Raw genomic sequence first — 358,491 nt, 5'->3', positions numbered from 1 at the left:
CCGAGGAGGGTGATGCGCGCCTTGTGCATCGTCACGTCGGAGCCCGCGCCGCCGCTCGTCCGGTAGAAGGGGATGACGAAGTCGGTGTTCTGGATCCGGTAACCGGCGTTCTCGTAGAGCCAGTTGAGATCTTCGGTGTCGACATAGTCCACCTGGGAGACGTCGGAGATCTCGACCTTCATCAGGGGGATGCCCTCGTTGCCCACCAGGGTGTCGAAGAGGGTGTCCCGCGCCGGTGCGACATATCCGGTGAACAACTTGACGGCTTCGTGCCAGTGGTCGTTCGTCGCGGTGAGTTCACCGGTGATCTTGGTGGGGTCGAGAGCCATGACGAAGGGCCTTTTCCATCAGGTGGACCGGCGGTCGGACCGGCGGCGAGGAGGGTGAACGGAGGCGGCGAGGCGGTCAGTCGTCCTCGTTGTCGTCTCCCGAACCCGACCCTTCGGACAGGATGCTGTCCACGTCCTCGAAGAAGTCGATGAAGTCCTCGCCCTTGATCTTGTCGAGGTTGACGTCGCGGGCCTTGAAGAGCTTCTCGATGGTGTCCTCCAGACCGTCCTGGATCTCCCCGAAGAGCTCACCCTGCTGCTTCAGGATCGCGGTCACCTCGCCGATGAAGGCGTTCAAGGCTTTCACCACGTATTGCCCGTTGGTCCAGCTGTTGTCGCCGGCCATCAGCCCGATCGCGATCGGGTTCTTGTCCTGTCCGGTGAGGAAGCCGGCCCGGCTGCCTCCCCCCTCCTCCAGGTCGACGAGAGCCGGCACCGCCAGGGTGCTGTCACCCGGCGCGGTGCCTTCCAGGCCCATCTTCCGCAGTTCGTCAGCGAACGGGATCACGTCGTTGTCGAGGAAGTTCTGCAGCCAGGCCTTGTTCAGATTGACCGTGGGGGCGCTCTCCGCCATGCCGTACTCCTTCTGCTGCTCGCCTGTCGTTCACCGCCCCCTGGCCACCGGGACCGAGGGAGTGGGAGGTGGGGGGAGGAGAGCCGATCAGCCGCCGATGCGGACGCTCTGCCAGAGCTGGGTCAGGGAGTTCTCGCTGTACTTGTAGGTCCCGGAGACGTCGGTGAGCAGGGCCGAGTTCTCGGCGAGGATCCGCTTCATCGTCTCGACAGCGTTGTCCCAGGCGGCCTGCTTCTCGGTGTAGACCGCGCGGTCCTCACCCTCCCAGGTGTTGCGGAGCTCCTGGAGCTCCGCTTCCAGGTTGGTGAGGATGCTGTCGATCGCCTTGGTCTGCTGGACCATGTCGTCGGCGGCGTTCTCCATGTGCGAGTAGTCGACGTAGATGAGTCCGTCGGTGAAGTCGGGCATGACTGTCCTCGTCTCTTGGCGGGCTGGGCGGGCTTGTCCGGCGGAAGGGGCCTGGTCGGGAAGGTCAGCCCGCCAGCTCGTTGAAGATCGCCTCGGAGCGGTCGTAGGCCTCCTGGATCGACTGGACCGCCGCACCCTGCTGCAGGCCCTTGGCGCGCAGCGTCTCGTTGAGGGTGTCGATCATGCTGTTCAGGTTGACCGAAATGATCTCCGCCTGCTGGTCCCAGCGCTCAAGGAGCTGCTGGAACGCGCCGCCGTCGCTGCCGGCGTATCCCGAGGAGAGGGTGTTCTTCATGCTGTCGACGTCCTGACGGCACCGCTGCACGCCGGAGAATGCCTGCTCCAGCGCGGTGACGCCGTTCCGTGTCGCTTGTTCCTCTGACTGCTGCCTACCGGTGGGCGTTGTCATGGGGCCGCGCCTCCTGAGGTTCAGGTTGAGTAAGTGAGCTTAGATGATGATGAGTTGAATGTTTTTTGGTCTACCCCATACCGTGCCCGTCCTGCCAACCCGGGCGACGGAATGACGCCAACAGTTCATCCCCGGTCCGCTTCCTCCCCGGCCGGGGGTGCGTCGGCCGGGGGTGCGCCGTCCGCCGCCCGGCCACCCGTGCCGTTGCCCGCGGCCGTCGCGGTCCCGCAGCGCGGTGCCGTCGTGGTGGTGGTCCCCAGCGCCGCCGCCTCGGGGGTGAGATCGGGACCGGTCGGCAGCATCGCCAGCAGCGGAGCGGGCAGCCCGCGCGCCTGGCTCTCCGCGTAGCCGAGCGACGCCAGCGCCTGGGCCGAGCCCACCCGGTACTTCATCCCGGTGTCCGTGACCAGATACAGCGTGCCGCCGACCTCGCTGCCGCTCGCACCGAGCGCCCGCACCAGGTCTCCGCCGCCGGGCGGCACGGTGATCCTGCCGACCGGCACACAGGCCGGTGTCAGTCCCTCGGCCGGGGCCTGCGCCGCGGGCCCCAGGCCGCCCGCCGCGACCAGGGCGACGCTGATGCGTGGACCCTTGTGGCCCGGCTGCACCCGTACGCAGACGGTCGTGTCCTCGTCCACGCCGACCGGTTCCGGGGGCGACGAGGGCCGCTCGGTGTCCGGTGCCGAGGTGTCGGCGCCGGGCGCCACATGGCCGCTCAGCGCGTCCGCGCCCAGCGTCGCGATCTGCGCCGCCCGCCCGTCGTAGACCTTCTTTCGGAGGTCCGGGTCGCCGAGCAACAGGGCCGCGTCGGTCGCGGTCAGCGGAACCAGGCCCTCGCCGCGCAACAGGTAGAAGCGCTCGGCGGAGCCGGGGACGGTGATGCGGAACACCTCGCCGATCCGGGTGCTCCGGCCACCGAGAGAGGGGCCCCGCGCGCCCAGGTCCGGCACCTCCACGGGGGTCAGATCCGGCCCGGACGGCACGGAGTTCAAGAAGGCCGCCGACACCGCGAGGCGCGGCGTGGAGCCGTATCCCAGGGCTTCGCGGGCGTGGGAGTCCTTGTCCAGCCGCAGCTTGCTGCCCCGCCAGACCAGGTAGTCGGCCTTGTCGGGCCCGGTCACCAACAGCGCCTGGGTGGTGGGCAGTCCCGCGGCATCCGCGGATGCGCCGATGGCCAGGGTGGTGCCGGTGGAACCGGTGGTGGTGCCCGAGCACACCTGCCAGGGGCCGTCGTCCAGGTTCGCGCCGGCGGGCAGCGCGTCCGGGGCACCGACGATGCCGACGGGCGTGCCGTGCGGCGTGCCGCTCAGCGAGGCGGCACCGACCGAGGAGACCGTCATGTCGGCCCCTGCCAGCAGTCGCGCCGAGGCGTAGTTGCGCACCGGGCGCAGCCGGCCGTTCAGATAGAGGTAGCGGGAGCCGGTGGTCTTGCTGACCACGAGCGTGCCGGCCTCCTGCCAGGAGTCCTTGGCGCCCGGCTTGAGCAGGCCGAGCACGAACGCCCCTGCGGAGATCAGCACGGCGATCACCACGCCGATGACCACCCCGCGGTTGGTCCGGCCCTGCGGGCTCTCGGGTGCGTCCGGGTCCGCGCGCAACATGCTGGAGGTGAGCCGCCCCATGACGAACATGTGCGCCTGGACCTGATCACGTCGGGACTGCATCGCAGGGTTCGGTGCCTTTCGGTTCGGCTCGGGTTCGGCCCTCGGCCGGTATCGGTCCGGTCGTCGGCGGCACGGTCATCCGTTGACGGACCGCAACGCGCCGTAGACACCGAGCACCCACAGGGCGAGCGGCAACAGGCTGATGGCCAGGGCGGAATGCAGCAGCTCGGCGGCGCGTCCCCAGTACGGCACGAGGCGGCGTCCCGGCACGGTCCAGGACGCGATCGCCAGGGCCGCCGTGACCGCCAGCAGGCCGGCGGCCGCCCCGAGCCGGGACCCGGGCGCGAGGTCCGGTACGCGGGCGACGACCAGCAGGAGCAGGCCGGCCACACCGGGTATCACCAGGGACAGCCGCTGCCAGACGTTGCCCAGGCCGCGGGCGTGCAGCACCAGCAGAAGGGACAGCACCACGGTCGTGATCAGCTCGGCGAGCCCGCCCTCCCGGGCGAGCACCGCGACACAGCCCGCGGCGACGACCCCGACCGCCGCGTACAGCGAGGTCATCCAGCCGTCGGCGAGAACGGCGCGGTCGGCGACCACCGATGCCGGATGCGGGTCGATGCCCTCCTGCAGCTGCTGGGCGTTGGTGGGCAGCGGCGGCATCCGCATGCCGGACATGCGGAAGGCCAGTGACGGCACGAACGCGCCGAGCGCCACCGCCACGACGGCGAGGATGCCCGCGACGTGCGCGGGCGGGAGATCGGCGGCCAGCATGAGGGCGGCAGCGATCGCACCGAACACCGAGACCACGGCGAGTCCGAGGAACAGCGCGGCGAACGAGGCCACGACGGCGAGCGCGAGGACCGCGCCGCCGGTGGCGGCGGCACCGGCCGACAGCAGCCGCGCGCCCAGCCCCTCGTGGGCGTGCCTGCCGCTGAGTTCGCCGCCCGGCAGCAGCCAGCCCGCGAGGGCCAGGTACGGCGCGACCATGAAGCCCAGCGCCGCTCCGGCCCCGGCGTCCCCGACCGCCCGGCTCGCGGCGCCCGCGCCGGCGAGCAGCAGCAGTCCGGCCGCGGAGGCGAACACGGCCCTGGGAAGGGCCGAGCCGCCGGGCAGCGCGAGCAGCAGCAGTCCGCAGCCGAGCACCGCCATCGCGATCCCCAGCAGCAGCCGGCGGCTGACCTGGGGGCTCCAGCCGTAGGGGTGGCGGCGCATGGTCGTGGCGATGCCGTCGACCAGGTCGTCGAGGTGGACCTCGGGCAGAGCGTCGTTACGGGGCCTGAGGAACAGGGTCTCGCCGTCGCGCAACCCGTAGGAGTCCAGGGTGCGTTCCTCGTCCATCGGCTCTCCGCCGAGACGCTGGAGCACCCAGCCCCCGTGATCGAGTCCGGCTTCCTCGAGGTCGTCGCCGCCGTAGCCGAGGACCGCGGGCAGCAGGTCGGCGACGGGAACGTCCGCGGGGACCGCGAGGTCCACGGTCCTGGCCGGGGCACGGACCGTCAGACGGCACAGCTCGGCCACCTGAGTGTCAGTCATGGGGCTGACTCACGCCTCTCCGGAGATGGTGCGGAACGGGGACAGAAACGCCGGATGCACATCCTCGAACATCGGGTCAAAACCCGTGGTGTACGTAAGTCGCCCAGGGAGGACGGTAGTTCACCACCGGTTCGACGATCGTAGTATCAACCGACCAATGGTGGCGCCCTCGCCCCGCCCTCCTCCCCTGCCCCACAAGGAGACGGCTCTTGAGTGTGGTCCTGTTCCGCCGCCCGGCCCGGCGCCGTGGCCCGGAGATGCCCGACGGGGAGCTCAGCCTGCAGGAACCGCCGCCCCTGCCCGAGGTGGTACCGGACTCCTCCGCCATCTGGACCTACCTCCCGATGGCCCTGATGTCCGTGTCCATGATGTTCATGTTCATGCGGCCGGGCGCGACCCGCGGCAGCGGCGGGTTCATCTATCTCGCCCTGGGCGTGATGGTGGTGGCCGCCGCCGCGATGTTCGTCGGCCAGGCGATGCGCCGCAGCAGCGAACGCAAGCAGCGCGTGAAGGGCGAACGGCGGGACTACCTGCGCTACCTCGGCCAGATGCGGCGCAAGGTCCGCGGCGCCGTCGCCGACCAGCAGCGCGCTCTGTCCTGGCGCCACCCGGAACCCGCGGCCCTGTCGTCCATGGCGGGCACCACCCGGCTGTGGGAACGCCGGCCGCGCGACGAGGACTTCGGCGAGGTCCGCGTCGCGGTCGGCGACCAGAAACTTGGCCTGAAACTCACCCCTGTCTCCACCAGTCCCGTCGAGGACCTGGAGCCGCTCAGCGCACACGCCCTGCGCAGCTTCATGCGCGCCTACGCGACCGTGCCGGACCAGCCGATCGCCATTTACCTGCGGGCCTGGGCCCGGGTGCTGTTCCGCGGCGACGAGGAGCACATCCGTGGCGTCACCCGCGCCCTACTGGCCCAGCTGGCCACCTTCCACTCGCCGGACGACCTGTGGCTCGCCTTCTGCGTCGCCGACGAGCGGCGCGCGGACTGGGAGTGGACCAAGTGGCTGCCGCACGCCCTGCACCCGCACGACACCGACGGCGCCGGTCCCGTCCGTATGACCGTCTCCGCCCTGGGCGAGCTGGAGGACCTGCTCGGCGCGGAGTTCCAGGAACGGCCCGCCTTCGACCCCGACGCCGTCCCCGGCCGCGAGGAGCCCTTCACCGTCATCGTGATCGACGGCGCCACCGTCCCCAGCGGCCACCGCCTCGACGGGCCCGGCTACCGCAACACCGTCGTCCTCGACCTCTCCGGCGCCCTGAGCTGGCGGCCCGGTCGTGTCACGCTGCGCTTCGACGTGTCCGAGAGCTCCTTCGCCCTGGTGCGCACCGACCGGGACCGCAAGGAACAGACCACCGTGCTCGGCCGCCCCGACACCTTCGGCACCACGGGCGCCACCGTCCTGGCCCGCCGCCTCGCGCCGTACCGCATGGGCACGGGCACCGGCCCCGACGCGGCCGAGCCGCTGTCCACCAACGTCGAGCTGACCACCCTGCTGGGCATCCCCGACCTGCACCGGCACGATCCGGCCGCCCTGTGGCAGCAGCACACCGGCCCCGCCCGGCTGCGCGTACCCATCGCCGTCGGCCCGGACGGGCAACCCGTGGAACTCGACATCAAGGAGTCCGCGCAGGGCGGCACCGGACCGCACGGCATGCTCATCGGCGCCACCGGGTCCGGCAAGAGCGAACTGCTGCGCACCCTCGTCCTCGCGCTCGCCCTCACCAACTCCTCCGAGACCCTCAACTTCGTCCTCGTCGACTTCAAGGGCGGCGCCACCTTCCTCGGCCTGGACGAACTCCCCCACACCTCCGCCGTGATCACCAACCTGGCCGGTGAGGCGGCCCTGGTCTCCCGCATGCAGGACGCCCTGCACGGCGAGTTGATGCGCCGTCAGGAACTGCTGCGGTCCGCCGGCAACTACACCTCGGCGCTGGACTACGAGAAAGCCCGCGCCTCCGGGGTCCCGCTGGAGCCGCTGCCCAGCCTCTTCGTCGTCGTCGACGAGTTCAGCGAACTGCTCGCCGCGCATCGCGAGTTCATGGAACTCTTCGTGATGATCGGCCGCCTCGGACGCTCACTCGGTGTGCATCTGCTGCTCGCCTCGCAGCGCCTGGACGAGGGCCGCATGCACCAACTGGAGAGCCACCTGTCCTACCGGATCGGCCTGCGCACGTTCTCCGCCATGGAGAGCCGCGGTGTCCTCGGTGTGCCGGACGCCTACCAGTTGCCGCCGGCCCCCGGCAGCGGCTTCCTCAAGTCCGGTGTGGAGGCGCTGACCCGCTTCCGTGCCGCGTACGTCTCCGGCCCCTACCAGGAGCGGCGGGGCGTCGCCCACCAGGCCCGTGTGACCAGCCAGACCGTGCCCTGGACGACGGCGTACGTGATGCCGAGGCAGCTGCCCGTGACGCCGGACCCCGAGCCGCAGCCCGAGGTCGACGAGAACGGCGAGACACTCCTGTCGGCCGCGGTGGCCAGGCTGCGGGAAGCCGGTCCCGCCGCCCACCAGGTGTGGCTGCCGCCCCTGGACCGTCCCACCACGCTCGACCAGGTCCTGCCCCCGCTCACCCCCGACCCCGAGCTGGGACTCACCTCCGTCGACTGGCCCGGCCGCGGCCGGCTCACCATCCCCATCGGCATCGTCGACCGCCCCTTCGACCAGCTCCGCGATCTGCTGACGCTCGACCTGTCGGGGGCGGGTGGGCACGTCGCCATCGCGGGCGGCCCGCAGAGCGGCAAGAGCACCATGGTCCGCACCATTCTGACCGCGCTCGCGCTCACCCACACCCCCCGCGAAGTGCAGTTCTACTGCCTGGACTTCGGGGGTGGCACCCTGTCGGGGCTGGCCGGCCTGCCCCACATGAGCGGCGTCGCGGCGCGTCTGGAGACCGAACGCGTCAGCCGTACGATCGCCGAGGTCTCCTCCCTGCTCGCCGCGCGCGAACGGTTCTTCCTCGACCACGGCATCGACTCCATGGCGACCTTCCGCCGTCGCCGCAACGCCGGCGAGTTCCCCGACGAGCGGCACGGCGACGTGTTCCTGGTCATCGACGGCTGGTCGACGGTCCGCGCGGACTTCGACCGGAACATCCAGACCTTCGGCGCCATCGCCGCGCGTGGTCTCAACTACGGCATCCACCTGATCGTCACCACCGCCCGCTGGGTGGAGCTGACCTCCTCGATCCGCGACCAGGCCGCCACCCATCTGGAGCTGCGGATGGGCGATCCCATGGACTCGGAGATCGACATGCGGCGGGCCGCGACCGTGCCCCGGCTCCCGGGCCGCGGACTGACCCGCGACACCAAGCTGCACTACCTCACCGCGCTCCCCCGCATCGACGGCACGGAGGCGGCGGACGACCTCACCGACGGCGTCGCTGACCTCGTCGCCGCGATCAGCGAGAGCTGGCCGGGTGCGCCCGCCCCGCCGGTACGCATGCTGCCCACGAAACTCCCCTACGCCGAGCTCCCGGCCCCCGCTCAGGAGACCGGCCCCGAGGGCGGCTTCCGGATGCCGATCGGCCTGGAGGAGGAGGAACTCTCCCCCGTCTGGCACGACTTCACCGAGAACCCGCACATGATCGTCGTCGGTGACACCGAGAGCGGCAAGACCAACATGCTGCGGATGGCGGCCAAGGCCGTCATGGACCGGTACACGCCCGCCGAGGCGCGGATCCTGGTGGTCGACTACCGCCGTGAGCTGGTCGAGGCGATCCCCGACGAGTACCGCCTGGGCCACGCGGTGTCCATGGACGCGCTCAAGGACATGATCTCCGGCGCCGCCCGGGCGGTCACGACCCGGCTGCCGGGCCCGGAGATCACGCCGTCCCGGATGCGCAAGTGCGACTGGTGGAAGGGCCCGCGGCTGTTCATCCTGGTGGACGACTACGACCTGCTGGGCGCCGGTCCCATGAACGCCCCCTTCGACCCCCTGCTCAACCACCTCGCCCTGGGCTGGGAGGTCGGCCTGCACCTGATCGTCTCCCGGTCGGCGGCGGGCGCGGGCCGCGGCCTCAACGAGGCGCTCCTGCGCCGCCTGCAGGAGGTCAACTCCCCCACCCTGCTGCTGTCCTGCCCGCCCTCCGAAGGATTCGTCATCGGCAGCCTCAAGGGCCGCAACCTCCCGCCGGGCCGGGCGACCCGCGTGACACGCCGCAAGTCGACACAGCTCCAGACGGCGCTGCTGGACGAGATCATCACGCGTGCGTGAGCCCGACAACCGTGCGTGGGACGTCACTTCGCCCGTCGTGCCGGGGTGCGGCCACCGCACCCCGGAGGCGCGGCACGTCCGGACAGCCCGCATGGGCTCACGACGGACGCCGTCGCAGGCACGGAGGCACGAGGGCGGAGGTGGAGGTGGACGCGGAGGAGGCCAAGTGGTGCCGTTTCGGGCCGCTTTCGTGACGGACGGGACCAGGGCGGCGGGAGACGCGACGCGGGGCGTCGTCGCAGCGGCGACGCGGAGCGCACTCGACACGGCAGGCCGGGTCGCGCTCGACACAGCAGGTCGGGTCGCACTCGACACAGCAACGCCGGTCTCAGCCGATGCCGCGCGTCCCGCCGCACGCCCGGACGCACCGGGTCACCTCACCCCGCCCGCGCGCCTCACGCGGACACCGCACCGGCGCTCAGCTGTCCGCCGCTCGCCAGCCCCGCGCCCGTCCGCGCGGGATCACCACCGCCGCCGCGGCCACCAGCACCACCACTCCGGCACTCGCGGCGGTGATGATCAGAGCACGCGTGCGGGGTTCGGGCGGGGCGTCCGGCGCGACCACGGCCGCCTCGGCGCGAGGCGTGGTGCCGGCCGCCTCCGGCACCACGGTGGTCAGCGCGGCGTAGGGGTCCAGGCGGGGCGGACTGGCCGGGTAGGCGGCCCGGGTCAGCCGCTGGGACACCTCGGCCGCGGACAGGTCCGGGTAGCGTGCCCGGACCTGGGCCGCCGCTCCCGCGACCAGTGCCGCGGCCAGCGACGCGCCGGAGCCGATGTAGTGCCCCTTGCCCGCAGGACCGATGCCGACCACGGCGTCACCGGGCGCCGCGAGGTCCGCCCCGGAGACCACCGGCGCGTTGTCGGGCCGCGTTCCGTCGGGCCCGAAGTCGGTCACCGCCAGCACGCCGGGCGCCGCGGCGGGCCAGTACCAGGGCTCCGCCCGCACGACCTTGCCGGACCGGTCCTTGGGCAGCGCGTCTGGCGCGAGCGGTGCCACCACCAGCGCGTCCTTCTTGCCCGCGTACGCGACCGCGGCCGACAGCACCGCCTTGCCGTCGGCCAGCGCACGGCCGACGTAGATCACCGAGGCGCCTTCGTCGGCGGCGGAACGAATCGCGTCCGCGAGCCTCTGTGCCGTGACGCCCCCGCGCTCGTCGGTGCCCCGTACGGCGAGGATGCGTGCCCGCGGCGCCAGCCCCGACGGCCCCGCCCCGCCTCCCGCATCCGGTGCCGCCGCGATCAGTCCCGCCGCGAAGGTCCCGTGGCCCACGCAGTCGCTGTCCGCGCCGGCGAGCGCGCTCACCCTGCCGGACAGCGCGGGCGCGCTGTCGCTCACCCCGGTGTCCACCACGGCCACGGTCGTCCGGGCCCCTTCGGACAGGGTGCGTGCCCGGGACGCGCCGAGCGAGGTCAGGGCCCACGGCTCCGTGTCGGCTTGTCGGGTGGAGGCCGTCGCACACGGCTCGTCCGCCGCCAACGAGACGCGTACGGCGGGCAGTTCCACGGATTCGGCAGCTGCGGGAGCGGCCCCGGCGGCCACCAGCAGCACGGCGACGACCGCCGACGCGGCCGTGGCGGCCAGCGGGCGGTGGGTTCGAGCAGCGCGCATGGCGCACATCCTAGGCAGAGGGTCTGCGGCGCACCGCGCCGGTGTCGCCCCTCATCTCCCTTGCCTGTGCTGGATGTTGGCCGTCGGCGTCCCGTAGCGTTCACCGTGTGCGCACCACCGCACGACCACGTCCCGACAGGGCGGCGTGGTTTCGGCGGGCGCATCACAGCGAGGAGGATCACAGCGTGTCACGGCAGTTGCTCAGGGTCTGTCCAGGCCGATCGGACAGCTTCCACAAGATCGGCGACGCCCTGGCCCAGGCACGCACGGGCGCGGTGATCCGTATCGCTCCCGGGCGCTACGACGAGAACCTCACCATCAGGACGCGCGTCACCCTCGTGGCCGACGGCGAGCCGGGCAGCGCCGAGATCTGTCCCCGCCGGGGCACCGCCGTGGTGCTCGTCGCCGACGCCGTCCTGCTCACCGACCTGACACTGCGCGGAGGCAGCGAGGACCTGCCCGTGGTCGACGCGCCCCGCGGCCAGGTCGCCATGGACGGCTGCACGGTCATCGGCTCGGGCTGGACGGCGGTCCTGGCCCGGGAGTCCGGCTCGCTGGCCCTGCGCGGCTGCCGGATCAGCAACCCGGACGGCGCCGGTGTCGTCGACACGGCCTCCACCGGCAGCATCGTCGCCGACTGCCTCATCGAGAACCTCGGCACCTCGGGCGTCGTCATCAGCGAGGAGGCCGACACGACGGTGCGCGACTGCCGTATCCGGGACGCCCGCGCCAACGGCATCCTCGCCAACGGCACGGCGCAGGGCCTGGTGGAGCGCTGCGACATCTCCTCGACCGACAAGCCCGCGATCGCCCTCGAAGGCCGCTGCGCCACCCGTGTGGTGCGCAGCGACGTCCACGACACCGCCATCGGCGTCTACGTCACCAGCGGCTCCCGGCCCGTCCTGGAGGAGGTCTCGGTCAGCGACACCTCGGGCCCCGGCATCCTGCTCGGCTCCGGAGCCGACCCGGAACTGCTGGGCTGCCGTACCGCACGCACCAAGGGCAGCGGACTCGCCGTCACCGAACGGTCCCGGGGCACGTTCCGGGACTGCGTGTTCGACGGCGCCGGCGCGCCCGCCATCCGGGTCGTCGGCTCCAGCTCGCCGTCCCTGACCGGAACCACGGTGCGGGACTGCGCCGACAAGGACTGCGCGGTGCTGCTGGAGGACGAGTCGGCGGCCGAGTTCGACTCACTGCTGATAGCGGATCCGGCGGGCGCCGGCATCCGGATCCGCACGGCGGCCAATCCGCTGCTGCGCCGGGCCCGGATCACCTCGCCGGGCGGACACGGCGTGGAGGTCGTCGAGGACGGGCGCGGGCGCCTTGAGCACTGCGAGGTCGACCGGGCCGGGGGCGCGGGCCTGCGGATCGCCTCGGGCGGCCGGCCCGAGGTCCGTGACACGGTCGTGCGCGACGCGGCCGACGCCGGGGTGTCCGTCGGCCCGGCGGGCATCGGGGCGCTGCGGGACTGCCGTGTCGAGTCCGGCAGGGCCTCCGGTCTCGTGGTGGACAACGGCGGCGAACTCTCCGCGCTGCGCACCCATGTCACGGACTGCGCCGCACACGGCGCCCTCGTGTCCAACGGTGGCCGGGCCTCTCTGACCGGCTGCCAGTTCAGCACCAACGTCGGCGACGGCGTCCGCGTCGACAGCTCCGAGCCGGTGACCGCCACCGACTGCACCGTGCGGGACAACCGCGGCGCGGGCCTGCGGCAGACCCGGGTCAGCGACCGACTCGGCGTGCACGACCTGAACAGCACCGGCAACGGCGCTCAGGACGCCTGGGGCGACACCCTGCCCGCGAACGTCGCGTCGGCCGGAACCGGCGGTGCCGAGCAGGCCAAGGCAGCCCAAGGGCCCCTGGAGCAGCTGGAGTCGCTCGTCGGACTGGCCGACGTCAAACACCAGGTGCACACCCTCGTGAACCTCAACCAGCTCGCCCAGCGACGCGTGCAGCTCGGCATGCCCGTCCCGTCGATGAGCCGGCACCTGGTCTTCTCCGGTCCGCCCGGCACCGGCAAGACCACCGTCGCCCGCCTCTACGGCGGCATCCTGGCCGATCTGGGCGTGCTGCGTTCCGGACATCTGGTGGAGGTCTCCCGCGCCGATCTCGTCGCCCAGGTCATCGGCGGCACCGCGATCAAGACCACGGAGGCCTTCAACGACGCCCTCGGCGGGGTGCTGTTCATCGACGAGGCCTACACCCTGCTCTCCGACAGCAGGGGATCGGGCGCCGACTTCGGCCGCGAGGCCGTCGACACCCTGCTGAAGCTCATGGAGGACCACCGCGACGACGTGGTCGTCATCGCCGCCGGATACACCTCCGACATGGACGCCTTCCTCTCCTCCAACGCCGGTCTGGCCTCGCGGTTCACCCGAACCATCGCGTTCGAGAACTACTCGGTGGACGAGCTGGTGACCATCACCGAGAACATGTGCGCGGCGCACCGCTACGAGCTCACCCCGGCGACCCTGGAGGCCCTGGGGCGGCACTACGAACGGATGCCGCGCGACGCCGCCTTCGGCAACGGACGTGCCGCCCGCAAGGTCTTCGAGGAGATGGTGGACCGGCAGGCCCACCGGCTCGGCGCCATGACCAACCCGGCGGAGAGCGACCTGAGCCTGCTGCTCCCCGAGGACGTGGCATCGGACGCCGACGCCGCCGAGGCCGGACCGGGCTCCGCGGAACTCCTCGCGGAACTGCACGCGATGGTCGGCCTGACGGCCGTCAAGAACGAAGTCACCTCCCTGGTCAACCTCCTGACCGCCACCGAACAACGCCGGGCCGCCGGACTGCCCGTCCCGAAGATCAGTCACCATCTGGTCTTCTCGGGCCCGCCCGGCACCGGCAAGACCACGGTCGCCCGCCTCTACGCGGATCTGTTGCGCTCCCTCGGCGTCCTGCCCAAGGGCCAGCTCGTGGAGGTCGCACGCGCCGACCTGGTCGGCCGCTACGTCGGCCACACCGCGCAGCTCACCAAGGAAGCCTTCGAACGGGCCTTGGGAGGCGTGCTGTTCGTCGACGAGGCGTACACGCTCACTCCCGAGGGCGTCACCTCCGACTTCGGCCGCGAGGCGGTCGACACCCTGCTGAAGCTCATGGAGGACCACCGCGACGAGGTCGTCGTCATCGCCGCCGGCTACACCCGGGAGATGGACCGCTTCCTGGCCTCCAACCCGGGCCTGGCCTCGCGGTTCTCGCGGACCGTGGAGTTCGAGAACTACACCACCGACGAACTGCTCGACATCCTCACCCGCGCCGCCTCGGGCTATGGCTACGACTGCTCCCCGGAGGCCCTTGTCGCGCTCGGCACCTACATCGACACCCTTCCCCGCGATCGTTCCTTCGGCAACGCGCGTACGGCCCGCCGCCTGCTGGAGACCATGATGACCCGCCAGGCGGGCCGCATCGGCACGCTGCCCGCACCCGGCCTGGACGACCTGCGCATGCTGCTCCCGGAAGACCTGCCGCCCCAGCCCATGAGGACGAGTCCGCAGTAACGGCAGGCGCGGCACGCCGAGGCGTCGAAACGGACCGGAGCGCGACACCCTCGCGGGCGTCTCACGCCCGTCGGTAACTGCTGTCTATGGAGCCGGAGTTGGTGTTCAGTCGGTGTCAGTGGGCCGTGGCACGATCGCGGTCATGACCACTTCGACAGTGAAAGAGCTCGTTCTCCGAACAGCCGAGAAGCAGGGCGTCCCCGGACCCGTCGCGCAGGAGATGCTCACGGGCTCCCGGCCGTGCCTCCACCTTGTCCCCTTCCAGAACCTGACGCCCGCCCAACAGGAAGAGGCCCGTCCCGTCGCGCGCACGGGGGGCCTCCCCTCCCTGCCGGACGACGTCTCCTGGCCCGACGGACGCGAACCTCTGCTCCTGACCGTCGACTGTGCAGCGCTCCCTCGTGAAGCCCTTGACATCGAACTGCCGCCCGACGGGCACCTGTTGTTCTTCGCCGAGATCGAGTACGAACCGGAGTCGTCGCTGGTGCTCCACGTCCCCGCCGGCGCGCGGACCACGGAACGCCCGGCGACGTACGAACTCGACGGCGAGCCGGAACAGGCCAGGGTCTACCCACCGAACGTCCTGTATCCGGTGCCGGGACTGACCGTCGCGCCCGATTGGCGCGACGCCCCCGCGACCAGCGCGTTCCTGGACGGCGGCGCGGACCGGGACGACATCCTGGACGATTTCGAGGATGCCGTGCGAGACGCGGCAGCGGGCGGTGCCTCGCACGGCGTCAGCGTCCAGCTGGGCGGTTACTCCAGCCCTTGGCAGTTGGCACCGGACGAGGGTGACCTCGTTCTGCTGGCGCAAATACACGGTCAGTCGATCGACCACACCGTCTACACCCAGACCCTGATCGTCGGCACCCGTAAGGACATCGCCGAGGGCCACTACCAAGCACTGAGCTTCGAACAACAAGTCTGATCAGCAGCGCAGTCACGACTCCTGGAGCACGTCCTCGCGTCCCCGCCGGTGGCCCGGACGTTCACCACTCGATGGCGCCGAGCCGATCTGTGAAGGTGCCGCTCGGGCCGTCGGGGTCCAGCAGCGCCAGGCGAACGATCGAGTCGGTGCCCTCGGTCACGGTCAGCTGGCCCGTGTTGTTGTTCATGTCGGTGGCCGCGAAGGTGCGGTTCACGACTTCTCCGGGGGTGGCGGCGTTGAACTTGATGGCGGGGAACGCCTGCGCGTAGCGGACGGTCAGCATGTTCAGTGCCGCCTTGGAGGAGCTGTAGGCGAGTTCGTGCATCTTCGACACCGGTTGCTGTGGGTCGGTCACCACCGAGAACGCCCCGACGGCGCTGGACACCATCACCACCCGGGGGTGGTCGGCGGCCTGCAGCAGCGTCAGGAAGGCATGGGTGACGCGGATCGGGCCGTAGACGTTGGTGTCGTACACGGCGTGGACCTCCGCGACCGTCGCCTGGCCGGGGTGGATCGCGTGGCCCGGCGCGCCGGCGTTGTTGATCAGGACATCCAGCCGGTCGGTGTGCGCGCACGAGTTCCTCGGCGGCCGCCACGGACTCTTCCGAGGTGACGTCCAGCGGGACCAGGACGACGTCGATGCCGTCTGCGGCCAGCTTCTCGGCGGCCGCGCGGCCTCGAACCTCATCCCGGGAGCCGAGGAACACCTTCCATCCCAGCTCTCCGAGACGGCGGGCGGCCTCGTGGCCCAGACCCTTGTTGGCGCCGGTGATCAGGACGGTGGACTGCTTCGTGTCGGTCATGCGCACAAGACACCGCTCCGGTCGCTCTCGTGACACGGTATGAGCGGCATCACACTGCCGGATGCCGTCGCGCGAAGCGGACGGTGGCGGCGAGTTCGCCCAGGCCGACCGGGACGAGGTCGGCCAGCAGCCCGCGCTTGACCAGCGACTAGACGCCCTCCGATCAGCAGTGCGTCGAGTTGCTGGTGCGCAGCGGCTGGCTAGTCGCGCCGCCCGAAGCCCTTCTGCTCGTTCTTGCGGCCGTGATGGACCAGCAGCCGATGGGGCAGGCGGCCGCGGCTCCCGGGCCCGTAACAGGCCATCCCGGCGATGTTGACCCGGCCCGAGCCGCGCCCGCGGACCGTGATGACCGGTGTCTGCCCGCGTCGCCCGCCAGGCCTTGGCCCGTGGCGTCCTCAGGTCGCCTCCGCACTCGTCATGGAAGGCGATCCCCTCCCCCCAAGGCCACGGCGGCACCGCGCCGGTCTCAGCTTGGTCAGCGACGCCGGACCCTTGGAGTACAGGCTCTGCTCACCCTCGGATGCCCAGGCAACCCGCCATCGTTCGACCGACCGCACCGACACCCGCAGCGCCTTGGCCACGGCCTTGTTGTCAGCGCCGGTCTCGAAGAAGTCGAACAGTCGCCAGAGCAAGGGACACCTCAGCCGGGCCCTCACGCGCACCCCTCATGTCCTTATCTGTGGGATAGACGTCCGTTCGGACACTTTCCGGAACGGAGCCGATGGACGACGGTGGAGATCAGCCGGAACGAACGATTTGTACCTCGACCTTTGTCATCAGGAGACGCAATGACCGAGACGATTGCCGGGATCACGGTCCCGGACACCCGACTGGTCCGTGAGGCCACCGCGCTGGTGCGCCGGTCGGCCGACGACACACTGTTCCACCACTCCCGCCGGGTGTTCCTGTGGGGGATGCTCAAGACCGCAGCCCTCGGACGCGAGGTGGACCCCGAGCTCGCCTACGTCGGAGGCCTCTTCCACGATCTCGGGCTGACGGCCGGGCACCGCACGAAGGACCGCCGCTTCGAGCTCGACGGCGCCGAGGCGGCGTACGGCTTCCTGCGTGATCACGGCCGAGGCGAGGAAGAGGCGCGCAACGTCTGGCTGGCGATCGCCCTGCACACCACGCCGGAGGTCCCCCACCACCTCGCCCCGGAGGTCGCCGTCGTGACGCTCGGCGTGGAGACCGACGTTCTCGGCCTGGAGCTCGACCGGATCACCCCGGAGCAACGTGCCGAGGTGGTCGCCGCCCACCCGCGACCGGATTTCAAGAACCGCATTCTCCAGGCCTTCTACGACGGTATGGCCGATCGGCCGGACACCACCTTCGGCACCATGAACGACGATGTTCTCGCGCACTTCGACCCCGATTTCCAGCGCAAGGACTTCGTCACCGTGATCCGGACGAATGCCTGGCCCGAATGAGTTGATCCCCGACCGGCTCTGCGGTGTCGCGGGTCCGGGCGTCAAGGGATGCCACATTCTCGGACGTCGCAACGGGCGTCCGGCTCTCGGACTTCCCGCTGCTGATCAAGAAAAGGAGCCGGCAACCACATGACCGTCCATCGCGTCGCCTTCCTCGTGTTCGACGGAATGAAGATGCTCGACGTCTCCGGCCCGGCGGAGGTCCTCGCCGAGGCGAACACCCTCGGCGCCTGTTACTCGCTGCGTTACGTCTCGCCCTCCGGTGAACCGGTACGCACATCGATCGGTGCGCACCTGCCCGTGGACTCGGCCGCGACGGACCTCGCCGTCGACACACTCGTCGTGCCGGGTGGCGATCAGCTCGTCACCGAGCCCATCCCAGCAGATCTGACCGAGGCCGTCCGCAGGGTGCATGCCCGCACGCCCAGACTTGTCTCCATCTGCACCGGCACGTTCGTTCTCGCCGCCGCGGGCCTGCTGTCGGGCCGCCGTGCGACCACTCACTGGCGCCACGCCCGTCTGCTCGCGCGTGCCCACCCCGACATCCACGTCGATCCCGACGCGCTCTTCGTCGAGGACGGCGGCATCTTCACCTCGGCGGGTGTCACCGCCGGCATCGACCTCGCCCTCTCCCTCGTCGAGCGCGACCATGGCGCGGATCTGGCCCGTGAGGTCGCCCGAGGTCTGGTCATGTTCATGCAGCGGCCCGGAGGGCAGTCCCAGTTCTCCGCGTCGCTGAAGGGCAGCGTGCCGCGCACGCTCGCCCTGCGCGGGGTCACCGACCTGATCTCGGCGCAACCCGCGCTGGAGCACACCGCGGATTCGCTGGCAGCCCTCGTCGGTGTCAGCACGCGCCATCTCACCCGGCTTTTCCACACCGAACTCGGCACGACACCAGCCAAGTTCGTCGAACAGGTACGGCTCGATCATGCGAAGGCCCTGCTCGACTCCGGCCACGGCGTCGCAGAGAGCGCCCGCTCGGCCGGCTTCGGCAGTGCCGAAACGCTCCGACGGAGCTTCGTGGCCCGGCTCGGCGTCTCCCCCGGTCACTACAAGGCCCGGTTCGCGACGACGCACTCGGCTCGGCACAGCGCCCGGTCGAAGGTGCGGCCGGGGCACGCGGCCGAGGTCTGAGGCCCGGTCGCGAGGGCGCAGCATCACCCGCGTCGCACGGGCCGCGAGACGATCCCGTCGAACCCATGTCGACCGTGATCACGGCCGGGCAGCAGGTGGGGATCACCGCCGAACCGCGTGCGCGGCAACCAGGTAAGCCGCTGGCCCCGACCAGTGCCGCTCCGCCTGCCTGACCGGCTGCGGCAAATGGGGCTTCTCGTTGCCCCACGGCGCGGCCGATGAGTTTGTGACTCAGGTCCGGTCCAAGCTCGTGACACCCAGGAAAGGACACCGCCATGTCGGAGCTTCTCGTCGACTTCATCACGTCCCTCGACGGCTACGCGTCGGGAGAGGGGTGGCCCGGGTTCTGGGGCCTTGAGGGCCCGGAGTACCTCGCATGGCTCGGCCGGCAGCCCGAGGCCACCTACTTGATGGGGGCGAAGACCTACCGCCTGATGTCGGGCTTCGCCGCAGGCGAGGTCCCTCCTGGCCAAGACGAGTTCAGGCCCGAAGAAGAGGCGTCCGTCGACGAGCTCACACAAGCGCCCAAGGTGGTGTTCTCCTCCTCGCTCGAAGAGCCACTGACCTGGGCCAACGCCACCCTCGTGCGCGACGACGCCGTCGAGAGGGTCCGCGCCATGAAGTCGAGCGGCTCGGGACTCCTCAGCACGATCGGGAGCCTCAGCCTGTGCCGGTCCCTGCTGCGCGCCGGACTCGTCGACCGCTTCCGGGTCGTGATGTTCCCGGTGATCACCGGCGCCACGGGCGAAGAACGCATCTACGACGGCTATCCGGACGTTGCCCTCGAGATGATCGAGCACCGCACCTTCGACGGCCGTATCCAGCTGGTCGAGTACAAGCCCCGCGTGCTGGAGCACCCGCCGCTCGGCCGCCCTGCTTGACGTCGCCCCGTGCGGCGGGGGTTGACGCCACAGCGGGTTGGTCCCTGTCCCCCGGTGATCTTTTGGTCGGCGGTAGTGAGGTGCTGCCTCAGCAGCCTCGTTCTTGATGCCCTCCCGCGCCCGGTCGAGAAGCCGCGTCGTCCGGGCGCCGGCACAGGGCGCTGCTAAGGGGCGAAGACCTCTTCGAGGCGGTCGATGGCGCCGTCGGCACCCAGGTGGTAGGTGAAGACGAGCCCCGAGTTCGGGTGCGCCTCCAGCCAGTCGAGGAACTCCTGCACGCCGATGGGCTGGTTCTCGGTGCTCTCCACGACGGGGTTGGTCACGGTGACGTAAGCGGCCTGGTCCATCGGGATGAACGTCTCCTTGCCTACCGTCTCGAACGGCGCGCCGTCGGAGTCGGGGGATCCGCAGCCCCAGTTGCCGTGCTTGACGATCAGGCTGAGGGATCCCCCTTCGGGGGTGTAGCGGTAGACCGCGACCTCGTCGGGGGAGATCGGCATCTTGTGGTCACAGCCGTCGTCGGTGCCACCCGCACTCGCCGCCGTGGGAACGGGGGACTTGGACGCGGCCGGAACCGCTGCGGGGGACTCGGCGGTGCTTGTCGAGCCTGAAGAGGCGGTGACGCCCGGCTTCTTGCTCACCGCGCCTGCGCTCGCCGCCTTGCCGGCGGCGTCACCCGCGGTCGTCGGGCTCGTGCCGGCGCCCGAACCCGTCGCGTCGCCGCCGTCGCAGCCGGTGAGGACCAGCGCGCCCACCACGCAGGCTCCCAGTACGGCCGCCCGGACGACGCCCGGTCTGCGACCACTCTTCCTCGACATCATGTTCATGATGAGTTCCCCCTGTTGTCCCAGTTCTCGGTGTGCCTCGACGGCTCGACGCTGAGGACGACTTTCGGCCGCCATCAGTTGCACGTCCGCGTGAGTTGTTCACGCGTTACCGGTCGTGCAACGGACATCGACGTCTCGCCCAGGTCGCCTTCACGTCCGGCCCTTGGCCTGTTTTCGCCTGCTGAGCCTAGCGTGACAACGCGATCGCGCCTCGCTCAACCGGACGGCGAGGGTGGGGTTGATCTCCGCAGACGAGGGTGCAGCCGACGGCGCGGTCGCGTTCGTCCAGGGCGTTCCGGCCGTCCGCCGTCACCTCTCCGGATACGACCTTCGCGCGGCGGCTGTCGCACACGCCCTCGCGGCAGACGTAGGGCACGTCGGGGTGACTGCGCAGCAGCGTGCCGAGCAGGACCGGGTCGCACGGCAGAACGGTGACGGCACGGTGGCGCCCGTCCAGCAGGGCGGTGACCCGGTGCTCCCCCGCCCTCGGTGCTTGCCCGGCCGGCTCCAACACGCGTGGCAGCGTGCCGTCGGTGGTGAACAACTCCCCACGCACGAGCGGGGGATCGGCTCCGATGTCGGCCAGGACGTGCCGTGCGGTGGCGACGAGGCCGGGCGGTCCGCACAGGGCGAACGTGGAGTCCGGGCCAGAACGGGCGTCCACGGCCGCCAGCAGCCTGCGCACCGCGGAGGCGTCCAACCGCCGTGCGAGCGGGCCGCCCAGCTCCCCCGGGTCCTCCCACACCGATGAGTTCGAGCCTCCCGGGAGGTCTATCCAGCAGGAGAAGCCACAGGAGGCCCGCCATGGCCAAGGTTTATACGCACATGACGATGTCACTGGACGGCTACATCGCCGACCCCGAGGACGGGACCGGTGAGCTGTTCGGTTGGTACGACGCCGGCGATGTCACCGTGCCAAGTGCCGACGAGCACTGGTCGTTCCAGGTCGACGCGAACAGTGCGGAGATGCTGCGCGAGGTTCTCGCCGGGGCTGGTGCGCTCGTCTGCGGCCGTCGGCTGTTTGACCTGACCAACGGCTGGAACGACAGCCACCCGATCGGCGCGCCAGTCGTCGTCGTGACCCACAACGCGCCCGAAGACGCCGCGAAGTGGCGGCGTACGACCTTCGTCGACGGCGTCGCGGAAGGTATCGCGCGTGCCATGGACGTCGCCGGTGACAAACACGTCAGCATCGCCAGCGCCGACATCGCACGGCAGGCGCTTGACCTGGGACTGGTCGATGAGGTGTACATCAGTCTCGTACCGGTGCTGCTCGGCAAGGGAATCCCCTACTTCGCCAACCTGACCGGCGCACCGCACCGCTTCGACGACCCGGTCGTGATCCAGGGCAAGGGCGCGACGCACCTGCGTTACCGCGTGCGGCGCTGAGGCTCCAGACCTCACCTGTCGACCGGCCTGGTCGAAATGGCGCGGCCGCCGACAACAACGCGCCAGAACCAGCCCCCGGGCACGTGAAGCGGAATGGCTGACCGTCCTTGTCCGGGCGTAGATCGACGGGCGAAACCGGTTCTGGCCGATCCACCCGTCATCCCCCGCAAGGCTGATCGGCAAATGAGTAGCGTGTTGGCACGAGGGTCGGAACACTGCCCCGGTGACCGATACCGCAGCGCCTCAACTGCTCCGCCCTCGCGCCCTCGTACCCGGCGATCTCGTCGTCGTCGCGGCCCTGTCCGGGCCGCTCCACGCCCCATACGTACCCGCCCTCGAACGGGCAGTGGCCGAGATCGAGCGGATGGGATTCCGGGTGCGTCTCGCGCCGCTCCTCCGAGCCGGACGGCACCGCTGGTGGAGCGCGGCGCGGCCGGAAGAGATCGCCGAGGAGTTCAACGGTCTGCTGCGCGATCCCGAGGTACGCGCGATCGTCGCGCACGACGGCGGCCAGACGGTGTTCGGATACCTCGACCTGATCGACTTCGACGCGATCAGGGCCGACCCCAAGCCGGTCCTCGGCTACAGCGACATCTCACTGCTGCACCTGGTGCTCTACGCGCGCACAGGGCTGGTCGGCTTCCACGCCGACGTGGCGACGCCCGGCCTCGGAGGGCACTGGCAGACGGCGTCCGCGGCCCGGCGGGCGGAGTTGGGCCGGCTCTACGCGACGCTGCTGACCGGCACGGAGCCGATCGGTGCGCTGCCCGCCGGTCCGTCGTGGGAATGCTGGCGTCCCGGGCGGGCGGAAGGTCCGCTGATCGGCGGGGTCATCAATCGCCTCGTGCTGGCGCAGGCGACGCCTTTCGCGCTGCCGCTCGAATGCTTCGACGGCGCGGTGCTGTTCTGGGAAGAGCTGGGCGGCCAGGCATCGCATGTGTGGACCTACCTCCAGATACTGCGGCACAGCGGCATTCTCGATCGGATCTCCGGCATGGTCGTGGGCGTTCCGGCGGCGATCGACGGGCTCGACTCGCCCGACGGTTCTCCGACCCTGGCGGAGATCGTCCTCGACGTCCTCGGTGACCGCGACATCCCGGTCCTGGGCAACGTCGAGGTCGGACACGCCGGCCCGAATCTGCCGATGCCGGTCGGGATCCGTGCCGCCCTCGATGCGGAGCAGCGGACGTTGTCGCTGCTCGAACCGGCGGTACGGCCGCACGGGATGACGGGACCGGTCGGCTGAGCGACGCGCATGAGTCGCCCACGGCGTTCGTCGGCTCTGGGACGGGTAGAGGCCGTAGGCGACATTCACCTGGCCGGGAGCCAGGTCCCGGCAGAGCAGGCAAGCACGTACTGCACCGAGTGCCGGCGGACCACTGTGAAGCCATCAGCCAGTGAGTTACGGGCCGACGACCGCAACATCAAGTCGGTCTACAACCACGGGACTTCACTCACGCCGATGACCACCACGGCGCCGCCGCGGATCAGCCCCCCTAGCGTGGCGAGCTCGGTGCGGCGGCTCACCGGTCGCCGCTGAAGTGGTCGAGGACTTCATCGCTGCAGTCGTCCGCTCCGACCCAGCTTCGCGTGAAGGCCAGCACGCCGTCGTCGGCGTTGCCTTCCGCCTTGGCCTTGGCCAGCTGCGTCTCGATGTCCGCGATGTACTCGGCGCACTCGGCACTGACGGACTTCTCGGGTTGCGGGTCAGGCGCCGGGGAGGCGTTCAGCGCGGCGGTGGCGGCGATACCGGCCGCGCACAGCGCCGCCCATACGCCAACCCACGTGCGGCGGCTTATCCGTAACGGCTTCGGCATCCAGGCATCCTACGGCCCGCTGTACGAGCGACGCAGCGGCGCTCTCCCACTCGGAGTACGCGAAGGCGAACCCGGCGGCACGAAGCCGACCCGGCACTACTCGACGGCTCTTGAGCAGCAGCTCCGTGTCCGAGCGCAGCGCGAACGCTCCCAGCTCGGCCATCCAGCGCGTCGCCGGCAGCCCCAGCGGGACGCCCCACGCCGTGCGCAACGCCCGCATGAAGTCACGGTGCGGGAGGGGGCCGGGCGAGGCAGGGTTCACCGGCCCCTCAAGGTCGTCCCGGGCGATCAGGAACTCCACCGCTCGCACGAAGTCTTCATCATGGATCCAGGAGACATACTGCGCGCCGCGGGCCACTGGACCGCCCAGCCCGAGTCGCGCGAGTCTCGACAAGACGTCGAACACACCGCCCCGGTCCGGACTCATGACCATCGCCGAGCGCAACGCCACCTTGCGAGTGCCGGGAGTCGGCGCCTCTGCCTGCGCCCGCTCCCAGTTCTTCGCGATCTCGACGCTGTACGCCCCGTAGTCCGGCACCCCGGTCTCCGAGCCTCCGATCACCCCGGCCGCCTCGTCGTGTGCCGCGTCGAAGCGGTGAGCGTAGATCGTCGCCGTACTCATCTGCAGCCAGACCCGCGGTGGCCGCGCGGCGGCGGCGATCGCCTCGCCGACCACTGCGTCCGCACCTTGGTGGGCGCGGTCGGCCAGGATGAGGATCTGCCGGGCCAGGCAGGTTGGCGCTTTGGCCCGCCAGGACCTCGATGGTCTCGTCCACGTGCCGTCCAGGGGGACGGTCTTCATGGACGCCAGGGCGATGAGCATGCGTGGCCGCGGATGCGCAGTCCGGGCAGCAGCACGCGGGCGGGAAGGGAGGAGCGTGCACCAGGCCGACCGCCGTGCCGGCTGACGAGCGGGCTGACGAGCCGCCGCAGGGGTGCCCGCTGCCTACCCCACCGCACCCGACGCCCAGAAGCGCTACGCGACCCACCGCCGCCACAGCGGCCGCCAGCCAGGGAGCAGACGCTGGTACGAGCGCGGGTCCGGGGGCGTATCGGGGACTGTCAGGCAATGACCTTGCCGAAGATGTGGTTGGCGGGGGCGTCGGGGTCGTTGCCGTAGAAGAACTCTTCGAGTGCCTGATGGAACTCGTCACGGTCCAGTCCGCCGGAACCGTCGAGGTCCAGAGCGGCGAAAACGGCGGCGCAGTCCTCGCCGGGGACGGCGGCGACCGAGTCGAACATCTGCTGGAACTCGGCCTGGTCGATCTTGCCGTCTCCGTTGAGGTCGACGAGGTCGAAGAAGCAGTTGGTGACCGGCGCAATCTGCTGCGGGTAGAGCGCGCGGTCGGTCAGGACACTCTTGAAGCCCGCGGTCATCTCCCGCACATCGACCTTCCCGTCACCGTCCTGGTCCATCGGGGCGATGACGTTCGACCAGAACTGGTCCATCCCCTCGGTGAGCCGGCGGACGGTCTCGGCGTCAGGGGTGGTCTCGCGGGCGTTGATGTAACGCTCGCTCATCCTGCGAACGTCGTGCTGGGTGATGAACCCGTCGCCGTCGACATCGGCGCCCCTGAACCACTGGCTGTACTTGAGGTCTTGAAGTGCAGTCATGACTGCGCACCGTATTCACGCGGTTACGGCGACGCAATCGTCCCAGTGGAGGCTGGGTGCCCGGCCGGACGTACCGGCCGGGCACCCGACGAGGCTGAGCACGGCAAACCCGTCCGCCGTTGAGGTGGCTTCGTTTCAGTGTTCGAGGTGTGGTGGTGTGAAGGCGCGTACCTCCTCGACCGGGCCCTCGTGGACCTCGACGTCGACGAGAGCGCTGTGCGCACTGGGTCCCTGGGACAGACGCGAGCACCCGCGGTCCCCGGTGAGGGTGTTCGGGTTGCCGTGGCGGTCCAAGGTCCCGCTCCGGCCCGGCTGGGCCGGGTCCCACCACGCTCCGGTGGACAGCTGGATGACGCCGGGCATGACGGCGTCCGACAGGATCGCGCCCGCCAGGCAGCTTCCCCGGTCGTTGAAGACGCGCACGATCATGCCGTTCTCGATACCGCGTGCTTCCGCGTCCTGCGGGTTGATCGTGACGGGCTCTCGACCGTGGATCTTCGACTTGAGGCTGTGGCCACCGTTGTCGTACTGGCTGTGCAGGCGTGAGGCAGGCTGATTCGAGATCAGGTGCAGGGGAAAGCGGTCCGCCAGGTCGGCGCGAAGCCACTCCACGGGTTCGAACCACGTCGGATGCCCGGCGCAATCGTCGTAGCCGAACGAGTCGATCTCCTCGGAGAAGATCTCGATCCGGCCCGACGGCGTCGTCAGGGGGAAGCGCTGCGGATCGGAGCGCAGTGCTTCGAAGCTGCCGGGAAACGGCCCGCCGAGTGCCGGCAGTTCGACACCGGAGGCGTGTTGCCAGAAGTCGTCGAAGTCCGGCAGGGCCGCTTCGTCACCGAGGTTCGCCCGTGTCTGGGCGTAGAGGTGCCGGACCCATTCGATCTCGGATCGCGCCTGGGTGAACTCGCGTTCATAGCCGAGCCGGGCGGCCAGAGCGGCGAAGATCTGGTGGTCGGTGCGGGCCTCGCCGGCCGGCTCGCGGACCTTGGGCATCGCGAGGAGGTGAGGGTCGGAGAACCCCGCGGCGAAATCGTCGCGCTCCAGGCTGGTCGCGACGGGAAGCACGATGTCCGCGAACTTCGCCGTGGTGTTCCACCAGGCTTCATGGACCACCACCGTCTCCGGGCGCTGCCAGGCTCGGGTGAGGCGGTGCAGGTCCTGGTGGTGATGGAACGGGTTTCCTCCGCACCAGTAGATCAGGCGCAGGTCCGGCAGGGTCAGGCGCTGACCGTCGTAGTCGATGGTCGCACCCGGTTCCAGCAGGGTGTCGGCGATCCGGGCGACCGGGATGAAGTCCGCAACGGGGTTCGCCACCCGCGGCATCGACGCCACGGACGGGCGGCCCGGGGCAACACCGGTCGCGTCCATCGTCGCGTAGCCCGCGCCCCAGCCGCAGCCGGGCCGGCCCAGCGAACCCGCCATGGCCGCCAGTACGACCGACATCCAGATCGGCTGCTCACCGTGGTCCGCCCGCTGAATGGCGTAGTTGACCATGATGAGGGAACGCTGTGTGAACAGGCGGCGGGCAAGATCGGGGATCGTGTCGCGGCTGATGCCCGTGATCCTCGCGGCCCAGTCGGCGTCCTTGACGACGCCGTCCACGTCGCCGGTCAGGTAGGAGGCGAAGCGGTCGAACCCCACGCAGCAGCGGGTGAGGAAGTCCTCGTCGTACCAGCCGTTGACCAGCATCGTGTGCGCGATGCCGAGCATCAGGGCGGTGTCGGTGTTGGGGACGACCGGCAGCCACTCGGCGTCCAGGAAGTCGGCGGTGTCACTGCGGATCGGGCTGACGTTCACGAACCGCACGCCGGCCTCACGGCACTTCCGCTGCAGGTCCCGGGTCTGGTGCCGGGCCAGCCCGCCAGGGTTGATCTGGCTGTTCTTCAGTGCCAGCCCCCCGAACGCCACCACGAGCTCACAGCTCTCGGCGATCTCGTCCCACATCGGCATCCGGGACTGATAGCTCCACGGAGCCCCGCCGATCACATGCGGAAGGATGACCTCAAGAGCGGCGGTGCTGTATGTGTTGCGCGAGTCCGTGTAGCCCCCGCCCAGTGCCAGGAACCGCTGGAGCTGGCCTTGCGCATTGTGGAACCCGCCCGCACTGGCCCAGCCGTACGAGCCGCCGAACACCGCGTTGTCCCCGTGCTGTGCGCGCACTCGGCGCAGTTCCTCGCTCACCAGCGTGAGTGCGTCGTCCCAGCTGACCTCGACGAAGGCGTCCGCACCTCTGGCCGTTTCATCGGCGCGCGGCAAGCCATTGAGCCACCCCTTGCGCACCGCGGGGCGCAGCACACGCGCACTGTCCTCGGCAGCCGTCACCATGCCCGGGCCGATCGGCGACGGCGCGGGGTCGTCACCTCGGGGTTCGATGCGCACCAGCTGACCCGAGTCGACCACGGCTACGAAACTGCCCCAGTGCGTCGCCACCGGCATGCGTCGTTCCACCGTGCATCAACTCCATCCCTGAAGTTATTCCGGCTCTCGGACAACGGCCGCTGCACCACAGGGGTTACGCGACAGTCAGGGTCCGCAGGACACAGGCTCCCCCTGGCGGATGCCGCCCAACCCTGACAGCGCGCACGACTCCGACCGCCACTGCTCAACCGGAGCTCGGAGCCCCTGTGTCGGCCGCGCTCAGACCGTCGTGCGTTCGGGGCCGGCCTGAGAGTCCTCAATCGCGCTGGTCGGAAAAGACGATGAGCCGCCGATGACGCCGTCGGCGTGACATCGCCCGACAGCCGCAACCACACACGGGCATCTGAGGCTCTCCCCCTGCACATCCACCCGCAGCTGAAGGAGACCGACGTGAGCCTCGCCTTCGACCACCACACGCCGCAGACCTTCGTCGACCCCTACGCCGCCGACCCGGCGCAGACCGCCGGGCCCACAGCCGCCGGGCAGGACATGGACTACCTGCTGCCGCCGCCCAACCCCGCCGAGCGCCTCAGCATCCCCATCACCCCCCGCGACCAGCGCCGCCTGGCCCTGCACGCCGCACTCACCGCCGCCGGCATCCCACCCCGGCCCGAGGACCGCGACGCCATCGACCAACTCAGCACCCTGCCACCCAGCACCCACACCACCCTCCAGCGCTGGCTGCAGCACACGGTGTGACGCGGGCGGAAGCACGCGGGGCGGTACGCGGTGAACGCGTGCCACGCAATGCATGAGGTCGGGCCTTCACGTCTTCGCACCGTGCCCGTACGCAGCCCGCACCGCCGCGACCCCACCTGCTCGTAGGTGTCGGACTGCGTGTCGATCGTCAACCTCACGCCCGGACCGCTCCCCCTCGCGGAGCCGTGCCGTCCTCCCCCAGCCGAGAGTGCCAGGCCCCACACGCCGTCGAAGGGCGAGCACTTAATCAGGCCTGGGGAACGGTGATGCCCTCCGGCTCGACCGGGGGCTCCATGCCGTCCGCGTCAGTCGGGCTCAAACCCACGCATCGCCGTACCCCACGACGGCCCAGCCGCCACGGTGAGCGCGCAGACGAGCAGGAGGACGATCACACCCGCCGGGAAGCCGACCGCGTACGGCTGGTTCCGCTGCCACTGGCGGCCGCCGCCGGCGACCCGGGTCCTGTGATCTTCGGGAGGTCGTGAACACGATCTTCTACCAGAAACGGACGAACTGTCAGTGGCGCTAAGGCTCGCCGATCGGAGGACCCATCTCTGGTGGGGCGGACACAGTGTCGCCGGTCGGGTGCCTGTCCATGCGCCAGCGGGGCTGCCGCATGGACAGGCGTGACCGTGGGTCTCAAACCGCTTCGTGGAAGGGGTAGTCGGTGTAGCCCTCGGCGCCCGGCCCGTAGAACAGTTCGGGCCGCGGCTCGTTCTCCGGGTGGCCACCCCTCCAGCGCTCCACCAGGTCGGGGTTGGCGATGAGGGCCCGGCCCACGACCACGGCGTCCGCGTGGTCGGCCTCGATCTGCTGGAGCGCCTGCTCGCGGTTGGTCTGCCCCCCGAAGGGGCCGTTGTTGACGATCAGCTTGCCGTCGAAGCGCCGCCGCAGCTCCTGTACAAGGTGGCCGCCCGGCTCGGGGTGCAGGACGGAGAGGTAGGCCAGGCCCAGCGGGCGCAGTCGCTGGAGCAGGGTGCCGTAGGTGGCCAGGACGTCGTCCCGGTCGGTTTCGAAGACGTCCCCGAGGTCGACCTCCGGCGAGATCCGCAGCCCGACCCGCTCGGCTCCGACGGCCTCGGCGACCGCCGTGACGACCTCGACGACGAAGCGGGCGCGGTTGTGCGGCGAGCCGCCGTATCCATCGGTGCGCTGGTTGGCCGCCGGGGAGAGGAACTGGTGGAGCAGGTAGCCGTTGGCGCCGTGGATTTCCACGCCGTCGGCTCCCGCGTCGATGGCCCGGCGGGCCGCGGTGACGAAGTCCTCCCGGGCCGCATGGATCTCTGCGGTGGTCATCTCTTCCGGTACGGGGTAGGGCTGCTCGCCCTTCTCGGTGAACGTCTTGCTGTCGATGGCGATCGCGCTGGGGGCGAGGACGCGGCGGCCGCCGTTGATGTCGGGGTGGGTGCCGCGGCCGGCGTGCATGATCTGCAGGACGATGCGGCCGCCCTCGGCGTGCACCGCCTCGAACACCCGCTGCCAGCCGGCCGCCTGATCGTCGGTGGCGATGCCCGGCTCGCCGACGTACCCCTGCGACGCGTGGTCGGGGTAGGTGCCCTCGGTGATGATCATTCCGACGCTCGCCCGCTGCCGGTAGTACTCGACCATGAGGTCCCCGGGGATGCCGGAGGATCCGGCCCGGACCCGGGTCAGTGGTGCCATGACGATTCGGTTGGCGAGCTCGATCTTCCCGAGGGCGACGGGGGAGAAAAGTGAGGGAGCGGACGAGACATCTGAAATGTTGGCAGGCATGGGTTTCCTTCTGCTGTACGGAGAAAAATGGATGAAGGTCTGCGAGACAGGAGGTCCACGCTGTCCCGGTGGAAGCGCGGATGCGGTCCTCGGGCTGGCACGGGCCCGCTGGTGGAGTGCGGGCGTTCGTTCCCTGCGCACGATCAGTAGTCACCAGGGTGATTGAGGTCATGGGTGCCGTCGCCGGAGTCGGGACGGATCAGTGTCTGCAGGCCGCACCGCGACCGACTCGCCTCGACGCCCCCCGCGATGGGGACCGATCGCCCATCGGACAGCCTGCTTCACGAAAACGCTCGGCTAGCTGAGCGGGACGTCCGCGACAGCCTTGAGGTGGCTGAACGTCTCGAGGGAATACCGGCCGTGGTACCGGCCCATTCCACTTTCGCCGACGCCACCGAACGGCAGGCCGGTCATGAGCAGTTGCATCACCGGTTGGCCCCAGGCGACGCCGCCGGAGGACGTCTCGTTCACCAGGCGCGCCTTGGTGGCCTCGGACTCGGTGAAGGCGTAGAGCGCGAGTGGCTTGTCTCGTTCGTTGATGAAGGCGATGGCGGCATCGAGGTCTTCCACTTCGACGACGGCGAGGATCGGACCGAAGATCTCCTCCTGCATGACCGGTGATGCGGGGTCGACATCGGTCAGCACGGTCGGCGCGATGAACAGGTCGTCGCGGTCGTACCGGCCTCCCACCGCCGCCCGGCCTGAGTCCAGCAGACGTGTGAGCCGGTCGAAGTGCCGCTCGTTGATGATCCGGCCGAAGTCGGCCGAGGTCTGCGGGCTGGTGCCGAACCGGGCGTCGACAGCCGTGCGCAGGGCGGGGACCAGTGCGGCGGCGGTGGCAGGATCGGCCAGGACATAATCGGGGGCTATGCACTGCTGACCGGCGTTGCCGAACTTGGCGCCCACCAGCCGCTTGGCGGTCTCCTCCACATCGGCGTCGGGCGCCACGAAGACCGGCGACTTGCCTCCGAGTTCGAGCGTGACGGGGGTGAGGTTCTTGGCGGCGGCGGTCATGACGATCCGGCCGACGGTGCCATTGCCGGTGTAGAAGATGTGGCCGAAGCGCTGTGCCAGCAGGGCCGTGGTCTCCTCGGCGCCCCCCTCGACCACGGCGAGCACGTCAGGGTCGAAGTACTCTCGCAGCAGGCGTGAAGCGACCGCCGAGGTGTGCACCGAGATCTCGCTCGGCTTGGCCACCACCGTGTTCCCGGCGGCCAGCGCGCCGATGATGGGGTCGATGAGAAGGTGCAGCGGGAAATTCCAGGGAGCGATCACCAAGACGACCCCGAGCGGGTCGTACGTGGTGTAGGCCGTGGTCGTGGGACCGAAGTGGGCGGGAACCGCCACCGGGCGGGGCTGAAGCCAGCTCTCCAGATTCGCCAGCGTCTCGTCGATGTCGGCGACAGTGAAGTCGATCTCCTGCGTCTTCGCCTCGGCGGAGTTCTTCCTCAGATCCGCCCAGAGCGCTTCGAGCAGCTCCTGCTCGTTCTCGACCAACAGGGCCCGCAGCCGCTGCAGCTGGTCGACGCGCCAGTCCAGGGTGCGGGTGACGCCGGTGTCGAACGTCGCACGAAGGCGGCCCACCGCCGCCGCGGCCGTTTCGCTCTGGCGCGTCCTCGACTCGTTCGCCTGTGCTGTGGTCATGGGGTGTGCTCCGTTCCTGATGCAGGCCACGTCCCGGCTGCCTTCCAGCCGGGCACGGTCACCAGCGTGCTGGGCGATCCGGTGTTCACCCAGGTCACGGCTTTGCCTATGCCCGCGATGCCTACTACTGGCTGGGTCAGGAAGGTGTGCGTCCGACCGTGGATACTCGAGGCATGGACGAATACGCCGAACCGGCGCGTGAGCCCGCCGACGCACTGGACCCGCGTGCCGAGCTGAGCGAGTTCCTGCGCACCCGGCGGGCCCGGCTGAAGCCCGAGGACGTGGGGCTGCGGAGCTTCGGACGGTACCGGCGGGTGCCGGGGCTGCGCCGCGAGGAGCTGGCGCAGCTGGCCGGAGTGTCGGTGGCCTATTACACGCGGCTGGAGCAGGGCAACGGGCGGCACGTGTCGCCGGAGGTCCTCGACGCCATCGCCCGCGCACTGCGGCTGAGCGACGCCGAGCACGCCCACCTCACGCACCTGGCGAAGCCCAGACAGCACAAGAAGAAGCCGGCCGTCCGCACCCAGCAGGTGCGCGGCCCCCTGCGGACGCTGCTGGACACCATGGACGGCGTCCCGGCGATCCTCGTGGGGCGGCGCTCGGACATCCTTGTCTGGAACCGGATGGCCGCGGCGGTCTTCGGCGACTGGGCGGAGCTGCCGGCGCACGAGCGGAACTGGGCGCGGCTGGTGTTCCTGAGACCCGAGTACCGCGACCTGTTCGTGGACTGGGGGCGCAAAGCGAACGACGTCGTCTCTCAGCTGCGCATGGACGCCGGCTCCCATCCGGACGACCCGCAACTGTCCGCACTGGTGGGCGAACTCTCCGTGAAGAGCGAGGAGTTCAGGCGGCTGTGGGCCACCCACGACGTCAAGGAGAAGTGCCACGCCATTCAGCGCCTGCACCACCCGCTCGTCGGCGAACTGGACCTCCGCCTCGAGTCCTTCCACCAGGCCGACGCGCATGAACGGATGCTGGTGACGTATCACGCCGAACCCGGTTCCCCGTCGGCGGAGGCCCTACGGCTGCTGGCCAGCTGGGGAACCGACGCGACAAGGGCGGGAGCGGGGATGCCGCCGGCACGCACCACTTGATGAACTGTCGATCATCGGCGGCCGACCGCGCACCGCAGGGCGTCGTTTTCGAGGGCAGCCGGCGGACGGCCTCCTCGAACAGCTTCGAGCTGGCCTCCCCCGCACGCCTTCCGCGTCGACATCAGGTACCGCTTGAGGGACGCCACCGCTCGGACGCCGCCCGGTCATCGACGGGCACCTCGCGCCCGTCGACGCAGACCTCGCGCGTACCACGGAACCTCGAAGTCCATGCGCAGATCCCGGGCCAATGAGCCGACTACCGCTTTGGCCAGCTACTCAACGCGAGGTTCGCGACTTGCACCAGCTCGGCGCGGGAACTCCCACTCGCGGCCTGGACGGCAATCCCGTTGGCGATCGTTCTCAGGTAGAGCGCAAGGAGATGAGGATCTGAGGAAGGCGGAAGGTCTCCGGCGTCCACCGCCTGTTGAAATCGGCGCGTCAAGTGGGCTGTCCCCTCCTCACGCCATGCGATGAGTGCGTCTCGGACTTGGCGGCTCTCATCCCCGGTAGCCAACGCACCCAGCACGCCAAGGCAGCCCGCGGGCAATCCCGGCATGGTCGCCGCCTCGACCGTGCCGTGGAGCACGGCAGCAGCCACTGATCCGCTTGTGGGCGCTGCCAGAGCACGAGCGAAGTACGAGGCCAAGCCCTCGGTGTACCGCTCCAGCGCCTTGTGGAAGAGGTCTTCCTTGCTGCCGAAAGCCCTGTACAGGCTGGGGCGGCTGATACCCATCGCTGCGGTGAGGTCGTCAAGGCTGGCGCCCTCGAAACCCTTCGACCAGAACACCAGGACTGCACGATCGAGTGCCTCGTCGATGTCGAACGCGCGAGGCCTGCCAGGTGGGACCGGTGTCGAGGAGGTCATTTCTGCATCCTACCCCTTCGGTACCGATCGGTACGGATGTGCTAATGTGTTTCGTACCAATCGGTATGCTATACAGAGGGGTGGCATCGTGTCACAGACCGTACTCATCACTGGAGGAACCTCAGGTATCGGCTTGAGCCTCGCGCAATCCTTCGTGGAGCTCGGGGCCTCTGTCGTCGTCTGCGGACGTTCGCAGGCCGCGCTGGACCGATTCGCACAGACACACCCGCAAGCGCTGGCCGTGCGGGCCGATGTGACGGACGCAGCCGATCGAGCGGCGTTGCTGCAGGCGGTCGCTGATCGCTTCGGACGTCTGGACGTGTTGGTCAACAACGCCGGTACGTTCGAGGAACGAGACTATGCAGCCGGTGAGAACCCCAACGCGACTCTCGATGACGAGGTGGCGTTGAACCTCACCGCCCCCATCCACTTGACGGGTGAAGTGCTTGAGCGATGGCCATCGCCCGACGCGGTCGTATTCATCACCTCGGGGTTCGCTTTGGTCTCGCCCACTCGCGCGCCCACCCACGGCGCGGTGAAGGCCGGCCTGCACGGCTTTGCAGATGGCTTGCGCCGTCAACTCGCCCCGCAGGGCACGCATGTTCTCGAGGTCCTCCCCCCGTCTACGGACACGCCCATGAACGCCGAAGCCACGGGGAAGAAACTGACTCCCGGACAGGTGGCGACGGTCACGATGAAGGCTCTTCGCCGGGGGCGGAACATGGCATTCCCCGGTCAGACGAAAGTCATGCCGGCCATGCTGCGCATCGCCCCGGGCACGCTACGACGCGTCGTCGCTGAGCTCTGAGCTCCATGAAAGCCCTCCGCTCCAGGACGTCAACTTCGTTGGGACCGCGTCCACATGCCCCCCCTGTCCGCCGACATGGCCCCTGTCCGCCGACATGGCCCCTGTCCGCCGACATGGCTTGTTCCATGAGGGAACCGCGCCCCTGGGCGGGCTCGTGTCCGAGTAGGGATGGAAGGGAAACCGGGCGAGGTGCGTGGGAGGATCATGCAGATCATCGAGGTGACCGGGTATGCCGTCCGATCTGCTGTGATCACCATGAGGCGGACAGGGAAGCCACTCGAATTCGTGATCTTCCCCATGCTTCACGTGGCTTCGCCGACGTTCTACTCCCAAGTCCGCCTCAGGCTCAGGGAATGCGACCTCATAGTCATGGAGGGAATCCGAGGGGATGCGGTCGGAGTGAGTGCCCTCACGCTCGCCTACCGATTCACCGCACGGCGTCGGCGCAACGGCCTGCAGGAACAGCGCGATGAGCTGCTGCTTCCCGAGTCCGTGCCGGTCATAAACCCGGATGTGACCGCGGCGGAGGCGATCGCGGACCTGAAGACACTGCCGCGATGGACGTACCTGCTGCTCATGATGGCAGCTCCCGTGCTGGGCCTGGTGTTCGCGCTGCGCGGCCCGCGCGCCTTCCTCGATGAGGACCTGGCAGTCGACGATCTGCCGTCGACGCTGCGGGCGGAGTTGCTGGCCGACAATCCTGTGGAGCACGCGATGACCGGTCAGCGCGACAGACGGTTGCTCGACGCGCTCGGCGAGATCCACGCAGCGCGCGCCGACGAGCCGATCCGGGTGGCCATCGTCTACGGAGCCGGCCACGTCCCGGCGATCGTGTCGGGGCTGATGGATCACTACGGGTACCGGGCTCGTGAAGCGGAATGGCTGACCGTCCTTGTCCCGGCGTAGATCGCCGGGAGAAACCGGTTCTGGGCCGGGCCCTGTCAGGAAATCAACGGCGCGAGTCCGTAGTCCCGTCGGACAATCGACACCGATTCTCCGAGAAGAAAGGGATGATCCACCCAATCATTCGTGTGGTCGTTGAGCGGCTCGGACCGCCGTGCCGCTCGTGACAGTCTCCACCCCGAGTACGGGGTTGAAGGGCTCCACGAGTTCCTTGGTGGCAACAGCCATGAGGCGGGCGGGCGCGTCACACTCCAGCAACGCGCTCACATACTCAATGGCCTCCGCCGGCGAGAACATCGACAGCCTCTGGCGTAGTGTCCGCGCAGCATGCATCCGTCCGTACGCGGCGGCGACTGTGCGGAGCCCGTCGTGCAGGTCGTCTATCGCGGTGCGTACCGGCAGCCCGCGTATCCGGGCGCGGTAGTCGGTCTCCCACTCCCCTGTGTGCGCGGCGAGGACGCCGATCCGATGCAGTCCCCCGTCGACACGGTCGACGAGGTACGGCCCACTGCCGACCAGCATTTCCTCGCACCTCCGGGTCCGTACGAAGTTCTCGGACTGCCAGTGGACGATCCACACCAGCTCATGCTCTTCGACACTGACCACCGCCATCTGCACTGCTTCCGCGCTGACGGCCCGCCACTGCTGATAGTCGAGCTCCAGCTGTTCTTCGACGGCCTGCACGGCGGCATCTCGCTCGATCACTCGTGCAGCATTCCGTGGCGGCGCGGTTTCGACCACTGAATTTGCGAGCGGTCAGGACCATGCAGGGGAAAATTCATCTGCGTCTCGCGCCCGTTCCCTGCGGGTGGTCGGGGCACCACTGAGTGAGGCGCATGGACGGACGCCGGCGGGACGGGCCGGGTGGACCGCGGTCCCAGGTACGGCCCGCCGGGAACGGCGAGGTTCGGGTGGCCGAAGCCGACAGCCCGGTCTACTCCGCCGGACCGTCGGCCCCCCGCCCACCCGGGCCCAGCAGGACGGCCGTGTCCCCGGGCCGGGGCGACGGCGCGCTTCCCCCCGTCACCGGGTCCAGGCGGCCGTCCCTCCGCACGAGGAAGAGCAGGTCGCTGCCGGGCCGCAGGGCGTTGTCGGCGGGCTGCCCCAGAACGGCTGCCCCCTCCTGGTACCTGCGGGAGAACGTCGGCCAGGTCAGATCCGGGCCGAACAGGACCTCGCCGCCGATGAACGGGGCCACCGCGCCCTGGCTGTCGGCCGGTGCGCTGAGGCGGTGGACCGTGCCCTCCACGCTGCCTCGCAGAATCACCGCCGCCAGTGCGTTGAAGTCGTCCTCGGCGGTGAGGAAGTACACCGCCGTGACGCCTTCCAGTTCGGCGGCCCCACCCGTGGCGGCGCCCAGCAGTTCACCGGGCGCGAGTTCGATCCCGGCCCGCCGGATGCGTTCGCGCTGTTCCTCCTCCCCCGCCCACATCAGTACTTCCAGCCCTGCTGCCTTCAGTGCCACGCCCAGGTCGACCACCCAGGGGTCGCCACCGACCAGCAGGGGCCGTGAGCGGGACGGGCGCACCACACCCAGACGTCGGGCGACGGGCGAGGCGGTGAGGCCGTAGAGCGTCACGGTCGCGGTGATGACCACGAACGTGGCCGGAAGGATCTTCGACGCGCCTCCGATCCCCTTGGCCACCAGCCCGGCCGAGAACGTCGAAGCCGTGGCGGCCGCGACGATGCCGCGCGGCGCCATCCAGCCGATGAAACCCCGCTCGCCGCGTGTCAGGTCGGTGCCGAGGGTGGACACTGCCGCGACCAGCGGCCGGACGACCAGCACCAGAAGGGCGGCGAGCCCGAGCGCGGGCAGCACCACATGGCGCAGCGAGTGCGGTGTGACGGTGGCCGAGATCGAGATGAACAGCAGGCCGAGGATCAGGCTGACAAGGGTCTCGAAGAAAGGCCGACGGGCGGGTACGTCCATGCCGGAGAGGTTGGCGACGGCCAGACCCATCATCACGGCGGCGATGAGTCCCGTGTCCTCGCGCAGGACATCGCACATCGCCGCCACACCGATCACCGCGGCGAGCTGGGCAGTGGTGCCGAGGACCTCGCCGATGCGCAGCACCCGGAACAGCACCCACAGCAGACCTGCCCCGACCGCTCCTCCGGCGGCGCCGATTCCCATGCTGATCAGGAACTGTGTCGTCCCACTGCCGAGATGGCGCCCCGAAGTCGAGACGACCGCGTGGAAGACCAGTGCTCCCAGGACGCCACCGACCGGGTCGATGAGGGAGCCCTCCCAGACCAGGACGCGCTGGAGCCGGTCCTTGGGTCGTACGAAGCTGAGCAGCGGTCCGACCACGGTCGGCCCCGAGACCACGAGGATCGCACCGATCATGACGGCCGCCCGCCAGGACATGCCCAGCAGCGGTGCGGCCAGGAGCGCGCCGAGCAGCCCGGTGATCAGGACACCGATCCAGATCAGCCGGACCACGACACGGCGGGTGTGTCCCTTCAGCCTCGCCAGGTCCAGACCGAGGCCGGCGTCGTAGAGGATCACGGCGACGGCCAGCGACACCAGCGGGGAGAAGGCCGCCCCCAGCAGCCGCTCGGGGTCGACGTCGTCGATCAGCGCGCCGGCGGCGAAGCCGACCGGAAGCAGGACGATGAGGGCGGGGATGCGCAGGCGGCCGGCCAGGATCTGCGACCCGACGGCCAGGACCACGATCAGGCCCACGCCGACGAGTACCTGGTTCGTCGTCACGAGCGGTCCTTTCGACGGGTGGTGGCGGGACGGATCGGTGCTCCTGCCCGTCGGCTGCGCGGCCGGGCGGGTCGGACCATGGCCGAGGGCCGCCCGAATGCCGGGAACCGTGGCGGTGACGTCATCCTTCCCACGGCGTGATTCCCCAGCGGACGGTGTGCTGCTCGCCGGGGCCGAGCCCGACGAGCCCGGTGCCGCTGCGGAAGGCGTCCGGCGGGCAGGTCATCGGCTCGATGGCGACCGCGCGACGGCGCTCCCCCAGCGGCAGGGTGTCGCCGGTGTAGAGCTGTACGTAGTCGGCACCCTCACCGAGCCACACGTCCGTACCGAACGCACCCGACGGGTGGGCCAGGCGCACCACCGCGCGACCGTCCGCGTCCCGGTCGAGGTCACCGAACGGGGTGTCCAGGTGGAGCGCACCGACAGTCCGGGGCGTTCGTAGGTCGTACTCGGTCCCGTCCACCGACTCGGCGGCGACCGGCAAGCCGCGCTCATCGGTGCGCAGCCATGTCCGCGCGGGGACGGTCAGCACCGCATGGTCGACGACTGCGGTGCCCGCGGTGAGGTAGGGGTGCTGGCCGAAGCCGTAGGGTGCGGGGCTCACGTCCAGATTGCGCGCGGTGACGGTGACGTGGAGTCCGCTCTCGCCGAGCGCGTACTCGGCGCGGACGTGGAGGTGGAAGGGGTAGCCCGGCTGCGGCCACAACGGAACCTCCAGGACGGCGCGGCTGTCGCTCGCCTCCACGACCCGCCACGCGACCCATCGGAGCAGCCCGTGGATGGCGTTGCCGCCGGTCGCCTCGCTGAGCGGCAGCTGCAGCTCCTGCCCGTCCCAGCGGTACCGGCCGTCGCGGATCCGGTTGGGCCACGGCACCAGGATCTGGCCGCGCCCGCCGGTGATCCGGTCCTGTTCGGCGAATCCGTCGATCACGGTGCGCGCACCGACCGTGTACGACCGAAGGGCCGCGCCCAGCTCGACAATGACGGCACGATGCGTGCCGTGTCGGAGGGTCAGTTGCCTTCCGGTGCGGCTGCCTCGCATGTATGGCCTCCTCAAGCCTCCCGTCCGGTCCCCTGGGCGCCGGACGCGGTGGTGGCCCGCGGCGCCGGACCCCTCATCGGGAGCCTGTGGCGCCGCCCAGGCCCGGTCAAGCGCAACACGTTCCTGCGGGCGGAATCGACGGGCAGGTTCGCCTGCCGGGGTCACCGGTCAGGAAGGCGGCGGTCGGCCCACGGGCGCTCGTGGTGTCTCCGACCCGGGTCGGCGGCGTCACCCGCGGCCCATGCGCCCGCTGCGACGCCCGATCCGCCGCCAGACTGCCCGTTGGAATCTGATCATCAGCACGCCCACCAGGATCAACAGCACGATGTTGAGCAGGAGTTGGATCAGGGATCCGCGTGCCTCGCTCCAGCTGGAGAACGCGCAGGAGACACCGATGTCCGCGGCGGCCGGGATGGTGGTGACCGAGATGAAGACACCGAGCAGCGCGCTCGTCCTGGCCTGGGTCAGGGACATGATCCCGACGATGCCGGCCAGCACCGCGACGACGACGGAGAAGGCGTCGGGGGCGTCGATCAGCGTGGAGACCGGCCTGATGCCCAGCTCGAACGCCCTGGGCTGAAGGTCGAGCCCCCGGACCGCCCACGAGAAGAGGAAGGTCACCAGGACGGCCAGCAGGAAGCCCGCGGTCAGGGCGAACAGCCCCTGCCGGACCCTGGCGCCGTGGCCGCGGTCGAGGCCGAGCGCGACGCTGGTGATGGCGCCGTACTCCGGTCCCACGACCATCGCCGCGACGATCAGGATCTGGGAGTTGGTGATGATGCCCACCGCCCCGATGACGCCTGCGATGACGAGGTAGATGTAGAAGCTCGGCAGGTAGGTGCCCTCGGCGCGGATGCGCGCCTCGACCTCCTCCCAGACCGGCGCGTGCGCGAGCGCTCCGAGCTGCCGCTCCTCGGCCTCGGCCGCGGTGCCGGAGAAGGCCATCTCGACCGGCTCGATGACGATGGATCCGCGGCGGTCGAGTTCCAGCTCGCGCAGACCGCGCAGTACGGCGTTGGCCGCGCCCGCCAGGATGTCGCACTCGATCGCGTCGCCGTCGGGGTTGTGCGCCAGTTCGGCGAGGACGACCAGGTTGAAGACATAGCGGTCGTCGGTCAGCAGCCCGATCGCCCGGGGGGTGAGATCAGGGGGGCTCACCAGCCGGACGTGGATCATCTCCATGCGCAACCTCCATCGCTCGGCCGACGGACCCACCGAGGCGCCACCGTGCCCGAGCGCCGGGCTCCCCCGCCCGTGATCGACCGGCTCCGGCCAGTAACGCCCGACGGGTCGAAGTCGGCAAGCCGGGTGCGGCGCGCGGTCCCGGGGCCCACGGCCACTTCGGCCGCCCTGCCGGGGCCCGCGGCCGCCTCGGGGTTGCGACAGGTCGCCGTTGGGCCGAAAGGGTGCCGGTGCCGGCCGGCGGACCGTCGTGACCGGCCGCCCCGGGGTGAGCGGTGGCTGTCCGCCTCCGACGCGCAGGGGTCACCCGAGTGGCCGATAGTGGAATCAGGGGGATCTTCCCGGACCTCGGAGCAGCCATGGACCGCTACCCTCCCATCGCCGACCACGGCCTGGTGGGCGACCTGCAGACCGCCGCGCTCGTCTCGTCGCAGGGTGTCGTGGACTGGTTCGCCGCCCCCCGGTTCGACTCGCCCAGCATCTTCGCCGCCCTGCTCGACCATGACCGCGGCGGGTACATGCGGCTGGCCCCCGAGCACCCGGACGCGACCTGCAAGCAGCTCTACTACCCCGAGACGGCCATTCTGGTGACCCGGTTCATGTCACCGGACGGCGTGGGCGAAGTGGTCGACTTCATGCCTCCGGACCGCACCCGCACCGCCACCGACCGGCACACCCTGATACGCGTCATCCGCGCCGTGCGGGGAACCGTCGACTTCACGCTCGAATGCCGGCCGCGCTTCGACTACGGCCGGGCCGAGCACCGGCTGGAACTCGACGGGAACACCGGCCTGTTCCGGTCCCCCGGGCTGGACGCGCACCTGCAGGCCTCCTTCCCTCTGGAACGGGACGGCCAGGACGTCCGCGGCAGGGTGACGCTGAAGGCCGGCGAGTCGGGCGGCGCCGTGTTCACCGTCTGCGCTTCCGGCGGCGAGGCACCCGCACCCCTCACGGTCGACGGGTTCACGGCACAGCTCGATGAGACCGGCCTCTTCTGGCAGAACTGGTTGCGTCAGTCCCGCTATCGCGGCCGCTGGCCCGAGCTGGTGCACCGTTCGGTCATCACCCTCAAGCTCCTCACCTACGCCCCCACCGGCGCCCTCGTCGCGGCGGCCACCATGGGCCTGCCCGAGCAGGTCGGCGGGGAGCGCAACTGGGACTACCGGTTCACCTGGGTACGCGACGGCGCGCTGTCCGTGCGGGCCATGCTGGACCTCGGCTTCGTCGAGGAGGCCACGGACTTCGTCCACTGGCTCGTCGGCAGGCTGCAGGAGCGCGAGGGCAAGGAGGAAGAGCCGCTCCAGACGATGTACCGGATCGACGGCAACGCCGACCTTCCGGAGGAGACACTCGAACACTTCGAGGGATACCGCGGCTCCTCCCCTGTCCGCATCGGCAACGGTGCCGCCGACCAGCTCCAGTTGGACATCTACGGTGAGGCCCTCTACGCCGTGTCGCAGGGTCGCGAGATCGCGCAGCAGAACACCTACCGGGGTTGGAAGACGATGGCCAGACTGCTGGACTGGCTCGCCGACCACTGGGACCGGCCGGACGAGGGCATCTGGGAGACCCGTGGGGGCCGCCAGGACTTCACGTACAGCCGCGTGATGTGCTGGGTCGCCTTCGACCACGGGCTGAGCCTGGCCGAGGACTTCCGCAGGCCCGCCGATGTGGTGAAGTGGCGCGCCGCCAGGGACGCCATCTTCGAACAGGTCATGGAACGCGGCTGGAGCGAGCGGGAGGACGCCTTCATCCAGCACTACGGCGGCGACGTCCTGGACGCCTCCCTGCTGCTCATGCCGAGGGTCCAGTTCATCGCCCCCAGGGACCCGGCCTGGCTCTCCACGCTCGACGCGATGGACCGCAAGCTCGTCTCCGACAGTCTCGTCTACCGGTACGACCCGGCGGCCTCGCCGGACGGGCTGCGCGGCTCGGAGGGCACCTTCAGCCTGTGCACCTTCCTCTACGTCGACGCGCTGGCCCGGGCGGGGCGGCTGTCCCAGGCCCGCTACACCTTCGAGAAGATGCAGACCTACGCCAACCACGTCGGGCTCTTCGCCGAGGAGGTCGGTCCGACCGGGGAGCAACTGGGCAACTTCCCGCAGGCGTTCACCCATCTGTCGCTCATCATGGCGGCCACCACCCTCGACCAGGCGCTCGACGCGGAGAACGGGCGCTGACCCATGGTCACGCATGCCCGTCCGGCACAACCGCCACGGCTGACCGAGGACGAGTTCGGCGTGCTGTACCGGCGCCTGCGCTCCCGCTCCGCCTGGGCCGCGGGTGACCGGGGCGCGCTGGCCGTGCTCACTCCTGCCGTGGTGCTGGCCGCGGCGGGCGAGGTGCGGACCGGCCGGACGGTCACGCTCGCCGCGCCGGTGGACACGCTGCCCGGCCCGGACAATCCGGAGCCCGCGAAGCACCGGATGAGGGGGCGCCCGGAGGAAGAGCCCTCCAGCGGGCTCCACTTCGCGATGGACAGCTTCTCGATGAACGTGCACGGGGACGCCGACAGCCACCTCGACGCCCTCTGCCACGTGATCTACGAGGGCACGCTGCACGGCGGCGTGCCCAGGAGCAGCGTCACGGCGGACGGGGCGACAGCACTGTCCGTCGAGGAGGTGCGGGACGGGATCGTCGGACGTGGTGTGCTGTTGGACATCCCGCGACTGCGCGGTGTGCCGTGGCTCGAACCGGGTGGTCATGTCAGTGCCGACGACCTCGCCGCCGCGGAGACCGCCCAGAACCTCCGCGTCGGGCAGGGCGACCTCCTCTTCGTCCGGGTCGGCCACCGCCGGCGCCGCGCCGAACTCGGGCCGTGGCACGCGGCACGTGAGCGGGCCGGGCTCCACCCGTCGGCGCTGGAGTTCCTCGCCGACCGGAAGGTCTGCGTGCTGGGCGGCGACGGGAACAACGACACGGCCCCGAGTTCCACCGAGGGCGTCGACTTCCCCGTGCACGTCCTGGCGGTCCACGCCATGGGCCTTCACCTGCTGGACTACCTGCAGTTCGAGGATCTGGCGCCGGTCTGCGAGGCGGAGGCCCGCTGGTCCTTCCTCTGCGTGGTCGCCCCGCTGAGACTTCCGGCCGCCACCGGCTCGCCGGTCAACCCGATCGCCGTGCTGTGAGCCCGGTGTCCACGGTCGTGGTGGTCATGGGCGTCTCGGGATCGGGCAAGTCCACCGTGGGACAGCTGCTCGCGCAGCGGCTGGATGTGCCGTTCCTGGAGGCGGACGACCTCCACCCGGCCGCGAACCGCGCCAAGATGGCCGCGGGTCACCCGCTCGACGACGAGGACCGCCGGCCGTGGCTGCTGTCCATCGCCGAATGGATCCGGGAGGCGACCGACACCGGCCGGGGCGGGGTGGTGGCGTGCTCGGCCCTCAAGCACGAGTACCGGGATCTGTTCCGCAGGGCGGGCGCGGGCACGTGGTTCCTGTATCTGGCGCTCGACCCCGCGACCGCCGGCCGACGGGTCGCGGGGCGCGCGGACCATTTCATGCCCGCCCGGTTGGTGGACTCCCAGTACGCCGCCCTCGAACCGCTGCGGCCCGACGAACCCGGCCTGACCGTCGACGTGGCAGTGGACACCCCGCGGACCATCGTCGACCGGGCGGTACGCGCCGCCCCGACCACGAGGTGACTCAATACACCCATTCCATCCATGTCTGTTCGGAACGACATACCCGGAAGGCCCCCCGACGGCCGCAACGCCAGAACAGCCGACGACTCCTAGAACGGGACCCTCATGACCGACGATCTGCACTACGACGTCATCATCATCGGTACCGGAGCGGGTGGCGGCACACTCGCCCACCGACTGGCCCCCACCGGCAAACGGGTCCTGATCCTGGAGCGCGGCGGCTATCTGCCACGTGAGCGGGACAACTGGGACTCCACAGCCGTCTTCGTCAAGGGCAAGTACCGCGCCCCCGAGTTCTGGTACGACAAGCACGGCAAGGAGTTCCCCCCGGAGGTGAACTACTACGTCGGGGGCAACACCAAGTTCTACGGCGCCGCGCTCTTCCGGCTGCGGCCCGAGGACTTCGGCGAGCTGCGCCACCACGACGGCGTCTCCCCGGCCTGGCCCATCCGCTACGAGGACCTGGAGCCGTACTACACCCAGGCCGAACACCTCTACCTGGTGCACGGCCGGCACGGCGAGGACCCCACCGGAGGGCCGACCAGCGCGCAGTACGCCTACCCGCCGGTCGAGCACGAGGCGCGCATCCAGCAGCTCAGCGACGATCTGGGGAAGGCCGGCCTGCACCCGTTCCACCTGCCCATCGGTGTGAATCTCACCCAGGACGAGCACGGCCGGGCCACCCACGACAGCGTCTGCATCCGCTGCGACCGGGTCGACGGCTTCCCCTGTCTGATGGGCGCCAAGTCCGACGCGCAGGTGATCTGCGTCGACCCGGCACTCAAGTACGACAACGTCACGATGGTGACCGACGCGAACGTGCGGCGCCTGGAGACCGACCCGACCGGACGCACCGTCACCCGGGTCGTCGCCGAGTTGGGCAACGGAGTGACCGAGACGTTCGGCGCCGACATCGTGGTGGTCGCCGCCGGCGCGGTCAACTCCGCCGTTCTGCTCCTGCGTTCGGCCAACGACAAGCACCCCGGCGGCCTGGCCAACAGCTCGGACGTGGTGGGACGCCACTACATGCGCCACAACAACCTGGCGCTGATGGCGGTCTCGAAGGAACCGAACCCCACCAGATTCCAGAAGACCCTGGCGATGAACGACTGGTATCTCGGCGCGGACGACTGGGAGTACCCGCTCGGCGGCATCCAGATGCTCGGCAAGTCGGACGCCGACCAGATCCACGGCGAGGCACCGCGCTGGGCCGGCGCCGTCATGCCCGACATGCCCTTCGAGGTCCTGGCGCACCACGCCGTCGACTTCTGGCTGTGCGGGGAGGACCTCCCCCTGCCCGAGAGCCGGGTCACCCTCGACAAGGACGACGGCATCCACCTCGCGCTCGACGAGAAGAACAACATCGCCGGGCTCAAGCGCCTCCAGCACAAGCTGCGCGGCATGCTCGGGCATCTGGGCATGCACGAGCACCACCTGCTGGACCACAGCATCTACCTGCACAAGGGCATGCCCATCGGCGCCACCGCGCATCAGGCCGGCACCGTGCGGTTCGGCGACGACCCGCGCAGTTCGGCCCTCGACGTCAACTGCAAGGCCCACGACCTCGACAACCTGTACGTCGTGGACACCAGCTTCTTCCCCAGCATCGGAGCGGTGAACCCGTCCCTGACCGCCATCGCCAACGCCCTGCGCGTCGGCGATCACATCGCCGCCCGGCTGAACTGACGGGGCCCGTCACTGTGTGAACCGGCTGAGATCGCTACAGGTTGTCACCCGTTGCTCTGACGGCCCCGGTGTCGCTGTCGGTGAGCTCCTCCAGCTCGCCCATCGTGTCGAGCCGGTAGAGCACGACCAGCGCCGGACCGACCAGGACGATCGCGATGGCGGTGACGATCACCAGCCAGCGCAGGGTGTGAGCGGCGCCGGCCGCTTCGGCCACCGTCAGCGAGGTGGGCAGCACGTAGGGCCGCTGCGCGCAGCCCCAGGCGCCGACCGTCAGGGCGACACTCGCCACCGAGGTGTAGCGGGTCCAGCCGTGGGACCGGCGCAGCAGAAGCAGTACCGTCGCCAGTCCGCAGACCGCGGCCAGGATGATCAGCAGCAGCCCCAGGCCCTCGGTGAGGCCGTCCCAGACGTACCGGGCGTCGTCGTGGGTGACGGGCAGGGCGATCAGCGCGAGGACGACCACCGCGCCGAAGGCGATCAGCGCCCGGACGCGGAAGTAGTCGACGAGATCGTGCGCGCCGAACCGCAGGGCGTCGGAGCAGAGGAAGACCGCCCCGAGGAACGCGGTGGCGGCGATGGCCAGCAGGCCCACGAGGACGGAGGTTGCATTGGCCCAGGCGTCCGTGGAGGCGGTCGTGCCGACCTTGACCCGCCCGGAGGCGATGCCGCCCAGTACCGCCCCGAGGAAGAACGGCGTCACCAGTGACGAGATGGCGAACATCGCCCCGTAGATCCGCCGTTGGGCCAGGCGGCGGGTCGGCTTGCGCAGGGCGAACCCGGCGCCGCGGAGCACCAGGCCGACGGCGGCGAGGGCCAGCGGCAGCCACATCGCGGAGAAGACGGCCTGGAACATCGTCGGGAAGCCGGTCCACATGATGACCAGGACGAAGATCAGCCAGACGTTGTTGGCCTCCCAGACCGGTGCCATGGCGTGGTCGATGAGCCAGCGGGGCCGCTTGCCGCGATCCGCGCCCCCGGCCAGCAGGTCCCAGAAGCCCGCGCCGTAGTCGGTGCCTCCGGCGCAGGCGTAGGCGGCGATGGCGAGCACCAGGACCCATGCGATGAATTCGGCCATCAGGACGCACCGCCAGAGGTGTGGCCGGACGCTGCGGGTTCGGTCTCGCTTCGGGGACCGTACGGGGTGTCGGCCTCAGGCAGTCCGGCGCTCGCGGCGCCCGAACCCTCGTCGGCGATGCGCCATCGGGTGCGCATCTTCAGGACGACCGCGAGGAACGCGCCGAAGACGGCCACGTACACGACGATGACGATGCCGAGCATCGCCCACAGCGATCCGGCGGCGGTGTCCGTCACCGCGTCGGACACCCGCATGTGCTGGTAGACGATCCAGGGCTGGCGGCCGACCTCCGTGGTGATCCACCCGCACTCCACGGTGACCAGGCAGGCGACGCCCGCGATGGCGGCGCAGCGGTAGAACCAGCGGCCGCGGGGGTTGTCCCGGTGTCGCCACCAGGACCAGGCGTACCAGAGGGCGAGGAGGATGAGCAGGCTGCCGATGGTGACCATGATGTCGAAGGCCCAGTGGGCGATGGTGGCCTGGACGGCGGTGGGGCGGTCGGCGGCCGGCACCGATGTCAGTCCCGTCACCTGGGTGCTGGGCTTGAAGCCGGCGAGGATCGAGTCCAGTTGGGGAATCCTGAGTCCGCCGGAGATCGTTCCGTCGCTGTTCAGCCGTCCGAACATGTACTCGGGTACGTGGGTGTCGGTCTTCCAGACGATCTCCGTGGCGGCGAACTTGATGGGCTGTTTGTGGAAGACGGCACGGGCAGCGGAGTCCCCGAGCATGAACTGGACCGGAGTGAGGATCGCGGCGACCGTGAACGGCACGGTGAATCCGAGCCGGTGGTAACGGTCGCGGCGCCCGCGCAGCCAGCCCACCGCGTACACACCGGCGACCACGTACCCGGCGGTCAGGAGCATGGCGACGACGAAATGCCAGTACTCCGGGCCGAACATCGGGGTGAAGATCGCCTGCCGGACATCGACGTCGACGGGATTGCCCTGGGCGTCCAGGCGGAACCCCTGCGGTGTGTTCATCCAGGAGTTGGCCGCGATGATGCCGAAGGCTCCCATCAGGGCGGCCAGCGGCAGCGGTACGGCGAGCCAGAAGTGGGTCCAGGGTTTGAGCCGGCGCCAGCCGTAGAGGTAGATCGCGATGAGGACGGCCTCCAGGAAGAACGCCCATGCCTCGACGCCGAACCCGAGACCGAAGACGTCTCCCCAGCGGCCCATCATGCCGGGCCACAGCAGACCGAACTCGAAGGACAGCACGGTGCCGGTGATGATGCCGATGGCGAACTGGACCGCCATCACCGCCGACCAGCGCCGCGCGAGCTTGAGAGCGACGGCGTCGTTGCGACGCAGCCCCCGGTGGTGCATCAGCAGGGTGATGAACGGCAGTGCCACACCGAAGGGGACCAGCAGGATGTGTGAGGCCAGGGTGAAGGCCATCAGCTCACGGGCCGGCAGGAGTTGGTCCGGCGTGCTCGCGAGAAGGACCGCTGTGCTGAACATGTGCGCCTCGGAGGTCTGCCCCGCAAGAGCAGCTGGGGCTGGGGAGGGACAGGACTATTGAGGGGGTGGCCCGGCGGCCGGAGCGTCGTTGTCGGTCAGGGTGAAGGCGCGTTCACGGCGCGAGCCGGTGGCGAAGACGACGGACCAGCTGAGCACCGCTCCCAGCCTGTTGCGGAAGCCGGTGAGGAAGGCCAGGTGGATGAAGAGCCACGCGAGCCAGCCCGTGAATCCCGAGAGATGCATCGGGCCGGCCTTGACCACGGCCCGGCCGCGGGCGATGTAGGCGGCGCTGCCCAGATCCACGTACTTGAAGGGCTTCGGCTTCTTCGCCCTGCCTTCGACCTGATGGCGCAGCGCTCGGCCCGCGTAGGCGCCGGACTGCATGGCGACCTCGGCCAGACCCGGCAGATGGTTCAGGCTCATAACGTCGCCCGTGACCCGGATCTCCGGATGACCGGGGACGGTGAGGTCGGGCTCGACCAGGATGCGTCCGGCCCGGTCCTGTTCGGCGCCGGTCGCACGGGCCAAGGCGGCCGCGATGGGCGGCGCCTCGACACCCGCCGTCCACAGCACGGTGCGGGCGCCGAACCGGGTCGTCCCGCCCTGGTGGTCCCGGACCGTCAGGCCGTGTGCGTCGATGTCGGTGACCCTCGTGCCCAGGTGGAGCTCGACACCGAGGTGCCGCAGGGTCCGGGCCGCACGGTGAGCCAGCGGAGGGCCGAACGCACCCAGCACCGCGTCGGACCCCTCGAAGAGCAGCACCCGGGCGTGGGCGGACTCGATCTTCTGGAACTCCCGGTCGAGGGTGTGGCCGGCGATCTCCCGAATCTGTCCGGCGAGCTCGACGCCGGTCGGCCCGCCGCCGACCAGCGCGAAGGTGAGCCACTGCTGCCGTTCCCGGTCGTTCGCCGCCGTCTCGGCCATCTCGAACGCCCGGTAGATCCGTCGGCGGATGTCCAGCGCGTCGTCCAGGGTCTTCATACCGGGAGCGTGCGCGGCGAACTCGTCGTGCCCGAAGTAGGACTGACGCATACCCACAGCGACGATCAGATCGTCGTACGGCAACTGGACGATTCCGCCCCCGGGCCGCTGGGCGCGCACCGTCCGGGCGCCGGCATCCACGTCGGTGGCCTCGGCGAGCACGCACCTGACGTTGTGGTGGCGCCGCAGGACCCCGCGCAGCGGCTGCGCGATCTGCCCCTCGGACAGGATCCCGGAGGCGCACTGATACAGCAGCGGCTGGAAGAGGTGGTGGGCACGGCGGTCGACCAGGGTCACGGCCACCGGTGACTTCCGCAGGGCGCGGGCGGCGAACAGCCCGGCGAACCCGCCGCCGAGGATGACCACCCGGCGGGGCGTGACATGGTCCTGCATGCCGGATCAGCCCCCGGTGGCGAAGCCGGGGAAGAGCGTCATTCCGCCGTCGACGTAGAGGGTGGTGCCGACGACGTAGTCGAGCAGGTCGGACGCCATGGCGACGACCGCGTTGGCGATGTCGTCCGGGTCGCCCACGCGGTGGTACGGGATCAGCCGCAGGAGGTCGGCCTCGGCCTCGGGGGTGGACCACGCGTCGCGGTTGATCGGGGTGCGGATGGCACCCGGCGCGATCGCGTTGACCCGGATCCGCTTCGGGGCGAGCTCCTGGGCCAGGGTCTGCATCAGCATGCCCACGCCGCCCTTGGAGGAGGCGTAGTTGACGTGGCCCGACCACGGGATGATCTGATGGACCGAGCTCATGCAGATGATCTTCCCGGCCGAACGGGAGACCTCCTCCACCACACCGCGCCGCATGAACTCCTTGGCGGCCTCCCGCGCGCACAGGAACTGGCCGGTCAGGTTGACGTCGATGACCTTCTGCCACTGGGCGAGCGTCATCTCCGTCACGGCCGAGTCCCGCTGGAGGCCCGCGTTGGCCACCATGATGTCGATGGTGCCGAACTCCTCGACCATCCGCGCGACCATGGCGGCCACCTGGTCCTCGTCGGAGACGTCGGCCTCATGGGCGTAGGCACGGACCCCGAAGCTCTCGATCTCCTTCACGACCAGCTCCGCGTCCTGCGCGCCGACGACGTAGTTCACCACGACGTCCGCCCCGGCCCGGCCCAGGGCAACGGCGGTCGCCCGGCCGATGCCCGAGTTGGCGCCGGTCACCAACGCCTTCTGCCCCTTGAGGAGCGGCGCGGACACGACCCCGCGGTTCGTCTTGGCGTTTTCTGCCACCACGATCTCTCCTTCAGCGTTTCGGACACCTTTGGCACCCGGCCCCCAGACGCAGACACCCTGCGCCTCGGGTGAGAGGGACCCAGCGGCAGGGACACCGACCCGTCACCGACGACGTCGATGGCCACACGGCAGTTGATGCCTCACACCCTTGTTCGGGCGGCTCCATCTCAACCGGCGGTGTGTCGCCGCGCAACAAATGCCGAGCCATCCGTGTGCGGTGGACCGTGCAATGACGGCGCCCTGCGGGCGGCCACACGCATCGAGCGCACCTGCCGCACAGCGCCACCCGAATGGACCGGAAGGCGGTGTCCAGGTGCACGGCACAGACAGTCACACGGTGCCGCTACCAGGCCGCGAAGGGTGCGAAAGCTCGGTCGAAGGCGTACATGATCGGTGATCCGGCGGAAGCGTACGAGGTGTTCGGCGACGTCGGTCGCCGCGAAATGGCGCGGCCCGGCCCACCGGCGCCGAACTTTTCCCGCGGACGGCTCGGCAGGACGGCGGGCCATTCGCCGGTCACCGCCGGGCCCGGTGACGACCGCGGGGCCACGACGAGGCGGTCCGCGCCTGTGTCGTGGCCCCGGGCTTCAACCGGTTCAGAGGATGCGGTACGGCCCCCAGCCGGTGCCGGCCTGATGGCGCGTGCCGAGGGTCTCCATGCCGGACTTGCCGGTGCCGGGGTAGACCCACAGCGTGTTGTCGGACGCCTGACGGGACAGCACGTCGGTGAGCCCGTCCCCGTTGTAGTCGCCGGTGCGCAGGGCGTCCTGGGTCTGCCAGCTCCTGCCGACCTGGTAGCGGGTGCCGAAGGCGCCGCTCACCCTTCCGGTCCCGGGGTAGACCCACAGCGTGCCGTCCGAGGCCTGACGGGACAACACGTCGGGGCGTCCGTCGTTGTTGAGGTCTCCGGTGGTGACGAAGTCCATGCTCTTCCAGCCGGTGCCGACCTGGTAGCGGGTGCCGAGGGTCTCCATGCCGGGCTTCCCCGTGCCGGGGTAGACCCACAGCGTGCCGTCGGACGCCTGACGGGTCAGCACGTCGGTGAGCCCGTCGGTGTTGAAGTCGCCGGTGCGGGTGATGTCCTGGGTCTGCCAGCTCCTGCCGACCTGGTAGCGGGTGGCGAAGGCCTCCATGCCGGGCTTCCCGGTGCCGGGGTAGACCCACAGCGTGCCGTCCGAGGCCTGACGGGACAGGAGGTCACCGAGGCCGTCGTTGTTGAGGTCCCCGACGGTGACGGCGTTCTGGCTCTGCCAACCGGTACCGGCCTGGAAGCGGGTGCCGAAGGTGCTGCCGCTGGCCTTTCCGGTGCCGGGGTAGACCCACAGGATGCCGTCGTCCTTGATGGCCACCAGGTCGGCCTTGCCGTCGCCGGTGACGTCGTCCGGGTTGCGGGAGAGGGCGTGGGCAACCCAGGCGCCGATGTCGTCGACGCGGGTGTCTACGGCCCCGGTACGGGTCTCGGCCGGGTCGATGCCAAGGCATCCACCCTGCCAGGAACGGGAGTTGACGCCGACGAGCTCAGGGGTGCCGTCGACGGTGCGCAGGGCGGGACCGCCGGCGTCGCCCTGGCAGACGGTCGCGGTGTCGGAGCCGTTGAGGTCCACCGTCGTCTCCGCGGTGGCGGCGACCGTGAACGTGGCGGTGTGGAGTTTGTCGGGTACCCATTCGGTCTTGGTGCGGCCGAATCCAGCCTTCACCAGCTCCTCCCCCGCGGCGGCGGGCGAGGTCGCCAGCCGGACGGGCGTGATGGCCGGATCGGTGATCCTGGCGGCGAGCTTGACGAGCACCAGGTCCCGGTCGGCGTGGGGAACGAGCCGGATGGCCGGCAGGACGCTGCCACCGGTCTGCGTCAGGTCGGTGCGGCCGACGGTGACAGTGGTGGCGACGGCGGGCCTGCCCTCGGCGGGCTTGCCGTCCGCGGCGAAGCAGGTGGCCGCGGTCAGGACCCACTGCGGGGCGATCAGGGTGCCGGTGCAGGCACTCTGTTCACCGACGTTGATCTTCGCGACGTAGTTCATCTGCGCCGGGGCGTCGCTTCCGGTGAGTGCGGTGGCGGTGGAGGCGCTCAGGCCGCCGGCGGTCGCGACCAGAGCGGCGGCCAGCGTGGCGAGACGGGTGCGTCTGGAGACATACATGAACGTGGATTCCTAGTCACGAGGGCCGCGCATCCGGTGGGCACCGGGCCGCGGAGCGGTGAGCGTGTCGGTGTCGACCTGCGGTTACTTGGAGGACCTGATCTCGACGAGCATGTGATCGCGGCCCTCGGTGTCCGCGGCCTCACCCACCGGCGTCCAGGAGTTCTTGAGGATGTCGAACGACTTCTCCTCGGTACCCACGGTCATGTCGACCGCGGTCGTGTAGTCGTTGCCCTTGATGGCGTAGACCGCGGGGATCTCCAGGGTCAGCCAGCCGGAGCTCCCCACCACCTTGAAGCAGATCTTGTCCGCCTTGTCGCGGGCCATGATCTCCAGGAGACCGGTCCCGGTCGCGCAGTCGGCCAGGGTGATGTGCCCGTCGCCGCGCTTGAGGAGGATCTTCTTCTCGGCCAGGATCTTGTCCGCCAGCGGGTAGTCGAAATTCTCCACCGCGTAACCGGGAGCACTGTCCACGACCAGTGCGGGAGAGCTGGTGTGCCGGGAGGCCTCGCCGGGGATGCCCGTGGCCGCCGTGATCCACGCCAGGGTGCCGACCGCAGCCGCACCCAGAACACGCAGCGCAACCCGCTTGCGCTGCGACTGCGCGGATATTCTGCCGTATTTCTTCATTGCATCCCCAAGTTCGTCGCTGACGGCCGGATGTGCGTCACCGGGCCCGAATTCGGGTGCACAGCATGCGATATCGACAGCGCTCCGCCGGGTATGCCCCAACTCCCTTGGAAAGCAGTCCCCTTACCTCTCGAAGCGAGAGGTCCCCCGTCTCGGTAATCATCATCCGCTTTGCCATACCAACACGAAGCGAGTTCAAGGTCGAGCGCATAGAACCGCACAGAAACAGACATTCTGCATTGACAATCGGTGATCTGCGTCACACCTCGTAAAGGTTGTACGGGACGTTGTGAAGGACCTGTAAATGCTCCCCGACGCACAGTCAGAAGTCCGCATTTCAACCGCCGTTGTAGAACAGGCGCGCACAACTGGTCCCTTTCCGCAGCCCGGTTGATATGGTCCGGCACGGCAAGAAGTGCCGCCTGCACGCCACTTCGCGGCCCATGACCTTTCATCCCACGGGCATGTCGGAAATGTGCTCACCCACGAGATCCGGCATGTCCCTTCAACAACTCACGGGGACACATCACTTATGCAGACCGTTTTCTGGAGTCGGCGCCGTGTGCTCGGCGCACTCGCCGCCACCACCGCCCTGGCCTCCGCACCCTCGGTGCTCCTCACCCCGGTCGCCGCCGCGGCGGAGGGCACAGCGCCCGACCCCGTCCCACTGCCGGACACCGAGCGAGCGAAAGTCGTCAAGGCCTGGATATCCGGCGGAAGAGGCGTCAAGGCCGCAGCAGCCGCAGCCCTGTCCGGCTCTGACAGCGAGATCCAGACCTTCCTGACCGAGACCCTGCCGATCCAGACCGTGCAGGACAACCGCGTCGCCATCGTCAGCAGCCTGGACCGCGCGGGCAAGGGCCTGCGCCGCGCGGCGGTCGCCGCCCTCGACAACGGTGACGCCGCCATCGCCGAGTTCCTGCGGGAGGGTTTCAAACCCGCCATCCTCGAGGACCTCCAGGTGGCCACCAGCATCGTGTCGGCCACCGGCGACAAGGCGGTCCAGCGAGACGCCACCGCCGCCCTGAACACCGGCGCCCAGCCGACCCTCATCACGTTCCTCACCGACACCCAGTACGACGCGCGCCTGGAGGACGCCCGGGTCCAGGTCTCCGCCATGCTCACGCAGGCCGGCCCCGAGGTGCAGAAGTACGCCGACCGTGCCCTCAGCGGCACCGCGTCCGACGTGGAGTGGTTCATCGAGACCGGGCAGCACATAGCCCGTGCCCGGGACCAGGAGTCGGCGACGATCGAGGAACTCGTCGCCGTCGTCGTACGGGAGGGCAAACGCGCCGAGCGTGAGACGAACCTCGCCGTCGAAGCCTCCGCGCGCGCCCAGACCGCCGCGGAGAAGGCGAAGGAGGCAGCGGAGAAGGCCGCCGCCGAGGCAGCCGCCGCCAAGGAGGACGTGCAGAAGTCCGGGGCGGCGGCCCGCAAGGCGGCTTCCGCCGCGAAGGGCGCGGCGGATGCCGCCCGCAACGCCATCAACGCCTCGAACGCCGCGGTGCAGGCGTCCCGGCGCGCCTCCTGGGCCGCCACCGGCGCCGCCCAGGCCGCAGCGAACGCCGGCAGCGCCGCGGCCCGCGCCTACAACGCCGCGATCGGTGCCTCCAAGGACGCCGGCAAGGCCGAAGCCGCCAAGAACGCGGCGGTCGCAGCCCGCAATGCCGCGGCCAAGGCGCGTACGGCGGCCAAGGCGGCCGATCAGGCCGCCGTCGCCGGAACCAAGGCCGCCGCCGCCGGTTCCGCGGCCGCCTCCGCCGCGCGCAACGCTGCCGCCGCCGCGAACGCCTCCGCCCAGGCCGGTGCCGCCGCCGGCGCCGCCCAGTCGGAGGCCGCGGAGGCCAAGCGCCAGGCCGCGATCGCCTCCGCAGCCGCGAACCGGGCCACCAACGCCGCCTCCACCGCCCAGGCCCTCGCCGCGACCGCGGCCACGGCCGCTCGCACCGCCCGGGACGCGGCCAACTCCGCGGCGGACCACGCCGACAAGGCAGCGGCCGCCGCCGAGGAAGCCGTACGGAACGCGGGCAAGGCCGTCGACTACGCCAACAAGTCCACCGCCCACGCGGCGGCTGCCGTACTGGCCGCCAACACCGCCACCAAGGCCGTCTCGGACGCCATCCTGGTGGAACAGAACGCGCGCAAGGCCGAGGCGGAAACCCTCGAACAGGACAAACTGCAGGCCATCGAGGAGGTCCGGCTGCTCGCCGAGATCGAGACGAAGGAGCTGACCACCTATCAGAACAAGGCGGCCCAGGCGCAGCAGACCGATCAGGCCACCAAGGATCTGATCGCCAAGGCCGAACAGGCGCTGGTGGCGAACGACATGGCGGCCGCGGCCGTCCACGGGCGCAAGGCGGCCATCGCCCTGCTCGACTCCAGAGGCGCATGGACCCGGCAGGCGGCCCAGTTCGCCCTGTCCGGCACGGACGACGACGTGTACGCCTGGATCGACCTCGACCGGGTCCTGGCCCAGGGGCAGGACGACCGGGAGACCACTCTCCACGTGGCCACGATCGCCGGACCGAAGATCGCCGAAGCGGCCCTGAACGCCCTGAAGAGCACCGAGTCCAAGGCGGTCGGCGACTTCCTCACCAGCGGCATGAAGAAGGCCTCCGACGAGGACAACCGGGTGGCGATCGGCCGCATCCTGAACTCGAACCCGGGCAGGGCCGTCACCGCCGCAGCGAACAAGGCCCTCAGCATCAACACCACCGAATCCCTGCAGAACTTCTTCGACCACGACTACCCCCAGGCGATCGCGGAGGACGACGCCGTCCTCACCGGCCAGCTCATGATCAGCGGGGGTGCCTTCACCCGGGCGTACGCCGAGGTGGCCATGGAGGGGCCCACCTGGATGCGCCGCAACTTCGTCTCCCTGGTGCAGTACCGGACGGCCCAGCTCGACCACGACACCGCCACCCACGTCGCCGCGGTCCGTGGCGCCATCGCGGCCGCGGCGAAGATCGCCCAGAAGGCGCAGGAGAACGCCGCCCTGGCGTCGAAGGCCGGCGCCGACGCCCGCAACGCGGCCGCCGAGGCCAAGGAGTGGGCGTCCAAGGCACTCGACTCCGCGGCCAAGGCCGACAGCTACGCTGACGAGGCCCGGCGGAACGCGGACGCCGCCGACAAGTCCGCGGCCGACGCCAGGGCGTCCGCGAACAGGGCGACCACGGCGGCGTCGACCGCCCGGCGTGCCGCCCGCTCCGCGAACTACTCGGCGAACAAGGCGATGGACTCCGCCCGCGCGGCCCTCAAGTCGTCGTACAGCGCCCAGGCTTCGGCCGCCGCCGCCCGCGCTTCCTCGATCGCGGCGGGCAAGGACGCGGCGACGGCCGCAGCCGCGGCCAGCCAGGCGAAGCAGATCGTGGCGGCAAAGCGCGCGGCCGAGGCCCAGGCGGCGGCCGAGGCCGCCGCCGAGAAGGCCCGCCGGGAGCGGGAGGCCAAGATCGATCCGGCCGACAAGGACACCAACGACCAGATCAACCCCAACGGCACCGGCGGGGACACCGACGAGTGGTGGAACGACGCCGGCTTCTACGCCGACGCGTTCAACGCCATCAGCGTCGGCGCCGGGTTCCTGGCCGCAGGGTGCGCCCTCGCCGCCTTCGTGTTCCCCCCGGCAGCCGCAGCGGCCGGCTTCTTCTCCGCCGTATCGATGGGCGCCGGCGCCCTCGGCACCCTGTTCACCGGCATCGAGCACGGCTTCTCCAGCGGCGAGTTCCTCGAATCCGCCGTCGGCACCGGCCTGAGCCTGGTCACCTTCGGCCAGTCCAAGTGGATCGGTGCCGCGGACAAGGCGGCCGGCGGCAAGCTCATCAAGCCCGTCGTCGGCAAGATCGCCGACGTCGGCGAGGACGTCGTGTCGGGGGCCACCAAGGTCCTGTCGTCCATCTTCTGAGCAACGGCACCGACGCACGCGCATCCGGCGGCCGGGCGACGGCCCGGCCGCCTCACCCCTTCCTTCACCTCCGGCAGAGAGAAGTCATGACCTCATCACGCATCAGATGGGTGCTGGTCGCTCCACTCCTCACCATGGCCCTCACCGCGACCGGCACCGCCGGCGCTGCCGAGGGCCGGACCGCACCGGCCCGTACGACCCTCACCGCCGCGGCGGACCCGACCGCGGACGGTGCTTCCACCGCTCCCGCCCCGGCCTTGCAGACCGCCGCCTTCGCCGCCCAGGACTCCTGCTCCCGCCTCCCCGCCGCGGCTCGCGCGACGGTGCCCGACGCCGTCACCGCATGCGTGAGGGTGGACGGCGGAACAGCCACGGCGCCCCGCACGAAGACCGGTGCGGCCGCCCCGGCAACCGCCGACCTCGCCGCCGACGACCCTGCGGGTGACGGTCTGGGCACGGAGTTCGAGCCGGACACCGACGACCCCGAGCCGCCACCGCCCTCGTGCGTGCTGACGAGTCCGGGAACCTGGACCTGGAGCCGCACCGGCGGACTGTGCCTGAACGGCGCCGAGGTCACGTACACCCTCTACGACGCGAACGGCAAGACCATCGGCACCGGCCTCATCCAGGTCAACTCCACACTCGCCACCTCCTACAAGTCCCTCGACCTCAACGAGACGATCACCGCCAAGCTGGTCCGGGTCACCGGCGATGTGAAGAGTCTCGTGGTGAAGGTGCAGGTGGCATGCGGTACCGGCTGCACGACGGTGACAAAGCAGCCGTGGTACGGCACCTCGGAACTGACACCCGGTCTGGAGAAGACCGGGAAGACCAAGTACAACGGCGGCGCATTCGCGGCGGACACCACCCGTTCCTCTTTCCGGACCAGCTACAAGATGTACGTGACGATGCCCGGTGCGACCCCGGTCGACCCCAGCGCGTCCTGGTCCAGCCCCGCGACCGGCGAGATCCGTTGCGACAAGGAGCAGCCCCGGCTGCGTGGTTGTGTCATACCGACCGACGAGATGCCGGTGCTGAGCTACTCAAGGGCCCATGAGAAGTACGGCATCGTCGTGCCCATCTACGAAGAGATCATGAGGCGACGGGGCACCGACGTCCTGCACGCGGTCAACCAGACCAAGGCGAACGCCAACCGCGCCGCGACCTGTACACCCTTCACGAACCTGTACCCGGGGGTGGCCGGCAAGGACAGCTGCGACGAGTTCCCGCCCGCCAGCACGGCGGAGGGCGGTCAGGACGGCACCCTGTGCGCCGAACTGACCCCCCAGGTGGTGAACGGCCTCTGGTCCGCCCCGGCGACCTGGCCCACCCGCCCGGCCTCGGGCAACGAGACCTGCCTGCGGCTCCACATCACCCAGCGCGCCAACAGCTCGGCGGGCGGAGTCCTCGGCTCCCTGCGCAAGTACCAGCGGCTCGTGGACGGTGACCCGTTCCGCATCGAGTTCACGGCATAGAGCCCGCATCCCCCCGCGACCGGGCCCGCTGCCCGGACCCGGCATGATGAAGCCGGCCCCGGCGTCCACGAAGGACGCCGGGGCCTCGGTGAAGGCTGTGAATGACGGAGGCAGACATGACTGCAGGCACGGACCCACGTTCGCTCACCTGGGCGACGGCCTGGATGTGCGTCACGTTCACCCGGGGGCTGAGCCCCGAGGAGGTCTTCGCCCGGTACGGAGCCGATCCCGGGCAGGCACGTCCGCTCGATGCGGACGAAGCCTCGGATCTTCTCTCGGACGACTCCGGTGACGAAGGGGTTTGCCTGCTGCGGTCCGGGAGGCTCGGCGGGTGGACCTTCTGCGTCGAGGAGGACGGTGCCGTCGGATCCTGGAGCGAAGCCCTCACGGAGCTGTCCCGCGGCACCGAGACGTACAGCGTGCTGACCACCGAAGGACTCGATGTGTTCCAGTACTGGCGCGACGGAGAGTGCGTCGAGAACTTCGAGCCGGGCATGGAGCACACTCGCCCCGAGCGGGCCGACTCCTGGTGGGACCGGGTGGAAGCGGCACTCGCCGCACACGAGGGTGAGGACACCGGCATCGCACCGGTGGTGGCCCTGATCCTCGACCACCTCGGCATCACCCTGGACGACGCCGCCCTGGCCGGGCCCTGGCCCAGTCTGACGCTGGCCGAGGACGACGCGCCGTCGGCCCCGCGGGGCGACACCTACGCGGGCGAGGGCCCGGTTCCGCCCCAACCGCCGTTCGCCGAATGAGCCTTGGCGGTGCGAGGACACGTCCCATGACCGGCAGCGCCGCCGCCCTCGCCGTAGGGCGAAGGACGACGGCGCCGGCGGTTGCGATCCGTGGCCAGTCGGTGGCCGGGACAGACAGGTGCCGGCGTCAGCTCCTCGTCCACTGCTGGTTGCTGCCGCCGTTGCAGTACCAGACGTCGACCGAGGTGCCGTTGCCGGTGCCCGCTCCGGCCGCGTCCAGGCAGAGCGCCGGGTTCGCGACGCTGGTCACGGAGAGGTCCGCGTTCACGTTCCACTGCTGTGCCGCCGCGCCGGTGCAGTCGGTGATGACCACGGGGTCCCCTGCCGTGGTTCCGGTGCCTCCCACCGTCATGCACTTGTTGCCGTAGACGGTGAGTTGCTTGTCCGCGTTCCAGTTCCAGGTCTGGTTGCCGCCGGCGTTGCAGTCCCAGAGGTCGAGCTGGGTGCCGTTGGCGGTGCTGAAGCCGGGCACGTCTGCGCAGCGGCCCGAGGCCACCCCGCGCAGGACCTCACCGGGGGGCGCGGGCGGCAGGTCGTTGACCGGCGGGGTCTTGCCGAAGCCGTAGCCCCAGCGCAGCAGCGCGACTCCGGTGGCGCTGTTGTCCACGAGGTTGCCGCTGGAGTCCAGCGACTCGATCGAGTAGGCATCGCCGAAACGCAGACCCGGCCAGTACACCAGTCCCATCCCCTTGCTGCGGGCGGTGTTGGCGACGGCCGCGAGGTACGAGGTGTACACGTTGCCGTTCCACGCGCCGTAGTTGAGGCCGATGGTCATCGGGGAGCCGGCCTCGTCGATGACGGTCCGCCCCGCGTACTTGCCGATCCGGGCTTCGAGGTCCGCGGTCCAGTCCGACTGCCGGGTGTAGCTGTTCCAGAACCCGTAGAAGTGCAACGACAGCAGTGTTCCCCGTAGTTGGGGTGCCGCGCCGACACCGGTGACGTTGTCGTTGTAGCCGGTGCCGCTGATCACGACACGGCCGCGCGGAACGTCCTTGTGCTGGGCAAGCCAGCCGCTGGTGACGGACACCCACTGGTCCAGGGTGTAGCCGTGCGGCTCGTTCATGGGCTCGAAGTAGACCCGCGGGTTGTGCTTGTACTCCCGCACCACGGTGTTCCACATCGTCTTCCAGGCGGCCGTGTCGTCGACCAGGCCGTCCTTGCTGGTGTCGGCCTCCCAGTAGCTGACGATGACCTTGTCGCCGGAGGCCGTGGCCGCGTCGATCGTCGCCCGGTACGACTTCCACCAAGTGGTGCCCACGCTCGCCGGGTTGATCGGCAGTCGCAGCGTGTTGGCGCCCAGGTTCCTCTTGAAGCCGCGCACCATCTTCTCGGTGGTGCGGTAGACGGTGCGGTAGTCGTCGGTCACCGACAGCCCGCTCGGCACCACGGCGTCACTGGCGTAGTTGTCGCGCGGGTCGGCCCAGTTCACTCCGCGGAAGTCACTGGTGCCGCCCTTCGACGCCGGCTTCACCGGAGCGTACGAGGCGGCAGCCGTGTCGGAGGCCTGCTCGGCGAGGGCGGGTTCGGGGGCGGTCAGCAACAGGAGCATCGCGCCGAAGCCGGCCGTGAGCACAGCGGCCAGTCTTCGCGACCTCGTCGGGGTCTTGGTCATGTCGTCTCCAGTGACGGGAATTCGTGGAGGGCGGAGTGCGGGTTCGTCACCTGAGCCGAGCCGCGCATGAGCCGGTGTCCGGAACAGATGTCCCAAACTTACGTAAACCAGCGATGGTTACGTAACCATCGCCCGGACAGTCGCACGACGCGCGCTCTGATGACAAGACCCGTGACGCTTCCGAAACAGCACCGGAGCGCGTCGGCGCACATGAAGTGGTCCTCGCGGCCCACGGTCAGGAGCAGCTGAGCGAACACGGTCGCTTCGCCGACGAGGTCAGTCTGGCCCGGAATGAGGAGAACTGCGCGGACACGAGCGGTAGGGTCCGGCGAGAGCAGCGTGTCCCAGATGCCGTGACGTCGGAAGCCACAGACCTCCACGGCGTACAGGACGCCCGGTGTTGCCGATACGGACCGGCCGCCCCACCGCATCCCGAGGCGCAGTCGCCACACATCACGTGGGCCGCGGGAGTGCGGGGACCGCTCCCGCATAATGCAGGCGTGGAATTTCGAATCGAGTGGCCTGCGCCCATGGACGAGCCCGACTGGGCGATACAGGAGATGAAGGGCTGGATCGGCGGTGTCACCGTCGTGTGGGACGGCGGCACCCGGGTCTTCGAGGTCTACGACCCGGTTCGACTCGCGCAGACAGTTGCGCTGGAGATCGAGCAGATCGGGCGCTTCACGGCCAAGAATCTGCTGGTGGTCCCCAGCGTCACCCGCGAGAACATCGAAACAGCCATATCGGCGATCGCGGACAGGGGTTTTCGCGCTTACTGAGCCAAGCTGCCTACCTCACACGCCCTCTGCAAGCCCTGGATTCGGCGCTTCAGTGCTCGAAAACCGCCGTCGCCACGGGCACTGCCAGCAGCAGGCTGAGTCCGACCAGGCAGAGGCGATCCAGCCACAGGACGGCGGCGAATTCGCGCAGTGTCGCAGCCAGCCAGTAGGCGGAGGAGGTCGGCGCCCCCACGACGTGCACGGAAACGCCGACGCGGCGGGCCAGCAGGGTGGTGCGGTAGACGTGGAAGCCGCTCGTGACCACCGTGACATGGTGGGGAGCCGCGCCGTCCACGAGGGCCGCGCTGAAGCGAAGGTTCTGCCCGGTGTTGACGGAGCGGTCCTCCCGCACGATCCGCTCGGCGGGAACTCCACGTCCACGCAGATAGTCGGCCATCGCCTCCGCCTCGGAGCGGACCTCGTCCTCGCCCTGTCCGCCCGAGACGACGAACACGACACCAGGCGTGTCCGGTGTACGGGCGGCGTCGACCGTGAGGGCACGCTCCAGTCTGCGGGTCAGCAGTGGGCCGGGCCGGTCACCCATGAGTCCTGCGCCCAGGACGACGACATGGGTGGTTTCCGGTAGGGGGGTGCTGCGGCCCCGGACGAAGACGTAGCCGGCGAACGCGAAGAAGAGCAGGGTGAGGTATCCCGCGACCGCGTTCACCGCGATCACGAGGGCAGCGAGCGTTTCGCCGCCGACCACGTGAAAGACCACGTCGAGGGCGAGTACCGCCAGCACCGCGCAGCCGGCGGCCCCGGTCACCAGCAGGGCCGCCTGTGGTCCGTACCGCCGGACCAGGAAGACGGCGTCGGCGAGCAGCAGCAAGCCCAGCGCGAGCGCCAGGAGCAGGGCGGCTGCGGCGAGGGCGGTGGCGACGCTCGGGTGAGCTGCCGCGCCGCGAACGGCAACGCCGAGTCCGGCAGAGGTCATCGCAAGGCAGAACAGGACCGCGGTGGAGAACCGATACGGCGCCACGACGGCATGGACGACACCACCCGCGGCGAACACGAACGCGGCGAGGTACTCCGGGTACTCCGGCATGTGCCGCACCGCTCCGTTCTCGCGCCCGCCGGGCCGTTGCGCGTACCCGCCCGCCTTTCACCGCCTGCGCACTCCGGGGCCCGTGCAGGACGGGGACCCGGTGCGGACGGCTCGCGGCCATCCTCGCAGACCCGCGGTGGCGCGCCGAAGGCGGGCAGGCAGTGGTGCGTTCGCGGGGGCCGACGTGGCGTGCCGGCGATGCTGCCCGACGGCCGCGCAGGACGGGCAGATAGGCGTGGCAATGAGCCTGGTTGCCGAGACGCCGAGATGCCGAGCCGTGATCCGGGGCGGCGAGCGCCACGGCCGCTGCCGCCAGACGCCACACGCCAGACGCCAGACGCCAACTGCGGTTCTGGGCACTGCACGACTCGTCCGGGCGACAACGCGGTGTCGGGGAGCCCGACATCGCCTGGACCCTCAAGGGCTCAGCTGAGGGTGGGTTCCGCCTGCCTTGCCATGGGTCGAAATCCCGTTGCTGGATCTCGTCGAGCCGCTCGAAACTGACGGCATGCTTGGATTCGTCAGAACCGACGACGAAGCCCTCGTCTCGTGCTTGGGCGACCCGCAGCGCACGGTGGCGGCCTACCGCGAGTTGCTACGGCGTGGGCAGAACGCGCTGAGTGCCATCCGCTCCGGCCTCCGAGACGGGAATCCGGCGGTCCGCGAGGGCTGTTGTCGCCTCCTCGACCACCTGGTCGACATCGAGTCCGTGGGAGAACTCGTCGCCATGGCCGACGACCCGGACGCCCGGGTCCGGGTCGCCGCGTTCCACGCCCTGGCCTGTGACCGGTGCAAGGGAGACACCTGTGCACCGGGCCCAGGCCAGGTACTCGAACCCGCGATCCGCCACTTGGCTTCAGACCCGGACGCGCACGTCCGGGCACGGGCTGCCGAACTCGTCGGCAGGTTCGCTCACTCGGATGCACGCGCCGTTGCCGCCTTGGAGGCGTCCCACGCCAAGGACCCGAGTCCGGCTGTGCGGAAGAAGGCGGGCTGGTTCATCCCTGGCGGGACCGTCTACGAACGAAGTGCCCGCCTGTCCCCTGATGAGCGAACACCGAACCGGCCGCTCTGAGGCGAGACCTCACAACGGCCGGCTGAGGCTGAGCCCCGCAAGAGGCGGGGCAGGCAGACCACGGGAACGGTCACGACCGAGCGGTTGATCCGCTTCCCATCACTTCCGGCCGGGCATTGGGCAAGGAAGCGTTTCGTCTCCGTTCCAAGGGCTGGTGACGGGCTCAGTCGCCGACGTGGATGCCGGGGCGGCGTTCCGGGTCGGGTTCGTTGCTGCGGATGATCTCGCGGGTGACGGGGGCGGTGTCACCGCGACCGAGCAGGAAGTAGCGGATCATGTGCACCAGCGGGCTGCCTTCGGCCCAGGCGAAGTAGCAGTGCGGCCGCACACCGGTGGCGTCCCGCAGGGCCAGAAGAACGGCGGCTATGGCGTTGGGCGCTGCCGGGGCCTGGGCGCGCAGGATGCGGTGGCCGTCCACCTCGACGCCGTGGACGGTGAGGGTGTCACTGAAGTCGGACGGGTCGACGACGTCGATCTCGAGGAAGAGCACGTCGGCCGGGCCCGGTACCGGGTTGGTGCCGCGCTGTTCGCGTTCCTTGGCGCTGTACTCGGCGGCGTCGCCGGACTCGCGGCGGTTGGCGATGATGTTGATGGACTGGTCGTGGGCGAGGGTGTCGGTGATGAACCGGCGGGCGGCTTCGTCGAAGACGAGGCGGTCGGCGCGCAGTTCGGTGGTGCGCGAGATGCGCGAGATCAGCGAGACCGTGATGATGCCGAGGATGAAGAAGCCGGAGATGGCAATGCCATCGGGCTTGTCGACGATGTTGGCGATCAGCGCGTAGAGCAGGACCGCGGTGAGCAGCGCGAAGCCGACGGTGGCCGCGCGTCGTCGATGGCGGAGGACGAAGACGGTGACGGCGAAGGCGCCGGACACCATCATCGCCAGAATGCCGGTGGCGTAGGCGCCGGCCTGTTTGTCGACGTCGGCGTCGAAGGTGACGGTGATGATGATGCACAGGGTGGTGTAGACGAGGACGACCGGGCGCACCGCGCGGCCCCATTCGGGGGCCATGCCGTAGTCGGGCAGGTAGCGGGGCACGATGTTGATGAGTCCAGCCATGGCGGAGGCGCCGGCGAACCACAGGATGAGGATGGTGCTGATGTCGTACACGGTGCCGAATGCCTCGCCGACGTGCTCGTGCGCGAGCCACGCCAGGGCCCGGCCGTTGGCGGCGCCGCCGGGCTTGAACTCGTCCTCGGGAATGAGGACGGTGGTGACGAAGCTGGCGGCCAGCAGATAGACGCTCATGATGAGCGCGGCGGTGGTGAGGAGCTTGCGGGTGTTGTGGATACGGGCCTTCAGCCGCTGCTCGTCGTCGGCACCGTCGGCCTCCACCAGCGGCATCATGCTCACACCGGTTTCGAAGCCGGAAAGGCCCAGTACCAACAGCGGGAAGGCCAGCAGGGCGGGGCCCGCCAGATCGCCGAAGCCGCCCAGGTCGGTGAGGGAACCGGTCCACGCCGACCAGGCCTCGGGATCGGTGAGCACGTGGGCGACACCGACGCCGATGACGACGGCGTTGAGAGCGAGGAAGACGGCCACCAAGGGGATGGCCACCTTGACCGCTTCGCTGAAGCCCAGCAGGAACACTCCGCCGAGGATCAGCAGCAGCGTCACCGTCAGGGCCACTTCATGGCCGTGCAGTGCCGAGGGGAAGAAGGGGTTCTCCACCACGTGCACCGAGGCGTCGGCCGTGGACAGGGTGATGGTGATGATCCACGAGGTGGCCACGAAGCCGAGCAGGACCAGCACGAACAGCTTGCCCCACCAGAACGGCAGCAGGTCCTCCAGCATCGCCACCGACCCCGCGCCGTTCGGGCTCTGTCTGGCCACCCGGCGATACATCGGCAGCATCCCCAGCAACGTCAGCGCCACGATCAGCAACGTCGCAAGAGGCGATACGGCCCCTGCCGCGACGGCCGCGATCGCGGGGACGTAGGCCAGGCTGGAGAAGTAGTCGACGCCGGTCAGGCACATCACCTTCCACCAGGCGTGCGGCTCGGAATGACTCTCACCGGCCGCCGGCCCCACCGGCTGCACCCTGTGCCGCAGCAGCCATCGCGCCGCCGCCCCGGTCGGGTGCGCCCGCAGAGCCGGACTGTCCACCGTCTCCGGCATCACCGGCCGGCTCGTCTCGCTCATGTCCCCTGTGCCCTTCTCGACCTGACCATCAAAAACCACGCCGACCACCGCCCTTGCGCCGGCGCGACGATCACTGAGTATGCGCGGTGCCGACGCACCGTACGACACCGAGGCTTCGCGGCAGGCAACCGACGGCCGTGGCCTTCCATGCGTGTGCTCGGAGGAGCCCCGCCTAGTCGTACGCCGGATCCCGGAACCCGTCACCGGATTCGTGCAGTTGGGGCAAGGCCCCCGGTCCGGAGCGGCCCCCGGCCGCGCAGGCGTCGACGGGACACCCACCGGGGATCACGGCACCGGTCTGATCGCCAAAATCCTCGGTCACGGCCTCGGCCACAGTGGTGGCGAGCACCGCAGCGGTGGCTCACGCCGTGAACCTGACGTCAAGCCCGGGTGGGCGCACCCCCGCACCGACACCAGGGGGCCGTCCGCCACTCCTTGTCGTCCCGCCGGCTGACCACGAGACCGCCCCGACGCAGGTCGTCGAGGACGCCCTCCGGGAACTTGTGCGGGATGCGCTGCGCCGCGGCGATCCCCTCGGCCTTGAGTGAGGTCTCGTCACCTGCCGCGGCCGGTTCCAGTGCCGCCCGCACCGCATGGTCCGCTCGCGCCGAGAGGCGCACGCCGCGATGGTCCATCCCGCCGTGTCCGCCCGTCACCGGCTGCGTCGTCAGGCAGGAAGGGTGAAGGACGGGTGCGCACCGTTGAGGAAGTAGTCCCCGATCTCGCGCAGTCTGTGGGCGGCTGGTTCGCGCAGGGTGTGGGTCCGGGCATTGCGCCAGAAGCGGTCGAAGCCGTGTCGCGAGGAGGCGGCGTCGAGGCCGACGACGTCGAGGGCACGGGTGGTGACCTCCTGCGCGGCCCGGGAGGCCGCGGCCTCCGCCACACTCGCGAGAACGGCGATCTCCGCGCACTCCTCGAAGTCGAGGTCCTCGCCCTGCGCGAGGCCGCGCACCAGCGCTTCCACCGCCTGGTCGGCAAGGGCGGACGCGGCACGTGCCACGACGGTGAGTTCGCCGTACACCGTCAACGCGTACGGATCCTGCGGCGGGCCGCCCGGCCAGGGCTGGGGTGAGAGGGGCTGCCAGGGCGACCGCACGGCCCTTCCGTGCTCGTGGACCTCGGCCAGCAGTCCCTCGGCGATGCCGAGACAGAACTGGGCGGAGCACAGACGCGCGGTCGGCACGGCAAGTGAGGCAAAGGGTGACAGGACGCCCTCGTCCGGCGAGAGCGAGCCGAACACGTTGTCCGCCGCGACCGGCACGGAGTCGAACTCCACGGCGCCACCGGCTGCCAGTCGCTGACCGAAGGTGTCCCCGCTGCTGCCGCTCACGACACCCGGGTGGGCGGGGTCGACGAGGACGGCCAGAGGCTCACCGGTGCCGTACCTGGCGGCTCGGACCACGAGCCGGTCGGTGATGCCGACGCCGGTGGCGTACCTCTGGTAGCCGTTCAGCAGATAGCCGTTGGCCGTGGGGGTCAGGATGAGGGGCGGTTCGTGCGAGGCGATACCGCCTCCCCAGCACCACTGCCCCTCCGTCGACTCCCGCTCCACTCGGGCGGCACGCTCGGGGGAAGCGAAGAAGCGGGCGCTGGAGGACAGGAAGTAATGGTGGCCCAGCAGGTGGCCGATGGCCCCGTCGGCCGCGGCGACGGTCCGGACCACGGCGTAGACCGTCCGCCAGTCGGCACCTCCTACCCCGTGCTCGGCCGGTGTCGCCAGTGTCAGCAGCCCCGACTCGCGCAGCCGTGCAACCTCGTCCAGCGGTGCCTTGCCGGCCTGTTCCCGCTCGGCCGCGTCCGTGGCCAGGTCCTCCGCCATCTCGCGGGCTATGTGCAGCCAGTCGACCCGCCCGGCTCCCGCGTCGGTCACCTCGTCGGCCGTCACCGTCATCTCCGGATCCGCTTCGTTCGACTGCCGCTACACCTCGATGCTGTGGTCATGGCGTCTTCCTTCAGGGCACCGAGGACGACGCGGTGCCCGGCGAGGCGGCGTGGGAGTGCAGCGGTGCGCGGAGGGGTGTCGGCTTCGTCATCGTCACTCTCCTCCTCGATCACCGTCAACATTTTCCTAGTAATCCTATAGGAAAACTAGGGATAGGAGTCGCCTCGGCGCCCGCCAGGCACTCGACGCCAGGCGGGACAGCATCAGCTCGCCGCGGCCAGGAGCGGGGTACGGCCCAGCGCCAGCGAGAAATGGTCGACGACCTGGGTGAGGGCCTCGGCGGCGGCCGGTGCGACGGTGATCGAGCCGTCGTCGTGGGCGGTGATGTCCTTGTCGAGGGTGAACCAACCCTGCACGATGTGCGCGGCACCCATGGAGTTGAGGACCGGACGCAGCGCGTAGTCGATGGCGAGGACATGCGCGGTGGAGCCGCCGGTGGCCAGAGGGAGGACCGTCTTTCCGGTGAGCGCGTACTGCGGGAGCAGGTCGAGGAGCGCCTTGAGGACTCCGGAGTACGACGCTTTGTAGACGGGTGTTCCTACGACCACGCCGTCGGCGCGGGCGAACAGCTCGGTGGCCTCGACGATGGCCGGGTGCCGGAAGTCCGCGCCGAGCAGGGCCTCAGCGGGGATGGTGCGAACGTCGAGCGGAACGACGTCGTGCCCCTGAGCGGCCAGCCGTTGGTCCAGGTGGCGCAGAAGGCGGTTGGTGCGGGAGGAGGCGGAAGGGCTGCCGGAGACGGACAGGACAGTGGCCATGGGTCCTCTTTCAGGGAGAAGGAAGGGGGGGCGCCTCCGCCGGGGAGGCACTCCGGGGGCCGTCAGGAGTACGAGACGGGTTCGGGCAGTTCGCCCTCGATGCCCCAGCGCCCGGCCTCTCGCCGGTAGTGGGCGACAGGGTCCTGAAGGGTGCGCGGGGTGCGGACGCTGTGCCGGAGACGGTCCGACTGTGGCAGCGGCGCGGGCCTTCACCGCTGGAAGGAGTGCCCCCGTCGACGCCATTCCTCCGCGAGCAGCTCGTACGACCGGACCCGGTCCGCGTGGTCGTGCGTGATCGTCGTGATGAGCAACTCGTCCGCGCCCGTGGCCTCCTGCAGGCGTTCCAACTGGTCGGCGACCCGGCCCGGCGAGCCGACGAACTGGGTGTCGAGGCGGTCCTGGACGAGGGCCCGGTCCTCGTCGGTCCATGTGCGGGCGCGCGCCTCCTCAGGCGTCGGGAACTCGATGGCACCCTCGGCGGTACGGATGCTGCGCACCCACGGGCCGTAGCCGGTGGCGAGTTCACGGGCCGTTCCGTCGTCCTCCGCGACGACGACGTCCGCCGAGACGCTGACGTACGGCTTGTCCAGGAAATCGGAGGGCTGGAAGAAGGACCGGTAGCCCTCCACGGCCTCCAGGACCGTGGCCGGACTGACGTGGTAGTTCGCCGCGAACCGCAGACCGTTGCGGCCCGCGACCGAGGCGCTCTCGCCCCCGCTGCTGCCCAGGATCCACAGCTCCACGTCGGCGCCCTCGCCCGGCACGACGTGCGCCTCGACACCCTCCGGTGAACGGTAGGTGCCCGCCAGCAGGGCGAGGATGTCGCCGATCTGCTCCGCGTAGTCCTGCGACTGGGCCCCCGGCAGCAGGAGCAGCCTGCGCCGCAGCGCGATGCGGGGGGAGCCGAGCAGATGCTCGAAGGAGAAACGCGGTGGGATCAGCAGGCCGTTCGGGGTACGACCGTCGACGACCGGGGTCGCCGTCGGCAAGGGTGCGGTCGGCTGTCCCGGCGGGCGGCCGCCCGAGCGGCCCAGGCCCAGATCGAAGCGGCCCGGATGCAGCGCGTCGAGCAGACCGAACTCCTCCACGGTGGACAGCGCCGTGCGGTGGCCGAGCTGCACGGCCCCGGAGCCGAGCCGGATGGTGGAGGTGGCGGATGCGGTCAGGGCCAGGACGACCGCGGGTGACGTTCCGGCCACGCCGGGATTCAGGTGGTGCTCGGCGAACCAGTAGCGGGCGTATCCGAAGCGTTCGGCCCGCTGGGCGAGGTCGATCGAGTTGCGCAGGGCGCCTGCCGCAGTCGAGCCGGAGGGGATCGGGACCAGGTCGAGGACGCCGAGAGCGATGTCAGGCACGGGCGGACTCCTGAGTGAGCGGTGACGCCGGAAGGACGGGGCCCCAGGCGAACGGCGGATCCGGGATGTCGCGGCGCAGCACGGGGGCGGCCTCGGACTGGAACAGTTCGAGCGAGGCACGGTGCTGGGACTCCGTCAGCCCGCTCGCGTCGGCATGCAGGTGCACCACCGTGTGGCCGAACTGTTCGTGGTAACGGTGCACCTTGTCGACGACCTGTTGCGGGCTGCCGATCAGTGCGGAGCTGCGTTCGACGAAGTCCTCCAGGGTCTCGAACACGACCGGCAGGCCGGCCTTCCTGAAGAACGCCAGGTTGGACTCGAAGATCGGCCGGTACGCGGCCAGCGCCTCCTGGGAGGTGGGAGCCACGCAGATGCCCGCCGTCCCGGCGCCGACCGCGATGTCGGCCGGGTCGTGGCCGTAGAACTCCCAGCGCTCACGGTAGTGACGGATCAACTCGGCGTAGGGCTCCATGGGGTTGGTGACGTTCGCGGAGAACAGCGGGTCGCCGTAGCGAGCGGCGAGGTCGACGGACTCCTTGCTGGTGGCGCTGCCGTGCCAGACCCGGACCGGCTGCTGGTACGGCCGCGGCCACACCTCGGCGTCGATCAGCGGCGGACGGAAGCGGGGGTCGGCGGTGACCTTGTCCTGGCGCCAGATCTTCCGGAAGAGCTCGTAGCTCTCGGCGTTGCGGTCCCACTGGTCATCCGGCGTGACGTGGAACAGGTCGCGTTGGGCAGCGCCGTTGCCCTTGCCGATGATCAGGTCGAGGCGGCCGCCCGACAGGTGGTCGAGGGTGGCGTAGTCCTCGTACGCGCGGACCGGGTCCAGCAGGCTGAGCGTCGTCACGGCCGTGAACAGTCGGATCCGCTTGGTCAGGGCGGCCACATGGCTGAGTACGACGGTCGGGGACGAGGAGAGGAAGGGCCGCTCGTGGCGCTCCCCCACGCCGAAGCCGTCGAAGCCCAGCTCCTCGGCGAGCAGGGCGTTGTCGAGGACCTCGCGGAACCGGTCGTGGGTGGGCTTCTGCACCCCGGTGATGGGGTCCGGGCGGTGCACGACGAGCGTGACGGCGAGGAACTTCACGACGCCGCCCGCTCGTCGGACGCCTTCGCCTCGTCTGGGTGGGCCAGGCCGAGGTGGTGGCGCAGGGTGGGGCCCTCGTAGTCGGTGCGGAAGACGCCCTGTTCCTGCAGCAGCGGTACGACCTTGTCGGCGAAGGTGTCGAGGCCGGTCGGGGTGATGTGCGGGACCAGGATGAAGCCGTCGCTGGCGTCGGCCTGGACGTAGTCGTTGATGGTCCGGGCGATGGTGGATGGGGAGCCGACGAAGGTCTGCCGGTTGCCGGTGTGAATGACCAGGTCGCGGATGGACCAGTGGTTGGCGGCGGCCAGTTCGCGCCACTCGCGGGCGGTGGCCAGCGGGTCGCGGTACATCCGTACCTGGGCGCGGCCCTTGGAGATGTGATTGTCGCTGACGTCCGGGTCGATGTCGGGCAGCGGGCCCTCCGGGTCGTAGGAGGACAGGTCCCGGTTCCAGACGAACTCCAGGTGCTTGAGGGCGGTGGCCCCGCTGACCTGCTGGCGGCGTACCTCCCTGGCGAGTTCCTCCGCCTCCGCGTCGGTGTCGGCGAGTGCGAAGGAGGCGGCGGGCAGGATCAGCAACTGGTCGTTGCGGCGGCCGTACTTGGCTAGGCGGTTCTTGACGTCCGTGTAGAAGGCCTGACCGTCCGTCAGGGTGGCGTGCCGGCTGAAGATGGCGTCGGCGGAGGAGGCGGCGAACTCGCGGCCCTCCTCGGAGTCGCCCGCCTGGAAGATGACGGGACGGCCCTGTGGGGAGCGCGGGACGTTGAACTGGCCGTGGATGTCGAAGTGCTGACCGGCGTGGACGAAGGAGCCGGCCTTCGCGTCCCGCAGGAAGACACCCGTGGCCTGGTCGGCGACGATCTCGTCACCGTGCCAGGAGTCGAAGAGTTCGTTCGCCGTGGCCAGGAACTCCTTGGCCCGGGAGTAGCGCTCCTTCTGCGGGAGGAAGCCGCCGCGGCGGAAGTTCTCGCCGGTGAAGGCGTCCCAGGAGGTGACGACGTTCCAGGCGGAGCGGCCTCCGGAGAGGTGGTCGAGGCTGGCGAACTGGCGGGCCACCTCGTAGGGCTCGTTGAAGGTGGAGTTGATGGTGCCGGTCAGGCCGAGGTGCTCGGTGACGGCGGCCAGCGCGGCGAGGACAGTGAAGGTGTCGGGCCGGCCGACCACGTCCAGGTCGTAGATCTTCCCGCCCTGTTCACGCAGGCGCAGGCCCTCGGCGAGGAACAGGAAGTCGAACTTGGCGCGTTCGGCGGTCCGCGCGAAGTGCGCGAAGGAGTCGAACTCGATGTGGCTGCCGGCCTCGGGGTCGCTCCACACGGTGGTGTTGTTGACGCCCGGAAAATGCGCGGCCAGATGGATCTGCTTCAGCGGCTTGCTCATGTCGGTACGGTCCTTCCGGCTCAGGCGGTGGCGGCGTAGCGGTTGGCGGGGCGGCCCAGGCCCAGCAGGCCGCGCAGGGTGTCGGCCTCATAGGCGGTGCGGAAGGCGCCCCGGCGCTGGAGTTCGGGGACCAGACCGCGGGTGATGGCGGGCAGGTCGTGTCCGGCGACGGCGGGCCGCAGCCGGAAGCCGCTCAGTCCGGACTCCCCCAGCTCCTGGAGCACGTCGGCGAGTTGGGCAGGTGTTCCGGCGAAGATGCGTGCGTCGCTGGAGTACGGCTCCCCCGCGAGGGCGTCCAGGCGTGCGCGGCGGTCCTCCGCGGCGGCCTGGTCGTCGTCGAGGAAGACCACCAGGTCGCCGAAGACGTGCAGGAGTTCGTCGGCGCGTCCGGCCCTCTCCTGTTCGGCGCGGATCTCGGCGACGATCTCCCGCGCGTCCTCGGTGTTGTGCGGAGTGACGTAGCCGACGTCGGCCTGGCGGGCCACCAGCCGGTACGGGACGGTCTGGTGCGCGAGGGCGGTGACCAGGGGCTGGCCCTGCGGCGGGCGCGGGGTGATGGAGGGGCCCTTGACGCTGAAGTGGCTGCCCTCGAAGTCGATGTAATGCAGCTTGTCGCGGTCGATGAACCGGCCGGTGGTGACGTCCCGGATCTCGGCGTCGTCCTCCCAGCTGTCCCAGAGCCGGCGTACGACCTCGACGTGGTCGGCGGCCTCGTCGAAGTGCTCGGTGAGCCGCTGTTGTCCGGCGGGGGTCTGCAACTCCTGCAGGCTCAGCGGCGGGAAGGTGCGGCGGCCGAAGTGGTCGGCCTCGTGCGGGCGGGCGCTGATCTGCACGCGCAGTCCCGCGCGGCCCGAACTCACGTAGTCGAGGGTGGCGATCGCCTTGGAGATGTGGAACGGCTCGGTGTGGGTGGTGATCACGGTCGGGACCAGGCCGATGTGCCGGGTGAGGGGGGCGATGCGGGCGGCGGTCAGGACGGCGTCGAGGCGGCCGCGTACCTGGTCGGTGCGGCCGTCGAGCTCGCCGTAGTGCGAGGACTGCAGGCCGAGTCCGTCCTCGAGGGTGACGAAGTCGAGCAGGCCGCGTTCGGCCTCGGCGATCAGGTCGGCCCAGTAACCGGCGGTGAACAGGTCCCGGGGGCGGGCGACTTGCTCGCGCCAGGAGGCGGGATGCCAGCCGGTGCCGTCGAGGGCGACAGCAAGGCGCAGGGGGGAAGCGGGAGTTGAGGACACGGAGGTGCCTTCCTGGAGGTCCGTACGAGATCGCCGGCCCACGGGAGTCGGGGCACACGGCGGCTGGGGAAACGGGGTCAGGAGCTACAGAGGGAGCCGGCCACGCGCTGGAGGTCGATGTGGGGCCGGGAGTGGAGGTGGACGGCACGCAGTACACGTGTCACGTGTCGCACCTCCGTCCGGGTGGGGCGGGCACTCGCCTTCGACAAGGACAACGGCACGGCTATGCCGTTTCTTCCAGCGCGGCGGCCCCGGTGTGCCGGACGAGCGAGAAGACGGTACGGCGGCGCAGGGTGAACCCGATCGACTCGTACAGCCGGATCGCGTTCGCGTTGCCGGCCGCGGCGTGCAGGAAGGGACGTTCGCCGCGCTCCTTGATGCCGGCGGCGACAGCGCGGACCAGACGGGTGGCCAGGCCCCGGCCGCGGTGGGCGGGGTCGGTGCACACGGCGCTGATCTCCGTCCAGCCCGGCGGGTGCAACCGCTCGCCGGCCAGGGCGATCAGCCGGCCCTGGTGACGGATGCCGAGGTAGGTGCCCAGCTCGACGGTGCGGGGCAGATAGGGGCCCGGCTCGGTGCGGGCGACCAGGTCCAGGATCTCGGGCACGTCGTCGGGGCCGAGCCGTACGGCCTCGGGGTCGGGCTCGGCGCGCAGGCCGGTGTCCACGAGTTGGACGCCGTGTCCGGTGCGCACGACCTCCCAGCCCTCCGCCGCCTCGGTCACGCCCCGCACCGCGGCGGTGCCGCCGGGGCCGACGAGTGCGGCGAGGTCGGCCCAGGCGCGCGGGTCGTCCTCGTCGAAGAGGGCGTGGAAGGGTGCGACGTCCTGTTGGTAGCGGACGGCGTGGCCGACGCGTTCGGCGAAGGCGGCGTGCGGGCCGGTGAGCGCGGCCCAGGCGGGGTTGTCCAGGAGGTGCGACGATCTGGCGTCGTGGGCGATGACGGACATGGTGTGGCGGTCTCCGGTGTGCGACTCGGGGTGTCCGGCACGCGGGGACTCCACCGCGGGTCGGTGGTGGAGTCCCCGGCAGGCGGTGGTCAGGAGTTGTCGAGCGGCAGTCCGGGCGGGTTGACCTCGGACTTGGCGACGGCCTCGTTGGAGAGGTTGTAGGCCTTGAGCCACTCGGCGTACTGGCCGTTCTTGATCAGGTGGTTGATGGCGTCGGCGAGCGGCTTGGCGAGGCCGCTGTCCTTCTTCGCGGTGGCCGCGATCAGGCCCTGCAGGCCGGCGCCGGCCCCCGAGTAAGTGCCCGCGGTGCGGGTGGCGTTGGGCGTGCTCGCGACCTGGCGGTTGTGGTACGCGATGCCGGGGTTGGGGCCGAAGTAGGCGTCGATCTTGCCGCTGGACAACGCCAGGTAGACGCTGTTGCTGTCCTGGAAGTACTTGACGGTGAGCTTCTTGCCCTCCTTGGCCAGCTTCGCCTTCCACTCCAGCAGGATCTTCTCCTGGTTGGTGCCGGAGCTCACGGAGACCGTCTTGCCGGCGAGGCTCTCGTAGGCGCCGTCGAAGTTCCAGGTGCTCTTCTTCGGCACGGTGAAGGCGAGGTTGTCCTGCCGGTAGGAGGCGAACTCGTACTTCTTCTTGCGTTCCTCGGTGTCGGTGACGTTGGAGAAGGCCACGTCCACCTTGCCGCTGTCGATGCCGACGAAGAGGTTCTCCCAGGTGGAGTTCTTCACTTCGGGTGTGAGGCCGAGGACCGCGGCGACCAGTCGGCCGAAGTCGGGTTCGGCGCCGGTGAGGGTCTTCTGGTCGCTGCCCACGTACGCCAGCGGCGGGAAACCGGACGGCAGGGCGCCGATGCCGATCTCCAGTTTGCCGCTCTTCTTGAGGGCGGCGGGGAGTTCGGCGCTGATGGACTTGACTTCGGAGACCTTGATGGAGGTCTGCCGGGCGGCGCCGTTGGAGACCTGGCCGATGACGACCTCGCCGGTCCTGGCGGCCGCCTGGGTGGAGGTGGCCGCGTCGCTGTTGCCACCGCAGGCGGCGAGCCCGGTGGCCAGGGAGGCGACGGCGGTCGCCGCGGTGATGCCGCGTATCAGGCTGCGTCGGGTGATCTGCGTGGGCATGGCCGTTCCTTGTCGCTGAAGGTGATGAGGGTGGGGTGGGGGGAGGTCTATGGGGGCGGCGGTCACAGGACCTTGCTGAGGAAGTCCTTGGTCCGCTCGTGCCGCGGCTTGTCGAGGACCTCGGAGGGCGGGCCCTGCTCGACGATCCTGCCGCCGTCGATGAAGACGACCCGGTCGGCGGTCTCGCGGGCGAAGCCGATCTCGTGGGTGACGATGACGAGGGTGGTGCCGCTGTTCGCCAGGTCCTTGATGACGGCGAGGACCTCGCCGACCAGTTCCGGGTCGAGGGCGGAGGTGGGCTCGTCGAAGAGGATGACGCCGGGGCGCAGTGCGAGGGCGCGGGCGATGGCGACGCGCTGCTGCTGGCCGCCGGAGAGCTGGCGCGGGTAGGCGCCGGTCCTGTCGGCGAGGCCGACCCGGGCGAGGAGTGCGCGGGCGAGTTCCTGTGCCTCGGTCCTGCCGAGGCGCCCGGTGGCGACCGGGGCGGCGGCCACGTTGTCCAGGACGGTCAGGTGCGGGAAGAGGTTGAAGTTCTGGAAGACGAAGCCGATCCGTCCGCGCTGGGTGAGGATGGCCCGCTCACTGAGTTCCTTGAGCCGCTCGCCCTGCCGCTTCACGCCGATCGGTTCGCCGTTGACGCTGACGTAGCCGATCTCGGGCTTCTCCAGGTGGTTGATGACCCTCAGCAGCGTGGACTTGCCGGAACCGGAGGGGCCGAGGATGACGGTGACCTCGCCGGGGCGGACGGTCAGGTCGACGCCGTCCAGCACCCGGTGGGTGCCGTACCACTTGTGCACGTCGTGGACCTCGACGGTGGCGGCCTCGACGTCCGCCAGGGCTTCGAGCGTCTTGGCGGTCATACGGCGGCCTCCCGGCGGATGCGGGCCCGCAGGTCGGTGAGCCCGGTGCGGAGCTTCTGCAGCGGTGTCGGCGGCAGGCTGCGGGTGGCCCCGCGGGCGTAGTGCCGCTCGATGTAGAACTGGACGACGGAGACGACGCTGGTCAGGATCAGGTACCAGACGGTGACGACCAGGAGCAGCGGCACGATGTCACCGGGGTAGGTGGAGCCCATGGTCTGCGCGGAGCCGAACAGGTCGAGCAGGGAGACGTAGAAGACCAGCGAGGTGCCCTTGATCAGGCCGATGAGCTGGTTGACGTAGTTCGGGATGATCGAGCGCAACGCCTGCGGGAAGACGATCCTGCGGAACTGGTAGCCCTTCGGCAGACCGAGTGCCGCGGCAGCCTCGTGCTGGCCCTGGTCGACGGAGAGGATGCCGCCGCGCACGACCTCGGCCGCGTAGGCGGCCTCGTTGAGGCTGAGACCGATGACGGCGACGGCCATGTCGGTGGCGAGTCTCGACTCGTCGAAGGAGAAGAAGGCCGGGCCGAAGGGGATGCCGACGCTCACCGTCTTGTACAGGGCGCTGAAGTTGTAGAGGAAGATCAGCACCACGATGAGCGGGATGGAGCGGAACGCCCAGACGTAGGTCCAGCTGACCGCGCGCAGCACCGGGCTCCTCGACAGCCGGGCCAGGGCGAGCAGGATGCCGCCGACCAGGCCCAGCACCGCGCTGTAGGCGGTGACTTCGAGGGTGATCGCCAGGCCGTCGAGGATGGTGGGGCGCAGGAACCAGTAGCCCCAGCGGTCCCACTGGTAGAAGGGGTTGGTCACCAGTCCGTGCACGAACTGGGCGACCAGGACGAGGACGACCGCGGTGGCGATCCAGCGTCCGGGGCGCCGCAGCGGCAGAACTCGCTGGGCGGTGAGGGGCTTTGACGGTTCGTCGGCGACGGACGTCAGCGGAAGCGTGACGGTGGCGCCAGGGGGTTCACTCATGGTGGGCTCCGGCTGGGTCGGACACCCCGGGCGGCGCGGCGGCATGCGGCGGCCGATGCGACAGCGAGGTACCGGGGGCGGGGAGGACGACGGCACACCGCGGCCGCGGTGGTCGTCAGGAGATGCGGGGGCTGTGGAGAGAGGTCAGCCCCGACAGCGGGCACGGCCCGATGCGGTACACAGTGCGCTGTTCACGCGGAGCAGATCGACGGCGCGATCGGCGACGAGAGGGTTGGGGTACGGCCGTACGCAGCTCTGCGGGCGGCGCGTGGCCGTCCTGGGAGCTGCGTACATGGCGTCACCGTCACTGTTCCGGCCCTGTGGGCCTCGCGCTTACCGAACGTCATCCGGTCCGGTCGTCACCTGGGGCACCCCACCGCGGAGCGAGGGTTGCCGGTCAGCAAGCCAGGGCTTGTCGCTGACACTCATGACCGTTCTGAGCCGTAGTTAAGACAATTGCCCGAACGAATGTCAACGCCGGTCCAACAGGTGGAACGGCTAACGGGCCGCGTGTGCCGCCCAGTCCAGGATCTGTACGGCCGCTCCGGCAGCCTCCAGTCCATGGCAGCGGGATTGGGTCCGTCTGCGACAGGTCTCCCCCGCCACGGCCTTTGGGCATCGCCGGGCTGCTGTGGGGCACCGACCCGTCCGACCGCGACGCGGGACCGGGCGAAGGCGGAACCTCACGCCGTTCCCGACAGCCTCGACGAGCTCGTCGATCTGCTCGTCCCGGAACCGCAGGAACACGGGATCCACCGCTTCCGCGCCGGACCGACGGCAGGCGGGCTGAGCCCCGGGGGCGACCCTTCCCTCATGAGTGAGTACACATGAACGACAAGAAGCTGTCACACACGGAGCGGAATGCCGGTCCGGCCGAAGCCCGTTGTGAACTGTCATGACTGTTGGAGTAGCACTCAACGCGTCCGACGTACCGAACCAGGTCGACGCCACGGTCCAACTGGCCCAGGAGGCAGCCGAGTTCGGCGTTTCGTCAGCCTGGTTCGGGCAGACCTTCGGCGCGGACTCACCCCAGCTCGCGGCGATCGTCGGGCGCGAAGTGCCCGCACTGCAGGTCGGCACCTCCGCGATCCCCGTCTTCGGTCGCCACCCGCTGCTCGTCTCCAGCCAGGCCCAGACCGCCCAGGCCGCGACGCACGGCCGCTATCACCTCGGTCTGGCCCTGGGCACGAAACTGCTGACGGAGTCCGGCTTCGGCCTGCCTTTCGAACGCCCCATCGCCCGGCTACGCGAATTCCTCATCGCACTGCGGCAGTTGACCGAGACCGGCACGGCCGACTTCCATGGCGAGCTGCTCACCGCCACCACACCGATCCCGGCGCGGGTACCAGGCGCGGAGAACGGCGTCCCCCTTCTCGTCGCCGCGATGGGGCCGCAGGCTCTGCGGGCGAGCGGTGAGCTGGCGGACGGAATCCTGCCTTATCTGGCGGGGCCGCGCGCCCTGGCGGACCACATCGTGCCCACCCTCACCGCCGCGGCGGAGGCCGCCGGACGCCCCGCGCCCAGGATCGTGGCCCTGGTGCCCGGTGTGGTCACCGACGACGACGACGCGGTGCGGGAGAAGGCCACCGAGAACCTCGCCTTCTACGAACAGATCCCGTCCTACGCCCGCGTCATCGAGCTCTCCGGCGCCCGGCGGGCCGCCGACCTGGCCGTCATCGGCGACGAGAAGACCGTCGAGGCCGAGGTACGCCGCTACCGCGACGCCGGCGCCACCGAGGTCGTGTTCTCGGCCACCGAGATCGCGGGAGAGGCCGATCGTCGACGGACCTGGCGGCTCCTCGGCGAACTGGCCGGCTGAGCAGGCCCTCGGCCAACAGCCCCCACACCCCTGCGTCCCCTGCCGCAGGCCCATGGAACAAAGGAGATTCCCCATGACCACCGAAGCCGCCACCGCGGACCTGCACGCCTTCACCGAGTCCTGGCTGGAGTGGTACCGGGCCCAGGAGGCCCGGCTCGCCGCCCCGCACGGGTTTCTGACGATCACCGGCCAGTACTGGCTCGACGACAGGCCCCAGCGCTTCCCGGACGCGCCCGGCTCGTGGCACACCGGCCCCGAAGGCGTCGTCGTAGACCTCGACGAGGGCGAGGAACTGCTCGTCGACGGGACACCGGTGCGCGGCGAGCACCGCTTCGGAGTGCTTCCCGAGCGCGGCGGCATCAACGCCGTCTGGGGAGACGCCGTCGTCGAGGTCGCCAAGCGCGGAGGCCAGGACATCGTGCGCCCCCGGCACCCGGACGCGCCGCTGCGCACGGCCTTCACGGGCACGCCCGCCTACGCCCCCGACCCGCGCTGGGCCGTGACCGGCCGGTACATCCCCTTCGACACACCGCGTCCGACCACGGTGGGCGCCGCGGTCGAGGGCCTTGAGCATGTCTACGACGCTCCGGGCAGAGTCGAGTTCGAACTCGACGGGCACCCGCTCTCGCTGACCGCGTTTCCCGGCCCCGCAGCCGGCCGACTGATGGTGCTGTTCACCGACGCGACCTCCGGGGTCACCACGTACGCCGCCAACCGGGCCCTGACCCTCGAACCGCCCGCCGCCGACGGCACCGTCGTTCTGGATTTCAACCGCGCCGCGAACCTGCCGTGCGCCTACACGGACCTGGCAACCTGCCCGCTGCCCCCGGCCGAGAACCGGCTGCCGGTGGCGATCGAGGCCGGCCAGAAGATCCCCCGCGAGCGCGGCGGCTCCTGAACGGCCCCACACGCAGGGGTGGGCGCCAGGGGCTCTTGCACGCCAGGCAGGACAGAACGGCTACGCGTGCGCGGAATTCCTGACTGCCGGTGCCGCGGGCACAGCGAGTGGCGTTCCGAGGCCGGCCGGACAAATTCCGCTGGAGGCTGGATTCTGACGGATTTCCGCCCCTGGCAGGTACATGACGAGCATGGGTTCCAGGGCATAGCATGCCAACGCCCCGGAGGGGCGGTCGACGGTGCGTCCGGCCCCCACCGGACACCCCGTGCCGCTCCTTCGCGTACCCGGCCCCGCCGGGGCCGGATTCCCCCCACGGATGAAGGAGCAGCAATGCCCCTCGGCACTTGGCTCAAGGCAGGCACTTCCGCCACAGCGCTCGTCCTCGCCATGGCGGGCGCCGCGACCGCCGCCCCCGCTCTCCCGGGTGCACCGTCCACCGCGCAGGCGGCAGCGGTGACCCTGCGCTACGACGACAGCCGCGCCGCGGGCTGGGAAGCCGCCATCGCGGCCGGAGTCGCCTCATGGAACGCGAACGTGAGCAACGTCCATCTGGTGGAAGCGGCGCCGGGCACCGTGGCCGAGATCGTGATCGTCGCCACCACGGGCTGGCCGCAGGCCACGCTCGGCCCCGTTCGCCCGGGCCGTCAGGTCCGCGTCGAACTCGGCAGCCAGGCCGTGGACCAGGGCTACAACAAGACCCGCATCGCCGCTCACGAGCTGGGCCACAGCCTCGGCCTGCCGGACACCAAGCCCGGCCCCTGCTCACAACTGATGTCGGGCTCCAGCGCCGGCACAGCCTGCACCAACGCCACACCGAACACCACCGAGCGCTCCCGCGTACAGTCCGCCTACGCAAGCGCAATCGCGGCACTCGCACCCACCGTCGACCGGACCCTCATCGACGCGCCCTGACCACCCAGCCATCAATCACCCGTGCCTCCTGGGGATCTCGTCGAGATCCCCAGGTCGCAATTCACACCCCGTGACCGGTGACAGTGCTGGTGAGAAGGCTCTCGAATCCGAGACGCCACCCTGTCATCCTTCATAGCCCGGCCCGGCGATGCGGTGTCCGTCGACCACGTATCCGCGCTGCTTGTCCACCACGTTGCGCAGCGGCCGACCCTCGACGCGGCGGGCGAAGTTGTCGAGGAACACCTCGATCAATGCCTGCCGCTCGCTGGTGGTCTCGCCCGCCGTATGGGGGGAGATCAGCACGCCGGGCATGTTCCACAAGGGAGAGTCGACGGGCAGCGGCTCCCGTGCGAACACGTCCAGGGCCGCGCCGGCAAGCCGTCCGGAGACGAGGTGGTCGACCAGTGCCTCCTCGTCGACGAGTCCGCCCCGCCCTACGTTGATCAGCCGCGCTCCCGGCTTCATGGCGGCGAGCACCGGGGCGTCGACCATGCCCCGGGTGTCCTGGGTGAGGGGGGCTGCCAGGATGACGTAGTCCGCTTCCGTCAGGGCGGAGCGCAGGGTCGTCTCACCGTGGACCGTGCCGAAGTCGGGGTCGTCCGTGCGGGGCTTGCGGCCCGCACCGCTCACCCGCATCCCGACCGCACGCAACAGCCGGGCGATCGCCCGGCCGATCGGCCCCGTCCCCCAGACCAGCACGGTGCGTCCGGTGATGCCGTCGCTGGGGCGCGGACGCCACTCGCGGCGCCGCTGATGTTCCCATGTGCCGGGGAAGTCCTTGGCGAGGGAGAGGATCAGGCCCAGGACGTACTCGGCGGTCGGCTGCTCGTAGACCCCGCGGGCGTTGGTCAGGACAACGTGCGGATCGTCCACCAGTGCGGGGAACAGGAAGGAGTCCACGCCCGCGGAGGACGCGTGGACCCAGCGGGGCGCCTTGTGAGGATCATCGGGCCACGCCTCCCGGATGGCCGGGGTGATGGTCACCCAGGCCAGGAGGACGTCGGCGCCGGGAAGAAGGTACGGCAGTTCCTCCTCGGTCGCGTAGACGGTGTCCGCGAGGCTCTCGATGCGTGCGGCGGCGGGCGGCCGGTTGCCGCGGTACAGGACGACGAGTCGATCACGCATGTCAGGCTCCGACAGGGACGGCCAGGTACTTGTACTCCAGGAACTCGTCGATGCCGACACGTCCGCCTTCGCGGCCCAGGCCGGACTGCTTTACGCCGCCGAAGGGCGCGGCGGGGTTGGAGACCAGTCCGGTGTTGATGCCGATCATGCCGCTCTCGAGGCGTTCGGACACCCGCAGGGCACGGTCGAGGTTCTGGGTGAACAGGTAGGCAGCCAGGCCGAATTCGGTGTCGTTCGCGGCGGCGACGGCCTCCTCCTCGGACTCGAAGGTGCGGATCGCGGCCACGGGACCGAAGATCTCGGTGTCGGTGATCGCCGAGTCGGCGGCGACACCGGTGAGGACGGTGGGCGGGTAGAAGGAGCCCGGTCCCTCGGGGAGTTCACCGCCGGTCAGGGCGGTGGCGCCGCGCTTGACGGCGTCCAGCACCAGGTCGTGTGCCTTGCTGCGGCCGGCGAGGTCGATGAGGGGGCCGACGTCGGTGCCGGGTTCGGTGCCGGACCCGACGGTGAGGGCGGCCATGCGTGCGGCGAGGCGGGAGGCGAACTCCTCGGCGATCGAGGTGTGGGCGAGGATGCGGTTGGCCGCGCAGCAGGACTCGCCCATGTTGCGCATCTTGGCGACCATGGTGCCCTCGACGGCCACGTCGAGGTCGGCGTCGTCGAAGACGATGAGAGGGGCGTTGCCGCCCAGTTCCATGGAGGTGCGGATGACCGTGTCGGCGCACTGGGCCAGCAGGATCCGGCCGACCTGGGTGGAGCCGGTGAAGGACAGCTTGCGAATCCGCCCGCCACGCAGGAGGGGTGCGACGACGCCGGCCGCGTCGGAGGTGGTGACGACGTTCAGCACCCCGGCCGGCAGACCCGCTTCGGTGAGGATCTCCGCCAGGGCGAGGCTGGTCAGGGGCGTCTGAGGGGCGGGTTTGAGGACGATGGTGCAACCGGCCGCGACGGCGGGACCGATCTTGCGGGTGCCCATCGCCAGGGGGAAGTTCCAGGGAGTGACGAGCAGACAGGGTCCGACGGGCTGACGGGTGACCAGCAGCCGGTTCCTGCCGTCGGGGGCGGTCATCATGCCGCCGTCGATACGGACGGCTTCCTCGGAGAACCAGCGGAAGAACTCCGCGCCGTATGCGACTTCGGCACGCGCCTCGGCCAGGGGCTTGCCCATCTCCAGGGTCATCAGCAGGGCGAGGTCCTCGGTGCGCGCGATGATGATGTCGTAGGCGCGGCGCAGGATCTCGCTGCGCACGCGCGGCGGCGTGGCGGCCCAGGCGGCCTGCGCGGCGACCGCCGCTTCGACGGCACGCCGGCCGTCACCGGGTGAGGCATCGGCGACCTGGCACAGTTCCTCGCCGGTGGCCGGGTTGTCGACGGACAGCGTCCGGCCGGACTCCGCGTCCTGCCAATCGCCGCCGATGAACAGCTGCTTGGGAACATCACGGACGACAGTCATGGTGGGTGTCTCCTTGTGGGTGCAGAGAGGCTGCCGACCGGTCAGCGGACGCGGTCGAGCGTCTTGTAGTAGGCGCCCGCGAACGGCAGGAACCAGGCGGTGCCGTTGTAGAGAGGGATACGGGGCGGGGCGATGTCGCGGACGGGGCTGGCCTCGGGGTGGCCGTCCAGCACCTCGGCCATGACGTGCCCCATGTGGGTGGCCATCTGCACGCCGTGGCCGGCGTATCCCATGGAGTAGTGGACGCCGTCCTCGGTCTGCCCGGCGTGCACGATGCGGTCCATGGCGAAGCCGACGGAGCCGCCCCATACGTACTCGATCCTGGTGCGGGAGAGCTGGGGGAAGATCGCGCACATCTCACGGAACAGGACGGCCCCGCTCTTCTTGTCCGAGGTGGGGTCGGACGGTGCGAAGCGGGCGCGTCCGCCGAACAGCAGGCGGTTGTCCGGGGTTAGCCGGAAGTAGTGGCAGACCTGGTTGGAGTCGACGATGAGGCGGGCCTTCGGGATGATGTCCCGGGCGAGTTCCTCGCCGAGCGGCTCGGTCACGATGATGAAGCTGCCCAGGCAGACCTGACGGCGGCGCAGCCACGGGAAGTTCTTGTCGGTGTAGGCGTCGGTGGCCATCATGACCTGCCCGGCGCGGATCACACCGCGCTCGGTGCTGACCTCGAACCGGCCGGCGGCGGTACGCCGCACACCGATGGCCGCGTTGCGCTCGTGGATCTCTACACCGGCGCGCTCGCACGCCTCGGCCATGCCGCGCACGAAGCGGCCGACGTGCAGGGCCGCGCTGAACGGGTCGAGCAGGCCGCCGTGGTAGACGTCGGACCCGATCTCGGAACGCAGCTCGGCCTTGCCGATCAGAGTGGTCTCGTGGCCGAAGTACTTGGCCAGGTCGCGCTGTTGGGCCTTCTTGCTCTCGAAGTGGGCGGGACGGGACGCGACACCCAGGCGTCCGACGCGGCGGAACTGGCAGTCGATGGACTCCTCGTTCACGAGCCGCTCGACGGTGTCCACGGCCTCGCCGTAGGAGTTGTAGATCTCGCGGGCCCGCTCCAGTCCGTACCGGCGGATGGCCTGGCCCACGCCTATGGTGAAGCCCAGGTTGGCCATGCCGCCGTTGCGGGCTGAGGCCCCCGAGCCGACCTGGCCCTTCTCGACGAGGGTGACGCGGGCGCCCTTGCGGGCGGAGTGCAGGGCGGTGGACAGACCCGTCAGGCCGGCGCCGATGACCACAAGGTCGGTGTCCTCGGACAGCGGCTTGCCGGACCGGTCGGGAAACGTCCCGGCGGTGTCTATCCAGTAGGGGATCGTCTTCATGTCGGGTCCTTAGCGGGGAGTCTTCGAAGTGGGGACGGCCTGGCACCACCAGGTCCCGTCCGGTGACACCGTCAGTGCCGGCGCGCCCCGGGCCGGGTGGAAGGCCGGGCTGCTGCGCGAGCCGCTTCCGCGTGTGCCGGCCGCCTCTACAGCACTCTTTCGAGGAAGGCCTGGGTTCGCTTCTCGCGTGGGTTGGCCAGCACCTCGCGTGCGTCGCCGCGCTCCACCGCGATGCCCTCGTCCATGAACAGCACTTCGTCGGCGACCTCGCGGGCGAAGCCCATCTCGTGGGTGACCAACAGCATGGTCATGCCGTTGCCGGCCAGGTCGCGCATGACGGCGAGTACTTCGCCCACGCGTTCCGGGTCCAGTGCACTGGTGGGTTCGTCGAACAGCATGATGGTGGGTTCCATCGCGAGCGCGCGGGCGATGGCGACGCGTTGCTGCTGGCCGCCGGAGAGTTGGGCTGGGTATTTGTGGCCGCACCCCTCAAGGCCGACCTTGGCCAGCAGTTCTTGTGCCTGGGCCCGGCAGGCCTGGCGGTTCTTCTTCTGCACGAGCACCGGTCCGGACATGACGTTGCTTTCGGCGGTCATGTTGGGGAACAGGTTGAACTGCTGGAACACCATGCCGACACGGGCACGTTGCTCAGCCAGCCGTTGCGGGCGGACAGCGTGGTACGCGTCGTCCTTCTCGACGTAGCCGAAGTCCTCTCCGTTGACCTTCAGGACTCCGCGGTCGACGGTCTCCAGTCCGTTGATGCACCGCAGCAGGGTGGATTTGCCTGAGCCGCTGGGCCCGATGATGCAGGAGATCTCGCCGGCCGCGACGGTCAGGTCGATGTCCCGCAGGACCTGGTGACGTCCGAAGCTCTTCCACAGCTTGCGTGCGACGATCGTTCCGTCGGCGTTCACAGCAGGGACTCCCTCGTGGTGGGGACGGGCAGGCCGGGGCCGGGCCCGGCCGAGGTGGCGGCCGGGGCCGGCCGTGCCCGGGTCGAGCGGGAGAAACGGCGCTCGATCATGGACTGCGGCACGCTCAGCACCAGCGTCATGATCAGGTACCAGAGGCTGGCCACGATCAGCAGCGGAATCGTCTGGTAGGTGCGGGCGTAGATCGCCTGTGCGCTCTGCAGCAGGTCGGCGACGCCGAGCACGCTCACCAGCGAGGTCTCCTTGAGCATCCCGATCACCTGGTTGCCGGTGGCGGGGATGATCGCCGGCATGGTCTGCGGGATGATCACGTGGCGGAGCTTGGTGAACCCCGACATGCCCAGGGACTCCGCGGCCTCGTGCTGTCCTCGGCTGACCGAGGCGAATCCGCCGCGGATGATCTCGGACATGTACGCGGCCTGGTTCAGCGTCAGCCCCATGACGGCCGCGGTCATCGGAGTCATGATCGCGTTCACGTTCACCGGCGTGGAGATGTCGGTGAACGGGACGCCGATCGAGAGGTTCGGGTACAGCGCCGCGATGTTGAACCAGAAGACCAGCTGCACGAGCACCGGCGTGCCGCGGAAGAAGGTGATGTAGAGCTGGGCCAGCCCGGAGACGGGCCGCTGCTGCGACATGCGCATCACCGCCAGCACGAGGCCCAGCAGCGTGCCCAGAGCCATACTCGCCACGGTCAGGAATAGCGTGACCAACAGGCCGTTGAGGATGGTTTGCGTGGTGAAGTAGCTGAACACCACCGGCCAGCGATAGTTCTCGTTCGTCACCACGGTCCACACCAGACCGGCGACGATCGCGATGGCGACGGCCCAGGCGACATAGTCGCGCGGACGTTTCGGCGTGACCCGCTTCTTTTCCTCGGCCGGTAGTTGTGGCACCGCTCGGCTCCTGGTCTTCGTGGTCTCGATCACGTCCATCGGCGTCTCAGTCCTGGGGGACGGCCATGGCCGCGGTCTTGGTCCCGAGGTCCTTGAGGCCCCAGCGGCCCAGTGCCTGGGCGTACTTGGGGCTGTCGATGATCGACTGGACGGCGGCCTTCACCGCGGGGGTCAGCGGTGAGTCCTTCTTCAGGGCGAGGGTCGCGGCCTTGGTGGTCACCATGGGCTGCAGGACGTCGAACGTCTTGGGCTGCTGCTCGGCCGCCCACCCGAGCGAGATGAAGTCGTACATCACCGCGTCGATCCGTTGGGAGACCAGCTGGGTGAGAGCGTCGTTCACGCTGGGCAGGGTCACTGCCTTGATGGCCGGCTTGCCCTTGCTCGTGCAGTCCTGCTTGGACAGTTGGGGCAGCCACTGCAGCTCCTGGGTGCTGCCGGAGGTGACACCCACGCGGTGCCCGCACAGCGTGTGGGTGCCCAGCTTCTGCGGGTTGCCGTAGGGGACGGACACTCCGGTCCCGGAGTTGACGTAGTCGACCATGTCGAGCACCTTCAGCCGGTCCTTCGTGGCGCCCATGGTGGAGACCGTGAAGTCGTACCGGTCGGCCTGCAGTCCGGTGATGATGGTGTCGAACTTGACGTTGTTGATCTGCAGCTTCAGGCCGAGCTTGGCGGCGATCAGCCGGGCCACGTCCGGGTTGAACCCGATCGGGGTCCTGTTGTCCGATGCCATGAACGTGGTGGGCGGGTACGTCAGGTCCATGGCCACCGAGAGCGTGCCCTTGGCCTTCACCGCCGCGGGCAGCAGCTTCACCGCGTTCTGGTCCGGCTTCACGCCTACCGAGATGTCGTCGGTGGGCTCGGTGTGCGGGCCGGATCCTTCGCCCTGCGCCGTACTCTTCGCTCCCACGTTCTGTCCGGTGCCGCTCGCCCCGCACGCGGCGAGCGCGAGGGCCAGGGCGGTCGTGACGATCGGGATGCTCAAGTGCCTGTTGACCTGCAGGGCGGCAGCCACGGCGCCTGCAGTGCGGTGTACGGTTCTGCGGCCTGTCCGGTTGCTTTTCATGGCGGTGCCTCCTGGAGAATGCTGGGGATTCGGGAGATACGGGGAGTCCGTGACGCGGGGACGACGTGCGGATCGGACGGGGCGTCGTGAGTGCCTGTCGGGAAGGTGCTGGGTGACCGGGCGTCGCGCGTCAGATGCCCAGCATCTGGTTGAGCTCGTCGAGAGAGTTGACGGTCACGTAGTCGTAGCCGTGGGTGACCGGGTCGCAGCCGCGGTCCAGGAGGACGAGGTTGCGGAAGCCCATGTCGTGCATCGGCATCAGGTCGTAGCGGGTGTGCGAGGAGACGTGCACGAAGTCCTCGGGGGACGCGTCGAGCTGGTCGAGCATGTACTCGAACGCTGCGTAGCGGGGCTTGTAGTAGCCGGCCTGCTCCGCGGTGAAGACCGCGTGGAAGTCCGCACCGAGCCGTGGCACGCTCTCCTCAAGGAAGGCGTCCCCGGCGTTGGAGAGGATCACCAGCTTGTAGTTCTCCCCCATCGTCTTCAGCGGTTCCGGCACATCCGCGTGCGGGCCCCAGCTGCGCACGCCGTCGGCCAGCCGCTTGCCGGCGTCCGGGGCGGCCTTCACGCCCCACTTGCGGCAGACCCCTTCGAAGGCGTCCTGCAAAGTCTGCTCGTAGGGGTAGTACTTGCCGAGGACCGAGTCGTAGCGGTAGCCGCGGAACTCCTTGACGAACTGGTCCCAGTGCTCGGCCGGGATCTGGTCGCCGACGAGTTCACGGGTGATGGGGGTCATCGGCCACTCGATCAATGTGCCGTAGCAGTCGAACGAGACGTACTTCGGTCGGAACTGGAACGAGGGAATGGGCATGGAAGTACTCCGTTTTCTTGGGCTTGGGCAACTGGTCAGGGCCGACGCGTCCGTATGTGGGCATGCTCACGACAGAGGGGTCGGGAGCGCGGGGTGACGGTGTGGCCGATCGCCGGGGATCAGGCGGCGCCGGCTCCTGCCGGAGCGAGAAAGGCGACGGGGTGCTGTGTGGTGCCGTCGAGTGCCAGGTCGGCGGCGATCTCTCCCATCGCGGGCGAGATCTTGAAGCCGCTGCCCGAGAACCCGGCCATGACGATGATGTCGTCCTCGCCGGGCAGATGACCGACGACCGGGTTTCCGGACTGCGTGTAGCCCTCCATGTAGGCCGACATCCTGATGGGGTCGGGGTTCAGGTCGGGCATGAGTTCACCGATGAGCTCGCGGAAGGTGCCGAGTTCCTCGGGGTGGACGGTGCGGTCGAGCCGTTCGGGCTCGGGCACCGGCGCATGGTATTTCACGGAGAGACCGAGCTTGACGGAAATACCGTCGGGCGACGGGATTCCGAAGCAGTCATGGGGTGCGGCGCGCACGAAGGGAGGAGCACCGCCCGCGAACCAGTCGTGGTGTGTGGGCAGGTGCCAGGAGCAGACAACCCGGCGTACGTCGATGGTCCGGGGAAGGTCCGGGAGCAGGGTGTTGATCCAGGGGCCCACGGTGACCACGGCGGCGTCCACGTGGTCCGTGCCCTGGTCGCTGACGACCCGCACCCCGCCGCCCGCTGCGGGGACGACCTCGCGGACCGTGGTGTAGCGGTGCAGCCGGGCGCCCAGGTGCTCGGCGCGGGCGGCGGCGGCCTGGATGGACGCCTCCGGCCTGATGACGGCGCCCAGCCGGTCGAGGACGGCGATGTGCCCGTCCGGAAGCCGGTGCTGCGGATAGCGGCGGGCGAGTTCCTCCCGGCCCAGCACCTCGTGATCCAGCTCCTGGGCGGTGCTCGTGGAGAGGAGGAGGCTCATGGACGGCGAAGAGGCCTCTCCCATCACCAGGCTGCCGCTGCGGCGCCGCAGCGGCAGGCCCGTCTCTGCCTGGAGCTGCTCCCACATCCGGTCCGCGAGGCGCAGCAGAGGAATGTACGCGGGCTCACCGAGGTGGGCGGCTCGGTAGATGCGGCTCTCGCCCCCGGCCGCGCCGCGGTCGTGACCCGGTGCGTACCGGTCGTAGCCAATGACCTCGGCTCCGCGGGCGGCCAGGCGCCACATGGCCTGGCTGCCCATGCTGCCGGCACCGATCACGGCGACGCGCTTCGGGATGCGCATGAGGTCGCTCCTCTCGATGGTGTGGTCTGGGTGGCAGCGGGGCCCCTGCATGGTGCGGACCCTGTGCGGACCTTTCCGGTTCGGATCCTGCTGGGGATGGCGTTCACTCTCGGCCCGGCGGAACCTGCAGGTCAACCCACACTGTGTTCCACCTTGGGGTCTTCTCGAGACGGTCTGTCACCGCGGACGGCCGGGGTGCACCGATGTCGGCGCTCCTCTTGTCATGGTGAGTGGCCGGTGCGAAGGTAAGCCCGACCTCCTCAGACGAAAGACCCCGTATGCCGCCCAGACCCACCGCAACCGGGCACTTCCCCACCCTGAGGGAGGTACTGCTCCTTCCCGTGCTCGCCGAGGGGATGCCGCGGGTGCTGGCCGGGGAGTCACAACTGGACGGCCCGGTGCGCTGGGTGCATGTCACCGAGCTACTCAACCCCGCGGATTTCCTGGAGGGCGGCGAGCTCGTACTGACGACCGGTATGCCGCATCCCGAGGACGCCTCCGAGCTGCGCGGCTACGTCGACCAGCTCGCGGACGTCGGCGCGGCCGGCCTGATCGTGGAGCTCGGCTACCGGTACCAGAAGGTGCCCCACGAGCTGGTGGCGGCGTGCCGCGCTCGTGACGTGCCCCTGGTCGAGCTGGCCCGGGGCGTACGGTTCATCGACGTCACGCAGACCGTGCACGCGCTCATCCTCGACGCCCAGGGGGCCCTACTGCGCCGCGGGAGGGACATCCAGGACATCTTCACCGCGCTGACGCTGCGGGGAGCGGACGCCGAGGAACTGGTGCACACCACCGCGGAACTCACCGGAGCACCCGTGGTGTTGGAGGATCTCACCCACCGCGTCCTCATGTGCGAACTGCTGGGCCGGCCGTACGAACCGGTCGTGTCGGCCTGGTCGCGGCGGTCGCGGGCCGCGCCGACACCGGAGAGGATCACGCCGAGCGGCCCGGAAGGGTGGCTGATCGCGCCGGTGCAGGACCACCACGGTCCGTGGGGGCGGCTGGTCCTGCTGGAGGGCCGGCTGAACGCCGAACCCGACCCGGAACACGTCCTGGTGCTGGAAAGCGCCGCGGTCGCGCTGACCATGGCGCGCCTGGCGGGGCAGGCCTGGTGGGAGCGCCGGGCCCACCGCTCCGTACTGCGAGACCTGTACGAGCGTCGTTTCCGCTCCGCCGCCGACGCGCGTGCCCGCACCGAGGCCCTGGGGCTCCCGACCTTCGGACACCGGCTCTTCGCCGTGGTCATCCGCCACCCGCGTACCGGCACCGAGGACGAGCACCTCGACGAACGGATCGCGAAGGCACTGACGCACACAGGCGTGCGCGCCCTGGTCGGCGAGACGGCACCGGGCCGGATCGGCGTGCTCATGGCGCTGGCACAGGCGAGCGCGTGGCAGCCGGTCGCCGAGCGGATCGGCCGTCTGACCCGGGAGGAGCTCGGACCGCGCGCGGTCGTCGCCGTCGGCCCCGGGGTGACCGACCTCGGCGGGATCGCCCGGTCGTGGCAGGAGGCGGAGCAGACCGCCGAGGCCATCACACCGGCCTCCCCGCAGCGGTGGTTCTACGTGCCCGCCGACGTCCGGCTGCCGGACCTGCTGGGTGTCCTGCGGGACGACACCCGTCTCCAGCGGTACGCGGAACGGCGACTGACCCGCCTCATAGAGCACGACGACCGCAACGGCGGCGACCTGCTCCCGGCGTTGCGCGCCTATCTGGCGGCGGCCGGGAACAAGTCGGTCGCGGCGAAACACGTCGGCATGTCCCGGCAGGCGTACTACCAGCGCCTGCACACCATCGAACGGCTCCTCGGCTGCGACCTGGAATCAGGTCTGGAACGCACGTCCCTGCATGTCGCGGTGCTGGTCCTGGACGCGGGCGAGGCTCCTGCTCCCGGCGCGTGACCCTCTCGCCAGTGAGGTCACGCGATCGGCAAGGGGGCGGGAGGAAGGGTACGCACACCCGGCATCAGATCAGCCCGGCACAGGGCCGGGGCAGTCGACCTTGCCGATGCCGCGGAGCGCCCTGCACCAGGCCGCTTGGCAGGCTCGGCCTGGGCAGGCCGCGGGGACGGGTGCTGCCATAGCGTTCCTCCTCGTCGAGCAACGGGGCATCCGGGCCCTGGAACGGCCCCTTGCGGCAGGGGGCCGGTGGGGCTCGCCTCGGGAAAGGGCAGCGCGCAGGTGTGCCGGGTGGCGGGCGGGCGTCGTCGTCCCTGGCGCCCGCCGGCCGCCTGGGGAGACGGTTCAGAGGAGCTCGATCAGCTTGTCCGTGAACTCGGCCGTGGTCGCGCTTCCGCCCAGGTCACGGGTGCGGATCTCGCTCTTGGCCAGGACCGACGCGATCGCGTCCGTGATGTCCCTGGCCGCGGCGGGATGGCCGAGGTGGTCGAGCATCAGGCCCGCGGACCAGATCGCGCCCAGTGGGTTGGCGATGCCCTGTCCCGCGATGTCGGGTGCGGAGCCGTGCACCGGCTCGAACATCGACGGAAAGTCCCGCTCGGGGTTGAGGTTGGCCGCCGGGGCGATGCCGATGGATCCGGCGACCGCGGCCGCGAGGTCGCTGAGGATGTCGCCGAAGAGGTTGGAGGCGACGACGACGTCGAAGCGGGCGGGGTCGAGGACGAACTTGGCCGCCAGTGCGTCGATGTGCTCCTGGCCCCAGGTGACGCCGGGGTGCTCGGCGGCCCGCTCGGCGATCAGCTCGTCCCAGAACGGCATGGTGTGGATGATGCCGTTGGACTTGGTGGCGGAGATGAGCCCCCCTCGGCGGCGGGCGGCGAGCGCGAACGCGTAGTCGGCGATCCGGGTCACCCCGGCCCGGGTGAACACCGCTTCCTGGACGGCCAGTTCCTCGGCCGTGCCCTGGTTCAGCCGTCCGCCGATCTCGCTGTACTCGCCCTCCACGTTCTCCCGCACGACGACGATGTCGACCTCGCCCGGCCGTGCGCCGCGCACCGGACTGTCGATGCCTTCGAAGACACGGACGGGCCGGAGGTTGACGTACTGGCGGAAGCTGCGCCGGATCGGGATCAGCAGCCCCCACAGCGAGACATGGTCGGGCACGCCTGGGTATCCCACGGCGCCCAGCAGGATGGCGTCCTTGTCGCGCAGCTGGTCGATCCCGTCGGCGGGCATCATGGCGCCCTCCCGCAGGTACCGCTCGCACGACCAGTCGTACGACGTGTAGGACAGGCTGAAGCCGTGGCGGCGGCCCAGAACATCGAGCACCCGCTGTGCTGGAGGCAGTACCTCGGCGCCGATGCCGTCGCCGGGGATCAGGGCAATGCGGTGGTTCGTCGTCATGGCGTCGATTGCAGCAAGGCTGACCACGGGGCGTCCAAGACGGAAAGTGGATATCCCTGATAAGGGGCGCCTATCAGCCGGAGGCGGCCGAGGCGGCGGCCGTGACGAACGCGGCGGCCGCCGGCGACAGACTGCCGCGGCGGCTGACGAGAGCGATGTCCAAGCTGGTCTCCGGCTCGATGTCCAGGACGCGGGCACCCAGCCGCCGGGCGAGGTCCCGCCAGGAATCCATGACCACCGCGAGTCCCACCCCGGCCAGCACCAGAGGCATCAGCGACACGCGGTGCTCCGTCTCGGCGGCGATGGTGAACTCGATGCCCTGCTCCCGCAGCGCGTCGACGTAGGCACGCAGCCCGGTACCGGGCTGCGCGACGATCAGACGCTGTCCTGCCAGTTCCCGGCAGTCCACCGCCGTCCGGTCGGCGAACGGGCCGTCGGCCGGCACCATCAGCACGAAGCGCTGCCGCTCCTGCGCGTAGGAGACGACCTCCTTGTCGGAGAACGGCCCGGTGGACGCCAGAAGCCCCAGTTCCACGGCACCCGTGCGCACCATGTCGACCACATCACGCGCGGTGAACGCCGCTTTGATGGCCACGGAGACGCCGGGGTACCGGCGGCTGAAGGCACTCACCAGACTCGTCAGCGGCTCCACCGCCTGCGACGGCACGGATGCCACGTCCAGGCGCCCCTGACGCAGCTCGTGCACCGCCGCGACGCTCGCCCGGGCCGTCTGCAGACTCCTCACGGCCTCCCGGGCGGGCTCGATCAGGGCCCTTCCTGCCTCCGTCAGAACCGCTCTGCGTCCGATCCGATGGAACAGTTCGGAACCGAGATCGCGCTCCAGTGCCCGCACGGCCTGCGACAACGACGGCTGCGACACGTACAGGGCCGAAGCCGCACGGTTGAACCCACCGCGGTCGACAATCGCAAGGAAGTACTCCAGTTGCCGAATGTCCATGCGCGCCCTCTGCCCCTGGAAGAAACAAACCGACGACTTGTCGGTCCCGGCCGGCACACGCGACGGAGGCACTCAATGGCTGCGTGGTCGATGAACATCTGTCGCACGTGACCTGATCCAGCGATCGCACCACGCCCGCTGTGCCCACCACCATCTCAGACTCCGGCACTGAGCTGCATCGACGAGAGAACCACTACGCTGCGACGGCTCGCTCCCCGCCGCAGGCCCTGGTGAACGACGAGGAGCCGGCGAGTGGCTTGGGGCCAGGGGCGTCCCGCTGTCCCCCGTCCCGCCGGGCGACAGGAGGAAGGGGGAGCGTTGACCTTCGCGTCGCCGCCGTCGAGCTTGCGCCTGATCGTCAGGCCACGCGCGCTCGTTGGGACACCGTGCGTACCGGACGGACGGAAGGCACGGGAGCGGCCTGGGTCCGGACGGGTCGTACGCGGTAGGTCGTCCTGGCCGGATCGACCACGGGCTCGCCGAGACTGATCCTCGCCGCGTGGTGCAACGCGTCGCACGCGGCCGTGGGCAGGGCGACGTAGCAGCTGCCCCTGCCGGTGTGCGGGTCGAACGGCTGCCAGTAGCTGTACCTGCGGCGGCCGTCGGCATGCACCGTCAGGAAGACGGGGGTGCGGGGGTCGGACATGACGCGCAGCGCATCGACGGCCGGGGAATCGAGCGGCGGGGAGTACCGGCTGCGACCAGGCGCCAGCCTCGTCAGACTTCCCTGGGTGGCGAACGTGGACTGCATCAACGGTGGCCTTTCTGCCGCGGGGGACTCGAGATCGCTTACCCAGTGCAAGCGATCTTGATCTCGCTTTCCGCGCATTGTGCAGTACGGCAGTGACATCAGGCCGTGAGGCGGGTGTCAGGGCGTCCTGAGGATGCCCCGACACCAACCCGATCGGCCTCGGACCCACCCGGATCCGGCCTCGGACCGAGCCCGATCTTGGCTCAGGCATGTGGGTCCGACCCGAAACCGGTACGCGTGATGGATCGACAGGGCGGCCCGTACGCCTCCGTGGGACGGCGTGCCGGTCGCTTTTCAAGGGCGTAGCGTCCTCTTAAGGCGAGTTCGGCACGGCCTGGTCGGCAGATGCCGTGTCCCAGGAGGTCCCGGACCGCCCAGCCGTTCCTGAATGCCCCGCGACGCTGGAGGTGCCTCGTGACCAGCGCGGGAGATCCGGCCGTTGCCGACAGCGACGATCTGGATGCCGTGTTCGCGGAGACCGTGCGCCGAACCGGGGCGTCCATCGGCGCTCTGTACCTGATCACGCCGGATGAACGGCTGCTGCGTCTGGACGTGCTGTGCGGGGCACCGTCCGAGTTCGCCGCACCATGGGCCCGGATACCGCTGGCCGCTCCGGCACCGGTGGCCGTCGCGGTTCGTGAGAACCGCCTGGTATGGGTGAGCAGCCAGGAAGAGATGGTGCGCGCCTATCCGCGCACCGCGGTGGTGCTTCCCTACCCGTTGGCCCTGGTCGCCGCCCCGGTGACCGACGGTCGGCGCTGGGGGGCGCTGCTGCTCATGTGGCCGGCCACTCGTCCGCCGTACATGACCGCACGGGAGCGGGGGCACATCGCGTCGAGCTGCCGACGGCTGGCCCGGGTGCTGGAGGAAACCGCCGTGCCCGGAAAGGCGCCTTCCGGTGACGAACCGCTCCGTGTCGTCCCGGTGGACCGCCGACCCGGGAGCCCGGCGATGGCCGCCGCCGACTTCGCGGAGCGTCTGCCGGGCGGAAGCTGCGCGCTGAACCTTGAGGGCCGGTTCACCTACCTGAGTTCCGGCGCCTGTGAACTGCTCGGCTGCGATGCCGACCGGCTGCTGGGCACCCTGCCGTGGCAGTCGTTGCGCTGGCTGGACGATCCCACCTACGAGGACCGCTACCGAGCTGCCGTGATCAGCCGCGAGCCCGTGTCGTTCACCGCGTGCCGTCCACCTGACCAGTGGCTGGACTTCCATCTCTTCCCGGACGCCAGCGGCATCAGCGTCCGCATCGTCCCCAGCGGTGCACCGGCTCTGCCGTCACCGGCGCCCGACCGCTCCACGCGGACCGTCACACCGGCCGGTGCGGGCAGGCTGTACCAACTCACTCACCTGGCCGCGGGCCTGACCGAAGTCGTCGGGGTCCAGGACGTCATCGCTCTCATCGCCGACCAGATCATGCCCGCCTTCGGCGCCCAGGGCCTGGTCGTGTCCACCGCAGAGGCCGGCCGGCTGCGTATCACCGGCCACCGCGGCTACGACCCCCACATCATCGAGCGCCTCGACGGACTGCCACTCGACACCGCCTTCACCCCGGCAGGGCGCGCCCTCAGCAGCGGCATCCCCGCGTTCTTCGCCGACCCGGACGAGATGAACCGCACCTACCCGGAGGCGCCGCAGGTCAGCGGGAAGCAGGCATGGGCCTTCCTGCCCCTGATCATCTCCGGCAGACCCGTCGGCTGCTGCATCCTGTCGTACGACCAGCCTCACGTCTTCCCGGCCGAGGAACGCGCCGTGCTGACGTCGCTCGCCGGCCTCATAGCCCAGGCACTGGACCGAGCCCGCCTCTACGACGCCAAGCATGCCCTCGCCCACGGCCTTCAGCAGGCCCTGCTGCCGCGCGTCCTCCCCCGGATCGACGGACTGCGCGTAGCCGCCCGCTACCTGCCCGCGACCCAGGGCATGGACATCGGCGGAGACTTCTACGACCTGATCCGTCTCGGTGACACAGCGGCCGCGGCCGTCATCGGCGACGTCCAGGGACACAACGTCGCCGCCGCCGCCCTGATGGGCCAGGTCCGCACCGGCGTCTACGCGCACGCCACCCTCGGTACGCCTCCCGATCAGGTCCTCGCCCGAACCAACAGGCTCCTCACCGACCTGGCCCCCGAACTCTTCACCAGCTGCCTCTACGCCCACTTCGACTTCACCCGCCGACGGGTGCTGCTGGCCAGCGCCGGCCATCCGCCACCCCTGCTGCGGTTGCCCGACCGTGTCACCCGACCCGTGGTCGTTCCGCCGGGACCGCTCCTGGGAATCGATCCCTACGCCACCTTTCCCCTGACGGAGATCCCACTGACTCCGGGCATGATGCTCGTCTTCTACACCGACGGCCTCGTCGAGACACCGGGAGTCGATCTCGACGACTCCTTCGACCGTCTCGCGCACCACCTCGCCCGGGCGGACGAGCGGGACCTGGACCTGCTCATCGACGACCTGCTCAGCAAGGCCGGAGCAGCCGGACAACGCACCGACGACGTGGCCGTTCTCGTACTGCATGCCGAGTCCTGAACTGCCTGGTGGGCTCTGATCGAGCCGGCCGGCACCCCGCGGTGCCGTGTCCGCGGCCTTCCTGGACGCCTCCGGGATGATGGCCCCGGCGGCGGCGTACACCGCCGCCGGGGCCCATGTGCCCGGTGCGGCCCAGCAGTTCGCAGCGCTGGCCGCGGGCGTTGCCGGGCCCTGCGCTAGAAGGTCAGGTTCCAGGCGTCGATCTTGCCGGTGTCGGAGGCGGCGTTGTCGTTGACGCGCAGCTTCCAGGTGCCGTTCGCGACCTCTGAGGAGGCGTTCACGGTGTAGGTCTGGGCGATGTTGTCGGTGCCGCCGCCGGTGTGGTTGTGCAGCGTGTAGACGGTGCCGTCCGGCGCCACCAGGTCGACCTTCAGGTCACCGATGTACGTGTGCTTGATGTCCACGCCCACCTTGAGGGTGGCCGGGGCGTTGCCGGTAACCCCGGTTACGGCTATCGGGCTCTCCACGGTCGCGTTGTCGTTGACGGCGAAGTCCGCAAGGTTCTCGAAGTACTGTCCGGGCGGCGGGGTGGTCCCGACGGCCTTGAGAGCGTCGACCTGTCCTTCGCCGAAGAACGAGTTGTTGGCCGTCGAGCCCGTGCAGCGGCTGTCCGAGGGGCAGCCGATGTCGTTGGCCTGCTCGGCCAGCTTGGTGCGGAGCTGCGCCGGAGTGATGCCCGGGTTGGCGCTGGCGAGGAGTGCGGCCACGCCGACCACGTGCGGGGTGGCCATCGAGGTGCCGCTCTTGCTGCCGTAACCGCCGCCGGGGACGGTGGAGTACACGTTGCTGCCCGGTGCCGCGACGTCGATGACACCCTGACCGTAATTGGAGAACGAGGCCTTGGTGACGCCGGTGCCGTTGGCCGCGACCGTGACGACGCCCGGCAGCTCGGTCGGGATGTCGAGGCATGCGTTGGTGATGGTGCGGGTGACCGGCGTCGAGTCGTTCGGGCTCGCGGAGTCGGTCGTCTTGTGGGCGAGGTCGTAGTTCTCGTTGCCCGCGGCGGCGATCTGGAGGGAGCCCTTGCTCTCGGCGTACTCCTGGGCGCGCTTGACGCCCTCGATGATGGCGGCCTGGTCGATGTTGTCCGGGCAGTTGAACTGCCACGGGTCCGTGTAATAGCTGTTGTTGGTGACCTTGAAGCCGTGGTCACCTGCCCAGACGAAGCCGCAGATGGTGTTCTCGGCGAAGAAGAAGGAGTTGCCCGGCTCGGCGACACGGACCGCGGCGATCTTCACCCCGGGTGCCACGCCGACGACGCCCTTGCCGTTCTTGGCCGCGGCGACGGTGCCCGCGACGTGGGTGCCGTGCGTGTCGACGTCCCGCCACGCGCCGGTACGGGTGTCGGGCTTGCCGTAGGCGCAGGAGACCGAGTCGGCCGCGTCGAAGTTGGGCGCCAGGTCCTGGTGCTGGTCGTCCACACCAGTGTCCAGGATGCCGACCTTGACGGAGGCGGAGCCCGGGTTCACGGCCCAGGCCTGGTCGGCCTTGATCTGGCTCATGTCGGCCCGGACCGGCTCTCCGGCCGGGGTCGAGGCCTGGGCCGGATTGGGCGGGAGCGCCGGGTCGTAGGCGGCGGCCGGGACGTCCGAGGTGCGCGTGGCGCCGACCTGCTGCACGCCTGCGACGCCGCGCATGGTGGCGGCGAAGGTGCTGGACGCCGAGTGGGCGACGATCACGCCGATGGCGTCGAAGTTCGAGAAGACGGTGCCGCCGTTGGCCGTGATCGCCGAGCGGACCGCCGAACTGTCACCGGGGGCGGTGATCACGAGGTAGGCGCGTGTGCCGGCCACCCAGGCCGCACTCTGGGAAGCCGGTGCGGCGGCCGGAGCGTGGGCCTTGGCGGCCGGCGCGGTGGAGGGGACGACGGGGAGCGTGCCCGCGAGGGCGCCCGGGGCGCCGAACGCAAGGGCGGCGCCGAACGTGGCCGCCAGCACCAGCGTGCGTCTGGGGCGGCTGAATATGTGGGGTATCAATGCGTCCTCCGGAGACGGCCCGGCCGTGCCGAAGGCACCGGCCGGCCGTACGAAACGAGTGGTGGATGCAAGATGTCAGGTGCATGCTCCCGCGCGGAAGTACCTTTCCGTGCACGGACGTTACAGACGCATGGCTGAAAACAGACGTGCTCCGCGCATCGGGGGTCGGGATCCACAGAGGGCTCGCCGTATGCCCCCTGTCGAGCCGCGTGGGGTTTGGGCCGGAGGCGGCTGCCGGGGACCCTTCACCGGAAAAGCTGTTCGCAACGTGAGGGAGGGACGGGCACGAACGATCCAGGCAACGGCGCCGAGGACGATGACGCAGGAGGTGCCGGTCCCCTCAGCGGCTCCGCCCTTCAGCTACACCTGCGAGGCGGCCAGCAACTCCAGTGCTCTCTCCTTCAGTTGGGGACTGGCGACTGCGGCGTTTCCGGCGTCGAAGGGGGGCTGGGGGTCGTATTCGACGGCGAGTTGGATCGCCTTGGCCGTGTCGTCGTCCGCGATGAGGGAGGCGAGATACAGGGCCATGTCCACTCCCGCCGACACCCCGGCCGCGGTGATGATCTTCCCTGAGCGTACGTAGCGCTGCGGGAGGTAGGTCACGTCGAAGGTGGACTGGAGGTACTCGGCGGAAGCCCAGTAGGTCGTCGCCCGCCTTCCACCCAGCAGCCCGGCCGCGGCAAGGATGATGCTGCCGGTGCACACGGAGGTCGTCCATCGGCTGTGACAGTGGATCCGGCGGATCCAGCGCAGGAGCGCCTCGTTGTTCATCGCCTCGACAGTGCCGCGGTTGCCCGCGCCCGGCACAAGGAGGACATCGAGACGGTCCACCTCGTCGATGGACCGCTCGGCGACCACGGCCACGTCTGCCGTGTCTGTGAGGACCGCGCCGCGCCGCTCGGCGATCATCGTGACGGTCGCGTCCGGCAGCCGGGAGAGCACCTCGGCCGGACCGGTCGGATCCAGCAGGCTGTAGCCGTCGTACAGCAGGATTCCGATGTTCGGTCCGGCGCCGCCCCGCGGATCGGCGTGCGCCCCGGTCGCGGCCGCACCCGTGGCGGCGAGGGCGGCCGTGGCCACGGTCCCCCGGAGTACGTTTCTGCGTGTTGTCGAATGCCTCATGGCCCGGGAGTCTCCTGTTTCGACGCGACGCGCGCAGTCGGCATGTCCGGCATCCTGCGAATCCTGTCCCCCGTCTCCCCGTAGTGGTCCAGAAGCGCCTGCCGCAGCGTCTCCGCCGACCCGAAACCGCATCGACGGGCGACCGCCGTCATCGGCAGTCCGCTGGAACGCACCAGATGCGCCGCCGCTTCGGTACGCGCCACGCGCACGGCCTGGGCCGGAGTCGTACCGAGGTGCGCGGTGAACAGGCGTGTCAGGTGCCGAGGGCTGACTCCCGCCCGCGCTGCCAGGGTGGCGGGGGTGAGGTCCTCGGCCAGATGACTGGCGATATGGCCCATCAGGTCCCGCACCAGCCGGTTCTCCGGCGGCGGAGCGGCCAGGAACATGGAGATCTGCGCCTGGTCGGCCGGCCGGTGCAGGTGCGTGACGAGCTCTCGGGCGACGGCACGGGCCAGCGTCGGCCCGTGGTCGTCCTCGATCAGCGCCAGCGTCAGGTCGAGTGCGCTGGTGACCCCAGCCGAGGTGTAGATGTTGCCGTCGCGTATGTAGAGAGGCGCGACGTCCACGGCCACGGCGGGGTGACGTTCGGCAAGTCGTTTCCCCCACCCCCAGTGGGTCGTCACCCGCCGGTGGTCCAGCAGTCCGGCGGCGGCGAGCACATAGGCACCGGTACAGACGGACGCCACCCGTCGACTGAGCCGGGCCAGCCGACGCACCTGGCCCAGTAGTGACTCGTCCGACGCCGCGTCCTCACAGCCGATGCCACCCACCACGAACAGGGTGTCCAGCTGCCCCGCGACCGTCTCCAGCCCCTGCCCCGCGCCCATCGGAATCCCCGCCGAGCTACGGGCGACCCGACGCCCCAGGGTCCCCAGCTCGATGGAGTACGGCGGCTCGGCGCCGTACCGGTTGGCGATGTCCAACGCGCCACTGGGACAGGCAATGTCGAGGATCTGTGCACCGTCATAGGCGACGATCAGCACGCGCCTGTTGTTGTCCATGCCCGGATACCAGCACAGCCTGCAACGCGTCCGCCAGCACGGCAGCGACAGTCCGAGACCGTCGACGGCGCCCCGCTCGGCACCCTTACGGCGTCCATGACGAAGCCGCTGCGCACACGGGCCGGCATGCGGTTCAACGGGATCCGCAGGTCCTGGTCGGGCACGTCGTACTCCAGGCGGGCCAGCCGTGGCCCGAGAGCCCGCAGCACGCTCCTGACGTCCTCGGCGGGACAGCGGTGACCGGCTCGTGGCGGGGGTTTCGGTGCACCCGATCCGGTCGCGGCCGTTCGCGGTGGCGTGGCGCCGGCACCACCGCGAACGCCGGCGCCGCCGACCAGGTGTGGGGCGGCGCCGACGCGGCGGGCGGTCAGGACACGGGCTGAAGCGTCCACAGCAGGTTGGTGCTGGTGGTCCACGTCCATTGCTTCGTCACGGAGCCGGAGGTCACCTGGCCACCGCCGTCGAGAACGAGTCCCGTACCGCGGTTGGCGATCGAGTACTGGCCGTTGCCGCGGTCGGTGATCTGCCACTGCTGGTTGGAGCCGCTGTTCCAGGCCGCTTGCCGGGCGGGCGAGCCGTTGTCGGTCGAGCCCCAGCCGTCGGCGACCATGCCGTTGGCGCGATTGACCAGCCGGTAGTAACCGTTGCCGAGGTCGACGGCCTGCCACTGGAGGTTGGTGCTGTCGACCGGAGTCCACTGCTTGAGGTTCGAGCCGCTCGCGACATTGCCACCGCTGTCCAGGGCGAGACCGTCCGTGACGTTGATGAGCCGGAAGTACGTGGCCGGATTCAACGTCACCTTGAGTGACGCGATGGCGTCGTTGTTGCCGGTTGTGCGCAGGTCGGGGGTGTCGGCGGTGAAGTTCCAGGTCGTGCCGGTGAAGTTGTCGCCGGAGTAGCCGGTCACCCGGAACCCCTGGGGCACCCGCAGCGACGAGATGGCCGACGGCCCCACCCCCGCGGCCGTCAGCTGGGAGGAGGTATAGCTGCCCAGCGTCAGTACCGCGCTCCCCGCCGAATAGTTCACGTCCTTGAACGCCGTCACCCGCCCCGCGCCGGCGGACGTCGGGACCCCGCTGACCTCCACGCACACCACGGAGTCGTTGGCGTCCGGCGCGCCGGTCGGCACGGTGACGTTGATCTGGCCGCCGCTGACGGTGTAACTGAGTGAGGCCGACGGGTTGTTCATCAGGTAGACGCGGCTGATGGTGTTCGTGAGCGCCGGGATCTGCAGCACGCCGCCCGAAGGCCAGGCGAAGACATGCGCGTACAGCTTGCCGTCCTTCTTGGTGGCCCTTCCCCAGCTGGGGTCGGTGGTGAAAGGGCTCGCCGTGGCTCCGTGCACGCTGTCGCCGTACGTCGCCATCCAGGAGGCCAGGCCCTGAAGTACGGTCACGGATCCGGCAGTGACCGAACCGTCTCCCTTGGGACCGATGTTCAGCAGGAAGTTGCCGTCCCGCGAGACGCAGGTGACGAGCTCCTGGACGAAATCCTTCACGGGGCCGTACGAGTTCTCCCGGCCCGCGTTGTAGCCCCAGGCGCCGTTCATGGTGTCGCACCGCTCCCACTGGCGCTCCAACGGCGCGGCCGGCACACCGAACTCCGCGACCGCGTAGTCGCCGAGCCCCAGGTCCCGCTTGACCCTTTCGTTGACGACGAGTTGGGGCTTGCGGGCGATCAGCCAGTTGTAGAGGTCCACGCCGTCCGACTTGAGCCACCAGTCCTGGAGCGTGGGGCTGGAGGGCTCGCCGAACCAGTCGCCGTCGAACCACAGGAGGGCCGGGTCGTACCGGTCCAGCAGTTCCTGCAACTGGGCCTTCATGTCGGCGATGTAACTCGTACGGGCGGCCTGGGAGGCCATGGTGGTGACGCCACCGCTCCTGATGGTCTGGGAGGGATGGTTCCAGTCCAGGATCGAGTAGTAGAGGCCGAACTTGACGCCCCTCGCCTCACATTCGGTCTTGAGTGCCGCCAGGAGATCTCCCTGGACGCCGGCGTAGTCGTGCAGGTTGTACAGCTTGGTGCCGGTGGTGTCGGTGAAGCTGGGCACGTCGGAGTCCCACATGGCGAAGCCCTCGTGGTGCTTGGCCGTGATCACCAGGTACTTCATACCGGCGTCCGCCGCCAATTGGGCGATGGCCGCGGGGCTGAAGGCCGTGGGGTTGAACCGTTGCGACACCTGGGTCTGGTACGCGGACTTGGACCAGTTCTCGGAGGAGAAGGCCCATTCGCCGTGGCCGAGGTAGGAGTAGGAGCCGAAGTGGATGAACATGCCGAACCGGGCCTGGTACCACCAGTCCATCTTGGACGGGACGGTGTAGGCCTGGGCGGGCGTAGGCCACAGGGCCTGAGGCAGCCCGAAGGCCACGACGCCTCCGGCTAGCGCGGCAGCTTTGATCAGGGAACGTCTGCTCAGGGGCGCAGAGGACACGGTGCGGCTCCAGGATCCTGTAGGCGTGATGGGGAGGGGCAGGGCGCATGCAGGGACGTCAGTTCCGTCGGCACCTCGGAAGCGTTCCGTAGGTCAGCGCCTGTCAGTGACATCGGATGAATTTATAGGGGTTGCTCGCGTTGGCGTCTAGAGTGAAGACAGCAGTTCATCAATAAACCCTGTTCAACGGACACTTGCTGGAGGCCATCACGGATCCGGACTTGAGAGAGTGATGGGACCATCTGCTGGCATAGCTCGGACCTATACGTACGTCGGCCGATGCACCCAGGAGCAGCGAGCGACGGAGTGCACCCCAAGAGGGCGGGATGCCCGTGACCAGCGCTTGATGCCGGCCGTGCCGTGCAGACCGCTACCGTGCGACGCATGCCCTACGGCGTGATCTGCGCGCCGCCGATCGACGCCCAGAAAGGCCGAGGCCGCTTCTGCGACTGCCTTCTGGTCGGCAGCCTTGGGATCCCCGCCCGAACCGGGCCCTCGGGGCCTCAGTTCACCAGGCTCCGTGAAACGTCCACGCCAGTCAGGTGATCCTCCCCGGACCGCCGAGTGCGATCACTTGCCATCGACCGCCCCTCACTCTATTATCGTACGAACGTAAGGCATACGGTCGTACGTCAAAACCGAGGGAGCTTGTGATGGCGGCAACTCGACCGGTGGCACTCGTGACAGGGGCCTCATCGGGAATCGGCAGGGAAACGGCCCGCGCTTTCGTCGCGGCGGGTTTCGAGGTGATCGGGACCGGCCGCAAGACGTCGGGGCTCACCCCGCCCGCCGGTGTGACGTACCTCGATCTCGACGTGGCCAGTGACGACTCGGCCACCGCCGCGGTCGCCACGGTGATCGACCGTTTCGGACGCATCGACGTCCTGGTCAACAACGCCGGCATCGGCGCGGCAGGCGCCGTCGAGGAGAATTCGGTCAGCCAGGCCCAGAGCATCCTGAACGTCAACGTCCTCGGCGTCATCCGTATGACGAAGGCCGTCCTGCCGCACATGCGCGCCCAGGGCGGCGGACGCGTCATCAACGTCTCGTCGGTCCTCGGCGTGGCCCCCCAGCCCTTCATGGCCCTCTACGTCGCGTCGAAACACGCCATCGAGGGCTTCTCCGAGTCGCTGGACCACGAAGTCCGCGAGCACGGCGTTCGGGTCCTGCTCGTCCAGCCCGCCTACACCAAGACCAGCTTCGACACCAACGCCGCTCAGCCCGACACCCCGCTGCCCCTCTACGCGGAGCGGCGTCGCGTCTTCGACGAGGTCATCGCACAGGCGATGAAGGACGGCGACGACCCCTCCGTCGTCGCCAAGACGATCGTCACCGCGGCCACCGGCAAGAGGCCGAAGCTGCGCTACACCGCCGGCCCGCTGGCCTCGCGCGTCACCGCGGCGCGCCGCCTCGTCCCCGCCGGAACGTTCGACAAGCAGATCCGCAAGAACAACCGCCTGCCCACCTGACATCGAGGTCCGGCGGCAAGGGCACCGATTCCTGCGTTGCCTCGACCGCCGTGCGCGGCGACCGGCTGTACATCTGCGACGCTCTCTACGCCTCCTTCGCCTCCTTCGCCTCCTTCACCTCCTTCGCCTCCTTCGCCTCCTTCGCCTCCTTCGCCTCCAAGGACCATCTCGTCGCCACCGCTGTCGCCGACCGGATGTGCGCACAGCACGCGAACATCGTCGCGCAGACCGCGCCCGGCCGTGCCGGGCTCAAACAGCTCGTGCGCTGATAGTTCTCCCCGGAGCAGCGCGACAACAGGGGGACGGCTGCGCCAGGTATCCGCGATCCGACGCCGCACGGTTCAGCGCTGCTTGCGCGCACGTCGGCGAGCGGCCAGCATCACTCGCAGCGAGGCCACCACCGGCGGTGATACGGCCCCTCGCAGCAGCTGGGCGCCACGCGCGAGCGCCGCGTCCGCGGTGAGCAGTTCGATCTCGACGACCGCCTCCAACAGCACCGCGTTGGGGTTCGCGGTCAGTGCGGGCAATGCCTTGGCCGCCAGCAACGAGGCGCGCGCCCTCTCGATCTGGCTCTCCACCAGCGCCCGTACGCCCGGCGATTCGTTCCTCTCCGCGAGATCCTTCGCCGTCACGGAGAAGCGTTCCAGCGTCTCCGTCGGGATGCCGAGCCGCCCTTCCGCCAGGTCCTCGGCGAGGTCGTTGACGAAGTCCAGCCGCTGGCTGCCGTCGATGAACATCCGGCAGCCGGCCCGGAAGTCCTCGTCGTCGTGCTCGGGGCCCAGCAGGGAGGCGACCAGCATGAAGGCGGGCAGCGAGTAGGCGTCCACATAGGCCTGGTAGTCGGCCTCGGTGTCGAAGCCGGCGAACTCCAACTCGGCGGTGGCGGTGGACAGGTACTCCTCGACGACCTCCCTGAGCCGCGGGTACGCCGCCGTGGTGTGCAGCAGCGTACGGATCAGCGGATCGTCGCTCACCCCGCTGTCCAGCGCCTTGCGCACCGCCTGCTCCCACGACGCCCACGCGGCGACTCGCTGGGGCTTCGGGCCGGTGTCCAGCAGGTTGTCCCCGTGATGCATCACAGCCGTCGTCGCCACCACGTGGGGCAGCACTGCCTTCGGCAGCAGCAGACGAGCCGCGAGATACGAGGCACGTCTGAACCGCGCGACCGACGCGCGCTGGGCGCCATAGTCCCGCCGGAGCTCCGGCTCCCTGATCCCCGCGGCGTCCAAGCTCTCATTCCACGCTCTCATGCGCCGATCGTAGACAGGAGGGATCTCACGGTCAGCCGTCCCGGCCGGGCCAACCGGAGTCACGGACCTCGATCGCGTCGGCGTGCGGCATGCGATGGATCCGGCGAGGCGTCCGAACGCCTCCCGGATCAGCCACTGCCCGGTCCGGCGCCTTCCACGGTGATTGTGGCCGGATTTCGTCACCGGTGAGTCACAGGTCGGCGTGTGCGAGAACTGGCGGCTCCATGGTCCTGTCTGGTTCGACGGGAGCGGCAAGGAGCCGCGCTCCGGACAACTTGGACTCGGGGGACAGCATGCGGCACGTGAACGGAATGCGCGGTTCGGCGATGGCGGTCGTCGTGGCTTCGGTGGCCTTGGCGGTGGCGGGATGTGAGCCCGGTGGGAGTGGTGCGGACACCGCAGACGGCGGCTTGACCCCGTCCGGGACCGTCAGCTCATCGGCCTCCTCCAAAACCGATGCCCCGAAGCCCGGCAGCTCCGCCTCCGGTTCCTCCACACCCTCCGCCTCCCGGCCCACGCCCACGCCCACCGCACCTGCGTCGTCCGCACCCGCTACGGGCGGTTCGGCGGCGACCTGCGCCGCGAGCAGTCTGAAGGTGACCGCCCGTCAGGCCGTCGTGCGGCCGGCCGGCACGGGGACCGGGGCGGCCGTCGTCGAGTTCACCAACGTGTCCGGACGAACCTGCGTCCTCAAGGGGCACCCCACGGTGGCCGGTGCCGGGAACGGCTCTCCCGAGATGAACGTGCCGCTCACCGTCAAGCCGACCGGAGCCGCGTCGTCGGTGACGGTGGCCCCCGGCGGCAAGGCGTGGGTGAAACTGACGTTCGTGCAGGTGCAGGGAGAAGGCGACGGGTACTGCGTGTCCGGTTCCGCGCCCGTGCTGTATCCCACCATGGTCGTCCAGCTGCCGTCCTCCGGGGCTCACCAGGTGGCCCTGGACGACGGACAGTTCGCCGAATGCGACGACACCGTGACCGTCACCGCCGTAACGGCCATCGAGCCCTCCTGACCGATCCCAGGCGCACCATCAGCGCGCACCGGGAGACAACCGCAAGCGGAGCGGGGAACGCCGCGCTGGACGAAGTGCGTATGCGGTGGTCGTGCCCAAAACACCACCCACTGGTGGCAGTTCACACGTAGGGGTCGAGTTCAGCGAGGGCGTCACAACAGGTCGGCGGCACTCTTTTGGGCGGGATCCTTGGATGCCGGGTGAGCCGGGGCGCCGGCCGGGGCAGCTGCTGCGGCAGCGGCACGCAGGGCCGCTTCGACTCGGCGGTTGCTGGTCATGGAGGCCGTGACGGCCGTCATCGCCAGGAGGAGGACGGCGGCTGCGTAGAGCGGGGTGCGGATGTCGTAGGTGGTGGCCAGCCAGCCGCCGAGGAAGGCCCCGATGGGGGCGGCGCACATGGCGAGCATGCGGGAGGTGGAGGCGACCCGGCCCATGAGGTGGGCCGGGACGATGGTCTGCCGGAGGGAGGGGCCGAGCACCATCGTGGCACCCATGCCGGCCCCGCAGACGGCGAGCGCCAGCCCCGCCACGTACGGGTTCGGGGCAGCGGCCAGGCCCAGGATGGCAAGCCCCTCGACGGCAGCCGTGCAGCTCAACGCGGAACCGGTGCCCAACCGCCGGCCAAGGGAGGAGGCGATGCCTGCACCCAGCAGACCGCCGGTGGCCTCCGCCGTGAGGAGCAGGCCGAAGCCGAAGGTGTCGATGCCGAGGCGGTCGTGCGCGAAGAGGGCGAGGACCGTCTCCACAGCGAGGAAGGCGATATTGCCGACCGCCGGGCGAAGCGCGAGCCCGAGCAGCACCCGGTCCCGGAAGACGTACGAGGCGCCGGCCCGCGCCTGCCGAAGCAGCGACTCGCGGATCTCCGGCACGGGCCGGGGCAGGGCGGGAAGCGACCGTACAAGCAATGCGGAGAGCATGAACGACACCGCGTCGGCGAGCAGCGGAACCGCTCGCCCGATCGCGAGCAGCGCACTGCCCGCAGGCGGCCCCGCGAACCCGGACATGGCCGTCTGGGCACCCCGCAGGCGAGAGTTGGCTCGCTCCAGGAGTGCGGGGTCGCGGCCGAGCAGGTCCGGCAGGTAGGCCGTGGCGGCCGTGTCGAAGAAGAGGCCGCCGAGGCCGAGCAGGAAGGCGACGGCCGCGAGCAGCGGAATGCTCAGCACGTCGAGCGCGGCCGCTGCCGCCGTGGTCGCGAGCAGTGCCGCACGCGCCGCGTCCATGCCCCACATCGTGCGCCGACGGTCCCACCGGTCCACCAGCGCACCGCCGAGCACGCCGAAGAGCAGCCATGGCAGTGTCCCGGCGGCCGTCACGACGGCGAGTGCCATGGGATCCCGCGTCAACGTCAGCGCGAGCAGCGGCAGCGCGGCATGTGACACCCCGTCACCGAGCGAGGACACCGACTGCGCAGTCCACAGTCGTCCGAAGCCAGTCGGCAGCTTTCTCGCACCTGAGTTCACTTGGCGGCCCCCTCGGCCTGGTCGCGCGGTGCCGGGTGGAACAGTGCGAAGACGAGTGAGGCGTCCGGCAGCGACGGATCGGACAGCTTCCGGTACTCGTCCGCCAGTGCCTCCAGCCGCGCCCCCAGCTGCGCGAACTGCTCCTCCGTGAGCCGCAGATGCGCCATGCCCACGTGCCGCTCGCCGTCCGCCGGCGACGCCTCCAGGTCCGCCACCGCATGCCGCATCAGCACATCGGGCTGCCCCGCCCCGGGGTCCGGCAGCTCGATCGACCGTGCGGCCATCGCGTAGTACCGCTCGGTGACTCCCCGCACCTTCCGTGTCCGCACCACCTTCACCAGGCCGGCCCGCTCCAGCAGCCGCACGTGATAGCTGGAACTCCCCTTCGCCAGGCCCAGTCGCTCGGCGATCTGCGTGATCGTCGCCGGCTCGAAGCGCAGCACGGCCATGATCCGGTGACGCGTGAGATTGGAGACGGCACGCAGCTGTTCGTCCGTGGTGACGTGAAACGTCTCGGGAACATCATCAGTTGGCATACGAGCAATGGTCAACGATTCTTGACCATTGCGCAAGGGGGTGGGCCGCAAGACGTTTCAGAAGCTGCTGGCCTGCACGGAAAAGTCGCGATACCACGTGTTCGTCCGGGACGGCACCGGACCCACCGGCGTCGAGAACCGGATTAGCACTTGCGCGCGACTGACCGGCCGCCGGTGTCCCACCAGCCCGAAGTCTCGGTCCACATGGCCGTGGCCACCGACCTGTTCACGTAGGGGCCCCTGCGGAGCGGCAGTTGACGCCCCGTCATTGCCACAGGGGCGAGCGGCGGTTTCGGAACGCGGGGGCGCTGTACGACACGTCAGTGCGTGCTTCTTAGCACCGATCCTGAGGAGGCGCAGACGAGGAACGGCTTATCCAGCACTCCGAAACCCTGATCACCTGGGCCGCCTCCATCTTCATGACCAGGCGTCTCGCACAGAACGGGACCATCCCTGACTGTCCGAGAACACCACCGGAAGATTTCACGGACGCCGACAGCCGCCGCGCTTCAGAAGCCAACTCTCTGCTGCCCGCAGGACCTCGTCCCGGTTACGTGCCACGGGGCGTGGATCTTTGATGATCTCCACGTCCGGAGGAATCGGCGCGTCATACGCACGGCCCGTTCGGTCCGCGTCCTTGACTTCCGTGAGGACCAGCACGGCTCCGTCGGACAGGTGGTACGGCATGTTGCCGGTGGGCACGCCGCTGGTCTGCTCGCCGAAGAACCGTGTGTCAGGACGTCCCCGGAGGGCCACAACGACTGCTTCGCCCGAACTCGCTGTGCGCTTGCCGGTCAGGACCGCGACGGGTGAGTTGCTCTTGGTGAGCGGTCGGCCATCACTCCAACCGGCCGACTTGCCGTCCTTGTACGGACTGCCGTGCCTGATCGACCAATCGGACTCCCTGCCGTCGGCATCCACGAACGCGCCGACCTTGCCGTCCCCCAGGATGGGACCTACAACCGCGAGCATGGGCCACATGTTGCCCCCGGTGTCCGCACGCAGGTCCACCACCCAGCCGCAGGCATCGTCCGCGCCGGCCTTCGCCACAGCGCTTCGGCCCTGCCGTACGTACTGGTCGTACGTGTCCTGAGACCCCTGCACCCCAGGCAGGGAGATGTAGCCGACACCGCTCTTCAGGGAACGGCCTTCCAGGCCACTTAAGTTGACCGGAGAGGCTCCGAAGCGCTCCTTTGCCTGCTCCGGCTCCCAGAAGGCGCTGTGTCCGTCGCCCAGCGCATACAGAGCCGAGTCGATCGCCCCGTACGTGTCCGCCGCCTTCTGCGCGCCGCGCGCCTGCGAGAACGCCCTGCTCCGCAATTCCGCCCAGTCAATCCTGTGGCGAACAAGAGAGTGCTTCTCCATGATGCTCAGCGCCTTCGACAGGTAAGTGCGTGCGCTGGGCGACATGTCGGCAGCCGCTGAATCGTGCGATCCGCTCGCACACCCTGTCGCGGCGGCCACTACGCCCATCAGGCCGACGCAGGCCGCCATGCGCAGTGAACGTTCCCGCCCCATCCATCCCTCCGCACCGTCACTCGACCCACCAGCAACCCTAACCTTGGCGATGAGCCACTGACGGAGCACCTCAGATCAGGGCCACACGCCTGGCGGGAGCGCATTGCGGCAGAGGCCCTTTCCGACAAAGGCGGTGCTGACGGGACTCTGACTGTCGGCGTCAGCACCCCGTAATGACTGCGCTGCGGTCGGCTTTGCTCGGCGCCAGGGACATACGGGCATCTGCGGCAGGTGAGCTGTTCGAGGATCTTTGACCCACCCCCACCCCCACCCCCGCCAACTCCACTCCCCCGGGGCTCCACTGGCTCAATGCCTCCGCATGACGCTGTCAGCTTCAGTGGGCCTGTCTCATCACGCACGAAAGGCATCTGAGCATGCGACGGTACGTTCTCACCGACACGCCGGGCGCAGGCACGACATCGATCCTGCGGTGCCTGTTCGACCGGTCGCCCGTCTGCACACACGCGCTCGCCACCTACCTGGGGCGGCCGGTATCCCGTGCGCTGATAGCGGAGATGCAGCGGATAACTACCGAGGAGATCTACGAGCAACAGGTGCCCTTCGTCCGCAACCTGGGGTTCTGTGCGCCCACCGGTGCCCGTCGGATCAACTTCCAGGAATCGTTGGTCTTGGAGACCATCCACGAACAGAGCTACCGCGCCTTCGGCTTCGAGCTCATCGACATCCCTGCCGGCGACCTGGCCGACCGTGTCGCCGCGGTCAACTCGGTTATCTCGCGGCCCGACTCGTGAGCCACAGCGGTCGTCACCCGTTCGTCGATGGCGTCCGGGGTCCTGGGTGCCCCTGTTCTCTGGTCCCCACGGCAGCCCAAAAGGCTTGGCGCATCTGCACGCACGGCATTTGTCGATGCGGGGTGGAGGCAGCCGCGGGCCGAGGATCCGGGAGCTGTTGGTCAGTTTCGAAGTCAGATGCCCGTTGCCGTGCCTGCCGACGCCCGGCCGTTGTCAGTGCCTGCTGGCAGCATCCCCTGCATGACACCGTTGCTTCTCACCGACATCGAACGAGCCGTTCGCAGCAGTTGGAGTGCCGAGACATGCACGCCTGACTTCCGCTCGCGCTGGACGAAGGACAACCCGGCCCGGGATCAGTGCGGGGTGACCGCCATGGTCCTCAATGACCTGCTGGGAGGCGAGTTGATCCGGGGAGAGGTCCACGTCGACGGCGAGCGTGTGGACTACCACTGGTGGAACCGCCTGGGGATGGGCCTCGAGATCGATCTCACCCGCGAACAGTTCGCGCCGGAGGAGATCGTCACCGGGGGCATCGTGATTCCTCGCCCACCCGCGAGCGAGTGGCGCAGGCTCCGTGAGGAGTACGAACTTCTCCGCGATCGTGTCCTGGAGAAGCTTGATCTGCGGCCGGCGTCGGCCATGTCGCAGTAGCCGGCTTGATCCGGTTCTGCGCGGGCTGCGGTGACGACGAGCCGGCAGGAGTCGGTGCTGGTCTCGATGATGGGGCCGTTGATAGGGCCGTTGAGGGTCACGCGATGGACGATGGCGGCGCGCAGAAGAGGATGGGTGAGGGTGCCCGGGCCTACCCGGCTCACAACTCCCGGGCCATGGCACACCACTCGGACGGGTGATGACACAGCCGCTGTGCGGAGAGACGCTCAACAGGAAGCCGAACACACACCGCACCGAACGGGCCGCTTCAGAGCATGGTTGGTTCAGCGCCGCCCGGCCCCGTACAGGGGCGGCAGGACCACGGGGGCGGCAGGACAGCCGTCTGCTGGCTGCGGGAGCGCCAGCAGACGGCGGTCGTTCGCGTCCGGATTCGCTGGGCCGTGTCTCTCAACTTCGTAACCGCGTGATGACCGCCGCCAGCACAGTTGCAGAGCTCAAGAAGATTGCGGGAGCCGTGCCTGCACGCGCGCCCGGACGATGTCTCTGGAATCAAGGCCGGCGTGGAACCGTGGTTCACGCAGCAGGCACACCAAGGATGGCGACGTTGTCTGACATCGCCCTCAACGCCTTCCGATCACAGGAAGCAGCAGTGCGGGATGCTCATGAATGCCACCACGTCACAAATTTACGAGCATCGGTAAAACCCCTGTGCTCCATAGGAGCTGGGGGCCACGGCCTAGACCGTGAAGTCGGCAGCCTTGGTGTCCAGGGTCGTGTCGCCGTCCTTCGCGGTGACCAACACAGCCACGTGCCACAGCCCCTTCGGGGATCCCTCCGCATCGGCACGCGTGACGGGGACCTTGTAGGTGCACCGCTCGGTGTCCCCGCTTGAGGGCTTGCAGACGGCCGACTCCACGCCCGCCATCTCCTTGGTGGTCAGCCCCTTCTTCGCGAACGACGAGTCCGCCGGCCACGCCAGCACCTTCACGCTCTTCACATCGGAGGACGCCGTCACGTCGGTCGTGAAGGTCAACGAGCCATCGCGGTCGGCGGCGGGAGCGGTGTAGCGGGCCGTGCTGTGCGCCAACGCGGGTGCCTGGTCCCCGGCGTAGGCGAGGGCGAAAGCACCCGCACCACCGAGCACGACGACACCGGCAGCGACAGACACGACGATACGACGCGACATGAGGATTCCCCCGACAGGCTCAGTTGGATCACATCGGCGCTCTCGTCGGCGCCGTGCACTCATCAGCCGCGCGGCGGGCGCCGGGTATGAGCACGCGTACTCAACTCGGGCCTGAGTAACCGACGTTGCACCCGTGCAGCCACACCCCGCCCTGACAGACCGCTCTGCCACGGGGTGTGCCGAACCGGGTCGGACTGGCGGTGCCGTCGCGGCGTCGACGCGGCCCCGGTCGGCGGACCTGTGGCAGGCAGACCTCGTCATCGTCGCCCCGCCGGCGCTGTCTGGCACCGACGCCACCGCTTGCCCCCACCAGCGCCGCACGGCATACCCCGGTCTCTCTACGCCACCCGCCCGCTGCAGGCCGTCGGAGCCGAGCCGGCTGGCTGGAGTTCAACAACCATCCATGCCCCACGCCGGCTCCGGCTACCTCCGGCCCTCGACGGTCAGCGGGCGATGGAGACCGCGAAGGGGGTGAATCCGCTGGAGCGGATGACGTGCGGTACGAACAGGATCGCAGCCTCCGTGGCGCGGGCGGTCCGGATCCCGCCGAGGTCGGTGATCCATTCCTTTTGCCAGCCGAGGTCGGTGAGCAACTCGCGGACGGTCTGCTTGGCCTGCGGGTCCTCGCCGGAGAGGAACACGGTTGGCGTCTGGGTGAGCGTGGCCGGCGAGGTCATCACAGGGAAGAGCATCGTGTTGAGTGTCTTGACGACGCTCGTTTCGGGGAGTGCTTGCTGGAGTTGTTCGGCCAGGCTCGAACCGGGGTAGATCAGATCGGTGGGCAGCCCGTCCGGCCCGTCGGTGGTGGCGTTGGAGACATCGACGAGGATCTTGTCCCGGAGTTCTTCGCGCAGAGCGGTGAGCCGGTCCAGCGAGCCGGCACCCGGAGTGGCGTTGATGACGATCCGGGCGGATTGGGCGGCATCGGCGGCGGCGCCGGGCGCGCGGTCCGCCACGGCCACCTTGTGTCCTGCCCGGGTGAGAGCTGCGGCCAGGTTGCCGCCGACGCGGCCGTTTCCGAGTACTGCGATCGTGGTCATGACGATCTGATCCTTCCGTGCGTGGCGGTGGTGGTGCGCGGTCAGCGCGAGAGCGTGGATACGGCTTCGGCGTGGACGCCGGGCGCGGCAGCCACGAAGCTCTGGCTCTGCGGGGTCCAAGGGAGGCCCTCGGCGTCGGAGATCCGTCCGCCGGCCTCGGTGACGAGCAACGCTCCGGGAAGCAGGTCCGCGCGGGCGCCGGCGAACTGCCAGAAGGCGCCGATCCGGCCGGCGGCCACGTTCAGCAGGTGCAGGGTCGCGGGCACGGCGACGCGGACGACGAGCGCGTCGAAGAGCATCGCGGTGATCGAGGAGCCGACGCGCCGCACGACCTTCTCGTCCTCGTCCGGCCGGGCCTGACTGGTGGCCACGATGCTCAGGCCGAGGTCCGCGGTCCGGGAGACCTGCAGCGGCCGGCCGTCGAGATGGGCGCCCGCCCCGGTGAGCGCCGTGTAGGTCTCACCGGTCAACGGCAGGTGGACCACGGTGAGCACCGGCTGGTTCTCCCGTACGAGGGTGGCGGTCACCGCCCACTCCGGCAGGGCGTGCAGGTGGTTGACGTTGCCCTCGGCCGGATCGACGACCCACCATTCGCCGGACGGCAGCGCCCCGCCGTCCAGTTCGTCCTCCACCCAGCCGGCGTCCGGGCGCAGGCTCGTGAGACGGGGACGCAGGATGTCGAGGGCCGTGTCGTCGTTGGCCGCGAGCGCCTGCATCAGCTCTTCGCGCGTCTCGTAGCGAACCACCTCGCCGAAACGCTCCCGCAGTGCCGACCCCGCCTCCCGCACGGCGATCGCGGTCTGGGCGAGCAGATCGGCGTCGGAGGCGGCGACGTCACTGGTCTGAAGCGTTTCGGACATGGTGGTGCTCCCGTCTGAGGAGGGGTACTGAGGCCCGGTCGAGGGCCGAACTGCGCGTTGCGTCTTGCGCTTTCGCCTCAACGGTATGCAGCGCGTCGATTAACTTCAAATGCATGGCAGGAACGGATGAGATTACCCAAACGCAATTGGATGCGAACGCCCTCGCCGTGCTCGACACGCTGCGCGAGGAGGGCAGCGCGACTGGGGCGACGGCGCGCCTGCGCATCAACGCCCCTGCCATGAGCCGGAGTCTGGGGCCGCGTCCAGCGCGCGACCGGGATCAGATGCTGTGCGTACCGGTCACACCACGACCTCAACGCCCTAGCGAACGCCGCGCACCAGACATCCATGCGCCCTTACTCAGTGAGTGTTTTTGAACTCTGGTCGTGAGGTGCCTACGGCTGGATGATCTGGTTCGTGGCGGATGGTGGGTCGGCTCGGCGGTACTGCCGGGAGTGCGGTGATCCGCTGCCGGTGCCGATGGCGGCGGAGGCGGTGTTCTGCTCGGGCCGGTGCAGGTCACGGCGGTGGCGGAGGCTGCGGCGGACCCGGCAGCGAGTGATAGCGATGCAGCGGGGCGAGCTCGCGGTGTGCCCGGTGTGCGGTCGTTCGTGGACGGTGGGGGTGGAACGCTCGGCATCGGCCGTGTACTGCTCGGACCGCTGCCGGGTGCGAGCCTGTCGGCAACGGCAGGCGTCGCGGAGCGGCATTACGGAAACGGCGTAGGCGAACGCCTCGCTGTCACCACCAACACGTCTTGTTTGGCAGCTGAGTTGATGACGACTGGCGGGTGCTTCGAGCGCCCCCGGTTCACGCTCTGCCTCGGCGTGTCGCGCCCGCGCCACCGTGAGGTGACCAGGACCGCCTGCCCTTATCGGCCACGTGTGAGTGACCGGGCCGGACCCAGGACAAGGCGGTAACCGTCATGACCGACCGGATCGGGAACGTCACCCGGCAGCGTTACGAACAGCTCGTCACCCAGGCCAAGGGCCTGATTGCGCAGGTCGCCCGCGCCCAGTTCTCCTTGGGCGACATGGCGCTGGAGATCGAGCCTATGAGGGCGGTGGGCGGGTCGATGCCGAACGGAACGGAGGACCTGTTCACCGTGACGGAGTCGCTGCAGATGTTCGCCGACGACATCGGGGTGGAACGGCGGACCGTGGAGGACTGGCGCTACACCGCCAACCGGTGGCCGAGGGAGAGGCGCAAGGAGGGCGTGTCGTTCACTGTCCACCGCATCCTGGCCTCGGTCGTCGACGAGGACGAGCGGTGGGCGGCGATCGAGGACGCCCCGTTCAACCCACGTACTGGGGCCCGGCAGTGGACGCCGGACGGCGCGAAGCGGGTCGTCGGCCAGCGGGTCGAGCGTCCCGTGACGGTCGACGAGAAGGTCCAGGCAGTCGCCGATCTGACTCGCGACGACGAGGTCGCCGCCCAGGTGGCGGCCGGACTGTTCACCCGGCCCGCGGTCACCGAGCAGGTCACGCCGGCGGAGAGGATGCGGGTCGTCACCGAGCTGACGAGGGATGACACCGTCGCCCAGGAGGTGACCACCAGTCTGCTACGCAGGCCGACGGTGGCCCGGACGGTGATGCGTGACGACACGGCCCGCATGCTGGTCAACCGGGCCCAGTTCGACAACTCCGAGGAAACGCGTGAGCGGATCCGGGAAACCACCCCGGCCGTCCGCAAGATCGAGCACACCATCGAGTACCTCGACCTGGTCGGCTCCTGCCACAGCTTCGTGGCCACTCTCGGCCGACTCGTCCCCCAGCTGCGCGGGCAGGAGTTCACCGACGACGAGCGCGAGACCGTCCGTCGGCAGATCGGCCGGGTCCGTGCGGCGGCGGACTGGCTCGAAGGAGCCCTCGACAACGGCGAGTTCACCCTCGACGAGCAGCTGACCCAGCTCCTCAAGGGCGAGTAGACGATGGCCCGTCGCACCGGCCAGCCGCTGGATGAGCACTACGGCGACCTGGTCCGCGTCGCGCTGATGGAAGCCAGACCAGCCAGCCTGCACACCGTCCAGCTCGTTGCCGCCACCCGATTGAAGAAATCCCAGGTCCAACGCGGAATCCGGCACCTTCGCGACGTCGGCGCCGCAGAGAACCTCACCCCCATCATCTGGCGGCGCAAGGACGGCTACATGTTCTCCGACGACCCCGCGGACTGGATCGAGTACGAGAAGAAACAGCTCGCGCAAGTCCTCGGCCGCCTCACCCGGATGATCACGGGCACGCTCGCCCCGCACCTGGCCCGCTGCCCCGACGACGAATGGGCCCAGCTGGTGGCCGCCCAGCTCACCGGGGTGTCCGCGACCCTCGCCCAGCTCTCGAAGTGACCCCCGTCCGCTCCTTCCGCTTCTTCACCTTCCCGACGAGTCCGCCATGCCGAGCCCCCTCCGCCCCCGTCGCTACCCCTCCGACACCACGATCGCCGAGTGGGCCCTTCTCGAACCGCTCCTGCCCGTCCCGGCCTGCCAGACCAAGACCGGCGGGCACCCCGAGAAGTGGCCCCGACGGTAGATCGTCGACGCGATCCGCTACATCGTCGACAACGGCGCGAAGTGGCGCGCTCTGCCCTCCGACTACCCTCCGTGGGAGACGGTTTACGGGTTTTTCGCTCGATGGAACCGCCGCGGCGTGGTCACCTACATCCGTGACCAGCTCCGCCGCCAGCTCCGCACCGGCCTGGGACGATGCGCCTACCCGGTCACGCTGATCATCGACTCGCAGTCCGTCAAGGGCGCCTCCACGGTAAGCAGGGCGACCCGCGGCTTCGATCCCGCAAAATTGATCAACGGGCGCAAGAGACACGTCGCGGTCGACACGAAGGGCTTCCCCGTAATGATCATGGTGACGCCCGCCGACATACAGGACCGCGACGCCGCCCGCGAACTGCTCTGGCGCCTTCGCCTCACGCACCCGCAGATCACCCAGGTCTGGGCCGACTCCGCCTACGCCGGCCAACTTGTCACCTGGGCCGAGGACTTCCTCCACATCACCCTCAAGACCGTCTCCCGCCCCAAAGGCGCCAAAGGCTTCGTCGTCCTCCCGCGCCGCTGGCGCGTCGAACGAACCCTGGGATGGATCATGAACGCGCGCCGCAACGCGCGGGACTACGAGCGCCTTCCCCAGCACAGCGAAGCCCACCTGAACTGGTCGCTCATCACCCTCATGACCAGACGGCTGACCAGGAAGAAACCCCCTCCCAGCTGGACGAAGAAACCGGCGCCACCGGCATGAATACGTCGCGAGGGCGCGAGTGTGTCAGTGCGAACTGGCACGATCCGCCTTATGACTTCCTCGATACCTGAGTCCTGGACCCGCATCGAGGCGTGGCTCGCCGACAAGGCACCCCGCACCTTCGCCGAGTTGGCGCCCCCAGCCGAACGCGCGGCGATCGAGATGGCAGAAGAGGCCATCGGCCTGGCCTTTCCCCAGCCGCTGACGGAGTCACTCCTGCGGCATGACGGCACAGCCTACGGCGTTCTGTTACCACCGTTTTGGATGATGCTGAGCACCCAGCACATCGTGGATGCCTGGAAGAGACGGACCGAAATCCATGGCCCGGAACGGCCGGGCGCCGAGGCGGGCGATCCCGAAGGCGAGTACGGGCCATGGTGGCACCGGCAGTGGATCCCCTTCGCGGCAGACGGATCCGGCGACTATCTGGTGATCGATCAACGTTCCACCCCGAAGCGGGGACGGATCGGAGACGCTGACCACGAGGACGGCTGCCGCTTCAATCCGCACCCGATGTGGGCCTCCCTACCAGAGCTGCTTGACATGACTGCCACCGCGCTTGAGACCGGCAGGCTGGTGGACTGCTACGAGCGAGTCGTCATCGATGAGCGAGAGCTGACATGGGAGTTTTGACCGGACGCTAAGCCAGTTCAAAAACACTCACTCAGCTCGACCTCACCCCGCCGCGTAGTGGCGACCGCACTCACGCAGACGGCTAACGAGCAGTTCGCGCGCGACTCCGGCATCCTGATCAGCGCCCCCAAAGACAAACACGGCCAGTTGCCGCCGACGTCGGCCTGGCCGTGCTCCCCCTCCCGCACGAACCGCCGGCGGCACCCGTACACCACTCGTGGTGTCAGCGATACGACACCGCCGATGCCCATCGACGGGCTGATCCTTCCGTCCACTGGAGCCGCTGCGGGATGGCTCCCATGACCGCCCTCGCCAACTGATTGGCAAGATGGCCTACTTCGGCGGAGACCGGCTGCCGACCCCAAGCCAAAGCCGTCCGGCTTGCAGGTCAACGAGCGTCCGTGACAGGCATGGCCGCGCCGGACCTAGCCATTGACATCCAGGGCCGTGCCGTAGAGCCTCTCCACTCTCAAACGAATGACGATCCTGCGCTCGTCGACCAGTTGCTTGAGGAACGCATCCTCGTCCTTCGGCTTCGCATCTGCCGGGATCATCGCGAGCAGTTCTCTCCCGACCGCGTCACCGGGAACCGTCGTGACCTCGGAAGCCTCCGCCGTACCTTCGGCGACAGCGAACGACCACACATCGCCGCCTTGTACATGGAGCGCGGCACGCGGGTTGCCCTGCAGATGCTTGACCTTGATGCGATCGGCCGTGGTGGACAGCCGCACGATCCGGGACTCGGGGTCCCAGTGATAGAGCATGGTGGTCAGGTGTGGATGGCCACTTCGCTTGACAGTGGCGAGAGTTCCGAACTGCTGCCTGGCGAGTAAGTCGGAGAGGGCCGCTTCGGACAGGGAACGAGGTGCTGGTCCTTGAGTCATGCTGTGATCAACTTCGGCAACCGCTCCAGCATTCCACCACCGTCGCACGTCCTTCCATCTTGCCTCCACCAACCCGCACAAACACCACCCCTCGCTGGATGCTGGACGCCAACTCCCTCCCAGACATGACCATATGGGCCCACGCGCCTCGCCGCGTCAGCCGATATAGGACATCGCGGCATCTGGCGGTGATCGATAGACTCTGGACAAGAAGAACACGGAAGACGAAGAAGAGATTGGCAGGACCGAGACCACCTGCCGTATCTGTGGGTACGACAACGGCGATCGGTGTTCAACGAGTACGGCGTACGCGGTACGTCATCTGCCCGTGCTGCTACAACGAGTCCGGCATCGGCGATGACAACGTGTCACAGGTCCGTGAGCTGCGCGGCTATTGGGTTGCGACCGGAGCTCAGTGGCATGAGCACGAACAAACCGTATCCAGGACCATCGACCACGCAGTCCAACACCCACAACCGGGCGCTCGCTGCGTCGTTGACCGCGGTCGGTCCAGAGGTGCTCCTCACCACCTCGTAAGCCCAGTCCGACGCGAGGTGCAGCTAGGTGCGAGGCTCAGCTACTGGATTGCCAGTTGAGGTAGCCGACGCACGCGGTCCACTTCCTGCCGACACGCCGACACGCCGACACGCCGACACGTCGACCGAGAGCCGACCGCGACAACCCTTCGAGTCGCCGTCCGGCTACGACGCTACGGCCTCGCGCTCCCTGCGAGACCGCCACCACGAGCCCAGGAACCAGACGGCCACGACAGACGCGGAGGTCACCGCAGTGTTCAACCAGCCCCGGTAAATGCCCGCGAAGCCGGTGACGAAGCGCATGAAGATGGTGAACGCGACCCAAATCACCAGCCATCGAACCGGCTTGGCCATTCGCCTCTCTTCTCGCACAGCGCGATCATAACGGTGGGCTTCAAGGAAAGCAGGTCAGTCCCCGATCCGTCGCGCTCCACACGAGCCGCATACATTCCCACTCTCGGACGCCTCCCGACGAAGCAGTCCTACGGAACAGGACCGCTCAGGACTCTCGCGGTGAAGGTGGCCAGGTGGGCGCGGAGCGTTTCTCGGGGTACGCCCTCGTGTCCGGCGAGGTGTTCGACGAGGTCTGCGCGGGTGGCGGCGAGGAGGGCGTGGGCGGCGAAGGCGGGATCCGGGAGGCCGGGGATTCTGCGCAGCGTGGATTCCAGCAGGGCATGCCAGTGCCCGTAGTGCTCCGCCCGGTACGGGCTGTCGTCACCGGTGCCCTCAAGGGCCAGGACGAGGTGGCGGTTGTCGAGCTTGAAGCACAGGAGGGTGTCGAGCAGGGCGAACACGCGCTCCGGCGCGGGAGTGTCGGGCCCAAGCGGCGGCGGGCCCGATTCCACGGCCTGCCGCACCGGTTCGAGCCGCGCCGCGTACAGCGCACGAATCAGCCCCGTGCGGTCGCCGAAGGCCCGGAAGAGCGACGCCTTGCCGACACCGGCCGCGGTCGCGACATCGGCCATCGTGACGGTCTCCGCGCTCCCGCCGTCGGCGAAGAGGGCGTCGGCGGCAGCAAGGAGGGCCGCCCGGTTCCGGACGGCGTCCTTGCGTGGTGTGCGCTCAGTCATGCGGTGTGTCCCTCCGACTTCAAAGCGGACTCCTGGTCCGCATGCCCTTGCGAAGCGGACCCGGGGTCCGTATCGTTCGGGCAGTTGAAACGGACCTCAGGTCCGTATCGTACGACGCGACGGAGATCCCCATGCCCGCGATCACCACCTCACCCGCGGACCTGTACCGCCACAGCCTGCGCCTGCTGCTGGACAAGGACATCCCCGCCTGGGTGGGTCTCTGGGCGGAGGACGGCATCATGGAGTTCCCCTTCGCCCCGCCGGGCCGGCCCCGGCGGCTGGAGGGCAAGGATGCCGTCGCCGCGTACATGCGGCCCTATCCCGACCACATCGACCTGCACGACTTCCCCGAAGTGCGGATCCACGAGACCACCGACCCCGAGACCATCGTGGTGGAGATGCGCGGTGTGGGCCGCGTGGTCGCGACGGACGGCCCCTTCGAGATGACCTACGTCGCCGTGGTGACCGTACGGGACGGGCTCATCGTCTCCTACCGGGACTACTGGGTCCCGCTCGCCGCCCTCGCGCTCGACGGCACCGGCCTCGGGGAGGGCGACCGATGACCACCGGCTCAGGCGCAGGAACCACCCTCGTCGTCGGCGCCACCGGCACCACCGGCAGCCGTGTCACCGCACAGCTCACCACCGCCGGTCACCGTGTCAGGGCCGCGAGCCGCCGCTGCACCCCCCTCCCCCAGGCGGATCCGGTCCGCTTCGACTGGTACGACCCCGCCACCCACACCGACGCCCTGGACGGAGTCGACCGCGTCTACCTCGTGCCGCCCGTGGGCGATCCGGACCCGGCGGCGGTCATGCTCCCCTTTCTCCGGCAGGCCCGTACAGCGGGCGTCAACCGTGCGGTGCTGCTCAGTTCGTCGGCCGTCCCCGAGGGTGGTCCGGCCGTCGGGGCCGTGCACCGGGAGCTGCCGGGTCTCTTCGACGCGTGGGCGGTCCTGCGGCCTTCCTGGTTCATGCAGAACTTCACCGGTACGCACATGCACGCGCTCGGCATCCGCGAGACCGGAACCATCCATACGGCGGCCGGGAAGGGCCGGGTGGGCTTCGTCGACGCCGAGGACATCGCCGCCGTCGCCGTGCGTGCCCTGACCGACGTACGCTCCCCCGACTCCGACTTGGTCCTCACCGGGCCGCAGGCGCTCAGCCACGACGACATCGCCGCGGTCGTCACCGAGGTCACCGGCCGTCCTGTCGTACACCGTCACCTGACCCACGAGCAGCAGTGCGACCGTCTCGCGCCGCTGGTGGGGCGGGAGTTCGGCGAGCTGCTGGCCGGCATGGACCTCGCCATCGCCGACGGCGCCGAGGACCGCACGACCGACGTGGTCCAGCGCCTCACCGGGCGGCCACCGCACGACTTTTGCACGGTACTCATCCGGGAGTCGGCGGCCCTCGGCTGACGTCGGTCAGAACGCTCCCACGTGCCCTTGCCACCCGGTCGCGATCTTCGTTTGGCACTGGTTTCCACCACGTGCCGGTGCCGGCGTCAGCCCCGCCACCTGTCCCGGAGCAACCAGGTCAGCCGTTCCGTGAGGTGGTGACGCCAGAGCCACCACGGAAGTCGGCGGTGGGCGACGAAGGACCACAGGTCGTCGTCCGCTTCGTTGCCCCGCGGGCAGTCGCGGAGGAGGTCGAGGCATCGTCGGTCGACGGTCCGATGGAGGCGGGCGACGTGTGCCAGAGCGATGACGCCCTGGCGCCGGATCTCCGGGTCCTTCGCCTCCAGCGCCCTGCCGACCCGGGGCAGAATCGTGTCCGCGTCCGCATGGTTGAGAGCGAGCGCGATCACGGCCACCCCGACGAGCGGCTCGCCCCGGCCGAACGCGGCATCGACCTCCTCAGGCCGAGCGGTCCAGCGCAGTGTGGAGGCGTCCTGCCAGTTCAGGACCGTTGCCGGATCGACGGGGTCGCTCTCCTCCAGGTGCACGTCCCGACCCTACCGAGCCGTACCCGCACGAACATGCGATATACGAGCGGCCCCTCACCCGTCCGACTCACCACGCCTCAACTCCCCCGGCACGAGGTTCGGCACGTGGCGAGGTGGAGACCGAGCCGGGGCAGCCCGACGGAGGACCTCGGCCACGTGATCAGCGACGAGACCGCGCCGTCCGCCGACGAGTCCGTCTGTCTGCGCGCCCCACGCAGCGGCGGACTCGCTACTCGGTGAGGCGGACCGCCTTCTTCACCTCAAGCTCCACGCCTGCCCGTACCGTGCCCAGCTCCTTCGCGTGCACGGTGACCGCGCCCTGCACGTCCTTGGCCAGGTCACGCCATACCTGCCACGCGGTCTCGTAGGCGGGAGGGTCGCCTTTGGTGCGCAGGGCTTGGGCAGTCGCGTGCGCCTGGTCGGCGGCGCGTTGCTTCTCCACGAGTTCTTCGAAGGTGTGTGCCACGTAAGGACCATAAGCCGTGCACGACTCGTCCCCTCGCCGCGACGTGCGCAACAGGGGGCCAGCCCGCCTACTCCAGCCGCACCGCTGCGAAGCCATGATCCACCTCGCTGTGATCGGCCCCATGGCCTGCAGGCTCACCGGTGCTGCCACCCCGAACGGGCGGGGAACCTGACCCGGGACGGAACGCGAATCACCGGACCAAACGCTCATCAGGACGGTGGCTGCCATGTGGGTGAGTCGCGCCTGGTTGGCGGAACGGCGACGACCGCCAGTGCGGCCGTTTCTCGGGGCAGCGGGCGGTCGCAGCGAGCGGTCCTGGGCCACCAGGCGCGGGGCGTTTCAGAGGTGTTGCTCGGTGGCCCGGGTGCGGGGGTACTCGTCCTGGCGCTCGTCGGTGATGTACGCCGGGATCGGGAAGTCTCACCAGCCGGGGAGCCACGGGCCCGCGGCGTCGCGGTCCGCGGGGACCTCGATCAGGGCGGGGCGCCGGACTGGACCGCCTTGCGCAGGGTCGGCTCCAGGGACGCGGCATCGTTGACCTTCCACGACTCAAGTCCGAAGGCCCGGCCCATGGCCGTGAAGTCGGGGCTGTACGGGGAGCCGTCGGGGTGGGAGAACTCGGTGTCATCAGGAAGTCGCCGTCGCCGAGGACACGGACGACCGGGCTGTCCGGGCGGGCGAGCTTGGCGCCGACACCCACCTCGCCTCCGGTGGCTTCTCCTCCATGGGCTGGGCCATCCCGGCCGCCGTAGACCGGCAAGGTCTGCTTGACCGCTCCCTGGGTATTGCCCGACCCGGCGAAGATGATCGCGTGGCGCGGGAGCACGTTGCGCAGGGCGCCGAGCGGGCACTGGGAGGTGAAGGGGAAGCGGTCGCTGTCGCGGCGGCCGACGGAGATGACGACGTCGGCGGAGCTCGCGATCCGCCGGCAACCGAACACCGTCGGCGTGCGCCGTCCGTGTTGGGCTGATGCTCCACGAACCGCTCGGCGGCCGCCCCGTGCAGGGGCGACCGCCGCCGTTCGCGCTCTTCGGTTCACTCGGTCACTGGATGGTCCAGGCCTGGTTCGACTGGTTCAGCGCCATCCACTGGTCGATGGCAGCTCCGTTGGTCGTGGAGTTGCCGCCGACCTCCAGCGCCTGCCGGCTCTCGAAGTTGCGGATGACGTACCCACCCGTGGTCGGCTCGAAGTACCACAGCTGGTTGTTGCCGCCGTTGTAGGTGTACTGCTGAAGGGCGGCTCCTCTGCTGTGAGTCGAGGCGTTGATGTCCAGGGCCTTGCCGCTGTTCCTGTTGACGATCTTGTAGAGCTGACCGGTGACCTGCACGATGTTCCACTGCTGGTTGGTGCCGTTGTTGCTGGGCCACTGGACGACGTGCGCGCTGTTGTCGGTGGAGGCCTGGTACACGTCCGCCACCTGCCCGCTGTTGACGTTCTTGATCGTGTAGTACGTCGTCGGATTCACGTTCGGAGCGCCGGTCGCGTCCTCCAGGGCGCCCGCGGCCTGCTGCACGCTGAAATCTGAGAAGAAGAAGTACGCGCCGTCGGTCTTGGCGACCCGCACGTAGCGGAACTTCTGACGGATGTCGATGTTGCCCGTCAGCGTGGAGGCCATCGGCAGGGTGGTGCTGCCCTGACGTCCCACCACGGTGTAGGTGGCGAACGACGGGTCGTTGGAGGCGCGGATCTCGAAGTTGCTGCGCGTCTCGGGCTGGTCGATGTCCTGGCGCATCGTCAGGGAGTACTGGCCGAGCTGGTAGGCCTGGCCGAGGTCGACCTGCCACCAGGCCGAGGTGTCGGTCCCGGTCGGCGACCAGCCGGTGGAGCTGTCGTTGTCGTTCGCCTTGGACGCCGCCACACCGGAGTTCAGGACGGTGGAGGCGGAGGCCGGCTTGTTGTAGGCGAGGTTGAGCTTCGCCGACAGGGCTCGGTAGGCGGGCTCCAGCCCGGAGGCCTGGATCACCGAGGTGCCGGACGCGGCGTTGCCGGACAGCGTCACGTCGCCGCCGTTGGCGTTCTGGTTGATGAAACCGTCCGTGTGCGAAAGCACGTTGTTGGAGACGGTCATGTTGTTGGAACCCTCGTCCAGGTAGACGCCCGACACCGCGGAACCGCAGGCGGCCGGACCCCGGACCGCGTCGTGCACGTAGTTGCCGCTGATGACGGTGCCCGGGTCGTTGGAGAGGTGGTAGATGCCGGCGGTGTCGCACAGCCGGTTCACCACGTTGCCGATCCGGTTGTAGCTGATGCTGTTGTTGCCCTCGGCGTTGGCCGCGGACTGCCAGCCCCAGCCGAGCGAGATACCGGCCCACGGGGTGTCGCTGATGTCGTTGTGACTGATGGTGGTGCTGTTGACGAAGCCGGCGTTGATGCCGGCGGTCCCCAGGTAGTCCTCGCCGATCCGGGTGATCAGGTTGTCGTTGACCGTGACGTTCTTGACGACCTCGCGGGCGTCCTCACCGGCCGGGGACGTGGGCGGGTTGTAGACGGTGTGGTACTCCACGGTCGGGTCGGAGAACTTGCCCACCGTGATGCCGTTGCCCGCGATGTCGTACACGACGTTGCCGGTCACGCTGCTGTCGTGGACACCGTGGTGGAGGTCGAGGGCGGTGGAGCCCATCTGCGTGAAGGTGTTGCCGGTGAAGGAGACACGGTCGGCGTCCGCGACATGCACCCCGGCCGGTGGCCGGTCGACGTACTGGTGGTTCGAGGGATCGGCCGAGAGGTTGAAGTTGCCGCCCTGCCCGTTGAGCAGACCGTTGTTCGTCGCTTCCATCCAGGTCGTCTGAGCGAACGTCACGCCCGAGAAGCGCAGGTCGTGGACCGGGGCGTCCAGACTGGTGCCCTTGACTTCCACCAGCGTCGGCAGGGTGGGGGCCTGCACGGTGGCCGTGGACATGTCCTCACCGGCTCGCGGCTTGTAGTAGACCGTCTGCGCAGTCGTGTCGACGTAGAACTCGCCCGGCTCGTTGAGGAACTCGTGGCTGTTCTCGAAGTGCAGCGGGGAGCCGTTGGCCAGGATCGGGTAGGGCCGCTGGAAGAGGATGCCCGCCTCGTGGTCCTGGATGGACACGTTGGCGGTGCCATTGGCGGCGGTGAACGACTTCAGCCGCAGGTAGTTCTCCGCCCACTGCAGCTCCAGGACCATCTCGGTCTGGCTGAGGTTGCTCCAGTTGGAGATCTGTGAACTGAGCACCTGGAGCAGCTTGTTGGTCTTGTCGCTGCCCTGGAGCTGGAAGTCCGAGCCCAGGTCGGGGTACCGCGCGCGGGTGGCGCGCACTCCGTTGACGTACAGCTGCCGGAAGTTGAGGCTGCCCACGGACGCCTTGTACTCGCCGTTGCCGACGGCGGTCCAGCCGGTGAGGGTCCGGCCGCTGCTGATGACGGGCGTCTCGCCGTTGTACGCCTGGTAGACGACGGTGTGGCCGTTCGTGCCGGAATCGCTCGTGCCCAGCGTGATCGGACTGGTGAGGCTGTAGGTGCCGCCGCGCAGGTTCACGACGATGTCGCTGGACATGTTCGCGTTCGAGGCGCGGACGGCGGCCTGAGCGGCCTGGACGGTCTTGAAGGCGGCGGTGAGGCTGGTGCCGGAGTTGTTGTCGTTGCCGCCGGTGGGGTCGACGTAGAAGTTCGTCGTGGCCGCCTGGGCGGGCTGCACGGGCAGGACGGTCGCGAGCACGACGACTCCGGCCGCGAGGGCCTTCGCCAGGTTCGCGCCGATGCGTATGGATCTCATGAGTTGCATTTATCGAGGGCATACAGGGGCCGCGTCAAGAAGATAGGCAGGCATAATTAACAATCGGTCTGGGATCAAACGGCTTTTGCTAGCTTAAATAGCCCTAAATGGAGGCCACTTATTTCAACATTGCCTTAATCCTTGAGGAGGATGAGTACTACTCATTGGCCTCGGCCAGCGACGGGGCGACCTCACGGACAGACGCTGTCCCCCGGTCACGGATCCTCAGGTCGCTCCAGCAGATCGCCGGGCGGCGCGTGCGGCGTGGAGGGCCTCGGTGTGCTTCTGACCACGGCGGGGCGCCCTGGCCGAGGAGAGCGAGCACGTCCTCGCCGTTCTGGAGCGCGTCGGAGTGAGAACGCCGTGCTCCTGCTGAAACAGCGTCGGCTCAACGTCCCGAACAGCTACCGCTACCACCTGCTGGGCGCCCCGTGCCGGATGGCTCGTCGGCCGTCTCGTTGTTCGACGCCCCGCTCGCCACTGTCGTCGCGGACGGGCTGCGCGAGGCGATGAACCGCGACGGCCTCGGCGCTCTGCGCGATCTCGCGTGGGTTTCTGCGCCGGAGCCCGGCACCTACCGCGAACTCCTCCTGCCCGCCTACCGCAACGCAGGCTTGACCCCGTGCATAGAGCACGCCCCGCGGACCGCCTGCTCCGTGACCGGATCCCGCAGGCTAGCGTCCGGGTGTCGTCCGCGGTCACCACGTGGATGAGGCCGTCGGGCAGGACAGCGCCTTGGTACGGCCAGTCCCCGGCTCGGCCTCCGGTGGCCCTCTCTGCACCGATCCATCACCGTGGCACGGCCTCGACCACGCTGATCCGATACACCTTTCGACGGCGGGGACTGCAGTGGACATCGACGACGTCTCCCACCCGGAATCGGTCCTTGAGTTCCGGGTTCGTTTCGCCGGAAAACATCGGCCGTCTCCACTGATGGACTTCGAAGGACCATGCCCTATGCGACGCCGGGTCCTCGATGGCGCAGCAGTAGTGCGTGATATCGGTCAGCGGGTCGTCGTAGTGGGTGTTGTAGTCCCAGCGGCAGATGACGACACCGTGAAACCGCATCTCGGCGGGAACTGCCTGGACACGGCGGCGGGCCGGGAGCCACAGGACCCACAGCAGCGCGCCGACCAGTACCGGAGTCGCGGCGAGTACCCCACCGTTGGAAAGGTGGCCGAAGAGGCTCGCCCAGACCGTCGCGATGCTGACGGCGCAGACGGTCAGGGAAAGGATGACGAACTGCCACGTGTGGCCCCAGCGCGGCGGGTCCAGCGGCTCCGTGTCCACGACGTGCCACGATCTGCCGTACGAGGACCAGATCTGGCGCGGCTCACGTACGGGCAGCGCCGACTCGGGGCCCTCCGCGCCCACTTGTCGTTTCGGAAGCCTGTGCTCTGCAGCGTCGGTGTCGTTGCGCCACTCCCGTGCGGCCTGTCGGCCGGCGGCTGTCAACCTGGGGTCGGACGTCAGCCGGAACGGCGGCCATCGCAGCACGACCATCACACCCAGCTGCATGGCAATCACGAGGAAGCCCCCCGCCGAAGGGGGGCACCACGGCAGGACGGCACAGAAGAGCCCGACCGCGACCGCGAACAAGGCACATCGCAGCAGCCACGTCGTCTGTTTCTCGCGCGCGGGCCGTATCAGCTTCAGGGCCATCGCCTCTTCGCGGACGCTGCGCTGGAAGCCACGCCACCACACCCAGAACTCGTCACCGTCCCCCGGTCCGAGAGCGCCTATCGGTACCCGGTCGACGCCGTTTCCGCAGCGGTGTCGGACGCGTTCGACCAAGAGTTTCTCGAAGGGCCGCATCGACGCCGGGCGGGCTTTCCGGGGAAGCGGCCGTACGGTCACCGTGCCGTCGGCTTTCTGTTCGGCCCGCAGCCGGTCCTTGCGGACCATCTCGAGGGCGGTCGTCTCGATGGCCTTCGGCGTGACCACGCCATCCCCAAGAAGCAGGTTCACCACAGCCGCGGGCAGCTCTTGGTATTCCACCCATCCCCCTGACGTGTGCCGAGACCTGGAGAGGTCAGATGCAATTCCGTTGCGCCTTCGCCGACTTGGGCCTCATACGCCGTGAGTCGATGCGGTGTCAGTGGCCCGTTGGGCAGGGGCGCAGCGGACGCCATCCGGGCGTTCTTCGACTGTAGGTGGCTGTGGGCGATCATCGCATCGGGGAAACTACGTAAAAAGGCGCAGCCTGCCGCCCGCGCCGGAGGGGTCGCGGCCACGGCTCCCGTGCAGACCGTCACAGTGCAGGAGTAGACCTCAAAGTTCCTGGCCATGGCGGCCTGCACGGATCCGATCGGCGTCGTCGCCGACTGGACCGATCTGACCGCGCCGGGTATAGCCCCGGAGCCGGCTCCGCTGCGGGCGCTGCTCAGCGGCGAGTTCCTGGCGGGCATCCGCCGCCAGGTGCGGCCTGAGGTGGATCCGACAGGCTGACCCCCGCCCGGACGTGCTGCGCGCCCAGCGTGGCTGTGGCCGCCGCGGAACTCGTCTCCGACCTGGTGATCCTGCCGCGCCAACTACTCGATGGGACAAGTCAGGAGCCGGGCTGACGCGCCTCATCGCAGTTGCCCCCGGTGCTCCGTCGGTGCGGCTCCAGCCGGTGGAGCACCAGAAGGAAAGGTGACCAGCAATTCCTACACCTGGATCGCGTCCATCGAGCCCCCATGCGCCCCAGGGCGGTTCACTGCGAGTGAGAGAAATTTGCGAGGCCCATCGATCGTGGTGCTGGTCATGCGGGCCTGACCAGCCCGGTGTCGTAGGCGAAGATCACGGCCTGGACGCGGTCACGGGCGTCGATCTTGGCGAGGATGTGGCTGACGTGGGTCTTGACGGTGGATTCGGCGAGGTTGAGCCGTTCGCCGATCTCGGCGTTGCTCCAGCCGGAGGCGATGGCGGTGAGCACATCGCGCTCACGCTCGGTGAGCGCGGAGAGCATCCGCTCCTGCTCGGGGCTGCGGCCGGGCAGGCGGTCGGAGAAGGCGTCGATGAGCTTGCGGGTCAGGCCGGGTGCGATGACCGCGTCCCCGGCGGCCACCGCGCGGATGCCGGCGACGGGTTCGTCGGGCAGCGCGTCCTTGAGCAGGAAGCCGCTCGCTCCGGCGCGCAGGGCGGCATACGCGTGCTCGTCGAGGTCGAAGGTGGTCAGGACCAGGACATGGGAGCGGCCGCCGGCCTGGACGATGCGGCGGGTGGCCTCGATGCCGTCCATGCCGGGCATGCGGATGGCCATGAGTACGACGTCGGGGCGGAGTTCGGCGGCCTTGCGGACCGCTTCGGCGCCGTGGCCGGCTTCGCTCGCCACGGTCAGGTCGGATTGCTGTTCCAGGAGCATGCTGAAGCCGAGCCGCTGCGGCGCTTGGTCGTCGACGAGGAGAACGGTGGTCATGCCGGTTGGTTCTCCGTGTGAGCGGGGGGGGTGGGACAGGGGAGGGAGCAGACGGGCGCGGACGGTCCAGCCGCCCCGGGAGTTGCGTCCCGCGGTGACCTGTCCGCCGTAGAGGGCGGCCCGTTCGCGCATGCCGACCAGAACGTGACCGCCGGCTTCTCGGTCGGTCGCCCGCGGTGCTGCGGCGGGTCCACTGTCCTCGACACTGATGTGCACGGCGCCTGAGACGACGGCGATGACGACGCTCACAGTGGTGTCGGAGGCGGCGTACTTGAGGGTGTTGGTCAGGGCTTCCTGGTCACCGCCGGTCAGCGGCACGACAGCCCCCAGTCCCAGGCCGTCCTGGAGCGCATCAGAGTGCCCCGCATAGCCGTCGGCAGGCCGCGCTGCCGACCGGACCGGGTGCGGGCCGACAGAGCCTACGGGTCTCGAGCCAACCGCGAGTAACTGCGCAAACGCGGGATCCATTGCACGATCCCAGAGAAGTCCGACCAGATCCGCAACCGCAAGAAACTGGGCACCCGCGGGGGCCGTCCGCCGAAGTTCGACACGTCCGACTACCGCGAGCGCCACGCGGTGGAGTGCGGGATCAACCGCCTCAAGCGCCACCGGGCCGTGGCCACGAGATATGACAAGCTCGCCGTCCGCTACGAGGCCACCGTCACGATCGCCGTTATCAACGAATGGCTCTGACTTTGCTCGTCAGGCTCGATCAGTGAAACCCGGTATCGCTGCAGGCAGCCACAGATTTAGCCTGAGGCGCATGCATCAGCCTCGAAGGCGCGACCGACGCCTGGCTCCCCGTGTGCCGTCGGAGCCGGCCCAGCGCCGGTCGTTCAGGCTCACGGCCGTGGGCGCTGATGTAGTCCTGGTCGGCTACTTCTCTGCGAAGCAAAAGGACTTCGAAACGCTCATGGCGTCGGCAGCCACAGAGCTGGGAGCGCGCGGCGCACGGGTCGTCGCGCGGATTGTGCAACGGCGAGGCGTCTCGGACGGAGGGGTCCAGAAGATGGGTCTGCCCTATTCCTCGCGGACTCTGCTGAGCTACGGGAAAGTCCGCGAGGTAGCTCGGACCTGTGACCAGGCCGACGCAGACGCAGTGATCTTCGTTGCCTCCTTGACCGAGCGCCAGCAGCGCACGTTGACAGACATCCTTGGCCGCCCCGCTGTGAGTCTCTCCGACATCCTCGCTACCGACTGACAGCTCACTCGAAGCGGGCTTTTGAAACACGCCCTAGTGGTGTTCACGGGCGTCTGCGCTGACCCGGCGCCGACAGCCGATCGCTGATCCTGCGGTCAGGACCGGCCTGCTGGTGCCGCGGCGCGGGCCCGGTGCTCGCGGATCTCGTCGTGGTGGTCGGCGGCCCAGTCGATCAGGGAGGTCACGATCTCATGGAGGCCGCGGCCCAGCGGGGTGAGGGCGTACTCGACGCGCGGTGGAACCTCCGCGTAGGTGGTGCGGGTGATCAGACCGTCCTCCCGGAGCTGGCGCAGCGTGAGAGTGAGCATCCGCTGGGAGATTCCGGGGACCTGGCGCTGCAGGTCGGTGTAGCGCAGCGGGCCGGCCTCCACCACCGCGATGAGCAGCAGGCTCCACTTGTCGCCGACGCGGTCGAGTACCTGCCGGATGTCATCCGCCCGCGACCAGTACGAGCACCCCGAACCCCACGCACATCAGACCCGTCACCTGCGACTTCACGTTGCACAGTGCTCAATGGCGATCTGGGAGAGCGTCGTCTGTGAGTACCCGTACTCATGCGGCGCCGGGTCTCGGATGCCACGATGCCGATCACCGGCACGCCAGCAGGCAGCATCCGGCTTTCGAGGCGTCGAAGGAGTTCCAGCTCGTGCTCACCACCATCGCCCGCACCGTGGTCCCCGTCCTCGGCCGGCTCACCGTGACCACCGGTACGGTCGGCGCCATCGCCCCCGGCAGCGTCGTCGCGCCCAACCACACCGCACTGATCGATCCCGGACTCGTCCTGACAGCGCTGCGCGGCCTGGGTGCCGAGCCTGTCGTCCTCGCCACCGCCGGACTGTGGAGAGTTCCCTTCCTGGGCCGCTTCCTGACTCGGGAAGGTCACATACCGGTCCATCGAGGGAGCCGGCACGCAGCCGAGGCCCTCGACCTCGCGTCCCAGGCCCTTGCCGCCGGCCGTGTCGTGGTGATCTACCCCGAAGGCGGCATTCCGTGGCGCCGGGACTCCGGCGACCGCGCCCCTGAATCCTTCCGAACCGGCGTCGCCCGCCTCGCGCTCGCCACCGGCGCCCCTGTCGTGCCGCTGGGCCATGCCGGGGCCCGCCGGATCATCTCTGGCAGTGTGCCGAAGCAGATCGGTGGCCTGCTCACCGCGCCACTGCGCCGCCCGGCCCTGCACGTCCACCTGGCCGACCCCATCCATCTCACCGGCGACCTCCCCACCGCCACCGCCCGCCTGCATGCTGCCGTGCAGCACGCTTGGCAGCATGCGGTGAGCCAACTGCCGGCCCCCACGTCCCCGGCTCAGCCTGCAAGGTGACCTCTCATCACTCTCGGAGCACCCCTGACCTGCCGGACACGAGCTTCTGCAACACGCTTTGCGGAACGTGTATTCGCCCCGGCCGACACCGGCAGTCCGGACGAGCGCGGCTCTGCTGCAGTGAGCGTTGAGCGTTGAGCGTCTGGAAAACGGCTGGTCAGCGGGGCTGGTGTCGGTGGAGGGTCGTCTCCTCGGCTGGTCGTGGGCGGGTGCCTGTGGTGAAGATTGTCTGTCAGGCCGATGAAGGCCGATGAAGGCCGATGAGTTATGCCGCCACGCCAGGTCTACACGCAGTGAAACCAGTTCTGGAGGGCCCAGGAGGTCGAAGTGTCTAGATCAGTGCTCGATATGTCGGTGTCACTCGACGGGTACATCGCCGACACCGACGATTTCCTCGGCGGCGACGATGGCGAGCGGCTGCACAAGTGGGCCGACGCTGACGGGGAGTCCGGCCAGCCGTCCGGGCCGGCTATGCAATTCCAGGACGAATGGAATGCGGCCGGTGCGGTGCTCGCGGGACGGCGGACTGCCGAACTCATGGATCACTGGGGCGGCGATCACGGCGGTCTCCCGATCTTTGTGCCCAGCCACCGCCCGCCCGGGCCTGCCGCTCGCTGGGGTTATCCACTGGTGACGTACGTGACCGATGGGATCGAGAGCGCGATGGCACAGGCCAAGGCCGCAGCCGAAGGCAAGGACGTGCAGGTGCGTGGCGCGTACACGGCGCAGCGGGCGCTTGAAGCCGGGGTGCTGGATGAGGTGCAGATCCATCAGATCCCGGTGCTTCTCGGGCGTGGCCGTCGACTGTTCGATGTGCTGCCGTCAGAGATCGAGTTGGAGATCGTCCGGGTGATCGACACGCCGCAGGCCACCCACATCCGCTATCGCGTCCGTCGCTGAGGGCGTGGGCAGGCGATCTCGGGTGTGGGGAATCGCCCGTGCCGAGCACGAGTACGCGAACCACGATCCACACCCACGCGGTCCTGGAGGCGGCGATGGTGTCGTGGTTGGAGGAACTCGATCAGCGGGAGGCTGCCATGCGGGAGCAGCTTTGAGGAACTGCGGGCGCAGATAGCGGAGTTGACCGGGCGTCTGGAGGATCCGGAGGCGGTCCCATCACGGTTGGAGATCACCCGCGAGACGATGACGGAGCTCTCGGGTGACGGGTCGGTGCAAGAGCCCGAGCTGCAGGTGCGGCCGTGGTCCACGACTGCGTCGGCCGCAACGGCGGCGAAAGCAGGTGGAGCGTCCCCTGCGCCGGAGCGCTGTCCGCATCCTCCGCGCCGTCAACAGCGCCCTTCCGGCCATGGCCGAGGACTCCACGCGCACGACGGTGTCAGCCGGCTCGGCCGACTCGACCGGCACCTTCTCACCAACCGGCACAGCAGCTCATCCAGGTGCGGCCGCACTTCGTTCCTGGGGCAGAACTGTCGGTCCGACTCCGCCCGAGCAGGACTCGTTGGGGCGACCGCATGCTGTAGCGGTGAACGTTCGCGGGGTCCAAGGGGTCGCCCCGTCGGTCAGGCGGCCGGTGGTGAAATTCATGAGTGTTTCGCTCACCCGCCCCCTAGGGTCAGCGGCATGACTCTCGCTTACGATGCAGCCGGAGACGGCCCCGCCCTGGTACTACTGCACTCCGCGGTGTGCGACCGGAGGATGTGGGAACCGCAGTGGCAAGCCCTGATCGATGCCGGATACCGGGTGGTGCGCTGCGACTTCCGGGGCTTCGGCGAGACCCCTTTGCAGGACAGACCCCACAACGATGCCGAGGACGTGCTGGGCCTGCTGGATGCCCTCGGAATCGGGCAAGCGGCGCTGATCGCATCCTCGTACGGCGGACGTGTCGCACTGGAGATCGCCGCGCGCCGTCCGGACCGGGTATCCGCCATGGCGCTGCTGTGCGCCGGACTACCGGGACATGAACCCACCGATGAACTACGAGCGTTCGGCGAGCAGGAGGACGCGCTGCTTGAGGCGGGCGATGTCGCGGAAGCCGTGGAACTGAATGTGGACACCTGGCTCGGGCCGGACGCCGACGAAGCAATGCGGGCGGAGGTGCGCGAGATGCAACGGCATGCCTTCGAGGTGCAACTGGCCGCACCCGAGGGGGCTGGGCGGAAAGAGGTGGAAATCGACCTGTCAGCCATCAAGGCGCCCTGCCTCGCTCTTTCGGGCGGTCACGACGTTACGGATTTTCGGCAGATCGCGGCCCAGCTGCCGGGACTGCTCGCCGACACCCAGCACCTCGAATTGCCTTGGGCCGGTCATCTTCCCAGCCTGGAACGGCCTGCCGCGGTGACGGAAGTGCTGATCGGGTTCTTGCGCGAGACGGTCCCTGCGGGGTGAGGGTGATTGCCGGGGGCCCGGGTCAGCCCGCCTGCGCGAGGCGGCGTCCGCCCCAGCGGATGCCCTGCTCGCTGCGGATGTGGGCGCGTTCCCTGCATTCGGCGGCCGGGACATTGCCGTGGCGGACGTCGGCATTGCGCCAACGCAGGCATGCAGGGCCCGCGCTGCACCATGAGATCTTTCTGGTCATGTCGCTCATGCGCTTCGGCGATGATTCTTTCGAACTCCTCGGGCGGTAGGCCGCCGGCCGCGTTGTGCCTTCGTCGCGGGTTGTAGAACCCAGTGATCCATGTGGCGATCTTCAGGCGGGCCTCGGTCCGGGGCGCGAGTTGTCGGCGGTGGATGTACTCGACCTTGATCAGCGAGTTGAAACTCTCCGCGGCGGCATCATCCAGCGCGGACCCCACCCGTCCCATGGACTGCACCATGCCCAGGCGGTCACAGAGCTTGTTGTACGACTCGGACGTGTACTCCGCGCCGCGGTCGCTGTGGAAGATCGTCGCGACCAAGCACCTCTCGGAGTCCACGGTCCGCGACTACCTCTCCTCCGCGATCGGCAAGACAGGCACCCGCAACCGGATGGAGGCGATGCGGGAGGCGCGGCAGCAGGGGTGGTGGTTGTGACCCTGCTGCCGCGGCGGGGGTTGTGACCCCTGCCGCCGCCCTGCCCGCATCGCTCACCTCACCCCGTGACCTCCGCCTTCTTGTAGTTCCCTCCGTCCGGTCCCAGGCACACGAACCAGTCCTTCGGGGAGCCGTCCACATCGCGGATCAGGTTCTTGAAGTCGCCGGCCCCCGCAGCGGCCCGTTCCACCCGGGTCTTCGTGCCGTCGTCCCAGGTGCAGGTGACCTCCTGGACGGTCCGGGCGACCTGGCCGATCACCAGGCGCTGCGGGGCATCGTCCCGGTCGGTGCCCAACGGCCTCGAGTACGCCTCGAGTTTGGTCGAGAACCGGCCGTCCTTACTGACTAGTGTCAGGATCACCTTCGACGACTTGCCCCCCGCGGTCAGGCGCACGAAGTGCCAGCTCTCGCCCACCAGGTCCGAGGCCTTCTCCACCGCGACCGGCTCCTCCCCGTTCAGGGCCATCTCGGCGAGCTGGGCGCGTGCCTTCTCCGTGGTCTTCGGCGCGGTCCAGACGACGGCGTCGACCTTCCACTTCCTGCCGTGGTCGGTGCCCCTGGCCAGAGTCGTCACCCGCCGTTCGGGACTCTGCTTCGCCGTCCCCGCCGAGGGCCGCGCGGCCACCTGCCCCGCCCCGTGCCCGCCGCCCGTGTCTCCCATCAGCGCCAGCGTCGTCCCCGTGGACCCCGCGATCACCGCCGCAGCCGCCGCGACCACAGCCCAGCGGCGCGTCTTGCGGCGCCTCCCTCCGCGTACCACCGCCTGATAGGGGGCCGCGCCGACCTCCACCTCGTCCGCCGCGTCCGCCAGCAGGAGGGCGATGTCCGTGTGCGCCTCGTCGTACGTCATGTCGTGGTTCGTCTCCCTGTCCCCGCTCGTCACTTCCGCCCTCCGTTCGTGAGTGCCTCGGCCAGTCCCGGCAGGGCACGGAGCTTCGCGATCCCCCGCGCCGCGTTGCTCTTCACCGCGCCGACGCTGCATCCCATGGCCTCCGCCGTCTGCGCCTCGCTCAGGTCCTCCCAGTACCGCAGGACCACCGCCTCCCGCTGGCGCACGGGCAGTGCGGCGAGCACCGTCAGCAGCGCGCCGCGGTCGTCCGCCCGCGCGATGCGGTCGTCGGCGTCGGGCAGCTCGCGGGTGAGGCCCGAGTCCTCCTTCGGCGCCAGGAACTCCTTGAGGCGTCTGCGGTGCCTGCGGGCGTGCACGTTGATCATCACGCGCCGTACGTACGCGTCGGGGTCGTCGGCCGCGCCGACCCTGCGCCAGGCCACATAGGCCCGTTCGAGCGTCGACTGGACCAGGTCCTCCGCGGCATGCTGCTCCCCCGTGAGCAGGAAAGCCGTGCGCAGCAACCGTGGCCAGCGGCCGACGACGAAGCTCTGGAACTCCGCGTCCCGAGCCTCTTTCCGATCCCTCATGAACACCTCCTAGATGGTTGAAGGAGTCCATGAGGATCGGATTTCGTTGCACCGCCACGCGGAGGATTTTCTTCGAGCCTCGGGCCCGGAGACCCTTCCTTCATCGGTTGAAGCCCCACAGTGTGTGGTCGCCGATCGAGCAACGGCCTCGGTAGTAGCGGCGAGCCAGTGGATACGGCGGTGGGCTGGATCCCGGCCGGGCCGCAGTCGTCGTAGGCGAAGATCCTGTCCGGGCAGCGGTCCAATGGGTCCCTTGCTTCCTCGATCCGGTCCAGCTTCGCCTCGCGGCCGGGATCCGGTGACTTCTTCCGGGTCTCGGTGCGCTGGAAGATGATCCCGCAGCATTTGAGCAGGGTGTGTCATGGATGACCCGGCCGACGACTTTCCTCAGGCAAGCGGCCAGTCCGCGCAGTGACCAGCGGGTTCGGCCACCGCGCCTCCCCCGGTCGGTTCGGACGTCACCGCGCACCCGAACGCCACGAAGACCCACTTCTTCACGTGAACTGGCGCGGACTCCCGATGGACGGCCCGCTCAAACCGATGACCTATGCCGCGAGTGCGTCCAAAGCTTCTGTGACGGCGGCGGGATCCAGTGGGCCCACGTGCGATGCCTCGGGAAAGTTGCGTACGCGGAAGCGGTTGTCGGGTGTGAGTGCGTCTGCCTCCGCGACCATCCTGTCCTGGAGCGCGGTGGCGATCGTCCGGTGCTTCCCGAAGCGCAAGTAGGTGCGGGGAATGCGTCCCCAGCTGTCAGCTCGGCCGACCGCTCGGCCCGCATAGGCGGTGATGGGCTCGTCGGTCTGCATGCCGGCCAGAATCCGGCGGAAGTCGGCGTCGGGGTAGTCCGCGCAGATCATCTCCTTCAACAGGGCCAGTTCGCGGCTGTCACCCGTCCGGAAGTTCAGCCGCAGCACCCCGAGCTGCTCCAGGTCACCGACAATCAGCTCGACCGGGCTGACGGCGTGGGCGTTCTCGGGTGCAGCCGTGCAGGCATCCGCCGTAGGCAACGCACGGCTGGGGCAGAAGGCCGCCATGTAGCAGATGTGGTGGAGCAGATGCGGGACGGCGTTGCCGACACGGCTGACCGATACGCCACCCAGGCTGTGCCCGACCAGCACGACCGGGCCACTGCGCGCCGCGCGCCGCACGACGCCCGTGACACGCGCCTCGTAGTCGTCCAGCCCGAGGCCCCTCAGCGGCGAGGGCTCGACCGCCATCGCTTTGAGGTCCTGCCGCTGGTACGACTCCGGAACGAAAGCCTCCGTGCCGTGCCGCGGCTGGTCCACCATGACGACACGGTGACCGCGCAGCGTCAGCTCCCGCGCGATCGGCATCCAGAATGCGCCCGCGCTGTGGGTACCGTGCACCAGCACATAGGTGGTGAGGCCGCGACGTGGCTGCGCCGCCGCTCGTGAGGCTCCGGGCCCGCCGGCCAGGGCCGTGCCCCCGAGCGCGAGCCCCAGCCCGCGCAGCGCCATCCGCCTGGTGGCACCGGTACGTTGTTCGTTCGTGGCATCCGTCATGAGTTCGACGCTATGAGCGGCCCGCTGAGCGCACCAGCGGCCCAACACCCCTCCGGGGGTGGCTCTGGCAACACCGTCCTGGTCGTGTCCGGGGAAGGCTCGGGGCCCAAGCGGCCGAAGGTCGAAGACCTCGGCATCCGCTTGCTCCCGCTCGGACGAATTCGGCGCTCTGACAACCGACTTCACCGGCTGACCACGACGACGGCTGTGCTCCAGCTCACCGTGACCGAAACAGCGGGCGGGAACATTGCACAGTGGTTGTCCGTTCATCTGTATGTGGCTGGCGGAGGGGACAGTGTCCCCGGGCCTCACCCTCCGCCCATGGGGACGATCGTCCGGCTGAAGCCCCATGGAGCACCCCGCCGAGAGGCGACCGCCCTCCGCACGCCACCCCCCACGGCCCCGGCTGGTCTCCCCCGTCCAGCCGGGGCCTTCATCTGAAGCCCTCCTGGGTTGCGAGCGGTCGCTGCCTCTGAGCCTCCTACGGTGAGCAGGCCGCGAAGACGTCAAGCGAACGAGAGCCTGTTGCGAAAGTGGATCAAGGTTGCAGATGCTCACGTCCCACCCGGTATGACAGCGAGAAGCCGTGAGTGCCGACCAGCGCATAAACTGTGATCACGAGGGACGAACGACTGCTAGCGTCGGCCGTATGCCTGAACTGATCGCACCCACAGGCCGGCTGCAGTCCTCTTGGCTCGCAGCGCGTGACGAATGGCCCCCAGGTGCCCACCAGGACGGGACCGGTCTGCGTCTCGCGCCTGATGCCAACCTCGAGAGGCCCGCCGTCTTTTTGGAGTGGGTCGAACGACTGCAACAGCAGTCGGACAGGTCAGTTGCAGTGGGAGAAGAGCGCGTCCATGCCACCCATTGGTGGATCGTCGAGGGCGACAGCTACCTCGGAGCCATCGATCTGCGGCACTACCTGAACGCCTTTCTGCTCGACGTCGGCGGGCACATCGGGTACAGCATCCGGCCCTCCTTCCGGAGGCGCGGCCTGGCAACGTGGGCGCTCGGGGCGGTTCTTCCCCGGGCTCGTGCGCTCGGCCTGGATCGAGTCCTCGTCACTTGCGACGACGACAACATCGGGTCGGCACGCAGCATCGAACGTAACGGTGGTGTCCTAGAAGATGTCCGCACCACTGACGCGGGCCTCAAGCGCCGCTACTGGATCACTCTGTAAGCACGACTGTGCGGGTTATAGCCACTCGTTGAGAGCTGCGATCAACACGGTGGCTTCGTAGCGGACCGCGAGTTTGTCGTACCTGGTCGACACCGCCCGGTGGCGTTTCAGCCGGTTGATGCCGCACTCCACGGCATGGCGCTCCCACCGCTTCCCCTCCCCCGGAGGTACCCCGTGTCGCCCGTACCCGAGACCGTCCACCCGGACGCGGCCCCACCGGCCGTGGTCAAGGCAGCCGACCTGCTGGCCGAGGCGGCCCGCACCGTGAACGTTTGCCGCCCGGTCCGTGAGCTGTTCGACGGCGGCGGCAGGGGCTTGTGCGTCGCCGTCCGTGCCGGTGGCTCACAGGTCGAACCCCGTGTCTGCCTGGGCGTGGAAATCAGATGACCGCGGCTGCTCTCGTCTTCGACAATGACGCATGCTGATCGACCACTGGCCCCTGGTGGGACTGCGTCTGAGTACCCCGCGCCTGGAGCTGCGACTGCCCGACGAGGATGAGCTGGCCGAGTTGGGCGAGCTTGCGGCAGAAGGCATCCACGAACCGGACCGCATGCCCTTCCTCGTGCCCTGGACCGACCTGCCTCCAGCGGACCGAGCGCGCTCGGTGGTGCAGCACCACTGGTTGCGCAAGGGGAACTGGTCACCGGAGAACTGGGCCCTGAACCTCGTTGTCTTTGCCAATGGCCAGGTCGTCGGCCTGCAGACCATCGCCGCCCGCGATTTTGCCATGCTGCGGGAGGTGAGCACTGCCTCCTGGCTCGGGGCACGGTTCCAGCGGCAAGGGATCGGTACCGAGATGCGTGCCGCGGTGCTGCACCTGGCCTTTTCCGGCCTGAACGCACTTGAGGCGATGTCGGGTGCCTTCGAGGACAACGCCTCCTCGTTCACCGTATCCATGAAACACGGTTACGAACTCGACGGTGTGGAGCGGCATGTGGTGCGTGGCCGGCCTGTGGTCATGCGGCGGCTGAGGCTGACGCGAGCCCGCTGGGAGATGCACCAGCATGTCCCGGTCTCGATCGTCGGGCTGTCGTCCTGTCTGCCGATGTTCGGTCTTTCGGACGACAGCCGCGCGGGCCTCCAGGGGGCCACCTCGTAACCCGACTGCACCACCCCCGACGGTCACCAGCTCCCTTCCAGCCGCAGCGGATGGCGATATCACTCTCCGCCAGCACCAGGTGGTGTCGTCCCTTAGCGACAGGCGGGGTCGGAACCCACTTACAAAGCCAACTCCCCGGGTCCCGTGCGGCTGGAGGATCCACCTACTGGCCCCCGGGAATGGCACTCCCGCACCAACTGAGAGAACGTCCAAGGCTCGTCCCGGATGAACCTCCCCATCAGCGAGCCCGCGGGACTTTGCGAGCCTGCTGTCGCCACCGGGAGGTGTCTCAGCCGGCATTCGACGCGCGAGACCACGGGGGAGGTGGCGTCAGTTGCTCCATAGGCGAACGGTGCCTGGGAGGGGGTTGCTCGCAGGCTTTTCCACCGGCGGGGCTCACCCCTTGTCGCGCTGATCGGCGACCGGTACAACAGGAGCGTGACCGATGCTTTCGCGCCATCTCCGGACGGCCAACTCAGCCGCCCACCCGCACACGTTCCGGCGGGCAAGAGGCGGCGGACCAAAGAGTCGGAAGGCGGCCTGTTCGCAGCCTTCGCGGCCTTCTGGGGCACCCAGATGCTGGACTTCCAGCCTGTCAGCCAGTTGCTTCCCGAGTACGAGCACACAGTCACCGCGCTGACGGGACTCATTGCCGCAGCGATTACCTATCCGCTCGCGACCTGGTGGCTCAAACGCCTACCTTGCCAGACTCATGCAAGTGGCAGGCGGTAGCGCAACGACGAGTCGACGGAGCCGAGAACCAGTACGGCCACCGCAGCTGTGCACCGGCCGGCCCCACCCAGGTGCATCCGCTATCGCCCAAGATCATCGACAAGAAGGGCAACACGTCGCCGATCTCAATTCACCACGCGTATGAACGCAAGCGAGGCCAGGCTTGTCCGTGTGGGTCGCTGAGCGGTCGGCCTGCCAAAAGAACGGTGTCGTGCAGACCGGACTCTCGGGCGGGGTTGGAGTGGTCGCGGACGCTATCCCTAGATGACGCAGCCGCTCGGGCCGGGTACACCGTCGATCCAGTTGGTGCTGTTCTCGACGTAGTAGCTGGACATGATCCCGTACTTGTCCCAGCCTCGTGGCGACACCATCACCCAGTACGGGTTGCCGCCGACGGACTGCCCCGGGATCTGGCAGTACACCAGCACCTCGTCCCATGAGTTGATCTGGCCGATGACAGGGCAGTTCGAAGTGCTCGGCGACTCGATGCAGTTGCCCGCGTTGATGTCGCGGACGTAGACCCCGTCGGCCCACACGCCGTACCAGCCGCGGCCGTGGCCCTCCGCCGCGGCACTCTGCGAGACGGTGACCACGAGGGCGAGTGCCCCGGCAGCGGCGAGTGCCGCGGTCATCTTGCGCATGACGTTCCCTTCGAGGCTGTGGGGGTGTTCACCAGAGGCGTGCGTGCTCCTCGCCTCGCACCATAGGCAGGCCCCGGGAGCTCGTGGTCCCTGACGTCTGTCAGGGACCACGAGCTCGGACAAGGCGCGACGCTGACCACTCGGAAGTGGCCCGGCGGGCATCAGCCGCTCGGCACTGAGCGAACGGAGGAAGACGTGAAGGCAGGGTTTCGCCGGAAGGCGGGCTTGGGCGTCGCGGCGCTGCTCATGACGACAGCCACGGTTGTGGCTTCGGCGCCGGCGGCCTCAGCAGCCCAGGAGGATTGTCCCAGGGGCTACGTGTGCGTCTGGAACAACGACGTGGCCTGGGGCCAGCCGACGTGGAAGTCGACGGGGAACCTGTACGACCTGCACTCGAACCAGGGCATGACCATCGTCAACAACGGGGTTCCCTGGCCGGGCGCGGACCACATCTGGATCGACGTCTCCGCCCCTGGCGGCAATGTCAAGGAATGCCTGCACTACCCGGGCGACATCAACGCCACCAACTTCGTGGGTTCTGTCACCCTGCACAGCGCGGTGTGGGGCGGCGAGTGCTGAGCCCTTCGCCGACCGCTCGGGCGCACAGCTCGGCTTGACGGCCAGGCCCGACGCCGCCCAAGCGCGAACGGCTGCTTGAGGCGCCGGCTTGGCCCGCTCAGGAGTGCTCGATGCCTGAGTCAGGCAGTAGCGGGGTCGGTCGGCCATCCTCCCTCGATGGCCGGACCGCTGCCTGCGGGGACGTTCGCGGCCACCAATGCCGCGGCCTCCCGAGCAGTGAGCCGGGTTTCGAGCACATGTGTCTGTGCTTGCCGCGACGGTGGTGTGACCACGTCCCACAAGTTGTCTCTCGCTGGTCTCACCCGCGGGACCTCCTCGTGGAATGGATCCGCAGTGCTGCTCAGCAGGCTGAACTGGCCGTGCGACGGAAACGGGAAGAACACGCGCAGCGTCGGCTGCGCGTACAGAGCCTCGGCCAGTTCGGCGTCGCCGAGCCGGATCACCCGCGAGCGTTCCAAAGTCAGCCGCCAAGCGGTCGACACCACTCTCCCCGGCGGTGCCGCGTCCAGCGGGTTATCCGCGAGAAACGGCCAATCCCTCCGCAGTCGGTGGATCGACGCGCCACCGCACCAGGCGTGCAGGATTGCCGCTACCACCGCGAGGTCGGGGGTGCTCCCGAAGGCACCCCATGGCCAGCCGGTGTCGCTTGATATCTCGAAACGGAACTCGCGTTCCTCGCGGTTGGTCGCGTACACGGCGAACCGCGCCTCCCCACGGGCGCAGCACGCAGCGACCGCAGGATCGAACCCCTCGACGGGAGTCAGGAGCTCGACACAGTGCTCGCGCGGAGGCATCGCGCGAGCCAACGCTTCGACCAGGCCACCCGGTCCGACCAGATCCGGGTAGAGCTTCGTGGGTACTCCGCTGGGACTGTTGTTCATGCGCCCATCCTCGCCTGGGCCGTGTGACGTCGGTGAGTGGTCAGCCGGACAGGTCCGAAGCATGCCGACACCGGTATCACTCACCATCGACACGGGCCCTGATGCTGACACTGGGCGCGCTGTGTCCACGTGTCGCTGAGCATCCGTTGATCACTGCCACAGGTGCGCGTCCACGATCAGCCAGCCGCTCACGAGCGGGCACCTGACGGGGCATCCAGGAAAGCTGGACGTCACGCTGGTGGCGCCCGAGCTTGTGGTGGAGCGGCGGCACCGTCGCCTCACTCCTAAACTTCAGCCGGACAGCTGACCTCGTCTGCCGTCAACTCGGGCCCTGCGTGGCCCAGGTAGCGTTAGTCGCCTATACGAGCAGGTGGGGTGGAACGGTGGTCGACGTAGTGCGTGTCATGGCGGCGTTGGCCGAGCAGGGAGTCACCGTGCTGTTCAAGGCGGATGCGGAACGCATGCGTGACGGAGTGAGATCGTGGACCTTCGTCGCAAGCGGTGGCCCTTTCCACGAGGACCTGCTCGTGCGTACTGATGCCATCTCGGCACAAGCCTGCCTCGATATCTGTCTGCCTCAGCTGCGCGAGCGTGGACTGGTCATTCCTGAGTAGGTCGAAGGGGTTGCGCCGAGTGGCCGCGCGCCAGTCGCCGATCCCAAGGCGCCGGCGGCAATGGACGTCGATATCGGATAGGTGACCGCATTGCATCCCCTACCTGACCCCGTCCCCTGTGCTCGACAATGCGGCCGTCCGCTGACCCATCGCCATCGAAGAGAGCCGGCAGCGAGCAGACACCGTCGTTGTCAGTGCCGTCTGCGAAGATCCCGCATGGTTCTGGAATACCACGGTGGGAGCAATCATGTCCTTCGGCTTCAAGACGTCATGGCTCGCGGTGCGCGACGCCGGGCCGGAGGAGGTGGCCGACGCCCTCGACCTGCAGCACCGACAGTGCATTGACTGGGAGACCGGCACCGAACTCGCCTACCAGCAAGGCGTCTTCGTGGCGAGACCCGTCCCGGAGTGGACACTCGCCCACGGCAGGATCCATCTCTCGCACGAGACCGATGCCACGCGCCCGGATTTCCCCGACTGGCTGCTTGCGTTGGCCGCGCGCATCGGGGACTTTCAGTACTTCGCCACCGACCGCATCGGCGAGTACCACGCCTGGGCCAAAGTCGAATTGGGTGAATTGACCCGCGCCTACTGCTACATCGGAATGAGCGGTGACGTTCCCCTGCGCCTGGGAGAACCCACCGCCATCGAAAGAGAGCTCGGCGTCGGGCTGGTGGGCTGCGAAGAGGTCCGGCAGGACTGGGGAGACGCCGAATGGGACGCTTGGCACGACGCCATGCCGACCGAGCATCAGGTGATGCGCATCGCCGCCGACTGGAGCGTCTGTCCGCCACTGATCGAGGACGGCTCCGTCACCGCCCCTGGGATCCACGGCTTCCCGCCAGGCGTCGAGCCTGGACGCGCATTCTGACCATCTGAAACCCGGGTGTGGGGCGGGCGTCCCGACCGCGGCAAACTCGGCAGCAACCGCGTCACCTGGGTGGGCGGGGGGACGGAACGTGGCGGCAACCTAACTACCGCTCCGACAGATAGAGCGGCGACCACGTCGACGACCCGCCAAATACAGGCAGAAGCCGATGCGGCCCGGCTGGTCCGATCTGCGCGGCCACAGCGCTCCGCATACAAGCCGGGCCGCCTCGCAGCCCCGCCTGGCTCACCCTCGGCCCCGCTGCCACCGCGCCACCCCATCAGCTCGGACGCCACCCGGAGACGACGTGAGCCGCTCGAACAGCAGCGCCCAGGACAGCTCCGGCACATCGAGCAGTTCCGCTTCGGCACGGGTGACGACAGTCGGCTCGATCGCCTGCACGGACTCCCGGACACGCACCCCGCGCTGCCGACACAGGTGCTCGTAGAGGTCGCCGGCCGCCAACTCCTCCGCGGACGGCGTGACCTCCCAACGGAACGCATTCACCCGTCGCGCATCCCCGCCGCGCCTACAACTTCTCAACTCAGTACCGTCCGTGCGGACTTCCCCGGTCATATCTCTTGACGGCTTTGGTGTAGACCTTTAAGTTCACCAGCCAACAGACCTTCCATGCATGCATCCCATGCACACATACGTGAACATCCGTGTTCACCTCTCACCGCCATCAACGTAGGCGGCGTCCACCCCCACCATTGGACGAAAGGTCCCTGACCATGCAACGCCTCGCCCTGCGCTGCGCGCTCGCCCTCTCGCTCGGCTTCGCCGCCGTCGGCACCCTCGCAGCCCCCTCCGCCTCGGCAGCCACCGGCACGATCACCGGCCTGGCCGGCAAGTGTCTCGACGTGGCCGGTGCGAGTGCGGTCGACGGTACGGCCGTACAGGTCTACGACTGCAACGGCACCGCCGCCCAGCAGTGGACGGTCGGTGCCGACGGAACCATCCGGGCCCTCGGCAAGTGCCTTGATGTCACCGGAAGTTCGACAGCCAACGGCGCCCAACTCCAGCTCTGGACCTGCAGCGGCGGCGCCAACCAGAAGTGGACGGTCAGCGCCGCGAGGGACATCGTCAACCCGGCCGCCGGCAAGTGTCTGGACGTCACCGGCAGCTCCTCCGCCAACGGCACCCGCACTCAGCTCTGGACCTGCACCGGAGCCGCCAACCAGAAGTGGAACGCGCCCGCCGCCGACGGCGGTACGACTCCCCCGAGCTCCGCGCCGATGGCCGTGGCACCGTACCTCTACAACGGGTGGGGCAATCCACCCAGCCCAACGAATGTCATGAACGCGACGGGCGTGAAGTGGTTCACGCTGGCGTTCGTCCTGAGCAACGGCTACTGCAACCCGCAGTGGGACGGCGGCCGGGCGCTGACGGGCGGAGTCGACCAGCAGACGATCAACACCGTGCGGGCGAACGGCGGCGATGTCATCCCGTCCTTCGGCGGCTACAGCGGCAACAAGCTGGAGAGCTCCTGCTCCAGCGCCGGCGAGCTGGCGGCGGCGTACCAGAAGGTCATCAGCGCCTACTCGCTGAAGGCGATCGACATCGACCTGGAGGCCGACGCGTACAGCAACGGCACCGTGCAGCAGCGGACCGTGGACGCGCTCAAGGCTGTCAAGGCCAACAACCCGGGCATCAAGGTGTACGTCACCATCGGCACCGGGCAGAGCGGCCCCGACACGAGTCTGATCAACCGGGCCGCATCCTCCGGGCTGACGGTGGACGCCTGGACGATCATGCCGTTCGACTTCGGCGGCGCGGGCCAGAACATGGGCACGCTCACGCAGCGGGCGGCCGAGGGACTGAAGACCGCTCTGAAGAACGCGTACGGCTACAGCGACGACGCGGCCTACCGCGACATGGGCATCTCGTCGATGAACGGCATCACCGACGACCACGAGACCGTCACCACCGCCGACTTCCAGACCATCCTCGGCTACGCGCAGGCCCATCACCTGGCGCGGTTGACGTTCTGGTCCGCGAACCGCGACCGGCCCTGCCCGGGCGCCTACCCGAACGACGACACCTGCTCGGGAGTGAGCCAGAGCAACTGGCAGTTCACCAGCATCTTCGCCCGGTACACCGGCTGACGTACGCACGACCGCCGCCGCCCCTGCCGAGAGCGCTCATGGCGGCGGCCGGTCACCAGGTGCCGGGCAGCCGGACGTCGGCAAGCCATCCGACTGCGGCAGCCGTCGCCCGCTGAGCACCTACCCGTAGATCACACGGAAAGGCACGACCAGAGAATGAGTACTGTCCGATCCGGCTCCATCCGACCTCTGCTGCGGGTCCTGCTCCTGCTGGCCACGCTGCTGGGCCTCGCGGCCGTACCGCCCGTCGCACAGGCGAACAGCGCCGCGACGCCGTTCAAGGTCCTCGCCCTCTACAGCGGCACTTACGACGCGGCACACATCGACTTCGACAAGGAGGCGAACGCCTGGTTCCCGCAGCAGGCGGCGGCCAACGGTTTCACCTACACGGCCAGCACCAACTGGGACCTGCTCGCCAACGGTGGCGTCAACGCCTACCAAGTCGTTCTCTTCCTGGACGACTTGCCGCAGACGTCCACCCAACGGTCGGGTTTTGAGGCGTACATGAGGGGTGGGGGTGGCTTCATGGGCTTTCATGTCTCGGCGTTCACGACCGACGCGGCAAGCTGGTCGTGGTACCACAACACGTTCCTCGGCTCGGGCAACTTCGCATCCAACACGTGGGGGCCGACAGCGGTGACCCTGAAGGTGGAGGATCACACGAACCCGGCCACCGCCAACCTGCCGGCCACGTTCACCTCGTCGGTCAGCGAGTGGTACAGCTGGTCCAGGGATCTGCGGCAGAACCCCGACATCAAGATCCTGGCCTCGATCGACCCCAGCAGTTTCCCGGTCGGCACGGACCCCGACCAGTCCTGGTACAGCGGCTATTACCCGATCCTGTGGACCAACACGAAGTACAGGATGCTGTACGCGAACTTCGGCCACAACGCGATGAGCTACACGACCAACACGCGACTGTCCTCCACGTTCGCCAGCGCCACCCAGAACCGGTTCCTGCTGGACGGGCTCAAGTGGCTGGGCGGGGGCGGCACCACGACCCCACCGACCGGCGACCAGATCTCGGAGACCGCCTGGTACACCGTGCAGAACGTCGGCAACGGCACGTGCGTGGACGCCCGTTCGGCCGCCACCGCGAACGGGACGGCCATCCAGCAGTACGCCTGCAACAGCACGACAGCGCAGCAGTTCCAGTTCCGAAGCAGCGACAGCGGGTACATGCAGATCACCGCCCGCAACAACCCCGCGCAAGTGATCGACGTGACCGACCGCTCGACGGCGGACAATGCGCCGTTGCAGCTGTGGGCCTACTCCGGCGGCACGAATCAGCAGTGGCGGCCGGTGCGCGCGACAAGCGGGCGCTATCACTTCGTCGCCCGGCACAGCGGCAAATGCCTGACGGCCGCCGCGGCGGCGACGAACAGTGTCCAGCTCACCCAGCGGGCCTGCGACGGTTCGGCGGCGCAGGACTTCCAGCTCACCGCGCAGTCCTGAGCCACCGCACGGCGACACGTGGACGCATTGCGCCCAGACGTGCTCTGGGAGGGTCACGACTTCGGCCTCCCCGGCGGGGACTCCGGCCTGGTCAGTGCCGAGTTGGGCAGGTTGGGCGCCTTGCCTGAGCTCAGTCGCGCCGACCCCAGTCCAGGCGGTCGGCCAGACCGGCGGCGGTGAAGGCGGCGACCAGCTCGTCACGGCCTTCGGTGAAGTGGGCCCAGCTGTCGTAGTGGACGGGAATCACGCGGCGGGCGCCGAGGAGTTGGGCGGCCTCGGCAGCCTGGGCGCTGCTCAGGACGATCACCTGGTTGTCGAAGAGTTCGGGGAAGCGGGGGGCACCGGCGAAGAGGAGTGCGGTGTCAATGGGGGCGAAGCGCTCGGCGATCTCCTTGACCACGTCGAGGGACGCGTTGTCGCCGCTGACGTAGACGGTCGGCAGATCCTCTCCGGTCAGGACGAAGCCGACGACCTGCCCGGTGACCGGCTCGACCTGTTCACGCGGGCCGGGGCCGTGGATGGCGGGAACGCCGGTCACGGTGATCGTGCCGCCGTCGGGGCGGGTCAGCTCGATGGATTCCCAGTCGGCCAGGCCCTTGGCCCCGTTCTTGAGGCGTTCTGCGCCGCCGGGGGTGGTGAGGGTGAGCGCGACCTCGGCAAGGAGGGACCGGCCGGAGGTGTCCAGGTTGTCGGGGTGCTCGTCGTGCGAGAGCAGGACCACATCGATGGAGCCGAGATCGGCGGGGGCTCCGCTGGAGGGGGCGGTCTTGGTGAGGAATCGGCCGTCGGGACGGGCGTAGTCGCCCGGGGCGTCGAAGGTCGGATCGGTCAGGAACCGCAGGCCGCCGTACTCGAAGAGGGCGGTCGGGCCGCCGAAGACCCGGACGGGAAACGGGGTGGTCGTTGAGGGACGAGCAGACATGAAGCACCTCACGGATGGATGTCTTTTAACCGTGAGACGACGGTAGCCGCTTCTCACGGATACCCGCAAGCCTTACCATGAGGAATATGAAGGAGCCCTTGATCGACCAGCCCGGCCTGCCGCCCGCTCAGGGCGAGGAAGAGCACCTCTCTCTCGCTCTCGCCAACAGCGCGATCGCGCTGACGGGCGGGCACACGGTCGATCTTCTGGGCACTCCCGCGCAGGCAAACCACTGGCTGACGGAACGTGGTCTCGCACCGGTCGACGTCGGCATGCGGGAGATGTGCGCGACGCAACTGCGCTCGCTGCGCGAACAGATCAGATCACTGTTCGCCGCCCGCGCCGAAGGACTGCCTGCCCTCCCCGCCGCGGTCAGGGCCGTCAACGACGCGATGACCCGCGTTCCCACCGCTCCGTTGCTGCAGTGGGATGACAGAACCGGCCCCTACCGCGCCACCCCGCACCCGACCACCGCGATCGTCGACCATGCCCTGGCCACCCTCGCCGCCGACGCCGCCGACCTGCTCACAGGCTCCGACGCGGACCGCCTCACCGCCTGCGGCTCCGCCCCCTGCAACCGCTACCTGCTCCGCCACGGCCGCCGTCACTGGTGCTCCACCCGCTGCGGCGACCGTGCGCGCGCCGCCCGCGCCTACGCCCGCCGCACAGCCTCCCCATGACGCCGCATCCAGCGCCCCCGATCCCCTCGCGCGGCGGCTGCACATGGCCTGGGAGCAGGTCACAGCCGGTGTGGTCGCGCAGTTGCGCGCAGCAGCCGGTGCCGACGCGGACGACCCGCGCCTGACGCAGCTCGTCGGCGAGCTGAGCCTGAAAAGCGAGCGGTTTCGTCGCCTGTGGGCCCGTCACGATGTCCGCCGCCGGGAGGGGGCCATGACGCGCCTGCGGCATCCGCAGGCCGGTGAACTGCATCCTGCGCCGCGAGAAGCCGGCTGTCACGGGATCCGACGCTCCGCCGCGCGGGCAGGACGGGTCCCGGATCGAGCAGCCTCACACCGACGGACGACATAGCGCTCAGGGCCGCTCGCCGTCTGACGCGGATCCATTTACATCCGGGGGTTCTCAATATCAGAACCAACAACTGTTGGATTTCTGGATCGGCGATTTCTAGAGTGGGCACGCGAGGTCGCCCTGCACCGTGCACTCGCCGAGGCGTCCGGAGGAGGAGGCTCATGCAGCATCGCACCCTCGGTGACCGGACGGTCTCCGCACATGGCCCCGCCCGCCGGTCGGGCGTCGAGGCGATCGGTCCCTACCCCGTTCCGTCGTCCGAAGCCGCCGTCCCGGTGGGTGAACGTCGGCGTCGCTAGACGGCTCCAGCCGAGAAGAGCTTGAGCACCGCACCAGGCTCGGCCTCGCCCTCCTGCCCTGGCGCCCGCGTCGGCGCTCGTCGTCACCCCCCTCCCCAGGGCCCTGCCTTCCGCCTGAAACGTTCACGTCACAGCGAAAGAGTCACATGAAGACCTTCACCCTGCCCGGCACCGACATGGTGGTCCCCAACGTCGTCCTTGGACTGATGCGCATCCAGGACATGACCGACGACGCGGTGCGCAGGCTCGTGAACACCGCGCGCGACCACGGCATCACGTTCCTCGATCACGCCGACGTCTACGGCACGGACGACCACGGTTGCGAGCGTCGGTTCGCCGAAGCCATGAAGCTCAGCTCGTCGGAGCGTGAGCAGTTCGTCATCCAGACGAAGGCCGGCATCGTCAAGGACGGGCCGTACTTCGACTTCTCCTACGACCACATCATCGAGTCCGTGAACGGCTCACTCAAGGCACTGGGCACGGACTATCTCGACATCCTGCTGCTGCACCGGCCCGACGCTCTCGTCGAGCCGGAGGAGGTGGCCCGCGCCTTCGACGAGCTGTCGGCGGCAGGCAAGGTACGCGCCTTCGGCGTCTCCAACCAGACCCCCCGGCAACTCGACCTGCTGCGCAAGCACGTGACACAACCCATCGTGGCGAACCAGCTGCAGCTGTCGATCACTCACGCCCCGATGATCGCGCAGGGCGTCGCGGCGAACATGCAGGGCCTCGATCAGTCGGTCGTCCGTGATGACGGGATCGTCGACTACTGCCGTCTGCACGACATCACCATCCAGGCGTGGTCGCCTTTCCAGGCCGGATTCTTCGACGGCCCGTTCCTCGGTTCCGACCGCTTCCCCGAGTTGAACGCGGTGATCGACCGGCTGAGCGACAAGTACGGCGTACCGGCCGAGGCGATCGCGGTCGCCTGGATCACGCGCCATCCCGCGCAGATGCAGGTCGTGCTCGGCACGACCACGCCGGAACGCGTCACGGCCGCCGCGCTCGGTTCCGACATCCAGCTCACCCGATCGGAATGGTACGAACTGTTCCGCGCCGCCGGTTACAAGGTGCCCTAGCCAGGGTTACAGCACTGGATTCCGACATGGAGGGGCCGGCCCGGAGCACACGCTCCGGGCCGGCCCCTCCATGCGACGTCAGCCCGCGGCGGGCACGCGGTCACGGATCGGTACGGGCGTCTGCTCGGCATCAGGCTCGGCTGTCACCGCGGACGGAGCGGGGGCAGGGACGTAGGGGATCTCGCCGCGCAGGACGGCCTTGGCGCGGTCCTCGTCGAGCTCTCCCTCCCAGCGTGCTACGGCCAGCGTGGCAACGCCGTTGCCGACCAGGCTGGTCAGGGCGCGGGCTTCGGACATGAACCGGTCGACACCGAAGATCAGCGCGAGGGCGGCGACCGGGACGTGCGGGACGGCGCTGAGCGTGGCGGCCAGGGCGATGAAGCCGGAGCCCGTGACGCCTGCGGCGCCCTTGGAGGTGAGCAACATGACGGCGAGCATGGTCAGCTGCTGGGTGAGGCTGAGGTCGATGCCGAGGGCCTGGGCGAGGAAGACCGAGCCCATGGTCAGGTAGATGGCGGTGCCGTCGAGGTTGAAGGAGTACCCGGCGGGCAGCGTGATGCCGACGACCGGTTTCGAGGCGCCCGCGTGCTGGAGCTTGGCCATCATGCGCGGCAGGACGGGCTCGGTGGAGGAGGTGCCCAGGACGATCAGCAGCTCTTCCTTGATGTAGCGCAGGAAGGGCAGCAGCCGCAGTCCGTTCAGGCGCATGACGGTCCCGAGGACGACCAGGACGAAGAAGAGGGCGGTCAGCCAGAACGAGCCGACCAGCAGGGACAGATGGCGCAGGGTGCCCAGGCCGTAGTTGCCGATGGTGAAGGCCATCGAGCCGAACGCGCCGACGGGGGCGAGCCGCATGATCCAGCGGATGAGCGTGAACAGGACCGTGGAGAACTTCTCGATGCCCCGGGCGATGCCCAGGCCGGCCTCTCCGCTGGCGTGCAGGCCGAATCCGAACAGCACCGACACCAGCAGCACCGGCAGGATCTCGTTGCCGGTCAGGGCGCTGACCAAGGTGGCCGGGATGATGGCGAGGAGGAAGGCGGCGAAGCCCTCGTGGGTCGTGGTCGCCTCCGGCGGCAGGCCGTCGGTGGACAGGGTCGAGAGGTCGATGTGCAGACCACTGCCCGGCTTGACGACATTGACGACCACCAGGCCGATCACCATGGCCACGGTGGTCAGCACCTCGAAGTAGACCAGCGCCTTCAGGCTCACGCGGCCCACCGCGCGGGCGTTGCCCATGGAGGCGATGCCGTGGACGACCGTGCAGAAGATGATCGGCGCGATGAACATCTTCACCAGCGCGATGAACCCGTCACCGAGCGGCTTGAGGTCTGCGCCGACGGACGGCCACAGCCCGCCCACTGCGGCGCCGAGGAGGACGGCGATCAGGCACTGGACGTAGAGGAGGGACAGCATCCGGCGGATGCGGCCCGGTGATGCGGTGACGGTACCCGGGGCGGCGTCTTTGCGGCTCATGCGGGGCGTCCTTCCAGGACGGGAACGAGGAGTTCGGCTCGGGCGATACGCCGGGCGGCGCGGTGCAGCAGCACCGTGGGGGACGCGCCGTCCGGTGCGGGTACGGCTCGGGTGGTGATCACGCCGGCGGGGGTGCCCAGGCGCAGCGTGCCCTCGGCGGTCTGCCGGGCGACGCGGTGGGCGAGGGTGCCGGGGGTGGCGGCGGCCGTGGCGAGGGCCACGGCGGAGGTGAGGCCGATCGCGGGGTGCGGGGCGTGCATGGAGACCATGCGCACGGCCAGGTCGTACTCGTCCTGGTTGACGAGTATGCCCTGGGTGGTGCGGTAGCGGGCGGGCCGCGCGACGATGCCCACCTTCGGCACCGCGTGGCTGACCGGATCGCCCTCACGGGCCAGGCCCATGGCCAGTGCTGCCTGACGGCGCAGCAGTGTCAGCGCGGGTACCGCGGTGGCGAACGCGGTGAGGGATTCCGTGCCGTCGAGGCCGAACGCCTTGGCCTCGAACAGCGCGGCCGGCGCGCCGGCGTCCACCAGGGATGCCTCGACGGGACCGTCCGGGCCGGTCAGTTCGTCCAGTGCCCGGCCGGTCGGCAGGGCACGGCCGGTCGTCGAGCCCGCCGGGTCCTGAAAGCCGAGCAGGACCGGCACGCCCGGGGCGGCGGTACCCGGCACCAGGGCCCTGCCCTCCTCCGGGGCCACACCCGCAGGGGTGGGGATGGTGCCCGTGAGGCGGGCCCCGGTGTTGACGTTGAGCATGCGGACGGTGGTGGTGTCCGGTGTGATCGGTACGAGATCGTGGTGGACGGCGTACAGGGCCACGGCGGTGGCGCAGTTGCCGCAGTTGCTGGCCCACTCCACTCGCTCGTCGCCGATGCCGACCTGCGCGAAGGCGTACTCGACGTCCACCCCGGGCCGGGTCGACGCCTGGACGACGGCGGCCTTGGAGGTGGTGGAGGAGGCGCCGCCGACGCCGTCGATCTGGCGGGGGTCGGCGGCGTTGAAGGCGGCCAGCAGGAGGGCGTCGACGTCCACGCCCGTGGCGGCCACGTCGCGATGGTCGAAGATCCAGCACTTGCTGGTTCCTCCGCGGATCATCTCGCCCTGCAGACGCAGCACAACTGACTCCTCACAAGCATGGAAGGGGAAGTCCACCGCCGGTCTCGCCGTGCGTGGTGTCCTCCACGGTGGGTTACGGCAGCGTGAAGTACAATCTCGGAAATCTGCATGGGCATTAAGGTGAACTGAACGCTGGAGGTGGGGGCATGCTCGACGTCCGGCGCATCCTGCTGTTCACCGAGGTCGCCCGGCGCGGCTCCGTGACGGCGACCGCCCGCGCCCTCAACTACACCCCGTCAGCGGTGTCGCAGCAGATCAGCCGCCTGGAAGCGGAGGCAGGACAGCCCTTGCTGGAACGCCACGCCCGGGGTGTCACCGTCACCGACGCCGGACGGGCACTGGCCGAACGAGGGCAGCGCATCGAACGCGAACTGCAGGCCGCGGAGAACGAACTCGCCGATTTCGCCGGCCTGCGCGCGGGCACCCTGCGCATCGGCACCTTCCCCACGGTCGGCGCCTCGCTCCTCCCGCAGGCCGTGATCGCCTTCCGGGACGCCCATCCCGACGTACGGCTGACCGTCCGCAGCGCCCGCATCGCCGGGCTCTGGGCGATGCTGGAGAACCGGGAGATCGAGATGTCGCTGATGTGGGACTACGACTGGAGCCGAATCGACCGCGAGGACATCGTCGTCACCCCCCTCCTCGACGACCCGCCCGCCCTACTCGTCAGCGACCGCCATCCCCTCGCCGGACGCGACGCCGCCTCACTCGCCGACTTCGCACACGACCCCTGGATCACCCGCGCCGACCATCACCCGGTGGCCGAAGCCCTTGTCCGCGGCTGCCGCGCCGTCGGCTTCGAGCCCCACATCGCCTACGAGGCCCACGACTACCAGGAAGCCCAGGCCATGGTCGCCGCCGGCATCGGTGTCGCCCTCGCCCCCACCCTGGCCCTGGAGGGCATCCGGCCCGGCGTCACCGTCCAGCCTCTCCGGCCGCCGGGCCCGATCCGCCGCATCCTCCTGGTGCGCATGGCCGACCACGCGCTCACCCCTGCAGCCCTGACCTTCGCCGGACTGCTCCGCGACATCGCCGCGGCCCGAACGCCCTGACACCTGGGTTGGTGTTCGAGGGGGTGCACACGGCAGAGTGGCCTGGTGACTGAGCTGTGGGCGTATTCACTGACCTGGGCAGAAGTAGATCCGTTGGGTCATCCGTTCGAGCTTGACGAGGATGCCGCGAGGGCGTTGGCCGAGTGTGTCGCACCCCTGCTGCCCCGTGCGGACACCGCGAAGGAGAGCGGTCGGTCTTCCTTGGATCCGGTCACCGACTTCCTGGTGGAGCGATACGGCCGCTGGGCCCGCGGATGGAACTGGTCCGTGGGCGAGGGAGACACCGACGGCGGAGTCGTCGGCGTGTGGTGCTGTGCCTCCCATTCCGTGACGACAGCGGACGAGACCTCCGCGCTGGTCGTCGCGGCCCTGCTCGAATGGCGGGACTGGCTGGAGGAATTGGCAGAGCGCTTCGCCGCCCTCGCACCGCCAAAGCCCTTGGAGGACCCCTGGCACTGGGAGCGGGCATGCGCGCGGCTGGTCACCGTGGTGGCTGACCGGACCCAGGCCGAGAGTGGCTGGTACCGGCACTGCATGCAGGTCCTCACCTGGTTCCTCACCCGTAACGGCATACCCCAGGAGCGGGCTCGGGAGATCGTCGAGAGCGCGGTCGGCGGCCGCTTCGACAGCTGGGTCGCACCGGACGCCACGGTGGTCGACTCGGTGAGTTCACGGTTCGCCCAAACCGTGGAACACCGAGCATGACTTCCGCCCCCGTGGACCAACAGGACTCCCTGGCCGCCTGGTTGAGCATCCGTACGACGGTCCCCTGGCCGCGCTGGAGCGGCGAGCGCGCCGCTGCGGGACCACCCGCGGCCGACGGCGTCCGGGACTACTTCACCGCGACGCGCGGCGACCGCGACCCCGAAGGGACCGCGCGGGTTCTCACAGCCCTCGATCGAGCTCTCGCCGACGCGCAGGAGGGCAGGCAGCTGAACTTCGCTCTCCTGACGGGGTGGCAGCGGTACGTGCTGCACCGCGACCCTGTCGGCTTCCGTACCCTGCCGGCCTTCGCGAAGGGCGGACGAGAGCGCTACGGCCTCGCGGCCGACACAGCCGCCCGGTTCGAACAGTGCCTGTCCCAGAGCACCCAGCCGGATCTGCCCCTGCCTTCGCGCGCTGCTCGGACGTACCTCGACGTCCTTTTCTTCCATCCGTTCGAGGACGGCAACGCCCGCGCGGCCATGCTGGCGCTCGCCTTCGTCCTGGCCTGTGACGGTGCGTGCCTCGACCAGGCGCACCCGCTGCAGGTCACCCGCTGGGCCGACGACGCCGATGGCGCGGCCGATCTGGCGGTGCTCATCGGAATCCTGATCAGCGCGACGCAGCGCCGCCAGCGCCACCGGAGCCCGGCTTGACGGGACAAGACGCCATGCTCAACAAACTCCGGCCGCGTGTACGCGAGGGCGTGAGCACTTCCTGAGCAGACTGAACCGGCTTGCCGGGGCCGGTGGATGCCGAGCTATAGTCACACGGTCGCGAGAAACGATGTTCCGCGGGCGTACCCGCCGGACATCGCGCAGCGCATCACGCAGGCGCGTGAAGAGCGCGGGCTCCCCCAAAGAGATCACCGCAGGACGTTAACAGGCAGGCGGCAGTGACGCTGCTTGTTAAGCCGGAGCGAGGTGCAGTTGCAGTTCACTCCGGTTCCTCCACGATCACGGGTCGCGGTCGAGCCGCGTATGGGTGCCAAATGTTCGCGCGTGGTAGGTCAGAGGCGAACCGTCGTGCTGGTCGGTGTGCAGGACCTTGCCCAGCAGCACGACATGGTCACCGCCGTCGACCATTTGCTCGATCTCGCATGCCAGCCAGCCGAGCGCGTTCGGTAGCCGCGGCAGTCTGTGGTCGAGCAGCCACCGGGTGTCCGCGAACTTGGCCGCCCCGCCCTTGCGGGCGAAGCGCAGGGCGACATCCGAGTGTGCCGAACCCAGCACGTTGACGCCGAACCGGCCGGACCGACCCACGATGCTCAACAGCTCGCTCGTCCGGTCCAGGGAGACGAGAACCATCGGAGGTGACAGCGACAGGGACGTGAACGCGCTGACCGTCGTACCGTGCGGAACTCCCTCCTGTATTCCCGTCACGACCGTTACCGGCGTGACGACTTGGGCCATCGCGTCACGGAACATCCGTGCCAGGTAGTCCGCATCAGAGCTGCTCGTCGTGGAAATCGCCGTCATCACTGCACCTCCGCATGCTCGTTGGGTCAACCGATCGCGGACTCCCCTGAGGGTCGCGCCCGACCTGGCGGAGAAAGGCGTCGATGCGGTCGTTCGCCTGGTCCGCGAGAGGGATGGGGGCTTCGGTGAAGCCATGCCCGCCGCCGGGATAGACGGCTATTTCGGCCTGGTTGCCGGCCGCGATCCAGCGGGCGTGCATGAACAACGAGTCGTCCAGAAACGGATCCAGAGTTCCCACCGTGAACAACGCCGACGGGAGATCCCGCAGATCCGCGAACAGAGGCGACAGGTCCGGGTCCTGGCGCCGGTCGCTCCGGGGCGCGACCGCATCGGTACACGCTCGGATCATGTCCACCGAAACCGGCACCGCGTCGGCACCGATCAGCGTCTGGCTCGGGGTCATCGAGAGGTCGAAATTCCCGAAGACCAGGTTCGCCGCCTGGAACCCGGTGGACCCCCGTCGTTCGCGCAGCCTGACCAGGACGGAGGCCGCTAGTGTCGCGCCCGCCGACAGGCCGCCGATCGCGAGCGCATCGGTTCCGAACTCCGACTTCGCATTCTCGATCAGCCACAGCGCCGCGGATTCGGCGTCGTCCCATGCCGCCGGGTGAGGGTGCGTGGGTGCCAGGCGGTAGTCCACGTCGACGCAGGCGAGACCGGTGTTCCGCGCGATCCGTTCCAGCTCCTGGTCCGACTGCGCCGCGCTGCCGCTGACGAACCCGCCGCCGTGGAAGTGCAGGTAGACGCCCTTGGGGCGGTCCGGAGCGATGACCCGCAAGGGCAGTTCGTGACCGCCCCGTCCGGTTGTCCGGATGGTGCGTGCCCGCTCCGAAGGCTGCGTGGGAGGCCTCGGAATGCCGCCTCCCGATTCGGGTCCGGGCAGGCCCTTCACCAGCTCGCGAAGTCGCAGGTTGAACTCGGCTGTTTCGGGCGCGATGGCTTCCGCGCGGAACAACGTCCCGTCAAGTCCGCCCACCTGGACGGGTTCGGATGCGGTCATCGCGGCCCGGCGCCACTGGCGCCCACCGACAGTTCCGTGGCGTCCCCGTCGATGCTGCTGGACGCCGGCCAGCTCTTGATCTCCGGCATACAGTGCTCGGCGAAGCACCGCATGTTGCGCACCGCCTCCTCGTGAGGCATCCCGCCGAAGAACAGCTGCGGGAACATACCCTGCGGATGGATCTGGTCGCGCGTCTCCTCCAGGCGTTTCAGCACCTGGTCCGGGGTGCCCGCGATGATCTGCGAGACGAAGCCGTCCACCATGCGCTCCACATCCTCGTCGGTCTCGATCGCCGGGATGGGCCCGTAGGCCGGACGGCCCCGCATCTGGTAGTGCCAGATGCCGACGCGCTGCGCGTTGCCCCCGTACAGGCGGGCGATCTCCTGGGCACGGTCCGCGCTCTCGTCCACCACGATGATGCTCGAAGCGAACGGTGCCGGAGGCTTGGTGTCGGGGCCGTGTGCTTCCCGCCATGCGTTCAGGTAGCTGTCGATCGGCAGCCCGCCCTCGGGCACCTTGAACGGAAGTGTGGTGGTCGTCAGCTGCCCCAGCCCCAGCCGGCCGGCCTGGCGCTGGCTTTCGGGCGAGCCGAGGGCCGCGAACAACCGCCCCTTGAAGGAACGGCCCGGTCGCGGCCGCAGCTCCACCCGCGGCTGTTGGTAGAACTCGCCGCCCTCCATCACGCCCGTCTCCAGTCCGTCCACGAGGAGCTGCAGCATCTCGTCGTAGCGCTGTCGCGCCGCATCCGGGTCAATGCGCAGGCCCCTGTACTCGCGCGGCGCCATGCCGCGCCCGAGTCCGATGATCGCCCGGCCGTTGGACACCTCGTCGAGGGTGATGATCTGTTCGGCCAGACGGACCGGGTCGTGCCAGGGCAGGACGAGCACCTGCGTACCCAACCGGATCCGCCGCGTTCGCCCGGAGAGGTAGGACAGGAACATCAGAGGGTCCGGCGCGAGGGAGTGGCGGGTGAAGTGGTGTTCAGTGAGCCAGACCGAGTCCAGACCCAACTCCTCCGCGAGCACCCACCGTTCGACCTCCTCGCGTACGAACTGGCCGTCCGGGTAGTCGGCCTCCTCGCCGTCCGGACCGTAGTGCTGAAGACCTGTGGCTATTCCTATGTGCATGCTGCCGCCTCCGAGAAATCGATCATTGGTTGTGGTGCGTGAAAGCCCGACACGAGAGGACTGAGAACAGGGTCGGCAAGAAAGGGACCGTTGCTTCGGCCTAGCAATTCCGTGAGGGCGCGGCGCATGGCCCTGTCGGCCGCGAGGCGTTCGAGAGCGGGTTCTTCGTCCGGTGTCAGGGCGAGCAGCGCCTCCCGCCGGAGTTCGATCAGGCCCTTGGCCGTGCGTTCGGTGAACACGTAGGGCTCGTCGAGGCATGACCTCCTCACCAAGCTCTACATCGGGTCCTGAAAAGTCGGACCGCAATGTCGCCTGATAGGACAAGTGAAGTCGAGAGGGAGGGGCAAGTCAAGAGTCGGGTCACCGTGGCGCGGGACAGGAGTGTCCCGCAGCACGGTCACTTTCTCGGCGAGTGTGTCCAACACTGTGCGCACGGAACCCGCGCGTCAGGCTGGTGGTGACGCCGAAACAGGCACCTAGAGGGCCAGCGCGATAGCTGGGGGATGCCACGTGCGGGGTCATCCTCGGCCGCCCGATCGACACAGGCACTCATGTGCGGGCCATGGCCCTGGTGAGGGTGGGTGCGTCGCCCGCCTGGCCGGTGCCAACCCGGTCGAGGTCGCCGTCGGCGCTCGACCGGGTAACAGCGGTCCGCCGCCACGCTACTTTCAGCTGCGTCCGCGACCGTCAGGCGTGCCTCGGACAATCAGTTCCGCGAGTTCAGCCGGGCGTGTCAGGAACGGCGAGTGGTCCGTGGGCCACTGGACGACCTCGGATGCGTGCGCTGCCATCTCGCGCTGCGACACCGGCGGCAGAGCCTGGTCGTTCGTGCACACGAGGTAGGTGCTCGGAATCGAGCGCCACGCGGCTTCGGCGTCCGACACGCTGGGATGCTCCAGCGGCATGGGACGAAGGCGCGCGACCCACGCGGTGGCCGTCTGAGCGTCGGTGTCGCCGTAGAACACGGCAGCCGCTGCCTGCGGATCCACCCTCATCTCCAGTCCGTCGAAGAGGAGTGACGCGGCGAGGAGACTGCTGGTGGTCGGCACGTCCGCTTCGCACGGATCGTCGAGATACGCAGCGACATAGACGAGCCGGGCCACGGGAAGGCCGGTCGCAGCCTGGGTGATCACCCGCCCACCATAGGAGTGCCCGACGACGATCGCGTCACTTCCCGCGGCCTGGATCGCTGCGCGGGCTGCGGCAAGATCCGCGGCAAAGCCCGTCAATGGCAGTTCGACGGCTGTCGCCTCGACGCCGCGCTGCCGCAACTCGGCGACGACGCCGTCCCAGCACCAAGCTCCGTGCCATGCTCCGTGGATCAGTACCACCTTTGTCATTGTGCAACTCGTTCCGTCTCGGGGCCAACGAGGTCATCTGTCGCGGCTCAACCGGCAAGGTGACTTGCCCTGCGGGCAACCGCTCACAACTGGTGGCGGTGGATCCACTCGAACATCAACTCAAGTACCTGGGGCATCTTGGAAGCCGCGCAGTGTCCGGTGTCCGGGAGCAAGTGGACTTCCGTGTCCCGGCGGCCGACGAAGACCAGGGTGTCGTGCTGCGGAACATGGACGTCACCGGCTCCGTTGACGACCAGCATCGGGACGTTCGTGTCGAGGTTGAGCAGCGGGCGCAGATCGAACGGCGGCCAGATCCTGGCCAGTTGCGCATCATCGGGTTGATGGTCGAACCCCAACGCGTTGCCGACAACGCCCTCCATGCCATACGCGAAGGTCCGATCCTGGGCGAAGGCCGCTTCGATGGGACCGCCGATGACGATCGCCGCGTCGACATCCCCCGCCAGGCCGGAGCAGGCCGAGAAGTGACCGCCCATCGATATGCCCAGATGCAGGACGCGCCCGTTGCCCAGCGCCCGCGCCTCGATGGCCAGGGCGCGCACGAGGTCAGCGCCGTCCTCCGAGTCCATGGGGCCGGCACATTCGCCGGTGCCAGGAATGTCGAAGGCCAGCACGCCCATGCCGGTTCGCAGGGCGACCGTCTCGAAGAGCCCGTGGAGATCCATCTTCCAGGTGTCCACTCCACCGCTGGCGAGCAGGACGGGGGCATCGCCCGACCAGCCCGGCGGGGTGAGGAAGTGCACGGGTACAGCGGTGACTCCCTCGTCGCAGGGCACCTGGACCGCCCGGCGCTCAAACCCGACCTTGAACCCGGGAGCGGCAAGCAGGTAATGCTTGAGCTGCCGCTCCAGCGCCGTGCGCTTGGCGTCGTCGGCCAGCGTGGGAAACTTCGCCCATCCGTAGGCCAGCGCCGCAAGGTGATGCTGACCGCGCTCCGCATAGACGCCGGCCAGTCGCGACCACTCGTACACCCAGCCGCCCGGCTCGTCGAGCCACATGTCAGTGACCGAGGATCGGACGGTGTCGACGTCCGCGATGGGCAGACCGTTGTTCACCATCTGCCCGTACCGCTCGACGAACAGGTCCTCGGGGGCGACCCTCCACCGGTAGGGCATGCGGAAACCTACTTCCCAAACAGCGCTGATACGTCCACCCTCCACACCACCGACACTATTGTCCCGCTTAGCAGAACTCAAGTTTCGCATGCGAGGACATTGGCGACCGCTTCCGGTATCGTCAGCGCCTGCGTCGACACCTCGCCGACGGCTCACCGCCGCGTTTGCCGCCGCTCCCACTGCTCGACGACGACAGCCCTCCCCCACGCCCGGCCGCCAGGCGCTGCCGCCCGTCATGGAAGCGCTGCCCCGCGGCACGGGGTCGATTCCCAGAGCGGCCACCGACCGACCCACAACCGACCAGCACGTGAAGGCAGCGATGCGACTCTCAGCTCAGCCACCAAAGCACCACAGGTTCCCTGATCACCCCGCCCAGTCCCCGCTGTCTCAGGCGCGTGACCGGGCAGTGCACCTGGACCTGGCGTTCCTCGTACCCAACGCCCTGTGCTTCGGCACCGCGGTCACCCTGATCGCGCTCCCTGGCGATCTCCTCGCCACGCGACTGTTCAGCACCGACATGACCGTAGGCCTGTCGCTGTATCTGCTCCAGGCCGTGGCTCTGCTGGCAACGGCCCACCGCTTCGACCGTCGCAGTGCACGCCTGCTGGACCCTCTGCAGCACGAACGCGCCGAGGCGAACGCAACCGCCATGCCCGTCCAGCAGATCGGAGGGTTCAGATGAATCACAGCAGCACCTTCCTCGCGGCGGCGGCCGATGATCCCTACGCCCTGGTTCTCAGCTCCTTCATGCTCTTCATGGTCCTCGCCCTCTTCGGCTCGGTCTTCGCCGGCCTGCGCGGAGACTCCCCGCCGGAGTTCTACATCGGGGACCGGCAGGGTTCGGCATGGAAGAACGGCTTGGCGTTGGCGGGATGTTATGTCTCCACGTCTCTGCTGCTCAGCGTGACCGGTGTGGTGGCAACCGTCGGCTTCGACGGCATCACCGCCGCGACCAGCGTGCTCCTGTCGATGGGTGTTCTCCTTCTGCTGGCACGCCCCCTGCAGCTCAGCGGCTCCCTCACACTCGGCGACCTCTTCTCGCTCCGGGCACCGGGCACCGCGCCTCGGGTGGCCGCCGCGGTGGCCACCCTCGCGATCACCGCTCCGTACCTCGTGGCTCAGCTCATGGCCGCCGGGAACGTCACCGCCGCGCTCCTCGGGTTCTCCGGCATCGGGGTGCAGCAGATGTGCACGGTGCTCATCGGAGGCCTGGTGGTCACCTGCGGCATGCTCAGCGGTGCCAAGGGGCTCACCGTCATACAGGTGATCGCCGCTGCCGTCACGCTCGTGGCCATGATCTTCGCTTCCCTGGCCGTGCTCCGCCTCTTCCACGGAGATGTCGCCACCCTGCTCACCGCCGCTGACGCGCACAGCACCCGTCCCGGCCGGTATCTCAGTACCGGTGGCCTCTTCAACGTCGGACCGACACCACGCCTGGACTTCGCCGCGGGACAGGTCATGACGGTCCTCGGCGGTGTCTGCATGCCTCACGTCCTCAGCCGTGTCTCAGCGGCAAAGGACACCGCCACGGCGCGCCGCTCCGTCCGGTACGCGACCGGTGTCGTCGCGCTCGTGTGCGTCACCGTGGTCATTCTGGGCATGGGGGCATCGGCCCGAGTCGGTGCCGGCGCCATTCTCTCCGGACAGTCCAATGCGGACGACTCGCTGATGCTCGTCGCCGGCAGTCTGGATGACGGGCTGGGAAGTGGCACGAGCCGTCTGCTTTTCACCGCGCTCGCCTGCGCGATCTTTCTCAGCGTGCTCGCCGTCGTGGGCGCCACCACGCTCGCGGCGGCCGCCGTCCTGGCCCGGGACACGTACCACCATCTCGTTCAGCGCCGGCAGTCCGACCCCACGCGTGAACTGATGGTGGCACGCATAGCCGTCCTGCTCTTCGGCGTCCTCGGCATCCTGCTCGCCGTACTGGCGCAGGGACGCTCCGCCGCCTTCCTGGCTCAGCTCGCCACGGCAGTTGCCGCATCCACCGTGGCTCCGGTTCTGCTCTACACGTTCTACTGGGATCGCTTCAACCGAACGGGCCTGCTGTGGGCCGTGTACGGCGGAACCGTCCTGAGTGTCGGCCTGGCACTGTCCTCACCCTCCGCCTCAGGCGGCTCGCAGGCCTTCCTGCCGAACGCCGACTTCGCCTGGTTCGACCATGGCACCCCGGTTCTGGTCTCCGTCCCGGCCGCCTTTCTGCTGGGATGGGCGGGCAGCCTCGTGGGGCGCCGACGAGCCCACAGGCAGCAGGCCGAGGACGCGTCGGTGACCACCGCTGCCCTGCTCATCGGGCGGACGGCCGCCACAGCGGCAGCAGTTGGACGCACCACGGGGCGTCGGCCGTCGGACTGAGCAGGACCCAGGATCTCCAGGGGCGTGGCTGAGCGGCCGGTGTGGCCCGGTGGGCAAGGACCCGGTGATCAGCCGGAAGCGCCGCTGGATCTCCCGTCCTACATCCGCGCGGGGAGCACGAGTCGGAAGGTACATCCCTTACCGGGCGCGGTGTCGAGTTCGAGGCGGCCACCGTGGCCTTCGGCGACCGCGGCGGCAATGGAGAGGCCCAGGCCGCTACCACCGTGGGTACGGGAGCGGGAAGGGTCAGCACGGTAGAAACGTTCGAACACGTGCTTGGCGACCTGGGCCGTGAGCCCGGGCCCTTCGTCCGCCACTTCCACCACGCTTACGCGCATACCGTCCGGCAGGGGCGGTGACGCGCCGACACCCCCCGGGCGGTCGGACCCGCAGGTGCCCACGCCCACCCTGGTCTCGCCCACCCTGACATGGACCGCGGTGCCGGCCGGGGTGTGGACACGGGCGTTGGACAGCAGGTTGTCGACGATCTGTCTCAGTCGATGGGGGTCGCCGACGGCCTCGACCACATCCAGTTCGCCGTTGCCCGCCGGGTCCGACAGGGGGCCCAGGTCGACCGGATGGCTCGCCCCGTGCAGGGCGGCGGTCCGCACGGCGTCCGCCGCCAGGGAGAGCAGGTCCACCGGGTTCTTGTCGTACGACGGCTCCCTGTCCAACTGGGCGAGAAGTTGGAGGTCGTCGACGAGGAGGCCCATCCGCTCCGCGTTCTGTGCGATCAGCTGGTGGGCCTCGATCTGCTCATCGGCCGACAGACGCTCCTGGCGCAGTGTGAGCTGTGCGTAGCCCTGGATGGCGGTGAGCGGGGTGCGCAGCTCGTGGCCGGCGTCGGCGACGAAGCGTCGCATGCGCGCCTCCGACGCCTCCCGTTCACGCAGGGCCAACTGCAGCCGCTCCAGCATGGAGTTCAGCACCCGGCCGAGCCGACCGATCTCGGTGCGCGCATCGATGTCGGGGAGTCTCAGATCCAGTTGCCCCGCTCCGATGCGCTCGGCGGTGTGTTCCATACGTGTCAGCGGGAGCAGACCGAGCCGCACCACCCAGCGGCCCAGCGCAAGCAGGGCGGCGACGGTGACGACCAGCAACACCGCGTTCAGCCAGAGAATCTTGGACGTGGTGGCGTCGACGCTGTCCAGCGGCAGAGCCACGACGGCGTGCATGTCCTCCGGACCGGAACTCAGCAGCACTCTCCACCGGCCGTCGCCGCTGACGGATGCCACCGTCCCTGGGCGGCCGGCGTGCAGGCCGAGCTGCGTCAGGGAATCCCCGATCCGTGGACCTGGCCTGCCGTCGCCACCGAGCGACACGGTCATTCGCCGACCGGAGAAGTCGTAGAAGTAGACCCGGAAGTCCGAGGGGAGGACGTCGGGCCGGTCCCCGCGGTTGTTCTGCTTGAGAGCCTCGAAGTAGGCCGGTCCGGGTGGGTGGAAGTCCGCCAGTTGCTGGTCGACCCGGTCCAACAGCCACGAGCGCAGCACCATGAAGCCGATGAGCTGGGAGACGACAACGGCGACCGTCGCCAGCAGCGCCGCCCCCAGGATCAGGCGCCGTCGCAGGGACCCGGGAATTCGGGGCAGCAGCCGCTTCACTGTTCCGCCGTCCCTCCCGGCTCGCGCGGCAGCCGCAGGCAGTATCCGACGCCGCGCACCGTGTGAATGAGCGGCGGCCCGAGGCAGTCGACCTTCTTGCGCACGTACCTCACGTACGTCTCGACGATCCGGGCATCTCCCGCGAAGTCGTAGCTCCACACGTGATCGAGGATCTGGGCCCTGGTCAGGACCCTGCCGGGGTTGGCGAGCAGGTAGGCGAGCAGCTTGAACTCGGTCGGCGACAAGGGAACGTAGCGCCCGGCGCGGTGCACCTCGTGAGCGCCCTCGTCGAGCTCAAGGTCGGCGTAACGCAGCACAGTCTCCGGAAGGAACAGCTCCGCGCCTTGGACCGCTGTGCGGCGCAGGATGGCCTCGATACGGAGCAGCACTTCGTCGATGTGGAACGGCTTCGTGACGTAGTCGTCGCCGCCGGAGCTCAGCCCCTTGATGCGGTCGTCGACGTCGATGCGGGCGGTGAGGAACAGCACGGGTACGTTGTTCCCGGCCGCCCGCAATCGTTGTGTGACCTCGAAGCCGTCCAGGTCGGGGAGCATCACGTCGAGCAGCACCAGGTGCGGCTCCCGTCGCTGGATCTCGACGAGGGCGGACTGGCCGTTCTCCGCGGCGCTCACCTCGTATCCGGTGAGCCGGAGGGTGGACTCCAACAGGGTGCGGATGCTGGGTTCGTCCTCGACCACGAGGAGCCTGTATCGCGCCCTGTCCGCGGGCTGCTCTGTCATCGTGCTGTGCGGTCCGTTCCGTTGCCGTTCACCGAGCGGCGCAGTCGTAGAGCACCGAGGCGCCGAAGAGCGCCGCACCGCCCGTGTTCTGCTGAGACGTCTTACTGCCTCCGTACGCCGACGCCGAGACCTTGGTGCAGTTGTCGGAGATCCACTGTGAGCGGTCGGCGGCGCTCCCCTGCGACATGCCGGGCATGCTCATCGCTCCGCCGCCGGCGTTGCCCGATCCAACGACGTAGCGCAGCTCACCGTTCCCGGTCCACTTCTTCAGCTGGTCGACCGAGGGCGCGTCGTCGGCGCCCATGAAGCCGCCCATGCCGATCACCGTCGCGTCACTGTTCAGGATGAACGCGTTGGTGGCGCTCGCGCCGCCTGACACAGCGAGCTTGATCCGGGCCTTCGGTGAGTGCTTCACGGCGTAGTTGAGCATCTTGCGCTGGTCGGAGGTGAGTGCCGAGCCGCCGAAGCCGCCGGACATGGCGCCGGATCCACCGGGGAAGGAGGGCAGACCGCCAGAGGCCGAGCCCGAGTCCGAGCCACCGGAGGCACCAGGGAAACCGCTCGGGAGGCCGCTCGGCATCCCGCCCCCCTGGTCACCACCGGGCATGCCCGACGGCATCCCGGAGGGCATCCCACCCGACGGCTGACCGCTCTGCTGGCCCGAGCCGGAACCCCCGCCGGGGAAGCCTTCCATCCCCGAAGGCATCCCGGACGGCATCTCGGAGGGCATCCCGGACGGCATTCCCGACGATCCCTGATCCCCCGACGAGCCCAGGCCAGGTATGCCGGACATTCCGAAGCCCGACAGCGAACTCCTGGGTCCCGCCGTCGGGTTGGCGGCGCCCATGAGACTCGACGAGCCCGAGGAAGCCGACACGTTCGCCGCCCACGCCCCCGGTGCCACGAGCATCGACACCACCGCGGTAGCCGCCCCGGCCAGGAGCAGGTTCCCACCGCGCCGGGACAGAAGGAGGGCGATCGCCGCGCAGCCGATCAGCAGCACGGGCCAGATCAGCCAACCGTTCCAGTCCGGCGTACGGCGGATCAGAACCATCGCCCAGCCTGCCGTCACCGCCACGGCCGCCGCACCGGCCCAGGGAGCCCACGTCACGCCGGCTCGGTGGACGCGGACCAGGGACGCCAGCATCCCACCGCACAGGGCAGCGATCGCCGGGGCCAACTGGGTCGTGTAGTACGGGTGGAAGATGCCCTTCTGCGTGGAGAACACGGCCACGCACACGACCAGCCAGGTCCCCCACAGCAGCCAACCCGAGGCGGGCAGCACGCCGGATCCGTCCAGTCGCCCGCGGCGGTACAGCACCGTGCACACGACCGCGAGCGCCAGGGCTACGGCGCAGGCCGGCAGCAGCCAGCTGATCTGTCCGCCGACCTGGGTGTTGAACATGCGGCCGAGACCCGCTGAGCCGCCGAAGCCTCCGCCCATGCCGCCCATGGTCTGCGACGAGCCGTCGCTGGAGCCGAAGACCCGGCCAAGGCCGTTGTACCCGACCACCAGGTCCCAGGCCGACCCGTCCTCGCTGCCGCCGATGTACGGCCGGTCCCCCGGCCAGAGCGCCACCATCGCGACCCACCACAGTGAGGACACCGCCAGCACCGCACCCGCGGTCAGCAACCTCCACACCCGGGCGGCCCACGCTCCCCCACCCCCCACCAGCCAGGCGAGAGCGAACGCGGGGACGACCATCCAGGCGGCGAGCATCTTGGTGAGGAACCCGCACCCGATCAGGAACCCGCTCGCGCACAGCCACCAGGTCGCCGCCCGGCCGCCTGCCTGCAGGGCACGGGTGAGCGCGTACGCCGCCGAAACCAGCAGCAGGACGAGCAGGGTGTCGGGGTTGTTGTCCCGGTTGATGGCCACGGTGATGGGGGTGAGGGTGAGGACCACGGCGGCCAGCAGCGCGGCCGGCTCCCCCGCCCAGCGGCGCACGGTGCGGTGCAGCACGAACACGCCGGCCACGCCCTCGATCACCTGCGGGAGGATCAGCGCCCACCCGTGCAGCCCGAAGATCTTGCTGCTGACGACCTGGGGCCACAGCGCGGCGGGAGGCTTGTCGATGGTGACGACTCCGGCCGGGTCGTAGGAGCCGAAAAGGAAGTAGGTCCAGCTCTTCCCCATCGATTTCACGGCAGCGGAGTAATAGCTGTTGCCCCAGCCCAGCGAACCGAGCGCCCAGCCGTACAGCACGGCTGCGACGAACAGGGTCGCGCCGAGAGCAGCCGGCGCCGCCCAGGCGGGCAGGGAGCGAGGAGGCGTTTTCGGGGGACCGTCGGACACCGGCGTGACGGACAGGGTCCGGTGGGACTCGTTCATGGAAGGAATTCAGCTCTCGTCAGAAGTCTCGGGGGCGGGGCTCGGGTCAGGCGGTGGTGGTCTTGCTGCGGAAGACAGCGAGCCGCAGCACGGCGAAGCGGACGGCGGTGACCGCGACGGACGCGACAGCCAGGACGACGGTCTCGGCGGCCGCCGAGGCCCCGGGGTCGGTGTGCCTGAACCACAGCACGGCCCCGGAGGTGACCAGGTAACCGAGCACGAACAGGCCACCCGCGCCCAGATGGGCCCGCGCGGGCCGCGTTTCGGCCTGCCGGAAGGTGAGACGGCGGTTCGCCTCGGTGTTCAGCACCGTCAGGAGCAGCAGCGACACCAGGTTGGCGGCTGCCGGCTCCCACCAGCCGCGCAGCAGCCAGTACAGCAGCGCCTGCCCGATGGTCGAGGCGATGCCGATCGCGAGGAAGCAGCCGACCTCCCACGACAGCACGCCCCGCCCCGTGGGCGGTGCGAGGACGGCGTCCGGGTGCTCGGCGGCCGGTGCGGGGCGGCGGGGCAGTTCGACGCGGGCGGCACCGGACGCCTTCAGCCGCGCCATCCGCCACAGCCCTTTGAGGTCGTCGGTGGCCGTGCTCACCACGTCGACCCTGGTGTCGACGTCCTCCACCCAGTCGACCGGCACCTCGTGGACGCGCAGCCGGTTGTGCTCGGCGAGCAGCAGCAGTTCGGTGTCGAAGAACCAGGCGTCGTCCCGGGTCACCTTCAGCAGAGGGCGCAGCACCTCCGTACGGGCGGCCTTGAATCCGCACTGGGCGTCGGTGAAGCGCACGCCGTGCGTGAGCCGGATGATCGCGTTGTAGCAGCGGGAGACGAACTCGCGGCGCGGCCCGCGCACGGTACGCGCGCCCGGCGCCAGCCGACTGCCGATCGCTATGTCGGAGTGCCCTGTGGCTAGCGGGGCGACGAGCGGCAACAGCCCGTCGAGACCGGTGGACAGGTCCACGTCCATGTAGGCCACGATGTCCGCGTCGCTGCACCCCCACACGCTGCGCAGGGCCAGGCCGCGGCCTTTGCGGTCCAGGTGTACGACGTCGATGCCGGGCAGTTCCGCCGCGAGGCGGCGGGCGACGGTGAGCGTGCCGTCCGTGCTGGCGTTGTCGGCGACGGTGATGCGCCAGGGGAACGGGAAGCCCTCGGCAAGCCGTGCGTGCAGGGTACGCAGGCAGCCGGGCAGAGCGCGTTCCTCGTTGTGGACGGGCACGACGATCTCCACCCTCGCCGTGCCGGAGCCGGCGTGGGCGGGCCCGCCCGGGGGTTGGAAGGCCACGGTCCGACCGGGGCTGTGCGGGAAAGCCGTGCTGTGGGGGGTGGGTGACATGGCTTCCTCAGGCGAGACGGGACATGGGGGGCGGCTCCAGGGGGCTGATCGCGAACAGAGCACGACTCTCACCCACGCCACTGGGAGACCCGGGAGAGGAAAGCGAGAACTGACAGAGAGTCAGGTCACGGTGGCCGGATCCCAGCGCTACGGCAGACATTCGCCGCCTCGGGCGGCGCTGCCTCAACCCCCCTTGCCGCCCCACAGACTCCGCCGTGGCCCACGGCACGGCGCCCGAACGGCAGTGGCTGAATTGTTCTGCTGAATGCCACTCTCGGCTGTCACTCCGGTACCGCCTCGTCCGACCGGACGAGGGCGCCCTGCGCGGCCCGTCGAGCTGTACCGTCTCCAGACCCGAACACGTGCCGGACGACAGGCCGGCCTCCAGCTGATCCCGCGGCCGCGGTGCTGAGCCGAGTGCGGGCATGCGACGGCCGACGGGGAGCCGAAGCGCCCCGCCGACCAGGGAAATCACCGATGACTCAGGCGCCGCGCACCGCGGCGTCGAGCTCGGCCGCGTCGGACCAGCTGCCGTGGAAGCCCATGGGGACCCGGTGGTTGAGCTTGATCCGGGCGATGGGCGTGCCGGTGAAGTCCTGGGCTTCCTGGACGATGACCTCGCTGCGGTCGGTGGTCGGGTCCCACCAGATCGACAGCAGCCAGCCGTCGTCCTCGGCCTGGGCGCCGGGGCGGGGCACGAAGACGGGCTCGCCCGGGGAGGTCAGGACACCGTCGAGTGTCTGCATCGACGTCTCGCCCGTGACGTAGTCGTGCTTGGCCAGGCCGTCGGTGAACCAGTCGCCGGCTCCACGTGTCGTCGTGTAGTAGCCGTACTGGTGGGACAGGCCCGCTCGCTGGTCGTTGATCCGGGGGAACTCTCCCTGAATGTCGGTGACCTCGATGTCCCTGCTCTTGCCCGTGGCGAGGTCGAGCTCCCAGCGCCAGGGGGTGGTGATGATCTCCTTGAACCACCAGTTCCAGTCCCCGCCCGGCGGCGGTGACTCCAGGTCCTTCAGGGTGGGACCGAACTGGCCGACGCGGTGTCCGTCGACGATGATCTTCGTGCCGTCCTGATAGGCGTTGAGGAAGTGCGACGTGGAAAAGGCGTCGGAGGCTTCCACCCACGTCACCTCGCCTGTCCTGCGATGCATGACGGCCCAGCGGCACTGGTCCAGCTTCTCCGGCTCCCAGACCGTCGAAGGCTGACCGTTCATGATGCGCTCGAAGCGTGCCGTCGCCGGGCTGACCAGCCAGATCGCGTAGTCGGTGGTGACGGCGTAGTCATGGGTGAGGGCGGGGAACCCCAGGTCGACCGAGTGACGGTCGAGGATGTTCCCGTGGCGGTCGGCTCGATACCAGGTGATCGCGCCGTCCATGTTGCCGAAGGTGAGGAAGTCGCCGTTCGTCGGATCGACCTTGTGGTGCGCGGTCAGGGGGCCGACGACTCCGCCGCGGAAGTTGTACTGCTCACTGACCGTCTCCAGGGTGTCCGGTCGCAACTCGCGCGGCGGGTAGCCCTCACAGAAGGCCAGCAGACGGTCCCCGTACAGCTGTACGTGCGTGTTGGCGGGGTTGTTCGGGAACTTGCCGGGCGGCAGGGGGGTGTCCCTGCCGTTCATGAAACCGCCGTAGATCGCCCGACCCAGCTCCCTCTCCTCCATCAGGCCCGCGGTCTGCACGTAGCGGTTGCGGTAGGCCGCCCGGCCGTCACGCAGGAAGAGGGCGTGGACCATGCCGTCACCGTCGAACCAGTGGTACCGGCTCGGATTCTGCGGGCGGTAGAGCGGGCTCGGGCCGACCCGGAACAGGGCACCGCTCAGCCCGTCAGGGAGTCGGCCCTCGATCTCCAGGTCGAAGGCCTCGCCCTCCTCACGCCAAGGTGCGTACGGCCCGTTGAGAAACATGTTGCTGGGGTCCCACATGGACGCCTCCTCTTTGCCATGTACCTGAGCATGTCCTGATAGTTAGGAATAACTTCTGTCACCGTAGGACACTGTGGGGACCGTATAGCCGCACCAAAGAGGAGGTCAAGCCGAATCGAGACGCAGTCCGGGCACGAGCGCAGTCAACCTGCCTGCAGGAAAAGGCGTCCGGAGTCGCTTCTCTTGCCAGGCCCGCCCCCTTTCCCATACGGTCCCTCATGACAGGACTAGCGTCCTAACTTATGGAGATCATATGTCTGAAGCCGCTGTCAGCCCTGCTTCCCCCCTCGCCGACGGGACCCCGTCCCCGCCCAACCCGTTCGCGGGCCTGCGTGACGTCGTGTCCGTCAAGGAGAAATTGACGCAGGAGTACCACGACGCAGTCGTCGAAAAGGTCTTCCGTCCGTCCTGGTTCCTGGTCGGAAACATCAACGACCTTCCCAAGCCCGGGAGTTACTACGTCCTGGATGTGCCCACCTTCAACATCTCGGTGCTGGTCCAGCGGGGCCGGGACGGGGAGGTGCGGGCGTTCCACAACGTGTGCCGCCACCGCGGCAAGAAGGTGATCCCCACGGCCTGTGGTTTCGCCGAAGGGACGTCGTCCGCGCACACCTGCTGGCTCCACGGCTGGTCGTACACCGGTGACGGATCACTGCGTTCGGTGCCGGACGAGAAGCAGTTCCGCTCCCTCGACAAGTCCCGCCTCGGACTGGTCCCGATCCACGTCGAGATCCGGTACGGCCTCATCTACGCCAACTTCAGCGACGACCCCGAGCCGCTCGACGGCTGGCTGGGAGAGCTCGCCGAGGGCTTCGACGACTACTACAGCGAGATGGAGAAGACCAGCTGCTTCTCCATCGACGTCCGGGCCAACTGGAACATCGCCATGGACGCCTTCTCGGAGGGGTACCACACCGTCTTCCTGCATCGCCGCACCCAGCCGAAGCTGGCCGGCAAGAGCAACCCGATGCGACACAAGCCCGTGATCGACATGTACGACCGCCACATCCGCTCCAGCAACCCGTCCAACCCCGACTACGTCAGCCCACCCGTCGAGGGCACCCTGTACGACCTGGGGCGCAAGCAGACACCGGCGGTCGAGACCGACTTCTCCATGCTGCCGCCGGCGGTGAACCGCACCCGCTACCACCCCTGGTTCTTCGACATCGTGTGGCAGTTCCCCAATGTGGCCGTCCTCAACGGCTCGCACTGGTACAGCACCGTCACGGTCTGGCCGATCGACCGCAACCACACACGTGTCGTCTTCGACGTCTACGCCCGCAAGGCCCGTCACGCCGGCGACCGCCTGGCCCAGGCGTACTCGCGGGCCCTGCAGTACACGGTGGCCCGGGAGGACCTGGCCGCCATGGAGGACGTGCAGCGCGGCCTCGAGTCGGGTGCCATCAGCGATCTCTACCTCTCCCTGCAGGAGTTCGCGCTCCAGCACCGCTACGGACTCATCGACGACATGATCGGAGACAAGTGATGGACCTCTCCGCGGAAGCCGGACTTCCCGACGGATTCGCCGACTTGGAGCGCTTCCTGGAGCGGTGGCGCCTGCGCGACGCACAGGAACGTATGGAGGCGATGGTCTCCGCCGACATCGAGGAGCTGCGTGACCTGTGCGCCACCATGCTCCCCCGTATCGAAGCGGTGGTGAACCATCTCAACGCCTTCCCCCTCGACGACATGCCCCCGCGGGAGCAGGCCCTCTTCGAGCTCGCCCTGACCTTCGCCGAGGTCACCCACCCGGTCGACCTCGGGTGGGCCACACCAGAGGTCAGCGACCTGTATCCGCTGGACGGGATGAACCTGGTCGGGCCCGCACGCGCCTGGTGATCGGAATACCCACCGGCCTCGCACAGAGATGGATCGCTCCATGACTGACCCCTTCGCCAAGCTGACACAGGTCGGCCCCGGCAGTCCGACCGGGGAGTTCTTCCGCCAGTTCTGGCTGCCGATAGCCCGGTCCTCCGAGTTCGAGGCCGATGGTGCCCCGATCCGCCTGATGGCACTGGGCGAGCGCCTCGTCGGCTTCCGCGACAGCGGCGGCCGCATGGGCATCTTCGACCACCGCTGTCCGCACCGCTGCGCCTCCCTGTTCTACGGCCGCAACGAGAACGGTGGTCTGCGCTGTTCCTACCACGGCTGGATGTTCGACGTGGAGGGCCGCGTCACCGACATCCCGAGCAGTGCGAACGGACGCGTGCCCACCCGCGTACGCGCCAAGGCCTACTCGGTGCGGGAACGCAACGGCGTCGTCTGGATCTACATGGGGTCGCGCGAGACCCCGCCGCCGCTGCCCGCGATCGGCGTGGTCGCCGACGACGAGGAGCTGGAGATCCAGATGTGGCTGCGCGAATGCAACTGGCTCCAGGGCATGGAGGGGGACATCGACGCGGCCCATCTCGCCTTCCTCCACCACGGCGGCCACGACCCCGAGGACGTCGGCGAGCACTTCGTCCTCAAGTGGGTCACCAGTGGCAGGGCCGTGGAGACCAAGGTCGTCAACACCGTCGGGGGCACCATGGAGGCCCACCGCAGGCCGGCGAGCTTCGCCCCCGACTACTGGCACTACACCCAGCAGCTGCTGCCGTCCTGGACCATCCCCGGCCAGAACCCCTTCGAGGTCGAGGAGCCCGTCGTGCGGTTCTGGCTGCCGATGGACGACACCCACTCCATGATCTTCCAGCTCAGCCGGCCTCGGGCGCTGGTGGACGGCAGGTCGGCGTTCCACTCCACCGTCGGGGAGCTGCCGGGTGTCAAGGTCCGCATGGCGGACCTGCTCCAGCCCAACAACGACCAGGACTGGTACGGCCGGTGGCGGCTCACCCCGTCCGAGGAGAACAACTACTACCTCGACCGGGACGCCCAGACGAAGGGCAACTACACCGGAGTGCAAGGTATCCAGATTCAGGACAAGATGATCACTGAAAGCATGGGCCCCGTCGTGGACCGAACCTACGAGCACCTGTCCGCCTCGGACCTGATGATCAGCCGGACGCGGCGGCGCCTCCTGAAGGCCGTCGACACGTACGCGACAACCGGGGACCTCCCGCCGACTCTGGACGACACCGACCTCACCCGCGGCCTCATGGCCGGCGGCGGTCATGTCCCCGAGGGCACCGACTGGCTGCAGTTCTACCGGGACGTGGCAGAGGCGGCCGGCGCCGATCCGAGGATCCTGGAGAGCGATCTCGTCGAGGCGACCGAGGGGGCACAGGCATGACCGCGAAGCAGTATCCCGTCCTTCCCTTCGCCGCCCGCGAGCTGCGCTGGCAGCGCACGCGTGACTTCATGCGGGACAAGGACCTCGACTGCCTGCTCGTCTTCGGGCTCAAGGGCCGTGAACGGTACGAGGGTTACCTCGCCAACGAGGTCCTCGACGGCGTGGTCGTCTTCTTCGCCGACCGCGACCCCGTCCACCTCACCTGGACCCACCACCGCTATACCCGCCGCCTGGCCGCGAACATGCGGGACGTGCGCTTCTGGATCGACGATGTGCGCGTCGGTCCGTTCGGCCGCGGGGTGGTCCAGGCACTCACCGAGGAGGGGCTGACGTCGAGTCGTATCGGCGTGGTCGGCATGACCGGGAGCTCGGCGGGGGAAATGGAGGGCCTGATCACCCACATGATGTGGGACTACGTCCTCAGCAACCTGCCCGAGGCCGAATTCGAGGACATGTCACTCGACTTCGCCCAGACGATGCTGCCCAAGACGCCGCAGGAACTGGAACTGGTCCGCTTCGCCGCCCAGACGGCCGAGGAAGCCTGCCAGACCATGCTGGAGATGATCCGGCCCGGCGTGCGCGAGGCCGAGATCTACGCGGCAGCCGTGGAGGTCCTCCACCGCAACTCGTGCACCACCACCTACCCCCACGTCATCATGAGTGTCGGCGCGGACGACCCGGGTTGGGCGCCGCCCTACTGGACCTACGCCGGCGGCCCCTCCCGGACGGTTCAGCCCGGCGACCTGGTCCAGGCCGAGATCATGTCGTGCTACGGCGGGTTCGAGACCCAGGTCCAGATGTCCGTCGCGGTCGAGCCGGTGCCGAAGGTGCTGCACACGCTCCACGACGTCGCCCGCGACTGCTACGACGCCGGCCTTCGAGCCCTGCGTCCGGGAGCCGCCTTCCTCGACGTCGCCCGGGCCATGAGCGAGCCCCTTCTGAAGGCCGGCCACTACAACATGACCCCCCTCATGCACAGTCTCGCTCCCGCGGCCTTCGCGGGGCACATCGCGCTGAACGCCGAGCAGATCCCCGGCCAGGACACCCGCCGTGTGTTCCGTACCGTCGAGCCGATCTCCGACCTGGAACTCGTCCCCGGCATGGCGTTCGCTTTCGAACCCAACGCCTGTACGGGACAGCACCGGGTCAACATCGGCGGCACCGTCGTCGTGGGCGAGAACGCACCGGATGAGCTCAACACCGTTCCCTGCCGCATGCACGTCGTGTCCTGACGGCACCGAGACCCGGTTCCGCCCGCGGTACTCGCCGATCTCACCCCCACCCTCTTCACCTTTCTGACGGCACCGGCCGCCCCGCACTCCAGGAGACACCGTGTCCGAGCAAAGCCATCCGATGACAGTGGGCGGCAAGGACGTCCACACCGTCGAAACCTTCGGGGTGCGCAACCCCGCCACCGGCCGGGTGTTCGCCCAGGCGCCCGACTGCTCACCGGCCCAGCTGGACGAGGCGGTGCAGGCAGCCGCCGACGCCTTCCCGCTGTGGCGCGATGACATAGGCGCTCGCCGCGGCGCGCTGCTGGCCGCGGCCGCACGTATCGAGGAGAGCGCCCAGGAGCTCGCCACCCTGCTCACCATGGAGCAGGGCAAGCCTTTGGCCGACGCCCACTTCGAGGTCATGGTGACCGCGATGACCCTGCGGGGCACGGCCGCCCTCGACCTGCCGCGGGAGGTGATCCGGGACGACGACGAGGAGCGGATCGAGGTGTTGCACCAGCCCATGGGCGTGGTCGCGGCGATCACCCCGTGGAATGTCCCGCTGATCCAGGCCGCGATGAAGTTCGCGCCGGCTCTGCTGGCGGGCAACACGGTGGTACTGAAACCGTCTCCTTTCACTCCGCTGTCCTCGCTCGCACTCGGTGTCGTGCTGCGTGACGCGCTGCCGCCTGGCGTGCTGAACGTCGTCAGCGGTCAGGACCCGCTGGGTGCACAGCTCGCCGCACACCCCACAGTTCGCAAGGTGTCGTTCACGGGCTCGGTCGCCGCCGGAAAGCACGTGGCGGCGTCGGCTGCGCCCGACCTCAAGCGCATCACCCTGGAACTGGGCGGCAACGACGCCGGCATCCTCCTCGACGACTTCGACCTCGACGTCCACGCCGACAAGTTGTTCTGGGGCGCCTTCGTCAACTGCGGCCAGATCTGCGCGGCGCTGAAACGTCTCTACGTACCGCGCGCCCGGTACACCGAGGTGGTCGACGCCCTGGCGGACCGGGCGCGGTCGGTCGAGGTGGGTGACGGCATGCTCCCCGGTGTCCGGATGGGACCGCTCGCCACCGCGCCGCAGTTCGCCAGGGTCCAGGAGCTGGTGTCGGACGCGCTGGCAGGCGGTGCCATCGCGGCCGCCGGAGGCCGGCGCCTGGACGGTGACGGCTACTTCTTCGCGCCGACCATCCTGAGGGATCTCGAGGACGGCGTGCGCGTCGTCGACGAGGAACAGTTCGGGCCCGTTCTGCCGGTGATCCCGTACGACGACATCGACGACGCGGTGGCCCGGGCCAACCGTACGCACTTCGGGCTCGACGGCTCGGCGTGGAGCGCGGACCCGGAGCGTGCCGCGGCGGTGGCGGCCCGGCTGGAATGCGGGACCTCCTGGGTCAACACACACGCCATGCCGGCGCCGGGCGTGCCGTTCAGCGGGCACAAGTGGAGTGGCCTCGGGGTGGCCGGTGGACTGGCCGGCCTGCTGTCCTACACCGAGACCAAGGTGCTGCACGTCGTCCGCGGCAGCTGAGCCGAGTTTCACCAGGGGGACGCGTCAAAGAAGGGTGCTCATGCGGGACCCCGAAGACGTGTTCCCCACCCGGGCCTTACGCACCGTGGCGTGAGCAGGGCGAAGCCCTCGACCTTGGAGGTCGAGGGCCAGCCCCCGTGCGGAGAACCCGGGCCGGTGTCGACTTCCCCCGAACCCCGGCAACACGCGCATGCTCGGCGATGCACCGTCCTCCCGACGACCTCAGGTTCATACCCCGGGCTCTGGTCCCTCTCTTCCGTTTCCCATCTGGAGGCCGGCATGCCGTCCGACACCGTCACACCACCTGTTGGCCGCAGTCTGGTCCCACTCGGACTACTCCTCCTTGCCACACAGAGCTACCAGCTCGTCGCGTTCCCCAACGTCCTCGATTCCCTGCGGACCGAGCCCGGGTGGCACCTGTCACCGAGCACTGCGGGTCTGATCGGGAGCACGGCCTTTCTGGGCGTACTGGCAGGGATGCACGCCGCAATGCCGCTGGCCCGGCGCCTCGGGCTCCGGCGGACGACGCTCGCCGCACTGCTGTGGCTCACGCTCTGGTCGGGGGTCTCCGCTCTCGCAACCGCCCCTTGGCAGCTGGGATTTCTCAGGATGCTCGCCGGAATCGGCACCGGCCTCGCCTTTCCACTGACACTGAGTCTCGTCAAGGAATCCGCCACCAGGATCGGGGCCGCTCGCCAAGACGCCGCCCCCGAAGGCAGGCGCACCCGCGCGGCCGCGGCCACCCGAGCCAGGCGTGCACTCCTCATCGCGCCCCTGGGAATACCCATCGCGGGGTTCGTCACCCAGAACACGGCGGGCGCGCTGCCGACCGAGAACGCCTGGCGCCTGCTCACCGCCTTCGGAGCGGGCCTGGGAATCATCGCTCTTGCCCTGTGCCTGTGGCTCCTGCCACGCGGCGCCGACATGTCCGTGCCGGCCCCTGGCCACGACGGACTCCGCAGGCCGAGCCGGCCGGTCATCGTGTGGACGGCCGTCGTCGTCATCGGAGCGAACCTGATCGCCTGGTCAGGCCTCGGCGGTCTCGACTCCGTCGACCTGCGCTTCAACGCCGCGCTGAGCGCGGGCGCGGTCGTGGCGATCTTCGTCGTGACCACCATGGCGATCCATCGGAGCGAGATGTCCACGTCCCGCTCGGGGACCGCCCGGGCCGCCATGGCTTTCATCCTGCTCTATCCGCCCACCGCGGTACTGACCCTGGCCGTGGTGCTGAGCCTCCTCGCAGGCCAGCCCCTCTCCTTCGTCATGCCGCTGATCGGTGTGTGGATCGCCGACGGCTACTGCCGGTCGCTGACACTCGGTGTGGCACCGCGTGTGCTCGATGCCTTTCCCCACCCCGCCCTTCAGGAGCACGCCGGCACCGTCGCGGACGTCGGGCACATCACCCAGCTGCCACCGCCGTTCACCCCGGGCCCGCAGTGTGACGGCGAGTTCACGACACCACCCCGCTCGAACCTGTCGTAGGAGACGCGGCTGTCCCGCAGTGCCGCGCGACCGCGGCACTGCGGGACAAGGGGAAACAGGAGCGGCGAAACACATCGGTCAGGGCTGTCCGGTAGGCGGGACGGCTCTGTCCCGCGCGGCAGCCGCATACTGGGCGAGTGACACCTGACGCCACACACACGGAAGTCGCCGCACAGGACGGTGGCGACGGCAGTATCAAGATCATCGGGCGGGCCGTCGCGGTGCTCCGCGCCCTCGCCGGCGAGCGAGAGGGGCTCAGCCTCTCCCAGCTCGCCGAACGCACCGGGCTCCCGCGCTCGACGATTCATCGGCTGGTCTCCGCCCTGGAGGTCGAGGGCGTACTGGTTGCCGCCTCTGCCACTGGTCGCGTCCGCATCGGTCCCGAGCTGGTGCGATGGGCCGAGGCCGGCCGCCCGGAAATCCGCTCCCTGCTCAGGCCGGCGATGGAGCACCTTGCCCAGACGCTCAAGGAAACCGTTGACCTCGCGGTCCTGGAATCCGGCCGGTTGAGGATCACCGACTCGATCGAGGGCCGGCACACCTTGCGCGCCGTGTCTGTGGTGGGAAGCAGCTTGCCGCTGCACTGCACGGCCAACGGGAAAGCAGTCCTCTCGAAGTTGAGCGATGCGGAGGTCGCGCGCCTGCTTCCGGCGCGCCTGGCCCGGCTCACCCCCGCCACCACCACGCGCCGGGCGGCCCTCCTGGACGAGCTCAGGGAGGTCCGACGGACAGGCGTGGCCTTCGATCTGGAGGAGAGCACTCCCGGCGTGTGCGCCGTCGCCATTGCCGCCCAGGACGCCTACGGCACACTGGCGGCGCTCTCCGTCCCGGTCCCCGCCATTCGCTTTCACGGCCGCGAGCAGGACATCGTCGCCTCACTCAACGCGGCACGGCAGCAGGTCTCGACGGTGCCGCCGGTCGACACGCTGCCCGAATCCGGCGCACACGACGCACACGACGCACCACCTGCCTCGTGACTGCGAACAGACGGCCCCTGGGCATCTGCTCAGCAGCCAGGTCGAGCCGAACGGCCGCTTCATCCGCGTCTGTTCCCGGATGAAGCGGCCGTCTTGACGATCGGCAAGCGGCACCATGGTGGGATCACCGCAGGCAAGTCGCCGACGGAGCAAGCACCTTAGGCAACGGACCCGACAGTCGCCGGCACTCGTCCGCGCACGTCGGTGACAGCAATCAACGCGCCCTCGACTGGCCCTCGTCGTCCGTCCCGCTGGTCCCGGCCAGCAGCACGTCGTACGCCAGCGGCTCCTCGCCCACCTCCAAGGTGGCGGCCCGCGGTTGGTGGTCGTCGGCCGCCGCAGTCAGGACGTACGAGCCGGAGCCCGGCGTCGGCATCGAGTACCTGCCGTCGGACTGCGTGACGGTCCGGCCAAGCTGACGTCCGGTCAGGGAGATCAGTGTCAGCGTGGCGCCGGCGACGCCCGTGCCCTCCCGGCCGCGCACCTGGCCCTCGATGGACGGCCCGTCCGACGCGGGAACCGGGTCGACGCTCCCCGTGGAGGCGTATGTGGCCTGCGGCTCGGCCTCCGCCGACTTCCGCAGGGCACCGGCGCCGACCAGGACCGGCTGCCGCTCCGACGGCGGCTCGGCGGTCGGGGCCTGCGTGTTCCCGCTCTCGCGCTGGTCCTGTGCGCGAAGGCGCTCGCCCTCGACGTCCACGTTGGGCAGGGCGCGGTCCAGCCACTTGGGCAGCCACCAGGCGCTCTTCCCGAGCAGTGCGAGGACGGCCGGGACGATGGCCATGCGGACGATGAACGCGTCGAAGAAGACCGCGGAGGCCAGCCCGAGGCCCATCATCTTGATCATGGACTCGCTGGAGCTGATGAAGCCGGCGAAGACGGCCATCATGATGATCGCGGCGGCGGTGACCACGCGTGCGCTGTGCCTGAAGCCGGTCACCACCGACTGCTTGGGCTCCTCGCCGTGGACGTAGGCCTCACGCATCCGGGTCACGAGGAACACCTCGTAGTCCATCGCCAGGCCGAAGATCACGCCGATCATGAAGATCGGCACCAACGACATGATCGGACCGGTTTCCTCGACGCCGAGCAGACCTGCCAGCCAGCCCCACTGGAAGACCGCGACCACGGCGCCCAGCGCCGCCAGCACCGACAGCAGGAAGCCTAGGGCCGCCTTCAGAGGTACGAGGATCGAGCGGAAGACCACCATCAGGAGCAGGAAGGCGAGGCCGACCACCAACGCCAGGTAGGGGATCAGCGCGTTGGTCAGTTTCTGCGAGAAGTCGATGTTCATCGCCGTCGTGCCGGTGACCAGAACCCGGGCGTCCGTGTCCGCCTTGATGCCGTCGGCCTTGTCACGGATGGCGTGCACCAGGTCCTCGGTCTGCGTCGAGGAAGGCTTGGAGTCCGGGATGACGGTGATCGTCGCCGTGTCACCGGCCTTGTTGAACGACGCCGGAGTGACCGTCGCGACGTCCTTCAGGCCCTTGATCTCGTCGGTCACCGTGGTGGCGGCCGCCTTCGGGTCGCTGCTCTCCTTGGTGTCGACAACGACCATCAGCGGGCCGTTGAAGCCGGGGCCGAAGCCTTCCGAGAGCAGGTCGTAGGCCTTTCGCTGCGTCGTGGACTCCGGCTTCGTGCTGTCGTCGCCCAGGCCGAGTTGCAGCTGGGTCACCGGGACGGCCATCACCCCCAGGGCGACCACGCCCAGCACCAGGACGGCGGCGGGCCGTCGGACGACGAAGCTTCCCCAGCGGGTGCCCATGTTGGGCTTGCCCTCGGTGTTCTCGCGCGCCTTCCTGCCGCCGAACCGCTTGCTCTTGCTGCCTGCAGGCTGGATCTTCCGGCCCACGTAGCCGATCATCGCGGGGACCATCGTGAGGGCGATCAGCACAGCGAGCACGACCGTGCCCGCCGCCGCCATACCCATCTTGGTCAGCACCGGGACGTCGACGACCGAGAGGCCGACGAGGGCGATCACGACCGTCAGCCCGGCGAAGACCACTGCCGAGCCCGCCGTGCCGGTGGCCCGTCCGACCGCGTCCTCGCGTTCGCGGCCCTCGGCAAGTTCACCTCGGTAACGGGAGAGGATGAACAAGGCGTAGTCGATACCGACGGCAAGGCCGATCATCATGGCCAGGATGGAGGTGGTGTCGCCGAGGTCGAGCGCGTTGGCGAGGGCCGTGATGCCCGCGACTCCGATACCCACCCCGATGAGAGCGGTCAACAGCGGCAGCCCGGCCGCGACGAGCGAGCCCAGGGTGACGACGAGGACCACCGCGGCGACGGCGACACCGATGACCTCTCCGATACCGGTCTCGGGCGACTCGTCGAGCACGTCACCGCCGATCTCCACGGTGACCCCGGAGTGCCGGGACTCCTCCACCGTCTTCTCAAGGAAGTCCTTGGTGGAGTCCTTCAGTTCCTTGGCCGGGGCGGTGTACTTCACCTGCGCGTAGGCGATCGTCCCGTCCTTGCTCACCGCGTTGTGCTGCGTGAACGGGTCGGTGACGGATTCGACCTCGGGACCCGTGCCGAGGTCCTTCACGGTCTGCTCGACGAGGTCCTTGTTGTCGGCGTCCGTCATCTTCTCGCCCGCGGGAGCCTTGAAGACGACGTTGGCGCTCCCTCCGTCGGCGCTGGAGCCGGGCGAACGCTGCGCCAGCAGGTCATAGGCCTTCTGGGACTCGATGCCGGGGATGGCGTAGGACGATGAGCCTGCGGCCGGCGCGTTGAAGGCGGCGACGCAGGCGGCGGCCAGCAGCGCGGCCCAGAACAGGGCGATGTAGTGCCGTCGCCGGAAGGCGAATCGGCCGAGTTTGTACAGGAAGGTAGCCACGGGACGTTCTCCCGGTCAGTCGTGGATGGTTCAGGGCAGAGGGCAGGCCCGACGACGGTGGGGACCCTTCTGTGCCCTGGAGGCAAGAGGGGAGGTTGTGCCAGGTACGGCTGGAGAGCGGCTACTGCTGGGGACGGGAAGACGGGGAGCGCCCGACGCCGAGGGCGGGGAACAGGACGGCGTCGGCATACTCAGCCAGGAACGCCCGCGTCGGCGGGCGGTCGTCGAGCAGGGTGCGGGCGAAGTAGGCGCCGATGAGCATGTGCGGCGCATAGGCCAACGCAGGGTTGTCCGCACGGATCTCGCCTCTGTCGACGGCGAGCTGCAACACCCGGTTGAATTCGGCCCGTTCCGGTTCGATGAGCAGTTCCCGGAACGCCCGGCCGAGGTCAGGGTTGTGGTGTACCTCCATGACCAGGCCGCGCATCAGCGCGGAGTTCCGTTCCATGGCCGAGTCGTCCTCGATGGACAGCGCAGCCAGGAAGTCCCCCCGCAGCGACCCGGTGTCGACGCCTCTGACGCCGGCGGGCTTGTTGTGACGCATCGCCTTGACGATCAGCTGGGCCTTGCCGCCCCACTGGCGGTAGAGCGTCGCCTTGCTGCATCGGATGCGTGCTGCCACGGCGTCCATGGTCAGGGGGCCATAGCCGACCTCACGCAGCAGATCGAGCACGGCCGCGTACAGCTCGGCCTCGCGCTCGGGTGTGATCCGACCTCGACGCGACGTTGCAGCCTCGACCATCACACTCCCATCTGAACGAAACGGTTTCGTACGGATGCCGCACAGCCATGACCATACGCCAACCAGGATGAAAACGAAACCGTTTCGTACGCTACATTGCGCGTCCTAGGGCTCCAGCGGGACGATGCCGCACACCTGCACATGACCCGTCACACCTGGACCGAACGGATCACGGACGCTAACACCTACACCTATGTGCCCGATGTGAGAGCGACAGCTCCGAGGCAAACACCCACGGCACACCAGCAGGCGTCCAGCTGTGCTGTACTTCTCGTCCCGGGAAGCAGCCAGTCGTAACCGACACGTTTCCCGAGCCCCCTCCTCAGGACCGCGCGGGGCAGATGGTGGAGCGCCTGGAAGGCGAGCCGGTCGCGATCACGCTTGCCGTAGTGGCAGAGAAGACGCGGTTCGACGGAGAAATGCCCGTTCCCGTGAAAGTCGATATATGTACAGCAATCCTGACGAAGTGAAACTGGACCTGATCGTGGCTGCCCGCTGGGACGGTGCCGAGGGTGTGGTCGTCCTCGAACTGGACGATCCGTCCGGCGCCGACTTGCCGGAGTGGGCACCTGGTGCACATGTGGACGTCGAACTGGCCGATGGCATGACTCGTCAGTACTCCCTGTGCGGCATCCCCTCGGACCGGTCGTCCTGGCGGATCGCCGTACTCCGGGAGCCGACAGGCCGTGGCGGATCTCGACATGTGCACGAGGCGCTCACCGAAGGCGTCGAGGTCCGTCTCCGTGGGCCGCGCAATCACTTCCCGCTCGTGCCGTCACCGCGGTACGTGTTCATCGCCGGAGGAATCGGGATCACCCCGATCGTGCCGATGCTCCGTGCAGCTGACGCAGCCGGCGCGGACTGGAAGCTGCACTACGGCGGACGCAGCCGGGAGTCCATGGCCTTCCTGGAGACGCTCAAGGACACCAGCGGGCACAGGCTGACACCGTATCCGCAGGACGAAGTCGGCCTCATCGACCTGCATCGGATCCTCGGAACCCCTCAACCGGACACGCTCGTGTACAGCTGTGGCCCCGAACCGCTGCTCAGGGCGGTCGAACAGCACTGTGCCGACTGGCCCGAGGGAACACTGCACCTGGAGCGGTTCAGCTCGCGGGATGCCGGCGAGCCCGCGCTCACCCAGACATTCGAAGTGGAGCTGGCCACGACCGGAGTGACCCTCACCGTGCCTCCGGAGAAGTCCGTTCTGGAAGTGGTCGAAGAGGCCGGGATCCCCGCCCTCGCCTCTTGCCGGGAAGGGATATGCGGCACCTGCGAGACACGTGTTCTCGCGGGGGAAGTGGACCATCGTGACTCGCTGATGACTCCGGCCGAGCAGGCGACCAACGACACCATGTTCATCTGCGTGTCCCGGGCCGCCTGTCCCAGGCTGCTGCTCGACCTCTGACGACAGCGAGAAACCTCGCTGCACACCCATGGGTCGCGCCCAGCCCGTCTGCGCGATCAAGGATGCAGGGCCATGAAGCGCCGGACGCTTGACGAGGTAGTAACTGCGAGCTTAACTTGTCCCAGTAAACAGACCGGCGTCCCGCATTACAGGACATCGAAGTCAGTGAAGTACGAAGGATCCCGGACAGGACCAGATGAGCACGCTAGACGCAGCGCTGTTTCGGGCAACCGCGATCGCGCCCGAAACGGCCGAGTTCAACGATCGGCTTCGCGAGCTGGTGAAGAGCACGCCCGCCAACGAGGCGAGCGGCCGCCTTCCGGTGCCCCCCACAGAGCCTTCGAAGCGCGCCCGCACTCTGGACATCGCGGGAAAGGGCGGCCATGAACTGACTCTGCGAGTCATAGCTCCGGACCGGCCCCAGGGCGTCTACCTTCACTTCCATGGTGGTGGTTTCGTCAGCGGCAGCGCGGAGCAGTCAGACCGAGCGTTCGAGCGGATCGCCCAGAACACTGGCCTCGCATGCATCGACGTGAACTACCGACTGGCGCCCGCGCACCCCTACCCTGCCGCATGGGACGACGCGGAAGCCGCCGCGATATGGGTGATCGAGAATGCCCGAACCGCATTCGGAACGGACGCGCTCGCGATCGGCGGCGTATCCGCGGGAGCAACACTCGCAGCCGCCGTTCTCGTCCAGTTGCGCGAGAGGCTGGGATGTACAGTCTTTCAGGCGGCGAATCTGGTTTTCGGTGATTTCGACCTCTCCATGCCCCCGAGCCAGACCCTGCTCGGCGCCGACGCGGTACCGGTGACTACGGACAACATTCGGGCGTGCACCGACGCGGTAGCGCCTCGGACCGGGCTACGCAGAGACCCCGATCTGTCACCCATGTTCGCGGATCTGCGGGACCTTCCACCTGCGCTGTTCACCGTCGGCACCCTGGACCCGTTCCTGGACGACACGTTGTTCATGCACAGTCGCTGGGTCGCCGCGGGAAATCAGGCCGAGTTGGCCGTCTATCCCGGCGGCACGCACGGCTTCACGGCGTTTCCCATCCCTCTCGCCGATCAGGCGAACGACCGGATCGATGCTTTTCTGCAAGGGGTTGGTCGTGGATCGGCCTCCTCGGGTGCTGAGGCATCGCGTTCCCCAGTCACCGACGACAGCTGAATCGTCGCGCACGTCGCGCTACTTGCGAATCGAGAAGTTCCTGGGTCGGCGTGAAGACGTTGCGTCAGGCCCGAACAGCGCACGGTGGGCGTCCTGCTCGGGCTCAGACCCATGACAGCGCAGGATGTGCAGTTCGCTGCCATGGAGCGATATCGGCCTTCTCCGGTGCGTGGTCGTAGGCGAAGTCTCCCCCACCAGAGCCGCACCGCTCCGCGTCCTGATCGACGACCCGCTCGTCCGGACGATCGCAGGACAGGCGTCAGCGATGCTGACATATGCCCACCCCCAGCCCGGTCGTAGCCGCCTGGACAGCCTGAGTCGCAGGGCCGGTGAGTCCCACACGGCCTGGCGGACCGCCTGCTGCTCGGCCTCATCGAGATCCTGATGCCCGCTGACCAGGCGCCCACACAGCCGTGGCCGCCGTGACGGTTACGCCGGCGTAGCCGCATCGGAGCCCCGGACGACGTCCGGAGTCCCGATTCCTGGCACACCCTGGACGCGGCCGTGATGTGCCTGATCAGCCGCGATGGCCGTGGCCGTTGTGTCTGGGGCACCCGCGCCCGGTCCGTGAAACGGCACCCAGCCGCGCGCGACCTCCTGGACCACGTCCTGGGCCACAACCCTGCTCGTGATGGTGCGCACGGGTCCGCGCTCTCCCCGGCATCAGCGCCGCACGCCGCGCACTTACCTCGGTCAACAGTTGACGTCCCGCTCGACATCCACCTATTGTCCTGTAAAACAAGACTCTGATCCTGAAAAAGGAGACACGCCATGGCGATTACTGGTCTCGGTCACACCGGTTTCTGGGTTCACGACCTCGACGCGATGCGCGACTTCTACACGCGGGTCCTCGGCCTGACCGTGACCGACGAGGACGAGGAGCTGGGCATCGTCTTCCTCTCCTCCCGCCCTGAGGAGGAACACCACGAGTTCGTCCTGCAGCGCGGGCGGACCGCCCACGACGGCGCCAAGCTCACGCATCAGGTGTCGTGGCGGGTGGACTCCCTTGAGACGGTCATCGAGTTCCACCACCGGTTCCGCGCCGAGGGCATCGAGGTGCAGCAGGAAGTCACCCACGGCAACGCGATCGGCATCTACTTCTTCGACCCTGAGGGCAACCGCAACGAGGTGTATCTGCGGGTGGAGCGCGACGTGCGACAGCCGTTCCGCAAGAGCCTCGACCTCGACCAGGAGCCCGCCGACGTCATGGCCGACGTGGAGCGGCTGCTGACCGAGGGCGGTCCCGCCTACCAGCCGGTCCAGTAGCCCACCGCGCCCTCGCATGCCGCCGACCGATGGAGTCCCACCCATGAACAACCCCCAGTCACCGCATCCGGAACCGCGGCGAAGAATCGCTGCGGCGACCCCGGTGCAAGCCGACGTACTCGTGGTCGGCGCAGGTCCGACGGGGCTCACGGCCGCCCATTTGCTCGGCTCGCTCGGCGTACGCGTCCTGCTCGTCGAGCGCAATCCGACAACGAGCGACGACGCCAAGGCGATCAGTCTGGACGACGAGTCGCTGCGCACGCTGCAGTCGGCCGGCATCGACGGGGCGGTCTACCCGATCATCGTGCCCGGCACGGGGACGAAGTACTTCGACGTCGGTGGCCGACCGCTCGTGCACGCCCGCGGCCTCGGCGACCAGCGGTTCGGGCACCCGTTCAAGAACCCCTTCGCCCAACCCGACCTGGAGCGCGTGCTGGTCGAGGAGTTGGGCCACCGCCCCGACGTCGAAACCCGGTTCCGCACAAGGCTGTTCTCGCTGGAACAGCAGCCCGACCGGGTACGGGTCGGAGTCGGTCCGAGCGAGGGCACGGGACCGGTCGAGCACTTCGACGTCTCGTACGTCCTCGGATGCGACGGCGGACGCAGCACCGTCCGGGAACTGCTGTCCATCCCCATGCAGGGGCGCAGCTTTCCCGACGTGTGGCTGGTCGCCGACACCGTGGGAGATCCCCACGACCAGCGCTACGGCATGCACATGGGAGACCCCACCCGCCCGTCGGTCATCGTGCCGGGCCGCGACGGCCGGTGCCGCTACGAGTTCCTGCTGCACCCCGGGGAGGGCGTGGCCGGCGATCCCCCGCCGTTCGAACTGGTACGCGATCTGTTGCGGCCGTACCGCGAGATCACCCCGGACCAGGTCGAACGCGCGGTGTCGTACACGTTCAACGCCCTGCTGGCCGACCGTCTGCGCGACGGACGCTGCTTCCTTCTGGGCGACGCCGCGCACATGATGCCGCCCTTCGCGGGCCAGGGACTCAACTCCGGCGTGCGAGACGCGGCGAACCTCTGCTGGAAGCTCGCCGACGTCCTGGCCGGACGGTCGGGAGACGCCCTGCTCGACACCTATGACACCGAACGCCGCCCACATGCCCAGGCGGTCATCGACCTCTCGGTCCGGCTCGGCCGCATCGTCATGACGACCAGCCGCGGCCGGGCGCGGCTGCGCGACCTGATGGTGCGCACCGCCATGCACACCCCGCAGGGGCGCCGGTACCTCACCGAGATGCGCTACCGGCCGAACACCCGCGTTCGTTCGGGCGCCGTCGTCCCCTTCGACGGCAGATACGGGTCACTGGTGGGGACCTTTCTTCCGCAGCCGCGTGTCCTGCACGGTCCGCACCTCCAGGTGACCCGGCTCGACGACGTGCTCGGCCGTGGCTGGAGCCTGCTGGGCGTGGGCGTCACCGACGCCGACTGGAACACCGCCGCGCACACCGGCCTGCCCGCGGGCAAGCGGGTGTCCGTCGTCCTCGACGACCGCTATCCCCGCGACCGCCCGGGGCGCACCGCCGTAGCCGATGCCGACGGCCGGCTCCAGGCCCTGTTCGGCGGGCTCACGGGACACTTCCTGCTGGTGCGCCCTGACCGGCTGATCGCGGCCGTGTTCCCGGGCGACCAGGCAGAGCGTGTCTCGCACAGCCTGCGTCGCTTCGCGCCCGCCGCAGGGCCCGACGTGTCCCCTGCCGCGCCGGACGGCCCGGCGGAGATCAGTCACGAGGTCGTCCGACCACGGCCCGCACCGACCGCGCACCCCGTCACCGAAAGCGCGTCCCACACCCAAGGAGGGCCCCGATGAGGCTCAGCACCGTCCGACTGCACGACGAGCGCGGCACAGCGGCCGCCCGCCAGGAAGGGGACGAGCTCGTTCTCCTGCCCTACTCCGACGTCGGCGAACTGCTGTCGAGCGGCGACGACTGGCCTGAACGCGCGACCGCCGTGGGCGGCGACCGCGTCTCTCTGTCGACCGCTTCCCTCGCCCCCGTCGTCCCGCACCCGAACAAGATCGTCTGTCTGGGCCTCAACTACGCCACCCACATCAAGGAGATGGGCCGCGCGACCCCAGCCCATCCGACACTCTTCGCCAAGTACGACGGCTCCCTCGTCGGACCCCACGACGACGTGCACATCCCTCCGGTGAGCGACGACCTGGACTGGGAGGCCGAGCTCGGTGTGGTGATCGGACACCGCGCACGTCACGTGTCGCCGGACCAGGCGCTCTCGCATGTCGCGGGCTACACCGTCGTCAACGACGTCACCGTCCGGGACTGGCAGCATCGCACCCGTGAGTTCCTGTCCGGCAAGACCTTCGAGGCCACCACCCCTGTGGGACCCTCGCTCGTCACACCGGACGAACTGCCGCGCGGTGCGTCCGGGCTGACGATCAGCTGCCTCGTGGACGGCACCACGATGCAGAAGTCCAACACGGCGGACCTGCTCTTCGATGTCGCCACGATCATCGCGTACGTCAGCACCATCATCACGCTGCTGCCGGGCGACCTGATCGCCACGGGTACCCCGGGAGGCGTGGGCGCCGGCCGCGACCCCAAGGTCTTCCTCCGGCCGGGGCAGGAACTCGTCACGGTGGTCGAGGGGATCGGCGAACTGCGCAATACAGTGGTCAAGGACCGCTTGTGACGCCTGGTGCCCAAGACACCCCACCACCCGTTACGATGTCTCGCATGTCAGGAACAGCGTCCACCAGCTATCGCGAGCGTAACTCCACGGCCGACCGAGCCCTGGACATCCTGCTCATGTTCACCGACACCCACCTCGTCGTCTCCGGCACCGCAGTGGCCGAGCGACTCGGCGTGGCTCGCTCAACCGCGTACCGGTACCTCCAGAGCCTCGTGAACAGCCGCTTCCTGGAAGAGGCGCCGGGTGGAGGCTTCCGGCTGGGCCTGCGCGTCATGGAGATCGCACGGCTGGCACGCCGCAGCTACGGCCTGTCGGAAGTCGCCCTCCCGGCGATGACGACACTCGCCGAGGATGTGCGGGAGACGGTCCTGCTCACCAGGCGGACCGGAGAGCTCGTCGTGTGCGTCGACCGGGCAGAGGCCGGGACGGGCGCCGTGCGCATCTCCTACGAGAGGGGCAGCACGCTCCCCCTCAACGCGGGTGCGGCGGCACTCGTCCTGCTGGCCTGGATCCCCGACGAAGACGCCCGACGGCTTCTTGAATCCGCGGACCTGCGCCGTTTCACTCCCGCCACGCTCACGGACGTCGACACGCTCATGCAGCGACTGGCCCACATCCGGCGCGCCGGCTACTCGGTCACTCGTGGCGAGCTCGACGCCGACGTGATGGGTGTCGCCGCTCCCGTCCGCGACGAGAAGCAGCAGGTGGTGGCGGCGGTGAGCATCGCGGCCCTGGCCTCTCGTGTGTTCCCCGAGGCGGAGGCGGAGCTGGCCCGGAAGGTTCAGGAGACGGCACGGGAGATCAGCGAGCGGCTGACCGCCGTCGGGGGCTGACACCTGGGCGGTGCCGGACGAGGTGTGCACACTACGGCGGTTCGGGCCGGAGAGAAGGAACGAACCGACCGGGGACCCGCCAGGCTCGGGGAAGCGGCACACTCCTCCCGAGCCTGGCGGCGTCCTGCCTTCACTGAACGATGTGTCCCGCCCATGGTTGATACCGGGGCCGCCGACTGCGGTCCCGGTACTTCGGCTGTCTCCGGGCCGAGGCGTCGACCTCGGCCACAGCTTCGACGCCTCCCCGTATGAGTCGCATTTGAAGACGAACTAGGCGATACCGCTCTATACGGCAAGTTGCTCGTTCACCCAGTGCCCAGCACCGCCACACAATGCCGGCACCAGGACCGGTGACGCCGCCGCGGAAGTCGTCATGCCGACACGCAGATCCGGCACCACCACCTTGGACATATCGCTTGACATTCCCGAGTCTTGTCCTGTTAATCAAGGTGTGAGTCCTATTTAACGGGACGGCAATGTCCTCGTGACTCCGGGCCGACGGGCGGCGCAGACGGCGCGCCTTCCTACGTCACCTACGCAGAACGGAACACCATGACCCTCCTCGATGCTGTCGACTGGCAAGGGCGGATCTTCTCGGGCGGATGGGTCAAGGGCTCGGGTGAGCCGTACGACTCCACCGAGCCGGCGACCGGAAAGACGCTGGGCCGCGTCGGCGCAGCCGCTCCCACCGACCTGGACCGGGCTGTGACGCACGCGGAGCAGGCCCAGCGCGCGTGGGCGGCGCTCCCGTACATCGAGCGGGCGCAGGTGCTGCGGCGCGCCGGAGCCCTGTTCGCGAAGCACCAGGCGGAGGTCGCGGAGTGGATCGTGCGCGAGTCGGGCGCCCCGCGGCTGTTCGCGGACACCCAGGCGAGCGACGGTGGGGCCGAGGAGTGCTACGAGGCCGCCGCACTCGCCGCGGCGCCCTTCGGTGAAGTGCTCCGGTCGGCCCAGGACCGTCTGTCGTTCTCGCGGCGGCGCCCGGTGGGCGTGGTCGGTGTCATCTCGCCGTTCAACGCGCCGATGCTGCTGGCCATGCGTGCGGTGGCCCCGGCGCTGGCCCTGGGCAACGCGGTCGTCCTCAAGCCCGATCCGCGCACCGCGGTCTGCGGCGGTGTCACCATCGCGCGGGTCTTCGAGGAAGCAGGGCTTCCCGAGGGCGTCCTGCACGTCCTGCCCGGTGGCGCAGCCGTCGGCGCGGCGCTGGTGGACCACCCGCGCGTGCCCGTCATCGCCTTCACCGGGTCCACCCGCGCGGGGAAGGCCATCGCGACGGCAGCCGCGCAGCGGCTCAAGCGGGTCCACCTGGAGCTGGGCGGCAACTCGGCGCTGATCGTCCTGGACGACGCCGACCTGGACAAGGCGGTGTCCGCGGGCGCTTTCGGCTCCTTCTTCAACGCGGGGCAGGTCTGCATGGCCACCAGCCGTCATCTCGTGCACGCCTCGATCGCCGAGGAGTACACGGCCCGCCTCGCCGAGCGCGCCGACGCGACACCCGTGGGCGATCCGATGACCGGCACGGTCCTGATGGGCCCCATGATCGACGAGGGGCAGCTGCGGGCCACCCAGGCGGTGGTCTCCGACAGTGTCACCGCGGGAGCGCGGCTCGCCGCCGGTGGTACCCATGAGGGCCTGTTCCACCGGCCCACCGTCCTGGCCGACGTCCCGGTCACCGCCCCCGCCTACGCGGAGGAGATCTTCGGTCCTGTCGCACCCGTGGTGGCCTTCCGGGATCTAGACGAGGCCGCCCGGCTGGCCTCCGACAGCGCGTACGGGCTCTCGCTGGGCATCCTGACGCGCGATGTGGCCAAGGGCCTGGCGCTGGCCGACCGCATCCCGACGGGCCTTGTGCACATCAACGACCAGACCGTGAACGACGAGCCGACCATCCCGTTCGGCGGCGTCGGCGACTCGGGCAACGGCTCCCGCCACGGAGGCGCCGCCGCCAACCTTGAGGCATTCACCGAGCAGCAGTGGGTGACCGTCCGCCAGGAGATCCCCCAGTACCCGTTCTGACCACGGCCTCCCCGGCAGGACGGCCCGGCCGGCACGACCCCGCTCCCGCAGACCGACTCTCCCACCCGCACTTGGAGCACTCCGATGACCTCAGTCACCTCCGGCCCGGGTCTGGTCCCACCCGACCCGATGACGATCGCGCCGCGTGCCGCGATCCGGCCGTCGGTACCACGGCTGGCGCAGGACGCCGCCGGCTGGGCGCACCACAACAAGTTCCTCGACGGCCCCTTCACCCCCTGGACGGAGGAGACCGAGGCCTACGACCTGGAGGTGGACGGGGAGCTCCCGGCCGACCTGGCGGGGGCCCTGTTCCGGGTCTCGTCCAACCCCCGTTTCCAGCCTCGTGATCCCGGCCGCTATCACTGGTGGGAGGGCGACGGCATGGTGTGCGGCATCTACCTGCGCGAGGGCCGGGCCGCGTTCCGCACCCGCTGGGTGATGACCGATTCGATGAAGTTCGAGGTCGAGCAGGGCAAGGCCGTCTACAGCGGATTCGCCAACGGCGGCATCCCCGGTCCGCTCCCCCAGGGCGCTCCACCCGCGAAGAACGTGGCGAACACCAACGTCGGCGTCTTCGGTGACCACCTGCTCGTCTACTACGAGGGCGGTCTGCCGTACGCGATGCACCCCGAGACGCTGGAGACGTACGGCACCCACGATTTCCACGGCGGCATCGACGTGCTGTGCACCGCCCACTACAAGATCGACCCCGACAACGGAGACATGCTCTTCTTCGCCGCGACCGGGCCCGTCATCACCTGGTACCGGGCCGACGTGAAGACCGGGCACGTCGTGGAAAGCCACAGCCTCGACATCAAAGTCCCCGTGCTGATGCACGACTTCGCCGTCAGCGACAACTACGCGATCTTCTTCGTCACCCCGGCCCAGTTCCGGCTGGACCACATCATGCAGGGAAAGCCTGGAGTCGTCTGGGACGAGGCATCGCTCCCGCACGGGGTGCAGATCGTGCTCATGGACCGCCGCACTCATGCCGTCACCTGGCACGAGGTGGGCGGCCACTGGGCCAACACCCACTTCTACAACGCCTACGAGCGCGACGGGCAGGTCATCGTCGACGGGCACCGCATCACCCGTCTGGGCACTCCGGCCGACCGGCTCGACACCCCCGTCACCTCGCACTCCTGGTTCCCGCCCGCCCTGCCCCACCGCTGGCGCGTCGACCTGGCGACCGGAAGGGCGACGGAGGAGACGACCAGCGGTGTCGCCGGTGAGTTCCCGCGGATCAACGACGCGTACACCGGCCGCGAGCACCGCTACGGCTACTTCGTCACCACGCGAGCGCTGGCCGAGGACACCATGAGCGACGGCCTGGCCAAGCACGACTACCTGCGCGACGCCACGACCGTGATCGAGGGCCCCGAGGCGCTGACCAGCCCCGGTGAACCCGTCTTCGTGGCCCGCGAGAACGCCACCTCCGAGGACGACGGTTACCTGCTGACCCTGTGGTGGAACCGCCTCACCGGGCTGTCCGAGCTGCTCGTCCACGACTCCGCCGACCTGCGCCGTACTCCTCTCGCGAGGGTCAAGCTCCCGAGCCGCGTCCCCTTCGGCTTCCACGGGAACTGGGCCGACCACGCGACCTTGGACCGGGCCGTCTCGGCTTCGCGCGGTGACGCGGGCTGAGGCTTTCGAATGTGGCGCGGGGGGTGTCGTTGGACCATCGGCGGGCGGGCATTGCGAGAGTGGGCGCCCCGCATCCGCTTGGAAGGGGCGCCGACCCGTCATTGTCCGGAGGTCGCGCCTGGTGCCGGGTGGTACTCGGGTACCACTCCGGCGCCAAAGATTCCCCCGTGGTCCCAGGGTTCGGCCCTGCCGCACTCGTAGCTTCGAACGCAGACACCGAGAGGTGTCCGCGGCCGAGTTCGAGACAGGAAGGGCCGACCCCATGATCGAGGTACGTCAGCTGACGGAGCGGTACGGCGACAAGGCGGTACTTCGCCAGCGGCGCAGGCCAGGCCGTCCACGTCCCGCACCGCTCCTCAGGCGCGTGATCCGGCGACGAGGACGTTGAAGGCCATGAGTCCGCACCGTTCGCCGGCCGCCGCGGCCGGCACCGGGGGGACGGCAGCCGTCCCGCCGTCCCTCGGGTTCGACGCCGCCTGGGCGCATCCGCTGCTCGGCCGGCTGCTGCGCGACCAGGGGCGCCGACAGCGACTGGACCGCCGACATCCGTGGCTGCTCGACACCACGGTGGTTCTGGCCGTCGCTCTGATCAGCCTGCCGGTTCTGCTCCGGGGCGACGGCAACGCCCCTCTCGGGGACACCACCACTCGTGAACAACTCACCTCCGGCATCCTGTTCGGCTGCCTCGCCGCTCTCGTCGTTCCGCTGTGGTGGCGCCGCAAGGCCCCGGCCCTCACCTACTTCGTGATCGCGGCAGTCTCCCTTGCCCAGTGGACGATGGGTGTCTGGTTGCCGGCGAGCGCCGGCGCACTCATCGCCCTGTACACCCTGGCCCGGAACGGTTCGCTGCGGATGCTGGGCTGGGCAGCCGCTCTGACCGTCGTCGAGGCGATCCTGGTCGTCTTCGTCCTGGCTCCGACCGAGCATCCCTTCGTCGGCAGCTTCCTCATGCTGGGCACGGTCACGGCGTCCATCGCCGTCGGCCTGACACTTCGCGTCCAACGGATGTATCTGGCAGCGCTGGAGGACCGCGCGAGACGGCTGGAGGTCGAGCAGGACCAACGTGTGCAACTCACCGCGGCCGCCGAGCGCTCCCGTGTCGCCGGTGAGATGCACGACATCGTCGGCCACAACCTCTCCGTCATGGTCAGCCTCGCCGACGGCGCCGCGATCCTGGCCGCCAACCGCGGCGAGCGGTCCACCGACGCGCTGCGCATCCTCGCCGACACCGGCCGCCAGGCCATGAGCGAGCTGCGACGGGTGCTGGGCGTCCTGCGCGAGGCACAGGACGAGGAAAGGGCACTCAGCCCCCAGCCCGGCATCCGCGATCTGGACCCCCTGATGGCCCGGGTACGCGCAGCGGGCCTGCCCGTGGCCTACCGGACGGTGGGCGGTCTCGACTCGCTGGGCGACGGCGTACAGCTCACCGTGTACCGCATTGTGCAGGAGTCGCTGACCAACGCGCTCAAGCACGCGGGGACCAGCGCGGCCGCAGAGGTCGACATCACCGCGGAGGCGGGAGAGGTACGGATCCGAGTCGTCGACACCGGCATACCCCCCGGGGCTCCCCCACCACCGAAGGCGGCCGCACATGAACACGCGTCAGGCCATGGCCTGGTCGGCATCCGCCAGCGAGCCGCCATGTACGGGGGCACCGTGATCATCGGCCCGCGCGACACAGGGTACGGCTGGGTCGTGGACGTCGTGCTGGAGGCGGCGCCCGCACCGGAAGCATCGGGAGAACTCCTGCGACAACCACCGTGCTGATGGCCAGCGACCAGCCGCCGCGACGCCTCCTGCACAGTGCCCAAGAGTCGATGCAGAGTCGCACATGCGGGCCGGAGACCGACTCACTTGTCCACCGAGCTTGCCGGGGGCTTCACGGGGCGCCCTCTACGGGATCTGGTGCGCGCGCGGCGAACTCGTCATGTCCGGCGTCCGCTATGAGGGCACGGACGAGACGGAGGCTTGACTCCAGCCGCCCGTGCCGAGGGTTGGGCAGCAGGCCTGTTCCGGTTTCTGACGTACCGTCAAGTGGCGTCCCTGGCCGGTCGCTCCGCGACGTCCTTGTCCGTTGTACCGCCCTACGAGCCGGCCCGCGGCAACATCCGGCTGCGGCCGAGGCCGCCGAGCCAGGCAGCTGACGGTTTGGGGGTGCGCTCGAAGGTGTGGGGGTCTACGGCGATGAGGCCAAAGGTGGGCTTGTAGGAGCCCCACTCGTAGTTGTCGAGGGCGCTCCAGTGCAGGTAGCCGCGCACGTCGATGCCGTCCTCCAGAGCGGCCGCGACTTCCATGAGCGCGCCGGTGGTGTAGTCGATGCGGCGGCTGTCGTCGCCGGTGGCGATGCCGTTCTCGGTGACGATCAACGGGACGGCGCCGACGATCTCGGCGGTGTGCCGCAGCGCGTGGCCGACGGCTCGGGGGTAGTACTCCCAGCCGGTGAGGGTGCGTTCGGCGTCGTCGGGCACGGGGAGGGGGCCGTCCGGGCCGACCCTGGTGCGGGTGTAGGACTGGACGCCGATCCAGTCGTCGCCGCGGGCGGCCTCCAGGAACACGTCCTCGCGGGGGTGTCGGTAGGCCGCTGCCAACTCCTCGGCACCGGGCAGAGCCTGGTAGGACAGGTTGGCGACGGACCAGCCGACCTGGATGTCGGCGGAGATCGCCTTGACGGCGACCCTGGCGAGGTGGTGAGCCTCGATCAGGGCGTCACCGACAGCCTTGTCAGGCAGCGGGAGGCCCGCGGCGGGTGCCTCGGTGCCCGACTCCGGGACGGTACCGAAGATCGCTGCGATGTTGGGCTCGTTGATGGTGCACACATGCCGGACGCCGCTTCTGATGACGGGCGCGGTCGCGGTGACGTACCGCTCGAAGAGAGCGGCGGCACCGTCCGCCGTCCAGCCGCCGCGCTCGGCGAACCAGCGGGGCACGGTGAAGTGGTGCAACGTGACCATGGGGCGCAGGCCGCGTTCGAGGGCGCCCTCGACCATCCGCCGGTAGTGCGCGAGCGCCGCGCGGGAGAACTGTCCCTCGGCGGGCTCGATGCGGGCCCATTCGATACTGAAGCGGTAGTCGGTGAAGCCGAGTCCGGCGAGCAGATCCATGTCCTCGCGCCACCGGTGGTAGCTGTCGGCAGCGTCACCGCTGGGTTCGGCGACGCGCATGGCGGCGGAACCGCCGCGCTGTTCGAACTCCCACCAGTCGCCGTTGGTGTTGTTGCCCTCGATCTGGTGGGCGGCGGTGGAGGCTCCCCACAGGAAGCCGTCGGGGAAGGGAAGGGCGTGGGAAGGGGGAATCAATGGATGGTCCTTTCCGGAGGGGCGCCGCCCGCGACGGCGAGCGGGTGACGAGTTCACTCATGGTCTGCGGCCGCGGGCGGGCGAGCGCCTGGTGAGCGCCCCGCGGGCCGTGTCGATCACGCGGACGGCGTTGGCCGTGGCGTCGCCGCGCCAGGCGATGTGCTGGTCGGGGCGGATCAGCAACAGTGGTGCGCCATATCGGTCGGCCAGGTCGAGTTCCGGGAGATCCAGCAGCGTCAGTGGTACCCCGCGGATATGGGCCGCCCGTTGCAGCGGGGCAGGGTCGGCGGTCTCGGACAGGCGCAGCAGGGTGAAGCCCTCGCCGAGCAGGTCGTAGAGGGAGCGTCCGTCGGGGAGCCAGGTGTGGGGAAGGCGGGTGCCGGGGCGTGTTGAGGGGTGGTACGTGGTGAGCTGGTGGGCCGGTGTCGGTGAGCCGTCGTCGACGATGACGGGTGAACCGGCGTAGTGGTAGCCGAGTACGAGGCCTTCGCTGTGGAATTCGCTGCGCTTGGCCTGGAGCGCGGTGGCCAGCCGGGCATTGTCGGCGTCCGTGAAGGACGGGGCGAGCAGCCGGTCCTGGGCCGCGCTGTCGGCGATGGTCTGCGCGGCGACCGGCCGACGCTCGGCTTCGTAACTCCGCAGGAGCTCGGGGCCGCCCCATCCCTGGATGACGGCGGCGAGTTTCCAGGCGATGTTCACCGCGTCGCCCACGCAGGTGTTGTAACCGTGACCGCCCCACGGCGGGTTGAGATGGGCCGCGTCGCCGACCAGGAAGACCCGCCCGGACTGGTAACGGTCGACGAGCATCATCCGGGCGACCCAGCGGTCAGTGGCGATGACCTGTACCTCCAGATCGTCTGCGGCGCCTCCGATGAGTGATCGGACAAGTGCCTCGGGGGCGGGTCCTGACGCCCGAGTGTCGGCGTGCTGGACGATCGCCCACCACTGGTCCTCCAGATCGAGCCGACCCATCAGCCCGGAGGCCTCGGCGCTGACGATCCAGTACTGCACGGCTGGGTCCAGACTGATCCGCCGAGCCAATTCGGGAGCGCGGAAGACGATGTTGAGGTTCGGACGTTCACCGGACGCCCCGGTGTACGTGGCGCCGATCGCCGCGCGGCTGATCCCGCCCGCGCCGTCGCACCCCAGCAGGTAGTCGGCTTCGACGACGCTGGACGAACCGTCAGCCGAGGAAACGGTGGCGCGCACTCCGGCCACGTCATGATCGATGGCCGTCACGGTGTGACCGACGAGCACGTCCACCGTGGCGAGTTCGGAGACCGCCTTGCGCAACACGCGCTCGACGATCGGCTGGGGCACCTGCTGACCGGCCTCCGCCCAGTGTTCGCTACGACCCTCATGGAGGCCGAACGCGTTGCAGAAGCGGGTGAGTTCGGTGCCGAGCAGGGAGGTGCAGAAGATGACGTCCTGGGACCAGGCGACGGGCATCGACGCTGCGGCACGCAGCCGGTCGGCCAGGCCCCACCGGCGCAGATGCTCCATGGTCCGGATGCTGGTCGTCTTGGCACGGGGCCTGCCGTCGTCGACGGTGATGCGCGGTTCCACCAGGCAGGTGCGCACCCCGCGCCGGCCGAGTTCGATGGCGGCCCCGAGTCCGGCCGGCCCGCCGCCCGCTATCAGCACCTGCGCTCTCGTGTCCGTCACGCGCCGGACCTCGCCGAGGCGTCGGCGACCGGGGTTCGCAGCAGGCCGAGCCGGTCGATCTCGACCTCGACGACGTCACCGGGAGTCAGGAGCCGCGGCGGCCTGCGGACGTAGCCGACTCCTTCCGGTGTGCCCGTGGCGATGATGTCGCCGGGATGGAGTGTCATGGTGCGGCTGATCCGGGAGAGCAGCTCCGGCACGGGGAAGATCATGTCCCGGGTGTTCCCGTCCTGCACGACCTCGCCGTTGACTCGCGTGACCAGGCGCAACCCGTCGGTGAGGCTGCCCGTCTCGTCGGCCGTGACGATCGGCCCGAGCGGGCCGCTGAAGTCGGCGTTCTTGCCGAGAGTCCACTGGGCGGTGAGCTTCTGCGCCGTACGGGCGGTGAGGTCGTTGAAGGCGGCGTACCCCAGCACTCCTGCCTCCGCCTCGCTCTCGTCCGCATCGCTGAGCCGGGCGCCGACGACGGCCGCGACTTCGCCCTCCCAGTCCAGACCCGGTTCGTTGGCGGGCACCGGCACCGGACGTCCGCTCACCGAGAGCGAAGCCGTCCAGCGCCCGAAGACGGTCGGATGCTCGGGCACCTGGAACGCGCCCTCGGCAGCGTGCGCACGGTAGTTGAGCCCGATGCACAGGACCCGTGCCGACGGCGGCACCGGCGGCTCCGGCACCACGTCCGCGAGCCGGACCGAGCCACGACGGACCTTGCGTGCCCGCTCCAGCCATCGCGGCAGGTCCTCGTAGAAGTCGACGGCGTCCACGAGGGGTGACACCCGGTCGTCCACGACGACACCGACCATGACCTGCTGTCTGCCGCGCCGTGCCGACGGCGGACGCAATCCGATGAGCTTCACTGGACGGGTCCTTCCGCCACTAGCCGGACATCGAACCGGGCCTCCAGGAACACACCCTGGTCACCCATGCCGAACCGGTCGGCCATGGCCGGTTCGGTGCACGGTACGAAGGGCACGACGAGGGCGTCCTTGACGGCGAAGGCCGCGTCGGAGCCGAGATAGGGGTCCGCGTCGACGAAGACGTGGGTGGTGAGCGGCCGGTGGCCGGGCGCCTCGACCCTGAGATGGACGTGGGCGGGGCGCATCGGGTGCCGGCCGAGGGCACGCAGCAGCTCGCCGACGGGGCCGTCGGTCGGCACCGGGTAACTGCTGGGTCTGACCGTACGGAACCAGTAGGCGCCGTCGGGGCCGGTGGTGAGCAGGGCCCGTAGATTGCCGTCGGGTTGCTCGTCGTCCTGACTGTCGTACAGGCCCGTGTCGTTGGCCTGCCAGATGTCCAGCACCGCGCCGGCGAGGGGCACACCGTCGCAGTCGGTGACCCTGCCGTGCACGACCGCGGCCTCGCCGCGTTCCCGCTCGGGTCCCTCCGCGATCCAGGCGCCCATGGGGCGCGGCGGCGCGGGTGAATGGAAGGGCCCCTCGACGGAGCTGGGTGTCATGGTGGGCGGCCCGGCATGGTTGACCTCGTCCACCGCGGAGGTGAGGCCCAGCATGTCGGAGAGCAGGATGAACTCGTTGCGGCGGTCGGTGCAGGCGGCTCCGGTGCGGACCAGGAAGTCCATGGCCCGCTGCCACTCGACTTCGGTCAGCCGGGTTTCCCGCACGAAGGCGTGCAGGTGGGTGACCAGGCCACCGGCCAGCTCCCGCAGCCGCGGGTCCTCGCCCTGGAGGGATCCGAGTACCTGGGCCAACAGCTCGTCCAGCTGCCGGTCGGTCGAAGTGGTCGTCATCGGCTTCCCTCCTGTAGGTGCGTGACGAGGAAGGCGACGGTCTGCCGGAGCAGCGTGGGGAGTTCCGGTGCACCGAACAGTCCGTGGTCGGCGTCCTCGACGGGGAGCAACTGGACTTCGACGCCGTGGGTCAGCAGGGCCTTCTCCAGGAGGAGACTCTGCTCGAAGGGCACCAGCCTGTCGGCTGTGCCGTGGATCAGCAGGAAGGGCGGCGCGTCGGCGGTGACATGGGTGACAGGGCTCGCCGGTACGGCCAGTTCCGGGTCGGCGACTCCGCCGAGCAGTTGCTCGATCAGGTCCTGTCCCATGTCCGGGGGCAGGGTGATGTCCAGGGGAAGCACAGGCTTGGGCAGGGCGGCGAGATCGTAGATGCCGTACCAGCCGACGGCGGCCACGACCGGGCTGTCGAGCCCGGTGACACCGATGTCGCCCTCCAGTTCCGCACGGTTCGCGGTGAGGGCGAGAAGCGCGGCGAGGTACGCTCCGGCCGACTCTCCCCACACCGCTATCCGGCCGCTGTCCAGGCCGAGTTGATCCGCATGATGGCGCAGGTAGCGCACCGCTGACTTGGTGTCGTGGAGCTGCGCGGGGAAGACCGCCTCGCGCGAGAGCCGGTAATCGATGGACGCGACGGCCAGATCGGCTGCCAGCAGCAGGTCGATCACGGCGGAGGTGTCCTGTGCGGGCAGCAGGTCGCCGCGGTCTCCGAGCGCCCAGGCACCACCGTGGACGAAGACGACGACCGGGTGAGGTCCGTCGCCCTCGGGCACCCACAGGTCGAGCTTGAGCGGGCGGTAGCCGGGCGGGGTGGCGTAGCTGACCCCTGGATGGTGCCGCGAGCCGTCCGCGCGGCGGAGAAGTTCTCCCGGAGGCAGGAAGCGAGGCGGGGTCCACGCCTGCGGCTGGTCCTGACCCTGGTCTTGGTGCTGGACCTGGTCCAGGTGCTGGTCCAGGTCCTGGTCCAGGTGCTGTTCCGTCATCGCGGCCCCTCCCCCAGGTGCATGGCCAGGAAGGCGACCGAGCGGGCGATCAGAGCGGTGATGTCGGCTGCGCCGGCGAAGATGTGGCCCGCGCCCTCGACCGTCACCAGTTCGGACTGCGCTCCCGCCGCGAGCAGCGCCGCGTGCAGCAGGCCGCTTTGTTCCGGTGGTACGGGAACGTCGTCGGTGCCGTGGATGAGCAGGAAGGGCGGTGCGTCGGCGCTCACATGGGTGACGGGGCTCGCCGCTCTGGCCCGCTCCGGGGTGGTGCCGCCCAGGAGTTGCTCGATCGGGTCAGCTGTACCCGGCGGCAGGGACACGTCCGGGGGGACCTCCAGCTTGGGCATGGTGGTCAGGTCGCTGACTCCGTACCAGTCCACGACGGCCCGCACCGAGTCGACGGGCTCGGCGTCGACAGGTTCGCCCTCCTGCGTGGTGCGGCCCGCGGTGAGAGCGAGAAGTGCCGCCAGGTGTCCACCGGCCGATTCGCCCCACACACCGAACCGCTCGACGTTCAGGCCGAGTTGAGCCGCGTGCCGGCGCAGATAGCGGACGGCGGACTTGGCGTCGTCCAGTTGCGCGGGGAAGACGGCCTCGCCCGCGAGACGGTAGTCGATCGAGGCGACCGCGATCCCGGCCTCCAGCAGCGCGTCGTGGACCGCGTCGATCTCCAGGGTCGGTGGCAGATAGCGGCGATCACCGAACTGCCACGCCCCACCGTGGATCCACACCACCACCGGATACGTGTCCCCTCCCGCCGGAACCCACAGGTCCAACTGGAGCGGGCGGAAGCCGGGCAGGAGGGCATAGCTGATCCCGGAATAGTGCAGCGAGCCGTCCTCGCGCACCACGGGGTCGACAGGTGGCAGGAAGTCGGGCGGAGAACCGGCTCGTTCCCGTTCGGTGCTGCGCGTCATCGGGTGGCTCCCGTCGTCGTCAGGGCGGCGGGCGCGGCGCACAGGTAGGTGTGCGTGCCCGGAAGCGCGGTGCGCCGGGTGCCGTCCGGCAGGACGACCTCGGCGGTGGTGCCGGGCGGCACGGTGACGTCGAGCCGGAAACGGTCGCCGTCGACTTCCCAGGCGGACGCGATCCGGCCGTACGGGCAGTGGTGCTCGGCTCGTGCCGAAGCAAGGCCGCCGCCAGGGCGCGGTGCCACGGTGAACCGCTGATAGCCCGGGAAGTCCGCGTCCGGTTCGATTCCGGCGGTGTAGCGATGCAGGAAGGACACGACAGCGCCCTTGGAGTAGTGGTTGAGGGAGTCGCGTGCCGTGCCGTCGTCGGCCACGCCCTCCCAGCTCTCCCAGATCGTGGTCGCGCCTCGGTCGATCATGTGCAGCCAGGACGGGGCGCTGTCCTGGAGCAGCAGCTCGTACGCCACGTCGAGGTGCCCGGTGTCGGCGAGCACGGGGAGCAGGTCCGGGGTCGCGAGGAAGCCGGTGCCCAGATGCGTTCCGGCGTCCCGTACGAGCTCGACGAGCCGCTTCGCGTTGCGGGCTCGCAGTTCCTTCGGAACCAGGTCGAAAGCGAGGGCGCGCACGTGGTTGGCCTGGGTGTCAGGACGCAGTGAGCCGTCGGGCGCGATGAACTCGGTTCGCCAGGCGTCGCGTATCCGCTCGCTCAACTCTTCGTAGGCCACCGCCTCTTCGTCCCGGCCGATCACCCTCGCGATCCGCGCCGCCAGCCGGGTGGAGTGGGCGTAGTACGCGGTGGCGATGTCGGCCTTGTCGAGCTGGGCGTACTGGGGCAGGTCGTCGCCGATGTGTTCGCCGGGCACGAGCCATTCGCCCCAGTGGAACCCGGTGTCCCACAGATACCGCTCGTGCGGGGCGGGGTCGGCGGAGCGCAGGACCCGGTCCGGGTGGCGTGCTTCGCGGGCCGCGCGTTCGGTCCGCCCGAGCCATGCGGTCATGGTCGGCCACAGCTCCTCCAGCACGGCCCGGTCACCGTAGGCGCGGTACATCTGCCAGGGCACGATGACCGCGGCGTCGCCCCAGCCTGCCGAGCCGTTGAGGTGGGCCACCGGGCCGTTCGGGCCTTCGGTGCGGCAGGCGGGCGAGATGTTGGAGACCGTGCCGTCCGGCCACTGGTCGGCGGCGACATCGCGCAGCCACTTGGCCGAGAATCCGGCGACGTCGTAGAGGAAGGCGGCGGTCGGGGCGAACAGCTGCCAGTCCCCCGTCCAGCCGGCGCGTTCGCGGGTGGGGCAGTCCGTGGGGATGTCGCAGACGTTGCCGCGCATGCTCCATACGGCGGCTTCGTGCAGCCGGTTGATCCGCTCGTCCCCGCACTCGAACCAGCCGGTGCGCCGCAGGTCGGTGTGGACCACCACGCCCCGCAGGTCGTCGGCGGTCAGTTCGCCGGGGTGGCCTTCGACACGGACGTAGCGGAAGCCGTGGGTGGTGTGCCGGGGCTCGAAGGTCTCGCCCGGGCGGCCCGCGGAGACGACGTGGTCGACCTGGCCAGCCGGGAGGGGCTCGGGCAGGAAGGGCATGTCGATGCGGAGGTGATCCGTCGTCACATCGCCGTCGTGGCCTAGTGATTCGCCGTGCGTGAGGGTGAGGCGGGTGTCCTTCGGGCCGAGGTCGCGCAGCCGTACCCAGCCGTTGATGTTCTGGCCGAGGTCGAAGACCTGCCGGTCGGGACGCGGCCGGGTCACCGACACGGGGACGAGTTCCTCAACGCGCCGCACGGGCGGGGCCGGTGAGGTGACCAGTCCTGCATAGCCGTGGTCGGCGACGTCGACCGTCTCCCAGTCCTGGCCGTCGTACCCGGGGACGTCCCATCCCGTGCGTGTCCGGCGCAGGTCGCTGAACTGGCCGGCGATGAGGTCGGCTTCGACGATGTGCGCGGTGGCCGAGCGCCAGTGCTTCCCCGTGCACACGACGCTCGTGGTGCCGTCCTCGTGTTCCAGGTTCAGCTGCGCCAGGAAGGACACCCGCTCCCCCCACTGGTCGTGGGCGCGGGTGATGCCGATCTGGCCGCGGAACCAGCCGTCGGACAGGACGGCCCCGAGGACGTTGTCGCCCGCTCTCACCAGTGCGGTGACGTCGTACGTCTGGACCTGGAGCCGTGCGTCGTACTGCGTGAAGCCCGGCGTCAGTTCGGCGTCCCCGATCCGCTCACCGTTGAGGTATGCCTCGTACAACCCCTGCGCGGTGGCGTGGAGGCGGGCCCGGCGGACCGGGGACGTCGTCGAGAACGGGGTACGCAACAGATGGGCCGGGCGGTGTCCGGCGGGCGGCACCTCGGTCTCGACGGGCTCGATCCACAGGGCCTGCCAGTCGGAGGGGTCCAGCAGGCCGGTCTCGAACCAGGCCCACTCCGACCAGTCGCTCTCGCCGGCGTCGGTCCAGACCTTGACCTGCCAGGTGATCCGTTCACCGCTGCCGGGCGGAGGACCGCCGTACGGCACATGGACGCTGTCGGCCCCCTCGACGCGGCCGGAGTCCCAGCCCTCACCGGTTCTGATCCGATGGGCCAGCTGCACGCCGGAGTCGGCCGGAAGCCACCAGGAGAGCCGGGGCCGACGCGTGCCGATGCCCAGGGCGTGTTCCAGCTGTTCGGCGCGCAGACAGGTGGGCGCGTTCATTCGGAGACCACCGTTTCGTCCGTGAGGAGCGGTCGGCAGGCCGATCGGCCGGCGGAGAGCAGGAACGCGCCGCTCTCGGTCTGCCACTGATGACCTGTCACCGACCAGTGCTGGAGGGCTCGGGCGGCGATGCGTACGGGGACGTCCACGGTCTCGCCGGGGCCGGCCTTGGCGACGGCGAAGCCGGCCAGCCACAGCTCGGGGCGTTCGACGGCCGAGTCGGGCCGGGCGGCGTAGACCTGCACGACCTCCTTGCCGTGCCGCTCCCCGCTGTTGCGCACCCGCACGGTGACGGTCAGATCCTCGCCGGGATGCACGTGGGCGGGTACGTCGAAGGACTCGTAATCCCAGGTGGTGTAGCCCAGGCCGTGGCCGAACCAGTACGCGGGTTCGGTGCCCTCGCGCAGGTAGGCGCGGTGGCCGATGTGTAGGCCCTCGGTGTACTCCAGCACGCCGTCCCGGGGAGTGGTGTTCCACACCGGCACGTCCTCGTCGCGGGCGGGCCAGGTGGTGGGCAACCGGCCGCCGGGCTCCACTGCGCCGAGCAGTACGTCCGCCAGCGCGTTGCCCAGTTCCATGCCGGGGAACCAGGCCAGCAGCACGGCGGCGACCTCGTCCCGCCAGGGCATCTCCACGGGAGCACCGGAGTTGACCACTACGACGGTGCGCGGGTTGGCGGCGGCCACGGCGTGGACCAGGGCGTCCTGGTCGCCGGGCAGCCTCAGCGTCGTACGGTCGAAGCCCTCGCTCTCGACGGCCTCGGTGGTGCCCACGACGACGACGGCTACGTCGGAGGCGGCGGCGAGTTCGACGGCGCGGGCGAGCTGCTGGTCGGCGGGCAACCTGGGTTCGCCGACCACCAGTCCGACCCAGAAGAGCATGATGTCCTGCCCCCAGGTGAACCGCAGCCGCACGTCGACCTTCTGGCCTTCCGTCAGCCGCCGGGTGATGTGCTCCTGGGGCGCGGCGCCGACCACCGAGCCGATGTCGAGCGGGTCGCGGACGATGTGGGTGTCGACGACGGTCTCGCCGTCGAGGTCGAGGACGAACGCGCCGACACCGCTGACGCCGAGCTGCCAGTCTCCGGTGGTGTCGGCGGTGAAGACGGTCCGCAGTTCGAGGGAGACGCTGCCCTCCTCGACGGATTTCAGGTCCCGCACGAAGTGGGTGCCCTCCGTCGGCTCCTCCTTGAGGCAGGCTCCGGTCGCGTCGAGCCACCGGAGGGTGCCGGGCTGGGAGAGTTCGCGGGCGCGGGGGGTGCGCAGGTCGTCGCTGAGGGAGGCCCCCGGTGCGGTGACCAGTTCGACGCGGTCGCCGAGTGCCGAGCGCAGTCCTTCCATGGGGCTGACGACATACGGCGGGAAGACGGTCGCGCTGCCGCCGCCGAGCGGCCGGGCTTCCAGTGCTCCGGGGCCCAGCAGGGCGACGCGGGACAGGTTGTCGTTCGCGAGCGGCAGCAGGTCCCCGTCGTTGCGGACGAGCACCATGGCGGCGGTCGCGGCCTCACGGGCCAGCGCGGCGCCCTGCTCGACCGTGCCAGGGCTCGGGCGTCCGGCGGCGGCCGGGTGTCCGTCGAGGGCGCCGACGCGGGCCGCCAGCCGCAGCAGGCTGCGCACCTTGTCGTCGATGGCGGCTTCCGGGACGCGGCCCTCGCGCACCGCGGCGAGCAGCGGCTCGCCCCAGTGCTCCGACGGTCCCGGCATGGCCAGGTCGAGCGCGGCGGAGGCGGACTCCTCGGTGCCGTAGACCGCGCCCCAGTCAGAGACGACCAGTCCGTCCCAGCCCCACTCGTCCTTCAGGACCTCACGCAGCAACGGGCTCTCCGTCATGGGCGCGCCGTCGACGCCGTTGTAGGCGGCCATCACGGTCCAGGGACCGGCCTCGGCGACCAGATGGTCGAAGGGGGCGAGGTAGAGCTCGCGCAGGGTGCGTTCGTCCACCCGGATGTCGACCGAGGTGCGGTCGGTCTCTGCGTCGTTGGCGACGAAGTGCTTCGGGCAGGCGCCGACCCCGTTGTCCTGGAGGCCCCGGACGTAAGCGGCGGCCATCCGGCCGGTCAGCAACGGGTCCTCCGAGAAGCACTCGAAGTGCCGGCCGCCCAGCGGGGAACGGTGGAGGTTGACCGTGGGGCCGAGCGCCACGTCGACGTCCTTGCGCACCGCTTCCGCGGCCAGCAATGCGCCTACCCGGTGGAGCAGTTCCTCGTCCCAGGTGGCGGCCAGAGCGCTGGAGGAGGGCATGGTGGCCGACCAGTCCCGCTCGTCCTCGATCGGGCCGCGGACGCCGACCGGCCCGTCGGAGACGCTGACGGGCCGCAGACCGATCTCCTCGCAGGCCTGCGTGGTCCAAGCGCCCGCGCCGGAGATCAGCCGGAGCTTGGTCTCCAGGTCGAGCTTGCGTACGAGATCGTCGAGTGTGGGGTCCATGGGAAGAGCTCCTGGGGTCGTGAGCGTGGGGCAGTCGTCGAGGAGGAGGTCAGTCGGTGGCGTGATGGCAGGCGACATCGCTGTCGCCGACCCTGCGCAGCGCGGGCCGCTCGGTGCGGCACACGTCGGTGGCGAGGGGACAGCGCGAGGCGAAGGGGCAACCGGCGGTGGAGGGGGTTCCGAGTCCGGCCGCGCCGATGCCCATCGCCTCGCGCGCGGCGCGCCGGGCCGCCTGTTCGGCGGGGCGGGGCACCGGCGCGGCCGCGGTGAGGGCCCGGGTGTACGGGTGGCGGGGGTGCTCGACCACGGCCGCCGCGGCACCGGTCTCCATCACCTGGCCGCGGTAGAGGACGACCACCCGCTGGGCGAGGAAGCGGACCACCGCGAGGTCGTGGGCGACGAACAGGTACGACAGGCCTCGCTCGTCACGCAGGTCGGCGAGCAGGTTGAGCACCTGTGCCTGGGTGGACAGGTCCAGTGCGCTCACCGGCTCGTCGCACACCACGACCTTCGGGTCGCACACCAGGGCACGGGCCACAGCGATGCGCTGTCGTTGGCCGCCGGAGAACTGGCGGGGCCGGCGCTCGGCGGCGGAGGGGGGCAGCCCCACCCGCTCCAGGGCGGTGCGCGCCCGCCGAGCCGCCTCCGCCTTGCCGACGCCCATCAGTCGAAGCGGCTCGGCGAGGGTCTCGCCGATGGTCATGGCGGGGTTGAGGGAGGAGTACGGGTCCTGGAACACCACCCGCAACTGGGCCGCGAGGGCCCGCCGCCGGGCCGGGGCGGCATGCGTGATGTCGTCTCCGAAGAAGGAGATCGATCCACCGGTCGCGGACTGGAGGCCCAGGACCGCCTTGCCGATGGTCGACTTGCCCGAGCCCGACTCGCCGACCAGGCCGATGGTCTCGCCGGGGGCGATGGAGAACGACACGCCGTCGACGGCCGGTGGCACGGGCTTGCGCCGGGAGCTGCGGCCGTAGTGGACGGTCAGGTCCCGCACGTCGAGGGCGAGGGTCTGCGCGGTGTCGGCCGGGGCCGTAAGGGTGCTCATGCCGGGGTCCTCTCGTCCGGGTGGGCGGCGGCCGCCGCGAGTTCGCCGGCGCGGACGCAGCGGATGGTGCCGCCTCGGTCGGCCGCTTCCAGTGCCACGGGCTGCCCGCAGGCGTCTGTCGCGTAGGGGCAGCGGTCCTGGAAGCGGCATCCCCGCGGCCAGCTGCCGGGGGCCGGCACCTGGCCGGGGATGGCCGTCAGCCGGTGCGAGGGCGTCACGGTCTCGCCCGCGTGCGGGTTCGCCCCGAGGAGCGCCTTCGTGTACGGGTGGCGGGGGGCGTCGAGCACTTCGGTCACCGTTCCGGACTCGACGATCTCGCCGGCGTACATCACCGCGACGTCGTCGCAGAGGTCGGCGACGACACCGAGATCGTGAGTGACGAGCACGACCGAGGTGCCCGACTGGCTGACGAGTGAGCGCAGCAGGCTGAGGATCTCCGCCTGCACGGTCACGTCGAGGGCTGTGGTCGGTTCGTCGGCCACCAGCAGTTTCGGGCCTCCGGTCAGGGCGAGGGCGATCGCCACCCGCTGGGCCATGCCGCCGGACAACTGGTGGGGGTAACTGCGCATGACAGCCTGGGGGTCGACGATTCCCACCCGTTTCAGCAGGCTCACGGCGCCGTCCCTCGCCTCCGCGCGGGACAGTCCGCGCAGTCGCCGCAGCGGTCCGGTGAGCTGGTAGGCGACGGAGAACATGGGGTCGAGGGCGACCATCGGCTCCTGCGAGACGTAGGCGATCTCACGGCCGCGGACCGGGCGTAGGTGTCGCTCGTCGAGGCCCGCCAGGTCGCGGCCCTGCCAGTGCAGCGCGCCGCCGGTGACCGCGACTCCGGCGGGCAGCAGTCCGAGTGCGGCCAGCGCGGTCATGGTCTTGCCGCAGCCGGACTCGCCGACCAGGCCGAGCACCCGGCCGGGCTCGACGCGGAAGGAGACACCGCTGACCAGCACCGGTCCGTCGGCGACGGCCACGGTCAGGTCGCGTACGTCCAGTACTCCCGATCCGTCGGGCTCGGCCGGCCCGGCGGTCGCCCCGCCCTTCGGCTTCGCGGCCCGCTGGGCGAGCCTGGGCGCTTCCTCCGGGTCGGTCAGGGCGTCCGCGATCAGGTTGGCGGCGATCACGGTCAGGGACAGCACCAGTCCGGAGGGCACCATCAGCCAGGGCGCGTCGTAGATGTGCTGGGAGGCCGTACCGATCATGGCGCCCCAACTGGGCGCGGGCGGCTTCGGGCCGAAGCCCATGAAGGCGAGGCCGGACTGGATCAACAGGCCGATGCCGAACAGCAGGGCCGCCTGCACGGCCAGGACCGTCCGCATGCCAGGCAGCACATGGCGGAGGTTGACCCGCCAGGAGCCGAGGCCGTTGACCCGGGCCGCGTCCACGTACAACTGCTCGCGCAGGGAGCGTGCCACGCCCAGCAGCACCCGGTACATCCCGGAGGAGATCAGCACGCCCAGCACGGTCATGATGAGCACGGTGTCGACACCGAACACCCCGATGAACGCGAGGATGATCACCGTGCCCGGCAGGGCCATCATGATCTCGGTGGTGCGGCTGATGACCGTCTCCGTGTGCCCGCCACGCTCGGCGGCGACGAGGGCCAGGGGGACGGCGATGGCGTAGGCCACGACCACGGTCAGCAGCGAGGCTCCGAACGTGCTCGCCCCGGCGGCGAAGATACGGCTGAGCAGGTCCCGCCCCAACTCGTCGGTGCCGAGCCAGTGCTGGGCACTGGGGCCCTGCAACGCGGCCGACAGCTGCTGGTCGTTGGTCCCGTACGGAATCCACCAGGACGCCGTGAGCGAGAGCACGACCAGCAGTGCCAGCCAGCCGAGTCCGAAGACGCCGCCCGGCCTGCGCAGCAGCAGGGGCAGTCGGTGCCGGGCGGGCCGCGACGCCTCGGTGACGGTGTGCTCGGGGTCTTCGAGCAGTTGTCCGGCCGGCTTCGCCTGAAGGTATTCGCTCATGCCGCACGCAACTTCGGGTTCAGCGCGCTGATCAGCACATCGAGCGCGACGTTGGTGACCACGACGACGACCGTCGCGATGATCACGACTCCCTGCACGGACGGGAAGTCGTGGGAGGTGACGGCGGCCTGGGCGACCTGCCCCAGACCCGGCAGGGCGAAGATCTGCTCGACGATGACGGTGCTGCCGAACAGCCCGACGAACTGCATGCCGAGCCCCGCCACCACGGGCACACTCGCGTTGCGCAACGCGTGCACGTACAGCAGCCGCCAGGGCGGGATCCCCGTCGCGAGCAGGGTCCTGATGTGTTCCTGCCCCAGGGCCTCGACCATGGAGGCGCGCGCCTGCCGGGCCACAAGGGCGGCCCCGCCGATCGCCAGGCTGAGCACCGGAAGGGCCAGGCTCTTCGCCCAGTCGACGGGCGAGTCCGCGAAGGGCGTGTAGCCGGTCGCCGGGAGCCAGCCGAGCCGGATGGAGGCGACGTAGACCAGCAGGATGCCCAGCCAGAAGGTCGGCAGGGACACCACGATCCCGGAGAAGGCGGTGATGAACCGGTCGACGAGACCGCCGCGGACCGCCGCCACCACTCCCGAGACGATGCCGAGCACACCGCTCAGGGCGGTGGCGCCGAGTGCGATGGCCGCGGTCACCGGGAGCCGGGACGCCAGGTCCGGGCCGACCTCGTTGCCTCCGGTGAGGGAGGTGCCGAGGTCGCCGCGGACCGCGTGGGTGATCCAGTCCCAGAACTGGACGGCCAGCGGCTGGTTCCAGCCGAGCAGCTCGTTCTGGGCGTGGATGTCCCGCGCGGAGGCTCCCGGGCCGAGCATCACCGCGCCCGGGCTGCCGGGAATGGAGTGAACGAGTGCGAAGGTCAGGACGATCACCGCCAGCAGCGTCAGAACCGCCATCGCGGCCCGCCGGGCGAGGAATCTGGTCACGGAGCCTCCTCCTTCCTCTTCTTCGAGTGGTCCCCGAGCGGTCCGGTCGTCAGGAGGCCGGCTTGATCGAGGACAGCAGCGGGTAGGCGTCGTTGCCCGCGAAGGTGAGGGGTTTGACCTTCTTGGTGTTGTAACCGGCGTACGAGTAGCTCTCGTACAGCGGGATCAGCCAGCCCGTCTCCACCAGGCGGGCGTTGAGCTTGGTGAGCGCCTCGGTGCGCTTCGCGCCGGTCGCGCCCGCGGCGGCGTCCGTGTACGCGGTGAGCTGCTTGTCGGTCGCCTTCTGGGTGTTCAGGAACCCGCCGAGGACGACGGCCTGCATGGCGACCACCGGTTCCGGCCAGTTGAACGCGAGGTAGCCGAGCGGGGTGGTGCTCACGGCAGCGAAGGCCTCTTCGGTGGAGGCGGCGGCCTTGAGCTTCATGTCGATCCCGACCGCCTTGAGCTGCTTCTGGATCGCTTCCAGGTCGGTCTGATTGGCCTGGCTGGTGATCACCGTGAAGGAGAAGCCCTTGGCGTATCCGGCTTCGGCGAGGAGCTTCTTGGCCTTGTCGGGGTGGTAGCCCCAGGTGGTGTTGAGCGCGGCGTCGTACCCGTCGAAGGAGGACGGGAAGGCGTTGGAGGTGGGCTTGTCGCCCTTGTGGAGACCGCTCACCAGGTCCTGGCGGTTGATCGCGACCTGGATGGCCTGGCGGACCCTCTCGTCGCCGAACGGCTTGGAGACCGTGCCCTTCTTGTCGAAGACCGGCAGGGTCACCACCGTGCCGCCCAGGGAGGACAGCCCCGTGCCGCGCGACTTGACGAACGAGGAGGTCGATCCGGCGACCGCGGCGACGTCCACCTGACCGGAGACCAGGGCGTTGGCTCGGGCCTGCGGGTCCGGCAGGGCACGGTAGACGACAGTGTCGTAGGCGAAGGCGGCGGAGTTCCAGTAACCCTTCCTGCGCACCATCGTGTACTTGCTGCCCTTGACCGAGCCCGACTTTTCGAGGGTGTACGGGCCCGAGCCGTAGGGGGCGACGCCGAGCGCCTTGCTGTCGGCGAGTCCCTTGGCGCTGACGATCATTCCGGCGTCGGAGGCGAGCTGCTCCTGGAACGTCGGCTGGGCCTTGGCGAAGGTGAGGACGACGGTCTGGTCGTCGGGTGCGGTGACCTGTTTGATCTCGGCCTGTCCGCCCTTGGCCATGTTCCCGTACGCGACCAGGGCGGCGTCATTGCGTCGGTCGAGGTTCTTCTTGACCACGGCGGCGGTGAGCTTGCTGCCGTCCGCGAAGGTCACACCCTTGCGCAGCGTGAGGGTCAGCTGCGTCTTGTCCTTGTTGTACGCGAACTTGGTGGCCAGGCTCGGCTTCACGCCGCCGTCGGCGGTCTTGACGAAGAGCGAGTCGTACACGCTCTCGAAGAACTGCCGCATCTCGGTGTACTTCGCGGGGTCGTAGCCATTCGCGGCCGAGTCGCCGTCCATGCCGACCGTGAGGGTGTCCGACGCGGAGGCCGAGGCACCGCTCGCGGAGGACGAGCTGCAGGCCGTGACGCTGGTGAGGGTGAGGGCAGTGGCGGTTGCCAAGAGGATGCCGCTTCTTGCCGAACCGGATTTGAAACGATTCATTACGTGAGGCTCCTTTGCCTACGGCCTGGGCGAGTCGATGCCGACGGGCGAGGACGGGGATGGGGATGGGGACGGGGGGTGGAGTCAGAGGGTGGAGTCAGCGGGGCGCGCACGGCTGTGGGCCGGCGGGGGTGGGGCCGGGAGGTGCACGCGGCTGTGGGCCGACGGGGGTGAAGTCAGGAGGTACGCGCGGCTGTGGGCCGACGGGGGTGGAGTCAGAAGGCGCGCACGGCCGTGGGCCGACGTGGGGTGTGTCCCGCGTTCGGGGCGCAGACGTGCAGGGCGAAGTCCAGGGCCTCGTCGAAGACGGTCCGCGGATCGGGCAGACCGGCCCACAGATGGTCCACGGAGTCGATGAGCCGCAGGGTCACCTCGCTGCCGCAGGCCCGCAGCGCGTTGGCGAGCTGTTCACTCTGGGCGCTCGGGACGAACCGGTCCGCCGTGCCGTGGGCGAGCAGGAAGGGCGGAGCGGCCGCGCAGACGTAGGTGACCGGGCTCGCCTCCGCAGCGAGCCGCGGCGCGTCGGGGACGGGCGCACCGATCAACTGGGCCTCCCGGGAATCCGCCGCGTCGGGCACGGTCACGGCGTCGGGAAGGGACTGACTCTGCATGGTCCGCAGGTCGGCGGGCCCGTACCAGTCGACGACGCCGACCACGTCGGCGTAGGGAGCCGCCGCTGGGTCGTGGGTTTCCAGTTCCGGTCGGCAGGTCGTCAGTCCGAGCAGTGCGGCGAGGTGGCCGCCGGCCGACTCGCCCCACAGCACGACGCGTTCGGCGTCGAACTCCAGCGCCTCCGCGTGTTCTCGCACCCAGCGCAAGGCGGCCTTGCCGTCCTGCAGTTGAGCGGGGAAGACGGCCTCCGCGCTGAGCCGGTAGTCGATCGAGGCGACCGCGAAACCGGCTGCCGCGAGCCGGTCGAACGGACTGACCTGCCACGCCGCGAAGGCAGGCCCGAACCGAGCGCGACTCCCGGTCCGCCAGCCGCCACCGTGCAGGAAGACAATGACCGGCACGGGGCCGCCGGAAGGATGCGCGGCGGGAAGGTGGAGATCGAGCAGGAGCGGGCGGAAACCGTCCGGTGTCGCATACTCGACGCCTCGCAGCAGCCGGGTGCCCGTCGGTGTGACGTCCGCGGTGGGGAGCGGCGTGGCGTGCCCGGCCATGTCAGCCGTCCAAGGGACGCAGGTCGAACCGGAAGTCGTTGCCGTATTCGCGGGCGGCGCGGCCGATCTGCTCCGGTGAGGGGATGTACGGCGGCCGGGGCGGTTCCAGAGAGTCCGTACGGGTGCCGGACGCGGCGAAGAAGCGCTCGAAACCGCCGCTGGACACACCCATGATCCGGGTGTCGTCGGCCTCCACACGGAAGGTGTGCAGACAGCCCGCCGGGACGTAGCCGAAGTCGCCGGTCCCCAGCAGCTTCTCGTGCTGCTCACCTTGGGCGTCCTGGACCCACACGCGAGCCCGCCCGGAGAGCAGGAAGAACGTCTCGTGGACATCGGCGTGCGCGTGTGTGGGGATCGCGTCGCCCTTGGGAGCGGAGTAGGTGAACAGTCCGAACTGTCCGTCGGTCTCGTCCTTGCTGAGCAGCACGGTGATCAGCGAGTCGAACAGGTGCGCCCGCTCCCCCTCGCCTGCCTCCAGGAAGAAGGGCACGGGCTTGCCCGGAAGGGAGAACTGCGCCGCACCGCCCTGTGTGAACTCCGCAGTCATGGGTCTCCTCGGAATCGGATCGGCTCGGAACCTGAGAGGCGTCTCGTCGACGTGTGGGTAAGAGTGGGAGATCGACCAGATCGGCACCAGCGGCAATTCCATTGAGTGGCATGCGATCGAAACCTTGCCGCAATGTACGAGAAGCGGCCCGGCAGGTGAGACTGCAGGCATGACGAACCCCCCAAGCGTCTCTCGGGGTCGCAGGCCGGCCCAGGGCGATCCGGTGATCGACCGGGCGTTCGCGCTGCTCACGGCCTTCAACGAGACCCGGCGCGCCATGACGCTCGCCGAACTGAGCCGGGTCACGGACACGCCGCCCAGCACGACACTCCGGCTCGCCCGGCGCCTGCTCCACCTGGGGGCTCTGGAACGGGACGCCGACGGCCGTTTCGTGGTCGGTCTGCGTCTGTGGGAGGTGGCCTCGCTCGCCCCGCGCGCCCATGGACTGCGGACGGTGGCGCTCCCGTTCATGGAGGACCTGTACGAGGCGACGCACCAGCACGTGCTGTTCGCCGTCCTGGATGGCATGGAAGCCCTCCTGGTCGAACGGCTGTCGGCGCGTGAGGCCATCGACGTGCTGTACCGCGTGGGCGGCCGCCTTCCCCTGCATTCCACGGGCGTCGGTCTCGTTCTCCTCGCCCATGCCGCCCCGGACTTCCAGGAGGCCTACCTCGCGCAGCCCCTGGTCCACGAACCGGAAGGCGTGCCCCTGTCCTCGGCCGCGCTGCGCCGCGCCCTCGCCGAGGTGCGCCGCAACGGGATCGCCGTCGTCAACCGACAGGAACCTCGCCCGCTGCTCGCCGCCGCGGCCCCGGTGCGCGGCGCGGACGGAGACGTCGTCGCGGCACTGTCGGTTGTCGTACCGGCGGGCCACACAGAGTCACGCTTCATCTCTCCCGCCCTGCGGGCCACAGCCCGCGCCCTGTCACGGGGCCTCGGCGCGCCTGTCTCCGCCGCGCTGCCTCCGGGCCGGTTTCCGGACCGTCCGTGATCGTCCGACGTGGCGAATCAAGCGGTCCAGCTGTTCAGCGGCCGGTGCGGTCGGTGCGCAGCCACGTCTCCAAGTTGCTCCCACCGTTGCCAATGGGCACCCTAACACCCCTATTCTGATGGCGAGTTGAGGACATCGGCGCGGATGAAACGACCACGCCGTACAGCTGATCTCCCCATTGACGAACAGAGGTGGGTATTGACCGGCGTTTCGCGCGTCACGGCCTACACACACCTACGGGCGGAAGATCTTGTCAGACCCCGGTCCGCCCGGGTCTTCTTCGACCCAGCCGATACGGAGACCGGGATCTGGGCCGCTCAGGACCTCATCACGAAGGGGTGTGGCGTGCTGGACCTCGGCTCGGGCAGCGGCGCCGCAGCAGCGGCCATGGCTCGGGCCGGCGCACGGGTCCATGGTGTGGACCGGGGCGCGGAGACCGTCTCGTGGGCATCCGAGCACTACGCCTCCCGGTCGGCCGAACCCCAGGTCACCTTCGCCCAGGGTGACTTCTCGACGCTGTCCGCCGAGGAGTTGACGGACACCGTTCCCAGGCCGCTTCCCCGCCCGTTGATCATTACCACCAACCCCCCGTACGTCCCCTTGCCCGCGGAGACGAACGAACCGCGCCCGTCCATCAATGGCGGAACGGACGGGCTGAGGCTGCTCCCCGCGATCATCGAACACTGCCGTGCGATGAGGAGTGATCTCGCCCTCACCATCGGAAGCTACTCGACTCCCCGCAAAGCCGCGCGGCTGCTGACGGCAGCAGGCCTGCACATCCAGGCCATCACGCTCTGTCCGATCGCACTGGGTGAGTTCACCTTGAGCAACATGGAACAGGTACGGGATCTGGAGACAAAGGGCGAAGCCGTCCTGTGGCGGCGAACGCCTCTGGAGCCCCCCGCTTATTTCGCGCTGGGGCTGGCCTGCCGTTGGAACGAGGCGACCGGCCCGCGCAAGGCTCGCCCTGCGCGCCACTGGACGGGGGAAGATCTCATACGACTGCTGCGGGCCGCGGCCTCGTCCCGCGCTCCCCGGCTGGAGGCGCTCGACAGCCTGCTCCCGGAGGACCGGCCCGGGCCGGTGAGAGTGCTGGACCTGCCGGCACAGGCCGATCGTCACCACTGGTGAACGCGTCTCGCGCCCTCTGCTTCATGGCACCGCGGCCTGCGCGTTCTCACCCGGTACTGGAGCCGTCCTGTGGTGTCTGGTTGCTCCCGCCGCGCCGCTCACTCGGGCAGCCGTTGGCACCGCGCGGCTGTTTCGTCTCGAAGAGTGCACCGATGAGGTAGGCGCAGTGGGGCTCGGCCTTGAGGTCGTAGACGTTGTCGATCCTCAGGATGGCGAGATTGCGGTTGTTCCCGATGCGTGAGGTGGTGAAGGCGATCGCCCCTGTGGCGCCCCTGAATGTCATCTCCCGGAACTGCTGGGCCACTGCTCCTCGGTCCGGCCGGACCGTGCCCTCGTGTTTCAGCCTCCGTCGCATCTGGTCGATCGCCTCCACGAAGAGCCCGGCTCCGTCGTAGGCGAGTCCGGAGAGTTCCGCCGGCCACAACAGTGCGGGCGCCTCGTCTCCTTTGAGTGTCTTGGCGAGGCTCTGGTGCAGGTCGCTGTAGCCCGCACAGAAGGCGTTGAGCGGTGTACCGCCCCCCACCAGGGGCGCGGGTTTGCCTCTCAGGCACTCGGGGCCCGCCAGTGTGACCAGGCTGCCCATGCCCACGTATGAGACGGCCAGTCCGGCCAGCTTCGTCTGCTTGCGGTTCTTTTCCTGTGCTATGAACCGGGACACCGAGTCGTCGGCGACGATCCGCGGGAGAAGTTTGTCGTTGTAGCAGGAGGCCGCACCGGTGAGAAAGTCACCGAAGTCGTCCTCGCGGCCCGCGTAGTAGACGATCTCGTCACTGTGATCGACCGTTCCCTGGCACAGCGAGTCAAGTTCCATGGGTGAATTCGTCCAGGGCATGTCCACGGATTTGATCTTCGCTTCCGCCAGCCTGCCGTGCACCGCTTCGACGAGGGTTTTGACGTAACTGTCGCCGCTCCCCAGCTTCGGATGATAAACGGTGACCTTTTTCGCTCGCACATACTGGGCGTACTTGGTGAGCAGTTCCGCCTGCCGGGTATTCGCGGGCACCAACTGGAAGTACAGAGGAGAGCGATCTGCCAGGCCGTTACCCGTGAGAGTGGTGCCGACGGCCGGGATACCGGCGAGGCCGAGCTGAGTGATCGCCTCCTCGGTCTCGGCGACGGTGCGATCGAGCCCGAGCACGCCGAGAATGGTGCGATCCCGTGCGAACAACGGTCGCAGCATCTCGCGAACGACCTCGGGGGCCTTCTTCATACCGCCCCCGCCGTTGGCGACGATCACCCGGAGCAGCGGCGACGACTTGGATTCCACATTCTGCTGGCTCTGCCGCAGGTACAGCCCCTCCAACTCCTCGGCGGAGGCGTCGTCCGTGTCCGGTGCCGCCCCTCGGTGCGTCAGCCCGACGAAGTACACGACGCCGAGATACGGGCGGTGCGCATCCTCCTTGTGCAGTCGCTCGGCCCATTCGTTCTGCTTGAAGATGGCCTTCTGGGCGTCCCGGAGTCGTTCGCTGGTGCCGAAGATCTGCGCGTCGTTGTCGCTGTAGCCGATGCACTGCGGGTCGTTCGGGGCGACGTCCACCAGTTTCACCGCGACCCCGTCGGTGAACCGGGGACGGAAGTAGGAGCAGTTGGCCGCCCAGTAGGCCTGTACGTTCTGGGAGACGGGCACCAGTGCCACCACCAGGGCTACGAGCAGAGGCATCTCGACAAGGCCACGGCGGGCAAGCATCGGCGCCGGCCGGGTGCGGAAGGCCGCGGCCACATCCCAGGCGTTGCGGTCGTCCCTCCGGAGCCTGCGGGTACTGTCAGGATGGTCCGGGCTGGGCAGTCGGACGCGGAAGTACCGGGCGTCCTTGACCAGTTGCTGACGTCTGCTCGGCAGGGTGCGCTGCCACTCCGACAGTTCGTAGTCGGCCTCGGCGGGGTCGACGGCCTCCGACTCCACGCCCGCCGCCGTCGGTGGCGCCTCGTCACTCGCGGCGACCACGAACAGCGGGTCGAGCTCCCCCGTCTCGTTGCGGACCTCGTTGATCAGCTGAAGAAGCTCCCAACCGCCGTTCTCCTGGGTGACGTTGTCGAGCAGGACCGTCAGATAGCTGGTGCGGCGCCACCCCGACCGCTTCGGCACGATCCGCCAGCGGCGCCGCCGGTACGCGATGCGCAGATCCTCAAGGAACGCGTGGACGAGCAGCTTCTTGATCTGATCCAGGCTCTCGGAGCCCCGCCGGTCCAGAGTGAGCCGCTCGGCGAAACCCAGGAAGTTCACCGAGTGCCGGGGAATCATGTAGTTCTGCCGTCGGATGAACCACCGTGATTCCCTGCTCAGTCCCGGTACCCGTGCTTCCAGCCAGTGCAGTCCGGCACGTCTGCCGATCCACAGCAGCAGCCGCAGACCGAGCCGTGTCGGTCCGCTGGTCGCGCCATCGATCGCGTTGGACAGTTCGCTGGAGTCCGTGGGATGGGCTTCCTTGCCGCTCCACTTTCGCAGCAGCCGGAGCACGGGCCGGTCGTTGCGCCCCTGCGAGGGAGGCAGTGGCTGGCCCGTGAGCCAGTCGGCGAGCCGGTAGTAGTCGAACCGAGTGAGCTGCCCGGTGCCGAACCGGTCGGCGGCGAGGCTGACACTCAGGACGTCCAGGATCGGGAGGAGAGGCATCTCCTCCCTGAGAGGTGGGACTTCGGCAGAATCACCCGTCATCGCCCATCGCTGCCTCGACTGCTCCTGCGCCGTGGCCGCGTCGACAAAGGCGTGCGGCACTTTGGGAGGCGACGCCCTTTCCATCCGCGCCGAAAGCGCGGTGAGAAAACCGCTCGCACCTGGCTCGCGCTGCAGGCAGAGCAAGGGCAACGGCTGATCACCACGCCGCTCGTGCTCCGAAGGCCGGGAGAGGAAGCGGGGTCTCTCGGTCAGTCCCTGGATCAGCGATAACAGTGTATGAACACCGGTGAAGACTGGCTCTGCCACCACCGTCTATCCTCCCGAATCGCTTATTCCGCACCACAGCTCGGATCGAGACGACGGGGTAAGCGAGCGCGTACCCCGGAGAAGAAAATGCGAAAGCACCGACGAACTGTCGAGCGAAACCTCGCCCGTTCGATTTTCCGCACCCACAACTCATGCGTCATCTGTGGCTCCCGATGACGCCCGCAGCCATGAGCGCGAGCGTTCCCTGATGGGAACTCAGAACTATAGCCACCGGAGTTCTTCCTGTTGCCGGTTTCGCAGATTCAGGAATTGTCCGCGCTTCCGCCGACTCCGGCGGACCATCCAACAGGTCTCCGACCGCACCCAACCAACGGTCCCCATGCCAACCCAGCACACATGGGGACGGTCAACGGGCCCACTGTCTCCCTATGGCATCCCTGTCGGATGAGACAGGTCCGCTTCATGTCCGTGGTATCACTAGAGCAGTGGTGCACATGAGGGCAGTTACTGAACGCGCCTGGTTCCCTGTGCGCGATGCGGCCTTGAAACCCACGCCCCACGGACCGTGAAGGAGTACGAGGACCATGACTGACACTACCGCCGTCGAAAACGGGGTGACCTCCCAGTACGTTGCGCGGGTGGCCGACGACCTTGAGGACAACCGCAAGGAACAGGAACGTCTCGGCGCCGAGATCGCAGCCCTGCAGAGTCAGTTGGCGAGCCTCGACAAGGACCGCGAGGTGCTGCTGAGCCTACAGAAGACCCTCGGCGCGGCCCCCGTTCCCGCTGCACCGGTAGCGGACGGAGCCCCTTCCCCGACCGCGACCGCCACCGCCGCGGCCGTCGACGGGCAGACGACCGCGACCCCGGCCAAGGGCAGGAAGGCGCGGGCCAAGAAGTCGGTCCCCGCACCGCGCAAGGCGGAAGGCACCGCCAAGAAGGCAAGCGTGAAGACGGCCGCACCCCAGCCGCCCTCGCTCGTCTCTCTGACCCATGAGTTTCTGGCCGCCCAGACCGAACCCCGCTCCGCCGCCGAAGTGGCCGAGGCGCTGGCCCAGCAGCACCCCGATCGCGGCATCAAGGCAACCGTCGTACGCACGACCCTTGAGGGATTGGTCGCCAAGAACCGCGCCCAGCGCAGCAAGCAGGGCTCATCGGTGTTCTACACCGCTCCCGACCCGACCACCTGAGGTCCCTCCAACCACCTCCTGCGACAGATCACCGCTCGGTCACCAAGGCGGCCCAGGCACACACAAGGGTCAAGTCCGCGCTTCCTCACTACGCCCCCCGGGTCACCCATGACCGTCGCACGCGTGAGTCACCCGAGGAACGGGCCAGTACGCGATACGGCCGCCGCACCGACGTCAGCCGCCGCCCACACCCCGCGTCCACCCCTGGCCGAACACGTGCCAGCGATCGACACGAGGTGGGCGGCGCCGACCATCTGGCCCGATCGTCGCGAAGACGCGGTTGTCGAGGATGCGGTTGCGGTGCATGACGCCGCGCAGGTCGTCACCGGGCCCGGAAGCGACAGAGACGGCCTGACTAACCTGGGTGCTCGACGAGGGACAAGCGCCGGCGACCAAGCAGGGGATCATGAGCAGCGAAGCCACCTACGGGCCACCCGAACTTCCCGATGACAGGCCCGACAGCGACCAACCCGCTTCGTACGTCGCCGAGTTGTCGGACATCGTGCTCGTCGTCGCGACGATGGCGGCAACGCCGTTCCTGCAGGCGATCTCCACCTACTTCGGTAACGCTCTCGCCAAGGGGATGGGCTCGGGGACACGCGACATGATGCACCGGTTCATCCGTCGACAGGCGCGGGCGAGCCTGGACGCTCCTGCCGACGTCGTGGATCTCATCCATCTGCGTACCGAGGACGGATGGCTGGTCGAGATGAAGGTGGCCGTCGAGCCCTCAGCACTGGCCCAGCTTCCCGAGTTGTGCGCCGCGGATGCACCTCTCAGCGAGTCCGACCGGCGCCCCGGCACCGCCGCGACGATCCGCTGGGACCATGACGGCTACTGGATCGCCGCGACGGTACGTGCCGACGGGTACCAGGTCGTCTTCGTCTGGGATCCCGAGGCCAAGCAATGGCGCGAGCGCACTTACCGCCGCCCCATTCCCGTCACGTAGGACGCGATGTCCACGCCGGACCGTGTCCGAGCGCCGGTGTTCCGGCTCAACCGCCGGTTCAGCCGTCGACCGACCAGGCGGGAGGAGCGGACTCGCCAGGTCCCCTGCGATCCGAGACCGGGCCAGCCCCTGCCCGAGGTTGTGGGAATCAGTTCTGCGCGCCGTCCTGGCTCGTGGGGTAGAGCCCGAGGACGCCCTTGGGGTCGGACGGGTTCACGCCCTGGACGTCTCCGACGTAGAGGTTGATGAGGGCCTTGTACCGGTCGAGGGCAGTGCGGTCGCTCATGAACTCGCCGAGCCCCAGCGGGTTCATGTTCTTGTAGTCGAAGATGCCCTTGCGGCCTGCCGGGGCGGGGACGTCGGTGCGGGCACTCCAGGTGCCGATGTCGTGCTGCTGGGTCTGCTTGGACAGGATCCAGCTAAGGTAGAGCTCGGCGGCGGCCTTGTGCGGGGCGTTCTTGAGGATGGCGCCGGTCTGCGGCCAGGCGACCCAGGGTGAGGTCTTCGGGAGGGTCACCTGCGACAGGCCGTTGGAACTGCCTCCGCTGCCGAAGTTCGCGACGTAGTCACTGGTGCCGACGAGGTCGGACGAGTCCTGCGTGCCCCGCACGAACTTGGGGTTCTGGGCGAGGAGTTTCTGCAGGTAGCCGACGCCGTATTTGTCGGTGAGCTGCTTGAAGTAGTAGAGGACGGCGTCGTCGTCGTTCGGGTAGGTGAAGACCAGCTTGTTCTTGAACTCCGGCTTGAGGAACTCCTTGGCCTCGACGGGCGCGCTGTCACCGAGCTTGGTGGCGGTGACGTTGGCGAAGGCGAAGTAGAACAGACCGGTGTAGTAACCGTCCTTGTCCTTGATGCGGCTGTCGACCTTGTTCCATCCCACCGGCTTGTACTGCTGCAGGATGCCTTCCTTCTTCCAGCGGGGGAAGTCGTCGACCGTCTGCAGGTGGACGACGTCGGCGACCACGTGGTGCTCCGCGACCTGGTTGTCGATGCGGGCGTCGTGGTTCTTGCTGAAGTCGACCACGATGTCGACCTTCATCTTGGGGAACTTCTTGACGAACGCGTCCTTGAGGTAGTCGGCCTGGCCGGGCTTGTCGCCGCCCGCGTACACGACCAGTCGGCCCCCTTCGGCGACCGCGGCCTTGTAGAGCTTCTGCAGCTGGGCGTCCTCACTCGGGGCCTTGGACTGGCTCTGCGTGGACGGATCGGCGGCGGCGACGGTCGCTCCGGCCGCGGCGACGATGCCCAGCGCGATGGCTCCGGCCCATGCCTTGCGGGTGTGCCTCATGGAACTTCCTTCGATGCGTGGGGGTGATTGTTTATCTTTCAAGCGGTTCCACCCTAAGGCAGGATGTTGCAAATCTGCAAGATTCCGCTTGTGCTCGCCCGACCTGCGGCTTCATCTCGGATCGCAGGCGCTGTTAGGGTGCGGGCCATGCAACGGCCCTGGCTGACCCCGCAGGAACTGCGCGCCTGGCGCGCTTACCGGGACCTGACCCTGGTCCTGGACGACGCGCTCGACCAGCAGTTGCGGCGCGAGTCAGGGCTGAGCCACCTGAGCTATTCGGTGCTGGTCTTTCTCTCCGAGGCTCCGGAACGGCGCCTGCGTATGACAGACCTCGCAGCGGAGCTCAAGATCGCCCGCACGCGGCTCTCCTACACCGTGAGCCGGATGCAGGAGGCGGGCTGGGTCCGGCGCGAGGACTCCGCCGGCGACAAACGGGCCCAGATGGCGGCGCTGACCGACGTCGGACTGGCAGTCCTTGAGGACGCGGCCCCCGGACACGCGGCCATGGTTCGCGCCGCGGTCTTCGATCGCCTGACGCCGGAACAGGCCCACACCTTCGGCGAAGCATGCGAAATCATCCTCGCCGGCCTGACCGGCCCGGACCGGCCGACCCTCCCCACGGAACTCCCCTGGCGTCGCTAGCCTGGTCCTGGCTTGCGTCCAGAGCCCAACCTCCGTACGCCCGTGGCTGTCTCGGGGGGTACGCCAGCGCCTCTTGCCCCGGAAGAACCGGCGCCGAAGCATGCCGGCTGACAGGCCAGCCCCTCGTGAGGGGGAGGATGCCAAGTCCGTTACCGCGGCCACCTCATACAAGTCCGTTACCGCCGCCACCTCATGGTGGAGGCCGTGCGCACGCGCCGGCTCATCGTCACCCACGCGCCAGGGCCGCGGCGCGTTACGCCTTCTTCCGGCCGAGCCGTCCTACCTCACGGTCCCGCCTGAACGTCCCCCCGTGTCGAGGACGCGATGGTGTCCCGGTGGGCGAAGTCGCCCGGAGGGATGCCCGGGTGGTGTCCGAGCCGGTCAGCAGGTGCGGTGGCCGCGGGGCCGAGGGTGAGCCGGGAGACGATCCGGTAGCGGTCACCGCGGTAGAGGGAGTGGACGTATTCGACGGGCTGCCCCTTGGTGTCGGAGGTGAGCCGCTCGAAGAGCAGTGCCGGGGACAGCTCGGGCACGTCGAGCAGGTCCGCTTCGGCACGGGTGACGACGGTCGGCTCGATCGCCTGCACGGCCTCCCGGACATGCACGCCGTGCTGCCGACGCAGGTGCTCGTAGAGGTCGCCGGCCTCCAGTTCCTCCGCGGACAGGGTGGGTACGAGCTCGGCCTTGATGTGCAGGTGCTCGATGGCCATCGGGGCGCCGTCGACCAGGCGCAGCCGCGCGACGTACACGATCTCGGCGGCGGGTGAGATCCGCAGCTTGCGGCCCACGCGCGCGCCGGCCGGAATGAGGGTGAACTCCAGCAGGCGGCTCGACCAGGTGCCCGCGGCCTGCGGAACCGTCATGGACTGCTCGGCGGAGACGAGTTCCTGAGTGATCTTCTCGGGGGCGACGAACATGCCCCGACCGTGTTCGCGTACCAGCAGGCCAGCCGCAACGAGTTCGTCCACCGCCGCGCGCAGGGTCGGGCGGGACACTTCCAGCCGGACGCACAGGGCACGCTCGGAGGGGATGGCGTCGCCGGGGCGATGGGACTCCACAAGATCGAGAAGGAAGTCCCGGACTCGCTCGCGCTTGAGCATCGCACCAGGTGCGTCGGCCTTCGCTTTCATACGTGCCCCTGCCCCCCTGAGCCCCGGTCGACCAGCCGACCAGTTGACCACTTGACCAGTGGTAAGTCCGTAGCTTGCCCATCTCAGTGAGGGAAGTCTAGCCGCAGACCATCGGTGGTCGTCAGCGCATTCACTGTCCTGCGCCGCAAAACCCGTGCGCGCACAGGGGGTTGACGTCTCAATTGGTCTATGCCACCTTCGTCCTCACCTCACCAGGGACCTGACCAGTGACCTTCACTGGTCAGTTGACCAGACGGTGGCCTCTGGAGGTGAAAACGTGCAGCGCCGCCAAGCCCGGCTCAGAGGTCTTGCCCGGCCCACTGTGTCCCGCATGTTCTCGCAGCACCCCATCGCGTACGGCCCGAACCGCTCCCGAACACGGCGTTCGCCTGCCTGAACACCGCTCCAGCGCCACGTCCCTCCGGCTCACGGGCCGGCGCAGTCGTGGGCCGGCGCAGTCAAGGGCCGACCCGCTCACCCCCGCCCCCCCCCCGTCCTGGAGGCGACGCATGCCCGCCCTCATCCCCCGCCCCACCGAAGCCGCCTTCCCGCCGGGCCACTTCACGCTCGACCACCACACCACCGTCCGCCTCGGCCCCGGCACCGAACCGGCCGCAGACCTGCTGCGCTCCTTGCTCGCCCCAGCCACCGGGCTACCCCTGCGCCCCTCCCCCGACGGTCCCTTCACCCTCGCCCTCGACCCCGCGCCGGGCCAACTCGGCGACGAGGGATACGCGCTCACCGTGACCCCCGACGCCGTCCTGCTGCGCGCCGCACACCCCACCGGCCTGCTGCGCGGCATCCAGACGATCCGTCAACTCCTGCCTGCGCAGGCCCTGTCCGCGACAGCGCAGCCCGACACCGGATGGCTGCTGCCTTGCGCCGACATCACCGACGTCCCCCGCCACCCCTGGCGCGGCGCGATGCTCGACGTGGCCCGGCACTTCCAGCCCGTGTCCTATCTGCGCCGTTACGTCGACCTGCTGGCGCTGCACAAGGTCAGCGTGTTCCATCTGCACCTCACCGACGACCAGGGGTGGCGCATGCCGATCGCCGCCTACCCCAAGCTCACCGAGATCGGCGGCCACCGCGCCGAATCCCCACAGGGGCCGGCCGGGACCGGAACGTACGACGGCACCCCGCACGGCGGGTCCTACACACGGACCGAACTCGCCGACCTGGTCCGGTACGCGGCCGCCCGCGGAGTCACCGTCCTGCCGGAGACGGAGATGCCCGGGCACGTACGGGCCGCGCTCGCCGCCTATCCCGCACTCGGCAACCACCCCGGGCGCACCCTCGACGTCTGGACGCGCTGGGGCGTGTGCGACACCGTCCTCGGTGTCCACGACGAAGCCCTCGACTTCTGCCGCACCGTTCTCGACGAGGTCATGGACGTCTTCCCCTCGCCGTACATCCACATCGGCGGCGAGGAGTGCCCCACGGCCGAGTGGACCCACAGCCCCACCGCGCACCACCGGATGGCAGCGGAAGGCCTGCCGAACGCCCAGGCCCTGCACGGCTGGTTCCTCGGAAAGATCGGCGGCTTCCTCGTCCGCAACGGACGGCGCCCGGTCGGCTGGGCCGAGACCGGAGCCGAACTGCCCCTGGACTTCACCGTGATGACCTGGCGCGAGGCCGCCCACACCCTGGCGGCCGCCCGACGCGGCCACCCCGTGGTCAACGCGTATCACCGCGCCACCTATCTCGACTACGCCCGCTCCGGCGACCCCCACGAGCCGCCGGCCCAGCCCGGAGCCGTCGTGGATCTGCGCACCGTCCACGCCCACGATCCCGTCCCGGCGGAGGCGGACGCCGAGGCGGCCGGGCGGGTGCTCGGCACGCAGGCCCAGCTGTGGACCGAGTTCGTCACCACCCCCGCGCACATCGAGTACCTCACCTACCCGCGCCTGTGCGCCCTCGCCGACCGCGGCTGGAGCGGAACGACCGACTGGACCGACTTCCGAACCCGCCTCAGCGACCACACCGTCCGCCTCGACGCGCTCGGCATCCCCCACCACCCCTGACGCACGCCCTGTCCCATTCCGGGAAACACCCCCACCTTTCTGGAGGGAACAACGATGAGAACCACCACGAACCGGTGGCGCGCCACCGCGGCCGCCGCCATCGCCGTCGGCATGGGCGCCGCCGCGCTCACCGCACTCCCTGCCACCGCGAACGCGGCGGGCGACGGCCTGAGCGTCCAGTACCGGACCAGCGCCTCCGGAGCCAACGCCGATCAGGCGGAGCCCTGGTTCAAGGTACGGAACACCGGTACCACCAGCGTCTCCCTGCAAGGCGTCAAGCTCCGCTACTACTTCAAGGCGGACTCGGCGAACGCCACGTACCGCTTCGCCTGTTCCTGGGCCGTCAAGGGCTGCGCCAACGTCACCGGCACCTTCGGCACGCTCGCCAACCCCACCGCCACGGCGGACCGTTACCTGGAGATCGGCTTCACCTCCGGGGCCGGTTCCCTCTCACCGGGCGCGGACACCGGCGACATGCAACTGCGCTTCTACCAGTCGACATGGGCACCGTTGAACCAGAGCGACGACTACTCCTTCGGCGCCTCCCAGACCTCGTACGCCGACTGGTCCAAGGTCACCGCCCGACTCGCCGGCACCACCTTGTGGGGCCAGGCCCCCGCGGGCAACGACCCGACGGACCCGCCGACCGACCCGCCCACCGACCCCCCGACCGGCGGCGCCACACTGTTCGACGACTTCAACTACACCGGTCACACCGACCCGAGGATCTCGGCGAACGGCTGGAACGTGCGCTCCAACTCCGGGGGCCCCGGCGTCTCCGGCGCCACCTGGGCCCCCGAGAACGTCACCTTCTCCAGCGTCAGCGGCAACTCCATCATGAACCTGCGCACTTCGACGGCGGGCACCGGAGCGAGCACCGAACAGACCGAGATCCTCACCAAGGCGACGAAGTTCAAGAACGGCACCTACGCGGCCCGCGTCAAGTTCAGCGACGCACCCGCATCCGGGCCGGACGGCGACCACCTCGTCCAGACCTTCTTCACCATCAACGACCTCAAGGCACCCATGGCCGACGACTACGCCGAGTACGACTTCGAGTACCTGCCCAACGGCGGCTGGGGCGAGCCGTCCGCCATCCTCTACACCACGTCCTGGGAGACCTACCAGGCTGACCCCTGGGTGGCGGTCAACCAGCACAGCGAGAGCCGCCAGAGCTACGCCGGCTGGCACGACCTGGTGCTGACCATCGACAACAGCAGCATCAAGTACTACGTCGACGGCCGGCTCTTCGGCACCCATGACGCCGCGTACCTGCCGGAGCGGCCCATGTCCATCAACTTCAACCAGTGGCTGATCGATTTCGGCGGGCTGACCAGCAGCACCCCACGGGCGTACGACGAGCAGATCGACTACGTGCTGCACATCAAGGACCAGGTCCTCACACCGGCACAGGTCTCCTCCAAGGTGGCGGCGTACCGCAGCGCGGGCACCACGTTCCAGGACGACGTCCCCGCCAACTGACCGCTCTCTCCTGCGCGCCGGGGCCTGACGGATCGTCGGGTCCCGGCGCCCACCCGTCCACTCCCCCTCACCCTGGCCATCACCAACGGCTCCCCATACCGCCTGAGACCAAGTCAGACTTGTTGTCCCTCCCTGTCGGACGCGGGCCACACGTAGGGGAGATCGTCGGGTACGCCGGGGAACAGCTCGCCGTACACCTCCGGGTCCTTGCGGACCAGGGCCGAGCAATGGCTTTCGTGGAAGGCCTCATCACCGAGCCAGGGCGGCAGTTCGCCGGCGGCTGCCAGCGCCGGCTGGTCGCGCACCGAGGTGCCGGGGTGCGAGTCGGCCAGTCCAGCCACCAGCGAGGCGGCGCAGCCGTCCTGGTGCCCGAGTCCGCGCCAGACCCGGCAGATCTCCAGCCCGTACCGTACGAGTGCCTCCTCGTACCCCGTCCACATCCGTACGGCCGGATGCCGACGCCAGCCGTATCCCGGCACCGTGAGGCCACGCAGGACCTGCAAGGCCTCAACCCGCTGTTTGCCCAGTCGGCGCCGGTCCAGCAGGAGGGCCGTCCGGCGGAAGTCCGGGTGGGGCAGGAAAGTCTGCATCGGGCCCGCTCACTTCCTGTGCAACGCGGACGGTCTGTGGACTGCCGTGTTGCCGGACTGGGCGCTGCGCACCTCGTACTGCGGCTCCTCCGGTGAGGCGTCCACGGTGCGGCCCGCGGCCTCGGTGCGTCGGGTGAGCTTGCGGACGACCGTGCCTTCGGCGGTGCTGCCGTGGCTCCTCCAGGTGACCTCGTCACCCTTGGTGAACTTCTCACCCTTGGCCTTGTTCTTCGCCTTCTTCGTCATCGCGTTTCGTCCGTTCCACTGCGGGCCCGTACACGGTCGTGAGGCGCCGGTCCAGGCCGTCGACTCCGTTCGGATGCACGTCCTGCACCCATACTTCTGCAGGGAAGTGGCGTGCGGATGCGTTCCGCGGCCTGCAACGGCGCTCTCACCCAGAGTGATCAGGTCGGCGGCGAACCATTCCGCTGAACTGCGCAGGACGGGGTAGCCGGGATCCTGCAAGGTCCCCCGCACGAAAGTGATCCCTATCCTCATGGCGCAGACACGAGACGTGGTTGAACTCATTCTTCAGGACCACCGGAAGATGGAGGATCTCTTTCGCCTGATGCGCAGCGTCGAAGCCGACCGGGCGGCCGCCCTTCGGGAATTCTCCGATCTGCTGATCGCACACGCTCTGGCGGAAGAGGCGAAGGTGTACCCCGCCCTGAAGCGATACAAGAAGATCGACGACGATGAGCTGGAACACGGCGAGGAGGAGCACGAGGAGGGCAACAAGGCGCTCCTGGAACTCCTGGAAGTCGACGAGGTCGGCTCCGAGGAATGGGACGAGAAGCTGGAAGAACTCGTGCAGGCCGTCACGCACCACGCCGACGAGGAGGAGCGCACCATCCTGAACGGAGCGCGCGAGAACGTGCCCATGGAGCGCCGCGAAGAACTGGGCGAGGCATTTCTGGAAGAGCGTGAGCACCAGTTGAAGGCAGGATGCGGCGCTGTCGACAATGTGCGCCACATCGTGGGCTCCTGACCGCTACCCGCGGTCACGCCTGCGGATTATCGGCGCCTGCCCGCGGGAGTCCGTATGCCATGAAAGTCCGCTATGGCCTTCTATGGGCACGTGTCATAAGATGCCGAACACCTCTGCCGGGACCGCGGCTCTCCAGCCGCGGTCATCCCTGTGCCCCGATCGGACCGCGGAGGTGCGGTATGGCTCGTACAACCTCGATGGACGGTCGCCGTTCCGGGTGGCGCGTCCGGGCACTGTGCGTCGGCGAGGACCCCGAGCTGTTCTTCCCGCTGGTGGAGACGGACAGTGCCACGGCGCGTGCCCGCGCCGTATGCCGCCGGTGCCCGGTGATGCTCGCCTGCCGCGACTGGGCCGTCCGCCACGGGGAGGCGGACGGCGTCTGGGGCGACACCACCGCGAGCCAGCGCAGAGCGATCCGCCGAGCCCTCTACCGCCGGTGATCGCCGGTACGCGTCGTTCGGCAGGGCCCGGACCCGGAGCGACTGGCTCCAGGACCGGGCCGCGCCTCCGCGCCACGGCGGACATGAAGGCACCGATCCGTCAGTGACTGGACATCGTCGTCTGCGGCGCCGCGGACGCCGCGTCGCGTCGGCTGTCGTCGCCCAGTGCACGCAGGATCTCCTCCACGCTCTGCTTGGCGTCGCCGAACAGCATGCTGCTCCCCTCCCGGAAGAACAGGGGGTTCTGCACACCCGCGTATCCGGAGGCCATGGAGCGTTTGAAGACGACGACCTGTTCGGCTTCCCAGACCCGCAGCACCGGCATCCCCGCGATCGGGCTCGCCGGGTCCTCGGTCGCGGCCGGGTTGACGGTGTCGTTCGCGCCGATGACCAGCACGACCGACGTGCCGGCGAAGTCGTCGTTGATCTCGTCCATCTCCAGGACGATGTCGTAGGGCACCTTCGCCTCGGCCAGCAGCACGTTCATGTGACCGGGCAGGCGCCCCGCGACGGGATGGACACCGAAGCGGACCTCGACACCCCGCCCGCGCAACAGCCGCGTCAGCTCCGCGACAGGATGCTGGGCCTGTGCGACGGCCATGCCGTAGCCGGGGGCGATGATCACCGAGCCGGCCTGGGTGAGCATCTCGGCCACCTCCGCGGCCCGCACTTCACGGTGCTCCCCCTGCTCCTCCCCGCCGCCGGACGGCGCCTCGATGCCGAAGCCGCCCGCGATGACGGAGAGGAACGACCGGTTCATCGCCTTGCACATGATGTACGACAGGTAGGCACCTGAGGAGCCCACCAGCGCCCCGGTGACGATGAGCAGGTTGTTGTCGAGGAGGAAGCCGGCCGCGGCCGCCGCCCAGCCCGAGTAGCTGTTGAGCATGGATACGACGACGGGCATGTCGCCGCCGCCGATGGAGGCGACCAGGTGCCAGCCGAGCGCCATGGCCAGCGCGGTGACGGCGATCATCAGGGGCAGGTTCGGGCTGATCGTGAACCAGACGGTCAGCCCGACGAACGCCGCGAGCGCCCCGATGTTCAGGGCGTTCTTGCCCGGCAGCATCAGCGGCCGGGACTTGATGCGTGCCGACAGTTTCAGGAACGCGACGATGGAGCCGGTGAAGGTGACCGCGCCGATGAAGATGCCGATGAACACCTCGGCGTGGTGGATGCCCAGCAGGTCGGCGCCGATCTCGGTCTGCGCCGATCCGTGGGACTCCACCTCCAGGTAGCTGTTCCACCCCACCAGCACCGCGGCGAGGCCGACGAAGCTGTGCAGGACGGCGATGAGTTCGGGCATCTGCGTCATCTCGACGCGGCGGGCCCGCCACAGGCCCATCGCGGCGCCGAGCCCCATCGCCAGCAGGATCAGCGCGACCGCTCCGGCGGTGATGCTCTGCGCCGCGACCACCACGGTGGCGACCAGGGCGAGGCCCATGCCGGCGATGCCGTAGACGACGCCGGCGCGGGAGGTTCGGTGCTGCGACAGGCCGGCCAGGCTGAGGATGAACAACAGCGCGGCGACCAGGTCGGCAGCGTGGGAAGCCGTCAGGGAGGTCATCTCGGCTCAGCCTTTCGAGAACATGGAGAGCATGCGGCGGGTGACGGCAAAGCCTCCGAAGATGTTGACGCTCGTCAGCAGGATCGCCACGAAGGACAGCGTGGTGACGATCCAGCTCTCGTGCCCGATCTGGAGCAGAGCGCCGATCACGACGATCCCGGAGATCGCGTTGGTCACCGACATCAGAGGGGTGTGCAGCGCGTGGTGCACCTTGCCGATGACGTAGTAGCCGATCACCACCGCCAGCGCGAACACGGTGAAGTTGCCTGCGAGTTGGGCCGGAGCAAAGGCCACCAGCAGAAACATCGCCAGCATCCCGAGCCCGATCAGGCTCAGGCGCAGGGCGGGGGTCAGTCTCGGCTGCTTCGGTGCGGGCGCCTGGGGCGGGGCCGCGGGCTGTGCGTCGGGGGCCGCCGAGACCGCGACGGGGGGCGGCGGCCACGTGATGTCGCCGTCGCGTACGACGGTCACCGCCCGCTGCACGACGTCGTCGAAGTCGATCGTCAGCTGCCCGTCCTTGCCGGGGGTGAGCAGCTTCAGCAGGTTCACCAGGTTCGTGCCGAACATCTGCGAGGCCTGGGCCGGGAGCCGGGAGGCCAGGTCGGTGTAGCCGATGAGGGTGACGCCCTTGTCGGTCACCACGGTCCGGCCCGGCACGGTGCCCTCGACGTTGCCGCCCATCGCGGCGGCCATGTCGACGATGACGCTGCCCGGCTTCATCACGGCCACGTCCTCGGCCGTCAGCAGGCGCGGCGCGGGCCGGCCCGGGATCAGCGCGGTGGTGATGACGATGTCCACGTCCCCGGCCTGCTCGTGGTAGAGCTCGGCGGCGGCGCGGTCGTAGTCGGCGGAGGTCGCCTTGGCGTAGCCGTCGGTGCTCGCCTCCTGGGCGGCGTTCACCGCCAGGTATTCCCCGCCCAGGGACATCACCTGGTCGGCGACCTCCGGACGCGGGTCGGTGGCGCGCACGATCGCGCCGAGGCTGGAGGCGGCGCCGATCGCCGCGAGGCCGGCCACGCCCGCACCGGCCACCAGCACCTTCGCCGGCGGCACCTTGCCCGCCGCGGTGACCTGACCGGTGAAGAAGCGTCCGAAGACATGCGCGGCCTCGATGACCGCGCGATAGCCGGCGATGTTCGCCATCGAGGACAGCACGTCCATCGACTGCGCCCGCGAGATGCGCGGCACCGCGTCGAGCGCCAGGGCCGTCACGCCGGCGTCGGCGAGTGCCCGCAGCAACTCAGGACTCTGCGCCGGGGCCAGCACGGCGACCAGGACCGCGCCCCTGCGCAGCCGGCCGATCTCCGCCTCGGTGGGGGCGTTCACCTTCAGGACGACGTCCGCGTCCCAGGCCTCGCCGATGCCCGCGCCGACATCGGCGTACGCCTGGTCGTCGAAGCCGGAGGCCTCGCCGGCCCCTGACTCGACCACGACCTCGTAGCCCAGGCCCAGCAGCAGTCGTACCGTCGGCGGGGTCGCCGCGACCCGTGTCTCCCCGGAGACAGACTCGGCCACGACGCCGACGCGGCGCGGAGGTTGGTGTGCGCGTTCTTGAGCAGACATGTCCTGTATCTCTCGTCAAAGGAGGGTGCGAAAGGGAGATCTGCGCTCGGGGGGTTACGACGTCCTGCCCCGTGATCGCTGGAACCTAACCCGTCGGACGAGTTCGGGCCAACGGCACCAGCCGGTGATGTGCTTCACCTTGCGCAACCGACCGAAAGACGCCATGCCTTACAGGCTCAGGACGTCAACTGGGCGATGCTTCTGCTCACCAGGAACAATCCGGCCACCAAGGCCACCGCCACCAGCGCCTGCTCCTGGTGCGTCGTGATCCAGGTACGGAGTCTGCCCAGGCGCACTCTGGCCGAGTCCGGGGCGAAGGTCGTGTAGATCTCCATCGCCAGCAGACTGCTCGTGGCGAGGAGGCAGTATCCGAGCAGCGCGAGGTAGGAGGACGCGTGGGACATGTCGGCGCTGACCACCGTCGCCGCGCCGGCTGCCACGAGCCCCCAGGGCTGGAGCAGCGGTGCCAGCCCGGCCGCGGTCCACAGGGAGATCCGGTCGAGTCGCGCCATCAGTCCGCCGGAGGACTTGTGGCGTCGGCGGTCCGGGGGGCCGGTCCGCTCACGGTTCTTGTGCCGGGACCGGTGCCGGTACCAGCCGTATCCGACGAGTCCCACGCCGATGGCGAGCTTGACGGCGGACGAGGCGGTGGACGGCGGGGAGTGCGGGGCCGGCGGTTTGCCGCCGGTGGTGATCAGTACGGCGGCCAGGACGGCCACGAAGCAGGCGAGCCAGGCGAGGATGAAGACCAGGCCGTTCCAGACTCCGCCGCGCGCCGACAGCACCAGGACGAACGCGGTCACCGACAGGGGGAACACGGTGATCGCGAGGCCGATGACCACCAGGTCAAGCACCATCGCAGCCCCCGCGCGGTGCTGCGCGTCCGGCCACGGGGCGACTCTCGACCATGGCTCCAGTCTCACGGCCGGGTCCGCACCTCACAAATCCTCGGCGGTGAGGCCGGTCCGCGCCGCAGGCTCATCCGACCCGTGGGCCACATCGTCCCCTCGCACCGTAACGCGCTAGTTCGTTGACCCATACGGCCCTGTGGCGTACACCTGCCTGGGCCACATGGTCGTAGTGGCGGCACCCTGGCAGTATGCAGCCAGCGACAGGGACCGGAGGGAAGCGCCCGGACCGTCCGTCGCGCCGGGCAGCTCTGCGGGCGCGTGCCGCCTCGGCACAGACCCGGCTCATCGAACTGCGCACCCGGACCGAGCACCGGTTCCCTGTGATCACGCGTCTGCTGTCGCACCTGATCTCGGTGAACGTGTTCGACTCGGCGACCAGGCTGGCCGCCCAGACGTTCCTCACTGCTGTGCCCCTGCTGTTCGTGGTGGGCTCCATAGCCCCGCAGTGGCTGCGTGACCAGTTCGTCACGTCCTTGCACGACGCCTTCGGACTGACCGGAAGCTCGAACGCCGAACTGAACAAGGTCCTCAAAGGCACCGATGATCCGTCCGACGAGCTGCGGCAGACGACCGGCGCCGTCGGCGGGCTGATGGTGCTCCTCTCGGCCACCGCGTGCAGCCGCGCCATGCAACGGCTGTGCCAGCGCGCCTGGAGCCTGCCCAAGGCGAGCGCGCGGGTGGCCGCCTGGCGCTGGATCGCCTGGCTCGCGACATGGCTGGCCATGTTCGCCGTGCAGGGAACCCTGCGCGACGGCTTCGGTCTCGGCCTGTGGCTCGGCGTGCCTCTGCTGCTGATCGCGGAGGTCGGCATCTGGTGGTGGACGCAGCATCTGCTGCTGGTCGCGCGCGTGCCCTGGCGGCCACTGCTGCCGGGTGCGCTGCTGACCGGAACGGCCCTGGCCGTCCTCACCTCCACCGCGTCGCTGTACGTGCCCCGGGCCCTCAACCACAGCCTGGAGAAGTACGGCTCCATGGGTGCCGTCTTCACGCTGTTGTCCTGGCTCATCACACTCTGCGTGGTCGCGACCCTGTGCCTCACGGCCGGCGCGGTCATCGCCCGCGAACCCTGGGCCGTCCGTCATCTGGGCCGACCGCCGGGCCCGCTGCCCGGGGACACGCCGGGGGACGGTGCCGCACCCGACCGCTCGTCACCGTGATGACCTGCGCTTCCTAGGGGTGCGGGCGGGACATGCCGCACGGCCGGCGCAAAGGACGCCGCGTGGACCTCGCGAGGTCACCTGGTGCAAAGGGCGTCAGTGATGAGCCGCCCGCTCGGCCGGCCGCTCGGCGGGCGCCGGGATGCCCGGCCCCTGTGGCATCCTCTGGACGAGCACGAAGGACACGACCGCTGCCAGCACCACCAGAGCCACCGTGTCCACGTTGCCCAGCAGGAGCACGACCAGGACGACGCTGCTCACGGGCAGCCGCAGGGCCGCGGTCACCGAGGCCGCCATCCCGACCGCCATCGCCGGGACCAGCCCCAGACCGGGCAGGGGCGCGAGCAGCACGCCGGCCGCACCGCCCAGGAACAGGGCGGGGAAGATGGGACCACCGCGCAGGCCGCCCAGGCACAGCGCGTACGCCAGGCCTTTGAAGGCCAGCACCGCGATCAGGGCTCCCACCGGCCAGGCGTGCGGGTCCTGCGCCATTTCCGAGAGAGCGGACTCGCCCGACAGGGCCGCCTCGGCGGGCGAGCGTCCCGTGGCCACGGCGTAGAGGGTGATGCAGACCGCGGCGGCCAGGGCGCACAGGGTGGTGTTGCGTACCGTCCGGGCCGCCACGAAGCGCGCCGCGAACCGTCCGCCCACGAAGGCCCAGTGGACGAGGAACGCCAGGGCGGGCGCCAGCACCAACACCCACAGCACGTCCGGCCAGTCGAGCGGCGGCGGTTTGGGCAGGCCGATGTCCAGGCTCCCCGTCTCGAATCCGGTCCAGTGCACGAACCCCGTGAAGATCAGGTCTCCCACGCCGCTCGCCAGCAGGGCCGGCAGCATCACCGCGAACAGTTGGGGGCCGCCCACCCCGGCCACCTCGATCAGCAGCACCGCGCCCACGATCGGATTCCCGAACAGCGCGGAGATGGCGGCCGCCGCCCCGGCCGCACCCAGCAGTGCCGTGCTCGCCTCGGTCGCCGGAGCCCGGGCCAGGCTCGCGAAGAGCAGCGCCAATCCGCCGCCCATCGCGATCAGCGGTGCCTCGGGCCCCAGCACGACGCCGAGCGGCAGACCGACCAGTGCGGCGATCAGGACGCCGGGCAGCGCCGTTCTCGTGATGCCACCCGAGTGCAGGCCCCCCGCGGGCACATGTCCGCCCCGGCCCGGAAGCCGCGCGGCCACCACGCCGACCACGAGGCCGGCCGGCGTGAGCAGGGGAAGCGCCCACCACCAGGGGGCCTGCTTCCAGCCCAGGTCCTTGGGCCAGTCCGTCCAGATCAGCTGTTCCAGCTGCTGGACCGCCACCAGGAACCAGAAGGCGATCAGCGCCACCGGGACACCGATCAGGCCACAGAACACCAGGGCCTTGCGATACTCCGGCCGGCCCAGCATGGTTCTCAGCAGGTCGGCTTCCGGCGGCTGACTCCGCGCCGCGGGGCCGGAGCCACTCTCCGACGTCGTTCCGGCGATGGGTCCTCCCGGGTTCGGGCGCCACACCATGGGCGCGTCGGCTTGAACACCGCATGACCTGGCGGCTCATATCAGGACGAAAATACCCTTAAGGGACATTCGTCGCGCGCCCTCCAGGCGCCCCACGCCCCCGGTAGAGCCCGTCGCTCGGGCGGCCACGGGTGGCGCGGGCGCCGTCAGGGATTCCCGCGGCGGCCGGTGCTTCGCTCAGCGGTCCCGCCGCACGATGCACAGGCCCCAGATGACGAAGGCGTACATCGCGATCAGGGTGAGTGACCAGACCGGGTAGTACGGGATCGACAGGAAGTTGGCGATGATCGCCAGCCCCGCGATGCCGACGCCCACGACCCGGGCCCAGGTGGCGCGTGTGAAGAGACCCGCGCTCACGCTCATGGCGATCACTCCGAGAACCAGCTGGATCCAGCCCCAGCTGGTCAGGTCGAACTTGAAGACGTAGTTGGGGGTGTTCACGAACACGTCGTCGTTGGCGATGGCCATGATGCCCCGGAAGAGGTCCAGGACACCGGCGATGAACAGCAGGACAGCGGCGAACACTGTCAGGCCGCCGGCAGTCGCCTCGGCGGTTTCCGAGTGGCGGTGCGTCGTGGTCGTGGCCATGGTCGATTCCTCACTTCCTCGGCAAGAGGCAGCACTCAGCGCCTCTTCTGCGAGCATGCGGAGTGATCCGGCGCCGGTGATCACCCGTGACGGGTGAGGTTCGGCAGGGCGATGCGCCGACGGTGGGCCGCGGCGGCCGCACAGGTACCTGGATCGCGGCCATCGCCTTCCTCGGCTCCCTACGACGGTTCCGGACTCGTCACACAGGGCCCTCCACGGGCGGGCATCCATGCCGGTGATCACTCACCCGCCCCGGGTGAAGCGGGACGCGCAATCCGTGGCCAGCGTGGAACGGCAGCCGGTCAGGACCGGAACACAGCCTTGATCGCGAGAGAGGACTTGGCGGATGGGCGAGGAAACGAACAGGCCCGACGGTGCCGACGTGCCCGGCGAGGCCGACACCCCCGTGTTCGACACTCTGGTCGAGATGACGCTCAACGCGTTCGAACGGTCCGGTCTGACCGCGGAGACCTACCTGCTGACCCGTATCGCGGCGCTGGTGGCCACGGGCGCCTCCCCCGCCTCTTACCTGCTCAACGTCGGGGCGGCCGACGAGATCGGCGTACCCCTGGAGAAGATCCAGGGCACCCTCGTGGCCATCGCCCCCGTCGTCGGCAGCGCCCGCGTGGTGACCGCCGCCAGCGGTATCAGCGAGGCCTTCGGACTGCCCCTGCTGCCCGGCGGAGGCCAGGGAGAAGGAGTGGTGACATGAGTCTGGCCTACGACTATCCGGCTCTCGGAGCGTTCTGGACGGTCATGTGGATCTTCCTGTGGATCCTGTGGCTCGTACTGCTCTTCCGGATCATCGGCGACATCTTCCGGGACGACACGCTCGGCGGACTGGGCAAGACGGGATGGCTGGTCTTCGTGATCGTGCTGCCGTTCCTCGGTGTGTTCGTCTACGTCCTGGCCCGCGGCAAGGGCATGGGCAAGCGCGCGGAGCACCAGGCGCGGGCCAGGCAACAGGCCTTCGACGACTACGTCCGCGAGACCGCCGGCAGTGGCACGGGTCCCGGGAACGAGGTGGATCAACTCACCAAGCTGTCGGCGATCCGCGCCAAGGGCGACATCAGCGAGGCCGAGTTCCAGCGGGCCAAGGAGAAGATCCTGCACTGAACGACCCGGCCATCGGCAGTGCCGTCGCGCCGACCGCTGCGTGCGGTCGGCGCGACGGCATGTGATGCCCGAGCCTCCTCAACCCGAGCCTCCTCAAGCGGCCTGCGCCGGCAGCCTTCCGGCGCTGATGGCGTCCACGAGCGCCTGGTGATCCCGTTCGTTCTGGTCGGCGTAGCGCTCGGCGAACGTCACCAGTGCCCGGTCGAAGGAGTCGCCGCCGCCCAGGTACGCGGCGATGGCGATGCGGTCGCCGGACCTGGCGTGGGCCCGGGCCAGTGTCACCCCGCACAGGGCACCGAAGGTGCGCATGCCCCGCGGCACCATGTCCTCGGCCACGGCGACCCACTTCCAGTCCCGCAACTGCCGTACGTAGAAGTCCCGGCGCCGGCCGTCGAGCCCGTCGACCCGCTCCCAGCCCAGGAAGATGTCGCTGGTGGCCTGCATCAGCCGCTGCCCGGACACGACCCTCTCGCCCTGGGTCGCGTACGCGGTGGCCCCGACGTGCTGCGCCAGCACCGACTCGTCGGCCTCCTTCGCCTGCAGGAACAGGGGGTCCTCGTCGTCCCGCCCCAGCAGGAGCACGATCCAGCAGCGGGTGCCGACACTGCCGACCCCGACGACCTTGCGCGCCATGTCGGCCACCCGGTACTGCTCCAGCAGGTACCGGCGGTCCGACTGCAGGGTCTTGCCGTACCGCTCGATCAACCGGGTGACCTGCTGTTCGAGCTGGCCGCGCCGCTCGTCCGGCAGCAGGTCCTCAAGGCGGGTGATGAGCGGCGGATCGGGGGCGATACGGCGTTTGCCGTCGATGACGACGGTGAGCTTGTCGAAGACCTGGAGGGTGTCGTGCGAACGCGCCTTGGCCAGGGCCTGCGCCCAGCGGTCGCGGCCCCGCGCGGAGACGTCCTCACCGAACCGGTCCTGCACCCACTTCTCGTCGAACTGGGCGTACCAGACGGCCAGGTTGCCCATTCCGGCGAAGGCGCGCATGTTCTCGCGGTAGGACTGCACGGTGGCCCGTACGATCCCGGCTCGCTCCTTGGTGCTGAAGCCGTTCGCCCGGCCTGCGATGGCCAGACTGGCGGCCAGGCGTTTGACGTCCCACTCCCAGGGACCCGGCAACGTCTCGTCGAAGTCGTTGATGTCGAACATCAGGCGCCGCTCGGGCGAGGCCAGCAACCGGAAGTTCAGCATGTGGGCGTCGCCGCACAGTTGCGTCCTGAAACCCGTCCTCGGCGTCTCCGCGAGATCCGAGGCCATGATGGCGGCGGCTCCCCGGTAGAACCGGAACGGTGACTCGGACATCCGCCCGTAGCGGACCGGTACGAGCTCGGGCAGCCGCGTCGCCGACTGCTCTGCGATGATCTCCAGCGGGTCCGGTCGTTTCGGCCCCGGCGTGAACTCGGCGTGGCTGGAGCGCGGGACCGCGGCGCGTGCCGCCTTGCCCAGCGCGGCCCGCTCCTGCGGGGTGCGGTGCCGCAGCTCGCGGCCGTCCAGGTGGTTGTCGGTCATGGCAGCGGCTCCCGGGGATGGCCGCCTCCGCGCCTACGGGGACGACGGGCCGTCAGTTGTGGGACGTCCGCTCCGAGTTGCTCCTCGGCCGTCGCTGTGTCGCGGCCGGCGCGATCGGGCACCGGTCTCGGAGCGGGCTCCGTCCTGGCCGTGGTCGCGGTCCTTGTGCCTGCGGGACGGCCGGCTCACGGGCTTCCGCATTCAACGTATCCCCTGCGGAGGCACCCGGCTAGCCGAGTCAGTGCGCGGCGGCGGCCCCGGTGTCCGGGCCGGAGGACGGGGTGGAGGACGGGGTGGAGCCGTCGTGGTCCAGGAACTCGCGGATCCCGAGGGCCACCAAGGTGATCACCGCCGTCCACACCACGACCGCCGTGGTGGGGTAGGTCCAGGTGAACAGGACGACCGCCGCGACCACCAGGATGGCCACCCCGATCCAGCGCTTGAAGCGGTGGACGAACCGCCCGACCGCCCCGAGCCGCAGGCCCGCCGAGGTCGTCACGTCGCGCAGCGCGCCGATACTCCGGCGGCAGCCGGTGCGCGTGACGACGGCGATCCGGGACGGGCCGGCGAGGAAGGCGCCGGCGGCCGTGAACAGGGCCACCGCGGCGAGGGCACGGATACCGGCCCGCAGGAACTTGACCAGGGCGTCGTACACGGATCCCGCGGCGGCCTGGGAGACCCCGGACGGCAGATGATTGAGGTAGACGTCGCGGAACACGGTGAGCCCGATGCCGAGGATCAGCATGGCGGCGAACACCGCCAGGGCGGCCCCGATCAGCGCGTGCCGTCGGTTGAACGCCACGTAGACACCCGCGGCCGCGATCAGCAGCGCGATGACGGGCAGCCAGCCGCCGAGGATCTCCAGCACTCTCACATAGGACCTGATCTTGCCGAGGTCCTTCGACGCGAACACCACGAAGTTCGTGTGAACGGCCGGGATCTTGGCGGCGGGCGTGAAGCCGGCGGCGACCAGTTGGTCCTTGACCTCGGCCACGATCGGGCCCAGGTCGATGACGACCTGGTTGTTCTCCACCTTGACCGTGCCGTCGGCCTCGCCGGTCAGGGCCTTGACCAGCGCCGCGTGCGCCCTGCGGTTGCCGTTCACCCAGACCGTCTCGAAGGCATTGCTGGTGACCACCCGCTCCACCGTGCCGGTGACCAGTTGCTTGAGGCCGCTCTCGATCGGTCCGTCCAGGTTGCCCAGCAGCTTGGCCGCCTGCGGCGGAACACCCTTCGCCGAGGCCGCATCCGTGAGCTGTTGCACCAGCGCGTCCACGTCGATCTGGGCCAGTACGGCGGCGCTGATCCGGTTGGTGGCCGCCTTCTGCACATCCGGGTCGCTCGCCAGCGGGCCGACGGTCTTCACGTAGCGGTCCGTGTCCTGCACGATGCTGTTCGCCCACACCGCGACGACGGACAGCATCGCCAGCAGCGCGGCGACAAGGATCAGCACGACCGAGCCGAACGAGCGGAACGGGTGGTGCCGCGCCGCGCGGGGCGACCCCCCGCTCTCCAGGGCATGGACCCGCTGCCGCAGTTCGGCCAGTTCACCGCGCTCTTTGGCCGAGAGCTGTTCGTCACCGCTAGCGCTCATGGTCACCAGCACAGTTGTCCGCCGCGCAGCGCGCGATCCGGGTGAGCCGGACGGGTGAACGAAGCACCGAGGTGCGGGGGCCATGCTCCGGTGATGCAATGGGGTCAGGGCAGCTTCCGGGGGACCGCAGCCACGCTGGCGTACAGCCACGAGCACCAGAGGTGACGCCGTGAGCAACGAAGTCGAAGACGTGGGTCCGATCGACTATCTGGTCGTCGAGTTCCCCGGTAACCGGATGACGGGCGAGGCCTTCCCCATCCTCGTCGATCTCGTGGACCGGGGTCTCATCCGGATCCTGGACCTGATGTTCGTCAAGAAGGACGAGGACGGCTCGGTGACGGGCATGGAGATCGCCGACTTCACCGGCGACGGCAAGCTCGACCTCGCCGTCTTCGAGGGAGCGTCGTCAGGACTCCTCGGCCAGGACGACATCGACGAGGCCGCCAAGGCGCTGGAACCCGGCTGTTCCGCGGGCATCCTGCTCTACGAGAACCGGTGGGCCGCACCCTTCGCCGCCGCCCTGCGCCGCGGCGGGGCCCGAATGGTCGCCTCCGGGCGGATCCCGGTGCCGGCGCTGGTCGCCGCGCTCGACGCGACCGAGACCGCCGGCTGAGCCGAGCAACGGCCGATGACAGTGACGGGCCGGTGACGGACAGCTGACGGACCGCATGACGGACCGAACGACGGATCGAAGGGAAGCAGCCATGCCAGGTCTCCTCCGCGGGGTCGCGCGCACCGCCGTCGTCGCCGGAACGGCGACCGCCGTGTCGAACCGGGTGAACCGCCGGCAGCAGGGCCGCTGGGCGGCCCAGCAGGCACCCCAGGCGCCCCCGACCGCACCGGCCTCCTACGCCGAGCCGCCGGCGGCCCCGCCGGCCTCCGACATGAGCAGCAAGATCGAACAACTGAAGCAGCTCGGTGAGCTGAAGACCCAAGGCGTGCTCACCGAGGCCGAGTTCGAGGAGCAGAAGCGCCGGCTGCTGGAGGCGTGATCGCGGTGGCGATCGCTGATGTTAAGCGGTGACTGAGGGGGCGCCGGCGGGCCGGGTGATGGCGTGCGTTGTCGTCCCGGCCCGCTCAGCTGTCGAGAACCATCTAGGTTCGGGGCGTCGCCGTCGACCACTTGAGCTCTATCTCCAACTCGATCTCCCCGTCGCCGATCTCGACCTCGATCTCGCCACGCAGGTCGTCAGGAACCCGCAGGCTCAGCCTCCCCGGGCCGAGTTCCAGTTCTGCGTCCTCGCCCTTCCTCAGCGCGGCTGCCAGGGCCGTGAGCTGGTCGGCCGCCTCATGGCGGGACAGCGACCGCTTCTGTTCGAACTTGAGGTCCTTCATGGGTGTCTCCGATCCGGTGCGGCCCGTTCGCCGGACCTCGGCTCAGGGCGGTTGTCGCGCACCGGGTTTCGGCCGTTCGGGCTACTTCCAATCTCTGCCCACCAGGGCCTGACCGCACCTCGGGATGTCCGGGCGGCAGCGTCGGGGCACCGGTTCACCACCCGTCCGTCGGCCACTGCGCCAACCGGCCGACCTCCGGGGCGGGTCGCGGATCGCGCTGCGGGGTGGCTGGGACGATGCGCGCATGGCAACCAGGGCAGAAACCGCTGAGAGCCCGCCGAGGGCGCGCGTCGTACTGCTGGCACTCGCGGCCGGTCAGTTCTTGATGGCGCTGGACAGTTCGGTCATGAACGTCTCGATCGCGACGGTCGCCGAGGACGTGGACACGACGGTGACCGGTGTGCAGGGCGCCATCACCGCCTACACCCTGGTGATGGCGATGCTCATGATCCCCGGCGGCAAGGTGGGGGCGCTGATCGGCCGCAAACGCGCGTTCATGATCGGCTGCGTCATCTACGGCTGCGGCTCGCTGACCACCGCGCTCGCACCGAACCTGCCCGTGCTGCTGCTCGGCTGGTCGTTCCTCGAAGGAGTCGGAGCGGCCCTCATCCTGCCCGCGATCGTGGCGCTCGTGGCGAGCAACTTCGCCGCGGAACGCCGTGCCGCCGCCTACGGCCTCGTCGCCGCCGCCGGAGCCGTCGCGATCGCGGTCGGGCCGCTCGTCGGCGGTGTCGCGACCACGTACTTCTCGTGGCGGTGGGTCTTCGCCGGTGAGGTCGTCATGGTGCTCGGCATCCTGGTGCTCGCCGGACGTATCGCCGACGCGCCGGTCGGCGAACGCCCCCACGTCGATCTCGTCGGCGCCCTGCTGTCCGCGCTCGGACTGGGGCTCTTCGTCTACGGCGTGCTGCGCTCCGACGAATGGGGCTGGTTCCAGCCGAAGCCCGACGCGCCCTCCTGGCTCGGGGTCTCCCTGGTGGTGTGGCTGATGCTGGCCGGTCTGCTGCTGGTCTGGCTCTTCCTGCGCTGGGAGGCCCGCATGGTGCGGCGACGCGTGGAGCCCCTCATCGACCCCGCTATGCTGCGGAACAGGCAGCTCACCGGCGGACTGACGATGTTCTTCTTCCAGTACCTCGTCCAGATGGGCGTCTTCTTCGTCGTACCGCTCTACCTGTCCGTCGCGCTCGGCCTGTCCGCGCTCGAGACGGGCGCCCGCATCCTGCCGCTCTCCGTGACCCTGCTGGCGGCCGCCGTCCTGATCCCCCGCGTGCTGCCCGACGTGTCACCGCGGCGGGTGGTGCAGCTGGGGGTCTTCGCGCTGCTCGCGGGCGCGGTGGTCCTGATGGCCGCGCTCGACGCGGACGCCGGTGCGGAGATCGTCACCCTCCCCCTGCTGCTGATCGGGCTCGGGATGGGCGCGCTGGCATCCCAGCTCGGGGCGGTCACGGTGTCCGCGGTGCCCGAGGCGCAGAGCACCGAGGTCGGCGGCGTCCAGAACGCCGTCACCAACCTCGGCGCCTCGATCGGCACGGCGCTCGCCGGATCGATCCTGATCGCCACGATGACGACGACCTTCCTCGCCACCGTGGAGGACAATCCGGCGGTCCCGTCCGAGGTCAAGAAGCAGGCGACCGTCGAACTCGAAAGCGGCGTACCGTTCCTGTCGGACGCCCAGCTGAAGTCCGCCCTGGACGAAGCGGGCACGGACAAGGCGGTGACCGAGGCGGCCCTCGACGCGAACGAGGAGGCCAGGATCGACGGTCTGCGCGCCGCACTGGCCATCCTCGCCTTCACCGCGCTCCTCGCGATGTTCTTCACCTCACGCATCCCGAACACACCACCCCGTTCGGCGAAGCCCTGACCGTGAAGAGTCAGATCTTCGGGGCCAGCCGATGGCGGTTCGGATGGGCACGGAGTCGGGGTGAGGTGAGTTCCAGGGCCCGGTTGTCGCGGCCGGCGCTCATGTGGTTCAGCCAGCGTTCGTACCAGTCGAGGAAATCGGTGGCCGAGGAGACGTTGGGGCCCCAAAAACCGTCGCTGTTGCCGATGACGACGCGTCCGACCAAGGGACCGGTCACCGCGATGACGCATACGTCGGTGCAGCCCATCTCGATGATGTGGAGGAAGAGGTCGCCTTCGTGTGCCCCGGACCCTGCGTCCTCGAAGCCGCGGGGTGTTCCCGGCTCTCCGGGCGGATTCATGACCAGCAGCGAGCACCGTTCCAGCGTTATGAGGCCGTAGAACGGTGCCGCGCCCGAGCCGCCGATGTGCGTGAGGAACTGGCGATAGGCGTCGGGCAGGTCGATGTCGTGTGCGGCCTCAAAGGCGGCGACGTGTGCTTCCGCCAGCTTCGGGCCGAGGAAGAACCTGTGTGTCTCTTCGCCGAAGGAGTGGCTGCGCAGTGGTTGGAAGGGGACCGCGGACAGCTTGCGACGCAGACGGGGTATGCGGGGATCCATCGTGCTCTTCTCTCGTTCCCGGCACTCTATGGGTGGCTGTACCCGGCCGACCAGGCCCCCCGCACTTCGCCGGGTTGGCCTGACAGAGTGGCGGTGGCGCCGTACGCGCCCGTCAAGCCTCTCATCTGCGGTGATGCCTGCTAGCTTCGCGAGCTGATCCGAGGACCCGTGTGCGTTCAGCATGGTGGGGCCGCGACTGCGAGGCAAAGGTGATGGTGTGAGGGAAGACGTGGAGAGGCCGGCTGGGGCTGCGCTGAAGCGCCGGAGTTTCCTGGCCACTACTGCCGTGGCGGCCGGTGCTACGGGCATCGCGGCAGCCGCACCGGCGTCAGCCGCTGCGGGCCCCCACGGCGGGCCGCCCGAGCCGGTGCCGCCCGGTTCCGTGGCCCGCCTGCTGGCCGTCCCGGAGGCCGGCCGCGGACTCGACTGGCTCCGATCGGCGCTTCAGGTGGCCGTGGAACTGGAACTGTCCACCATCCCGCCGTACCTGTGCGGCTGGTGGTCGGTCGGGGACCGCGGCTCGCACGCCGCGCGACTGATCCGGCGCATCATCGACGACGAGATGTACCACCTGGGCGTGGTGTGCAACCTGCTCGTGGCCGTGGGCGGGCAGCCCCGGATCAAGACGGCGGCGCCCACCTACCCGGGCCCGCTGCCCGGCGGCGTGCGCGACGGTGTGACCGTGTACCTGTCGGGTCTCACCAAGTCCTTGGTGCACATGATGATGGCCATCGAGGCCCCCGAGGAGCCGCTCGCCCTGAGCGACAGCGCCTCGCACACCGTCGGTTCCTTCTACGCGGCCATGCTGGACGGTTTTCGGTCCGTGAACCCGCAGTTGTCGGCCCGCGGACAGCTGAAGGCCCACATCGGCTCGGACGAACTGCGGCCCGTCGAGACGCTCCTCGACGTGGAACGCGCCATCGACATCATCAGGGAACAGGGCGAGGGCACGAGCAGTTCCCCTGCCGACTCCTTCGCCGACGACCACCCGGCCCACTACTACGCCTTCGGCGAGATCTACCACGGACGACAACTGCGCCAGACCGCCGAGGGCTGGACGTTCACCGGGGCGCCCGTTCCCTTCCCGGACGCACGCCCCATGGCCCGGGTCCCGGCCGGCGGCTGGTCCCGGCCGTCGGCGCCGGTGCAGCAGCTCCTGGACCGGTTCGACAGCACCTACACGGCCCTGCTGGACTCCCTCGACGCGGCCTGGGGCGACGGCGGCCCCCGCGCCCTGGGCGCGGCCGTCCACGCCATGCGCTCCCTGGAGGAACCCGCGGTGCGGCTCATGGAGACCCAGATCCCCGGGACCCGGAGCACGTACGGCCCGCAGTTCCACCCGCTCTCCTAGCTGGGCCCGCGAAAGTCGTTGGTCCCTTCGCGGTTCATTGCCACGAGCTGACCGACCGGGGTGGTGGTGACCGGATCGAGGTCCGTCTTCAAAGATCGCCAAGTTGCAGATCTTTGAGGACGGGCCTTTCGGCGCACTGGAGGGTCAGGAATCTCGGTCATTTCGACTGAGATGGAAATGATGGCCACCGCCCTGCGCCGCCATCAATACTCTCACCACACCAGTTCAACGGTCGCCCACCGCAGGGGCGCCGTCCCCGAACTGTGCAGGAACGCCTGCTCCGTCGCCTGCCACCGCTGCCGGCAGATCACCGAGAGAGGAACGAAATGGCATTACCGAAGGTCTCCACCCACCTCGCCAAGGTCTTCACCGTCGGCGCCGCGGCCACCGTGCTGATGCTGGGCGCGTCCCCGTCGTCGGCCGCGCCCACCGCAGCCCCGTGCAATCAGGGCACATTCTGTTGGTGGTCCGGTGTCAACTTCTCGGGGAGCGGGGCCGCGTACAACGTTGATTTCGTCTCCGGCTCGTGTTACCTGACCACACACGTCGGTTCCGTCCGCTCCTATGCGGACTATTTCCGCCAGGAAGGGTATTTCTACGCGAACGGCAACTGCACCGGAAGGGCCTACCCGGTGCGGGCACACACCGAGAGCCCGGACATCGGATTCAACGCGTACAGCTTTAAGGCCGCCTGCGTTTCGTGTCTGGCCAAGGACTGATCCGATCCCTGCGGGCTCACGGGCCGCTGCCGACGGCGCCACTGATGCTGTCGATGACATGGCGGAGGAATCCGGCAGCGGTTCCGCCGTCGCAGACTCGATGGTCGAACGTCAGGGACAGGTGCAGGACCTTGCGTACCTCCACGCGGCCGTCCACGGCCCAGGGGCGGTCGAGGAGGCGGCCGACGCCGAGCATGGCGGTCTGGGGGTGGTTGAGGAGCGGGGTGGCTCCGTCGACGTCCAGCGGGCCGTAGTTGTTCAGGGTGAAGGAGCCTCCTGTGCGGTGCTCCGCGGGGAGCGTGCCGCTGCGGGCCAGGGCGGTGAGGCGGCGCAGTTCGGCGGCCAGTTCGTCGAGCGGCAGCCGGTCGGCGTCCCGTACGACGGGGACGGCCAGGCCGTGTTCGGTCTGGGCGGCGAAGCCGAGGTGCACGCGCGGGAGCCGGACGACCTCCGAACTCCCGGTGTCCACGCGGGCGTTCAGCTCGGGGAAGGCGGCGAGGCCGGTCAGGCAGGACTTGGCGAGCAGGGGGAGCAGGCCCACGCCCTGGGCATCCCGGGCCGCGAGCAGGCCGGTGGCGTCGACGTCGGCCCAGATGGTGACCGCGGGCACGTCGCGTTGAGTGGTGAGGAACTTGCCGGCGGCGGCGTCGAGGGGCACGCGGGTCACGGAAGGCTCGTCGGTTGCCTCGTCAGCGCCGCCGGGAGTCTCCGTCGGCTTCGGCGGCCGTACGAGGCCGCCCCGGGCCCCGCCCGTCCCGTACCCGGTGAGCACCGCGCCCGACCCGGCCTCCGGGTCCGGCTCCGTCACCGAGAGCAGCGGCGCCCCGACCGGCACGCTCTCGCCTGCGCGGCAGTGCAGGGCGGTCACCGTACCGGCGAACGGACTCGGCAGGTCGACGAGGGACTTGGCCGTCTCGACCTCGGCGACGGTCTGGTCGTGGGTGAGGCGATCGCCCACCGCGACCTTCCACTCCAGTACCTCCGCCTCCGTCAGTCCCTCACCCAGGTCGGGCAGTCGGAAGACGTGGACGGTTCCGTGTGCGGTGTCCGACCGGGCGTCGGGAGCGGAGGTGGGACGCCGTGTTCCCGATCCGCCGATGGGCATCAGTCGGCGCAGGCCGGCCAGCACTCTGCCCACGTCCGGCAGGTGGGCGCTCTCCAGCAGCGGCGGCGGATACGGGATGTCCAGACCCGTGACGCGCAGGACCGGCGCGCGCAGTGCGTCGAAGCAGCGTTCCTGCACCCGGGCCGCGATCTCGGCGCCGACGCCGGCGAACCCCTGCGACTCGTGCAGTACCAGGCATCGGCCGGTGCGCCGTACCGACGCGGTGAGTGTGCGGTCGTCGAGCGGGACGAGGGTGCGCAGGTCGAGCACCTCCACGTCCAGGCCTTCGGCCGCCGCTTCCTGTGCCGCCTTGAGGGCCACGGCGACGGCAGGGCCGTAGGTGACGAGCGTGGCGTCGGCTCCCGGTCGCCGTACCGCCGCCGTGCCGAACGGCTGTGTGCGCAGCGGTAGTTGGGTGACCTCCCTGGACCAGTAGTGCCGTTTGGGTTCGAGGAACACCACCGGGTCCGGGTCGTCGATCGCCTCCCGCAGGAGCGAGTACGCGTCGGCGACCGTGGCAGGGGTCACGACTTTGAGACCGGCGGTGTGCGCGTAGTACGCCTCGCTGGAGTCGCTGTGATGCTCGACTCCGCCGATGCCGCCGCCGTACGGGACACGGATCACCATCGGCAGGGTGAGGGCGCCGCGCGTGCGGTTGCGGAGCTTGGCCACGTGGGAGGCGATCTGTTCGAACGCCGGGTAGGCGAACGCGTCGAACTGCATCTCCACCACCGGACGGAACCCGGCCATGGCGAGGCCGACCGCCAGTCCGACGATGCCCGCCTCCGCGACCGGGGTGTCGAAGCAGCGGCGTTCGCCGAAGGTGTGCGTGAGGCCGTCGGTGATGCGGAAGACGCCGCCGAGGCGGCCGACGTCCTCGCCGAAGACGAGGACCCGTTCGTCCGCCTGCATCGCGTCCCTCAGGGCGGAGTTCAGCGCCTTCGCCATGGTGATCGTGGTGGCCGGCGTGGTCTCCCCTGTCCGTGCCGCTTCGTACGTCCCCGTCGACTCGGCCGTCCCGCTCGGCTCCCTCGCGTCCGTCGCCGCCGACACGTCTGCCGCCTCCATCACGTCCGTCCCGTCCACCGCGCCCATCGCCTTCATCGCCTCGGTCATCTCAGCGCTCCCCCAACTCGGCCCGCAGCTGCGCGCGTTGCTCGGTCAGCTGGGGTGTCGGGGCGCTGAAGACGTGCTCGAACAGGGCGAGCGGATCCACGACCGGGTCCTCGGAGAAGCGGGTGCGCATCTCGGCCGCGTACTCCTCGGCCGCGACCGCGGCGGCCGCGATGTCGTCCTCGGTGAGCAGCCCGCGCTCGCGCAGCCAGGACTCCAGCCGGTCGATGGGATCGCGCTCGCGCCACTGCTCGGTCTCCTCGGCCGGCCGGTAGCGGGACGGATCGTCGGCGCTGGTGTGGGGGGCCACGCGGTAGGTGTGGGCCTCGATCAGCCAGGGGCCGCCACCCGTGCGGGCTTCCTCGACGGCCTTGGTCAGGACCGCGAGCACGGCCGCCGCGTCGTTGCCGTCCACCTGTTCCGAGCGGACGCCGTAGCCGATGCCCTTGTACGCCAGGCCCGGTGCCGCGCTCTGGGCGGCGAACGGGACGGAGATGGCGTAGCCGTTGTTCTGCACGAGGAAGACCACCGGTGCCCGCAGGACGCCGGCGAGGCCGAGGGCTTCATGGAAGTCCCCCTCGCTCGTGGCGCCGTCGCCGACGAGCGCGAGGGCGACCGTGTCCGTGCCCTTGAGTCGCTCGCCGTGGGCCAGGCCGGTGGCGTGCGCGGCATGGGTGGCCAGCGGGGTGCACTGCGGTGCGGTGCGATGACGCATGGGGTCGTAACCGCAGTGGCCGTCGCCTCGCAGCAGCGTCAGTGCCTCGACGGGATCGATGTCCCGGCTCACCAGCGCCACGCAGTCACGGTAGGTGGGGAACAGCCAGTCGGACGGGCGCAGGGCGAGCGCGGCGCCGATCTGGCACGCCTCCTGTCCGAGGCTGGACGGATGCACCGCCAGTCGGCCCTGGCGGGCGAGCGCCGTGGCCTGGGTGTCGAAGCGACGGCCGACGACCATTTTCCGGTACGCCGTGAGCAGCAGTTCGGGTTCCGGCATTCGGTATTCGCCGTCCCGGATTGATTGCCAAGGCTTTGCTTCGTCTTTGAGGAGACGGACCGGGAGTCGGGATGGAAGCCATGGCGACGGAGAAGGGGCAAAGGCTTTTTCTGCCCGTTCCAGTAGCGCTTCATGCGTAGGATTCTTGCTCAATTCCCCGCCGTCCTCTCGTCAGGAGCATGCGCCCCGGCGTGCACCACCAGGCCTAACATGCCGTCACACCCCCACGGGAGACGGCGAGATGAAGCGGAACTGAACAGTCCATTGGTATGGACCAGTTTGCGCTGCGGGGTGGAATGTCAACCGACAGTTGAGGCGTCCGTAACCTTCGACGCACCCGCTATTCAGGAATTCCCGGATGCAATTGGCCTGCGAAGCATGGCCCTGCGGAAGGCAATGGAATGTCCCGAGTACACCCCCAAGTACACGCGGGAAACCGTCACTACTCGCTCATCTGTTCGTACTGCGGAGCCCGCCACGAGGACGACGGCCTCATCCTGGACTGCCCCGGGCCGCACGAGCCGGCGTTCCTGCGCACCGAGTACGACAGCACCCGGGCCCCAGCCCCCCACACCACGAGCGGACTGTTCCGGCACGCCGGGCTGCTGCCGGTGGCCAGGGCGTTCCCCGACGCGCCCGGCCCGGTCGTGCACCGCGCCGACCGCCTCGGGAGCCGTATCGGACTGAACCGGCTGTGGGTCGCCTTCAACGGTCACTGGCCCGAACGCGGAGCGCTGCTGCCGACCTGCACCTTCAAGGACCTGGAGGCGTACACGGTGCTCGGCCGGCTGCCCGCCGACCCGCCCGTCCTGGTGATCCCCTCGGCGGGCAACACCGCCGCCGCCTTCGCCTGGGCCGCGACCCGCCATCAGGTGCCCTGTCTGATCGTCGTGCCCGCCCCGGCCCTGGACGGCATGCGATTCCCCGGGCCGCCGGACCCGTGCGTACGCATCGTCGTCCTCGACGGCGGCGCCACCTACAGCGACGCCATCGCCTGCGCCGACCTGCTGGCGCGGCTCCCCGGCCACCAGGCGGAGGGCGGCGCCCGCAACGTCGGCCGCCGCGACGGGCTGGGCACCGTGATGCTCGCCGCGGCCGAAACCCTCGGACGCCTGCCGCAGACGTACGTCCAGGCGGTCGGCAGCGGTACGGGTGCCATCGGGGCCCATGAGGCGGCGCGCCGGATCCGCTCGGCCGGGGAACCGGTGCCCCGCCTGTTGATGTGTCAGAACGCGCCCTTCGCCCCGCTGTTCGAGGCCTGGCACCGGCGCGGCCCGGCGCCGGCCGACCGTGAGCGCGAACCCCTGGCCCGTGAACTGACCAACAGGCGGCCGCCGTTCACGGTCCGCGGTGGGGTGTGCGAGGCTCTCGCCGAGAGCGGCGGTGACGTCCTGTGTGTCGACAACGGTGCCACGCTGGCCGCGATGGCGCTGTTCGAGGAGACCGAAGGCATCGACATCGAACCCGGCGCGGGCGTGGCACTGGCCGCCCTCGCCGACGCGGTACGTGCCGGGCGGGTCGACCGCGACGAGCTGGTCCTGCTCAACATCACCGGTGGCGGCCGGGCCAGGCGGGCCCGCGAGATCCCGCTCGTCGCCGCCGAACCCTGGCTGCGCGTCCCGTGGCCCGAGGACGGCGACGGTCCCCGCAGGGTCGCCGAGCAGGTGAGCCTGCACCTGTCGCACGCTCCCGCCGGCATGGAAGCGGCCCGTTGACGCCCCGGCACCACCGCCCGATCAGCCGGCCGACCTCGGCCACCACCCCCACCGGAGCCAGCCGATGACCGCACTCCGACGCCTCGAACCGTCCGCCGCCCAGCGTTCGATGTGGTTCGGCCAGCGACTCGCCGGGGCCGACGCCGCCTACAACGTGGGCGAGTACACGGAGATCCACGGCCCCGTCGACCCCGACCTGCTGCGCACGGCCGTACGGCGGGTGGTGGACGCCACGGAGACGCTGCGCTCCCGCTTCGCGGCCGCCGACGACGGCGTACGCCTGCTCGTCGACGCGGCACCCGCGTGGTCGATGCCCATGGTCGACGTGTCGGACATCGAGGCCGCCAGGAAGTGGATGGCGGACGACTTCGCCACGCCCTTCGATCTGGAGCGGGGCCCCCTGTTCCGCTACGCGCTCCTGCGGCTCGCCGAGGACCACTGGATCTGGTACCAGGCGTACCACCACATCGCCGTCGACGGCTTCAGCTGCTCGCTGATCGCCCGCAGGGTGGCGGACGCGTACAGCGCGCTCGCCGAGCGTGTACCGCACTCCCCCGGGCTTCCGGCTCTCCACGGGCAGGGCGGCCACGTCCCGCCGCCCGCGCCCATCGCCCCGCTGACCGCCGCCGACGAGGCCTACCGTGCGGACGGGCGGCACGAGCGGGACCGGGCGTACTGGACCCGCGCGCTCGCCGACCGGCCCGACCCGGTGCGCCTGACCGCCCGGCCTCCGCACATCGCCGGCGGTTTCCTGCGTCGCACGGGCCATCTCACCGCTCCGGCGGGCGACTTGGTGCACGCGGCCGCCGAGCGCGCCGGAACCCGCTGGTCCCGGGTGGTCCTCGCGGCGACCGCCGCCTATCTGCACGCACTCACCGGTACCAGGGACGTCGTGCTCGGCCTCGCGGTCACCGGCCGGGAGAGCGAGGCCGAACTCGCCACTCCCGGCATGGCGTCCAACGTGCTTCCGCTACGGCTGTCCGTACGCCCGGACACCACCGCCGCCGACCTCGTACGCCAGGCCGCCCGCACCACCCGCGACCTGCTCGCGCACCAGCGCTTCCGGGGCGAGGACCTGCGCCGGGAACTCGACTGGCCGCAGGACGGGGGCCGCTTCTTCGGCCCGGTCGTCAACATCATGGCCTTCGGACCGGAGTTGCGCTTCGCCGGACACCCGACGACCCGCCACAACCTGTCCACGGGCCCGGTCGAGGACCTGGCGTTCAATGTCTACGACCGCGGGGACGACAACGGCATCCGCGTGGACCTCGACGCGAGCCCCGAGCACTACTCCGCTGCCGAACTCGCCGCGCACCACCGCCGGTTCGTCCGCTTCCTGGAACGGTTCGCGGCCGCGGCCGTCGAATCCGGCACGGTGGTCGGCCGGGTCGAACCCGCCCTGCCCGGCGAGGAGTCGCGGCTCGACGGCCCGCCGCCCGTCGTCCGCGACGGCGGGGTTCCCGCGCTCTTCGCCGCCCGCGTGGCCGCCGACCCCGACGGCACGGCCGTCGTCCACGACGACCGCACGACCACCTACCGACAGCTCGACGCCCGCGCCAACCGGCTCGCGCATCGGCTGCTGCGGCTCGGCGTCCGGCCGGAGGACCGGGTCGCGGTCCTGATGCGCCGCTCCGACGACCTCGTCACGGCCCTGCTGGCCGTCCTCAAGGCGGGCTGCGCGTACGTCGGCCTCGACCCGCGCGCGCCGGCGGCACGTACCCGGCTGATCCTCACGCGGACCGGCGCGACGGTGCTGCTGACCGACGGTGACGCTCAGGCGTACGACGGCCCGCGGGTCGTCTCCGTCACCGACCCGTCCCTCACCGGCGAGCCGGACACCGACCCCGGTGTGCCCGTGCACCCGGCCCAGCTGGCGTACGTCAGTTTCACGTCCGGCTCCACCGGTACGCCCAAGGGGGTCGCCGTCACCCACCGGGACATCACCGCGCTGGCGGCCGACTCGGCGTTCGGCGGCGGCGCGCACACCCGGGTCCTCGTCCACTCGCCCACGGCGTTCGACGCGTCGACGTACGAGATGTGGGTGCCGCTGCTGAGCGGCGGCACGGCCGTGGTCGCCGGCCCGGACGAGGACGTGGACGCCGCCGCGGTGGCCCGGCTGACGGCACGGCACGGGCTGACGGCGCTGTGGCTGACCGCCGGGCTGTTCCGGCTCGCCGCCGAACAGGACCCGGGCTGTTTCGCCGGGCTGCGTCAGGTGTGGGCCGGTGGTGAGGCCGTCCCCGCGGCCTCGGTGCGCGGGGTGCTGGCCGCATGCCCCGGGCTGACCGTCACCAACGGCTACGGCCCGACCGAGACCACCACGTTCGCCACCTCCCGCCCCTGCGCCGACGCGACCGCCGTGCCCGACGCACTGCCCATCGGGCGCCCGCTGGACGGCATGCGCTGCTATGTCCTCGGGGACGGCCTGCGACCGGTTCCGCGCGCCACGGTCGGTGAACTGTACGTCGCCGGGCCCGGCCTGGCCCGCGGCTATCTCGGCCGCCCCGACGCCACCGCCGAGCGCTTCACCGCCGACCCTTTCGGCCCGCCCGGCGCCCGCATGTACCGCACCGGAGACCGGGTCCGGCTCACAGGTGACGGCGAGTTGGAGTTCCACGGGCGGGCCGACAGCCAGGTCAAGCTGCGGGGCTTCCGCATCGAGCCCGGTGAGGTCGAGTCGGTCCTGACCGCGCACCCGGCGGTCGCGCAGGCGGTCGTGGTGGTCCGGGAGGAGCACCTGATCGCCTACGTGGTGCCGGCCGACAGCACGGATGCGGACGCCCTGCGCACCCACCCGGCCCGCGACACCGTCCCGGACGCCCTGCGCATCCACCTGGCCGAGCGCCTGCCCGACTACATGGTCCCCGCCGCCGTCGTCCGACTGGACCGGCTGCCGCTGACCGCCAACGGCAAGCTGGACCGAGCCGCCCTGCCCGCCCCCTTCGCGCAGAGCGGCGGAAGCCGTGCCCCGCGCACCCCGCTGGAGGAGACCCTCTGCGGTCTGTTCGCCGACGTCCTGGGGCTGCCGGCCGTCGGTCCCGACGACAGCTTCTTCGCCCTCGGCGGTCACTCGCTGCTCGCCCTGCGCCTGATCAGCCGCGTTCGCGACACCCTGGGCGCGGAGCTGACGCTGCGCTCCGTCTTCGGGGCACCCTCGCCGGCGGCGCTGGCCGACGCGGTGGCCCCGGCTGCCGTCGTACGGCCGGTCTCCCGGCCCGTGCCGGGGGCCGACACCGACCAGGCTCCGCTGTCGTCCGCCCAGCGGCGCCTGTGGTTCCTCGACCGGCTGGAGGGGTCGGGCGCGGCGTACCATGTCCCGCTCGCCGTACGACTGAGGGGCGCGGGCCTCGATCGGGATGCCCTGAGCGGGGCCCTGGCCGACCTGGTCAGCCGGCACGAGATCCTGCGCACGGTCTACCCGGACGCCGACGGCATCCCGCGTCAGCGACTGCTGGACCCGGCGACGGCCAGGCACCGGCTCCGGGTCCGCAGCGAGCCGGCCGAGGCACAGGAACTGCCCGCCCGCCTTGCCGAGTTGACGGGCGAGGAGTTCCGGCTGGCCCACGACATCCCGCTCCGCGCCCACCTTCTCGCCCTCGGCCGCGAGGACCACGTCCTGCTGCTGGTCCTGCATCACATAGCCGCCGACGGCCGCTCCCTGGAGCCCCTGGTACGCGATCTGTCGACCGCCTACCGGGCCCGGTGCGAGGGCCGCGCACCCGAGTGGGCACCGCTGCCGGTGCAGTACGCGGACTTCGCCGTCTGGCAGCGTCGGCACCTGCTCGACAGCACCGTGCTGGACCCTCAACTCGCCTACTGGCGGCAGACCTTGGCCGGGCTGCCCGACGAACTCGCGCTCCCCGTCGACCGCCCCCGCCCGGCCCGTGCCACGCACCGGGGCGGTGACGTCCCCGTACGCCTGGACCCGGCGCTGCACGGGCAGCTGCGATCCCTGGCCGCGGAGACGGGGACCACCCCGTTCATGGTCGTCCAGACGGCGCTCGCCGCCCTGCTGACGCGCCTCGGCGCGGGCACCGACATCCCCGTGGGCACACCGGTCGCGGGCCGCACAGAGGAGGTACTGGACGACCTGGTCGGGTGTTTCCTCAACACCCTCGTCCTGCGCACCGACACCTCCGGCGCGCCCACCTTCCGGGAGCTCCTGGGCCGGGTCCGGGAGACCGATCTCGCGGCCTACGCCCATCAGGACCTGCCGTTCGAGCAGCTGGTCGAGGCTCTCAACCCGCCGCGCTCGACGGCCCGGCACCCGCTGTTCCAGGTGATGCTCGCCTTCCGCCCCGGCAGCACCGACCCCCGCCTCGAACTGCCGGGCCTCACGGCCGAGGCGGTCCCCGTGGAGACGGGTGCCACCAAGATCGACCTCACCTTCAACCTCGGCGAGCACCTCACCCGCGACGGCTCCCCGGACGGCATCGGGGGCATCCTCCAGTACAGCGCCGACCTCTTCGACCGCGCTACGGCCGAGGAGATCGCCGCCCGGCTGGAGCGGTTGTTGCGGGCCGCTCTGGCGGATCCCGACCGGCCCGTGGGGGCGCTGGACATCCTGGGTGCGGACGAACGGCGGCGCCTTCTCGTCGAGTACAACGACACCGCGCGGGACGTGCCGGAGACGACCTTCCCCCGGCTCTTCGAGGCGTGTGCGGCCGAGCGGCCGGACGCGGTGGCCGTGTCGGACGCCCACACCAGCCTGACGTACCGTCAACTCGATCAGCGAGCCGAACGATTGGCGCGGGCACTGGCCTCGCTCGGCGCCGGGCCGGGCGGAATCGTCGCCTTCGTGCTGCCCCGGTCCGTCGACATCGCCGTGGCCGTACTGGCCGTGCTCAAGGCGGGCGCGGCCTATCTGCCGCTCGACCCGGAGCATCCCGCCGAGCGCACCGCGTACGTGCTCTCCGACGCCGGCCCGGTCTGTGTCATCGCCCGGGAGCCGCTGGACGTCGACTGCCCGGTCATCGGCCCGGAGGCGCAAGCTTCCGGATGCGACGGCGAGTTGGCGAGAACCCGGCCCGCGGACCCGGCCTACCTGATCTACACCTCCGGCACCACCGGACGCCCCAAGGGTGTGGTCGTCGAGCACCGCAATCTCACGACCTACGTGGCCCGTTGCGTCGAGGTGTACCCGAGCCTGCGCGGAGCCTCGCTGCTGCACGCGACCATGACCTTCGACGCCACGGTCACGACCCTGCACGGCGCGCTCGCGGCCGGTGGCCGGGTGCACATCACGGCCGTGCACGAGGCGGGCTCCGACCCGCTGCCCGACGGTTACACGTTCCTCAAGGCCACGCCAAGCCATCTGGCACTGCTGCCCGCCCTGCCGTACGACATCTCGCCCGCCGAGGAGTTCATGCTGGGCGGCGAGGCGCTGGTGGGCGAGGCCCTGCGCGCCTGGCGCCGGGACCACCCCGGAGTGCGGCTGATCAACCACTACGGCCCGACCGAGGTCACGGTCGGCTGCACCGACCACCGCATCGAACCCGGCGACGACCTGCCGTCGGGACCGGTGCCCGTCGGACGCCCCATGTGGAACACCCGCGCGCACGTCCTGGACGCGTGGCTGAACCCCGTCCCGGTCGGCGTCGAGGGCGAGTTGTACGTGGCCGGCGACCTGGTGGCCCGGGGGTACCGGAACCGGCCCGGTCTGACCGCCGAGCGGTTCGTCGCCGACCCGTACGGACCGCCCGGCACCCGGATGTACCGCACCGGCGACCTGGCCGTGCGCCGCGCCGACGGCTCCCTGGTGCTGCGCGGCCGGGCCGACGGCCAGCTGAAGATCCGGGGCCTGCGGATCGAGCCCGGCGAGATCGAGGGCGTGCTCACCGCTCACGGCACGGTCGAACAGGCCGCGGTCGTGGTGCGCGAGGACGCCCCCGGGACTCGGCGACTGGTCGGATACCTGGTGGGCACGGCCGAGGTCGACGTGACGGACGTACGGGCGTACGCGGTCCGGCAGTTGCCGGACCACATGATCCCGGAGGCGTTCGTGGTGCTGGACGCCCTGCCGATGACGTCCAACGGCAAACTGGACCGCGCCGCTCTTCCGGCCCCCGAGGCGCGGACCGGGGGCCGGGCACCGCGCACCGCTCTGGAGGAGATCCTGCGCGACCTGTTCGCGGAGGTGCTCGGGCGTGACCCGCACGGCATGGGCGCGGACGACGCCTTCTTCGACCTCGGCGGGGACAGCATCGCCTCGATCCATCTCGTCAGCCGGGCCCTCGCGGCCGGGCTGCGACTGACCCCGCGGGATGTCTTCGAGCACCGCTCGATCGCCGGTCTCGCCGCGCTGGCCGCGACCCGCCCGGCCGTCTCACAGGCGGCCGCGCGGGAGTCGGGGGTCGGTGATCTGCCACTGACCCCGGCCATGCACCGGTTGCGTGAACGCGGAGGCCCTGTCGGGGCGTTCAGCCAGTCGCTGCTCCTCGTCACGCCGGCGGGGGCCGACGAGAAGGGGCTCGCGGCCGCCCTGAAGGCGGTACTGGACCACCATGACGCACTGCGGCTCCGCGTGGCGACGGAGGGTGACTGGACGGCGCACATCCCGCCGGCCGGGGGCCCGTCGGTCCCACTGGAGCGGGTCGGCGTCCCGGACGGCGACTTCGCGGCCGCGCTCGACCCTTCCGTACCCCGACTGCACCCGGACCGGGGCGAGTTGGTGCGCGCGGTCTGGTACGACCCCGGGCCCGACCACCCGGGCCGCCTGCTGCTGACGATCCACCACCTGGCCGTGGACGCCGTGTCCTGGGGCATCGTCCGGGCCGACCTGGCCGCCGCCTGGCGGGGCGACGAACTGGCGCCGTCCGGAACCCCGTTCAGGCAATGGGCGCGGCTGCTGGAGCGTCAGGCCGAGACCCGCGAGCCCGAACTGGACACGTGGCGAAGGATGCTGGAGGTCTCCGATCCGATGCCGGGCGTACGGCCTCCCGATCCCGCGCGGGATGTCGTAGGCACCCTGCGCCACCTCACCCGCGTCCTGGCGCCCGCACCCGCCACGGACCTGCTGACCACGGTCCCCGCCGCCTTCCACGCCGGCCCCGAAGACGTCCTGCTCGCCGCCCTCGCCCTCGCCTTCGCCCGCGGGCGCCGGCACCCGGCGCTGCTGGTGGACATCGAGCGGCATGGGCGGGAGGACCTGGCCGAGGGGGTGGACCTGTCCCGCACGGTGGGCTGGTTCACCAGCGTCGTCCCGGCCCGCCTCGACCTCACCGGGCTCGACCTCGCGGACCCCGCGCAGATCCTGCGCGGGGTGAAGGAACAGCTGCGGGCCGTCCCCGACCACGGCATCGGCCACGGGCTGCTCCGCCACCTGAACCTGCGGACCGGCCCGGTCCTCGCCGCCCTCCCGACGCCCGGGATCGGGTTCAACTACCTGGGCCGCGCCACCGGCGAGCGGTCCGGCGACTGGTCGGTCGCCCCCGAAAGACTGCCCGGCACGCTCGCCCTCGGCACCGCCCACGACCCCGCCCTGCCCGTCGCCCACGGCCTGGAGATCACCGCCACCGCCGACGAGAACGGGCTGCACGCCACCTGGTCCTGGGTGCCCGGCCTCTGGTCCGAGGACGAGGTGCACGCCCTCGCCGGGCTGTGGTTCGAGGCGCTGACCGACCTTTCCCACGCCACCCCGGCCGGCGGACACACCCCGTCCGACCTGCCGCTGGTGTCGCTGCCCCAAGCAGAGATCGACGAACTCGAAGCCGAGTTCGGAAGCGAGTGGAGGTAACCCACGGTGACCCGGTCCGGAATCTCCGATGTCCTGCCCCTGTCGCCGTTGCAGGAGGGGCTGCTCTTCCACGCCCAGTACGACGACGACCAGGCACCCGACGTCTACGCGGCCCAGCAGGTGCTGGAACTGACCGGCACGGTCGACCCCGCGGCCGTACGGGCGGCCGGACAGGCGCTGCTCGACCGGCATCCCAACCTGCGCGCCTGCTTCCGCCGCCGGGACACCGGAGCGCCGATCCAGATCGTGCCCACGGACGTCGAACTCCCCTGGGCCGAGGCGGACTTGTCCGCGTACGACGAGGACCGTCGGGAGGCCGCCTGGCAGCGGCTGCTCGACGAGGAGCGCATGCGCCGCTTCGACCTGGCCAGGCCGCCGCTTCTGCGCCACCTGCTCGTGCGGTGGGGCCCGGACCGCTACCGGCTGGTGATCACCAACCACCACATCCTGCTGGACGGCTGGTCCAAGCACCTGCTCTTCCGTGAGTTCGGCGCCCTCCACGCGGGCGAGCACCCGGCGGCGCTCCCGCCCCCGCCGTCGTACCGCGACTATCTGGCCTGGCTAGCCCGGCAGGACCGCACAGCCGCCGAAACGGCCTGGCGTGACGCCCTGGCCGAGGTGAGCGCACCCACCCTGCTGGCCCCCGGGGCTCCGGCCGCGCCCGTCCTTCCGCACGAACTGATCGTGGAACTGCCCGAGGAACTGACCGCCCGTGCCGAAGCGACCGCGCGGGCGGTCGGGGTCACCCTCAACACCCTTGTCCAGGGCGCCTGGGGCTTGCTGCTGGGTCGGCTGACCGGCCGCGGCGACGCGGTGTTCGGGCAGACCGTCACGGTCCGCCCGCCCGAGCTGCCGAACGTGACCTCGCTGGTCGGCTTCTGCATCAACACCGTTCCCCTGCACGTCCGTTGGGACGAGCACGACACCGTGGCCCGGTTCCTCACCGGCCTGCAGGAACGGCATGCGGTCCTGCTCCCGCACCAGTACCTCGGTCTCGCCGACATCCGCCGCGCCACCGGCTCGGACGACCTCTTCGACACCCTGCTGGCCTTCGAGAACCAGCCCAGCGCCACGCACACGGCACAGGTCACCCTGCTGGCCGGCCGCGACGCCACCCACTACCCGCTCACCCTCGCCGTGCTGCCCGGGCGTCGGCTGGCCCTGCGCTTGTCCTACCGCCCCGACCTGTACGACGAGAGCGGCGCCCGCACCCTGCTGGACCGATTCGCCACCGTCCTGGCGGCGCTGTCCGCCGACCCTGCACGGCGTGTCGGTGAGATCGAGGCACTGCTGCCGGGCGAGCGGGAGCAGCTGCTGGAGCAGACGGGCACCGCGGCCGCACCGCCGGAGAACACGCTCCCCGAGCTGTTCGCCCGGCAGGCGGCGCGTACGCCGGACGCCACCGCCGTGGTGCACGAAGGGACCCGCCTCACCTACGCGGAACTCGACGAACGGTCCAACCGTCTGGCCCACCTGCTCGCCGACCGCGGAGCCGGCCCCGAACGCCTGGTCGCGCTGACGCTGCCCCGCACACCGGACCTGGTGGTGGCCGTCCTCGCGGTGCTGAAGACCGGTGCCGCCTATGTGCCGATCGACCCCGAGTACCCGGCGGAGCGGCTGGCCTTCATGCTGGCCGACGCCGACCCTGTGCTCCTCGTCGCGGCGGACGCCACGGCGCCGACCGGGCACGCGCTCCCCGTGGTCACGCTCGACGAGTCGCGGCACCACCCGTCGACTCCGCTCCGGCTGCCGCTCCCGCACCCGGACAACACCGCGTACGTGATCTACACCTCCGGCTCCACCGGCCGTCCCAAGGGCGTCGCGGTACCGCACCGCAACGTCGTACGGCTCTTCACCTCCACCCGCCACTGGTTCGACTTCGGGCCCGACGACGTGTGGACCCTCTTCCACTCCTACGCCTTCGACTTCTCGGTCTGGGAGCTGTGGGGTGCCCTGCTGCACGGCGGCACGCTGGTGATCGTGCCGTTCGCGGTGAGCCGTGACGCGGAGGAGTTCCTGCGGCTGCTCGTGCGCGAACGGGTCACGGTGCTCAACCAGACGCCGTCGGCGTTCGGTGAACTCCTGCGCGCGGACGCCGCCCTGCCCGACACCGGGGACCGACTCGCCCTGCGGTACGTCGTCTTCGGCGGCGAGGCCCTCGACATGGCGCGCCTCGCCGAGTGGTACACGCGGCACCCGCAGGACGCGCCCGTCCTGGTCAACATGTACGGCATCACCGAGACGACCGTCCACGTCACCGGCCTGCCGCTGACCGAGGACGTGGCACGCGAAGGCAAGGGCCGGATCGGGCACGCCATCCCCGACCTGCGCGCGTACGTCCTGGACGACGGCCTGCGGCTCGTACCACCGGGCACGACCGGCGAGTTGTACATCGCCGGGGCGGGTCCGGCGCGCGGCTACCTGGGGCGGCCGGGGCTGACGGCCGGGCGGTTCGTGGCCGACCCGTTCGGCGCGCCCGGGGCCCGCATGTACCGCACGGGCGACCTGGCACGCCGGTCGCCGGACGGAGGGCTGGAGTACGCGGGCCGGGCCGACGACCAGATCAAGATCCGCGGCTTCCGCATCGAGCCCGGCGAGGTCGAGGCCGCGCTCACCGGCCACCCGGACGTGTCACGGGCGGTCGTCCTCGTGATGGACGGGCGGCTCGTCGCCTACGTCGTCGCCGCGGCCGTCGACGCCGACGAGCTGCGCCGCCACGCGGGGCGCGCGCTTCCCGAGCACATGGTCCCGACCGTGGTCGTACGGCTGGACCGCTTGCCGCTGACCGCCAACGGCAAGCTCGACCGCGACGCCCTGCCCGCCCCGGCGGCGCAGAGCGGGGGCCGGGCCCCGCGCACCCCGCAGGAGGAGATCCTGTGCGGCCTGTTCGCCGACGTGCTCGGTGTCCCGGACCACCGGGTGGGAGCCGACGACGCCTTCTTCGACCTCGGCGGCGACTCCCTGCTCGCCATGCGCCTGGCCGACCGGATCCGGGCCGCGCTCGGCACCGCGCTGCCCGTCCGGTCGGTCTTCGAGGCACCGACGCCCGCCGGGCTGGCCGAGCTGCTGCGCGCGACCGAGGGCGTACGACGGCCCGAACTCGCCCCGTACGAACGCGGACACGCGCCCATCCCGCTGTCGTACGCCCAGCAGCGCCTGTGGTTCATGAGCCGGCTCGACGGCGGCGCCACCACCTACACCGTCCCCTGGGCCCTGCGCCTGACCGGCCCCCTCGACCCGGAGGCACTGGAGGCGGCCCTCGCCGACCTCGTCGCACGCCACGAGCCGCTGCGCACCCTGCACCCCGACTTCCAGGGCGCCCCCTACCAGCGGATCCTCACCCCGGAGGCGGGCCGGCCGGACCTTGCCCTCGTGCAGACCACCGAGGCCGAGCTCCCCGCGCTGCTCACCGCCGCCGCCCGGTACCGCTTCGACCTGTCGACCGAAACCCCGCTCCGGGCAACCCTGTTCACGCTCGGCGCCGACACGCACGTCCTGCTGCTGCTCGCTCACCACATCGCCGTCGACGGCTGGTCCATGGCACCGCTGATGCGCGACCTGGCGGCCGCGTACGCGGCGCGGGCCGGGGACGGCATCCCGCAGTGGTCCCAACTGGCCGTGCAGTACGCCGACTTCGCTCAGTGGCAGCGCGAGCTGCTGGGTTCCGCCGGTGAGCCGGGCAGCCCGATGAGCCGGCACATCGCCTTCTGGCGGGACGCGCTGGCGGGCGCGCCGGACGAACTGCCCCTGCCGGCCGACCGATCCAGGCCGGCCGAGCCCAGCGGTGACGGCGACCGGACCGCCTTCACGATCGACGCCGACCTGCACGCGCGGCTCGCCGGCCTCGCCGCCGGCTCCAGGGTCACCCTCTTCATGGTTCTCCAGGCGGGATTCAGTGCGCTGCTGACCCGGTTCGGCTCGGGCACCGACATCGTCCTCGGCACGCCGGTCGCCGGACGCGCCGACAGCAGGCTGGACGACCTGGTCGGCTTCTTCGTCAACAGCCTCACCCTGCGCACGGACACCTCGGGCAACCCCACCTTCGGCGAACTGCTCGACCGTGTGCGGGAGTTCGACCTCGCCGCGTACGCCCACCAGGACGTGCCGTTCGACGTGCTGGTGGACGCCCTCACACCGAAGCGCAGCCTCGCCCGGCATCCGCTCTTCCAGGTGGTTCTCGCGTTCACCGGGCACAGCGCGCAGCCCGAACTGTCCCTGCCAGGGCTGGAGGTGAGCGTCGAGACCGTCGAGACCGGGGCCGCCCGCTTCGACCTGTCCCTCTACCTGAGGGAGAGCCGCGACGCGGACGGCGGCCCGGCGGGTATCGACGGCATCGCCGAGTACAGCACCGACCTCTTCGACGCGGCCACCGCTGAGCGGCTGGCGCGGGCGCTCGTGCGCTTCCTGAGCGCCGTCGCCGCCGATCCCGGGGTTCGGATCGAGGACGTGGATCTCGCGGGCGACGACGAACGCCGGCCCGTGCGGGAGCCGGAACGCGCGCAGCCGGAGGTACTGCCCGCACTCTCTTCGGAGGCCCCGGCGTCCCCGGCCGAGCGCGTCCTCGCCGCGCTCTTCGGTGAACTGCTCAGCCTGTCGCACGTCCCTCTCGACGAGGATTTCTTCGCTCTCGGCGGTGACAGCATCTCCTCGATCCGGCTGGTGAGCCGGGCGGTCGAGGCCGGGGTCGTGATCAGTGCCCGGGACGTGTTCAAGCACCAGACCGTGCGGAAGCTGGCGGCGGTGGCCCGGGGTCCCGTCACCTCCGTGAGCGTCGCGGACGACGCGGTGGGTCCGGTCCCGCTCACCCCCGTCATGCGATGGCTGCTCGAACGCGGCGGCCCCATCGGCCGGTTCACCCAGTCCGTGCTGCTGACCGTGCCCGCCGACTCCGGACCGGACCGACTGACCGACGCCCTGCAGTGCCTGCTCGACCACCACGACATGCTGCGCGCACGACTGGTCACCGGCCCGGAAGCGGAAAGCGTGCCGGTACTGCACGTCGGCTCGCCCGGCACTGTGCGCGCTTCCGACCTGCTCGACCGGCGCGATGTGTCCGGCGTGGCCGACCTTCACCCGGCCGTGTCCGAGGAGTTCGACCGGGTCCTCGGGCTGCTCGAACCTGCGGCGGGCGCGATGGTGCGGGCCGTGTGGTTCGACGCCGGCCCGGACCGGCCCGGACGGCTGCTGCTGGTCATCCACCACCTGGTCGTGGACGGGGTGTCCTGGCGCGTCCTCGTGCCCGACCTTCAGGCCGCCTGGGAGGCGCTCATGACCGGGCGACATCCCGAACTGCCCGCTGCCGGCACGTCGTTCCGCCACTGGGCCACGGCGCTCCAGGAGGAGGCGCGCGTGCCGTCGCGGGTCACCGAGGCCGAGCGGTGGCAGCGGATCGGCGCCGCCCCGCAGCTCCCGCTGGGCTCGCGTCCGCTGGACCCCGACCGGGACACCACCGCCACGACGCGCTCGCTGCGGCTGCCCCTCCCGGCCGACACCACGGGCCCCCTGCTGACCACCGTCCCCTCCGCCTTCGGTACCGGCGTCCAGGACATCCTGCTCACCGGACTCGCCCTGGCCGTCGCCGACCGGTACGGCTCCCCGCACGTCGTGCTCGACGTCGAGGGCCACGGCCGTGAGGAACTGACGCCCGGGCTGGCCCTGTCCCGGACCGTGGGCTGGTTCACCTCCCTGTACCCCGTCCACCTCGACCTGGCAGGCGTGGACGTCGCGGACGCGCTGGCCGCCGGGCCCGCCGCCGACCTCGCCGTCGGCAGGGTCACCGAGCACCTGCGTGAACTGCCCGACCACGGTGTGGGGTACGGCCTTCTGCGCCACCTCAACCCGGACACGGCACCCGAGCTCGCCAAGCTGCCCGCTCCGGCGATCGGCTTCAACTACCTCGGCCGGTTCACCGCATCCGACCCCACCGGCAGCGTGCCGTGGGCCTTCGCCCCCGAGGCGGCGGCGCTCGGCACCGGTGCCGATCCCGCTCTCGCCGCCGCGCACGTCCTCGAAGTAGGCGCGGTCGTCCGCGACACCGGCGCCGGACCCCAGCTGCTGGCCCACTGGTCCTGGCCCGACGGTGTCCTGGCCGAGCCGGAGGTGCGGGCGCTGGCCGGGTCCTGGTTCTCCGCGCTCACCGCGCTGGTGTCCCGCAGCGCCGACGCGACCGGTCGGGCGGTGGCGGGCATGTCGGTGGCCGGCATCTCCCGGGACGAACTGGACGAGCTCACCGCGGGCCTGGACGCGTGACCGAGGGCCGGGTTCGACGAGACAGCGAGACGAGATGACGACATGACACAGCCCGTGCCGGCCGACGTACTCCCCCTCACCCCGCTCCAGGAGGGCCTGCTCTTCCACGCCCTGTACGAGCACGAACGGGACGCTCCCGACGTGTACGTCGTGCAGCTGGTCTTCGAGCTCGAAGGCCCGGTGGACGCCGGCCGCCTCCGTGCCGCCGCCCAGTCCCTGCTGGAGCGCCACCCGAACCTGCGGGCGGCCTTCCGCCGGCGTCGTGGCGGCCAGCCCGTGCAGGTCGTCCCGCGCCGGGCGACACTGCCGTGGGCGGAGGCCGATCTGACCGAGCCGGGCATCGACACCGACAAGGCCTGGACGGAGCTGCTGGACCGGGACCGGGAGCGCGGCTTCGACCCGGCCACCCCGCCCCTGCTGCGCTGCACCCTGGTCCGCACCGCGGAGCGGCAGCACCGGCTGCTCGTGACCCACCACCACATCCTGCTGGACGGCTGGTCGGTCTCGGTGCTCCTGCGGGAACTCCTCGCGCTGTACGCCGCCGGGGACGCCCCGGCCGCCCTCGCGCCCGTGCCGCCGTACCGCACCTTCCTCCACTGGCTGGACCGCCGGGACCGCGGCGCCGCCGAGGCCGCCTGGCGGGACGCGCTGGCCGGGGTGACGGAGGCGACCCGGCTGGCGCCGGGGGCCGACCTGGGCGGGGGCGAGCCGGCACAGGCCCGGACCGAGCTGTCGGCGGAGACCGGAGCCGCGCTCACCGCGCGCGCCAGGAGCCTCGGCGTCACGCTGAACACCTTCGTCCAGTCCGCCTGGGCGGTCCTCCTGGGCCGGCTGACCGGACGCGACGACGTTGTCTTCGGGACCACCGTCTCCGGCCGCCCGGCCGAACTACCCGGCGTCGAGTCCATGGTCGGCCTGTTCATCAACACCGTCCCGACCCGGATCCGCCTGCGCCCCGCCGACACGGTCGGCCGTCTGCTCCACGAGGTCCAGGACGGCTACGCGCACCTCCTGGACCACCATCACCTCGGGCTGGCCGACATCCAACGGGCCGTCGGGGTCCCGGAACTCTTCGACACCCTCCTGGTCTTCGAGAACTACCCGGTGGATCCGGCGGCCGCAGGCGACGGAGGCGCGCGCACCGGCGGTGACGGCGGGATCCGGCTCGTCGGTTCGAGCGGCCGCGATGCCACCCACTATCCCGTGACCCTGGTGGCCCTCCCCGGCCCCCGGCCCCGCTTCCGACTCGCCTGTCGCACGGGGCTGTTCACCGCCGACTGGGCCGACGCCACGCTCGCCCGCCTGGTGCGGATCCTGGAGGCCATGGCCGGCGACCCGGAACTCCCGCAGGGGCGGCTGGAGCTGCTGGCTCCCGGGGAAGTGCCTCACCACAGCCCGTTGCCGCCTCCCGCGACGCGCACGCTCGCCGAGCTCTGGGCCGCGCAGGTCGCCGCCACCCCGCAAGCCGAAGCCGTGGTCGACCGGGGCGTGTGTCTCACGTACGGCGAACTGGACGCCCGGGCAACGCGGTTGGCCCATCGACTCACCGCTCGCGGGGCGGGCCCGGAGTACGTCGTGGGCATCGCGCTGCCGCGTACGGCGGAGCTGGTCGTCGCCGTCCTGGCCGTCCTCAAGTCCGGCGCCGCGTATCTGCCGCTCGACCCCGCGTACCCGGCCGACCGGCTGGCGTACATCGTCGACGACGCCCGCCCGGTCCTCGTGCTCGCCGACGCCGAGACGACCGGGACACTCCCCGAGGGCACACCGATCCTCATCGTCGGTGAGGAGATGACAGATCATCAAACTCTCGACGCGGCTGCCGTGTTGCCCCTCGCTCAAGGCGCGACCCCGCCGGCACCCGACAACCTCGCCTACATCACCTACACCTCCGGCTCCACCGGCCGGCCCAAGGGTGTCCTGGCCACGCACCGCAACGCCGTCGAGTTCATCGAGTGGACGCATGCCGCGTTCGGTGCCGAGCGCCTGGCCAAGGTGCTGTTCTCGACGTCCCTCAACTTCGACGTCTCGGTGTTCGAGATCTTCTCGCCGCTGCTGTGCGGGGGCCGCGTCGAGATCGTCGAGAACCTCCTCGCCCTCACCGACGGCGTCCCCCGGGATGCCGGACTGATCAGTGGCGTTCCGACGGTCATGGCCGCCGTACTGGCCGAACGGCCCCCCGTCGCACCGCACACCATCGCGCTGGGCGGCGAGCCGATCCCGGTACGGCTGCGTGCCGACATCGAGGCCGCGTTCCCCGGCGCACGGCTCGTCAACTTCTACGGGCCCACCGAGGCGACCGTCTACGCCACCGCCTGGCAGTCCGACGTCGACCCCTCTGGCGGCGGTCCCCGTGACCACGCCGGACCACCCATCGGCCGGCCGCTCGCCCGCAACCACGTCCACCTCCTCGACCACGGCCTGCGGCAGGTGCCCGACGGGGCCGTCGGCGAGGTGTACGTGGCGGGCGGCGGGCCCGCCCGCGGCTATCTGGGCCGGCCGGGCCTCACGGCCGAGCGCTTTGTCGCCGACCCTTTCGGCGCTCCCGGGGAACGCCTGTACCGCACAGGCGACCTGGCGGTGCGCGGGCCCGACGGGACCCTGCGTTTCCTCGGCCGGGCCGACCAGCAGGTCAAGCTCCGCGGCTTCCGTGTCGAACTGGGTGAGATCGAGGCCGTACTGGCCACGCATCCGGCCGTCGCCAAGGCCGCGGCGACAGTGCGGCGGGACGACCACGGGGAGAAACAGCTGGTCGCCTATGTCGTACCGGCCGAAACGGCAGGGCGGGCCGCCCAGCCGGCGGCGGCGACGCTCGCTGAGCCCGCCGTCTCCCGGACCGCTACGACCATCGAGCCTGCCGTGGCCGCCGGGAGCGCCGCCCTGCCCGCAGACGACCTCCACGAGCACCTCGCGCGCGCCCTGCCCGCCCACATGATCCCGTCGGCGTTCGTCACGCTCGACGCGCTCCCCCACACCGCCAGCGGCAAGCTGGACCGAAAGGCGCTGCCCGCCCCCGAGAGGTCGCGGACCGCCCGTTGCGCCCCGCGCACCCCTCGCGAGGAGACGCTGCGCGGCGTCTTCGCCGAGGTCCTGGGCCTCGACCCGGCCCGGGTCGGCGTCCACGACGGGTTCTTCGACCTCGGCGGCCACTCCCTGCTGGCGCCCCGTCTGACCACCCGCATCCGTGCCGTCCTCGGCGTGGACGTGCCGTTGCGCGCCCTCTTCGACACACCGACGGTGGCGGCGCTGGCCCGCCGACCGGACGGGAGCACCGAAGGCTCGGCTCCGCTCGGCCCGCTGCTCCCGCTCCGGCCCCGGGGACACCGCGGGCCGCTGTTCTGTCTCCCGCCGGCCTCCGGACTGTCCTGGGGTTTCGCCGGGCTCGCCCGCCACCTCGCCCCCGGCCGCCCGCTGTACGGTCTTCAGTCCCGGGGCCTGGTCCCGGGACGGGAGCCGGTCGCCACGCTGGCCGATGCGGTCGCCGAGCACACCGCGCTCATCCGCGCGACCCAGCCGCACGGCCCGTACCACCTGCTCGGCTACTCGATGGGCGGACTCGTCGCGTACGAGGTGGCCGTCGGCCTCCAGGCGGCCGGTGAGGAAGTCGCCCTTCTCGCCCTGCTCGACGCCTTTCCCGGCAGCTGGCTGCGGCAGGGCCCCGCCCCGTCCGACCGCCCCGCGCTGCTGCGCGGTCTCCTCGCGATCCTCGGCCGCCCGGTCCCCGGACCCGAGGCCGAGCCGCTGACGGACGTCCGGTTCGCGGAGCTGGTCCGTGGCGTGCCCGACATGCCAGGCAGCCTGAGCGACCCCGAACTGGCGGCGCTGGTCGGCGTGACGGCGAACAACCGGCGTCTGCTGGGCGAGTTCACCCCCACGTCCTACCGCGGCGACCTGCTGTTCTTCACCGCCGCCCAGGATCCGGACGCGGTACCCGGCCGGTACCGCGCCTGGCAGCCGTACGTCCGAGGCCGCATCGCCAACCACGACGTCCCGTGCGCGCACGGGGAGATGACCAGGCCGGCGTCACTGGACCGAATGGGCCCGGTGCTGGACGGCCACCTCGCGAAGTGATCCGGCACCCGGTCGCCGATCGCTCGACCCATGGAGGAAGTTCTCATGACCACCAACCCCTTCGACGACGACACCATCGAGCACCTGGTGCTCGTGAACGACGAGGGCCAGCACTCCCTGTGGCCGGCCTTCGCCGAGGTCCCGGCCGGCTGGACCATCGTCCACGGTCCCGCGAGCCGCCCGTCCTGCCTGGACCACGTCAACGAGCACTGGACCGACATGCGCCCCAAGAGCCTGATCGAGGCCATGGGCGAGTGACCGCCCGCATCCCTCACGCACAAGGAGACCCCCGCACCATGAGCACGCGCGACACGACCAAGCTGGTGTGCCTTCCGTACGCCGGAGCGGGCGCCTCGTTCTATCGCCCCTGGGCCTCCCTGGCCGGCGATGCCCTGGAGATCGTGGCGCTGCAACTGCCGGGCCGGGAACGGCTGATCGACGAGGAGCCGTACCGGGACGCGCACCAGGCCGTCGACGGGCTGCTGGCCCAGCTGCGGGACAGGCTCGGGGCCGAGGGCGGCAGAGTGGCCCTTTTCGGGCACAGCCTCGGCGCGGTGCTCGCCTACGAACTCGCGCACCGCCTCCTCGCCGAGCCCGGCGTGTCCGGTGCATCCGGTGTGTCCGGCGTGTCTGGTGTGTCTGGTGTGTCCGGTGTGGAGGTCGCCCACCTGTTCGTCAGCGGGGCACCGGAACCCGACCACAGCCGTGCCCGGCGGGCCACCGGACTGTCCGACGAGGACTTCCTCGCCCAGGTAGCCGAGTTGGCGGGTTACAGCCATCCCGCCCTCGACGACCCGGAAATGCGCGAGCTGCTCCTGCCCACCCTGCGCGCGGACGTCGAGATGCACGAGTCCTACGTACGCAGCACCAGGCTCACCCTGGACGTGCCGGTCACGGTCGTCCGCGGGCAGGAGGACGACCTGGTCGGCTTCGAGGCGGCCACGTCCTGGAGCAAGGTCTCCGGCCGCGACTTCGACCACGTCGAGGTCCCCGGCGGTCACATGTATCTCACCGAGGCCGCACCCGAGTTGGTCCGCCTGATCGTCTCGAAGCTGATCTGATCCTCGAAGGAGTTCCCGATGCGTCTGCACGGCAAGTCGGTCCTGGTCACCGGCGCCGCCCGTGGACTCGGCCGGGCGATCGCCCTCGCCTGTGCCGCCGAGGGCGCCGACCTCACCCTGCTCGACATCTGCGCCGACCTGCCCGGAGTCCCGTATCCCCTGGGCAGGCCCGGCCAGTTGGAGCACACGGCCGCCCTGTGCCGGGAAGCCGGCGCCGCCGTGCTCGCAGCCCCGGCCGACATCCGCGACCTACGGGCCGTACGCGAGGCCGTGACAAGGGCGCGGGACCGGTTCGGGCGCATCGACGTGGCCGTGAACAACGCCGGCATCGCCGCGCCCTCCGGCAAGCCGGTCCACGAGATCGACGAGGACGAGTGGTCCCTGATGATCGACGTCGACCTCTCGGGTGCCTGGCGGGTCATCCGCGAGGTCGGCAAGGACATGAGCACCCGGCGTGCCGGAAGCATCATCAACGTCGCCTCCACCGCCGGACTCGTGGGCTACCGGCACTTCGCCGGATACGTCGCCGCCAAACACGCCGTGATCGGTCTGACCAAGGCCGCCGCACTCGACTACGCCCCCACGAAGGTGCGGGTGAACGCGGTCTGCCCCGGCTCGGTGCGCGACGACCCCGAGGCCGAGGGACGCATGCTCGCCGAGATCGCACGGGCGCTGGAGGTGCCGGTGGACGAACACGAGAAGACCTTCGTCGAGGCGCAGCCCATGAACACCCTGATCGAGCCCGACGACGTCGCCGCCGCTGTCGTCTTCCTCGCCTCCGACGCGTCCCGGCAGATCACCGGATCGGTCCTGACCGTGGACGGCGGATTCAGCGCCCGCTGAAGGCCCCGCCCCGTCCCCCGAACGACAAGGAACCCCCCGATGTCAGGACCGCTCCTGCCCGCGGCCCACTGCCACGCCCTGCGCCTCCGGTTCCGGGGCCTCACCGCCCGGCCGGGACAGTGGGTCGAGGACGTGCCGGTACCGGCGGCGGACCCGCTCGCGGAACGCCGGCGCGCCGTCGAACTCGCCCGCCCCGCCGACAGACCGCGCGAGGTCCTTCTGCGCTATGCCGACGGCCTGTGCGACCTGATCGTCGTCGCCCCTCGCGGACACCTCGGCCGAACCGCCCTCCACCGGCAGGCGGTCGGGGTGTCCGCTCGATCACGGGAGACGGCCCCGCCCACCGAACCGTTCCCCCTGGCGCCGCCTCCCGCCTGGGGACTGGGCGATGACGGCCCCGGTACGGCCCACACCGTCCCGCTGGAGCACGCCGGCGACGAGGCGAGCTGGATCGTCGCCCTCGCCGTCACGCTGCGCCGCTACGACCCGGACACCACGCCGGTCATCGGCACCGACCGGGGCAGCCTCACCGTCGAACTCGCCGCCTCACTCGGCGAGTCCAAGCCCGTCACGGCCTCGGGCGCCGTCCTCGCGGGTCTCCTGTTCGACGACTCGGCCCCCTCCGCCGGGGGCGAGACGGAGACCGAGTACGTGCCCTGTCTGGAGCCGGTGTTCCCGCTCACCGTCTCGGTCCACCGGGACTCCGGCGGCCTGCGGTTGCGCTGCGTCCACCTGGGCGGTCACGTCTCCACGGAGATCGCCGCACAGTTCGTACGCCACCTCGTGCACGTACACCGGCAGGTGCTGCACCGCCCGGAGACTCCCCTCGGGGACGTCGAACTGCTCGACGCACTGGAGACCGCCCGCGTGGTGGCGCTCGGCCACTCCCCCAGCCCTCTTGCCGGCGGACCTGTGAGCGTGCCCGAGGCGTTCGCGCGGATCGCGTCGGCGACACCCGACCGCGTCGCCGTGACCGACTCCGGCGTCGGCTTGACGTACCGCGAACTCGACGAGCGGTCCGACCGGTTGGCGCACGGTCTGCGGGCACGTGGGGTGGCCGCAGGCGACCGGGTGGGCGTATGCCTGGAACGCTCCGCCGAACTCGTCCTCACCCTGCTCGCCGTGCTGAAGGCGGGGGCGACCTATGTGCCGGTCGATCCCGCCTACCCGGCGGACCGGATCGCCCACACGGCCCAGGACGCGGGGCTGGGCCTGATGGTCACCCGGCTGCCCGGGGTAGCCGGCTGCACGCCCGTCACACCGGACGAACTCCCCTACGCACCCGCCGAGTCGACGCTGCCGCCCACCGACCCCGACGCGCTGGCCTACGTCATCTACACGTCCGGTTCCACCGGCCGCCCCAAGGGCGTCGAGGTACCGCACCGCAACGTGATCGCCCTGATCGACGCGACCCGCGACGAGTACGGCTTCGGTGCGGCGGACGTGTGGACCTGGTTCCACTCCAGCGCCTTCGACTTCTCGGTCTGGGAGATCTGGGGCTGTCTGCTCACCGGCGGCCGACTCGTCGTGGTGCCGTACTGCGTCTCCCGGGAACCCGACCGCTTCCGCGACCTGCTCGTCGCGGAACGCGTCACCGTCCTCAGCCAAACCCCCTCCGCCTTCGCCCAGTTGCTGGACGTCGACCACGCACGGATCGGGGTCCGTCTCGTCGTCTTCGGCGGTGAACCCCTCGACGCACGCATGCTGCTCCCCTGGCTCGACCAGCACCCCGAGTCGGTCTGCCGACCGGTCAACATGTTCGGCATCACCGAAACCACCGTCCACGTGACCCAGCAGACCCTCACCCGGAAACTGGCCCTCGCCGCCACCCGCTCCGTCGGCCGTCCCCTCCCCGGCTGGCACCTGTACGTCACCGACCCGGCCGGACGACTCCTGCCACCCGGCATCGCGGGCGAGATCTGCGTCGGCGGCGCCGGAGTGGCACGGGGCTACCTCGGCCGACGGGACCTGACCGCGCAACGGTTCACGGCGGACCCGGTCACCGGCGCCACCATGTACCGCAGCGGCGACCTCGGCCGCCTGCGACCCGACGGCCACCTCGAACACCTCGGCCGGATCGACAACCAGGTCAAGGTCCGCGGCTTCCGGATCGAACTCGACGAGATCCGCTCCGTCCTGCTGGAGGACCCGGACGTCCGGGCGGCGGCCGTCGTGGTGCGCCAGGACGATCCGACCGACACCGCCACCACTCGGATCGACGCCTACGTGGTCCTGGCCGACGGCCATGGCGACCCCGGCACGGTCCGGCGACGGGCCGCCGACATCCTGCCCGAGCACATGCTCCCGGCGACCGTGACCCCCCTGGATTCCCTCCCCCTGACGGCCAACGGCAAGCTCGACCGGACGAAGCTCCCCGCACCCACCGCTCGTCACCAGCCGACCCGGGGCATCGCGCCGGCGGACCCCGTCGACGACGACCTCACCGACACCCTCACACGGATCTGGACCGAGGTACTGGGAGTGCCCGTCGGCCCCGACGACGACTTCTTCGAGCTCGGCGGCAACTCCCTGTACGCCGTCCGCATCGCCGCCGCGCTGCGCGCCCGTGGCCTTCCGTCCGTCCGGCTCCGTGAGCTCTACCGCAACCCGACCGTGCGAGGAACCGTCGCGAGTCTCGGCACGGCCTCACCTTCACCCTGAACCCTGGATGCGCGTGCGCGGCTCATCTGGTGACGCAGGATCAGAATCCGCGCGATTGCCCTGGACGTTGCCGTCATGCGCCCGGCCATCCCGAGTGACTGGATCAAAAGGTCGCTGACGACCAACCCCGGACATCCCAGATGTGGTTACTGGCGAGTCACAAAGGCCTGTAAGATCCACTTCGACCCATGCAAGCCCAATCTGGGGGAACAACTCATGACCAAGCGCATGTCCGCTCTGGCCGTCTCCGCGGCTATCGTCGGCGGCTTCTTCATCACGTCCGTGCCCGCTCACGCCGGCACGTCGGCCGAACGGGGCCAGGTGTCGGTCAAGGCCTCCGTCACCTGCAACACCAGCCAGCTGCGCCAGCAGATCGCCAACCTCAAGGCCAAGGCCGCGAAGCTGAAGCAGCTGGGGGAGACCGCGGCGGCCAGGAAGGCGCTCAGCGACGCGGCCGCACTCCAGAAGAAGCTCGACGCGTGCATCAAGGCTGACGACGACGCGAGCAAGCCCTTCCCCGGCTAGGTTTTCCGGTTTCCGCCTGTGGCGCTGCCCTTCCTTTCACGGACGGGCAGCGCCATTTGCTCGCCCGGCCCGCCAAGGCTCACCTGTCCTCGCCCGCCCGAACGGCCAGTTGCAGGATCCAGCCGCACCAGGCCGTTTCGGCTCGCCGGCCGGGCAGGTCCAGCAGGCGTCATCGAGCCCGGACAGGGTGGGCTCCGCCTCCGCGAACGTGGCCTCGATCCGCTCATGCCGCGACGGACGCGGCTTCGATCCGGGTCAGCACGGACTTGTAGTCGTAAAGGCACCGGTAGGCGTGGATGAGTCTGTCCTCACCCAGTTCGACGCGGTCGTCACCGTGGAACTCGACGCGCCGCTCGGTGCCGGCGAGGGTGCCGCTGAAGCGCCAGGCGACCAGCACGGCGCGGCGGGCCACTTCCCCGTACAAGCCCATCCGGGTGAAGGAGCAGTCCGGGAAGGAAAGGAATGCTGACCGCTTCGCATCCATCCGCAGGCTATCTCTTCAAGCCCGGCTACGGCGCCAACCTGCAGATCCTGAAGGCGGAGATCGGCGGGGACACCAACTCGACCAGCGGCGCCGAGAAGAGCGTCGAGCACGATCTGTCCGTACTCGTACTGCGCAGACGCGAGCGAGCCCCGGCCGGCGGACGCGGTCGGGTGGCCGGACCGGGGCCGCGGCGTCAGTCGTCGATGGTCTGCGTCGGCTCCTCGGTCAGGCTGGCGGCCAGCCAACGCTCCACGGCCGTGATGTGGACGGTCGCCGCGGCGGCGGCGAGCAGGCCGTCGCGTGACTGCAGCGCGCCGAGGATCTGCTCGTGGTCGGCGTGGGCGTTGTTCAGGGCATCACTGGCCTGGCTGCCACGGACGATGCGGACCCGCTGGGTGCGGGTCGAGACCACCTGCAGCAGCATCGACAGCACGGGGTTGCCCACCGCTTCGACGATCTTGAGATGGAAGGCGGTGTCGTGCGCGACGAACTCCTCCACGGTGGCGACGGTCCGGGACCGTTCGAGGATGGTGCGCAGTTCGTCGAGGTCCTCCGGCCGCAGCAGCGAGGCGGCCAGCCCGGTCGCCTGCGGTTCGAGCAGGCGACGTACCTGGAGCAGCTGCAGAGCCGCACGGCCCTGGGAGACGTCGGCGGCGAAGGAGAGGCTCTCCAGCAGCAGGTGGGGCTCCAGGCTGGAGACGTAGGTGCCGTCGCCCTGACGGGTTATCAGGATGCGCATGGCGGTGAGCGCGCGGACCGCCTCGCGCAACGAGTTGCGGGACAGACCCAGTTGTGCGGCGAGCAGCTCCTCCTTGGGCAGTCGCGAACCGGGGGCGAGCTCGCCGTCGACGATCATCGCCTTGATCTTGTCGATCGCCTCGTCCGTCAATGCCACGAGCGGGCCTCTCTGCGTGGGGGGGTGTGTGCCGTTCGGCGGCTCTGCCCGAACTTGCTGAGGGAACAGGCCGCCGACGGCCCGTGGTCATTCCTGCTTCTCGCCGGAGGCGAAGCGGGAGATGATCAGAGCGACGATGATGATGGCGCCGTTGAGGAACTGGTTCCACAGCGGCGGTACGCCGGCCAGGGTCATGACGTTCACGACCAGCTGGAGGGTCAGCACACCGGTGAGCGCGCCGAACACGGATCCCTTGCCGCCGTTGAGGCTGACGCCTCCGATGACGGTCGCGGCGAACACCTGGAAGATCCAGCCGCTGCCCTGAGTGGCGGAGATGGAGCCGTAGTGGCCGCTGTAGAGGATGCCGGCGAACGCGGCGAGGACACTGCCGAGGATGAGGACGATCCACACGATGCGGTCGACCCGGATACCCGCGGTGCGGGCCGCCTCCGCGTTGCCGCCGATCGCGTACAGCGCCCGGCCGTGCCGGAGCCAGGCCAGCGCACCGCCGCCGACGGCGAAGAGCAGCGCGCACACCCAGATGGCGGCGGGCACGCCCAGCCAGGACGTCTTGCCCAGGTAGGTGAAGGAGGAGGGCAGTTCGACGATGGACTGGCCCTGGGAGAGGGCGACCTGCAGACCGCGGAGCATGGTCAGAGCGCCGAGGGTGACGATGAAGCCGTTGAGCCGCAGCTTGAGGATGAGGAAGCCGTTGACGGCGCCGATCAGCGCGCCGACCAGCAGACAGAGCGGGACCGCGGTCCACTCGGGGAACAGGCCGAGCCCGTTGAACCGGCCGCCGCTGGTCGGCAGGACGAGCCATACGGCGATGACCGGGGCCACGCCGATGGTGGATTCGAGGGAGAGGTCCATCCGCCCCGAGATCAGGATGAAGGTCGTGGCGAGCACCAGCAGGCTCAGCTCTGTGGACTGCTGAGCCACACCGATCAGGTTGTCGGCGGTGAGGAAGGCCGGCGAGACGATGAACCCGATCAGGCCCAGGACGAGGATCGCCGGGACCAGGGACAGTTCACGGAACCGCCCGAGGTCGACCCGGCGGCGGGTGGCGTCCGCGGCGGCCGGTTCGGCCGTGCTCACTGCGGGCTCGGTGAGATCTGTGGTGGCGGACATGACTACCTTCCGTGCTCGTCTGCGCCGGATGAGGCGGATACGGCGGTTACGGGGAACGCGGGGGCGAGGGGCGTGTCGTCGGCGATTCCCTCGATGGCGGCGACGAGGTCCTCGTCCTTCCAGCCGCGGTCGAACTCGGCGACCACGCGCCCGTGGAACATGACGACGACCCGGTCGCAGACCTTGAGGTCGTCCAGTTCGTCGGAGACGATCAGCGCGGCCCTGCCGCCGTCCGCGACCTCCCGGATGCGGCCCAGGAGGAACTCCTTGGATTTGACGTCCACGCCGTTGGTGGGGCGGATGGCCACCAGTACGTGGGGGTCGGTGGCCAGGGCCCGGGCGACGACGACCTTCTGCTGGTTGCCGCCGGAGAGCGCGGAGACCGGGGTGGCGGCTCCGGGTGTCTTGATGTCGAGGTCCCGGATCATGCGCCCGGCGAACGCCCTGGTGCGGGCGGGCAGCACGGTGCCGAACGGGCCGAGCTGGTCGGTGACGGTCAGCGTCGCGTTCTCCGCCACGCTGCGGTTGTTGACCAGTCCCTGGAGGTGACGGTCCTCGGGGACCAGCCCGACTCCGGCGGTGAGCGCGGACGGCACGCTGCCGGTGCGCACGGTCCTGCCGCCGACCGAGATGCGCCCCGACCTGGCGCGGTGCAGACCGGCGATGGCCTCACCCACCTGCACATTGCCGCTGGCGGTGGCCCCGGCGAGCCCCACGACCTCGCCGGCGTGGACCGAGAGGGACATGTCCTCGCAGACGTCGGGCAGTGTCAGGTCGTCGATCGTCAGCAGTTCCGCGGCGTCGGAGCGCGTGGCCCTGGTGCTGCCCGCGGTGGCGGCGACCGTGGAGGCGGACTCACCGGTCATGGCCTCCACCAGGGCCTGGTGGCCGAGTTCGGCGACGGGTGCGGTGAGGATGTGGCTCGCGTCGCGGTAGACCGTGACGGTGGTGCAGAGGTCGTAGACCTCTTGCAGGTGGTGGGAGATGAAGAGGAACGCGACCCCTTGGCGCTGGAGGTCGCGGAGCTTCTCGAAGAGCCGGTCGATGCCGCGGGCGTCGAGTTTGGCGGTCGGCTCGTCGAGGATGATGAAGCGCGCGCCGAACGACAGGGCCCGTGCGATCTCCACGAACTGCCGCTGCTCGACGGTGAGTTCCTTGGCCCGGACGGCGGGGTCGACGGCGACGCCGTACTCGCCGAGCAGTTCCTCGGCACGTCGGCGCAGCTGCTTCCAGCGGATGGGCTGCACCGCTCTGCCGCTCTGCCGGTTCAGGAAGAGGTTCTCGGCGACGGTCAGGTCGCCGATGATGGTGGAGCGCTGGTAGACACAGGCGACGCGGGAGCGCCAGGCGTCGATGTCGCCGACGGCGGGCGCGGCCTCACCGGAGAAGCGCAGGGTTCCGGTGTCGGGCTGCTGGAGACCGGTGAGTACGGACACCAGCGTCGACTTGCCTGCGCCGTTGCGCCCGACCAGGGCGTGCGACTCGCCATGGGCGACGGTGATACGGGCGTCGCGCAGTGCGACGGTCGCGCCGAATCTCTTGCTGATGCCGGTCGCCTCGGCCACCGGGGCCGGGGTGCCGGGGCCGGTCGCCGGGGCGGTCGCGGTGTCCGCCATGGTGGATTTCCTTTGGGTCGGAGGCAGGGGCTTCGCAAGGCCCGGGTGGACGCCCGGGCCTGCGGGGTGGGGCGGGGTGGCCGTCTGGGGGGGGGGGCGGGGTGGCCGTCTGGGGGGCTGGGTCGCGCTCCCCCGACGCGGCGGCCGAAACGGGCGGTCGTCAGCCGACGTTGTTGCCCCACAGGGTCTTGTCGTCGACGTTGTCCTTGGTGACCAGAGGCGCGGGCAGCTGGTCCTCCAGGCCGTTGGGCAGCTTGATGATGGTGGAGTCGTGGTCGGTGGTACCCGGCTTGAAGGTCTTGCCCTCGGCCGCGGCCTTGGCGTAGTACAGCGCGTACTTGGCGTAGAGGTCGGCGGGCTGGGAGATCGTGGCGTCGATCTGGCCCTTGCGGATGGCGTCGAACTCCTGCGGGATTCCGTCGTTGGAGACGATGCTGATGTGGCCCTTCTGCCCGGCCGGCTTGAGCAGGTTCTTCTGCTCCAGCAGGGCGAGGGTCGGCTGCAGGAACACGCCGCCGGCTTGCATGTAGATGCCGTTCAGGTCCCCGTTCTGGGCGAGGAGCGACTGGAGCTTGGCGGAGGCCACGTCGCCCTTCCAGTCGGTGGGCAGCTCGAACACCTTGATCTTCGGGAACTTCGTCTTCATGCACTCGGCGAAGGCCTCGGAGCGGTCACGTCCGTTGATCGAGTCCAGCGCGCCCTGCAGCTCGGCGACCTTGCCCTTGCCGCCCAGCTGCTTGCCGAGGAACTCGCAGGCCTTGGTGCCGTAGGCCCGGTTGTCGGCGCGGACCACCATGTAGACCTCGCCCTTGTCGGGTCTGGTGTCGACGCTGACCACGGGGATCTTCTTCGACGCGAGGGTGTCGAGGGTGGAGGCGATCGCGCCGGTGTCCTGCGGGGCCATGACGACGGCCTTGGCGCCGGTGTTCTGGAACACCTGCACGTTGGCGACCAGCTTGGTGACGTCGTTCTGGGAGTTGCTCAGCGGCAGGGCGTTGATGCCGTCGGTCTTGACGTCCTTCTTCACGTACTCGGCGTAGGAGTTCCAGAAGTCGGAGTCGGAGCGTGGCAGGTCGATGCCGATGGCGGGCTTGTCGCCGCCCGCGGCGACCGAGCTGGTGCTCTCGCGGTTGCAGGCGGTGGCGAGGGTCAGCACCGCGAGGACGGTGGCTGCTGCGACGGTGGAGCGGGGGTGAGCGAGCTTCATGGCCGTGTTCTCTCCTTAGCCAGGGGCACGGGGCCGCAGGGCGACGGTGGGAGGGGCGTGTACCTGCCTGGGGAAGGGGCGAGGTCGCAGGACGGGCAGGTGCCGGTTCGGCGCGGAGGACGCGCGGACGGTCCCTGAGAGGGGCGGGTGTGAGGATCAGCCGGGGACCGAGGTGCGAAGGCGAAGCGACCGCCCGGGTGCGGGCCTGAACGGGCGCACCGGCTTGCAGCTATTCCTCCGATGTATCTCGGACGACGAGGACGTTACGACGACGTTGCCGCCGTTGACAAGAGTTCGCCGCCAGACATTTGTCCGACAGTGCGCCCGGGACATCGAGGCGCTGTTGCGACCCCCGGTGCCGGGTTGGCTCCCACCTGGCCTGCGTCTTCACTGATCCCGCGGGTGAGAGGCGCCGCATCCCGGTCGCTCACCTTGCGGCATCGGAGACCCTCCCCCGCCGCCGCGCCCCCGTCCGGCGGCCCGTTTCGTATGCCCAGGCAACCTGCTCTGACCAGGGGAGAGTGAGCTTGCGGCCCACCTCAGGATTCATCGGATGGCATGGCATGCACCCACTGCCCGGCCGTTTGTGACCGAGGAAGATCGGCACGTCGAGGACGCTTGGCCGACAACGCCGAGCAAATACATCCGAGGAATCCATTGCCCAGACACGATCTCTGGTTTTAAGGTCACCGTGCCGCCATTCATCCGATGACTGGCGAAGCGCGGGATCGACGCCCTCCCGGGGCTCCTGTCCGGCGCATCGCAGGCGGCCCGGCCGACGGCCGACCACCTCCGAGACGACACTCGCACGACAAGGGAGCTCCCCCAGTGAAACTGCTACGCCTCGGCGCCCCCGGTGAGGAGCGGCCGGCGGTCCGCACCGACGAGGGCCGACTGCTGGATCTGTCCTCCGTGACCCCGGACATCGACGGCGTCTTCCTCGCGAGCGGCGGAGTCGACCGGGCCCGCGCGGCCGTAGCCGCGGGGCGGCTGCCCGAACTCGACGCGGACGGCCTCAGGATCGGCGCCCCCGTCACGCGGCCCGGCAAGGTCATCTGCGTCGGGCTCAACTACCGCGACCACGCCGCCGAGACCGGCGCGGCCATACCCTCGCGCCCCGTGGTGTTCATGAAGGACCCTGGGACGGTCGTCGGCCCCTACGACGAGGTGCTGATCCCGCGAGGGTCGGTGAAGACCGACTGGGAGGTCGAACTCGCCGTCGTCATCGGACAGCGGGCCCGCTACCTCGACGGCCCCCGGGCCGCGCGGGAGGTGATCGCGGGATACGCGATCAGCCATGACGTCTCGGAGCGCGAGTTCCAGCTGGAGTACTCCTCGCAGTGGGACCTGGGCAAGTCCTGCGAGACCTTCAACCCGCTCGGTCCCTGGCTGGTCACCGCGGACGAGGTCGGCGACCCGCAGAACCTCGGCCTGCACCTGAGCGTCAACGGTGAGAAGCGGCAGAACGGTCACACCGGCGACATGATCTTCCCGGTCGACCACCTCGTGGCGTACCTGAGCCAGTACATGGTCCTGCAGCCGGGCGACGTGATCAACACGGGTACGCCCGCGGGCGTGGCCCTGGGCCTTCCCGGCAACCCCTTCCTGCGCTCCGGCGACACCGTCGAACTCTCCGTCGACGGCCTCGGCGGCCAGCGCCAGACCTTCGCCCAAGCGTGAAAGGCAGCACCACCTTGACTGCAACCTCCGCCCGGGTCACCGGTGTCGACACCTACGACGTCCGCTTCCCCACCTCGCGGGAACTGGACGGCTCCGACGCGATGAACCCGGATCCCGACTACTCCGCCGCCTACGTCGTGCTGCGCACCGACGCCGGCGACGGACACGAAGGCCACGGCTTCACCTTCACCATCGGACGCGGCAACGACGTCCAGGTCGCCGCGATCGACGCGCTGCGGCCCCATGTCCTGGGCCGCAGCGTCCAGGAGCTGTGCGCCGACCCCGGCTCGCTCAGCCGCGACCTCATCGGTGACAGCCAGCTGCGCTGGCTCGGACCCGAGAAGGGCGTGATGCACATGGCGATCGGCGCCGTGGTCAACGCCGTGTGGGACCTCGCCGCCAAGCGGGACGGCAAGCCGCTGTGGCAGCTGCTCGCCCACGCCTCCCCGGAGTGGCTGGTCTCCCAGGTCGACTTCCGCTACATCGCCGACGCCCTCACCCCCGAGGACGCCCTCACCCTGTTGCGCGAGGGCCGGACCGGCCTCGCCGAGCGTGAGGCGGTCCTGCTGAGGCGCGGCTACCCCGGTTACACGACCTCCCCGGGCTGGCTCGGCTACTCCGACGACAAGCTCACCCGGCTGGCCAAGCAGGCCGTGGCCGACGGGTTCACCCAGATCAAGCTCAAGGTCGGCGCCGACCTGAGTGACGACATCCGCCGGCTGCGCACCGCCCGTGCCGCCGTCGGCGACGACATCCGCATCGCCATCGACGCCAACCAGCGCTGGAACGTGGACGAGGCGATCGAGTGGACCAAGGCGCTCGCCGAGTTCGCCCCGTACTGGATCGAGGAGCCCACCAGCCCCGACGACGTGCTCGGCCACGCCGCCGTACGCCAGGCGGTCGGCCCGGTGAAGGTCGCCACCGGCGAGCACGTGCAGAACCGCATCGTCTTCAAGCAGCTGCTGCAGGCCGGCGCCATCGACGTCCTGCAGATCGACGCGGCCCGGGTCGGCGGGGTCAACGAGAACCTGGCGATCCTGCTGCTCGCCGCCAGGTTCGGGGTGCCGGTGTGCCCGCACGCCGGCGGAGTGGGGCTGTGCGAGCTGGTGCAGCACCTGTCGATGTTCGACTACCTGGCGCTGTCGGGGACCACCGAGAACCGCGTCATCGAGTACGTCGACCACCTCCACCAGCACTTCACGGCACCGGTCGTGATCCGCGACGGCCACTACGCCGCGCCGCTCGCGCCGGGCTTCTCGGCCACCATGCACGAGGAGTCCATCGCCGAGTACCGCTACCCGGACGGGGCGTTCTGGGTGGCCGACCGCGCCGCCGAGGAGGAGGCGGCATGACCGCTCTGTCAGGGCTCAGGGCCGTCGTCACCGGAGGCGCGTCCGGCATCGGCCTGGCCACGGCCCGCGCACTGGCGGCGCAGGGCGCGACGGTGGCGGTGCTCGACCTCGACCCCGCCGGAGTCCCCGGACCACTCCTCGGTCTCAGGGCCGACGTCGGGGACGACACCTCCGTGCGCGCCGCCGTGGACGCGGCGGCCACCCGGCTCGGCGGCATCGACATCCTCGTCAACAACGCGGGCATCGGCGCCGTGGGCACCGTCGAGGACAACCCCGACGAGCAATGGCACCGCGTTCTCGACGTCAACGTCGTCGGTATGGTCCGCACCACCCGTGCCGCGCTGCCCCATCTGCGTCGGTCCGCGCACGCGTCCGTGGTCAACACCTGTTCCATCGGGGCCACGGCCGGACTGCCGCAGCGCGCCCTGTACTGCGCCAGCAAAGGCGCCGTGCTGTCGCTCACCCTGGCGATGGCCGCCGACCACGTCCGCGAGGGCATCCGCGTCAACTGCGTCAACCCCGGCACCGCCGACACCCCCTGGGTGGCCCGGCTGCTCGACGGGGCCGACGATCCGGAGGCGGAGCGCGCGGCCCTCAACGCCCGCCAGCCCCTGGGGCGCCTGGTGACCGCCGACGAGGTGGCGGCCGCCATCGTCTACCTGGCGAGTCCGGCCGCGGCGTCCGTCACGGGCACCACGCTCGCGGTGGACGGCGGCATGCAGGGGTTGCGGCTGCGCCCGGTGACCCCCTCGTGAGGACCACCGGACCGCGCGGCGGCGCAGGACCGGTCTCGGAACTGGCGCTGGGCTGCGCCGCGCTCGGCAACCTCTTCCACCCGGTCACCGACGACGAAGCGCAGGCCACCGTGGACGCGGCCTGGGACGCCGGCATCCGCACCTTCGACACCGCGCCCCACTACGGTCTCGGTCTGTCGGAACGGCGGCTCGGCGCCGCGCTGCGCGAACGCCCCCGCGACACGTACACCCTCTCCACCAAGGTGGGCCGGCTTCTCGTGCCGGACCCGGACGGCGGCACGGGCGACGACCTCGCGCACGGCTTCGCCGTCCGGGCCACCCACCGCAGGGTGTGGGACTTCAGCGCCGACGGAGTGCTGCGCTCCCTCGAAGCCAGCCTGCGACGCCTCGGCGTGGACCGCGTCGACGTGGCCCTGCTGCACGACCCGGACGACCACGCCGAGCAGGCGTTGCGCGAGGCGTATCCGGCGCTGGAACGGCTGCGTGCCGAAGGCGTGGTCAAGGCGATCGGCGTCGGGATGAACCAGTCCGCGCTGCCGGCCCAATTCGTGCGCGAGACCGACATCGACGTGGTGCTGCTGGCCGGCCGCTACACCCTGCTGGACCAGGACGGCCTCACCGAGTTGCTGCCGGAGGCGGCCGCCCGCGGCCGGAGCGTGGTCATCGGCGGGGTGTTCAACTCCGGCCTGCTGACGGCGCCCCGGCCCGGCGCCAGCTACGACTACGCGCCCGCTCCGCAGCCGGTGCTCGACCGCGCGCTGCGGCTGCTGTCGGTGTGCGAACGCCACGGCGTGCCGCTGCGTGCCGCGGCGCTGCGCTTCCCTTTCGGTCATCGCGCTGTGGCGAGCGTGCTGACCGGCGCGCGGACCCCGCACGAGGTGCGCGACTCGGTGGCACAGCTCACTCGCCCGATCCCGGACGCCCTGTGGGACGACCTGCGGACCGAGGGCCTGCTCGCCCCGCACGTCCCCGTCCCCACGGCCGCGCCGCTCGGGAAGTCCGCGCCCTTCGGGGAAGCCGTGCCGTCGAAGGACCTCTCATGAAGGTCGCCCTGGAGGCCGGCCGGGTCGGTCCGGGCGACGGTTCGGGGTCCTGGCACCGCTCCGGTGACGGCTTCCGCACCACCGGCAGTGCGGCGCCCGCGCCCCGCGCGGAGGAGCCGTTCGGCTCGCGCCCTGTCGTGCACTGACTCGTCCACCGGGAGACCACCACATCCCGAGGTGATCCCCGGACCCGCCCCAGGAAGCCGCGATGCGCATAGCCCTCTTCATCACCTGTTTCAACGACACCATGTTCCCCCGCACCGGCCGGGCCGTGACCGCGCTGCTGGAGCGCCTCGGCCACAGCGTGGAGTTTCCGCAGGGCCAGACGTGCTGCGGCCAGATGCACTTCAACACCGGCTACCGTCCCGAGACCCTGCCCATGGTCCGCCGCTTCGCCGAGGTCTTCGCGGGCTACGACGCCGTCGTCGCCCCCTCGGGGTCCTGCGCGGGCATGGTGCGCGACCACCATCGTGTGGTGGCGGCCCAGTACGGCGACGCCGCCCTCACCGAGGCGGTCGAGCAGGTGGCGCCGACGGTGTACGAGCTGTCGGAGCTCCTCGTGGACGTCCTCGGCGTCACCGACGTCGGCGCGTACTTCCCGCACCGCGTCACCTACCACCCGACCTGCCACTCGCTGCGCATGCTGCGCGTCGGCGACCGACCGCTCAGGCTGCTGCGCGCCGTGCGGGGCATCGACCTCGTCGAGCTGCCCGCGGCGGAGTCCTGCTGCGGCTTCGGCGGCACCTTCGCGCTGAAGAACGCCGATGTCTCCAACGCGATGCTCGCCGACAAGATGCGCCATGTGCAGGACACCGGGGCCGAGTTCCTGTGCGCGGGCGACAACTCCTGCCTGACGCACATCGGCGGCGGACTGTCCCGCCTCCGTACCGGCGTCGGCACGATGCACCTGGCCGAGATCCTGGCCGCCACGGAAGGGGACGCACGGTGAGCGGTGCCGACAACGTCGTATGGCTGGGCACTCCGGCCTTCCCCGAGGCGGCACGCACCGCACTCGCCGACACCCGGCTGCGGGCGAATCTGCGCCGGGCGACCGGGACCATCCGGGACAAGCGGCTGGCGGTCGCCGCCGAACTGGAGGACTGGGAGGACCTGCGGGAGACGGCCGCGCAGGTCAAGCGTCGCACCCTCCGCCATCTCGACCACCACCTCCTGCGCCTGGAGAAGTCGGTGAGCGCCGCGGGCGGAGTCGTCCACTGGGCGGCCGACGCCGCCGAGGCCAACCGCATCGTGACCGCCCTGGTGCGGGCGACGGGCGAGGAGGAGGTCGTCAAGGTCAAGTCGATGGCCACCCAGGAGATCGGCCTCAACGAAGCCCTCGCGGACGCCGGCATCCGCGCCTATGAGACCGATCTGGCCGAACTCATCGTGCAGTTGGGCGGCGACCGCCCCTCCCACATCCTGGTGCCGGCCATCCACCGGGGCCGCTCCGAGATCCGGGAGATCTTCCGGCGGGAGATGGGAGAGTGGGGCAGGCCGGCCCCGGAGGGACTCACCGACGAGCCCCGCGACCTCGCCGAGGCGGCCCGGCTCCACCTGCGGGAGAAGTTCCTGCGGGCCAAGGTCGCCGTCTCGGGTGCCAACTTCGCGGCGGCCGACACCGGCACGGTGGTGGTCGTGGAGTCGGAGGGCAACGGGCGGATGTGCCTGACCCTGCCGGAGACCCTGATCACCGTCATGGGCATCGAGAAGGTGCTGCCCTCCTTCGCGGACCTGGAGGTCTTCCTTCAGCTGCTGCCCCGCTCGTCGACCGGTGAGCGGATGAACCCCTACACCTCGCTGTGGACCGGTGTCAGCGAGGGCGACGGCCCCCGGAACTTCCATCTGGTCCTGCTCGACAACGGACGCAGCGTGACCCTGGCCGACGAGGTGGGCCGCCAGGCCCTCGCCTGCATCCGCTGCTCGGCGTGTCTGAACGTCTGCCCGGTGTACGAGCGCACCGGCGGCCACGCCTACGGCTCGGTCTATCCCGGTCCGATCGGCGCCGTCCTGACCCCGCAACTCGTCGGCGTCAAGAACGCGGCCTCCCTGCCCTTCGCCTCGACGCTGTGCGGTGCCTGCTACGACGCCTGCCCGGTAAAGATCGACATCCCCGAAGTGCTGGTCCATCTGCGTGCCGAGGCCGTCGAGGCCAAACGCCGGGACCGGCTGCTGCCCACCCCGGAGGCGCTCGCCATGAAGGCGGCGGGCGCCGTGCTGTCCTCACCGCGACGGCTGGCCGCCGTACAACGGCTCGCCGCCCTCGGGGGCCGGCTGATCGCCCGTGACGGCAGAATCGGCGCCCTGCCCGGTCCGTTCGCCCGCTGGTCCGGCACCCGGGACACCCCGGCACCGGCCCGCGAGTCGCTGCGCGCCTGGTGGCGCCGGACGAGAACACCCACGAGCGAGGACCGTCCCACGACGACGGAGGGGAAGGTACGACGATGAACGGCCGCGAGACCGTCCTGAGCGCTGTTCGGGCGGCGCTGTCCGGCGTGCCCGGTTCCGAGGACCCCGACGACACACCCGTCTCGTCCGGTCGCCGTGCCGACCACGCGGGACCGGACGTCGTGGGACTGTTCGCCGAGCGGGCCGCCGAGTACCGCGCCCGCGTGGTCCGTGTTCCGGCGAGCGGTGCGGCGGCGGCCGTCGCCCGCGCGCTGGCCCGCACCGGCGCACGGTCCGTGGTGGTGCCGCCCGGGCTTCCCGAGGGCCTGGTTCCGGAGGGCGAGTGGTCCTTGCTGACGGATGTCCCGCCTCTGTCCGTCGGACAACTCGACGCGGCGGACGCCGTGGTCACCACCGTCGCCGTCGCCATCGCCGTCACCGGGACCGTGATCCTCGACCACGGTCCGGGCCAGGGGCGGCGGGTCCTGACCCTGCTGCCGGACCAGCACATCTGCGTGGTCCGGGCGGACCGGATCGCCCCCGACGTGCCCGAGGCGATGGGCCTGCTCGATCCGGACCAGCCGCTGACCCTGATTTCCGGCCCCTCGGCCACCAGCGACATCGAACTGGACCGGGTCGAGGGCGTGCACGGGCCGAGAACGCTGGACATCGTCGTGCTGGAGGATGGCTAGCGGCGGCACGGAAACGGTACGACTCCGCAGGGCGGCCCGGTGGTGCGCGTTCCGGCTCGTCAACCGGCTCAGCGGCAAGGCGCTGGACAACTCGAACAACACCGGGGACCAGGTCAAGATCATCCAGTGGACGCCCAACGGCGGCTCCCCGCCGCAGTGGACCATGACCAAGGTCGGCTGAGCGGCGCGGCGCGTCCGAAGCGGTCCCGGATCGCCCGTCGACGGGAATGATCGCCCTGCGCGCGTACGGGTCACCGGCGCCGCGGGCCGTCGTTCTCCGGCCAATTTCCGGTAGCGATCCACGGATCGGGAGCGCTCCCAATCCTTGGGGGCAGGGCGACTGTCCGTCACCACACCCTGGTGAAGTCGTGTGCGCGAACCTCTCCGGCCGGTAAGATCGGTGATCTCTTGGGGGAGGTGGCATGGGCAGGCGACGCCCGGGGACACCGACGCTGGAGGAAGTGGCCGCCCACGCGCGGGTGGGACGAGGCACGGTCTCCCGCGTCATCAACAACGCCACAGGCGTGAAGGAGTCGACACGTCTGGCCGTTCAGCGGGCCATCGACGAACTCGGCTACGTGCCCAATCTCGCGGCGCGTTCGCTGGCGGGACGGCGGGCCGACGCCGTCGCCCTGGTCATGACGGAACCGGACTGGCGGCAGTTCGCGGAGCCCTTCTTCTCCGAGATCGTCACCTCGCTCGGGGACGCGCTGACCGACACCGGCATGCAACTGCTCCTGACCCTGGTCCGCTCCGACGCCGAACGGCAGCGCTTCCTGGAGTACGCGCGCGGCGGCCGGGTCGACGGCGTCCTGCTGATGTCCGTGCACGCCGGCGATCCGCTGCCGGACATGCTCGCCGAGGCCCGGCTGCCGACCGTGCTGCTGGGACGCCGGTCGGGCGACGAATACGTCAGTTACGTCGACATGGACAACGTCGGTGGAGCACGCAGCGCCGTATCGCACCTTGTCCAGCGGGGCCGCAGGGTCATAGCGACCATCACGGGACCGCTGGACCTGCACGCCGCCCAATGCCGGCTGCGCGGCTACGAAGAGGCTCTGGCGCTGGCGGGCATGAAGGTCGAGCGGACCCGTGTCGCCGAAAGCGACTTCACGGCGGAGAGCGGACGCCGCGCCATGGCGGAACTCCTCGAACGGCATCCGGACATCGACGGCGTCCTCGCCGCGTCGGACACCACGGCCGCGGGTGCCCTGGAGGCCCTGCGCGCGGCCGGACGCCGGGTCCCCGAGGATGTCTCCGTGATCGGCTTCGACGACTTTCCGCTGGCCCGGAGAACCGAGCCGCCGCTGACCACGGTGCGCCAGCCGATCGAGGAGGTCGGACAGGCCATGATCCGGCTGCTCCTGGAGGAGATGGAGGAGGGTGCCGTGGCCTGGCGTCACGTCATCCTCCGTACGGAGCTGGTCGTCCGCGAGTCCACCTGAGGCCCGCCCGCCCAACCGCTGGGACGAGCCCTCGGATCCGTACGCCGCGTTCCAGCACCCCCAGCTGACCTGCGTCTACCAAATCGGCCTCACCAGTTCGCGCCCACACCCTTGTCATGAACCTGAACCGTGCCTACAGTCCTGCCGAAACCAGGATTGGGAGCGCTCCCAAATCCTCAGGTCATGGAAATCCCTTTCCCTCCACCTCTCCCCCACCCCTGAAGAGGATCCGCATGCGTCCTTCACCGCACCATGCCCGCCGCGCGCGTGGCCTGCTCGGCGCGCTGCTCACCTCGCTCGTCTCGCTCGCCGCACTGCTGACCACCGCCCCTGTCGCGCAGGCCGACACCACGATCTGCGACACCTTCGGATCGACGACGGTCCAGGGTCGCTATGTGGTCCAGAACAACCGCTGGGGCACCAGCGCCACCCAGTGCATCACCGCGACCGACTCGGGATTCAGGATCATCCAGGCCGACGGGTCCGTCCCCACGAACGGCGCTCCGAAGTCGTACCCGTCCATCTTCAACGGCTGCCACTACACCAACTGTTCGCCCGGCACCAACCTCCCCGCCCAGCTCAGCACCATCTCCTCGGCCCCTTCGAGCATCTCCTTCAACTACGTCAACAACGCGGTGTACGACGCCGCGTACGACATCTGGCTCGACCCCACACCCCGCACCGACGGCGTGAACCGCACCGAGATCATGATCTGGTTCAACAGGGTCGGCTCCGTCCAGCCCATCGGCTCCCCCGTCGGCAACGCCAACGCGGGCGGACGCGACTGGCAGGTGTGGTCCGGCAGCAACGGCTCGAACGACGTGATCTCGTTCGTCGCGCCGTCAGCGGTCGGCAGCTGGAACTTCGACGTCATGGACTTCGCCCGGCAGGCCGTCTCCCGTGGACTCGCCCAGAACAACTGGTACCTGACGAGTGTTCAGGCCGGCTTCGAGCCGTGGCAGAACGGCGCCGGCCTCGCCGTGACCTCGTTCTCCTCCACCGTCAACAAGGGCTCCGGCGGCCCGAGCACCCCCGGAGGCTCCACGGCCTGCAAGGTGGCGTACGCGACCAACGCGTGGCAGGGCGGCTTCACCGCCGACGTCACCATCACCAACACCGGGTCAACTCCCGTCAGCGGCTGGAAGCTCGCGTTCACCCTCCCCTCCGGGCAGACGATCACCAACGCCTGGAACGCGAACCTCTCCGGGTCCTCAGGAGCGGTCACAGCCAGTAACGTGAGCCACAACGGCGAGCTGGCCGCCGGCGGCCAGGCGACCTTCGGGCTCCAGGGCACCTCCAGCGGCGCCTTCACCAAGCCCTCCGCCTTCAGCCTGAACGGCACCGCCTGCACCACCGCGTGATCCGGGTCCACCTCCGGACCGCTGCCGTACTGCACCACGCCTCGTCCCCTGCCGTCGAGGGCGGGAAACGACCGAAGAGCTCGCGGGCGATAGGCGCACCTGTCGCCCGCGAGCCGGACATCCACTCGTTTCGCCTACGAGTCCCCAGAGGCCCAGCCGCGCCTTGAGCCCGTCGAATCGCCGGCGTGGCCGGTGCCCTCACCGCCGAAGACGTGACCCCGAGGGCATCCACCGCACCATGGATCATGGCCGGCAGTGTGTTCGCCCGTCGGCCCTGCGCCGCCCTTCGACGAGCTCAGCCGGTGCGTCCGTCGGGGGTGGCGCTACCGGCAGGCAGCGGGACCGTCCACTCCAGGACGGTGCCGGTCGGATCGCCGCCGGAGACACGGAACGCGCCGCCCAGTTCCTCGGCACGGCTGCCCATGTTGGCCAGTCCGCTCCGGCGGGCGACCGCCGGGCCGATGCCACGTCCATTGTCCGCGACAGCCAGCCGCAGCGTGCGGTCGGATGCCTCGACGGCGACGTCCACCCGGCCGGCCTGGGCGTGCCGGGCGGCATTGGACAGCGCCTCGCGCAGCACGGCAAGGAGGTGCGCCGCATGGGTGGCCGGTACGTCGGTGTCCAGCAGGCCTGTCATGCGCAGGGCGGGAGTGAAGCCGAGGGTGTGAGTGGCTTCGTCGGTCAGGGCCAGCAGCCGCGCGCGAAGACCGCCGGTCCGTTCCTGACGGTCACGGTGCTGGAGACCGAAGATGGTCGACCGAATGATCTTGATGGTGTCGTCGAGGTCGTCCACGACCCGTTGGACGTGCTCCGCGACCACCGGCTGGTCACGGACCCGGCCGAGTGCCGCCTGGAGTGTCAGCGCGTCGGCGAACAGTCGCTGGATGACATGGTCGTGCAGATCGCGGGCGATACGGTCGCGGTCACCGAGCAGCGTCAACTGTTCGGCGTCCCGGCGGTGCTCGGCGATCTGGAGCACCAGGGCAGCTTGGTCGGCGAAGGCGAGGACCATGTCGACGACGGCCGCGTTGAACGGCGGTTCGCCGGCGACATTGGCCACCTGCAGCACACCGCGCACCCGCTCGTTGTCGCTGACCGGTACGAAGAAGGCCGGTCCCAGGGGCACGACGGAGGCGCTGCCTCCCACGGCGCGCGGATCGTCGCTGAGGGCATCGCTGATGACGGATTCCCCGGTGGCGTACACCTTGGCCGCCAGAGTGGTCGACGGCAGCGCGAGCCCCAGCACCCGACCGGCCTTCTCACCGGCCGCCGCCTCCACCATCAGTTCGTCCCCCGAGCTCAGCGGCGTGGCGAGGGTGACCAGGTCGGATCCGGTCATCTCGCGGACGGTGTCTGCCAGCGAGTGCAGGATTTCCTCGGGAGGCGTCCCCGACAGCAGCGCACGGGTCATGTCCGCGCTCGCGGCCAGGCGCCGCTCACGGTGGCGGCTGTCGTCGTACATGCGGGCGTTGTCGATCGCCACGCCGGCGGCGGCCGCCAGGCTGCGCAGCACCGCTTCGTCGTCGGCGTCGAAGGGCAGCCCGCCGCGCTTGTCGGTCAGGTACAGGTTGCCGAAGATCTTGTCCCGGACCTGCACCGGAGCGCCGAGGAAGGTCCGCATGGGCGGATGCCCCAGCGGGAAGCCCACCGATTCCGCATGCGCCCCCAGGTCCTCCAGGCGCAGCGGGTGCGGCTCGCGGATCAGCAGACCCAGGATGCCGTGGCCCTCGGGATAGTGGCCGATCCGCTCGATCGTTTCCTGGTCCATGCCGACCGTGATGAACTGCCGGATCCTGCCTTCCTCTCCCAGCACACCCAGCGCCCCGTACTCGGCGTCCACCAGTTCGACGGCGGACTGCACGATCCTGCCCAGCAGGTCGCCCAGTTCGAGGTCGCTTCCGATCGCCACCACCGCGTCCAGCAGTGTCTGCATACGGTCCCGGCCACCCCGCACCCGTTCCACGTGCACCTGCAGCTCGCTCAGCAGCGCGTCCATGCGCAGCGGCGCGACGGAACCGGGACGATCCTGTCCCGACCGGTCTCTCGCCTGCGCGTCTTCGTTCCCTCGACTGGCCACGGAACCAAGCATGCCCGAAAGACCGTGCTCGCGGGACCGGCGCGAGCACGGTCAGTAAGTGGCTGTCCCCCGTGCGCGGAACCGTTCACGGACCCGTTCCGCGAGGCGGGGGTCCGGGGCGGGCGTGTCCTTCAGCGGGAACGGGATGCCCAGGGCCGCGTACTTGGCCGCGCCGAGTTTGTGGAACGGCAGGACGTCCACGCGATCGACCGTGCGCAGACCGGCGACGAACTGTGCGAGGCCGTCCACCGCTTCCAGGTCGTCGGTCCAGCCGGGCACCAGGACGTAACGGATCCACATGGGCACGCCGAGCCGGTTGAGCCGGGTGGCGAAGGCGAGGGTGGGTGCGAGGTCACCGCCGGTCAGTCTCCGGTAGGTGGCGATGTCGAAGGACTTGATGTCCAGCAGGACCAGGTCGGTGTCCGCGAGGAGTTCGTCGCTCGCGCGGGCGCCGAGGAAGCCGGAGGTGTCGATGGCGGTGTGCAGTCCGGCCTCCTTGCAGCGGCGCAACAGGGCACCGGTGAAGGCGGGCTGGAGCAGCGCCTCACCGCCCGTGATGGTCACGCCGCCACCGGCGGTGGTGAGGAACGCCCGGTACTTCTCGATCTCGGCCATCACCTCGTCCACGGTCGCCGTCCGCCCGTCACGCATGTGCCAGGTGTCGGGGTTGGCGCAGTACAGGCAGCGCAGGGGGCAACCGCTGACGAAGAGGACGAACCGGGTCCCGGGACCGTCCACGCCGGTGGACAGGTCCCAGGAGTGGATCCGGCCGGTGACCTGACCCGAGATCACGGGGCTCAGAGGGTTCACAGGGCTCACAGCGATCCGTGGAAAGTACGGCTGATCACGTCGAGCTGCTGCTCGCGGGTCAGGCGGACGAAGTTCACCGCGTACCCGGAGACCCTGATCGTGAGCTCGGGGTACTTCTCCGGGTGTTCCATGGCGTCCTCCAGCGTGGCGCGGTCCAGCACGTTGACGTTCATGTGGAAGCCGCCGGCCGCCGTGTAGCCGTCGAGGATGCCCACCAGATGCCCGGCCCGCTCGTCGGCCGCGTGGCCGAGACCCTCGGGTGTGATCGTCGTCGTCAGCGAGATCCCGTCGCGGGCCGCCGCGTACGGCAGCTTCGCCACCGAGAGCGCGGAGGCGACGACCCCGTGCCGGTCCCGGCCGTTCATCGGGTTGGCGCCGGGGGCGAAGGGCTGTCCGGCGCGGCGGCCGTCGGGGGTGTTGCCGGTGTGCTTGCCGTACACCACGTTGGAGGTGATGGTGAGCACCGACTGGGTGTGCTCGGCGTCCCGGTAGGTGGGGTGCCTGCGCACCTTCGCCATGAACGACTCCACCAGGCCGACGGCGATGGAGTCGGCGCGGTCGTCGTTGTTGCCGTAGGCCGGGAACTCTCCCTCGGTCGCGAAGTCCACGGCCAGTCCCGTCGCGTCCCGGAACACCTTCACGCGCGCGTACTTGACGGCGGACAGGCTGTCCGCGGCCACCGACAGACCAGCGATCCCACAGGCCATGAAGCGGTGGACCGGGTAGTCGTGCAGGGCCATCTCGATGCGCTCGTAGGCGTACTTGTCGTGCATGTAGTGGATGACGTTGAGTGCGTCGACGTAGGTCTGCGCCAGCCACTCCAGGACGCGGTCGTAGGCGGCTGCCAGCTCCTCGTAATCGAGGTGGTCGCCGGTCAGTGGCGGCATCTCGGGGGTGACCTGTTCGCCGGTCATCTCGTCCCGGCCGCCGTTGACGGCGTAGAGCAGGGCCTTGGCGAGGTTGACCCGCGCTCCGAAGAACTGCATCTGCCGGCCCACCGCCATCGCCGAGACACAGCAGGCGATCGCGGTGTCGTCCCCGGTCCGCGGGCGCATCAGGTCGTCGGACTCGTACTGGACGGCGCTGGTGTCGATGGAGACCTGGGCGCAGAACTCCTTGAAGCCGGCGGGCAGTCGGGGCGACCACAGCACGGTCAGGTTCGGCTCGGGCGCCGGGCCCAGGTTGTACAGGGTCTGCAGGAAGCGGAAGGAGGAGCGGGTGACCAGCGTGCGGCCGTCCAGACCGATACCGCCGATGGACTCGGTCACCCAGGTCGGGTCGCCGGAGAACAGGGCGTCGTACTCGGGAGTGCGCAGGAAGCGCACGATCCGTAGCTTGATCACGAAGTCGTCGATCAGCTCCTGTGCGCGCCTCTCGTCGATCAGTCCCTCGTCGAGGTCGCGCTGGAGGTAGACGTCGAGGAAGGTGGAGGTGCGGCCGAGCGACATGGCGGCGCCGTTCTGCTCCTTCACCGCGGCGAGGTAGCCGAGGTACAACCACTGCACGGCCTCATGGGCGGTGGCTGCGGGGCGGGAGACGTCACAGCCGTAGGCGGTGGCCATCTCGGTCAGCTCCCGCAGGGCCTTGAGCTGCTCGGCGAGTTCCTCACGGTCGCGGATGACGTCAGCGGTGGAAGGGCGGGCGTCCAGCGCGGCGCGCTCGGCCTTCTTGGCCTCGATCAGCCGGTCGGTGCCGTAGAGAGCGACGCGGCGGTAGTCGCCGATGATCCGGCCGCGGCCGTAGGCGTCGGGCAGACCGGTGATGATGCCGACCTTGCGGGCCGTGCGCATGGCGGGGGTGTAGGCGTCGAAGACGCCGTCGTTGTGGGTCTTGCGGTAGGTGCCGAAGACCTTGGTGACGAAGGCGTCGGGCGCGTAGCCGTAAGCCTTCAGGCTGTTCTCCACCATGCGGATGCCGCCGTTGGGCATGATCGCGCGCTTGAGCGGGGCGTCGGTCTGCAGGCCGACGATCAGCTCGCGGTCCCGGTCGATGTACCCGGGGGCGTGCGAGGTGATCGTGGAGGGCGTGGCGGGGTCCACGTCGAGGACGCCCCGGCTGCGCTCCTCGGGGAACAGGGCGCTGACCTTCTCCCAGACCGCGCGGGTGCGGTCCGTGGGCCCGGCGAGGAAGGACGCGTCGCCCTCGTAGGGGGTGTAGTTGGCCTGGACGAAGTCGCGCACGTCGACGCGCTCGCGCCACCCCTCTCCGGCGAACTGCCGCCAGGCGTCGGCTGTCCGGGGAGCGGCTGTCACCGTCGCGGTCATCACAGGTCCTCTCGTCGGGTCTTTCCGTTCACTACCGATCCTCGTCCGGGCCACGGGAGGCAAGGAGTGCCGGTCAGGGCACCGCGGCGGTCCATGTGGTCCCGGCCCACCGGGACGTTCGGCCCGCCCGGCGGCCAGGGCGAGTCACGGCGCGCGGCCGGTGGTCACCGATGCCGGGACGAACGGGCACCGCTTCGGCGTGGGACCGGTGGCCCCGGGGCCTTTCACGTCTTTTCTCCGCCCGCACGTCCTCAGCAGGTGGGGCCGGCCACGCGGGCCCCACCGGAACGGCCGTCATCACAGGCGTACGCGGCGGTGCCGACTCGCACGGACTGTGGCCCGACCTCGCGGTGGCCCCTCGGTCACCGGAACGGTGGGGTACTTCTCCTGCCAGGTACGGAGCACAGCGGTCACTGCATGCTCCGCGTCCGCCTGCTCCTGGGCCCCCGCCGCCACCCGCCGGTCCGGTACGGGACGCCCGCCCGGTTAGCGGTGGCTCCCCCGATGTCTGTCACCCTCCGCCCCCGGGCGGTGGCGGCCCAAGGGGCCGTTCGGCCCCGGTTCGGGTCTGCTCAGGTCCCCCGAGCCCGGTCGGCGGCCGCGTTCCGCGTGCGCATCGGCGCGGACACAGGGCCGGTCGGCCTCCCTCCAGGGGACCGCCCGGCACCTCGCGTGCGGTGCCGCCACCGACCGACCCTGGAGGGACCAAGCCCCGCAGCTGAGGAGCGCGTGTCATGGGCCGTTACGTGTACGACTTCACCCAGGGCGGCCGGGACATGGCCGGCCTGCTCGGGGGCAAGGGCGCGAACCTTGCCGAGATGACCCGGTTGGGCCTGCCCGTACCCCCTGGGTTCACCATCACCACCGAGGCGTGCCGGGCCTACCTGGCCACCGGAGGCGAGCCCGCCGGTCTGTGGCGGGAGATCTCCACGCACCTGACCGCCGTCGAGACCGCCGCGGGTCGCCTGCTGGGGCAGCCGGACGACCCGCTGCTGCTGTCCGTCCGCTCCGGGGCCCGCTTCTCCATGCCGGGCATGATGGAAACGATCCTCGACATCGGCCTCAACGACGAGTCCGTCCTCGGCCTGGCCAAGGTCTCCGGGAACGACCGTTTCGCCTGGGACTCCTATCGCCGTCTGCTGCAGATGTTCGGCAGCACCGTGATGGGCGTCGACTCCGCGCACTTCGAACGTGCCCTCACCGACCTCAAGGACGCACGCGGTGTCCCGGACGACGTGCACCTGACCGCCGATGACCTCGCGGGACTGGTAGCGACGTTCCAGGAACTGATCCGCCGGGAGACCGGCGAGTACTTCCCGCAGGCCCCCGCCGAGCAGCTGCGCCGCGCGGTGCTGGCCGTGTTCGAGTCCTGGAACGGTGAACGCGCCCGTCTGTACCGGCGACGTGAGCACATCGCGGACGACCTGGGCACGGCCGTCAACGTGCAGCGCATGGTGTTCGGCAACCTCGGACCCGACTCCGGCAGCGGCGTCGCCTTCACCCGCGACCCGGCCACCGGACGACCCGGCCTGTACGGCGACTACCTGCCCGACGCACAGGGCGAGGACGTCGTCGCCGGCATCCGCAACACCGTGCCGCTCACCGAACTGGAGCACCTGGACCCCCGCTCCCACACACGGCTGCGCGCGCACATGGAGACCCTCGAACGGCATTACCGCGACCTGTGCGACATCGAGTTCACCATCGAACGCGGCACGCTGTGGATGCTGCAGACGCGGGTCGGCAAGCGCACCGCCGAGGCCGCCTTCGCGATCGCCGCGGAACTGGCGGACGAGGGGCTGATCACCCCGGACGAGACCCTCGCACGGGTCGGCGGGGAACAGCTGGCCCGGCTGATGTTCCCCCGGTTCGACACCTCGCGGACCGGTGATCCGCTCGCCCACGGTCTTCCCGCGTCGCCCGGCGCCGCGGTGGGTGCAGCGGTCTTCGACTCCGCCGAGGCGGCGCGGCGGGCGTCGGCTGGCGAAAAGGTGGTCCTGGTCCGCCAGGAGACCACCCCCGACGACCTGCCCGGCATGATCGCCGCCCAGGCCGTCCTCACCAGCCGCGGCGGCAAGACCAGCCACGCGGCCGTGGTGGCCCGCGGCATGGGCAAGGTCTGCGTGTGCGGCGCCGAGGAACTCTCCGTCGACATCGAGGCACGCCGCTTCACCACCCCGGACGGCACGGTCGTCGAGGAGGGCACGGTCGTCTCCGTGGACGGTTCCACCGGTCTGGTGTACGCCGGTTCCGTGCCGCTGACGGACTCGGCGGTCATCCGGTTCCTGGAGAACGGCTCCCCGGACGAGGACGCGACCGGCCTGGTCGACGCGGTCGCCCGCGTCCTGGCGCGGGCCGACACGGTCCGGCGCCTGGAAGTGCGGGCCAACGCCGACACCCCCGAGGACGCCGCCCGGGCCCGCCGGTTCGGCGCCCAGGGCATCGGGCTGTGCCGTACGGAGCACATGTTCCTCGGTGAGCGCCGCAAGCTGGTCGAGGCGATGATCCTCGCCCGCGACGAGGCCGAACGCGCGGAGGCGCTCGGCGCGTTGCTGCCACTGCAGCGGCAGGACTTCACCGGCATCCTGGAGGCGATGGACGGCCTGCCGGTCACGATCCGGCTCATCGACCCGCCCCTGCACGAGTTCCTGCCCGACCGCACCGACCTTGCCGTGCGTATGGCCACCGCCGAGGCCCGCGGTGCCCTGCCCGACCCCCACGACACCGAACTCCTCGACGCCGTCAACCGCATGCACGAGGAGAACCCGATGCTCGGGCTCCGCGGCGTCCGTCTCGGCCTGGTCGTGCCGGGCCTGGTCGCCATGCAGGTGCGGGCGATCGCCGAAGCCGTCGTCCGGCGCACGAAGGCCGGCGGTTCTCCGCGGGCGGAGATCATGGTGCCGCTGGTCGGTGCCGTCGAGGAGCTGCGCATCGAACGCGAGGAAGTGGAACGGGTCCTGGCCGAGGTCTCCCAGGAGTCCGGCATCGCCGTCCAGTGCCCCGTCGGCACCATGATCGAGCTGCCCAGGGCGGCGCTGACGGCCGGCCGGATCGCGCAGGAGGCGGAGTTCTTCTCCTTCGGCACCAACGACCTCACCCAGACCACCTGGGGCTTCTCCCGCGACGACGTCGAGGCGGCCTTCTTCTCCGCCTATCTCGACAAGGGCATCTTCACCACCTCGCCGTTCGAGACCCTCGACCGCGACGGCGTGGGGCGCTTGGTGCGGATCGCGGTCGACGAAGGCCGGGCGGCGCGCCCCGACCTGAAGATCGGCGTCTGCGGCGAGCACGGTGGCGACCCCGAGTCCGTGCACTTCTTCCACACGGCCGGGCTGGACTACGTCTCCTGCTCGCCGTTCCGCGTGCCCGTCGCCCGTCTGGAGGCGGGACGGGCCGCGCTGGAGGCGACGGAGGGCAGCGACAGCAGGTGATGAGCACCGTCGGTACCCCGCCGGGGACCGCAAGGACGGCACCTCCCGCCGTTCACATGAAGTCGAGGACGTCCTGGACGGGACGGCGAGGTGTGGACGGCCCCCTCGGGCCGTAGCCGATGCGCAGCACCATCTGGACCTGGCCCGCTCCCGCTCCCGGTTCGCGGGCCAGCAGGCGCAGGTCACGGTTCTCCAGAGCGTGGGAGGTCAGGGACGTGGCCAGGTCGGCCAGGGTGGCCTCCAGCAGGACACGTTCCAGTGCCTGCCCGGCGCGCAGCCAGTCGGCGGGTCCGTCGCCGAGTGTGCTCAGGAGGGCCAGGTGGGGGATCTGCTCGAAGGTGAGATTGCCGCGGTCGGCCACGGCACGGCGCCCGGCGAAGTCCCGCACGGGGGCCCTGCCGTCCCGTTTGCGCGGTCCGAAGGCGTACTCGGGCACGCCGTCGACGGCGATGTCCGCCTCCGGGCCGAGCCGGGTCCAGCGGACCAGATCCTCTGTTGTGGCGGGGTCCATGACGTCACGGCACTCCGCGTCACGAATGAGGTCGAGCAGCGTCTCGGCGTGCCAGGGACCGGGGAAGAGCAAATCGGCTTCCTCCCGAGCCGCCGCGTCCCGCAAGGTGGCCTGTGTCTCTTCGGGGATGTCCTGCTCGGCGAAGGGGTGGCGGCCGGTGTGCCGCTGTCGGATCGCGGGATGCAGCCGTGCAAGGTCGTCGTCCCGTCCGTTCCCGACCGGATCGGCGAGCTGAACGGCGGCCAGCAGCAGCGGGTCCTGCGGCTCGGGCAGCAGCGTGGTCTCCGCGACGAGGTCCGCTTGTGCGGCGGCGACGCGCAGGTTGAACTGCCGCCCCGCAGCCGATGTGCAACGCCCGGTTGCCGGGGTCGGAGCGAGGCATGGCCCGCTCGGGATCGGCGCCCAGCAGCAGGAGGCCCTCGCCGGACAAGAAGCGGAATCGCCACGGCTGTGCGTTGTGCATGGAGGGGGCGGCAGTGGCCTCGGCCACCAGCTTCGCAACCGCCTTCTCGTCGAGTTGTCGCAACACCATGCGGGCCTCGTCGTGCACGGCCCGGCACCGCACACCACCCCGACGGTCGGTCTGCGCACGGCCGGCTGCTTCCAGTGTCCTCCCGGCGAAAGCTCGCGGTCCTGCGAAGTCCCGAGTGCGACCACCCGGGCGGAACGGGCCGCGCAGGGCTCCGGCCCGGTCCGGATCACATCCTCGCGCAACTTATGGTTGCGCATCCCGCTGCCGGTCGGCTAGATTGATGTGCAACCAAACGTTGCAGAAGGTGGCAGGTATGGAATTCGGAACAGTCGAGCGGGAGATCCACATCGACGCCTCACCCGAGGTCGTGTTCGAGGTGGTGAGCAACCCCGAGCACCTGCGCCAGTGGTGGCCTGACGAAGCGGAGTTCCCGCCCGTGCCCGGAGGCACGGGACGGATCGGCTTCGGGGACTGCTCGCAGGGCGGCACCTGGGTGCAGTTCGCGGTCGTCGACGCCGTGCCGCCGCGGCTCTTCTCCTTCCGTTGGACCCACGAGGAGGGAGAGTCAGCCGCCCCCGGCAACTCGAACCTGGTCGTCTTCGAGCTCTCGCCCGCCGGGACAGGGACCCTCCTGCGGATGACCGAGAGCGGCTTCCGCGAGCGCGGCTGGGACGAGGCGAAGGTGGCCGCCAGGTACGCCGAGCACGTCACCGGCTGGGACTTCTACCTGCCGCGGCTGCCGGTGTACGCCGCGAAGGTCGGAGCTGGTGGCGCAGCGTGAGGGTGGACGACGAGCTCTGGTCGGCGGTCGGCGATCCGACCCGGCGCCGGATGCTGGACCTGCTGCTGAGCGAAGGCAGCGGTACGGCGACCAGCCTGAGCGAGCAACTGCCGGTGACCCGTCAGGCGGTGGCCAAACACCTCCTCGTCCTCGACCGAGTCGGCCTGGTGCATGCCACCACCGCCGGCCGCGAGAAGCAGTTCCGCGTGGATCAGGCCCAGCTGGCCCGCGCCGTCGCCCAACTCGCCGACGTCGGCGCCGCCTGGGACTCCCGTCTCCAGCGCATCAAGCGCATCGCCGAGACGATCCAGCGAGGCAAGGACCAGGACGGCGAGTCAGAGAAGAAGCAGTAGAGAGGAACGGGCAGATGGCAGACATCCTTCACCGCATCGGTGTCGAGCAGTCCTCACCGCAGCAGGTGTACGAGGCGTTGACCACCCTGGACGGCTTGTCCGGCTGGTGGACCGAGAAGACGTCCGGAAAGACCGATCTCGGCGGCGTGATCGAGTTCCGGTTCGGGCCGGGTGGGTTCGACATGAAGGTCACCGCCCTCGATCCGGGCCGGCTCGTCCGCTGGGACGTCGTGGACGGACCGCAGGAATGGATCGGCACCAGCGTCCAGTGGGACCTGCGTCAGGACGGCGATTACACGATCGTCCTGTTCAGGCACGAAGGCTGGCGTGAGCCGGTTGAGTTCATGCACCACTGCAGCACCAAGTGGGCGACCTTCCTGCTGAGTCTCAAGCAACTCCTCGAAACCGGGGAAGGTGCCCCGGACCCACGCGACATGAAGATCAGCGACTGGCACTGACCTGATCTCCACGGGCGAGGAGTTGACGGCCGACGGGTGCCGGGCCGGCTGGTCCGCGGTCTGCCGCGTCCGTTTCAGATCTTCCAGGAGCGGATCTGGTCGGCGACCTCGGGGACCCGGAGCCGGCTGTCGCGGATCTTCCGTACGAGGTCGGACAGGGCACCGTAGGGCGGGTCGATTCCCTCGCCGGACTGGTCCATGTACTGGGCCGCGACGAACGCGGCGTAGAGGCTGTTGCGGAACGGGAGCGGTTCGAGGCGCACGATGGTGTGCATCAGCGCGGCCGCGCGCCAGGCGGCGTCCGGGTCGGCCGCCTGCAGGGTCGGCAGTTTCGTCCTGTGCCGGGCGACGGCGGCGACCAGGGCGGAGTAGTCCTCGACGGACATGTCCTCGGAGCCGAGCGCGGCCTCCTGGACGTCGAGGAGCCAGGAGACGTCGATGTGCAGGTGCATCAGGCGGCGGCAGTCCCGCCCCGGCGCTCAGCCGGGGGGACCTCGCCGGGGAAGGCGTCGTCGAACTCGTCGCGCAGCCGGTCGGCCCAGGCGCTAGCGCCCGTGATGAACTGCTTGCGGTGCATCTCGCGGACACCGAGGTCGTGCAGGTACTGCTTGAGGCTCTTGCCCTCGGCCGCCGCGGCCGCGCGGACGCCTGCGAGTTCTTCCTCGGTGAACGGCACGTTCAGGGATGGCATACAGGAGAGGGTACCTAGTAGGTACCGGGCGTGTGAAGCGCCGCCGAGGACACCTACGCCTGCCGCTCGGCACCGTGCGGCACAAAGATGTGGCCCTGCGGACGGGGGATTCCGCAGGGCCACACTCGCACCGTACCCCTCTTCTGGGCATTGCACAGAACTTGCGCTCGATTCAGTGCCGGTCGACGGACTGAGGGCGCGCCGCCTCGTCCTCGATGTCGCGGACCAGGTCGATGGCCCGCCCGAGGGTCGTGAGCCGTGCGTCCAGGGTCTCGCCGGCGGGATAGAAGCGGACGATGTCGACGCCGGCGTCACGCCAGACGCGCAGTCGCGCCCGCACCATGTCCTCGGTGCCGATCAGCGTGGTGGCCAGCACCATGTCGTCGGTGACCAGGTCGGCCGCGCCGTCCCGGTCCCCGGCCTGCCAGCGCTCTCGGACCTCGGCCGCGACATCGGCCCAGCCCTGGCGGCTGTAGGCGTTGTTGTAGAAGTTCGTCTTCTCGGAACCCATGCCGCCGAGGCTGAACGCCAGCTCCTTCTTGCGGCCGGCCACCATCGCCCGCAGCGCGTCCTCGTCCGCGGCGAACGCCACCTCCGCGCCCTGGCAGATGTCGAAGCCGGCACGGGTGCGCCCCGCGGTGGCCAGCCCCGCGTCCAGGTGGTCGAAGTACGCCTCCTTGGCACCCTCGGGAACGAAACTGGTACCGAGCCAGCCGTCCGCGATCTCCCCGGTCAGGTGCAGCATCTTCGGCGAGAGCGTCGCCAGGTAGATCGGGATGTCCTGCTCCGCGCGCATCGCCAGACGCATCGGCTTGCCTTCGCCGCCCGACAGCGGGATCTGGAACTCCCGCCCGGAGTAGGAGACTTTCTCACCCGAGGCGGCCTGCCGCACGATCTCGACCGTCTCGCGCATCCGGGACAGCGGCCGGGCGAACGGCACCCCGTGCAGACCTTCGATCACCTGCGGCCCGGACGGTCCCAGCCCCAGCAGGAAGCGACCCTCGGAGAGATTCGACAGGGTGATCGCGGACCGGGCGATGGCCATCGGCGTACGGGTGGCGAGCTGGATGATCGCCGAACCGAGCAGCATGCGCTCGGTCTTGGCGGCGAGGTAGCCCAGCGGTGACGGCGCCTCCGCTCCCCACGCCTCCGCGACCCAGCAGATGTCCATGCCGAGCTTCTCCGCCTCAACGACGAAGTCGACCGTCTCCGGCCAGTTGGCGGATGCCTCGATCGTGGTCGACGTACGCATCACACACGCGCCTTTCCGGGGTCTTCCGCCAGCTTCTTGATCGCCTCAAGCGTGGTGCCGATGTTGCTCTCGAACTCACGCATGCGCACGAAGACGATCTTCTGCTCCTTCTCCGGCATACGGTCGATGGCGACGGACAGGCCCGAGCGGCCCGGCCCCATCTGCATCCACTGCCGCAGCAGCGTGCCACCGTCCTGCGGCTCCAGCGAGAACCGCCAGATCGCCGACGGGAACTGCGGATCCTCCACCGCCCACGCGAACGTTCGCAGGGGCTCGTACTCGACGATGTGGGACGTGGTGGCCCACTCGCCGAAGGCCTCATGCCTGCTCCGGCCCACGAAGCGGGCACCCGGCACGGGCCCCTTGCTTCCGTCCAGCCACTCCACCGACTGCAGCTCGGAACTCAGGCGAGGCATCAGCTCGATGTCGGACACCAGCTCCCACACCTGCTCGGGCGGGGCCGCGATCCAGATCGGCACCTCCACCGTCGGCTTGTCCGCATAGCACGCGCCCGTCCACTCCACGCCCGGCCTCCCAGATCAGTAAGGCAGCCCCAGAATCAGCCCTGACCTCTAAAGTTGTGTAGAGAGACTCACTTGTCAAGCGGGTACGGCGCTTCGGCCGGCCGCACACTCAGCCGGCGAACCGCTCCTTCACGTCCGGTCGCTCGGCGAGGCGCGGCGGATAGCCGGGCCCCATTCTCGGGTGGGTGTTCTCGGCGGTCATCGGCTCGCCGCAGGCGGCGCACACCACCTCGGCGTGACTCTCCTGGCCGCAGACGTCGTGGTAGCTCGTCACGGGCGGGCCCGCCTCACCGGCCAGCCACCGGTCCCCCCACCGGTTCATCGCCAGCAGCACGCCGTAGAAGTCGCGTCCCTTCTTGGTGAGGACGTAGTCGTGGCGCACCGGCTCGGTCTGATAGGGCCGCTTCTCCAGCAGCCCCTCGTCGACGAGCCGCCGCAAGCGGTCGGTCAGCGTGTTGCGTGCGATGCCGAGCGACTCCTGGAACGCGTCGAACCGCTTGATCCCGTAGAAGGCCTCCCGCAGCACCAGCGGCGTCCACCAGTCGCCGAGCAGGTCCATGGTGCGGGCGATCGAGCAGGGCCAGTGTGCGAAGGATGTACGCCTCATGACGGCAGCATACGGTTGGTCTCACAAAGAAACCCAGCAGGCGGAAGGCGCTTCGCAGGACGGTGAAGGCGGCATAACGCCGTCCGCACCGACCCGAGGGGTTGTCGCCTCCCGCCCGGCGGTCGCGCTGTCTCACATGTGGGATCTCAGCACGTCGACCTCGCAGCCCGGCGCGAACGGGTCGAAGCCGTGCTCGACCAGCCAGCGAACGATCAGCAGGCTTCGCAAGGACCACCAGGCGTGGATCACGTCGAGGTCGATGTCGGTGCCGTAGCCGACGATGACGTCGGCCAGGTGTTCCTCGTGTCCGAGCGTGAAGGTGGCGAGGTCGTACAGGGCGTCACCCTGGCCCGCCTCGGACCAGTCGATGATGCCCGTGACCTCGTCACCCTCGACGAAGACGTGCGCGATCTGCAGGTCGCCGTGGGTGAAGGCGGGAGTCCACGGCCGGAACGCGGCTTCGGCGACCTGGCGGTTGCGGGTGACCAGGTCCGCGGGCAGGACGCCGTCGGTCACGAGCCGCTCGCACTCGTCGTCGAGTTCCGCCGCCAGTGCGGTGATGCTGCGGCCGGCCTGGCCCGGCCGGGGCGGCAGCGGCGCGTCGTGCAAGGTCCGGATGGCGGCGCCCGCGGCGGACCATGCCCTCGGCGACCCGGTCGACGGTCCGCCGAGGCAGCCGAGCGTCGCGCCGGGGAGAGCGGCGATGGCGAGCACATTCGGTTTGCGCCACAGGATCTGCGGGGTGGGGACCGGCGCGAGGGCCATCGCCTCGACCTCGACGTCGAGGCGCGCCTGGTCGGCGTCCACCTTCACGAACACCTCGCCGACGCGCAGGGTCGCGCGCTCGGAATGGGCGACGACGACTTCGACCTCATCCATGAGCGCCCAGTATCCCGGGGCGGATCGCCTGCGTCGCCGCATTTCTGACGTGCGACGACGTGGTGCGATCAAGCGCGGTCGTGGAGTGTGACCTGGTAGCCGTCGGGGTCGGCGAAGGTGAAGGTCCGGCCGAAGGGGCCGTCGATCGGGGCGGAGACGATGGTGTGACCGTCGGCGACGAGCGCGTCGTGGACGGCCTGGACGTCGGTGGCGTGGAGCCAGATCGCGACACCGATGCCGGGCTGGACGACGGAGGCGAGGTCGGTGCCGGGCAGGACGTCACGCAGGGCGAACGCGATCGGCTTCGTGTCGAAGACGACGGCGTGCGGAGGTCCCGCCGGCGAGCGGACGACGCCCAGGTACTGCTCGTAGAAGGCCTGCGAGGCGTCGAGGTCGCGCACTTGGAGCGAGATGAAGTCGGGGCCGGTGGCGGGCATGGTGACACTCCTCTTCTGCATGTCAGTTTTCTGACACACATGAAGCTATGTCAGAATGCTGACATGAGTCAAGAAGGTGTCGGCGTCGACCTGGAGACGTCACTGGGCTACCTGCTCAAAGAGGCGTCGAGCGCCCTCCGCGCGGCCATGGAGGAAGTGCTGCGGCCGCTCGGCATGAGCGTGACGCACTACAGCTGCCTCGAACTGCTCGCGCAACGACCGGGCTTGTCGAACTCCGAGCTCGCGCGGGGCGCGTTCGTGACGCGGCAGACGATGAACGTGCTGCTCCAGGCCCTGGAACGAGACGGCTACGTGACCAGGCCCGCGGCGGCCCCCGTCGGGAAGGCCCTTCCCGCGCGGCTCACGCCTCGCGGCCGACGAAGCCTCGAGAAGGCGAGCGCGGCCGTCCGGTCCGTCGAGGCCAGAATGCTTGCGGGCCTGACCGAGACCGAGCAGGCGGACGCGTTCCGGGTCCTGCAGGGGATGATTCGTTCGCTGCATGGTGACAACGGGGACGCGTAGGCGGTGCAGCCGGGGCTGACAGGGGAGATGAAGCGGTGGAAGGGCCGGCGAGAATGACCATGCACGATGACCAGGTGGACGTGACCACCGACATGGTGGCGACCCTGATCCAGGAACAGTTCCCGCAGTGGGGCGGCGAGCCGATCCGCCCCCTGTCGTCGACCGGGACGGTCAACGCCGTCTTCCGCATCGGCGACACCCTCTCCGCCCGTTTCCCACTGCGGCCGGCCGATGCCGCCGAGGCGTGGGCGGTTCTGGAACGGGAGGCGCAGGCGAGCGCGGAGTTGGCGCGGGTTTCCCGGTTCCCGGTCCCCCGGCCCGTCGCCTTGGGAAAGCCTGGAGCGAGTTACCCCATGCCGTGGTCGCTCCAGACCTGGCTGCCGGGAACGATCGCCTCCGAGGCCGACCCAAGCGCATCGCACGCCTTTGCCGCGGACCTCGCGGTCTTCATCGCAGCCCTGCGGGACGCCGACACACGGGGGCGGATCTTCAGCGGCGAGGGCCGTGGCGGCGTGCTCACCGATCACGACGTCTGGATGGCGAAGTGCTTCGACGAGAGCGAGGGGCTGCTCGACGTGCCCCGGCTGCGTCGAGTGTGGGGGCGTTTCAGGGAGTTGCCTCGCACGAGTGTCGACGTGATGAGCCATGGCGACTTGATTCCCGGCAATGTGCTGGTCACGGGAGGCCGGCTCAGCGGCGTACTCGACACCGGCGGCTTCGGCCCGGCCGACCCCGCACTGGATCTGGTCAGTGCCTGGCACCTGTTGCAGCCGGGCCCGCGGCAGGTGCTCCGGCGGACGCTGGGCTGTGACGACCTGGAGTGGGAGCGCGGCAAGGCATGGGCCTTCCAGCAGGCGATGGGGCTGGTCTGGTACTACGTCGAGAGCAATCCGACGATGAGCGGCATGGGCCGCCGGACGCTCGCCCGCATCCTGGAGTCGACGGAGTGACGGCGCCGAGGCCCCGCTGACGGATCGCCCAGCGGATCAACGGAGTTGCCGTACGAGCGCCCTCGGGTGCCGTACGGCCTGCCACAGACCGACCGACAGCAGCGCCAGGCTCACGGCGAAGCAGACCCAGAACACGAACTGGGTGCCGGTCGCAAGGTCGTGGGTGCTGCCGTCCTCGTAGCGGCAGTACGCCTGCGGGGGGAACGCCTTCGAGGCGCCGACCCCTCCGTAGTACATGGAGCACGGGTCCTCGCCGGGGTCCTTGAGCGTGTCGTCCGCCGTGACGATCAGCAGCCAGGCCAGCGCCGCCGCCGGCACCGTGCCGAACACGATCATTTTCGACCAGGTCGGCAGGCGGGGGTGGGCGAGAAGCCCGATCATCGCGATCAGGACCACCGCGAACACCGCGAGGACGACCCCGGCGGTGAACAGCCGCTCGTACACCTCGACCAGGAGCCAGGCGACCACGCCCACCGGTGGCGCGGTGACGAGAACGACCTTGATTCCGGACGGGGTGCGCGGGTGCGCGAGCAGGTACACGGCCGACGCGCACCCGATCACGGCGAGGAAGACGATCACGGGCGCTCGGCGGCGGTGCCGGCGGGGTCCCTGTATGTCTCGTCCCTGCGCCACGGACCGACACCGAGCTTTCCGGTCGTCCCGAGGTCGAGTTCCGGCACGACCGTGACGGGATCCGCCGCGGGCTCGGCCCAGACCCGCACGTACGGCGCGTTCACCGGTTCGCCGGCCTGGGTCGTGTTGCGCCAGGCCAGCCCGGCCACCGCGGCCTCGCCCGGGCGCAGGACGACGGGTCGGGGGCTGCCGTCCCCTCCCAGGCCGGTACTGATCTGATCGGTCCCCCGGAGGATCCGTACGCCGTCCACCGGGCGGTGGTCCTCGTCCTGGATCGTGAGCTTCGGGTAGCCGTGGAGCCGAAGGGGCCGGGTGCCGCAGTTGACCAGGTGCAGGCCGACGGCGCGCAGGCCCATCGCCGCGTCCCCCTCGTCGGCGTACAGGCGCATGCCCGAGTCCGGGCACGGTCCCGAGGCGGACGACGCCTCGGTTTCGGGAACGCTCCGCACCTTGATCACCTCCACGCCTGTCACCTCGGGGGCGTTCCCGACCCTCTCCCCCGCGACGACGGTGCCCTTGACGGTCCGTCCGGGCCCGACCGCCTCGACCGTGTGCTCCACGTTGTCGACCGCGCCTCCGGAGGCCGTGAGGAAACCGAACGTCAGCGTGTAAGTGGCGGCTTCCTTCTGCTGGTTGGTGATCTCGAAGTCCGCGCTGTTCTCGACTCCCTCGCAGCCGCTGTTCGGACCCCAGGCGTACAGCGCGGTGATCTTGACACCGTCCTCGGCCGCATCCTTCGCGGCGGACAGGGGCAGCGTGGTCCGCGTACCGGAGGGCCGAGCGGACGGCTCCAGGGACGGCGGGCTGCCGTACCGGGCGACGTCCGACGGACACGGTGCCTCGGCCCGTACCGGACCGCCTTCGCCGTCCCCGCCCGACGAGGTGCTCTCGGAGCCGCAGGCGGCGAGCAGCAGGGCGGCGGCGAGGACGGCGGGAGCAGTGCGGGCGGCGGTCGGCATCCGCCCACCCCACCAGGGACACGCCGTCGTGGGCTGTGGTGGAACCCACACCTCCGGTCACAGCGGTGTCACAGATCACGGGGGAACCCCAGCCGACGTACGGCTGGGGTTCCCCGACGCGGTGGGTGTCGGTCGGTCAGCGTTGCAGGGTCAGGACGCCCGGCCGCCAGGGCAGTTGGTCGTAGGGACCGCTCGCGCTCGGGGACTTGCCCTGGTAGAGGAGCTGCAGGTTGCAGGGGTCGATGGTCTTGGTCTGGTCGGGGTTGTTGCGGACCAGGTCACCGTGGCTGATGTCGTTGGTCCAGGTGGCACCGCTGTTGGCCTTGCCCGCGAAGGGGTTGGACTCGGTGGCGGCCTGCGGGGTCCACGAACCGTTCAGGCTGGAGGCGGTGAACGAGCGGAAGAATCGCTGCTCGTTCGCACCCCGGGCCTCGACGATCATCAGGTACTGGTTCTGGCCCTGGACCTTGTAGACCTCCGGCGCTTCGAACAGGTTCTTCACCGTGTCGCTCATGACCGTCGTGTACGACGAGCCGAAGCTGCTCGGGAAGTTCCCGATCGGCATGCTCGCCCGGTAGATCTTGCCGTTGTCACCGGCGAAGAACAGGTACATGTTCTGGTCGTCCGCGATCAGGGTCTGGTCGATCGGGGCGGCGCCGGAGATGCTGCCGGTGAACAGGGGCTGCGGTGCGGACCAGCCATTGGGGTTGGTGGGGTCGCTCGAGGTGCGGTAGATGAAGGGCCACGCACCCCACTGGTACGCCAGCACCCAGATGTTCTTGGGCGCGAAGTAGAACAGCGTGGGCGCCACGGTGGCCTGGCTCATGCCGGTCTGACGGGCCGACGCCATGTCGGACCAGTTGGTGAAGGGAGCGAACGCCATGGAGCCGTACGACGATCCCGACACGTTCGACGCGTAGACCAGGTGCTTGCCGTTGTACGTCACATTGGTGAAGTCCTTCAGCGAGACCCACCCGTTCGCCGGCTGCGCCAACGCTCCCGTCGACGACCACCGGTACGAGGACGGCAACGTGCAGTTGCCACCGCCCGGGGTCCCGGTCAGGCCGGTCCACTTCTGGTTGTTGCCGCCGTTGCAGGTCCAGATCTCCACTGCCGTGCCGTTGGCCGTTCCGGAGCCCGTGACGTCCAGGCACAGTCCGGACTCCACACCGACGATCGTGCCGTCGGAGTTCACGCGCCATTGCTGGTTCGCGCCCCCGCTGCAGGTCCAGATCTGTACGCGGGTACCGGCCGTGGTGGCGTGGCCCGGAACATCGAGGCACTTGTTGCCGAACACGGTCAGCTGGTTGCTGTCCGTCGCCGTCCACTGCTGGTTGGTCCCGCCCGAGCAGTCCCAGATCTGCAGGTACGTGCCGTCGGTCTGGCTGGAGTTCGGCACATCGAGACACCGGCCGGCGGCGACACCGCGCAAGGCACCGCTGGTGGCCGCCTGAGCCGGGTTGGCGACGAGCATCGCCGCCAGCGCGACCAGTGCCGCGATCGCGGCGGCGAGCACCACGGACATACGTCCGCGGTCGAAACTACGTCTGCGCATGGGGACCTCGTTGTCCTTGAGTGAGCGGTTCCGGCTGCCCGGGTCGGAGCAAGCAGGCTGGCCGGACTGTCGAGGTGGTGCGGTTCGTAGCGGCCCGCACAGCAGAAATGTCAGGGGCATGCCATATGCATCAGGCGACGTACCCCTTGCGGCTCAAGCGTTACGGCAGACGCGATCAGTGAGGTTCTGCTGTGCGAGTGGAGCGAGCTCTGTTCGCCATACCGAACAGGCGTCGAACTATCGATCAGTCTGGATGATAGGGAAGCGCAGAACGGCGTCAATAGTTCTCGCATGATTCGCCATCAGCCCCGAAACATTCGCTGCGGCGGGACGGCTGGGCGAGCGGCCGGCCGGGGCGGGAGGATGCTCCGATCACGTCCCGTACAGCACAGCGCCGCCCGGATCCCGAAGGACCAGGGCGGCGCCGTGTCGTCAGGTCAGGGAGCCAGCTGCCAGCGCGCGATGTACCCAACGTCGATGGACGCCCGGTCCTGCACACGCAGCTTCCAGGTGCCGTTGAGCGGTTGCGCGGAGGCGTCGACAGTGAACGTCTGGTCGACGTTGTCGGCGGACCCGCCGCTGCGGTTGAGCAGGGAGTAGACGGTGCCGTTCGGGCCGACGAGGTCGACGGTGAGGTCACCGCGGTAGGTGTGGACGATGTTGACGTAGACCGTGGTGGTCGCGGAGGCGTTGCCGTCGCGGCCGGTGATGGTCACCGGGGACTCCACGGCGGCCCCGTTGTCGGGGATGTCCACGCGGGTGGCGTTGGCGTAGACGTAGGCGATCTGCCAGCTGAAGGTGTCCGAGGCGCTCGCCCCGGTGCTGTCGGTCACCGTGACGGTGACGTCGCCGGTGCCGAGGGTGGTCGGAGTGCCGCTGATCAGGCCGCCGGGGCTGATGGTCAGGCCGTCGGGCAGGCCGGTGGCCGCGTAGGTCAGCGTGGCGTCACTGTTGGTGGTGTAGGCGTCCAGCTGGAGGCTGACCGCCTGGTTGAGGCCGCTGGTCTGGTCGGCGGTCGGGGCGAGGTTGACGCCGAGGGCGATGCGGTTGCCGACGTTGATCGCGGCCCAGGCGTCGGCGACGGCGAGGTAGGTCGGGCTGTAGGCGCCGAACAGGTCGGCCGCGGCGGACAGGGTGGCGGTGCGGGCGCCGGCGTAGTTGGTCGTCGAGGTCATGTACGTGGTCAGCGCGCGGTACCAGATCGCGGCGGCGTTCTCGATGCCGATGCCGGTGACGGGTCGGCCGTCGTACGTCGGGCTGTCGTAGGAGACGCCGTTGACGGTCTTGGCGCCGCTGCCCTCGGAGAGCAGGTAGAAGAAGTGGTTCGCGGGGCCGGACGAGTAGTGGACATCGATGCCGCCCAGGGTGGAGCTCCAACTGTCCCTGGAGTCACCGTCCTTGGAGGGCTTGTCCATGTAACGCAGCGGCGTGCCGTCGCCGTTGATGTCGATCTTCTCGCCGACGAGGTAGTCGCCGGGATCGGCCGCGAGGTTCTCGTGGAACTCGACGGCGGCGGCGAAGATGTCGGAGGTCGCCTCGTTCAGACCGCCGGACTCACCCGAGTAGAGCAGGCCCGCGGTGGCGGCGGTGACGCCGTGGCTCATCTCGTGGGCGGCCACGTCGAGCGCCGTGAGCGGGTGGGTGTTGCCCGAGCCGTCGCCGTACGTCATGCAGAAGCAGGAGTCCTGCCAGAAGGCGTTGACGTAGTTGCTGCCGTAGTGGGCGCGGCTGTACGCGGCGACGCCGTCGTTGCGGATGCCGTTGCGGCCGTAGGCCTCCTTGTAGAAGTCCCAGGTGGCCGCGGCACCGAATGCCACGTCGACGCCGGCGGTCTGGCGGTTGGACGGCAGGCCGTTGCCCCAGACATCGTTGTCGTCCGTGAACAGCGTGCCGGTCCCGGACGTGCCCTGGTTCAGGTCGTACGTCTTGTGCCCGGCGCGGTCGGGGTCGGTGAGCTGGTACGTCGATCCGGACAGGGTGGTACCGAGCGGGACCGTGCCGACGTACTGCCCGGTGCCCTCGCCGGTGTGCACCTTCTCGGCGGTCAGGAGTTCCTTGCCGGTCGCGGCATCGGTGACGACCTGGAGCTCGCTGGGCGTGCCGTCCCTCTGGACGCCCTCGACGAGGGTCTCCCACGCCAGGACGGGCTTGCCGGTACCGGCCCAGATCACCCGCCGGGAGGCGTTCTCCACCTCGGCGCCCTTGACGTGGTCCTTCTTCGAGGCCGCGAGAGCCTTGTCGGCGGCGCCGGCAGCCGTGATCTTCGGGCTGAGAGTGGGTACCGAGAGCGGGGCCGCGTGCGCCTTGGTGACCGTCGTACGGCCGCTGCGGTCGTGGACGACGAGGTCACCGCCCAGGACGGGCAGGCCGGCGAGGGTGCGCTCGTAGCGGGTGTGCTTGGTGCCGTCCGCGTCGGTGATGACGTCCCTGACGACGAGCTTCTCCTGGGCGCCCAGGCCGATGCGTCGCGCCGTACCGGCCGCCGCGGCCTGGGCGCTCTTGACCAGGGCGGTGCGGCGGGCGGGGGTCAGGGAGGTCTGGGCCGCGCCGGCCCGGGGGGTGGCGGTGATCTTCGCGGGCCGCGGGTCCGCCGGGGCCGCGCCGGCCAGGGAGGGGGCGGCCACGACGAGCAGGGAGCCGATGGCGGTGAGGGCAAGGGCACTTGCGCGTCTGCGTCGCACGAGCGCGCGGTGGTTCAGGGACAACGGGTTCTCCTTCGGTACGAGGGCCGGCCCGTGGTGGGGACCGTGGACGAGACGGATCGGCGGGGTGCGCCGGTCCGGAGCGCTGCACGGCATGCGGGTGGAAGGAGGTGGGGGGTGACGGAAACACGACTGGTCTCGCGCGCTGAACCTGTGAAGGAACTGTGATTTCCCGGAGAAGGGTGGCACTGCGTGCACTCTTTTGTCATGCAAGCATCAAGACATCGGCTTGAATTGACCATGAGCGCCGGGCAAATCGCCCCATGCGGCGCCGGTTTTCGGCCGTCGAGTGAGCAGCAGTCCCCCGCGCCACACCGCGGACTCCGGCGACGCCGGCTCCACGTCGATGCCGTGGTCCCTGTTGACACTCCTTGCACGGGGAACCCGGGCGTCATGAGCAAGACCGCACTGATCGTCATCGACATGATCAACACGTACGACCACCAGGACGCCGAACAGCTGCTCCCCTCGGCCCACAAGGTGGTTCCGGTCCTCTCCGACCTGCTCAGGACAGCACGGTCGAGGGACGTCACGGTGATCTACGTCAACGACAACTTCGGTGAGTGGCGCTCTCACCACGGCGAGCTGCTCCAGCAGGCCCTCGCCGGGCCACACGCCGACCTGGTGGAACCGGTGAAACCGGACGGCTCCTCGCTGTTCGTGCTCAAAGCACGCCACTCGGTGTTCTTCGAGACCCCGCTGTCCTACCTGCTGCGCCAGCAGGGCATCGAGCGGTTGGTCCTCTGCGGCCAGGTGACCGAGCAGTGCGTGCTCTACTCCGCCCTCGACGCCCACATCCGCCACTTCGAGGTCGTCGTCCCGCGCGACGCGGTCGCCCACATCCACTCCGATCTCGCGGACGCGGCACTGCGCATGATGGAGCGCAACATGGGGGCGCGGGTGTGCGACAGCGGTGAGCTGTGGGACTGAGCCGCGTACCGATCCTGGCCTGCCAGTAGCGCGACGCTCCCCTCGGCATCGAAGCGCTTCGATGCGATCGCCGCAGCGGGGAGGCCGGGCAATGACCCCGGTAAAGGAAGTTTCTTAGCGGTTCCACCCCTTGTTGCGCGCGAACTGTGCCGTTAACGTTCCCGGCCAGGCGAAGCGCTTCGACACTCTCAGGGGAGGGCCGCCGCGCCGTGCTCAGCGTCGCCTGACCGCTCCCGCCCCCTGGAAAGGCAGCCATGACCAGCGCACCGCAGACCCTCCGGTGGGGCCATCAGGCTCTTGAGGTCGAAATCGGCGTCGACGAGGACGGCACTCCCCGCCTCACGCGGATCGGCCTGCCCGGCGGCGTGCGGCCGGAGCGCCGGAACTGGCCCCCGCTGCCCCTGGTGGAGGTGACGGCGGCGGGCCACGGCCGCGTCTGGTCGGGCGGGCGCCTGATCGACACGTCCCTCGGCGGACGGCTGCGTCACCGTGCCCATCGCGTCAGCCGGGACGGTGACTGGCACGAGCTCCGCGTCGAACTCCACGACCCCGAGACCGGTCTCGTCGCCGAGGTCACCTACCGCTCGCCGGACGGGGTGCCCGTGCTGCGTGCCGAGGTGGACCTGCGCAACGAGGGGGAGACGACCCTGCACCTGGAGTCGGTCTCCTCACTCGTCGTGGGCTGTCTCGCCGACGGTCCGCAGGCCGTCGACGACGCCGACCTGTTGTGGGCCGAGAACGACTGGATCGCCGAGTGCCGCTGGCAGCGCCGGCCGATGCGGGTGACCTCACCCGTCCTCGCCGATCGCGTCGTCCACGACAACGGCAAGGGCATGTTCGCCCGGACCGGCCGGGGCGTGTGGTCCAGCTGCGGGCAGCTGCCCATGGGCGGCCTGACGGACCGTCGTCTCGGCCGCACCTGGGTGTGGCAGATCGAGCACAACGGCGGCGGCTGGCACTGGGAGTGCGGTGAACGGGACAGACTCGCGTACCTGGCCCTGTCCGGCCCGACCGACACCCACCACGGCTGGCGGCATGCCTTGGAGGCAGGCGCACGGTTCACCACCGTGCCCGTGGCCCTCGCCTTCAGCGAGGACGGCGGCCCCGACGAGGCGTTCGCCGCGCTCAACCGCTACCGCCGTGCCGCCCGCCGTCCGCACACCGACCACGAGCGACTTCCCGTCATCTTCAACGACTACATGAACTGCCTGATGGGCGACCCCACCACGGACAAACTCCTGCCGCTGGTCGACGCGGCGGCCGACGCGGGCGCGGAGTACTTCGTCATCGATGCCGGCTGGTACGACGGCGAGAACGGCGGCTGGTGGGACAGTGTGGGCGCCTGGGAGCCGGCGGCCTCGCGCTTCCCCGGGGAGCGCGGAATCCACGAGGTTCTCGACCGCATCCGCGCGCGCGGCATGGTGCCCGGCCTGTGGCTGGAGCCGGAGGTGATCGGCGTCCGCAGCCCCATGGCCAAGTCCCTGCCCGACGAGGCGTTCTTCCGCCGCGACGGCGTCCGCGTCACGGAGACCGGCCGCCACCATCTGGACCTGCGCCACCCCGCCGCCCGGGCCCACCTGGACCGGGTCGTGGACCGCCTGGTCGGCGAGTGGGGCGTCGGCTACCTCAAGCTCGACCACAACATCGACCCCGGCTCCGGCACCAGCGCCCACCCGGGCGAGACCCCCGGCGCGGGCCTGCTCGGGCACAACCGCGCCCACCTCGACTGGCTCGACGGCGTCCTCGACCGCTACCCGCATCTGGTCATGGAGAACTGCTCCTCCGGCGGCATGCGCTGGGATCACGCCCTGCTGTCCCGGCTCCAGCTCCAGTCCACCAGCGACCAGCAGAACCTCCAGCTGTACGCACCCATCGCGGCGTCCGCGCCCACCGCCGTCACCCCCGAACAAGGGGCGGTCTGGGCCTACCCCCAGCCGGCGGACTCGCTCGACGAGGTCGCCTTCACCCTGGCCAACGCCCTCCTGGGCCGGATCCATCTCTCCGGTCCGCTGCCGGACCTGCACCCCGAGGCCCGGGCCCTGGTCCACGAAGCGGTCGCCACGTACAAGAGCATCCGCGCCGATCTCGTACACGCCGTCCCGTCCTGGCCCCTCGGTCTTCCGGCCTGGGACGACCCCTGGATCGTGCTGGCCCTGCACACCCCCGACACCACCTACCTCACCGTCTGGCGCCGGCCCGGCACCCAGCCCACCGCCGCACTCCCCCTGCCCCGACTCCGCGGTCGCGCGCACCGCGTCGAAGTGCTCCACCCCGCCGTGAGCCGGGCCGACGTCACCTGGAACCCCGACACCGCAGACCTCACGCTGACGCTGCCCACGGCCCCTTCCGCGGTGCTGCTCCGCATCGATCACACGGCAACAACCGTATGAGAGGGAGGTTTTGAGGGGATGTCAGCCGACCAGGCCGCCTCACCGACCGGGTCATCGACTTGTTGTGCATCATCTCGCCCCCGGGCGCCCCTCCCTCGACCACCTGCACGCACCTCCCCCCACGGGCGGAATCACCGCCCGGCCGACAGAGAAGGGTCAGAGATGAAGCGAGCGCACCACCCCACCGGCCGCCGCAGCCACGGTCCCGGCCGTGTGCTGGGCCTCCTGCTGGCGCTGGTCACCATGCTCGGGGTGACCAGCACCGCGGCCCTCGCCGCGCCCGCCCGACAGAGCTCGCTCCCGACGCAGCGCGCGCTCGCCGCGAGCCCGACGGACACGGTGGCGGCGATGCAGCCCAGCTGGAACCTGGGCAACACCCTGGACGCCATCCCCGACGAGACGTCCTGGGGCAACCCGGCGGCCACCAAGGCCCTGTTCGACACCATCAGGAGCCAGGGTTTCCGCAGCGTCCGCATCCCCGTGACCTGGACCGACCACCAGTCGTCCGCGGCGCCCTACACGATCGACGCGACCTGGATGAACCGCGTCAAGCAGGTCGTCGACTGGGCGCTGGCCGACGGCCTGTACGTCGTGCTGAACGTCCACCACGACTCGTGGCAGTGGGTCGCCACCATGCCCACCGACCATGACAACGTGCTGGCCCGGTTCAAGGCCACCTGGACCCAGATCGCCGCCGAGTTCAAGGACTCCCCGCAGTCCCTGCTCCTGGAGAGCAACAACGAGCCGCAGTTCAACAACACCACCGACGCCCAGGGCATCCAGTACAACGACGAGCTCAACACCGCGTTCCACAGCGTCGTACGCCAGTCCGGCGGCAACAACGCGACCCGGCTGCTCGTCCTGCCCACGCTGCACACGAACTCCGGTCAGGTCTTCCTGGACGCCCTCGCCGCGAACATGAAGTCGCTGAACGACAGCAACCTCGTGGTGACCGTGCACTACTACGGCTACTACCCGTTCAGTGTGAACGTCGCCGGGGGCACACAGTTCGACGCCACTTCGCAGCAGGACATGACCGACAACTTCGCCAGGCTGCGCGCCACCTTCACCTCCAAGGGCATCCCCGTCTACCTCGGTGAGTACGGTCTGCTGGCGTACCCGGACTCCAACCACCCCTCCCGGATCGAGCGGGGCGAGGCGCTGAAGTACTTCGAGCAGTTCGGCTACGAGGCCCGTGCCGCCCGCGTCACCACCGCCCTGTGGGACCCCGGGACCTTCGCGTTTCTGAACCGTACGACCCGGCAGTGGACCGACCCGGCACTGTTCGCCGCGATCAGGTCCAGCTGGACCACCCGTTCCGGCACCGCGTCCTCGGACCGGGTCTTCCTGGCCAAGTCGAGCACCATCACCGCCAGGTCTCTCACCCTCAACCCCAACGGCCTGACGTTCCAAGGGGTTTGGCAGGGCGGCAAACAGCTCGCCCAGGGCCGGGACTACACCGTCTCCGGCACCCGGCTCACCCTCACCGCCGCCGCCCTCACCCGGCTCGCGGGCGACCGGGCCTACGGGACCAACGCGACCATCGAGGCCCGGTACTCCGGCGGAGTGCCCTGGAAGATCTACGTGACCTCGTACGACAGGCCGGTGCTCTCGAACGCGAGCGGCTCCACGAGCGGCCTGACCATCCCCACCCAGTACCGGGGTGACCAACTGGCGACCATGGAGGCCACCTACGCCGACGGTTCCAACGCCGGGCCCGTCAACTGGAGTCCCTACCAGGAGTTCAACGTGTCCTTCAGTCCGGACTACTCCGGCAACGGGCTCCTGCTCACCTCCGACTTCCTCAACGCGCTGCGGGACAACACGCAGGCCACGCTCGTCCTCCACTTCTGGAGCGGCGCCACCGTGACCTACCGCGTGACCAAGAACGCCGGTTCGGTGACCGGCACCGTGGCCTAGGCTGGTGACTGATCGCCGTGGTCGACGAGGGGGTTACGGGGCATGAGCGGGAACGTGACAGCGGTCAGCAGCAACGGGGAGTACTCGTTCACCAAGCCGAACCGGGACAGCATCAGACTGCTCGCCGGGCTTGGTGTGGAGGGGGACGTGCACGCCGGTGTGACGGTCAAGCACCGCTCGCGCGTCGCGCAGGACCCCACCCAGCCGAATCTGCGCCAGGTCCACCTCATGCATGAAGAGCTCTTCGCCGAGGTCGTCGGGGCGGGGTTCAAGGTGGCGCCCGGCGAACTCGGCGAGAACATCACCACGCGCGGTATCGATCTGCTCGGTCTGTCGGTCGGCACATTGCTGCGTATCGGCGATTCCGCGGTCCTGGAGATCACCGGTCTGCGCAATCCCTGCCTGCAGATCGACACCTTCCAGGACGGACTGCTGAAGCAGGTGGTCGGCCGCGACGACGCGGGGAAGATCGTACGCAAGGCCGGAATCATGAGCATCGTGCGGGAAGGCGGTGTGGTGCGCCCCGGGGACACGATCGACGTGGAGCGTCCCAGTGGTCCGCACCGGCCCCTGGACCGGGTCTGACACTCGCCCCACCGGCCGGCTGCTCCTCCACCGAGGGGCAGCCGGTCCGGCAGTCGTGCGCCTCGCCGAAGGAATCCGAGAGACTTCGACGAGGCGCCGCTGACCGAGGTCGGTCAGCTCTGCAGGCGCCAGTGCTGGTTGGCGCCGCCCGAGCAACTCCACAGCTGGACCTTCGTCCCGTTGCCGGTCCCCTGGCCGCTGGCGTCCAGGCAGAGCCCCGACTGCGCCGCCGTGATCGTGCCGTCCGGGTTGATGTTCCACTGCTGGTCCGCCTGGCCGTTGCAGTCCCAGATCGCCGCCGGGGCGCCGTTGCCCGCGCCCTGGCCGACGCCCAGGCACTTGTTGCCGTAGACCACCAGCTGCTTTCCGGTGGTGTGGGTCCAGCGCTGGTTGGCGCCGCCGTTGCAGTCCCACAGCTGTGCCTGCGTGCCGTTGGCCGTGGTCGAGTTGTTGATGTCGAGGCAGCGTCCCGACTGCTGGCCGACGATCTCCTGGTTGTCGGTGGGCTGCGGAGTCGGCGGCGTGCCCGAGTCGAACTGGGTGAAGAACTGCCACACCGCGGCCGACGTCCAGGTGCGCCAGCCGTCACCGGTGGAGCCGTCGATGGGTCCCGGGTCGTGGCCCGCTCCGTCGAACGCGGCCCAGACGACGGGGTATCCGGACCTGCATCCGGAGTAGGTGGTGATGATGTGCGTCAGGCTTCCGTAGGCCGGCTCGGGCGGGTTCTGCGGGGTGCAGCCGTTGTTGCGGACGAAGGTGTCACGCAGTTGGCGTCCCGATGCGATGGGCAGGACGTTGTCCCTGCCGCCGTGCAGCCCCATGTAGGCGATGGGCTGGGTGCCGCCGTTGCAGCCGCTGAGGTTCGCGCCGGAGTAGACGGCGACCGCGCGGAAGACCGTCGCACGGGAGCAGGCGAGGGCGTACGACATCGCGCCGCCGTAGCTGAATCCGGCGGAGAACAGCTGGGTGGTGTCGACGCACAGACCTGACTCGATCTGGTTGACCATGGCGTCGACGAAGGCCACGTCCTGGCCGCCGGGGTTGGCCCAGCCGTTGCCGTTGCCCTGGGGGGCGACGAAGATGGTGCTGTTGTTCGCGTTGTCCGCCAGGCGCCTGAGGCCGTAGTAGGACCAGTTGTACCCGTCCGTTCCGCCCGAGTCGACGTCGTTGGCGGTGCCGCCCCGCCAGTGGAAGCCGAAGACCAGCCGGTAGGGGTGGTTGTTGTCGTAGCCGGCGGGGACCCGCAGGATGTACGTGCGGTTCTGGCCGCCGCTCTGGATCGTGTGCGTCCCACTCGTCAGTGTGGGCACCTTGCCGCAGCCGGCGGTCGCGTTGACGCCGCCGGCACCCCTGACCGAAGCCAGCGCGCCGAGGCCGCTGGCGAACGAGCTGCCCGTGCCCGTCAGAACCAGAAGCAGCGCGGCCGCGAGCGACAGTAAGAGCGGTGTGCGTTTCATGCGTTCCTTCTTCCGTGGGGGGTGAGAGGGAGAGGCGCGGGGAGCGCTGGTGTTCAGACGGCGGTGACGGTCCATTCGTTGTTGGTGCTGGAGTTCGGCGTCCACAGCACGGTGGTGGAACCGCTCGTGGTGCTGCCGCTGCCGTCGAGGGCGGTTCCGGTGCCCCGGTTGACGATCTGGTAGCGGTTGTTGCCGAGGCCGACCAGCGACCACTGCTGGTTGTTGCCGCCGTTCCAGGCCTGCTGGCGGGCGGGAGCGCCGTTGGCGGTGTTGCCGTAACTGTCGGCGGCCATGCCGTTGGTGCGGTTGACGATGCGGTGGTAGCCGTTGCCGAGGTCGATCAGCTGCCACTGCAGGTTGGTGCTCCCGTCGTAGCTCCACTGCTTGAGGTTGGAGCCGGCGGCGACACTGCCCCCGCCGTCGAGCACCAGTCCGCTGGTCACGTTGGCGATCTTCACCCAGGCCGTGGAGCCGCCCGGCGCGCCCAGGACGGGGATCTCACCGGAGAAGGTGAGCCTGACCGTGTACGCCAGGGCGCTGAAGGGCGGGTTGGACGAGGGCATGGTGAGGTGCAGGCCGGACGCGTCCTGGGTCGGCGCGGGCAGGTCGATGTAGGTGCCGGCGGTGTTGCCGAGCAGTTGGGCGCCGGTCAGGCTGCTGAGGTTGATCTGGTTCGCGTTCAGCGTCGTGACGGTCATGGTGCCGCCCTGCCAGCCCAGCGCGGTGGCGTACAGGACCTTGTTGTCCCGGCTGCGGGTGAACCGGATGTCCTGCGGTTTGCCGGCCACCGGGCCGCTGAAGGAGCCTCCGCCCATCTTGGTGGGGCCCTCTCCGTAACTGGCCCAGGAGCGGGTGGCGTAGACCGCCTCGCCGAAGCGGCCGAGCCAGTCGCCCATGGCGAGCAGGATGGACTGCTGTCCGGAGGGGATGGTGCCGTCGGCCATCGGGGCGATGTTCAGCAGCATGCTGCCGCCCTTGCTGACCCGGTCGATCAGCGAGTGCAGCAGGGCCTGCGTCGAGTAGTAGCCGATGCCCACCGTGTAGCACCAGCTGGAGGAGGAGATGCTGTCGTCGGTGAGCCAGTAGGGGGTGAGCAGTCCTGCCGGGCCTCCGCGCTCGAAGTCGAAGACCTCGCCCTTGTTGTTGAGGCCGTCCTTGTAGGTCGCGACCACGTCCTTGTTCCACGCGACGGCCTGGTTGTAGTAGTGCGCGAGGAACTGCAGCCGGTAGGACTCCTGCACGAGGTTCAGGTCGAAGTCCTGCCAGACCAGGTCCGGCTGGTAGCCGTCGATGACCTCGACCAGCTTGTCGTACCAGAGCTTGTTCTCCGGCGCCGAGCCCTGCTGGCCGTAGAGGATGCGGAGCGCCGGGTCCGACTGGTTCGGCACATGGTCGTAGAAGCCGTTGAAGTGGTACGCGTGGTGCAGCGAGGCCATGAACTTCAGCCCCTGCCCGCGGATGGCCTGTGCGTGCAGTCCCGCCAGGTCCAGCTTGGGGCCGTGCTGGACCGAGTTCCACGGGTTGGAGCGGCTGTTCCACATGGAGAAGCCGTCGTGGTGTTCGGCGACCGGGCCGGCGAATCTCGCGCCCGCCGCCTTGAAGAGGCGGGCCCAGGCGTCCGGGTCCCACTTGCCGCCCTGGGAGACCAGCTTGGGGGCGAACTGCACGAAGTTGCCCGCCTTGTCGCGGGCGCCGTCGATGAAGTTGTGGTACGGCCAGGCCGAGGGGTCGCCGTAGGTGGCCTTGTGGTGGTTGTTCTCGGCCGAGCCGCCGATGTACATGTTGCGCGGATACCACTCGTTGCCGAAGGCGGGGACGCTGAAGGCGCCCCAGTGGTAGTAGATGCCGAACTTGGCGTCCTGGAACCAGGCGGGGGCCGGGGGGTGCTGGTCCACGGAGGACCAGCTCGGGTTGTAGCTCTGGGGGCCCTCGGTGGCGGCGGCGTCGGGCGCGAACCGCAGCAGGCCGACAGCTGTCGCGGCACCGGCCGCCGCCAGCAGCCGGCGCCGGCTCAGCGGCAGGGGGGAGGAAGTCATGTGGGGCCTTTCAGAAGGATCGGGCGGGCTCGGGAAGTCCGCCCGCCGGTCACGTGGTCAGTCGCGCGTCCACTTCTGGCTGCTGCCGCCGTTGCAGGTCGACAGCTGGAGCGGGGTGCCGTTGGCCGTTCCGGCGCCGGTGGCGTCCAGGCAGAGGCCGGACTGGACACCGGTGAGGGTGCCGTCGGTGTGGAGCGTCCACTTCTGGTTGGCGCCGCCGTTGCAGTCCCAGATGGTCACCTTGGTGCCGGGGCTGGTGCCCTGGCCTGCCGCGTCCAGGCAGGCGCTGCCGTAGACCCGCAGCTCACCGGCCGAGGTGTTGGTCCACTGCTGGTTGCTGCCGCCGTTGCAGTCCCACAGCGCCACCTGGGTACCGGCCGTGTGCGACTGGTTCGGCACGTCCACGCACCGGCCGGAGGCGCTCCCGACGATCGCGCCGGTGACACCGCCGTCGTTTCCGCCGCTGCCTAGGGTGACGGACAGGTTGTCGAACTGCGCTGTCTCGCCCTGGCTGGTGCCGTAGCCGATCTGGCCGGTCGCCCAGGTGCCGTCGTTCGCGGAACCGACCGTTGAGCCGTCGACGACCGCGGTGATCGTGGTGCCGGAGAAGGTGAGGCCCAGGGTGTGCCAGCGGTTGGTGCCCAGCGCGGCGGTGTTGCCGCGGGCCAGGGTGGCGACGGTGCCGTTGGTGTTGGAGTTGAGGATCGACCAGCCCCCGGTGTCGCTCACCCGCAGGCGGTAGGCGTTCTGCCCGCCGCCGTGGTCGTAGTCGTGCGCGCCCGCACGGCCGATCAGTTCGACGTAGCCGGGCTGTTCGAGCAGCACGTCCGACGAGACGGTGTAGTTGCCCCAGCCCGTCTCTCCGAGCAGCGCGTGCGGATCCGTCAGCGAGTCCCAGGTGATCGGCTTCTGCGGGCTCATCTGGCGCACGCACTTTCCGTCGCGGCCGCCGCCGCAGCCCACCGCCTCGAAGGCACCCTGCCAGTCCATGAGGTACTTCGCCTCGGTGCCGGTGGCATAGCTGTCGAAGGAGTCGCTGTACGGCAGCTTGAGCGCGCCCCGGGCGGGACCGGTGGCGGTGCCCTTGCCCTGTCCGGTCGTGGTGGTCAGGGTGTACAGGTGGCCGGGCTGCACGGTCAGGCTGAAGCCGCCGCCGGACGGGGTGATGTCCGCGGCGTGCACGAAGTGGTCGGCCGGGTCGGCGGACCTGATGTCGGTGGACCAGACATGGACGGTTCCGGCGGACAGCCCTCCGGTGACGTTGAAGTTCAGCGTCTGCGCGCCGGTGGCGTCCATGGTCTCGATGACCGTGGAGTAGTCGGAGTTGTTGGTGGACTTGAGCGAGACGTAGCTGCCGTTCGCGCGGTTGCCGCCGACGTAGCCGCTGGAGGCGTCGAGGTAGTGCCATCCCGGGCTGGTGAACTGGCTGGTGTGCGCCATCACCCAGGTGTTCTTGCCGATGGAGTAGGAGCCGGACCACGGCTGCGCGGCCAGGGCCATGCCCATGGTGGGGTACGGCAGGTTGGGTGTGAGCGCGGCGACCACAGGCCAGTTGAGGTACGCGGTCATGCGCCCGTCGATGTAGCCGCGGTTGATGCCGCGGGCCATGGCCTGCGCTCCCCCGTTGTAGTCGTCCGAGCCGTTCTCGCTCGCCCACAGCGGCTTGCCGGAGTTCAGGGCGGCCGCCGGCACCGTGCAGGTGGACTGGGAGGACCGGTAGCCGCAGGGATAGTGCGTGCCGATGGCGCTCACCGCGGAGGCGAACGCCGGGTTGGAGTTGACGTCGTTCGCCACGGACCAGTCCGAGTCGGCCGCGATGATCTTGACGCTGCCGTAGCCGTTGCTGTTGAGCGCGCTCCGCAGCTGCTGGTACCAGGAGACGTTGTAGCCCCGCTCGTTCCACCCGCCGAGGTAATCGATGCTCAGCCCGTGCTGCTTGGCACAACCCAGCCATGAGACCAGGTAGTTGACCATGTCGGTGGACCAGAAGTTCCCGTTGCCGATCCAGCCCGGGGCGCCCCAGGCGAGCCCGTACAGCTTGATGTTCGGGTTGCGGGCCTTGGCCTGCTCCATCAGCCACCATTCGTAGCCCCGGTCGCAGTTCAGGTCGGAGCGGGTGTGCTGGTGGCTGGGCTCGGCTCCCGAGGTGGAGTTGGTGTCCCCGCCGATCTCGGCCTTGAGCATCTGCAGGGAGGCGCCGTAGCCGGGCCGGAAGAGGTAGTCGAGGACCTGGCCGCGCTGGGGTTCGGGATAGTCGATCAGGAGTCTGCTGTTGCCGCCTCCCCCGCTGATCGCGCCGACACCGTCGAAGGTCCGTCCGCCGGAGGTGCCGTTGAGGGTGATGGAGGTGGCTGCCCGGGCCGGGGCGGCGGCTGTGCCCACGACGCCGCCGGCGGCCAGGACGAGGCCCGCCAGCACGGCCGTGGGGACACGCAGGCGCCGTAACAGCCGTACGAGTGCTGACACGGTGGGTTCCTTTCGCAGATGTGAGGTGTCCACGGCCGGTGCGGTCGGCGGACGGTTCAGCGGACGAAGAAGTCCTGGTTGGTGCCCGGCGCGTTCTTGCACTGCCACTGGTCGAGTTGCTGGCCCGCGGTGCTGCCGGCGCCGTAGACGTCCAGGCACAGACCGCTGTTGCGGTTCTGGAAGGCGTAGGAGCCGTCGGACTGGCGCACCGGCAGCCAGAGGCCGTTAGCGGTTGTGCCGGGGGGCTGTTGGACGATGTTCGGGGTGCCCGCCGTCGTGGAACCGCCGGCCACGGCCACGTCCTGGCCGGAGTTCTGGGCGCGCAGTTCGCCGTAGCCGCCCGTGGCCGGCACGAACTGGAACTGCTGATTGCTCTGCCCGTTGCAGGTCCACTGGTCGATCGCGGCGCCCGCGCTGCCCGAGTTCCCGTACACGTCCAGGCACAAGTTGTTGTTGGCGACGACGAGTTGGTGGGAGCCGGTCGGGAAGCCCTCGCCGCCGGAGGAGGCCGGGGTGAGATAGACGGCGAACGCGTCGTGCGTGGCCTGGAACGTCAAGGGCACGGTGATCGAGCCGCCCGAGGCGCTCAGGTTCTGGTCGTAGACGGTCAGGGGCGCACCGAGCGGTGCCTGGTCCGGGATGCGGTGCACGGTGACGTGCACGCTGCCGGCGTTCGTCAGCCAGGGCACGGACGACAGTCCGTTGAAGGTCACCGACGAGGTGCCGGAGTTGCCGTTGGAGTCGCCGATGATCGCCACCGCGCGCTTGTTGGTGGCGTCCTCGGAGGCCGAGATCGCCGTCGAGCCGACCTGGCCGGAAGTGTCGACGAGGGTGCCGGTCATGTCGGCGTAGTCGCGCAGCGCCCACCAGTTGCCCGTCGGCTGCCAGGTGCCTCCGCTCTGGGTGAGCACTCCCGTCAGGTTGGGGGTGACACAGCAGACCCAGTTGCCGCGCATCGCGTTGGTGTACCCGGACTGCGCGAACCGCGCCAGGTACCAGGCCGTCACTCCGGCGGTCTGCCGGTCGGCGGGCTGGTACTCGTTCGCGGACAGCGGCCGGGGGCCGATGCCGGCCGTGGTCAGGGCGCTGTTGAGGGACTGGGAGACGGTGACCGGGTCGTCGACATCACCCTCGTCGTGGTTGGTGATCATGTCCGGTACCGTCCCGGCCGCCTTCACGTGTGCGAGCCAGGTCCGCCATTCACCCGGGTTGCTCTGCGGGGTGAAGGCGAGCGACGGCCCGACGATCTGCGCCGAGGGGGCGAGTCGCCGGATCTCCCGGTAGGCCGTGTCCCACATCTGGAAGTACTGGGCGCTGTTCACGCCCCGGGTCCAGAAGACGGAGATGTCGGGCTCGTTCCAGATGTCGTAGGCGAACGGCAGCCCGGTCGCCTGCAGTGCTCCCACCGTGGAGTCGATGAAGGTGATCCAGTTGGAGCAGTCGCCGTTGTCGCACGGGTACCTCGTGTTCGACGGCTGTCCGCCGTTGGCGCCGTAGATGTCGCTGACCAGTACCTGGTACTGCGCGTGGTACGGCGGCTGGGTGAGCCGTTTCGCCTGCGCGACGATCGAGTCGATGTCGGCCCGAGTGGCGGATCCGTACTGGTAGTTGTCCTTGATCCAGCCGCCGGAGAACCAGCCGCCGCCACGGAAGGCGTTGATCCCCAGCGGCTTGATGAACTGGTCGGCCGGCTGACTGCCGTCCTGGGTGAAGCCGTAGAGGAAGCCCTCCCCCACGCCGGTCGACGGGCCTCGCGTCGAAGCGAGGTTGACGCTCAGCGCCTCGCCCGAGGCGGCCCGGCTCTCGGTCGTCGCCGGCAGTTGCAGCACGAACGCCAGGACGATGCCGATGGCCAGTAGCAGACGGCCTGATCTTGCTCTCGTCCTCATTCGGTCCTCCTACGTCACGCCTCAGGGGGTCAGCTCAGTGACCACTGCTGGTTGGATCCGCCGTTGCAGGTCCACAGTTCGACGGGGGTGCCGTTGGCGGTGCCGGCGCCGGTCACGTCCAGGCACAGGCCGGACTGGGCGCTGGTGACGGTGCCGTTGGCGTTGACGTTCCACTGCTGGTTGGCCTGGCCGTTGCAGGTCCAGGTGATGACCTTGGTGCCGGGGCTGGTGCCCTGGTTGGAGGCGTCCAGGCACAGCCGGCTGCTGCCGGAGTACACGGCGAGCTCGCGGGAGTCGGTCCGGGACCAGGTCTGGTTGGCCGCTCCGGTGCAGTCCCGGATCTGCGTCTGCGTGCCCGGCGACGTGGACGCGCCCGGCACCTCCAGGCACTTGCCCGCACCCACGGCGTGCAGCGCGGTCGAGGTACCGCCACCGCCCCCGGCGCCGTAACCGGCCGCGGTGATGGCGGCCTGGACGGCGTTCTCGGTGGCGTCGGAGGGATAGCCCGCCGTCATCGCACCCTCGAAGAACTCGCCCACGCCGTTGGGGCTGTTGTCTCCCCCGGTGCCGAGCAGGACCGAGCTGTCGACCTTCATCGGTGAGTAGCCGTTCGGCAGGGGGCCTGAGAAGGTGGTGGTCAGTCCGCCGCTCGCGCCGTTGCCGTATTTGAGCGTGAAGTTGGTGGTGCCGTTGTTCTTCAGCCACGCGCTGACGAACGGGTAGTGCACGCCAGGGTTGTTCGGGTCCTTGTTGGAGCCGGTGTTGGTGTGGAACATGCCGTTCTCCAGGTCGGCCTCGACCCACGGGCCGCTGCCGGTGCAGCCGCCGAACCAGCAGGCGGTACCCCAGTAGATGGCGTTCATGGTGGCGTTGCCGGTGTCGGTGTGGGAGTTCTCACCGCTGCCGTAGTCGAAGCAGCACCACTGGCTCGTGTAGTTCGACGAGGTGACCATGTAGATGCCTTCGGGCTGGGCCCCGGTGGGCACACCCCTCGCGTGGTCGAGCCGGTAGCCGACGCCGGGGGTGACCTTGACGCCGAACACCTGGTGACCGGCCGCGGTCACCGGCAGGGCCATGGCGTCCGCGCCGACATCGGACCCGTTGGGCCCCGGTCCCTTCCAGTAGCCGCCCCAGGAGATCGGCATGTCGTTGTGCTGGGCGGTCTGGTCGTAGATCTTCGTGATCGTGCACGACGTGCCCGAGCAGAACGACACCTGGGACGCGCCGTCCGCGTACCCGCCCGCACTGAGCAGCCCGATGTCGCGGTAGCTGTGATCGGAGGCCCGCTGGATCTGGTACAGCGGGCCGTTGTACGAGGCGAAGAGCGCCCTGGTCGTGGCGTGTGCCGTCACGCACGGCGTGCCCCCCGCGGCGTAGAGGTCGCACGGGAGCGACACGTCCGCCGCGCGCTGAGTCGCCGGGGCGTCCTGCTGGGAGGTGGCGGACGCCGGTGCGCCGAACACGGCCACCACCATCGCCAGGGCGACAAGGAGCACGGCTTTCCCTCGCCTGCGTGGGCTCTCAGCGGCTGGTTCGAGCATGGATGCCTCCTCCTGGGTTCGAAAGCGCGGTCATCCCAACGTCCACCGCTGGCTGCTTGCGCCGTTGCAGGTCCGCAGCTCGGCGAGGGCGCCGTCAGCGGTGGCCCCGCCCGCTACGTCCAGGCACAGGCCCGACTGGACGCCGGTGACCGTGCCGTCGGTGTTCAGCGTCCATTGCTGATTGCTCTGGCCGTTGCACGTCCAGATCTCGACCTTCGTGCCCGGCGTGGTCTGGTTGTTGTAGGCGTCCAGGCACATCTGGGCGCTGCCGGAGTAGACGGTGAACTGGTTGGACGCGGAGTGCGTCCAGGTCTGGTTGGCGCCGCCGTTGCAGCTCCAGATCTCCACCTGGGTGCCCGCGGTGGTGGTCGCGTTGGGGACGTCCAGGCACTTGCCCGCACCCACCGCGTGCACCGCGCCGGTCACGCCGGTGCCGCCGCTGGTGCCGCCCGCGACCCGGTACATCACGGTGCCGTGCGCCGGGACCGAGGCGCTGATCGTGCCCGAGGTGGTGGAGGACGCTCCGGACCACAGGTCGGTCAGGGTGTAGGCGGACGCCCCGGTCTTGCCGATCGCGGCCGTGGTGGTCGAGATGGTCGCTGTAGAGCCCGTCTCGTTGAACAGCGCCACCGACACGTCTCCGTTGGCCAAGGGCTTGGCCAGCACGTCCCGGCCGCCGGAGGAGGAGACCATGGTGCCCTGCTTGCCGAGGGGGTCCTGGTCGACCGCGATCACCCGGGAGTTGGTCAGCGTGGCCAGCGTCTCCGCGCCGGCCGAGGGGATGTTGGTGCCCGCGATCAGCGGCGCGGCCATCTCCGCCCACAGGCTGAACTCGCTGCGGCTCTCGGTAACCGTCATCGAGCCGTTGCCGACCTCCAGCATGTCCGGGTCGTTCCAGTGACCGGGGCCCGCGTAGGAGGCCAGTCCCACGTTGCTGTGGAAGATCGACAGCATGCTGGAGAAGGTGGCGCTGATGTCCCCGGTGGTGCGCCAGCTGTTGCCCACGTTCGCGCCCCAGGTCCACACGTTGTCCTGGCCCCAGTTGCACAGGCTGTACAGGATCGGCCGGCCGGTGGCCGCGAGGGCGTCCCGCATCGCGGTGTAGCGGCTCTGCGCGGACACCCCGTTGTTGTTGCAGTTGTCGTACTTCAGGTAGTCCACGCCCCACGACGCGAACGACTGGGCGTCCGTGCTCTCGTGCCCCAGGCTGCCCGGGTACCCGGCGCAGGTGGCGGTGCCCGCGTCCTCGTAGATCCCCAGCTTCAGCCCCAGCGAGTGCACGTAGTCGGCGGTGCCCTTGATGCCGTCGGGGAACTTGGCCGGGTCCGGCACCAGACGGCCGCCGGAGTCGCGGTTGTGGGTCATCCAGCAGTCGTCGATGTTGACGTAGGAGTAGCCCGCTGCCTGCATGCCGTTGGTGTGCATCGCCTGCGCGGTCGACTTGATCAGGGACTCCGACACATTGCAGCCGTACGCGTTCCAGTCGTTGAAGCCCATCTGCGGGGTCAGTGCCAGCCCGTTGCCCAGTGCGGCGGCGGGCTGGGCCGTGCCGAGGGAGACGAGGGGTACGCCTACGCAGAACAGCGCGATGGCGAAGGCGAAGGCCAGTGTGCGAGTAATCATGTGCATGTCATCCACTCCTGGGCCGGGTTGCGGCAGAACACGCCGTGGGACAGAGGGACTCAGCGATACCCGGCCGCGATGACGTTGGCCTGCACCGCGTTGTCGGTCGCGTCGGAGGGGTAACCGGCGACCATGGCCCCCTCGTAGAAGGTGCCGGCGCTCTGGTTGGCGCCGCCCCCGGGCTTGCAGCAGTCACCGCCGCTGCCCAGAACGATGGCGCCCTGCTTCTTCATCGGGCTGTATCCGCCGGGCAGCGCGCCGTCCCACAGGGTGGTCAGACTGCCGGACTGCGCGTTGCCGCCCTTGAGGGCGAACCTCGACGTCCCGTTGTTCTTCAGCATCGCGGTGACGAACTTGACGGGGAACGCCCGCTGACCGGTGTTCCAGGACTGGCTGCCGCCGGAGTACAGGCCCCATTCGAGATCGGCCTGGACCCAGGGACCGCCTCCGGAGCAGCCGCCGAACCAGCACTCGGTGCCGAAGTTGATCGCGTCCATCGCCCCGGCCGCGTCGGCTTTGCGCGTCGTCTCGCTGTTGCCGTAGTCGAAGCAGCAGCCGCTGTTGACGTGGGTGCCGCTGGTCACCATGTACGCCCCTTCGGGCGCGCTGCCGGTCGGAACGCCCGTCAGATGGCCGTCCCGCCAGTAGCTGTTCCCGGGATTGATGTACAGCGAGTACGCCTTGGTGCCGCCCGCGGTCAGCGACTCGGAGGTCGCCTTCGCGGGACTGCTCTGACTCGATCCCGGGACCTGGGCCGATCCCTGGTACCACAGGTCGTTGCCGCGTCCGGACTGGTCGTAGACGACCGTGATCACACAGGATGTGCCCGCGCAGAACGAGTCCTGCGCCGCCGCGTCCGCGAAGCCGCCCGCCGCCCGTACGCCGATGTTGCGGGTCGCGTTGTCCGAGGCGCGCCTGACCTGGTACAGGCTCCCGCTGTACGACCCGTAGAGCGCCCGCACGGTGCTGTGCGCGGCCACGCACGGCGTTCCACCGGCGGAGTAGATGTCACACGGGCCCGACCCGCCGGGCGTCGGCGGAACCGTCGAGGTGGTCCACTTCTGGTTGCTCTGACCGTTGCAGGTCCACAGGATGACCGCGGTGCCGTTGGCCGTGCCCGCGCCGTTGACGTCGAGGCACAGGCCGGACTGGACACCGGTGACGGACCCGTCGGCGTTCTGCCGCCAGGCCTGGTTCGACTGTCCGTTGCACGACCAGATGATCACCGGGGTGCCCGGCGCGGTCCGGTTGTCGTAGGCGTCCACGCACCGGGTGCCGCCCATCGTCCTCAGCTCGCCCGCCGAGGTGAACTCGAACGCCTGGTTCGGCTGGTTGTCGCAGTCCTGGATGTCGAGCGCCATGCCCGGCGTGTCGACGTTGCCGTTGACGTCCAGACACCGGCCCGAGGCCGAACTCACCAAGGGCGCCGGCGTCGCCGCCGGGGCGGACCATGTCTGCGAGGTCGCCGTCATCATGGCCAGCAGCGCCATCACGCCTGTGACCGCGAACGCCGGTAAGCGTCGTCTGCGAGCCGTGGGGCTGCGACGGGAAAGGAGTGAAGGCCGCATTCTGTTCCTCGCGTAGGTGGGGGAAGGTGACAGAGAGTGCTGTGCCTGGCCGAACGAGAGGGTGGCGAGGGCAGTCGAGAGCACCCACAGGAACTCCTCAGACATCCCATGTCCTAGTGATTCCACAGGTCCCCGAACGAGTCAATGCACTCGGCACACCCCATTGAATTCCGATGCATCCCATGTATCGTCCCTGGTCAGACCGTTGTCAGGGCATGCCGGAAGCCGCGTCCGGCGACGGCCGCCGTACCGGACGCGGAGTGTGCGTTCCGAATCACCTCACCTGAAGTTCCAGTGCTGGTTGGCGCCGCCGTTCGAGTCCCAGATCTGGACCGGGGCACCGTTGCCGGTCTGCCCGCTGGGGATCTCCAGCGCCCGGCCCGAGGCGACGTTGATCAGGGTGTACGAACCGTCGCCGTTGACGCTCGCCCGCCAGTGCTGGTTCGCACCGCCGTTGGCGTCCCAGATGGCCATCCGGGTGCCGTTGCCCGTCTGGCCGCCAGGTTCGTCCAGGACTCGCCCGCTGGCGATGTTCGTCAGCGTGTAGGAGCCGTCGCCGTTCTGACTCGCCCGCCACTGCTGGTTCGCGGCACTGCCGTTGGCGTCCCAGACCTGCACGGGCGTGCCGTTCGCCGTCTGCCCGCCGAGCACGTCCAGCACCCGGCCGGCGGCCACGTCGGTCAGCGAGTACACCTGGCCCGACACGATGCCTCCGCCGGGGTTCCCCGTCCCACCGCCGAGCGCGGAGAGGGACGCGTCGTAGGCCGGCTTCTTGTTGCCGTTGTTGTCGAACAGCAGCGGGTTCTCCCCCGTCCGCCACGAGTCGCTGTCCCTGATACCCCACACGGTGATACCGGTGCAGCGCGCGACGTTCATGCACGCCCGGACCGTGTTGCCGTACACGGTCGCCGATGCCTGGGCGATGTCGAGCTCGGTGATCTGGACGTCGACGCCCAGCGCGGCGAAGTTCGACAGCGTGGTCTGGAAACTGGACGGCGGTCCGCCTGCGCCGAAGTGGCTCTGCAGGCCGACGCAGTCGATGGGCACGCCGCGCGCCTTGAAGTCCCTGACCATGTTGTAGACGCCCTGCGTCTTGGCGTCCGACCAGTTCTCGATGTTGTAGTCGTTGTAACAGAGCTTCGCCGAGGAGTCGGCGGCGCGGGCTGTGCGGAACGCCTCCTCGATGAAGCCGTTGCCGAGCACGTTCTGGAAGACCGAGCTGCGGTGCTGGCCGCTGCCGCCGTCGGCGAACGCCTCGTTGACCACGTCCCAGGCGTAGATCTTGCCCTTGAAGTGGTTCATCTCGGTGGTGATGTGGTTGTTCATCACGCTGCGCAGGGTGTTGGCATCGCCGATCGAGCTGACCCAGCCGGGCAGCTGCGAGTGCCACACCAGGGTGTGGCCGCGCATCCGCTGCCCGTGCGCGGTGGCGTGGCTGACGATCTGGTCGGCCGGACCGAAGTTGAAGGTGCCGCGGGACGGTTCGGTGGTGTCCCACTTCATCTCGTTCTCCGGGGTGATCATGTTGAATTCCCGGTCGAGGATGGTGGAGTACGTCGAGTTGCCGAGCTTTCCGGCGGCCACGGCCGTACCGAAATAGCGGCCGCTGTCGGCCGCGGCCGCGCCCAGTGTGCCGGCCGCCGCGTGCGCGGCCGGGCTCGCCGGGCCGGCCAGGGCCAGTGCCGTGCCGGCCAGCAAGCCGGTGGCCGAGGCCAGGGCCTTGCGGAGCAGGGGCTCCTTGTTGAGCCAGGACATGAAGGATCGACCTCCCTGTGCGGGGGTGTGAGAGGAGTGGGCACCGGCCACGAGACGGTGCCTGGGTGGAGCGGGTTCACGTGTTCAGGAGACCGGCAGAGCGGTCCACTGCTGGTTGGAGCCGCCGTTGCAGTCCCACAGGACCAGTTGCGTACCGTCGGTGGTGGACGCGTTGGGGTCGTCGAGGCAACGGCCGGAGACCGGGTTGCGGTAGCCGCCGTTGTACGTCTGCCATTGCTGGTTGGTGCCGCCGTTGCAGTCCCAGATCGCGATCTTGGTGCCGTTGGCGGTGCCACGGCCGGTGGCGTCGAGGCACTTCCCGAGCGCCCGCAGGGTGCCGTCGGAGCGCGCGGACCACGTCTGCGCGGCGGAGCCGTCGCAGGACCGGATCTCCGCGGCCGTCCCGTTGGCGCTGTTGCCGCCGCTGACTCCCAGGCACTTCCCCGCGATCCCGGAGCGCACCTGCCCGCTCGCGGAGTCCGGCGGCTTGATCCAGCCTGCCGCGTCCGCGGCCTGGATGCCCGCGTTGAAGGCGTCCGCCATCTTGCCGAAGCCGCTGTCGTTGGGGTGCAGGGCGTCGGACAGATCCGAGGCGGTCAGAGCACTCATGTCGACCAGCCGTACGTGCTTCCCGGCAGCCTGTTCGGCCTGGACGATCCCGGGCAACTTGGCGTTGAACGCGGGCCGGTTGGCCTCCTCGGTGCCGCTGGTGGAGATGATCACGGTGCCGACGAGGACGGTCGCGTCGGGTACGGCCCGGGTGATCTGGTCGATGAGCGCACGGAGGCGGTCGGCCGCGGTCGGGATCTGGTAGTTGCCGTTCAGGTCGTTGGTGCCGATCTCCAGGGTGACCACGTTCGGCCGGTAACGGGCCAGCACGGAGTCCGCGATGCCGGCGATCTGGTCGATCCGCCAGCCGGAGTGACCTTCGTTGTCCGGGTCGGCCATGGTGCCGTTGCGCCCTGAGCCCACGAAGTCCAGGGTGTGGCCCTCGGCCGTCAACCTGCTCCCGAGGAAGCTCCGGTAGCTGTTCCCGGAGGGGCTGCCGACGCCCCAGGTGATCGAGTCGCCCAACGGCATCACCCGCAGGGGCGTGGGCGCGGCGGCGGCTCGCGCGGTGGAAGGCGGTGCCTCGGCGGCGGCTGCGGCAGGCCACGCGGCGCCCAAGGCGAGAGTGGCCGTCAGCGCGGCGGCCAAGGGTGCCCAGTACTTCTTCATCGGCGTTCCTCACTGGGTGCGGGTCAGTGGGTGGGGGTGAACGGACCTCCGGTTCGTGTGGGCGTTCCGGAGGCGTGAATCGGTCAGCGGGGGGTGAAGTCCTGGTTGGTGCCGGGTGCGTTCTTGCACTGCCACTGGTCCAGTTGCTGGCCCGGGTTGCTTCCGCCGCCGTAGACGTCCAGGCACAGACCGCTGTTCTGGTTCTTGAAGGAGTACGACCCGTCGGACTGCTGTACCGGCAGCCACAGGGTGCCGGCCGCTCCGTCGGCGGCCTGCTGCACGATGTTCGGTGTACCGGCGGTCGTGGAGCCGCCCGACACCCCGACGACCTGTCCGGAGTTCTGCGCGCGCAGTTGCCCGTAGCCGCCCGAGACCGGCACGAACTCGAACTGCTGGTTGCCCTGCCCGTTGCAGGTCCACTGGTCGATCGCCGCGCCCGCGCTGCCCGAGTTGCCGTACACGTCCAAGCACAGGCTGTTGCTCGCGATCACCAGCCGGTGGTAGCCGGTGGGGAAGCCGCCCCCTCCCGACGACTGGACGCCCGCCTGCTGGATGACCTCTCGGGCGCCCTGGGGCCAGTTGGTACCGCTGACCAGGACATTGCCGCTGAGGACGTTGTTGTGGGGAGGGCCGGTGGCCACGTAGGTGTTGCCGCCGTTGTACCAGTTGCCGGAGAACGTGCTGTCGTCGGTGTGGTTGTTCGCGTTGGCGTTGGTGAGCGCCCAGTTGCCCGCGTCCTGCACCACGTTGTCGGAGACCTTCAGGTACCGGGAGCCCTCGTCCAGGTACAGCGCGGTGGTGCGGTTGTTGTCGTACATGTAGTTGTCGGAGATCACCGAGCCGGGGGCCGCGGACAGGCTGTAGATGCTGCCGCCGTCGAACATCGCGTTCTTGGTGTCGAAGACCAGGTTGTGGGTGACGGTGTTGTTCTTCAGCGTCGTGGGAGTGCTGTAGACGGGCTGGTAGGTGTACGTGCCCCGGTTGGCGTAGTCCTGGCTGCCACCGGGGTCGTTCATCCCCCAGCCCCAGCCGATGTCGATCCCGTCGTAGGGCAGGTGGTCGCACTGGTTGTGGGTGATCGTCGCGTTGGTGACGTAGGTGGACAGGATTCCGGCGGTCTCCTTGTAGTCGGTGCCCACCCCGCTGACCTTGTTGTTGCTGATGGTGATGTTCTGGTTGGTCATCTGCGGGTTGCCGGGGTGGTGCGCGTCCGGCTGGATCCCGCCGACCTGGATGCCGCTGCCGGCGATGTCGGTGAACGTGTTGCCGGTGACGGTGACGCCGTTCGCGCCGAGTCCGGTGCCGGAAGCGGTGGCGCCGCCGTCGTTGCCCACGCCCAGCCCGGCCTGCCCGAGCTCGGAGAACGTGTCACCGGAGAAGGTGATGCCGGTGGCGGCGGAGACCTGGACAGCCGCGGGCATCTGCGCCCAGTGGTTCCGGGTGGCCTCGAACTGCGTGCACCCCGACTTGCAGGTGTTCAGCCAGTCGGCGGGCATCGCGTAGGCACCGGTGATGTGCGCGCCGCTCTGCTGGTCCGCGTAGCCGTCGGGTCCGCTCGGGCCCAGCCAGGAGGTGCCGGTGAACCGGATACCGGAGAATCCCAGACCGGTCGCCGGTGAGCCGTAGCTGCCGCTGATGCCGAGCAGGCTCTGCAGCCGGGGCAGTTCGACGTCGAGGCTGTTCGGGTTCTGCCCCGGCTGGGCCCGGTAGTACAGGTCGCCGGTGGACGAGTCGAGGTACCACTGCCCGGCCTGCTTGAGGAACGCGTAGTTGTTCTCCAGATACATGGTCCCGCCGGCGAACGGCGCGTTGATGGTGTCGTAGCCCCAGGAGTTGTTGTTCCACGCGGGCTGCTGCATGGTGATGGTCCTGCCGCTGATCGACTGGACCGGCGCGTAGCGGTCGGTGAAGGAGTTGACGCTCTCGACTTCCATGTGGCTCTGGTCCGAGAGACCGGCCAGGTAGTCGAGGGAGGAGTCGGTGACGGTCAGTCCGGTCCGGGTGAAGGTGAAGCCGGCGCGGGGCACCTGGATCGCCGCCCGCGGTGCCTGCTTGCCGTTCACGTACAACTGACGCGTGTTCACACCGCTGCCCACATGGACCGACCAGATATTGCTGCTCTGATCATGCACCTGCCAACCCGATACCTGCTGGGCGCCGCTCACGACCGGCTGCTGCCCGGGCATGGCCTGGTAGGTGATGGTGTGGCCGTTCTGCCCGCCGTCGCCGGAGCCGAAGGCCAGCGGTCTGGACAGCCGGTAGGTGCCGCCGGCCAGGTGGACCACGACGTCCGCGTCGGCCGACAGCCGGTGCGCGGGCTGCTGCGCCTGGTCGATCGTCGCGAACGGCTGCCCGGCGGTGCCGTTCCCGCCCGCGGGCGCACCCGGCGCCACATACAGGTCGGCGGCCGCCGCCTGGCGCTCGACCGGTACGGCGAACGCGGCCCCGGCCGTGGGCAGGCTCCCGGCCAGCAAGGCGAGCAGAGCCACGGGGGCGGCCCGGAGGCCGCGGAGCGCTCCGGCTCGGAACATCGTCATCCTCCAGTGGTGGCGGTGGCGCCTGGTGTGGGGCCCAGTGGCGTTGTCGGCCGCCGGAGCCACCGGCATGCCCCGCGCCCTCCGGTCAGGGCGAGGGGAGCGGGCGATTCGGTGTCGCGTACGGCCCGTGGCCGGGGGTGAGCGCGGCCACGGGCTGGAGCCGTTCGGTTCAGCTCAGGTTCCATCGCTGGTTGGAGCCGCCGTTGCAGGTCCACAGCTCGGCCAGGGCGCCGTTGGCCGTGGAGGCGCCGGTGACATCGAGGCAGAGTCCGGACTGGATGCCGGTGACGGTGCCGTCGGAGTTGAGCTGCCACTGCTGGTTGGCACCGCCGTTGCAGGGCCAGGTCACCACCTTGGTGCCGGCGGTGGTCTGGTTGTTGTAGGCGTCCAGACAAAGCTGGCTGCTGCCGCTGTATACGGTCAACTGGTTGGCGGAGGTGCGGGTCCAGCTCTGGTTGGCGCCACCGCTGCAGTCCCAGATCTGCAGCTGTGTCCCGGCCGTGGTGGACGAGTTCGGCACGTCCAGGCACTTGCCCGCGCCCACCGCGTGCAGGGCGCCGGTGCCCGTCCCGCCGGTGGCGTTGCTGTATCCGGCCGCGGTGATGTTGGCCTGCACCGCGTTCTCCGTGGCGTCCGACGGGTAGCCGGAGGTCATCGCGCCCTCGTAGAAGGTGCCTTGGGCGCCCTTGCTGTTGTCACCGCCGATACCCAGGATGATCGCGCCCTGCTTCCGCATCGGGTTGTAGCCCGCGACGTTGGGACGCACCCCGTCGTAGAACGTGGACAGACTGCCCGACTGCGCGTTGCCGCCGCGGATCGCCCAGTGGTTCGGGCCGCCTTTGACGATGGCCGTCGTGTAGCGGTAGTTGATGGTCGGGTCGTTCGCGTTGTAGTGCTGGTTCACCCCGGAGAACAGGCCGTTCTCCAGGTCGGCCATGATCCAGGGGCCGTTGCCCGCACCGTAGCCCCAGACCTTGATGTTGCCGAAGTAGATGGCCTCCATGGTGCCGTTGCCGTCGTCGTTGCTGTCGGTCTCGGCATTGCCGTAGTCGAAGCAGCAGCCGCCGTTGTAGTGCGTGCCGTCGAAGATCGCGTACATGCCCTCGGGGTTGTCCCCCGTCGCGATCCCGTTGGTGTGGTTGTTGCGGTATCCCGTACCGGGTGCCACGAAGACGCCGTAGGCCTTGTGACCGCCCACCGTGGTGGGCGCGGCCGTCGCGTTCGCGAGGTTGTCGGGACCGCCCGCGGCGCCGCCGCCGGGCGCCTGGGTGAGGTGGTTCCCGCGACCGGACTGGTCGTAGATGATCGAGATCAGACAGGTCGTCCCCGAGCAGAACGAGTCCTGCGCGGCGGCGTCGGCGGATCCGCCCGCACTCAGGACGCCGACATCGCGGGTGGTGTTGTCCGAGGCACGCCGGACCTGGTACAGCGGCCCGTTGTACGAGGCGTACAACGCCCGCGTCGTGCTGTGGGCCGCCACGCAGGGCGTTCCGCCGGCCGCGTAGAGATCGCACGGTCCGGACGTGGCGGCCCGGGCCGTCCCGGTCGTGGCCGTGGCACCGGCCAGCGCGCCGACCGCGAGCACGGCCGCGGCTCCCATCCGGGCGAATGCTTTCGGCCGGGAGGTGCGGGAGCGCTCCCACGAACGGACAGATGCCTGCTCCGGTTCGTTTCCCGGCCTTCCGCGGCGCCGTAACGCGGCGAGCAGCCGTGGGACGCCACCGTGCCCGAACAGCACGTGGCGACTCGTACGTGTCGTTCCCATCCGAACTCCCTACCGTGCCGGCGGAACCCTGGCGGGTTCTGTGCTGGTCGCGCTGACAAACGCGGAAGCGCTCGAAGGTGCCGTTCTTTCAGTGGGATTGCAGAGAGGTTTCGGGGGGAGACGGTGCTCCCGATTCCGCGGGGCTGTCAAGGGGCTGGACGTCCTTCGTCCGACGCGTGTGCGGAATCGGTTCGATCGCCGATCTCCCCCGAACTCCGTTGACCGGCCCGCTCAAGCAGCTCGGGCGGGACCGTGGAGACACGGCGGTGCGCCCACCCGTTCGCGTGGCGCCGCCGGTCGCGTGGGCGGAACCGGCCGTCGGCGCCCGCCTACTCGGGCGCCCCTCCGCAACCCGACTGAGCAGGAACGCTACTGTCGAGCCGAGGTGGACGAAGGGGCAGCGCGCACCGAATCCGGCCATGCACCAGCCCTCGACCTTTGCGTGGGCACCGCCTTCGCGCCGCGGCCCGCCGTTGACCCCGCCTACCGCCGGTCGTACCATCCCGTCGAAGCGCTTGCGCGGAACCGATTCGATTCCGGCCTTCTTGCGATGCGGGAGGCTCGGGAGGGGTGACGCGGACGGCGTACGGCGGGGAAGGTGTGGGGCGCGCAGGGCGTGACGGGCCCGGAAGCAGCGGACAGCCTTTGCCTTCCCAAGAGCCGTGATGACGAGCGCCGTTGAAACTCACTCGCCGGCTCATCTGCGGCTCTCCCGCTACGGCGATCCCTGGACTCCCGCTGCCATGGTTCCCGGCGGGGGCTCTTGACGAGCGATCACCATGCCTGGTGGCACCTGCTGATCCATGCCGCAGCGACGACGTGCGAAGCGAGGCGTGCAGAGGACTGGGTGCGTCAACCACCCTCGGTGGTCCCGGCACAACGCGAAGACCGCCGCGAGGACCAGGACCGCGTCAGCACGCTCGCGTCGGTCGGACCAGTAACGTCTTGACCCTCACACCGTGTCAGGCGGTCAGCTTGGAGACATCATGTTCACCATCGGAGACTTCGCCCGGCACGGCCGCGTCTCGGTCCGGATGCTGCGTCACTACGACGCGACCGGCCTGCTGCGACCGGCCCACGTCGACCCCATCAGCGGCTACCGCCACTACACCGCCGCCCAGCTTGCCCGCCTCAACCGGATCATCGCGCTCAAGGACCTGGGATTCACCCTCCAGCAGGTCCGCGACATCGTGGAGGAGAAGGTCGACACGGAGGAGCTGCGCGGCATGCTGCGGCTGCGGCGGGCCGAACTGGAGACCGCCATGGCCGCCGCGGAAGCACGGCTGGTCCAGGTCGAGGCGAGGCTCCGAGCGATCGAGAGTGAGGGGCACATGCCCACGAACGACGTTGTGATCAAGAGCGTCCCCGCAGTCCGGGTGGCGGAGCTGAGTGCGACTGCCGCGAGTTTCGAGCCTCAGGACATCAGCCCGGTCATCGGGCCGCTCTACGACGAGCTGTTCCAGCTCCTGCGCGCGGCGGGAGTGACCCCCACGGGGCCCGGTGTGGCCTACTACGAGGATGCCCCGGAGGGCGGTGGCAGGATCAGCGTGCACGCCGCCGTCCAGGTCGCCGCCCCTCTTCAGGACGGCGCCTTCCGCATCCTCGACCTGCCGTCCCTCGACCAGGCGGCGACCATCGTGCACCGAGGCTCGATGGACACCGTCGTCCCCACTGCCCAGACCCTGGCCCGCTGGATCGACGCCAACGGCTACCGGTCGACCGGCTACCCGCGCGAGATCAACCTGGAGTGCCCCGAGAACCGGGACGACTGGGTGACAGAACTGCAGACCTCGGTGACCCGGAACTGATCGAGCGCGCCTGACCTGACCGGTGATCACGTTCGGGCAGCGGAAGATCGCAACGGTCTCCCGCTGCCCGACCTCCGTTGCGCAGTTGACTGCCCCCCGGGGGGGCCGGAAGACGACCGGATACAGTGCGTGAGAGGCCAGCCCGGTCAGGGAGGACGAACGTGACCGACACCAGCAGCAGCCGTCCCGCCGAGGGTGAGGTGCAGGCGCCGCCGCAGAGCGGACTGCACCGCCTGATGCGCTACCTCCCCCTGATCGCCCCCGTTCTGCTGTGGGCCGTGCCCTGCTGGGTGCTGCTGTACGGCGGCCAGCACTGGCCGCTGCCCGTCACACTGGTCGGCACCACCCTGTTCGCCCTCGGCCTGATCGGTATGCCGCTCGCGATGATGCGTGGACACGGTCGGCGCCAGCAGGACTCGGCGGCCGTCATCGGTGACACCCTGCTGGGGGCCAGCTGGGTCCTGTTCACCTGGTCCGTTCTGATCGGCGTCCTCCTGCGGCTCGCTCTGACCGTGGTCGGAGTCGGCGACGGTCAGGACCGGGCGCGGATCGTCACCTGGGCCGTTCTCGGCGTCTGCGCCGTACTGCTCGCCTGGGGGTACGCCGAGGCCCGCCGTGTGCCACGGGTGCGCCGACTGGACGTGCAACTCCCGCGACTGGGCACGGGGTTGGACGGCCTCCGCGTCGTCCTGATCACCGACACCCACTACGGCCCGCTCGATCGCGCTCGCTGGTCGGCACGGGTGTGCGAGAGGGTGAACGCCCTGGAAGCCGACCTGGTCTGCCACACCGGCGACATCGCGGACGGCACGGCCGAACGCCGTCGCGCCCAGGCCGCGCCACTCGGCACCGTGCGGGCGACTCGGGCCCGCGTGTACGTCACCGGCAACCACGAGTACTACACCGAGGCCCAGGGCTGGGTCGACCTGATGGACGAGCTGGGCTGGGCGCCGCTGCGCAACCGTCATCTGCTGCTCGAGCGCGGAGGCGACACCCTCGTGGTCGCCGGCGTGGACGACGTCAGCGCCGAGTCCTCCGGCCTGGCAGGCCACCGCGCCCACCTCGCCGGCGCGTTGAACGGTGTCGACCCCGATCTGCCCGTCCTTCTCCTGGCACACCAGCCCAAGTTCGTCGACCGTGCGGCAGCCGCCGGGATCGACCTCCAGCTCTCCGGCCACACCCACGGCGGCCAGATCTGGCCCTTCCACCACCTGGTGCGCCTCGACCAGCCCGCCGTCGCCGGGCTCAGTCGCCACGGCGCCCGCACCCTCCTCTACACCAGCCGCGGCACCGGCTTCTGGGGCCCGCCGTTCCGCGTCTTCGCCCCCAGCGAGATCACCCTGCTCGTGCTCCGCTCCCCACAACGGTCCAGCTAGCTCGACGAGGCGCCCGAACTCCGCGTAAAGCGTCATGTCGCGGTCCCCGACGGCGGGGACGGCCACCGCACACCGCCGGTGACCATGGCCCGGGGCGCGCCCGACACACGGTTGCTACCGCTGCCCGACCCGCCCCATCCCCTCAGCTCCCAGCATCAGCCCTCATCACTCATCACTCATCACTCAGAAACGCGAATAATCGTCCGCCCGGGGACCCGCTCTCGTGAGGCAAAGGCTGCGGCGGCCTCGGACAGCGGTCGCACCGCACCCACGCGTACGCGAAGCCTGCCGTCCCGCACACGCCCGGCGAGGTCGGCGAGGCGGTCGCGGTCGGGTTCGACCACGAAGAAGACGGCTCGGCCGTCGGCGGGACGCACGGTGGGCTGGTGAGCGATGCTGACGAGTGTGCCCCCGGGCCGCACGAGGGCGGCCGAGCGGTCGAGGACGTCGCCGCCGATGACGTCGAACACGACGTCGACCTGGCCGGATTCCTCCCATCGGTCGGCTTCCAGGTCGAGGAACGTGTGCGCGCCCAGATCGAGGACGGTGTCGCGGTCGGCGGAGCGTCCCGTACCGATCACGCGGGCGCCCGCTTCGTGCGCGAGTTGGACCGCGATCGAGCCGACGCCGCCGGCGGCACCGTGGATCAGGACGGTCTGGCCGGTGGTGAGACGGGCGTGGTCGAACAGGCCCTGCCAGGCGGTCAGTCCGGAGATCGGCAGGGCGGCGGCCACTGTGTGGTCGATGTCCGCGGGGAGGGGGGCCAGGTTACGGGCTTCCACGGCGACGTACTCGGCGAGCGAGCCGTCGCGGGTCCAGTCGGCGAGTCCGAAGACCCGCTGGCCGACGGTGAGTCCCGTGGTTCCGTATCCGAGTTCCGTCACGACTCCCGACACCTCGTGGCCGGGCACGCTCGGGGTGCGGTCCCGGCCGGCGCGGTCGGTCCAGGTTGCGGGCCAGTCGAGCTCGCCTCGGGTGAAGCCCGCGGCGTGCACCCGCAGGATGACGTCGTTCTCGGCGGCGTGGGGATGGGGAAGCTCATCGAGGGTCAGTCCTGTGATCCCGGCCTCGCGATCCCGAACGGTGATGGCTTGCACGAGTGTTCCTTTCTTGGTGTGGGGTGGTAGTGGGCCTGACGGTCCGGTCACTGCGACCAGGGAGCATCGAGAATGCGCTCCACCATGGACGTACGGCGAAAACCGGGAACGAAGTGTTCCAGGACATCCGCGTTGACGGTGCCGTAGGTGGTGTCCGGGCGGTCCTTGAGGCCATCGACGAATGCCTGCAGGAATTCCTTTTTGAAATCGTCGCGCGGGTGAGCGGCGACGATCTCGTCGGTCCGGTCGCGTTCCAGTCCGTCCAGGCCCCAGCCGATCGCGTCGGTCAGGACGCCGTAGTTCGTGGCGGCGACCTCGGGGTCCATCCGGCCGGGAATGCCTGGTGTCGTATGCAGGGCGATCGCCCTCCAGACCACCTCGGCGGCGCTGCGGGAGAACCCGCGATCGAGCAGGAACCTGTGCGCATGGTCGGCGCCGTCCAGCTCGAAACGCTGCTGTGTGTCCTGGAAGGGGATCAAAAGGCCCACGTCATGGAACATCGCCGAGATGTAGAGCAACTCGGGATCGGGCCGCAGTTCCCTGGCACGCGCGTGGAGGGAACCGAAGAGGAATACCCGCCGGGAGTGATGGAAGATCAGCGGGTTCGTCCTCTCCCGCAGAAATGCTGTCGCCTCCGCGACCGCCGATGTCCCGGGTATTTCCACTCCTGCGATGATGTCGGTCATGATGTCCGCGCTTTCCGATGTGATGTACGACGAGTGGACCGTGCGCCCTTTGTCCACAGTGCCGACCACGCGGCACGCGGCGCCGCCTCGGTCCGGCCATGAACCACTCGAATCCGGTCATCCCAGGGTGGGCCAGTGAGCTCCGCCCCGCACCGCGTGGCGATCCTCGTCTACGACGGGGTCAAGCTGCTGGACGTCGCCGGCCCGGCCGAGGTGTTCGGGGAGGCGAACCTGCTCGGCGCCGCCTACCGGATCGCCCTGCTGTCGACGACGGGCGCCGACGTCACCTCCTCGATCGGCATGCGGATCGCCGTCGACGGCAGCGCGGCCGACCAGGCGGACCCCGACACACTCCTGGTGCCTGGTGGGGACATCTATCCCCGGACCCCGGTGACACGCGATCTGGCCGAGGCGACCGGGGACCTGGCAGCCCGTGCCGGTCGGGTCGCGTCCGTGTGCTCCGGCGCCTTCGTCCTCGGCGCGACGGGCCTTCTGGACGGCAGACGGGCGACCACCCACTGGAAGATCGCCGGCGAACTCGCCACCCGGCACCCCAAGGCCCGCATCGAGCCCGACGCCATCTATGTGCGCGACGGCACGATGTACACCTCGGCGGGCGTGACCGCGGGCATCGACCTTGCCCTGGCGCTCGTCGAGGCCGACCACGGTCCCGACATCAGCCGGGAGGTGGCCCGCTCGCTGGTGGTCTACCTGCAGCGAGCGGGCGGCCAGTCGCAGTTCTCCGCACCTCTGCAGGGCTCGCCGCCCCGGTCGCCCGCTCTGCGCAGGGTCGTCGACCTGGTCACGGCGGATCCCGCAGGCGACTACTCCCTGGCCGCACTCGCCGGACGACTCAACGTCAGTACGCGCCACCTCACCAGGCTCTTCCGGGAAGAACTCGGCACCACGCCCGCTCGCTACGTCGAGTCGATCCGCTTCGACATCGCCAAGTCGCTCCTCGACCAGCGGCACACCGCCACGCAGGCCGCATCCCTGGCCGGCTTCCCGAGCTACGAGAGCCTGCGCCGCGTCTTCGCGCGGGAGCTGTCCATCAGCCCCGCGGCCTACCAGCGCCGATTCGCCACCGCCCACCGCGAGGAGGCCGGATAGCGTCCACAGGGCAGCGCCGCGGAACGGCAGCGGGGGCGGTGCCGGTGGTACCGGCCCCTGCCGTCGGGTGAGCAGTACGGCCGCGCTCGGCCCGCCCACCACGGCCGACACCCCACAACCACCCCAGCCCGGCCGGTCACTGAGGTCAGTCGTCAGGGACGCCGGCGCCGCTGAGGGCGAAGCCGAGCTCGTACACCCGCTGGTAGCTGCGGGCGAGGTCGTCGAGCGTGACGGCCTGTGGCGAGGACGTCCTCGGCGGGACCGCGCCGAAGACGGATGCCCTCCCCGATGCTTTCACCGGCGACCCGCCAGGAAGTCGGCGCACAGCCGGTTGAACAGTTCGGCGCGTTCGAACTGCACCCAGTGCCCGGTGTCGGCGACCGCGTAGAGGTCGCAGTTGGGCATGCGGTCGGCCAGCATCCGCCCGCCGCTCGGCTTGTTGACCTTGTCCGCGGCGCCCCACAGCACCAGGGTCGGCACAGGCAGGCGGGACAGGCGGGCGTCGCGGGTGGCGTCCATCTTCCAGAGCGTCTTGAGGGACTTCGGGCGCTTCAGCGGCGGCGCGGCGACGACCTCGGGATCGATGCTGTCCTGGTGCTGCGGATGAACTTCTCCAGCTTCAGCCGTGAAGGCCCCTTCCCCGTGCAGTAGTCGAGCAGGCTGTTGAGTCCGGGGGGCCGCCCGCGGGTGGCGCCGAGGCCGGCGGGGCCCATGAGGATCATCCGGTCGACCCGGCCGGGGGTGTCCAGGGAGCCGCAGCGCGCAGGCACCGCCGAGGGAGTTGCCGATGAAGTGGGCCTTGTCCAGGCCGAGCCGGTCGAGCAGTCCACGGATCCGGTCGGCGACCTCGCCGAAGGGATCGGCACGGTCGATGCCCTTGCTGCTGCGTCCGTAGCCGGGCAGGTCGGGTACGACGACCCGGTACTCCTTCGCCAGCGCGGCGATGTTCCTGGCGTAGTTGGAGACGCCGGAGGCGCCGGGGCCTCCACCATGCAGCAGCACGAGGGGCGGTCCTTCGCCGGTCTCCGCCACGAAGATCTTCTTTCCGGCGACGTCGAGCAGTGGCTCCCGCGATGGACGGCAGTTCGGTGGGTGTGCTCGTGAGGGTCCCTTTCGGCCGCCGAGCAGGCTTCGCCTCGGTCCCGCCCTCCACCGTCACGACCGCACCCTGGGGCCGCAGCGCACCTGCTGGGCCCGAGGGGCCTCGGGAGTCATTGCTGTAGCGTTCACTCCAATTGAAGTAACCGATACAGTAGGGGGCGGTGGAGAGACGGTCAAGAGCAGTACGACAGGGAGGGCAGCCCCATGACCAAGCCGCAGCCGACGCGCAAGAAACGTGCCAACGGGGTGGAGTCCCGGCAGCGCATCCTCGACGCGGCCGTGGAGATCTCGGGCGAACGCGGCTACGAGGGCACGTCCATCGCCGCGGTCAGCGCCAAGTGCGGACTGCCCGCCAGCTCGATCTACTGGCACTTCAAGGACAAGGACGACCTGATCGCGGCGGTCATCGAGCGCAGCTTCGAGACCTGGCTCGCGGCACTGGAGCTCCCGGGGGAAGAGGCGGGTACACCGCTGGAGCGGGTCACCGCGATGGCGGCGAACGTGGCGAAATCGCTGGTCGACGAGCCGGACTTCCTGCGCCTCGGCCTCATGCTCGCCCTTGAGCGACGGCCCGTGGAGCCCCGGGGACGGACCGTTTTCCTCGACGTCCGCGAGGTCACCCGCCAGAAGATCACTGAGGTGATCACCTTGCTCATTCCGGACATGGACGAGGACACCGCGCGCACCCTCGCCGTCTACGCGGTGGCCTGCGCTGACGGCCTGTTCATCCAGCGGGAGATCACCGGCGACGGTGTCGACCTGGTCGCCATGTTCGAACTGCACGCGCAGCTGGTCTACGAGGCGGCTCTCCGTACAGCGGCGAGGAGCGGCAACCACGACTGATGTGCCAGGCCGCGCGGCCGTACCACCTGGTCGCGACCCCGGCGTCACCCGACGTGGACGCGACCCCGGCGTCACCCGACGTGGACGCGACCGGGCGCGGAGTCACACGAGATCAGCGATGTCCTCGGTGTCCCATCCGATCGCTCCGAGGAGGAGTTCCGGGCCGTCCAACGCGCGCACTCGGCCCAGACCCTCTTCCCGTCTCGGGCATGGCGGGTCCCCCAGCCTTCGGCCAGCCTCGTAAGCGCCCGCCGCTCCCACGCGACCGCTCAGTCCGCGGACCCGGCCTCTTCGACGCTCCCCGCCTCGATCTCCTCCACCACGGCACGCGCCCGCTTCTCCGGCACGCCGGCCGCGATGAGTGTCGCCAGGACGACCCGGGTGCCGTCGTCCTCCAGCGTCTCGGCGTTGACCGCTTCCAGGAGAGCGACCGTGATCGCTTCGAGTCCGGCACTCAGCACGGGGGCCGGCAGATGGGTGTGGAAGACGCCGTCCCGCTGCCCTCGCTCCAGGATGGCCGTCACCTCGTCGCGGGCCGGTTCCAGAATCTCGGCCACACGTTCCGCGCCCAGGTCGTGCCGGGCCAGCGCCAGCAACATCCGGTAGCGGTCCCCCACGGGCCACAGCGAGAAAAGGAAACGCGCCAGAGCCTGGTCCGGCGGCTCGACCGGCCCCGCCGGCCCCACCGCGGCCGCCACCGCCTCCCGGAGACTCTCGGAGGCTTCCTCCGCAAGCGCCTCCAGCAATGCGGCCCGGCCGGGGAAGTGACCGAAGAGAGTGCGCCGTACGACACCGGCGGCTCGCGCCAGCTCTTCCAGGGTGATGTCGGGGTTCCGGCCGAACTCCCGGCGGGCCGTCTCCAGAATGCGCGCCCGGTTGGACCGCGCATTGCGTCGCTGCGGTACGCGGGCCACGGGATGGGTCACGGACAACCTCGGTGGTTCGGCTCGAAGAACGGCAGTTCGGCGTCAAGGCCGCGTTCATTCTGGCACGCGGCCCTGTGCGCGGTGCTGTCCCGGATTCGCTCGTCGTGGGACAACGAGGTCGGCCTCGAAGCCGTGCCTGTGCCGAGGCGGGCGGCCGGCAGGCGCTGGTTGCGCCGACACGACCGCCGTCGGACGCGGCATGTACCACTCCCTGCGCAACCGGACTCACGCAGAAGACGAGTCCGGACGGAAGGTGACGGTGTGCCCGGTGAAGTGCGCGTGGAGCCCGCTCGCCGTGGGCGTGACCGACCGCAGGTGGAGGCCCTGGGGGATGTTCCGCAGGGGGACGGAGCCGGCGAAGATCCTTTCGAGAGCGGCTCGCACCGGAGCGGGCGGTTCTCCTTGGGCGAGGCGGAAGTCCGTGAACGCGACGCGGTTTCCCGGGGCGGCGGAGACGGCCGTACTCACGGCGACCTCGCCCGCGAGAGGGGCGGCGAGCGCGGCCTCGACCCGGCCCGGCTCGGCGTCCTGGGAGAGCTCCGGACCCAACGCGTCGGACAGGTCTTCGTACGACAGGAACGCGGTCGCGTCGACGGCGCGCGCCCGGGCCTCCTCGGCGTCGCCTGAGGTTTTCAGGTCATCCAGCGCGACGTCGAGCCTGGTCACCGGCAGCGGTCGCGTCGAACCGCGGGCGGGGATGTCGTACGCGGTGATGTCCACGTGCCGCAGTGTGCCCTCGGTCAGTTGCGGCAGTACCGGGAATCCGCGTATGTGCACCGAGGACCTCGTCGTGGTGTCCATACCGTCCTGGAACGCCACGGCGATTCGACGCTCCGCGCTGCGCTCGGCGACCCGGTCCACGACGCAAGCGGCCAGGAGCAGTGCGGCCAGGGCCCCTGCCGCTACGGTCATCAGCTTCCGCCGCCTCGCCGGGGACGGAGTGCCTATGTACACCGCCGCTCCGTCATAGCCGGGTTCGTCGTACCCGAGCTCGTGGGCGGAATCGTGGGCGGACTCGTCATACGGGGATCGGTACATGACTTCCTCTGGGATGTGATCTCGGCCGTCGCAAGCGCGGACGGTCACCGGTTCCTGCTGGGGACGGAGGCTTCAGGCCCTCAGGTGCCGGCGGGCGTGGGTGGCGGCGAGGTCGCCGTCGACCCCCACCGCGATGAGTACGGCGGTGGCGGTGCGGGTGCCGTCGTCGGTCCAGGCACCGGAGTTGACGCAGTCGAGGAGCGCGAGAACCTGCGCCTCGACGGCACGGCCCATTGCCTGCGGCGGAATGCCGGCATGGAAGACACCCTGCCGCTGGCCTTCGGTGATGATCGCCGTCACCAGGTCGCGGGCAGGGGCGAGCAGGCAGTCGACCTGTTCCGCTTCCAGATCCTGGGGCGCGAGGGAGAGCAGCATGCGGCACCTGTCCCCCACCGGCCAGAGGGTGCGGACGAACCGCGCCATGGATGTGACGGCGTCGGTCGCCGGAAGCGCGACGGGGGCGAGGGCGGCGCGCAGTGCCCTCGCCGCATCGTCGACGAGCCCCTCGACGAGTGCGGACCGTCCGGCGAAGTGGCCGTAGACGGTCCGCCGTGACACGTCGGCGGCCACGGCGATGTCGCCCAGGCTGCTGTCGGGCTCGCGGCCCAGTTGCTGCCTGGCCGCTTCGAGAATGCGGTTCCGCGTGGTGAGTGCCCGGTCCTGCCGGGGGCTGAGCCGGACGGATGTGTCGGTCACTGCGGAACCTCCGGTCAGCAGGAGCGAGAGTTACTTGCACATCAGGGAGCAACTAATACTTGCACACCGACGGGCAATAAACTAGCCTGCACATCAATGGGCAAGTAACCGTCGCCCGACCCCGGGCCCGGGGCGCGTCCGCGCACCTCCCGCCCTCCCCAGGCGCTGTCGCCAAACCCCTTAGGAGCTTTCGATGCCGCTCATCTCGAACACACCGGTCGAGAAGATGACGGAGCCGTATCCACGGCGGTGGTGGGCGCTGATCGTGCTGTGCCTGAGCCTGCTGATCGTGGTGATGGCCAACACGTCCCTGATCGTCGCCGCCCCCGACATGACGACCGACCTGTCGCTGAGCAGCAGCGACCTGCAGTGGGTCATCGACGGCTACACCGTCCCCTACGCCGCGCTGATGCTGCTGCTCGGCGCGATCGGCGACAAGTACAGCCGCCGCGGCGCCCTCGTCGTGGGACTGCTGGTCTTCGCGGGCGGCTCGGTGATGGGCAGCATGGTCGACCAGACCGGCCTGGTCATCGCAGCCCGCGCGATCATGGGCGTCGGTGCCGCCGTGGTGATGCCGGCCACGCTGTCCCTGCTGGTCGCGATCTTCCCGAAGCGGGAGCGCACTCGGGCCATCACCGCGTGGACCGCCACCTCCGGCCTGGCGATCGCCCTCGGCCCGCTGCTGGCCGGCTGGCTGCTGGAGAACCACGCCTGGGGCTCGACCTTCCTGATCAACGTGCCCATCGCGGTCGTCGCCGTCCTCGGCGCGTTCGTCCTGGTGCCCCCGTCGAAGGCAGCGCACATGGGCCGGATCGACTACGTCGGCGGCCTGCTGTCGATCATCTCCGTCGCCTCGCTGGTGTACGCCATCATCGAGGGCCCGCACTTCGGCTGGGGGAAGGCCCCCATCGCCGCGGCCGTGATCGCCGGCGTGGGCTTCGTGGCCTTCACCCTGTGGGAGCTGAGGCACCCGCACCCGATGCTGGACGTCCGCAAGTTCACCCAGCGCGCCTTCAGCGGCTCCATGCTCGCCGTCCTGTTCTTCTTCTTCGGCACCTTCGGCTCGATCTACTACTCCACCCAGTTCCTCCAGTTCGTGCTCGGCTACAACGCCCTGGAGACCGGCATACGACTGCTGCCGCTGGCCGGAGCCGTGTTCGTCGGCGCCGCGGTCACCGGAAAGCTGGCCCCCAGGCTCGGGGTGAAGGCGATGGTCCTGCCCGGCATGGTCCTCGGCGCCGTGGGCGTTTTCCTGCTCACCCAGATCGACAGGAGCTCGACCTACACCGACTTCCTGCCCTCCCTGCTGCTGCTCGGCTTCGCGACCGGCCTGAGCGTGTCCCCCGCCACCGACACGATCATGGGTTCCTTCCCCGAGTCCGAACTGGGCGTCGGCGGCGGCGCCAACGACACCTCGCTGGAACTGGGCGGCGCCCTGGGCATCGCCGTACTGGGCTCACTCCTGGGCACCACCTACAAGGACAAGCTGACCGACCTGGTCGGCGGCCATCTTCCGGCGGCCACCCTGGACACCGCCAAGGAGTCGGTCGGTGCCGGCCTGGCGGTCGCCGACCAGGTGGCGAAGGCCCCGAACGGCGGCCCCCAGCAGGCCCAGGCCCTGGTCGACGCGGTCAACGAGTCCTTCGCCCACGGCGTCGCGCACACCAGCCTCATCGGCGGGATCATCATGGCCGCCGGCGCCCTGATCGTCCTGGTCGTCCTCCCCGGCCGGAAGGCCGCCGAGACACAGCGCCAGGAGGAAGCGGCAGATGCCGCACGGGAGCCCGCAAAGGTTTCCTGAGACCGGTGCGGGTCGCCGTATCCACCGTGAGCCGCTGCGACCGGATCCTCAGGCGCAGCGGCTCACGATGCCCGCGCGACGGCCGCGGCGGCCCCGTCGTCGTCGGGAGCGGCAGCGGGATCCGGCACAACGGCCCCCGCCCCTGCGGTGGCGTCGAGGAGTCGGGAGCCACGGTCGGCGCCGGTCGCCACTGGTCATCCGCGTGGTCCGCCTCGTACATTTGTGCATATCCGATGGATGCGGGGCCCGCCGCCACCCGCCCATTCTTCCGAGCCCCGCGGAGCCTTCTCTTGACAGACCCCGCCGTGCGCCGGCGCCGCCAAGCCCTCTACCTGTTCTTCTTCCTCCCAGGTATCGCCATGTCCTCCTGGGTCACACGCACTCCCGACGTGCGGGACCAACTGGAGGTCTCCACCGCCGAGATGGGGCTGATCCTGTTCGGCCTCTCCGTGGGATCCATGATCGGCATCCTGTGTTCCGGCCGCTTCGTGGAACGCCTCGGCACCCGGCCCGTGATCGTGCTCGGCACTTCCCTGATCATCTCGGGCACCATCGTCATCGGCGCCGGCAGCGCCGTTCCGTCCGCCCCCCTGGTGACAGCCGGGCTCTTCCTGTTCGGCGCGGGCATGGGGTCGGGCGAAGTGGCGGTGAACGTGGACGGTGCCGACGTGGAGCGCATCACCGGGGCGCCGGTTCTGCCCACGCTGCACGGCTGTTTCAGCCTGGGCACGGTGGTCGGAGGCCTCGTCGGGATGACCGCCACGGCCGCGGACATCCCCGTTCACTGGCACCTCGCCGCCATCACACTCGCCGCCACCGGCATGCTGATCCATGCCTCCCGCGCCCTGCCGACGGGCGTCGGCCTCAGCACACGGCCGCCGACTTCCGGTACGACCCGACAGGCGGGGCCGCAGGTCTGGAAGGACCGCAAACTGCTTCTCATCGGCGCCATCGTGCTGGCCATGGCCCTGGCCGAGGGAGCGGCCAACGACTGGCTGCCGCTCCTCATGGTGGACGGCCACGGCCTGAACGCCGCAGCCGGCTCGCTCGCCTACGTCGGGTTCGCCGCCGCGATGACCCTCGGGCGCTTCTGCGGCACGTTCTTCCTGGTCCGTTTCGGCCGCGCCACCGTGCTGCGAGCGAGCGCCGTCTCCGGCGCCCTCGGACTCGTCCTCGTGATCTTCTCGGACAACGCGGCCGTCGCGGCCGCCTCCGTTCTCTTCTGGGGACTCGGGGCCTCGCTCGGCTTCCCGGTGGCCCTGTCGGCGGCCGGCGACTCGGGCCCCGACCAGACCGCGCGCGTCTCCCTGGTCGCCATCATCGGCTACGTCGCCTTCCTCGTCGGCCCGCCGGCCCTCGGCTTCCTGGGGGACCACTACGGACTGCGCAGCGCCATGGTCGCGGTTCTGGTGTTCGTCGCCTCCGCCATCCTGATCGCCCCCGCCGCCGACACCCGCGACCGCGCCCCCGCGACGCTGGACGTGTGACACCGGCCTGGCGCGGGTCCGGCGCGGTCCTTGCCCTGGCCTCGGGCGCCTTCGGCCCACGCACCGCGCATCGGCCGGAGCTCCAAGCAGGGAGGGCCCATACCGGTTGCTCGCCACAGCAAGTAGGGTCCGTCATCGTGAGACTCGCGATCTTCGATCTGGACGGCACCCTGGTCGACCGCACCGGTGCCTTCGCCGATGCCATCACCTCCCTGAGCCAGGACCACGGCTACGGCCCCGAGATCGAACAGTGGCTGCTGACCGAACTGGCCGATTATGCCGAGCGCGGTGACTTCGACCGGCTGCGCGCCACCTTCTCCGTCGGCGAGAGCGCCGACCACCTGTGGCGGGTCTACATCGACCGAATGGCGGCCTCCATGCACTGCCGTCCGGCCGTCCTCCACAGCCTGGAGCGTCTCAAGGAGGCGGGCTGGAGCATCGCTGTCGCCACGAACGGTGCCAGTGACATCCAGCGGGCCAAGATCCACGCCACCGGCCTCTCCGACCTGATCGACGGGATCGCCGCGTCCGGCGACATCGACATCCGCAAGCCCGACCCGCGGCTCTTCGAGCTCGCCGCCGCACG

At 69.8% G+C, this 358,491-nt stretch carries 289 protein-coding genes, 12 pseudogenes and 1 riboswitch (1 of these 302 cut by a window edge); of the genes and pseudogenes, 133 read left to right on the top strand and 168 right to left on the bottom strand.

Annotated elements, in window-relative coordinates:
• From AQI94_RS45885 to eccD, 6 genes are all read right to left on the bottom strand, one after another.
• Nucleotides 1–329: hypothetical protein (locus AQI94_RS45885; protein WP_225890306.1), on the bottom strand; the 329-nt coding region annotated here is incomplete at its 3' end.
• A 76-nt stretch (nucleotides 330–405) separates the two neighbouring features.
• A complete protein-coding gene (locus AQI94_RS31315) occupies nucleotides 406–903 on the bottom strand; it encodes a type VII secretion system-associated protein (RefSeq protein ID WP_031049874.1) in 498 nt (165 codons plus the stop codon).
• Nucleotides 904–990: 87 nt separating this feature from the next.
• Nucleotides 991–1,311: a WXG100 family type VII secretion target gene (locus tag AQI94_RS31310; protein WP_031049872.1), complete on the bottom strand. Its 321-nt coding sequence runs from the start codon at nucleotides 1,309–1,311 to the stop codon at nucleotides 991–993.
• A 64-nt stretch (nucleotides 1,312–1,375) separates the two neighbouring features.
• Nucleotides 1,376–1,720, bottom strand: a complete 345-nt coding sequence (locus AQI94_RS31305; RefSeq protein WP_031049869.1) for a WXG100 family type VII secretion target — start codon at nucleotides 1,718–1,720, stop codon at nucleotides 1,376–1,378.
• 125 nt (nucleotides 1,721–1,845) lie between these two features.
• Nucleotides 1,846–3,384: a type VII secretion protein EccB gene (eccB, locus tag AQI94_RS31300; protein ID WP_078902821.1), complete on the bottom strand. Its 1,539-nt coding sequence runs from the start codon at nucleotides 3,382–3,384 to the stop codon at nucleotides 1,846–1,848.
• Between the two features lie 75 nt (nucleotides 3,385–3,459).
• Nucleotides 3,460–4,860: a type VII secretion integral membrane protein EccD gene (gene eccD / locus AQI94_RS31295; protein ID WP_062230044.1), complete on the bottom strand. Its 1,401-nt coding sequence runs from the start codon at nucleotides 4,858–4,860 to the stop codon at nucleotides 3,460–3,462.
• A 215-nt stretch (nucleotides 4,861–5,075) separates the two neighbouring features.
• Here eccD and AQI94_RS31290 point away from each other — a divergent pair, with 215 nt between their 5' ends.
• A complete protein-coding gene (locus tag AQI94_RS31290; protein ID WP_037943413.1) occupies nucleotides 5,076–9,071 on the top strand; it encodes a type VII secretion protein EccC in 3,996 nt (1,331 codons plus the stop codon).
• Nucleotides 9,072–9,489: 418 nt separating this feature from the next.
• On the opposite strand, the gene AQI94_RS31285 is transcribed toward AQI94_RS31290, so the two are convergent.
• The gene (locus AQI94_RS31285) at nucleotides 9,490–10,689 is read right to left on the bottom strand and encodes a S8 family serine peptidase (RefSeq protein WP_051832482.1); all 1,200 of its coding nucleotides are present in this window, start codon (nucleotides 10,687–10,689) and stop codon (nucleotides 9,490–9,492) included.
• Nucleotides 10,690–10,865: 176 nt separating this feature from the next.
• Between AQI94_RS31285 and AQI94_RS31280 the strand changes: the two genes are divergently transcribed.
• Both AQI94_RS31280 and AQI94_RS31275 read left to right on the top strand, forming a co-directional pair.
• Nucleotides 10,866–14,180, top strand: a complete 3,315-nt coding sequence (locus AQI94_RS31280; protein WP_062230043.1) for a right-handed parallel beta-helix repeat-containing protein — start codon at nucleotides 10,866–10,868, stop codon at nucleotides 14,178–14,180.
• A gap of 142 nt (nucleotides 14,181–14,322) precedes the next feature.
• On the top strand, nucleotides 14,323–15,108 hold the full coding sequence (locus AQI94_RS31275) for a DUF1963 domain-containing protein (RefSeq protein WP_225890305.1): 786 nt from the start codon (nucleotides 14,323–14,325) through the stop codon (nucleotides 15,106–15,108).
• A gap of 61 nt (nucleotides 15,109–15,169) precedes the next feature.
• On the opposite strand, the pseudogene AQI94_RS31270 reads toward AQI94_RS31275, so the two are convergent.
• Nucleotides 15,170–15,911: pseudogene (locus AQI94_RS31270) on the bottom strand (SDR family NAD(P)-dependent oxidoreductase).
• Nucleotides 15,912–16,699: 788 nt separating this feature from the next.
• On the opposite strand from AQI94_RS31270, the gene AQI94_RS31260 reads away from it, so the two are divergent.
• The 3 genes from AQI94_RS31260 to AQI94_RS31250 all read left to right on the top strand — a co-directional run bounded on the left by AQI94_RS31260 (nucleotide 16,700) and on the right by AQI94_RS31250 (nucleotide 19,353).
• Complete coding sequence (locus AQI94_RS31260; RefSeq protein WP_031037544.1) at nucleotides 16,700–17,338, top strand: HD domain-containing protein; 639 nt, start codon at nucleotides 16,700–16,702, stop codon at nucleotides 17,336–17,338.
• Nucleotides 17,339–17,467: 129 nt separating this feature from the next.
• A complete protein-coding gene (locus AQI94_RS31255) occupies nucleotides 17,468–18,472 on the top strand; it encodes a GlxA family transcriptional regulator (RefSeq protein ID WP_051831894.1) in 1,005 nt (334 codons plus the stop codon).
• 275 nt (nucleotides 18,473–18,747) lie between these two features.
• On the top strand, nucleotides 18,748–19,353 hold the full coding sequence (locus AQI94_RS31250; protein ID WP_031037548.1) for a dihydrofolate reductase family protein: 606 nt from the start codon (nucleotides 18,748–18,750) through the stop codon (nucleotides 19,351–19,353).
• Between the two features lie 164 nt (nucleotides 19,354–19,517).
• On the opposite strand, the gene AQI94_RS31245 is transcribed toward AQI94_RS31250, so the two are convergent.
• Complete coding sequence (locus AQI94_RS31245) at nucleotides 19,518–20,171, bottom strand: hypothetical protein (RefSeq protein ID WP_107064197.1); 654 nt, start codon at nucleotides 20,169–20,171, stop codon at nucleotides 19,518–19,520.
• Between the two features lie 196 nt (nucleotides 20,172–20,367).
• On the bottom strand, nucleotides 20,368–20,925 hold the full coding sequence (locus AQI94_RS31240; protein WP_051831895.1) for a flavin reductase family protein: 558 nt from the start codon (nucleotides 20,923–20,925) through the stop codon (nucleotides 20,368–20,370).
• Between the two features lie 59 nt (nucleotides 20,926–20,984).
• Between AQI94_RS31240 and AQI94_RS31235 the strand changes: the two genes are divergently transcribed.
• Both AQI94_RS31235 and AQI94_RS31230 read left to right on the top strand, forming a co-directional pair.
• A complete protein-coding gene (locus tag AQI94_RS31235) occupies nucleotides 20,985–21,569 on the top strand; it encodes a dihydrofolate reductase family protein (protein WP_031037552.1) in 585 nt (194 codons plus the stop codon).
• Between the two features lie 223 nt (nucleotides 21,570–21,792).
• Nucleotides 21,793–22,815: a S66 peptidase family protein gene (locus tag AQI94_RS31230; RefSeq protein WP_031037554.1), complete on the top strand. Its 1,023-nt coding sequence runs from the start codon at nucleotides 21,793–21,795 to the stop codon at nucleotides 22,813–22,815.
• Between the two features lie 461 nt (nucleotides 22,816–23,276).
• Here the strand turns inward: AQI94_RS31230 and AQI94_RS31220 are convergent, their stop codons facing one another.
• The 3 genes from AQI94_RS31220 to AQI94_RS31210 form a co-directional block, all read right to left on the bottom strand.
• Nucleotides 23,277–24,188 carry a DUF1731 domain-containing protein gene (locus AQI94_RS31220; RefSeq protein WP_225890304.1) on the bottom strand — a complete coding sequence of 304 codons (912 nt, stop codon included), beginning with the start codon at nucleotides 24,186–24,188 and terminating at the stop codon, nucleotides 23,277–23,279.
• Nucleotides 24,189–24,448: 260 nt separating this feature from the next.
• Nucleotides 24,449–25,000, bottom strand: coding sequence for an EF-hand domain-containing protein (locus tag AQI94_RS31215; protein ID WP_031037562.1), 552 nt, complete (start codon nucleotides 24,998–25,000; stop codon nucleotides 24,449–24,451).
• 135 nt (nucleotides 25,001–25,135) lie between these two features.
• Nucleotides 25,136–27,448: a molybdopterin-dependent oxidoreductase gene (locus AQI94_RS31210; RefSeq protein ID WP_031037565.1), complete on the bottom strand. Its 2,313-nt coding sequence runs from the start codon at nucleotides 27,446–27,448 to the stop codon at nucleotides 25,136–25,138.
• A 360-nt stretch (nucleotides 27,449–27,808) separates the two neighbouring features.
• Here AQI94_RS31210 and AQI94_RS31205 point away from each other — a divergent pair, with 360 nt between their 5' ends.
• The gene (locus AQI94_RS31205; protein WP_225890303.1) at nucleotides 27,809–28,117 is read left to right on the top strand and encodes a hypothetical protein; all 309 of its coding nucleotides are present in this window, start codon (nucleotides 27,809–27,811) and stop codon (nucleotides 28,115–28,117) included.
• A 639-nt stretch (nucleotides 28,118–28,756) separates the two neighbouring features.
• Here AQI94_RS31205 and AQI94_RS31200 read toward each other — a convergent pair.
• Both AQI94_RS31200 and AQI94_RS31195 read right to left on the bottom strand, forming a co-directional pair.
• Nucleotides 28,757–29,869: an alkene reductase gene (locus AQI94_RS31200; protein ID WP_051831897.1), complete on the bottom strand. Its 1,113-nt coding sequence runs from the start codon at nucleotides 29,867–29,869 to the stop codon at nucleotides 28,757–28,759.
• 297 nt (nucleotides 29,870–30,166) lie between these two features.
• Nucleotides 30,167–31,513: an aldehyde dehydrogenase family protein gene (locus tag AQI94_RS31195; protein WP_031037573.1), complete on the bottom strand. Its 1,347-nt coding sequence runs from the start codon at nucleotides 31,511–31,513 to the stop codon at nucleotides 30,167–30,169.
• Nucleotides 31,514–31,686: 173 nt separating this feature from the next.
• On the opposite strand from AQI94_RS31195, the gene AQI94_RS31190 reads away from it, so the two are divergent.
• Nucleotides 31,687–32,607, top strand: coding sequence for a helix-turn-helix transcriptional regulator (locus tag AQI94_RS31190; protein WP_031037576.1), 921 nt, complete (start codon nucleotides 31,687–31,689; stop codon nucleotides 32,605–32,607).
• 256 nt (nucleotides 32,608–32,863) lie between these two features.
• On the opposite strand, the gene AQI94_RS31185 is transcribed toward AQI94_RS31190, so the two are convergent.
• On the bottom strand, nucleotides 32,864–33,472 hold the full coding sequence (locus AQI94_RS31185) for a TetR/AcrR family transcriptional regulator (protein WP_031037579.1): 609 nt from the start codon (nucleotides 33,470–33,472) through the stop codon (nucleotides 32,864–32,866).
• An 88-nt stretch (nucleotides 33,473–33,560) separates the two neighbouring features.
• Between AQI94_RS31185 and AQI94_RS31180 the strand changes: the two genes are divergently transcribed.
• Together AQI94_RS31180 and AQI94_RS31175 are read left to right on the top strand one after the other, a co-directional pair.
• Nucleotides 33,561–34,280: an SDR family NAD(P)-dependent oxidoreductase gene (locus tag AQI94_RS31180; RefSeq protein WP_158806148.1), complete on the top strand. Its 720-nt coding sequence runs from the start codon at nucleotides 33,561–33,563 to the stop codon at nucleotides 34,278–34,280.
• 204 nt (nucleotides 34,281–34,484) lie between these two features.
• The gene (locus AQI94_RS31175) at nucleotides 34,485–35,186 is read left to right on the top strand and encodes a hypothetical protein (RefSeq protein ID WP_031037584.1); all 702 of its coding nucleotides are present in this window, start codon (nucleotides 34,485–34,487) and stop codon (nucleotides 35,184–35,186) included.
• Nucleotides 35,187–35,303: 117 nt separating this feature from the next.
• Here AQI94_RS31175 and AQI94_RS31170 read toward each other — a convergent pair whose 3' ends face one another.
• The 4 genes from AQI94_RS31170 to AQI94_RS31155 all read right to left on the bottom strand — a co-directional run bounded on the left by AQI94_RS31170 (nucleotide 35,304) and on the right by AQI94_RS31155 (nucleotide 40,120).
• The gene (locus tag AQI94_RS31170) at nucleotides 35,304–35,888 is read right to left on the bottom strand and encodes a YrhB domain-containing protein (protein ID WP_031037587.1); all 585 of its coding nucleotides are present in this window, start codon (nucleotides 35,886–35,888) and stop codon (nucleotides 35,304–35,306) included.
• 229 nt (nucleotides 35,889–36,117) lie between these two features.
• A complete protein-coding gene (locus AQI94_RS31165; protein ID WP_031037590.1) occupies nucleotides 36,118–37,896 on the bottom strand; it encodes a cation:proton antiporter in 1,779 nt (592 codons plus the stop codon).
• Between the two features lie 121 nt (nucleotides 37,897–38,017).
• On the bottom strand, nucleotides 38,018–38,938 hold the full coding sequence (locus AQI94_RS31160; protein WP_031037592.1) for an aldose 1-epimerase family protein: 921 nt from the start codon (nucleotides 38,936–38,938) through the stop codon (nucleotides 38,018–38,020).
• Between the two features lie 228 nt (nucleotides 38,939–39,166).
• Nucleotides 39,167–40,120 (bottom strand): DUF389 domain-containing protein, encoded by a 954-nt coding sequence (locus AQI94_RS31155; RefSeq protein ID WP_031037595.1) that lies wholly within the window; start codon nucleotides 40,118–40,120, stop codon nucleotides 39,167–39,169.
• 359 nt (nucleotides 40,121–40,479) lie between these two features.
• On the opposite strand from AQI94_RS31155, the gene AQI94_RS31150 reads away from it, so the two are divergent.
• The 4 genes from AQI94_RS31150 to AQI94_RS31135 all read left to right on the top strand — a co-directional run bounded on the left by AQI94_RS31150 (nucleotide 40,480) and on the right by AQI94_RS31135 (nucleotide 45,449).
• Nucleotides 40,480–42,300 (top strand): glycoside hydrolase family 15 protein, encoded by a 1,821-nt coding sequence (locus tag AQI94_RS31150; RefSeq protein ID WP_031037597.1) that lies wholly within the window; start codon nucleotides 40,480–40,482, stop codon nucleotides 42,298–42,300.
• A gap of 3 nt (nucleotides 42,301–42,303) precedes the next feature.
• Nucleotides 42,304–43,248, top strand: a complete 945-nt coding sequence (locus AQI94_RS31145) for a cyclase family protein (protein WP_199814279.1) — start codon at nucleotides 42,304–42,306, stop codon at nucleotides 43,246–43,248.
• Nucleotides 43,245–43,763 carry a gluconokinase gene (locus AQI94_RS31140; RefSeq protein WP_037941072.1) on the top strand — a complete coding sequence of 173 codons (519 nt, stop codon included), beginning with the start codon at nucleotides 43,245–43,247 and terminating at the stop codon, nucleotides 43,761–43,763. Before AQI94_RS31145 ends, AQI94_RS31140 begins: the two co-directional genes overlap by 4 nt.
• 105 nt (nucleotides 43,764–43,868) lie before the next feature.
• On the top strand, nucleotides 43,869–45,449 hold the full coding sequence (locus AQI94_RS31135) for a GMC oxidoreductase (RefSeq protein ID WP_031037605.1): 1,581 nt from the start codon (nucleotides 43,869–43,871) through the stop codon (nucleotides 45,447–45,449).
• A gap of 34 nt (nucleotides 45,450–45,483) precedes the next feature.
• Here the strand turns inward: AQI94_RS31135 and AQI94_RS31130 are convergent, their stop codons facing one another.
• The 6 genes from AQI94_RS31130 to AQI94_RS31105 all read right to left on the bottom strand — a co-directional run bounded on the left by AQI94_RS31130 (nucleotide 45,484) and on the right by AQI94_RS31105 (nucleotide 52,969).
• Nucleotides 45,484–46,524, bottom strand: a complete 1,041-nt coding sequence (locus AQI94_RS31130) for a cytochrome d ubiquinol oxidase subunit II (RefSeq protein WP_031037609.1) — start codon at nucleotides 46,522–46,524, stop codon at nucleotides 45,484–45,486.
• Nucleotides 46,524–47,981 carry a cytochrome ubiquinol oxidase subunit I gene (locus AQI94_RS31125; protein WP_031037612.1) on the bottom strand — a complete coding sequence of 486 codons (1,458 nt, stop codon included), beginning with the start codon at nucleotides 47,979–47,981 and terminating at the stop codon, nucleotides 46,524–46,526. Before AQI94_RS31125 ends, AQI94_RS31130 begins: the two co-directional genes overlap by 1 nt.
• Nucleotides 47,982–48,035: 54 nt before the next feature.
• Nucleotides 48,036–49,355, bottom strand: a complete 1,320-nt coding sequence (locus AQI94_RS31120; RefSeq protein WP_031037616.1) for an NAD(P)/FAD-dependent oxidoreductase — start codon at nucleotides 49,353–49,355, stop codon at nucleotides 48,036–48,038.
• Between the two features lie 6 nt (nucleotides 49,356–49,361).
• On the bottom strand, nucleotides 49,362–50,201 hold the full coding sequence (locus AQI94_RS31115; RefSeq protein ID WP_031037619.1) for an SDR family oxidoreductase: 840 nt from the start codon (nucleotides 50,199–50,201) through the stop codon (nucleotides 49,362–49,364).
• 599 nt (nucleotides 50,202–50,800) lie between these two features.
• A complete protein-coding gene (locus AQI94_RS31110) occupies nucleotides 50,801–52,339 on the bottom strand; it encodes an FG-GAP-like repeat-containing protein (RefSeq protein WP_031037622.1) in 1,539 nt (512 codons plus the stop codon).
• 84 nt (nucleotides 52,340–52,423) lie between these two features.
• On the bottom strand, nucleotides 52,424–52,969 hold the full coding sequence (locus AQI94_RS31105) for a hypothetical protein (RefSeq protein WP_167364529.1): 546 nt from the start codon (nucleotides 52,967–52,969) through the stop codon (nucleotides 52,424–52,426).
• A gap of 532 nt (nucleotides 52,970–53,501) precedes the next feature.
• On the opposite strand from AQI94_RS31105, the gene AQI94_RS46280 reads away from it, so the two are divergent.
• From AQI94_RS46280 to AQI94_RS31090, 3 genes are all read left to right on the top strand, one after another.
• Nucleotides 53,502–56,870, top strand: a complete 3,369-nt coding sequence (locus AQI94_RS46280; RefSeq protein ID WP_079062572.1) for an ALF repeat-containing protein — start codon at nucleotides 53,502–53,504, stop codon at nucleotides 56,868–56,870.
• Between the two features lie 86 nt (nucleotides 56,871–56,956).
• Nucleotides 56,957–58,345 carry a NucA/NucB deoxyribonuclease domain-containing protein gene (locus AQI94_RS31095; protein WP_051833015.1) on the top strand — a complete coding sequence of 463 codons (1,389 nt, stop codon included), beginning with the start codon at nucleotides 56,957–56,959 and terminating at the stop codon, nucleotides 58,343–58,345.
• Between the two features lie 116 nt (nucleotides 58,346–58,461).
• Nucleotides 58,462–59,103, top strand: a complete 642-nt coding sequence (locus AQI94_RS31090) for a DUF6461 domain-containing protein (RefSeq protein WP_037945348.1) — start codon at nucleotides 58,462–58,464, stop codon at nucleotides 59,101–59,103.
• A gap of 127 nt (nucleotides 59,104–59,230) precedes the next feature.
• On the opposite strand, the gene AQI94_RS31085 is transcribed toward AQI94_RS31090, so the two are convergent.
• Nucleotides 59,231–60,715 (bottom strand): ricin-type beta-trefoil lectin domain protein, encoded by a 1,485-nt coding sequence (locus AQI94_RS31085; protein ID WP_031060025.1) that lies wholly within the window; start codon nucleotides 60,713–60,715, stop codon nucleotides 59,231–59,233.
• Between the two features lie 530 nt (nucleotides 60,716–61,245).
• On the opposite strand from AQI94_RS31085, the gene AQI94_RS31075 reads away from it, so the two are divergent.
• Nucleotides 61,246–61,494: a hypothetical protein gene (locus AQI94_RS31075; protein ID WP_031060018.1), complete on the top strand. Its 249-nt coding sequence runs from the start codon at nucleotides 61,246–61,248 to the stop codon at nucleotides 61,492–61,494.
• A 49-nt stretch (nucleotides 61,495–61,543) separates the two neighbouring features.
• Here AQI94_RS31075 and AQI94_RS31070 read toward each other — a convergent pair whose 3' ends face one another.
• A complete protein-coding gene (locus AQI94_RS31070) occupies nucleotides 61,544–62,539 on the bottom strand; it encodes a YdcF family protein (protein WP_051833012.1) in 996 nt (331 codons plus the stop codon).
• Between the two features lie 472 nt (nucleotides 62,540–63,011).
• On the opposite strand from AQI94_RS31070, the gene AQI94_RS31065 reads away from it, so the two are divergent.
• Entirely contained in the window at nucleotides 63,012–63,614 is a 603-nt protein-coding gene (locus AQI94_RS31065; RefSeq protein ID WP_225890302.1) for a HEAT repeat domain-containing protein, read from the top strand.
• A gap of 163 nt (nucleotides 63,615–63,777) precedes the next feature.
• On the opposite strand, the gene AQI94_RS31060 is transcribed toward AQI94_RS31065, so the two are convergent.
• The 13 genes from AQI94_RS31060 to AQI94_RS31005 form a co-directional block, all read right to left on the bottom strand.
• Nucleotides 63,778–65,757 (bottom strand): APC family permease, encoded by a 1,980-nt coding sequence (locus AQI94_RS31060; RefSeq protein WP_031060011.1) that lies wholly within the window; start codon nucleotides 65,755–65,757, stop codon nucleotides 63,778–63,780.
• 380 nt (nucleotides 65,758–66,137) lie between these two features.
• Nucleotides 66,138–66,377: an Rrf2 family transcriptional regulator gene (locus AQI94_RS31055; protein WP_078902990.1), complete on the bottom strand. Its 240-nt coding sequence runs from the start codon at nucleotides 66,375–66,377 to the stop codon at nucleotides 66,138–66,140.
• 47 nt (nucleotides 66,378–66,424) lie between these two features.
• On the bottom strand, nucleotides 66,425–67,648 hold the full coding sequence (locus tag AQI94_RS31050) for an acyl-CoA dehydrogenase family protein (RefSeq protein WP_031060008.1): 1,224 nt from the start codon (nucleotides 67,646–67,648) through the stop codon (nucleotides 66,425–66,427).
• A 254-nt stretch (nucleotides 67,649–67,902) separates the two neighbouring features.
• Nucleotides 67,903–68,457: an NADPH-dependent FMN reductase gene (gene ssuE / locus AQI94_RS31045; protein ID WP_031060005.1), complete on the bottom strand. Its 555-nt coding sequence runs from the start codon at nucleotides 68,455–68,457 to the stop codon at nucleotides 67,903–67,905.
• A gap of 209 nt (nucleotides 68,458–68,666) precedes the next feature.
• Complete coding sequence (locus tag AQI94_RS31040; RefSeq protein ID WP_031060002.1) at nucleotides 68,667–69,812, bottom strand: LLM class flavin-dependent oxidoreductase; 1,146 nt, start codon at nucleotides 69,810–69,812, stop codon at nucleotides 68,667–68,669.
• Nucleotides 69,805–70,896, bottom strand: coding sequence for an LLM class flavin-dependent oxidoreductase (locus AQI94_RS31035; protein WP_031059999.1), 1,092 nt, complete (start codon nucleotides 70,894–70,896; stop codon nucleotides 69,805–69,807). Before AQI94_RS31035 ends, AQI94_RS31040 begins: the two co-directional genes overlap by 8 nt.
• Nucleotides 70,893–72,272: an NtaA/DmoA family FMN-dependent monooxygenase gene (locus AQI94_RS31030; RefSeq protein ID WP_062230042.1), complete on the bottom strand. Its 1,380-nt coding sequence runs from the start codon at nucleotides 72,270–72,272 to the stop codon at nucleotides 70,893–70,895. Before AQI94_RS31030 ends, AQI94_RS31035 begins: the two co-directional genes overlap by 4 nt.
• 20 nt (nucleotides 72,273–72,292) lie before the next feature.
• Nucleotides 72,293–73,504, bottom strand: coding sequence for an LLM class flavin-dependent oxidoreductase (locus AQI94_RS31025; RefSeq protein WP_031056614.1), 1,212 nt, complete (start codon nucleotides 73,502–73,504; stop codon nucleotides 72,293–72,295).
• Nucleotides 73,505–73,581: 77 nt separating this feature from the next.
• Entirely contained in the window at nucleotides 73,582–73,668 is an 87-nt protein-coding gene (locus AQI94_RS46420) for a putative leader peptide (protein ID WP_318658124.1), read from the bottom strand.
• A 59-nt stretch (nucleotides 73,669–73,727) separates the two neighbouring features.
• Complete coding sequence (locus tag AQI94_RS31020) at nucleotides 73,728–74,453, bottom strand: GNAT family N-acetyltransferase (protein ID WP_031056615.1); 726 nt, start codon at nucleotides 74,451–74,453, stop codon at nucleotides 73,728–73,730.
• Nucleotides 74,454–74,542: 89 nt separating this feature from the next.
• Nucleotides 74,543–75,571 carry an ABC transporter substrate-binding protein gene (locus AQI94_RS31015; RefSeq protein WP_031056617.1) on the bottom strand — a complete coding sequence of 343 codons (1,029 nt, stop codon included), beginning with the start codon at nucleotides 75,569–75,571 and terminating at the stop codon, nucleotides 74,543–74,545.
• A 62-nt stretch (nucleotides 75,572–75,633) separates the two neighbouring features.
• Nucleotides 75,634–76,431, bottom strand: coding sequence for an amino acid ABC transporter ATP-binding protein (locus AQI94_RS31010; RefSeq protein ID WP_031056619.1), 798 nt, complete (start codon nucleotides 76,429–76,431; stop codon nucleotides 75,634–75,636).
• On the bottom strand, nucleotides 76,428–77,408 hold the full coding sequence (locus AQI94_RS31005) for an amino acid ABC transporter permease (protein ID WP_031056622.1): 981 nt from the start codon (nucleotides 77,406–77,408) through the stop codon (nucleotides 76,428–76,430). Before AQI94_RS31005 ends, AQI94_RS31010 begins: the two co-directional genes overlap by 4 nt.
• A gap of 324 nt (nucleotides 77,409–77,732) precedes the next feature.
• Nucleotides 77,733–77,841, bottom strand: a riboswitch (SAM riboswitch).
• Between the two features lie 462 nt (nucleotides 77,842–78,303).
• Here AQI94_RS31005 and AQI94_RS31000 point away from each other — a divergent pair.
• The 3 genes from AQI94_RS31000 to AQI94_RS30990 all read left to right on the top strand — a co-directional run bounded on the left by AQI94_RS31000 (nucleotide 78,304) and on the right by AQI94_RS30990 (nucleotide 81,037).
• Complete coding sequence (locus AQI94_RS31000; protein ID WP_031056624.1) at nucleotides 78,304–79,227, top strand: LLM class F420-dependent oxidoreductase; 924 nt, start codon at nucleotides 78,304–78,306, stop codon at nucleotides 79,225–79,227.
• Between the two features lie 73 nt (nucleotides 79,228–79,300).
• Complete coding sequence (locus AQI94_RS30995) at nucleotides 79,301–80,125, top strand: DUF1684 domain-containing protein (RefSeq protein ID WP_031056626.1); 825 nt, start codon at nucleotides 79,301–79,303, stop codon at nucleotides 80,123–80,125.
• A gap of 330 nt (nucleotides 80,126–80,455) precedes the next feature.
• Nucleotides 80,456–81,037, top strand: a complete 582-nt coding sequence (locus AQI94_RS30990) for a snapalysin family zinc-dependent metalloprotease (RefSeq protein WP_031056628.1) — start codon at nucleotides 80,456–80,458, stop codon at nucleotides 81,035–81,037.
• A 123-nt stretch (nucleotides 81,038–81,160) separates the two neighbouring features.
• On the opposite strand, the gene AQI94_RS30985 is transcribed toward AQI94_RS30990, so the two are convergent.
• The 8 genes from AQI94_RS30985 to solA all read right to left on the bottom strand — a co-directional run bounded on the left by AQI94_RS30985 (nucleotide 81,161) and on the right by solA (nucleotide 89,898).
• Nucleotides 81,161–82,162, bottom strand: coding sequence for a D-2-hydroxyacid dehydrogenase (locus AQI94_RS30985; protein WP_031056630.1), 1,002 nt, complete (start codon nucleotides 82,160–82,162; stop codon nucleotides 81,161–81,163).
• A gap of 1 nt (nucleotide 82,163) precedes the next feature.
• Nucleotides 82,164–83,615: an NAD-dependent succinate-semialdehyde dehydrogenase gene (locus AQI94_RS30980; RefSeq protein ID WP_031056632.1), complete on the bottom strand. Its 1,452-nt coding sequence runs from the start codon at nucleotides 83,613–83,615 to the stop codon at nucleotides 82,164–82,166.
• Between the two features lie 41 nt (nucleotides 83,616–83,656).
• On the bottom strand, nucleotides 83,657–84,937 hold the full coding sequence (locus AQI94_RS30975) for an NAD(P)/FAD-dependent oxidoreductase (protein WP_031056635.1): 1,281 nt from the start codon (nucleotides 84,935–84,937) through the stop codon (nucleotides 83,657–83,659).
• A 146-nt stretch (nucleotides 84,938–85,083) separates the two neighbouring features.
• Entirely contained in the window at nucleotides 85,084–85,851 is a 768-nt protein-coding gene (locus AQI94_RS30970; RefSeq protein WP_031056638.1) for an amino acid ABC transporter ATP-binding protein, read from the bottom strand.
• Nucleotides 85,848–86,765 carry an amino acid ABC transporter permease gene (locus AQI94_RS30965; RefSeq protein ID WP_037945038.1) on the bottom strand — a complete coding sequence of 306 codons (918 nt, stop codon included), beginning with the start codon at nucleotides 86,763–86,765 and terminating at the stop codon, nucleotides 85,848–85,850. The genes AQI94_RS30970 and AQI94_RS30965 overlap by 4 nt, the downstream gene beginning before the upstream one ends.
• A gap of 46 nt (nucleotides 86,766–86,811) precedes the next feature.
• Nucleotides 86,812–87,750 carry an ABC transporter substrate-binding protein gene (locus AQI94_RS30960; protein ID WP_037945040.1) on the bottom strand — a complete coding sequence of 313 codons (939 nt, stop codon included), beginning with the start codon at nucleotides 87,748–87,750 and terminating at the stop codon, nucleotides 86,812–86,814.
• Nucleotides 87,751–87,961: 211 nt separating this feature from the next.
• A complete protein-coding gene (locus AQI94_RS30955; RefSeq protein ID WP_031056656.1) occupies nucleotides 87,962–88,642 on the bottom strand; it encodes a haloacid dehalogenase type II in 681 nt (226 codons plus the stop codon).
• 119 nt (nucleotides 88,643–88,761) lie between these two features.
• Nucleotides 88,762–89,898 carry an N-methyl-L-tryptophan oxidase gene (gene solA, locus AQI94_RS30950; RefSeq protein WP_031056660.1) on the bottom strand — a complete coding sequence of 379 codons (1,137 nt, stop codon included), beginning with the start codon at nucleotides 89,896–89,898 and terminating at the stop codon, nucleotides 88,762–88,764.
• A gap of 278 nt (nucleotides 89,899–90,176) precedes the next feature.
• Between solA and AQI94_RS30945 the strand changes: the two genes are divergently transcribed.
• Nucleotides 90,177–91,799 carry a PucR family transcriptional regulator gene (locus AQI94_RS30945; RefSeq protein ID WP_078902905.1) on the top strand — a complete coding sequence of 541 codons (1,623 nt, stop codon included), beginning with the start codon at nucleotides 90,177–90,179 and terminating at the stop codon, nucleotides 91,797–91,799.
• Nucleotides 91,800–92,141: 342 nt separating this feature from the next.
• Here AQI94_RS30945 and AQI94_RS30940 read toward each other — a convergent pair whose 3' ends face one another.
• The 3 genes from AQI94_RS30940 to AQI94_RS30930 all read right to left on the bottom strand — a co-directional run bounded on the left by AQI94_RS30940 (nucleotide 92,142) and on the right by AQI94_RS30930 (nucleotide 94,804).
• The gene (locus tag AQI94_RS30940; RefSeq protein ID WP_031056665.1) at nucleotides 92,142–93,200 is read right to left on the bottom strand and encodes a tartrate dehydrogenase; all 1,059 of its coding nucleotides are present in this window, start codon (nucleotides 93,198–93,200) and stop codon (nucleotides 92,142–92,144) included.
• 73 nt (nucleotides 93,201–93,273) lie between these two features.
• A complete protein-coding gene (locus AQI94_RS30935) occupies nucleotides 93,274–94,158 on the bottom strand; it encodes a LysR family transcriptional regulator (RefSeq protein WP_031056667.1) in 885 nt (294 codons plus the stop codon).
• A 358-nt stretch (nucleotides 94,159–94,516) separates the two neighbouring features.
• Complete coding sequence (locus AQI94_RS30930) at nucleotides 94,517–94,804, bottom strand: hypothetical protein (protein WP_318658122.1); 288 nt, start codon at nucleotides 94,802–94,804, stop codon at nucleotides 94,517–94,519.
• Nucleotides 94,805–95,323: 519 nt separating this feature from the next.
• Between AQI94_RS30930 and AQI94_RS30925 the strand changes: the two genes are divergently transcribed.
• On the top strand, nucleotides 95,324–97,435 hold the full coding sequence (locus AQI94_RS30925) for a SpoIIE family protein phosphatase (RefSeq protein ID WP_031056670.1): 2,112 nt from the start codon (nucleotides 95,324–95,326) through the stop codon (nucleotides 97,433–97,435).
• 176 nt (nucleotides 97,436–97,611) lie between these two features.
• Here the strand turns inward: AQI94_RS30925 and AQI94_RS30920 are convergent, their stop codons facing one another.
• The 4 genes from AQI94_RS30920 to AQI94_RS30905 form a co-directional block, all read right to left on the bottom strand.
• Entirely contained in the window at nucleotides 97,612–99,372 is a 1,761-nt protein-coding gene (locus AQI94_RS30920; RefSeq protein WP_031056671.1) for a S8 family peptidase, read from the bottom strand.
• 399 nt (nucleotides 99,373–99,771) lie between these two features.
• Nucleotides 99,772–100,533 carry a DJ-1/PfpI family protein gene (locus AQI94_RS30915; protein ID WP_031056672.1) on the bottom strand — a complete coding sequence of 254 codons (762 nt, stop codon included), beginning with the start codon at nucleotides 100,531–100,533 and terminating at the stop codon, nucleotides 99,772–99,774.
• A complete protein-coding gene (locus AQI94_RS30910; RefSeq protein ID WP_107064328.1) occupies nucleotides 100,530–101,516 on the bottom strand; it encodes a GlxA family transcriptional regulator in 987 nt (328 codons plus the stop codon). The genes AQI94_RS30915 and AQI94_RS30910 overlap by 4 nt, the downstream gene beginning before the upstream one ends.
• Before the next feature lie 385 nt (nucleotides 101,517–101,901).
• On the bottom strand, nucleotides 101,902–103,965 hold the full coding sequence (locus tag AQI94_RS30905) for an alpha-L-fucosidase (protein ID WP_031056676.1): 2,064 nt from the start codon (nucleotides 103,963–103,965) through the stop codon (nucleotides 101,902–101,904).
• Between the two features lie 653 nt (nucleotides 103,966–104,618).
• Here AQI94_RS30905 and AQI94_RS30900 point away from each other — a divergent pair.
• On the top strand, nucleotides 104,619–105,434 hold the full coding sequence (locus tag AQI94_RS30900) for an oxidoreductase (RefSeq protein WP_031056677.1): 816 nt from the start codon (nucleotides 104,619–104,621) through the stop codon (nucleotides 105,432–105,434).
• A 50-nt stretch (nucleotides 105,435–105,484) separates the two neighbouring features.
• Nucleotides 105,485–105,703, top strand: a complete 219-nt coding sequence (locus AQI94_RS45370; protein ID WP_062230041.1) for a hypothetical protein — start codon at nucleotides 105,485–105,487, stop codon at nucleotides 105,701–105,703.
• Nucleotides 105,704–105,775: 72 nt separating this feature from the next.
• On the opposite strand, the gene AQI94_RS30890 is transcribed toward AQI94_RS45370, so the two are convergent.
• Together AQI94_RS30890 and AQI94_RS45865 are read right to left on the bottom strand one after the other, a co-directional pair.
• Nucleotides 105,776–106,684, bottom strand: a complete 909-nt coding sequence (locus tag AQI94_RS30890; protein WP_031056679.1) for a squalene/phytoene synthase family protein — start codon at nucleotides 106,682–106,684, stop codon at nucleotides 105,776–105,778.
• A gap of 190 nt (nucleotides 106,685–106,874) precedes the next feature.
• Nucleotides 106,875–107,180 (bottom strand): hypothetical protein, encoded by a 306-nt coding sequence (locus tag AQI94_RS45865; protein WP_225890328.1) that lies wholly within the window; start codon nucleotides 107,178–107,180, stop codon nucleotides 106,875–106,877.
• Here AQI94_RS45865 and AQI94_RS30885 point away from each other — a divergent pair.
• A complete protein-coding gene (locus AQI94_RS30885) occupies nucleotides 107,095–107,694 on the top strand; it encodes a DUF4232 domain-containing protein (protein ID WP_225890324.1) in 600 nt (199 codons plus the stop codon). The two genes, AQI94_RS45865 and AQI94_RS30885, sit on opposite strands and share 86 nt — an antisense overlap.
• Before the next feature lie 152 nt (nucleotides 107,695–107,846).
• Here the strand turns inward: AQI94_RS30885 and AQI94_RS30880 are convergent, their stop codons facing one another.
• The 3 genes from AQI94_RS30880 to AQI94_RS30870 form a co-directional block, all read right to left on the bottom strand.
• Nucleotides 107,847–109,133 carry an MFS transporter gene (locus tag AQI94_RS30880; protein WP_199814384.1) on the bottom strand — a complete coding sequence of 429 codons (1,287 nt, stop codon included), beginning with the start codon at nucleotides 109,131–109,133 and terminating at the stop codon, nucleotides 107,847–107,849.
• A gap of 17 nt (nucleotides 109,134–109,150) precedes the next feature.
• Nucleotides 109,151–109,690: an ArsR/SmtB family transcription factor gene (locus tag AQI94_RS30875; RefSeq protein ID WP_031056687.1), complete on the bottom strand. Its 540-nt coding sequence runs from the start codon at nucleotides 109,688–109,690 to the stop codon at nucleotides 109,151–109,153.
• A 483-nt stretch (nucleotides 109,691–110,173) separates the two neighbouring features.
• Nucleotides 110,174–111,100 (bottom strand): S41 family peptidase, encoded by a 927-nt coding sequence (locus AQI94_RS30870; protein WP_031056690.1) that lies wholly within the window; start codon nucleotides 111,098–111,100, stop codon nucleotides 110,174–110,176.
• A gap of 482 nt (nucleotides 111,101–111,582) precedes the next feature.
• On the opposite strand from AQI94_RS30870, the gene AQI94_RS30865 reads away from it, so the two are divergent.
• Together AQI94_RS30865 and AQI94_RS30860 are read left to right on the top strand one after the other, a co-directional pair.
• Nucleotides 111,583–111,960: an AAA family ATPase gene (locus tag AQI94_RS30865; RefSeq protein ID WP_031056692.1), complete on the top strand. Its 378-nt coding sequence runs from the start codon at nucleotides 111,583–111,585 to the stop codon at nucleotides 111,958–111,960.
• Between the two features lie 240 nt (nucleotides 111,961–112,200).
• The gene (locus AQI94_RS30860; RefSeq protein WP_031056694.1) at nucleotides 112,201–112,611 is read left to right on the top strand and encodes a YunG family protein; all 411 of its coding nucleotides are present in this window, start codon (nucleotides 112,201–112,203) and stop codon (nucleotides 112,609–112,611) included.
• Nucleotides 112,612–113,308: 697 nt separating this feature from the next.
• Here the strand turns inward: AQI94_RS30860 and AQI94_RS30855 are convergent.
• The 3 genes from AQI94_RS30855 to AQI94_RS30845 form a co-directional block, all read right to left on the bottom strand.
• Nucleotides 113,309–113,758, bottom strand: a complete 450-nt coding sequence (locus AQI94_RS30855; RefSeq protein WP_062230040.1) for a DUF5707 domain-containing protein — start codon at nucleotides 113,756–113,758, stop codon at nucleotides 113,309–113,311.
• 443 nt (nucleotides 113,759–114,201) lie between these two features.
• Complete coding sequence (locus AQI94_RS30850) at nucleotides 114,202–114,798, bottom strand: NADPH-dependent F420 reductase (RefSeq protein WP_031045234.1); 597 nt, start codon at nucleotides 114,796–114,798, stop codon at nucleotides 114,202–114,204.
• 41 nt (nucleotides 114,799–114,839) lie between these two features.
• Nucleotides 114,840–115,658 (bottom strand): 3'(2'),5'-bisphosphate nucleotidase CysQ, encoded by an 819-nt coding sequence (locus tag AQI94_RS30845; RefSeq protein WP_031045236.1) that lies wholly within the window; start codon nucleotides 115,656–115,658, stop codon nucleotides 114,840–114,842.
• A 113-nt stretch (nucleotides 115,659–115,771) separates the two neighbouring features.
• Between AQI94_RS30845 and AQI94_RS43250 the strand changes: the two genes are divergently transcribed.
• From AQI94_RS43250 to AQI94_RS30820, 5 genes and pseudogenes are all read left to right on the top strand, one after another.
• Nucleotides 115,772–116,035 carry a hypothetical protein gene (locus tag AQI94_RS43250; protein ID WP_078902733.1) on the top strand — a complete coding sequence of 88 codons (264 nt, stop codon included), beginning with the start codon at nucleotides 115,772–115,774 and terminating at the stop codon, nucleotides 116,033–116,035.
• 548 nt (nucleotides 116,036–116,583) lie between these two features.
• Nucleotides 116,584–117,585 (top strand): DUF6192 family protein, encoded by a 1,002-nt coding sequence (locus tag AQI94_RS30835; RefSeq protein WP_031045238.1) that lies wholly within the window; start codon nucleotides 116,584–116,586, stop codon nucleotides 117,583–117,585.
• 3 nt (nucleotides 117,586–117,588) lie between these two features.
• Complete coding sequence (locus tag AQI94_RS45365; RefSeq protein WP_031045241.1) at nucleotides 117,589–117,999, top strand: hypothetical protein; 411 nt, start codon at nucleotides 117,589–117,591, stop codon at nucleotides 117,997–117,999.
• Nucleotides 118,000–118,045: 46 nt separating this feature from the next.
• A pseudogene (locus AQI94_RS30825) lies at nucleotides 118,046–118,903 on the top strand (IS5 family transposase).
• A gap of 51 nt (nucleotides 118,904–118,954) precedes the next feature.
• On the top strand, nucleotides 118,955–119,536 hold the full coding sequence (locus AQI94_RS30820; RefSeq protein WP_031045245.1) for an SMI1/KNR4 family protein: 582 nt from the start codon (nucleotides 118,955–118,957) through the stop codon (nucleotides 119,534–119,536).
• 425 nt (nucleotides 119,537–119,961) lie between these two features.
• On the opposite strand, the gene AQI94_RS30810 is transcribed toward AQI94_RS30820, so the two are convergent.
• The 3 genes from AQI94_RS30810 to AQI94_RS30800 form a co-directional block, all read right to left on the bottom strand.
• On the bottom strand, nucleotides 119,962–120,420 hold the full coding sequence (locus AQI94_RS30810) for a TIGR03618 family F420-dependent PPOX class oxidoreductase (protein WP_031045250.1): 459 nt from the start codon (nucleotides 120,418–120,420) through the stop codon (nucleotides 119,962–119,964).
• A gap of 701 nt (nucleotides 120,421–121,121) precedes the next feature.
• Entirely contained in the window at nucleotides 121,122–121,310 is a 189-nt protein-coding gene (locus AQI94_RS30805) for a hypothetical protein (protein ID WP_031045253.1), read from the bottom strand.
• A gap of 128 nt (nucleotides 121,311–121,438) precedes the next feature.
• Nucleotides 121,439–122,026: a TetR/AcrR family transcriptional regulator gene (locus tag AQI94_RS30800; protein WP_031045256.1), complete on the bottom strand. Its 588-nt coding sequence runs from the start codon at nucleotides 122,024–122,026 to the stop codon at nucleotides 121,439–121,441.
• A gap of 131 nt (nucleotides 122,027–122,157) precedes the next feature.
• On the opposite strand from AQI94_RS30800, the gene AQI94_RS30795 reads away from it, so the two are divergent.
• Together AQI94_RS30795 and AQI94_RS30790 are read left to right on the top strand one after the other, a co-directional pair.
• Nucleotides 122,158–122,589 carry a nuclear transport factor 2 family protein gene (locus AQI94_RS30795; RefSeq protein ID WP_031045259.1) on the top strand — a complete coding sequence of 144 codons (432 nt, stop codon included), beginning with the start codon at nucleotides 122,158–122,160 and terminating at the stop codon, nucleotides 122,587–122,589.
• Entirely contained in the window at nucleotides 122,586–123,443 is an 858-nt protein-coding gene (locus AQI94_RS30790; protein WP_031045261.1) for an NAD(P)H-binding protein, read from the top strand. Before AQI94_RS30795 ends, AQI94_RS30790 begins: the two co-directional genes overlap by 4 nt.
• An 86-nt stretch (nucleotides 123,444–123,529) precedes the next feature.
• Here AQI94_RS30790 and AQI94_RS30785 read toward each other — a convergent pair whose 3' ends face one another.
• The 5 genes from AQI94_RS30785 to AQI94_RS30770 all read right to left on the bottom strand — a co-directional run bounded on the left by AQI94_RS30785 (nucleotide 123,530) and on the right by AQI94_RS30770 (nucleotide 130,171).
• Nucleotides 123,530–123,970, bottom strand: a complete 441-nt coding sequence (locus AQI94_RS30785) for a hypothetical protein (protein WP_051832211.1) — start codon at nucleotides 123,968–123,970, stop codon at nucleotides 123,530–123,532.
• Between the two features lie 229 nt (nucleotides 123,971–124,199).
• A complete protein-coding gene (locus AQI94_RS30780) occupies nucleotides 124,200–124,436 on the bottom strand; it encodes a hypothetical protein (protein ID WP_031045267.1) in 237 nt (78 codons plus the stop codon).
• A 190-nt stretch (nucleotides 124,437–124,626) separates the two neighbouring features.
• Entirely contained in the window at nucleotides 124,627–125,136 is a 510-nt protein-coding gene (locus AQI94_RS43240) for a thiamine pyrophosphate-dependent enzyme (protein WP_234438788.1), read from the bottom strand.
• Between the two features lie 343 nt (nucleotides 125,137–125,479).
• On the bottom strand, nucleotides 125,480–128,173 hold the full coding sequence (locus AQI94_RS30775) for an RICIN domain-containing protein (RefSeq protein WP_031045271.1): 2,694 nt from the start codon (nucleotides 128,171–128,173) through the stop codon (nucleotides 125,480–125,482).
• Nucleotides 128,174–128,962: 789 nt separating this feature from the next.
• A complete protein-coding gene (locus AQI94_RS30770) occupies nucleotides 128,963–130,171 on the bottom strand; it encodes a DUF2207 family protein (RefSeq protein WP_158806253.1) in 1,209 nt (402 codons plus the stop codon).
• Nucleotides 130,172–130,459: 288 nt separating this feature from the next.
• Here AQI94_RS30770 and AQI94_RS44750 point away from each other — a divergent pair, with 288 nt between their 5' ends.
• Nucleotides 130,460–130,621, top strand: a complete 162-nt coding sequence (locus AQI94_RS44750) for a hypothetical protein (protein WP_158806254.1) — start codon at nucleotides 130,460–130,462, stop codon at nucleotides 130,619–130,621.
• A gap of 295 nt (nucleotides 130,622–130,916) precedes the next feature.
• Here AQI94_RS44750 and AQI94_RS30765 read toward each other — a convergent pair whose 3' ends face one another.
• Together AQI94_RS30765 and AQI94_RS46730 are read right to left on the bottom strand one after the other, a co-directional pair.
• Nucleotides 130,917–131,573, bottom strand: coding sequence for a response regulator (locus AQI94_RS30765; RefSeq protein ID WP_031045277.1), 657 nt, complete (start codon nucleotides 131,571–131,573; stop codon nucleotides 130,917–130,919).
• 108 nt (nucleotides 131,574–131,681) lie between these two features.
• A pseudogene (locus AQI94_RS46730) lies at nucleotides 131,682–131,822 on the bottom strand (two-component sensor histidine kinase); the annotation flags it as partial.
• A gap of 45 nt (nucleotides 131,823–131,867) precedes the next feature.
• Between AQI94_RS46730 and AQI94_RS46725 the strand changes: the two are divergent.
• Together AQI94_RS46725 and AQI94_RS30755 are read left to right on the top strand one after the other, a co-directional pair.
• Nucleotides 131,868–132,266, top strand: a pseudogene (locus tag AQI94_RS46725) (transposase); the annotation flags it as partial.
• 157 nt (nucleotides 132,267–132,423) lie between these two features.
• A complete protein-coding gene (locus tag AQI94_RS30755; protein ID WP_225890300.1) occupies nucleotides 132,424–132,774 on the top strand; it encodes an HflX-like GTP-binding protein in 351 nt (116 codons plus the stop codon).
• Nucleotides 132,775–132,869: 95 nt separating this feature from the next.
• Here the strand turns inward: AQI94_RS30755 and AQI94_RS30750 are convergent, their stop codons facing one another.
• Entirely contained in the window at nucleotides 132,870–133,202 is a 333-nt protein-coding gene (locus AQI94_RS30750) for a winged helix-turn-helix transcriptional regulator (protein ID WP_208611869.1), read from the bottom strand.
• Nucleotides 133,203–133,420: 218 nt separating this feature from the next.
• Here AQI94_RS30750 and AQI94_RS30745 point away from each other — a divergent pair, with 218 nt between their 5' ends.
• The 3 genes from AQI94_RS30745 to AQI94_RS30735 all read left to right on the top strand — a co-directional run bounded on the left by AQI94_RS30745 (nucleotide 133,421) and on the right by AQI94_RS30735 (nucleotide 136,438).
• Nucleotides 133,421–134,092: a lysophospholipid acyltransferase family protein gene (locus tag AQI94_RS30745; RefSeq protein WP_031036016.1), complete on the top strand. Its 672-nt coding sequence runs from the start codon at nucleotides 133,421–133,423 to the stop codon at nucleotides 134,090–134,092.
• A gap of 327 nt (nucleotides 134,093–134,419) precedes the next feature.
• Nucleotides 134,420–134,992, top strand: coding sequence for a dihydrofolate reductase family protein (locus AQI94_RS30740; protein WP_037940873.1), 573 nt, complete (start codon nucleotides 134,420–134,422; stop codon nucleotides 134,990–134,992).
• Between the two features lie 681 nt (nucleotides 134,993–135,673).
• Nucleotides 135,674–136,438: an alpha/beta fold hydrolase gene (locus AQI94_RS30735; RefSeq protein ID WP_031036023.1), complete on the top strand. Its 765-nt coding sequence runs from the start codon at nucleotides 135,674–135,676 to the stop codon at nucleotides 136,436–136,438.
• Nucleotides 136,439–136,460: 22 nt separating this feature from the next.
• On the opposite strand, the gene AQI94_RS45165 is transcribed toward AQI94_RS30735, so the two are convergent.
• Together AQI94_RS45165 and AQI94_RS45860 are read right to left on the bottom strand one after the other, a co-directional pair.
• Nucleotides 136,461–136,628 carry a hypothetical protein gene (locus AQI94_RS45165; protein WP_167364528.1) on the bottom strand — a complete coding sequence of 56 codons (168 nt, stop codon included), beginning with the start codon at nucleotides 136,626–136,628 and terminating at the stop codon, nucleotides 136,461–136,463.
• Between the two features lie 100 nt (nucleotides 136,629–136,728).
• A pseudogene (locus tag AQI94_RS45860) lies at nucleotides 136,729–136,854 on the bottom strand (hypothetical protein); the annotation flags it as partial.
• Nucleotides 136,855–136,939: 85 nt separating this feature from the next.
• On the opposite strand from AQI94_RS45860, the pseudogene AQI94_RS45855 reads away from it, so the two are divergent.
• Nucleotides 136,940–137,062: pseudogene (locus AQI94_RS45855) on the top strand (DNA-binding response regulator); the annotation flags it as partial.
• A gap of 58 nt (nucleotides 137,063–137,120) precedes the next feature.
• On the opposite strand, the gene AQI94_RS30725 reads toward AQI94_RS45855, so the two are convergent.
• From AQI94_RS30725 to AQI94_RS30715, 3 genes are all read right to left on the bottom strand, one after another.
• On the bottom strand, nucleotides 137,121–137,945 hold the full coding sequence (locus AQI94_RS30725; RefSeq protein WP_031036028.1) for a hypothetical protein: 825 nt from the start codon (nucleotides 137,943–137,945) through the stop codon (nucleotides 137,121–137,123).
• A complete protein-coding gene (locus AQI94_RS30720; RefSeq protein ID WP_031036031.1) occupies nucleotides 137,942–138,481 on the bottom strand; it encodes a SigE family RNA polymerase sigma factor in 540 nt (179 codons plus the stop codon). The genes AQI94_RS30725 and AQI94_RS30720 overlap by 4 nt, the downstream gene beginning before the upstream one ends.
• A 545-nt stretch (nucleotides 138,482–139,026) precedes the next feature.
• Nucleotides 139,027–139,959 carry an alpha/beta hydrolase gene (locus tag AQI94_RS30715; RefSeq protein ID WP_225890322.1) on the bottom strand — a complete coding sequence of 311 codons (933 nt, stop codon included), beginning with the start codon at nucleotides 139,957–139,959 and terminating at the stop codon, nucleotides 139,027–139,029.
• Between the two features lie 694 nt (nucleotides 139,960–140,653).
• Here AQI94_RS30715 and AQI94_RS30710 point away from each other — a divergent pair.
• From AQI94_RS30710 to AQI94_RS44745, 4 genes are all read left to right on the top strand, one after another.
• The gene (locus tag AQI94_RS30710; RefSeq protein ID WP_031036037.1) at nucleotides 140,654–141,184 is read left to right on the top strand and encodes a GNAT family N-acetyltransferase; all 531 of its coding nucleotides are present in this window, start codon (nucleotides 140,654–140,656) and stop codon (nucleotides 141,182–141,184) included.
• 174 nt (nucleotides 141,185–141,358) lie between these two features.
• Nucleotides 141,359–141,571, top strand: coding sequence for a hypothetical protein (locus tag AQI94_RS45845; protein ID WP_031036043.1), 213 nt, complete (start codon nucleotides 141,359–141,361; stop codon nucleotides 141,569–141,571).
• Nucleotides 141,572–141,602: 31 nt separating this feature from the next.
• A complete protein-coding gene (locus AQI94_RS30695) occupies nucleotides 141,603–142,283 on the top strand; it encodes a GNAT family N-acetyltransferase (RefSeq protein WP_031036046.1) in 681 nt (226 codons plus the stop codon).
• A gap of 438 nt (nucleotides 142,284–142,721) precedes the next feature.
• On the top strand, nucleotides 142,722–143,015 hold the full coding sequence (locus AQI94_RS44745; RefSeq protein ID WP_158806118.1) for a hypothetical protein: 294 nt from the start codon (nucleotides 142,722–142,724) through the stop codon (nucleotides 143,013–143,015).
• Nucleotides 143,016–143,275: 260 nt separating this feature from the next.
• Here AQI94_RS44745 and AQI94_RS30690 read toward each other — a convergent pair whose 3' ends face one another.
• The gene (locus tag AQI94_RS30690; RefSeq protein ID WP_031036049.1) at nucleotides 143,276–143,656 is read right to left on the bottom strand and encodes a hypothetical protein; all 381 of its coding nucleotides are present in this window, start codon (nucleotides 143,654–143,656) and stop codon (nucleotides 143,276–143,278) included.
• A 246-nt stretch (nucleotides 143,657–143,902) separates the two neighbouring features.
• Here AQI94_RS30690 and AQI94_RS30685 point away from each other — a divergent pair, with 246 nt between their 5' ends.
• On the top strand, nucleotides 143,903–144,235 hold the full coding sequence (locus AQI94_RS30685; RefSeq protein ID WP_063760144.1) for a peptidase inhibitor family I36 protein: 333 nt from the start codon (nucleotides 143,903–143,905) through the stop codon (nucleotides 144,233–144,235).
• Between the two features lie 119 nt (nucleotides 144,236–144,354).
• Here AQI94_RS30685 and AQI94_RS43230 read toward each other — a convergent pair whose 3' ends face one another.
• Complete coding sequence (locus tag AQI94_RS43230; RefSeq protein WP_051831859.1) at nucleotides 144,355–145,116, bottom strand: DUF6193 family natural product biosynthesis protein; 762 nt, start codon at nucleotides 145,114–145,116, stop codon at nucleotides 144,355–144,357.
• A 383-nt stretch (nucleotides 145,117–145,499) separates the two neighbouring features.
• Between AQI94_RS43230 and AQI94_RS30675 the strand changes: the two genes are divergently transcribed.
• Together AQI94_RS30675 and AQI94_RS30670 are read left to right on the top strand one after the other, a co-directional pair.
• Nucleotides 145,500–145,730, top strand: coding sequence for a hypothetical protein (locus AQI94_RS30675; protein WP_225890299.1), 231 nt, complete (start codon nucleotides 145,500–145,502; stop codon nucleotides 145,728–145,730).
• A gap of 247 nt (nucleotides 145,731–145,977) precedes the next feature.
• Nucleotides 145,978–146,601 carry a hypothetical protein gene (locus AQI94_RS30670; protein ID WP_037940879.1) on the top strand — a complete coding sequence of 208 codons (624 nt, stop codon included), beginning with the start codon at nucleotides 145,978–145,980 and terminating at the stop codon, nucleotides 146,599–146,601.
• Between the two features lie 252 nt (nucleotides 146,602–146,853).
• Here AQI94_RS30670 and AQI94_RS30665 read toward each other — a convergent pair.
• Nucleotides 146,854–147,093 (bottom strand): annotated as a pseudogene (locus AQI94_RS30665) (UTRA domain-containing protein); the annotation flags it as partial.
• 239 nt (nucleotides 147,094–147,332) lie between these two features.
• On the opposite strand from AQI94_RS30665, the gene AQI94_RS30660 reads away from it, so the two are divergent.
• Nucleotides 147,333–148,706 carry a chitinase gene (locus AQI94_RS30660; RefSeq protein WP_031036077.1) on the top strand — a complete coding sequence of 458 codons (1,374 nt, stop codon included), beginning with the start codon at nucleotides 147,333–147,335 and terminating at the stop codon, nucleotides 148,704–148,706.
• 156 nt (nucleotides 148,707–148,862) lie between these two features.
• Nucleotides 148,863–150,161: a ThuA domain-containing protein gene (locus AQI94_RS30655; RefSeq protein ID WP_031036081.1), complete on the top strand. Its 1,299-nt coding sequence runs from the start codon at nucleotides 148,863–148,865 to the stop codon at nucleotides 150,159–150,161.
• 130 nt (nucleotides 150,162–150,291) lie between these two features.
• On the opposite strand, the gene AQI94_RS30650 is transcribed toward AQI94_RS30655, so the two are convergent.
• Nucleotides 150,292–151,083 (bottom strand): MBL fold metallo-hydrolase, encoded by a 792-nt coding sequence (locus tag AQI94_RS30650; RefSeq protein ID WP_031036084.1) that lies wholly within the window; start codon nucleotides 151,081–151,083, stop codon nucleotides 150,292–150,294.
• An 86-nt stretch (nucleotides 151,084–151,169) separates the two neighbouring features.
• On the opposite strand from AQI94_RS30650, the gene AQI94_RS45355 reads away from it, so the two are divergent.
• The 3 genes from AQI94_RS45355 to AQI94_RS30640 all read left to right on the top strand — a co-directional run bounded on the left by AQI94_RS45355 (nucleotide 151,170) and on the right by AQI94_RS30640 (nucleotide 153,490).
• The gene (locus AQI94_RS45355) at nucleotides 151,170–151,763 is read left to right on the top strand and encodes a CGNR zinc finger domain-containing protein (protein ID WP_037940881.1); all 594 of its coding nucleotides are present in this window, start codon (nucleotides 151,170–151,172) and stop codon (nucleotides 151,761–151,763) included.
• A 43-nt stretch (nucleotides 151,764–151,806) separates the two neighbouring features.
• Entirely contained in the window at nucleotides 151,807–152,112 is a 306-nt protein-coding gene (locus tag AQI94_RS46275; protein ID WP_391269708.1) for an MmyB family transcriptional regulator, read from the top strand.
• A 445-nt stretch (nucleotides 152,113–152,557) separates the two neighbouring features.
• On the top strand, nucleotides 152,558–153,490 hold the full coding sequence (locus tag AQI94_RS30640; protein ID WP_031036088.1) for an aldo/keto reductase: 933 nt from the start codon (nucleotides 152,558–152,560) through the stop codon (nucleotides 153,488–153,490).
• Nucleotides 153,491–153,568: 78 nt separating this feature from the next.
• On the opposite strand, the gene dctA is transcribed toward AQI94_RS30640, so the two are convergent.
• On the bottom strand, nucleotides 153,569–154,966 hold the full coding sequence (dctA, locus tag AQI94_RS30635; protein ID WP_031036090.1) for a C4-dicarboxylate transporter DctA: 1,398 nt from the start codon (nucleotides 154,964–154,966) through the stop codon (nucleotides 153,569–153,571).
• A complete protein-coding gene (locus AQI94_RS30630; protein ID WP_031036092.1) occupies nucleotides 154,963–156,081 on the bottom strand; it encodes a PrpF domain-containing protein in 1,119 nt (372 codons plus the stop codon). Before AQI94_RS30630 ends, dctA begins: the two co-directional genes overlap by 4 nt.
• Nucleotides 156,082–156,227: 146 nt before the next feature.
• Here AQI94_RS30630 and AQI94_RS30625 point away from each other — a divergent pair, with 146 nt between their 5' ends.
• The 3 genes from AQI94_RS30625 to AQI94_RS30615 all read left to right on the top strand — a co-directional run bounded on the left by AQI94_RS30625 (nucleotide 156,228) and on the right by AQI94_RS30615 (nucleotide 158,491).
• The gene (locus AQI94_RS30625) at nucleotides 156,228–157,133 is read left to right on the top strand and encodes a LysR family transcriptional regulator (protein ID WP_031036095.1); all 906 of its coding nucleotides are present in this window, start codon (nucleotides 156,228–156,230) and stop codon (nucleotides 157,131–157,133) included.
• Between the two features lie 201 nt (nucleotides 157,134–157,334).
• Complete coding sequence (locus AQI94_RS30620; RefSeq protein WP_225890298.1) at nucleotides 157,335–157,838, top strand: hypothetical protein; 504 nt, start codon at nucleotides 157,335–157,337, stop codon at nucleotides 157,836–157,838.
• Nucleotides 157,835–158,491, top strand: coding sequence for a Fic family protein (locus AQI94_RS30615; protein WP_031036100.1), 657 nt, complete (start codon nucleotides 157,835–157,837; stop codon nucleotides 158,489–158,491). The genes AQI94_RS30620 and AQI94_RS30615 overlap by 4 nt, the downstream gene beginning before the upstream one ends.
• 300 nt (nucleotides 158,492–158,791) lie before the next feature.
• Here the strand turns inward: AQI94_RS30615 and AQI94_RS30610 are convergent, their stop codons facing one another.
• The 6 genes from AQI94_RS30610 to AQI94_RS30590 form a co-directional block, all read right to left on the bottom strand.
• Nucleotides 158,792–159,313, bottom strand: coding sequence for a flavin reductase family protein (locus tag AQI94_RS30610; protein ID WP_051831861.1), 522 nt, complete (start codon nucleotides 159,311–159,313; stop codon nucleotides 158,792–158,794).
• Nucleotides 159,282–160,313: an alpha/beta hydrolase gene (locus AQI94_RS30605; protein ID WP_078902544.1), complete on the bottom strand. Its 1,032-nt coding sequence runs from the start codon at nucleotides 160,311–160,313 to the stop codon at nucleotides 159,282–159,284. The genes AQI94_RS30610 and AQI94_RS30605 overlap by 32 nt, the downstream gene beginning before the upstream one ends.
• Nucleotides 160,310–161,440 (bottom strand): LLM class flavin-dependent oxidoreductase, encoded by a 1,131-nt coding sequence (locus AQI94_RS30600; RefSeq protein WP_031036109.1) that lies wholly within the window; start codon nucleotides 161,438–161,440, stop codon nucleotides 160,310–160,312. The genes AQI94_RS30605 and AQI94_RS30600 overlap by 4 nt, the downstream gene beginning before the upstream one ends.
• Entirely contained in the window at nucleotides 161,431–161,679 is a 249-nt protein-coding gene (locus AQI94_RS44735) for a hypothetical protein (protein ID WP_158806122.1), read from the bottom strand. The genes AQI94_RS30600 and AQI94_RS44735 overlap by 10 nt, the downstream gene beginning before the upstream one ends.
• Before the next feature lie 429 nt (nucleotides 161,680–162,108).
• Nucleotides 162,109–162,771, bottom strand: a complete 663-nt coding sequence (locus tag AQI94_RS30595; RefSeq protein WP_158806124.1) for an alpha/beta hydrolase — start codon at nucleotides 162,769–162,771, stop codon at nucleotides 162,109–162,111.
• Nucleotides 162,772–162,863: 92 nt separating this feature from the next.
• On the bottom strand, nucleotides 162,864–163,913 hold the full coding sequence (locus tag AQI94_RS30590) for an alpha/beta hydrolase family protein (RefSeq protein WP_031036114.1): 1,050 nt from the start codon (nucleotides 163,911–163,913) through the stop codon (nucleotides 162,864–162,866).
• 406 nt (nucleotides 163,914–164,319) lie between these two features.
• Between AQI94_RS30590 and AQI94_RS30585 the strand changes: the two genes are divergently transcribed.
• Both AQI94_RS30585 and AQI94_RS30580 read left to right on the top strand, forming a co-directional pair.
• The gene (locus AQI94_RS30585; protein WP_031036115.1) at nucleotides 164,320–164,595 is read left to right on the top strand and encodes a hypothetical protein; all 276 of its coding nucleotides are present in this window, start codon (nucleotides 164,320–164,322) and stop codon (nucleotides 164,593–164,595) included.
• Nucleotides 164,592–166,265 (top strand): sodium:solute symporter family transporter, encoded by a 1,674-nt coding sequence (locus AQI94_RS30580; protein ID WP_051831862.1) that lies wholly within the window; start codon nucleotides 164,592–164,594, stop codon nucleotides 166,263–166,265. Before AQI94_RS30585 ends, AQI94_RS30580 begins: the two co-directional genes overlap by 4 nt.
• 98 nt (nucleotides 166,266–166,363) lie before the next feature.
• On the opposite strand, the gene AQI94_RS30575 is transcribed toward AQI94_RS30580, so the two are convergent.
• The 5 genes from AQI94_RS30575 to AQI94_RS30555 all read right to left on the bottom strand — a co-directional run bounded on the left by AQI94_RS30575 (nucleotide 166,364) and on the right by AQI94_RS30555 (nucleotide 174,196).
• Nucleotides 166,364–167,869, bottom strand: coding sequence for a sensor histidine kinase (locus AQI94_RS30575; RefSeq protein WP_031036119.1), 1,506 nt, complete (start codon nucleotides 167,867–167,869; stop codon nucleotides 166,364–166,366).
• Entirely contained in the window at nucleotides 167,866–168,609 is a 744-nt protein-coding gene (locus AQI94_RS30570; RefSeq protein WP_031036121.1) for a response regulator transcription factor, read from the bottom strand. Before AQI94_RS30570 ends, AQI94_RS30575 begins: the two co-directional genes overlap by 4 nt.
• Nucleotides 168,610–168,637: 28 nt before the next feature.
• Nucleotides 168,638–170,941, bottom strand: a complete 2,304-nt coding sequence (locus tag AQI94_RS30565; RefSeq protein ID WP_031036123.1) for an ArnT family glycosyltransferase — start codon at nucleotides 170,939–170,941, stop codon at nucleotides 168,638–168,640.
• A 46-nt stretch (nucleotides 170,942–170,987) separates the two neighbouring features.
• Complete coding sequence (locus AQI94_RS30560) at nucleotides 170,988–172,274, bottom strand: dolichyl-phosphate beta-glucosyltransferase (RefSeq protein WP_078902546.1); 1,287 nt, start codon at nucleotides 172,272–172,274, stop codon at nucleotides 170,988–170,990.
• Between the two features lie 482 nt (nucleotides 172,275–172,756).
• On the bottom strand, nucleotides 172,757–174,196 hold the full coding sequence (locus AQI94_RS30555; RefSeq protein WP_031036127.1) for a carotenoid oxygenase family protein: 1,440 nt from the start codon (nucleotides 174,194–174,196) through the stop codon (nucleotides 172,757–172,759).
• A 253-nt stretch (nucleotides 174,197–174,449) separates the two neighbouring features.
• Between AQI94_RS30555 and AQI94_RS30550 the strand changes: the two genes are divergently transcribed.
• From AQI94_RS30550 to AQI94_RS30520, 7 genes are all read left to right on the top strand, one after another.
• The gene (locus tag AQI94_RS30550; RefSeq protein ID WP_051831863.1) at nucleotides 174,450–175,682 is read left to right on the top strand and encodes an aromatic ring-hydroxylating oxygenase subunit alpha; all 1,233 of its coding nucleotides are present in this window, start codon (nucleotides 174,450–174,452) and stop codon (nucleotides 175,680–175,682) included.
• Nucleotides 175,682–176,035: a hypothetical protein gene (locus AQI94_RS30545; RefSeq protein WP_051831864.1), complete on the top strand. Its 354-nt coding sequence runs from the start codon at nucleotides 175,682–175,684 to the stop codon at nucleotides 176,033–176,035. Before AQI94_RS30550 ends, AQI94_RS30545 begins: the two co-directional genes overlap by 1 nt.
• A 40-nt stretch (nucleotides 176,036–176,075) precedes the next feature.
• The gene (locus AQI94_RS30540; protein ID WP_051831865.1) at nucleotides 176,076–177,425 is read left to right on the top strand and encodes a Rieske 2Fe-2S domain-containing protein; all 1,350 of its coding nucleotides are present in this window, start codon (nucleotides 176,076–176,078) and stop codon (nucleotides 177,423–177,425) included.
• The gene (locus AQI94_RS30535) at nucleotides 177,422–178,657 is read left to right on the top strand and encodes a M24 family metallopeptidase (protein WP_031036134.1); all 1,236 of its coding nucleotides are present in this window, start codon (nucleotides 177,422–177,424) and stop codon (nucleotides 178,655–178,657) included. The genes AQI94_RS30540 and AQI94_RS30535 overlap by 4 nt, the downstream gene beginning before the upstream one ends.
• Nucleotides 178,658–178,778: 121 nt before the next feature.
• Nucleotides 178,779–180,173: an aldehyde dehydrogenase family protein gene (locus tag AQI94_RS30530; RefSeq protein WP_037940883.1), complete on the top strand. Its 1,395-nt coding sequence runs from the start codon at nucleotides 178,779–178,781 to the stop codon at nucleotides 180,171–180,173.
• Between the two features lie 279 nt (nucleotides 180,174–180,452).
• Nucleotides 180,453–181,655 (top strand): MFS transporter, encoded by a 1,203-nt coding sequence (locus AQI94_RS30525; protein WP_078902548.1) that lies wholly within the window; start codon nucleotides 180,453–180,455, stop codon nucleotides 181,653–181,655.
• Between the two features lie 137 nt (nucleotides 181,656–181,792).
• On the top strand, nucleotides 181,793–182,632 hold the full coding sequence (locus AQI94_RS30520; protein ID WP_051831866.1) for an IclR family transcriptional regulator: 840 nt from the start codon (nucleotides 181,793–181,795) through the stop codon (nucleotides 182,630–182,632).
• A gap of 214 nt (nucleotides 182,633–182,846) precedes the next feature.
• On the opposite strand, the gene AQI94_RS30515 is transcribed toward AQI94_RS30520, so the two are convergent.
• Together AQI94_RS30515 and AQI94_RS30510 are read right to left on the bottom strand one after the other, a co-directional pair.
• Complete coding sequence (locus AQI94_RS30515; RefSeq protein WP_078902549.1) at nucleotides 182,847–185,471, bottom strand: MMPL family transporter; 2,625 nt, start codon at nucleotides 185,469–185,471, stop codon at nucleotides 182,847–182,849.
• Nucleotides 185,472–185,592: 121 nt separating this feature from the next.
• Nucleotides 185,593–186,213: a TetR/AcrR family transcriptional regulator gene (locus AQI94_RS30510; RefSeq protein WP_031036148.1), complete on the bottom strand. Its 621-nt coding sequence runs from the start codon at nucleotides 186,211–186,213 to the stop codon at nucleotides 185,593–185,595.
• Nucleotides 186,214–186,658: 445 nt separating this feature from the next.
• On the opposite strand from AQI94_RS30510, the gene AQI94_RS30505 reads away from it, so the two are divergent.
• The 9 genes from AQI94_RS30505 (at nucleotide 186,659) to AQI94_RS30465 (ending at nucleotide 198,976) form a co-directional block, all read left to right on the top strand.
• Complete coding sequence (locus AQI94_RS30505; RefSeq protein WP_031036151.1) at nucleotides 186,659–187,621, top strand: PDR/VanB family oxidoreductase; 963 nt, start codon at nucleotides 186,659–186,661, stop codon at nucleotides 187,619–187,621.
• Between the two features lie 196 nt (nucleotides 187,622–187,817).
• Nucleotides 187,818–188,795, top strand: a complete 978-nt coding sequence (locus AQI94_RS30500) for an alpha/beta hydrolase fold domain-containing protein (RefSeq protein ID WP_063760142.1) — start codon at nucleotides 187,818–187,820, stop codon at nucleotides 188,793–188,795.
• Nucleotides 188,796–189,566: 771 nt separating this feature from the next.
• Nucleotides 189,567–190,061 (top strand): VOC family protein, encoded by a 495-nt coding sequence (locus AQI94_RS30495; RefSeq protein WP_031036157.1) that lies wholly within the window; start codon nucleotides 189,567–189,569, stop codon nucleotides 190,059–190,061.
• Nucleotides 190,062–190,077: 16 nt separating this feature from the next.
• The gene (locus tag AQI94_RS30490) at nucleotides 190,078–191,877 is read left to right on the top strand and encodes a bifunctional 3-(3-hydroxy-phenyl)propionate/3-hydroxycinnamic acid hydroxylase (protein WP_391269682.1); all 1,800 of its coding nucleotides are present in this window, start codon (nucleotides 190,078–190,080) and stop codon (nucleotides 191,875–191,877) included.
• Nucleotides 191,874–192,716, top strand: a complete 843-nt coding sequence (locus AQI94_RS30485; protein WP_031036163.1) for a fumarylacetoacetate hydrolase family protein — start codon at nucleotides 191,874–191,876, stop codon at nucleotides 192,714–192,716. The genes AQI94_RS30490 and AQI94_RS30485 overlap by 4 nt, the downstream gene beginning before the upstream one ends.
• Nucleotides 192,717–192,760: 44 nt before the next feature.
• Nucleotides 192,761–193,549 carry an IclR family transcriptional regulator gene (locus AQI94_RS30480; protein ID WP_031036166.1) on the top strand — a complete coding sequence of 263 codons (789 nt, stop codon included), beginning with the start codon at nucleotides 192,761–192,763 and terminating at the stop codon, nucleotides 193,547–193,549.
• Between the two features lie 552 nt (nucleotides 193,550–194,101).
• The gene (locus AQI94_RS30475; protein WP_031036168.1) at nucleotides 194,102–195,565 is read left to right on the top strand and encodes an aldehyde dehydrogenase family protein; all 1,464 of its coding nucleotides are present in this window, start codon (nucleotides 194,102–194,104) and stop codon (nucleotides 195,563–195,565) included.
• Between the two features lie 84 nt (nucleotides 195,566–195,649).
• Complete coding sequence (locus AQI94_RS30470) at nucleotides 195,650–197,209, top strand: carotenoid oxygenase family protein (protein ID WP_225890297.1); 1,560 nt, start codon at nucleotides 195,650–195,652, stop codon at nucleotides 197,207–197,209.
• A 393-nt stretch (nucleotides 197,210–197,602) separates the two neighbouring features.
• On the top strand, nucleotides 197,603–198,976 hold the full coding sequence (locus AQI94_RS30465; RefSeq protein ID WP_031036174.1) for a sensor histidine kinase: 1,374 nt from the start codon (nucleotides 197,603–197,605) through the stop codon (nucleotides 198,974–198,976).
• 317 nt (nucleotides 198,977–199,293) lie between these two features.
• Here the strand turns inward: AQI94_RS30465 and AQI94_RS30460 are convergent, their stop codons facing one another.
• The 14 genes from AQI94_RS30460 to AQI94_RS30395 form a co-directional block, all read right to left on the bottom strand.
• Entirely contained in the window at nucleotides 199,294–200,505 is a 1,212-nt protein-coding gene (locus tag AQI94_RS30460) for a glycoside hydrolase family 1 protein (RefSeq protein ID WP_031036176.1), read from the bottom strand.
• Between the two features lie 57 nt (nucleotides 200,506–200,562).
• Nucleotides 200,563–202,170 (bottom strand): FAD-dependent monooxygenase, encoded by a 1,608-nt coding sequence (locus AQI94_RS30455; protein ID WP_031036178.1) that lies wholly within the window; start codon nucleotides 202,168–202,170, stop codon nucleotides 200,563–200,565.
• Nucleotides 202,167–203,024 (bottom strand): fumarylacetoacetate hydrolase family protein, encoded by an 858-nt coding sequence (locus tag AQI94_RS30450; RefSeq protein WP_031036180.1) that lies wholly within the window; start codon nucleotides 203,022–203,024, stop codon nucleotides 202,167–202,169. The genes AQI94_RS30455 and AQI94_RS30450 overlap by 4 nt, the downstream gene beginning before the upstream one ends.
• On the bottom strand, nucleotides 203,021–203,914 hold the full coding sequence (locus AQI94_RS30445; protein WP_031036182.1) for a dioxygenase family protein: 894 nt from the start codon (nucleotides 203,912–203,914) through the stop codon (nucleotides 203,021–203,023). Before AQI94_RS30445 ends, AQI94_RS30450 begins: the two co-directional genes overlap by 4 nt.
• Nucleotides 203,911–204,894 carry an alpha/beta hydrolase gene (locus AQI94_RS30440; RefSeq protein WP_051831867.1) on the bottom strand — a complete coding sequence of 328 codons (984 nt, stop codon included), beginning with the start codon at nucleotides 204,892–204,894 and terminating at the stop codon, nucleotides 203,911–203,913. The genes AQI94_RS30445 and AQI94_RS30440 overlap by 4 nt, the downstream gene beginning before the upstream one ends.
• Nucleotides 204,891–205,811: an alpha/beta hydrolase gene (locus tag AQI94_RS30435; protein ID WP_063760143.1), complete on the bottom strand. Its 921-nt coding sequence runs from the start codon at nucleotides 205,809–205,811 to the stop codon at nucleotides 204,891–204,893. Before AQI94_RS30435 ends, AQI94_RS30440 begins: the two co-directional genes overlap by 4 nt.
• Nucleotides 205,808–208,483, bottom strand: a complete 2,676-nt coding sequence (locus tag AQI94_RS30430; RefSeq protein ID WP_031036188.1) for a family 78 glycoside hydrolase catalytic domain — start codon at nucleotides 208,481–208,483, stop codon at nucleotides 205,808–205,810. Before AQI94_RS30430 ends, AQI94_RS30435 begins: the two co-directional genes overlap by 4 nt.
• Nucleotides 208,480–210,909, bottom strand: coding sequence for a beta-glucosidase (locus AQI94_RS30425; protein ID WP_062230036.1), 2,430 nt, complete (start codon nucleotides 210,907–210,909; stop codon nucleotides 208,480–208,482). Before AQI94_RS30425 ends, AQI94_RS30430 begins: the two co-directional genes overlap by 4 nt.
• Nucleotides 210,910–210,958: 49 nt before the next feature.
• Complete coding sequence (locus AQI94_RS30420; RefSeq protein ID WP_062230035.1) at nucleotides 210,959–211,957, bottom strand: oligopeptide/dipeptide ABC transporter ATP-binding protein; 999 nt, start codon at nucleotides 211,955–211,957, stop codon at nucleotides 210,959–210,961.
• Nucleotides 211,954–213,921, bottom strand: coding sequence for a dipeptide/oligopeptide/nickel ABC transporter permease/ATP-binding protein (locus AQI94_RS45830; protein ID WP_078902743.1), 1,968 nt, complete (start codon nucleotides 213,919–213,921; stop codon nucleotides 211,954–211,956). Before AQI94_RS45830 ends, AQI94_RS30420 begins: the two co-directional genes overlap by 4 nt.
• A complete protein-coding gene (locus AQI94_RS30410) occupies nucleotides 213,918–214,859 on the bottom strand; it encodes an ABC transporter permease (protein ID WP_031045845.1) in 942 nt (313 codons plus the stop codon). The genes AQI94_RS45830 and AQI94_RS30410 overlap by 4 nt, the downstream gene beginning before the upstream one ends.
• A 49-nt stretch (nucleotides 214,860–214,908) precedes the next feature.
• Nucleotides 214,909–216,426 (bottom strand): ABC transporter substrate-binding protein, encoded by a 1,518-nt coding sequence (locus AQI94_RS30405; protein WP_199814327.1) that lies wholly within the window; start codon nucleotides 216,424–216,426, stop codon nucleotides 214,909–214,911.
• Between the two features lie 257 nt (nucleotides 216,427–216,683).
• Nucleotides 216,684–217,631 (bottom strand): alpha/beta hydrolase, encoded by a 948-nt coding sequence (locus AQI94_RS30400; protein WP_225890296.1) that lies wholly within the window; start codon nucleotides 217,629–217,631, stop codon nucleotides 216,684–216,686.
• A 1-nt stretch (nucleotide 217,632) separates the two neighbouring features.
• On the bottom strand, nucleotides 217,633–218,178 hold the full coding sequence (locus tag AQI94_RS30395; RefSeq protein WP_031045834.1) for a quercetin 2,3-dioxygenase: 546 nt from the start codon (nucleotides 218,176–218,178) through the stop codon (nucleotides 217,633–217,635).
• 169 nt (nucleotides 218,179–218,347) lie between these two features.
• Here AQI94_RS30395 and AQI94_RS30390 point away from each other — a divergent pair, with 169 nt between their 5' ends.
• The gene (locus AQI94_RS30390) at nucleotides 218,348–219,169 is read left to right on the top strand and encodes an IclR family transcriptional regulator (RefSeq protein WP_051832225.1); all 822 of its coding nucleotides are present in this window, start codon (nucleotides 218,348–218,350) and stop codon (nucleotides 219,167–219,169) included.
• Nucleotides 219,170–219,313: 144 nt separating this feature from the next.
• Complete coding sequence (locus AQI94_RS30385; RefSeq protein ID WP_078902742.1) at nucleotides 219,314–220,300, top strand: methyltransferase domain-containing protein; 987 nt, start codon at nucleotides 219,314–219,316, stop codon at nucleotides 220,298–220,300.
• A 46-nt stretch (nucleotides 220,301–220,346) separates the two neighbouring features.
• Here AQI94_RS30385 and AQI94_RS44730 read toward each other — a convergent pair whose 3' ends face one another.
• Nucleotides 220,347–222,911, bottom strand: a complete 2,565-nt coding sequence (locus AQI94_RS44730) for a type 1 periplasmic-binding domain-containing protein (protein WP_159050647.1) — start codon at nucleotides 222,909–222,911, stop codon at nucleotides 220,347–220,349.
• 854 nt (nucleotides 222,912–223,765) lie between these two features.
• Between AQI94_RS44730 and AQI94_RS30375 the strand changes: the two genes are divergently transcribed.
• Nucleotides 223,766–224,371: a hypothetical protein gene (locus AQI94_RS30375; RefSeq protein WP_031045823.1), complete on the top strand. Its 606-nt coding sequence runs from the start codon at nucleotides 223,766–223,768 to the stop codon at nucleotides 224,369–224,371.
• Between the two features lie 406 nt (nucleotides 224,372–224,777).
• The gene (locus AQI94_RS30370) at nucleotides 224,778–225,320 is read left to right on the top strand and encodes a hypothetical protein (protein ID WP_158806261.1); all 543 of its coding nucleotides are present in this window, start codon (nucleotides 224,778–224,780) and stop codon (nucleotides 225,318–225,320) included.
• A 148-nt stretch (nucleotides 225,321–225,468) separates the two neighbouring features.
• On the opposite strand, the gene AQI94_RS30365 is transcribed toward AQI94_RS30370, so the two are convergent.
• A complete protein-coding gene (locus AQI94_RS30365) occupies nucleotides 225,469–226,608 on the bottom strand; it encodes an ABC transporter substrate-binding protein (RefSeq protein ID WP_031045817.1) in 1,140 nt (379 codons plus the stop codon).
• 147 nt (nucleotides 226,609–226,755) lie between these two features.
• On the opposite strand from AQI94_RS30365, the gene AQI94_RS30360 reads away from it, so the two are divergent.
• The gene (locus AQI94_RS30360; RefSeq protein ID WP_031045815.1) at nucleotides 226,756–227,250 is read left to right on the top strand and encodes a MarR family winged helix-turn-helix transcriptional regulator; all 495 of its coding nucleotides are present in this window, start codon (nucleotides 226,756–226,758) and stop codon (nucleotides 227,248–227,250) included.
• Between the two features lie 284 nt (nucleotides 227,251–227,534).
• On the opposite strand, the gene AQI94_RS30355 is transcribed toward AQI94_RS30360, so the two are convergent.
• A complete protein-coding gene (locus AQI94_RS30355) occupies nucleotides 227,535–228,380 on the bottom strand; it encodes a GntR family transcriptional regulator (protein ID WP_031045812.1) in 846 nt (281 codons plus the stop codon).
• Nucleotides 228,381–228,889: 509 nt separating this feature from the next.
• On the opposite strand from AQI94_RS30355, the gene AQI94_RS30350 reads away from it, so the two are divergent.
• Both AQI94_RS30350 and AQI94_RS30345 read left to right on the top strand, forming a co-directional pair.
• Nucleotides 228,890–230,404: a beta-N-acetylhexosaminidase gene (locus AQI94_RS30350; protein WP_031044228.1), complete on the top strand. Its 1,515-nt coding sequence runs from the start codon at nucleotides 228,890–228,892 to the stop codon at nucleotides 230,402–230,404.
• Between the two features lie 54 nt (nucleotides 230,405–230,458).
• A complete protein-coding gene (locus AQI94_RS30345) occupies nucleotides 230,459–231,886 on the top strand; it encodes a cellulose binding domain-containing protein (protein WP_031044225.1) in 1,428 nt (475 codons plus the stop codon).
• Nucleotides 231,887–231,999: 113 nt separating this feature from the next.
• Here AQI94_RS30345 and AQI94_RS30340 read toward each other — a convergent pair whose 3' ends face one another.
• Nucleotides 232,000–232,476, bottom strand: coding sequence for an MSMEG_6728 family protein (locus tag AQI94_RS30340; protein WP_031044222.1), 477 nt, complete (start codon nucleotides 232,474–232,476; stop codon nucleotides 232,000–232,002).
• A 9-nt stretch (nucleotides 232,477–232,485) separates the two neighbouring features.
• Nucleotides 232,486–232,722: a hypervirulence associated TUDOR domain-containing protein gene (locus AQI94_RS30335; protein WP_031044219.1), complete on the bottom strand. Its 237-nt coding sequence runs from the start codon at nucleotides 232,720–232,722 to the stop codon at nucleotides 232,486–232,488.
• Between the two features lie 250 nt (nucleotides 232,723–232,972).
• Here AQI94_RS30335 and AQI94_RS30330 point away from each other — a divergent pair, with 250 nt between their 5' ends.
• Entirely contained in the window at nucleotides 232,973–233,464 is a 492-nt protein-coding gene (locus AQI94_RS30330) for a hemerythrin domain-containing protein (RefSeq protein ID WP_031044218.1), read from the top strand.
• Nucleotides 233,465–233,643: 179 nt separating this feature from the next.
• Entirely contained in the window at nucleotides 233,644–233,904 is a 261-nt protein-coding gene (locus AQI94_RS30325; protein ID WP_051832117.1) for a WhiB family transcriptional regulator, read from the top strand.
• A gap of 100 nt (nucleotides 233,905–234,004) precedes the next feature.
• Here AQI94_RS30325 and pntB read toward each other — a convergent pair whose 3' ends face one another.
• From pntB to AQI94_RS30310, 3 genes are all read right to left on the bottom strand, one after another.
• A complete protein-coding gene (gene pntB, locus AQI94_RS30320) occupies nucleotides 234,005–235,471 on the bottom strand; it encodes a Re/Si-specific NAD(P)(+) transhydrogenase subunit beta (RefSeq protein ID WP_031044211.1) in 1,467 nt (488 codons plus the stop codon).
• 6 nt (nucleotides 235,472–235,477) lie between these two features.
• Nucleotides 235,478–237,034, bottom strand: coding sequence for a Re/Si-specific NAD(P)(+) transhydrogenase subunit alpha (locus tag AQI94_RS30315; protein WP_031044207.1), 1,557 nt, complete (start codon nucleotides 237,032–237,034; stop codon nucleotides 235,478–235,480).
• A 176-nt stretch (nucleotides 237,035–237,210) separates the two neighbouring features.
• Nucleotides 237,211–237,891, bottom strand: a complete 681-nt coding sequence (locus AQI94_RS30310; RefSeq protein ID WP_031044204.1) for a GAP family protein — start codon at nucleotides 237,889–237,891, stop codon at nucleotides 237,211–237,213.
• Nucleotides 237,892–238,229: 338 nt separating this feature from the next.
• On the opposite strand from AQI94_RS30310, the gene AQI94_RS30305 reads away from it, so the two are divergent.
• Nucleotides 238,230–239,102 carry a YhjD/YihY/BrkB family envelope integrity protein gene (locus AQI94_RS30305; protein ID WP_031044201.1) on the top strand — a complete coding sequence of 291 codons (873 nt, stop codon included), beginning with the start codon at nucleotides 238,230–238,232 and terminating at the stop codon, nucleotides 239,100–239,102.
• Nucleotides 239,103–239,198: 96 nt separating this feature from the next.
• Here AQI94_RS30305 and AQI94_RS30300 read toward each other — a convergent pair whose 3' ends face one another.
• Nucleotides 239,199–240,491 (bottom strand): chloride channel protein, encoded by a 1,293-nt coding sequence (locus AQI94_RS30300; RefSeq protein ID WP_051832115.1) that lies wholly within the window; start codon nucleotides 240,489–240,491, stop codon nucleotides 239,199–239,201.
• A 285-nt stretch (nucleotides 240,492–240,776) separates the two neighbouring features.
• Nucleotides 240,777–241,187: a DUF7144 family membrane protein gene (locus tag AQI94_RS30295; RefSeq protein WP_031044195.1), complete on the bottom strand. Its 411-nt coding sequence runs from the start codon at nucleotides 241,185–241,187 to the stop codon at nucleotides 240,777–240,779.
• 346 nt (nucleotides 241,188–241,533) lie between these two features.
• On the opposite strand from AQI94_RS30295, the gene AQI94_RS30290 reads away from it, so the two are divergent.
• Both AQI94_RS30290 and AQI94_RS30285 read left to right on the top strand, forming a co-directional pair.
• Nucleotides 241,534–241,899: a hypothetical protein gene (locus tag AQI94_RS30290; protein WP_051832112.1), complete on the top strand. Its 366-nt coding sequence runs from the start codon at nucleotides 241,534–241,536 to the stop codon at nucleotides 241,897–241,899.
• Nucleotides 241,896–242,303 (top strand): SHOCT domain-containing protein, encoded by a 408-nt coding sequence (locus AQI94_RS30285; RefSeq protein ID WP_031044184.1) that lies wholly within the window; start codon nucleotides 241,896–241,898, stop codon nucleotides 242,301–242,303. The genes AQI94_RS30290 and AQI94_RS30285 overlap by 4 nt, the downstream gene beginning before the upstream one ends.
• 93 nt (nucleotides 242,304–242,396) lie before the next feature.
• Here the strand turns inward: AQI94_RS30285 and AQI94_RS30280 are convergent, their stop codons facing one another.
• Nucleotides 242,397–243,815 carry a DUF2252 domain-containing protein gene (locus AQI94_RS30280; RefSeq protein ID WP_031044181.1) on the bottom strand — a complete coding sequence of 473 codons (1,419 nt, stop codon included), beginning with the start codon at nucleotides 243,813–243,815 and terminating at the stop codon, nucleotides 242,397–242,399.
• A gap of 238 nt (nucleotides 243,816–244,053) precedes the next feature.
• Complete coding sequence (locus tag AQI94_RS30275) at nucleotides 244,054–245,409, bottom strand: hypothetical protein (RefSeq protein ID WP_225890294.1); 1,356 nt, start codon at nucleotides 245,407–245,409, stop codon at nucleotides 244,054–244,056.
• A gap of 169 nt (nucleotides 245,410–245,578) precedes the next feature.
• On the opposite strand from AQI94_RS30275, the gene AQI94_RS30270 reads away from it, so the two are divergent.
• Nucleotides 245,579–246,022, top strand: coding sequence for a DUF6325 family protein (locus tag AQI94_RS30270; protein WP_031044173.1), 444 nt, complete (start codon nucleotides 245,579–245,581; stop codon nucleotides 246,020–246,022).
• Between the two features lie 91 nt (nucleotides 246,023–246,113).
• Nucleotides 246,114–246,401, top strand: a complete 288-nt coding sequence (locus AQI94_RS30265) for an SHOCT domain-containing protein (RefSeq protein WP_031044170.1) — start codon at nucleotides 246,114–246,116, stop codon at nucleotides 246,399–246,401.
• A 103-nt stretch (nucleotides 246,402–246,504) separates the two neighbouring features.
• On the opposite strand, the gene AQI94_RS30260 is transcribed toward AQI94_RS30265, so the two are convergent.
• The gene (locus AQI94_RS30260; RefSeq protein WP_031044166.1) at nucleotides 246,505–246,744 is read right to left on the bottom strand and encodes an amphi-Trp domain-containing protein; all 240 of its coding nucleotides are present in this window, start codon (nucleotides 246,742–246,744) and stop codon (nucleotides 246,505–246,507) included.
• A gap of 244 nt (nucleotides 246,745–246,988) precedes the next feature.
• Between AQI94_RS30260 and AQI94_RS30255 the strand changes: the two genes are divergently transcribed.
• A complete protein-coding gene (locus AQI94_RS30255; protein WP_031044163.1) occupies nucleotides 246,989–248,605 on the top strand; it encodes an MFS transporter in 1,617 nt (538 codons plus the stop codon).
• A gap of 10 nt (nucleotides 248,606–248,615) precedes the next feature.
• Here the strand turns inward: AQI94_RS30255 and AQI94_RS30250 are convergent, their stop codons facing one another.
• The gene (locus AQI94_RS30250) at nucleotides 248,616–249,203 is read right to left on the bottom strand and encodes an SMI1/KNR4 family protein (RefSeq protein ID WP_031044160.1); all 588 of its coding nucleotides are present in this window, start codon (nucleotides 249,201–249,203) and stop codon (nucleotides 248,616–248,618) included.
• A gap of 286 nt (nucleotides 249,204–249,489) precedes the next feature.
• Between AQI94_RS30250 and AQI94_RS30245 the strand changes: the two genes are divergently transcribed.
• Both AQI94_RS30245 and AQI94_RS30240 read left to right on the top strand, forming a co-directional pair.
• A complete protein-coding gene (locus AQI94_RS30245; protein ID WP_263973319.1) occupies nucleotides 249,490–250,554 on the top strand; it encodes a ferritin-like domain-containing protein in 1,065 nt (354 codons plus the stop codon).
• A 326-nt stretch (nucleotides 250,555–250,880) separates the two neighbouring features.
• The gene (locus AQI94_RS30240) at nucleotides 250,881–251,273 is read left to right on the top strand and encodes a peptidase inhibitor family I36 protein (RefSeq protein WP_031051064.1); all 393 of its coding nucleotides are present in this window, start codon (nucleotides 250,881–250,883) and stop codon (nucleotides 251,271–251,273) included.
• Between the two features lie 16 nt (nucleotides 251,274–251,289).
• Here the strand turns inward: AQI94_RS30240 and AQI94_RS45825 are convergent.
• From AQI94_RS45825 to AQI94_RS30230, 3 genes and pseudogenes are all read right to left on the bottom strand, one after another.
• A pseudogene (locus AQI94_RS45825) lies at nucleotides 251,290–252,237 on the bottom strand (dihydrolipoamide acetyltransferase family protein); the annotation flags it as partial.
• Nucleotides 252,238–252,378: 141 nt separating this feature from the next.
• Nucleotides 252,379–253,326 (bottom strand): annotated as a pseudogene (locus AQI94_RS45820) (alpha-ketoacid dehydrogenase subunit beta); the annotation flags it as partial.
• Between the two features lie 169 nt (nucleotides 253,327–253,495).
• On the bottom strand, nucleotides 253,496–254,485 hold the full coding sequence (locus AQI94_RS30230; RefSeq protein WP_225890293.1) for a thiamine pyrophosphate-dependent enzyme: 990 nt from the start codon (nucleotides 254,483–254,485) through the stop codon (nucleotides 253,496–253,498).
• A gap of 401 nt (nucleotides 254,486–254,886) precedes the next feature.
• On the opposite strand from AQI94_RS30230, the gene AQI94_RS30225 reads away from it, so the two are divergent.
• The 9 genes from AQI94_RS30225 (at nucleotide 254,887) to AQI94_RS30185 (ending at nucleotide 279,342) form a co-directional block, all read left to right on the top strand.
• A complete protein-coding gene (locus tag AQI94_RS30225) occupies nucleotides 254,887–256,200 on the top strand; it encodes a cysteate synthase (RefSeq protein ID WP_031051054.1) in 1,314 nt (437 codons plus the stop codon).
• 64 nt (nucleotides 256,201–256,264) lie between these two features.
• Entirely contained in the window at nucleotides 256,265–263,935 is a 7,671-nt protein-coding gene (locus AQI94_RS30220) for a non-ribosomal peptide synthetase (protein ID WP_062230033.1), read from the top strand.
• A 6-nt stretch (nucleotides 263,936–263,941) separates the two neighbouring features.
• The gene (locus AQI94_RS30215; RefSeq protein WP_031049638.1) at nucleotides 263,942–270,184 is read left to right on the top strand and encodes a non-ribosomal peptide synthetase; all 6,243 of its coding nucleotides are present in this window, start codon (nucleotides 263,942–263,944) and stop codon (nucleotides 270,182–270,184) included.
• 42 nt (nucleotides 270,185–270,226) lie between these two features.
• Nucleotides 270,227–274,252 (top strand): non-ribosomal peptide synthetase, encoded by a 4,026-nt coding sequence (locus tag AQI94_RS30210; protein ID WP_062230032.1) that lies wholly within the window; start codon nucleotides 270,227–270,229, stop codon nucleotides 274,250–274,252.
• 45 nt (nucleotides 274,253–274,297) lie between these two features.
• Nucleotides 274,298–274,510, top strand: coding sequence for an MbtH family protein (locus AQI94_RS30205; RefSeq protein WP_031048632.1), 213 nt, complete (start codon nucleotides 274,298–274,300; stop codon nucleotides 274,508–274,510).
• Between the two features lie 38 nt (nucleotides 274,511–274,548).
• Nucleotides 274,549–275,313 (top strand): thioesterase II family protein, encoded by a 765-nt coding sequence (locus tag AQI94_RS30200; RefSeq protein ID WP_031048633.1) that lies wholly within the window; start codon nucleotides 274,549–274,551, stop codon nucleotides 275,311–275,313.
• Nucleotides 275,314–275,331: 18 nt separating this feature from the next.
• A complete protein-coding gene (locus AQI94_RS30195) occupies nucleotides 275,332–276,156 on the top strand; it encodes an SDR family oxidoreductase (RefSeq protein ID WP_031048635.1) in 825 nt (274 codons plus the stop codon).
• Nucleotides 276,157–276,195: 39 nt separating this feature from the next.
• Entirely contained in the window at nucleotides 276,196–278,817 is a 2,622-nt protein-coding gene (locus AQI94_RS30190) for a non-ribosomal peptide synthetase (protein ID WP_031048636.1), read from the top strand.
• A gap of 216 nt (nucleotides 278,818–279,033) precedes the next feature.
• Entirely contained in the window at nucleotides 279,034–279,342 is a 309-nt protein-coding gene (locus AQI94_RS30185; RefSeq protein WP_031048638.1) for a hypothetical protein, read from the top strand.
• A gap of 223 nt (nucleotides 279,343–279,565) precedes the next feature.
• Here the strand turns inward: AQI94_RS30185 and AQI94_RS30180 are convergent, their stop codons facing one another.
• Nucleotides 279,566–279,766, bottom strand: coding sequence for a hypothetical protein (locus tag AQI94_RS30180; RefSeq protein WP_225890292.1), 201 nt, complete (start codon nucleotides 279,764–279,766; stop codon nucleotides 279,566–279,568).
• A 68-nt stretch (nucleotides 279,767–279,834) separates the two neighbouring features.
• On the opposite strand from AQI94_RS30180, the pseudogene AQI94_RS44725 reads away from it, so the two are divergent.
• A pseudogene (locus AQI94_RS44725) lies at nucleotides 279,835–279,951 on the top strand (hypothetical protein); the annotation flags it as partial.
• A gap of 68 nt (nucleotides 279,952–280,019) precedes the next feature.
• Here AQI94_RS44725 and AQI94_RS30175 read toward each other — a convergent pair.
• From AQI94_RS30175 to AQI94_RS30160, 4 genes are all read right to left on the bottom strand, one after another.
• A complete protein-coding gene (locus AQI94_RS30175) occupies nucleotides 280,020–280,721 on the bottom strand; it encodes a FadR/GntR family transcriptional regulator (protein ID WP_031048644.1) in 702 nt (233 codons plus the stop codon).
• 87 nt (nucleotides 280,722–280,808) lie between these two features.
• A complete protein-coding gene (locus tag AQI94_RS30170) occupies nucleotides 280,809–281,852 on the bottom strand; it encodes an ABC transporter permease (protein ID WP_031048646.1) in 1,044 nt (347 codons plus the stop codon).
• A 2-nt stretch (nucleotides 281,853–281,854) separates the two neighbouring features.
• Nucleotides 281,855–283,468: a sugar ABC transporter ATP-binding protein gene (locus AQI94_RS30165; protein ID WP_078902795.1), complete on the bottom strand. Its 1,614-nt coding sequence runs from the start codon at nucleotides 283,466–283,468 to the stop codon at nucleotides 281,855–281,857.
• A 160-nt stretch (nucleotides 283,469–283,628) separates the two neighbouring features.
• Entirely contained in the window at nucleotides 283,629–284,675 is a 1,047-nt protein-coding gene (locus AQI94_RS30160) for a sugar ABC transporter substrate-binding protein (protein ID WP_031036779.1), read from the bottom strand.
• Nucleotides 284,676–285,503: 828 nt separating this feature from the next.
• Between AQI94_RS30160 and AQI94_RS30155 the strand changes: the two genes are divergently transcribed.
• From AQI94_RS30155 to AQI94_RS30110, 11 genes are all read left to right on the top strand, one after another.
• Nucleotides 285,504–286,355, top strand: coding sequence for a fumarylacetoacetate hydrolase family protein (locus AQI94_RS30155; protein ID WP_031036782.1), 852 nt, complete (start codon nucleotides 285,504–285,506; stop codon nucleotides 286,353–286,355).
• A 14-nt stretch (nucleotides 286,356–286,369) separates the two neighbouring features.
• The gene (locus AQI94_RS30150) at nucleotides 286,370–287,707 is read left to right on the top strand and encodes an L-fuconate dehydratase (protein ID WP_031036785.1); all 1,338 of its coding nucleotides are present in this window, start codon (nucleotides 286,370–286,372) and stop codon (nucleotides 287,705–287,707) included.
• Nucleotides 287,704–288,462 (top strand): SDR family NAD(P)-dependent oxidoreductase, encoded by a 759-nt coding sequence (locus AQI94_RS30145; protein WP_031036788.1) that lies wholly within the window; start codon nucleotides 287,704–287,706, stop codon nucleotides 288,460–288,462. The genes AQI94_RS30150 and AQI94_RS30145 overlap by 4 nt, the downstream gene beginning before the upstream one ends.
• The gene (locus tag AQI94_RS30140; RefSeq protein WP_031036790.1) at nucleotides 288,459–289,505 is read left to right on the top strand and encodes an aldo/keto reductase; all 1,047 of its coding nucleotides are present in this window, start codon (nucleotides 288,459–288,461) and stop codon (nucleotides 289,503–289,505) included. Before AQI94_RS30145 ends, AQI94_RS30140 begins: the two co-directional genes overlap by 4 nt.
• Entirely contained in the window at nucleotides 289,502–289,651 is a 150-nt protein-coding gene (locus AQI94_RS44720) for a hypothetical protein (RefSeq protein WP_158806129.1), read from the top strand. Before AQI94_RS30140 ends, AQI94_RS44720 begins: the two co-directional genes overlap by 4 nt.
• Before the next feature lie 62 nt (nucleotides 289,652–289,713).
• Nucleotides 289,714–290,454 carry a (Fe-S)-binding protein gene (locus tag AQI94_RS30135; protein ID WP_031036793.1) on the top strand — a complete coding sequence of 247 codons (741 nt, stop codon included), beginning with the start codon at nucleotides 289,714–289,716 and terminating at the stop codon, nucleotides 290,452–290,454.
• Nucleotides 290,451–291,950 carry a LutB/LldF family L-lactate oxidation iron-sulfur protein gene (locus AQI94_RS30130; RefSeq protein ID WP_031036795.1) on the top strand — a complete coding sequence of 500 codons (1,500 nt, stop codon included), beginning with the start codon at nucleotides 290,451–290,453 and terminating at the stop codon, nucleotides 291,948–291,950. The genes AQI94_RS30135 and AQI94_RS30130 overlap by 4 nt, the downstream gene beginning before the upstream one ends.
• The gene (locus AQI94_RS30125) at nucleotides 291,947–292,582 is read left to right on the top strand and encodes a LutC/YkgG family protein (protein WP_031036798.1); all 636 of its coding nucleotides are present in this window, start codon (nucleotides 291,947–291,949) and stop codon (nucleotides 292,580–292,582) included. The genes AQI94_RS30130 and AQI94_RS30125 overlap by 4 nt, the downstream gene beginning before the upstream one ends.
• Nucleotides 292,575–292,763 carry an RICIN domain-containing protein gene (locus AQI94_RS30120; RefSeq protein ID WP_031036802.1) on the top strand — a complete coding sequence of 63 codons (189 nt, stop codon included), beginning with the start codon at nucleotides 292,575–292,577 and terminating at the stop codon, nucleotides 292,761–292,763. The genes AQI94_RS30125 and AQI94_RS30120 overlap by 8 nt, the downstream gene beginning before the upstream one ends.
• Before the next feature lie 241 nt (nucleotides 292,764–293,004).
• A complete protein-coding gene (locus tag AQI94_RS30115; RefSeq protein ID WP_031036805.1) occupies nucleotides 293,005–294,027 on the top strand; it encodes a LacI family DNA-binding transcriptional regulator in 1,023 nt (340 codons plus the stop codon).
• A 233-nt stretch (nucleotides 294,028–294,260) separates the two neighbouring features.
• Nucleotides 294,261–295,388 carry a GH12 family glycosyl hydrolase domain-containing protein gene (locus AQI94_RS30110; protein WP_031036809.1) on the top strand — a complete coding sequence of 376 codons (1,128 nt, stop codon included), beginning with the start codon at nucleotides 294,261–294,263 and terminating at the stop codon, nucleotides 295,386–295,388.
• 295 nt (nucleotides 295,389–295,683) lie between these two features.
• Here AQI94_RS30110 and AQI94_RS30105 read toward each other — a convergent pair whose 3' ends face one another.
• The 3 genes from AQI94_RS30105 to pflB all read right to left on the bottom strand — a co-directional run bounded on the left by AQI94_RS30105 (nucleotide 295,684) and on the right by pflB (nucleotide 300,539).
• Nucleotides 295,684–297,384, bottom strand: a complete 1,701-nt coding sequence (locus AQI94_RS30105; RefSeq protein WP_225890318.1) for a sensor histidine kinase — start codon at nucleotides 297,382–297,384, stop codon at nucleotides 295,684–295,686.
• A 132-nt stretch (nucleotides 297,385–297,516) separates the two neighbouring features.
• Nucleotides 297,517–298,257: a pyruvate formate-lyase-activating protein gene (pflA, locus tag AQI94_RS30100; protein WP_404817934.1), complete on the bottom strand. Its 741-nt coding sequence runs from the start codon at nucleotides 298,255–298,257 to the stop codon at nucleotides 297,517–297,519.
• 23 nt (nucleotides 298,258–298,280) lie between these two features.
• On the bottom strand, nucleotides 298,281–300,539 hold the full coding sequence (gene pflB, locus AQI94_RS30095) for a formate C-acetyltransferase (RefSeq protein ID WP_031036818.1): 2,259 nt from the start codon (nucleotides 300,537–300,539) through the stop codon (nucleotides 298,281–298,283).
• A 734-nt stretch (nucleotides 300,540–301,273) separates the two neighbouring features.
• Between pflB and ppdK the strand changes: the two genes are divergently transcribed.
• On the top strand, nucleotides 301,274–303,970 hold the full coding sequence (gene ppdK, locus AQI94_RS30090; RefSeq protein ID WP_031036822.1) for a pyruvate, phosphate dikinase: 2,697 nt from the start codon (nucleotides 301,274–301,276) through the stop codon (nucleotides 303,968–303,970).
• Nucleotides 303,971–304,022: 52 nt separating this feature from the next.
• On the opposite strand, the pseudogene AQI94_RS30085 reads toward ppdK, so the two are convergent.
• Nucleotides 304,023–305,013, bottom strand: a pseudogene (locus AQI94_RS30085) (Acg family FMN-binding oxidoreductase).
• 253 nt (nucleotides 305,014–305,266) lie between these two features.
• Between AQI94_RS30085 and AQI94_RS30080 the strand changes: the two are divergent.
• The 3 genes from AQI94_RS30080 to AQI94_RS30070 are packed head-to-tail and all read left to right on the top strand — an operon-like array spanning nucleotide 305,267 to nucleotide 306,545.
• The gene (locus AQI94_RS30080; RefSeq protein ID WP_031036825.1) at nucleotides 305,267–305,734 is read left to right on the top strand and encodes an SRPBCC domain-containing protein; all 468 of its coding nucleotides are present in this window, start codon (nucleotides 305,267–305,269) and stop codon (nucleotides 305,732–305,734) included.
• Nucleotides 305,731–306,087: an ArsR/SmtB family transcription factor gene (locus tag AQI94_RS30075; RefSeq protein ID WP_031036828.1), complete on the top strand. Its 357-nt coding sequence runs from the start codon at nucleotides 305,731–305,733 to the stop codon at nucleotides 306,085–306,087. The genes AQI94_RS30080 and AQI94_RS30075 overlap by 4 nt, the downstream gene beginning before the upstream one ends.
• 14 nt (nucleotides 306,088–306,101) lie before the next feature.
• Entirely contained in the window at nucleotides 306,102–306,545 is a 444-nt protein-coding gene (locus tag AQI94_RS30070) for an SRPBCC family protein (protein ID WP_031036832.1), read from the top strand.
• A gap of 74 nt (nucleotides 306,546–306,619) precedes the next feature.
• Here the strand turns inward: AQI94_RS30070 and AQI94_RS30065 are convergent, their stop codons facing one another.
• From AQI94_RS30065 to AQI94_RS30035, 7 genes are all read right to left on the bottom strand, one after another.
• Entirely contained in the window at nucleotides 306,620–306,997 is a 378-nt protein-coding gene (locus AQI94_RS30065; RefSeq protein ID WP_031036835.1) for a hypothetical protein, read from the bottom strand.
• Nucleotides 306,997–307,236 (bottom strand): hypothetical protein, encoded by a 240-nt coding sequence (locus tag AQI94_RS30060; RefSeq protein ID WP_031036838.1) that lies wholly within the window; start codon nucleotides 307,234–307,236, stop codon nucleotides 306,997–306,999. The genes AQI94_RS30065 and AQI94_RS30060 overlap by 1 nt, the downstream gene beginning before the upstream one ends.
• Nucleotides 307,237–307,408: 172 nt before the next feature.
• On the bottom strand, nucleotides 307,409–308,488 hold the full coding sequence (locus AQI94_RS30055) for an LLM class flavin-dependent oxidoreductase (RefSeq protein WP_031036841.1): 1,080 nt from the start codon (nucleotides 308,486–308,488) through the stop codon (nucleotides 307,409–307,411).
• Nucleotides 308,488–309,012 carry an SRPBCC family protein gene (locus tag AQI94_RS30050; protein WP_031036844.1) on the bottom strand — a complete coding sequence of 175 codons (525 nt, stop codon included), beginning with the start codon at nucleotides 309,010–309,012 and terminating at the stop codon, nucleotides 308,488–308,490. Before AQI94_RS30050 ends, AQI94_RS30055 begins: the two co-directional genes overlap by 1 nt.
• Nucleotides 309,013–309,121: 109 nt before the next feature.
• A complete protein-coding gene (locus AQI94_RS30045; RefSeq protein ID WP_031036847.1) occupies nucleotides 309,122–309,619 on the bottom strand; it encodes a winged helix-turn-helix transcriptional regulator in 498 nt (165 codons plus the stop codon).
• Between the two features lie 132 nt (nucleotides 309,620–309,751).
• Nucleotides 309,752–310,498 (bottom strand): phosphotransferase family protein, encoded by a 747-nt coding sequence (locus AQI94_RS30040; protein WP_031036850.1) that lies wholly within the window; start codon nucleotides 310,496–310,498, stop codon nucleotides 309,752–309,754.
• 68 nt (nucleotides 310,499–310,566) lie between these two features.
• Complete coding sequence (locus AQI94_RS30035; protein WP_031036853.1) at nucleotides 310,567–310,935, bottom strand: VOC family protein; 369 nt, start codon at nucleotides 310,933–310,935, stop codon at nucleotides 310,567–310,569.
• A gap of 63 nt (nucleotides 310,936–310,998) precedes the next feature.
• On the opposite strand from AQI94_RS30035, the gene AQI94_RS30030 reads away from it, so the two are divergent.
• Together AQI94_RS30030 and AQI94_RS30025 are read left to right on the top strand one after the other, a co-directional pair.
• The gene (locus AQI94_RS30030) at nucleotides 310,999–311,457 is read left to right on the top strand and encodes a MarR family winged helix-turn-helix transcriptional regulator (protein ID WP_031036855.1); all 459 of its coding nucleotides are present in this window, start codon (nucleotides 310,999–311,001) and stop codon (nucleotides 311,455–311,457) included.
• Between the two features lie 53 nt (nucleotides 311,458–311,510).
• Entirely contained in the window at nucleotides 311,511–312,407 is an 897-nt protein-coding gene (locus AQI94_RS30025) for an aminoglycoside phosphotransferase family protein (RefSeq protein WP_031036859.1), read from the top strand.
• Nucleotides 312,408–312,443: 36 nt separating this feature from the next.
• Here AQI94_RS30025 and AQI94_RS30020 read toward each other — a convergent pair whose 3' ends face one another.
• From AQI94_RS30020 to AQI94_RS30005, 4 genes are all read right to left on the bottom strand, one after another.
• The gene (locus AQI94_RS30020; RefSeq protein ID WP_031036862.1) at nucleotides 312,444–312,986 is read right to left on the bottom strand and encodes a hypothetical protein; all 543 of its coding nucleotides are present in this window, start codon (nucleotides 312,984–312,986) and stop codon (nucleotides 312,444–312,446) included.
• Complete coding sequence (locus AQI94_RS30015; RefSeq protein WP_031036866.1) at nucleotides 312,983–313,999, bottom strand: DUF4232 domain-containing protein; 1,017 nt, start codon at nucleotides 313,997–313,999, stop codon at nucleotides 312,983–312,985. The genes AQI94_RS30020 and AQI94_RS30015 overlap by 4 nt, the downstream gene beginning before the upstream one ends.
• Before the next feature lie 136 nt (nucleotides 314,000–314,135).
• The gene (locus AQI94_RS30010; protein WP_031036870.1) at nucleotides 314,136–315,554 is read right to left on the bottom strand and encodes a non-reducing end alpha-L-arabinofuranosidase family hydrolase; all 1,419 of its coding nucleotides are present in this window, start codon (nucleotides 315,552–315,554) and stop codon (nucleotides 314,136–314,138) included.
• A 437-nt stretch (nucleotides 315,555–315,991) separates the two neighbouring features.
• A complete protein-coding gene (locus AQI94_RS30005) occupies nucleotides 315,992–318,259 on the bottom strand; it encodes a M4 family metallopeptidase (RefSeq protein ID WP_031036874.1) in 2,268 nt (755 codons plus the stop codon).
• Nucleotides 318,260–318,649: 390 nt separating this feature from the next.
• Here AQI94_RS30005 and AQI94_RS30000 point away from each other — a divergent pair, with 390 nt between their 5' ends.
• The 4 genes from AQI94_RS30000 to AQI94_RS29985 all read left to right on the top strand — a co-directional run bounded on the left by AQI94_RS30000 (nucleotide 318,650) and on the right by AQI94_RS29985 (nucleotide 324,081).
• Nucleotides 318,650–319,186, top strand: coding sequence for a cysteine hydrolase family protein (locus AQI94_RS30000; protein ID WP_031036876.1), 537 nt, complete (start codon nucleotides 318,650–318,652; stop codon nucleotides 319,184–319,186).
• Between the two features lie 254 nt (nucleotides 319,187–319,440).
• Complete coding sequence (locus AQI94_RS29995; protein WP_031036879.1) at nucleotides 319,441–321,576, top strand: alpha-galactosidase; 2,136 nt, start codon at nucleotides 319,441–319,443, stop codon at nucleotides 321,574–321,576.
• 162 nt (nucleotides 321,577–321,738) lie between these two features.
• The gene (locus AQI94_RS29990) at nucleotides 321,739–323,496 is read left to right on the top strand and encodes a cellulase family glycosylhydrolase (RefSeq protein WP_031036883.1); all 1,758 of its coding nucleotides are present in this window, start codon (nucleotides 321,739–321,741) and stop codon (nucleotides 323,494–323,496) included.
• Nucleotides 323,497–323,538: 42 nt separating this feature from the next.
• Nucleotides 323,539–324,081, top strand: coding sequence for an MOSC domain-containing protein (locus AQI94_RS29985; RefSeq protein ID WP_031036885.1), 543 nt, complete (start codon nucleotides 323,539–323,541; stop codon nucleotides 324,079–324,081).
• A gap of 113 nt (nucleotides 324,082–324,194) precedes the next feature.
• Here AQI94_RS29985 and AQI94_RS29980 read toward each other — a convergent pair whose 3' ends face one another.
• The 11 genes and pseudogenes from AQI94_RS29980 to AQI94_RS29930 all read right to left on the bottom strand — a co-directional run bounded on the left by AQI94_RS29980 (nucleotide 324,195) and on the right by AQI94_RS29930 (nucleotide 343,771).
• On the bottom strand, nucleotides 324,195–325,538 hold the full coding sequence (locus tag AQI94_RS29980; RefSeq protein ID WP_031036888.1) for a ricin-type beta-trefoil lectin domain protein: 1,344 nt from the start codon (nucleotides 325,536–325,538) through the stop codon (nucleotides 324,195–324,197).
• A gap of 53 nt (nucleotides 325,539–325,591) precedes the next feature.
• Nucleotides 325,592–327,574, bottom strand: coding sequence for an alpha-L-fucosidase (locus AQI94_RS29975; protein ID WP_031036891.1), 1,983 nt, complete (start codon nucleotides 327,572–327,574; stop codon nucleotides 325,592–325,594).
• A gap of 57 nt (nucleotides 327,575–327,631) precedes the next feature.
• Nucleotides 327,632–330,040, bottom strand: a complete 2,409-nt coding sequence (locus AQI94_RS29970; protein WP_031036893.1) for a ricin-type beta-trefoil lectin domain protein — start codon at nucleotides 330,038–330,040, stop codon at nucleotides 327,632–327,634.
• A 56-nt stretch (nucleotides 330,041–330,096) separates the two neighbouring features.
• Nucleotides 330,097–331,929 carry an RICIN domain-containing protein gene (locus AQI94_RS29965; RefSeq protein WP_031036896.1) on the bottom strand — a complete coding sequence of 611 codons (1,833 nt, stop codon included), beginning with the start codon at nucleotides 331,927–331,929 and terminating at the stop codon, nucleotides 330,097–330,099.
• 29 nt (nucleotides 331,930–331,958) lie between these two features.
• Complete coding sequence (locus AQI94_RS29960; RefSeq protein WP_031036899.1) at nucleotides 331,959–333,470, bottom strand: arabinofuranosidase catalytic domain-containing protein; 1,512 nt, start codon at nucleotides 333,468–333,470, stop codon at nucleotides 331,959–331,961.
• Between the two features lie 30 nt (nucleotides 333,471–333,500).
• On the bottom strand, nucleotides 333,501–335,099 hold the full coding sequence (locus tag AQI94_RS29955; protein WP_031036904.1) for a glycoside hydrolase family 27 protein: 1,599 nt from the start codon (nucleotides 335,097–335,099) through the stop codon (nucleotides 333,501–333,503).
• A gap of 53 nt (nucleotides 335,100–335,152) precedes the next feature.
• Nucleotides 335,153–336,583: an arabinofuranosidase catalytic domain-containing protein gene (locus tag AQI94_RS29950; protein WP_031036907.1), complete on the bottom strand. Its 1,431-nt coding sequence runs from the start codon at nucleotides 336,581–336,583 to the stop codon at nucleotides 335,153–335,155.
• 360 nt (nucleotides 336,584–336,943) lie between these two features.
• Nucleotides 336,944–338,416, bottom strand: a pseudogene (locus AQI94_RS29945) (endo-1,4-beta-xylanase); the annotation flags it as partial.
• A gap of 84 nt (nucleotides 338,417–338,500) precedes the next feature.
• Nucleotides 338,501–339,634 (bottom strand): SGNH/GDSL hydrolase family protein, encoded by a 1,134-nt coding sequence (locus AQI94_RS29940; RefSeq protein WP_031040488.1) that lies wholly within the window; start codon nucleotides 339,632–339,634, stop codon nucleotides 338,501–338,503.
• Between the two features lie 83 nt (nucleotides 339,635–339,717).
• Nucleotides 339,718–342,171, bottom strand: coding sequence for an RICIN domain-containing protein (locus AQI94_RS29935; RefSeq protein WP_225890290.1), 2,454 nt, complete (start codon nucleotides 342,169–342,171; stop codon nucleotides 339,718–339,720).
• A 169-nt stretch (nucleotides 342,172–342,340) separates the two neighbouring features.
• A complete protein-coding gene (locus tag AQI94_RS29930) occupies nucleotides 342,341–343,771 on the bottom strand; it encodes an arabinofuranosidase catalytic domain-containing protein (RefSeq protein WP_031040493.1) in 1,431 nt (476 codons plus the stop codon).
• 1,151 nt (nucleotides 343,772–344,922) lie between these two features.
• On the opposite strand from AQI94_RS29930, the gene AQI94_RS29925 reads away from it, so the two are divergent.
• Nucleotides 344,923–345,744: a MerR family transcriptional regulator gene (locus tag AQI94_RS29925; protein ID WP_031040495.1), complete on the top strand. Its 822-nt coding sequence runs from the start codon at nucleotides 344,923–344,925 to the stop codon at nucleotides 345,742–345,744.
• Between the two features lie 161 nt (nucleotides 345,745–345,905).
• Nucleotides 345,906–347,120: a metallophosphoesterase gene (locus tag AQI94_RS29920; protein ID WP_031040496.1), complete on the top strand. Its 1,215-nt coding sequence runs from the start codon at nucleotides 345,906–345,908 to the stop codon at nucleotides 347,118–347,120.
• Between the two features lie 179 nt (nucleotides 347,121–347,299).
• On the opposite strand, the gene AQI94_RS29915 is transcribed toward AQI94_RS29920, so the two are convergent.
• Nucleotides 347,300–348,217: an NADP-dependent oxidoreductase gene (locus AQI94_RS29915; protein ID WP_031040498.1), complete on the bottom strand. Its 918-nt coding sequence runs from the start codon at nucleotides 348,215–348,217 to the stop codon at nucleotides 347,300–347,302.
• 47 nt (nucleotides 348,218–348,264) lie between these two features.
• Nucleotides 348,265–348,903 carry an HD domain-containing protein gene (locus AQI94_RS29910; RefSeq protein WP_031040500.1) on the bottom strand — a complete coding sequence of 213 codons (639 nt, stop codon included), beginning with the start codon at nucleotides 348,901–348,903 and terminating at the stop codon, nucleotides 348,265–348,267.
• 135 nt (nucleotides 348,904–349,038) lie between these two features.
• On the opposite strand from AQI94_RS29910, the gene AQI94_RS29905 reads away from it, so the two are divergent.
• Nucleotides 349,039–350,013, top strand: coding sequence for a GlxA family transcriptional regulator (locus AQI94_RS29905; RefSeq protein WP_031040501.1), 975 nt, complete (start codon nucleotides 349,039–349,041; stop codon nucleotides 350,011–350,013).
• A 145-nt stretch (nucleotides 350,014–350,158) separates the two neighbouring features.
• Here AQI94_RS29905 and AQI94_RS44715 read toward each other — a convergent pair whose 3' ends face one another.
• Nucleotides 350,159–350,311, bottom strand: coding sequence for a hypothetical protein (locus AQI94_RS44715; protein ID WP_158806192.1), 153 nt, complete (start codon nucleotides 350,309–350,311; stop codon nucleotides 350,159–350,161).
• Nucleotides 350,308–351,045, bottom strand: a complete 738-nt coding sequence (locus AQI94_RS29900) for an alpha/beta fold hydrolase (RefSeq protein WP_225890289.1) — start codon at nucleotides 351,043–351,045, stop codon at nucleotides 350,308–350,310. Before AQI94_RS29900 ends, AQI94_RS44715 begins: the two co-directional genes overlap by 4 nt.
• Nucleotides 351,046–351,318: 273 nt before the next feature.
• Between AQI94_RS29900 and AQI94_RS29895 the strand changes: the two genes are divergently transcribed.
• Nucleotides 351,319–351,957 carry a TetR/AcrR family transcriptional regulator gene (locus AQI94_RS29895; protein WP_031040502.1) on the top strand — a complete coding sequence of 213 codons (639 nt, stop codon included), beginning with the start codon at nucleotides 351,319–351,321 and terminating at the stop codon, nucleotides 351,955–351,957.
• A gap of 269 nt (nucleotides 351,958–352,226) precedes the next feature.
• On the opposite strand, the gene AQI94_RS29890 is transcribed toward AQI94_RS29895, so the two are convergent.
• The 3 genes from AQI94_RS29890 to AQI94_RS29880 form a co-directional block, all read right to left on the bottom strand.
• Nucleotides 352,227–352,883, bottom strand: coding sequence for a TetR family transcriptional regulator (locus AQI94_RS29890; RefSeq protein ID WP_031040512.1), 657 nt, complete (start codon nucleotides 352,881–352,883; stop codon nucleotides 352,227–352,229).
• 225 nt (nucleotides 352,884–353,108) lie between these two features.
• On the bottom strand, nucleotides 353,109–353,921 hold the full coding sequence (locus tag AQI94_RS29885; RefSeq protein WP_037941680.1) for an LmeA family phospholipid-binding protein: 813 nt from the start codon (nucleotides 353,919–353,921) through the stop codon (nucleotides 353,109–353,111).
• Between the two features lie 72 nt (nucleotides 353,922–353,993).
• Nucleotides 353,994–354,617: a TetR/AcrR family transcriptional regulator gene (locus AQI94_RS29880; protein WP_031040517.1), complete on the bottom strand. Its 624-nt coding sequence runs from the start codon at nucleotides 354,615–354,617 to the stop codon at nucleotides 353,994–353,996.
• 193 nt (nucleotides 354,618–354,810) lie between these two features.
• On the opposite strand from AQI94_RS29880, the gene AQI94_RS29875 reads away from it, so the two are divergent.
• From AQI94_RS29875 to AQI94_RS29865, 3 genes are all read left to right on the top strand, one after another.
• Nucleotides 354,811–356,418, top strand: a complete 1,608-nt coding sequence (locus AQI94_RS29875; protein WP_031040521.1) for an MFS transporter — start codon at nucleotides 354,811–354,813, stop codon at nucleotides 356,416–356,418.
• A gap of 290 nt (nucleotides 356,419–356,708) precedes the next feature.
• On the top strand, nucleotides 356,709–357,905 hold the full coding sequence (locus tag AQI94_RS29870; RefSeq protein WP_037941682.1) for an MFS transporter: 1,197 nt from the start codon (nucleotides 356,709–356,711) through the stop codon (nucleotides 357,903–357,905).
• Nucleotides 357,906–358,042: 137 nt separating this feature from the next.
• Nucleotides 358,043–358,491, top strand: partial view of an HAD family hydrolase gene (locus AQI94_RS29865; protein WP_031040525.1) — the 5' portion only. The gene runs 199 nt beyond the window's last position; the window shows 449 of its 648 coding nt (coding positions 1–449); it begins with the start codon at nucleotides 358,043–358,045; its stop codon lies off the right edge, out of view.

Source organism: Streptomyces pseudovenezuelae, from assembly GCF_001513955.1.
Classification (GTDB): Bacteria; Actinomycetota; Actinomycetes; order Streptomycetales; family Streptomycetaceae; genus Streptomyces; species Streptomyces pseudovenezuelae.
This window is presented reverse-complemented; position numbering and strand designations above follow the sequence as displayed.

Bases quoted from the DNA above. Each gene is read 5' to 3' on its own strand.
- AQI94_RS30040 (WP_031036850.1), bottom strand. From the start codon at position 310,498: ATGGATGAGGTCGAAGTCGTCGTCGCCCATTCCGAGCGCGCGACCCTG.
- AQI94_RS30065 (WP_031036835.1), bottom strand. From the start codon at position 306,997: ATGCACCTGCACATCGACGTCTCCTGGCTCCTCGACGTCCAGGAGGCC.
- eccD (WP_062230044.1), bottom strand. From the start codon at position 4,860: ATGACTGACACTCAGGTGGCCGAGCTGTGCCGTCTGACGGTCCGTGCC.
- AQI94_RS30120 (WP_031036802.1), top strand. From the start codon at position 292,575: ATGGCTAGCGGCGGCACGGAAACGGTACGACTCCGCAGGGCGGCCCGG.
- AQI94_RS30260 (WP_031044166.1), bottom strand. From the start codon at position 246,744: ATGAAGGACCTCAAGTTCGAACAGAAGCGGTCGCTGTCCCGCCATGAG.
- solA (WP_031056660.1), bottom strand. From the start codon at position 89,898: ATGCGCATCCCGAAGCGCGTCGCCGTGATCGGTGCCGGCAGCATGGGC.
- pflB (WP_031036818.1), bottom strand. From the start codon at position 300,539: ATGACCGCGACGGTGACAGCCGCTCCCCGGACAGCCGACGCCTGGCGG.
- AQI94_RS30570 (WP_031036121.1), bottom strand. From the start codon at position 168,609: ATGACAGAGCAGCCCGCGGACAGGGCGCGATACAGGCTCCTCGTGGTC.
- AQI94_RS31000 (WP_031056624.1), top strand. From the start codon at position 78,304: ATGACTGTTGGAGTAGCACTCAACGCGTCCGACGTACCGAACCAGGTC.
- AQI94_RS30690 (WP_031036049.1), bottom strand. From the start codon at position 143,656: ATGCGCAAGATGACCGCGGCACTCGCCGCTGCCGGGGCACTCGCCCTC.
- AQI94_RS30420 (WP_062230035.1), bottom strand. From the start codon at position 211,957: ATGAGCACCCTTACGGCCCCGGCCGACACCGCGCAGACCCTCGCCCTC.
- AQI94_RS30200 (WP_031048633.1), top strand. From the start codon at position 274,549: ATGAGCACGCGCGACACGACCAAGCTGGTGTGCCTTCCGTACGCCGGA.
- AQI94_RS30360 (WP_031045815.1), top strand. From the start codon at position 226,756: ATGCAACGGCCCTGGCTGACCCCGCAGGAACTGCGCGCCTGGCGCGCT.
- AQI94_RS30465 (WP_031036174.1), top strand. From the start codon at position 197,603: ATGAGTCCGCACCGTTCGCCGGCCGCCGCGGCCGGCACCGGGGGGACG.
- AQI94_RS31020 (WP_031056615.1), bottom strand. From the start codon at position 74,453: ATGTCCGTCATCGCCCACGACGCCAGATCGTCGCACCTCCTGGACAAC.
- AQI94_RS30365 (WP_031045817.1), bottom strand. From the start codon at position 226,608: ATGAGGCACACCCGCAAGGCATGGGCCGGAGCCATCGCGCTGGGCATC.
- AQI94_RS29935 (WP_225890290.1), bottom strand. From the start codon at position 342,171: ATGACGATGTTCCGAGCCGGAGCGCTCCGCGGCCTCCGGGCCGCCCCC.
- AQI94_RS30860 (WP_031056694.1), top strand. From the start codon at position 112,201: ATGACACCGTTGCTTCTCACCGACATCGAACGAGCCGTTCGCAGCAGT.
- AQI94_RS30300 (WP_051832115.1), bottom strand. From the start codon at position 240,491: ATGCTGGGCCGGCCGGAGTATCGCAAGGCCCTGGTGTTCTGTGGCCTG.
- AQI94_RS30955 (WP_031056656.1), bottom strand. From the start codon at position 88,642: ATGCCCATTCCCTCGTTCCAGTTCCGACCGAAGTACGTCTCGTTCGAC.
- ppdK (WP_031036822.1), top strand. From the start codon at position 301,274: ATGGGCCGTTACGTGTACGACTTCACCCAGGGCGGCCGGGACATGGCC.
- AQI94_RS44720 (WP_158806129.1), top strand. From the start codon at position 289,502: ATGAAGGTCGCCCTGGAGGCCGGCCGGGTCGGTCCGGGCGACGGTTCG.
- AQI94_RS30315 (WP_031044207.1), bottom strand. From the start codon at position 237,034: ATGTCTGCTCAAGAACGCGCACACCAACCTCCGCGCCGCGTCGGCGTC.
- AQI94_RS30035 (WP_031036853.1), bottom strand. From the start codon at position 310,935: ATGCCCGCCACCGGCCCCGACTTCATCTCGCTCCAAGTGCGCGACCTC.
- AQI94_RS30510 (WP_031036148.1), bottom strand. From the start codon at position 186,213: ATGGTCGAGGCTGCAACGTCGCGTCGAGGTCGGATCACACCCGAGCGC.
- AQI94_RS31095 (WP_051833015.1), top strand. From the start codon at position 56,957: ATGACCTCATCACGCATCAGATGGGTGCTGGTCGCTCCACTCCTCACC.
- AQI94_RS31145 (WP_199814279.1), top strand. From the start codon at position 42,304: ATGGTCACGCATGCCCGTCCGGCACAACCGCCACGGCTGACCGAGGAC.
- AQI94_RS29875 (WP_031040521.1), top strand. From the start codon at position 354,811: ATGCCGCTCATCTCGAACACACCGGTCGAGAAGATGACGGAGCCGTAT.
- AQI94_RS30560 (WP_078902546.1), bottom strand. From the start codon at position 172,274: ATGTCACCCACCCCCCACAGCACGGCTTTCCCGCACAGCCCCGGTCGG.
- AQI94_RS30845 (WP_031045236.1), bottom strand. From the start codon at position 115,658: ATGTCCGAAACGCTTCAGACCAGTGACGTCGCCGCCTCCGACGCCGAT.
- AQI94_RS30640 (WP_031036088.1), top strand. From the start codon at position 152,558: ATGAAGACCTTCACCCTGCCCGGCACCGACATGGTGGTCCCCAACGTC.
- AQI94_RS31310 (WP_031049872.1), bottom strand. From the start codon at position 1,311: ATGCCCGACTTCACCGACGGACTCATCTACGTCGACTACTCGCACATG.
- AQI94_RS30805 (WP_031045253.1), bottom strand. From the start codon at position 121,310: ATGGCCAAGCCGGTTCGATGGCTGGTGATTTGGGTCGCGTTCACCATC.
- AQI94_RS43250 (WP_078902733.1), top strand. From the start codon at position 115,772: ATGGCAGGAACGGATGAGATTACCCAAACGCAATTGGATGCGAACGCC.
- AQI94_RS29910 (WP_031040500.1), bottom strand. From the start codon at position 348,903: ATGACCGACATCATCGCAGGAGTGGAAATACCCGGGACATCGGCGGTC.
- AQI94_RS30385 (WP_078902742.1), top strand. From the start codon at position 219,314: ATGAAACGACCACGCCGTACAGCTGATCTCCCCATTGACGAACAGAGG.
- AQI94_RS31315 (WP_031049874.1), bottom strand. From the start codon at position 903: ATGGCGGAGAGCGCCCCCACGGTCAATCTGAACAAGGCCTGGCTGCAG.
- AQI94_RS30735 (WP_031036023.1), top strand. From the start codon at position 135,674: ATGACTCTCGCTTACGATGCAGCCGGAGACGGCCCCGCCCTGGTACTA.
- AQI94_RS31120 (WP_031037616.1), bottom strand. From the start codon at position 49,355: ATGCAGGACCATGTCACGCCCCGCCGGGTGGTCATCCTCGGCGGCGGG.
- AQI94_RS31130 (WP_031037609.1), bottom strand. From the start codon at position 46,524: ATGGCCGAATTCATCGCATGGGTCCTGGTGCTCGCCATCGCCGCCTAC.
- AQI94_RS30655 (WP_031036081.1), top strand. From the start codon at position 148,863: ATGAGTACTGTCCGATCCGGCTCCATCCGACCTCTGCTGCGGGTCCTG.
- AQI94_RS30205 (WP_031048632.1), top strand. From the start codon at position 274,298: ATGACCACCAACCCCTTCGACGACGACACCATCGAGCACCTGGTGCTC.
- AQI94_RS30495 (WP_031036157.1), top strand. From the start codon at position 189,567: ATGGCGATTACTGGTCTCGGTCACACCGGTTTCTGGGTTCACGACCTC.
- AQI94_RS30135 (WP_031036793.1), top strand. From the start codon at position 289,714: ATGCGCATAGCCCTCTTCATCACCTGTTTCAACGACACCATGTTCCCC.
- AQI94_RS31220 (WP_225890304.1), bottom strand. From the start codon at position 24,188: ATGAAGACCGTCCCCCTGGACGGCACGTGGACGAGACCATCGAGGTCC.
- AQI94_RS45830 (WP_078902743.1), bottom strand. From the start codon at position 213,921: ATGAGCGAATACCTTCAGGCGAAGCCGGCCGGACAACTGCTCGAAGAC.
- AQI94_RS30325 (WP_051832117.1), top strand. From the start codon at position 233,644: ATGGCTCGTACAACCTCGATGGACGGTCGCCGTTCCGGGTGGCGCGTC.
- AQI94_RS31015 (WP_031056617.1), bottom strand. From the start codon at position 75,571: ATGCCCACGCAGATCACCCGACGCAGCCTGATACGCGGCATCACCGCG.
- AQI94_RS30525 (WP_078902548.1), top strand. From the start codon at position 180,453: ATGCCGTCCGACACCGTCACACCACCTGTTGGCCGCAGTCTGGTCCCA.
- AQI94_RS30980 (WP_031056632.1), bottom strand. From the start codon at position 83,615: ATGACTGTCGTCCGTGATGTTCCCAAGCAGCTGTTCATCGGCGGCGAT.
- AQI94_RS30295 (WP_031044195.1), bottom strand. From the start codon at position 241,187: ATGGCCACGACCACGACGCACCGCCACTCGGAAACCGCCGAGGCGACT.
- AQI94_RS29940 (WP_031040488.1), bottom strand. From the start codon at position 339,634: ATGAAGAAGTACTGGGCACCCTTGGCCGCCGCGCTGACGGCCACTCTC.
- AQI94_RS30110 (WP_031036809.1), top strand. From the start codon at position 294,261: ATGCGTCCTTCACCGCACCATGCCCGCCGCGCGCGTGGCCTGCTCGGC.
- AQI94_RS30490 (WP_391269682.1), top strand. From the start codon at position 190,078: ATGCCGCCGACCGATGGAGTCCCACCCATGAACAACCCCCAGTCACCG.
- AQI94_RS45355 (WP_037940881.1), top strand. From the start codon at position 151,170: ATGAAGGAGCCCTTGATCGACCAGCCCGGCCTGCCGCCCGCTCAGGGC.
- AQI94_RS30230 (WP_225890293.1), bottom strand. From the start codon at position 254,485: ATGCCGGAACCCGAACTGCTGCTCACGGCGTACCGGAAAATGGTCGTC.
- AQI94_RS30425 (WP_062230036.1), bottom strand. From the start codon at position 210,909: ATGGACCCCACACTCGACGATCTCGTACGCAAGCTCGACCTGGAGACC.
- AQI94_RS30695 (WP_031036046.1), top strand. From the start codon at position 141,603: ATGCTGATCGACCACTGGCCCCTGGTGGGACTGCGTCTGAGTACCCCG.
- AQI94_RS30915 (WP_031056672.1), bottom strand. From the start codon at position 100,533: ATGAGGCATTCGACAACACGCAGAAACGTACTCCGGGGGACCGTGGCC.
- AQI94_RS30670 (WP_037940879.1), top strand. From the start codon at position 145,978: ATGTCCTTCGGCTTCAAGACGTCATGGCTCGCGGTGCGCGACGCCGGG.
- AQI94_RS30500 (WP_063760142.1), top strand. From the start codon at position 187,818: ATGAGCACGCTAGACGCAGCGCTGTTTCGGGCAACCGCGATCGCGCCC.
- AQI94_RS30505 (WP_031036151.1), top strand. From the start codon at position 186,659: ATGTACAGCAATCCTGACGAAGTGAAACTGGACCTGATCGTGGCTGCC.
- AQI94_RS30435 (WP_063760143.1), bottom strand. From the start codon at position 205,811: ATGACGCGCAGCACCGAACGGGAACGAGCCGGTTCTCCGCCCGACTTC.
- AQI94_RS30355 (WP_031045812.1), bottom strand. From the start codon at position 228,380: ATGAAAGCGAAGGCCGACGCACCTGGTGCGATGCTCAAGCGCGAGCGA.
- AQI94_RS30605 (WP_078902544.1), bottom strand. From the start codon at position 160,313: ATGACCGCATCCGAACCCGTCCAGGTGGGCGGACTTGACGGGACGTTG.
- AQI94_RS30115 (WP_031036805.1), top strand. From the start codon at position 293,005: ATGGGCAGGCGACGCCCGGGGACACCGACGCTGGAGGAAGTGGCCGCC.
- AQI94_RS30055 (WP_031036841.1), bottom strand. From the start codon at position 308,488: ATGCGTACGTCGACCACGATCGAGGCATCCGCCAACTGGCCGGAGACG.
- AQI94_RS31010 (WP_031056619.1), bottom strand. From the start codon at position 76,431: ATGACCGCCAAGACGCTCGAAGCCCTGGCGGACGTCGAGGCCGCCACC.
- AQI94_RS30010 (WP_031036870.1), bottom strand. From the start codon at position 315,554: ATGCGCAGACGTAGTTTCGACCGCGGACGTATGTCCGTGGTGCTCGCC.
- AQI94_RS30430 (WP_031036188.1), bottom strand. From the start codon at position 208,483: ATGAACGCGCCCACCTGTCTGCGCGCCGAACAGCTGGAACACGCCCTG.
- AQI94_RS31185 (WP_031037579.1), bottom strand. From the start codon at position 33,472: ATGACCTCCTCGACACCGGTCCCACCTGGCAGGCCTCGCGCGTTCGAC.
- AQI94_RS30870 (WP_031056690.1), bottom strand. From the start codon at position 111,100: ATGTCGCCCAGCGCACGCACTTACCTGTCGAAGGCGCTGAGCATCATG.
- AQI94_RS30145 (WP_031036788.1), top strand. From the start codon at position 287,704: ATGACCGCTCTGTCAGGGCTCAGGGCCGTCGTCACCGGAGGCGCGTCC.
- AQI94_RS30855 (WP_062230040.1), bottom strand. From the start codon at position 113,758: ATGTCGCGTCGTATCGTCGTGTCTGTCGCTGCCGGTGTCGTCGTGCTC.
- AQI94_RS31110 (WP_031037622.1), bottom strand. From the start codon at position 52,339: ATGTATGTCTCCAGACGCACCCGTCTCGCCACGCTGGCCGCCGCTCTG.
- AQI94_RS31215 (WP_031037562.1), bottom strand. From the start codon at position 25,000: ATGACTGCACTTCAAGACCTCAAGTACAGCCAGTGGTTCAGGGGCGCC.
- AQI94_RS30310 (WP_031044204.1), bottom strand. From the start codon at position 237,891: ATGGTGCTTGACCTGGTGGTCATCGGCCTCGCGATCACCGTGTTCCCC.
- AQI94_RS30720 (WP_031036031.1), bottom strand. From the start codon at position 138,481: ATGAGGGATCGGAAAGAGGCTCGGGACGCGGAGTTCCAGAGCTTCGTC.
- AQI94_RS30550 (WP_051831863.1), top strand. From the start codon at position 174,450: ATGTCTGAAGCCGCTGTCAGCCCTGCTTCCCCCCTCGCCGACGGGACC.
- AQI94_RS30625 (WP_031036095.1), top strand. From the start codon at position 156,228: ATGCTCGACGTCCGGCGCATCCTGCTGTTCACCGAGGTCGCCCGGCGC.
- AQI94_RS30025 (WP_031036859.1), top strand. From the start codon at position 311,511: ATGACCATGCACGATGACCAGGTGGACGTGACCACCGACATGGTGGCG.
- AQI94_RS46280 (WP_079062572.1), top strand. From the start codon at position 53,502: ATGCAGACCGTTTTCTGGAGTCGGCGCCGTGTGCTCGGCGCACTCGCC.
- AQI94_RS30015 (WP_031036866.1), bottom strand. From the start codon at position 313,999: ATGCCGACCGCCGCCCGCACTGCTCCCGCCGTCCTCGCCGCCGCCCTG.
- AQI94_RS30865 (WP_031056692.1), top strand. From the start codon at position 111,583: ATGCGACGGTACGTTCTCACCGACACGCCGGGCGCAGGCACGACATCG.
- AQI94_RS29990 (WP_031036883.1), top strand. From the start codon at position 321,739: ATGAAGCGAGCGCACCACCCCACCGGCCGCCGCAGCCACGGTCCCGGC.
- AQI94_RS30240 (WP_031051064.1), top strand. From the start codon at position 250,881: ATGGCATTACCGAAGGTCTCCACCCACCTCGCCAAGGTCTTCACCGTC.
- AQI94_RS30810 (WP_031045250.1), bottom strand. From the start codon at position 120,420: ATGACTCAAGGACCAGCACCTCGTTCCCTGTCCGAAGCGGCCCTCTCC.
- AQI94_RS30290 (WP_051832112.1), top strand. From the start codon at position 241,534: ATGGGCGAGGAAACGAACAGGCCCGACGGTGCCGACGTGCCCGGCGAG.
- AQI94_RS29960 (WP_031036899.1), bottom strand. From the start codon at position 333,470: ATGCTCGAACCAGCCGCTGAGAGCCCACGCAGGCGAGGGAAAGCCGTG.
- AQI94_RS30555 (WP_031036127.1), bottom strand. From the start codon at position 174,196: ATGTGGGACCCCAGCAACATGTTTCTCAACGGGCCGTACGCACCTTGG.
- AQI94_RS30345 (WP_031044225.1), top strand. From the start codon at position 230,459: ATGAGAACCACCACGAACCGGTGGCGCGCCACCGCGGCCGCCGCCATC.
- AQI94_RS31175 (WP_031037584.1), top strand. From the start codon at position 34,485: ATGCAGATCATCGAGGTGACCGGGTATGCCGTCCGATCTGCTGTGATC.
- AQI94_RS31305 (WP_031049869.1), bottom strand. From the start codon at position 1,720: ATGACAACGCCCACCGGTAGGCAGCAGTCAGAGGAACAAGCGACACGG.
- AQI94_RS30440 (WP_051831867.1), bottom strand. From the start codon at position 204,894: ATGACGGAACAGCACCTGGACCAGGACCTGGACCAGCACCTGGACCAG.
- AQI94_RS31135 (WP_031037605.1), top strand. From the start codon at position 43,869: ATGACCGACGATCTGCACTACGACGTCATCATCATCGGTACCGGAGCG.
- AQI94_RS30820 (WP_031045245.1), top strand. From the start codon at position 118,955: ATGACTTCCTCGATACCTGAGTCCTGGACCCGCATCGAGGCGTGGCTC.
- eccB (WP_078902821.1), bottom strand. From the start codon at position 3,384: ATGCAGTCCCGACGTGATCAGGTCCAGGCGCACATGTTCGTCATGGGG.
- AQI94_RS31060 (WP_031060011.1), bottom strand. From the start codon at position 65,757: ATGAGCGAGACGAGCCGGCCGGTGATGCCGGAGACGGTGGACAGTCCG.
- AQI94_RS31090 (WP_037945348.1), top strand. From the start codon at position 58,462: ATGACTGCAGGCACGGACCCACGTTCGCTCACCTGGGCGACGGCCTGG.
- AQI94_RS29895 (WP_031040502.1), top strand. From the start codon at position 351,319: ATGACCAAGCCGCAGCCGACGCGCAAGAAACGTGCCAACGGGGTGGAG.
- AQI94_RS45365 (WP_031045241.1), top strand. From the start codon at position 117,589: ATGGCCCGTCGCACCGGCCAGCCGCTGGATGAGCACTACGGCGACCTG.
- AQI94_RS30545 (WP_051831864.1), top strand. From the start codon at position 175,682: ATGGACCTCTCCGCGGAAGCCGGACTTCCCGACGGATTCGCCGACTTG.
- AQI94_RS30375 (WP_031045823.1), top strand. From the start codon at position 223,766: ATGACTGACACTACCGCCGTCGAAAACGGGGTGACCTCCCAGTACGTT.
- AQI94_RS30775 (WP_031045271.1), bottom strand. From the start codon at position 128,173: ATGAGATCCATACGCATCGGCGCGAACCTGGCGAAGGCCCTCGCGGCC.
- AQI94_RS31235 (WP_031037552.1), top strand. From the start codon at position 20,985: ATGGCCAAGGTTTATACGCACATGACGATGTCACTGGACGGCTACATC.
- AQI94_RS30790 (WP_031045261.1), top strand. From the start codon at position 122,586: ATGACCACCGGCTCAGGCGCAGGAACCACCCTCGTCGTCGGCGCCACC.
- AQI94_RS31150 (WP_031037597.1), top strand. From the start codon at position 40,480: ATGGACCGCTACCCTCCCATCGCCGACCACGGCCTGGTGGGCGACCTG.
- AQI94_RS30265 (WP_031044170.1), top strand. From the start codon at position 246,114: ATGCCAGGTCTCCTCCGCGGGGTCGCGCGCACCGCCGTCGTCGCCGGA.
- AQI94_RS30190 (WP_031048636.1), top strand. From the start codon at position 276,196: ATGTCAGGACCGCTCCTGCCCGCGGCCCACTGCCACGCCCTGCGCCTC.
- ssuE (WP_031060005.1), bottom strand. From the start codon at position 68,457: ATGGCCACTGTCCTGTCCGTCTCCGGCAGCCCTTCCGCCTCCTCCCGC.
- AQI94_RS30225 (WP_031051054.1), top strand. From the start codon at position 254,887: ATGTCCCGAGTACACCCCCAAGTACACGCGGGAAACCGTCACTACTCG.
- AQI94_RS30340 (WP_031044222.1), bottom strand. From the start codon at position 232,476: ATGCAGACTTTCCTGCCCCACCCGGACTTCCGCCGGACGGCCCTCCTG.
- AQI94_RS31200 (WP_051831897.1), bottom strand. From the start codon at position 29,869: ATGCCTGCCAACATTTCAGATGTCTCGTCCGCTCCCTCACTTTTCTCC.
- AQI94_RS29975 (WP_031036891.1), bottom strand. From the start codon at position 327,574: ATGACTTCCTCCCCCCTGCCGCTGAGCCGGCGCCGGCTGCTGGCGGCG.
- AQI94_RS31085 (WP_031060025.1), bottom strand. From the start codon at position 60,715: ATGACCAAGACCCCGACGAGGTCGCGAAGACTGGCCGCTGTGCTCACG.
- AQI94_RS30660 (WP_031036077.1), top strand. From the start codon at position 147,333: ATGCAACGCCTCGCCCTGCGCTGCGCGCTCGCCCTCTCGCTCGGCTTC.
- AQI94_RS31285 (WP_051832482.1), bottom strand. From the start codon at position 10,689: ATGTGCGCCATGCGCGCTGCTCGAACCCACCGCCCGCTGGCCGCCACG.
- AQI94_RS30795 (WP_031045259.1), top strand. From the start codon at position 122,158: ATGCCCGCGATCACCACCTCACCCGCGGACCTGTACCGCCACAGCCTG.
- AQI94_RS30250 (WP_031044160.1), bottom strand. From the start codon at position 249,203: ATGGATCCCCGCATACCCCGTCTGCGTCGCAAGCTGTCCGCGGTCCCC.
- AQI94_RS30975 (WP_031056635.1), bottom strand. From the start codon at position 84,937: ATGAAGACGATCCCCTACTGGATAGACACCGCCGGGACGTTTCCCGAC.
- AQI94_RS31255 (WP_051831894.1), top strand. From the start codon at position 17,468: ATGACCGTCCATCGCGTCGCCTTCCTCGTGTTCGACGGAATGAAGATG.
- AQI94_RS30030 (WP_031036855.1), top strand. From the start codon at position 310,999: ATGAGTCAAGAAGGTGTCGGCGTCGACCTGGAGACGTCACTGGGCTAC.
- AQI94_RS30170 (WP_031048646.1), bottom strand. From the start codon at position 281,852: ATGTCCGCCACCACAGATCTCACCGAGCCCGCAGTGAGCACGGCCGAA.
- AQI94_RS29885 (WP_037941680.1), bottom strand. From the start codon at position 353,921: ATGTACCGATCCCCGTATGACGAGTCCGCCCACGATTCCGCCCACGAG.
- AQI94_RS30195 (WP_031048635.1), top strand. From the start codon at position 275,332: ATGCGTCTGCACGGCAAGTCGGTCCTGGTCACCGGCGCCGCCCGTGGA.
- AQI94_RS30330 (WP_031044218.1), top strand. From the start codon at position 232,973: ATGGCGCAGACACGAGACGTGGTTGAACTCATTCTTCAGGACCACCGG.
- AQI94_RS30800 (WP_031045256.1), bottom strand. From the start codon at position 122,026: ATGACTGAGCGCACACCACGCAAGGACGCCGTCCGGAACCGGGCGGCC.
- AQI94_RS30045 (WP_031036847.1), bottom strand. From the start codon at position 309,619: ATGAGGCGTACATCCTTCGCACACTGGCCCTGCTCGATCGCCCGCACC.
- AQI94_RS29925 (WP_031040495.1), top strand. From the start codon at position 344,923: ATGTTCACCATCGGAGACTTCGCCCGGCACGGCCGCGTCTCGGTCCGG.
- AQI94_RS31245 (WP_107064197.1), bottom strand. From the start codon at position 20,171: ATGTCGAGGAAGAGTGGTCGCAGACCGGGCGTCGTCCGGGCGGCCGTA.
- AQI94_RS46275 (WP_391269708.1), top strand. From the start codon at position 151,807: ATGGCCTGGGAGCAGGTCACAGCCGGTGTGGTCGCGCAGTTGCGCGCA.
- AQI94_RS30335 (WP_031044219.1), bottom strand. From the start codon at position 232,722: ATGACGAAGAAGGCGAAGAACAAGGCCAAGGGTGAGAAGTTCACCAAG.
- AQI94_RS44730 (WP_159050647.1), bottom strand. From the start codon at position 222,911: ATGCCTCTCCTCCCGATCCTGGACGTCCTGAGTGTCAGCCTCGCCGCC.
- AQI94_RS30070 (WP_031036832.1), top strand. From the start codon at position 306,102: ATGGCAGACATCCTTCACCGCATCGGTGTCGAGCAGTCCTCACCGCAG.
- AQI94_RS31125 (WP_031037612.1), bottom strand. From the start codon at position 47,981: ATGTTCAGCACAGCGGTCCTTCTCGCGAGCACGCCGGACCAACTCCTG.
- AQI94_RS30390 (WP_051832225.1), top strand. From the start codon at position 218,348: ATGACGAACCCCCCAAGCGTCTCTCGGGGTCGCAGGCCGGCCCAGGGC.
- AQI94_RS31050 (WP_031060008.1), bottom strand. From the start codon at position 67,648: ATGACGGTGACGGCCGACGAGGTGACCGACGCGGGAGCCGGGCGGGTC.
- AQI94_RS31190 (WP_031037576.1), top strand. From the start codon at position 31,687: ATGGACGAATACGCCGAACCGGCGCGTGAGCCCGCCGACGCACTGGAC.
- AQI94_RS43230 (WP_051831859.1), bottom strand. From the start codon at position 145,116: ATGAACAACAGTCCCAGCGGAGTACCCACGAAGCTCTACCCGGATCTG.
- AQI94_RS30565 (WP_031036123.1), bottom strand. From the start codon at position 170,941: ATGAACGAGTCCCACCGGACCCTGTCCGTCACGCCGGTGTCCGACGGT.
- AQI94_RS44750 (WP_158806254.1), top strand. From the start codon at position 130,460: ATGGCGGCCTGCACGGATCCGATCGGCGTCGTCGCCGACTGGACCGAT.
- AQI94_RS30280 (WP_031044181.1), bottom strand. From the start codon at position 243,815: ATGACCGACAACCACCTGGACGGCCGCGAGCTGCGGCACCGCACCCCG.
- AQI94_RS30930 (WP_318658122.1), bottom strand. From the start codon at position 94,804: ATGTCCGACCCCCGCACCCCCGTCTTCCTGACGGTGCATGCCGACGGC.
- AQI94_RS29965 (WP_031036896.1), bottom strand. From the start codon at position 331,929: ATGAGGACGAGAGCAAGATCAGGCCGTCTGCTACTGGCCATCGGCATC.
- AQI94_RS30715 (WP_225890322.1), bottom strand. From the start codon at position 139,959: ATGGCGCTGCGCGGGCTGGGGCTCGCGCTCGGGGGCACGGCCCTGGCC.
- AQI94_RS30255 (WP_031044163.1), top strand. From the start codon at position 246,989: ATGGCAACCAGGGCAGAAACCGCTGAGAGCCCGCCGAGGGCGCGCGTC.
- AQI94_RS31275 (WP_225890305.1), top strand. From the start codon at position 14,323: ATGACCACTTCGACAGTGAAAGAGCTCGTTCTCCGAACAGCCGAGAAG.
- AQI94_RS30535 (WP_031036134.1), top strand. From the start codon at position 177,422: ATGACCGCGAAGCAGTATCCCGTCCTTCCCTTCGCCGCCCGCGAGCTG.
- AQI94_RS30540 (WP_051831865.1), top strand. From the start codon at position 176,076: ATGACTGACCCCTTCGCCAAGCTGACACAGGTCGGCCCCGGCAGTCCG.
- AQI94_RS30395 (WP_031045834.1), bottom strand. From the start codon at position 218,178: ATGACTGCGGAGTTCACACAGGGCGGTGCGGCGCAGTTCTCCCTTCCG.
- AQI94_RS30600 (WP_031036109.1), bottom strand. From the start codon at position 161,440: ATGCACATAGGAATAGCCACAGGTCTTCAGCACTACGGTCCGGACGGC.
- AQI94_RS30710 (WP_031036037.1), top strand. From the start codon at position 140,654: ATGCCTGAACTGATCGCACCCACAGGCCGGCTGCAGTCCTCTTGGCTC.
- AQI94_RS30835 (WP_031045238.1), top strand. From the start codon at position 116,584: ATGACCGACCGGATCGGGAACGTCACCCGGCAGCGTTACGAACAGCTC.
- AQI94_RS30485 (WP_031036163.1), top strand. From the start codon at position 191,874: ATGAGGCTCAGCACCGTCCGACTGCACGACGAGCGCGGCACAGCGGCC.
- AQI94_RS31160 (WP_031037592.1), bottom strand. From the start codon at position 38,938: ATGCGAGGCAGCCGCACCGGAAGGCAACTGACCCTCCGACACGGCACG.
- AQI94_RS30580 (WP_051831862.1), top strand. From the start codon at position 164,592: ATGAATCACAGCAGCACCTTCCTCGCGGCGGCGGCCGATGATCCCTAC.
- AQI94_RS30125 (WP_031036798.1), top strand. From the start codon at position 291,947: ATGAACGGCCGCGAGACCGTCCTGAGCGCTGTTCGGGCGGCGCTGTCC.
- AQI94_RS29985 (WP_031036885.1), top strand. From the start codon at position 323,539: ATGAGCGGGAACGTGACAGCGGTCAGCAGCAACGGGGAGTACTCGTTC.
- AQI94_RS31030 (WP_062230042.1), bottom strand. From the start codon at position 72,272: ATGAGCAAGCCGCTGAAGCAGATCCATCTGGCCGCGCATTTTCCGGGC.
- AQI94_RS30900 (WP_031056677.1), top strand. From the start codon at position 104,619: ATGGCGGCAACTCGACCGGTGGCACTCGTGACAGGGGCCTCATCGGGA.
- AQI94_RS30650 (WP_031036084.1), bottom strand. From the start codon at position 151,083: ATGTCTGCTCGTCCCTCAACGACCACCCCGTTTCCCGTCCGGGTCTTC.
- AQI94_RS30275 (WP_225890294.1), bottom strand. From the start codon at position 245,409: ATGAGCGCTAGCGGTGACGAACAGCTCTCGGCCAAAGAGCGCGGTGAA.
- AQI94_RS30165 (WP_078902795.1), bottom strand. From the start codon at position 283,468: ATGGCGGACACCGCGACCGCCCCGGCGACCGGCCCCGGCACCCCGGCC.
- AQI94_RS30940 (WP_031056665.1), bottom strand. From the start codon at position 93,200: ATGACGACGAACCACCGCATTGCCCTGATCCCCGGCGACGGCATCGGC.
- AQI94_RS31195 (WP_031037573.1), bottom strand. From the start codon at position 31,513: ATGACCACAGCACAGGCGAACGAGTCGAGGACGCGCCAGAGCGAAACG.
- AQI94_RS29980 (WP_031036888.1), bottom strand. From the start codon at position 325,538: ATGAAACGCACACCGCTCTTACTGTCGCTCGCGGCCGCGCTGCTTCTG.
- AQI94_RS30080 (WP_031036825.1), top strand. From the start codon at position 305,267: ATGGAATTCGGAACAGTCGAGCGGGAGATCCACATCGACGCCTCACCC.
- dctA (WP_031036090.1), bottom strand. From the start codon at position 154,966: ATGAGCCGCAAAGACGCCGCCCCGGGTACCGTCACCGCATCACCGGGC.
- AQI94_RS29950 (WP_031036907.1), bottom strand. From the start codon at position 336,583: ATGGCGCTGCTGGCCATGATGACGGCGACCTCGCAGACATGGTCCGCC.
- AQI94_RS30060 (WP_031036838.1), bottom strand. From the start codon at position 307,236: ATGCCATCCCTGAACGTGCCGTTCACCGAGGAAGAACTCGCAGGCGTC.
- AQI94_RS31105 (WP_167364529.1), bottom strand. From the start codon at position 52,969: ATGAAGAAATACGGCAGAATATCCGCGCAGTCGCAGCGCAAGCGGGTT.
- AQI94_RS31250 (WP_031037548.1), top strand. From the start codon at position 18,748: ATGTCGGAGCTTCTCGTCGACTTCATCACGTCCCTCGACGGCTACGCG.
- AQI94_RS31005 (WP_031056622.1), bottom strand. From the start codon at position 77,408: ATGAGTGAACCCCCTGGCGCCACCGTCACGCTTCCGCTGACGTCCGTC.
- AQI94_RS30105 (WP_225890318.1), bottom strand. From the start codon at position 297,384: ATGGACGCGCTGCTGAGCGAGCTGCAGGTGCACGTGGAACGGGTGCGG.
- AQI94_RS30610 (WP_051831861.1), bottom strand. From the start codon at position 159,313: ATGACGGCGATTTCCACGACGAGCAGCTCTGATGCGGACTACCTGGCA.
- AQI94_RS31070 (WP_051833012.1), bottom strand. From the start codon at position 62,539: ATGCCGGAGTACCCGGAGTACCTCGCCGCGTTCGTGTTCGCCGCGGGT.
- AQI94_RS31155 (WP_031037595.1), bottom strand. From the start codon at position 40,120: ATGGAGATGATCCACGTCCGGCTGGTGAGCCCCCCTGATCTCACCCCC.
- AQI94_RS31260 (WP_031037544.1), top strand. From the start codon at position 16,700: ATGACCGAGACGATTGCCGGGATCACGGTCCCGGACACCCGACTGGTC.
- AQI94_RS29930 (WP_031040493.1), bottom strand. From the start codon at position 343,771: ATGGGAGCCGCGGCCGTGCTCGCGGTCGGCGCGCTGGCCGGTGCCACG.
- AQI94_RS30400 (WP_225890296.1), bottom strand. From the start codon at position 217,631: ATGGCCGGGCACGCCACGCCGCTCCCCACCGCGGACGTCACACCGACG.
- AQI94_RS31075 (WP_031060018.1), top strand. From the start codon at position 61,246: ATGGACGAGCCCGACTGGGCGATACAGGAGATGAAGGGCTGGATCGGC.
- AQI94_RS30615 (WP_031036100.1), top strand. From the start codon at position 157,835: ATGACTTCCGCCCCCGTGGACCAACAGGACTCCCTGGCCGCCTGGTTG.
- AQI94_RS30685 (WP_063760144.1), top strand. From the start codon at position 143,903: ATGACGACAGCCACGGTTGTGGCTTCGGCGCCGGCGGCCTCAGCAGCC.
- AQI94_RS30470 (WP_225890297.1), top strand. From the start codon at position 195,650: ATGACCTCAGTCACCTCCGGCCCGGGTCTGGTCCCACCCGACCCGATG.
- AQI94_RS30445 (WP_031036182.1), bottom strand. From the start codon at position 203,914: ATGACGACCACTTCGACCGACCGGCAGCTGGACGAGCTGTTGGCCCAG.
- AQI94_RS30990 (WP_031056628.1), top strand. From the start codon at position 80,456: ATGCCCCTCGGCACTTGGCTCAAGGCAGGCACTTCCGCCACAGCGCTC.
- AQI94_RS30210 (WP_062230032.1), top strand. From the start codon at position 270,227: ATGACACAGCCCGTGCCGGCCGACGTACTCCCCCTCACCCCGCTCCAG.
- AQI94_RS30220 (WP_062230033.1), top strand. From the start codon at position 256,265: ATGACCGCACTCCGACGCCTCGAACCGTCCGCCGCCCAGCGTTCGATG.
- AQI94_RS30995 (WP_031056626.1), top strand. From the start codon at position 79,301: ATGACCACCGAAGCCGCCACCGCGGACCTGCACGCCTTCACCGAGTCC.
- AQI94_RS30185 (WP_031048638.1), top strand. From the start codon at position 279,034: ATGACCAAGCGCATGTCCGCTCTGGCCGTCTCCGCGGCTATCGTCGGC.
- AQI94_RS30590 (WP_031036114.1), bottom strand. From the start codon at position 163,913: ATGCCCTACCGGTGGAGGGTCGCCCCCGAGGACCTGTTCGTCGAGCGG.
- pntB (WP_031044211.1), bottom strand. From the start codon at position 235,471: ATGACCTCCCTGACGGCTTCCCACGCTGCCGACCTGGTCGCCGCGCTG.
- AQI94_RS45165 (WP_167364528.1), bottom strand. From the start codon at position 136,628: ATGACCAGAAAGATCTCATGGTGCAGCGCGGGCCCTGCATGCCTGCGT.
- AQI94_RS30530 (WP_037940883.1), top strand. From the start codon at position 178,779: ATGACAGTGGGCGGCAAGGACGTCCACACCGTCGAAACCTTCGGGGTG.
- AQI94_RS30985 (WP_031056630.1), bottom strand. From the start codon at position 82,162: ATGCGTGATCGACTCGTCGTCCTGTACCGCGGCAACCGGCCGCCCGCC.
- AQI94_RS30850 (WP_031045234.1), bottom strand. From the start codon at position 114,798: ATGACCACGATCGCAGTACTCGGAAACGGCCGCGTCGGCGGCAACCTG.
- AQI94_RS30160 (WP_031036779.1), bottom strand. From the start codon at position 284,675: ATGAAGCTCGCTCACCCCCGCTCCACCGTCGCAGCAGCCACCGTCCTC.
- AQI94_RS30875 (WP_031056687.1), bottom strand. From the start codon at position 109,690: ATGCCAACTGATGATGTTCCCGAGACGTTTCACGTCACCACGGACGAA.
- AQI94_RS29955 (WP_031036904.1), bottom strand. From the start codon at position 335,099: ATGCACATGATTACTCGCACACTGGCCTTCGCCTTCGCCATCGCGCTG.
- AQI94_RS30890 (WP_031056679.1), bottom strand. From the start codon at position 106,684: ATGAGAGCGTGGAATGAGAGCTTGGACGCCGCGGGGATCAGGGAGCCG.
- AQI94_RS29995 (WP_031036879.1), top strand. From the start codon at position 319,441: ATGACCAGCGCACCGCAGACCCTCCGGTGGGGCCATCAGGCTCTTGAG.
- AQI94_RS30765 (WP_031045277.1), bottom strand. From the start codon at position 131,573: ATGACCACCGTTCTCCTCGTCGACGACCAAGCGCCGCAGCGGCTCGGC.
- AQI94_RS30935 (WP_031056667.1), bottom strand. From the start codon at position 94,158: ATGGACATTCGGCAACTGGAGTACTTCCTTGCGATTGTCGACCGCGGT.
- AQI94_RS30945 (WP_078902905.1), top strand. From the start codon at position 90,177: ATGCCGCCCAGACCCACCGCAACCGGGCACTTCCCCACCCTGAGGGAG.
- AQI94_RS30480 (WP_031036166.1), top strand. From the start codon at position 192,761: ATGTCAGGAACAGCGTCCACCAGCTATCGCGAGCGTAACTCCACGGCC.
- AQI94_RS30370 (WP_158806261.1), top strand. From the start codon at position 224,778: ATGAGCAGCGAAGCCACCTACGGGCCACCCGAACTTCCCGATGACAGG.
- AQI94_RS30475 (WP_031036168.1), top strand. From the start codon at position 194,102: ATGACCCTCCTCGATGCTGTCGACTGGCAAGGGCGGATCTTCTCGGGC.
- AQI94_RS30285 (WP_031044184.1), top strand. From the start codon at position 241,896: ATGAGTCTGGCCTACGACTATCCGGCTCTCGGAGCGTTCTGGACGGTC.
- AQI94_RS30000 (WP_031036876.1), top strand. From the start codon at position 318,650: ATGAGCAAGACCGCACTGATCGTCATCGACATGATCAACACGTACGAC.
- AQI94_RS30350 (WP_031044228.1), top strand. From the start codon at position 228,890: ATGCCCGCCCTCATCCCCCGCCCCACCGAAGCCGCCTTCCCGCCGGGC.